The organism is Paraburkholderia kirstenboschensis (assembly GCF_032806925.1).
GTDB lineage: Bacteria > Pseudomonadota > Gammaproteobacteria > Burkholderiales > Burkholderiaceae > Paraburkholderia > Paraburkholderia kirstenboschensis.
Map to the genome: position 1 here is coordinate 3738473 of NZ_CP136513.1, position 359842 is coordinate 4098314.

General features: G+C 62.5%; 310 protein-coding genes, 3 tRNA genes and 14 pseudogenes (1 of these 327 only partly in view). 195 read left to right on the plus strand and 132 right to left on the minus strand.

The features are described from left to right. The 4 genes in view from RW095_RS39440 to cobC are tightly spaced (at most 45 nt apart) and all read left to right on the plus strand, a layout consistent with a single transcriptional unit that may run on beyond the window. Positions 1-782: the 3' portion of an ABC transporter ATP-binding protein gene (locus tag RW095_RS39440; protein WP_317021009.1), read on the plus strand. Its footprint begins 58 nt before the window's first position; 782 of the gene's 840 nt are visible here — the last part of the coding sequence; the start codon falls outside the window, past its left edge; the stop codon is at positions 780-782. A gap of 37 nt (positions 783-819) precedes the next feature. After that, positions 820-1881, plus strand: coding sequence for a nicotinate-nucleotide--dimethylbenzimidazole phosphoribosyltransferase (gene cobT, locus RW095_RS39445; protein ID WP_317021010.1), 1062 nt, complete (start codon positions 820-822; stop codon positions 1879-1881). Between the two features lie 45 nt (positions 1882-1926). After that, entirely contained in the window at positions 1927-2712 is a 786-nt protein-coding gene (locus RW095_RS39450) for an adenosylcobinamide-GDP ribazoletransferase (RefSeq protein ID WP_317021011.1), read from the plus strand. Then, positions 2697-3287: an alpha-ribazole phosphatase gene (gene cobC / locus RW095_RS39455; protein WP_317021012.1), complete on the plus strand. Its 591-nt coding sequence runs from the start codon at positions 2697-2699 to the stop codon at positions 3285-3287. Before RW095_RS39450 ends, cobC begins: the two co-directional genes overlap by 16 nt. A 26-nt stretch (positions 3288-3313) precedes the next feature. Here cobC and RW095_RS39460 read toward each other — a convergent pair whose 3' ends face one another. The 4 genes from RW095_RS39460 to cobU form a co-directional block, all read right to left on the minus strand. Beyond that, entirely contained in the window at positions 3314-4234 is a 921-nt protein-coding gene (locus tag RW095_RS39460; protein ID WP_394365181.1) for a cobalamin-binding protein, read from the minus strand. Positions 4235-4324: 90 nt separating this feature from the next. Further along, complete coding sequence (cobD, locus tag RW095_RS39465; RefSeq protein WP_317021013.1) at positions 4325-5428, minus strand: threonine-phosphate decarboxylase CobD; 1104 nt, start codon at positions 5426-5428, stop codon at positions 4325-4327. Next, entirely contained in the window at positions 5421-6356 is a 936-nt protein-coding gene (gene cbiB / locus RW095_RS39470; RefSeq protein WP_317021014.1) for an adenosylcobinamide-phosphate synthase CbiB, read from the minus strand. Before cbiB ends, cobD begins: the two co-directional genes overlap by 8 nt. Next, positions 6356-6910 carry a bifunctional adenosylcobinamide kinase/adenosylcobinamide-phosphate guanylyltransferase gene (gene cobU, locus RW095_RS39475; protein ID WP_317021015.1) on the minus strand — a complete coding sequence of 185 codons (555 nt, stop codon included), beginning with the start codon at positions 6908-6910 and terminating at the stop codon, positions 6356-6358. The genes cbiB and cobU overlap by 1 nt, the downstream gene beginning before the upstream one ends. 145 nt (positions 6911-7055) lie before the next feature. Here cobU and RW095_RS39480 point away from each other — a divergent pair, with 145 nt between their 5' ends. Next, a complete protein-coding gene (locus tag RW095_RS39480; RefSeq protein WP_317022840.1) occupies positions 7056-8516 on the plus strand; it encodes a cobyric acid synthase in 1461 nt (486 codons plus the stop codon). A 96-nt stretch (positions 8517-8612) separates the two neighbouring features. On the opposite strand, the gene RW095_RS39485 is transcribed toward RW095_RS39480, so the two are convergent. Beyond that, on the minus strand, positions 8613-9032 hold the full coding sequence (locus tag RW095_RS39485) for a PaaI family thioesterase (protein WP_317021016.1): 420 nt from the start codon (positions 9030-9032) through the stop codon (positions 8613-8615). A gap of 233 nt (positions 9033-9265) precedes the next feature. Here RW095_RS39485 and RW095_RS39490 point away from each other — a divergent pair, with 233 nt between their 5' ends. Next, the gene (locus RW095_RS39490) at positions 9266-9904 is read left to right on the plus strand and encodes a ParA family protein (RefSeq protein WP_317021017.1); all 639 of its coding nucleotides are present in this window, start codon (positions 9266-9268) and stop codon (positions 9902-9904) included. Positions 9905-10190: 286 nt separating this feature from the next. Here the strand turns inward: RW095_RS39490 and panD are convergent, their stop codons facing one another. The 4 genes from panD to RW095_RS39510 form a co-directional block, all read right to left on the minus strand. Beyond that, positions 10191-10577, minus strand: a complete 387-nt coding sequence (panD, locus tag RW095_RS39495; protein WP_317021018.1) for an aspartate 1-decarboxylase — start codon at positions 10575-10577, stop codon at positions 10191-10193. Positions 10578-10630: 53 nt separating this feature from the next. Further along, positions 10631-11464 carry a pantoate--beta-alanine ligase gene (gene panC / locus RW095_RS39500; protein WP_317021019.1) on the minus strand — a complete coding sequence of 278 codons (834 nt, stop codon included), beginning with the start codon at positions 11462-11464 and terminating at the stop codon, positions 10631-10633. Between the two features lie 204 nt (positions 11465-11668). After that, a complete protein-coding gene (locus RW095_RS39505; RefSeq protein ID WP_317021020.1) occupies positions 11669-12544 on the minus strand; it encodes a segregation and condensation protein A in 876 nt (291 codons plus the stop codon). A gap of 16 nt (positions 12545-12560) precedes the next feature. Beyond that, positions 12561-12746 (minus strand): DUF3460 family protein, encoded by a 186-nt coding sequence (locus tag RW095_RS39510; RefSeq protein ID WP_007175923.1) that lies wholly within the window; start codon positions 12744-12746, stop codon positions 12561-12563. Between the two features lie 346 nt (positions 12747-13092). On the opposite strand from RW095_RS39510, the gene RW095_RS39515 reads away from it, so the two are divergent. Continuing rightward, positions 13093-14928: an autotransporter assembly complex protein TamA gene (locus RW095_RS39515; protein ID WP_317021021.1), complete on the plus strand. Its 1836-nt coding sequence runs from the start codon at positions 13093-13095 to the stop codon at positions 14926-14928. A 28-nt stretch (positions 14929-14956) separates the two neighbouring features. Then, positions 14957-19288, plus strand: coding sequence for a translocation/assembly module TamB domain-containing protein (locus RW095_RS39520; RefSeq protein ID WP_317021022.1), 4332 nt, complete (start codon positions 14957-14959; stop codon positions 19286-19288). A gap of 135 nt (positions 19289-19423) precedes the next feature. Here RW095_RS39520 and metG read toward each other — a convergent pair whose 3' ends face one another. Then, positions 19424-21571, minus strand: a complete 2148-nt coding sequence (gene metG / locus RW095_RS39525; protein ID WP_317021023.1) for a methionine--tRNA ligase — start codon at positions 21569-21571, stop codon at positions 19424-19426. A gap of 409 nt (positions 21572-21980) precedes the next feature. Then, positions 21981-22634, minus strand: a complete 654-nt coding sequence (locus RW095_RS39530) for an OmpA family protein (RefSeq protein WP_201702618.1) — start codon at positions 22632-22634, stop codon at positions 21981-21983. Positions 22635-23036: 402 nt separating this feature from the next. On the opposite strand from RW095_RS39530, the gene apbC reads away from it, so the two are divergent. From apbC to RW095_RS39555, 5 genes are all read left to right on the plus strand, one after another. Beyond that, positions 23037-24125, plus strand: coding sequence for an iron-sulfur cluster carrier protein ApbC (gene apbC, locus RW095_RS39535; protein ID WP_317021024.1), 1089 nt, complete (start codon positions 23037-23039; stop codon positions 24123-24125). A gap of 130 nt (positions 24126-24255) precedes the next feature. Beyond that, complete coding sequence (locus RW095_RS39540) at positions 24256-24789, plus strand: superoxide dismutase family protein (RefSeq protein ID WP_317021025.1); 534 nt, start codon at positions 24256-24258, stop codon at positions 24787-24789. Positions 24790-25119: 330 nt separating this feature from the next. After that, the gene (gene dcd, locus RW095_RS39545; RefSeq protein WP_006048517.1) at positions 25120-25689 is read left to right on the plus strand and encodes a dCTP deaminase; all 570 of its coding nucleotides are present in this window, start codon (positions 25120-25122) and stop codon (positions 25687-25689) included. 87 nt (positions 25690-25776) lie between these two features. After that, positions 25777-28062: an arginine/lysine/ornithine decarboxylase gene (locus tag RW095_RS39550; protein WP_128594492.1), complete on the plus strand. Its 2286-nt coding sequence runs from the start codon at positions 25777-25779 to the stop codon at positions 28060-28062. 116 nt (positions 28063-28178) lie between these two features. Next, positions 28179-28859, plus strand: a complete 681-nt coding sequence (locus RW095_RS39555; protein ID WP_317022841.1) for a lysozyme inhibitor LprI family protein — start codon at positions 28179-28181, stop codon at positions 28857-28859. 36 nt (positions 28860-28895) lie between these two features. On the opposite strand, the gene RW095_RS39560 is transcribed toward RW095_RS39555, so the two are convergent. The 4 genes from RW095_RS39560 to zwf form a co-directional block, all read right to left on the minus strand. Then, positions 28896-29822 (minus strand): bestrophin family protein, encoded by a 927-nt coding sequence (locus RW095_RS39560; RefSeq protein ID WP_317021026.1) that lies wholly within the window; start codon positions 29820-29822, stop codon positions 28896-28898. A 149-nt stretch (positions 29823-29971) separates the two neighbouring features. After that, a complete protein-coding gene (locus RW095_RS39565; RefSeq protein ID WP_317021027.1) occupies positions 29972-31888 on the minus strand; it encodes a bifunctional transcriptional regulator/glucokinase in 1917 nt (638 codons plus the stop codon). Beyond that, positions 31866-32612 (minus strand): 6-phosphogluconolactonase, encoded by a 747-nt coding sequence (gene pgl, locus RW095_RS39570; RefSeq protein WP_317021028.1) that lies wholly within the window; start codon positions 32610-32612, stop codon positions 31866-31868. The genes RW095_RS39565 and pgl overlap by 23 nt, the downstream gene beginning before the upstream one ends. Positions 32613-32661: 49 nt before the next feature. After that, positions 32662-34125, minus strand: a complete 1464-nt coding sequence (gene zwf, locus RW095_RS39575) for a glucose-6-phosphate dehydrogenase (protein WP_317021029.1) — start codon at positions 34123-34125, stop codon at positions 32662-32664. Positions 34126-34679: 554 nt separating this feature from the next. On the opposite strand from zwf, the gene RW095_RS39580 reads away from it, so the two are divergent. The 4 genes from RW095_RS39580 (at position 34680) to RW095_RS39595 (ending at position 39186) form a co-directional block, all read left to right on the plus strand. Next, positions 34680-35927: an ABC transporter substrate-binding protein gene (locus tag RW095_RS39580; protein ID WP_317021030.1), complete on the plus strand. Its 1248-nt coding sequence runs from the start codon at positions 34680-34682 to the stop codon at positions 35925-35927. 245 nt (positions 35928-36172) lie between these two features. Next, positions 36173-37111 carry a carbohydrate ABC transporter permease gene (locus RW095_RS39585; RefSeq protein ID WP_317021031.1) on the plus strand — a complete coding sequence of 313 codons (939 nt, stop codon included), beginning with the start codon at positions 36173-36175 and terminating at the stop codon, positions 37109-37111. Beyond that, complete coding sequence (locus RW095_RS39590; RefSeq protein WP_128589433.1) at positions 37101-37958, plus strand: carbohydrate ABC transporter permease; 858 nt, start codon at positions 37101-37103, stop codon at positions 37956-37958. The genes RW095_RS39585 and RW095_RS39590 overlap by 11 nt, the downstream gene beginning before the upstream one ends. Before the next feature lie 112 nt (positions 37959-38070). Further along, on the plus strand, positions 38071-39186 hold the full coding sequence (locus tag RW095_RS39595; RefSeq protein WP_020065197.1) for an ABC transporter ATP-binding protein: 1116 nt from the start codon (positions 38071-38073) through the stop codon (positions 39184-39186). 83 nt (positions 39187-39269) lie between these two features. Here the strand turns inward: RW095_RS39595 and RW095_RS39600 are convergent, their stop codons facing one another. From RW095_RS39600 to trxB, 5 genes are all read right to left on the minus strand, one after another. Continuing rightward, the gene (locus tag RW095_RS39600; RefSeq protein ID WP_128589435.1) at positions 39270-40187 is read right to left on the minus strand and encodes a LysR family transcriptional regulator; all 918 of its coding nucleotides are present in this window, start codon (positions 40185-40187) and stop codon (positions 39270-39272) included. Positions 40188-40291: 104 nt separating this feature from the next. Continuing rightward, the gene (locus RW095_RS39605; RefSeq protein WP_317021032.1) at positions 40292-40951 is read right to left on the minus strand and encodes a glutathione S-transferase family protein; all 660 of its coding nucleotides are present in this window, start codon (positions 40949-40951) and stop codon (positions 40292-40294) included. Positions 40952-41102: 151 nt separating this feature from the next. Further along, positions 41103-41723 (minus strand): trimeric intracellular cation channel family protein, encoded by a 621-nt coding sequence (locus RW095_RS39610; RefSeq protein ID WP_128594499.1) that lies wholly within the window; start codon positions 41721-41723, stop codon positions 41103-41105. Beyond that, a complete protein-coding gene (locus RW095_RS39615) occupies positions 41723-42496 on the minus strand; it encodes a Smr/MutS family protein (RefSeq protein WP_317021033.1) in 774 nt (257 codons plus the stop codon). The genes RW095_RS39610 and RW095_RS39615 overlap by 1 nt, the downstream gene beginning before the upstream one ends. 182 nt (positions 42497-42678) lie before the next feature. Beyond that, positions 42679-43680 carry a thioredoxin-disulfide reductase gene (trxB, locus tag RW095_RS39620; protein WP_317021034.1) on the minus strand — a complete coding sequence of 334 codons (1002 nt, stop codon included), beginning with the start codon at positions 43678-43680 and terminating at the stop codon, positions 42679-42681. Between trxB and RW095_RS39625 the strand changes: the two genes are divergently transcribed. The 3 genes from RW095_RS39625 (at position 43679) to lolA (ending at position 47474) form a co-directional block, all read left to right on the plus strand. Next, positions 43679-43855, plus strand: a complete 177-nt coding sequence (locus RW095_RS39625) for a hypothetical protein (RefSeq protein ID WP_317021035.1) — start codon at positions 43679-43681, stop codon at positions 43853-43855. The two genes, trxB and RW095_RS39625, sit on opposite strands and share 2 nt — an antisense overlap. Positions 43856-44030: 175 nt before the next feature. Then, entirely contained in the window at positions 44031-46346 is a 2316-nt protein-coding gene (locus tag RW095_RS39630; RefSeq protein ID WP_317021036.1) for a DNA translocase FtsK, read from the plus strand. A 399-nt stretch (positions 46347-46745) separates the two neighbouring features. Next, positions 46746-47474: an outer membrane lipoprotein chaperone LolA gene (lolA, locus tag RW095_RS39635; RefSeq protein WP_317021037.1), complete on the plus strand. Its 729-nt coding sequence runs from the start codon at positions 46746-46748 to the stop codon at positions 47472-47474. Positions 47475-47557: 83 nt separating this feature from the next. Here lolA and RW095_RS39640 read toward each other — a convergent pair whose 3' ends face one another. Continuing rightward, entirely contained in the window at positions 47558-48469 is a 912-nt protein-coding gene (locus RW095_RS39640) for a LysR family transcriptional regulator (RefSeq protein ID WP_317021038.1), read from the minus strand. Between the two features lie 191 nt (positions 48470-48660). On the opposite strand from RW095_RS39640, the gene speB reads away from it, so the two are divergent. Beyond that, entirely contained in the window at positions 48661-49650 is a 990-nt protein-coding gene (speB, locus tag RW095_RS39645) for an agmatinase (protein WP_317021039.1), read from the plus strand. A 97-nt stretch (positions 49651-49747) separates the two neighbouring features. On the opposite strand, the gene cytX is transcribed toward speB, so the two are convergent. Then, positions 49748-51064 carry a putative hydroxymethylpyrimidine transporter CytX gene (cytX, locus tag RW095_RS39650; protein WP_317021040.1) on the minus strand — a complete coding sequence of 439 codons (1317 nt, stop codon included), beginning with the start codon at positions 51062-51064 and terminating at the stop codon, positions 49748-49750. A gap of 247 nt (positions 51065-51311) precedes the next feature. On the opposite strand from cytX, the gene RW095_RS39655 reads away from it, so the two are divergent. From RW095_RS39655 to minE, 10 genes are all read left to right on the plus strand, one after another. Next, positions 51312-52625 (plus strand): replication-associated recombination protein A, encoded by a 1314-nt coding sequence (locus RW095_RS39655; protein WP_317021041.1) that lies wholly within the window; start codon positions 51312-51314, stop codon positions 52623-52625. Positions 52626-52688: 63 nt separating this feature from the next. Beyond that, on the plus strand, positions 52689-53984 hold the full coding sequence (serS, locus tag RW095_RS39660) for a serine--tRNA ligase (protein WP_317021042.1): 1296 nt from the start codon (positions 52689-52691) through the stop codon (positions 53982-53984). 167 nt (positions 53985-54151) lie between these two features. Then, positions 54152-54241, plus strand: a tRNA-Ser gene (locus tag RW095_RS39665). A gap of 58 nt (positions 54242-54299) precedes the next feature. Next, complete coding sequence (locus RW095_RS39670) at positions 54300-54578, plus strand: hypothetical protein (RefSeq protein WP_317021043.1); 279 nt, start codon at positions 54300-54302, stop codon at positions 54576-54578. Beyond that, a complete protein-coding gene (locus RW095_RS39675; RefSeq protein ID WP_317021044.1) occupies positions 54579-54821 on the plus strand; it encodes a hypothetical protein in 243 nt (80 codons plus the stop codon). It begins immediately after the preceding gene. 384 nt (positions 54822-55205) lie between these two features. Continuing rightward, positions 55206-55991 carry a type I methionyl aminopeptidase gene (gene map / locus RW095_RS39680; protein WP_317021045.1) on the plus strand — a complete coding sequence of 262 codons (786 nt, stop codon included), beginning with the start codon at positions 55206-55208 and terminating at the stop codon, positions 55989-55991. Between the two features lie 179 nt (positions 55992-56170). Then, on the plus strand, positions 56171-56704 hold the full coding sequence (locus tag RW095_RS39685) for a GNAT family N-acetyltransferase (protein WP_317021046.1): 534 nt from the start codon (positions 56171-56173) through the stop codon (positions 56702-56704). Positions 56705-56908: 204 nt separating this feature from the next. Beyond that, entirely contained in the window at positions 56909-57739 is an 831-nt protein-coding gene (minC, locus tag RW095_RS39690; protein ID WP_317021047.1) for a septum site-determining protein MinC, read from the plus strand. Positions 57740-57841: 102 nt separating this feature from the next. After that, on the plus strand, positions 57842-58657 hold the full coding sequence (gene minD, locus RW095_RS39695) for a septum site-determining protein MinD (protein ID WP_027799748.1): 816 nt from the start codon (positions 57842-57844) through the stop codon (positions 58655-58657). Positions 58658-58671: 14 nt separating this feature from the next. Further along, a complete protein-coding gene (gene minE / locus RW095_RS39700; RefSeq protein WP_020065213.1) occupies positions 58672-58929 on the plus strand; it encodes a cell division topological specificity factor MinE in 258 nt (85 codons plus the stop codon). A 76-nt stretch (positions 58930-59005) separates the two neighbouring features. Here the strand turns inward: minE and RW095_RS39705 are convergent, their stop codons facing one another. Beyond that, positions 59006-60523 (minus strand): chloride channel protein, encoded by a 1518-nt coding sequence (locus tag RW095_RS39705; protein WP_317021048.1) that lies wholly within the window; start codon positions 60521-60523, stop codon positions 59006-59008. A 209-nt stretch (positions 60524-60732) separates the two neighbouring features. On the opposite strand from RW095_RS39705, the gene waaC reads away from it, so the two are divergent. Further along, positions 60733-61734, plus strand: a complete 1002-nt coding sequence (waaC, locus tag RW095_RS39710; RefSeq protein WP_128588478.1) for a lipopolysaccharide heptosyltransferase I — start codon at positions 60733-60735, stop codon at positions 61732-61734. A gap of 549 nt (positions 61735-62283) precedes the next feature. Continuing rightward, on the plus strand, positions 62284-62421 hold the full coding sequence (locus RW095_RS39715) for a hypothetical protein (protein ID WP_317021049.1): 138 nt from the start codon (positions 62284-62286) through the stop codon (positions 62419-62421). A gap of 46 nt (positions 62422-62467) precedes the next feature. Here RW095_RS39715 and RW095_RS39720 read toward each other — a convergent pair whose 3' ends face one another. From RW095_RS39720 to RW095_RS39740, 5 genes are all read right to left on the minus strand, one after another. Further along, positions 62468-62647: a hypothetical protein gene (locus tag RW095_RS39720; RefSeq protein WP_020065217.1), complete on the minus strand. Its 180-nt coding sequence runs from the start codon at positions 62645-62647 to the stop codon at positions 62468-62470. 150 nt (positions 62648-62797) lie between these two features. Continuing rightward, complete coding sequence (locus RW095_RS39725) at positions 62798-64105, minus strand: MFS transporter (protein ID WP_317021050.1); 1308 nt, start codon at positions 64103-64105, stop codon at positions 62798-62800. Between the two features lie 415 nt (positions 64106-64520). Continuing rightward, positions 64521-65057, minus strand: coding sequence for an energy transducer TonB family protein (locus tag RW095_RS39730; protein ID WP_317021051.1), 537 nt, complete (start codon positions 65055-65057; stop codon positions 64521-64523). Positions 65058-65245: 188 nt separating this feature from the next. Further along, positions 65246-66652: an argininosuccinate lyase gene (gene argH / locus RW095_RS39735; protein WP_317021052.1), complete on the minus strand. Its 1407-nt coding sequence runs from the start codon at positions 66650-66652 to the stop codon at positions 65246-65248. A gap of 267 nt (positions 66653-66919) precedes the next feature. After that, positions 66920-67744, minus strand: a complete 825-nt coding sequence (locus RW095_RS39740; RefSeq protein ID WP_317021053.1) for a helix-turn-helix transcriptional regulator — start codon at positions 67742-67744, stop codon at positions 66920-66922. 175 nt (positions 67745-67919) lie between these two features. Here RW095_RS39740 and RW095_RS39745 point away from each other — a divergent pair, with 175 nt between their 5' ends. Beyond that, positions 67920-68672, plus strand: coding sequence for a class I SAM-dependent methyltransferase (locus RW095_RS39745; RefSeq protein WP_317021054.1), 753 nt, complete (start codon positions 67920-67922; stop codon positions 68670-68672). Positions 68673-68755: 83 nt separating this feature from the next. Here RW095_RS39745 and RW095_RS39750 read toward each other — a convergent pair whose 3' ends face one another. The 3 genes from RW095_RS39750 to ppc form a co-directional block, all read right to left on the minus strand. Then, positions 68756-69235, minus strand: a complete 480-nt coding sequence (locus RW095_RS39750; RefSeq protein WP_317021055.1) for an OmpA family protein — start codon at positions 69233-69235, stop codon at positions 68756-68758. 8 nt (positions 69236-69243) lie between these two features. Next, entirely contained in the window at positions 69244-69897 is a 654-nt protein-coding gene (locus tag RW095_RS39755) for a M35 family metallo-endopeptidase (protein ID WP_317021056.1), read from the minus strand. 898 nt (positions 69898-70795) lie between these two features. After that, positions 70796-73999 (minus strand): phosphoenolpyruvate carboxylase, encoded by a 3204-nt coding sequence (gene ppc / locus RW095_RS39760; RefSeq protein WP_317021057.1) that lies wholly within the window; start codon positions 73997-73999, stop codon positions 70796-70798. A gap of 422 nt (positions 74000-74421) precedes the next feature. On the opposite strand from ppc, the gene hemC reads away from it, so the two are divergent. Genes hemC through RW095_RS39775 form a run of 3 tightly spaced genes read left to right on the plus strand, consistent with a single transcriptional unit; the run spans position 74422 to position 78658 of the window. Further along, the gene (hemC, locus tag RW095_RS39765; protein WP_317021058.1) at positions 74422-75447 is read left to right on the plus strand and encodes a hydroxymethylbilane synthase; all 1026 of its coding nucleotides are present in this window, start codon (positions 74422-74424) and stop codon (positions 75445-75447) included. Continuing rightward, on the plus strand, positions 75447-77465 hold the full coding sequence (hemDX, locus tag RW095_RS39770) for a fused uroporphyrinogen-III synthase HemD/membrane protein HemX (protein WP_317021059.1): 2019 nt from the start codon (positions 75447-75449) through the stop codon (positions 77463-77465). The genes hemC and hemDX overlap by 1 nt, the downstream gene beginning before the upstream one ends. A gap of 2 nt (positions 77466-77467) precedes the next feature. Beyond that, a complete protein-coding gene (locus RW095_RS39775; protein WP_317021060.1) occupies positions 77468-78658 on the plus strand; it encodes a heme biosynthesis protein HemY in 1191 nt (396 codons plus the stop codon). Between the two features lie 106 nt (positions 78659-78764). Here RW095_RS39775 and RW095_RS39780 read toward each other — a convergent pair. Next, positions 78765-79204: pseudogene (locus RW095_RS39780) on the minus strand (hypothetical protein). A 231-nt stretch (positions 79205-79435) separates the two neighbouring features. Between RW095_RS39780 and RW095_RS39785 the strand changes: the two are divergent. Continuing rightward, positions 79436-79975 (plus strand): DUF4142 domain-containing protein, encoded by a 540-nt coding sequence (locus RW095_RS39785; RefSeq protein WP_317021061.1) that lies wholly within the window; start codon positions 79436-79438, stop codon positions 79973-79975. Between the two features lie 311 nt (positions 79976-80286). On the opposite strand, the gene RW095_RS39790 is transcribed toward RW095_RS39785, so the two are convergent. The 3 genes and pseudogenes from RW095_RS39790 to RW095_RS39800 all read right to left on the minus strand — a co-directional run bounded on the left by RW095_RS39790 (position 80287) and on the right by RW095_RS39800 (position 83199). Beyond that, entirely contained in the window at positions 80287-81027 is a 741-nt protein-coding gene (locus RW095_RS39790) for a hypothetical protein (protein ID WP_317021062.1), read from the minus strand. Between the two features lie 76 nt (positions 81028-81103). Next, positions 81104-82104, minus strand: a pseudogene (locus RW095_RS39795) (glycosyltransferase family 2 protein). Positions 82105-82269: 165 nt separating this feature from the next. Then, positions 82270-83199, minus strand: a pseudogene (locus RW095_RS39800) (ATP-grasp fold amidoligase family protein). 237 nt (positions 83200-83436) lie between these two features. On the opposite strand from RW095_RS39800, the gene RW095_RS39805 reads away from it, so the two are divergent. Both RW095_RS39805 and RW095_RS39810 read left to right on the plus strand, forming a co-directional pair. Next, positions 83437-83691: a 4Fe-4S dicluster domain-containing protein gene (locus RW095_RS39805; protein ID WP_317021063.1), complete on the plus strand. Its 255-nt coding sequence runs from the start codon at positions 83437-83439 to the stop codon at positions 83689-83691. A gap of 134 nt (positions 83692-83825) precedes the next feature. Further along, positions 83826-84080: pseudogene (locus tag RW095_RS39810) on the plus strand (O-methyltransferase); the annotation flags it as partial. Here RW095_RS39810 and RW095_RS39815 read toward each other — a convergent pair. Further along, a pseudogene (locus RW095_RS39815) lies at positions 84081-84254 on the minus strand (helix-turn-helix domain-containing protein); the annotation flags it as partial. A 384-nt stretch (positions 84255-84638) separates the two neighbouring features. On the opposite strand from RW095_RS39815, the gene RW095_RS39820 reads away from it, so the two are divergent. From RW095_RS39820 to RW095_RS39830, 3 genes are all read left to right on the plus strand, one after another. Further along, positions 84639-85700, plus strand: a complete 1062-nt coding sequence (locus tag RW095_RS39820) for a class I SAM-dependent methyltransferase (RefSeq protein WP_317021064.1) — start codon at positions 84639-84641, stop codon at positions 85698-85700. A 350-nt stretch (positions 85701-86050) separates the two neighbouring features. Then, positions 86051-86332 (plus strand): glutathione S-transferase family protein, encoded by a 282-nt coding sequence (locus RW095_RS39825; RefSeq protein WP_317022862.1) that lies wholly within the window; start codon positions 86051-86053, stop codon positions 86330-86332. A gap of 432 nt (positions 86333-86764) precedes the next feature. Beyond that, a complete protein-coding gene (locus RW095_RS39830; RefSeq protein ID WP_317021065.1) occupies positions 86765-88348 on the plus strand; it encodes a phospholipase D family protein in 1584 nt (527 codons plus the stop codon). 367 nt (positions 88349-88715) lie between these two features. Here RW095_RS39830 and RW095_RS39835 read toward each other — a convergent pair whose 3' ends face one another. Then, a complete protein-coding gene (locus RW095_RS39835; protein WP_317021066.1) occupies positions 88716-89090 on the minus strand; it encodes a winged helix-turn-helix transcriptional regulator in 375 nt (124 codons plus the stop codon). Between the two features lie 85 nt (positions 89091-89175). Between RW095_RS39835 and RW095_RS39840 the strand changes: the two genes are divergently transcribed. Both RW095_RS39840 and RW095_RS39845 read left to right on the plus strand, forming a co-directional pair. Further along, complete coding sequence (locus RW095_RS39840) at positions 89176-89910, plus strand: SDR family NAD(P)-dependent oxidoreductase (protein WP_317021067.1); 735 nt, start codon at positions 89176-89178, stop codon at positions 89908-89910. A gap of 144 nt (positions 89911-90054) precedes the next feature. Next, positions 90055-90213: pseudogene (locus tag RW095_RS39845) on the plus strand (NADP oxidoreductase coenzyme); the annotation flags it as partial. A gap of 62 nt (positions 90214-90275) precedes the next feature. Here the strand turns inward: RW095_RS39845 and RW095_RS39850 are convergent. Continuing rightward, complete coding sequence (locus RW095_RS39850) at positions 90276-91658, minus strand: FAD-dependent oxidoreductase (RefSeq protein ID WP_317021068.1); 1383 nt, start codon at positions 91656-91658, stop codon at positions 90276-90278. A 118-nt stretch (positions 91659-91776) separates the two neighbouring features. Between RW095_RS39850 and RW095_RS39855 the strand changes: the two genes are divergently transcribed. Next, on the plus strand, positions 91777-93327 hold the full coding sequence (locus tag RW095_RS39855; protein WP_317022843.1) for an alpha/beta fold hydrolase: 1551 nt from the start codon (positions 91777-91779) through the stop codon (positions 93325-93327). A gap of 499 nt (positions 93328-93826) precedes the next feature. On the opposite strand, the gene RW095_RS39860 is transcribed toward RW095_RS39855, so the two are convergent. The 3 genes from RW095_RS39860 to RW095_RS39870 form a co-directional block, all read right to left on the minus strand. Next, entirely contained in the window at positions 93827-95146 is a 1320-nt protein-coding gene (locus tag RW095_RS39860) for an MFS transporter (RefSeq protein WP_128585652.1), read from the minus strand. 283 nt (positions 95147-95429) lie between these two features. Continuing rightward, positions 95430-96188, minus strand: a complete 759-nt coding sequence (locus tag RW095_RS39865; protein WP_027775630.1) for an SDR family oxidoreductase — start codon at positions 96186-96188, stop codon at positions 95430-95432. Positions 96189-96239: 51 nt separating this feature from the next. Further along, positions 96240-97679, minus strand: a complete 1440-nt coding sequence (locus tag RW095_RS39870) for an aldehyde dehydrogenase family protein (protein ID WP_317021069.1) — start codon at positions 97677-97679, stop codon at positions 96240-96242. A gap of 277 nt (positions 97680-97956) precedes the next feature. On the opposite strand from RW095_RS39870, the gene ppa reads away from it, so the two are divergent. Together ppa and RW095_RS39880 are read left to right on the plus strand one after the other, a co-directional pair. Next, on the plus strand, positions 97957-98484 hold the full coding sequence (ppa, locus tag RW095_RS39875) for an inorganic diphosphatase (RefSeq protein WP_128590658.1): 528 nt from the start codon (positions 97957-97959) through the stop codon (positions 98482-98484). A gap of 301 nt (positions 98485-98785) precedes the next feature. After that, positions 98786-100894, plus strand: coding sequence for an FUSC family protein (locus RW095_RS39880; protein WP_317021070.1), 2109 nt, complete (start codon positions 98786-98788; stop codon positions 100892-100894). A gap of 12 nt (positions 100895-100906) precedes the next feature. On the opposite strand, the gene RW095_RS39885 is transcribed toward RW095_RS39880, so the two are convergent. Together RW095_RS39885 and RW095_RS39890 are read right to left on the minus strand one after the other, a co-directional pair. After that, positions 100907-101233, minus strand: coding sequence for a GIY-YIG nuclease family protein (locus RW095_RS39885; protein WP_317021071.1), 327 nt, complete (start codon positions 101231-101233; stop codon positions 100907-100909). Between the two features lie 9 nt (positions 101234-101242). Further along, complete coding sequence (locus RW095_RS39890; RefSeq protein WP_317022844.1) at positions 101243-102412, minus strand: GNAT family N-acetyltransferase; 1170 nt, start codon at positions 102410-102412, stop codon at positions 101243-101245. Positions 102413-102567: 155 nt separating this feature from the next. Between RW095_RS39890 and RW095_RS39895 the strand changes: the two genes are divergently transcribed. Together RW095_RS39895 and glnK are read left to right on the plus strand one after the other, a co-directional pair. Beyond that, a complete protein-coding gene (locus tag RW095_RS39895) occupies positions 102568-104289 on the plus strand; it encodes an NAD+ synthase (protein WP_317021072.1) in 1722 nt (573 codons plus the stop codon). 148 nt (positions 104290-104437) lie between these two features. After that, entirely contained in the window at positions 104438-104776 is a 339-nt protein-coding gene (gene glnK / locus RW095_RS39900) for a P-II family nitrogen regulator (protein ID WP_006048444.1), read from the plus strand. Between the two features lie 221 nt (positions 104777-104997). Here glnK and RW095_RS39905 read toward each other — a convergent pair whose 3' ends face one another. The 5 genes from RW095_RS39905 to RW095_RS39925 all read right to left on the minus strand — a co-directional run bounded on the left by RW095_RS39905 (position 104998) and on the right by RW095_RS39925 (position 110040). Next, positions 104998-106119 carry a porin gene (locus RW095_RS39905; RefSeq protein WP_317021073.1) on the minus strand — a complete coding sequence of 374 codons (1122 nt, stop codon included), beginning with the start codon at positions 106117-106119 and terminating at the stop codon, positions 104998-105000. A gap of 616 nt (positions 106120-106735) precedes the next feature. Continuing rightward, positions 106736-107515 carry an ABC transporter ATP-binding protein gene (locus tag RW095_RS39910; protein ID WP_128589900.1) on the minus strand — a complete coding sequence of 260 codons (780 nt, stop codon included), beginning with the start codon at positions 107513-107515 and terminating at the stop codon, positions 106736-106738. Positions 107516-107557: 42 nt separating this feature from the next. Then, positions 107558-108271, minus strand: coding sequence for an ABC transporter permease (locus RW095_RS39915; RefSeq protein WP_317021074.1), 714 nt, complete (start codon positions 108269-108271; stop codon positions 107558-107560). After that, a complete protein-coding gene (locus RW095_RS39920; RefSeq protein ID WP_020065253.1) occupies positions 108268-108957 on the minus strand; it encodes an ABC transporter permease in 690 nt (229 codons plus the stop codon). Before RW095_RS39920 ends, RW095_RS39915 begins: the two co-directional genes overlap by 4 nt. Before the next feature lie 306 nt (positions 108958-109263). Then, positions 109264-110040 (minus strand): ABC transporter substrate-binding protein, encoded by a 777-nt coding sequence (locus RW095_RS39925; RefSeq protein ID WP_317021075.1) that lies wholly within the window; start codon positions 110038-110040, stop codon positions 109264-109266. Between the two features lie 425 nt (positions 110041-110465). Between RW095_RS39925 and RW095_RS39930 the strand changes: the two are divergent. Continuing rightward, a pseudogene (locus RW095_RS39930) lies at positions 110466-111169 on the plus strand (pirin family protein). A 212-nt stretch (positions 111170-111381) separates the two neighbouring features. On the opposite strand, the gene RW095_RS39935 reads toward RW095_RS39930, so the two are convergent. Beyond that, a complete protein-coding gene (locus RW095_RS39935) occupies positions 111382-111918 on the minus strand; it encodes a periplasmic heavy metal sensor (protein ID WP_317021076.1) in 537 nt (178 codons plus the stop codon). 219 nt (positions 111919-112137) lie between these two features. On the opposite strand from RW095_RS39935, the gene RW095_RS39940 reads away from it, so the two are divergent. Continuing rightward, on the plus strand, positions 112138-112863 hold the full coding sequence (locus RW095_RS39940) for a response regulator (protein ID WP_013338547.1): 726 nt from the start codon (positions 112138-112140) through the stop codon (positions 112861-112863). Beyond that, positions 112847-114163 (plus strand): ATP-binding protein, encoded by a 1317-nt coding sequence (locus RW095_RS39945; protein ID WP_317021077.1) that lies wholly within the window; start codon positions 112847-112849, stop codon positions 114161-114163. Before RW095_RS39940 ends, RW095_RS39945 begins: the two co-directional genes overlap by 17 nt. A 153-nt stretch (positions 114164-114316) precedes the next feature. On the opposite strand, the gene RW095_RS39950 is transcribed toward RW095_RS39945, so the two are convergent. Together RW095_RS39950 and RW095_RS39955 are read right to left on the minus strand one after the other, a co-directional pair. After that, the gene (locus RW095_RS39950; protein WP_128588674.1) at positions 114317-114583 is read right to left on the minus strand and encodes a hypothetical protein; all 267 of its coding nucleotides are present in this window, start codon (positions 114581-114583) and stop codon (positions 114317-114319) included. A gap of 114 nt (positions 114584-114697) precedes the next feature. Then, positions 114698-116389, minus strand: coding sequence for a sensor domain-containing diguanylate cyclase (locus tag RW095_RS39955; RefSeq protein ID WP_317021078.1), 1692 nt, complete (start codon positions 116387-116389; stop codon positions 114698-114700). Between the two features lie 752 nt (positions 116390-117141). Here RW095_RS39955 and RW095_RS39960 point away from each other — a divergent pair. Further along, a complete protein-coding gene (locus RW095_RS39960) occupies positions 117142-118893 on the plus strand; it encodes an ABC transporter permease (protein WP_317021079.1) in 1752 nt (583 codons plus the stop codon). Positions 118894-118988: 95 nt separating this feature from the next. Beyond that, a complete protein-coding gene (locus RW095_RS39965) occupies positions 118989-120335 on the plus strand; it encodes an ABC transporter ATP-binding protein (RefSeq protein WP_013338552.1) in 1347 nt (448 codons plus the stop codon). 111 nt (positions 120336-120446) lie between these two features. Here the strand turns inward: RW095_RS39965 and RW095_RS39970 are convergent, their stop codons facing one another. The 3 genes from RW095_RS39970 to RW095_RS39980 form a co-directional block, all read right to left on the minus strand. After that, positions 120447-120989: a hypothetical protein gene (locus RW095_RS39970; RefSeq protein ID WP_317021080.1), complete on the minus strand. Its 543-nt coding sequence runs from the start codon at positions 120987-120989 to the stop codon at positions 120447-120449. Beyond that, entirely contained in the window at positions 120986-121612 is a 627-nt protein-coding gene (locus tag RW095_RS39975; protein ID WP_317021081.1) for a hypothetical protein, read from the minus strand. The genes RW095_RS39970 and RW095_RS39975 overlap by 4 nt, the downstream gene beginning before the upstream one ends. A gap of 247 nt (positions 121613-121859) precedes the next feature. Then, positions 121860-122918, minus strand: a complete 1059-nt coding sequence (locus RW095_RS39980; protein WP_317021082.1) for a sigma-54 interaction domain-containing protein — start codon at positions 122916-122918, stop codon at positions 121860-121862. A gap of 306 nt (positions 122919-123224) precedes the next feature. On the opposite strand from RW095_RS39980, the gene RW095_RS39985 reads away from it, so the two are divergent. The 6 genes from RW095_RS39985 (at position 123225) to otsA (ending at position 128114) form a co-directional block, all read left to right on the plus strand. Then, on the plus strand, positions 123225-123542 hold the full coding sequence (locus RW095_RS39985; RefSeq protein WP_317021083.1) for a DUF883 family protein: 318 nt from the start codon (positions 123225-123227) through the stop codon (positions 123540-123542). 222 nt (positions 123543-123764) lie between these two features. Next, complete coding sequence (locus RW095_RS39990) at positions 123765-124028, plus strand: hypothetical protein (RefSeq protein WP_317021084.1); 264 nt, start codon at positions 123765-123767, stop codon at positions 124026-124028. A gap of 297 nt (positions 124029-124325) precedes the next feature. Then, a complete protein-coding gene (locus RW095_RS39995) occupies positions 124326-125726 on the plus strand; it encodes a sigma-54-dependent transcriptional regulator (RefSeq protein WP_317021085.1) in 1401 nt (466 codons plus the stop codon). A gap of 91 nt (positions 125727-125817) precedes the next feature. Then, positions 125818-126033, plus strand: coding sequence for a hypothetical protein (locus RW095_RS40000; protein ID WP_128591775.1), 216 nt, complete (start codon positions 125818-125820; stop codon positions 126031-126033). Positions 126034-126185: 152 nt separating this feature from the next. After that, a complete protein-coding gene (locus RW095_RS40005; protein WP_317021086.1) occupies positions 126186-126461 on the plus strand; it encodes a hypothetical protein in 276 nt (91 codons plus the stop codon). A gap of 225 nt (positions 126462-126686) precedes the next feature. Beyond that, the gene (otsA, locus tag RW095_RS40010) at positions 126687-128114 is read left to right on the plus strand and encodes an alpha,alpha-trehalose-phosphate synthase (UDP-forming) (protein WP_128594555.1); all 1428 of its coding nucleotides are present in this window, start codon (positions 126687-126689) and stop codon (positions 128112-128114) included. A 137-nt stretch (positions 128115-128251) separates the two neighbouring features. Here the strand turns inward: otsA and RW095_RS40015 are convergent, their stop codons facing one another. From RW095_RS40015 to RW095_RS40035, 5 genes are all read right to left on the minus strand, one after another. Next, positions 128252-129700: an MFS transporter gene (locus RW095_RS40015; RefSeq protein ID WP_317021087.1), complete on the minus strand. Its 1449-nt coding sequence runs from the start codon at positions 129698-129700 to the stop codon at positions 128252-128254. 189 nt (positions 129701-129889) lie between these two features. Next, positions 129890-130393: a YbhB/YbcL family Raf kinase inhibitor-like protein gene (locus RW095_RS40020; RefSeq protein WP_128585128.1), complete on the minus strand. Its 504-nt coding sequence runs from the start codon at positions 130391-130393 to the stop codon at positions 129890-129892. Between the two features lie 163 nt (positions 130394-130556). Further along, positions 130557-131003 (minus strand): very short patch repair endonuclease, encoded by a 447-nt coding sequence (locus tag RW095_RS40025; protein ID WP_317021088.1) that lies wholly within the window; start codon positions 131001-131003, stop codon positions 130557-130559. A gap of 195 nt (positions 131004-131198) precedes the next feature. Then, a complete protein-coding gene (dcm, locus tag RW095_RS40030) occupies positions 131199-132473 on the minus strand; it encodes a DNA (cytosine-5-)-methyltransferase (protein ID WP_317021089.1) in 1275 nt (424 codons plus the stop codon). Positions 132474-132766: 293 nt separating this feature from the next. After that, positions 132767-133093, minus strand: coding sequence for a hypothetical protein (locus tag RW095_RS40035; protein WP_317021090.1), 327 nt, complete (start codon positions 133091-133093; stop codon positions 132767-132769). A gap of 201 nt (positions 133094-133294) precedes the next feature. Here RW095_RS40035 and RW095_RS40040 point away from each other — a divergent pair, with 201 nt between their 5' ends. From RW095_RS40040 to RW095_RS40050, 3 genes are all read left to right on the plus strand, one after another. Then, a complete protein-coding gene (locus RW095_RS40040) occupies positions 133295-133486 on the plus strand; it encodes a CsbD family protein (RefSeq protein ID WP_317021091.1) in 192 nt (63 codons plus the stop codon). 227 nt (positions 133487-133713) lie between these two features. Then, on the plus strand, positions 133714-133935 hold the full coding sequence (locus tag RW095_RS40045; protein WP_128594563.1) for a hypothetical protein: 222 nt from the start codon (positions 133714-133716) through the stop codon (positions 133933-133935). Between the two features lie 159 nt (positions 133936-134094). Then, positions 134095-134799, plus strand: a complete 705-nt coding sequence (locus RW095_RS40050) for a glutathione binding-like protein (RefSeq protein ID WP_317021092.1) — start codon at positions 134095-134097, stop codon at positions 134797-134799. A gap of 346 nt (positions 134800-135145) precedes the next feature. Here RW095_RS40050 and RW095_RS40055 read toward each other — a convergent pair. Both RW095_RS40055 and RW095_RS40060 read right to left on the minus strand, forming a co-directional pair. Continuing rightward, positions 135146-135220, minus strand: a tRNA-Arg gene (locus tag RW095_RS40055). Positions 135221-135581: 361 nt separating this feature from the next. Further along, positions 135582-135773, minus strand: a complete 192-nt coding sequence (locus RW095_RS40060) for a rubredoxin (RefSeq protein ID WP_128585509.1) — start codon at positions 135771-135773, stop codon at positions 135582-135584. 226 nt (positions 135774-135999) lie between these two features. On the opposite strand from RW095_RS40060, the gene RW095_RS40065 reads away from it, so the two are divergent. Both RW095_RS40065 and RW095_RS40070 read left to right on the plus strand, forming a co-directional pair. Beyond that, complete coding sequence (locus tag RW095_RS40065; protein ID WP_128585508.1) at positions 136000-136401, plus strand: DUF4399 domain-containing protein; 402 nt, start codon at positions 136000-136002, stop codon at positions 136399-136401. Positions 136402-136555: 154 nt separating this feature from the next. Then, the gene (locus tag RW095_RS40070; protein ID WP_317021093.1) at positions 136556-138517 is read left to right on the plus strand and encodes an ATP-binding cassette domain-containing protein; all 1962 of its coding nucleotides are present in this window, start codon (positions 136556-136558) and stop codon (positions 138515-138517) included. Between the two features lie 79 nt (positions 138518-138596). Here the strand turns inward: RW095_RS40070 and RW095_RS40075 are convergent, their stop codons facing one another. Then, positions 138597-138869, minus strand: coding sequence for a hypothetical protein (locus RW095_RS40075; protein WP_317021094.1), 273 nt, complete (start codon positions 138867-138869; stop codon positions 138597-138599). Between the two features lie 54 nt (positions 138870-138923). Between RW095_RS40075 and RW095_RS40080 the strand changes: the two genes are divergently transcribed. Both RW095_RS40080 and parC read left to right on the plus strand, forming a co-directional pair. Next, positions 138924-140909: a DNA topoisomerase IV subunit B gene (locus RW095_RS40080; RefSeq protein WP_020065293.1), complete on the plus strand. Its 1986-nt coding sequence runs from the start codon at positions 138924-138926 to the stop codon at positions 140907-140909. Between the two features lie 68 nt (positions 140910-140977). Continuing rightward, positions 140978-143302 (plus strand): DNA topoisomerase IV subunit A, encoded by a 2325-nt coding sequence (parC, locus tag RW095_RS40085; protein WP_317021095.1) that lies wholly within the window; start codon positions 140978-140980, stop codon positions 143300-143302. Positions 143303-143388: 86 nt separating this feature from the next. Here the strand turns inward: parC and RW095_RS40090 are convergent, their stop codons facing one another. Then, positions 143389-143562, minus strand: a complete 174-nt coding sequence (locus RW095_RS40090) for a hypothetical protein (protein WP_317021096.1) — start codon at positions 143560-143562, stop codon at positions 143389-143391. A gap of 59 nt (positions 143563-143621) precedes the next feature. Here RW095_RS40090 and RW095_RS40095 point away from each other — a divergent pair, with 59 nt between their 5' ends. Further along, positions 143622-144080, plus strand: coding sequence for a CopD family protein (locus RW095_RS40095; protein WP_128585506.1), 459 nt, complete (start codon positions 143622-143624; stop codon positions 144078-144080). 60 nt (positions 144081-144140) lie between these two features. On the opposite strand, the gene RW095_RS40100 is transcribed toward RW095_RS40095, so the two are convergent. The 6 genes from RW095_RS40100 to RW095_RS40125 all read right to left on the minus strand — a co-directional run bounded on the left by RW095_RS40100 (position 144141) and on the right by RW095_RS40125 (position 152061). Continuing rightward, entirely contained in the window at positions 144141-145349 is a 1209-nt protein-coding gene (locus RW095_RS40100) for a chromate transporter (RefSeq protein WP_317021097.1), read from the minus strand. A gap of 200 nt (positions 145350-145549) precedes the next feature. Further along, positions 145550-147901 (minus strand): bifunctional diguanylate cyclase/phosphodiesterase, encoded by a 2352-nt coding sequence (locus RW095_RS40105; RefSeq protein WP_317021098.1) that lies wholly within the window; start codon positions 147899-147901, stop codon positions 145550-145552. Between the two features lie 590 nt (positions 147902-148491). Continuing rightward, entirely contained in the window at positions 148492-149394 is a 903-nt protein-coding gene (locus RW095_RS40110; protein WP_317021099.1) for a PhzF family phenazine biosynthesis protein, read from the minus strand. Between the two features lie 168 nt (positions 149395-149562). Then, positions 149563-150027 carry a RidA family protein gene (locus RW095_RS40115; protein ID WP_128594655.1) on the minus strand — a complete coding sequence of 155 codons (465 nt, stop codon included), beginning with the start codon at positions 150025-150027 and terminating at the stop codon, positions 149563-149565. A 54-nt stretch (positions 150028-150081) separates the two neighbouring features. Next, positions 150082-151278, minus strand: a complete 1197-nt coding sequence (locus RW095_RS40120; protein WP_317021100.1) for an aminotransferase-like domain-containing protein — start codon at positions 151276-151278, stop codon at positions 150082-150084. A gap of 75 nt (positions 151279-151353) precedes the next feature. Then, on the minus strand, positions 151354-152061 hold the full coding sequence (locus RW095_RS40125) for a VOC family protein (protein ID WP_317021101.1): 708 nt from the start codon (positions 152059-152061) through the stop codon (positions 151354-151356). A 452-nt stretch (positions 152062-152513) separates the two neighbouring features. Here RW095_RS40125 and RW095_RS40130 point away from each other — a divergent pair, with 452 nt between their 5' ends. After that, positions 152514-153965, plus strand: a complete 1452-nt coding sequence (locus tag RW095_RS40130; protein ID WP_317021102.1) for an aminotransferase-like domain-containing protein — start codon at positions 152514-152516, stop codon at positions 153963-153965. 152 nt (positions 153966-154117) lie between these two features. After that, the gene (htpG, locus tag RW095_RS40135) at positions 154118-156016 is read left to right on the plus strand and encodes a molecular chaperone HtpG (protein ID WP_128585500.1); all 1899 of its coding nucleotides are present in this window, start codon (positions 154118-154120) and stop codon (positions 156014-156016) included. A gap of 140 nt (positions 156017-156156) precedes the next feature. Here the strand turns inward: htpG and RW095_RS40140 are convergent, their stop codons facing one another. Further along, positions 156157-156426: a hypothetical protein gene (locus tag RW095_RS40140; RefSeq protein ID WP_128585499.1), complete on the minus strand. Its 270-nt coding sequence runs from the start codon at positions 156424-156426 to the stop codon at positions 156157-156159. Between the two features lie 280 nt (positions 156427-156706). On the opposite strand from RW095_RS40140, the gene RW095_RS40145 reads away from it, so the two are divergent. Continuing rightward, positions 156707-158590, plus strand: a complete 1884-nt coding sequence (locus RW095_RS40145; RefSeq protein WP_317021103.1) for a tetratricopeptide repeat protein — start codon at positions 156707-156709, stop codon at positions 158588-158590. After that, positions 158590-160317, plus strand: a complete 1728-nt coding sequence (locus tag RW095_RS40150; RefSeq protein ID WP_317021104.1) for a glycosyltransferase family 9 protein — start codon at positions 158590-158592, stop codon at positions 160315-160317. The genes RW095_RS40145 and RW095_RS40150 overlap by 1 nt, the downstream gene beginning before the upstream one ends. 102 nt (positions 160318-160419) lie before the next feature. Here the strand turns inward: RW095_RS40150 and RW095_RS40155 are convergent, their stop codons facing one another. Further along, the gene (locus tag RW095_RS40155; protein WP_317021105.1) at positions 160420-160926 is read right to left on the minus strand and encodes an OmpA family protein; all 507 of its coding nucleotides are present in this window, start codon (positions 160924-160926) and stop codon (positions 160420-160422) included. Positions 160927-161164: 238 nt separating this feature from the next. Here RW095_RS40155 and RW095_RS40160 point away from each other — a divergent pair, with 238 nt between their 5' ends. The 6 genes from RW095_RS40160 (at position 161165) to RW095_RS40185 (ending at position 166838) form a co-directional block, all read left to right on the plus strand. Next, positions 161165-161875, plus strand: coding sequence for a chorismate--pyruvate lyase family protein (locus RW095_RS40160; RefSeq protein ID WP_317021106.1), 711 nt, complete (start codon positions 161165-161167; stop codon positions 161873-161875). Further along, a complete protein-coding gene (locus RW095_RS40165) occupies positions 161875-162348 on the plus strand; it encodes a DNA-deoxyinosine glycosylase (protein ID WP_317021107.1) in 474 nt (157 codons plus the stop codon). Before RW095_RS40160 ends, RW095_RS40165 begins: the two co-directional genes overlap by 1 nt. Beyond that, entirely contained in the window at positions 162345-163256 is a 912-nt protein-coding gene (locus RW095_RS40170; RefSeq protein ID WP_317021108.1) for a class I SAM-dependent methyltransferase, read from the plus strand. Before RW095_RS40165 ends, RW095_RS40170 begins: the two co-directional genes overlap by 4 nt. A gap of 431 nt (positions 163257-163687) precedes the next feature. After that, positions 163688-163927, plus strand: coding sequence for a DUF3311 domain-containing protein (locus RW095_RS40175; protein ID WP_128591032.1), 240 nt, complete (start codon positions 163688-163690; stop codon positions 163925-163927). Further along, a complete protein-coding gene (gene mctP, locus RW095_RS40180; RefSeq protein ID WP_317021109.1) occupies positions 163927-165477 on the plus strand; it encodes a monocarboxylate uptake permease MctP in 1551 nt (516 codons plus the stop codon). Before RW095_RS40175 ends, mctP begins: the two co-directional genes overlap by 1 nt. Positions 165478-165638: 161 nt before the next feature. After that, positions 165639-166838, plus strand: a complete 1200-nt coding sequence (locus RW095_RS40185; RefSeq protein WP_317021110.1) for an FUSC family protein — start codon at positions 165639-165641, stop codon at positions 166836-166838. 229 nt (positions 166839-167067) lie between these two features. On the opposite strand, the gene RW095_RS40190 is transcribed toward RW095_RS40185, so the two are convergent. The 5 genes from RW095_RS40190 to RW095_RS40210 all read right to left on the minus strand — a co-directional run bounded on the left by RW095_RS40190 (position 167068) and on the right by RW095_RS40210 (position 172653). Next, positions 167068-167484, minus strand: a complete 417-nt coding sequence (locus RW095_RS40190; protein ID WP_317021111.1) for a VOC family protein — start codon at positions 167482-167484, stop codon at positions 167068-167070. 323 nt (positions 167485-167807) lie between these two features. Next, entirely contained in the window at positions 167808-168761 is a 954-nt protein-coding gene (gene tal / locus RW095_RS40195; protein WP_317021112.1) for a transaldolase, read from the minus strand. A 576-nt stretch (positions 168762-169337) separates the two neighbouring features. Then, the gene (locus RW095_RS40200) at positions 169338-170558 is read right to left on the minus strand and encodes a benzoate/H(+) symporter BenE family transporter (protein WP_317021113.1); all 1221 of its coding nucleotides are present in this window, start codon (positions 170556-170558) and stop codon (positions 169338-169340) included. Between the two features lie 40 nt (positions 170559-170598). Next, the gene (locus RW095_RS40205; protein ID WP_317021114.1) at positions 170599-171774 is read right to left on the minus strand and encodes a vWA domain-containing protein; all 1176 of its coding nucleotides are present in this window, start codon (positions 171772-171774) and stop codon (positions 170599-170601) included. Positions 171775-171810: 36 nt separating this feature from the next. After that, positions 171811-172653, minus strand: coding sequence for an AAA family ATPase (locus RW095_RS40210; RefSeq protein ID WP_317021115.1), 843 nt, complete (start codon positions 172651-172653; stop codon positions 171811-171813). 265 nt (positions 172654-172918) lie between these two features. Here RW095_RS40210 and RW095_RS40215 point away from each other — a divergent pair, with 265 nt between their 5' ends. Next, positions 172919-173287: a c-type cytochrome gene (locus RW095_RS40215; protein WP_013338619.1), complete on the plus strand. Its 369-nt coding sequence runs from the start codon at positions 172919-172921 to the stop codon at positions 173285-173287. 58 nt (positions 173288-173345) lie between these two features. Beyond that, complete coding sequence (locus RW095_RS40220) at positions 173346-173729, plus strand: c-type cytochrome (protein ID WP_317021116.1); 384 nt, start codon at positions 173346-173348, stop codon at positions 173727-173729. 175 nt (positions 173730-173904) lie between these two features. Here RW095_RS40220 and RW095_RS40225 read toward each other — a convergent pair whose 3' ends face one another. From RW095_RS40225 to rsxB, 3 genes are all read right to left on the minus strand, one after another. Further along, entirely contained in the window at positions 173905-174339 is a 435-nt protein-coding gene (locus RW095_RS40225) for a DUF1841 family protein (protein WP_020065321.1), read from the minus strand. A gap of 196 nt (positions 174340-174535) precedes the next feature. After that, complete coding sequence (gene nth / locus RW095_RS40230) at positions 174536-175180, minus strand: endonuclease III (protein ID WP_317021117.1); 645 nt, start codon at positions 175178-175180, stop codon at positions 174536-174538. Between the two features lie 19 nt (positions 175181-175199). After that, entirely contained in the window at positions 175200-176102 is a 903-nt protein-coding gene (gene rsxB, locus RW095_RS40235) for an electron transport complex subunit RsxB (RefSeq protein ID WP_317022845.1), read from the minus strand. Between the two features lie 241 nt (positions 176103-176343). Between rsxB and RW095_RS40240 the strand changes: the two genes are divergently transcribed. Continuing rightward, on the plus strand, positions 176344-176976 hold the full coding sequence (locus tag RW095_RS40240) for a TetR/AcrR family transcriptional regulator (RefSeq protein ID WP_027803217.1): 633 nt from the start codon (positions 176344-176346) through the stop codon (positions 176974-176976). Positions 176977-177163: 187 nt separating this feature from the next. Here the strand turns inward: RW095_RS40240 and RW095_RS40245 are convergent, their stop codons facing one another. Both RW095_RS40245 and RW095_RS40250 read right to left on the minus strand, forming a co-directional pair. Next, positions 177164-178441 carry a polyhydroxyalkanoate depolymerase gene (locus tag RW095_RS40245; protein ID WP_317021118.1) on the minus strand — a complete coding sequence of 426 codons (1278 nt, stop codon included), beginning with the start codon at positions 178439-178441 and terminating at the stop codon, positions 177164-177166. Positions 178442-178620: 179 nt separating this feature from the next. Next, positions 178621-180501 (minus strand): glycoside hydrolase family 15 protein, encoded by a 1881-nt coding sequence (locus RW095_RS40250; RefSeq protein ID WP_317021119.1) that lies wholly within the window; start codon positions 180499-180501, stop codon positions 178621-178623. Between the two features lie 236 nt (positions 180502-180737). Here RW095_RS40250 and RW095_RS40255 point away from each other — a divergent pair, with 236 nt between their 5' ends. Beyond that, a complete protein-coding gene (locus tag RW095_RS40255; RefSeq protein WP_317021120.1) occupies positions 180738-180983 on the plus strand; it encodes a hypothetical protein in 246 nt (81 codons plus the stop codon). A 243-nt stretch (positions 180984-181226) separates the two neighbouring features. Here the strand turns inward: RW095_RS40255 and RW095_RS40260 are convergent, their stop codons facing one another. Beyond that, positions 181227-181379, minus strand: a complete 153-nt coding sequence (locus tag RW095_RS40260) for a DUF3096 domain-containing protein (protein WP_007175701.1) — start codon at positions 181377-181379, stop codon at positions 181227-181229. 286 nt (positions 181380-181665) lie between these two features. On the opposite strand from RW095_RS40260, the gene RW095_RS40265 reads away from it, so the two are divergent. After that, the gene (locus RW095_RS40265) at positions 181666-182970 is read left to right on the plus strand and encodes a lactonase family protein (RefSeq protein ID WP_317021121.1); all 1305 of its coding nucleotides are present in this window, start codon (positions 181666-181668) and stop codon (positions 182968-182970) included. A 188-nt stretch (positions 182971-183158) separates the two neighbouring features. On the opposite strand, the gene RW095_RS40270 is transcribed toward RW095_RS40265, so the two are convergent. Next, positions 183159-187196, minus strand: coding sequence for an FtsK/SpoIIIE family DNA translocase (locus RW095_RS40270; protein WP_317021122.1), 4038 nt, complete (start codon positions 187194-187196; stop codon positions 183159-183161). A gap of 162 nt (positions 187197-187358) precedes the next feature. Beyond that, positions 187359-187898 (minus strand): META domain-containing protein, encoded by a 540-nt coding sequence (locus tag RW095_RS40275; RefSeq protein WP_317021123.1) that lies wholly within the window; start codon positions 187896-187898, stop codon positions 187359-187361. Positions 187899-188138: 240 nt separating this feature from the next. On the opposite strand from RW095_RS40275, the gene purT reads away from it, so the two are divergent. The 6 genes from purT (at position 188139) to RW095_RS40305 (ending at position 195540) form a co-directional block, all read left to right on the plus strand. Beyond that, entirely contained in the window at positions 188139-189362 is a 1224-nt protein-coding gene (gene purT / locus RW095_RS40280; RefSeq protein WP_317021124.1) for a formate-dependent phosphoribosylglycinamide formyltransferase, read from the plus strand. A 116-nt stretch (positions 189363-189478) separates the two neighbouring features. Then, entirely contained in the window at positions 189479-189706 is a 228-nt protein-coding gene (locus RW095_RS40285; RefSeq protein ID WP_394365234.1) for a DUF6726 family protein, read from the plus strand. 22 nt (positions 189707-189728) lie between these two features. Continuing rightward, entirely contained in the window at positions 189729-190085 is a 357-nt protein-coding gene (locus tag RW095_RS40290; RefSeq protein ID WP_317021125.1) for an MliC family protein, read from the plus strand. Positions 190086-190354: 269 nt separating this feature from the next. After that, positions 190355-192007 carry an acetolactate synthase large subunit gene (locus tag RW095_RS40295; protein ID WP_128589736.1) on the plus strand — a complete coding sequence of 551 codons (1653 nt, stop codon included), beginning with the start codon at positions 190355-190357 and terminating at the stop codon, positions 192005-192007. Positions 192008-192067: 60 nt separating this feature from the next. Then, complete coding sequence (locus RW095_RS40300) at positions 192068-193504, plus strand: aldehyde dehydrogenase family protein (protein ID WP_317021126.1); 1437 nt, start codon at positions 192068-192070, stop codon at positions 193502-193504. Positions 193505-194079: 575 nt separating this feature from the next. After that, positions 194080-195540: a DEAD/DEAH box helicase gene (locus RW095_RS40305; protein WP_317021127.1), complete on the plus strand. Its 1461-nt coding sequence runs from the start codon at positions 194080-194082 to the stop codon at positions 195538-195540. A gap of 119 nt (positions 195541-195659) precedes the next feature. Here RW095_RS40305 and gluQRS read toward each other — a convergent pair whose 3' ends face one another. Both gluQRS and RW095_RS40315 read right to left on the minus strand, forming a co-directional pair. Then, positions 195660-196556 (minus strand): tRNA glutamyl-Q(34) synthetase GluQRS, encoded by an 897-nt coding sequence (gene gluQRS, locus RW095_RS40310; RefSeq protein ID WP_317021128.1) that lies wholly within the window; start codon positions 196554-196556, stop codon positions 195660-195662. 20 nt (positions 196557-196576) lie between these two features. Further along, a complete protein-coding gene (locus tag RW095_RS40315) occupies positions 196577-197440 on the minus strand; it encodes a sulfurtransferase (RefSeq protein WP_317021129.1) in 864 nt (287 codons plus the stop codon). 355 nt (positions 197441-197795) lie between these two features. Between RW095_RS40315 and dnaE the strand changes: the two genes are divergently transcribed. Next, positions 197796-201386: a DNA polymerase III subunit alpha gene (dnaE, locus tag RW095_RS40320; RefSeq protein WP_317021130.1), complete on the plus strand. Its 3591-nt coding sequence runs from the start codon at positions 197796-197798 to the stop codon at positions 201384-201386. Between the two features lie 44 nt (positions 201387-201430). Here dnaE and RW095_RS40325 read toward each other — a convergent pair whose 3' ends face one another. Next, positions 201431-202195 carry a glycosyltransferase family 2 protein gene (locus RW095_RS40325; protein ID WP_317021131.1) on the minus strand — a complete coding sequence of 255 codons (765 nt, stop codon included), beginning with the start codon at positions 202193-202195 and terminating at the stop codon, positions 201431-201433. A gap of 250 nt (positions 202196-202445) precedes the next feature. Here RW095_RS40325 and msbA point away from each other — a divergent pair, with 250 nt between their 5' ends. The 15 genes and pseudogenes from msbA to RW095_RS40400 all read left to right on the plus strand — a co-directional run bounded on the left by msbA (position 202446) and on the right by RW095_RS40400 (position 222102). Continuing rightward, the gene (gene msbA / locus RW095_RS40330) at positions 202446-204239 is read left to right on the plus strand and encodes a lipid A export permease/ATP-binding protein MsbA (RefSeq protein WP_317021132.1); all 1794 of its coding nucleotides are present in this window, start codon (positions 202446-202448) and stop codon (positions 204237-204239) included. A gap of 131 nt (positions 204240-204370) precedes the next feature. After that, positions 204371-205447 carry a glycosyltransferase family 4 protein gene (locus tag RW095_RS40335; RefSeq protein ID WP_317022848.1) on the plus strand — a complete coding sequence of 359 codons (1077 nt, stop codon included), beginning with the start codon at positions 204371-204373 and terminating at the stop codon, positions 205445-205447. Positions 205448-205808: 361 nt separating this feature from the next. After that, entirely contained in the window at positions 205809-206936 is a 1128-nt protein-coding gene (locus RW095_RS40340) for a glycosyltransferase family 9 protein (protein ID WP_317021133.1), read from the plus strand. Then, positions 206936-208291, plus strand: a complete 1356-nt coding sequence (locus RW095_RS40345; RefSeq protein ID WP_317021134.1) for an O-antigen ligase family protein — start codon at positions 206936-206938, stop codon at positions 208289-208291. The genes RW095_RS40340 and RW095_RS40345 overlap by 1 nt, the downstream gene beginning before the upstream one ends. Continuing rightward, positions 208291-209526, plus strand: coding sequence for a glycosyltransferase (locus RW095_RS40350; protein ID WP_317021135.1), 1236 nt, complete (start codon positions 208291-208293; stop codon positions 209524-209526). The genes RW095_RS40345 and RW095_RS40350 overlap by 1 nt, the downstream gene beginning before the upstream one ends. A 224-nt stretch (positions 209527-209750) precedes the next feature. Further along, the gene (locus tag RW095_RS40355) at positions 209751-210674 is read left to right on the plus strand and encodes a recombination-associated protein RdgC (RefSeq protein ID WP_317021136.1); all 924 of its coding nucleotides are present in this window, start codon (positions 209751-209753) and stop codon (positions 210672-210674) included. 490 nt (positions 210675-211164) lie between these two features. Then, a pseudogene (tssG, locus tag RW095_RS40360) lies at positions 211165-212229 on the plus strand (type VI secretion system baseplate subunit TssG); the annotation flags it as partial. 36 nt (positions 212230-212265) lie between these two features. Further along, positions 212266-214134, plus strand: coding sequence for a type VI secretion system baseplate subunit TssF (gene tssF / locus RW095_RS40365; RefSeq protein WP_317022850.1), 1869 nt, complete (start codon positions 212266-212268; stop codon positions 214132-214134). 184 nt (positions 214135-214318) lie between these two features. Then, positions 214319-215946, plus strand: a pseudogene (locus RW095_RS40370) (type VI secretion system Vgr family protein); the annotation flags it as partial. Beyond that, a complete protein-coding gene (locus RW095_RS40375; RefSeq protein ID WP_317022852.1) occupies positions 215941-216861 on the plus strand; it encodes a DUF2345 domain-containing protein in 921 nt (306 codons plus the stop codon). The pseudogene RW095_RS40370 and the gene RW095_RS40375, both read left to right, overlap by 6 nt. 44 nt (positions 216862-216905) lie before the next feature. After that, positions 216906-218834: a phospholipase D-like domain-containing protein gene (locus RW095_RS40380; RefSeq protein WP_317021137.1), complete on the plus strand. Its 1929-nt coding sequence runs from the start codon at positions 216906-216908 to the stop codon at positions 218832-218834. Next, complete coding sequence (locus RW095_RS40385) at positions 218831-220495, plus strand: tetratricopeptide repeat protein (protein WP_394365182.1); 1665 nt, start codon at positions 218831-218833, stop codon at positions 220493-220495. The genes RW095_RS40380 and RW095_RS40385 overlap by 4 nt, the downstream gene beginning before the upstream one ends. A 90-nt stretch (positions 220496-220585) precedes the next feature. Then, positions 220586-220726, plus strand: coding sequence for a hypothetical protein (locus tag RW095_RS40390; protein ID WP_317021138.1), 141 nt, complete (start codon positions 220586-220588; stop codon positions 220724-220726). 122 nt (positions 220727-220848) lie between these two features. Then, positions 220849-221787: pseudogene (locus RW095_RS40395) on the plus strand (DUF6396 domain-containing protein); the annotation flags it as partial. 51 nt (positions 221788-221838) lie between these two features. Next, a complete protein-coding gene (locus RW095_RS40400) occupies positions 221839-222102 on the plus strand; it encodes a PAAR domain-containing protein (protein WP_317021140.1) in 264 nt (87 codons plus the stop codon). 134 nt (positions 222103-222236) lie between these two features. On the opposite strand, the pseudogene RW095_RS40405 reads toward RW095_RS40400, so the two are convergent. The 3 genes and pseudogenes from RW095_RS40405 to RW095_RS40415 form a co-directional block, all read right to left on the minus strand. Then, positions 222237-222709: pseudogene (locus tag RW095_RS40405) on the minus strand (VOC family protein). A gap of 36 nt (positions 222710-222745) precedes the next feature. Further along, the gene (locus RW095_RS40410) at positions 222746-223210 is read right to left on the minus strand and encodes a VOC family protein (RefSeq protein ID WP_128592381.1); all 465 of its coding nucleotides are present in this window, start codon (positions 223208-223210) and stop codon (positions 222746-222748) included. A gap of 269 nt (positions 223211-223479) precedes the next feature. Further along, positions 223480-225219 (minus strand): SH3 domain-containing protein, encoded by a 1740-nt coding sequence (locus RW095_RS40415; RefSeq protein ID WP_317021141.1) that lies wholly within the window; start codon positions 225217-225219, stop codon positions 223480-223482. A 118-nt stretch (positions 225220-225337) separates the two neighbouring features. Here RW095_RS40415 and RW095_RS40420 point away from each other — a divergent pair, with 118 nt between their 5' ends. The 4 genes from RW095_RS40420 (at position 225338) to RW095_RS40435 (ending at position 229258) form a co-directional block, all read left to right on the plus strand. Then, entirely contained in the window at positions 225338-225763 is a 426-nt protein-coding gene (locus RW095_RS40420) for a TOBE domain-containing protein (protein ID WP_317021142.1), read from the plus strand. 86 nt (positions 225764-225849) lie between these two features. Further along, the gene (locus tag RW095_RS40425) at positions 225850-226350 is read left to right on the plus strand and encodes a GAF domain-containing protein (protein ID WP_317021143.1); all 501 of its coding nucleotides are present in this window, start codon (positions 225850-225852) and stop codon (positions 226348-226350) included. Between the two features lie 49 nt (positions 226351-226399). After that, positions 226400-228097, plus strand: coding sequence for a putative bifunctional diguanylate cyclase/phosphodiesterase (locus RW095_RS40430; RefSeq protein WP_317021144.1), 1698 nt, complete (start codon positions 226400-226402; stop codon positions 228095-228097). Between the two features lie 240 nt (positions 228098-228337). Next, on the plus strand, positions 228338-229258 hold the full coding sequence (locus tag RW095_RS40435; protein ID WP_317021145.1) for a restriction endonuclease: 921 nt from the start codon (positions 228338-228340) through the stop codon (positions 229256-229258). Positions 229259-229573: 315 nt separating this feature from the next. Here the strand turns inward: RW095_RS40435 and RW095_RS40440 are convergent, their stop codons facing one another. After that, complete coding sequence (locus RW095_RS40440) at positions 229574-230389, minus strand: GIY-YIG nuclease family protein (protein WP_317021146.1); 816 nt, start codon at positions 230387-230389, stop codon at positions 229574-229576. Positions 230390-230746: 357 nt separating this feature from the next. On the opposite strand from RW095_RS40440, the gene RW095_RS40445 reads away from it, so the two are divergent. From RW095_RS40445 to RW095_RS40460, 4 genes are read left to right on the plus strand one after another with little or no spacing between them, the layout of a single operon-like run. Further along, positions 230747-231874: a sugar ABC transporter substrate-binding protein gene (locus RW095_RS40445; protein ID WP_317021147.1), complete on the plus strand. Its 1128-nt coding sequence runs from the start codon at positions 230747-230749 to the stop codon at positions 231872-231874. Between the two features lie 36 nt (positions 231875-231910). Continuing rightward, positions 231911-233473, plus strand: coding sequence for a sugar ABC transporter ATP-binding protein (locus RW095_RS40450; RefSeq protein WP_317021148.1), 1563 nt, complete (start codon positions 231911-231913; stop codon positions 233471-233473). Continuing rightward, positions 233470-234450 (plus strand): ABC transporter permease, encoded by a 981-nt coding sequence (locus tag RW095_RS40455; RefSeq protein ID WP_317021149.1) that lies wholly within the window; start codon positions 233470-233472, stop codon positions 234448-234450. The genes RW095_RS40450 and RW095_RS40455 overlap by 4 nt, the downstream gene beginning before the upstream one ends. Then, entirely contained in the window at positions 234447-235433 is a 987-nt protein-coding gene (locus RW095_RS40460) for an ABC transporter permease (protein WP_317021150.1), read from the plus strand. Before RW095_RS40455 ends, RW095_RS40460 begins: the two co-directional genes overlap by 4 nt. A gap of 101 nt (positions 235434-235534) precedes the next feature. On the opposite strand, the pseudogene RW095_RS40465 reads toward RW095_RS40460, so the two are convergent. Beyond that, positions 235535-236473 (minus strand): annotated as a pseudogene (locus RW095_RS40465) (transposase); the annotation flags it as partial. A gap of 94 nt (positions 236474-236567) precedes the next feature. Here RW095_RS40465 and RW095_RS40470 point away from each other — a divergent pair. From RW095_RS40470 to RW095_RS40515, 10 genes are all read left to right on the plus strand, one after another. Continuing rightward, positions 236568-237887, plus strand: a complete 1320-nt coding sequence (locus tag RW095_RS40470; protein WP_317021151.1) for a hypothetical protein — start codon at positions 236568-236570, stop codon at positions 237885-237887. Positions 237888-237894: 7 nt separating this feature from the next. Continuing rightward, on the plus strand, positions 237895-238692 hold the full coding sequence (locus RW095_RS40475) for a hypothetical protein (protein WP_317021152.1): 798 nt from the start codon (positions 237895-237897) through the stop codon (positions 238690-238692). Between the two features lie 72 nt (positions 238693-238764). Further along, positions 238765-239511: a hypothetical protein gene (locus RW095_RS40480; protein ID WP_317021153.1), complete on the plus strand. Its 747-nt coding sequence runs from the start codon at positions 238765-238767 to the stop codon at positions 239509-239511. 90 nt (positions 239512-239601) lie between these two features. Beyond that, positions 239602-240927 (plus strand): caspase family protein, encoded by a 1326-nt coding sequence (locus RW095_RS40485; protein WP_317021154.1) that lies wholly within the window; start codon positions 239602-239604, stop codon positions 240925-240927. A 44-nt stretch (positions 240928-240971) separates the two neighbouring features. Next, a complete protein-coding gene (locus RW095_RS40490; RefSeq protein ID WP_317021155.1) occupies positions 240972-241910 on the plus strand; it encodes a DUF4384 domain-containing protein in 939 nt (312 codons plus the stop codon). A gap of 46 nt (positions 241911-241956) precedes the next feature. After that, positions 241957-244977 (plus strand): tubulin-like doman-containing protein, encoded by a 3021-nt coding sequence (locus RW095_RS40495; protein ID WP_317021156.1) that lies wholly within the window; start codon positions 241957-241959, stop codon positions 244975-244977. A 37-nt stretch (positions 244978-245014) separates the two neighbouring features. Continuing rightward, positions 245015-245794, plus strand: a complete 780-nt coding sequence (locus RW095_RS40500; protein WP_317021157.1) for a tetratricopeptide repeat protein — start codon at positions 245015-245017, stop codon at positions 245792-245794. Continuing rightward, complete coding sequence (locus RW095_RS40505) at positions 245791-246501, plus strand: TPR end-of-group domain-containing protein (protein WP_317021158.1); 711 nt, start codon at positions 245791-245793, stop codon at positions 246499-246501. Before RW095_RS40500 ends, RW095_RS40505 begins: the two co-directional genes overlap by 4 nt. Before the next feature lie 45 nt (positions 246502-246546). After that, positions 246547-246822: a TM2 domain-containing protein gene (locus tag RW095_RS40510; protein ID WP_317021159.1), complete on the plus strand. Its 276-nt coding sequence runs from the start codon at positions 246547-246549 to the stop codon at positions 246820-246822. A gap of 321 nt (positions 246823-247143) precedes the next feature. Then, a complete protein-coding gene (locus tag RW095_RS40515) occupies positions 247144-247368 on the plus strand; it encodes a hypothetical protein (RefSeq protein WP_317021160.1) in 225 nt (74 codons plus the stop codon). Between the two features lie 658 nt (positions 247369-248026). On the opposite strand, the pseudogene RW095_RS40520 reads toward RW095_RS40515, so the two are convergent. Continuing rightward, positions 248027-248309 (minus strand): annotated as a pseudogene (locus tag RW095_RS40520) (integrase); the annotation flags it as partial. A 360-nt stretch (positions 248310-248669) separates the two neighbouring features. Between RW095_RS40520 and RW095_RS40525 the strand changes: the two are divergent. The 11 genes from RW095_RS40525 (at position 248670) to RW095_RS40575 (ending at position 258036) form a co-directional block, all read left to right on the plus strand. Continuing rightward, the gene (locus RW095_RS40525; RefSeq protein WP_317021161.1) at positions 248670-249905 is read left to right on the plus strand and encodes a tyrosine-type recombinase/integrase; all 1236 of its coding nucleotides are present in this window, start codon (positions 248670-248672) and stop codon (positions 249903-249905) included. 37 nt (positions 249906-249942) lie between these two features. After that, the gene (locus RW095_RS40530) at positions 249943-250875 is read left to right on the plus strand and encodes a DUF6387 family protein (protein ID WP_317021162.1); all 933 of its coding nucleotides are present in this window, start codon (positions 249943-249945) and stop codon (positions 250873-250875) included. A gap of 175 nt (positions 250876-251050) precedes the next feature. Further along, positions 251051-251263, plus strand: coding sequence for a helix-turn-helix transcriptional regulator (locus tag RW095_RS40535; protein ID WP_317021163.1), 213 nt, complete (start codon positions 251051-251053; stop codon positions 251261-251263). Beyond that, the gene (locus RW095_RS40540) at positions 251264-251575 is read left to right on the plus strand and encodes a transcriptional coactivator p15/PC4 family protein (protein ID WP_317021164.1); all 312 of its coding nucleotides are present in this window, start codon (positions 251264-251266) and stop codon (positions 251573-251575) included. 213 nt (positions 251576-251788) lie between these two features. Then, a complete protein-coding gene (locus RW095_RS40545) occupies positions 251789-252052 on the plus strand; it encodes an XRE family transcriptional regulator (RefSeq protein ID WP_317021165.1) in 264 nt (87 codons plus the stop codon). Between the two features lie 446 nt (positions 252053-252498). Continuing rightward, positions 252499-254670: an AAA family ATPase gene (locus RW095_RS40550; RefSeq protein ID WP_317021166.1), complete on the plus strand. Its 2172-nt coding sequence runs from the start codon at positions 252499-252501 to the stop codon at positions 254668-254670. Next, positions 254667-255095, plus strand: coding sequence for a TubC N-terminal docking domain-related protein (locus tag RW095_RS40555; protein WP_317021167.1), 429 nt, complete (start codon positions 254667-254669; stop codon positions 255093-255095). The genes RW095_RS40550 and RW095_RS40555 overlap by 4 nt, the downstream gene beginning before the upstream one ends. Next, the gene (locus RW095_RS40560) at positions 255092-255292 is read left to right on the plus strand and encodes a hypothetical protein (RefSeq protein WP_317021168.1); all 201 of its coding nucleotides are present in this window, start codon (positions 255092-255094) and stop codon (positions 255290-255292) included. The genes RW095_RS40555 and RW095_RS40560 overlap by 4 nt, the downstream gene beginning before the upstream one ends. 105 nt (positions 255293-255397) lie before the next feature. Beyond that, positions 255398-255955 (plus strand): hypothetical protein, encoded by a 558-nt coding sequence (locus RW095_RS40565; RefSeq protein ID WP_317021169.1) that lies wholly within the window; start codon positions 255398-255400, stop codon positions 255953-255955. 389 nt (positions 255956-256344) lie between these two features. Continuing rightward, complete coding sequence (locus RW095_RS40570; protein WP_317021170.1) at positions 256345-257058, plus strand: hypothetical protein; 714 nt, start codon at positions 256345-256347, stop codon at positions 257056-257058. A 444-nt stretch (positions 257059-257502) separates the two neighbouring features. Further along, complete coding sequence (locus RW095_RS40575) at positions 257503-258036, plus strand: hypothetical protein (protein ID WP_317021171.1); 534 nt, start codon at positions 257503-257505, stop codon at positions 258034-258036. A 468-nt stretch (positions 258037-258504) separates the two neighbouring features. On the opposite strand, the gene RW095_RS40580 is transcribed toward RW095_RS40575, so the two are convergent. Continuing rightward, positions 258505-259794: a hypothetical protein gene (locus tag RW095_RS40580; RefSeq protein WP_317021172.1), complete on the minus strand. Its 1290-nt coding sequence runs from the start codon at positions 259792-259794 to the stop codon at positions 258505-258507. A 69-nt stretch (positions 259795-259863) separates the two neighbouring features. Between RW095_RS40580 and RW095_RS40585 the strand changes: the two genes are divergently transcribed. Beyond that, complete coding sequence (locus tag RW095_RS40585) at positions 259864-260529, plus strand: DUF2971 domain-containing protein (protein WP_317021173.1); 666 nt, start codon at positions 259864-259866, stop codon at positions 260527-260529. A gap of 149 nt (positions 260530-260678) precedes the next feature. Here the strand turns inward: RW095_RS40585 and RW095_RS40590 are convergent, their stop codons facing one another. Next, complete coding sequence (locus RW095_RS40590) at positions 260679-260891, minus strand: YjzC family protein (protein WP_317021174.1); 213 nt, start codon at positions 260889-260891, stop codon at positions 260679-260681. Positions 260892-261187: 296 nt separating this feature from the next. Here RW095_RS40590 and RW095_RS40595 point away from each other — a divergent pair, with 296 nt between their 5' ends. Next, entirely contained in the window at positions 261188-261406 is a 219-nt protein-coding gene (locus RW095_RS40595) for an HNH endonuclease signature motif containing protein (protein ID WP_394365183.1), read from the plus strand. A 743-nt stretch (positions 261407-262149) separates the two neighbouring features. Next, positions 262150-262680, plus strand: coding sequence for a hypothetical protein (locus RW095_RS40600; RefSeq protein WP_317021176.1), 531 nt, complete (start codon positions 262150-262152; stop codon positions 262678-262680). Between the two features lie 174 nt (positions 262681-262854). On the opposite strand, the gene RW095_RS40605 is transcribed toward RW095_RS40600, so the two are convergent. Next, positions 262855-263784 carry an HNH endonuclease gene (locus RW095_RS40605; RefSeq protein WP_317021177.1) on the minus strand — a complete coding sequence of 310 codons (930 nt, stop codon included), beginning with the start codon at positions 263782-263784 and terminating at the stop codon, positions 262855-262857. A 268-nt stretch (positions 263785-264052) separates the two neighbouring features. Here RW095_RS40605 and RW095_RS40610 point away from each other — a divergent pair, with 268 nt between their 5' ends. Continuing rightward, entirely contained in the window at positions 264053-264559 is a 507-nt protein-coding gene (locus tag RW095_RS40610; RefSeq protein WP_317021178.1) for a hypothetical protein, read from the plus strand. Positions 264560-264589: 30 nt separating this feature from the next. On the opposite strand, the gene RW095_RS40615 is transcribed toward RW095_RS40610, so the two are convergent. From RW095_RS40615 to upp, 10 genes are all read right to left on the minus strand, one after another. Then, positions 264590-265261 carry a hypothetical protein gene (locus RW095_RS40615; RefSeq protein WP_317021179.1) on the minus strand — a complete coding sequence of 224 codons (672 nt, stop codon included), beginning with the start codon at positions 265259-265261 and terminating at the stop codon, positions 264590-264592. Positions 265262-265380: 119 nt separating this feature from the next. Further along, positions 265381-266850 carry a ribonuclease G gene (gene rng, locus RW095_RS40620; RefSeq protein ID WP_317021180.1) on the minus strand — a complete coding sequence of 490 codons (1470 nt, stop codon included), beginning with the start codon at positions 266848-266850 and terminating at the stop codon, positions 265381-265383. A 9-nt stretch (positions 266851-266859) separates the two neighbouring features. Then, a complete protein-coding gene (locus tag RW095_RS40625) occupies positions 266860-267489 on the minus strand; it encodes a Maf family protein (RefSeq protein ID WP_317021181.1) in 630 nt (209 codons plus the stop codon). Positions 267490-267804: 315 nt separating this feature from the next. After that, entirely contained in the window at positions 267805-268275 is a 471-nt protein-coding gene (gene rlmH / locus RW095_RS40630) for a 23S rRNA (pseudouridine(1915)-N(3))-methyltransferase RlmH (protein WP_317021182.1), read from the minus strand. Positions 268276-268341: 66 nt separating this feature from the next. Beyond that, entirely contained in the window at positions 268342-268797 is a 456-nt protein-coding gene (gene rsfS, locus RW095_RS40635) for a ribosome silencing factor (protein ID WP_317021183.1), read from the minus strand. Between the two features lie 4 nt (positions 268798-268801). Beyond that, a complete protein-coding gene (locus RW095_RS40640) occupies positions 268802-269518 on the minus strand; it encodes a nicotinate-nucleotide adenylyltransferase (protein WP_394365235.1) in 717 nt (238 codons plus the stop codon). Positions 269519-269579: 61 nt separating this feature from the next. Beyond that, positions 269580-270503 carry an oxygen-dependent coproporphyrinogen oxidase gene (gene hemF / locus RW095_RS40645; RefSeq protein ID WP_317021184.1) on the minus strand — a complete coding sequence of 308 codons (924 nt, stop codon included), beginning with the start codon at positions 270501-270503 and terminating at the stop codon, positions 269580-269582. A 394-nt stretch (positions 270504-270897) separates the two neighbouring features. Beyond that, positions 270898-272196: a phosphoribosylamine--glycine ligase gene (purD, locus tag RW095_RS40650; RefSeq protein WP_317021185.1), complete on the minus strand. Its 1299-nt coding sequence runs from the start codon at positions 272194-272196 to the stop codon at positions 270898-270900. A 352-nt stretch (positions 272197-272548) separates the two neighbouring features. Next, the gene (locus RW095_RS40655) at positions 272549-273277 is read right to left on the minus strand and encodes a YebC/PmpR family DNA-binding transcriptional regulator (RefSeq protein WP_042327533.1); all 729 of its coding nucleotides are present in this window, start codon (positions 273275-273277) and stop codon (positions 272549-272551) included. Positions 273278-273729: 452 nt separating this feature from the next. Continuing rightward, positions 273730-274380 (minus strand): uracil phosphoribosyltransferase, encoded by a 651-nt coding sequence (gene upp, locus RW095_RS40660; RefSeq protein ID WP_317021186.1) that lies wholly within the window; start codon positions 274378-274380, stop codon positions 273730-273732. Between the two features lie 249 nt (positions 274381-274629). Here upp and RW095_RS40665 point away from each other — a divergent pair, with 249 nt between their 5' ends. The 15 genes from RW095_RS40665 to RW095_RS40735 all read left to right on the plus strand — a co-directional run bounded on the left by RW095_RS40665 (position 274630) and on the right by RW095_RS40735 (position 290718). Continuing rightward, on the plus strand, positions 274630-275409 hold the full coding sequence (locus RW095_RS40665) for an SDR family oxidoreductase (RefSeq protein ID WP_317021187.1): 780 nt from the start codon (positions 274630-274632) through the stop codon (positions 275407-275409). 96 nt (positions 275410-275505) lie between these two features. Further along, positions 275506-275895, plus strand: a complete 390-nt coding sequence (locus RW095_RS40670; protein ID WP_128590649.1) for a methylglyoxal synthase — start codon at positions 275506-275508, stop codon at positions 275893-275895. 38 nt (positions 275896-275933) lie between these two features. After that, the gene (locus tag RW095_RS40675) at positions 275934-276908 is read left to right on the plus strand and encodes a quinone oxidoreductase family protein (protein WP_317021188.1); all 975 of its coding nucleotides are present in this window, start codon (positions 275934-275936) and stop codon (positions 276906-276908) included. Between the two features lie 212 nt (positions 276909-277120). Further along, entirely contained in the window at positions 277121-277234 is a 114-nt protein-coding gene (locus tag RW095_RS40680; RefSeq protein ID WP_317021189.1) for a potassium ABC transporter ATPase, read from the plus strand. Beyond that, positions 277231-277323, plus strand: coding sequence for a K(+)-transporting ATPase subunit F (gene kdpF / locus RW095_RS40685; RefSeq protein WP_317021190.1), 93 nt, complete (start codon positions 277231-277233; stop codon positions 277321-277323). Before RW095_RS40680 ends, kdpF begins: the two co-directional genes overlap by 4 nt. Then, a complete protein-coding gene (gene kdpA / locus RW095_RS40690; protein ID WP_317021191.1) occupies positions 277320-279125 on the plus strand; it encodes a potassium-transporting ATPase subunit KdpA in 1806 nt (601 codons plus the stop codon). Before kdpF ends, kdpA begins: the two co-directional genes overlap by 4 nt. Before the next feature lie 82 nt (positions 279126-279207). Continuing rightward, entirely contained in the window at positions 279208-281304 is a 2097-nt protein-coding gene (gene kdpB, locus RW095_RS40695) for a potassium-transporting ATPase subunit KdpB (RefSeq protein WP_317021192.1), read from the plus strand. A 44-nt stretch (positions 281305-281348) separates the two neighbouring features. Beyond that, complete coding sequence (gene kdpC, locus RW095_RS40700; protein WP_317021193.1) at positions 281349-281927, plus strand: potassium-transporting ATPase subunit KdpC; 579 nt, start codon at positions 281349-281351, stop codon at positions 281925-281927. A 194-nt stretch (positions 281928-282121) separates the two neighbouring features. Continuing rightward, on the plus strand, positions 282122-285007 hold the full coding sequence (locus RW095_RS40705; RefSeq protein ID WP_317021194.1) for a sensor histidine kinase KdpD: 2886 nt from the start codon (positions 282122-282124) through the stop codon (positions 285005-285007). Next, positions 285000-285698, plus strand: coding sequence for a two-component system response regulator KdpE (kdpE, locus tag RW095_RS40710; RefSeq protein ID WP_317021195.1), 699 nt, complete (start codon positions 285000-285002; stop codon positions 285696-285698). Before RW095_RS40705 ends, kdpE begins: the two co-directional genes overlap by 8 nt. 119 nt (positions 285699-285817) lie before the next feature. Further along, the gene (gene sugE / locus RW095_RS40715; protein WP_317021196.1) at positions 285818-286138 is read left to right on the plus strand and encodes a quaternary ammonium compound efflux SMR transporter SugE; all 321 of its coding nucleotides are present in this window, start codon (positions 285818-285820) and stop codon (positions 286136-286138) included. A gap of 202 nt (positions 286139-286340) precedes the next feature. Next, positions 286341-286952, plus strand: a complete 612-nt coding sequence (locus tag RW095_RS40720; RefSeq protein ID WP_201703016.1) for a DUF4126 domain-containing protein — start codon at positions 286341-286343, stop codon at positions 286950-286952. A 116-nt stretch (positions 286953-287068) separates the two neighbouring features. After that, the gene (locus RW095_RS40725) at positions 287069-289558 is read left to right on the plus strand and encodes an ABC transporter permease (RefSeq protein ID WP_317022856.1); all 2490 of its coding nucleotides are present in this window, start codon (positions 287069-287071) and stop codon (positions 289556-289558) included. A gap of 31 nt (positions 289559-289589) precedes the next feature. Next, positions 289590-290003, plus strand: a complete 414-nt coding sequence (locus RW095_RS40730; protein ID WP_317021197.1) for a group II truncated hemoglobin — start codon at positions 289590-289592, stop codon at positions 290001-290003. Beyond that, the gene (locus tag RW095_RS40735; protein WP_317021198.1) at positions 289996-290718 is read left to right on the plus strand and encodes a DUF924 family protein; all 723 of its coding nucleotides are present in this window, start codon (positions 289996-289998) and stop codon (positions 290716-290718) included. The genes RW095_RS40730 and RW095_RS40735 overlap by 8 nt, the downstream gene beginning before the upstream one ends. A gap of 143 nt (positions 290719-290861) precedes the next feature. Here the strand turns inward: RW095_RS40735 and RW095_RS40740 are convergent, their stop codons facing one another. The 11 genes from RW095_RS40740 to RW095_RS40790 form a co-directional block, all read right to left on the minus strand. Then, on the minus strand, positions 290862-292709 hold the full coding sequence (locus RW095_RS40740) for an ArnT family glycosyltransferase (protein ID WP_317021199.1): 1848 nt from the start codon (positions 292707-292709) through the stop codon (positions 290862-290864). Positions 292710-292970: 261 nt separating this feature from the next. Next, the gene (locus RW095_RS40745; RefSeq protein WP_317021200.1) at positions 292971-293717 is read right to left on the minus strand and encodes an SDR family oxidoreductase; all 747 of its coding nucleotides are present in this window, start codon (positions 293715-293717) and stop codon (positions 292971-292973) included. A 67-nt stretch (positions 293718-293784) separates the two neighbouring features. Beyond that, positions 293785-294369, minus strand: a complete 585-nt coding sequence (locus RW095_RS40750; RefSeq protein ID WP_317021201.1) for an LOG family protein — start codon at positions 294367-294369, stop codon at positions 293785-293787. A gap of 11 nt (positions 294370-294380) precedes the next feature. Then, positions 294381-295094, minus strand: coding sequence for a TetR/AcrR family transcriptional regulator (locus tag RW095_RS40755; protein ID WP_020069561.1), 714 nt, complete (start codon positions 295092-295094; stop codon positions 294381-294383). 220 nt (positions 295095-295314) lie between these two features. Next, the gene (locus tag RW095_RS40760) at positions 295315-296010 is read right to left on the minus strand and encodes a diacylglycerol kinase (protein WP_317021202.1); all 696 of its coding nucleotides are present in this window, start codon (positions 296008-296010) and stop codon (positions 295315-295317) included. Positions 296011-296029: 19 nt separating this feature from the next. After that, positions 296030-297061 (minus strand): glycosyltransferase family 4 protein, encoded by a 1032-nt coding sequence (locus RW095_RS40765; protein ID WP_317021203.1) that lies wholly within the window; start codon positions 297059-297061, stop codon positions 296030-296032. A gap of 40 nt (positions 297062-297101) precedes the next feature. Then, positions 297102-298043 carry a UDP-2,3-diacylglucosamine diphosphatase gene (locus RW095_RS40770; RefSeq protein ID WP_317021204.1) on the minus strand — a complete coding sequence of 314 codons (942 nt, stop codon included), beginning with the start codon at positions 298041-298043 and terminating at the stop codon, positions 297102-297104. 127 nt (positions 298044-298170) lie between these two features. After that, the gene (locus RW095_RS40775; protein WP_317021205.1) at positions 298171-298713 is read right to left on the minus strand and encodes an RDD family protein; all 543 of its coding nucleotides are present in this window, start codon (positions 298711-298713) and stop codon (positions 298171-298173) included. 28 nt (positions 298714-298741) lie between these two features. Continuing rightward, positions 298742-299500 (minus strand): DUF3106 domain-containing protein, encoded by a 759-nt coding sequence (locus tag RW095_RS40780; RefSeq protein WP_317021206.1) that lies wholly within the window; start codon positions 299498-299500, stop codon positions 298742-298744. Positions 299501-299516: 16 nt separating this feature from the next. Then, entirely contained in the window at positions 299517-299945 is a 429-nt protein-coding gene (locus RW095_RS40785) for a DUF3619 family protein (protein ID WP_317021207.1), read from the minus strand. Continuing rightward, positions 299942-300505: an RNA polymerase sigma factor gene (locus tag RW095_RS40790; RefSeq protein ID WP_027801291.1), complete on the minus strand. Its 564-nt coding sequence runs from the start codon at positions 300503-300505 to the stop codon at positions 299942-299944. The genes RW095_RS40785 and RW095_RS40790 overlap by 4 nt, the downstream gene beginning before the upstream one ends. Positions 300506-300860: 355 nt before the next feature. Between RW095_RS40790 and RW095_RS40795 the strand changes: the two genes are divergently transcribed. The 7 genes and pseudogenes from RW095_RS40795 (at position 300861) to RW095_RS40825 (ending at position 310909) form a co-directional block, all read left to right on the plus strand. Next, the gene (locus RW095_RS40795; protein ID WP_027776651.1) at positions 300861-302624 is read left to right on the plus strand and encodes an acetolactate synthase 3 catalytic subunit; all 1764 of its coding nucleotides are present in this window, start codon (positions 300861-300863) and stop codon (positions 302622-302624) included. 122 nt (positions 302625-302746) lie between these two features. Then, positions 302747-303238, plus strand: a complete 492-nt coding sequence (gene ilvN, locus RW095_RS40800) for an acetolactate synthase small subunit (RefSeq protein WP_020069570.1) — start codon at positions 302747-302749, stop codon at positions 303236-303238. 112 nt (positions 303239-303350) lie between these two features. Continuing rightward, positions 303351-304367 carry a ketol-acid reductoisomerase gene (ilvC, locus tag RW095_RS40805; protein ID WP_020069571.1) on the plus strand — a complete coding sequence of 339 codons (1017 nt, stop codon included), beginning with the start codon at positions 303351-303353 and terminating at the stop codon, positions 304365-304367. 1169 nt (positions 304368-305536) lie between these two features. Continuing rightward, a pseudogene (gene ltrA / locus RW095_RS40810) lies at positions 305537-307233 on the plus strand (group II intron reverse transcriptase/maturase). Between the two features lie 117 nt (positions 307234-307350). After that, the gene (locus tag RW095_RS40815; RefSeq protein WP_128586920.1) at positions 307351-307989 is read left to right on the plus strand and encodes a phosphatidylserine decarboxylase; all 639 of its coding nucleotides are present in this window, start codon (positions 307351-307353) and stop codon (positions 307987-307989) included. A gap of 24 nt (positions 307990-308013) precedes the next feature. Further along, on the plus strand, positions 308014-308883 hold the full coding sequence (pssA, locus tag RW095_RS40820) for a CDP-diacylglycerol--serine O-phosphatidyltransferase (protein ID WP_317021208.1): 870 nt from the start codon (positions 308014-308016) through the stop codon (positions 308881-308883). A 478-nt stretch (positions 308884-309361) separates the two neighbouring features. Then, positions 309362-310909 carry a 2-isopropylmalate synthase gene (locus tag RW095_RS40825; protein WP_317021209.1) on the plus strand — a complete coding sequence of 516 codons (1548 nt, stop codon included), beginning with the start codon at positions 309362-309364 and terminating at the stop codon, positions 310907-310909. Positions 310910-311028: 119 nt separating this feature from the next. Here RW095_RS40825 and RW095_RS40830 read toward each other — a convergent pair whose 3' ends face one another. The 3 genes from RW095_RS40830 to RW095_RS40840 form a co-directional block, all read right to left on the minus strand. Beyond that, positions 311029-312609 carry a SulP family inorganic anion transporter gene (locus tag RW095_RS40830; RefSeq protein WP_317021210.1) on the minus strand — a complete coding sequence of 527 codons (1581 nt, stop codon included), beginning with the start codon at positions 312607-312609 and terminating at the stop codon, positions 311029-311031. A gap of 76 nt (positions 312610-312685) precedes the next feature. After that, a complete protein-coding gene (locus tag RW095_RS40835; protein WP_317021211.1) occupies positions 312686-313321 on the minus strand; it encodes a carbonic anhydrase in 636 nt (211 codons plus the stop codon). Positions 313322-313559: 238 nt separating this feature from the next. Further along, positions 313560-314111, minus strand: coding sequence for a hypothetical protein (locus RW095_RS40840; protein ID WP_317021212.1), 552 nt, complete (start codon positions 314109-314111; stop codon positions 313560-313562). Between the two features lie 185 nt (positions 314112-314296). On the opposite strand from RW095_RS40840, the gene RW095_RS40845 reads away from it, so the two are divergent. The 30 genes from RW095_RS40845 to RW095_RS40990 all read left to right on the plus strand — a co-directional run bounded on the left by RW095_RS40845 (position 314297) and on the right by RW095_RS40990 (position 342939). After that, positions 314297-315694: a branched-chain amino acid ABC transporter substrate-binding protein gene (locus tag RW095_RS40845; RefSeq protein WP_317021213.1), complete on the plus strand. Its 1398-nt coding sequence runs from the start codon at positions 314297-314299 to the stop codon at positions 315692-315694. Between the two features lie 211 nt (positions 315695-315905). Then, positions 315906-316178 carry a 30S ribosomal protein S15 gene (gene rpsO, locus RW095_RS40850; protein ID WP_006048211.1) on the plus strand — a complete coding sequence of 91 codons (273 nt, stop codon included), beginning with the start codon at positions 315906-315908 and terminating at the stop codon, positions 316176-316178. 358 nt (positions 316179-316536) lie between these two features. Further along, positions 316537-318684, plus strand: coding sequence for a polyribonucleotide nucleotidyltransferase (pnp, locus tag RW095_RS40855; protein ID WP_193425015.1), 2148 nt, complete (start codon positions 316537-316539; stop codon positions 318682-318684). A 239-nt stretch (positions 318685-318923) separates the two neighbouring features. Beyond that, the gene (locus RW095_RS40860; protein WP_317021214.1) at positions 318924-319940 is read left to right on the plus strand and encodes an NAD(P)H-quinone oxidoreductase; all 1017 of its coding nucleotides are present in this window, start codon (positions 318924-318926) and stop codon (positions 319938-319940) included. Positions 319941-320113: 173 nt separating this feature from the next. Beyond that, the gene (gene tpiA / locus RW095_RS40865; RefSeq protein ID WP_317021215.1) at positions 320114-320893 is read left to right on the plus strand and encodes a triose-phosphate isomerase; all 780 of its coding nucleotides are present in this window, start codon (positions 320114-320116) and stop codon (positions 320891-320893) included. A gap of 82 nt (positions 320894-320975) precedes the next feature. Then, a complete protein-coding gene (secG, locus tag RW095_RS40870; protein WP_128584810.1) occupies positions 320976-321353 on the plus strand; it encodes a preprotein translocase subunit SecG in 378 nt (125 codons plus the stop codon). Positions 321354-321465: 112 nt separating this feature from the next. Next, positions 321466-321550: transfer RNA gene (locus RW095_RS40875), tRNA-Leu, on the plus strand. A 160-nt stretch (positions 321551-321710) separates the two neighbouring features. Beyond that, positions 321711-322070 (plus strand): NADH-quinone oxidoreductase subunit A, encoded by a 360-nt coding sequence (locus RW095_RS40880; protein WP_013339872.1) that lies wholly within the window; start codon positions 321711-321713, stop codon positions 322068-322070. Positions 322071-322133: 63 nt separating this feature from the next. Continuing rightward, positions 322134-322613: a NuoB/complex I 20 kDa subunit family protein gene (locus RW095_RS40885; RefSeq protein WP_006052903.1), complete on the plus strand. Its 480-nt coding sequence runs from the start codon at positions 322134-322136 to the stop codon at positions 322611-322613. 19 nt (positions 322614-322632) lie between these two features. After that, a complete protein-coding gene (locus RW095_RS40890; protein ID WP_317021216.1) occupies positions 322633-323235 on the plus strand; it encodes an NADH-quinone oxidoreductase subunit C in 603 nt (200 codons plus the stop codon). Between the two features lie 9 nt (positions 323236-323244). Beyond that, positions 323245-324498, plus strand: coding sequence for an NADH-quinone oxidoreductase subunit D (locus tag RW095_RS40895; RefSeq protein WP_128584809.1), 1254 nt, complete (start codon positions 323245-323247; stop codon positions 324496-324498). A gap of 131 nt (positions 324499-324629) precedes the next feature. After that, positions 324630-325115, plus strand: a complete 486-nt coding sequence (gene nuoE, locus RW095_RS40900) for an NADH-quinone oxidoreductase subunit NuoE (RefSeq protein WP_128584808.1) — start codon at positions 324630-324632, stop codon at positions 325113-325115. Further along, positions 325112-326440: an NADH-quinone oxidoreductase subunit NuoF gene (gene nuoF / locus RW095_RS40905; RefSeq protein WP_013587777.1), complete on the plus strand. Its 1329-nt coding sequence runs from the start codon at positions 325112-325114 to the stop codon at positions 326438-326440. The genes nuoE and nuoF overlap by 4 nt, the downstream gene beginning before the upstream one ends. 174 nt (positions 326441-326614) lie before the next feature. After that, positions 326615-328948, plus strand: a complete 2334-nt coding sequence (nuoG, locus tag RW095_RS40910; protein WP_317021217.1) for an NADH-quinone oxidoreductase subunit NuoG — start codon at positions 326615-326617, stop codon at positions 328946-328948. After that, positions 328949-330013, plus strand: a complete 1065-nt coding sequence (gene nuoH / locus RW095_RS40915; protein ID WP_020069587.1) for an NADH-quinone oxidoreductase subunit NuoH — start codon at positions 328949-328951, stop codon at positions 330011-330013. A 15-nt stretch (positions 330014-330028) separates the two neighbouring features. Continuing rightward, positions 330029-330517, plus strand: coding sequence for an NADH-quinone oxidoreductase subunit NuoI (gene nuoI, locus RW095_RS40920; RefSeq protein ID WP_027776665.1), 489 nt, complete (start codon positions 330029-330031; stop codon positions 330515-330517). 211 nt (positions 330518-330728) lie between these two features. After that, the gene (locus RW095_RS40925; RefSeq protein WP_128584806.1) at positions 330729-331415 is read left to right on the plus strand and encodes an NADH-quinone oxidoreductase subunit J; all 687 of its coding nucleotides are present in this window, start codon (positions 330729-330731) and stop codon (positions 331413-331415) included. A gap of 20 nt (positions 331416-331435) precedes the next feature. Then, on the plus strand, positions 331436-331741 hold the full coding sequence (gene nuoK / locus RW095_RS40930; protein ID WP_013339863.1) for an NADH-quinone oxidoreductase subunit NuoK: 306 nt from the start codon (positions 331436-331438) through the stop codon (positions 331739-331741). Between the two features lie 17 nt (positions 331742-331758). Beyond that, positions 331759-333828 (plus strand): NADH-quinone oxidoreductase subunit L, encoded by a 2070-nt coding sequence (gene nuoL / locus RW095_RS40935; RefSeq protein ID WP_128594722.1) that lies wholly within the window; start codon positions 331759-331761, stop codon positions 333826-333828. 14 nt (positions 333829-333842) lie between these two features. Beyond that, positions 333843-335333, plus strand: coding sequence for an NADH-quinone oxidoreductase subunit M (locus RW095_RS40940; protein WP_317021218.1), 1491 nt, complete (start codon positions 333843-333845; stop codon positions 335331-335333). A gap of 24 nt (positions 335334-335357) precedes the next feature. After that, the gene (nuoN, locus tag RW095_RS40945; protein ID WP_317021219.1) at positions 335358-336830 is read left to right on the plus strand and encodes an NADH-quinone oxidoreductase subunit NuoN; all 1473 of its coding nucleotides are present in this window, start codon (positions 335358-335360) and stop codon (positions 336828-336830) included. Then, positions 336830-337126, plus strand: a complete 297-nt coding sequence (locus RW095_RS40950) for a DUF2818 family protein (RefSeq protein WP_091795792.1) — start codon at positions 336830-336832, stop codon at positions 337124-337126. Before nuoN ends, RW095_RS40950 begins: the two co-directional genes overlap by 1 nt. A gap of 43 nt (positions 337127-337169) precedes the next feature. Continuing rightward, positions 337170-337760: an NUDIX hydrolase gene (locus RW095_RS40955; RefSeq protein ID WP_317021220.1), complete on the plus strand. Its 591-nt coding sequence runs from the start codon at positions 337170-337172 to the stop codon at positions 337758-337760. Positions 337761-338079: 319 nt separating this feature from the next. Continuing rightward, the gene (locus tag RW095_RS40960) at positions 338080-338325 is read left to right on the plus strand and encodes a hypothetical protein (protein WP_317021221.1); all 246 of its coding nucleotides are present in this window, start codon (positions 338080-338082) and stop codon (positions 338323-338325) included. A gap of 46 nt (positions 338326-338371) precedes the next feature. Continuing rightward, positions 338372-338896, plus strand: a complete 525-nt coding sequence (locus tag RW095_RS40965; protein ID WP_128594725.1) for a helix-turn-helix transcriptional regulator — start codon at positions 338372-338374, stop codon at positions 338894-338896. Positions 338897-339159: 263 nt separating this feature from the next. Beyond that, the gene (locus tag RW095_RS40970; RefSeq protein ID WP_317021222.1) at positions 339160-339585 is read left to right on the plus strand and encodes a DUF1178 family protein; all 426 of its coding nucleotides are present in this window, start codon (positions 339160-339162) and stop codon (positions 339583-339585) included. Between the two features lie 48 nt (positions 339586-339633). Continuing rightward, positions 339634-340830 carry an acyl-CoA dehydrogenase family protein gene (locus RW095_RS40975; protein WP_317021223.1) on the plus strand — a complete coding sequence of 399 codons (1197 nt, stop codon included), beginning with the start codon at positions 339634-339636 and terminating at the stop codon, positions 340828-340830. 10 nt (positions 340831-340840) lie between these two features. After that, positions 340841-341968 (plus strand): acyl-CoA dehydrogenase family protein, encoded by a 1128-nt coding sequence (locus tag RW095_RS40980; protein ID WP_317021224.1) that lies wholly within the window; start codon positions 340841-340843, stop codon positions 341966-341968. 36 nt (positions 341969-342004) lie between these two features. Further along, positions 342005-342463, plus strand: a complete 459-nt coding sequence (locus tag RW095_RS40985; protein WP_128584795.1) for a MaoC family dehydratase — start codon at positions 342005-342007, stop codon at positions 342461-342463. A gap of 2 nt (positions 342464-342465) precedes the next feature. Beyond that, positions 342466-342939 (plus strand): MaoC family dehydratase, encoded by a 474-nt coding sequence (locus tag RW095_RS40990; RefSeq protein WP_317022857.1) that lies wholly within the window; start codon positions 342466-342468, stop codon positions 342937-342939. A gap of 90 nt (positions 342940-343029) precedes the next feature. Here the strand turns inward: RW095_RS40990 and RW095_RS40995 are convergent, their stop codons facing one another. The 6 genes from RW095_RS40995 to RW095_RS41020 form a co-directional block, all read right to left on the minus strand. Then, positions 343030-343731, minus strand: coding sequence for a glutathione binding-like protein (locus tag RW095_RS40995; RefSeq protein WP_128594728.1), 702 nt, complete (start codon positions 343729-343731; stop codon positions 343030-343032). 145 nt (positions 343732-343876) lie between these two features. Then, on the minus strand, positions 343877-345133 hold the full coding sequence (locus RW095_RS41000) for an acyl-CoA dehydrogenase family protein (protein ID WP_317021225.1): 1257 nt from the start codon (positions 345131-345133) through the stop codon (positions 343877-343879). 104 nt (positions 345134-345237) lie between these two features. Next, positions 345238-346344, minus strand: coding sequence for a phosphotransferase (locus tag RW095_RS41005; protein WP_317021226.1), 1107 nt, complete (start codon positions 346342-346344; stop codon positions 345238-345240). A gap of 20 nt (positions 346345-346364) precedes the next feature. Further along, complete coding sequence (locus tag RW095_RS41010) at positions 346365-347081, minus strand: histidine phosphatase family protein (protein ID WP_128584790.1); 717 nt, start codon at positions 347079-347081, stop codon at positions 346365-346367. Positions 347082-347091: 10 nt separating this feature from the next. After that, the gene (locus RW095_RS41015; protein ID WP_128594732.1) at positions 347092-347880 is read right to left on the minus strand and encodes an oxepin-CoA hydrolase, alternative type; all 789 of its coding nucleotides are present in this window, start codon (positions 347878-347880) and stop codon (positions 347092-347094) included. Then, positions 347877-349442 (minus strand): 3-hydroxyacyl-CoA dehydrogenase, encoded by a 1566-nt coding sequence (locus RW095_RS41020; RefSeq protein ID WP_317021227.1) that lies wholly within the window; start codon positions 349440-349442, stop codon positions 347877-347879. The genes RW095_RS41015 and RW095_RS41020 overlap by 4 nt, the downstream gene beginning before the upstream one ends. Positions 349443-349564: 122 nt before the next feature. Between RW095_RS41020 and RW095_RS41025 the strand changes: the two genes are divergently transcribed. Next, the gene (locus tag RW095_RS41025) at positions 349565-350212 is read left to right on the plus strand and encodes a glutathione S-transferase family protein (RefSeq protein WP_317021228.1); all 648 of its coding nucleotides are present in this window, start codon (positions 349565-349567) and stop codon (positions 350210-350212) included. Between the two features lie 109 nt (positions 350213-350321). On the opposite strand, the gene RW095_RS41030 is transcribed toward RW095_RS41025, so the two are convergent. Together RW095_RS41030 and RW095_RS41035 are read right to left on the minus strand one after the other, a co-directional pair. Next, entirely contained in the window at positions 350322-351494 is a 1173-nt protein-coding gene (locus tag RW095_RS41030) for a pyridoxal phosphate-dependent aminotransferase (RefSeq protein WP_317021229.1), read from the minus strand. A gap of 124 nt (positions 351495-351618) precedes the next feature. Then, the gene (locus RW095_RS41035) at positions 351619-352134 is read right to left on the minus strand and encodes a putative toxin-antitoxin system toxin component, PIN family (protein WP_317021230.1); all 516 of its coding nucleotides are present in this window, start codon (positions 352132-352134) and stop codon (positions 351619-351621) included. A 57-nt stretch (positions 352135-352191) separates the two neighbouring features. On the opposite strand from RW095_RS41035, the gene yaaA reads away from it, so the two are divergent. Both yaaA and RW095_RS41045 read left to right on the plus strand, forming a co-directional pair. Continuing rightward, positions 352192-352974 carry a peroxide stress protein YaaA gene (gene yaaA, locus RW095_RS41040; RefSeq protein WP_317021231.1) on the plus strand — a complete coding sequence of 261 codons (783 nt, stop codon included), beginning with the start codon at positions 352192-352194 and terminating at the stop codon, positions 352972-352974. 65 nt (positions 352975-353039) lie between these two features. Continuing rightward, the gene (locus tag RW095_RS41045; RefSeq protein ID WP_317021232.1) at positions 353040-354194 is read left to right on the plus strand and encodes a M14 family metallopeptidase; all 1155 of its coding nucleotides are present in this window, start codon (positions 353040-353042) and stop codon (positions 354192-354194) included. Between the two features lie 186 nt (positions 354195-354380). Here RW095_RS41045 and RW095_RS41050 read toward each other — a convergent pair whose 3' ends face one another. The 4 genes from RW095_RS41050 to RW095_RS41065 all read right to left on the minus strand — a co-directional run bounded on the left by RW095_RS41050 (position 354381) and on the right by RW095_RS41065 (position 358288). Then, positions 354381-355010 (minus strand): BspC domain-containing protein, encoded by a 630-nt coding sequence (locus tag RW095_RS41050; RefSeq protein ID WP_317021233.1) that lies wholly within the window; start codon positions 355008-355010, stop codon positions 354381-354383. 189 nt (positions 355011-355199) lie between these two features. Then, positions 355200-355874, minus strand: coding sequence for an energy-coupling factor ABC transporter permease (locus tag RW095_RS41055; RefSeq protein WP_317022858.1), 675 nt, complete (start codon positions 355872-355874; stop codon positions 355200-355202). 109 nt (positions 355875-355983) lie between these two features. After that, positions 355984-356862 (minus strand): response regulator transcription factor, encoded by an 879-nt coding sequence (locus RW095_RS41060; RefSeq protein ID WP_317021234.1) that lies wholly within the window; start codon positions 356860-356862, stop codon positions 355984-355986. A 211-nt stretch (positions 356863-357073) separates the two neighbouring features. Further along, positions 357074-358288 (minus strand): DUF2863 family protein, encoded by a 1215-nt coding sequence (locus tag RW095_RS41065; RefSeq protein WP_317021235.1) that lies wholly within the window; start codon positions 358286-358288, stop codon positions 357074-357076. Between the two features lie 270 nt (positions 358289-358558). On the opposite strand from RW095_RS41065, the gene RW095_RS41070 reads away from it, so the two are divergent. Continuing rightward, positions 358559-359674: an AI-2E family transporter gene (locus RW095_RS41070; protein ID WP_317021236.1), complete on the plus strand. Its 1116-nt coding sequence runs from the start codon at positions 358559-358561 to the stop codon at positions 359672-359674. Positions 359675-359842 lie beyond the last annotated feature (168 nt).

Genomic DNA, 359842 nt, shown 5'->3' on the forward strand with positions numbered 1-359842 from the left:
GTGCGGGCGCGCGCACGTTGCTCGACGCGTTCACGCATACGTTCTATCCGGGCGAGATCTGGTGCGTGGCCGGTCCGAACGGCGCCGGCAAGACGACGCTCTTATCCACGCTCGCGGGTTTGCGTGAACCATCGGCGGGGCACGTGGAACTCGACGGCGTGCGTATGACCGGCTGGCACGCGCGGCAACTCGCGCAGCGCCGCGCGTTGATGCCGCAAAGCGCGCCCGACGCATTCAGCGCGAGCGTGCTCGACATCGTAATGCTGAACCGCTTCCCGCATTTGACCGGCTGGGGTTGGGAAGGCGAGGGCGATCGCGAGGCCGCGCGTGCCGCGCTGGACTTGCTGGGCCTCACCGCATTGGCCGCGCGAGACGTGCTGTCGCTTTCAGGCGGCGAACGTCAGCGCGTGGCGCTCGCGGCCGTGCTGTGTCAGCAGGCGCCGCTTCTGCTGCTCGACGAACCTTTATCGCATCTGGACCTGCATCATCAGATCGAGTGCCTGGAAGCGCTCAGCGAATGGGCGCGTGAGCCAGCGCGGACCGTGCTGTTTTCCTGTCACGACCTGAACCTCGCACGCCGGTTCGCGACGCACGCGCTGCTGCTCGACGGCGCGGGCGCAGCCTACGCGGGGCGCGCGCACGAAGTACTGACGCCCGCGTTGACGAGCCGCGTATTCGGCTATCCGTTGATTCTGATTCGCGACGGCGAGCACGAGGCGCTCATTCCCGCGCCGCGTTCACGTCACGAATTCGCTTCGAGCCATGACACATCGGCAAGCTGACGCGCAGAACAGAACATCCTTTATCTTCACGAAACTCATGACCTCCTCGCCACGCTTGTCCGGATTGCCCCAGGTAGAACCGCTCGATCAGACGTTACGCAGCGAGCTTCAGCACATCATCGACACGAAGACGAAGCCGCCCGGCAGTCTCGGCCGGCTCGAAACGCTCGCGCGGCAGATGGGCCTGATTCAACGCACCACGCATCCAACGGTGGAGCGCCCCGCGCTGATCGTGTTCGCCGGGGACCACGGCATTGCGGCCGAAGGCGTCAGCCCCTATCCGCAAGCGGTGACCGCGCAGATGGTTGCGAATTTTCTGGCGGGCGGCGCGGCAGTCAATGCATTGAGCCGCGTTGCGAGCATCGAACTCGAAGTCGTCAATGCGGGGATTGCGACGCCGTTGCCGCGCACCGATGGCCTCGTCGACATTCCAGTTGGCGCGGGCACGCGCAACTTCGCGCACGAACCTGCGATGACGCACGATCAGGCGCTCACCGCGATGCAAGCCGGCGCGGCGCGCGTGCGGCATCACGTTGCGCTCGGCAGCAACGTGATCGGCTTCGGCGAAATGGGCATCGCCAACACATCGGCGGCGGCGTGCCTGATGAGCCGCATGTGCGGCGTACCGATCGACGAATGCGCGGGACGCGGCACCGGTCTCGACGACGCCGGGCTCGCTAAAAAGCGCAGCGTGCTTGCAGCGGCGCTCGCGCGACACGACGCGTCCGCGGCTCCTCTCGATGTGCTCGCAACCTTCGGCGGCTTCGAAATCGCGATGATGGCCGGCGCGTATCTCGCCGCGGCGCAAGCGCGAATGACGATTCTCGTCGACGGCTTCATCGCCAGTTCGGCGCTGTTGATCGCGGACGCGATTGCGCCCGACGTGCGTGAGTACTGCGTGTTCGCGCATGCGTCGAACGAGGCGGGACATCGGCGCATGCTCGACTATTTCGGCGCACAGCCGCTGTTGTCGCTCGACATGCGGCTCGGCGAAGGCACCGGTGCGGCGCTCGCGGTGCCGTTGCTGCGCGCGGCCTGCGCGTTCATCAACGAGATGGCGAGCTTCGAATCGGCCGGTGTCGCGAACCGCGAAGCGTGAGCCGCGCGGTAACTCGCTTTCAGTCAACGAGCACGCAAGCCATATATGAAACCGCTGGCGGAATTGCGCTACTTTTTCACGGCGCTTGGTTATTTCACACGCGTACCCGTGCCGCGCTGGGTCGGCTATGAGCCGCATTATCTGAATGCGGCGGCTCGCTATTTTCCGCTCGTCGGCGTGTTGGTCGGCGGCATCAGCGCGCTTGTCTATCTCGCGGCACTGCGGGTCTTTCCGGCGGGGGTTGCGGTGTTGTTGTCGATGGCGTCATCGCTATTGATAACGGGCGCGTTCCACGAGGACGGCCTTGCCGATTGCGTCGATGCGTTCGGTGGCGCCTATACGCGCGACGATGCATTGCGCATCATGCACGATTCGCGCATCGGCGCTTTTGGCGCTATTGCGCTGGTCGTCGCGCTTGCGCTCAAGTGGCAGACGCTCGCCTCATTGCCGCCGATGCGCGCCGCAAGTCTGATGGTTGCGGCCCATGCGGCAAGCCGTGCCTGCGCGATCAGCTATCTGGCCACGCTCGACTATGTGCGCGCGGAAGGCAAAGCAAAGCCGGTCGCGCAGCGCCTGAGCGGCACAGCGCTGTTATGCGCCCTCGCGTTCGGATTGCCGTGGCTGTTGTGGCCGGACGGACCTCGCGGGTGGCGCGCGGCCGACTGGCGGTTCGCGGGCTCGGCGCTCGCGATGCTGCTCGCGTTGCGGTTCACAATGGGCCGCTACTTCGTGAAGCGCATCGGCGGCTACACCGGCGATTGTCTCGGCTTTGCGCAACAGATCTTTGAACTGGGCATCTATCTCCTAGGGCTCGCATGGATATCGTCATGATTCGCCATCCCGCCGTCGCACTCGACGCGGGCGTTTGCTACGGCCACAGCGATGTGGCGCTCGCCGAGGCGGCCGACGTGTCGTCCGCGGCACTCGCGTTGAGGCTCGCAAGCATGCAGGTGCCAGCGCCGCGCGTCGTGATGTCGAGCCCGCTGACGCGCTGCTCGGCGCTCGCCGTCGAAATGGCGAACGATTTCGGCTGCGTGCTCAGTCATGACGATCGCCTGAAGGAAATGAATTTCGGCGATTGGGAAGAGCGCCGCTGGGACTCGATCGATCGCGAATTGCTCGACGACTGGGCGTCCAACTTCGAACACGCACGCGCGCATGGCGGTGAGAGCGTCGCGCAATTTGTCATGCGGGTGCGCGCATGGTTCGATGCGTACGCGCAGACCCGCGAGCTGTCACCGGCGTATGTGGTCACGCATGCGGGCGTGATGCGCGCGATTGCTTCCTTGGCGCTCGACGTGCCGCTCGAACGTTGCTTACGGTGGTCGCTGGAGACCGCCAACATCGTCTGGCTGCGCCGCGGCGATGAGGGTCAGCAGTGGTCGCTAGTGAAGTGGAACGCGTGAGCCCGAGGCGCTTCACGCAACATGCGTTACTGCGCGTTTTGTCTGATGCGGGAACGAGCGAGATCAAGGTCCTCGCACATTTGCTTCGCCCCTAGCGCGATGCGCGGCGCGGGCCGGTTGATGAGATCGCCGTCGATTGCGAACAGATTGTTATTGGCGACCGCCGACAGACGCGGCCACGCGCGCCACGCGCCGAGTTGCGGCAAGGTCGTGTCGGGTTTCGTCGCGCCGGGCGCTGCCGTGACGATTGCTTGTGGATTCGCCGCAAGCACGGCTTCGGTCGAAACGGTCGGCACGAGCGGCTGCAATCTCGCGAACACGTTGCGTCCGCCGCATAGCTCGATAACGTCGCTGACCATATGCTCGCCGTTGAGCGTCATCAACGGTTGATCCCACACCTGATAAAACACGCTGACGGCTGGCCGGTTAGCGTACTGCGCACGCAGGCGCGCAATGTCGCGGCGATATGCGGCGGCGGCTGTATCGGCGGTAAACGAGGTGCCGAGCAATTCGCCGAGCTTCGTCAACGAGACAGCGACGTCGTCGAGATGATGCGGCTCGCTGAAGAACAACGGTATGTGCAATTCGCGCAGGCGGTCGAGCTGGCGCTGTGCATTGCCGTGCCGCCACACCACGATTAGATCGGGCTTCAACGCGACGATGCGTTCGAGATCGAGCGACTTGTTGTCGCCCACGCGGGGCAGTTGCTGGGCCTCGGGCGGATAGTCGCTGTACGACACGGCACCCACTATCTTCAAGCCGCCGCCAGCCGCGTACAGCAGTTCGGTGACATGCGGCGCGAGGCTGATTACGCGTTGCGCGGGCGCGGCCAGCGTGAGCACAGCGCCCGTGTCGTCGGTCACGGCGATGCCGGCTTGCGCGCGCAACGCGATGGCGAGAAGCATGACGGCGAGAGCGAGGCGCGGGAATCGTGCGGATGAATTCATTGGATCGAGCGTCGAGTTTTGCGTTGGGCGGATCGATGCGATGCGCTGCGCTGTGATGCGATACGGGCAAGCTTTGCGGTCGTCAACGGATCAGGCCGGTCGCGTTGCGTCAATCGTCTCGACTGCCGCGCCCAAGCTGTTGGCGAGACGCGCCCATTCGTCTTCGCTCGCGGGCAAACCGAAACGCACGCTGCGTGACGATGCGAAAAGCCGCGTCCATACGCCGCGCGTGGCCAATGCCTCGTGCAGGGCTGCGGCACGCGGATCGTCGGTCCACGCGAAGAGCGGCGTGCTGCGGGCACGAATGCCATGAACTTGCAGCAGATCGACGAGGCGCGCGCTGTCCGCTTCGAGCCGTGTGCGCATCTGCTGTTGCCAGGCGCGGTCCGAAAACGCGGCCTTCACGGCATGACGCGCGGGACCGCTGACGGTCCACGCGCCGAGCACGCGGCGCAAGCTGTCGAGCAGCGCGGGCGCGGCGAGCACGAAACCGGCGCGTACGCCCGCAAGTCCGAAGAACTTCCCGGGCGAGCGCAACACGATCAAACCCTCGCGATCCGTACAGCTTGCAAGCGACGCGGCGGGCATCGTATCCGCGAAGGCTTCGTCGACGAGCAGGCTGCCGCCGCGTGCGCGCAACTGCGCGTGCCAATCGAGCAGCTTCGCAGCGCTCAGATGCTCGGCGGTCGGATTATTCGGATTCACGACGGCCACATGCGTGAGCGCATCGGGCAGCACATTCCACGCAACATCGAGCGGCACCACGCGATGTCCGGCCCGCTCGAATGCAGGCGCATATTCGCTGTAGGTGAGCGGCGCGATGCCGACTCCCGCGCGCGGCAGCAACGCCGGCAACGCGCGAATCGCCGCCTGGCTTCCGGCAACCGGCAACACATGCGCCGCGTCCGGCGCACCGTAGTAGCGCGCGGCGCAGTCGGCGAGGCCGTCGCCTTCGTCGGGCAGGCGGCGCCAGGCGTCGGCGGGAACGGGCGGCACGGGATAGCCGTGCGGATTGATTCCCGTCGACAGATCGAGCCACTGCGCGTACGGAATGCGATAGCGCTCAGCCGCTTCGTGCAGATTGCCGCCATGCACGATCGTCGCACTGGATGACGCGCATGCAGCCGGCGCTTCGCCAGCGTGCCCCGGCTTTATATTTTGAAGTGAGCGCCGCTCGTCCATTCGTTCAGACATGCAAGGGCACGCTCAGCAAGGCCAGCACGATCAGCACCGCGAGCCACAAAATCACCGTACGCTCGACCAGCATGAGCGCGGCCGTGATGTGAGCGGCCTTCGCGGGATGCCCGAAGCCGAGCATGGGCCGATGTTCGAGCGCGCCGTTATAAACGGCGGGACCGCCGATCAGCACGTTCAGACTGCCCGCGCCCGAGGCCATGACCGGCCCTGCGTTCGGGCTGTCCCAGCGCGGCGCCTGTTCGCGCCAGCAACGCCACGCGGTGCGCGTGTCGCCGAGCAGCGCATAGCTCGCGGCGGTGAGGCGCGCGGGAATCCAGTTGAGCACGTCGTCCAGTCGCGCGGCGGCCCAGCCGAAGCGCAAATAGCGCGGCGTGCGGTAACCCCACATGGCATCGAGCGTGTTGGCGAGGCGAAATCCGAGCGCGCCCGGACCGCCCGCGATCGCGAACCAGAAGAGCGCGCCGAAGATCGCGTCGTTGCCGTTTTCGAGTGCCGATTCGACGGCGGCGCGGGCAAGCGCGGCTTCATCGGCGTTGGCCGTTTCGCGCGAGACGATCCGCGCGGTCAGCAGGCGCGCTTCAGCGAGATCGCGATGCGCGAGCGCCCGCGCGATCGGCTCGATATGGTCGTGCAGGCTGCGTGCCCCGAGCGCGAACCACAGCAATGCAACGTGCACTGCGCAGGCCGCGAAAAACGGCAGCACGGCGACGAGCCACCAGGCGACCAGCACCGGCGGCAGCACGGCAAGCGACCATGCGAGCAGCCCCTTGAGCCGCAAGCGTCGTCCGCGGTTGTAATGCGCTTCGAAACGTGCCGCCCATTTGCCGAAAGCCACCAGCGGATGAGCGCCGCCCGGCTCGCCGAACCAGCGGTCGACGGCCACGCCCGCAGTTGCGAGTGTGACGATAAGAGGAAGCGAGAGCATCACGCGCCGCCCGCGGTTTTGAGCGTGAGCGGCAGGCCCGCGACCATCATCGTGGCCTGCGTGGAGAGCGCCGCGACGCGCTGATTCAGCCGCCCGAGTTCGTCGACGTAAAGACGCGTTGCCGCGCCGAGCGGCACGACGCCGAGGCCGATTTCGTTGCTGACCACGATGACCTTGCCGCGAGCGTTGCCAAGCGCGGCCCCCAGTTCTTCGGTGCGGGCTCGATATTGATCGGGCGGCAGGCCGTCGCCATCGGCGGGACACAGCAGGTTGGCGAGCCATAGCGTGAGGCAGTCGATCAGCGTGCAATGCCCTGGCGCGTCGGCCCGGGAGATAGCGCCGGCGAGATCGACGTCTGCTTCCAGCAAACGCCACTGTGCGGGGCGCCGCGCACGATGATGCGCGATGCGCGCGGTGAATTCGGCGTCGCCGGTCACGCGTGCCGTGGCGATGTAGGTCACCGGCAGCGCGCTTTGGCCGGCAAGCTGTTCCGCGTGCACGCTCTTGCCTGAGCGCGCGCCGCCGAGAACGAAGGTGAGGTCGCGGGAAATCATCGCGTGATTGTACCGGCGTGCAGCGCGGGCGGGCGCGATGGGATAATGCCGCGGTTTAATAGTCCTTTCCTTCGCCGAGTCCGACATTTCCGTGACCATCCATTCGATCTCGCATGACGCCGTATCCGTGCCGCGCGGCACGCTAATGATCCAGGGCACCACGTCCGATGCGGGCAAGAGTACGCTGGTCGCCGGCTTATGCAGGCTCGCGCGGCGCGCCGGTGTCCGGGTCGCGCCGTTCAAGCCGCAGAACATGGCGCTTAACAGCGCAGTGACCGTCGACGGCGGCGAGATCGGTCGCGCTCAGGCGTTGCAGGCAGTGGCCGCCGGCATCGCCGCGCACACCGATCTGAACCCCGTGATGCTCAAGCCCACGAGCGATCGCGGCGCGCAGGTGATCATCCACGGCAAGGCGCGCATGAATCTCGACGCCCGCGCGTATCACGATTACAAACCCATCGCTTTCGAAGCGGTGCTTGCGTCCTACGCGCGGTTGCAAGCGGCGTATGACACGATTTTCGTGGAAGGCGCGGGCAGTCCGGCCGAGATCAATCTGCGCGAGCGCGACATCGCCAACATGGGTTTTGCCGAAGCCGTCGACTGTCCGGTCGTGCTGGTGGCGGACATCGACCGGGGCGGGGTATTCGCGCATCTGACGGGGACGCTTGCGTGCCTGTCGGCAAGCGAGCAGGCGCGTGTACGGGGTTTCATCATCAACCGTTTTCGAGGCGATATCGGACTGCTGAAGCCGGGTCTCGACTGGCTTGAGGCGAAGACCGGCAAGCCGGTGCTGGGCGTCGTCCCGTATTTGCACGGTCTCACGCTCGACGCCGAGGACATGCTGCCGCCCGAGCTGCGCGCGGCGCAGCGCGGCGACGCCGCGCGCACCTTGCGGGTGGTCGTGCCGGTGCTGCCGCACATCAGCAACCACACGGATTTCGACGCGCTGCGCGCGCATCCGCAGGTCGATTTTCATTACGTGAGAAGCGGCACGCCGCCGCCGCCCGCGGACCTCATCATCCTGCCGGGTTCGAAGAACGTGCCCGGCGATCTGGCGTTTCTGCGTGCGCAAGGCTGGGACACGGTGCTGCAACGGCACTTGCGCTATGGCGGGCGCGTGATCGGTATATGCGGCGGGATGCAGATGCTCGGCCGCGAGGTCGCCGATCCGCACGGCGTGGAAGGTGCGCCGGGAACGTCGGCGGGCCTTGGCTGGCTCGACTACTCGACAGTGCTGACGCGCGAAAAGACGCTGAAGAACGTGACCGGCCGCCTCGCGTTGCCAGGCTCGCCGGAGGTGGGCGGTTACGAGATCCATATGGGCGAGACGCAAGGACCGGCGCTGGAATCGCCGGCGCTGCGCCTGGGGCCGCCGGGTGAAGCGCGTCCCGACGGCGCAATTTCCGCGGATGGCCAGATCCTCGCGACGTACGTGCACGGCCTGTTCGACACACCGGCCGCCTGCGCGGCGCTGCTGGCCTGGGCCGGACTGAGCGACGCGGACGCAATCGACTACCCGGCGTTGCGCGAAGCGTCGCTGGACCGGCTCGCCGACACGCTGGCTGAACACCTGGATCTGGCGAGGTTGATGGCCGCGATGGCTTGACGGACGGACTGGCCCGCGCGGCGATCGCATTCTGCGAAGAAGAGCCAAAGCCAAGCGGACTTCGCGTCGCGCTGCCTGCGATGTCCCGCGGTTCTGTCAATACAGCACGATCTGCGTGCAGCGAAACAGGGCGATTGTCTTGCCGTTCGGACCGGTGACCGTGGCGTCCCAAACCTGCGTGCTGCGGCCAAGGTGCACGCCCTTTGCCACCGCGCGGATCGTGCCTTCGGTCGCCGTGCCGAGAAAGTTGCTTTTTAGCTCGACTGTCGTGAAGTTGCGCGCCGTTTCCGGCAGGTGGGCGAGGCACGCATAGCCGCAAGCGGTGTCCGCGAGACCGATTACGGTGGCCGCGTGCAGAAAGCCGTTCGGCGCGAGCAATTCTTCCCGCACGGTCAATTCCGCAGTCAGCGCGCCTTCGTCCAGCGACAGCACATGCACGCCCAGCAAGCCTGGCAGCTTGCCCTTCTGGCGTTCGTGCAGTCGTTCGACGGTGTATTCCGGCCGGAGTTTGCTCATTGGATTGGCTTCCTGAAAAGGTTGAATCGGTGATGGGGGCGACCGATTAGCCGTTCGGGGGCTTCGGCCTCGTCGCATTTGTCGATATTATCAACGGCTGGATCGGCGCACGGACTCGAATCTGTGCAAATCGGCGCGCCGATATGACAACAGGCACAAGCCAAAAGCAGAAGGTTCAGGGCAGAACGCGGCGAACCGGCTGGCGTCGTCCAGCCTTCATTCCGGGAGTATTCATGACGGTAATCGTGGTGGCGAATCCGAAGGGCGGCGTGGGCAAAAGCACGCTGTCGACCAATCTGGCCGGCTATTTCGCCGCAACCGGCGAGTGGGTTGCGCTCGCCGATCTCGACAAGCAGCAGTCAGCGCATGCGTGGCTGTCATTGCGGCCGGAAACGCTGCCTGCCATCGAAACGTGGGAAGTCAACCCCGAGACGCCCGCCAAACCGCCAAAGGGCCTCGAGCACGCGATCATCGACACCCCGGCCGGCTTGCACGGCAATCGCATGAATATCGCGCTGGAGCTGGCCGACAAGGTGATCGTGCCGCTGCAGCCGTCGATGTTCGATATTCTGGCTACGCAGGAATTTCTGGAGCGGCTCGCGAAGGAAAAAGCGGTCAGGAAAGGTGCAATCGAGATCGGCGTGGTGGGCATGCGCGTCGATGCGCGCACGCGTTCGGCGGAGCAGTTGCACCGTTTCGTCGAGGGGCTGAAGCTGCCGGTGCTCGGCTATCTGCGCGACACGCAGAACTACGTGCAGCTGGCGGCGCATGGCCTGACCTTGTGGGACGTCGCCAAAAGCCGCGTGGAGAAGGACCTGGAGCAGTGGCAGCCGATCATCGAGTGGACGAATGGCGCCGGCCGGAAGGGGTGAGGGCGGGGCTTCGGTGAGGCTCGTGTTGGCTTAAAACCGTTGGTTCTGACGAGAGTCGACCGGAGCCGGCGGGAGTGAAGGGGAGCCAACCGGTAGCCATCAGCAGCAACCCGGGGCCACCAGCGCCACCAGGGCCACGCGAGCCACCCGAGCCACCCGAGCCACCCGAGCCACCCGAGCGAGGCAGCATGGCCGCCGCTTCGATCGGCCGCGTGACGCTGAACCGGGGGCGGCAAAGCCCAGTCGAGCCGAGCCCGGTTACAAAAAGCTCAGGCGAGTGCGTCGCTCAATTCCAGTTCTGCGTTGGCACGTGATCGCGGCCGCCCTTGATCTTGTTGTTCTCATCGACGAACACGAGGTCCGGCTTCCAGCCCGCCCTCAACTCCGCTTCGTCGACCACCGCGAAGGCCGCGATGATCACCAGGTCGCCCAGTTGCGCGCGCCGCGCGGCCGAGCCGTTCAGCGAAATCATGCCGCTGCCGCGCTCGCCCTTGATCGCATAGGTCGAGAAACGCTCACCATTGTTGATGTTCCAGATGTCGATCCGTTCGTTTTCGACAATGTTCGCGGCTTCGAGCAGGTCTTCGTCGATCGCGCACGAGCCTTCGTAGTGCAACTCGCAGTGCGTGACCGCGACGCGGTGGATCTTCGACTTCAGCATGTTGCGTTGCATAACCAATCAATCCTTGTAACTTCTTACGCGTGTCTACGCTGTTCCAGACGGCTTCAGATTTCGAGGTTGTCGATAAGACGGGTCGCACCGAGCTTGGCGGCGGCCAGCACCACGAGTTCCGCGTTCGCGTCTTGCGGACCCGGCGGCAGCAGATTCGAGCGCTTGCGCACCGCGATGTAGTCGGGCTGCCAGCCGCGAGCCGTGAGCGACGCCATCGCCGCGCGCTCCAGCGCCGCGAAGTCGCGCTCGCCCGCAAGCACCGCGTCGCGCACGCGATTGAGCTCGGCGGCCAGTATCGGCGCCTCGGTGCGCTCGGCCGGCTGCAAGTAGCGGTTGCGCGAGCTGAGCGCAAGACCGTCGGTATCGCGCACGGTCTCTGCCGCGATGATGTCGGTCGGCACCGCGAACTGCTGGCACATGCGGCGCACGATCATCAGCTGCTGGTAGTCCTTCTTGCCGAACACCGCCACACGCGGCTGCACGCACGACATCAGCTTCATCACGACGGTGCACACGCCCTGAAAAAAGCCCGGCCGGAATTCGCCTTCGAGAATGTCGCCGAGATCGTGTGGCGGGTGCACCCGGTATTCCTGCGGCTCCGGATAGAGGTCGCGCTCTGTCGGCGCGAACAGCACGTAGACGTTTTCCTTCTGCAGCTTCTCGATATCGGCTTCCATCGTGCGCGGATATTTGTCGAAATCCTCGTTCGGCCCGAACTGCAGACGATTGACGAAGATGCTCGCCACCACCGGATCGCCGTGCTGGCGCGCGAGGCGCATCAGCGACAGATGGCCCTCGTGCAGATTGCCCATGGTCGGCACAAAGGCCGTGCGATTCTGGCCGCGCAACTGGTCGCGCAATTCATGGATCGAGCTGATGACTTTCATGATCGGACAGGGATTCCTCGCGCGGCGCGAGACTGGGTTGACGCAAAGGCCTCAGGCTATTGCGCGGCCCGCCGCCTCACTGGTAATGACAGGTTCGGAGCGCGGGATTGTAGTGGATTTGGCCGCCGGACGCACCGAAACGAGGCCTGATGGCCGTTTTTGGAGCATGAAGCCCGGCCCGCTGCGCCCAAACCGGTTTCCGCTTCAGGCCGGCAAATAGGCGAGGCGCACGTAGATGGGTGCGAACGGCTCGGCCTGAGTAATTTCGACGAGCGATTCCCGGCACAACTCGAGCATCGCGATGAAGTTGACCACGACGACCGGCACACCCTTGCTGGTATCGAACAGGTCGGAGAATTCGACGAAGCGCGCGTTCTGAAGTTGCCGGAGGATCGAACTCATATGCTCGCGCACAGACAGTTCTTCGCGCGAAATCTTGTGATGCTGGACGAGCTTCGCGCGCTTGATCACGTCGGCCCAGGCGGCGCGCAGGTCTTCGCTGTTCACGTCGGGAAAGCGCGGCGTGATGCTTTGCTCGATATAGACCTCGGCGCGCAGGAAGTCGCGGCCGAGTTGCGGCAACTGGTCGATGCGCTGTGCGGCGAGCTTCATCTGCTCGTATTCGAGCAGGCGCCGCACCAGTTCCGCGCGCGGGTCTTCGGCTTCCTCGCCGCTGTCGGCCTTCTTGACGGGCAACAGCATGCGCGACTTGATCTCGATCAGCATCGCGGCCATCAGCAGATATTCGGACGCGAGTTCGAGATTGGTCTGGCGCAACTGGTCGACATAGCCGAGGTATTGCACCGTGACATCCGCCATGGGAATGTCGAGTACGTTGAAGTTCTGCTTGCGGATCAGGTACAGCAACAGATCCAGCGGGCCCTCGAACGTTTCGAGGAACACTTCGAGCGCGTCCGGCGGGATGTACAGGTCGGTCGGCAGCTTGAAGAGCGGCTCGCCGTAAAGGCGTGCGAAAGCAATGCCGTCGACGGTGTCAGGCGTCGAATCGGTGGCGGGCGCGGCAAGCGCGGCGTCGGACGGAGCCGGCGGCGCGCCGTGTGCCTCGTCGGCGGGATTCATTGATTGGGGGAGGCGCTCAGAAGTTCTGGTAGTACGAGTAAGGCGTCTGTTCGACGCGCGACGCTTTCTGCTCGGCGCGCTCTTCCAGGTCGATCGGCTGCTTGTCCCACAGCAAGGCCCGGCCGCGGCGTTGCTCGGCTTCCAGGTTGGGCTTCTGTTGCTTGAGCTGGTTCAGGAACTGGGTGATGTCCGATTGATACATGGCTCGACGTCCGTGGTTGGGGCGTGGTTGGGCAAATGGCGGCTTGGCCGTGGTCTTCGTGCGGGTGCCGCTAGTATTCCGTAATTTTAGCGCATGCGCCGCGCGCGGTCGAAAAACCCGGTCGGCGCCCGACGCATCGTCGGCTAAATTCCGCTCCGGCGGATCGCAGGAACCCGCATGTCGCACCGCGCGTCAAAGGCGGGCGCGCGGGCCTCGGGCCATGCGCCGCGCGGGCGTTCGCGGGTGCGTTTAGAGATAGCACGGCGCTGCCGATGTGGTCAAATAGCGAGCTTCGGCGGGACTGCGCCCGAACGACAAAATCATCAACCATGGCCGGAGGTCCTGTTTGGCGGGGTGTGCGATCGAAAAGCCGCATGGGCGGCGCAGCGAAGCCGGCGGGGGCCGCGGCGTTTGCACGCCAATGCGGCGCTGGCTGCGCGCGTGGCTCGCCCTGAGCATCCTGGTGCTGATGCTGGCTGGCGGCCCCGCATACGCGGCGCGCGCGGCGGCGAGCTACAAGGTCGATGTCGAAGTATCGCCGCGCTCTCTGCGCAAGCTGCTCGAAGAACACCTGGACGTTGCGCGCTTCGCGAAGCGCCCCGACATCAGCGACGAGCAGTTCGAATTTCTGATTACCGCCACGCCCCAGCAGGTGCGCGATCTGGCCGCCACCCAAGGCTACTTCACCCCGATTGTGCGCACGGACGTGCGTACCGTCGAGAACACGAAGCATGTGACCGTGAGCGTCGATCCTGGACCGCAAACCGTCATCACGTCCATTTCCCTGTCGTTTCGCGGCCCGGTGCTGACCGAGGACCCGGCGCAGGAAAACGCCGCGCGCTTTGCATTTTCGCTGCACGAGGGCGACGCGTTTTCGCAGGCGGGCTGGGACGACGCGAAGAACGCGTCGCTGAAGGCGTTGCAGGCGCGCCGCTATCTGGGCGCGAAGATCTATCACGCCGAGGCGCGCGTCGATCCACGCACGCACGAGGCCAAGCTGTCGGTCGCGTATGAAAGTGGGCCCACCTTCACGATGGGCAAGCTGGACGTGTCGGGCACGCGGCGCTACCCGGAACAGATCGTCGACAATGTGAATCCGATTTCTGTGGGCGACGTGTACGACGTGCAGCGCATTACCGAATTGCAGAGGCAGTTGCAGAACACGCCGTACTACGCGAGCGTCGCGATCGACGTGGACAGCGATCCGGAGAAGCCGGTCGAAACGCCGCTGCATGTGAAGGTGTCGGAGTATCCGTACAACAGCATTCGCGGCGGCGTCGGTTATTCGACCGACAACGGTCCGCTGGTGCAGGGCGCGTACTCGTATCTGAACACGTTCGGCAAGGCATGGCCGTTCACTATCGACGGCCGGGTCGATCAGGTCCAGCAGTACGGCCAGGTTCAGCTTGCAATGCCGCCGGGACGACGGGGGTGGACCAATAGTGTGCTGGCGTCCTACACGACCACGGACGTTTCCGACACGCGTATCTATAGTATCCGCGGCGGTGTGCAGCGTACTCGCACGTCGCAGTTCATCGACTACACGTATGCGATCCTGTTCTACCAGGACCGGCTCGACCAGAACGTCGGCGAGCCGACCACGAGTCGCGCGCTGGTGCCGTCGTGGTCGTGGACCCGGCGCAATACCGACGACCCGCTGTTCCCGCGCAAGGGCAACCTGATCCACGTTGAAGCCGGTTTCGCGGTGAAGGGCGTGCTTACCGACCAGACGTTCATCCGCGGCTACGCGCGCGGCCAGCAGTACCTGCCGATCGGCAAGCAAGACCTCATGGTGTTTCGCGCGGAACTCGGCGGCGTGTTCACGAGCGGCAGTTCGAGCGGCATTCCGGCTTCGCTGCTGTTTCGCGCGGGCGGTTCGAATTCGGTGCGCGGTTATTCCTACCAGAGCATCGGTAACAACGTTCAGGGTTCGGTACTGCCGACAAAATATCTCGTGACGGCATCGGCGGAATACCAGCACTGGTTCACGCACGACTGGGGCGCGGCGGCCTTCTTCGACGTCGGCACGGCCACCGACACCTGGGGCGAGAAAACCTTTTATCCGGGCGTGGGCGTCGGCGCGCGCTGGCGCAGCCCGGTGGGCCCGGTCAATGTCGACCTGGCATACGGCATCCGCAACAGAAGCGTGCGGCCCTATCTGACGCTCGGTATCGCCTTCTAATGCGAACCTCCTTGTACACGAACCACGCATGACGACGGACGTTTCCGCCCAACCTCCCGCGCAGCCGCCCGGCAACCAGCCGCCGGGCGCTGAACCGCCTGGCACGCCCGAACCGCCGCCGGCCAAGCGTCGCGGCGCCGGTCGCCTGCTGCTGAAAACGCTCGGGTGGACGGTCGTGGCGCTGGTGTTGCTCGTCGCGTTGGCGCTTGGCCTGCTGTACGGCGCGCTCACCACGGAGCGCGGCACCGCCTATGCGTGGCAGGCGGCGATCAAGTTGCTCGGCGGCAAGCTGAGCGGCACACTGGAAAGCGGAGCGCTCGCGAACGGCGTCCGGCTGCGCGAGGTGCGCTGGCGCGCGCTGGACGGCAGCGGCACGGACATTCAGATCGACGGGGTGTCGGGCCGCTGGGCGCTTATGCGCGAGCCGTGGCGTTTCACCATCGACTATCTGCATGTGGGCACCGTGGACGCGCGTATCGGCGCCTCGTCGTCGAGCAGCAGCGAGCCGCTGAAGCTGCCGCAAGATCTGCGCTTGCCGATGCAGCTTGAAATCCGCGACGTGCAGGTGGACAAGCTGTTGTTGCGCCATGGCACCTCGACAACCGAGTTTTCGCACTTCGCTTTCCATGGACGCAGCGACGGGCGTCACCACGAGGCCGCGATCGAGCGGCTCGATACGCCGTTCGGCGCGGTGACGGCGTCGGCAAAGCTCGACGGCGTGCGGCCGTTTCCGCTGACGGGGGACGTGGGTTATTCGGGCAAGGTCAACGACGAGGCCGTGCAGGTGGGCGGGCATCTGAGCGGCTCGCTGGCAAATCTCGTCGCCGAACTCGACGCGAGCGGTATGAAGCTCGCCGGCCACGCGCAAGTCGAGGCGACGCCGTTCGGCGAGGTGCCGCTCAAACGCGCAACGTTGACGTTCGACCACGTCAATCCGCAGGCGTTTGCGCCGGGCGCGCCGCTCGCCGATCTCGCGGTAAGGGCGGAGCTGCAGCCGGTGGGACAGGAGGCGGGCGCGGTCGGGGCGAGCGCGGCCGGTGGGGCCAGCGTAGCGACTTCGCTGAACTCCGCACAAGGCGCAACCCCAGGACATCCCGCAAGCGCCAGCCAGGCGCACACGGCCGGCAAGAGCGCCGGCGGTTTGACAGTCGCGGGCCATGTCTCGATTGTCAATGCGCGTCCCGGCGCGATCGATCAACACCTGCTGCCGCTCATCGACGCCAACGCCGACGTGCGCCTCGACGCCACCGCGCAGCGTATTTCGAATCTCGCCGTGCGCCTCGTGAAGAGCGCCACGCTGACCGGCAGCGGCGCGCTGAGCGGCAAGCGCGGCCAGTTCGACCTGCAGGTCGCCGGTCTCGACCTGAACGCGCTTCAGGCGACGGTGCGGCCCACGCAGTTGTCCGGCCCGATCGCTATCCGGCTCAACGACGACATCCAAACCGTCACGCTCGATCTGGCCGATCCCAAAGCGGCGCTGCGCGCGCAGGGCAAACTGACCATCGACCCCGCGCGGCTCAGCTTCAACGACGTGCGTATCACGTCGGGCAAAGGCCGCATCGAACTGTCCGGCGCCCTCAAGCACGACGCGAATTCCAGCTACAACCTGAAGGCGCAACTCACCGATTTTGATCCGTTGACGCTGACCTCGCAAATGCCGTCACGCACGCCAGTCAACGGACCCGCAGTGCCGCAGAGCGAGGCGAAGGGCCGGCTGTCGGCGCAGGCGGCGGCGCAAGCCGGCAGCACGGCCGGCGCCAAAAGCGCAGCTCCGGCCGACAAGGCTGCGGCGGTCGTGAAGAACACCGGCAAGGCCGTCGTCAAGAAAGAGGTGATCGAGCGCAAGACACCCGCGCGCAAGCGCGCTGCGCCGCCAGCGCGCAAGATCGAGGCGAAAGTCAACGGCACGCTGTCCGCGACCGGCATGCTGGCGCCCGTTTTCACCACCAAAGCCGAGTTCAAGCTGGGTCCAAGCGTTTACGACGGCCTGCCGCTGACAGGCGGCGGCACGGTGCAACTTGCGGGCTCGCGGATTTTGCCGAGCCGCGCGAACCTTTCGGTCGCGGGCAACCAGGTCGATCTGCAGGGCAGCTTCGGCGCACGCGGCGACCGCTTGCGCTTTCATATCGACGCACCGGCGCTCGAGCGCCTCGGCTTCGGCCTCGCCGGGCTCGTCGCCGCCGACGGCGACCTCACCGGCTCGTTCGAGCATCCGAACGTGGTGCTGAACTACAAGGCCGACAGCGTTGTGTTGAGCAGCAACCGTATCGGCCATGCAGAAGGTCATGCCGAACTGCGCGACGGCGCGAACGGCGCGCTCGTCTTCACGACAGACGCGCGCAACGTAAGCGCTGGCGGCGTCGATCTCGCCACGCTCACCGCGCGTCTGACCGGCACGCGCGCCAGTCACTCGCTCGAAGCCGCGGCTACCGGCAAGCTGCAGGATCGCCCGCTGGATCTGACGCTGGCGGCCAACGGCAAGCTCACCGAGGCGCGCGACGGCACGCGCTGGGACGGCACGGTGACGCGTCTGCAAAACCGCGGCACGCCCGCGTTGAATCTCGAGTCGCCGCTTACCGTGAGCGCCGGGCCGCGCCGCCTGACGCTCGGCGCGACACGGCTCACGCTCGAAGGTGCGGTGTTGAGCCTGAAGTCGTTCTCTTTCGACCACGGCAAGGCACAGTCGGCGGGCAGCCTGACCGGCATTTCCGTGGCGCGTCTGCAGGACTTGCGGCGCGAGATCACCGGCACGCCGCCGGCCGTCAAGACCGATCTGATATTCGACGGCGACTGGGACTTCGCGCTCGGCAGCACGGCAAGCGGCCATATCCAGTTGCGGCGCCGCAGCGGCGACGTCACGGTCGAGATCGGCCGCGGGCTGGCGTCGCTGGGTATTTCGGATATCTCCGCGCGCGCCGAGTTCAGCGGCGGCAACCGCCTGAACGCGACGGTGCATGCGCAGGCAAGCCGCATCGGCGTGATCGAGGCCGACGCGCACACCACGCTGGTTGCGCGCGACGGCTTCCTGAGCGTCAACGAAGAGGGCGCGCTTACCGGCAATGTCAACGCCAATGTGCCGTCGCTGAAAACGACCGGCGGGCTGTTCGGGCCGAGCTATCTGCTCGACGGCCACCTCGCGTTGAAGCTCGCGCTCGGCGGCACCGTCGCCAAGCCTAACCTGACGGGCTCGCTGCTCGGCGACGAGCTTTCCGCCACGCTCGTCGACCAAGGTGTGCAGTTGAAGGACGGCATCGTGCGGGTCGCGCTGTCGCACAACCTCGTCGAGTTCCAGCAGGTCGAGTTCCACGGCGCGAGCGGCACCTTGCGCGCAACCGGCCGGGTGCGTCTGGACGGCGCGGAACCGGACCTGACTGCGAGCATCGTCGCAGACAAGCTCGAACTCTTTGCCGCGCCGGATCGCAATCTGTCGCTGACGGGCAGCGCTAGCGTCGCCAACGCCGGCGCGCAGGGCGGTATGGCGATCAACGGCAAGTTCGTTGTCGACCACGCGTTGTTCGACATGCCGGAGCAATCCGCGCCCAAGCTCGGCGACGACGTGGTGGTCGTACGCCCGGACGGCACGGTGGCGGGCGAGCGGCCGCGGCCGGTGCCGGGCACCAATAAGCCAATCGGTCCGTTTGCACCGCGCGCGAACATCGACATCAACCTCGGCAACAGCTTCCGTTTTCGCGGACAAGGGGCCGACCTCGGCCTGACCGGCACCATCACGGCGATGAGCGCGCCGAATCTGCCGTTGCGCGCGGTCGGCAACGTGCGCGTGACGCAGGGCTCGACCTACACCGCATTCGGCCGCAAGCTCAATATCGAAAACGGCTTCTTCACGTTTAACGGACCGGTCGCCAACCCCGGCATCAATATCCTGGCAATGCGCCGCAATCAGCAGGTGGAGGCGGGCGTCTCGGTTACGGGCACGGTGAACTTCCCGGTCGCGAAGCTCGTGTCGGAGCCGAACGTGCCGGATACCGAAAAGCTCTCGTGGCTGCTCTTTGGCCATGGCACCGATCAGGGCAACAACCTTGGCCAGCAGAGCACGATGACCACCGCGCTCGCGTTGCTCGGCAGCGCGAGCGGCAAGCGGATTGCGCAGACCTTCGGTCTCGACGAGTTTTCGATTGGCCGCAGCGAAGTCGGATTGACCGATCCGCAGGTCGTGATGGTGTCGAAGGCGATCAACGAATGGCTCGTGATCGGCTATGAGCAAGGGTTGCAGTCGGCGAGCAACGCGGTCAAGGCGACGGTCAACCTGACGCGCTACTGGTCCGTCGCAGCCTATGGCGGCACGTTCGACGGGATCGAGCTGCTTTATACGCGGCGCTATGACCGGATCAAGTGGTGGTGATGTTCTTCTGGCCGCTCGCGCTGTCCTGAAGAGCGCCATGCCCCGACCATGAAAAAGCAGGCGAAAAAAAACGGCACGCCTTTTACAGCGTGCCGTTTTGCTTGTTGCAACTAACCGTGCGTGTGCGCTCGCGCGTTACTTCACGCGCATGCCCGGCTTGGCGCCGCTGTGCGGCTCGAGCACGTACAGGCCGGGTTCGGCTTTCTCGTCGGCCGCCGAAGCCGCCAGCACCATGCCTTCCGACAGGCCGAACTTCATTTTGCGCGGCGCGAGGTTCGCGACCATCACCGTTAGCTTGCCGATCAGTTGCTCCGGCTGATACGCGGACTTGATGCCGGAGAAGACGTTGCGCGTTTTCTCTTCGCCGACATCCAGCGTGAGTTGCAGCAGCTTGTCCGAACCTTCGACCGCCTTGCAGTCGACGATCTTCGCGACACGCAGATCGATCTTCGCGAAGTCGTCGATCGAGATGACTTCGGGCGTGACGTCCTTGTCGCCCTTATCCGCGGCGGCAGTCTTTGCCGCTTTCGACTTCGCCTTCGCGTCCGCGGCCGGCGCACCCGTTTCCGGCGTGGCTTGCAGCGAGTCGCGATTGGCCGCGAGCAAGGCTTCGATCTGCTTCGGGTCGACGCGAGTCATCAGATGCTTGTACGCGTTGATCGGACGCGCCGAACTGAGCGGTACGTTGGCGTCGGCCCATACGAGCGGCTCGATGCGGAGGAACGCTTCGACCGCTTCCACGAGCTTCGGCAGCACGGGCTTGAGCGCAAGCGACAGCAGGCGGAACGCCTCGATGCTCACGCTGCAGGTTTCGTGCAGCGCGACGGCATTGGCCGGGTCCTTCGCCTGATCCCAGGGCTTGGCCGTGTCGACGTAAGCGTTCACTGCATCGGCCAGTTCCATGGTGTGACGCAGCGCGCGGTTGTACTCGCGGGCTTCGTAGTTCGCGGCGATCTGCGGCACGGCGGCGCGCAGCGACGCGAGCAGCGGGTGCTGCATCGCGCTGTCCTGCACGCGGCCGTCGAAGCGCTTGATCAGGAAGCCGGCGGCGCGGCTCGCGATGTTCACATACTTGCCGACCAGATCGCTGTTCACGCGCGCCTGAAAGTCGTCGAGATTCAGGTCGAGGTCTTCCATTGTGCTGTTCAGTTTGGCCGCGAAGTAGTAGCGCAGCCATTCCGGGTTCAGGCCGGTGTCGATCACGCTTTGCGCGGTGATGAAAGTGCCGCGCGACTTCGACATTTTCGCGCCGTCCACGGTCAGGAAGCCGTGCGCGAACACGTTGGTCGGCGTGCGGTGGCCCGAAAATTCGAGCATGGCCGGCCAGAACAACGTGTGGAAATACAGAATGTCTTTGCCGATGAAGTGATACTGCTCAGCCTTCGAGCCTGGGCGAACCCACGCGTCGAAGTCGAGCCCGCGCTTCTGGGCGAGGTTCTTGAAGCTCGCGTAGTAGCCGACCGGCGCATCCAGCCACACGTAGAAGTATTTGCCCGGCGCGCCCGGAATTTCGAAGCCGAAATACGGTGCGTCACGCGAAATATCCCAGTCGGCGAGCTTGGCTTCACCGGCGTCGCCCAGCCACTCGCGCATCTTGTTGGTCGCTTCCGGCTGGGCAAGGCCGCCCACCCACGCGCGCAGGAAGTTCTCGCAGCGCGGGTCGGACAAGCGGAAGAAGTAATGCGTCGATGTCTTGCGAATCGGCGTGGCGCCCGACACCACCGAGTACGGATTGACGAGCTCGGTGGGCTGATAGGTCGAGCCGCACACTTCGCAGCTGTCGCCGTACTGGTCTTTCGCGCCGCACTTCGGGCATTCGCCCTTGATGAAGCGGTCCGGCAAGAACATTTCCTTGACCGGGTCGTACGCCTGTTCGATCTCGCGCGCGTCGATCAAGCCCGCTTCCTTCAGCGCGAGATAGACGTTCTCGCTCAGGACGCGGTTCTCTTCGGAATCGGTCGAATAATAGTTGTCGAACGAGATGCCGAAGCTGTCGAAGTCGCGCTTGTGCTCCTGCCAGACGCGGTCGATCAGCTGCTTCGGCGTCAAACCTTCCAGTTCCGCGCGCAGCATGACCGGCGTGCCGTGCGTGTCGTCGGCGCCCACGTAATAGACCTCGTGCCCGTGCATTCGCAGCGTGCGGACCCAGATGTCCGTCTGGATATATTCGACCAGATGGCCAATATGAATTTGCCCGTTCGCATAAGGAAGGGCCGACGTGACGAGAATCTGGCGGCGGGCCGACGGCGCGCCTGCAGTGAGATCGGTTGCGGGTGCTGACATAAGGATGGTGGGAGCCTGCGGTGGGACGAAAGGTCGATTCTAGCAGGGCAGACGTCCCGCGGGCGCGGGCCCGCGCGGGGCGCCCAGCTTGCCGCGCTGCATTGGGCACTGCGAAAAGTGAGCGCCCAAAAAAAAACCGGGGCGATTAACCCCGGAGCAACAACGACAAGAGGAGAATGGTGACGCGGCGGCTTCGCCAGCCACGTACCGTAAAGACAGACAGCGGAATTTCCGGAGAGTTCGAAATTTTTTCGCCCTCGTGAGAGATTTCCCGCGCTGCATTTTTTACGGCTCGATCAGCCTCAGGCCGCCGGCCACGCGATAAGCGAACCGGCGACGCCGGTCAGCCCGGCAGGCCGGTGGTGCGCGCCTCCGGCCCCTAATTCCCCTTTGCGGTCGCGCGTTATCGTTATTGCGTGGTGTGCTGAGCCGTGGCGCGCAGATAGATTTCCACACGACGGTTTGCTGCACGGCCGGCTTCGGTGTTGTTGTCGGCGATCGGCTGGTTCTGGCCCATGCCTTGTGCCGACAAACGCTGCGGCGCGACGCCGCGTTGCGCCAGGAAGCCCGTCACGCTTTGCGCGCGATTGACCGACAGCGTCTGGTTATACGCCGGCTGACCGGTGCTGTCCGTGTAGCCGATTACTTGTGCGATCACTTCCGGGTTCTGCTGCAGCGTTTGCGTCAGCTGATCCAGCACCGGTGCGAACGACGGCTTGATCGCATAGCTGTTCGTGTCGAACGTGACCGAGCTCGGAATGTTCAGCTTGAGCGAGCCGTCCGGCTGCTCGGTGATCTGCGTGCCGGTGCCCTTGGTGGCACCCGACAGTTTGTTGTGAATGGATTGCCAGTTGTAGCCGGTAATACCGCCCACCGCTGCACCGACGCCGGCGCCAATCGCCGCGCCCTTGCCGCCGCCGAAAATGGCGCCCAGCGCCGCGCCGGTGCCGGCGCCCACGCCCGTACCCACGGCCGTGTTAGTGCCCTGTTGGCTGGCGCAACCTGCCAGCAAGGAGCCGGAAACGGCGAGAACGGCGAGGCGAGTCATGATTTTTGCATTCATTGTTGATTCCTTTCGAGTAAAGCGAATGACGCGAATAAAGCGCGCGAATAACACGCGCGGGTGAAGCGTCCGTGGCGCTAGAGTCTGCATGGCGAACGTCACGGCACCAGAACAGACTGCTCGACAATACGGACAAGCCGAGGGGCCACGCGAGCGAGGCGTAAGACCAAACGCGTTCTTCAGTCCCGGTCCGACAATGAAGAAGGGTCTTCCGGCAGCGCTCGACGTGAGCCACTACAATAAAGCTTGGCGTACGCAGCGATGCGGCCCCACGGCGGTCCGCCGGCCCAAAGGGTGCCCGGCACGCCTGGTTTTCGCAATGCTGTCTAACAATTTCTTGCAATTCCGGCGCGTGGCGCGATTTCGATCCCGTCGCGCCGCAGGTGTTCCCTTGGAGTGTCAATGAGTATTGATCGGGCTTTGGTCGACGCTGCCCTCGCAGCCGTCACTGACCCCAACACCGGCCGGCCGTACGCCGCTGCCAGGAACATTAAGAACGTCGCCGTGGAGGGTGACACGGTTAGCGTCGCGGTGGTACTCGGCTATCCGGCCATGCGTCAGTTCGAGGCGATCCGCAAGCAGTTCGCCGACGCGTTGCAGGCCGTGCCAGGCGTGGTGCAGACGCACATCCAGTTGTCGCAGGAAATCGCCGCGCATACGGTGCAGCGCGGCGTGAAACTCTTGCCGAACGTTAAAAATATCGTGGCCGTGGCGTCGGGCAAGGGTGGCGTCGGCAAGAGCACGACCGCCGTGAACCTCGCTCTGGCGCTGGCGAGCGAGGGTGCGTCGGTCGGCATACTCGACGCCGATATCTACGGACCCTCGCTGCCCCTGATGCTGGGCATCGAAGGGCGCCCCGAATCGCCGGACGAAAAGACCATGAACCCGATGACGGGCCACGGTCTGCAGGCCAACTCCATTGGCTTTCTGATCGAGCAGGACAATCCGATGGTGTGGCGCGGCCCGATGGCCACGTCGGCGCTCGAACAGCTGCTGCGGCAGACCAACTGGCGCGATCTCGATTACCTGATCGTCGATATGCCGCCGGGCACCGGGGATATCCAGTTGACGCTGTCGCAACGCGTGCCGGTGACCGGCGCCGTGATCGTCACCACGCCGCAGGACATTGCGCTGCTCGACGCCCGCAAGGGTCTGAAAATGTTCGAGAAAGTCGGCATTCCGATTCTCGGCATCGTCGAGAATATGGCGATGCATATCTGCTCGAACTGCGGCCACGAGGAGCACATCTTCGGCTCGGGCGGCGGCGAGCGCATGGGCAAGGAATATGGCGTCGACGTGCTCGGCAGTCTGCCGCTCGACATTGCGATCCGCGAGCAGGCCGACTCCGGCCGTCCGACGGTAGTGGCTGATCCGCAAGGGCGCATCGCGGAGATTTATCGCACCATCGCGCGCAAGGTGGCGGTTCATATCGCCGAGCGCGCCCGCGACATGACATCCAGATTTCCCAACATCGTCGTGCAGAACACCTGACGAGCCGTTCAAACGACGGGTGGAAGGGGCGCGCAGGCGTCTATTCGCGCCGGGTCTCGCGGTATCATGTCGACTTCACAGGTTCGGCTCGGCGACCGCAGGGGCGGCCGCCAGCCGGCACGAGGATCGCATGGGAAAACGAATCGACTGGCAGGCGGTGCATGCCTTCATCGTCGTGACTGCCAGCAGTATGCTGTTATGCGGCTGCAGCGCCTTCCTGAGACCACAGGAAAAGCGCGCCGACGCGCAGTTGCTGCCCACCGTGGGCAATCAGGCGCGCGGCCTCGTTACGTTCATCGAGCGCTCGGACGGCGTGCAGGTCACCTACAATCTCGCGGGACTGCCGCCCAACAGCGATCACGCGCTGCAAGTTCACGAGCGCGGCGACTGCAATGCCACCGACGGCTCCAGCGCCGGCCAGGTGTTCTCGCCGGCTGCGGAGCGTCTGAAAGCGGGCGCGCGCGTCGAGGGCGATCTCGGCAACATTCATGCGGACGCGAACGGCGTGGCGACCGGCTTCATCGTCGCTCCGGACGTCTCGCTTGACGGTATCCGTTCGGTTCTGCAACGCGCGGCGCTGCTGCATCACGACGCAACCGATCCCTACGCGTATCCGCCGCATGGTGCGGGTCCCGCGCTTGCTTGCGGTTTGATCCGTCAATGAGCGATCACCGCGTGTCTGGCCTGTTGCTCCTACCTGTGGCCGAGCGGCCAGAAGCGGACCAAACGCGGACCAGAAGCGGACCCCAGCGGCTTCCCAGCGCTCAGCAGTGGCCCCCATGTGCGGCAGCATCCTCGTGATCGCGTAAAATAAGCGCCTTTCGCGGCGGCGGCCCGTCGGCGTCATCGCCAATGCTGCCTTCGGGCAGCTTCTTGCGGGGCGCACCGGCAAAACCCGGCCCTGAAAAGTGGGACAACCGGCCGCAACGTGTCCGGCACGCGCCGCGTTGTTATCCGTCACACACCTGTTATTCACGTCGAGCAGCGTTCACCTATGACCATCAAATCCGACAAGTGGATCCGGCGCATGGCCGAGTCGCACAAAATGATCGAGCCGTTCGTGCCCGATCAGGTTCGCGTCTCCGAAGACGGCCGGAAGATTGTCAGTTACGGCACATCGAGTTACGGCTACGACATTCGCTGCGCCGACGAATTCAAGATCTTCACGAACATCAACTCGACCATTGTCGACCCGAAAAATTTCGACGAGAAATCGTTCGTGGACTTCAAAGGCGACGTCTGCATCATCCCGCCTAATTCGTTCGCGCTCGCCCGCACGGTCGAGTATTTCCGCATTCCGCGCTCGGTGCTGACCGTGTGTCTTGGCAAGTCCACTTACGCGCGCTGCGGCATCATCGTGAACGTCACGCCGTTCGAGCCGGAGTGGGAAGGTCACGTCACGCTCGAATTCTCGAATACGACACCTTTGCCTGCGAAAATCTACGCAAACGAAGGCGTCGCCCAAGTGCTGTTTTTCGAAAGCGACGAGATTTGTGAAACGTCGTACGCGGATCGCGGCGGCAAATATCAAGGACAGCACGGGGTCACGTTGCCGAAGACGTGACGTCGGCAGCGCATTGACCCGCCAGGTACACAGGGTGACCGCTGCAATCTATCCAGTGCAGCGGTCGTTCTTTTTGGAGAATCGCCCATGAAGTTCCGTTTTCCCGTCGTCATCATCGACGAAGATTTCCGCTCCGAGAACATCTCGGGTTCCGGCATTCGGGCTTTGGCCGAAGCAATCGAGAAAGAAGGCGCGGAAGTGCTCGGGTTGACGAGCTACGGCGATCTGACTTCGTTCGCGCAGCAGTCGAGCCGCGCGTCGTGCTTCATCCTTTCGATCGACGACGACGAGCTGCTGCCCTACGTCGAAAACGTCGTGGTTGAAGGGGAAACGCCGGAGTTGGCGGCCGCGATCGTCGCGCTGCGCGCGTTCGTGACGGAAGTGCGCCGCCGCAACGCCGACATTCCGATCTTCCTGTACGGCGAAACGCGTACTTCTCGCCACTTGCCTAACGACATCCTGCGCGAATTGCACGGCTTCATCCACATGTTCGAGGACACGCCGGAGTTCGTCGCGCGCCATATCATCCGCGAAACGAAGGTTTATCTGGATTCGCTCGCGCCGCCGTTCTTCAAGGAACTGGTGCAGTACGCCGAAGAAGGCTCGTACTCGTGGCACTGTCCTGGCCACTCGGGGGGCGTCGCGTTCCTGAAGAGTCCGCTCGGTCAGATGTTCCATCAGTTCTTCGGCGAGAACATGCTGCGCGCGGACGTCTGCAACGCCGTCGACGAACTCGGGCAACTGCTCGACCACACCGGCCCCGTTGCGGCCTCCGAGCGCAACGCCGCGCGCATCTTCAGCGCAGACCATGTGTTCTTCGTGACCAACGGCACGTCGACCTCGAACAAGATCGTCTGGCACGGCACGGTCGCGCCGGGCGACATCGTATTGGTGGACCGCAACTGCCACAAGTCGATCCTGCACGCGATCACGATGACCGGCGCGATTCCGGTGTTCCTCACGCCGACGCGCAACAACTTCGGCATCATCGGTCCGATTCCGCGTTCGGAGTTCGAGCCGGAAAACATCCGCAAGAAGATCGAGGCGAATCCGTTCGCCCGCGAAGCGCTCGCGAAGAACCCGAACCTGAAGCCGCGCATTCTGACGATCACCCAAAGCACGTACGACGGCGTGATCTACAACGTCGAGATGATCAAGGAAATGTTGGGCGAATGGCTCGACACGCTCCACTTCGACGAAGCGTGGCTGCCGCATGCCGAATTCCACGAGTTCTATCAGGACATGCACGCGATCGGCGCGGGCCGTCCGCGCATCGGCGCAATGGTCTTTGCCACGCACTCCACGCACAAGCTGCTGGCCGGCATTTCGCAAGCTTCGCAGATCGTCGTGCAGGATTCGAAGAACAGCCGCTTCGACAAGCATCGGTTCAACGAGGCGTATCTGATGCATACGTCGACGAGCCCGCAATACGCGATCATCGCGTCGTGCGACGTGGCCGCGGCCATGATGGAAGCGCCCGGCGGCACCGCTCTCGTCGAAGAGTCGATTGCGGAAGCGCTGGACTTCCGCCGCGCGATGACCAAGGTCGACACCGAATACGGCGACGACTGGTTCTTCAAGGTCTGGGGCCCGGACCAGTTCGCCGACGAAGGTATCGGTTCGCGCGAAGACTGGATGCTGCGCCCGAACGATTCGTGGCACGGTTTCGGACCGCTCGCCGAAGGCTTCAACATGCTCGATCCGATCAAGGCGACTATCGTCACGCCGGGTCTGGACATGGACGGCGGTTTCGGCGAGACGGGCATTCCGGCTGCGATCGTGACCAAGTATCTGGCCGAGCACGGCATCATCGTCGAGAAGACCGGGCTGTATTCGTTCTTCATCATGTTCACGATCGGCATCACGAAGGGCCGCTGGAATTCGATGGTGACCGAACTCCAGCAGTTCAAGGACGACTACGACAACAACCAGCCGTTGTGGCGCGTGTTGCCGGACTTCGTCGCGCTGCATCCGACGTATGAGCGCGTCGGTTTGCGCGACCTGTGCCAGCAGATCCACAGCGTCTACCGCGCGAACGACATTGCGCGTCTCACGACCGAGATGTACCTGTCGAGCATGGAGCCGGCGATGAAGCCGTCCGACGCGTTCGCGAAGCTCGCGCACCGTGAGATCGACCGCGTGCCCATCGACGAACTCGAAGGCCGCGTGACGTCGATTCTGTTGACGCCGTACCCGCCGGGCATTCCACTGCTCATTCCGGGCGAGCGCTTTAACAAGACCATCGTCAACTATCTGCGTTTCGCGCGTGAATTCAACGAGCGCTTCCCGGGTTTCCACACGGACATTCACGGGCTCGTCGGCGAGATGATCAACGGACGCATCGAGTATTTCGTCGATTGCGTGCGCGTCTGACAATGCGCTTCATGACGTTCCTCGGAAGCAACCGAGGCTTGCGGCGCCGGTTGCGCGCGCCGGCTTCGGTGCGCGCGGCACAGAGCGCCCTTGTGCGTGCACTTGCAGGCGCGCTGATGCGTACGTTCGCGTGCGCACTGCTAATCGGCGTCGCGCCGCTCGCCGCGCGCGCTGAAGTCGCCGCAGCCGATCCGATCGACGCGGCGATGCGCACGTGTCTGGCACGCAGCGATATGTCGTCGACGGCGGGGCAGGTGCAGTGCATGGAAACTGCGCGCATCGGCTGGAAGACCGCTTTGGACAACGCATGGCAGCAGTTGCAGGCGGAGTTGCCGCCGGCGCGGCGCAAGCAGTGGCAGAAGAGTCAGGCGAGCTGGCAGGCTTCACGCGATGCCGAAACGCAACTGCTCGCGGCGGTGTTCGCCACCACGCGCGGCACGATGTATGTGCTCGCCGAAGCCGATATGCAATTGCAGCCGGTGCGTGACCGGGCGCTCGCGCTGCGCAGCGCGGTGGCGAAGACGAGTGCCGGTGGCGGCGACCCTGCGGGCCGTCTGCGCGCTTGCCGTGCGGACGCGCGCTGCGAACACGCGATGTTCGACCTGAATCGCTACTATCGCCGTCTGCAAGCGAAGATGCCGGCGCGCTCGCGTCCCACACTGACGCGCGCACAAAAGGCGTGGACCGCCTACCTGAACGCGACCACGCCGCTCGTCGACGAGCGCGGCCGCATCGACATCATCGGTGCGCGTGTGGCGACTCTCAAGCGTTTGTCGGAGACGGTCGGCAACGACTAGACCTGCGAGCGGGCAGGCGCTGAGTCATCGACAGGTTCAGGTCAGCGCGTAGCTTTCGGCTTGCGGGTCGGGCAGCGCGACCGCGGGTTCGCCGCGCAGATCGCGTAGTGCGTCTTCAATGATGAGGGACATGGTGTGCAGCGCGAGGTCGTTGTCGTCGGTGCCGAACGGCTCCTCGATTTGCGACGCGATCGCTTCGTGTGCCATGAAGGTGTACGCGACGAACACCGCGAACACCGGCGTAAAAATGCCGATGCTGTCTACGAGGCCAAACGGCAGCGACGCGCAAAAGAAATACACCGTGCGGTGAATCATCACCGAGTAAGCAAACGGCAACGGCGTCGACACGATGCGCTCGCATCCGCCGATCACATCCGACAAGCCATTCAGGTTCCGGTCGAACGCGAGTACAGCCATCGGATCGATCGAGCCGTTCTGCGCCTGGCGCTGCACCCATTCGCCAAGAACCAGCATTAGCGTCGCCGGTTTGTAGCGCGACGCCATGACGCGTTCGAACAACGCAGGCGGCAAGCGTGCGGCGAGGTCTTCGCGCGGATCGCTTCGGCGAAGCTGATGGCGCAGCGCGTGCGGCAACGCGCCCAACGCGGCGCAAAACTCGGCCACTTCTTCTTTCGGCAACTGCGACGTTCGCAAGGTCAGCGCCTGGCGAGTGAGCGAACGCGCGTCATTCAACAATTGGCCCCAGAGCTTGCGCGCTTCCCACCAGCGGTCATAACTGGCGTTGTTGCGAAAGCCGAGAAATACCGCGAGAGCGATGCCGATGAGCGAGAACGGCGCAGTCGTGTTGAGGTTCAGCGAGATTGGCAGCAGATGATCGTGCGCCGCGACCGCAATGACCGAGATCGCGAAAATGAGGAAGAGCCGGGGAAGCAACTGCGGAAGCACCGAGCCGCGCCAGGCGAGCAGCATGCGGAACCAATGGAGATGCGGACGGATGATCATCGGTGTGCTTTGCCGTGAGCGATGGAGTTTCTATTATCGCTTGTTGTCCGGGTCGCGCTATTGAAGCGCGTACTCGCACAGGCAATGCTTCTGTCCGCATTTCAGGAGATGTATGAAGGCCCCGCCGTAGCGTGGCCTTCATACAGAGATCAATCGCGCGCCGATGAAGCCGCGCCGTGACTGAGCCAGTCGAGCACCGCGGTCGCGTCGTCGTCGGCGCCTTGACGTGCTTTTGCCACCGTCTCCGCGACGTCCGCGCTCGGCACCGCGCGGCGAATTGCCACGCCGACCGCCAGAATGTCGATCATCACCAGATGCAGGATCCGCGAAATCATGGAGAGTTGCGACTCGCGAATTTCAATGTGATCGGTTTCGAGCGCGACCGTCGCGCGCTTGGCGAGCGGCGTGTTGCTCGACGTGATCGCGATCACCTTCGCGCCTGCCTGCATCGCTACGTCGAGCACGCGCAGCAGTTCGGGCGCGCGGCCCGACTTCGATACGGCGACGATCACGTCGCCCTTGCCGAGCAACGCAGCCGAAGCGGCCTGCATGTATAGATCGCCGTAGGCAATGGTCGGAATGCCGAAGCGGAAAAACTTGTAGTGCGCGTCCTGCGCGACGATGTTCGAATTGCCGAGTCCGTAGAACTCGATGCGCCGTGCGCCGTTCAGCAGATCGATCGCGCGTTCCACCTGGTCGAAGTTCAGATGCTCGCGCAATTGCAGAATGGCCGACACGGTGTTGTCGAGCACCTTCGCGCCGAAGTCCGTCGCCGTATCGCCGAGATGCACCTGGCTGTGGCTCACCGGAATCGTGCCGGTCAAACCGGTCGCGAGTTTCAGCTTGAAGTCCGACAAACCCTGGCAACCGAGCGAGCGGCAAAAGCGGATCACGGTCGGCTGACTCACGTCGGCCTTGCGGGCAATGTCCACGATCGGGTCGTTGATGATCGAGCGGGGATGGTTCAGCGCGAGATCGGCGACGCGTCGCTCGGCGGGCGTCAGCGCGTCGCGCATCTGCCGGATCCGCTCGAATACCGCCGACGAACTGCCGCCCGCGCGATTCGACAACTGCTCGGCGAGGATCGCGGACACGCCGAGAAACGCCGGATATTCCGCGGTGATCACGTAAGTCGGCACGTTCTGCAAATAGGCCTCGAAACGGCCTTTCGCCTCGAAGCGTTTGCGAAACGACGAGCGTGCGAAGAACTCGCCGAGCCGCGGTACGACGCCGCCGCCGATATAGATGCCGCCGAGCGCGCCGAGCGTCACGGCGATATTGCCCGCAAAGGTGCCGAGAATGCCGCAGAACACGTCGACGGATTCAGCCGCGAGCGGCTCGCCGTCCAACGCGCGTTTGACGATCTCGACGGTGTCGACGTTTGCCGCTACGCGCTTCTTGTCGCGGCCCGCCAGCGCACGGTAGATCACTTCGATGCCGGGCCCCGCGGCCACGCGTTCGAACGATACATGCGACCATTTCTTGCGCGCGTATTGCAGCACGATGTCTTCGCGCTCGTCGGCCGGCGCGAATGTGGCGTGACCGCCTTCGCTGCCGAGCGCGATCCAGCGGTCGTCGGCGGGAATCAGGCCCGACACGCCCATGCCGGTGCCCGGACCGAGCAGGCCGATCACGCTGTTTGGGCGGCGCGTGCCGCCGCCGACCTGCACGCGTTGCGCATCCGTCAGGCCGGGCAGGGCCATGGCGAGCGCGGTGAAGTCGTTCACGACGAGCAGCGTGTCGAAGCCGAGCGCACGGCGCGTGGCTTCGATTGAAAAGCTCCAGTCGTGATTCGTCATGCTGACCTGATCGCCGTCGACCGGGTTGGCAATCGCAATCGCCGCGTGATTCACGCGGCCAATCTTCGTGTCCTTCAGATACTTCTTGATAACTTCAGCGACGCCGGGGTAATCCGCGCACGGGTAGACGTGCACCGAGCCGATCTCGCCCGGTCCGGTTTCCAGCGCAAAGCGCGCATTCGTGCCGCCGATGTCGGCCAGCAGCCTCGGTCCATCGGCGTGCTGGCCCGCGCCCGGAACAGCCTTAGTTTGCACACCAGTAGACATCGAGTCTCACTCCCTTGTCGTTCGCCAACTGCGAGATGGCATTTTTTTGTAGCGAAGATGCGGCGGCGTTCAGCACGTCCATCTTGCGCGGTCCGGCAATCAGCAAAAACAGGTGCTTCACTTCTTTGAGCGCCGAGAGCGACCAGCTCACGCGCGCATGCGGCGCGCTGCCAGGATGCACGGCGACGAAGCGCTCAGTCGTGGTAATGGCGTAATCCCATTCGGGCGCATCGGCGAAGATCGACGCGGTGTGGCCGTCTTCGCCCATGCCGAGAATCGCCACGTCGGGCACGCTGGCGAAACGCGGGTCGGCGTTCAACGCGGCGACATGCGAGTGCAGATCCTGCGCGGTGTCGACGAGCGGCCAGAACGTCGCGTTCTTCGCGGCGTTCTGCAGCAACGTGGCGTGCACGAGTTGCGAGTTGCTTGCGCTGTCGGTCTCAGGCACCCAGCGGTCGTCGACGAGCGTCACCGCGATGCGCGGCCAGTCGAAACTTTGGGTGGATAACGTCTGCAGGAACGGGCGCGGACTGCTGCCGCCGGACACGGCGAGCAGGGCCGGGCGCGTGCCGGCTGTGGACGTACCGGCTGTGGACGCGCCGGATATACCGGCGTCTGACGTCGCCGTCTGTGCGGCCAGCGATGCATGTAACGCGTCGCCAACGGCCTTCGCCAACGCGTCGGATTGGGCGCGTTGATCGTCGAAAGCGTGAAGTTCGATCACTTCTCCTCCGTGCTGCTTTTTTGTAAGAGCTGCGAAAATCCGCCGCGAATCAGTTCTCTTCTTCGAGCCAGCAGGTGCCGTGCTGCGCGAGCATCGCGCTCGCGGCGGCAGGGCCCCATGTGCCCGCAGCATAAGGCTTCGGCGGTTTGTTCGAAGCCTTCCATTCGTTCAGAATCGGTTCGACCCAGCGCCACGCGGCTTCCTGTTCGTCGCGCCGCACGAAGAGTGCGAGACGGCCGTTGATCACGTCGAGCAGCAGGCGTTGGTACGCTTCCATCTGCCCTTCGCGGAAGAACTGGTCGAACGCGAGATCCAGGTGGACGCTTGCGAGATTCATGCCTTCGCCGGGCTGCTTCGCGAGACAGTACAGACGAATGGTTTCGTTCGGCTGCAAGCGGATCACCAGACGATTGGCGCCGGCGCGCAACGCCGAAACACCCAACGCCGAATGCGGCACCGCGCGAAAATTCACGACGATTTCCGCGACGCGGTCCGCAAGCCGTTTGCCCGTGCGCAGGAAAAACGGCACGCCGGCCCAACGCCAGTTTTCTATCTCGACTTTCAACGCGACGAAGGTTTCGGTCGTGCTGTTCGGCTTCACGCCCGGTTCCGTCGCATATGCGGGGACCGCGGTGCCGCGAATTCCGCCGGCATGATACTGACCGCGCACCGCGACCTTGCCGATGTTCAGCGGATCGATTGGCTTCAACGCGCGCAGTACGCGTAGCTTTTCGTCGCGCACCGAGTCGGAATCCATTGAATGCGGCGGTTCCATTGCGACGATCGAAAGCAGTTGCAGCAAATGGTTTTGCACCATGTCGCGCAGCGCGCCGGTATTGTCGTAGAAATCGCCGCGCGCCTCGACACCGAGCTCTTCTGCAATTGTGATCTGAATGCTTTCCACCCACTCGCGGCGCCACAGTGGCTCGAACAGTGCATTGCCGAAGCGCAGCGCCAGCAGGTTCTGCACGGGTTCTTTGCCGAGGTAGTGGTCGATACGGTAGATCTGTTCTTCAGCGAAGATTTCGCCGACCGCGTCGTTGATCGCATTCGACGACTTGAGGTCGTAGCCGAGCGGCTTTTCCAGCACGATGCGCGCGTTTTCGTTAAGGCCCACGGACGCGAGCGCGCGGCAGATCGGCACGAACAGCGACGGGCCAGTAGCCAGATAAAACACACGGATGCCGGGCAGGTCTTTCACCGCATCGCGCAACAGCGCGAAGTCTTCCGGATTGCCCAGGTCGATTTTCACGAACTCGATGCGTTCGAGAAAGCTCGACCATGCCGCTTCGTCGACACCGTTCTTCGACACATGCGGCTTGACGTGCTCGTTTACCCATTGGATGTACTCGCCTCGATCCGCGGCATGGCGCGCCACCGCGACGATCTTGCCGCTATCGGCCAGCATGCCGCCCGCACGGTGCGCTTCAAACAGTGCGGGGAGAATCTTGCGCATCGACAGATCGCCGGTTCCGCCGAAGAGAACGAAGGTGAAGCTTGAATCGGTTTCCATGAGTCTCCGTCGATGTCCTGGGGCCGCCGCGCTGACCGTTCACTGCTCGTGAAAAGGGCGACCGTAGTCCGATAAAATATTTTTTGACACTGAATTGTAGTTTAACTACAATCCAAATCAAGAGGTAGCGCTAATTCGATGAAAAAAGCGTGCGCTGTCAGGTCAGTTGCGCGTTTTCGCGAATCGGCAGGCGTCCCCTGCATGTTAACGGACATTGCGTGCCGGCATAGGCCAGCCTGTCCCGGCAGCCGTTACGGAAAGCCGGGGGAGCGCGGGGCCGGCAAGCAGATTGCCTCGGTTGACGTGCAAGGCACCTCGAGTCTGCCGCGCGAAGCGGGCAGGCAAAAATCAAAAGAGGAGACAGTCAGTTGCATCCCGAACCACTCATCTCTTGAGCTTCCAGCGGCCGGACATCGGTCCGCCGGCACATGCCTCGCGCATGCGCCCGACCGTGCTCGATCGCCCAGTGTTTTGCCTGTTTGAACCAACCACAGCACCCTGGCGACATCAGGGGCCATTTGTTTTTTTGTTCAGGTGTCTGGAGGAGATAAGCAATGAAATTTCGCGCGATCATGGGCGCTTTGTGCGCCGCAGGTCTGATGTGTGGCGTCTCGGCCGCGCAGGCTGCCGAGTCGGTCGAAGTGTTGCACTGGTGGACCTCGGGCGGCGAATCGAAAGCCGTCGGCGTCCTCAAGGACGACATGACGAAGCAGGGTTACACGTGGAAGGACTTTGCGGTTGCGGGTGGCGCGGGCGCGGCTGCCATGACGGCACTCAAGACGCAGGTGATCTCGGGCAATGCGCCGAGCGCCGCGCAGATCAAAGGCCCGCTGATTCAGGACTGGGCTTCGCAAGGCGTGCTGGTGCCGATCGACTCCGTCGCCGGCGACTGGAAGAAGAATCTGCCGCCGGAAATCGACAAGATCATGCACGCGGACGGTCACTACGTCGCGGCGCCGTTCTCGGTGCATCGCGTGAACTGGCTGTACATCAACAAGGCGGCGCTCGACAAGGCAGGCGGCAAGGTGCCGACCACGTGGCCTGAATTCTTCGCGGTGGCCGACAAGATGAAGGCCGCAGGCATCCAGCCGATCGCGATGGGCGGCCAGCCGTGGCAAGACCTGACGCTCTGGGAAGACGTCGTTCTGTCGCAAGGCGCGGACTTCTACAAGAAGGCGCTGGTCGACCTCGACGAAAAGACGCTGACTTCGGACAAGATGGTCGGCGTGTTCGACACCGTCCGCAAGATCCAGGGTTACTTCGACGCGGGCCGCACGGGCCGTGACTGGAACCTGGCTACGGCAATGGTCATCAACGGCAAGGCCGGCATGCAGTTCATGGGCGACTGGGCGAAGGGCGAATTTGCCAACGCCGGCAAGAAGTCGGGCTCGGACTACGTGTGCGCCGCGGTGCCGGGCACGGAAAAGGCTTACACGTTCAACGTGGACTCGTTCGTGTTCTTCCAGCAGAAAGGCCAGAAGGCAGCAACGCCGGGCCAACTGGCGCTCGCAAAGACCATCATGTCGCCGGAATTCCAGGAACAGTTCAGCCTGAACAAGGGTTCGATTCCGGTTCGTCTGGGCGTGTCGATGGCCAAGTTCGACGACTGCGCGAAGAAGTCGTACGCGGATGAACAGGTTGCGATCAAGTCGGGCGGCTATGTGCCGTCGCTCGCACACGGCATGGCTCAACCGGATGCAGCAGCCGGCGCGATCTCCGACGTGGTCACGAAGTTCATGAACTCGCAGCAGGATTCGAAGAGCGCGGTTGCAGCGCTCGCGAAGGCAGCGAAGACCAAGTAAGTGAAGTAGCGAAGCGGCGCGTCCGGGATCGGACGCGCCGCTTCGCGCCGCTGAGGGTGTTGGATCGCGTCGCGCGATGTGCGCTTTGCCCGACGCACGCCCCGATGCAAGCGGCTTCACCCTGGGTTTCATAGAGTCACACCTATGCCGTTGCGGCTTCGCGTTTGTCACGTTCTCACGTTGTCGGTTGGTCGTGTGCGTCGACGTGAGTGGCCGGGCGGTACGGTTTCAGCAGGAGTCGAGTAGTGACTGCTTCTATCAGCGGAAACGGGAAAACGGCTAACGCCGCCCGCCGCGTGTCGCCCATGGCGGCCCTTGCCGATCGCTGGATTCCGAAGCTGGTGCTCGCACCCAGCGTCGTGATCAGCCTGGTATTTGTCTATGGTTTCATCGCCATCACGGGCTATCTGTCGCTGTCCAATTCGCGACTGATGCCTCGTTATGAATTTGTCGGTCTCGACCGTTATCGCGAACTGTTCGATAACGACGTGTTCTGGACGTCGGCGGCTAACCTCGGCTGGTTCGGCATCCCGTTCATCGGTATCTGTATCGGCCTCGGTCTCTTTCTTGCCATCCTGCTCGATCAGCAGATCCGCAATGAAGGCGCGCTGCGCGCCGTGTTCCTTTATCCGATGGCGCTGTCGTTCATCGTGACCGGCACGGCGTGGCAATGGATCATGACGCCGAGCATCGGCCTCGAAAAGGTGTTCCACGACTGGGGCTGGACGAGCTTTTCGTTCAGTTGGCTCGGCGATCCGGACAAGGCGATTTTTTGTGTCGTGATCGCGGCGGTGTGGCAATCCACCGGCTTCGTCATGGCGCTCTTCCTTGCGGGTCTGCGCGGTGTCGACGGTGAAATCTTCAAGGCCGCGCAGATGGACGGCGCGAACCTGCCCACCATCTACCGCAAGATTGTGATTCCGAGCATGCGTCCGGTGTTTTTCTCCGTGCTGCTGATTCTCTGCCATATCACGATCAAGACGTTCGACCTGGTCGTCGCTTTGACGGCGGGCGGTCCTGGCACGTCGTCGTCGCTGCCGGCTATTTTCATGTACACGTTTTCGTTCAATCGCGGGCAGCTCGGCGTCGGTGCGGCATCGTCGATGATGATGCTCGCAACCGTCGTGGCCGTGCTCGTGCCGCTCATGTATCTGGAATCGAGGAGCACCCGCAATGCAGCCTAAGATGACGATCAGCCGTGCCGTCATTTACGCGGCTCTGGTCCTGTTTGCTTTGTACTTCCTGTTTCCGCTGTACGTGATGCTGTCGACGTCGTTCAAGGACATCGACCAGTTGCGCACCGGCAACCTGCTTACGCCGCCTTCGCACTGGACCGTCGATCCCTGGATCAAGGCATGGAGCGGTGCGTGTACTGGCGTGCGTTGCGACGGCATGCAGCCGTTCTTCATGAACTCGGTGCGCATGGTGATTCCGGCCGTGCTGATCTCGTCGATTATCGGCGCGTTCAACGGTTATGTGCTCACGCACTGGCGTTTTCGCGGCGCCGATCCGATCTTCACGTTGCTGCTGGTCGGCTGCTTCATTCCGTTCCAGGCAATCCTTTTGCCGATGGCGCGTTTCGAAGGCTTTCTCGGCCTCTCGAACACCACGACCGGTCTGGTGGTCGTCCACGTGATCTACGGTATCGCGTTCACTACCATGTTCTTCCGCAACTTCTACGTCAGCATTCCGGCTGAACTCGTGAAGGCGGCGCGTATCGACGGCGCGGGTTTCTTCACGATCTTCACGAAGATTCTGCTGCCCGTGTCGCTGCCCATTTTCATGGTGTGCCTGATCTGGCAATTCACGCAGATCTGGAATGACTTCCTGTTCGGGATTGTGTTCTCCGGCGTGGACTCCATGCCGATCACGGTGGCGCTGAACAACCTCGTGAACACCTCGACCGGCGTGAAGGAATACAACGTGGACATGGCCGGCGCGATCATCGCCGCGTTGCCGACCTTGCTGGTCTACATCGTCGCCGGACGCTATTTCGTGCGCGGCCTGACAGCAGGCGCGGTGAAGGGCTGAACCCAGGCTAGACCAACCGAGCGCGGCGGCCGCTTCGTGCATGAAAGCACCAGGCACCGCCGTCACCGACAAGACGTTTTCAAGCAGTACCAGAGACAAGAGGATTCACAGCATGGCAAGCCTTTCCATCCGTGACGTGTACAAGACTTACCCGAACGGGGTGCCGGTTCTGAAGGGTGTCAACATCGACATCGAAGACGGCCAGTTCCTGATTCTCGTCGGCGGCTCGGGCTGCGGTAAGTCGACGCTGCTCAACATGATCGCCGGTCTCGAAACCGTGACCAAGGGCGAGATTCAGATCGACGGCAAGACCGTGAACAACCTGTCGCCGAAAGATCGCGACATCGCGATGGTGTTCCAGTCATACGCGCTCTATCCGTCGATGACGGTGCGCGAGAACATCTCGTTCGGCCTGAACATTCGCAAGGTGCCGAAGCAGGAACAGGCGCAGATCGTCGATCGCGTGTCGAACACGCTGCAGATCACGCACCTGTTGGACCGCAAGCCCGGCCAGTTGTCCGGCGGCCAGCGTCAGCGCGTGGCAATGGGCCGTGCTCTCGCGCGCGACCCGGTGATGTTCCTGTTCGACGAACCGCTGTCGAACCTCGACGCCAAGCTGCGTATCGAAATGCGCTCGGAAATCAAGCTGCTGCATCAGCGCCTCGGCACGACGATCGTCTACGTGACGCACGATCAGATCGAAGCAATGACGCTCGGCGATCGTATCGCGGTGATGAAGGACGGCATCGTGCAGCAGTTCGGCGCCCCGCAGGAAATTTACGACTCGCCGTCGAACCTGTTCGTGGCGGGCTTTATCGGCGCGCCGCCGATGAACTTCATCCAGGGCAAGCTCGTCGAGCAGGGCGCGGGCGTCGGCATCGAACTGGATACCGGCGTCACTCGCACGGCGCTGAATTTGCCGTTCGATTCGGCGAAGGTCAAGTCGCACGTCGGCCGTGAAGTGATCCTCGGCTTGCGCCCGGAGCGCATCACCGATGCGCGCGGCGCGCACGGCGACCACGCCCGGCTGCAACAGATCGAAGTGAAGGTCGATGTGATCGAGCCGACCGGCCCGGACACGCTCGTGTTCGCGCAAGTCAACGGCAAGCGCGTGGTGAGCCGCGTGCACCCGGCTTCGAACCCGCAGCCGTTGACGAACACGACGCTGCTGTTCGATACGTCGAAGGCGGTGTTGTTCGATCCGTCGAATGAAGAGCGGATCGCCTGAGCCGGATCTGACCGCTGCTGTTGGTCCGAATGAAGAAAAGCCCCTTGTGTCGCGAGACGCAAGGGGCTTTTTGCTGAAGCGCGTCAAGCGTCCGGTATGCGCAGATCCGGGTTGTTGCGCACGAGCTCCGTCACCCATTCGGTGAATGCGCGCAGCCGCGAGCTCAGATTGCGGCGATGCGCGTAAAGGATCGACAGCGGTGTGCTGGGACTCGTGTAGTCGGTGAGGATTTCCTTGAGCACGCCGCGCTCGATGAGATGCGCGACCATGAAGCGCGACGGCTGAATGATGCCGTGGCCGAGCGCGCCCGCGCGAATGTAGACCGAGCCGTCGTTCACCGCGAGCACGCTTTTCATCGCGACCTTTGCGATCTCGCCGTTCACTTCGTATTCGAACGGAAACGTCTTGCCGGTTCGCGCCGATACATAGTTGACCGCGCGGTGTCCACTCAACTCATCGAGCGTGGTGGGCGTGCCGTATTTCTCCAGATACGCCGGCGACGCGCACGTGACGATCCGCGCCTGGCCGATACGCCGCGCGACGAGACTCGACTCTTCCGGCGTGCCCATGCGGATCACGCAGTCCACCGCGTCCTGGATCAGGTCGATGTTGCGGTCGGCGAGACCGAGCCGCACGTCGATTTCCGGGTAGCGCTGGTAGAAATCGTCGAGCGCGGGCAACAGCAGCGCGCGGGCGAGCGTGCCGGACGTATCGACGCGAATCGTGCCCACCGGATTCTCGCGCTTGTTCGACAGCGACGACTCGGCGTCGGCGACCTCGGCCAGAATGCGCACACAGCGGTCGTAAAAGAGCGCGCCGTCTTCGGTAACGCTGACCTGGCGCGTCGAGCGGTTCAACAGCCGTACGCCGACGTGTTCTTCCAGCGCCTGAATCGTCCGGCTGACTTTGGCGCGCGGCAGGTCGAGCGATTCGGATACTTTGGTGAAGCTGTTGGCCTCCACCACACGCGTAAATATCTCCATCGCTTCGAAACGGTCCATGTTTGGCCTTGTGAGTGATTGGCGGAAATAGGTTCGACGTGAAGTGTATAGGCTCGAATTAATGTTGTCCGCATCGGGTGGCGCTCGGCCCTGCTTTATCCCGCTCAGTCCCGGTCGGGCGCGCCGAGCGGGAATAGCGGCCGATACGGCCGCGCTTCGTCGACCGCGCGTGCGAATGACGGACGCGCCAGGAGCCGCTCGCGATAAGCGCGCACACGCGCAAACGCCGGATCGATCGCGTGCGTCCAGTCGGCGTAGAAGAGAAACGGTGCGGCGCCGCAATCGGCGAGGCTGAAGGTGTCGCCCACGGCCCATTCGCGCCCGGCCATCGTCTTGTCGAGCCACGCGTATGCGGTGTCGAGCATCGCACGGGCTTCGCGGACACCGTGCGCGTCGCGCTCCGCTGCGGGGCGCAGGCTGTCGGCGACGATTCTTTGCTGCGGCGTCGAAATATAGTTGTCGAAGAATCGATCCATGCTGCGCACCTCGAGCGCCGCGCGCGGGTCGGCCGGTAAAAGCGGCACCGGTCCGGGATGATACAAGCCAAGATATTCGATGATGATGCTCGCCTCCGTCACCGTCCGGTCGCCGTCGACCAGCACTGGAAAGCGCTTGATGGGCCACAGCGTCGCGAATTCGGCCATGATCCGCGGATCGTCGTGTGCGAGCAGGCGAAACTCGAATGGCGTGCCGTTCTCGTAGAGCGCCGTGAGGGCCTTCTGACAATATGAGGAGAAGGGGTGGGCGTATAGCTTCAGACTCATCGTGATCACCTTGATTGGTGGGGGCGGGTGTAGCGGCCCCGCAGGGCTGCAGGGCCGCAGGGCCGGCTAACTGACGACGAACGAGTGCGCTGCAAATCGACAAGTCAAGCCGCCAGTCCGCGCGAGCGGTCCGCCCCGACGTCAAAGCCCGCTAATGCGGCAACCGTACGTTGAACCTGAACGTCGCAAGCCGCGCGAGCAGAATGAAGGCGGTGGCGATCAGCACGCTATACACGGTGTCGAAATTCACGTAGTCCAGCAGCACATACAGCCAGCAGCCGACAAAAGCGCAGGTCGCGTACGGCCGAGAGTCGCGCAGGATCAACGGCACCTCGTTGCACAGCACGTCGCGGATCACGCCGCCGAACACGCCCGTTGCCACGCCCATCATCACGGACGTGAACCACGGCATCTGCGCGTCGTGCGCGATCGAGGTTCCCGCGATACTGAAGAGGCCAAGGCCGATCGCGTCGGCCACCAGCAGCACGCGCTCGGACAGCAGGCGCGAGGTGGCTTTCAGCAATGTGGGCGCGAACAGCGACATCGCGAAGATCGCGATCAGATATTCCTGATGCTCGACCCAATAGAACGGACGGCGCTCGAGTAGCACGTCGCGCAGCGTGCCGCCTCCGAAGGCCGTGGCGATTGCGACGAGAAAGGTGCCCACGGCGTCGAGCCGGCGCGTCTTGGCCTCGATGAAACCGGAAATGGCGTACGCGAAAATCGCTAGCGCCTCCATGAAAGTCAGCGCGAGCGTCAGCCTGGGATGGATCACCGTGGCTCCGCCGAAGCTCTCGTATGAGCCGGCGTTGCGCCCGGCTGCAGCAGCACGACGACAGCGCCCGCGCCGCCGTCATGCGGACGTGCCTGGCAAAACGCGATCACCTCGCTCTTCTGCACGAGCCATGCGCGCACCTTGCCCTTGAGCACGGGTTCCTTGCCGACGGACCCCAAACCCTTGCCGTGAATCACGCGCAGGCAGCGCAAGCCGCGCTTCACCGATTCGCGGATGAATTCAGCCAGAGCCTCGCGCGCTTCCTCGCGCCGCATGCCGTGCAGGTCGATCTGCGCCTGCACGATCCAGTCGCCGCGCCGCAGTTTTCGCACGACTTCCTGGCTCACGCCTGGGCGGCAATAGGAGAGCGTTTCGTCGGTGTCGAGCAGCACCTCGGGGTCGAACTCGTCGGAGATCGCTTCATGCAGCACGGCTTCTTCGTCGAGCCGCGTTTGCACCGGCAGCGGCGGCGGAGGATTGCGCGGCAACGATGCGCGCGGCGGCACCGCGAGCGGTGCGACTTCGCCGATCTCGCGGCGAAACAGATTGGCGTCTGCAGCCGCTTCGCGCTGTGCGGCCGCCGCGGTTGCGCGTTCGCGCTCGCGCCGCTGCGCGTCGACCTTCAACGCATCGCGCAGCGCGCCCAAGCCCGCCAGACCCGCGGCCGGCTCGATTGCCGGCTTGGCGGCGGGGGCAGCCGGTTCCGGCGCGGGTCGCGCGGCGGCGCTGGCACGCCTGGGCTCGTTCGGGTGAGGCTGGTTCTTGGGCATAGCGGTAATACACGCGGAAAATGAGTCGATCAGGAGTCGATCAAGCGGCGCCTTGCGTGGCCGTGACGCAGGTCTGAATGCAAAAGGCCGCGGGCTTGTGAGCCGCGGCCTTTTATCGAGCGAGCGGCCGGGCAAGGCCCAGCCGCTATTTTACCGTTGCGTTCGTGAAGAGCCGCGGCCGATCAACGCTCAGCTTCCTGGCTCATCGCGTGCTCGCCGGCCATCTCGTTGATGGTTTCCAGATAGCGCTGCGCGTCGAGCGCTGCCATACAGCCGGTACCTGCGCTCGTGATCGCCTGACGGTACACGTGGTCCTGCACGTCGCCGGCGGCGAACACGCCCGGCACGCTGGTAGCGGTTGCGAAGCCGTTCAGGCCGCCCTTCGTGATGATGTAGCCGTTCTTCATCTCCAGTTGGCCTTCGAAGATGTCCGTGTTCGGCTTGTGGCCGATCGCGACGAACAGGCCCTGCAACGCAATGTCGGTCGTCTCGCCGGTTTGCGTGTGCTTGATGCGCAAACCGGTCACGCCGGACTGGTCGCCGGTGACTTCGTCGAGCGTATGGTTCCACTTGATATCGACGACGCCTTCCTTTTCTTTGGCGAGCAGGCGGTCGATCAGGATCGGCTCGGCGCGGAACTTGTCGCGGCGATGAATCACCGTGACCTTCTTCGCGATGCCCGACAGGTACAGCGCTTCTTCAACGGCGGTATTGCCGCCGCCGATCACGGCCACATGTTGCTGCTTGTAGAAGAAGCCGTCGCAGGTGGCGCAGGCCGACACGCCCTTGCCCATGAACGCTTCTTCCGACGGCAGGCCGAGGTATTGCGCCGACGCGCCCGTCGAGATGATCAGCGAGTCGCACGTGTATTCCCCCGAATCGCCGATCAGACGGATCGGCTTTTCGTTCAGCTTCGCCGTGTGAATGTGGTCGAAGATGATTTCGGTGTTGAAGCGCTCAGCGTGCTCCAGGAAGCGCGCCATCAGTTCCGGGCCTTGCACGCCGTTGGCGTCGGCGGGCCAGTTCTCCACGTCGGTCGTGGTCATCAGCTGGCCGCCTTGCGCGAGACCCGTGACGAGCACCGGCGCGAGGTTGGCGCGCGCCGCGTAGACCGCTGCCGTGTAGCCGGCGGGACCGGAACCGAGAATCAGAACCTTGGCGTGTTTCGTGGAAGTTGCGGGCATGATCGAATCCTTTTACGGCGCGCTGCTCGCCCATGCGAGGCTGCGCGACTTGGCTGAAACTGTAGATGGGTATCAGTCGGGCATTATAAAGGGCGGGGCGGCGGGCTGCTCCATGAAGGTTTCCGATCGCGGCGATAGCCCATGGCGCGTGCCTGTCGCGCTGATCGCGCTTTGATTCGACGCCCGCGCGTGGCCAGTCGGCCAGGTTACCGTCATTTACAGCCTCACGCGGGGCACTGCGTTTACAATAGGCCGGATCGAAGTTTCGGGTCGCCGGTGTTGCGCCCGCAGTCGCGCCCTGCGCGGCTGCGACCCGGCACACCGGATCGGCCACACAAGCAACAGGATCAATGGCAAAAGCTCCCTATTCCGCGAGCGCGCAGGCATTGCCGCACCGCATGTCGCGTCTCTTCACTGAAATCCGCTGGATTTTGCAGGTCGCGCTCGGCGTTTTCCTGCTGATGGCGCTCGTCAGCTACAGCCGGCGCGATCCGAGCTGGACGCATGCCGCGCAGGTGGATCACATCGCCAACTGGGCAGGCCGCGTGGGCGCGTGGACCTCGGACATTCTGCTGCTGCTGTTCGGCCTCTCCGCCTACTGGTGGATCGTGCTGCTCGGCCGCCATATCTCCGCGAACTACAAGCGCATCACCCGTCACGAGGACTTGCAGGAAGACGTGCCGCGCGATGCCAGCTGGCTCGCGGACGCCTTTGCGTTCATGCTCGTGCTGCTTGCCTGCGACGGCATCGAGGCGCTGCGCATGTGGTCGCTCAAGGTGCAATTGCCGCGCGCGCCTGGCGGCGTGATCGGCGAAGCGGTCGCGCGCGGCGTGTCGCATGCGCTCGGTTTCACGGGCGGCACGCTCGCGTTGCTGATCGTGCTCGGCATCGGCCTGTCGTTGTATTTCCGGTTTTCGTGGCTGTCGGTGTCGGAGAAAGTCGGCGAGTCCATCATTTCGGCTGTGACCTTCGCGAAGCTGCGCCGCGAGGCGGGCCGCGACCGCAAACTGGGCGAAGCCGCGGCGGTGAAGCGCGAAGGCAAGGTCGAGAAGGGCCGCGTGCGCATCGAGGAGCACGAGCCCGTCGTGATCGTGCCGCCGGTCGTCACACCGGCCAAGTCGGAGCGCGTCGAGAAAGAACGGCAAGTGCCGCTCTTTACCGATCTGCCCGGCGATTCCACGCTGCCGCCTATCTCGCTGCTCGATCCGGCGCCCGCCGCGCAGGAAACCATCTCGGCGGATACGCTCGAATTCACCTCGCGTCTGATCGAGAAAAAGCTCAAGGACTTCGGCGTGGAGGTAAGCGTCGTCGCCGCGTATCCGGGTCCGGTCGTCACGCGCTATGAGATCGAACCGGCCACCGGCGTGAAGGGCAGCCAGATCGTGAATCTGGCAAAAGACCTCGCGCGTTCGCTGTCGCTCGTGTCGATCCGCGTCGTCGAAACGATTCCGGGCAAGAATTTCATGGCGCTGGAACTGCCGAATCAGCGCCGCCAGACCGTGAGCCTGTCCGAGATTCTCGGCTCGGCCGTGTATGCGGACGCCGCGTCGCCGCTCACCATGGGCCTCGGCAAGGATATCGGCGGCAAACCCGTATGCGCGGACCTCGCGAAGATGCCTCACCTGCTGGTCGCGGGCACGACCGGTTCGGGCAAGTCGGTCGGTATCAACGCAATGATCCTGTCGTTGCTCTACAAGGCGAGCGCCGACCAGGTCCGCATGATCCTGATCGATCCGAAAATGCTCGAAATGAGCGTCTACGAAGGCATTCCGCATCTGCTGTGTCCGGTCGTGACGGACATGCGCCAGGCCGGTCACGCGCTGAATTGGGCAGTCGCCGAAATGGAGCGGCGCTACAAGCTGATGAGCAAGCTCGGCGTGCGTAACCTCGCCGGCTACAACAACAAGATCGACGAAGCCGCCAAGCGCGAAGAAAAGCTGCCGAACCCTTTCAGCCTCACGCCGGACGAGCCGGAGCCGCTCACGCGCCTGCCCAACATCGTCGTCGTGATCGACGAACTTGCAGACCTGATGATGGTGGTCGGCAAGAAGGTCGAGGAACTGATCGCGCGGATCGCGCAGAAGGCGCGCGCGGCCGGCATTCATTTAATTCTCGCCACGCAGCGTCCGTCGGTCGACGTGATTACCGGGCTGATCAAGGCTAACGTGCCGACGCGGATGGCGTTCCAGGTGTCGTCCAAAATCGACTCGCGCACGATTCTCGACCAGCAGGGCGCGGAATCGCTGCTCGGCATGGGCGACATGCTCTACCTGCCGCCGGGCAGCGGCTTGCCGGTGCGCGTGCACGGCGCGTTCGTGTCGGACGAGGAAGTGCACCGCGTCGTCGACAAGCTCAAGGAGCAGGGCGAGCCGAACTATATCGAAGGCATCCTCGAAGGCGGCGTGACCGGCGAGGGCGACGAAGGCTCGGCGGGCGCCGGAGCGGGCGGCTCAGGCGATGGCGAGTCGGATCCGCTTTACGATCAGGCAGTGGACGTGGTGCTGAAAAACAAGCGCGCGTCGATTTCGCTGGTGCAGCGGCATTTGCGCATCGGCTACAACCGCGCTGCGCGTCTGCTGGAACAAATGGAAAATTCCGGCGTGGTGTCGGCGATGTCGTCGAACGGCAATCGAGAAATTCTGGCGCCGGCGCGAGAGGCGGAGTAGGCGTTATGGTGTGAGGCGAACGGCGAGTGTTTCTTTGCCGCTTGCGGGGCGTGGTTCAAGGGTTGGCTTCTGAAGCTTGCTCCCAACGGCTTCTACTGCCTGCTTGACGGTTGGCTTTGAACGTCCGCTTCAAACGTCCGCCGTGAAGATCCGCTGCGAAGATCCAGGTTCAGGGTCCGCTTCTATGCCAGGTTCTAAGGCTCGTTTAAGTCTGCCTGCCTAAGTTCGGAAGTAGGCCCGGCGCAGCAGACCGCAACGATCGAAGCCGCACCCGTTCGCCCCGAGCCTCGCACAGCAAGCCTCACGCTGTGCTCGCGGCCACCGGCAAACACCGCTCATGTCGATGCGCCGCAAACATAGCGGTCGCTAAACGAATTCAAATCAAGGGAGAAAAATCATATGCAGCTATTTGTGCAGCAGCATGCATCCAGCAGTGTCGGCCGGTTCGCCCGCGCAATCGCGCGCAGCGTCGGCACAGCGGCGATCGGCGCGTCGATGCTCGTCGCTTCGCAGGCGTTCGCGAGCGGCACCGAGCAGTTGAAGGCGTTCGTCGCGCAAGTTCACTCGGCGCGCGGCACCTTCGTGCAGCAGGAAGTGCGCGCGCCCAGCAAGGCGCAAGCGGCGAGCGGCGCAAGCGGCGTGCTGTCCACCACGGGCGGCGGCAAGAACGGTACGTCGAGCGGAACATTCACGTTCGCGCGTCCCGGCAAGTTCATCTGGCAATACGAAAAACCCTACGCGCAATTGCTGCAGGCGGACGGCGACAAGCTCTACGTGTACGACAAGGATCTGAACCAGGTGACGGTGCGAAGCCTCGGCGGCGCGCTCGGCGCGAGCCCGGCGGCAATCCTGTTCGGCAGTAACGATCTGGACAAGAACTTCACGTTGCGCGATGCGGGTGTGAAGGCCGGCATCGACTGGCTCGAACTCACGCCGAAAGCGAAAGACACGCAATTTCAGCGCGTGGGCATCGGCTTCAAAGACGGCAATCTGCAAGCAATGGAATTGCACGACGTGTTCGGCAACGTGACGTTGCTGACCTTCTCGAACATCCAGAAGAATCCGCCGCTGCCCGCCGACGCGTTCAAGTTCACCGTGCCGAAAGGCGCTGACGTGATCAACGGCTAAGCCTCCGCCGTGCATTGATATGTGCGAGGAAAGCCGCGCTGAATGCGCGGCTTTTTTATCGCCGATACGACGCGGTGCGCGCGTTACGCTTTCGCTTCGACGGCATGGGCGGCCTTCATGTCGTCGATGAACGCTTCGACGATATCCGTTCGATGCTGCCGTGTCCGCGTGACCATGTGAAACGCGACGCGATAGTGCATTAGCGCAGGGTTCAACGCGGCGAGCAGTCCTTGCTCGACGAACGGCGCCGCGAAGTGTCCGGGCAGATAGCCGAGGTGATGCCCGGACAGCACGAGCATGGCGACCGCTTCCATGTTGTCCGCGACCGCGGTGACGTTGCGCGGCGTTGTCGAACTTTCGGCTTCGGGCAACGGATAGCTGCGCCACGCCCATTCGTGCGTCGCAGCTTGCTCTGGCGACACGCCGCCGGCTGAAGCAAATAGCGGATGACCTTTCGCGCAATACGCGAACTGGTCTTCGGCAAACACTTCGGTGTATTCGAGCGACGGCACGCGATGCCAGAAATAGCCGATGCCCACCTGAATCCGGCCATTGAGCAGCAACTCTTCAAGCTCGCCGGGCGAGCGCACCAGAATTGAAAATCGCACCGACTGATCGCGCGAGCGGAACCGGCCGATTGCGTTGCTAATGCGCGCACTTGCCGATACGGGCGTGTGCCCGATCATCCCGATGTCGAGCGTGCCCACGAGCTTGCGGCCCACATTGCGCGCTTGCATGCCGAAGCTGTCGACGGCACTGAGCAGCGCGCGAGCAGCCTCGGCGAACTGTTCGCCGCGCGCGCTCAGTCGAAACCCGCCGCGGCCGCGTTCGCACAGCCGATACCCCAGGCGCGTTTCGAGTGTGGCGAGTTGCGTGCTGATGGTCGACTGCCCGACGTTGAGCGTGGCCTGGGCCGACGAGACGCCGCCCGCGTCCGCAATGGCCAGGAACACGCGGATAAGCCGCAAATCGAGGTCGGTGAGTTGGGAGAACATGCGTCAGGATACATCGCTGTGAATCGATGTAAAGGTTATTGCGCGGCTATTTTAAGTCGACGAGAAGTGCTCAAGAATGGAGATTCACCCGGCATGCAGGCGTTCCGAGTGCCTGCGGAATGCATCACCGCATCTATCGAGCCGGTTCGCAGATTTCCAACTGCTGCGTTTTCTTTCATTGCCGAGTCACGATGAATACTTCCTCTTTCATTTCTCCTGAAGCCGGTGAGCGGCCGCAGCCGCTGTCCGGCAATGCAATGCCGCGCTGCGGCGGCATTGCCACGATGATGCGGCTACCGAACGTGGGCTCGGCGGAGGGATTCGACGCATGTTTCGTCGGCGTGCCGTTCGATCTGGGCACGTCCAACCGCACTGGCGCGCGCTTCGGGCCGCGCCAGATTCGCAGCGAATCGGTGCTGCTGCGACCGTACAACATGGCAACGCGGGCGGCGCCATTCGATTCTCTGCGTGTGGCCGATCTCGGCGACGTCGCGATCAATCCGTACAACCTGCACGATTCGATCGCGCGGATCGAAACGGCTTACGACGAGATACTTCAGCACGATTGCAAGCCGGTCACGCTCGGCGGCGATCACACCATCGCGTTGCCTATTCTGCGGGCGATTCATCGCAAGCACGGCAAGGTCGGCCTGATTCACGTCGACGCGCACGCCGACGTCAACGACACGATGATGGGCGAGAAGATCGCGCACGGCACGCCGTTTCGTCGCGCGGTGGAAGAGGGGCTGCTCGACTGCGAGCGCGTCGTGCAAATCGGTCTGCGCGGCACGGGCTATGCGGCAGAAGATTTCGACTGGTGCCGCGATCAGGGCTTCGAGGTCGTGCAGGCCGAGGCATGCTGGAACCAGTCGCTTGCGCCGCTGATGGCACGCGTGCGCGAGCGCATGGGCGACGGCCCGGTCTATATCACGTTCGACATCGACGGTATCGATCCGGCCTTTGCGCCCGGCACCGGCACGCCTGAAATCGCCGGTCTGACTGTTCCCCAGGCGCTCGAAATCATTCGCGGCGCGCGCGGCTTGAATATCCTCGGATGCGATCTGGTGGAGGTGGCGCCGCCGTACGATCCGTTCGGCACGACGGCGCTGCTCGCCGCGAATCTCGCGTTCGAGTTGTTGTGCGTGCTGCCGGGCGTCGAGTACCGGACTGCGGCTCGCTGAGCTTTGTCGCCATCCGCTGCGATGCGCGGCGCGGCGGCCGCAACGAAAAAGGCCCGCAAATGCAGGCCTTTTCTTTAACGACGGTGAATTGACCCGCTCACGCGTAAGCGGTTTTGCGCGTCGACACGAACGCGAGATAGCACACCGCGCCGATCACCAGCGCGGGCAGCGTCGCACCGAGGTTCGGCAGCCATTGGTTGATCGCCTGGTAAGCGGCGATGCCGATCGCCCACGCAATGAACGCGCTCAGATGCCAGCCGCCCGAAAAACTGTAACGGCCGCGCACGTCGGCGAGCACGGCGGCTTCTATACGGCGCTTGCGCACGATGAAGTGATCGACCAGCACCACGCCGAAAAGCGGCGCGAACACCGAGCCGATCAGCAAAAGGAAGTTCTGATACTTCGCCATCGGTATAAGCAGCGCGATCAACGTGCACAGCGCACCGAATGCCGCCGACAGCATCGGCACACTGCCGCGCGCCCAGAAGGTCCCCGTCGACACCGCTGCCGAATGAATGTCGGCGAATGCGTTGTCCACTTCGTCGATCAGAACGAGCAGCAATGCGAGCCCGCCGCCGGCTTGCGCGAGCGCGCTTGTGAGCAGCGCGTCGCCGCCGCCGGCGGCCAGACCGTAGATCGCGCCCAATGCATAGAACCAGATGTTCGCAATGCCGTAGCCGAGTAGCGTGCCGCGAAACGTGTCGCCGGCGCGGCGGCCGAAGCGCGTGTAGTCCGCGATCAACGGCAGCCAGGAAAGCGGCATCGCCACCACCAGGTCGATCGCGCCGCCGAACGACATCTCGCCAGTGCCCGGGCGGCGCATCATCGCGCTCAGGTCGTGCTGCGCGAGCAGACTCCATGTGAGCCATGCCGCGCCCGCAAGCAGCAGCCAGATGCCCCACGTGCGCAGAAAGCGCCGCACGAACGACAGCGGACCGCTGATCGCGAGCAGCGTCGCCAGCAAGCCGAAGACGACGGTCCAGACGAGCGGCATCGAAAGACCGAATGCCTGCTTGGCGAGGGCATCGGCGGAATCGCGCATGACGATCACTTCGAACGAACCCCAGCCGACCAGTTGCACGGCGTTCAGCACAGCCGGCACCGACGCGCCGCGCACGCCGAGCGTCGGACGCAGCGAGGACATCGCCGCGAGCCCGGTGTCCGTGCCGATCACGCCCGCGAGCGCCAGCAGAACCACGCCGATCGCGCTGCCGATCACGATGGCCAGCAGCGCGTGCGTCAGCGACAGTCCCGGCACTAGCAGCGCGCCGGCTTGCGCGACCAGCAAGCCGATGCCGAGCGAGAACCAGAGCGCGAACGCGTCGCCGGTACGGAAGGCGCGGCGCGCGTCGGGCACCGGCGTGAGCGGCGCGTAGGTGGAACCGGCGTCGCCGGCGAGTGGATCTTGTGCCATCGGGTGTCGTCCCTGAGTCGTGTTGCTGTTTCGGTTGCTCTTGTATGCGAGTCCGCGTGCGTGTTCAAGATGCGCCGCGCTCGTCCTGGCTCGGTCACTGTCATAATGCAGGACGTTTCCCACGCCTCGCGCCTTGCGCGTGCGGGTTTTGCGTTCTCGTCCGGCAGCATGCCGCCTTCAGGCCGATCATCACACGGACCATCGCGCGGACCGCGTCCGGAAAAGCCGAGATTATCCCCAAAACGTCATGTTCGAAGAAACCCGTGCCAATGTCCCGCTCGCCGAACGCCTGCGGCCCCGCAATATCGACGAGGTGATCGGCCAGAAGCATCTGCTCGGCCCGAACAAGCCGCTACGAGTCGCATTCGAATCCGGCGAAGCGCATTCGATGATCCTCTGGGGCCCGCCCGGCGTCGGCAAGACCACGCTCGCGCGGCTCATGGCCGACGCGTTCCACGCGGAGTTCATCGCGTTGTCGGCGGTGCTGTCCGGCGTGAAGGATATTCGCGAGGCGGTCGAGACCGCGCAGATTCATCGCGCGAACGGGCATCAGACGCTAGTGTTCGTCGACGAAGTGCATCGCTTCAACAAGAGTCAGCAAGACGCGTTCTTGCCTCATGTGGAGTCGGGGCTCTTCGTATTCATCGGCGCGACCACGGAGAATCCGTCGTTCGAGGTGAACAGCGCGTTGCTGTCGCGCGCCGCGGTGTACGTGCTCAAAAGTCTCACCGAGGAAGAGTTGGGCGAGCTGCTAGAGCGCGCGCAACAGGAACTCGGCGGCCTCACGTTTAGCGACGAAGCGCGCGATGCGCTGATCGGTTCCGCCGACGGCGACGGCCGCAAGCTGCTGAACAACCTGGAAATCGTCGCGCGCGCGGCTTCGCAGCAGAAGACCACGGAGATCGACGGCCCGTTGCTCGGCAGCGCGCTCGCCGAGAATCTGCGCCGCTTCGACAAGGGTGGCGATGCGTTTTACGACCAGATCAGCGCGTTGCATAAATCGGTGCGCGGCAGCAGCCCCGACGGCGCGCTCTACTGGTTCTGCCGCATGCTCGACGGCGGCGCGGACCCGCGCTATCTGGCGCGCCGCATCGTCCGGATGGCGTGGGAGGACATCGGTCTTGCCGACCCGCGTGCCGCGCGTATCGCGCTCGACGCCGCCGAGACCTACGAGCGACTCGGCACGCCCGAGGGCGAGCTCGCGCTTGCGCAGGCGGTCATCTATCTGGCCGTCGCGCCGAAGTCGAATGCCGGCTACAACGCGTATAACGAAGCGCGCCGCTTCGTGAGCAAGGACAAGTCGCGCGGCGTGCCGGTGCATCTGCGAAACGCGCCGACGAAGCTCATGAAGGAACTCGGCTACGGCCACGAGTATCGCTACGCACACGACGAACCGGATGCATACGCAGCCGGCGAGACGTATCTGCCCGAGAACATGCGCGATCCGCATTGGTACACGCCGACGCCGCGCGGCCTCGAAGGCAAGATCGGCGACAAGATGGCGCGTCTTGCCGAACTCGACGCGCAGTGGCGCAACGAGAACAAGCCCAAGAAGAGTTGAGCCTGTCCGGTGCCGCCGGTGCGCTAAAATCCCACCTTCATACAACGAATACCGCCCCATCCCATGCTCGACATCCAGTTGCTGCGCAAAGACCTCGACGGCGTCGCGAAACGCCTCGCCGACCGCGGCTATACCCTTGACGTGGCGGCCTTCACCGCGCTCGAAGCGGAACGCCGCGACACCCAGACCCGCACCGAAGAAATGCAGGCGCGCCGCAACAGCCTGTCGAAGCAGATCGGCGCGATGAAAGGGCGGGGCGAGGACACTTCGGCCCTGATGGCGGAAGTTGGCGGCATCGGCGAAGAAATGAAGGCGTCGGCGGCGAAGCTGGACGACATTCAAAAACGTCTGTCAGATCTCCTGCTCGGCGTGCCGAATCTGCCGCATGAGAGCGTGCCGGCAGGACGCGACGAAACGGACAACGTCGAGGTGCGTCGTTGGGGCACGCCGCGTCAGTTCGATTTCGAAGTGAAGGATCACGTGGATGTGGGCACGCCGCTCGGCCTCGATTTCGAGACCGGCGCCAAGCTGTCGGGCGCGCGCTTTACGATGCTGCGCGGGCAGATTGCGCGGCTGCATCGCGCGCTCGCGCAGTTCATGATCGACACGCATACGCAGCAGCATGGTTATACGGAGATTTACACGCCGTATATCGTGAATCCGGAAATTCTGTACGGCACCGGCCAACTGCCGAAGTTCGCGGACGACATGTTCCGCGTCGAGAAGGGCGGCGGCGAAAACACGGTCACGCAGTATCTGATCTCCACATCGGAAATTTCGCTGACGAACACGGTGCGTGACAGCATCGTCGAAGCCGGCGCGTTGCCGATCAAGCTGACCGCGCATTCGCCGTGCTTTCGCTCGGAAGCGGGTTCGTATGGACGCGACACGCGCGGCATGATCCGTCAGCATCAGTTCGACAAGGTTGAAATGGTGCAAGTCGTGACGCCGGAAACGTCGTATGACGCGTTGGAACAGATGGTCGGCCACGCCGAGACGATTCTGCAAAAGCTCGAATTGCCGTACCGCGTGATCACGCTGTGCACGGGTGACATGGGCTTCTCGGCGACGAAGACTTACGACCTCGAAGTCTGGCTGCCGGCGCAGAACACCTATCGCGAAATTTCGAGTTGTTCGAACACGGAGTCGTTCCAGGCTCGCCGGATGCAGGCGCGCTACCGGAACGCGCAAGGCAAGCCGGAACTCGTACATACGCTGAACGGTTCGGGTCTTGCGGTGGGTCGCACGCTCGTGGCCGTGCTCGAGAACTTCCAGAACGCCGATGGATCCGTGACGGTGCCGGCGGCACTGCGGCCGTACCTTGGCGGCGTCGAGCGGCTGGAAGTCCCGGCGGCCTGATTCGCTTTGGGCGGACGCAACAGCGTGGTTTGATCGCCGGGTTTCGTCAAAATTTTTTTGGCGAGGTACTTGGAAATCCAAATCAGCTGTTCTATAATCTTTCTCTCCCAAGCAGCGACCCGCTTGGATCTGACAGAACCGCCTCGTTGTGGCAAGTCGGAAAACACGGAAAGGTGGCAGAGTGGTCGAATGCGCCGGACTCGAAATCCGGTGTACCTTTAGGGGTACCGTGAGTTCGAATCTCACCCTTTCCGCCAAATTCAGAAAACAGGCCCTTCGGGGCCTGTTTTCGTTTCTATATCGCAAGTGCTGAGCTTGCTGCTGAAACCAAGTGCGGTCTTCACCATTAGTACGGACGCCAAGCTAGCGATCCCGAGATTCGCTGCAGCGATTAATGGGCTCTGTATGTGGATCATGGCCGCGAAAAAACATATCACCGAGTTGTACGGCGTTCAGTTATCGCCGCGAGTAATGGTGCGTCCGAAAGCATCGGTCAGCGTCGCCACTGAAAAGGAAAAAACGGACGTGCTGCGCTCCGCACGCAGGGTCATCTCGGAGCACCGCGAGGTCCTGATAGCGCTCAAGGATCGGTGAGTGCTCGACCTCGACTACGTCGTCACCGTTCACGATGAAATTCGCGCCGAGCTAGGAGGCCTGGCGGGTTATGCCGCAGGCGGGCGAGGCGGAGTAGAGGCGGCTCCACAGCGCATCGAGAATCACGCACACTACAATGGTCTCGACGACGTGTTCGGCATCGCCGCCATGTACGCTGTGCAATTGCCAAAGGCCACGTGTTCAACGACGCAAACAAACGCACTGGACTTACCTGCTGCTTGACCTATCTCGAACGTGAAGGCTTTGAAATTCCTCGGACGCCAGACCTCGAGGAAGCCATGGTTGCGATCGCAGACGACACTATCGACTACGAGATTTTCGCTTCGTATCTGAGTTCCATATGGAGTTTGTCGAACCGTTGTTCCCCGCAACTGGAAGAATAGCGCTGCTATTGTGCTCGTTGAGCCAGCCGCATGGGGCGAATTCTTCAGCCATCTTTGAGTGCTTCAATGCGCTCTGCTAATTTGCTCTGCTCGCACGCCATACGATTGTCTTCGCACGACGAGTTCTCCACCTCCCCGCTTTACCCGGCCTCCACGCCGATCCTCTGTACAATTGGCCGTTCGATTGAATATCGACCTCCCTTCGAACCCATCGACCGAATACATGGCCATTACCTACAAGACTCCTGACGACATTGCCAAGCTGCGTATCTCGGGCCGCCTCGCGGCCGACGTGCTGGCCATGATCGGCGAGCACGTGAAGGCCGGTGTCTCCACCGACGAGTTGGACGCACTGTGCAACGACTACATCGTCAACACGCAAAAGTCGACTCCGGCCAACGTCGGTTATCTGGGTTTTCCAAAGACGGTGTGCACATCGGTCAATCAGGTGGTTTGCCACGGCATTCCGAACCGCAGCGAAGTACTGAAAGACGGCGACATCATCAATATCGACGTGGCGATCATCAAAGACGGCTACTTCGGTGACACGAGCCGCATGTATTGCGTCGGCCAGCCGAGCACGGTGGCGCGTCAACTGGTCGACACGACCTATGAGGCGATGCTCGCGGGCATCCGCGAAGTGAAGCCGGGGGCTACGCTTGGCGATGTTGGCCACGCGATCCAGAAGGTCGCGCAGCGCGACGGCTTTTCGATCGTGCGCGACTATTGTGGCCACGGCATCGGCAAGGTTTATCACGAAGACCCGCAGGTTTTGCATTACGGCCAGCCGGGGCAAGGCGTGCGTCTGAAGCCGGGCATGGTTTTCACGATCGAGCCGATGATCAACGCGGGCCGCGCCGGCACCACGGTATTGCGCGACGGCTGGACGGTGGTCACGAAAGACCGCTCGCTGTCGGCGCAGTGGGAACACATGATCGCCGTCACCGAAGACGGCTACGAACTCCTCACGCCCTGGCCGGACGGCACCGGCAGCTACGCAGCACCGTGAGGCAAACACGCTTCGCATGATGTAGACGCGCACGGCGCCGGGCGCGCGACATGCTCTGGGTTCCCTGCCGCTTTGCGTGAACCAGCTTGCGCGATAAGATCGCCCGGCAAAGAATGAATTGACTCTCGCGCCGGTTCGGTTAAAGCTACGGCTTAAGGTTTCAAGGGGTTTTCGTCTGCATGAGTCCGTCACTGACCGTTCGCCGTATCGCCGCTGATCAGGGCGCCGTTTTTCGCGAACTCCGTACCGCGTCCCTGCGTGAGGCGCCCTATGCGTTCGGCGCAACGCTAGAAGACGCGTTGTCCGCGGACGCCGCCAGCTTTGACGCCGTCGCCGCAGAACACGCGGTTTCTCTCAGCATCAGCACTTTCATTCTCTACACCGAGGGTCATCCGGCCGGACTGGTCGAAGCGCACTTCGACGAAGCGGCGGAGCGCCGCGCATTCGTGTGCGAACTGTGGGTGGCGCCTGCGGTCCGGCATCTGCGCGGCGGAGAGTTGCTGGTCGATACGGCTAGTGGCTGGCTTGCCAACGAAGGCGCGGCGGAAATCTACGCTTGGGTCGCCGACTCGAATCGCAACGCGATGCGCTTTTACGAAGCTCTCGGTTTCGGGCCGACAGGCGAACATCGGCGCGTCGCGCGTGCGCCCGAGCAGGTCGAAAGTCTGCTTGTTCGCCACGTGCCGCCTACGTCGCCAGCAGTTGACCAGTGAGCTATCGAGCGGCGCAACACTCTGCCGCCCGTTTTGCATCTCCATCCGCATCTCAGCAGCGTTCCCGCCTCGCCGGTTCATGTGCGGCGCGCTCCGATCGTTTCCGCGCAAGCGCATGTGAAAATCCAGCCGCTCGTTGTCCGGCAAAAAATCTCGCCGCGCGCGCGGACGCCTGTAAAATACGCAAAATTTTTGCCGAACGTTATGTCGCCCAAGAAATCGCCCTTTTTCGAACTCCGCAGCGGTTCCGTCGACACGCTTCTGTTTGTGGTCAAGACAACCGACCTCGATTCCATGCGTGCCGAGCTGACCCGGCGCTTCGAGGCGACCCCCGAATTTTTCGCTAACGACGTCGTCGCTATAGACGTGCGCCGGCTCGCCGGCAACGAACGCGTGCCGCTCGCGGAGATCGCGCAGTTGCTCGAGAGCGTGCGCATGCGTCCGGTCGGCGTGGTCGCCGACACGCAGCAGTCATGGGCGGCGGAGTCGGCGCTGCCGTTGCTCGAAGCGCGCGACCGCCGCGGCGCGTCCGCGAAATCGGCTGACGAAGAAGCCCCGGGTGCATCGGCGGCAGACATGGCCGACGCAGCAAACTCCAATTCAGGCGCAAGCGCAGCGCCTGCGAATCAGGCAGCCGCAGCGGCATTGGTCGGGACCGCGCCTGGTGCAGCCGCCGAGCCCGTGCGTCTTGCCACGTCTTCGCAAACCATGGTGGTGGAAAAGCCGCTGCGCTCGGGCCAGCGCATCTACGCAAAGGGCGATCTCGTCGTGCTTGGGCTCGTGAGCTACGGCGCGGAAGTCATCGCTGAAGGCAATATCCATATCTACGCGCCGTTGCGCGGCCGTGCGCTCGCGGGCGTGCAAGGCAATCACGACGCGCGCATTTTCTGCACGTGTCTCGAACCGGAACTCATCTCGATCGCGGGCATCTATCGGACGACCGAGAACCCGCTGCCGGCCGACGTACTCGGCAAGGCGGTGCAGATCTGGCTCGAAGACGAAAAGTTGATGATCGAACCATTGCGGCTCACGTAAGCGCTGTCGGATCCGCTGCGCTGAACGTTGACGGCGCGCGGCGTCCGGGGCGAAATATGGCCGCACATAATTGACGAATTTGACGAACACAAGGTAAGGGTAATGGCAAAAATCATTGTGGTGACATCGGGCAAGGGTGGCGTGGGCAAGACGACCACGAGCGCGAGTTTTGCATCGGCCCTCGCATTGCGTGGCAGCAAGACCGCCGTGATCGACTTCGACGTCGGCCTGCGCAACCTCGATCTCATCATGGGCTGTGAGCGCCGCGTCGTGTACGACCTGATCAACGTGATTCAGGGCGAAGCCAATCTGAACCAGGCGCTGATCAAGGACAAGAAGTGCGAGAACCTCTTTATCCTGCCGGCTTCGCAAACGCGTGACAAAGATGCGCTGACCATGGAAGGCGTCGAGAAGGTCATCAACGACCTGATCGCGATGGACTTCGAATACATCGTGTGCGACTCGCCGGCCGGTATCGAATCGGGCGCGCTCCTCGCCATGCACTTTGCCGACGAAGCGCTGATCGTGACGAATCCGGAAGTGTCGTCGGTGCGTGACTCGGACCGCATTCTCGGCATCCTGTCGTCCAAAACCAAGCGCGCGATCGAAAGCAAGGAGCCGATCAAGGAACACCTGCTGATCACGCGCTACAACCCGAAGCGCGTGAGCGAAGGCGAGATGCTGTCGCTGACCGACATCCAGGAAATCCTGCGCATCGACCTGATCGGCGTGATCCCGGAATCCGAAGCGGTGCTGCACGCGTCGAATCAGGGTCTGCCGGCTGTGCATCTCGACGGCACCGACGTGGCCGAAGCTTATAAAGACGTCGTATCGCGTTTTCTCGGCGAGCAGAAATCGCTTCGCTTTACCGATTACCAGAAGCCCGGGCTGCTGCAGCGCCTCTTCGGCACCAAGTAAGGGGAGCGCACGTTATGTCGATTCTTTCGTTTTTGCTGGGCGAGAAGAAGAAGTCCGCGTCGGTAGCGAAGGAACGCCTGCAGTTGATCATCGCGCACGAGCGCGCCGGCGGTCATGCTCCCGCCGATTATCTGCCTGCGTTGCAACGCGAACTGGTAGCCGTGATTTCGAAGTACGTGCGGATTTCCGACGACGACATCCGCGTGAGTCTCGAGCGCCAGGACGACCTTGAGGTGCTCGAGGTCAAGATAGAGATTCCGCAGACCTTATGAGCCCGCTGCTCGCTGAGTGAGGTCGGCTCGGCGCGTGTCGATGCGCGCGCCGCGAACGAACGTCGACGAGCGCGGGTCAGGGACGAGGTGCGGGCGAGCCGCCTTCAGCTGGCCTATCAGTTTGTCTATCAGTTCGCTTGTCAGCTGAAGTGCGAGCGGAGGTATCAGCAGAACTGTCCGCAGACGGCTCGTTGGAGCGATCCGCGGCGATCACTTCCGCCACCGGCTCCGATGCGTCGAATTCGGGCGCATCCACCGCGGGCACTTCCGGCACCGGAGCGGGCGCCGGGCGCGGCAGCGGCGCCATGTAGCGCTCGGAAAGCGCCTCATAAAGCGGCGGCGCGAAAAAGCGCGACACGCGGCTCGCAATGAGCGCGGTGGCCATTAGCGAAATCACGAGCGCGTGACCGTTGATCATCTCCATCACGATCACAAAAGACGTGATCGGCGATTGCGTGACCGCGGCCAGATAGCCGACCATGGCGAGGGCGATCAGCATCGGCAGTTGCATGGAGCCGAACACCATGTGCAGCAGATTGCCGAAGCCTGCGCCGATCGACAGCGATGGCGCGAAGATGCCGCCCGGAATGCCGGGCAGATATGAGCCGACCATCGAAATCATTTTGAGGAACGGATAGAACACCGACAGCTGTTCGTGTCCGTCGAGCAATCCGCGTGCTTCCGCATAGCCGCTGCCGAACGTGGTGCCGCCCGATATCAAGCCGACTGCCGCAATCACGAAGCCGCACAGCGCGGCGAACACGACGGGCCGCTCGCCGTGCAATTGACGCAGCGGCGCGGGAATCCAGCGCGCGGTGTTCAGCAGCAGCCAGCAGAACACGCCGCCCGCAATACCCGTAATGATGGCCGTGAGCAGCACCGCGAGCGCAAGCAGATTGGGAAAGTGCGCGCCGATCTGAATGGTGCCGAAGTACGTGTAGTTGCCGTTCAGTCCGAGCGCGATCACACCGGCAATGATGATGGCGGTAATCAGCACGCCGCTCGCGCGGGCTTCGAAACTGCGCGTCAACTCCTCGATGGCGAACACGATACCGGCAAGCGGCGTATTGAACGCCGCCGACAAACCCGCCGCCGCGCCGGCCAGCACCAGTTGCCGCTCGATCAGCGCATTCGAACGCGGATAAAGCCTGCGCAGATTGAACATGAGGGCCGCGCCAACCTGCACGGTCGGCCCTTCGCGGCCGATCGTAAATCCGCCGAGAATCGCCAGAAAGGACACCGCGATCTTGCCGGACAGAATGCGGAACGACAGCAGCCGCGCGCCATATTCGCCGGGTTTCGAATGAAGCGTGGCGATCACCTGAGGAATCCCGCTGCCCTCGGCGCCGCGAAAGAACTTGCGCGTGAGCCAAACGGCGAGCGCGGCCACCGCGGGTGTAATGATGAGCGGCGCCCACACATGCTCGCGCTGCACCGCGCGAAACTCCTCGTAGCCCCAATCGATCAGCCGCGCATAGAGCACCGCCACGAGTCCGACTGCGATCGCGCCGAGCCAGAAAATGCCGTACTGGCGCCAAAGACGTCTCGCTCGACGCACGATCCCGGAAGAAAGAAGAGGTTGCGCTCGCGACATGAGATCTGGATGTGCAAAGGGTGAAGTATAAAGCGCGCGGAAAACGTCAAACCGTATGAAAGCATTGTGAAATGGAGTAAAAAGGCAAGCTGTAAGGCGCGCGATGTAAGACGCCGTATTGTTTTCCGGCGGCCGCACTGCCCGGTTCAGCAAAGACTATTCCATTCGTCGGCTAAAATATCTTGACGTTGAACAACCAAAGGCCCTCAATGAAGCGAGTCCTTATCGTCAAGGTCACCTCACTCGGCGATATCGTGCAAGCGCTGCCCGTCGTGGCGGACATCAAACGCGCGTTTCCTGGCGTTCAAGTGGATTGGGCCGCAGACGAAGCATTCGCCGAAGTGGCGCAATGGTGCAAGGGCATCGACCGCGTGCTGTTCGCGCCGCTGCGGCGCTTCAAGAAAGCGCGCCGGTGGGCCGACCTGAAGGCGATCGCGGCGTCCATCGCGGAGCTGCGTGCGTATCGCTACGATTACATCATCGACATTCACGGCGTGTACAAAAGCGCGATCATCGCGTTTCTGGCCCGCTCGTCGCGTTGCATCGGCTATCAGTCTCAGGATCTGGGCGAGCGCGGCGCCGCGTTTGCGTACACAGGGCGCTTTGGTCCGCGTCCGCAATGCAATGCGTGGCACGGCATGCGTATCAGCGCTGGCGAGGCCCTGGGTTACGAAGTAGAGGGCCCGCCCGTCTACGACCTGAAATTGCCCGAGCCCGTAAGACCGCCGTTCGAAGGCGAGCGCGCGCCAGTCGCCGCGCTTTTTCATGCGACGTCGAAAGACGACAAGAAATGGCCGGTCTCGCATTGGGCGGTGGTCGGCACCGAGCTCTCCCAACGCGGCTTCCGCGTGGTCTTGCCCTGGGGTTCGGAAGGCGAGCGCATCGAGGCCGAGCAGATCGCGGCGCAAGTGCCAGGCTCGAAAGTTCTGCCGAAGATGACCGTGACGGAAATCGCGCAAATGATCGACGCATGCTCGTTGGTGGTCGGCGCGGACACCGGTTTCGTCCACCTCGCACATGCACTGCTGAAGCGCACTGTGATGGTTTTCGTGGCGACGTCGCCGGAGCATTGCGGCGTGGAAGCGCCGTTCCGCTCGATCTCGGTCGGCGACGGTCTTTCGGTGCCGCCCATCAGCGCCGTGCTCGATGCCATCGACTACGTGCACAGCAAGCCGCCCGCCGCCGCTGGGCAGGGCTCCGCTGCGGCTTGAGCGCAGCTTCTGCCGGCAATCGTTTGCTCAAAAGAAAAGGGCGTCACGCGCAGAGTGCCTATGCAACCGGCACTGTTACGTGACGCCCCTGGAAACGCCCGCGTCGGGGAACGTCGGGCGAAGAGGATTCGGCTTGCTGCGCAACCATGCGACGCATGAAGCGCCCATTACACGGTTGTTAAATCTGTCGCTTTTCGTTGGTTGCCGGAGCGGTCGCGCTTGCTGCGCGCGCCCCGGTAGTTGGTGAATGTGGGCGTGAGCGCCGCTTGCAAATGGCGCCGGACCGACGCCGCGCCTGTCTTGAGGAGGGCCACAAGGCAACACCCTCAAGGCGCATCACCGACCGACATGTTCAAGTCAGTATAGGCGGTGTTTTCATCTGGCGTGAGCGGGCATTGCCATGTGTCCGGTCGAGTCACGCGAGTCTGCGAACGTGTGTAACACACGCGTGATCTTCCCTTACAACTGGCAACGTTCTGGCAGCCGCGCGTCGTGTTCAATCGAGTCATTCGGGATTTCTCGAACGAACCTGACTCGACGGAGAACAACATGAAACGCCTGCTCCTGACTCTGATCGCCGGCACCGTGCTCGCAACCCTGCTTGGCGGCTGCATTGTCGCGCCGGCGCCGGGCTATTACTACGGCGGTGGAGGCTACTACCACCATCACGGCTATTACTATCGTTAAGCTGGCGGCCTGGCGCAAAGCCGGCCCGCGAGGCACGGTCCGAGCGTCAGGCGACCAGCATCTCGAACGCGATGACAGCGGTAATGGCCGCCGCGTTCGCGGCCAGTGCCTCGACAACAATGCCTTTCCAGGTGGCGGGACGAAAACGCAGCGCCAGTAGCAGCGAACACAACAGCGCGAGCGCGATGATTGTCACGACGTCGGCATTATGTAGATGAAGGTTCATCCGGGCCTCCCTGCTTGCCATGGGGTCATTCAGGTCGAGTATAGGCAAGTCAAGAAGGCGTGCAAGGCAGGGGATTCACTCAGCGAACCCCCCGCCTGGCAGGGACTTCAGCGATAAACCGCCGAGGTTCCCCGCCTGCCGATCAACGCGTCACATCAAGCGCGAGTCGCGCGTCTCGCGCATGCATAGAACGCCGATCATGCTGACGGCCGCGGCGATCGACACATACCCGCCCACCCACGGCAGCCCGCCGCGTGCGGCCAGCATTTGCGCGATGTACGGCGCAACCGATGCGCCGAGAATCCCGCCCAGGTTGTACGACACCCCCGCGCCGGTATAACGCACGTTGGTGGGAAACAGTTCGGGCAGCAGCGCGCCCATCGGCGCGAACGTCACGCCCATCAGGAACAGTTCGATGACGAGGAACAGCAGCACGAGCGGCGTTTGTCCGCTGCCGAGGAGCGGCGCCATGGTGAAGCCCGACAGGACCGCTGCGACGATGCCCACGATCAGCACCGGCTTGCGGCCATAGCGGTCGCTTGCCCATGCGGACAGCGGCGTGGCGAGCGCCATGAACACCACGGCAATGCACAGCAGTCCGAGGAACGTCTGCCGCGGAATGTGCAGCACCGACACGCCGTAGGACAGCGAGAACGTGGTCGCGTTATAGAACAGCGTGTAGCAGACCACCATCGCCAGCGCGCCCAGCAGCGTGGGCTTCCAATGCCGCGACAGCAGCGTCGCGATGGGCACCTTCACGCGCTCCTGACGCTCGATGGCGGCCTGGAAGGCCGGCGTCTCCGCGATCTTCAGCCGCACGTAAAGCCCGAGCGCGACCAGCACCGCGCTCACGAGGAACGGCACGCGCCAGCCCCAGCTACGGAACTGCGCGTCGCTCAACGACATCGCAAGGGCGAAGAAGAGGCCGTTGGACGCGAGAAAGCCGATAGACGGTCCGAGTTGCGGGAACATGCCGAACCAGCCGCGCTTGCCGGCAGGCGCATTTTCGGTGGCGAGCAGCGCCGCGCCGCCCCATTCACCGCCCAGGCCAATGCCCTGGCCAAAACGCAAGATGCACAGAAGGATCGGTGCAAGACTGCCGATCGAGTCGTAGCCCGGCACGACGCCGATCAGCGTGGTGGAGACGCCCATCACGAGTAAAGACGCGACGAGCGTCGATTTACGGCCGATGCGATCGCCGAAATGGCCGAACAGGAACGAGCCGATTGGCCGCGCGACGAACGCAATGCCGAACGTGACGAAAGCCGACAGCGCCTGAGCCGTTGCCGAGCCATGCGGAAAAAACACTGGGCCGATGACGAGCGCCGCGGCGGTCGCGTAGACGTAGAAATCGTAGAACTCGATCGCGGTGCCGATGAAGCTCGCGAAGATGATCCGCGCGCTGTTGGTGTGTCCGGCCGCATTGGGCTCGGCCGCGGAAATCGGCGATGTGGACATGCAGGGTCTCCATGTATCGTGATGCCGCGTTGCCTCGCTCGATAGCGGCGCAATGAGGCTGCGCAGCGGCGCGGTTAATCGGCATCTTTGTTCAGGTTCGTGCGCTTGAGTCGAACTCGCGTCGGCGATGCGGCTGAGGGGCGACGAACCCGCAGCATACAACGTCGGCCGTGGGGACTCGCGCGCGAATGCGGCCTCTGCGCGTGCATGGCGGTGGCGCCGCGACGCAGCAAAGGCGTTTGCGTGGCGCGCGTGGATGACGCGGCGCCGCGACAGGTGGCAGCAAGCCGCGCCAGCGGATGAGCGGGCGGCCTGCACCGTGCCGGAGGCTCCGGCGAGGAATCGGAAAATTATAGCGAGCGCGGCGCTCGCGCAGCAAGGCGGCTGGCCGATCGGCCAGGCCGCGCTCAGTCGCTTAGTCGATGGTCAGCGATTGCGGCGAGGCCAGTTCGCGCAGCTGGAACTTACCGTCGTCGTTGAACAGCCAATCTTCGAACAGTTCGAGCTGGCCACGGCCGTTCAACAGTTTGCCCGGCGGCAATGGCAGCGGTGACGCACGCCGCAGGGTGGCGAGCGCGGTACTTTCCGCTTCGTCGTCGCCGTTCGTGCGATACACCGACGACGCGACAACGTGCCCGTTGCGATCCACGGTGAACGACACCACGACGAGCGAGCGCAGCATTGCTTGCGGCTTGCCGCGCAGCACATACGAAGGATTGCGCTCGACGATGCGTTGCGCGACGGCCTCGCGATACTGATCGAGCGTCGCGCTGTTGACTGCGGCGGGCGGCGTCGCGACGACCGCCTTTGGCGGCGGTGTGATCGTGCAGCCGGCGATGCCGAGTGCGAGCAACGCCATGGATGCGCTGCCGCGTAGAGATAGTGACCATGCGCTGCCGCGGCGAGCGCTGCATTCAGTCATGGGGCGAAGGAGGCGCGTGCGGGTAAGCATGATGAACCACTAAAGAGGGCAGAACCTGTTTTGATGGTAGTCAAAAACCGCCGCGTTTCAATCCGCGTTCGCCCCGGTATGTCGACGAAGGCGCCACAAAAAAGGCGAACTCGCCAACGAGTTCGCCTTCGCAATCCGTTATGCATGAACGCGCCGATGCCGGCGCATTCGCGCAAGTTCAACGCGTGTCAGTTCAACGCTTGCCGTGCCGCTTTGACCGCGGCCAGCACCTGCTCGGGTGCCGTGCCGCCCGGATGATTGCGGCTTGCAACCGAGCCTTCGAGCGTCAGGTACGAGAACACGTCGTCGCCGATCAGATGCGCGACGTTCGGCAATTCCGCGCGCATTTCCTCGAGCGTGAGGTCCGCGAGATCGCAGCCGCGATCCGCGCAGATGCGCACGGCCAGCGCAACGGCTTCGTGCGCGTCGCGAAACGCCAGTCCGCGCTTGACGAGGTAGTCGGCGAGATCGGTTGCCGTAGAGAACCCTTGCAACGCGGCGTCGCGCATGGCTTGCGGCTTCACCGAAATGCCCGCGACCATTTCCGCGAAGATGCGCAGGGTATCGGCGACGGTGTCCACCGTGTCGAACAGCGGTTCCTTGTCTTCCTGATTGTCCTTGTTGTACGCGAGCGGCTGGCCTTTCATCAGCGTGAGCAGCGCCATCAGATGACCGTTCACACGGCCAGTCTTGCCGCGCGCGAGTTCGGGCACGTCAGGATTCTTTTTCTGCGGCATGATGGACGAACCCGTGCAGAAGCGGTCGGCCAGATCGATGAAGCCGACGCGCGGGCTCATCCACAGCACGAGTTCTTCGGAGAAGCGCGAGATGTGCGTCATGACGAGCGCAGACGCCGCCGTGAATTCGATCGCGAAGTCGCGGTCGGACACCGCATCGAGCGAGTTCGCGCAGATGCCGTCGAAGCCGAGCGTCTTCGCCACCGCGTGGCGGTCGATCGGATAGCTCGTGCCGGCGAGTGCCGCCGCGCCCAGCGGCAGACGGTTCACGCGCTTGCGGCAATCGAGCATGCGCTCGGCGTCGCGAGAAAACATTTCGACGTAGGCGAGCAGGTGATGGCCGAACGTGACCGGTTGCGCAACCTGCAAGTGCGTGAAGCCGGGCATGATGGTCGACGCGTTCTTCTCCGCCATGTCGAGCAGCGCCGTGCGCAGTTCCTTCAGCAGCTCGCCGATGCGGTCGATCTCGCCGCGCAGCCACAGGCGGATGTCGGTCGCGACCTGGTCGTTACGCGAGCGGCCCGTGTGCAGGCGCTTGCCGGCGTCGCCGATCAGCGCGGTGAGGCGCGCTTCGATGTTCAGGTGAACGTCTTCCAGGTCGAGTTGCCACTCGAACTCGCCTCGCTCGATTTCGCCCTTGATCTGCGCCATGCCGCGTTGGATCGCGGCGAGGTCTTCGGCGGCGATGATTTTCTGCGCGCCCAGCATCGAGGCGTGCGCGAGCGACCCTTCAATGTCGACGAGCGCCAGACGCTTGTCGAAGAAAACCGACGACGTGTAGCGTTTGACGAGCTCCGACATCGGCTCCGAGAAGCGAGCCGACCAGGCTTCGCCTTTTTTGTGCAGTTGGGACGTCATGGTTTTGGGCAGTTAAGCGGCAGTTATGCAGCAGTTAAGTGGCGATCGGGCGAGCGGTAAGAGGCTGACGGCGCGGATGCGCCTGGCATGACTGCGAGCGCGCCGCCGAAGCATGGAAAGACAGGGATTTTAACACTGGCACAACGCCGCGCCGACGACCGAACCGCGCCGCATAAGCGAGACCGAGAGCGTCGGCTAACCGGGGCTTGCATGGCCGCTCATGCAGCACGCTCGCTTGCGGCCTGCAATGGCGGCTCGTGCAACGGCTTATTCGCGCACCAGCACTACCAGCTTCAGATCCTCGCGATGCGCGGGTTTGAACGTGATCTGATCGTAGACGAGCCGACCGTCGCGCGGATGATTGAATTCGCGCCGCCCGCCTTCGCGGCCTCCGACGTCTTGCGAAGCCCAGAAGCGCGCAAACGCGTCGCTCGCGGCGGTGAGCGAATCGATCAGCGCACGCGTTGGCGCGTCGTTCAGATGACGGATCGAATCCGCGCGAAACTCGGCGGCTAGACGGCGCGCGCGCGTGTCCCAGTCGACGATCAACTCGCGCGCCGCCGGTTCCGTGAACGTGTAGCGCAGCAGATTGCGGTCATGCGCGCCGTCGAGCCAGCCGACGAAAAGATCGGCCGCGCGTTCGTTCCAGGCGAGCGCATTCCATTGCCGATCGAGCACATAGGCGGGCGCGTTCACGAGTTGCACGGTTTGGAGCAGTGTGGCGGGCGCGTCGGCGGCGGCCGGGTCGGGTTCGGCCGGATCGCGCTGGGCGGCCAGCTCGAACAGGTACGCCCGCTCGGCCCGCGACAGTTGCAGTGCGACGGCGATACGTGCGAGCGCGTCGGCGGAAGCGGAAACCGGACGCCCTTGCTCGATCCATGTGTACCAGGTCGGACTCACGCCGCACAGCTGCGCGACTTCCTCGCGCCGCAAGCCGGGCGTGCGGCGGCGCGGGCCCGGCGGCAGGCCGACAGCTTGCGGCGACAGCCGTTCGCGGTGCGCGCGGATGAAGTCGCCCAGCGCCCGGGCGGGCGTGGCATCGAGCGGCGGCGGGTTGTCGGCGGAAGAGGGCGTGCTCGTTCGCGTGGTCATTCGTTTGGTGCGGCGTGAGGAGGGTGGTATAGATACCAGAATAATTGCTTAACTTGTACTGGTACACGGCGGGCTCTATTGTAGCGGCGTACCGTCTCGAACGGCAGGCCGCGCTGCCAGCCCGAGAAACGCGGACCCACACGACACAGTCCCACGCAGACAACCGGAGCTATTCATGAAGCATCACGATCAGGTCGCCGACGCCTTCGGCTCGACTGCCGCCGCCTATTTGACGAGTCCGACCCACGCGACCGGCGCCGATTTGCGGACGCTGGCTGAGTCGATCGCGGCGACGCCGGACGCGACGGTGCTCGACATGGGCTGCGGCGCGGGCCACGCGAGTTTTGCGGTCGCGCCGCACGCGAAAGAAGTGATCGCCTATGACATCGCCGCGCCGATGCTCGCCACCGTTGAAGGCGCGGCGAAGGATCGCGGCCTCGCCAACATTCGCACGCGGCAGGGCGCGGCCGAAAAATTGCCGTTCGCCGATCACACGTTCGATTGGGTCATCAGCCGGATGAGCGCGCATCACTGGCACGACGTGGCGCCGGCGCTCGCCGAAGTTCGGCGCGTGCTGAAGCCGGGCGGCCGGGTGCTGTTCATTGACATCGCCGGCATCGACCATCCGTTGCTGGACACGCATATCCAGGCAATCGAACTGTTGCGCGACGGCTCGCATATTCGCGATTACCGCGCCGACGAATGGATCGCGCTCTTCGAAGCTGCGGGTTTCAAGGCCTCGATTCGCGAGCGCTGGCGCATCGACATCGAGTTCGGCTCGTGGGTGGCGCGCATGCGCACGCCCGAGCCGCGCGTGGTGGCGATCCAGTCGCTGTGGCGCAATTCGCCGGATGAAGTGCGGCAGTATTTCGACGTGAAGGAAGACGGCTCTTTCAAGCTGGATGCGTTGATGGTCGAAGCGGGTTGAGAAGGCGTCTGCGGAACTTCAACCGATCTGCCGGAGCCGTGCTTGCTGTTTCAGGGCACGCGGCTCCCGGCTGTGCGGTTGGGTTACTGGATCGCCCTCGTTGTCGGCATTACCCGTGGATCGCTACAAAGGCGTTCGCAGCCGCCTTCGCATATTGGGACTAGCGTCACGGCAATCTGATTCAACGCCTTGTTTCCCCTGCTGTCGATGTCCGGGCGTTTGATCTCGCGCGTATCCATCCAGATATTGCTTTCCTTGATTCCGAGTTGGATCAGATACGCGCGTAATGCTGATCCTCTCTGCCCTGCAAGCGCGACGGGATCGCGTTCGATCGCATATCCACCTGCGTATATGATCCCCCTGATCTCAACGTTCGGCCATTGGCGAGCGGCTATTACCATTTCCGTGATTCTCAGCCGGTCAGAATTGGGAATCTCGGCAGAGTTGAGCGGTAAGCTGTCTTCCATGTTTTCGGAGACCGTGCACGCACTAGCCTGAATCGCCGCAATGAGAATGGACAGCGCTAAAAACGTCACCTTGGATGACGCTATAAATCTTTTCATCTTGTGCCTTATTCGTCGAATCCCACGTAACACGCCAGGCTGTCAGCATTGCGAATTGCCTGATGCGGGTTGGACTGCGCCCAGAATGACAACCCGATGCTAATGCCGTACATTCCGTCATTCGAATCGAACACGTCCGCGAAGTGGGTGCACTCGTGAATCAGTGTCAACACCTTGCAGCCCTTCCATAATTGCGCTTCCGGCGATGTGCAGAAATGCGGATAGATGGCAATCATCCGCCTGACCGAGTCAGGTTTGCAGACAGCGGCGTCGGTTGAACCATTATCAGGGAACACTGTGCATGTTATGTTCCTTTGCTTTTGCTGATCCCACCTGACCACATGATCCGGTTTCAGATTGCGCATGGTCTCCAGCAATTTTGGCATACCGGTTTGCAGTATGTCGCGTATCTCACCGTCCGAACGACCGAACCATTTTCTCGCGCGCTCTTGTTCACTCCGATCCCATTTGTCGAGCGCTTTTAGACGGTTTTGGATCAATGACACTGCCGTATCGCGCGATCGCGTAATTGCCTCCCGGAATTCCTGGTTGGACATGTTCTCGCAGATATGCGTCATGTCCAACTCGACATGAACCTGCGACCCCGGCATTGTATTTGTCGCCGCGGAGTCGTGAACAACCACATGATCGTTGTCAGGCATTACTGTTTGGCTCGATTACCACTAGTTGTAGATTTTGCGATGTTGGGGTCGAAATGCGCTGCGTTCGTCCCTGGTCGTCGGTGACTCCGCTCAAGACCTGCTGTGAGGCCGTTCGAATGTCGTATTGCACGCCCGCAAGCGGTTGTCCGGTCGCAGCGTCGCGCAAGACATATTGCTCGTCGTAAGCTACGGAAGACGCGCTGCCTGTATCTGGTGCATGCAAGCCAGATACGGCACCAGTGCTATCGTCCTCATAGAAGCACTTGGACTCCGGGCTAGCCATCACGCGGTTCCGTCCGCACGGGCAGACTACGAGATCGCCCTCGAGGACGCCTGCTCGGCCGCGATATGTTCGCCGCGTTGCGGTGCCGATAATCCTGAACCTGCCTTCACACGTGCCGCACGTTGCTTCGTCGCCGTACAGGGCGAATGGCTTGCCGCGGTCCGTCATATAAGTGGCCGACCCCCAACGACAATACCTCCTGTCGTAGTGGGACTTCCCTGCACGACGAGTGCCTTACGCATGAACTTGGTCCGCTACAGATGCGTCGGCGAGCGGCAGTCGGTAAGGCGGTTCAAGCGACTCGCGGCACTTTCTCTCTGACATGGACCAGTCTCCTCAAAAGTTGAATGCCACAAAGGTTGTGGCCAGATGAGGATAACGGGCGTGACCGACCCGACCTGTAAAAGACTGTCAAGATTGGCGATCTGTTGACTGTGATCTTATTCTGCCGTGTACGTAATGCGGCTCAAGCACAGCTTGCAAAACGCGTCACCAATGCACCAGGAACCGTTCCGGCAAACAATAAAGCCGAACGCGACCAATAGATGCACGTCCGGCTTTATCTCCAACTACATGGGCAGCGGCGCCTGCAAACGCCACTGCCATCCGCCACTGTCAGCCCGTATTCCGCAACCCCGCCGCGATCCCGTTGATGCTCAAATGAATCCCGCGCCGCACGCGCGCGTTGGTGTCGCCCGCGCGGTAACGCTTGAGCAATTCGACCTGCAGGTGATTGAGCGGATCGAGATAAGGGAAGCGGTTCTTGATCGAACGCGCGAGCAGCGGATTTTCCGCGAGCCGTTCGCTCTTGCCGGTGATCTCCGACAACACTTTGGACGTGCGCTCCCATTCCGCGACGATCCGCTCGAACACATGCTTGCGCAGCTTCTTGTCCGTGACGAGCGCCGCATAGCGCGAGGCCACCGCGAGGTCGGTCTTCGCCAGCACCATGTCCATGTTCGAGAGCAGCGTCGAGAAGAACGGCCAGCTCTTGTGCATTTTCTTCAACTGCGCGAGACGGCGCCCGCGCTCGGCGTCGCTCGGCGCGCCGTCGAGATACGCGGCCACCGCACTGCCGAACCCATACCAGCCGGTCAGCAACAGCCGGCACTGGCCCCACGAGAAACCCCACGGAATGGCGCGCAAATCTTCGATCTTGCGTTGCTTCGGATCCTGCAACTTGCGCGACGCAGGACGGCTGCCGATGTTCAGTTCGGCGATCTCCGAGATCGGCGTGGACTCGAAAAAATACTCCTTGAAGCCGGGCGTTTCATACACGAGCGCGCGATACGAGGCCATGGCCGCGTCGGACAATTGCTGCATCGTGGCTTCGAAAACCGGCAGTTCCGCGGGTGCCGTGCCATGCGGCAGCAACGACGCTTCGAGGGTCGCAGCCACCACCGTTTCCAGATTGCGCCGGCCGATTTCCGGATTGCCGAACTTGCTCGCGATCACTTCGCCTTGTTCCGTCAATCGGATCTGACCGTCGACGGTGCCGGGCGGCTGCGACAGAATCGCCTGGTAAGTCGGGCCGCCTCCACGGCCGACGGTGCCGCCGCGTCCGTGGAAAAGGCGCAGCGTGATGCCGCGTTCGTTGAAGAGCGACACGAGCGCGAGTTCGGCGCGGTACAACTCCCAGTTCGACGTGAGGAAGCCGCCGTCCTTGTTGCTGTCCGAATAGCCGAGCATCACTTCCTGCTCGTTGCCCTGATGTTCGATGATCGAGTCGACGCCCGGCAGCGCAAGGAGATCGCGCATGATGTGCGGCGCGTTGCGCAAGTCGGGGATCGTCTCGAAGAGCGGGATCACCATCAGCGCCGCCTTGGCCGGATCATTCGCGTCGCCGAGCCGCCCTTGCAGAAGGCCGGTCTCTTTTTGCAGGAGCATCACCTCGACCAGATCGCTGACCGTCTCAGTGTGCGAAATGATGTAGTTGCGAACCGCGCGCGCGCCGAATTTTTCACGCGTGACACGCGCTTCTTCCAGCACGCCGAGTTCGCTCTTCACGAGATCCGAGTACTCGGCATACGGCAGGCGCAACGGGCGCGGCTGCGCAAGTTCCGCAAGCAACACTTCCAGCTTCTCGCTTTCTGCGAGCGCGGCATAGTCGTCATGAACGCCCGCGCGCTTCAGCAGTTCGGCGATCACCGCTTCGTGGATGTCCGAGCTCTGGCGCAAGTCGATGCTCGCGAGATGAAAGCCGAACACTTCGGCCGCACGCGCGAGCGGCGCGAGACGCGGCGCGGCGAGCGGCGCGCCATGATGCGCGGCGAGCGAATCGATCAGCACATGCAGATCGCGCACGAATTCGGAGGCGTCGTCGTAGGGGGTCGCGCGAATCGGCGCTGCGCCGCGGCCCGCGCTGCGCAGCGGCACGCTGCCTTCGCCGAGACGCACGCGCGCGCTTGCCGCGAGCCGCGTGTACATGCCGATCAGCGCACGGCGATAAGGCTCGTCTGTACGATGCGGCGAGCGGTCAGGCGAGATTTCCGCGAGCGCTTTGAGTTCGTCGCTCGCGCCGGCGAGCAGATTCGACACGGACAACTCCGCGCCAAGCTTGTGCACCTGCTCGAGATAGTGTTCGAAGATCACCTCTGCCTGGCGCGCGATTGCATGTTCGAGCGTTTCAGCCGTGACATTCGGATTGCCGTCGCGGTCGCCGCCGATCCAGCTGCCCATCTGGAAGAACGGTGGCAGACGCGCTTCGAGGCCGTGCTCCTTGAGCGCCTCTTCGATATCGGCGTAAAGCGCGGGGATTTCTTCGAGGAAGGTAGCGCGGTAGTACGACAGCGCGTTTTCGATTTCATCGGCGACGGTGAGCCGCGAGTCGCGCAGCATCCGCGTTTGCCACAGCGAGGTGACGCGCGCGCGCAGCATTGCTTCGTTATGCGCGCGCTCGCGGTCGGTCAACTGCTGATCGCGTTCGGCGAGCAGGCGCGCGACGTCGTGCTCCGCGTCCAGAATGCTCTTGCGCTGCACTTCCGTTGGGTGCGCGGTGAGCACGGGCACGATGAGTGCGTCGTTGAAAAACTGCTGCAACACGGGCGTTGCGGCGGCGCCCGCTTCGACCAGCCGCTCCAGCGCATGGGCAATGGTGCCCGGCTGCGCGGCGGAGCCTGCCAGCGCGTGAATACGGTGACGGCGATTGCGGTGGCGGTCTTCGGCGATATTCGCGAGATGCGAGAAGTAGCTGAACGCGCGCACCACGCTGACCGTCTGTTCGGGACTCAGCGAGCGCAGTTTTTTGTCGAGCGTCTGCACCGCGGCGTTGTCGTCTTCGCGGCGAAAACGCACGGCCGTCTGACGGATTGTTTCGACGACGTCGAACACCGCGTCGCCTTCCTGTTCACGAAGCACGTCGCCGAGGAGCCGCCCCAGATAGCGGATGTCCTGGAAGAGCGGATGGTCCTTGTCGTCGCGCGTACGGCCGTTGGTTTTCGGCGCGGCGACGACGGTGTCTTCGGAGACGGCTTGCAGGTTCGGCGCTTTGTCTTCCGCCTTGTTCTTCGCTTGCGCTTTCGAGTTCGTCTTTGCCTCCGTCTTCGCCTTGTTCGTGGCGGACGCGGTTTTGGCCGGCTTGTCCGCCTTCGAAGTCTTTACGGCTTTTTCCGGCTTGACCGGCGCGGCGGTTCTATCGGCCTTGATGGCTTTCGCGGCGTTGGCAGCCTTCGCGCCGGTGGTCGCCCGTTTGGCTTTGCCCGGCTGGGCCGTGCTTGCTTTAGACGATGCGGAAGCCGTGGACGCGTTGGCGTCCGCAGTGGAAGCGTTGGGCGATGCAGTGTTGCGGCGGGCAGGGCGCGCCGATCCGGAAGACGTCACGATGGGTTTCCTCAGGGAAGCCAGGGTCTGTTAAGTGATGAACTGCTACTGCGGAATTCAAAACTGCACTGGAACTGCAACGTGAACTGCATTGAAGCGGTATGCACCGATGGCGATACGCCGAGGAGGAAGGCCGCGCGACCGCACAAGCTCTGCATGCGGCGCATGTTGCGCCGCATTGGATCATCGCGCATGCAACGCCGCGATGCGCGAACGACCGTGCGTGAACAGGCCGCAATGGGACAGCCGCGCAGGGCGCGAAGCCCGTCTTCTTCGTCGATACCGCGTCGGCACGGCGCCCCGCCGCGCCTCGATTCGAGCCTTGATCCGTAAGGGCGACAGGCGGGCGAACCGGGGAGTCAACGCAAGGGCGCGTGCTAACATTGTTTGTTATTCCATCCCGTCATTCAATCGACAAGCTAATGAACACCGAGACGTTTGCCGCGCCACCCCACACGCTTGTGATTGCGTCGCGAGAAAGCCGCCTCGCCATGTGGCAGGCGGAGCATGTGCGATGTGCGCTGCACAAATTATATCCATCTTGTGACGTAAAAATCCTCGGAATGACGACACGTGGCGATCAAATTCTCGATCGCACTTTGTCGAAGGTGGGTGGTAAGGGGCTGTTCGTCAAAGAACTCGAAGCTGCGCTCGCCGATGGCCGCGCCGATCTCGCCGTGCACTCGCTCAAAGACGTGCCGATGGAACTGCCCGCGGGCTTCGCGCTCTCCACGATCATGGAGCGCGAAGATCCGCGCGACGCACTCGTGTCGAACGATTACGACTCGCTAGCCGCGCTGCCGGCCGGTGCGGTGGTGGGCACATCGAGCCTGCGCCGCGAAGCGATGCTGCGCATGCGCTATCCGCATCTCGAAGTGCGGCCGCTGCGCGGCAATCTGGATACGCGCCTCGCCAAACTGGATCGCGGCGATTACGCGGCGATCATTCTCGCTGCGGCAGGCCTCAAGCGCCTCGGCCTGGGTGACCGTATCCGTGCGCTGCTGGATCCGGAGGACAGCTTGCCTGCTGCGGGGCAGGGCGCGCTCGGCATCGAGATTCGCGCCGATCGCGCGGACCTCGCGGCATGGCTCGCGCCGCTGCATCACGAACATACGGCGGCAGCCGTCGAAGCCGAGCGCATGGTGTCGCGTTCGCTCGGCGGCAGTTGCGAAGTGCCGCTCGCCGCGTACGCGACATGGCATGACGGCGCGCTGCATCTGCGCGGCATCGTGGCGACGCCCGATGGCCAACGCGTTTTGAGTGCGCAGGCGTCGGCGCCCGCGCCGACCGTCGAACGCGCAATCGCCTTGGGCAGCGAAGTGGCGAGCGCGCTCGAACAGCAAGGCGCAATGGACATCGTCCGCGCGCTCAGCACGGCGAGCGGTCCCGCGGCGCCGGGAGCGGGTGCGGTCTCGGGCGCGGCAGACAGCGCGGTGTCCGGCGACTGATGGCGGCCGACATTCCCGGCAACGCATCGTCATCCGCCGGCAAGGCGGCGTTCACGGTCGTTATTACGCGACCGGCCGGTCAGTCGGGCGAACTGATAGAACGCCTTTTGGCGGCCGGCATTGCGACGCTCGACTTCCCGCTGATCGACATTGCGCCCGTCGCCGACGACGCGCCGTTGCGCGCCGCGCTCGCCTCCCTTGAACGCTATGCGCTCGTCGTATTCGTGTCGCCGAATGCGATCGATCACGCGTTCGCGAAGAGCGGCGCGATCTGGCCGCACGCATTGCCGGTCGGCGTAGTCGGGCCGGGCAGCGTGCGGGCGCTCGCGCGCCACGGCGTCCGTGCGCCGGCTCACCGGGTCATCAGTCCAGCATCCGACGCGGACGACGACAACGGACGCTTCGACTCCGAAGGCCTCTTCGCCGCGATCGACTCGGCGCTCGGCGAGGCGAATCTCGAAGGCAAGCGTGTTCTGATCGTGCGCGGCGACGGCGGCCGCGAGTGGCTCGCCGAGCGTCTGCGCGAGGCCGGCGCTGAGGTGGAGACGGTCGCCGCGTACCGGCGGCTCGTGCCAGAACCGTCGATCGGCGCGTGGGCTCGTGTGCATCGACTGCTTGCGGGCGAAGCGCATGCCTGGCTTCTCACCAGTTCCGAAGGCGTGCGCAATCTGCACGAACTCGCGCACGAGCATCTCACCGCCGACGAACTCGCGCAGCTCAAGCGCGCCACGCTCGTCACGCCTCATCCCCGTATTGCTCAGACCGCGCGGGCATTGGGTTTTGATAGGATTATGGTGTCCGGCGCGGGCGACGAGCGCATCGCACACGCCTTACTCGCCGCCCTGCCGACCGTAGTTCAACCGGTACCGTCCAATCCGGCTCATTCACCGGCTAAATCACGCATGACTGAAACGAACGCATCCACGAACGCTTCACCCCAGCCGGCCGCGACCGCAGCGTTGCCGCCGAATCAACCCTTCACGCCCTACGAAGCGCAAAAGCGCCGCAGCGCGAGCGGACCGCTGCTGTGGTTTGTCGTCGTGGTTCTTGCTTGCGCCGCGGGCGTGGGCGGCTATGCGCTCAATCGCAAGGTCGAGCGCACCGAGCAGCAAATCGCGCAACGTCAGCAGGCGAACGACACGCAGACCAACGAACTGCGCATCAAGACCGAGCAGGCGCTTGCCACGGTGCGTCAGTCCGACTCGCAGGTCGCGCAACTGGAAGGCAAGCTCGCCGATGCGCAGGCCGCGCAGCAGGCGCTGCAGCAACAGTACGCGGATCTCGCGCGAAACCGCGACGACTGGACGCTCGCCGAAGTAGGGCAGATGCTGTCTGCCGCGAGCCAGCAATTGCAGTTGACCGGCAATACGCAGCTTGCGCTCTTCGCGCTGCAAAGCGCCGACACGCGGCTCGCGGCGTCGGATAGCCCGCAGGCGGTCGCGGTGCGCAAGGCCATCGCGCAGGACATCGACAAGCTGAAGGCCGCGCCTTCCACCGACCTGACGGGTCTTGCGATCAAGCTCGACAACGCGGTCGATCAGATCGACAGCTTGCCGCTCTCCGGCGAAGCGCCGATTGCCCATGCCACGCCGCATGCGGCGACATGGGCGGACACGGCCAAGGTCTCCGCGGCCACCGGCGAGCCGCGCTGGAAGGTCTGGTGGAACCAGTTGACGAGCGGCATCGGCCAGCAGTTGACGAGCCTCGTGCAGGTGCGCCGCATCGACAACGCGGACGCGATGATGGTCGCGCCCGACCAGGGCTACTTCGTGCGTGAGAACGTGAAACTGCGTTTGCTGTCGGCGCGTCTTGCGCTGCTCTCGCGCAACCAGACCACGCTGAAGTCTGATCTGCAGGGCGCGCAAACGGCGCTGACGCGTTACTTCGATATGTCGTCGAAGAAAACACAGACCGTTGTCGATCTCGTCAAGCAGGTGGAGGCCGGGTCGGCCGCGGTCGAATTGCCGAATCTGAACACGAGCCTGCAGGCCGTCAATCAATACCGGGGCCGAGGTTAATCATGGCGATCCGGGGACTTCTATGGCTCGCGCTGCTCTTCACCGTGGCGGTCGCGCTCGCGGTGGTCGGACGCTTCGACATGGGGCAGGTGATGCTGGTGTATCCGCCATACCGCGTCGACATGTCGCTCAATTTGTTCGTGGTCGGGCTCGTGGTGCTGTTTATTCTGCTGTATGCGCTCCTGCGCATCGTGCGCAATATCTGGCGCATGCCCCAGCGTGTGGCGGCCTACCGTGCGCGCTCGCGCGTCGCGAAGGCGCACGCCGCGCTGCGTGACGCGATCGGCAACCTGTACGCCGGACGCTTTTCGCGCGCGGAAAAGGCTGCGAAAGACGCACTTGCGAACGGCGACAACAAGGGCGCGGCCGGCCTGATCGCGGCCACCGCGGCGCATCGCATGCATGAATATGCGCGGCGCGACGAATGGCTCGCGCAGATCGACGAAACCGACTGGCAGGACGCGCGTCTCATGGCCACCGCCGACATGCGAGCCGACGGCCGCGACGCGGACGGCGCGCTTACCGCGCTCACCGAAATGCAATCGCAGGGCGCGCGGCGCATTCACGCGCAGCAGATCATGTTGCGCGCGCAGCAGCAATTGAAGAACTGGGGCGAGGTGCTCAAGCTCGTCAAGACGCTGGAAAAGCGCGAGGCGATTCATCCGGCGGTGGCGGTGCGCTTGCGGCAACTGGCGGCGGAGAATCTGCTGCGCGATCGTCGGCATAACGCCGATGCGCTGCTCGAACTGTGGAATTCGCTGACGCCGACGGAGCGTCATTCGCCGCGTCTCGCCGATCTTGCCGCGGAGCTGCTGGTAGCGCTGAATCGTCCGCAGGAGGCGCGAAAAATTGTCGAGGACGCGCTCGCGCAGAATTGGGATGCGCGGTTGCTGCGTCGTTACCCGGATACTACTGGCGGCGATGCGTTGCCGCTGATTCAGAAGGCCGAGGCGTGGCAGAAGGATCGTCCGGACGATGCGGACTTGCTATTCGCGTTGGGGCGGTTGTGTCTGCATCAGCAGTTGTGGGGCAAGGCGCAGTCGTTCCTTGAGCGTGCGCTGAAGCTTGCTGATAATGAGACGCTGAAGATTCGTTCGCACCGTGCATTGGCTCGGCTGCATGAGCAGTTGGGGGATACCGAGAAGGCGAGTCAGCATTATCGTGAGAGTGCGTTGGCAATGAATATCGTGTGAGTTGCTGTTGGCGCTGTGGCGATTCGCTGAACCGCACGCGCCTTTGTTTGCTTTGCCTGATGGCCGCAGCTCATGCTGCGGCCATTTGTTTTTGGGCTTGGTTTGGTCAGTGTGGAGCGGTTATCTGTGGGTGTGTGACGTTCGCGGTCAATGTAACAGCGGACTTTGAGGATTTCCTTTTGCGGCCTTGTTCGCTTTCACGGGCAACAGAGGTTTTGACTGTCTGCGAGGCGTCGGCGACGAGCTTCGTCGCGTGGTGTGTGGTGATGCGGCTGTGCGGGACGCCGTTGGCATCGAGGGCAATCACCTGGAATAGCTCACGATCGGATTCGAGTTCCTGCTGATAGTGCTTCGCCGTGTTCGGCAGCAATTCAAGGAGCGTCTGACGATGTCGTCGCTCGTCGCGTGTTATGGCAGGATGCCTAACTATTGACGACGCGAGTGTAATCAAAGTGTCTGTTGCGCTACCTGCCGGTCGCATCGATCGCGTGCGGAAAGGGCTAGCTTTTCGTACTGGAGGGCGTCGACTGGTGGGCGCAGTCTCACGCTTTCTGCTTTTCCAGTCTCACGAACGTGCTCCAACCTCACTATTCCCGTTTCCCGGCACAAGAAGTCTGCATCTGCTGCTGGCAGCTCGACGCGATCATTTTGCCCGTATACGTGACCTGGACGGACATCGTCACGCGCATGTAGCCATCGAAAAAGCGTAGCATGTCTACTGTGTTGCAGACGCGCTCAGTGAACGGTGCGTCAAGGCCGAAGCGCGAATGAGGGGCCATGAACGTTAAACGTACTGCTGGAGCGCTGTTGCTGTTCCTCGCATCGACGATTTGCGCGTATGGCCAGGAGGCGCCTCTGACGGATGCACAAATCGTCGGCATCCTCCTTGTGGCGAATCAGGCGGAAATCGCGGCCGGTCAGGTAGCCTTGCGCAGAACGCAGTCGAGAAGCGTACAATTTTTTGCGAGTCGGATGGTTGACGAGCATGGAGAGGTCAACCAGGAAACCGCGGGATTGATGCAAAGACTCGCGGCGACTCCACAACGAAGTGGGATTAGCGATACGCTGACGCAGCAGAGCTACGACGACCTTGCGAGGCTCAACGCAGTCGAAGCTCGCGAGTTCGACCAGGCGTACCTTGATCGCGAGGTGATCTTCCTGCAGGAACTGGTCAAGTCGGTCAATACCTTCATTCGGTCCACGACGAACGCGGAATTGAAGACGCTGCTGGTACGGTCTCGCCCGTCTTTCATTTTCCATCTCGACCACGCACACCGATTGCAGTTGGCGCTGGAACACCCGCGGTTTCGACGATGATGATCTGCGCGGCGGCATCAGCGTGAGGGCGATCCGATCCGATCCGATCTGACGCCGGCGTCAGACCTTCTCTCTCGCTTATCAAATTTCTGTCAGGGTTGCCCGCGTTGGAGACGTACGACCGTAGCCCGGCCCAGTTCCAGCCGCTGAACCGAGCGAGATTGTCCCATACTGCTTCCGATCGTGTCGGTGTGCTCGCGCTCCACAGTGCTCACCTGGAAGGTCGCCCGCCGGCAGGACATAGTGAGACGTCATGATCCAATCAGCCATCGAAACGGCGGTCATCGCCGGGCAGAACGGCCCGCTTTCGTTCATGGGCAACGCCCGCCGATGCCAACGTGGCAACGATGGTGGTCGACGCCATCAATGCGAGCCAGGGCGTGCTCGGCCGGCAGCTCGCGCTCTGCTTCAATGACGCGATGGAGGATGGCGCGCTGGCGCGGTTCTCGAAACAAGGTCGAAGTTATCTCAAGCCGAGCGCCCCTCGACGACGTCCGCTGCGCAGAGGCGTCGAGAAAATATCGGACATTGCGCCTGATCGCCCCCATGTCTATTCCATAGATGTTGTAGCAGCATCTTCTGCCAGGCGCTAGCGACGTACGGGATTTACATTCGCCACACGGTTTCATGTATGGAGTGGGTGCTGTCTCCCGCAAGGAAAAACCTCTCCCCTTAATATTCTCGTTTGAGCGGGCATTATCTGGATTCACGAACGTATAAACGCGATCTGGAAGCGATTCGGGGTAAAAGAGGACACCGAAGCAGAAACGCGCCGCAGTGAATATATCTTGAAGTTTGAAACCTCTGAAAGGGCGCGTCACGATCGTGCCGCCATATTCGAAATATAGTTCGTTCCTGGAACGTATTGCGAAAGCGCCAGAAGCCGCCACAATCTGATTGTTTTCCAATAACAAAAAGGTGACGCCCAGATCGACCGCATAGGTCACTTCACGCGCACTGCGCCGAAGGATGTTAGGATCGCTTTCTCGTTCGTAGAACGCAACAATGCGCGGAATATCACCGCGTTCTGCGCGTCGCAATATTACGCTCATATAAAAATGCGCTTTGCTGCGCCCTCCGCAGTCTAAATGACAGATCAGCCTGGAGCATGGCACACGTTACGGATGACTAAAGGCGACGTCTCGCGAGCGGGTTGGAAATATAGCGAACCGCGAAATCTGAAAGTGGCGAGTACGGCAGCAGGCAAAGACTGGACAGTGCGAGCGTGCCTATCTTCTTCTTGTAGCTCCAGAACGGATTGGCGACTATTGAGCCGAAATAGCCATGCGGCTGCCGGCTGAGCCATCGCCAGCGCTTGGTGAACGGAGCGTGATAAACAGCAGAGCAAAAATGGGCTTTTTCGAGCGAAAAGTCGTGGAACGATGGTGGAAGCTCTACGCCCAGCCGCGAGCGCGCCATCTGCCGAAGAATCGCCCAACGCTTTGGCAGCGCCTTGGGCGCCTTATCGTTGCTGGAGGAGTTCGCGAAATCAGGGCCCGTGTCTCCAGTGCGATGCACCCGATACGCACCGAGCGACTTCGGAATCGTTGCGATGGCTCCCAGCAATGCGATGCCGTAGATCGCGTAGAAGTCGGCGCCGTAGCGATTAGTGCTTGCTTCTGGCACAGGAAAAATCTGCTGTAATGCGCGTGTCCGGTATGCGTTGCCTGATGCTGGCGGTGACGGATATGCCAGCCCCGGCGCAGCAGACTGCCGCAGTCGATTGGGGCCGCGGAATGAGGTACGTACGTACCCAATGGCTTGCCCGCTGAATCGACAATGTCGAGGCGGAACTGTACCTTCGCGAAGTCGCCGGCCTCAAACGCTCGCATGACCCCGGACACCGCGCCCTTATAGAGGAGATCGTCGGAGTCGAGCATGATCACGAATTCCGTGTCGATCATATTGATTGCATCGTTATAGGCGGAAACCTGGCCACCGTTCTGCTTATAGAGCGCTTCAATGCGCTTGCCGTAACTTTCTATGATTTGGCGTGAGCCGTCCGTCGACCCGTCGTCGATCACCAGAACACGTGTTTCTGCGTAGTCCTGAGAAAGAGATGAGTCAATTGCGTCGGCCAGAAAGCGACCGTGGTTGTAATTGCAGATCACGATTGTCATTCTTTGCATATCGTTTCACCACTCTCGTTTACGGTAAAAGGAGTGCTGGCGACAGCAGCTCCCGTTCGCCAACTTAGCTCGATTCGGCTTCTGCACCCAGAGATCAGCGCCGAGCAGAGCCGGGCGGAGCCGCGAGCAATGAATGCACCTGCGGGAAAAAAGTGCCGGCAGAAACTACGTTGTGGCAGGCGAAGCTACTGTTAGACACGGCCTTATCGTCAGGTAAGCGTCCGGTATCAGGCTTCCCCACTCGTAGTCGATTCTGTCCGGCATGAATGGCAGCACGCCCGCGCCTGGCGTGAAAGTAAGTTCGCCGAAATAAATCTGGTTATTGGGCGAATAAAGGTCCACCCGGACATAGTCGAAGTCTGCGGAGAGTTTTACCGCAGCGTCCACAATCGCGTCGAGATTGTCCGGGCGAGGCGGCGGCTTTTCACTGGGTTTGTACTCGCCCATGGCTACGTTCTGGTGGTTCTAATCGACGTCGAACAGATCGCCGCGCGTATCCGCGCCGAATCTGGTCGAGACCACGAGAATATAGAGGACGAGCCGACCGGATTTGGCACCAAAGCACTGCAGCTTATAGTCGGGCGGAACGTTGCCGCTCTCATCGAGTAGCAACTGCTCGAAGAAGATACGCGGCTTGATGGGACGATAGTGTTTTTCCCGAGCGATCTTGTAGAAGTCGAGGGACAACCAGTAGTTCGCGAGCTCCTGCAGCGCCTCAAACGAGGTTGCCGATTTGTTCCTGACCACTTTGACATAACTGCTGCCGTGATTCGCCTTCATCACGAACGAGTCCGGCAATGCATCGAATACCTCTTTCGTGAAGGTCTCGGGGGCGGCAAGCAACGGTATCAGATGGCTTTCGCCCAGCTTTTTCGCAACATAATCCCTGACCGTCAGCTTGTCGGTCAACTCCGTCAACCACGGGTCGGGCCGCAGGCTTTTCTGCAGGATCTTCTCGTTGAATGTCGTCGGGCGGAGCAGATTCGGATAACGGCCAATGTATTTGTGATGCAACAGGCTCAAAAACAATGGCGCAGGGAGCATCGACTTGGCCGCTTCTTTCAGCTTGCGCAAGGTTGAGTTGGTCGTCGTCATGTTCGTCGATCCCGCCAGTTATTCCTGCTCTATTGAGGCCTGATCCGCCTTTCAGATGCATCATGAGCAAGGTTAACGTACAGAGTTCGTCGTGATTTACCGCGTCGCTAAACGAAGGTGTTGTGGCCCAATCTCGTGAAGAGGCCGTTTTTGCAGTGGTTCGCCGTCGAAGGCGTGGTCGTTAGTGCGCGCAAAAAACGTTTCGAGGTAAATCGTAACTGAACTTGACTCTGGGGCGTGATTGCGCCACTCGTCGACCTGAACCGTTGCGAAGGTAAGGGCGATTGCCTGGATGTCTGCCCCGAGAACGTGTTTGAGATCCGGCGCATCGACGAGGTCGCTTATCTGAGTCTCGGTTTGATGCATCGCCTTAAGCTACGCGTGTATGGAATGAAAGTCGCCTACACGCCGAACGCGGACGCCTGCCGGTCGTGCGGTCTTTGCGTGACCGCGTGTCCTGAAGGTGCGATCAAGCTCGCCAGAACTGCATAGCGTCAAACGTCTTTGCTGATGGCGTTACGACATCGCAGGCTGCCAGGTAGCGGGCAGTCGCTGCATGCTTCATCAACACTACAGGTCTCGTCACGGAGCGCACATGGTGTCGTCAAGCACAGTTCTTCTGCGGCGGCTTCACGAACGCGACTGAATCCGACGCGGTTAAGTGCGCACATCTTCAGGCCAACGTCAAAGCGGCGGGCGTAGATGCTTATGTTGACCTTCGGGAAGGCGATGCATCCCGGACCGTTTCCGAACTGGAAGGCACTTTCGATATGGTGTTTATCGACGTGTGGGCCAACACCTACCTGGATCTGTTCAAGCAAACTGAGCGCCTGCTGCGCCCGGGCTCTATCGTTCTTGCCGACAACATGTACACGGCCGAGGGGCGTCAGACCGCGTGTCGAGCGCAAAAAGGAGTCGTACGCGAATCGCTCTTCGAGTTGCGCGATAGTCTTCGAGACTGCCGGTTGCCCGGGTTTGAGTCGCTTGGCGGCCGCCGAGAAAGAGCCCGCCTCCACGACGCTGACGTACGTTTCCATTGCTGCCATCCGGTCCATGCCGCTGCTTCTCGTTGAGGGACCGTGAAGTCCGTATAGTGGCTGACATGTGTTAAGGCGGAAGTCTAGCGTGTCGGAACACGTCGAGCGTCGTTGGTAATCTTTACGGGAATAGCGCTTATCACTTCCGGCCGGACTTCGCCGGATTTTAAATGCCCCGTAAAGTTCTCCTCACGCCACGCCGGTACCTCTCTTAAATGCCCGGTTACCTGAGACGACTGGTGGCGCGTCTTGCGTTGGCGCCGGCGACGCAACAGCGCCATGCATTGTCGTTTCATTCTGCTATTGCCTACCTATACTCTTCATGGGCAACGTTAACCTGCTACAAGGAACGACAGCCCTTTTTCGTCAGATGTATTCTGCCTTCGTAGCGTGAGGTGGCACATGCAATACGACCAACAGAAAGTGGAAGACTTCATGGGGCGGATGGTTGGAGAGTTCGGCGCTGTGGCGTGCGCGCCGCTGATCGCGCTCGGCGACCGGCTCGGCCTCTATAAAGCGATGACCGAGCAGGGCTGGATGACCTCGGAGCAGGTCGCCGAACGCGCCGGTCTCGCCGAACGATACGTGCGCGAATGGCTCGCCGCGCAAGCTGCATCCGGTTTCATTGACTATGATCCTTCGACCGCCCGCTATCAGCTCGCCAATGAAATGGCGATGTGCTTTGCCGAAGAAACGAGCCCGACTTTTATCCCCGGCTTCTGCGACTGCGCTGAAGCAATGTTCCGCAGCTTGCCGAAACTCGAAGCCGCGTTTCGCACGGGTTTGGGCGTCGGTTGGCATCAGCATCATCCATCGCTGTTCCGGGGTACTGAACGATTCTTTCGTCCGGGCTATGCAGCGCATCTTGTCGATGAATGGATCCCCGCGCTCGACGGAGTACAAGAGATTCTCATGGGGCGCGGCGCGAAAGTCGCGGATGTTGGCTGTGGCCACGGCGCATCCACGATACTGATGGCTCAGGCATACCCAAACGCTGCTTTCGTCGGCTTCGATTATCACGAACCGTCCGTGCAAAGAGCACGTGAACTCGCCGACGGCGCGGGCCTCGGCGACCGGGTCACGTTCGAAGTCGCGACCGCGCAGCAATATCCGGGGAAGGACTACGACCTCGTCGCCTTCTTCGATTGCCTGCACGATATGGGCGACCCGACGGGCGCAGCAGCACACGTCCTGCAAACGCTGCGACCCAATGGATCGTGGATGATCGTGGAACCGTTTGCGAATGACCGCCTCGAAGACAATATCAATCCTGTCGGACGGGTGTTCTATTCCGCGTCAACGATGATTTGCACAGGCGCATCGTTATCACAGGAAGGCAGAAGAGCGCTCGGCGCTCAGGCGGGCGAAGCGCGGCTCAGAGAAGTCGTGACTGCTGGCGGCTTCACGCGCTTCAGGCGTGCAACGCAAACGCCGTTCAACCTGGTTTTTCAGGCGCAGGCGTGAACCTGGTTCTCTCGCCGGAAACCGCGCGAGCGACGCACAAAAGTCGTCGGGAGCGCGGAAGGCAATCGTCAATGTAACGAAGAGATGCGCGCCGGACTGAGCGCCGAACATCATGCGGAGATAGCGGCACGGAATGGCAAGATTGCACGTCATGGCAAGCTCACTCGTGCGGCATCAGGTGTGACCGCAATGAACAGTCTCTTGGAGCGAGAGACCGCTTCTCCGATGCATATGTCGCTATCAACCCGCGCGGGCAGGTGCCGACGCTTATATTGGAGAATGGCACAGCGATCGGCGAAGTCCCTGCAATCTGGCGCTACATCGAGGAAGCGCTACCCGGAGAGCGTGCATTGCTGGGTACCACTGTGCAAGACAAAGCGCTCATCGCGATGTGGGAGCGGCGCGCAGAACTCGTCGGATTTGCGGCCGTGATGGAAGGCGTGCGAAACGCGGCCGCCGGACTGCAGGGGCGTGCGTTGTCGGGCCCGCATGCTTACGAGCAGATTCCGGAGATCGTCGAGCGCAGCAAACTGCGCGTGGCCAACTTTTTCGCTGACTTCAACGAGCGCCTGAAGACGGTTCCCTTCGTGCCAGGGAATCGTTCTCGGCGGCTGACATCACAACGCTGGTGACCGTTGACTTTGTGGCGGGCGGTATGAAGATGAACATTCCCACTGCATTCGATGCATTACAAGCCTGGTACGACAAGGTATCGGACCGTGCTTCATCGAAGGCATAAGAGACCGGACATTGGGAGCGATTCCCAATGTTCGGACATCGCGATTCCGCTCAAAATTCGCATGTAACCCGGAAAGACAACAGTCGAACGATCCGGGCTTCGCGGCACGCGACGAGGCTTTACGCCTGGCGGAACACGTGCGCCGCTATTCGGTGCTGCAATTCCCATCGCCCGTTGCGTCGTCACACGGTCACGCCGAGACCGGTTCGGCTTAGACTACGCTTCACGCACGCTTGCGAGAAACAGCTGACGGCGTGGCGCGGAAAGCATCCTGGAGAGCAACCTGAGGCGAACCCTTTGATTGTTCGCAGAGCCCGGTTAAGCCATGCCAACGCTGAGATACGTTGCACCCGACCTCCTGAAAAGATCGGCTATTGTCGTTGCATCGATTGCGGTCTGCGCGGCCGCGCTGTCCGGCTGCGCGCTGCCACCGCTTGAAAGCCGCACGCCATCGGTGGCAATAAGCGCCGCAGAGGCGCGGACCACGACGCTTGGGCGGTCGGCCGCTCACGACCTGGCGGCTCACCACGGTATGGCCGGTATCTATCCGTTGGCGGATCCGCGTGCAGCCTTCGCTGCGCGCATGGAACTGGCCCGCATGGCTGAGCGTACGCTGGACGTCCAATATTACATCTGGCGAAACGATCGCACGGGCACGCTCCTGCTCGATGCACTGCGTGCGGCCGCTGATCGTGGCGTACGAGTGCGCCTGCTGCTGGACGACCACGGTTCTTCATCGCTCGATGACACGCTGGCCGCGCTTCAGACACATCCGAATGTCGAGGTCCGGTTGTTCAACCCGTTCGTCATCCGCAGTCCGAAGTTCATCGGCTTCCTGACGGATTTTTCGCGTACCAACCGTCGCATGCATAACAAGTCATTCACCGCCGACGGCGCCGCAACAATCGTCGGCGGACGCAATATCGGCGACGAGTACTTCGGCGCCACCGACGGGATTGTCTTCGCCGATCTCGATGTACTGGCTATAGGCACGATTTCAATTGATGTCGCCGATGAATTCGACCGTTATTGGGCAAGTGAGTCGTCATATCCGGTCGACCTTATCGTCCGCCGTGCCGGCGCTGACGAGCCGGATGAACTGAACCGGAAAGCCCGTGCGATCGAAAGTGATTCAACGGCCGCCGCCTACCTGGAAGCCATGCGTGATGCGCCGATCGTGCAGCAACTGCTCGATGGCACGCTATCGCTGGAATGGGCGAGAACGCAGATGGTCAGCGACGACCCGGCGAAAGTTTTGGGCCAGGCGCCGTCTGAGACGAGCGTCGTACATCAGTTTCGCGAGACTCTCGGCGACCCGATGCATGAACTGGATCTGGTGTCTCCGTATTTCGTTCCGGGCGTGGCCGGAACGGCATATTTCACCGGCCTCGCTCGTCGGGGAGTCGCCGTGCGAGTGCTAACCAATTCACTTGAAGCCACCGACGTGACAGCGGTTCATTCAGGTTATATGACCCGTCGTGTCGAATTGCTCCAGTCGGGGGTGGAACTGTACGAATTGCGACGATTGCCCGGCGTCGAACACAAAAGCGAGGAGCATGCCGGCACATTCGGCAGCTCGGGGTCGAGCCTGCATGCAAAGACCTTCGTAGTGGACAGCAGCCGCGTCTTCGTTGGGTCATTCAATTTCAATCAACGGTCGGCCCACCTGAATACCGAGTTAGGCTTCGTTATAGACAGTGGACCACTTGCGAGCCGGATCGAATCCATCTTCGTGTCACTCGTACCACGGGTCGCCTATATGACGCGCCTCGATGCCGACGGCAGACTCTACTGGCTGAAGCGGGATAATGGAATGGAAGTGCGCTATGACACGGAGCCCAACACGACCTGGTTTCGCCGCCTGGGGGTCTGGTTTCTTTCAATCCTGCCTATCGAATCCTTCTTGTAGACGGAAAAGCGCCTGGCCAACCATATCTGGTCATTTGCTGGCGACGAAAGCCGCAATGGCGTGAGTTCGACATTCCTTCAGCCCTTTCTCAACTACACGACCAAGGATGCCTGGACGTTTGGCGTGAATACCGAGTCGACATACGACTGGACGCGCAGGCGATGGTCAACGCCGCTGAACGCAACTGTCTCGAAGCTCATCAAGGTCAGGGGCAGCCGATCAATATTGGCGGTGGCGTCCGCTATTGGGCCGCTAGCCCCAATTCGGGTCCACACGATTGGGGCGCCCGTCTCATCGTGACCTTCCTCGTTCCGAAATAAATTGGCGAGCGCACCAAACCAACCCAAAGCGCACGGTCGATATGCAATCACGGCGATGGTTGTCCCGAGGCGTCGCGCTTCGCGAAGATGCTTGCCATTTCCGCCGCATTCTCGGTTCCCCATGTGCACAGCGGGACGATCGCGTTGGCCAGGCTGCGGCCGAGCGGAGTCAGCGAGTAATCGACACGCGGCGGCACCTCCTTGTAGTCGGTTCGCGCTAGCACCCGATCGGCCTCCAGATCCTTCAACTGCTGGATCAGCACCTTGTCGCTGACGCCTTGCGTCAAGCGCTTGAGCTCGCCGTAGCGCTTCGGGCCGTCGCGCAGAAAAAACAGGATCAGCGGTTTCCACTTGCCGGAGATGATGCGCAGCGTAGCGTTGAGCCCACAGCCGGTGTCGCAAATTGGAGAGGGAGTCGTCATGTCTTGGTACTTACCAAAAAGTGCATACTTGTCCTAATGTAATCAGGTCTGGATACTTGTGCAACGCCAACAAAGGATCCATGACATGACCAGACTGAATGGAAAGACCGCCGTGATCACCGGCGGCGCTACCGGCATCGGCCGCGCCGCGGCACAGCGTTTCATCGAAGAGGGCGCCTTCGTCTTCATCTTCGGCCGCCGACAGGAAGCGCTCGACGCCGCTGTCGCCGACCTCGGGCCCAATGCCCGCGCGGTGAAGGGCTCGGTCTCCGACGAGGCCGACCTCGACCGGCTTTACGCAGCTGTGAAGGCCGAGCGAGGAACCCTCGATATCGTTTTCGCCAATGCCGGGGCCGGAAGCCCGCTTCCGCTCGGCAAGATCACCGCCGAGCACATTGACGATATCTTCAATACCAACGTGGAAGGCTCGATCTTCACTATCCAGAAGGCGTTGCCGCTGATGGGCCGAGGCGGTTCGATCATCCTGACCGGATCGAGCGCCGGCACCACGGGCGCCCCGGCATTCAGTGCCTATAGCGCGAGCAAGGCCGCAGTGCGCAACCTCGCGCGGACCTGGGCGGAGGACCTGAAGGGTACTGGCATCCGCGTGAACGTACTGTCGCCTGGGCCGACGGCGACCGAGCTCGCGAAAGAGGCGCTGGGCGAGGAGGGCATGAAGGTCTTCGCCTCGATGAACCCGCTCCAGCGCATGGCCGATCCGGCGGAGATCGGGGCGGTGGCTGCGTTTCTCGCGTCGCAGGACAGCAGTTTCATGACCGCCAGCGAGGTCGCCGTCGACGGCGGCCTGGCGCAAATCTGACGCACCACGCCCGGCCGGCCACTCCATTCGGTATCCGGAGCCCGTAGGGCGTGGTGAATCAAAGGAGAAAATATGAGCTACGCAATTGTCGGCTTCGGCAAGAACGGCCAAGTACTTGCAAAGGCGCTTGCACGCAACGGCATTGACGATGACGGCGCCGCAGCGGAGATTGGCGCGCTTGCGGACAAGCTTGGTTTCGCCCCGATCAGACTCGGCGGGCTTTCGGAAGGCGGGCTGCTTGTCCAGGCGCGCGGGAACAGCTGGGGTCGACTGATCTTTAAGGACTTGGTCCAGTTCGACTAGTTAACCGTGATCGCAGATATCGACGCGATCCCGCCTCCGCCGGCCAACACCGTGATGCCCCGTCATGACGATGCGCGATTCCGCCTCGCTGCTTCGATTGCAGTCGAGGGAACCGGTAGCACAGGCCTCCAGTTGCCCTGCCAGACCCGCCAGGCGACTGCGGGGCTGAGCAGCGACGACGGCGGCATCATGAGGTTGACGACCTCCAGAAACGCTGTCGCCAGCGTGCTGTCGCGTTTCGCGGCGAGGTGAAGCTTGCCGATGTACCAGTTGATGAAACGCAGCATCAGCGGGCGGGCGCCCTTGACTCGTGGATGGCGGAGGTCGTTGCCAACCGCAATGTCCCACGGAATATCGACGATCTTCGCGGCCGCCCCGAAGAATCGACGCGCAAGATCGTTCGAACCCGCCCGCAGGCACCGCTGTAACGCAAGCGCTTCCTCTGCCGCGACCGTCATGCCCTGCCCGTAGACAGGATTGAAGCTGCAGATGGCATCACCGAAAACCAGGAAATTCTCGGGGAAACGTGCGAGCTTCTCGTACCGCCGACGCAGGTTGGAGACGTAGCGGTAGCGCCTGTAATCGGTTAGAGGCTCCGCCCTTGCGACAACGTCGTGAATCTCCATGGTCGGCAACGTCGCAAGATACGCGAGAAAGCCTTCGTCGTTGTCGGGCGCATCGTCGCCAAGATAACCGCCGGCACTGACGATCCAGCTGTCGCTTTCCTGCGCGAGCATGACGCCGTTGCGCCAGTCCGGCGCACTACCGGCGACGACGATACCGTGCTTGCCATCGAGATCAGTAGATCGGCGTCGATAAGTACGAGTCATGTAACTGATGCCGATCTCGACCTTCTCCTCGGCGGGAGGTTGGTAGCCCAACTCTTCCAGCCACGCCGCACTGGAAGAGCCACGGCCAGTCGCATCGACGACAAGGTCCGCGTTGATGGTCTCTTCCGCCTTGCCCTCGGCATACGTGCGCACACCGGTCACGCTCCTGCGAGCGGGATCCGTCGCAAGACCCCGCACCGCGCAATTTTCGATGGCGCGCACGTTCGGCAACTTCATGAGCCGTCGGCGTAGATGGCCTTCGAGCACGGGACGGCTTGCAAGCAGACCGATCAGGTCGCTCGCGCTGTTAGCAAGCCTGACGTTGTGGCCTATCCAGATCACATCGTTGGCGACATCACCGATCAAGCCGCCGCTTTGCGCAACGACCTCGCTGTTATATCCGGGGAAGAATTCCTCGAGTACCGCGCTGCCGCGCGCAAGGAGCCCATGGGTATGACGGCCTTGTGGCACACCTTTGCGCGGCGCGTCTGCGTCCGGAAACGCGTCGCGTTCGAGCACGGTGACGAGGGTATAGAAATCCGACAGTACGCGGGCAGCCAGCAGCCCGCTCATGCTGGCGCCGATCACAATCGCGTGTTCACCAAGTTTCTTCATGGCAATCCTCCAGTTCGATCCGTCGCAATAAGTCCCGCGACCCTCATTTGCAGCGAATGGTAGGATTGGTTCGTCCCCTGAGCGTCCCTTGGACGCCGTCAATGAGGGTCGCCTCGCCATGGCTCTGTTCAGCGTGCGGACGCTTGGATTTCCGGAGATCCGTCGGGATCACCGGCTGTGCCGGCTGCCTTTGCGCAAGGGCCTCGCTCTGTTGGTCTACCTGGCCGAAGCGGAGGGTTCTGTTGGGCGCGACGTCCTTGCCACCATGTTGTGGCCCGAAGGCTATGAAGAGGTCGTACGGGCGCGGCTACGGCGTCTGTTGCATCGCCTCCAGCACGCACTCGGCGACGACGCTCTTACCATAGATCGGTCCACCGTTAGATGGTCGGCAGCGATCACTCTGCAGGTGGATTCCCAACTGTTTGAGCAAGCCTGCGACCGCGGCGAGTTCGAGCGGGCGTGCCGCCATTATCCCGGCGACTTTCTCGAGGGTTTTTCGCCGGGCGACTGCCCGCAGTTTGACGAGTGGGCTTTTTTTCGCCGGGAGGCCTTGCGCGGCCGGGTGATTCAAGCACTCGAGCGAGTGGTGCACGACAAGAATGCGGCGGGCGACTACGCGGCCGCGGCCGCGCACGCCGGCCGTCTTATCGAGCTCGATCCGTTCAGCGAAGTGTACGGCCGGCACCTCATCCGCAACCTTCTGCTCGCGGGCGACCGGGCCACGGCCCAGCGGCACCTCGAGGCTCTGACGCAGCGCCTTCGCGACGAGCTGAATGCGGCCCCCGAATCCGAGACCCGCGCGCTGCTTGATGCCGCTGCAACGTTACCCATCGAGGATCCGCCGTCGACGCGCTACGTCAGCAGTGGCGGCGTCCATCTCGCATTTCAGACTTACGGCGCCGGCCGCATTGATGTTCTGGTGCTGCCCGGTTTCGTGTCTCACGTCGAACGGGTGTGGGAGGAGCCCCGGTGCCGGGCGTTCCTGTCTTCTCTCGCCGGGATGGGCCGTCTCATCCTGCTCGATCGTCGCGGCGTCGGGCTTTCCGATCGGGTCGGGTTCAATCCCAACGTCGACGCGACCGCGCAGGACATCGGCACCGTGCTGGACGCCGCAGGCAGCGAAAAGGTCGTGTTGTTCGGCGCGTCGGAGGGTGGGCCAGCATGCATCAAGTTTGCCGTGGATCACCCCAACCGCGTTGCCGGTCTCATTCTGGTCGCCTCGTTGGCGAAGGGAACGGCAACGCACGACTATCCTCACGCACTTCAAGCGGGTCAGTATGACGTGTGGCTGCAGCAGCTCGTCGCGGGCTGGGGCGGCCCTGCAGGCATTGAGACATTCGCGCCGAGCCTGTCCGGCGATCCTCAGGCGAGAGCCTGGTGGGCAGGCCTGCTTCGCGCCGCCTCGAGCCCAGGAGCCATCAAGGGAGTGCTCGAGTCGTTGCGCGACATGGATGTGCGGCATCTGTTGGGCCGAATTTCCGTGCCGACCTTGGTGCTGCATCGTCACGACGACCGCGCTGTTCGCATCGGCGCCGCCCGGCATCTCGCGAGCCACATCGCGCAGGCGCGATTCGTCGAGCTCGACGGCGCCGATCACTGGCCCTTCGCGGGCGATCAGCAATCCGTTCTGGAGGAGATCAAGCAATTTGTCGGCAGTCTGGCGGGGTGACTGTGACTGGGAGGTGCTGCACGACTCGGCTTGGGCAGAGTGGGATTCTTAGGGGATCCGCCGCATCGGCGCGCGGTATGCGGTGATGGTCCGATATAGCAACGGCCGCTTGCAACCCGTTTCGGGCGGCGATCGGGCGGCCACATCAACGGCAGCTCCCCTGGTGGATGGGGCGTCCAAACGTCACATTCCCGGCGACTTCAACTCGACGGCAATCGGCATCAAATAGCGGCGCTCCCGAGCCGGAGTTGGCGGCGCTTATACGAAGACGGAAGGCATGCAAACCGGCGCCATCGTAATGGTCTGTTGATGCCAGCTCGGTCGGCGGCGAGAATCGTCGACGATGTAGTTGCCGATGTCGACCGACCGCTCCCTCGCCCTTGTCGCCACCCCACCCCAACCGACCACTCTCTCTCTCCAGCCCGCGACTCCCGCCAAAAACACAAAGCCCCGGCAGCAAATCACCGCCAGGGCTTCACTATCAGCAACCCACTTCAACTCATCTATTAACCATCTTCGCCGGCACACTAATCGCCAGCAACCCGCCAAGCACCATAAACGCCGCAAGCATATACATCCCTGAATCATTAGCAGCAGTCGCCTGCTTCAACCACCCGACAGCATACGGACTCAAAAACCCCGCAAGATTCCCAATCGAATTGATCATCGCGATCCCGGCCGCCGCGCCCGTCCCCGCGAGAATCGCCGTAGGCAAACTCCAGAACAAAGGCAAGGTAGTGAGAATGCCCATAGTCGCAAGCGTAAGAGAAGCCATCGCAAGCAGCGTGTTCTGCGCCCAAACAACCGACAGCACCAAACCAATCGCCCCAGCAAAAGCAGGCAATGCAATATGCCAGCGCCGTTCACGCGTACGGTCCGCACTTCGCGCAACGAACACCATTGCGACCACCGCCGCCGCGAACGGAATCGCGGACAACAAACCGATCGCGAACGCATCGGTCACACCGGTCGCCTTGATAATAGTCGGCAGCCAGAAGCTCACGCCATACAGTCCCATCACGAACGAGAAGTAAGTGAAGCTCAACATCAGCACGCGGCCACTCGTCAGCACCTGACGGATCGGCATGTCGTGCTTGGTGGCTTCCTCTGCGGAAACGTGGCGCTCGAGTAGTTCCTTTTCCTCTTTCGTGAGCCACTTCGCTTTCGCAATGCGGTCGTCGAGCGCGACGAACACCAGTATGCCGACGAGCACCGACGGTATCCCCTCCAGCAAGAAAAGCCACTGCCAGCCGTGCCAGCCGTTCATGCCGTTGAACGTCTTGAGAATGTAGCCCGACACCGGCCCGCCGATCACGCCCGACAGCGCAATAGCCGTCATGAACCATGTCGTCATCCGACCGCGCCGGTGCGACGGATACCAGTAGGTGAGATACAGAATGATGCCGGGAAAGAAGCCCGCTTCCGCGACGCCGAGCAGAAAGCGCATCACGTAGAACATGGTCGGCGTGGTGACGAACATGGTCAGCATCGAGATCACGCCCCACGACACCATGATCCGCGCGATCCACACTCGCGCGCCCACCTTGTGCAGGATCACATTGCTTGGGATCTCGAAGAAAAAATAGCCGACGAAGAAAATGCCCGCGCCAAAGCCATAAACCGCATCGCTCAAGCCGAGGTCGCTCGTCATTTGCAGCTTCGCAAAGCCGACGTTCACGCGGTCCAGATACGCGACCACATAGCAGAGCATCAGGAGCGGCGCGAGCCGCCAGTTGACCTTGCGATAGGTCGCCTCTTCGAAAGTGGAAGGCGGCGCACCCGCGCCGGGATGGTGGAGCGGATTTGCGGGACTAGCCATGGTGTCTCCTCTCTTCTTGTGGAATTGAAGTGCCGCGTCGATCGATTCTAGCCGTGCGGCGCGGCTCGCACGGCAAATAGATACCGGGGGAAAACACTGAGCCCGTCAAGCGCCGCGCGTGAACGGCGCTTGCTCAAGGCGCGTCCGCGAACGCCGTCAGCGGCGCTGCGACGACGAAAGCTGAAGCCGAATGCAGCGCCAACGCCAACGCCAACGCCAACGCCAACGCCAACGCCAACGCCAACGCCAACGCCAACGCCAACGCCAACGCCAAACACAAGCTCTACACGCAGCGCCCACCATCCACTTCGAGACACACGCCGGTGATGAACTCCGCTTCGTCCGAAGCCAGATAGAGCGCGGCGTTGGCAATATCCTGCGGCGTCGAAAAGCGCCCGAGCGGAATACCGGCGAGAAAGCGCTGACGGTTCTCAGGTGTATCTTCAACGCCCATGAACTCGGACAGCAGCGCCGTTTCGCCGATCACCGGATTCACGCAGTTCACGCGAATCCTGTCCGGGCCCAACTCCACGGCAAGCGATTTGCTCGCGATGATCACCGCGCCCTTGCTGCCGTTGTACCAGACGAGTCCCGGGCGCGGCCGCACGCCCGCCGTCGACGCAATGTTGATGAAGCTGCCGCCGCCTTGCTCGCGGAAATACGGCACGAATTCCTGCACGCTCCAGTAGATGCTTTTGACGTTCACCGCGTACACGCGGTCGAACTCCGCTTCGGTGACTTCGAGCACAGGCTTGTTGCGATGCGTGGTGCCCGCATTGTTGACGACGATCTGCACGCTGCCGAAGTCTTCGAGCGCCGCTTCACGCAGCTTCTGCCAGTCCTCGCGTTGCGCGACGTTGCCCGCGACGGCGATTGCCTTGCCGCCGGCCAGCGCAATTTCGCTCGCGACGCGCTCGGCGGCGGGGCCGTTCAGATCGTTGACCACGACGTTCGCGCCTTCGCGCGCGTAGGTCTTCGCGATGCCTTCGCCGAAACCCGAGCCGCCACCCGTGACGATGGCCGTTTTACCTGTCAACCGCATAATGTCTCCGCTGTTTGTTGTGAGTGGTGATGGATAAGCCCAGTCTGCGAACTAGCCGTGCCGGATCGCAATAGTCTTTAGCGCCGTGAAGCCATACAGCGCCTCAAAACCCTTTTCACGCCCGTGGCCCGAATGCCTGACGCCGCCGAACGGCAGTTCAACGCCGCCGCCCGCGCCGTAGTTGTTGATGAACACCTGGCCCGAGCGCAGACGCCGCGCGAGGCGCATTTGCCGCGCGCCGTCGCGCGTCCAGATGCCGGCGACCAGGCCGTATTGCGTGCCATTCGCGAGCGCGAGTGCTTCGTCTTCGTCGCTAAAGGGCATCGCGGCGAGCACGGGGCCGAACACTTCGTCCCGTGCGAGACGGTGGCTCGCGGGCACATCGCGCAACAGCGTGGGCGCCTGGTAGAAGCCGCTTTCCGGCGCTTCGGGAATGACTTCGCCCTGCGCGGCCATCGCGATGCCGTCGTGTTGCGCGTCGGAGAGAAAGTCCCACACGCGCCGCTGCTGCTTTGCGTTGATAAGGGGCCCGCAGTCGAGATCCGCGTGCGAGGGACCCACGCGCAGCGAACTGAACGCGCCGCTCAGCCGGTCGAGCAACGGCTCGTAAATCGCGCGGTCGATCAACACGCGGCTGCCCGCCGAACACGTCTGCCCGGCGTTCTGCACGATCGCCGACACGAGTACCGGCAGCGCGGCGTCGAGGTCCGCATCGCCAAAGACGAGTTGCGGGGACTTGCCGCCGAGTTCGAGCGTGACCGGCACGTGGTTTTCGGCGGCCATTTGCGTGACCAGCTTGCCGGTCTCGGGCGAGCCCGTGAACGAAATGTGATCGATGCCCGGATGACGTGCAAGCGCCGCTCCCGCTTCGTGTCCATAACCGGTGACGATATTCAGCGCGCCTGCGGGCAAGCCCGCTTCGGCCGCGAGTTCGGCGACGCGCAGTACCGAGAGACACGCGTCTTCAGCTGGCTTGACGACGCATGCGTTGCCCACGGCAAGCGCCGCACCCACGCTGCGGCCGAAAATCTGCATTGGATAATTCCACGGCACGATGTGGCCGGTCACGCCGTGCGGCTCGCGGATGGTCATCACCGTATAGCCGGCCTGGTAGGGCAGTGTTTCGCCATGCAGCTTGTCGGCCGCCCCGGCGTAAAACTCGAAGTAGCGCACGAGCGCGGCCGAATCGGCGCGCGCCTGTTTGAGCGGCTTGCCAGTGTCGCGGGCTTCGAGTTGCGCCAGTTCTTCCTGGCGCGCGGCGACGAGCATCGACAGCCGGTAGAGCACGCGTCCGCGTTCCGCCGCGCTTGCCGCGCCCCATGCGCCTTCGAACGCGCGGCGGGCGGCGTGGACGGCGGCGTCGATATCCGCCGCGGTGCCGCGTGCAAGTTGCGTGAACGGCTGGCCGTCCGAGGGATCGAGCACGGCGATCGTCTCGCCGCCTGAAGCAGCGGACCATTCGCCGCCAATGAAGTGTCGGGCTTCTTCCATGCAGACTCCTTGAGATGTCGCGCAGCCGGCGTACGCTTAGCCAGACGCTGAACCGGACGCCGTTACGCGGTGTTCACAAACCAGAGGCACAATCGAGAGACGCTAGACGATTATCGCGCCGATCCGGCGGCGGATGCCATCGGCCGATTGGCTATAATGGCGCATTCTGCACTGTCCGGCCGCAGCGCTCCTGCTCGAGGCAAGTTTTACGATGCGTGCCCTTGAGCCCACGCGCCGCATGCCGTGCTCCGAATTCCATCCTGACCAGAGAGCGCTCATGAGCTTCAATCACGTCCCCGCAGGCAAAGATCTTCCGCAAGATTTCAACGTCATCATCGAAATCCCCGCGCAAAGCGATCCGGTGAAGTACGAGGCCGACAAGGATCTGGGCCTTCTCGTCGTCGACCGCTTCATCGGCACCGGCATGCGCTATCCGGCCAATTACGGCTTCATTCCGCAAACGCTGTCGGGCGACGGCGACCCGGTCGACGTGCTGGTGATCACGCCGTTCCCGCTGCTGGCTGGCTCGGTGGTTCGCGCACGCGCGCTCGGCATGCTGCAAATGACCGACGAATCGGGCGTGGACGCAAAGCTGATCGCCGTCCCGCACGACAAGATCTGCCCGATGACCGCCGACCTGAAGTCGATCGACGACGTCCCGGCGTACCTGAAAGACCAGATCAAGCACTTCTTCGAGCAGTACAAGGCGCTCGAGAAGGGCAAGTGGGTGAAGGTCGAAGGCTGGGCGGGTATCGAAGCCGCGCACAAGGAAATCAGCGAAGGCGTGGCGAACCACAAGAAGTAAGCGGCTTGACGCGCTGATCGGACGGAATCATCGTTTCGCCGATCCACTCGCCTCATGCAAAAAACCGCGCGAGCCCGAAGGGGCGGCGCGGTTTTTTTATTTGGCCTTGAGACTGCGACCTGGGGCCTCGAAATGCCGGTATAGCCGCAGTGCATCCCGAAGATGAACCGAAGCCATTTTTATATCTCCGTGTAAACCCTTATGATTTGTGGCCGGCGGTGGATTGCGCTCACTGCCGGGACGTCTGCAAAAGCGCCGCAACAGCCGAGCAACAAGCCCGCTTTGGGAGCACACCGTTCGGATGATGAACCGCAAGTCCAACCTGCCATCTTCTTCGCCCCGCTGGTCGAATCGGCTGTATGCGATCGCGACGGCGATCTATCGCAAGCGGCCGGTCTGGATGGTGTCGTTTTCCGCCAGCGAGGCGAGTCTCTCCGAGGGCTTGCGCGCCGCATGCGCGTCCACGGCGATGCTCGCGCTCGGCAATCTGCTGCACGATCCAATCTTCGCGTGGGCCGCGATCGGCGCGTTCTGGACCTGTCTCGCGGATGCCGCCGGTTCGAACCGCGCCCGCTTCGCTTCGATGATGGGCTTCGCGCTTCTCTCCACGCTATGCGGCGGACTCACCGCTTTTGCGTCGGCCGAGGGAACGGTGTTCGCCGCGCTCGCGTTGCTCGTTTTCACGAGCCTCGGCGCATTCGGACGCATCTGGGGCGCTGCGACGTCGCAAGTGACGATTCTCGCCGCGACCGCTTGCGTGGTGATGGTCGACCGGCCCATGCGCGATGTGCGCGAAGGGCTTGCATTTCTCGGCGTCTATCTGATCGGCTGTCTGTTCGCGGTCGCGTTGAGCCTGACCGTCTGGCGCATCCATCCATTCGGCGCGAGCCGTGCTTCGCTGCGCATGGTGTATCTGCGGCTCGCGGACATTGCGTTCGACAGCGCGCGTCTGCTTCAGCAGCGCAGCACCCCGCGCGAGTGGGCGACGCACGCCGCAAAATTCCGCGCAGATGCGCGCGTGGCGCTCGAACGTTCGCGCAAGGCACTGGCAAGCGTTCCGTCGACGCGAACCGGCGCGCGCGAGGCCTATGACACGCTGCTCGCGTTGCTGACCGAAGGCGAGGCGTTGTTTGCGTATCTGATCGCCGTCTCCGGTGCATGCGAAAAAATGCCCGGCGATGAACGGCTCGCGACGCGCGCGGCTCGTCTGCTGACGGGCATGGGCGAGACGCTGCGCGGCATCGGCGCACAGGCGAACGAAGGGCGCTGGGAGCATCTCGCGGATCTGCAACTACGCGTGCGGCGGCTCGCGCGGCGGCTGGAAAACGCGCTGATGGAGCCGGTGAAGCTCACATCGGACTTCGAACTCGTCGATTTCACGCCGGTACAAGCGCCGCCGCCGCGCTTCGCGGACAGCGTCGCTGCAACGCTTGCGCGAGTCTGGGCAACGCTGAAGGCGAATCTGTCGCTCGAGTCCGTCGGTTTGCGTCACGCGGCGCGCGTGGGCGTGACGACGACCGCGGGCTTCCTCGTGATCCGCGCGCTCGGCTTGCCGTTCGGCTATTGGGCGACCATGGCGACGCTGCTGATCCTGCAGCCTTCGATCGCGGCGACATGGCCGCGCAGTATCGAGCGCGCGGCGGGCAGCATCGTCGGCGGCGTGCTGGCGGCGGGTATCGGCTATGCGATTCATTCGCCGCTCGGCATTTCGCTCGCGGTCTTTCCGCTCGTCATGGCAACGATGGCATTGCGCCCCGTCAGCTACAGCCTGTTCGTGCTGTTCCTCACGCCGACCTTCGTGCTCGTGGCCGACTTCGCGACACCGGGCGCGAGTGGATTCGCATACGCGCTCACGCGTCTCGGCAACAATGTGCTGGGCTGCGTGCTGGCGCTTTTCGCCACGTTTTATTTGTGGCCGACGCGCGAAAAGAGCGACTACCGCACGTATCTGACGGACGCGGTCCGCGCGAATCTCGCGTATCTGATCGCGGCGCTCGAATCGCCTGGTCAAAGCGAAAAAGACATGGAGCGTTTGCGCCGCGCGGCCGGCCTCGGCAGCAACAACGCCGAGGAAGCCATCGCACGGATTCGCCTCGAAAAACTGGAGGACTCGCTAGTCGACACGGTGACGCTGACGGTGTTGAGTCTGCTGCGCAAAATGGCGGGCACGGCTACGCAGCTTCGGCTGAGTGCGAACCGGCGCGAGATGCAGGATAGGCACGACGAGCTTCGCGTGTGGCTCGCGGCGGTGAACGCCGATATCGAGGCCGCGCTGAATCGAACGATTTTGCCGCTGCGGCACGACCTTCCGGCGCGCGAGCGTTTGACGTCGCTCGAAGCCGATGCCGTGGGTGAGCTTGCGCTGATGCAGCGCTTACTCACCGAACGCATGCGCGAAGCACGGGGCTAAACGAGCGCGCCGTCAGGAAGCGCCGTTTTGCTCGGTGGTCTCCGCGGCGCTAGCCAAAGCCGGTTCCACGAGCGGCACCACCGACTCGAGCGTCCGTCCGCCCGCCGCGAGCGTGCGCTTTTCCGAAGGCGCAAGACGCTTCACCCAATACTCGGCGCGCGAAGCACTGGAGCGGTCCGCCAGTTCGAACGACGCCAGCACGCGCACCGGCTTGCGCGAACGGGTATAACGCGCGCCCGCGCCGCTCACGTGTTTGTCGAAGCGTGCTTGCACGTCGGTGGCGATGCCGGTATAGACGCTGCCGTCCGAGCATTCGAGCAGATAAAGAAACCACGCCATGGATGCGCGTCAGCCTTTGAACGGATTGTGTTCGCGCAGCTCGTCGACATACGCGTGGATGCTGTTCTTTTCATTGTCGAGGAAGTGGCCGACTGCATCGGCGAAAGCGGGATGCGCGAGCCAGTGCGCCGAGCGCGTGACCGTGGGCAGGAAGCCTCGGGCCATCTTGTGTTCGCCCTGGGCGCCGCCTTCAAACGCGCCGAGCTTTTCTTCGATGCAAAATTCGAGGGGCTGATAGTACGCGGTCTCGAAGTGCAGGCACGGCACGTGTTCGAGCGCGCCCCAGTAACGGCCGTACAGCGTGCCGCCGGTTTTCGCGTCGCGCTGATAAACGACGAGCGAACTCGCGATCGGCTTGCCTTCGTATTCGGCGATCACGAGCAGCAGATTCTCCGGCATCGACGCGCCGATCATGCGAAAAAAGTCGAGGTTCAGATACGGAGTCGAAAAGTGCTCGCGGTAAGTTTGCCGATAGCACTTGCTGAAGAAGCGCCAGTCGGCGTCCTGAATGTCTTCGCCGCGAATCCTGCGCATCGTGACGCCTGCCTCGTGTACTTTGCGGCGTTCCGCGCGGATGTTCTTGCGCTTCTTCTGTTCGAGCGTCGAGAGGAAATCGTCGAAGTCCCGGTAGCCGTCGTTGAGCCAGTGAAACTGCACGCCTTCGCGTTGCATCATGCCCATTTCGGTGAGCGCATTCGCTTCCGCTTCGGTGGGAAACAGCACATGCAGCGACGACACATCGGCCTGCTCGGCGAACGCCATCAATGTGGCCGCGAGATGGCGCAGCGCGTGCGCGTCGGCGGACAGCAGCCGATTGCCTTGCACGGGCGTAAACGGCACGGCGCACAGGAGCTTCGGGTAATAGGTCAAGCCGTTGCGCTTGTATGCGTCGGCCCAGGCCCAGTCGAAGACGTACTCGCCATATGAGTGACCCTTCAGATAAACCGGCGCGGCCGCCGCTAGCTTGCCGGTCAGCGGGTCGGTGAGCGTGACGAATTGCGGCGCCCAGCCCGTGTCCGCAACCGCGCAGCGGGTGGCGTGCAGCGCGCTCAGAAACTCATGCCGCAGAAAAGGCGTGGGCTGTGGCTGCTGAGCGAGAAGGGCGTTCCATTCGGCCGCGTCCACCTCGGAGGGCGACGCCAGAATGCCCGTGCGATAATCAAAGCGTTCCTGATTCAACTTATGTGACTGTCCCAATGAGCGACGCGGCGCGCGTTATACACCGTCAAGCACTGCGTCGTTCGTTTATCCGAGTTGCCCGTCCGCCGAGCCCATAACAAGCTGCTTTATTTGCAAGCACTTCGCAAGCCCTTCGCTTGCCCGTCGATCCTGCCATGAAGACACGAATCGCTCTCGCTCAAATCAATGTCACCGTCGGCGATTTCGCCGGCAACGTCGCGAAAATCGTCGCTGCCGCGCGTGACGCGCACAACGCCGGCGCGAAGCTGCTGGTCGCGCCGGAACTCGCGTTATCCGGCTATCCGCCCGAAGATCTGCTGCTGCGCCCCGCGTTCTATACCGCGAGCGCTGCCGCGTTGGCGGATCTCGCCGCGCAACTGAAGCCGTTTGCCGGCCTGCATGTGATCGTCGGCCATCCGTTACGCGAGGTGGGCAACAGCTCGGCCCACGGTCATGGTAATGCAAACGCGCCAATCCAGCGCGGCGTGCCGCCGGTCGATACGTTCAACGCGGCTTCGCTGCTTGTCGACGGCAAGGTGGGGGGCAGCTATCGCAAGCAGGATCTGCCCAACACCGAGGTGTTCGACGAGAAGCGCTATTTCGCGTCAGACGCGCAGCCGTTCGTGTTCGAGCTCGACGGCGTGAAGTACGGCGTGGTGATCTGTGAAGACGCGTGGCATGCGTCGGCCGCTCAAATGGCGAAGGCGGCGGGCGCGCAAGTGCTGCTGATTCCAAACGGATCGCCGTTCCACCTGAACAAGGAAGCGGTGCGTTTCGACATTCTGCGGGCGCGCATTCGCGAGACCGGGCTGCCCATGGTCTACGTCAACATGGTCGGCGCGCAGGACGAACTCGTGTTCGACGGCGGCTCGTTCGTGCTCGACGCGCAGGGCGAGCTAGTCGCGAAGATGCCGCAGTTCGAGGAGGCGACCGCAATCGTCGAATTCGAAGCGGGTGCCCCTGTGCGCGGCGAAACAAACGGCGGGAACAGCGGCATCGCGCCGGAGCTTTCGCTCGAAGCGCAGGTTTATGCGGCGCTCGTGATGGGCGTGCGCGACTACGTGAACAAGAACGGCTTTCCGGGCGCGCTCATTGGTCTGTCGGGCGGCGTGGATTCGGCGTTGGTGCTGGCGGTCGCGTGCGACGCACTCGGCGCAGAGCGCGTGCGCGCGGTGATGATGCCGTCGCGCTACACCGCTGACATTTCGACCACGGACGCCGCGGAAATGGCGCGCCGCGTCGGCGTGCGCTACGACGAAATCGCGATCGCGCCGATGTTCGACGCGTTCCGCGGCTCGCTCGCGCAAGAATTCGAGGGCCAGCCGGAAGATGCCACCGAGGAAAACATTCAGGCGCGTATTCGCGGCACCCTATTGATGGCGCTGTCGAACAAGTTCGGCTCGATCGTGCTCACCACCGGCAACAAGAGCGAAATGGCGGTGGGTTACTGCACGCTTTACGGCGACATGGCCGGGGGCTTCGCGGTGATCAAGGACATCGCCAAGACGCTTGTCTATCGCCTGTGCCATTACCGCAACGAGGCCACGGCTTTCGGCAAGCAGAACGTGATACCCGAGCGGATTCTGACGCGCGCGCCATCCGCGGAATTGCGCGAGAACCAGACCGACCAGGACAGCTTGCCGCCCTATGAGGTGCTCGACGCGATCATGCGCATGTATATGGAAGAGGACCGCTCGCTCGCGGAAATCATCGCCGCGGGTTACGCGGCCGAAGACGTGAAGCGCGTCACGCGGCTCATCAAGATCAACGAATACAAACGCCGTCAGGCGCCAATCGGCATTCGCGTCACGCATCGCGCGTTCGGTCGAGACTGGCGTTATCCGATCACGTCGCGCTACACCGAACCGGTGGAGTGAAGAGGCGCGGCGCTCGCGCCGGATCGCCGCAAGGGGCGCCGGGTCGCAGCGGCGCGCGTCGCTGGACTGCCGCAACGCACCCGGCGCGGCGTAGAATAAAAATCATCCATTTTCCTTTCACTCTTCCAGTCACGAGACGAGGTTCGCCATGAAGCGCATCACCGCAGTCATCAAACCGTTCAAACTCGACGAAGTGCGCGAGGCGCTCGCTGAAGTCGGCCTCACGGGCCTGACCGTCACCGAGGTCAAAGGGTTCGGCCGGCAGAAAGGCCATACCGAGCTCTATCGTGGTGCAGAGTATGTGGTCGACTTCCTGCCGAAAGTGAAGATCGAGGTGGTCGTGGCGGACAACCAGTGCGATCAGGTGATCGATGCGATCATCGGCGCGGCCCGCACCGGCAAGATTGGCGACGGCAAGATTTTCGTCGCGGACGTCGAGCGCGTGATTCGCATCCGTACCGGCGAAGAAAACGAAGCGGCAGTCTGAAGCCGCTCGCGCACCGAAGCGGTGCGCCGGCGCCGAAACAAGGTCCGCGTAAGCACCGCGCGAGCTTCGCGCAACATCGCGAAACGCCGCGCGCCAATAAAAAACGGTGCGATACCCTTTCGGACATCGCACCGATACGCGCCTCTCGCAGCAGCGTGAAAAAGATTCTCTTGAAGAACTTCTAAGCCCCGAAGGCAGTGCCTTCGGAGAACACTGTTCGATTAGAACGAGTGTTGAATACCTGCGTACACACCGGTCTGGCTGTGGCCAGGCAGCGGGTTCTCGTTGTACGTAGTCGTGCCGCCCGAAGTGATGTTGCCGCCAGGGCCTGCCGCGTTCGCGTCGAGACCGAAGTTGGCGGTCTTGCTGTTACGCGCGGTCGCAATCTGGATGTCCAGCAGCGTGCGCTTGGACAGGTTGTACGAACCGCCGATCGTGTAGATCGTTGCGTTGCCGCCGTTCTTGTTGGCGTTGACGTGATACACCGCCGCGATCAGTGCTGCGGCCGGCGTGGCTTGCCACGTCACACCACCCCATTCGTGATCGAGCGACGTCGGCGAAGTGCCTGCAGCGCTAGCAGCAGCGGACGTACGGACTGCCTGGTATGCGCCCTGGATCTTGAACTGACCGAGGAACACGTTGAAGGCTGCTGTGTATTCGCGCGATGCGGTGAACGGGTCGGTGAAGTTACCGTTCGCGGCATTGCGGATTTCGTCATAGATACCGCGAACCTGGAACAGCGACGACGTGTACGTCAGCTGCAGACCTGCTTCACGGCCTTGCGGCGTCGTGCCGTTACCGTTCCAGTTTGTTGCGTTCGACAGTGCGTACTGACCGTACATGTCAAAGCCGTAGAACTTCGGCGACTGGTAAGCAAGGTTGTTGCTCGATTGCGGCCAGTTGCGGCCACGCACCAGCGATGCCGACGACCAGTTCGATTGACCGAACGGGTCGAAGTCCCACACGCCGTTCGAGATGAAGAGCATGCGACCCATCGTGAACGTACCGTAGGTATTGTTCGACAGGCCGACCGTTGCCCAACGATTGAAGAGACCGCCGCCGCCAGGACCTGCGCCCGTCATGGTATTGAACGAGCCTTCCAACTGGAACAGGACCTTGTTGCCGCCGCCGATGTCTTCGACGCCCTTCATGCCCCACAGGCTCGTGCCCCAGTCACCGCTTTCCGCGCGCCAGCGCGAGGTTGAGCCGGTATAGTTGGCGTTCGGCAGACCGCTCATGTATTCGATACCCGCGTCCAGGCGACCATACAGTGTCACGCTGCTTTGGGCATGCGCAACAACGCCGGCCGACATCAGCGCAGCGGCGAGCAAAGCTTTCTTCATCTTCTCCTCCATACCCTGTCAAAAAGTGAAACCCAGTACTGCGAATGGTGTTCGGACGCAAGCGAGCCGAACAGAAATCGGTACCAGGGAGATTAGCGGGCGGATAGGTCTCCTGTCCTGACGTGCAGCCTTGGGACTGTCTCGTCGTCACGCCGATCCCTCGCCGACCGGTTCTCCTCTGTGCTTTGAAGTAAAACTACTTTTAATGAACTTTGTTTTGCTACTTTGGTTACTAATTTATCAAAAATACACTTGTGTGGGAGAAGAAATTAGTACCGGCGTTGACCTGTGTCTCCAAATTGCAATACGGATGTGTGCAAAGGCGCTTTCGAGCACGCTGAAAAATAGCGCAATCCCTTACGTGACAAGGGAATCACGGATCGGCGGGAGCAAGATTAAGGATTGCCACTATTGACGCTTCCAATACGGCAAGGTAATGCGGAAACGTGGGGCGGGAAGGGCGGTGCGGCGGGGTTTTCGCGGTCGAAATACGTGGATTACGCAGGTGACCGAAACAAAAAAGGCGCTCGTAAGCGCCTTGTAACACTACTTTCACTACAGGCGGTATTTGAGACACGTGGCTATGTCTCAAATACCAGGTTCTCCGATATACCCGCTATTTGAGACTGCCGGAAAGAAACTGCTTCAGCCGCTCGCTACGAGTGTTTTTGAACACTTCGTCCGGATGGCCTTCTTCTTCGACGCGGCCTTGGTGCAGGAACATCACGTGGTTCGACACATTGCGCGCGAACGCCATCTCGTGCGTGACGACGATCATCGTGCGGCCTTCTTCGGCGAGCGTTTGCATGACCTTGAGGACTTCGCCGACCAGTTCGGGATCGAGCGCGGAGGTCGGTTCGTCGAATAGCATCACGTCGGGATGCATTGCCAAAGCGCGCGCGATCGCGACGCGCTGCTGCTGGCCGCCGGACAGATGCGACGGATACTGCTTCTCGAGGCGCGGCGCGAGACCGACCTTCTCCAGATACTCGCGAGCGCGATCTTCGGCTTCCTTGCGCTTGAGGCCCAGCACGTTGACGGGCGCTTCGACGATGTTCTCGAGCACGTTCATGTGCGACCACAAGTTGAAGTGCTGGAACACCATGGACAGCTTGGTGCGCACGCGCTGCAACTGCTTGGGGTCCGACACGCGCAACGCACCGTTTTTGGCGATCTGCGTGCGGACTTCTTCGCCGTCCACGAAAATGCGGCCGGCGTTCGGCTGTTCGAGAAAGTTGATGCAGCGGAGCATCGTGCTCTTGCCCGAACCGGACGAGCCGATCACGCTGATCACGTCGCCGGCGTTGGCCTTCAGCGTGACGCCCTTGAGAACTTCGTTATCGCCGTACTGTTTGTGAAGCTCGTCGACGAAGAGCTTTTGCTTCGTTGTATTCATCAGAATCCTTGGGCGTGCTTACGTGCTGGCGCAATGCGCCGGTTACTTGCCTTGCGGCCGCAGGTAAGCGAGCCAGCGGCGCTCGGCGCGGCGAAACAGCCACACCAGCGCGAAAGAAATGCACAAATAGAGCATGGCGGCGATGCCGAACGCATTGAACGACTGATACGTCGCGGAGTTCACGTCGCGGGCGATCTTGAGAATGTCCGGCACGGTCGCGGTGAATGCAACGGTCGTGGCGTGCAGCATCAGAATGACTTCGTTGCTGTAGTACGGCAGCGCGCGGCGCAGCGCCGACGGCAGGATCACGCGCCGGTACAGCGTGAACGACGACATGCCGTAAGCGCGTGCCGCTTCGATTTCGCCATAAGGCGTGGCCTTGATGGCGCCGGCGAAAATCTCGGTGGTGTAGGCACAGGTGTTCAGCGTGAACGCGAGCAGCGTGCAGTTCATGCCTTCGCGGAAAAACGCGTTGGTCAGCTCGTGATTGCGGATGATCTCGAGGCTATACAAACCCGTGTAGCAAAGCAGCAACTGCACGTAGAGCGGCGTGCCGCGAAAGATGTACGTGTAAAGCCACACGAGAGTGGAGAGCCATTTCTTCTTCGACACGCGCGCCACGGCGAGCGGAATCGACAGACAGAAACCGAGGCCGATCGACACCACGAGCAGCCACAGCGTGATAGCGAGGCCGGTGAAGCGGTAGCCGTCGGTATAAAGATAGTTGCGCCAGTATTCCTGAATGATCTCGATCATAGATCCGCCTTTCGCACGCCGGTCGAGTAACGCTTTTCGAGGTACATCAGCACGAAGTTGGACACTGTGGTGATGACGAGATAGATCGCCCCCGCAAACAGGGTGAAGAAGAAAAACCGCAAGGTGCCTTTGCCCGCGTCTTGCGAAGCCTTGACCACATCCGCCAGGCCGATGATCGACACGAGCGCGGTGGCTTTGACCATGACCTGCCAGTTGTTGCCGATGCCGGGCAGCGCGAAGCGCATCATCTGCGGGAACATGATGCGCGAGAACACCTGCCAGCTCGTCATGCCGTAGGCCGCGCCCGCTTCGAGCTGGCCGCGCGGCACGGCGAGAAACGCGCCGCGGAACGTCTCGGTGAAGTACGCACCGTAAATGAAGCCGAGAACCGCGACGCCGGCCACGAACGGGTCGATGTCGATCTGATCCCAGCCGAGCAGGTCGGTCAGATTGTTTAGCCAGATCTGGATGCTGTAGAAGAGCAGCAGCATCAGCACGAGGTCGGGCACGCCGCGCACGAGCGTGGTGTAGACCGTGCCGGCGCCGTGCGAGAAGCGGTTCTTCGACAGTTTCGCCGCCGCGCCGACGAGGCCCAGCAAGAAAGCAAGCGCCAGGGACAACACCGCCAGTTTGACGGTTTGCCAGGTGCCGTTGAGAAGCAGCGGGCCGTAGCCTTGAAGGAACATATCGGGTCCTTGACGATGCGTTTGCGACACACCGCGAAAGACGCGGCCGGCTCTGCACCGCATGTACCGCGAGCTTCGCTCGCTGTGATCTGCGGCGCACAGCGCACCGCTGTGCAAATCATGACTGCATGACCGTTGGCGGTCTTGCAGCGCGCTTTTCGACTCTCTTTGAGACTAGACCGACTGTATTACGAAGCCCGGGGGAAGCCCATGCGGGCGAGCCCCGAGTTCCATGGTGCCGCGTTTGACGCGAGCAGGCGGGGTGCCTGAAGCGGCGGCCCGCTTTGGACCGTGCTCAGTGCCGGCTCAGTGCCCAGGATAAATCTCGAAGTCGAAGTACTGCTTTTCGAGCTTCGTGAAAGTGCCGTCCTGATGAACCTGTGCGAGCGCCCGATTGAACATTGTCCGCAGTTCGGCGTCTTCCTTGCGCAGACCGATGGCCGTGCCTTCGCCGATGGTCTTCGGATCCTTGACTTCCGGACCGGCCCACGCGAAGCCTTTACCGCGCGGCGTCTTCAGGAAACCGGCGTCGGCCTGGATCTCGTCCTGCAGCGCGGCGTCGAGCCGGCCGGAGGTGAGATCGGCGTAGACCTGGTCCTGATTCTCATACGGCACGACGGTCACGCCTTTCGGCTCCCAATAAGCCTTGGCGTAGGCTTCCTGGGTCGTGCCCTGCTCGACGCCGATGCGCTTGCCCTTCAGCGATTCAGCGGTGGGCAGGAGCGGCGAGCCGGCTTTGGCGATCATGCGCGCGGGCGCGTCGAACAGCTTGTCGGAGAAATCGATCTGCTCGCGACGCTTGTCCGTGACGGTCAGCGACGACACGATCGCGTCGAACTTCTTCCCCTTCAGTGCCGGGATGATGCCGTCGAAATCCTGCTCGACCCACACGCACTTCACGTTCATTCTTGCGCACAACGCTTTGGTCAGATCGACGTCGAACCCGACAACCTGGCCGCTGGCCGCCTTCGATTCGAACGGCGGATAGCTGGCGTCAACCCCGATGCGTACGGTTTTCCATTCTTTTGCCATGGCGCCGGTGGCCATGACGGCGAGCGCTACGCACAGTGCGAGCTTCTTCATGTTTCTCCTGGGTCAAACTGATCGTCGTGGTGTCCGATCTCGACGAACGCTGGCTTGTGGCCGGCCGTCGCTATTCTAGGCGGCCAAAATTGCCGCGCCGCTGCGGGTATCCTGCGTGTTGTCCGCTGGCGGACGCCCCGCTGTCCCGCCGTGCGGGCGCCCTTTCGGCCACCATGTACGTTGAAAAGCGCGGTATTTTACCCGAACAGGGGCCCGGCGCCAGTGCGCAATGGCGCTCGGACGGGCGCGGCGGCGGGCGCGTTGCGTATGCGCGACGCGTAGGCGAGTTCAGCCGGGGTTCGATCAGCCGCGGCGTCGTGCGATTACGCGGATTTGCGAAACGATCCGGTGCATTCCCGCCGATTGTGCGCAGAGCGGGCAGCCCATACATTCTGGCCATCGCCAGATTTCACAGGGAGTACCTCATGATCGAAATTCGCCGCTCCGACGAACGCGGCCACGCCAACCACGGCTGGCTCGACTCGTATCACAGCTTCTCGTTTGCCGACTATCGCGACCCGGAGCATGTCCATTTCGGCCCGCTGCGCGTGATCAACGAAGACCGCATAGCGGGCGGCCAGGGCTTCGGCACGCACGGGCACCGCGATATGGAGATCGTTACCTATGTGCTCGAGGGGGCGCTTGCGCATCGCGACAGCATGGGCAACGGCTCGACGATCCGTCCGGGGGACGTGCAGCGCATGAGCGCCGGCACTGGCGTGATGCACAGCGAGTTCAACGCGTCGCAGGACGAAGAGGCGCATCTGCTGCAGATCTGGGTGATTCCGCGACGGGCGGGCGATCAGCCGGGTTACGAAGAGAAGCGCTTCGAGGCCGCCGATAAGCGCGGCCGGCTGCGAGTCGTCGCGTCGCCCGACGGCCGCGACGGCTCGGTGACGATCCACGCGGACGCGTCGATTTACGCCGCGCTGATCGACGGCGCCGAGCAGGCCACCTTGACGCTGCCTGAAGGACGGCTCGCCTATGTGCACGCGGCTCGCTGACGGTGAACGGCGAGGCGCTTCAAGCCGGCGACGCGGCCAAGCTCAGCGAAACAGATACGGTGACGCTGGAAAAAGGCGATAACGCCGAAGTGCTGCTATTCGATCTCGGCCGGCTCGAAGGCTGAAGCGGGCTGGCTGCAGGCCGTCCAGACGAAGTTGGTTGGGCGCGCAACGACCTCGCAAGCGCGAGCGCTCACGGGGATCGCGCTGTATAGAAGCAGGAAAGACCTCGAAGAAACGCCACGGAGAAGCTCCGTGGCGTTTCTGTTTTGCGAAGACGGCTACGCGAGCGGCCTTCGTGTATCGAGCCGCGCATGGCTGCGCGGCCACCCGTGGCTTACTGATTTGCAGCCGGCGCCGATGCCGCGCCCTGCTGGTGATGCTGCCAGCGCTCGCGCATCTTCTCGTGACGCGATTCCATCTTCGCAAAGCGCTGCTTCAGCGCGGTGCTGACGGTGGTCTTCTGCTGGTCGTTCAGGCCGTTATAGAACTTGAGCCAGGCGTCGGTGGTTTGCTGGCGCAACTGTGCGTCTTTCTGCTCGATCTGGTGATGAGCGGTGGCCATTGCGTTCAGATCGAGAATCGGCTGCTGCTGCGCGGACTTGAACTGGTCCTTCATCTGCTCGTGATTCGCGCGCATCGCCTCGTGGTTCTGCTTCATGGTGTCGAGCGCGGCTTGCCACTGCTTTTCCTGATCCGCGTTCAGCTTCAGCTGGTCGTGAAGTTGCGTGAGCTCATTCATGAAGTGCCCATGCCATCCGCCGGGGCCGCCGTGGGCCTCATGAGCGGGTTGAGCCGCATAGGCTGCGCCCGCGCCGATGGCGAGAGCGGTGGCGGCAACGGCGAGGGCGCGCGAGATTTTTCTGGTGGACATGTAATGCTCCCTGTAATGGAATAGCCGACGATGCATCCGATCACGTTGACGGCCTGCATTCGGTAAGACACAGCGTAGAGAACTGCATCGGCCGCTGTGTTACGCGCCCTGGTGCCGCTGTTACGGGCCATTACGTGCAGCTTTCACCGTAACACCCGGTAACCCTTGAGGCCTGCTTGAAATCGAAAACCGTTCCTGCCGCGCGTTAAACTTCATTCCATGGCTACTCAAATACTTGTTGTCGACGACGACGTCGAATTGCGCGATCTACTGCGCGACTATCTGGCCCGCCAGGGTATCGAAGTCTCGGTGCTGCACGACGCGGGCTCGCTCGAACGCAGGCTCGAGCGCGAGCGTCCCGATCTGATCGTGCTCGACCTGATGATGCCGGGTGTCGACGGGCTCACCGCGTTGCGCAAGCTGCGCGCATCGGGCGACGACATTCCCGTCATCATGCTGACCGCGCGCGCGGACGACGTCGACCGGATCGTCGGCTTGGAACTCGGTGCGGACGACTATCTCGGCAAGCCGTTCAATCCACGCGAACTGCTTGCGCGCGTGCAGGCGGTGTTGCGCCGGCGCCGCACGCTGCCGTCGGCGGCCGCGCCCGAGCAGCGCGAGCCGTTCAGCTTCGGCCGTTTCACGCTGGACTTCCAGTCGCGCACACTGCATCTGGAGGACAAGCCGCTTACGCTGTCCGGCAGCGAGTTCGCGTTACTGAAAATCTTCGTGAACCACCCCATGCGCACGCTGACGCGCGAGCGTCTGCTGGAGTTGCTGCACGGTCCCGAGTACGACGGTACCGACCGCGGCATCGACGTGCAGGTGTGGCGTCTGCGGCGCATCCTCGAAACGGACCCGTCCACGCCGCGCTTCATCCAGACAGTGCGCGGACGGGGCTACGTGTTCGTGCCCGACGGCGAACAGCATGCGCCGGCCCATTGATTCGCTGTTCGGACGGCTGGCATTGCTGGTCGTCGCGGTGTTGCTGCTGTCGCATTTCGCGTGGTACGCGCTCATGCGCCTCGAGCGCAACCAGCTGCAAGCGCGTTACGCCGTCGAAGAGGCCACTTTTCTCGTCGACGCGGTGCGTCAGCACGTCGTCCGCAACCCGGACCAGCCGTTGCCTTCGCGTGTGAAACTGGTCGATCCGGCGAGCGCCGAGGTGCCGCCGGAATCGCCGAACATGTCGCCGCCGCTGGAACGCTTTCTCGAAGACGTGCGCGACCGCATGCCGTCCGGCACGCAGGTGCGCGCCGGCTTGCCGGGCGGCCCGCCCACGCTGTGGGTGCGCGGAACCGCCGACCACAGCTGGATCGTCGTGCCGGTCCAGCCTCTGCGACCGCCGCGTTCGCTCGACCGCACCGTGTTGTGGCTCATCATGATCTTTTCGTTCGCGGTCATGGCGGCGCTCTTCGCCGCATGGGCGTTGCAGCAGCCTCTGCGCTCGCTCGCCCAGGCGGTTGCGCGGTTCGGCCGCGGCTTGCCGGTGCCTCCGGTGCCCGAGCGCGGACCGCGCGAGCTGAGGCAATTGACGCACGGCTTTAACCAGATGGTTCAGGAAGTCGCGCGTACCGAGAACGACCGCGCGGTGATGCTCGCGGGCGTCGCGCACGATCTGAAGACGCCGCTCGCGCGCTTGCGGCTGCGCGCCGAAATGATGGACGAAGCCAAGATGCGCGACGGCGTCGTGCGCGACGTCGATTCCATGACGCACATCGTCGAGCAGTTCCTCGTGTTCGCGCACGACGGCGCGGACCGCAGCGAACCGGTTGAAGTCAACGCGCAATGCGAGCGCGTCGTGCGCAGTTATCGCGCAGTGGCCTCGGGCGCGCCGACCGTGGAAACCGACTTGCGGGCGGGTCCCGGGTTCTGCCTTCCTGCCGCCACGCTCGACCGGATTCTGTCGAACCTGCTCGACAATGCGCACGCGTATGGCGCGCCGCCGATCGTCGTTGCCACCGCGCGCACGGCGGAAGGCTTCACGCTGTCCGTGAGCGACAACGGCAAGGGCATTGCCGCCCAGGATCTCATCAACGCAAGCCGGCCTTTCGTGCGGCTCGATCCGGCGCGCGGCGGTAATGGCCACAGCGGTTTGGGGCTCGCCATCGTCGAGCGGCTGGTTCGCCGCGCGGGCGGAGAGTGGGAGATAGGCAACCACGGCGGCCGTGGCTTGCGGGTCTTGATGAGCTTTCCGTTTTCCGCCGTGCCTCAGGTGAAGGCGGCCTCGGAAAGCGTCTGGTGATCGTGGTCACAGGCGCGGCCGCGTTGCGCCGCGTCTGTCGCTGCTGTTGCGCGCCCTTGGCACGATGCCCGCTGCTCGCGCCTTCTTCAAAGCCGTCGCCAGGCACGTAGGTGCGTAACCAGAACGTCGAAGCGAGCTGGGCAGAGCGCCGGCCTAGTCGGAGAACAGCGTGTTCAGCGCATTCGCCGCTTCGCTATCCACCGTATTCCACGTCACGGTTTCCGCCTCGAAAATATAGTGCGTCGTGTACTTGCCGAGGCGCGCGAGTATCTCGTCCTGAATGACCTCTGGCGCAACATCCAGCTTCAGATACCAGGCGGTGGACGACAGGCGCGTTTGAAACGCGCCGTATTCGGCCAGCAGATGGTCGAACGCGTCAGCATCCTGATCGCGGCAAACGATGACCAGATTTCCCTTCATGCGAATCTCCCGTTAAAGCGGTAGCGACAACCCAAGGTCAGTGTCGATCATACCTGCTTGCTTGCGGGAGGCCCGGCGCTTCGGCTTGCGTTGCGTCAGATAGCGGCAACGCGGTTACCAGATGCTGGCTACCGTGCGCGCGGACGGCGCGGTATCGTCAGGCGGCAGTGCTTCGGTGCGGTCGCGGCCGCCGGTCTTCGCGGCGTAGAGCGCCATGTCGGCGCGGCTCATGATGCGTTCGGGGAGGTCGTCCACCGAAAGTTCGGTGATGCCGATGCTCACGCTGAGCGTGACCGAGGCGGGCAGCTTCGCCGACGGCACGGCCTTCAGGCGCAGACGCAAGCGTTCGACCACTTCGCGGCCGCCGGCAAGATCGGTGGCCGGCAACAGCACCCCGAACTCCTCGCCGCCAAGCCGGCCGATCGCATCGGCGCCGCGCAGTTCCGCGCGGCAGGTGTCGACGAAATGTTCAAGTGCGCGGTCGCCGGCAGCATGGCCGAAGCGGTCGTTGATCTGCTTGAAGTGATCGAGGTCCGCGATCGCCATGCACAGTGGCTCGTTGCCCAGATGCGCGCGGTCGATTTGGTGGCGCAGCAAGTCGAGGAAATAGCGGCGCGACAGCGCACCGGTCAATGCGTCGTGACGCGCCTCCGCCGAAAGCAGCGTATTGGCCGATTGCAGCTGTTCGGCAAGATCGCGTGTGGCCCGATGGTGACGCCGCTCGCGCACGTACGAGACGGTGATCACCCATGCGAGCGCCACGGTGCCGGCCAGCGTCAGGAACACCAGCAAATGATCGCGCTTATGGTTGCGCAGCAGTTCGGGCCAGGCGGGAAGCGGCTCGACGAGATGCGCCGACAGTTCCGAGTTCAGACCGCCGCGAGTCTGGTACAGCGACGGACCCGGCTGTCCGGCCGAAGCGAACAGCTGTTCCGCGACAGCGGGGGACACCCATGGCGCCGCCTCGCGCACCTGGGTGTCGACGTGTATCTGGATATCCGGGAACGTATCGCGGCGATAGGTCAGCTTGCGGTCCGCTGCTCTCATCTTGGTCACTCGCGAGTCCGGCAGCGCGTGGCCTTCGAGCCTGCTGTCGTGCGCCATGATGATGACGCCGTTACTGTCGGCGACGAAGGTTCCGGCATGGGCGACCCAGTGGCGCAGCCGCGCGATCCCTACCTTGGCGACGACTGCCCCTGCGAGTTCTCCATCCGCATAGACCGGCACGGCGATAAAGATGCCGGGCTCGCCGCTCGTGCGGCCCACGCCATACGCTTCAGAGAACGCGCCCAGCAGGGCGCTCGTGAGATAAGCCCGCACGCGCATGTCGACGCCGACGAAGGAGCTGCGCGGCGCCTGCGTGTCGGTGAGGACATCGCTCGCGGCCACGCAGATGCCATTGGCATTCACGAGCCACACCTGATCGAGCCCGGAGAAGCCCTGCGCGCGGTGCAGGAAGGTGCTCACAGTGGTCATTCGCGGGTCTTTTAGCAACGCGGCGCGAAGGGCGGGTTCCGTCGTCTCGCCGTTCGCGGCATAATTCCGGGATTGCACCAATGCGTTCTGGACCACGTCCATTTCGGCCATGGTTGCGGGGATGGCCCGCGACATCGCAAGGTCGCTTGCGATCACCTCCGCCATGTTGTCGACGATCGAGGCCGACATCTGGCGCTGCGCGTGCAAGGTCGCGGCGAGTTCTTGCTGTACCATCCGGTCCGCGACCATGCCGGCCACGAACCAGCAAGCCAGTAAGATCAGCACGAAGCCGATCGGGCCGGTTGCCTGGCGCAAGGTTGTCCTGTTCATCGACCCTCTGATCCGTCTGGCTTAGACATGCAACTAGCTATTCGTGGCAGCGCCGCGGCGCTGTTTCGCCCCGCGTTTCGCGGTTGTGGGAACGGCCGGTCATGCGCCGCCGCTTTGGCCCGGGATAAACCGCCAACACAGTGCATCTTTATGGATTCTAACCGTCATGGGGCCAGACGCCACCCTTATTGAGGCATGAGATCTTATGGGCATCACCCATCAGGCTCTTAACGGCAGCTTCGCCGGTTTCTTGATGCCTCGCGCAACAGCGCGAAGTGCAATCACACGAGTGCGGCATCAGTGAGCGTCACCGGCCTTGTCGAACAATGCCGACGAGAGTGCTCATAAAAGAGGCGCGCGGCACGGCTGCTTGCCCTTGGCGGAAGATCACTGTCAGGACATTACCGGGCTGTTGTCAGGCGGTCGTTGCAAGTTGCCCCGATTTGCCTTCAAAGGTTGTGCCTGAAACATAGGATGGTGTAGTGTCGTGCCGTCCAAAACAAAGGAAAGCTCGCCAGCCTACGGGCGGCGCCTGCGGCGACAGCATTCTGGCTTGACGGTTGGGTTGCGGGGCGGCTTACCCGTGGGCACTTCCGTCGCTGGTCCACGTGTCACCAACGCTAACGATTTACCGCGCACACGCGTTTTGCCATGCCTGATTTCCGCTTTCCGGACCGATCGTCAGACCGCCGCGCCGAAGTCGCGGCCTCGTTCGCGCGTTTGTTCGCCTGTATGAATGAGGAGTGGGTCTGATGGATTTCAGCTTCGACCTGAAGCGCACCGCCAACGCGTCGGCATGGCGGGTGCTGCCCAACCGCTGGGACTTCGTGGCCTTTCCGCTGATCATCTGCATCATCGCAATGGCGGCGATCGGCTTTCACGAGACGCTCGCGCCGATGTCCACGCTCAAGACCCAGGCGATCTCGCTCGATCCCGCGAACCTGCCCGAGTATGCGATGCGCACCACATTGCGCATGCTCGCGGCGATGGTCGCGTCGCTGATCTTCACGCTGATCTACGGCACGCTCGCTGCGAAAAGCCGGCGGGCAGGTCTGGTGCTGGTGCCGATTCTCGACATCCTGCAGTCGGTGCCGGTGCTCGGCTATATATCGTTCACGGTTACGTTCTTTCTAGCGCTGTTTCCGGGCCGCGTACTGGGCGCCGAACTCGCGGCGATCTTCGCGATCTTCACGAGCCAGGCGTGGAACATGACCTTCAGCTTCTATCAGTCGCTGCGCACGGTGCCGCGCGATCTCGACGAAGTCTCGCGCGGCTTTCACCTCACTTCATGGCAGCGCTTCTGGAAGCTCGAAGTGCCGTTCTCGATGCCAGGCCTCATCTGGAACATGATGATGTCGATGTCTGGCGGCTGGTTCTTCGTGGTCGCCTCCGAGGCCATCACCGTCGGCAACAACACGATCACGCTGCCAGGCATCGGCGCCTATCTGGCGCAGGCGATCGTCGTCAAGAACCTGCACGCGATCGGCTGGGTGATTCTCGCGATGACCGTCGTGATTCTCGCGTATGACCAGTTGCTGTTCCGTCCGCTCGTCGCATGGGCGGATAAATTCCGTATGGAAACCACGAGTTCGGGCGACGCTCCGGAATCGTGGCTGCTCGATCTGATCCGCCGCACGCGCCTGATTCACCGCTTGCTCGTGCCGCTCGGCTGGATGTTCGCAAAGGCCGCGCGCGTGCCGTTCCGGCTGCCCGCGTTGCAGGGGCCGCGTTTCCAGATCCCGCAGATGCAGAAGAGCTCGCGCCTTGGCGACATCGTGTGGGGCGCGCTGGTCCTGATCGGCACCGTCTATGTCGTGTATCGCGTGTTCATTTACGTGCGCACCGGCGTTTCGCTCGACGAAGTCGGCCACGTTCTCATGCTTGGCCTGATCACACTTTTGCGGGTGGTGGTGCTGATCGCGATCGCGTCGGTGATCTGGGTGCCGGTCGGCGTGCTGATCGGCTTGCGGCCCGCGCTCGCCGAGAAGATTCAGCCGCTCGCGCAGTTTCTTGCTGCGTTTCCGGCCAATCTGCTGTTTCCGGTATTCGTGATCGCGATCGTTCGCTTCAACCTGAACCCGGACATCTGGCTGTCGCCGCTGATCGTGCTCGGCACCCAGTGGTATATCCTGTTCAACGTGATTGCCGGCGCGACCTCGTATCCGAACGACTATCGCGAAGCGGCCAAGAATTTCCACATTCGTGGCTGGCAATGGTGGCGTCAGGCCATGTTGCCGGGCATTTTCCCGTACTACGTGACGGGCGCGATCACCGCGTCGGGCGGCGCGTGGAACGCGAGCATCGTCGCGGAATTCGTGCAGTGGGGCGACACGAAGGTTGCGGCGCATGGGCTCGGGGCCTATATCGCGCAGTCCACGGCCGCGGGCGACTATCCGAAGATCATTGTGGGCATTGCGGTGATGTCCCTGTTCGTGACGCTCTTCAACCGCCTGCTGTGGCGTCCGATGTACGCGTACGCCGAAGCCAAGCTTCGGCTGGACTAAGCGCCCCCGACCTTGCCGCTCGCGCGAGGCCCCCAACGGGGGGCATGAAAAGCTCGGGCGGCCCGGCGTTTCTTGAGAATTGAAGGCATAACGCGATGCAAAATCCTAAAGCTGCTATGACCGCCGCGCCGATCCAGACGCCGCCGAAGCCGCCGCGCCTCGGCGAAGAGATCCTGCGCGTCAAGGACGTGTGCCGCGGTTTCAACAAGTCGCAGGGCGAACTGCTCGTTCTCGACGACGCGAATCTGTCGTTGCGTGAAGGCGAGATCGTCGGCCTTCTCGGGCGTTCGGGCTCGGGCAAGTCGACATTGCTGCGCATCATCGCCGGTCTGATCGAGCCGACCGACGGCGAAGTCACCTATATGGGCAAGCCGCTCGACGGTCCCGCGAAGGGCGTCGCCATGGTGTTCCAGACCTTCGCGCTGTTCCCGTGGCTGACCGTGCTGCAAAACGTGGAAGCCGGGCTCGAGGCGCAAGGCGTGGCCGCGCGCGAGCGGCGCGAGCGCGCGCTCGCCGCGATCGACCTGATCGGTCTGGACGGTTTCGAGAACGCGTATCCGCGCGAGCTGTCGGGCGGCATGCGCCAGCGCGTCGGCTTCGCGCGGGCGCTGGTGGTCGATCCCACGCTGCTGCTGATGGATGAACCGTTCTCCGCGCTCGACGTGCTGACCGCCGAAACGCTGCGTACCGACCTGCTCGACTTGTGGACGCAGGGCCGCATGCCCATCAAGGCGGTGCTGATCGTTACGCACAACATCGAGGAAGCCGTGTTCATGTGCGACCGGATTCTGGTGTTGTCGTCGAATCCGGGCCGCGTGATTGCCGAGATCAAGGTGCCGTTCAAGCATCCGCGCAATCGTCTGGACCCTGCGTTCCGCCGTCTGGTCGATGAGATCTACGCCAAGATGACCGCGCGTCAGACGGACGAGAAAACCCGGAAGGGTCTCGAACTGCACAGCTGGTTGCCGCATGTGTCTACCAACCTGATGGCCGGTCTGATCGAGACGCTGGCCGCCGCACCGTATCACGGCCGCGCGGACATGCCGGAAATCGCACGTTCGCTGCATCTGGAGGTGGACGATCTGTTCCCGGTGGCTGAAGTGCTTCAGCACCTCGGTTTCGCCGACGTGCGCGAAGGCGATATTTTCCTGACCCCGCCCGCGCGCGTGTTCGCGGAGTTCGGCACGCAGGAACGCAAGATGATGTTCGCCGAGCACCTGTTGCGGCACGTGCCGCTCGCCGCGCGAATCAAGAAGGTGCTGAACGAGCGGCCGGGGCACCGCGCGCCACGCGTGCGCTTCGAGCAGGAACTCGAGGATTTTCTGTCCGACAGCGCCGCCGAGGAAACGCTCGACGCGGTCATCAACTGGGGCCGTTACGGCGAGATTTTCTCGTACAACGATCAAACCGAAATCTTCAGTCTCGAAGACGTGGAGTCGTGAGCGCGACGGCGCTTCTGCGCGTCGCTCATGAAAAACGGCAGGGGAGACCCTGCCGTTTTTCATTCTGCCGTGTTAGTAGCGCAGTGATTGCCGCCGCGTTCGCTCCATGCTCTATTGCAAGTTGCCCCAACGTTCGACAGCCGGTTCCGCCGAAGCCCATTTCCAGCCCTTGTCCTGCTGACACGCGCTTGCGGTGTACCAGTCTTCGTGTGCGCCCGGACCGTCACCGTCCCGCACCGAGAATACGAATTCCTTGCAAAGCGCGAGCGCTGACCCGAACGCGCGCGTGACGCGCACCTCGCCGTGGCCGTTTTCGATGGGCAGCGTGTGTTTGACCGACCAGGGCCGCGTTTCACCGACGGGCATTGCCCCCGCCAGCGCCGCGATCAGATTCTGCTGGTCGGTGTGCATGCTGCGCATGTAGCGGCCCACGGCCGCGTCCGTTGCAGCCTGCACGGCAACACCCACTCCAAAGCCGACCGCCGGGTTCGATGTGACGAGACCCGACGCGACACCTGCGGCCGCGCCGCTTGCCGCGCCGATCGACGAGCAACCGCTCGTCAGCAAAGTCGCGCTGACACACAGCGCGCCGGCAAGGGCCGTCAGGCTCAGGCGACGCAGCGGCTTTCCAGTCGCAAGCGCATGCGCCGTCATTGCAGTGCACCCCAGCGTTCGGTAGCGGGTTCGGCTGAAGCCCATTTCCAGTTGTCGCCGTCGCGGCAGATGGACGCGACGTAAAACGCGCTGCTGGCAGGCACATTTTTAGTGGCGATGCGGTCGACCGAAAAGACGATTTCCTTGCAGTCCAATGTGCCCGCGCTGATCGTGCGGCTGACCGTGACGCGGCCGTGCTCGTCGTCTTCGATCGGGACGGAGTGCGTGACGCTCCACGGTGCCACGGCGCCGACTTCGAGCGGTCCGGCGATCCTTGCGATGCCGTCCTGCGTGTTTCTGTGGACCACACGCTCCGAGTACTGCACGCCGGCTTTCGCTGCTGCCACTGCGCCGAGACCGATGCCGGTGGCAACGGCGGCATTATTGGTAACTTGCGCCGCAATCGCGGCGCCGGCGATACCCGCGCCGGCCGTGGCGCCTTCGGTATAGAGCGAGCTGCAGCCGCTCAGCGCCGACGAGACCGCGACAGCCAATACAGCAAGGACAGCGGCATCAGGACGTCCGCGCCCGGCCGATCGTTTCAAGCGGGTTTTCAAGCACGGCTTCAAGCACGGCTTCAAGCGCGGTTTCAACCACTCGGCCCACACCATTTTCTTTTGCATTCCCTGTCTCTACTCTTCTTGCAAGTGCTTTCGTTCGCGTGCAAAGGCAGCCGCCGAACGAGCAGCGCCTCGTCCCATCGTCGAAAAATGGGCTGCTGCATTTTGCAGGATGCGTTTTGTAAATGGCAGCGGAAAAGTGCAAGAAATTGCAAAAGATGGTGCACGTCAAACCGGATTCTGTTCGACGAGAGGCCGGTTTGATTGGTGGTGCGAACTGATTGCGGGAGGAAGTTCTGCGCCGACGCGCCTAGTGCTCGGTGTCTTCTTCCGCGCCTTCGTCGCCGTACGCGCTCAAGCGGTTGTACAGCGTCTTCAGGCTCACGCCGAGTGCTTTCGCCGCGCGCCGTTTGTCGCCGCCGCAGTACTTCAGCGTGCCGAGAATGATCTGCTTCTGGGCGTCGGCGAGCGGCGTGCCGATCCATACGCTCATCGCGTCGCCCTGCGTGATTGGCCGCTTCACCTTCGACGCAAGATGCGGATGCGGCAACTCGACCGTTTTCTCAGCGAGGATGAACGCGCGATACACCGCGTTCTTCAGCTCGCGCACGTTGCCCGGCCACGACCATGTGCGCAGCGTTTCGATTGACCGTTTGCTGAAGCTCTTGCTGGTGCCTTCCTGCTGGTTGAGCTGCGCGAGAAAGTGCTGGGCGAGCAGTTCGCGATCGTTTTCGCGTTCGCGCAGCGGCGGCGCGCGCAATGGGAAAACCGCGAGCCGGTACATCAGGTCTTCGCGCAGACCGTTTTCCTTGACGGCCACGGCCGGGTCGCGATTGGTGGCGGCGATCACGCGCACGTTGCCGCTGATCAACTCGTTGCCGCCCACGCGATAGAACGTGCCGGTCTCGAGCGCGCGCAAAAGTTTCACCTGACGCACGGGCGCCATTTCGGTGACTTCGTCGAGGAACAGCGTGCCGCCGTTCGCATGCTCGAAGTAGCCGATGCGCCCTTGAACGGCGCCGGTGAAACTGCCTTTTTCATGGCCGAACAGCTCGGCCTCGATCAGTTCGTCGGGAATCGCACCGCAATTGACGGCGACGAAGGGCGCCTCCTTGCGGCTGCTTTGATCGTGAATCGTGCGGGCGATCAGCTCCTTGCCGGTGCCCGATTCGCCGATGATCAACGCGGTTGCATCGGTGCTCGCGACGCGCTCGATCTGCTGGTACAAGTCGAGCATCACCGGCGACGAGCCGTACAGCAGGCCGTACGATTTCAGTCCCGCGATGCCGTCCGTGACGCGCTGCTTCGCCTGAGCGGAAGCGCTGCCGCCGGCGGACACAGTGGGCGAGTCCACATCGATTGACGCCATAAACGGGGAAGTCCTGTGCAAATGAGGTTCGTTGTTGCGGCGCGCAGGCCTGGAACGAGACAGCTCTTGAAGTCGTATCTCACAAAAGTCGATTTAACCACTTCGACGGCGCTTCCTGCAATCGATGTGTCAGCTATCGACGAACTGTCGTCGCGAGTCGGTCGAAAATGCTTGTGGCGGATGTCCGGTGACGTGGGGTTCGTTAAAGTTACCGGGCACAGGGTTTGCCCCCTCTTCCGACATGCGTGCGCTTTGCCACTAACGCTTCGGCGCACGAATGCTGACCCTAGACGAGGAGTGAAAACGATGACTGACACGACGCAACAGCTTGCACTCGGCGGCCAGAAGATCGTCGAGGATCTGCGGGTGCTGCTCAAGGACTCAGAGGAAATGCTGCGACTCGCCGCCAATGTGCCGGGCGAGGGTGTGGGCGCATTGCGCCAGAAACTGGGCACCCATGTGGAAACGCTTCAATCCGCACTCGGCGATGCGCAGGATAACGCACAGCGGCGCTATCGCTCGGCGACCGTCAACACGGAACGCTATGTGCGACAAAACCCCTGGAGCTCGGTCGCCATTGCTGCGGGCGTGGGCTTTGTGCTGGGCGTGCTGGCGGCGCGCTAACTACTGGCTCATTGCGCGAGGCATCGCCCGGGTACCAGCTGATTATCGGCTTGGCACTGCAGGTCCTGGCTGGGTCCCGGCCGAGCCTCTCCTGACGCCGGGCAGAACACAACTGCCGCGCTTTCGGTTTCCGGCAAACGCCTGGCGACTTATCGACGGTGACCGGCGGCACGATGCGCCCACTTCCACCTTTCTCCGTTCAACGACCACAAGGAGTTCACGATGGCTCGACCCAAAATTGGTATCTTCGGTGCGCTGATGGCGCTCGGCGGCTTTCTCGCGGTGCGCTATGTCCAGCGCAACCGTGCCGCGCAGGGCGCGACAGGGCGTGAGTTGCACCGCTGGGAAGGCGAGGGCGGCGCGGTCACCGCACCCGCGGCATCCACGGCGTCGGGTGCGGCTTTGGCGGCGACCACGGGCCCTGGCGCCCATGGAGCAAACGGCTCGGCACATCCCGACGCCTGGCCCTTCCCGCACAGCAGTTAAGCTCGCTTTCCGCCGGGGCGTCGCATGCAATCCCTGGGATGCGGCGCCTTGGCGGGACTGTTAATTTGTGTCAGTAAAGCCTTATAATAGGTAAATACAGAACAATAGTGCCGATCACGTCCTGCTTTCCGCGTGTATTGTTGCAATATTGAACGGAATCGGCGATCCCGTGCTTGACGCAGGTTGGCGTGCGCTCACATCGAGATGCATTTTCCGGCCGCGCGCCCGAGGTCGTCGCCCTTTTTAGCATGCCCCGCCGCATGCTCTTCTCCCACGCTTGCAGGCTTTCGAGACGCGATGCCACATGTACTGATTGTCGATGACGACGCAGGTACCCGCGAGGCGCTTTCCGCCATCATCGGGGAAGACGGATTGACCACCGCCACCGCGGGCGATTTGCGCGAAGCGCGCATTCAACTCGTCCGGCAAATGCCGGACGTTGTCTTTACCGACCTGAAGCTGCCGGACGGCAGCGGGGTCGACCTGTTCGAAGATCTCGATCCGCGCTCCGGCGTGGAAGTGATCGTGATCACGGGCCACGCCACGGTGGAGTCGGCGGTGAACGCGCTGAAGATGGGCGCCACCGACTATCTGGTCAAGCCGATCAACATGCAGCGCGTGAAGGCGATCCTTTCGCGCCTGCCGCGTGCCGGCGACTTGAAGGCGGAAATCGGCACGTTGCGCGGCGAATTGCGCCGCATGGGCCGCTTCGGTTTGATGCTCGGCAATTCGCCGGCCATGCAGGAGGTCTACGACCAGATCGGCCGCGTTGCGCCCACGGCGGCCTCGGTCATGCTGGTTGGCGAATCGGGCACCGGCAAGGAAGTCGCCGCGCAGACGCTGCACGAACTGAGTTTGCGTCGTAAGCATGCGTTTCTCGCCGTGAACTGCGGCGCGATCTCGCCGAACCTGATCGAATCGGAAATGTTCGGTCACGAGCGCGGGTCGTTCACAGGCGCCGACCGTCAGCACAAGGGTTATTTCGAGCGCGCGAACGGCGGCACGCTGTTCCTCGACGAAATCACGGAGATGCCGATCGAGCTGCAGGTCAAGCTCTTGCGCGTGCTCGAAACGGGCATGTTCATGCGCGTGGGCACGACGAAGGAAATCGAAACGGACGTGCGCCTGATCGCCGCGACCAACCGCGATCCGGAACAGGCGGTGCTGGAAGGTAAGCTGCGGCTCGACCTTTACCATCGGCTGAACGTATTCCCGATCAGCTTGCCGCCGCTGCGCGACCGGGGCAAGGACGTGGAGTTGCTGGCCCAGGCGTTTCTCGACGAACTCAACGAGCGTCACGGCACGCGCAAACATTTCCCGCCCGCAGTGAAGGAGATGTTGTTGTCGTACCCGTGGCCGGGCAACGTGCGCGAACTGAAGAACTACGTGCAGCGCGCGCACATCATGTCGGGTACGGATTCGGACAGCACGGCCACCGTGCCGTTGCAGATCACGCTGTCGAAGCCAGCGGCAGGTACGGCGATCACCATCCCGTTCGGCACGTCACTCGCAGAAGCGGACCGTCAATTGATTCTGGCCACGCTCGAGCAGTGCGGCGGAGTTAAGACGCGCGCCGCCGAGATTCTCGGCATCAGCCTGAAGACGCTGTACAACCGCCTCGTGGAATACGGCAACGACGCTCGTGAAGAGAACGATTCCGCCGACGAATCGCGCGCGTTGGGCGGCGCTGACGCGTAGGGTCCACTCGCCCGCGCTTCGGCCGGGAGCGCCTCTGTAACGGCACGACCCTTGCTGCGTTTGGATAGAACGCATAACGAGGATCACTGACATGCCGGAACACGTTGCCGCTCCCACGTCGCCGCTTCAAAAGCATGCACATCGTCCGGAGCCGATCGAGCCGCCGTCGCCGGGCGAGCCCGACACCGTGCCCGACCCCAGTCCTCAGCCGATCGAACCGGTAGAGCCGCCGATCGGCGACCCGCCGCCGCAGCCCACGCAAACTCCGCAGGCCAGTTGGCGCCCGCCAATCTCTCTGCGACTCTGACATCGCCTGCCGGGTGCGCCCTAGCCACGCGCCGCAAACTTGTGTACATGTTACAAATGCGGCGCATGTTTTACCGGCAGTTACGTCGTCGCTCCCGATTTGTGGATGCCGCCGTTGCTTGGGCGGCGCGGCTTTGCCCGGAGGCATCGATCATGAGACATCCAGCACTGCGGCGTTCGGCGCGTCACGCGAAGCGCGACGGCCGTCCCGCTCCGACCAAAAACGCTCCGCCGCCTTCTTCCGAGTCGTCCTCCGCGCCGGCGCCCGATTCATCGGCCGCACCGACCACTCAGGCGACCCACCACGATCCGTCCGCGCAGAATCGCGTCGCTCCCGACGCGCCGCCTGACGGGGAATACAACCAGGGCGGCGTCCGCCACGAAGGCCTCGACTATCAGCGCGATTTAGGCTCCGAGCAGGACGCGTGAGGCTCGCTCCCCAAAAAAGAATCGCGCGAGAAGGGCGATGCCGTTTTGTCGTAGGAAACCGGAAGGAAGTTCTTCGCGGCGTTTCCGCGCTGCGGGTTTCTGCTCGCACGTCACATTTGCATACAATTTTTATCCTCAGCTTTCGATAAAACGGCATGCGACTTGCATGCACCTTTTTGGCACATGTCCGTATGCAACGAAACAACTGAACTAGGTGGAGCACCAATGAGCAGACTGATCGTGGTATCGAATCGTGTTGCGCCGACCCAGGAAGGGCGGCCCGCAGCGGGCGGCCTGGCGATCGGCGTGCTGGATGCGTTGAAGGAAACCGGCGGAGTCTGGTTCGGCTGGAGCGGCGAGACGGTGAGCGAACCGTCGGCGCCGGTGATCGAGAAGCAAGGCAACGTGACCTACGCGACCGTTGGCCTGACCAAGCGCGACTACGACCAGTACTACCGCGGCTTTTCGAATGCGACGCTGTGGCCGACGTTTCACTATCGCAATGACCTGTCGCGTTACGATCGGCAGGAATATGCGGGCTATCAGCGCGTCAATGCGACGCTCGCCAAGCAGCTCAAGGAGCTACTCAGGCCCGACGACATTATCTGGGTTCACGACTACCACTTGCTGCCGTTCGCGCGCTGCCTGCGCGATCTCGGCGTAAAGAACCCGATTGGCTTCTTCCTGCACATTCCGTTTCCGGTCCCCGAGGTGTTGCGCACGATCCCGCCGCACGAGGAACTCGTGAAGGCAATGTGCAGCTACGACGTGATCGGCTTCCAGACGGAGGCGGATCGCCAGTCGTTCGTCGATTTCATCGAGCGCGGCCATCACGGCACGTCGAGTGAAGACGGCATGGTTCAGGCCTACAACCGTTTTCTGAAGGTGGGTGCGTATCCGATCGGCATCTATCCGGACGCGATCGCCAAGGCCGCCGAGCAGTTCACCGACCGCAAGCCGGTGCGCAGCCTGCGTGACGGCATGCGCGGCCGCAAGCTCATCATGAGCGTCGATCGCCTCGATTATTCGAAGGGTCTCGTCGAACGCTTCCAGGCGTTCGAGCGCCTGCTGCTGAACGCGCCGGGATGGCACGGGCGTGTGTCGCTCGTGCAGATCGCACCGCCGACGCGCGCGGACGTTCAGACCTATCAGCGGATTCGTCAGACGCTGGAAGGCGAGGCGGGGCGTATCAATGGCCGCTTCGCGCAGCTCGACTGGACCCCGATCCAGTACCTGAACCGCAAGTACGAGCGCAATCTGCTGATGGCGCTTTTCCGTCAATCGCAGGTCGGCTATGTGACGCCGTTGCGCGACGGCATGAATCTGGTCGCGAAGGAATATGTCGCGTCGCAAGATCCGGCCGATCCGGGCGTGCTGGTGCTCTCGCAATTCGCCGGCGCGGCCGAGCAATTGCCGGGCGCGCTCGTCGTCAATCCGTTCGATCTCTCGCAGATGGCCGAGGCGCTCGAACGTGCGCTTTCGATGCCGCTCGCCGAGCGCCAGGCCCGCCATGCCGACATGATGGCGCCGATGCGCGAGAATAACTTGTCCGTGTGGCGCGATACCTTCCTCGGCGATTTGCGCAACGTCGCTACGGCGTCTTCCGTGACGGCCAAAGCGGTAAAGCTCGCTGACGTGACGGCGTCGTCATAGGAGTTTTGCGGCAGCGCGGCTCTCGCCGGGCCGCGCGCGTTCGTCACGTCTGAGCGAGGTTGTCGAAGAAAAGAGAAGGGCGCGGATCGTTCGAAGCGATCCGTGCCCTTTTGCCGTTGGCCTTGCAGAAATGAAGATCAGGCCGGCCGCGCGTTGGCCTGGTGCGTGACGCGCATGGTGCTGACCACCGCCGCCACCGCGGAAAAACCTGCGGCCACATACAGCGAGACAACTGGCCCGTTGTGCGGCGCCACTCCGAAAATCAATGCGACCAGCGCCGCGCCGAGCGTCTGCCCGGTCAGGCGGGCGGTGCCCAGCATGCCGCTCGCGCCGCCGCTGCGCTCGCGCGGCGCGGACGACAGCATGGTGCGGTTGTTCGGCGACTGGAAGATGCCGAAACCGGCGCCGCACAACGCCATGCGCCATGCGATCTGCACGGGATCGGGATGCGCGCCGAGCGTGGCGAGCAGCAGCAATCCAACCGTCATGGCTGCCAGTCCGACGCCGCCCAGCCAGCCTGACGACACCTTGTCCGACAGCACGCCGGCAATCGGCGCAGCGATGATGATGACCGCGGGCCATGGCGTCATCAGGAGGCCGGTGTCGACCTGCGAGAAACCGAGCGTGTCCTGCAACATGAAAGGCAGCGACACGAAAGCGAGCATCTGCGCGCAAAACGAACAGACCGAGGTGCCGATCGACAGCGCGAAGATTGGAATCCTCAGCAAGTCGATCGGCAGCAGCGGCGCCGGCCGGCTCAATTGACGCCGCACGAAGAAGTAGCCGATCACCACCGCGCCGATGAATTCGACGGCGACGTAGCCGAGCCGCTCACCGTGCCCGAGACCGTCGACTGCGAAAATCAGCAGGCCGAATACGAACGCGTTCATTACCGCGCTCAACAGATCGTATGGCGAATCGTGGCCGCGGTTCATGGGCAGCGCCTTGAAGCCGCCCACAATCGCCGCGATGCCGATCGGCACATTGATCGCGAAGAGCCACGGCCACGAGGCCACGGCGAGCACGCCCGAGGCCACCGTGGGTCCCACCGCCGAGGACACCGCGACCACCATCGCGTTGATTGCGACGCCGCGCCCGAGTTGCGTCGGCGGATAAATCATGCGGACAAGCGCCGTGTTCACGCTCATGACACCCGCCGCGCCGAAGCCCTGCACGACGCGAGCGATCGCGAGCGTGGCCAGCGACGTGGAGAGCGCGCAGCCGAAAGACGCCACCGTGAACAGGATCAGGCCGCCGAGATAGATGCGCCGATAGCCGATGCGGTCGCCAAGCGACGCGAGCGGCAGCAGTGAAATGGTGATGGCAAGCTGATACGCGTTGATGACCCAGATGGAGCCGGCCGCGCTCGCCTGGAGGTTTCGCGCGATGGTGGGCAGCGCGACATTGGCAATGGCGCTGTCGAGTACTGCAAGCGTGAGGGCGAGCGCAATGACCAGCATCGCCCAATAGCGTTGCGGCGTCGGCAGGCCGTGTTCGGAGTTGGACGCAGCGGCGCTGTCGGGAGCGACTGTCTGCTCTGCTTCGGGCGGTACGGCGCCGCCATTGCGCGATGGTTGTGCGTGCATCGGTTGTTGGTTGTGCCTTGGACAAACCGCCGGTCGGACGGCGAGCCGTGGGTAATGCGTGCTGTTGCAAAACGGTTCGCGCGAGCCGCGGCGATGCCGGTGCGCAATAGGTGAGCGCGCCCGGCATCGCCCATGTCACGTGCGCGCCGCGCTCTGGCGGCGCGGCATCGCATGCTCGCCGTTACGCCGTTACTTGAGTTCGTAGAGGCCGGTGTGCGTCGTCGAGTCGATCTCGTTCATATGCGTCATGAAACGGGCGACGGCATTGGTAGTCTCGGCATTGATCGGCAGATGCGGCACGCTCAGCGCGTGCAGGCGGAAGATGTAGCGATGCGTCTTGTCGCCGCGCGGGGGCGCCGCACCGCCGAAGCCGACTGTGCCGTAATCGTTGCGCACCTGCAGCGCGCCTTGCGGCAGCAGCGAGCCGTCGGCCTTGCCGGCGTTGCGCGGCAGCGAACGCACGTCGGCGGGAATGTTCACCACTACCCAGTGCCAGAATCCGCTGCCAGTCGGGGCGTCGGGATCGTGCACGGTGAGCGCGAAGCTCTGCGCGTCAGCCGGCGCGCCTTCCCACTGCAGCGCAGGCGAGATGTTTTCTCCATCGACGCCGAAGGCCTTGTCGTTGTGTTCGTGCGCCTTCGGCATGAAGCCGTTGTTGGGGAAATCGTCGGACCAGAGACGGAAATCAGCCATTGTGTGCCTCCCTTCTTGTGGGTCTTCGATGGCCGAAGCGGGCAGTTGCAGCGCGGCGCAAGCATGGCGCTCGACGCGCTAACGACGCGCTTCGGGGTAGCCAATCGAGTGTATCACCGCGGGCTTTCGGTTCGCTCGCAGAGCGCGTGGCTTGGGGCGGCATTTATGCGCGCTCTTCGAAGCTCGGCGCGTCGCTTCTTAACCATTCGACGAGCCGCGTCAGGACTCCCTCGATATCGCGATTGGCGCCTCGCAAAGCGCATTCCCATACGGCGCCGACGCGCCAGCCGTCGGCAAGCAAAGCGGCGCGAACCTTGTCGTCGTTGCTGCGATTACGGCCGATCTTCTCGCGCCAGAATTCGGGGCGCGTCTGCGGCCACTTGAAAAGATGACAGTCGTGGCCATGCCAGAAGCAGCCGTGCACGAGCACGACGGCGCGGTAGCGGGGCAGCACGATATCCGGGCGTCCCGGCAGATCGCGCGCATCCAGACGAAAGCGGAAGCCCTGCCGATGCAGCAGGCTGCGGATCAGCACTTCGGGCTTGGTGTTGCGGCCGCGAATGCCGGACATCATCCGGCTGCGCGTCGCGCTGTCGACGATATCGACCATTGCTAGCCTTTCACGGCGTGTTGCAGACCTGGCTGTCGGGAACTCACGTGGACTAGCGCCATTGGCTCTGCGGGACGGGACTCGTGTCGACTCATGCGGTGGCTCCTCGATAAGCGGCGATTGATTCGGGTAACTGATCGTTGTGGGCGCTCCAATTCACAGCCTCTGCGCGACGAAACCTCGCTGCCCGAATGGCTACGCGCGCAGGAGCACTTCTGTTGACGCCGGTTCGCGATCTTCCTCAAGCAGCGCTTTGACATGAGGCGTCATGATGCGCGCCACTTCGTGCATGACCGGAACCACCACGCTGTTGCCGAACTGACGGTACGCCTGCGTATCGCTCACGGGGATCACGAAGTCGTCTGGAAAACCCATCAGACGCGCGCATTCACGCGGCGTCAAGCGGCGGGGGCGCTCGCCTTCGCCTTGCGCGAGAAGTATCTCCGAGCCGTCCTTGTGATAGCGCGCTGAGAGTGTGCGCGTAACACTGGCCGGCGTGACCAGTCCGAAGCCGAAGCCGTTTCCGGCGGCGCGGTGTTTGTCGGCGTATGCCTGCAGGTACGCCCACAGTTTCGGCGTGAGCGTGTACTTCGGCTGAACCTTGCGGCGGACGGGGTCGAAGAAACGCTCGCCGTCGTGCGGCAGCACAGGCTCGCTGCCATCTGTCCTGTGCAAAATCGACGCAAGGTGTGGCCCGTTAGCCGGTAAGCGCAGATCGTCGAACGAAAACTCGGTCTCCTCGCGGAAACCGACGATGACGATTCGTTCCCGGTGCTGCGGCGTGAAGTGCTGCCCGTCGATGACCTTGTAGTGAACGTCGTACTTCAGCTCGTCGCGCAGCACTTCGAGAATTGTTCTGAAGGTGTTGCCTTTATCGTGCGACAGCAGGTTCTTGACGTTTTCGAGCAGGAACGCGACCGGGCGCTTTGCATCGATGATGCGCGCAACGTCGTAAAAGAGCGTGCCTTGCGTCGTGCACTCGAAGCCATGCGGACGGCCAAGCGAATTTTTCTTGCTCACACCCGCGATGCTGAAGGGCTGACACGGGAAGCCCGCGAGCAGCACGTCGTGCGGCGGAACCGCATCTTCTGCAAAGGAGACGATGTCGCCGATGAATTCGTGCACGTGGTCGGCGTCCGGATGATTTTGCCGGTACGTCTTTTTGGAGAACTCGTTCCACTCGCTCGTGAACACGCATTGACCGCCGTGCGCCTCGAAGCCCCGGCGAATCCCGCCGATGCCTGCAAAAAGGTCGATGAACTGGAAATCCGCCCGGCTTTCTGCGAGCGCCTTGCGCGCACTCGTATGCAGCATCTCACGCAAAGCCGCTTCGGCGATGCGGGGACAACTTTGGTCCGTTTTCCAGCGGCGAATGGTTCTGACGTCTTTTCCGCAGCGCGCCGCGATTTCTCCCTGACTGTAGACCTGCAACGCTTGTAAGAGCAGGTCGTGCCGTGTGGCCATTGTCATGTCGCTTGTTCTCGCTGGGAATTTTGGCGGACATTTTGACCGTTCGATAACCGCCTGTCCAGGAATTTTGGGGCGCGATATGCCGCGCCGGAGCGGCGAGCGGCGAAATGCGCTTGTCACAGTTGGATGTGTACGCTTGCAGCGTGACGCGAAGTCCCTGCGTTGCGACGTGTTAAGGCCGCGGCATGGTTCGCGGCCGTTTTTTTATAGCGTGAAGGACGATGACGCGCCGGCCCGCCGCTTTTCTCCCGTATCACGGAGCCCGAAGTCGGGGAAAGCTGGTGAGCGCCGCGCTAGGCGGGATGTCCGGCGCCGGCTTCGTGCGTCGGTGGAAACAATGCAGCGGTGGCGGGCGTGAGTCCGTCCCATGGAAGAGGCGGCTGCGCCTCGAACTGGTCGAGCTGCAACAGAAGACTGTCCACCGCACACAGCTGCGGGTGCGTCAGGCTGCCCGTGTCGAGCAGCTTGTAAAGACGCTCGCGCCAGTAGGTGGGGGGCAGAATAGGGCCAGCCAGGTCGCCTTGCAGCGACAGCCGCATCGCGCGAGCGATATGTGTAATGTCGCCGTCGATCAAACCGGCTTTCGATGATGCCGACAGGGTGATGGGTTTGCGGTCCATGGCTCCTCCATGGCACCTATTACGGCAGCCTGGAGGGAAACTTTAGCCCTTTGATGAAAAAAATTCCGGGGCTTCATGGTGTCGTGCCGTGCGGCGCCGGTTTTTGCCGAGCGTTCAGCCCGTCGCCTCCTGGGCATGGCCGTTGCTCAACGGGGTTACTGGCGCAATTTCGCGTCGGCATTCAAATAAACGGAGCCGAACATGAACAAGGACCAGGTAAAAGGTGTGGGCGAACAGGTCAAGGGAAAGATCAACGAAGCCGTGGGTAAGGCGACGGACAATCCCGCCAAGGAACTGAAGGGCGATCTCCAGCAGGGCGCGGGCAAGGTGCAGAAGAGCTACGGCGACGCAAAGGAAGACGCGAAGGACGAAGCCAAGCGCAACACCCCGTAAATCTGGCTCGATGCGGTCGTAAGGAAAAGGCGCTTCGGCGCCTTTTCTCATTTGCGGTGTCATGTGAAGTTTCTGGCACCGGACGCGCCCGGTCTGCGGCCGGCGTGTCCGGTTCCCTGGCTGCGATGGTTGGCCGGCCTGGGAGTAACCCGGGTTCGGCGCTTCCAACGTGCCGTGCGCGGCGCGGGGCCTTTAGACTGACTGCATCCAACATGGAGGCCGCGCCAATGACACCGGAAAAAGTGCTTTCGATGTTTGAACGGCAGTACCTGGAGGGCAAAGCGCCCGTCGATCTCGACGAGACTTGCGCCAGCTTTGCAGGCTGGCTCGCGTCGACGTGGGAGCAACTCGACGTCGAACACAGGGCGCTGCTGTTGACGGTGGGTGCCGCGCTGTGGCGCGAAGGCTATGACGTGCGCGCGGGCGGCGCGACGAAGGACTTGTGGTGAGCGCCGACTGAACCGCGGACATGCCGGCGTCCCGCACGCGTTGGGCCGACTCGGTTTATATTTGGCCTCCGCATTGGCACAGCCGAGGCTGGTCCCCCAGTGAATCTCTGCCGCCCAATGCCATTTTTTCCGCGATTCCGCACAGGGCTACACCATCACATGACAGATCTGTCCGATTTCCCGATCACGAAGAAATGGCCCGCTGAGCATCCTGACCGGCTTCAGCTTTATTCGCTGCCCACGCCGAACGGCGTCAAAGTGTCGATCATGCTCGAAGAAACCGGCTTGCCTTACGAGCCGCATCTGGTGCGCTTCGACACGAACGATCAGATGACGCCGGAATTTCTGTCGCTCAATCCCAACAACAAGATTCCCGCGATCATCGACCCCAACGGACCTGACGGCAGACCGCTGCAGCTCTTCGAGTCCGGCGCGATCCTGATTTATCTCGCGGACAAGACCGGCCAGTTGATTCCACAGAACGCCGCCGGCCGTTACGAGGCGATCCAGTGGGTCATGTTTCAGATGGGCGGCATCGGCCCGATGTTCGGGCAGCTTGGCTTCTTCCATAGATTCGCGGGCAAGGAGTACGAAGACAAGCGTCCGCGCGATCGCTATGTCGCCGAATCTAAACGGCTGCTCGGCGTGCTGGAGCAGCGTCTCGAAGGGCGCGAGTGGATTCTCGGCGATCAGTATTCGATCGCGGACATCGCGACGTTCCCGTGGGTGCGCAATCTGATCGGTTTCTACGAAGCGGGCGAGCTCGTCGGCATACAGGAGTTTCCGAACGTTAGGCGCGTGCTGGCAGCGTTCGTCGCGCGTCCGGCTGTCGTTCGGGGACTGGACAGTCCGAAGCGGGTCTAGGCGTTCGCCAGTTTGAAGGCGGTCCGCGCCGGACTGCGTGTCGTTTTGATCGGGCCGGCAGTGAAGACTCTGCTGCGACGAAGCCGATGCTGTTCGTACGCCATTGCGGACCCGTCTCGTAGCGTGTCCCGACCGGCAACGTCGTATGCCTGGCGATATGGTCTGTGGGGTCGTGCTGCTGGCGTCGGTCGCCGTCGGGCTCGCGTCGTACCAATGGCTCGAAGGACCAGTGAGCAGAATTGGCAAGCGCCTCATTGTGAGGACGCGTGGGACGGCAGAGCCTGTGCGCAACTTAGGCGTTGCGTGTGAGGCGCTCCGAAATGCCGTGAGAGGTATTGAAGCGGGTTGGTCCCCCTGGCAGGAATCGAACCTGCATCTAGCGCTTAGGAGGCACTTGTTCTATCCATTGAACTACAGGGAGCGGATAGCTTTACGGGGCGGACCGGGCCCCTGATCTTTTGCTCGCTGCGCCCACATTTGGAGGCAGCTGCTCACATATCCAGCTACGCGAGCGAGGGCAAGAGTATAGCAAAAACGTTGGAAACGAACGCCGCGTTTGACGCCAGCTGACACGGCCCGAGCCGCGCCGATGTGTCGCCGTGATCTACGTTTCGTGTAACGACCGCACAGGCAAGGAAGAGGATCTGGCCCGTCTCATGAAGCCCACCCCAGAAAAACAAGCGGCCCAGCAGGCATGACCTGCTGGGCCGCGCAAACCACCGAAGCTTTATCTCAACGTTCGGCCGGCTCGGGCCAGCTGGACATCGCGAAGCCGCTCAGCCTCAAAACTCGACCACCGCGAATTCCGCTTTGCTGACGTCGCACAGCGGGCAGCGCCAGTCGTCCGGGATCGCGGCGAAGCGGGTGCCCGCGGCGATGCCTTCTTCGGGCAGGCCTTCTTCCTCGTTGTAGATCCAGCCGCAAATCAGACAGACCCAGCTTTTGAATTCAGTCACTTCCATTACTTCGCTCACGACGCACTCATCTCTCTTCAATGCAATGATCCGCCCAATCTGCCCCTTTTTTGGGCGCGGCGGCGATCCGCAATATTACCGTAATTTGCCGGATGCCCCGGAGTTACCGACGTCGCCGCGCGGCCCAGCGCGAGAGCGTGTCACGCACAGCGTGTATCCTCGGACTGGACTCGCAGCGGCGCGGCGTTTCCACGCGCGGTTTATGTTTCCAACCAGGAGAGAAACCATGTTCAGAAGCAGATGGTTGAGCGGCGCGGCATTGGCCGCGTTGCTGGCGGCGTCGGGTGCAGCGCAGGCCGCCAGCGTGTCGTTCGTGCAGCCGAGGGACGGCGCGAGTGTCAGCAATCCGGTCCATGTAGTGTTCCGCGTCGACGGCATGAAGATTGCGCCGGCCGGCACGCTGACTGACGGCACCGGCCATCATCATCTGCTGGTGGACGGCAAGCCGCTTCCGAAAGGCGAGGTGATTCCCGCCAACGACAAATCGCTGCACTTCGGCAAGGGCCAGACGGAAACCGATCTGACACTGCCGCCGGGCGATCACACGCTGACGCTGCAATTCGGCGACGGTGCGCACCGTTCGTATGGCCCCGAACTCAGCAAGACGATCACGGTGCATGTGAAGTGAAGGCTGCGCCCCTGCGAGGGGGCAGTGGCGGGCATGCGTGACCCGGTCATTCGTGACCCGGTCATTCGTCCTATGTCTTCAGGCTTACAGGCACTAGCCCGCGCGCCCGGTACAATGAGCAGTTCCGACTCATCGCTGTCTTCTCCAATTCTCCATGTCGCTTTACACCATTACCGGAGCCCAACTGGCATTCGGTCACGTCGCGTTGCTCGATCACGCGGACTTCTCTCTCGAATCGGGCGAGCGCGTCGGGCTGATCGGCCGCAATGGCGCGGGCAAGTCGTCGCTGCTGAAAATCGTCGCCGAACTCGCGAAGCCCGACGACGGCCTAGTCACGCGCCAGCAGAATCTGACCACGGTGTACGTGCCGCAGGAGCCGGAGTTCGATACGGACGACACGGTTTTCGACGCAGTCGCCGCCGGCCTCACGCACGCCCGCGCGCTGCTCGACGAATACGACGCGGTCGCTAACCAGCTTGCAGATGAACCTGAAGGCGCACAGCACGACGCGCTCATGGCGCGCATGAACACGCTGCAATCGTCGCTGGACGCGGCGGACGCCTGGAACTGGAGCACGCGCGTCGCCACCACGCTGCAGCAGATCGGCCTGAATGGCGAGGCGCGCGTCGGTTCGCTGTCGGGCGGCATGCAAAAGCGCGTGGCGCTCGCCCGTGCGCTTGTCGTGCAGCCTGACGTACTGCTGCTCGACGAGCCGACCAACCACCTGGATTTCGACGGCATTCGCTGGCTCGAGGATCTGCTCGTGTCGCAGCGGGCGGCGCTCCTTTTCATCACGCACGACCGGGCGTTTCTCGATCGTGTCGCCACGCGCATCGTCGAACTGGATCGCGGGCGTCTGCTGTCGTATCCGGGCAATTTCTCGGCTTATCAGACGCGCAAGGCGCAGCAACTGGAAATCGAACGCGTTGAAAACGATAAGGCCGACAAGCTGCTCGCGCAGGAAGAGGTGTGGATTCGCAAAGGTGTCGAGGCGCGCCGCACGCGCAGCGTCGGCCGGATCGCGCGGCTCGTCGAAATGCGCAACCAGCGCGCCGAACGCCGCAACGTGCAAGGCAACGTCAAGCTCGACGTCGGCCAGGGCGAGAAGTCGGGCAAGATCGTCGCCGAACTGACGGACGTCACGAAGCGCTACGGCTCGCGCACCGTGATCAACAGTTTCACGGCAACCGTCATGCGCGGCGACAAGATCGGCTTCGTCGGTCCGAACGGCGCGGGCAAGACCACGCTGCTGAAGATCATCCTCGGCGAATTGCAGCCGGACGAAGGCACGGTGCGCGTCGGCACCAATCTGCAAGTGGCCTATTTCGACCAGATGCGCGCGCAACTGGACCTGGACAAAAGTCTTGCCGATACGATCAGCCCCGGCAGCGAGTGGGTGGAAGTCAACGGCCAGAAAAAGCACGTCATGAGCTACCTGGGCGACTTCCTGTTCGCACCGGAGCGCGCGCGTTCGCCGGTCAAGTCGTTGTCCGGCGGTGAGCGCAACCGCCTGCTGCTCGCGCGTCTCTTCGCGCGGCCGGCCAACGTGCTGGTGCTCGACGAACCCACTAACGACCTCGACATTCCCACGCTCGAATTGCTGGAAGAGCTGCTGACCGACTACGACGGCACGGTGCTGCTCGTCAGCCACGACCGCGCGTTTCTCGACAACGTCGCGACGTCGGTGATCGCGTCGGAAGGCGGGGGCAAGTGGCGCGAATACGTGGGCGGCTTCACGGACTGGCAGATCCAGAGCCAGCGCTCGCAGCAGTTGGCGCAGGAAGCGCAGAAAGAGGCGAGCAAGGAGGCGGCCAGAGACAGCGCTAAAGACAGCGCTAAAGACAGCGCAGCGTCCAAGGACAGTTCTGCTGGCCGCAACCCGCAACGCGCGGCCAAGCTGTCGTTCAAGGAACAGCGCGAGCTGGAGGCGTTGCCCGAGAAAATAGCTGCGCTCGAAGCGGAGCAGAAAACCATCGGTGCTCAGCTTGAAGACGGCTCGATATTCGCGAAAGACGCGCAGGAGGGCAAGCGCCTTTCGGAACGCTACGCCGCGATCGACGAAGAGCTGCTGCTCGCGCTCGAGCGCTGGGACGAACTGGAAAAGCGCCGCAAATAAAGCGGCGAGCGCTGACGTGTCGCGTCGTCGGCGCTATTGCTTGTGCGTGGGCCGAGCCTTGTCCGGAAGGCCAATCGCGTCAGCCGTGAATTGCCGCCAGGTTTGAAATCAGTAAAATACCCCGCGAACAGGCTTCCCCGGCGTTTGCACCGGCGGCAACGATGCCCGGCGATAGTGCCGGCGGCGGGCCGTTATCCTGCGTGTCGATAAGAAGCCGCGCCCAAAACCGCGCGGCTCCCAAGTGGAATGCGCCCGGAAGCCATGCGGCAAAACAGTTTGCCCGCGCTGCGGGCACCCCACCTAACCACGTTGTTTCGTTTCGCTTTTTTTGAAAACTCAACGCATTGTCCACGGACCTGTCCACGGGACCTGTGGACAACGATGAACCGACGCACCCGAGTCAACCATGTCCACGAAAAAGCCAAACGCCGCGTATAGCGAAGCGTCGATCAAGGTGTTGAAGGGTCTCGAGCCGGTCAAGCAACGGCCCGGCATGTACACCCGCACCGAGAATCCGCTGCACATCATTCAGGAAGTTATCGACAACGCGTCGGACGAGGCCCTCGGCGGCCACGGCCGGCAGATCACGGTCACGCTGCACGCGGACCATTCGGTGTCGGTCGAAGACGACGGCCGCGGCATTCCCTTCGGCCTGCATCCGGAAGAAGGCGTGCCGGTCGTCGAAATCGTGTTCACGCGGCTGCACGCGGGCGGCAAGTTCGATAAAGCCGCCGGCGGCGCCTACACGTTTTCGGGCGGCTTGCACGGCGTCGGCGTGTCGGTGACCAACGCGCTGTCCACGCGCCTCGACGTCACCGTGTGGCGCGACGGCAAGGTTGCCGCGCTGAGCTTTGCGCATGGCGACGTGGCGAAGCCGCTAGAAGTGCGCGCCGCAGCGAAGGGCGAAAAGAAATCGGGCACGCGCGTCACCGCGTGGGCGGACCCGAAGTACTTTGACTCGCCCAATCTGCCGCTCGGCGAATTGCAACGGCTGCTGCGCTCGAAAGCAGTGTTGCTGCCGGGCGTCGAAGTCACGCTCATCAACGAGAAAACCGGCGAACAGCAAAGCTGGAAATACGAAGACGGTTTGCGCGGCTATCTGCTCGAAGGCATGAACGGCAGTGACCTGCTCATTCCGCTTTTCGAAGGCGAGCGTTACGCCGAAAACTCCCGGTCGAGCGAAGAGACGTTCGCCGAAGGCGAGGGCGCCGCGTGGGTCGTCGCGTGGAGCGAGGAAGGGTCGCTCACACGCGAGTCGTACGTCAACCTGATTCCGACGCCCGCGGGCGGCACGCACGAATCGGGCTTGCGCGACGGCTTGTATCAGGCGGTGAAGAGCTTTGTCGAGTTGCACAACCTGCAGCCGAAGGGCGTGAAGCTTCTCGCTGAAGACGTGTTCGCGCGCGTGTCGTTCGTGCTGTCGGCAAAGGTGCTCGATCCGCAATTCCAAGGGCAGATCAAGGAGCGTTTGAATAGCCGCGACGCGGTAAAGCTCGTGTCGTCGTTCGCGCGCCCGGCGCTCGAATTGTGGCTCAACCAGCATGTGGAGCACGGCAAGAAGCTTGCGGATCTCGTCATCAAGCAGGCGCAGGCGCGCACGCGCGCCGGACAGAAGGTCGAGAAGCGCAAGAGCTCAGGCGTGGCCGTGCTGCCAGGCAAGCTGACCGACTGCGAGTCGACGGAAATCGGCCGCAATGAGCTGTTCCTCGTCGAGGGCGATTCGGCCGGCGGCTCCGCGAAAATGGGCCGCGACAAGGAATATCAGGCGATCCTGCCGCTGCGCGGCAAGGTGCTGAACACGTGGGAAACCGAGCGCGACCGTCTCTTTGCGAATAACGAAGTGCACGACATTTCGGTGGCGATCGGCGTCGATCCGCATAGTCCGGACGACAAGGTCGATCTGTCGAATCTGCGCTACGGCAAGATCTGCATTCTGTCGGACGCGGACGTGGACGGTTCGCACATCCAGGTGTTGCTGCTCACGCTGTTCTTCAAACATTTCCCGCAGTTGATCGAGCGCGGTCATGTGTGCGTCGCGCGTCCGCCGCTCTTTCGAGTCGACGCGCCCGCACGCGGCAAAAAGCCGGCGCAAAAACTCTATGCGCTCGACGAAGGCGAACTCGAAGCGATTCTCGACAAGCTGCGCAAGGACGGCGTGCGCGACACGCAATGGTCGATCAGCCGCTTCAAAGGCCTGGGCGAAATGAGCGCCGAGCAGCTGTGGGATACGACGATGAACCCGGACACGCGGCGACTCACGCCGGTCGCGCTCGGCGAGCTCGACTACGACGCCACGGTCGCGCGCATGACCATGCTGATGGGCAAGGGCGAAGCGGCGTCGCGGCGCAGCTGGCTGGAAGAAAAGGGCAATGAAGTGGAAGCGGATATCTGAGCGGTTTTTAGCGCTCGCATTTCGCATGGAAGCACGAAACTTCACGCCAAACACGATACGGAATCTAGATGGACGACGATAACACTCTCGACCTTTTCACCGAGCCCCCGCCGCCGGAAGGCGATTTTTTGACGCTCGGCAACTACGCGGAACGTGCGTACCTCGACTACGCGGTAAGCGTGGTCAAGGGCCGCGCGCTGCCGGATGTGTGCGACGGCCAGAAGCCCGTGCAACGCCGCATTCTGTTCGCGATGAACGACATGGGTCTGTCCGACAACGCGAAGCCGGTCAAGTCGGCGCGCGTGGTTGGCGACGTGCTGGGTAAATATCATCCGCACGGCGATCAGTCGGCATACGACGCGTTGGTGCGTCTCGCGCAAGACTTTTCGATGCGCTATCCGCTGATCGACGGCCAGGGCAACTTTGGTTCTCGCGACGGGGACGGCGCGGCGGCCATGCGCTACACCGAAGCGCGTCTGACGCCGATCGCCAAGCTGCTGCTCGATGAAATCGATCAGGGCACGGTCGACTTCATGAAGAACTACGACGGCGAGTTCGACGAGCCGAGGCTCTTGCCCGCGCGTTTGCCGTTCGTGCTGCTCAACGGCGCCTCCGGCATCGCCGTGGGTCTCGCCACCGAAATCCCGTCGCACAACCTGCGCGAAGTCGCGGGCGCCGCGGTCGCGATGATCCGCAATCCGAAGATCGCGCACGCCGAATTGATGCAGCACATTCCGGGTCCTGATTTCCCGGGCGGCGGCCAGATCATTTCGAGCGAAGCCGAAATTTCGGCGGCCTACGAAACCGGCCGCGGCAGCCTGAAGGTGCGTGCGCGCTGGAAGATCGAAGACCTCGCACGCGGCCAGTGGCAACTGGTCATCACCGAGTTGCCGCCGAACACGGCCGCGCAAAAGGTGCTCGAAGAAATCGAGGAACAGACCAATCCGAAAATCAAGCTCGGCAAGAAGGCGCTAACGCCTGAACAGTTGCAGGGCAAGCAGACCATGCTGGCCTTGCTCGACGCGGTGCGCGACGAGTCCGGTAAGGACGCGCCCGTGCGCCTCGTGTTCGAGCCGAAGTCGAGCCGCATCGATCAGACGGAGTTCGTCACCACGCTGCTCGCGCATACGAGTCTCGAATCGAATGCGTCGCTGAATCTGGTGATGGTCGGCGGCGACGGCCGGCCGCGTCAGAAGGGCTTGAGCGAAATCCTGCACGAGTGGATCGCGTTCCGCTTTGCGACGGTCACGCGTCGCACGCGTCATCGTTTGACGAAGGTGGACGACCGGATTCACATCCTCGAAGGCCGGATGATCGTCTTTTTGAATATCGACGAAGTCATCCGCATCATTCGCGAGTCCGACGAACCGAAGGTTGCGTTGATGGCCGCGTTCGGCCTGTCCGATCGCCAGGCCGAGGACATCCTCGAAATCCGGCTGCGTCAGCTGGCTCGTCTTGAAAAGATCAAGATCGAGAAGGAGCTTGCCGAACTGCGCGACGAGAAAGCGAAGCTCGAAGAACTGCTCGGCAGCGAATCGGCGATGAAGCGCCTGCTCATCAAGGAAATCGAAGGCGACGCGAAGCAGTACGGCGACGAGCGCCGCACGCTGATCCAGCAGGAAAAGCGCGCGACGTACGAAGCGCGCGTGGTCGATGAACCGGTCACGGTCGTGGTCTCGCAAAAGGGCTGGGTGCGTGCGCTGAAGGGGCACGGGCTGGACACGGCGGGCTTCACGTTCAAGGCCGGCGACGGTCTCTACGCCGCATTCCAGTGCCGCACGCCGGATACGCTCGTCGCGTGGGGCAGCAACGGTCGCGTCTATTCGGTCGCGGTGGCGTCGCTGCCGGGCGGCCGTGGCGACGGGGTGCCGGTCACGTCGCTGATCGAACTCGAATCGGGCAGCCACCTGATGCATTACTACGCGGCTTCGGCTGACCAGGCCTTGTTGCTCGCGTCGAGCAACGGCTTTGGCTTCATCGCGAAGGTCGGCGACATGGTGAGCCGCCTGAAGGCGGGCAAGTCGTTCATGACTATCGACGCCGGCGCCGCGCCGCTCGCGCCCATGCCGATGCTGCCTGACGCGACGCAGGTTGCGTGTCTGTCGTCGGGTGGGCGCCTGCTGGTATTCGGCATCGACGAAATGAAGACGCTCTCGGGCGGCGGCCGCGGCGTCATCCTAATGGCGCTCGACGACAAGGAAACGCTGGTGCAGGCCCTCGCTATCAACGCGGCGGGGCTCATGCTGATCGGCGCGCGTCGCGGCGGACGTCTGGACGAAGAAAAGCTGAGCGGCGCCGCTTTGGCGTCGCATGTAGGCAAGCGGGCGCGTAAAGGGCGCGCACCTGAAAGCAAGCTGAAGCTCGAAGGCATGCGCCCCGTGCTGGCTGCTTGACGAAGATTGACGTTCTAATACGGCCGGCGTCTGCTAGCATGCGAGGCGCTGGCCGTGCGCAGTGACTGTGCCGCAGTAACCATGCATCAACCGCGCAGTAACTTCGGGGCAGGTTGCAGAAAATTCGGGGGCGGCGTTGCGGTATCGAGGTGCGGTACCCGGTCGAGATACAGGCGCGCTGCAATAACAACAAGAAAAACGACGAGAAAGCCTTGGGCGTTCTGGAACTGCACGCATGGCGTGCGGTCGAACGCGCTCAATAGCCGCTGCTCATATCATTCGTCATAAGCGGTGTGGCGTCGTCGGAGAGGAATACAACATGAATAAGGCTATCGAACTCGCGCTGTTTCTACACCTGCTCGCCGTCGCGGTGTGGGTCGGCGGGATGGTCTTCGCGCATTTCTGCTTGCGCCCGGCAATTGCCGATCTTTCGCCGCAATTGCGTTTGCCCTTGTGGGAGTCGGTGTTTAGCCGCTTCTTCAATTGGGTTGCTGCTTCGGTGCTGGTCATTCTGCTGACGGGCGGCTTCCTGCTAATGCAATTTGGCGGCGGCCACGCCACATGGCCGTTGCATGCAATGGCCGGCCTCGGCATCGTCATGATGCTGATCTTCGGGCATATCCGCTTTGCGGTGTTTCCGCGCATTCGCCGCGCGGTGCAGGCGCAGAAGTGGCCTGACGGCGCGCAGGCAGTCGGCACGATCCGGCGTCTGGTGCTGATCAATATCGTGCTCGGCGTGGTGACCGTCGGGTTCGCCGTGCTTTCGCGCGGGTTCTGACAGACGCTTGCGGGCTCGCTGAATGGTCGCTGCACGGCGCCGGAGTATCTCCGGGCGCGGCTAAAGCAATGCGCCGTACGCGAGCCACAGTCCGCACACCACCGCCACGGTGCCGTACACCACGTACACGGGCACCTTCAGCTTCGCGAAACACATCGCCGAGAACAGCGCGGTAATCAGATAGACCGGTTGCAACGGCACGCGTCCGGCGATACGCAGCACGGCCACCGCGAGGAAGGCCGTGGTGACCGCGCGCAGAATCCGCATGCCGTGCTCGAATTGCGGATTCATCTTCAGTTGATGCAGATGCCGCTGCGCCAGTACCACGAGGCATCCGGACGGCACGAACAACGCGAGGGTGGCGATGAGCGCGCCGGCCCACCCGTCGACGAGATAGCCGAAGAACGGCACGACATTCAGCAGCGGCCCCGGCGATAACGGCGACAGCGAAAACGCCAGCGTGAAGTCGTTGTCCGATATGCCGATCGCCGGCGTGACAAACAGTGTCTTGAGCACCGGCAACGCGGAGAAACCGCCGCCGAACAGCGTCATGCCCGCGCCCGCGAGCCGCGGCCATAGCAGCGCGAGATCGTAGCGATGCGGCAACGGCACCGCGAACAGCAGCACGAACACGCACAGCATCGTAAGTATCTGCCAGTCGCCGCGCACGAAGGACACGACAAGGCGCGTGTCGCGCACTGGGCTGATCACCCAGCCCGCGCCGAACGCCGCGCTTAGCATCAGCACATAAGCTGCCGGGCTGTGCGCATAGAAGAGCGCGATGCAGCCAACTACCGCCGCGGTCCATTCGAGCTTGCCGCGCACGAGCGCACGTGTCTGCTTGTACCAGGTGATGCCGATCAGCGTGGCGAGTACGACGCTGAAGTGATTGAGCAGGGTCTGCGACGCGGCGGCGCGCACGAGCGGCGTGCGATAGAAGATCGCGAAGAGCGTCATCAGCATGAAAAAAGGCAGCACGCTCGCAATGCCCGCGACCCATGCGCCGGCGCGTCCGCGCAGCGCGTGTCCGAGCTGCACGGCGACATTGCAGCCCACCGGCCCCGGCACCATCCACGCAAGCGCGATCAGATCGGAGAACGCGACACGCGAGAGCCGTCCTTCACGTTCGACGTAGTGATTCTCGAGCTGGGCCATCAGCGCGAGGCCGCCCCATGACAATGCCGACAGGCCGAACACGACCCGAAACAGCGTCCATAGCGGTTCCCGTTCCCCTCGTCTTGCAGCATCGTGGCTTGTTATGGTCTGCATGGCGCCACGGCGCCCGCTGAGCGGGCGTCCGTCCTTTGGATCGTCTTGATGTTGCGCGCGGCCGGCCGGTCCGGCGGCACCGCGCGAGATTGCAATACAGCGAGAATGTAGCCCGTTTTGTGCGGCAGCGGTATGGGCGGCCTTGCTCGACTGCAGCGTTGAAGTCGAAGTCCTGCAACCGACGCCTCGGGCGCGACTGCCTAGCCGTTCGTGCTGGTGCTGGCGCTCGTGTTCGTTTCCTGAACGGGGCGCCGTCCCGTCATGCCGCAGACGCCGAACCGTTCGAGCAGCGCAGGAATCGCGTCGACAGGAACTGGGCGCGAAAACAGGAAACCCTGCGCCTCGATATGACCGAGCGCGGCGAGCCACGCAATCTGCTCTTCCGTCTCCGTTCCTTCGACCACCACCGTCAGCCCCAGCGAGCGCGCCAGATTGACGATTGCGGTGACCATCACGCAAACGCTGCGGTCGCCCGGAATGGCCTGGACGAACGAGCGGTCCACCTTGAGCGTATCCACGGAAAAACGGTTGAGATACGACAGCGACGAATAGCCAGTGCCGAAGTCGTCGAGTGCGATCCGCACGCCAAGGCGCTTGAGCGCAAAGATTTTCTCGGAGACGAGTTCCGGATATTCCATCATCGCCGTTTCAGTAATTTCGAGTTCCAGACGGCGTGCGGAAATACCGCTTTCCTCGATGGCGTGCGACACCGTTTCGTACAGATCGCCGCGCCAGAACTGTACGGCCGAAATATTCACGGCGAGCGACAGCGTGTCGTAGCCTTGCTGCTGCCAGAAGGCCAGTTGCCGGCACGCGGTCTCGATCACGAAGTCGCCGATCGGCACGATGAGGCCAGTGGACTCCGCGACCGGAATGAATTCGTTGGCGGGAATCAGACCATGCTGCGGATGATTCCAGCGCACCAGCGCCTCGAAGCCGGTGATGCAGCGGCGCGTGAGATCGATCTTCGGCTGGTAGGCGAGAAACAGTTGCCCTTCGGCAAGCGCGACGCGCAACTGCTGTTCCCACTTCATCAGATGGTCGGCGCGATGCGACAGCTGCGGCGAATAGAACTGGTAGCAGTTCTTGCCCGCATCTTTCGCGCTGTACATCGCGAGGTCGGCTTTTTTCAGCAGGTCGATCTCGCTCTCGTTGGCGACCGAATAAAGCGCGATGCCGATGCTCGCATGCAGCACGAACGAACTGCCGCGCACTTCAAACGGTTTCGCGAAGGCCTCCGCCGCCGCTTCGGCGAGCGCGACCGCGCGCTTTTCGACATCGTCGCCCTTGATCACGACGACGAACTCGTCGCCGCCGATGCGGCTCAACGTGCCGTCGTCCGCAACCGCGGTGGAGAGCCGCGAGGCCGTCATTTGCAGCACGATGTCGCCGGCGTTGTGACCGAGCGTGTCGTTGACCGTCTTGAAGTTGTCGAGGTCGATGAACAGAATCGCGAGGCGGCCCAGGTTGGCCGGCTGCGCCACCTCGTGGCGCAGCGTCCGCAAGGTTGCATAGCGATTGCGCAAGCCGGTGAGCAGATCGTATTCGACCAGATGCGTCATTTCGCGCTCGCGGCCCAGCAGCTTGCCGATCAGGCCGGTTGCCACGGCGAAGAAGCTCAGCATGGCGAGCGAGATGAAACCCGCCATCAGCAGATAGACGTTGCGCGTGTGGTTGTAGTCGGCGAATTCCTCGGCTTGCGACAGACCGACCAGCACGCCGAGCGGATAACCGTCGATATGCCGGTACGACACGATGCGCGTGACGTTGTCGATCGAATCGACATAAGTGCCCGACACGTGTTCCGAGGTGGGATAGGAACCGCTTGCCGAGAACGAGCCGTTCGCATTCACGGGGCTGCCGGTGCGGCGCGCGAGCACCCTGCCGTTGTCGGAGATGACCGCGATCACGCCTTCACGGCCGATCGCCGCGTTGTTGTAGAAGTCGCTCGTGAAATAGCTCGGGTCTTCGGACACCACCACGACACCCGCAAACGTGCCGTCCGGATGATTCAGGCGCCGCGTCATCTGCAAGGTCCAGTGACCCGACACGCGGCCGAGCACCGGCTTGCTGATATACAACTGGTCGTCGTTTTCGTGTTCGTGGACTTTGAAATGCTCGCGGTCCGACAGATCGATGCGCTTGGGATTGAGCTCGGCCGTATTGGCGATCAGCTGTCCGCGCTCATCGATCAGCGACACCTGTACGAGCGTCTCGCTTTGCACGACGCCTTTTTCGACTGTGCTGGCAAGATCGAAACGTCCCGGTGTTTTCTCGAACTCGTATTTGACAAACCGCGTGATCTGATCGACCTGGTGAATTGCCTTGACCGTATGCTGTTCGAGCGCCGCCGAGAGAATCGCGGCAGACGCCATGGCCTCGCGATAAGTGGCTTCTTTCTCGACCGAAAGACGCGCGAAGATCACGGTCCAAAGAAGCACCAGCACCAGTACGCCGAGCGCGGGAATCGCGAACAGCGCGCGCCGTCTCGACGCAGCGGGATCGCGGCGAGTTCTGGCTTCGCGCTGATCGGAGAAGCGGGTTTTGCTCATCAGGCGGCCCGTACCCGACTGCCGGCCGGTTGCGAACGCGCGAGCGTCGACTGCGCTGTTTTCATGAGTGGCTGCATGGTGACCAAGTTGCCGGAACTACTGCGCAAGAAGGGGCGTGGCCTGGCGCCTGATCGTTCGCACTTTGCGGGGTACGTGTCGATATTACTTAATGCCACTGGATTAAGGAAGGGTCCGGGCATCGGGTATACGCTGGCGCAGTCGGTGGCTGTCCCGAGGCTGTTTTGCGACCCGTTTGGGTTGGGGTTTTGGGCCTGGTCCGGTGGCGCGCTCCATAGTCCGCCGGTCCGCAACTCAGGGCATGAGCGGGATCGAACGGCGGTGGTCGTGGTATTCGGATGCTGCATCGGGATTCGGCGTTCCGGCATGGCGGCTGTCACGTGCGTGGTCTTCTTCAGGCAGTTTCGTTATGCGAATTGCATGGGCTCAGCACAGCGAGCGGCTTTTTGTGGCTAAACGTGGTTCAGCGTAGCCGAATGAGGCAAGTTGAGTGCGCCTGCTTCCAAGCTGCCTTGCACGAGCCTTGCTTTTGCTCCGTCAGACGCGGCGAGATGAAGCAAGCGATAGGCCGGTCACGGCATCCGGAACGTACCGTCGACGACGGTCACCGACGCCCCGCCGATCCACGTCTTGCCGTTCGTGTCGTCATAGCGCACGAAGACCTGGCCCGCGCGTCCCAGCGCTGTGCCCTGACGCGCGGTGTAGTTGGCGCCCGGCCGCACATTCTGCGCACTCAGCAAACCGGCGAGCGCCGCATTGGCACTGCCCGTAACAGGGTCTTCGCCGACGCCGAACGCGCCGCCCGCCATCAGGCAGCGCACTTCGAACGTGGCAGGGCCGCCAGCCTCGTGCGGACCATAAACGGCCAGACCGTGCGTGCCGACCGATTGCACGATGCGCGCAAGCGCTGCGGCGTCGGGTTCGAGCGCGAGACAATCGCGCGCTGAATTCACGCGCACGACGAGCCAGGGCGCGCCATTGTCGACAGCGCTCGGCGCGGCGCTGAAGTCTATCGCGTCGCTACGCAAAGCCGTAGAAAGTGCGGCGTATTGTTGTTCCGGCAACGGCGCAATTCGTGCCGGCGGTGCGGCGAAGGCCCACGCGGCTTGCATGCCGCCGGAGTCTTCATGAACGGACTGCAATTCGACGAGACCCACGCCGCATTGCTGAACGAGCTTGCCCGGCTGCTTCGGCTGATAGCCGCTTTCGAGCAGCGCATGCGCGGTGCCGAGCGTCGGATGACCGGCAAAGGGCAATTCGCCATGAGTCGTGAAAATGCGCACGCGATAGTCGGCGGCCGGGTCCGTCGGCTTTAACAGGAAGGTTGTTTCGGACAGATTGGTCCAATGCGCGATCGCCTGCATCTGATCGGCGCTGAGCGTGTCGGCGTCGAATACGACAGCAAGGGGATTGCCTTTGAACGGCACCGACGTGAACACGTCGACCTGTTTGAAACGAACTGTGTTGGCGGGCATCGGGCGCGGTCCGGCGATTCCTGCGGTTGATAGGGTTGGCGGATTCTATCTGGTGCCGGGGGAACGAGCTACCTCGCCACAAATGCAAAACGCGCCGCGGGTGATCGACACCTCGCGACGCGTTGATTGCGACCGGCCGGACGAGCCGGCCTTCCGGATCGCGATGCGTTACTCGACTTCCGCGATCATTTCGATTTCGACGCATGCGCCGAGCGGAATCTGCGCGACACCGAATGCCGAGCGTGCGTGCTTGCCGCGCTCGCCGAACACGTCGGCGACGAGTTCCGACGCGCCGTTCGTCACCAGGTGCTGCTCGGTGAAGTCGAGCGTGGAATTGACGAGACTCATCAGCTTGACGATGCGCGTGACGCGGTTGAGGTCGCCCACATGCGCGTGCAGCGTGGCGAGCAGGTCGATGGCGATGGATCGCGCCGCGGCCTTGCCGTCTTCCGTGCCGAGATCCGCGCCGAGCTTGCCCGCCCACACCTTGCCGTCTTTCTTCGCGATGTGGCCGGACAGGTACACCGTGTTGCCGCTTTGCGCGCTCATCACATAGGCGGCCGCCGGCGCGCCGGCGTTCGGCAATTCGATGCCCAGTTCCTTCAGCTTGTCATAAACATTAGTTTGAGCCATGTTGTGTCCTCGGTCGGTAATGAGAGGTGGTTGCGGCGAACGGGCCGGCTGGTTTCAGAGCTTGGCGCGGATCAGCGCCGCGAGACGCGACACGCCTTCGTCGATCTTCGCCGGCGGCACCGTGACGAACGACAGGCGCAATGTGTTGTGCTGCGCTTCGTTCGCGAAGAACGGACCGCCCGGCACGAACGCGACGTTTTGCGCGACCGCTTCCTCAAGCAGCTTCATGCTGTCGATTTGCGCGGGCAGCGTCACCCAGATGAACATGCCGCCTTCCGGACGATTCCACTGCACGCCTTCGGGCATGTAGCGTTCGAGCGAGGCGAGCATTGCCGCGCACTGGTCGCGGTAAAGCTCACGAATGGTCGGCACATGCGTGTCGAGAAAGCCGTCCTTGATCACTTCATGGACGATGCGCTGCGTAAAGCTCGGCGTATGCAGGTCGGTGGCCTGCTTGGCCTGCACGAGCTTGAAGATCAACTCTTCAGGCGCGATGATGTAGCCGACCCGCAGACCCGGCGCCAGCACCTTGGAGAAAGAACCCAGGTGAACGATGTGGTCGGGCGCCATCGACAGCATGGTCGGCAGCGGTTCGCCCGCGTAATCCAGCGCGCCGTAGGGATCGTCTTCGATTACCGGGAACGGCGCGGTTTTCGCGAATTCGGCGAGCGCGCGGCGGCGCTCGACCGGCAGGCGGCGGCCAGTCGGGTTCTGGAAATTCGGTTGTGCGTACAACAGGCGCGCACCGGCGGTGAGTTCGGGCGTGAGTCCTTCGGGAATCAGCCCTCGTTCGTCGGTCGGCACCTGGACGTAGCTCGGTTCGTACATGGAGAACGATTGCAGCGCGCCGAGATAAGTCGGCGTTTCGACGAGCACGGGGCTTTGCGGACAGACCAGCACCTTGCCGAGCAGATCGAGCGCCTGCTGTGAGCCGGTTGTGATCAGCACCTGGCTTGGGCGAATCTGCGCGCCGTTCACCGAATAGCGCTTCGCGACCCACTCGCGCAGCGGCGCATAGCCTTCCGTTGCGCTGTACTGGAGCGCCGCGGCGGGCGAGTCGCGCAGAATGCGGTCGGACGCTTCGCGCATGCGTTCGGCCGGGAACGTGGCCGGCGAGGGCAGGCCGCCCGCGAACGAAATGACTTCGGGCCGTTCCGTGACCTTCAGAATCTCGCGGATCGCCGAGCTGGTGAGCTTGCGTGCGCGTTCGGACAATTGCCACGTGGGGGCTTTCAAGTCGCTTTGGTCCATGGTCTCCTCTGCTGGTATCTCTGGAACCTGTCAAAACTTCGATTATCGCGCGAGTCGGCGACCCGCGCGCGCTGGCTATTTAAGGGTCCGTAGACCGTTGGGTGTTTCGAACTCGGCAGTGAGCGCGGCCGGGGCCGCCGCGTCGTCCGTCGGGTGCAGCTCGATCAGATGCGCGGCGCCTAGCCACTGTAGTTGCGCGGCCACCGTATCGGCTTGCGGATGCTGGCCTTTCAACGTTTTTAGCGCGATGCCGGTTTCCGGCAATAGCGTCGACGGATGCCGCGCCGTGTCCCACTGGATGAGCGAGGGCAGCACCCCATCGCCGGCGCCTTGCCACGAGGGAAAGGCGCCGTCCTCCGCAATCGACAGGCCCCAGCTGAACTCGCCGCGCGTGAGCGGCACGATCGGCGGGATGCGCTGCGGGTACTGGGACTGCCACGTCGGCAGATGCTTCGGCCGGTCCACGCGGACGACCCAATGCGACAGATACGGCCCGTTTTCGAGGCGCGCGCGTGTAGCGGGGGCGTCGAGTGCGAAGAGGCGCGCACGCGGCGCGGCGCCGGTCGCAGATTCGTGCGCAGCGTCGGCATCCGGATCGATTGCGATCACTTCCAGATAGGCGCCGCCCCACAGGTTCAGCAGGCGGTTGTGGGTTCGCATCAACGGATGCGCGCCGCCGCCGGCCGGTGCAACGCCGAGAATGTCGGCGACGTACTGCGTGCCCTCGTCGAGCGTGCGGGCGGAAACGACGAGATGATCGAGACGAAGCGGATGTGCGGTCATTGCGGATTGGGAAAACGGTTTCTACGTCAGGTCGGACCCCCGCCGCGCGCAGGGTATGCGGGTGTCCGGGGACGTAAGCATAACCGTTCGCGGGGCGGCGGCTTCCCCGCGAACGTGCGATTACCGGGCGGTGCGACGTTTTTTGCGGCGGGTTGTCGGCAATTGGCCGTGTGTTTGTTTGCGAGGGCGCTTGCCGTTAGCTTGCCGGCTTGCCCTATCGGCTCGCTCTCGCCCGCAACGCTGCAAACAGCGCGCGCGTCCGACTGCGCGGTGAGCGGGATCGCCGCCCGGCTCGTTCACTCAAGCATGCCGTCGAGCACACCGTCGAGCACACCGCCAAGCATGCCGCGCCCTTCAGCCAGCGCACTTTTCTGTCTCAAATGTAGCGGCGGCGACCTGCACAGTAACGGTACAATCGACTCGATACCGTTCGGTACAGTTGGAGTGCGTCTATGTCCGTCCCGCTTACACAAATTCCCGCCCCGCACGACACGGCGTCGCTGACGCTGGTCGAGCAACTCGTGCAATGGGCCCGCCGCCGCATCGAAGAGCGCGTGTTTCGCCCTGGCATGCGCATGCCGTCGATCCGCAAGCTGGCGCTCGACAAAGGCGTGTCGCGTTTCACGGTGGTCGAGGCATACGAGCGGCTCGTCGCCCAGGGTTACCTCGAGTCGCGGCGCGGCTCGGGTTTCTTCGTGCGAGAGCGTCTGGCGGGTGCGGCGGTTTCGGAACTCCGTCCGGTCACGCAGGATCCCGCGCCGGCGACCATCGACGTGGTCTGGCTGCTGCGCAACATGCTGCACACCGGCGCGCGCCCGGAGCGCAGTCCTGGTCTCGGCTATCTGCCGGCGCGCTGGCTAGACGGCGAGTTGATCACCAACGCGCTGCGCACGCTGGGCCGGCAAAGCGGCGCGCAGATGCTGGGGATCGGCACGCCGCTCGGTTTTCTGCCGCTGCGCCAGCAATTGCAGACGCGCCTGGAGGAACTGGAGATCGGCGCGTCGCCCGAGCAGATTGTGATGGTGTCGGGCATCACGCAGGCGATCGACCTGATTTCGCGCATTTATGTCAAGGCGGGCGATTCGGTGATCGTCGGCGATCCTGCGTGGTTCCAGATGTTCGGGCGTTTCGCGTCGCAAGGCGCACGGCTCCTCGGCATGCCATATACACCGGACGGCCCGGACCTCGACGCGCTCGAATCGCTGGTGCAGACGTGGCGGCCCAAGATGCTGGTGATCAATTCCGTGCTGCAGAATCCGACCGGCACGTCGCTGACGGCCGCGCAGGCGTTCCGCATTTTGCGGCTTGCCGAGGCGTACGACTTCATCGTGGTCGAAGACGACATTTACGGCGATCTCTGCCCGCCGAGCTATGCCGGCACGCGTCTCGCGAGCCTCGATCAGTTAAAGCGCGTGATCTACCTGGGCAGTTTTTCGAAGACGCTCGCGCCCAATCTGCGTGTTGGTTTCATCGCGTGCGCGCCGGAAGTCGCAAAGGCGGTCAGCGACCAGAAAATGCTGGTCGGCATGACGAGCCCGGAGTTGAACGAGCGCGTGCTGTACAAAATCCTCACCGAAGGTCATTACCGGCGCCACGTCGAGCGGCTGCGTGCGCGGCTCGACAGCGTGCGCGAAAAATCCGCGCGGATGCTGGAGAAGACCGGCCTCAAGCTGTTCCTGACGCCCACGGCGGGAATGTTCGTGTGGGCCGACACCGGAGTCGACGCCGACGGCCTCGCCGCCGCGGGCCACGAAGCCGGTTTTCTGCTGACGCCCGGCAGCCTTTTTTCGCCGCAGCAGTCGCCCACCACGTGGATGCGCTTCAATATCGCCAATTGCGGCGATCCGGAACTGGCGACGTTTTTGTGCCGTTACCTGGACGGCGTTGCGCGCCGCGCCTCTTGAAACCGCGCCGCATCGCCCTTATTTAGACGAACGATCCGGCGGCACGGCAATGCACACCGGCAATCCGGCCCCCGTGCCACGCCTGACCCGAAGCGCATCTGCAATACCCGATTCGCAAAAAACCCGATTCGCAACAGAGAGGAAGTCCGACCATGGCACAAGAAACCATGAGCTTTCAGGCAGAAGTGAAACAGCTTCTGCAACTGATGATCCATTCGCTGTACAGCAACAAGGAAATCTTTTTGCGCGAGCTGATTTCCAATGCGTCCGACGCGGCAGACAAGCTGCGTTTCGAAGCGATTGAAAACAGCGGGTTGTACGAGAACGACCCGAATCTGCGCATTCGCGTGTCGTACGACAAGGACGCGCGCACCATCACGATCGACGATAACGGCATCGGCATGAGCCGTGACGAAGCAATAGCCAACCTCGGCACGATCGCGCGCTCGGGCACCAAGGAATTTTTCGGCAAACTGTCGGGCGACCAGCAGAAAGACGCTGCGCTGATCGGGCAGTTCGGCGTGGGCTTCTATTCGGGCTTCATCGTCGCGGACAAGATCACCGTCGAGACGCGCCGCGCCGGATTGCCGGCGTCGGAAGGCGTGCGCTGGGAAAGCGCGGGCGAGGGCGATTTCGCCGTCGAGCAGATCGAGCGCGCCGCGCGCGGCACGACCATCACGCTGCATCTGCGTGCGGATGAAGACGAGTTGCTGTCGTCGCATCGGCTTAAGTCGATCATTCAGCGGTATTCCGATCACGTCGCGCTGCCCATTCTGATGAAGAAGGAAGAGTGGGACGCGGAAAAAAGCGCGATGGTCACGAAGGACGAGGACGAGACCGTCAATCAGGCGAGCGCGCTGTGGACCCGCGCGAAGAACGACATCACCGAAGAGCAGTACAAGCAGTTTTATCAGCATCTGTCACACGATCATCAGGATCCGCTCACGTGGACGCATAACCGCGTCGAAGGCCGAAGCGAATACACGCAGTTGCTGTACGTGCCGAGCCACGCGCCGTTCGACCTGTGGAACCGCGACCATCGCGGCGGGCTGAAGCTGTACGTGAAGCGCGTGTTCATCATGGACGACGCCGAGCAACTGCTGCCCGCGTACCTGCGCTTCGTGAAGGGCGTGGTCGATTCGAGCGATCTGCCGCTTAACGTCTCGCGTGAAATCCTGCAGGAAAGCCGCGACGTCAAGGCGATCCGCGAGGGCGTGACCAAGCGCGCGCTGTCGATGCTGGAGGATCTGGCCAATTCGGATAACGACGCCGACAAGCAAAAGTACGCCGGCTTCTGGAAGGAGTTCGGCCAGGTGCTGAAGGAAGGCATCGGTGAAGACTTTGCGAATCGCGAGCGCATTGCCAAGCTCGTGCGCTTTGCGTCCACGCATACGGAAACGCCGGAGCAGAATGTGTCGCTCGCCGATTACGTCGCGCGCATGAAGCCCGAGCAAAGCAAGATCTACTATGTGACCGCCGACACATGGCAGGCCGCAACCCACAGCCCGCATCTCGAAGTGTTCCGCAAGAAGGGCGTGGAAGTGCTGCTGCTGACCGATCGCGTGGACGAATGGATGCTGTCGTTCCTGAACGAATTCGACGGCAAGCCGCTGCAAAGCGTGGCGCGCGGCGATCTTGATCTGGGCGCGCTGAACGACGAGGAGAAAGAGGCGCAGGAAAAGGTGAGCGAGGAGCTCAAGCCGCTCGTCGAGAAGATGAAGGAAGCGTTGAAGGACAAGGCAAAAGACGTGCGCCTCACGTTCCGCCTGACCGATTCGCCGTCGTGCCTCGTTGCCGACGACGGCGAGATGAGCGGTTACCTGCAGCGCATGCTGAAGGCCGCAGGTCAGCAGGCGCCCTCGTTCCATCCGATTCTGGAAGTGAATCCGGAGCACGCACTCGTAAAGGGCTTGCATGCCGATAGCGCGAACTTCGACGACTGGTGCCACCTGCTGTTCGACCAGGCGTTGCTGGCCGAGGGCGGCGCGCTTGAAGATCCGGCGAGCTTCGTGAAGCGTACGAATGCGTTGTTGCTCGCGCGCGCGAATTGAGCGTGATCGCGTAGCGTCGAACCGGCGCTCAACGTAGTGAAAGGGAAAATGCGCTGCTTCGGCAGCGCATTTTTTTTGCCGCGCACTTTGGGGTGTTATGAACGGGCCGAAAGAAATCGGGATCGGTCATAGCGCGTGTATTAACGGTCGAGTGTTAGCCCGTGCAAGTGACGCACTTGCGCGAGCACGCTTCCGGCCAGCTCCTTGGCCTCGAAACTGGAATGATGATCGCCGAGCACTTGCGCCGCGAGGCTGCCGATTGCCGCGCTGGTCTGTTTAGAACTGTGGTGTTGCGCGAGCGCTGAGCCGGCTAGCTCTTTCTCGATATGCGTGGCGCCCTGGCGAGCCAATACGACCGACGCAAGATGCGCGATGCGGTCAGAAGTTTCCTTCACGTTCGTAGTATTCACCTGACTCCCTGCTGCTAGTTGTAGATTTGCTCGACGCCTTGGACCTCTTTCGACATCGCGCAAAATTAATTATGGTTAACTAACTAAAACTAATCAACGACCATAAATTGAGATTGGTTTATGAGACGCAGGGCACGGCATTATCTTGGTCATCGCGCTTCGAAACTGGGACGCTTGAAGATCAGGCACGTTCTTCGAGCCACTTTCTGTACAAGCCGTGCGCGTGGAAATCTCTTTTGCGATTGAAGCGCCTGCGCGTTGCGGCACCTCCTGAGATTTCATGTCCGATTCCGCTTTGGCCGCCCCGGCGGTACTGATCAATGTCACAACGCCTCTCGAGACGGTTCATCTTCTGTGGTCGGTTCTGCGCGAGGAGGGCCTCCACGCCGCCGTGCTGCGCGCGGCCGAACTGGCTGCCGCTGGTGTGACATGGCAGTTGCACGCCGATCTGCACGCGAGCGCGGGGCGCTTCGAAGAGGCGTATCACAGCGCGTCGCAGGCACAAGCGGAAGCCAGTGGCGCGCGCCATGCTCGCCTTGCGTTATTCGCGGACGCGGTCGGCCGCGGCGAGGTCGCGTGGCATCACAGCGAAGTCGCGGTCGCCGCACAGCCGCTCGCTACCACGCTTGAATGGATCGTCTGGCTCATCAACGGCTGTGGCGCGCATTCGGCGGCGGCGCATATGTTGCGCGCCTATCGGCAGCGAGCGCCGCGCGACGCGCGCGCGCCCTGGTGGCTTGCTATTTCGCTCGGTGCGCTCGGTGCACCAGGCGGTCCCGGCGCGCGCGAGGAGCGGCGCACGGCGCTCGCGAGCGCATACGCGCTCGACCCGGCCGTCGATCCGGCGTTGCCGTTGCAACTCGTACTGGCATTGCGCGAGGTGCGCGACTGGGCTGCCGTCGAGCAAGTGTGCCGCGAGGCGCTGGCGCGCAATCCCGCAGACGCGGAGATGGCCTGGCAGCTCAGTCACGCGCAATGGCAGTGCAACGACGCAGCAGCGGCCGAGGCGACCATGCGTGCCGCGAATGCTGCGTCGCCAGGCAATGCCGACGTGCTCGCCGCGATTGGCCTCTATCTATGCGAGCAGGCACGCTACGGGGAAAGTGCCGCAATGCTGCACGAAGCACTCGCGGTCAATCCAAACGCGGTGACACCGGCAGTCGATCTCGCGGACCTCGACTTGCGGCACGGCGCATGGACAAGCGGCTGGAAGCGTTTTGAGGCACGCCTCGCACGCGACGACCGCGAGCCGAACAATATCGTTTCTGTCATGGCTCGCCTGTGTCCGCGCTGGCAAGGCGAGGCACTCGCCGGCAAGACGCTTGTCGTGCACAGCGAACTGGGCAACGGCGACGATATCCACATGGTGCGCTATGTGCCGCAACTTGCCGCCCGCGTGCGTCAGGAAGGCGGCAAGCTCGTGCTCTGTGTGCGCAAGTCGTTGCATGCGCTGCTCACGCGTTTTTACCCGGATTGCGTGTCCATCGAAGACGGCCCGCTCGGCGCGCCGGATTACAGCCTGCCCATCATGAGCTTGCCGCTCGTGTTGGATCTGCAGCCGCAGCAGGTCAGGGGCGATGCGTATCTTCGTGCCGACCCGAACAAGGTGAGCGCATGGCGCGAGCGGCTACACAGACAGACGCCGCAGGCGAGGCTGCATGTCGGGCTCGTGTGGGCGGGAAGCCCTACGCATCGTCGCGATGAGAAGCGTTCGATTGCGCGCGCAACGCTTGAACCGTTGCTGTCGCTTGCCGATGTCATGTTCTATTCGCTTACGCCAGGACGTGCGGCCGACGTCGCGGTGTTGACCGCGCAGGGTTATCGCGTGTGCGACATGACGGCGCAATACCACGCCGGCTTTGACGACGTTGCCGCCCATCTCGGTGCGCTCGACGCCTTGGTCACGATCGACAGTGCACCGTTGCATCTTGGCGGCGCGTTAGGGCGGCCGGTGTTCGCGATGCTCGACCACGTGTCGCATTGGGCGTGGGGCAACGAGGAGACGCAACCTTGGTACGACTCGCTGGAACTCTTCAGGCAGCCGCAGCCGGGGCACTGGGCTCCGGTCATCCAGCGAGTAACGGCGCGCCTGCAAGCGCTGATGACAGCCGGCGCGAGCAGCACGAACTCGAGCCACGCAGCGCATCCGGCGGTAAGCGGCTGATGGCAAAGCCCGTGCGCGACTCAGCTTTATTATGCAGCGAGGCTGCGCCAGGCGACGCAGAAGCTCTGCATCAGCTCGGCCTTGCATACTTCCGCGAGGGCGCGCTCGAGCGTGCCTGCGAGCAGCTAGATCGCGCACTGAATGTCGCGCCCGATCGTGCGGATATCTGGGAGCATCGCGGGCTGCTTGCCGTGCTGCGCGGCGATCGGATCGCGGCCGAGGCGTTCTACCATCGGGCGCTGAACATAAGCGGTGGCAGTGCCAGCGTTCATCGAAATCTTGCCGATTGCCTGAAGCTGTCCGCGCGATTCACCGAGGCGCGCCAGCACTATCAAACCGCGTTGCACTTCGAGCCCGCTTTGCACCACGCGGTTCGCGCGCTCGCGCAGATCTGCACGGAACAGGAACAGCATGCCGACGCAGCGAACTATTGGCTGCGCGCATGGGCACTCGACTCCGCGAACATTGCAGATGCGTTCATGCTGATCGCGGCCTTGTCGAAAGCGCAGCGCGATGCCGAGATCGGCGATCTGTTGCCGGCCCTGCGCGCACGGTGCAACTCTGATGCAGCGGCTCTCCAGCAGCTCGCATTCGCTCTGAACGGCGCGCATCGTTTTGCCGACGCGATCAGCGTCGCGAGGCAGGGAATCGGCGTCGAACCGCACAACGCCTGGCTGCATCACAACGCATCGTTCGCGCTCAATATGCTCGGCGACGTCGAACAAATGCAGATGCACACCGCAGAGGCCGCCCGGCTGATGCCCGCCGACCCGTCCATGCAGTTCAACCTCGCCGCCGCACAGCTCCGCACGGGCAATTTCGAACGAGGCTGGAAGCAATACCGGTGGCATGACGCGCTACCGGAAAATCACGATCTGGTTCGCCCCGATTTTCCGGAGTGGCACGGCGAGCGCGTGCTCGGCTGCCGCTTCCTGCTAATCGGCGAACAGGGGCTTGGCGATCAGATCCAGTTTCTGGGTATGGCCGACTGGCTGCATCGGCGTGGCGCGCAGGTGGACGTCTGGGTCGAAGAGCCGCTTGGCGACGTGGCGCGCCATGCGGCCGGCGTGCATGCGGCCTGGACCACCGCGCCGCCCGGCCCGTACGACTACTGGTGCCGCATGTTGAGCGTGCCGGCGCATATGAACCTCGAATTGTCGATGTTGCCGCTTGCCACGGCTTATCTGCAAGCAAAGCCCGCAGAGGTGCAGCGTTGGCGTGACCGCCTGGAGGTATTCGGTCCTGTCAAGGCGCAAGGGCCGTTCACAAAGCGCGTCGGCATCGTTTGGGCGGGCAATCCCGCGTATGCGCTCGACCGCTATCGGTCCACTGCGCTTCAGCAATGGCGGCCGCTTCTGGAGCAGCCGGGCGTGCGTTGGTTCTCGCTGCAGAAAGGGGATGCGCGGCACGACGCGGCGGCTTTGCCCAAGGGTGCCGACATGCACGTCCTCGGGCCGCAGATTCACAGCTTCCTGGATACGCTGGCGATTATTCAGTCGCTCGATCTGGTCGTTACAGTAGACACCGCGGTCGCGCATCTGGCCGGGGCATGCGGCACGCCGGTCTGGGCGCTGGTGCCCACCTTCACAGACTGGCGCTGGATGGTCGAGCGCGCTGATAGTCCATGGTATCCGTCAATGCGGCTTTTCAGGCAACGTGAGTTGAATCAGTGGGACGCGGTGCTCGCTGACGTCGCGCAGGCACTGCAGGAGTATGTCGGCAGGTGAGTCGGCAGGTGAGTCGGCAGGTGAGTCGGTAGCTGAGCCGGGCGCGCACGGCGCAGCCGGCCCTGGGTGTTACCAGCGTAGTCCGCCTGACGCGGCTGCTGCCTACTTCTTGCCCATTAACGTTTCCATGGATTCGCCGCGCACGACGATCTCAGTGCGGCGATTGAGCGCGCGTCCTTCGGGAGTGTCGTTGCTTGCAACCGGATTGTTGTACGCGTTGCCCTTGGTCCGAATACGCTCCATCGTCACGCCGCGCGCCACGAGCGCGTAACCCACGGCCGTCGCGCGCGCTTCCGAGAGTTGCTGGTTGTAGTCGAGCGTGCCGATATTGTCCGTGTAGCCTTCGACGATGATCGGCTTCTTGCTGCGCTTGAGCAGCACCGCGGAACGATCGACCACCGCGCTCGCGTCGCCGCGCACTTCCGACTTGTTGAAATCGAACAGTGCTTTCTCGGGCAGCTTCACGGCGACGCCGTCGGCGACCGGTGCGACCTCGATGCCCACGGCCTTGTTCAACGACGTCTCAGTGTCGCGGTTCAACGGCGCCGCGCAGCCAGCCACCAGCAGCACCGACATTGCGCAGGCGCTCATGCTCAGAATTTTCTTCATGCTTGTTCTCTCGTTCGTTTGCAGATCGGATGGCGCGCCCGTCGATAGCGGGCGAATCGCCGGTTCGTAAAGCACGGAGGTTTTATCGTGGGTCGCGGCGATGGAGAATCGGACCTTTCCGAAATCGGCGACTTGATTGAGTGTTTCGACACCGATGTGGCGGTGAAGCTGAATCGTCGGAAAAGGCGCCTGCGTGCCGGGCAATCGTCCGACAGTCGCGCCGTTATAATCCGAACCCATGCCTATCCGTTTCGATGCCGCCGACGCGCACTGGCGCGTCGCTCCCTTGCCCGGCCTCAGCGCCGCACAGAAAGACTGGTTGACCCGTGGCGGTTCGCTGACCGCGCATCTGCGCGCGCTCGGCGAGGTCGCGGTGCGTGTCACGCGCGAAGGTGTGGCGTTGGCCTGGGCCGACGAGCATGCCGCGCTGTGTCTTCGCGTGCGCGCGCCTGTGTGGGTGCGCGAGGTCGTCTTGTCGGTCGACGCCGTGCCGTTTGTCGCCGCGCACAGCGTTGCGCCTCTGGCCGCGAGCGTCGGCGTATGGCAGGCCACGCGTCGCTTGCGCACGCGGCCGCTCGCGGAACTGTTGTATAGCGACAGCAGCGTCGCGCGTTCGGCGCTGGTCAGCCGCCGCGTAACCGCGCGGCATCCGCTGTACCGGTTGGCGGCGCGTGAAGTCAGCGGGATGCCGCCGCACGCACTGGCGGCGCGCCGCTCGGTGTTCGAGCGGCATGGCGAGCCGCTGATGGTCACCGAATGTTTCTTGCCGGCACTGTGGACGCATCTCGCGTCTCTATCGAATGTCGGCGGCGCTCGCCACTCAATCGCTTCCACCGCCGATGCCACGCATGCAGCTCACCCGCGCATGCGCGAACATGGCCGGCCGATCGAGCACACGGCATCGCGCGCGCATCCTGCGACGCGTGCCGCCAGTGAGCGGAGCCGATAATGTTGCGCGGCTTTCCTCCGATTGTCGCCGCCGACACACATACGCTGATTCTCGGCAGCTTTCCCGGCGAGGCGTCGCTCGCAGCGACCCAGTACTACGCGCATCCGCGCAACCAGTTCTGGCGTCTGCTCGGCGCCGTGCTCGACGACCCGCTCGCGGAACTCCCCTACGAAGAGCGGCTGCGGCGTGTGCTTTCTCATGGGATCGGCGTGTGGGACGTGCTCGCCGCGTGCCATCGCGAGGGCAGTCTCGATGCGGCCATTCGCAACGCGCAGCCGAACGACTTTGCATCGCTGCGCGAACACGCGCCGAAGCTGAGCAAGGTCTGCTTCAACGGCAAGACGGCGGGCCGCTTCGCGCCGGTGATAGGCGAGGCGGGCTACACGACCCTCGTGTTGCCTTCGTCGAGTCCGGCCAATGCTATGCTCTCGTTCGATCAAAAATTGCGCTTGTGGCGCGACATCCTGACATGACGAAACTCATCAAGCGCGCTTCGGCTGAAGCGCGTGCATTTCGCAACCGCAACGCTGACGGCGCGGGCAAGCGCGACGTCGCGCGCAACAAGAAAAAGACATCGCACGACGACGATCTGCACGACGCGCCGCAAATCGAAACGCCGCGCAAGCCGCGTTTTGCGCCCGTCACGTTCTCGGAAGAGGGCGGCGTGCGTTATCTGCATTTCGGCACGGAGTGGGTGCAAGGCGCGATGCGTCTGCGCAAGCCGGACCACATCGAACTCGAATACGCGCAGCAAATGATGGCGTGGTTGCTGTTCATCGAAACGCCCAGGCGCATCGTGCAGCTCGGCCTCGGTGCGGCTGCGCTCACCAAGTTCGCGCATCGCTTCCTGGAGCGCGCCAAGGTCGAGGCGGTCGAAGTGAACCCGGCGGTGGTCATCGCCGCTCGCGCGATGTTCGAATTGCCGCCAGACGACGCGCGCCTCACGGTGCATGAGACGGACGCGTGGGACTTCGTCAACGACCGTGCAAACCACGGCACGATCGGCGCATTGCAAATCGACATTTACGATGCAACGGCGCGCGGCCCGGTGCTCGACAGCGTCGGCTTCTATCGTGCGGCTCGCGCGTGCCTGACGGATGCGGGCGTGGCAACGGTGAATCTTTTCGGCGACCACCCGAGCTTCGTGCGCAACATGAAGCGTCTGAACGAAGCGTTCGACGGTCGCGTCGTCGCGCTGCCGGAAGTGCACGACGGCAACCGCATCGCGATTGCGTTTTCCGGCCCCGCGCTCGACGTGCCGTTCACGGCGCTGCAAACACGCGCGAAGCTGATCGAAGCGGAACTCGGCTTGCCCGCGCGCAAGTGGATCAAGGGCCTGCAGGAGTCGACCGGACAGACGGGCGCGTCGTTCGTCATCTGATCGCATTCAGCCGCAAGGGGCCGGGCCCTGACGGACCGGCCTCGCCCTGACGAACGTCGCATCCGCGCGACGGAATTCAGATCTGCTATCTATCCGGCATTGCGCCGCGAATCCGCTGTTTTCTCCTCCGCACGGGAACACCGCCAAGGCGCAAGATCCGCGCCGCGCGTAGGTCCTGGCCAGGTCGCTCTGCCCGGCCGGCATCCGCTGAAACACCGTCCTGCCGGCTCTGACAGCAGTGCCAATGCCTCGGGTCCTCCCTGCTTGACCGCACGTTCGCGGCTCCTATACTCTTTCGAGGCTTTCGGGGTACTCGTGTCACACGCGGGGCGATCCTCCGCGGGCTTGCTGCCGCGAGCCGGTTTTCCGCGTGGCGGTCCAGCACCCGTCGAACACGGGCCAACATTTCAATAATAGGAAGAGGAGACGTCATGGCTCACGACGCCGACGCGAATAAAGCCAGCAAGCACTGGCTCTGGCTGTTGCTGTTACCCTGGATCGCCATGGTCTGGGTGCCGTCGTACAACAAGGTCGAACCGGTATTGTTCGACTTTCCGTTTTTCTACTGGTATCAGCTTCTCTGGGTGCTGATCAGCGCAGTCATTACGGCGCTCGTCTATATGAAGACCAAGACGCGCTCGTCGGGCCGTCCTCAGGGGGACGCACGATAATGAACGCCATCGCAACTTTCGTCTTCGTTCTATTTTTCATCGGCGTCACGATTCTCGGTTTTATCGCGGCGCACTGGCGGCGCGGCGATCTCGCGCATCTGGAAGAGTGGGGTCTCGGCGGCCGGCGCTTCGGCACCATCGTCACCTGGTTTCTGCTGGGCGGCGACCTCTACACCGCGTACACCTTCATCGCTGTGCCGGCGTTGGTATTCGGTGCGGGCGCAACGGGTTTCTTCGCGCTGCCGTACACCATCCTGATCTACCCGTTCGCGTTCGTCGTGTTCCCGAAACTGTGGAGTATCGCGAAACGTCAGGGCTACGTGACGTCGGCGGACTTCATGTCGGCACGCTACGGCAGCCGCATGCTCGCTCTCGCGATCGCCGTGACCGGCATCGTCGCGACCATGCCGTACATCGCGTTGCAACTGGTCGGGATCGAAGTGGTGATCGGCGCGCTCGGCTTCGACACGAAGGGCTTCGTCGGCGATCTGCCGCTGATCATCGCGTTCGCTATCCTGGCCGCGTACACGTACACGTCGGGCTTGCGCGCGCCGGCCATGATTGCCGTGGTCAAGGACGTCCTGATCTACGTCACGATCTTCGCTGCGGTCATCGTCATTCCGCCGCAACTGGGCGGCTTCGGCCACATCTTCGCATCGGTGCCGCCGGCAAAGTTACTGCTGAAGGCGCCGGACGTGTCGAGTCTGAACGGCTATAGCGCGTATGCGACGCTCGCGGTGGGTTCGGCGCTCGCGCTGTTCCTGTACCCGCACTCGATCACGGCAGTCTTGTCGTCGAAATCGGGCAACACGATCCGCCGTAATATGGCGATGCTGCCGGCTTACTCGCTCGTGCTTGGTTTGCTCGCGCTGCTCGGTTTCATGGCGCTTGCCTCGGGCGTGAAGGACATGCCGGAATTCGCGCCGTACTTCAAGGCGTTCGGCCCGAACTTCGCGGTGCCGGCGCTGTTCCTGCACTTCTTCCCGTCGTGGTTCGTCGGCGTGGCGTTCGCTGCCATTGGCATCGGCGCGCTGGTGCCGGCGGCGATTATGTCGATTGCGGCAGCGAACCTGTACACGCGCAACATCCACAAAGAGTTCGTGAACCGCAACATGACGCACGAACAGGAGACCAACGTCGCGAAGCTCGTGTCGCTGATCGTCAAGGTCGGCGCGGTCGCGTTCATTCTCGGCCTGCCGCTCACCTACGCGATCCAGTTGCAATTGCTCGGCGGCATCTGGATCATCCAGACGCTGCCCGCAATCGTGCTCGGCCTGTACACGCGCGTGCTCGACTATCGCGGCTTGCTGCTCGGCTGGGCAGTCGGCATCGCGACCGGCACGTGGATGGCCGTTTCGCTGAAGCTCGCCAGTTCCATCTTTACGATCCACCTGTTCGGCATGGCGATTCCGGGCTACGCGGCGGTCTGGTCGCTGATCGTGAACCTGGTGGTGGCCGTGGTGGTGAGCCTGCTGGTGCGCGCGTTCGGCATGCAGCGCGCCGAAGACCGCACGAGTCCGGAAGATTATCTGGACGTGGTCGAAAGCTGAGCGTCGCAAGCTAGCCGGGCCGCTGGGCATGCCAACCGGCAAGTGAAACGATGCAACGGAAACCGCAGCGCCCGCAGATGAAAGTCTGCGGGCGTTTGTGTTTGCGGCGCACTCCAGGGCACGATAGCGGGACCGTCTCTCAAAGCGCCGCTAACTCCGCCATGGCTCCTGCCGATTCCCGCACCGTGATTCCACGCCGCTCGGCGGTGAGCCGGATGGTTCGCGCGATCACGTCGCCGTATTACCGTTATCGACACGCGAAGGTCCTGCACAGCCTGCGCGTGGGACTGGCGATGCTGTTCTCGATCCTGGCGACAACCGGTATCGACATTCCGCACGGCATCTGGTCGTCGGTGACGCTGCTCGTGGTGATCGGCGGTTTGCAGCACCACGGCAATATCCGCAAGAAAGCGGCGGAGCGGGCCGCGGGCACCTTGCTCGGGGCGTCGATCGGGCTGCTGCTGATCGTGCAGCAGAATCTGCTTGGTTCGCTGCCGCTCACCTATGTGTTGATGTCCATCCTTGCCGCCATCTGCGCGTGGTTCGCGATCGGTTCGTCCGGCTATATCGGGCTGTTGACGGCCATTACGATGTGCATCGTCGCGGGGCATGGCGACAATCTGATCGACGTCGGCCTGTGGCGCACGCTGAACGTGTTGATCGGCATTGTGATTGCGCTGGCTTTTTCATTCGCGCTGCCGCTGCACGCAACCTATTCTTGGCGCTACGGTATTGCGGCCAATCTGCGCGAGTGCGCGCAAATCTATACGCGTTTGCTGGAAGGCGAGACGATTGGCGAGGAGGAGCAGGTGAAGCGGTTTCTCGCGATCAACCGGCGGCTCGTGCAATTGCGCTCGCTGATGCCTTCGGTGGCCAAGGAAGTCGACGTGCCGCAGGCGAAGCTCGAGGAGATTCAGCGGCTGCATCGCTCGGTGCTGAGTTCGCTCGAACTGCTTGCAACCGGTCCACTGATGCAGGCCGGCGCAGCCGCGCGCACCGCGTATGCCGAACAGTGCGGCGCGGAGGTGCGGGCGGTGCGCGCCATTCTGCTCGCGATTGCACGCGGCCTGCGCTTTGGCCGCGCGACGCATTTTGGGATTCCGGCGGGCGGCGGTGCGGTGGCCTGCGGTCCGGTGGCTGGCAAACCGGCGGCCGGCGCGCCGGTGGCGGGCGATCTGGCCGCGTCGCCGCTCGCGCAAACCGCGGGCAACGCGGCGCTTAAACTGCCGCCCGACCTGCAAGGGCCGTATTGGCTCGGGCAGCGGCTCGCGGAACAGGTGGACCGCCTGTGCGCAGCGTTGCTCGAGACAGAGGTGAACTGGAACATCGAGCGGCGCTCGCGGGTTTTGCAGAAGGCTTAGATGGGGGAGGCGGGAGGAAGTTGGTCATGGTTCCCGGCCGTGGCTGCGGCCGCGGCAGTGACGCTCGCTCCCTCCCTGGCCGCCGCGATAACAATAGTAGCGGCAGCGCCTGTCGCCGCGGCAGCAGGCGACTACAGCGACATCATCGCCATCGCGCGGGGTCAAACGGTTGCGCGCCCCCGCCCTAACCATCGGTCACTTATGCGCCCGCCACCGCCCTGACCGCCGGTCACTCTTGCGGCAGCGTCACCATCCACATCAGGCCGAAGCGGTCCACGGCCATGCCGAAACCTTTGCTCCAGAAGGTCTCGCCCCATGGCATCACGATCTGGCCGCCATCGGCGAGCGCGCTGAAGTATTTTTGCGCCGATGACGTGTCGTCCGCCGTCAGCGACAGGCTGAAGCCGCTCATGGGCTTCGCGTCCTGATCGCAATTGCCGTCGGACGCCATCCACTGCGTTGAGCCCATCTGGACATTCGCATGCATGATCTTGTCTTCGACGCCGGCACGCGGCGGGTTCTGCGGGTCGGGCGGCGCGTCCTTGAAGCGCATCATGAACGTGACCTCGGCGCCGAGGTGCTGGCGATAATAGTCGAGCGCTTCTTCGCAGCGTCCGTTGAAAAATACGTAGGGTTGAACTTCCATCACCGTCTCCCGAAATATGGATGTGGACGCCCTGGCGCCGTACGGCAGGCGAAGGCGTAGGCGTGCAGACCATTTTAGGCAACGGTTTTCGGGTGATTGTGACTTTGTGTCGTGAGGAAAAGACGGCTTGCTGGCAACCACCGAAGCGCGCGTCAGAGGATGAGCGGACACGCGGTAAACGGAACGCGGCCCCGAACCATGAGCTTCGGGGCCGCGTGTTGTAGCGGCTGGTGTTGCGGCGCGTTGCCGCGCTTACTGTGATCGCCTGTGGTGGTCGCGGATTCTTGCCTGGGTACGACGACCGCAGCGGTTGACGCAGGCGTTTAACGCAGCGCTTCGATCAGTTTTTCCAGCTTGACTGCGTCGGCCGCAAACGCGCGGATGCCTTCAGCGAGCTTTTCGGTTGCCATGGCCTCGTCGTTGACGAGGAAGCGGAACGACGCTTCGTCGACCGGCACGCGTTCGATGTCGGCGTCTTTCGCGCTATCTGGCGAGAGCTTGCGCTCCACCTTGTCGGTGCTTTCATGTAGCTTTTGCAGCAGATCCGGGCTGATGGTCAGCAAATCGCAGCCCGCCAGTTCCAGAATCTGACCCGTCGTGCGGAAGCTCGCGCCCATCACCTCGGTCTTGTAGCCGAATTTCTTGTAGTACGCGTAAATGCGGCGCACGGACTGCACGCCCGGGTCGTTCGCGCCGCCGTCCTTCGCTTCGTCCCACGCACTGCCGGCGTTCTTCTTGTACCAGTCGTAAATGCGGCCGACGAACGGCGAGATCAGCTTCGCCCCGGCGTCGGCACAGGCAGCGGCCTGGGCGAGCGAGAACAGCAGCGTCATGTTGCAGTTGATGCCTTCTTTCTGGAGCACTTCGGCCGCGCGCACGCCTTCCCACGTGGAAGCCAGTTTGACCAGCACGCGTTCCCGGTCGATGCCGTGCGCCTTGTAGAGCGCGATGATTTCGCGGCCCTTGGCGATCGACCCTTGTACGTCGAACGACAGGCGCGCATCCACTTCGGTCGACACGCGCCCAGGGATGATTTTCAGGATTTCGGTGCCGAAAGCGATCAGCAACTGGTCGATGATCGCGCCCAACGGCTTCGACGCATGGTCTTTCACCGTTTTTTCGAGCAGCGGCCGGTAGTCGTCTTTCTGGACGGCCTTCAGGATCAGCGAGGGATTGGTGGTCGCGTCCTGCGGTTTGTACTGCGCGAGTTGCTGGAAGTCGCCGGTATCGGCAACGACCGTGGTGTATTGCTTGAGTTGATCGAGTGCGGTTGTCATATTCGTGCCTTCAGAGGGCGCATGCGCCGTGGTTCAGGAGAACGAGGTCGCCGCCGGAATGAAAGACCGGGCCCGGCGGCCGCGAGTCACGCTGCAGCACTTGCCCGATGTTGCCGGGAAACGCTGCCGGATGCTTCTATTTTATGGCGGATCGTCGGATGTAGTGTTGACAGTTGGCAGCGGCGATCCGTTCACAGCTATCTCACAGCAATTTGGCGGCGAATCCGTGTGGCGAATCCGTGCGGCGGTTCGGGGCGTCGGTTTGCGCGCCGGTCGCAGCGCGCGGGCGCCGCGCCAGATTCGACGCGTCGCGCAACGCCGTGCGCCGCATCATCCAACACGCCGTGGGCCGCATCACCCAACACGCCCTGAGCCGCATCACCCGACACGCCGTGCGCCATGCCACCCACAGTGCTTAGCATGCGCCGCTCCAGAAGCGCCGAGTCGCCGGCTGCCGCATCCACGCCTGCCGTGCCTCGCGTCGCGCAACGGTCATCGCTCTGCACCGCGTCATGCCACGGCGCCCGCTATGCGCCGCGTGCAAAATACCCGCGTGACACCGCCTGTCACCCATACTCATGCGCGCCGCGCATTCAGCACGACTTGCGTGAGCACGCCCGCCACCAGTCCCCAGAACGCCGAGCCGATGGACAGCAGCGTCAGCCCCGACGCCGTCACCATGAAAGTTACGAGCGCCGCTTCGCGCTGCCTGACGTCCTGCATCGCGTTGGTGAGGCCGCTCATGATCGATCCAAACAGCGCCAGCGCCGCCACGGACACGACGAGTTCGCGCGGGAACGCCGCGAACAGCGCCGCAATGGTCGCGCCGAAAACGCCGGCGATCAGATAGAAGATGCCGCACCACACCGCGGCCATGTAGCGCTTGCCGTGGTTTTCGTGCGCCTCGGGGCCGGTACAGATCGCCGCCGTGATCGCGGCAAGGTTGACGCCGTGCGAGCCGAACGGCGCGAGCACCAGCGACGCGATTCCCGTCGCCGAAATCAGCGGCGCCGACGGCGTGGTATAGCCGTCCGCGCGCAGCACCGCGATGCCCGGCACGTTCTGTGACGCCATGGCGACCACGAAAAGCGGAATCCCAATGCTGACGCTTGCGGCGAGCGAAAACGCCGGCATCGTGAAGACGGGATGCGCGAGCGCCACCTGAAAGTGACTGAAGTCGAGCAGGCCGAGGGCGCCCGCGGCAATCGTGCCGGCGATCAGCGTCATTGGAATCGCGTAACGCGGCGCGAGGCGTTTGACGACCAGGTAGGTCAGAAACATCGTCAGCACGAGCGCCGTCTGGAACTGCGCGGCGCGAAAAATCTCGATGCCGATCTCGAACAGGATGCCCGCCAGCAGCGCAGCCGCGATGCCAGCGGGAATTTTCTTCATGAGCGTGTCGAACCAGCCCGTCAGGCCGACTATGGTCAGCAGCAGCGCGCAGACGATAAACGCGCCGATCGCCTGCCCGTAAGGCACATGCGGCAGCGACGACACCAGCAACGCCGCGCCGGGCGTCGACCACGCAATCACAATCGGTGCGCGAAAGCGCAGCGAGAGTCCGATCGTGCAGACGGCCATGCCGATCGACAACGCCCAGATCCACGACGAAATCTGCGCATTCGTCAGATGTGCGGCCTGACCGGCCTGGAACATGAGCACGAGCGAACTGGTGTAGCCCGTCATCATCGCGACGAAGCCCGCGACGATGGCCGACAGCGAGGTATCGGCTAATGGATTGAAGCGGCTGGGCGGAATGCCGGCAGGGACCAGATCAGGCGATGACGGGCGGCTCATGCAAGTACTTTGTTGTCGTTTAGGGTGGAGCGGGGTGGCTTTATTTGCTCAGCATGCGCATGGCCGACTCGAGCCCGGCGAGCGTGAGCGGGTACATGCGGTGGCCAAGCACTTCGCGGATCGCGCTGACGGACTGGCGGTACGCCCACAAGCCTTCAGGTTCGGGATTGAGCCACGCGTGATGCGGGAAGTGGTCGGCGAGGCGTCGCAGCCACACGGCGCCGGCTTCCGCGTTGTTGTATTCGACCGAGCCGCCCGGCTGCAGCACTTCGTAGGGGCTCATGGTCGCGTCGCCGACGAAGATCAGCTTGTAGTCGGGCGTGAATTTATGCAGCACGTCCCACGTCGGCATGCGCTCGGTGTGACGGCGACGGTTGTTCTTCCACAGGAAGTCGTACACGCAGTTGTGGAAATAGTAGAACTCGAGGTGCTTGAACTCGGCCTTCGCGGCGGAGAACAGTTCTTCTGTGCGCTTGATGTGGTCGTCCATGGAGCCGCCGACATCGAGCAGCATCAGCACTTTCACCTTGTTGTGCCGCTCGGGCACCATCTTGAGATCGAGCCAGCCGGCGTTCGCGGCCGTGCTGCGGATCGTGTCGGGCAGGTCGAGTTCTTCGGCCGCGCCTTCGCGCGCGAAGCGGCGCAAGCGGCGTAATGCCACCTTGATGTTGCGCGTGCCGATTTCGACCTGGTCGTCGTAGTCGCGATAGGCACGCGCTTCCCACACTTTCACGGCAGTGCGATTGCCCGCCGCGTCGCCACCGATGCGCACGCCTTCCGGGTTGTAGCCGCCATTGCCGAACGGCGACGTGCCGCCCGTGCCGATCCACTTGCTGCCGCCTTCGTGACGCTCTTTCTGTTCGTCGAACAGTTGCTTCAGGCGTTCCATCAATTTGTCGATGCCGCCCATCGCCTCGATTTGCGCCTTTTCTTCCGGCGACAGATCGCGTTGCAGCTTTTTCTTCAGCCAGTCGAGCGGCACGTCGAAGGCGAGTTCGGAGGTCTGCGCGACGCCGTTGAAATACGCGCCGAACGCCTGGTCGAACTTGTCGAAGTACTGTTCGTCCTTCACGAGCGTCATGCGCGCGAGGTAATAGAACTCATCGAGCGACGGCGCGATCAAGTTGGCTTTGAGCGCCTCGAGCAGCGTCAGGTATTCCTTCACCGACACGGGCAGTTTCGCGGCGCGCAGCGAGTAGAAGAAGTCGATCAGCATGCTGGTTTCTCCGCGGCGCGGGCACTCAATAAAAATTCAACGGTTATTGCGGTTCATGAAGATCAGCCGCTCGAACAGGCTCACGTCCTGTTCGTTTTTCAAAAGCGCGCCGTGCAGCGGCGGAATGATCTGTTTCTGATCCGACGAGCGCAACGCTTCGGGCGGGATGTCTTCGGCGAGCAGCAGCTTGAGCCAGTCGAGCAGTTCGGACGTGGACGGCTTCTTCTTCAGTCCGGCGACGTTGCGCAGTTCGAAAAAGCTTTGCATGGCCGCGGCGAGCAGTTCCTTCTTGATGCCCGGATAGTGCACCTCGACGATCTGCTGCATCGTGGCCGGGTCCGGAAACTTGATGTAATGAAAAAAGCAGCGGCGCAGGAACGCGTCGGGCAACTCCTTCTCATTGTTCGACGTGATGATGACGAGCGGACGCTGTTTCGCGCGGATCAACTCGTGCGTCTCGTACACGTAGAACTCCATGCGGTCGAGTTCGCGCAGCAGGTCGTTCGGAAATTCGATGTCGGCCTTGTCGATCTCGTCGATCAGCAGCACCGTTTGTTCGTCCGATTCGAACGCCTGCCACAGCACACCCTTGACGATGTAGTTGCGGATGTCCTTCACGCGCTCGTCGCCGAGTTGCGAATCGCGCAGGCGCGACACCGCGTCGTATTCGTACAGACCCTGCTGGGCCTTGGTGGTGGACTTGATATGCCACTGCAGCAGCAGCATGCCGAGCGCGGCGGCGACTTCTTCGGCCAGCATGGTCTTGCCGGTGCCGGGCTCGCCCTTGATCAGCAGCGGGCGCTTGAGCGTCATCGCGGCGTTGACCGCGAGCTTGAGGTCGTCGGTGGCGACGTACTGCGATGAGCCTTCGAAACGCATGGCAAGATGCTCTTTGGGCGGAAAAAACCCAGTATAAGTCAGAAGCCCTGTTGGCCTGAAACCGGCTCGCGTATGGTTTCAGCCGCGGTGCGGCCCGGCCGGAATGCAGGCCCGCCGGCCGGCGCGCCCCGCGCGGTGGACGTTCGGCGCGGCGTCGCGGTACAATTAGCCCGATTTTTTTGGCCTGCGTGGCTCCCTATAAGAATAACGGCGCGGGCCGTTGCCTTTTTGGGCGCCCGTTTCCCCTCAAGCCAGGTTACATGCTATGAATAAATTCGTCGGCAAACACGTCGTGATCGCAGCGCTGTCGGTGCTCGCGGGCTATGCGGCCAGTGCGCAGGCAGCGGATGTCGTCGGCAACGCGAAAGCGGGCCAAGGCAAGGTCGCGATGTGTATTGGCTGCCACGGCATCCCTGAATATCGCACGGCTTATCCTGAGGTCTACCGCGTGCCCATGCTCGGCGGCCAGAATCAGGCGTACCTCGAAAACGCCCTGCGCGGCTACAAGAAGGGCGATCGCCACTTCGAAACGATGCACGCGATCACCGCGTCGCTATCGGATCAGGACATCGCCGACATCGCTGCTTACTATGCGGCGCAAAATTCCTCATCGAAGAGCAATCCCGACAAGTGACCGGCTGCGGTTATCCAACCAGTCACATGGCTATTAAATTCGCGGGATAGGAGAATTCATGAATAAGCTCCAACAGGCACTCCACACGGTGTTCAAGGCTGCATGCGCGTCGGCGGCAGTATTCGGTCTGGTTGCAGCGAGCGTCGCGCACGCGGCCGACGCCGGCAACGGCAAGGTGCTGTCCGAGAGCCACAACTGCGCGGCATGTCACGGCCCGAACCTGAACAAACCCGTCAGCCCGGAATATCCGAAGCTCGCGGGTCAGCATTCCGATTACGTCTACTGGGCGCTGCGTCAGTATCAAATGGGTAACGGCAACCCGCACATGGGCCGTAATAACGCGATCATGCAGGCGCAGGTGCAGAGCCTGTCGCAATCGGACATGAAAGACATCGCGGCTTACATCGAATCGCTGAACGGCGATCTCGTGCAGAAGAAGTAAGCGCGCCGCGCCATCTCGGCGCTGCCTGGCGATTTCAACGACACCCCGCTTCGACGGGGTGTCGTGCTATTGGACTCCCGAGTTTGCATAAGTGACTGGGTTCGCGGTCCTGCGCGCGCTCATTTGCGCATTCCCTTCGGGCTCCTGCCCGCTTTGCTATGCGGCCCGCTTGTGCCTAGTCGCGCGTCGCGCGCCGTTCGATCCGCTGCAGATACGCGTCGGTATCCGGCGGCAGGCCTGTGCGCTGCGCTTCCCAAATGGTTTCGCCGAGGCATTCCATGATCGCGTGCTGCGCGTCGTGCGTCGATCCAAGACGGGCGGCAAGACGCTCATGCGCGGCGCGGATGCCTGGCGGCTGGTCGATCGACAGCTGTTCTGTGATGGCCAGGTGCATCGACAGATGCAGGAACGGATTGGTCTGCCCGCGCTCAGGCGAGTAGTCCTGAGCCTGAGCCGCCTCGGTATCGGTCAGTTCCGCGTGATACTCGGGATGCTCAGTGATCCAGTCGGCGGCAATCGCTTCGAGCGGCGTCAGAATCTCGCCCTGACGCTGCTTGCGCCAGGTCTCGGTGAAAAATTGACGGACTTCGTCGCGGCTGGGATTGAACATCGTGGGACCGGTTTATCGAGTGGAAAGTGAGAGGAGAGCGCGACGCCCGCGTGCGGTAACGGGCTGCTGTGAGAACGCGCATTGCGGGGCCGCGTAGGTAGGCCGGTGCCGCCACGTATAACGCAGACCGCTGCCGCTCTATGTATAACGCGGCATTTTACGCGCGGGTGCTGCGGCTTGCTGAGGACGCGCACGCTCAAAGATCGGGCGGCGGCGTCTTTGGCCGGAATTTGCAAAGCGGCTCGATCACGCAATGCCAGCACTCCGGCCGACGCGCCTTGCACACATAACGGCCATGCAGGATCAGCCAATGATGCGCGTCCTTCTTGAACTCGGCGGGCGTGAATTTTTCGAGCGCTGCTTCGACCGCGCGCACGTCCTTGCCGGGAGCCAGCCCGGTTCGATTCGCAACCCGAAAGATGTGCGTATCGACGGCGATAGTCGGATGGCCGAACGCCGTGTTCAGAATCACATTAGCTGTTTTGCGCCCGACGCCCGGCAGACTTTCCAGCGCCTCGCGGTCCTCCGGCACTTCGCCGCCGTACTGATCGAGCAGGATGCGGCAAGTCGCGATCACGTTCTTGGCCTTGTTCCGATACAGGCCGATCGTCTTGATGTAGTCGGCGACGCCTTCTTCTCCGAGGTCAAACACTTTCTGCGGCGTGTTGGCGACCGGAAACATCTTGCGCATGGCCTTGTTGACCGACACGTCTGTCGCCTGCGCTGAAAGCAGTACGGCAATCAGCAGTTCGAACGGTGTGGTGTACTCCAGTTCGGTCGTTGGATGCGGATTGATGCTCTGAAGCGTTTCGTAGATGGCACGGCGTTTATTCGCGTTCATGCTGAGCGGGCGGATGCTGTTAGCGCGGATTGCGCGTGCTGGCCGGTGTCGACGGCGGCGGGTTGCCGGCGGGCTCGTCGGCGGGCTTATCGGCAAGTTGCTCGGCACCTGTGCCGGTGAGTCCGAGACGGCGGCGGCGTGCTTCGGCCGCGTCGATCTGCAGCTGCACGTCGGCGCTTACCTGCTCGGTGTTCAACGGGGCCTGGCCTTTGGCGGCCAGCTCTTCCTTCTTCTTGCGCGCGCGTTCGAGCGCGGCCTGGATAATCGCGCGTTTTTTCGCTTCGGCGTCGGCGTTCCCGGCGATGCTTGCAGGCGATGCCGCCGGCGTCGACACGTTGCCTGCCGGTGCGTTGGTAGCCGCGGTGGCGGCTGCGCTGCTGCGCCGCGCCGCAACACGTGCCTCCGCAGCTTCGCGCTCGCGCGCGAGACGCGCCTCGCGCCGGTTATGCCGCTCGCGCGCCGCGTCGGCGAGCGGTTGGCTCCACGCGTCCCAGCCGGTCGCCTCGCCGGTGACGGGCGGCATCGAAATGCAATCGACCGGGCAGGGCGGCACGCACAGGTCGCAGCCCGTGCACAACTCGGCGACTACCGTGTGCATGTGTTTCGGTGCCCCAACTATTGCGTCGACCGGGCACGCCTGCATGCACAACGTGCAGCCGATGCACACCTGTTCGTCGATAACCGCCACAGGGCGCGGCCGTTCGACGCCATTGGCGGAATTGAGCGGAATCACCGGTTTGCCGAGCAGGGCGGCGAGGCGCGCGACACCTTCCTCGCCGCCCGGCGGGCACTGGTTGTAATTGGCTTCGCCGCATGCGACGGCCTCGGCATACGGACGGCAGGCCGCATAACCGCACTTGGTGCATTGCGTCTGGGGAAGCAGATCTTCAATGCGATCTGCGAGTGTCTTGATCTCTGTCACGGTCACGATGTGGGGCCAAGCGGGGCTCGGCGGGCGGCCGCACAGCTTGAACTAAATAGCACATTATCGCCGATTTCCCCAATTGCCATCGGCAATCCATGTGCCATAATCGAAGCGCTTTTTTCGAAAGACCGCAGAAGGGTTTTCCCCCAACCAGCCCGTTTAGTGCTGTCGGTGCAAGGCCCGAGGAGAGGCCGGCGGCGCGATCCGGAAAAACGCGGCTCACGAAGACCATGCCACCATGAATCAGCCGAAAATCAAAAGAGATCCTGAAGGCACCCGGCGCCGCATTCTGCTTGCGGCAGCCGAAGAGTTTGCAAATGGTGGGCTATTCGGCGCGCGCGTCGATCAGATCGCCCGCCGCGCGGAGACGAATGAACGCATGCTCTACTACTACTTTGGTAGCAAGGAGCAGCTTTTCACTGCAGTACTCGAGCACGCGTTCAGCGCGCTCAACGAAGCGGAACGCACGCTCGAACTGAACGGCATTGCGCCGGTCGAGGCAGTTACGCGCCTCGCGCATTTTGTTTGGGATTACTACCGCGACCATCCTGAACTGCTGCGCCTCGTCAATAACGAGAACTTGCACGAGGCGCGTTATATGCAGAAGTCCACGCGCATCCGCGAGATGATTTCGCCGATCGTCGCCACGCTTGGCGGCATCCTCGAGCGAGGTCAACGCGCGGGGCTGTTTCGCACGAACGTGGATCCGCTGCGCTTCTACGTCACGCTGTCGGGCATGGGCTATTACATCGTGTCCAATCGCTTCACGCTCGAAGCCACGCTTGGTCGCGATTTCAGCAGTGCAAGCGAACGCAGTGAAGTGATTCAGATGAACACCGAACTACTGCTCGCTTATCTGTTGCGAAAGTAGGACGGCACCTAGTGCTGGCCTGCAAAGTTGAGAGGCGCTAAAGGCGTTTCTCAACTTTGCCTGCTTTTGAACGAGGCGTTTGAGACGGGCCAAAAAAACGGCCTCCTGATCAGGAGGCCGTTCTTATCAATTGCGCGAGAGCTTCGTGAGTGGCTGCAAAGCCTGCACGAAGCCGCATGAACACCCGTCAAACTTCAGCTTTTTCCTTCACGACCTTCGGCGCCTTGTTGTGTTCGAGGATGAAGTCGCGCAACTGCGGATAAATGATCGTGCGCCAGCGGCGACCCGAAAAGATGCCGTAGTGCCCGCACTTTTCCGCCGTGAAGTGACGCTTGTTCTTCTCCGGAATGCCGGTGCACAACCCGTGAGCGGCATAGGTCTGACCGTCGCCGGAAATGTCGTCCAGCTCGCCTTCAATCGTCAAGAGCGCGGTTTTCGTAATGTCCTGCGGCCGCACGCGTTCGCCGGCCACGTCCCAGGTGCCTTCAGCCAGACAGAACTCCTGAAACACTACGCGGATCGTGTCCAGGTAGTAGTCGGCGTCCATGTCGAGCACGGCGTTGTACTCGTCGTAAAAGCGACGATGCGCTTCCGCGTCGTCTTCGTCGCCGCGCAACAGGCTCTGGTAGAAGTCCCAATGCGAAGCCGCGTGACGTTCCGGGTTCATCGCGACGAAGCCCGTGTGTTGCAGGAAGCCCGGGTAGACCTTGCGGCCCACGCCCGGATAGTTCGGCGGCACCGTGAAGATCACGTTGTTTTCGAACCACTCGTACGAATGTTGTGTGGCGAGCGAGTTGACCGAGGTGGGGCTCTTGCGCGCGTCGATGGGCCCGCCCATCATGGTCATGGTGCGCGGCGTGTCTTCGCCGCGGCTCGCCAGCAGCGAAATCGCGGCGAGCACCGGTACGGTCGGCTGGCACACGGAGATCACATGCAGATTCTTCGCGCCGATGTGGCGGATGAATTCCTGAATGTAGGCGACGTAATCGTCGAGATGGAATTCGCCGTCTTCGAGCGGCACCATGCGCGCGTCGATCCAGTCGGTCAGATAGACCTTGTGGTCCTGCAACAACGTGCGCACTGTGTCACGCAGTAGCGTGGCATGGTGCCCCGACAACGGCGCGCACACCAGCACCACCGGCTCGTCCTTGAGTTGGGTCACGGCGTCGCTGTCGTCCGCGAAACGCTTGAAGCGCATCAGGCGGCAGAACGGCTTCTCGATGATCGTTTGCTCGATGATCGGGATGTTGTGACCGTCTTTGACGATTTGATGGAGATTGAACTCCGGCTTCTCGTAATCTTTACCAAGCCGGTAAAGCAGTTCGTAACCGGCGGAAAGGCGCGTGGCGCCAGGCACGTAGGCCAGCGGGCTGGCCGGATTCGCGAACGATTTGGACGCGGCCTGAGCCCAGGCGGTAAGCGGGCTCAGCATAGCCCGCTGGAATTCGTGCAATTGGTAGAGCATGGGTGCTCCGTTTTAAGCGGTTCGCATGGGGCTTCGCAAACACGCGTGTGGCGTTGCGGCAGGCCATTCTGGTTGTTGGCACACTATTTTTGGGCCGACAGACGGTTCGATCATATAGAAACTAGTGGTGTTGTGCAATGCAGCAATCCGGCAGATCCATCCGTAAAAGTGTCATTGAATCATGCTACTGGCGATGTTGCCGTGCCGCTATCCGGGCTTGCAGCAGCCTCAAGTTCTGCCCGGTGGCTGCCGTTATGGCACGGCTGGCCCGTGGCCTGCGCCATCGCCTGTTCATGTTTCATGAGGTTCAGGCCGGTGTTGACGAGCGACACATGCGAGAACGCCTGCGGGAAATTGCCGACCAGGCGTTTCGCGGACGGGTCGTATTCCTCCGCGAGCAGCCCAACGTCGTTGCATAGTCCGAGCAGCCGTTCGTACATGGCGATCGCTTCGTCGAGGCGGCCTTGCAGCGCCAGGTTGTCCACCATCCAGAACGAACAAGCCAGAAACGTGCCTTCCCCGGGCGGAAGGCCGTCGTCGAATTCGGTCGTGCGGTAGCGCATCACGAAGCCGTCGTGCATCAGGTCGCGTTCGATCGCGTCCACCGTGCCTTTCATGCGCGGATCATGCGGCGGCAGGAAGCCGACGAGCGGCATGAGGAGCACGCTCGCGTCCAGCTGCTCGCTGCCGTACGCCTGCACAAACGCGTTGCGCGACGGATTCCATGCCTTCTCGCAGACTTCCGCGTGAATCTGCGCGCGGGTCGCGCGCCATTCGTCGAGCGGGCCTTCGAGCTTGAACATTTCCGCCGAGGCAAGCGCGCGGTCGAACGCAACCCACGCCATGACCTTCGAGAAAGTGAAATGCTGGCGCCCGCCGCGCGTCTCCCAGATGCCCTCGTCGGGTTGCTGCCAGATCGTGGTCAGGTGGCGCAGCAGCGCGCATTGCACGTTCCACGCAGTGTCGTCTGCCTGCAAGCCGCCGATGCGCGCCAGATGCAGCGCGTTCATCACCTCGCCATACACGTCCAGCTGCAGCTGCCCGACCGCGTTATTGCCGATCCGCACGGGTTTCGCGCCCTGATAGCCGGGCAACCAGTCGATCTCGAACTCCGGCAGGCGCCGCTCTCCCGCGATCCCGTACATGATCTGCAACTGGTCGGGCGCCCCGGCCGTGACCCGGCCGAGCCAGCTGCGCCATGCGCGCGCTTCGTCGTAATAGCCGCCGCGCATCAGCGCGAGCAGCGTGATCGTCGCGTCGCGCAGCCAGCAGTAGCGGTAGTCCCAGTTGCGCGTGCCGCCCAGCTGTTCAGGCAGCGACGTGGTGGGCGCGGCGACGATTCCGCCGGTCGGCTCGTAGGCGAGCGCCCGCAGCGTGATCAGCGAGCGGCGGATCGGCTCGGCCCATCTGCCCTGGATGGTGCCGCGCGCCGACCATTCCAGCCAGTGGTTCTCGGTGCGCGCGAGCGCCGTGTGCGGATCGCGCGCCGGCGGAAGCCGCAGATGCGAGGCGGCATAGGCGAGCGAGAAGGGCACACGCTCGCCTTCCTTGACGGTGAAGGTCGCCACCGTTTTCATGTTCTCGCCGACCAGTTCCACGGGCGTGCGCAGCACCGCGTTATCCGGGCCGGCGATCGCGCGGATGCCGCTCTCGTTCTTCAGGCGGGCGACCCACGGAATCGAGAAACCGTAGTCGAAGCGCAGCACGAGTTCCATCTTCATGCGCACGGTGCCGCGTTTGCCAACGACGATCCGCACCATCTCCGACCAGCCGTTGCCCGGCGGCATGAAATCCACGAGCGTGACCGCGCCTTCGGGCGTTTCGAAGTCGGTTTCGAGTATCAGCGTTTCGCCCCGATAACGGCGGGTGATTTTCACGGGCGCGTCGGAATCGGGGCAAATCAGCCAGCGGCCGTTGTCCGGCGTGCCGAGCAGCGCGGCGAAGCATGCTCCGGAGTCGAAACGCGGCCAGCAAAGCCAGTCGACGGAACCTTCGCGGGAGATGAGCGCGGCGGTGTGGCCGTCGCCGATGAGCGCATAGTCTTCGATAGGTGCGGGCATGAGGGTGCGTATCAGTGCGTTTGGATAGCAGGTGCCGCACAACTGGCCGCACCTGTTCGTTGTTCTTTCCGGACTCGCTGGCGGCTTTCGGGTTTCATCGGCAATGCGGCAAAACGCGGGTTGGTAAATGTCAAACCTATGCCTACAATCGGTAATCTGGCCGGTGCGGAAATCTTCGTGATTTGCGAACCGGCTTGCCCATCGCGCATGCACACGCCGTTTCGAGGACGAAAGCCATGCTGAATCCGTCAAAATCCGACTGCATCACGATTCTCTCCGCCGCGAGCCAGCTTGCGGACGATTCAATGTTGCGTCTCGATCACAGCCGCCTTGGCCTGAGCCTCAACGGCATGCAGACCGCCGCCAGCTTTCTGATCGAACGAGCCTGCTTCCGGCGTTATCAGGAAGGTGACGGCCATTATGCCGTCGGCGCGCTGTCGCTGCAGGGGCGCTGGCGTCTGGACCAGCTTTCGAACGGCTGACGCCAGCGTATAGCACGCAAGCGATTCGCATAGGGCGCTATCTGGATGCTGCGCCGCGCATGATCGGCTGACATCTACTGCCACCAGCCTGCGGCAATGACCGGCACGGTCGTGTCCCGGCGTGCGCGCTTGTGTGCGCTCCATGCGTTCGTGCACTGTCGCGCAGTCGCAGTGCTCTTACCCCGACCGCCCGTCTACTTCGCATGGAGATAAGCCGGGCCGTCTTGCGCCCGGCTGCCGCGCTCAGAAGTGCGAAGAGCCCACGCCAAAAATCCCAATGATCCCGATGATGATCAGATAGAGCGCGACGATATAGTTCAACAGCCGCGGCATCACGAGAATCAGAATGCCGGCGATCAACGAAACCAGCGGGCCCAGGCTGAGTGTGACGTTCATGAATGCTCCGTAGTGTGGTGAGACGCGATTAAAAAAGATCCCGCCCAGGCGGGACAATTGCTACCAACGCAGCGGCTGTCGATACAGCGGCTGCCGCTGCAGCACTCCAGTCCCGAAACAATCCGCTACCCGATTGACCACCTGCCGACGGGTTCACGCGGCCTGCTTCGCTGCATCATCCGTTGCAACGCTTTTATACTTGCTCGACAACGCTCGACCGCCGCGCGGCAGACCAGAGACGCCGTTACAACCAATTCATGCAAATAACCGATGCAGAGGAGGTCATATGCTTCGTCGTCACCGGGCCGCAGTGCGCGCCGCTCCAGGTGTTACTCAGCCTTCTTCGTATCCCGATGCGGGCTCCCTTTCACGGCGCGCGCGCACATGGGCTCCGATGCTCTCCGCCGGCTCGATCATAAAAGGTTTCGCGCTCATGGTCTCGATTGTCGCTTCGCCCGCGTTTGCCCAGGAGGCCGGCCCGGCTCCCGCCGACGGCGTCTATGACATGCTGGTCGGCACCTATACCGGCGGCCAGAGCGAGGGCTTGTATGTCTATCGCTTCGACACGAAGACTGGCGACGCGACGCGCGTCTCGGTCGCGCAGACGGTCAACCCGTCGTATCTGGTGGTGAGCCGCGACCGCCGGTTCGTCTATGCCGTCAACGAACTGCCTGGCGACAACGGACCGGCCAGCCAGCGCGGCGGCATCAGCGCGTTTCGCTTCGACGCCACGAGCGGCCAGTTGAGCTTCCTCAACAAGGTTTCTGCCGGCGGCAACGATCCGTGCTACCTGAGTCTCTCACCGGATGGCAAATATCTGCTGACCGCGAACTATTCGGTCGCGGCCGACCCGGGCGGCAGCTTCGCGGTGTTTCCGGTGCAGGCGGACGGCCAGCTCGGCGCGTCTGTGCTGACCGTGCACCATGAAGGCGGCGGCCCGGTGAAAGGGCGCCAGGACAACTCGCATGTGCACTCCACTGTCTTTTCGCCGGACGGACGTTATCTGTTCGCGCAGGATCTCGGTGCCGACAAGCTCTATTCGTACCGCTACACGCCCGGCGGCAGCCGTGGCCTGTTCGGTCCCACCGACTGGCGTTATACCCAGGAGAAGCCGGGCACGGGCCCCCGGCATCTGGTTTTCGGCGCCGATGGCAAGCATGCGTACCTGACGAGCGAGCTCGCCGCCACCGTCAGCATCTTCAATTACGACGACGGCAAGCTTACGCAGGTCCAGACAGTCTCGCTAACGGAGCCCGGCTTCAAGGGCGCGGTCGGGGCGGCGGCGATCCATCTGTCGCCGGACGGGCGTTTCCTGTACGCGACCAATCGCGGCGACGCGAACGAGATCGTGATCTTCTCAGTCGATCCGACGAACGGACATCTGAAAAAGATCGGTCATCAATCGAGTCTCGGAAAGTCGCCGCGCGAATTTGCGATCGACCCCACGGGCAAATGGCTGATTGTCGGCAATCAGAACAGCGACACGGTCTACATATTCAAGCGCGACCAGCAGAGCGGCTTGCTCGAAGCGAACCCGAAGCGTATCGAGATCGGCTCGCCGGTCGACTTCAAGCTCGTGTCGCCGTCTTGAGGAAGGTGTCCGCGTCTGTCCGCAGGTGAGCGAACAACTGAATCATGCGTGCGAGCACGCGCGCTGTACGCTGCATGCTGCATGAACAACGGGCCGCTTCAAGCGGCCCGTTGTTTTGTGGCTGGCGTAGTTCGCCTCGTGACGCGTATTGGAGGCGTCGGCGATGGTGGACTGCCAGTGTGACAGGCTTATTCCGCAGGCCCGGGTGCGAGCACTTCACGGCTGCCGTTGATACCCATGGCCGAGACGAGCCCGGCGGTTTCCATCTGTTCGACAAGACGCGCCGCGCGGTTATAGCCGATGCGCAATTGCCGCTGCACCGATGAGATCGACGCGCGCCGCGTTCGGACGACGAACGCAACGGCTTCGTCGTAGAGCGGATCGGCTTCTGCATCCGGCGAGTCGCCGAACAGGTCCTGCGCCGCGCCGCCGTCGGTCGCGGGGCCGTCGAGAATGCCTTCCTCGTATTGCGGCTCGCCGAACTGCTTCAGATACTCGACGATCGCATGCACTTCCTCGTCCGCGACGAACGCGCCGTGCACGCGCTGCGGGTAGCCCGTGCCTGGTGGCAGGAACAGCATGTCGCCCTGGCCGAGCAGCGACTCCGCGCCCATCTGGTCGAGAATCGTGCGCGAGTCGATTTTCGACGATACCTGGAACGCGACGCGCGTCGGAATGTTCGCCTTGATAAGCCCGGTGATCACGTCCACCGAAGGCCGCTGCGTCGCGAGAATCAAGTGGATGCCGGCCGCGCGCGCTTTTTGCGCAAGCCGCGCGATTAGTTCCTCGATCTTCTTGCCGGCCACCATCATGAGGTCGGCGAGCTCGTCGATCACCACGACGATCAGCGGCAGAGGCGCGAGCGGCTCGGGCGCCTCCGGCGTCAGTGAAAACGGATTGCCCAGCTTCTTGCCCTTCGCTTCGGTGTCGCGAATTTTCTGGTTGAAGCCCGCGAGGTTGCGCACGCCGACCGCGGACATCAGGCGGTAGCGCTTTTCCATTTCGCCGACGCACCAGTTGAGCGCGTTGGCCGCGAGCTTCATGTCGGTGACGACAGGCGCGAGCAGATGCGGAATGCCTTCGTAGACCGACAGTTCCAGCATTTTCGGGTCGATCATGATGAGGCGCACTTCCTCGGGCGTCGCCTTGTAGAGCAGCGAGCAGATCATCGCGTTGATCGCGACCGACTTGCCCGAACCCGTCGTGCCCGCAACCAGCATGTGCGGTGCTTTAGCGAGATCGGCGACCACCGGATGGCCCGTGATGTCCTTGCCCATCGCAAGCGTCAATTGCGAATGCGAGTTCTGGTACACGCTCGCTTCGAGAATCTCGGACAGGCGGATCGTCTGGCGCTTCGCGTTCGGCAATTCGAGGCCCATGCACGTCTTGCCGGGAATCGTTTCGACGACGCGGATCGAAGTGAGTCCGAGGCCGCGCGACAGGTCCTTCATCAGTCCGACGATCTGACTGCCCCGCACGCCGAGCGCCGGTTCGACTTCGAAACGCGTGATGACGGGACCCGCCGATGCGCCGACCACCGTCACGGGCACCTTGAATTCCTGCAGGCGCTGTTCGATGAGCAGACCGGTCTCGATGAGTTTTTCCTCGGAGACGGGCTCGACGTCGGTATCGGCGGGCGCAAGCAGATCGAGCGTGGGCAGTTCCACCATCGACGCGGCCGGCGCGTGGAATTCGAAGCCGTTGGCCGGGCTGTGGCCACGCAGCGGCGCGCGCTGCGCGGGCGGTTCGGCCGCGGGCACCGGTTCGTGCACGGCGTTCGATGCGGCCGGGGGTAAAGAGTGCGGCGCCGAAAAGGTGGCATCCACAGCGGGAGCCTGGATCGCTGGTGCGGTCGGGGGCGCGCTGAAGCTCTCCTCATCGTGCGGATGCGGATGCGGTTGCGCCTGGCCGTGCGTTGCCGGCGGCGCCTGGGTCACGAAGCCCGGGAAACGAACCACGTTGGACGATACCGGTGTCGCGACGCTTTGCTCCGGCGCGACGGCCGTATCGGTCACAGGCGCGGTGCCTGGTCCGGCTGACGTGGCCGCTGGGTTCGCGAGGGTAGGGGACGTTAGCGCGTCGGCAGTGGGTGCATATGTCGGCCGTGCCGTGCTTTCGCTCGTACGTGTGTTTGTGCTTGTGCTTGCGGCGTGCGGAAGCTGTGGAAAGTTGACCGGAGCGCTGTTGGGCGCAATGTCCGGAGCGATCAACACCGGCCGGATCGCAAGCGGCGTAGCGGGGTCTTCGTCTTGCGCGCCGCGGTGCTGACTTGCATGCGTGGCCGCGCTAGCGGGGCTGTCCGGGCTGCCATCCGGCTGTTGCGCCGATGAAGGCAGGTCTTCTTCCCAAGGCGGCGTGTGCGACGGCGCGTCCGTCTCCTGCAGCCGGGTTGCAAAGATGCCGAACGGCGTGCCAGTGACGGGTGGTGCGGCAACCTGCAGTGTTGGCGCGACCGTCGATACCAATCCCGCTGCGGGCGCGATCGCCGGCGCCGACGGCGTTGCGAGTTCAGTCGACAAGGTATGTGGCGCTTGAATGACAGGCGGCTCAATCGGCCATTGCACGACTGGCACCGTACTGCTCGCAGCCGGCGCTTCGGGTTCCGTCCGCAGCGTATCAGCGTGCGCGTCAACCGGTGTTTCATGCGGCGTTTCTAGTGCAGTTTCTTCCACTGACATTCGGGGCTGCATTTCAGCGGGCTGCTCGGCCGGTGTTTCATCGGCGTTGATCGCCTCGGGTTCCGACGCATTGCTTGCCGCTGATCTTGCGGCATCGTTAGCCTCTGCTTGATCCGCGAGTGAAGGCGGCTCGAAGTTGCCGTCGCGCGAAATTTCCCCGCTTGCAGTGCCGCTCGGACCCGACGGCGGAATGTTCGCATCCGCGATCTTCGCACCTTCCGCGCCGGTGCTTCGCGCGAGGCTGACGCCGGCGATATCTGTCCAGCGGGCGGCGTTCTCCGCGATGCTGCGCAGCGTCTCCTGGACGCTGGCTGGCGGCGTGACCTTCTGAGTGGCGGGCAAGGGCCGCGTGTAGCTCGGCGCGGGCGACAACGGACGACGCGTGCCCGAAACCGCGGCGACATCCTGGGTTCGCGAGGCCGATGGCGACGCTTGCGCCGGCGATGCCGTGCGATTGAACGGCGTTGAAGCATGGTTGAGCGCGGTGCGCCCATCGACGGATCCGCTCGGCGGCGTCGTGGCCGCAGCCCCGCGCGGACCCACGGCCGTGCCCGCGGCGAGACGCGCAGCGTGCGCATCGGCGCCTTGTACACCGGCGGCCACTCCCGCCGCACTGGCGCCGATTCCCAACGATCCGCCGCCTCGCGGGTCACGAGCCGGGCGGCCTGTGACCGGCGAACCGTTATCACCAACCCCGTTTGTCGCCGCCGGGCTCGCAGTAGATGAACGCGGCTGCGACGCGGACTCGCGCAGCCATCCAGCCGGCGCGACCGGCTCAGTCGGCGTCCATGTGGGTTTGCCGGCAGCCGATCCATGCATCGGCGTCTGTGCCGTTATGTGCCGCGCCGGATTCGCGCTACCGGTGCGCAAGACTGGCTCAGCTTGCGAACTCCGGCTGCGCGGCGCAACTCGCCCGGCTCGCCAGCTTTCGCCAGCCGCGCGCGTTGCCGCGTCCCTGCCAGCGCACGATCCAGCAGCGCCCGCACCCGCAGCGCCGACACCTGCGGCCCCGGCGCCACCCGCAGCGCGCCCTTTGACAGGCGGTCGCCAAACAGTCGGCCGCGAATAACGCCCTTTGCTTTTGGGCGCCATCGTGTTCATGGAACTGGAAATGTGCGGCGACGCGCCGTCGTCGATGCGATGGCGGCGCGCCTCGTCGTCACGCCTTGCGAGACCGCGCGAGGCGAGGCCGAGGCCGAACGCGCCGTCGGCCCACGCGAGAAACTCGCGCCAGTGAAAACCGATCAGCCAGGGCAGGCTGACGACCAGCAGCGCGAGCGCCGCGAGCGGCGTGCCGATATGCCCGAGCAGATGACCGAAGCCCGCCGCGAGCGCATGGCCGAGCGCGTTCGTGCTGGCCACGCCGATCAGCGACGCCTCCAGCGTGCAGCTCGCCAGCATCACGCAGACGAAGCCGAGCCACAGCCTGATCGTGCCGGGGCCGCGCAAACCCGCGCCGCCCGGCAGCATCGACTTGACGAGCCGCCATATGAGAGGAATGAACCAGACGGCCGACCCGCCGAACCAGCCGAAAACTACCGTGTGCATACTGGACATCGACAAATGACGGATTGAGGGAAACGCAATCCGTCGAGTTTAAACCGGCGAAGCCGAAGGCTTCGGAGGCGGACACAAGTATGCCTGCGTCCTCGTGCAAACCGGGCGGCGCGCCGGACAATCCGCACGCCGCCCGCGCTACTGCTACTTGTGCTACTTGGGGCCCCGCTCGAACACCAGCGTATCGCCGTTATCGAGCACGAGCTGCATTTGCTGCGGCTCGCGCATCTGCACGCCGGTCCGTTCGATGTGCGTAAGCGCGCTCAGGTAGCTGCTCTCGATTTGCCCGCCCGGCGTCGCGCAAGCCATGCGCGTGCCGCCCAGCGTGCCGAAACTCAGCTTGCCGTCTTTCAGCGAGTACGAGCCCATATAGCGGTTGCAGCCGGAAAAGCCGCTCGCGTGGCGCTGGCCCCTCGCGGTCGAAAGCGTGAGCGTGATCGGCGCGCCGAGATTCGCGAACGGAATGGTGCGGGCCGTGCCGTCCGGCTGCTTCCATCCGGTGAGAACCCAGCTCGTGTCGTCGAGCAATTGAGTGGCGGCGGGGTTGAACGGGTCGGGTGCGGGTGCTTCCGCATCCGGATGTTTCGGAATCGCGCAGGCGCCGAGCAGCGCCGCGACGCTCAACGCGGCGAAGACCGTGCGCGCAAATGGAGCAATGCGCGCAACACGTCGCGTGGAGTAGCTTGGATGCATGGCGTCGTTCCTCTTCAAACTGGCAAAGGCGTAAGGGTAACGCACTCGGTGCGCCGCGCGCTCACGCAGATTGCGACAGCGCCCTCACAGCGCCGCAGTCCCGATGAGCGCGCGACAGCTCTTTGCGCTTACCACGCGGACAAGAAGCGGCCGCCGCGAGCAAGGCGCGGCGAGGGGTCCGCATGTTAACATCGTGCTCTACCCAATCCCACCCTCATCCGACTTTTATCTGGAGACCCCATGCAGATCGGCCAACGGATCGGCACGCCCCTTTCTGAATCCGCCACGCGCGTCATGCTGCTCGGCGCCGGCGAACTCGGCAAGGAAGTGATCGTCGCGCTGCAGCGGCTGGGCGTCGAGGTGATTGCCGTCGACCGCTATCCAAACGCGCCGGGCCATCAGGTCGCGCACCGCGCGCACGTGATCGACATGACCGACGGGGCCGCGCTGCGCGCGCTTGTCGAGCAGGAGCGCCCGCATCTGATCGTCCCGGAGATCGAGGCAATCGCAACCGACGCGCTCGCCGTTATCGAAAGCGACGGTCTTGCCGAGGTGATCCCGACCGCGCGCGCCACGCAGCTCACGATGAACCGCGAAGGCATCCGCCGTCTTGCCGCCGAAGAGCTTGGCTTGTCCACCTCGCCGTACGCGTTCGCCGATTCGCTCGAGGAGTTGCGGGCGGGCATCGCCAAGGTCGGCTATCCGTGCGTGGTGAAGCCGGTCATGTCGTCGTCGGGCAAGGGGCAATCGGTGCTGAAAAGCGACGCCGACGTCGAACCCGCCTGGCAGTATGCAATGGCCGGCGGCCGTGTGAATCGCGGCCGCGTGATCGTCGAAGGCTTTATCGACTTCGAATACGAGATCACGCAGTTGACCGTGCGCGCCGTCGACCCGTCGAATGGGGAGGTCGCCACGTACTTCTGCGATCCGATCGGTCATGTGCAGGTGGCCGGCGACTACGTCGAATCGTGGCAGCCGCAACCCATGAGCCCGCTCGCACTCGAACGTTCGCGTGAAGTCGCACACAAGGTGACGGCCGCGCTCGGCGGGCGTGGACTCTTCGGCGTGGAACTTTTCGTCCGCGGCAATGACGTATGGTTCTCGGAAGTGAGTCCGCGTCCGCACGACACCGGTCTTGTCACGCTGTGCTCGCAGCGTTTTTCGGAATTCGAATTGCACGCGCGCGCGATCCTCGGCTTGCCGGTCGATACGTCGTTGCGCGCGCCGGGTGCGTCGGCCGTGATTTACGGCGGGCTCGACGAGGCGGGCATCGCCTTCGAAGGCGTTGCCGCGGCGCTCGCCGTGCCGAATGCGGACCTGCGGCTTTTCGGCAAGCCGGAGAGCTTCGTCAAGCGCCGCATGGGCGTGGCGCTAGCAACAGGCGGCAACATCGACGAAGCACGCTCGCGCGCGAAAGAGGCCGCGGCTGCGGTGCGCCCAGTGTCGGGACAGTCTGCGCAGTGATGCGTTTTGCGGGCGTGCCGGCCAGCCCGGCGCGTTTGCAGCCTTTCGCAGCCTTTCGCAGCCTGATTGTTTGGAGCCCACGAATGGATGACGGGCTCATTGAAGCCGAGGTAGGCATGTCGCAGGAATCCCGCCGCAAAGTGTCGCGCGGTGCAACGCGGCGCGGCATGGCCGCCCGTCTCGGCGCTCTCGGCGTGTCGTTCGCGCTCTGCGCAGCATTGACGGGCTGCGGGCTTGCCGCCGCACCGTGCCGCATTGCGTCGGCCGGTCTGAAGATCGTGCCGGTGGTCGGGCACGTGGCCGCCGCGCCGACCGACGCCTGCGCCGAAGTCATCGACCCTTGATCAGCATCGACCGGGGCATCCAATGAAGAAAAGGCTGGTTGCAGTGAGCCTCGCGGCAATGTGTGGTTATGCGTTTGCCGCGCCCTTGCATCTCGAAGACGTTCAGGCGAAAAATCGTCAAACGCGTAAGTACACCTGCGCGACCGGCAGGATCCTGCACGTCACCTACTGGAATACAGCCAACGGCCAGAGCTTCGCGCTCGTGCCCGTTAAAGGCAAGCAACTGCTGTTCGTCAATACGATCGCGGCGTCCGGCGTGAAATATCAGGCCGGCAGTTATACATGGTGGACCAAGGGTCCGCGCGCCGATCTCTACGACTCCATGGCCGGCGAGGACGCGCCGCCGGTTCTGTCCGACTGCATCACCCTCAATCGCTGAACGTCGGCCGAAGCCTTGCCGAAATCCCGGCTCATAGCATCACGCGGACGGCCGAGGCCGCCGCCCGTTGGTTCTCTCGCGCTGCCGTGTCCCCGTGCGCGCATCATTTCCTCCCGAGTAGTAAGCTGTCCGGCGTGGCATTGCGCGTGTCGTCGTGACGGTTGCCGCCGCTGCCGTCCCTGCGGTCGCCCTGAGTCTCCGATCGTCCGTTTCCGCTCACCCACGGCCAGGCTTTGCGCCCGCGTCCGTACCATCAAGCGAGCCCTTCCATGAAAGCATCGGACCTGTTCGTCAAATCGCTGGAAGCCGAAGGTGTCGAGTATGTGTTCGGCATCCCCGGTGAAGAAAATCTTGATCTGCTCGAATCGCTGCGCCGCTCCAGAATCCGCTTGATCCTCACGCGTCATGAACAGGCAGCGGGCTTCATGGCCGCGACCTACGGACGTCTCACGGGCCGCACCGGTGTGTGTCTCGCGACGCTTGGCCCGGGAGCGACCAACTTCGTGACGGCGGCGGCCTACGCGCAGCTGGGCGGTATGCCAATGCTGATGGTCACCGGCCAGAAGCCGATCAAGTCGAGTAAGCAGGGCCATTTCCAGATTGTCGATGTCGTGCGGATGATGGAGCCGCTCACCAAGTACACGCGCCAGATCGTGTCCATCGCCAATATTCCGGCCGCGGTGCGCGAGGCCGTCAGGCAGGCCGAGGAAGAGCGCCCCGGCGCCACGCATCTCGAGTTGCCCGAAGACGTCGCGCACGAAGAGGGCGACGGCAAGCCGATTCCCAAGAGCTACAGCCGGCGTCCCGTCGCCGAGGAAAAAGCGGTCGCGCGAGCCGTTGAGGCAATCACGAAAGCGAAGCATCCGTTGCTGATGATCGGCGCGGGAGGCAACCGCAAGACCACGACCAAGATGCTGCGCGAGTTCGTCGACCAGATCGGCATTCCGTTCTTCACCACGCAGATGGGCAAGGGCGTGATCGACGAATCGCATCCGATGTGGCTCGGCAACGCCACCTTGTCCGACGGCGACTTCGTGCACCGCGCGATCGATCACGCCGACTGCATCATCAACGTAGGGCACGACGTGATCGAGAAGCCGCCGTTCTTCATGCGCAGCGGCGAGGCCGGAGAGAAAACGGTGATTCACGTCAACTTCCTCGGCGCGGAAGTCGATACCGTGTATTTCCCGCAGATCGAGGTGGTCGGCGACATCGCCAATGCGGTTTGGCAGTTGAAGGAGAGCCTGAAGGAGCGCCAGGAACATTGGGACTTCACGCGCTTCAAGGAGATCAAGGAGCACTTCGAGGCGCATCTGGTGAAAGGCCAGCACGACGACCGCTTTCCGATGTACCCGGTGCGGCTCGTCAACGACGTGTACGAGACCACGCCGGTGGACGGCATCGTGTGTTTGGACAACGGCATGTACAAGATCTGGTTTGCGCGCTACTACCGTGCGCACGAACCGAATTCGCTGCTGCTCGACAATGCGCTTGCTTCGATGGGCGCCGGCTTGCCGTCCGCGATAGCCACCAAGATCGTGCACCCGGACCGCAAGGTCATGGCCGTGTGCGGCGACGGCGGTTTCATGATGAATTCGCAGGAACTGGAAACGGCTGTGCGGCTGAAGCTCGATCTCGTGATCCTGATTGTGCGCGACGACGCGTTCGGCATGATCCGCTGGAAGCAGGAGAACATGAACTTCCCCGACTACGGCATGACGCTCGCGAATCCGGACTTCGTCGCGTACGCGCAGAGCTATGGCGCGAAGGGACATCGGATCGAAGCGGCGGCGGATTTCGCGCCGCTGCTGCGCGAATGTTTTGCCACGCCGGGCGTGCATGTGATCGACGTGCCCATCGACTATTCGGATAACGAGCGCGTGCTGAACCGCGAGATCAAGCGGCTTTCCGCGCAACTGTGAGCGGCGCGGGCTGCTTTGGCGCCGCGCTGTCGCTGTGACCTATCGGAAGGAGAATGCGTCATGCTGAACAAGACTTACCCGTACTACCTCGCGAACGAAGCAGTGGCGGCGAACACTGATCTCGAAGTCACCGACAAATTCAGCGGCGAAGTTGCAACGCGTGTCGCAATGGCCGACGCGGCCGCGATCGACAAGGCAATCGGCTTCGCCGTCGACGCGATGCCCGCAATGCGTGCCTTTGCTCCGTTCAAGCGCCAGGCAGTGCTCGAGCATTGCGTGAAGCGCTTTCGTGAACGTTACGATGAACTGGCGCTCGCGCTGTGCATCGAGGCAGGCAAGCCGATCAACGACTCGAAGGGCGAGGTCACGCGCCTGATCGACACGTTCAAGGTAGCGGCCGAGGAAGCCGTGCGGATCGACGGCGAGATCGTCAACCTGCAAATTTCGCCGCGCGCCAACGGTTACCACGGCTATGTGAAGCGTGTGCCGATCGGTCCGTGTTCGTTTATCTCGCCGTTCAATTTTCCGCTGAACCTGACTGCGCACAAGGTTGCTCCCGCGATCGCCGCAGGCGTGCCGTTCGTGCTGAAGCCGGCGAGCCGCACGCCGGTCGGTGCGCTGATCATGGGCGAAATTCTCGCGGAAACCGACTTGCCGAAGGGCGCCTTTTCGATTCTTCCCGCGCATCGCGACGGCGCCGATCTCTTTACGACTGACGAACGCTTCAAGCTGCTGTCGTTCACGGGCTCGCCGGCGGTGGGCTGGGAACTGAAGAAAAAAGCGGGCAAGAAGAAAGTGATTCTGGAGCTGGGCGGCAACGCGGCAGCGATCGTCGACGGCGATCAGGGCGGCAAGCTCGACTATGTCGTCGACCGGCTCGCGTTCGGCGCGTTCTATCAGTCAGGGCAAAGCTGTATCGGCGTGCAGCGGATCCTGGTGCACGCAAGCATCTACGATGCGTTGCGCGAGAAGCTGATCGCCAAAACCAGATCGCTCGTGATGGGCGACCCGAAGGACGAAAAGACCTTCGTCGGGCCGATGATTTCCGAATCGGAATCGAAGCGGCTCGCTGGTTGGATGGAGAGCGCAGTGCAGGCGGGCGCGAAGATCGTCGCGGGCGGCAAGGTGGACGGCGCGATGTTCGAGGCCACGCTGCTCGAAGGCGTTAAGCGCGACACCGACTTATATCGCAAGGAAGCATTCGGGCCGGTCGCCATTCTCGAGCGTTTCGACGATTTCGGCGCCGCGCTCGCGACCGTCAACGACAGCGACTTCGGCCTGCAGGCGGGCGTGTTTACCGATTCGCTCGCGCATGCGCATCGCGCGTGGGACGAACTCGAAGTGGGCGGCGTGGTGATCAACGACGTGCCGTCGTTTCGCGTCGACAACATGCCGTACGGCGGCGTGAAGGACTCGGGGCTCGGGCGCGAGGGCGTGCGCTATGCGATCGAAGACATGACCGAACTGCGTCTGATGGTGATGCGCGAGACCTGGTGAGGCGCGAGATTTGGCTAGACGGCGTGAGTTGCGGTTTGCGAAGTTTCCCCGGCGGCGCGTAGCGGCAATGCAGGTTTGCGAAGTTTCCCCGGCGGCGCGTAGCGGCAATGCACGCGATTTCCCGAGGCGGCGAAATGAACCGCGTTAGCGGCGGCCGGCAAGGGGCTGCTCGACGCTGCGTTCGCGTGGATGTGCGGACGTGCGGCCATTACAGCGGCGCGGCCTCGCAAAACCGCTTTTCCGCTCTGTCATGCAACTGTCGTTTCAACGCACTACGCTCGCCGAGCGAGGCATCACGTCGGCGCGCGCAGGTTGCGCGCCGACGCGCCGAGACGCTGCGCCGGGCTTTTGCCGCGTAAGCAGAAAGCCAGCGCCTGCGCCATGAGTGTTTTTGCTGAAGTGCTACAATACCGGCCTTTCCGGCGGGTGTTTCCGCCGGCCGGAGCCGGCCGCATCCTTTCCCGCAACGACGGGTCCTGTGCGGAACGCCGTGGCTCCGCCTTCATCCTGATGCCTTCTGCGGTTCCGACCGCTGCCGCGCGCACGCGCCAAGCGCATTTTTAGCGAAAGCCACCATGTCCGACACAGCCGTCACCCCCAGCACTGCGACCTTTGATCAATTCGGTCTCGCACCCGACATCCTGAAAGCGGTCAAGGAATCGGGCTACACCACGCCCACGCCGATTCAGGAGCAGGCGATTCCTGTCGTGCTGGCAGGCCGCGACGTCATGGGCGCCGCGCAAACCGGCACCGGCAAGACCGCAAGCTTCTCGTTGCCGATCATCCAGCGCCTGTTGCCGCAGGCCAGCACGAGCGCTTCGCCCGCCCGCCATCCGGTGCGCGCGCTGATTCTCACGCCGACCCGCGAGCTGGCCGATCAGGTCGCCGCTAACGTTCAGTCGTATGCCAAGCACACGGCGCTGCGCAGCGCGGTGGTATTCGGCGGCGTGGACATGAACCCGCAGTCCGAGCAGTTGCGCCGCGGCGTCGAAATTCTGATCGCCACGCCGGGCCGCCTGCTCGATCACGTTCAACAGAAAACCGCCAACCTGAGCCAGGTGCAAATCCTCGTGCTCGACGAAGCGGACCGGATGCTCGACATGGGCTTCCTGCCGGACTTGCAGCGCATTCTGAATTTGCTGCCGAAAGAGCGTCAGACGCTGTTGTTTTCGGCCACGTTCTCGGGCGAAATCAAGAAGCTGGCTGCCACGTACCTGCGCAATCCGCAGACTATCGAAGTGGCGCGCAGCAACTCGACCGCGACCAACGTCACGCAGATCGTCTATGAAGTGGCTGAGGGCGACAAGACCGGCGCGGTGGTTCAGCTGATCCGCGAGCGTGGCCTGAAACAGGTAATCGTGTTCTGCAACAGCAAGATCGGCGCGAGCCGTCTCGCGCGCAGTCTGGAACGTGACGGCGTGGTGGCGACGGCGATTCACGGCGATCGCTCGCAAAACGAGCGGATGCAGGCGCTCGATGCGTTCAAGCGAGGCGAGATCGAGGCGCTGGTTGCCACCGACGTCGCAGCCCGCGGTCTGGATATCGCCGAACTGCCGGCGGTGATCAACTTCGATTTGCCGTTCAACGCGGAAGACTATGTGCACCGCATCGGCCGCACGGGCCGCGCGGGTGCTTCCGGCGACGCTTTGTCGCTGTGCAGCCCGAACGAGCGCAAGCAACTCGCCGATATCGAGAAGCTGATCAAGCGTCCGCTGGAAGTTCTGCGTCTGACCGTGGATGCACCCGTGCGCCATCATCACGAAGAACGCGCACCGCGGCGTGAGCGCAGCGAGGGCCGTGACGAGCGGGGCGGTCGCCGCCGCGCGGGCGCGCCGTCGGGTTCGTTCGACCGGCCGCATCATCATCGCGCGCAGCCTGTGGACGACTTCTTCCTGAAGCCTTATGAGCCTTCGCCTGCTTCGGTTCGCAAGGGCGAAGAGGCCGAGGCTGCCGGGTCAGCGCCGCAGAAGTCGTCTTCGAAGCAGCCGCTTGCCGCGTTGCTAGGCGGCTTTGGCATGCCGCGCAAGTCGTCGTGAAGTCGCGGCCGGTTTGTAGGTTGGCGCTGTTGCGGCGCCCGACGCGTGATTGAACCGGAGAAGATTACTTTGCAGCGCTCATGCGAATGCCGGCCTCGGGCCTTGCATGCAGCGCCAGGTCATATTGCCAAGCGCATGCGCTCCGACCAGGCCGCGGTCGCCGCGTTGTAGAAATCGTCCAGCGTCGTGTAGGCTTTGGCGCTTGCGTCACCATCCAGATCCAATCCCAGATGCCGCGCGGCAGCGCTCAGCGCTTCGAGCGGCTTATCGCAGTCGAGCGCGCTCGCTCCATTCTGTTTGCTGAGCTTTTCACCGTACTGGTTTGTCACCACAGGCACATGCAAGTACCGTGGCGTTGGCAAGCCGAGGCATCGCTGTAAGTAAATCTGCCTTGCCGTCGAATCCATCAGATCTTCGCCCCGCACAATGTGCGTGATGCCCGCGTCGGCGTCGTCGACTACTACCGCCAGTTGGTACGCCCACTGGTCGTCCGCTCGTCTCAGCACGAAATCGCCGACCTCGGTGGCGAGATTCTGCGTCTGCTTGCCCTGCCAGCGATCTTCGAAGGCGATCACGGCCGCGTCGTCGTCCGGCACGCGCAGGCGCCACGCGCGCGCCGGCTTGCCGTGCAGTCCGTTGCGACAGGTGCCCGGATAGGCGAGCGTCGTGTTACGCGTATGTGCGTGCAGCAGCGAGTCGGCGATTTCCTTGCGCGTGCAGCCGCACGGGTAGACGAGGCCCGCCGCCTTCAACTGTTCGAAGGCCTGCTGATAATGCGCGATACGCGTGCTTTGCCAGACGGGCTGCTCGTCGGCGCGCATGCCGAAGCGTTCGAGCGTGGCGAGGATGTCTTGCGCGGCGCCCGGCACGGTGCGCGGTGCGTCCATATCTTCAATGCGAACGAGCCATGCGCCGTGATGCGCCCGGGCGTCGAGCCAGCTTGCGAGCGCGCTCACCAGCGAGCCGAAATGCAGCGGGCCGGTAGGCGAGGGCGCGAAGCGTCCGCGATAGCTCATAAATCGGGGAGCACCGCCGCTTAGGCAGCGCGAGCCGCCCTGCTGTCCGGATGGCATGCTGGACACGTCTTGCCCGGCACGTACATCGGCGACTTTTGCTCTTCAGGCGTGACGACCGCGCGGCAGCCGAAGCATTGCGCGGTTGCGGTGGGCTCGAGTTGCGGATTTAGCGCAGTGCGGTAGTCGAACACGAAGCAGTCGCCGTGATAATGCGCGCCGCCCACTTCCTCGAAATACTTGAGGATGCCGCCTTCGAGCTGATACACGTGTTCGATACCCACTTCCTTCATGTGGATCGCGGCCTTCTCGCAGCGAATCCCGCCCGTGCAGAACGACACGACGGTCTTGCCTTCCAGGTCGGCGCGGTTCTGCTCGATGACTTCCGGAAACTCGCTGAATTTCGTAATGCGATAGTCGAGGGCGTTATCGAACGTGCCGACGTCCACTTCGAATGCGTTGCGCGTGTCGAGCATCACGACCGGGCGGCCTCGGTCGTCGTGGCCGCGGTCGAGCCAGGCTTTCAGCGTGGGCGCGTCGACGAACGGCGCGCGTCCCAACTCCGGACGAATGGCCGGCTTTTTCATCGTGATGATTTCGCGCTTGAGCTTGACCAGCATGCGCGTGAACGGCTGCTTCTCCGACAGGCTTTCCTTGAATTGCAGGCTCGCGAACTTGCCCTCGAAGAGCGGATCGTGACGGATGTAGCGGATGAACGCGTCGGTGTTCTCGCGCGTGCCCGCGACGAACAGGTTGATGCCTTCCGGCGCCAGCAGAATGGTGCCGCGCAGTTCGAGCGCGTTGCAGCGCTCCGTGACGTGCGGGCGCCATGCGGCGGTGTCTTCGATGGTCGCGAAATGGTACGCGGCGAGATTGACGATACTCATGAATGTCCAGCGGTAATAAGTGGCGGCGTCGTGCGTGACGGGCGCGGTGTGCTGCTGTCGGGTGGTCGCGTGCGGGGGAAGCTGGGAAGCCCGAAGCCCGGTGCCGCAGCCACGTCGAACGCGGCGAAACCCGTATTATCCCTCAAGCCGGCGCTTTCCCCGACTCGGCCGAATAGCCAGTCAGTTGCGTTAGCGCAAACGGCCTGCGAACTTGCGTGCATCGCGTCCGTACAAGGCCATAGAAACCTCGCAAAAGTCCTGAAAGCGCCAATGCACCGCGCTCCCGAGTCAGCGTCCTACGCCGGATGGCTAACGCGGGGTTTTGCGCTGAAATCTACGGGAGGGTGGAGTTACAATGTCGCCCATGTCAGATCCCCGCTTCGTTCATCTCCGCGTCCACTCCGAATTCTCGATTGCCGACGGCATCGTGCGTCTTGACGACGTCGTCAAGGCGGCTGCCCAAGACGGTCAGGGTGCGCTCGCCCTCACCGATCTCGGCAACGCGTTCGGCCTCGTCCGTTTCTATAAGGAAGCGCGCGGCAAAGGGGTCAAACCCATTGCCGGCTGCGACGTGTGGATCACCAATCCGGACGACCGCGACAAGCCTTCGCGCCTGCTGTTGCTGGTGAAAGACCGGCGCGGCTACCTGAACCTGTGCGAGTTGCTGAGCAAGGCTTCCCTCACGAACCAGTATCGCGGTCGTGCGGAAGTCGAGGCGGGCTGGCTCGAATCCGGCTTGGGCGAGGGCTTGCTCGCATTGTCGGGGGCACAGCAGGGCGACGTCGGACTCGCGCTTGCCGCAGGCAATCAGGAAGCGGCAAAGCGCAACGCACTGCATTGGGCAAAGGTCTTTCCGGGCGGCTTCTATATCGAGTTGCAGCGTTGCGGTCAGCCGGGCGGCGAGCAGTATGTCCAGCAGGCGGTCGCGCTCGCGGCTTCGTTGAAACTGCCGGTGGTCGCCACGCACCCCATGCAGTTCATGACGCCCGACGACTTTACCGCGCACGAAGCGCGCGTGTGTATTTCGGAAGGCGACATTCTCGCCAATCCGCGCCGTCAGAAGCGCTTCACGCCCGAGCAGTATTTCCGCACGCAAGATGAAATGGCCACGCTCTTCGCGGACATTCCGTCGGCGCTTGCCAATACGGTCGAAATCGCCAAGCGCTGCAATCTCACGCTCGAACTGGGCAAGCCGAAGCTCCCGCTCTTTCCGACGCCCGACGGCATGTCGCTCGACGACTACCTCGTGCATCTGTCGAAAGAAGGGCTGGAAAAGCGTCTCGAACAGTTGTTCCCGGATGAAGCGGAGCGCGCCGCGCAGCGCGACACGTATTACCAGCGGCTCGAATTCGAGTGCGGCACGATCATCAAGATGGGCTTTCCGGGCTACTTCCTGATCGTCGCGGACTTCATCAACTGGGCGAAGAACAATGGCGTGCCCGTCGGCCCCGGCCGCGGCTCGGGCGCGGGCTCGCTCGTCGCCTATGCGCTCGGCGTGACCGACCTGGATCCGCTGCGCTACAACCTGCTGTTCGAGCGTTTCCTGAACCCGGAACGCGTGTCGATGCCCGACTTCGACATCGACTTCTGCCAGCACGGCCGCGACCGCGTGATCCAGTACGTGAAGGAGAAATACGGCGCAGACGCCGTGTCGCAGATCGCGACGTTCGGCACGATGGCCGCGAAGGCGGCGGTGCGCGACATCGGCCGCGTGCTCGATCTCGGCTACATGTTCACAGACGGCATCGCAAAGCTGATTCCGTTCAAGCCGGGCAAGCACGTCACGATTGCCGACGCGATGAAGGAAGAGCCGCTCCTGCAGGAGCGCTTCGACAACGAAGACGAAGTGCATCAGCTGCTCGAACTCGCGCAACGCGTGGAAGGCCTCACGCGTAACGTCGGCATGCACGCGGGCGGCGTGCTGATCGCGCCCGGCAAGCTGACCGATTTCTGCCCGCTCTACACGCAGGGCGACGAAAGCGGCGTCGTGAGCCAGTACGACAAGGACGACGTCGAAGCTGTCGGCCTCGTGAAGTTCGACTTTCTGGGTCTCACCACGCTGACCATCCTGGATTGGGCCGAGCGTTATATCCGCCGTCTCGATCCGTCGAAAAAAGACTGGTCGCTCGGGCAAGTGCCGCTCGACGATCCGGCGTCGTTCTCGATCCTGAAGAAAGCGAATACGGTCGCCGTGTTCCAGCTGGAAAGCCGCGGCATGCAGGGCATGCTGAAAGACGCGCAGCCCGACCGCTTCGAGGACATCATCGCGCTCGTCGCGTTGTACCGTCCGGGCCCGATGGACCTGATCCCGAGCTTCTGCGCGCGTAAGCATGGCCGCGAAGTGGTCGAGTATCCCGACCCGCGCGTCGAACCTGTTCTGAAAGAGACCTACGGCATCATGGTCTACCAGGAGCAGGTGATGCAGATGGCGCAGATCATCGGCGGCTACTCGCTCGGCGGCGCCGACTTGCTGCGTCGCGCGATGGGTAAGAAGAAGGCCGAGGAAATGGCCCAGCATCGCGAGCTGTTCCGCCAGGGCGCCGCGAAGAACGGGCTGACCGGTGAGAAGGCCGACGAAATCTTCGACTTGATGGAGAAGTTCGCGGGCTACGGCTTCAACAAGTCGCACGCGGCTGCGTATGCGCTCCTCGCGTATTACACCGCGTGGCTGAAGGCGCACCACCCGGCGGAATTCATGGCGGCGAATATGTCGCTCGCCATGGACGACACGGACAAGGTCAAGATCCTGTTCGAAGACTGTCTCGCCAACAAGATGACCGTGCTGCCGCCGGACATCAATCTGTCGGCGTATCGTTTCGAGCCGGTCGCGGAGGCAGACGGCAAGCGCTCCAGGACCATCCGCTACGGCCTCGGCGCGATCAAGGGCAGCGGCCAGAATGCGATCGAAGAAATCCTGCGCGCGCGCGAAGACGGTCCGTTTATCGACATCTTCGATTTCTGCAACCGGATCGACCGTCGCGTCGTCAATCGCCGCACGGTCGAAGCGCTGATTCGTGCGGGCGCGTTCGACACCTTGCATCAGAATCGCGCGCAACTCATCGCGTCAGTTTCGCTTGCCATGGAAGCGGCCGAGCAGGCGAGCGCGAATGCGCTGCAAGCCGGCCTCTTCGATATGGGCGACGCGCCGTCGCAAGGCCACGAACTGGTCGACGAACCGGAGTGGCCCGAAAAGAAAAAGTTGCAGGAAGAGAAGGCTGCGCTCGGCTTCTACCTGTCGGGCCATCTGTTCGACGCGTACAAGAACGAAGTGCGCCGCTTCGTGCGCCAGAAGATCGGCGAGCTGAAAGAAGGGCGCGACAAGCTCGTCGCCGGCATCATCGCGTCGCTGCGCACGCAGATGACCCAGCGCGGCAAGATGTTGATCGCGCTTCTCGACGACGGCACCGGTCAATGCGAAGTGACGGTCTTCAACGAGACGTTCGAAGCGAACAAGCAACTGTTCAAGGAAGACGAGTTGCTCGTCGTGCAGGGCCAGGCGCGCAACGACGCGTTCACGGGCGGCATCCGCTTCACGGTGGAAACGGTAATGGATCTGGGCCGCGCGCGTTGCCGCTATGCCGAGGCCGTGAAAGTGCAGATGAACGGCAACGCGGACGCGTTGGCGTTGCGGCGTGTTCTCGAGGCGCATAGCGCGGGTAAAGACGAGCCGCAGGCAGTGCCGGCGCCGGCGGCTTCATCGCGGGGCGGCAATGGCGGTGGGCGAAACGGGGGCGGCGGATTTGGTGGCGGCTACGGCGGCGACAATGGGCGGCAGCGTCAGCCCGTGCAGATCCCGAACGGGCTCGCCGTTCAGGTGGTGTACCGCAGCGAGAATGCAGAGGGCGAAATGCGTCTGGGCGACGCCTGGCGCGTGAAGCCGACCGACGAACTGCTCGCAGACCTGCGCGGCCAGTTTGCCGGCAGCGCGATCGAGATTGTCTATTGATGCGGGCGCCGCCGCGGGTGCCGCCGCGGGCGCCGCCGCGAACGCTACCGTGAGCGCGGCTCTTCTTCGAGCCTCGCCAGTTTGAGGAACCGGTAGTACACCGTTTCGGCGTTGAACACGGCGATCATAAAACCGGCGCGGCCGTCCAGAAAACCGCGGCGCAACAGGTAGGTTCGCACGAACGCCCAGGCGCCGCGGCCAAGCGCCTTACCGAAGCTGCCGCGTTGACCCGTCGCGTGACGCTGCAGCGCGCCGGCGGTCGAGTAAGCGTCGAGCTTGCGTAATACGCCCTCGAAGTTTTCGTACGAGTAGTGCATCAACTTGCCGGTCAGGCGTTGCGCCGGTGTATCGAACACCAGACGCTCGTGAACCAGATCGTCGGAAAAACGCGCGGCGCCGCGTTTGAAAAGACGTGGAATCCAGTCCGGGTACCAGCCGCTGTGGTGGATCCAGTGCCCGCAAAAACTCGACAGACGGTCTACTGCATAAACGTCGGCGGTCGGTGCCGCGAGTGCTGCGCGGATTGCGGCCGAGAGTTCCGGCGAAACGATTTCGTCGGCGTCGAGCGAGAAAATCCATGTGGTGGTGAGCGCGTCCACCGCGCGGTTCTTTTGCGGGCCGAACCCTGGCCAGTCGGATTGTTCGATCACCTGGGCGCCGTGTGCCCGCGCGATTTCAGCAGTGCCGTCGGTGCTGCCGCCGTCGAGCACGACGATCTGGTCGGCAAAGGCCACGGACTGCAGGCATTCGGCCAGCCGCGCCGCCGCGTTTTTGGTGATGATGGCGACGCCGAGGGTGGTTTCTTGCATACCTGAATTGCCTGATCGCGGAATGGGCCGGAGGCGGAATGACCGAACAGATTGCGCAAAAGAGCGCGATGGAGTGCAGCGGGTCGCGGAAGTATACACAGCCTGTCCGATCCTTCGCTAACCGGCGATCGTCGCGCCAAAACGTCAGCCGGCCGTCAACTCCAACCGTTTACAATGCTCCTTTTCGATCTTCGCGCGGCGGGCGGCCGGTTGCCAGCGCGAATCTCGTACCGCATTCCCAGAGGATTCCTTGAGCGCGAAGCCAACGTTAAGCAAACCCATCGGTGCAGGTGAGGCGTCGTCGCCCGCCGTCGTTTTCCGCCGCCTGTGGCCGTTCATCAAGCCGCTCTTGTGGGTGATCATCGGGGCGATCGTCGCAATGGCGGTGAGCGCGGGCACCGACGCGGCCATCCCCGCATTGCTCAAGCCGCTGCTCGACAAAGGCTTTGGCGCGCATGCGAGCGACAACGCGAAATGGTTCGTGCCGGCCGCCGTGATCGGCCTCGCGCTGATCCGCGGTGTGTCGCAATATGCGTCCGGCTACCTGCTCGCGTACGTATCCAACAAGATCCTGCTCGAACTGCGCCTGAGAATGTTCGACCGCATGATCCATACGAGCGTCGCGTTTTTTCAGCGCGAAACCGCGAGCACGGTGATCAACGCGATCGTCTTCGAGGTCAACCAGATTCTCAACGTGCTGTTGGGCGTCATGGTGACGCTGGTGCGCGACTCGCTCACTGTGATCTTCCTGCTCGGCTATCTGTTCTATCTGAACTGGCGTCTGACGCTGATCGTGGCGGTACTGCTGCCGGGTATCGGCTGGCTGGTCGGCAAGATCAACCGCCGGCTGCGGCGTCTGAACCGCGAGCATCAGCTGCTCACCAACGAGCTGTCCTATATCGTCGAGGAGACGGTAGGCGGCTACAAGGTCGTCAAGGTTCATAACGGCGAAAAGTACGAAATGGACCGCTTTGCGTCCATGAGCAAGCGCCTGCGCGGCTATGCAATGCGCATGACCGTGTCGGGAGGGCTTGCTCAACCGTTGACGCAGTTCCTGGCGTCGATCGCACTCGCCGTCGTGATTACGATCGCGGTGGTGCAGTCGTCGTCGGATCAGACCACGGTTGGCGGCTTTGTCGCATTCGTCACGTCGATGCTGCTGATCATCTCGCCGCTCAAGCACCTGATGGACGTGAACCAGCCGCTACAGCGCGGCATGACGGCGGCCGAGCTGATCTTCGGTCTGATCGACGAGCCGGCAGAGCCCGCGGGCGGCGGCAAACCGCTCGAACGCGCGCGCGGCGAAGTTGAGTTCCGCAACGTCTCGTTCATGTACAGCACCAACGCCACGCATAACCGTCACACACTCGACCATGTGTCGTTCAAGGTTGCGCCCGGCGAAATGGTGGCACTCGCGGGCCCGTCGGGCAGCGGCAAGACTACATTGGTGAATTTGCTGCCGCGCTTTTTCGATCCGACCGGCGGCGAGATTCTGGTCGACGGAGTTGCGATTGGCGACTACGACCTGCACGCGCTGCGCAGCCAGATCGCGATGGTGAGCCAGGACGTCGTGCTCTTCAACGACACGGTGGCCAACAACGTGGCTTACGGCCAGAGCGCCGATCGCGACAAGGTCAACGCGGCGCTGCGCGCGGCCAACTTGTGGGACACGGTCGAGGCCATGCCCAACGGCATAGACACGCTCGTGGGCGACAACGGCATGATGCTGTCCGGCGGACAGCGGCAACGTCTCGCCATCGCGCGTGCCATTTACAAGGACGCGCCCATCCTGATTCTCGACGAAGCAACCTCGGCGCTGGATTCGGAGTCCGAGCGCCATGTGCAGGCCGCGCTCGAAACGCTGATGAAGGGGCGCACGACGCTCGTCATCGCGCACCGTCTGTCGACCATCGAGCGCGCTAACCGGATTCTGGTGATGGAGGCGGGGCGAATCGCCGAAAGCGGCAGCCACCGCGAGTTGCTTGCGCAAAACGGGCTGTATGCGCATCTGCATCGCATCCAGTTCCAGCAGAGCGCGGCGTAGCGCGCACGACCTTGGCCCTCGGCTGTCTGTCTTCCACCATTCGGGTCTACAACCAGGCGGTCCGTCTTGCCGGGCCGCGCCCGCCTTATCCGATAACGTTTGACGAGGCGCTCGCGCGCGCTGTCTGAATGATGAAACTTGGACTTTCCAGCAACGCATTGCAGCACAGCGGCGGCCTAGAACGCTATGCGATGGACCTCGTGCGAGGCTTCGCGGCACACGGCGTCGAGCTTGCATTCTTTGCGCGCCGTTTCGATACTTCTCTGCCGGAAAGCGGCATGGTCGAACGCCACCGCATCAACGTGTCGTTCCTGCCAGGAAAACTGCGCGACCGCTGGTTTTCATGGCGGCTGCGCTTCGCGCGCCGCGCGGCGCACGTCGACGTACTGATTGGTTGCAACCGCGTCGATTCGTCCGACATTGCCATCTGCGGCGGTACGCATCTTGGTTTTCTTCAGGCCACGGGGCGCGCGCCGAAGCGCTCGGACGGTTGGCAAATCGAACTCGAGCGGAGTCAATACGCCCGCTCCAAAGTCGTCGTCGCGCATTCACAACTCATGCACGACGAGTTGCGCGGACTGTACGGTGTCGACGAAGCAAAAATCCGTGTGTTGTATCCCCCCGTCGACGGAACACGTTTCAAGCCGACCGATGCCGTCACCCGCGCCGCCTTGCGGCGCAAATATGGCTTTGCCGACGACGAGATCGTTCTGCTGTTTCCATCCAGCAGTCACGAGCGCAAGGGCTTGCCGCTCATCGAAGCGGCGTTGCAGGACACGCCGCTGCCGATCGTGGTGGCCGTGGCAGGGCGCCCGCCTGCGCGCACGTCGGGGCGGTTGCGCTACATCGGCTACGTCAAGGAACTCGCGGAGTGTTATCAAGCCGCGGATTTCACTATCCTCGCATCGACGTACGAGCCCTTCGGCCTCGTCGGCATCGAATCGGTGATGTGCGGCACGCCGGTCATTTTCCCGTCGAACATTGGTTGCTGCGATGCCATCGCCTCACACGCAAAGTTCGTCTTCAAGCCCGGCGACCTCGCCGACCTGCGGGCAACGCTGGCGCGAGCGGCCGCCGCACAGGGCGAACGCGCGCGCCTCGCGCCGCCGGAACTCGCCGACGCCGCAGCGGTACGCTATGACCCGAGCGTGGCCGCTCACGTCGATGCGCTGCTGAGCCTGGCGAAGCAGATCGCACCCACCTCCTAAGCCTCGCCACCCTCTGTGGGACGGCGCGCCCGGGCCGCCAGGCACGGTCTCGCGTCGTTTCGCGCGAGGGGCACATGTTATAATTTTGCGATATCGACGCTTGGATTTAACGCTTGAATTCAGCTTGACCTCGATTCAAGCCGAACACCCCCTTTACTTCACCGGGCTTCCATGCTCGCGAGGACAGGCGGCGGGCGAGCAGCGCCGTCGCCGGGGCGCGCCTACCCTCACGACGGGGCCGTAGCCGCCGCACTGGACTGTCGAAAAGAATACGCTGGAGATTGTGCATGGCGAACGCGACCTCGCGCCGGGTATCGGCGTACAGCAAGATCGCGGCGGAAACAAACGCGCCGATGAGCCTATGAGTCGGCTTGCCGGGCGTCTTCATATCTTCAGGTCGGCTATTCCGCGACTGCTCGTCAAGCCTTTGCGCCGCGAGCCGCAGAGCACGCGCCGTATCCTGATTGCGCATCATCTTCTGCTCGGCGATACGCTGCTGCTTACGCCGCTGCTCGCCAAGTTACGTGCGCAATATCCGCAAGCGGACATTCTTCTGGCCTGCCCGAAAGCCATAGTGCCGCTATATGCCGGGCGGCCTTTCGGCGTTAGCGCGTTGCCGTTCGATCCGCGCGATCCAGAGTCCGTGCGGAACATTTTGCTTTCCGGACCTTACGACCTTGGCCTCGTGCTCGGCGATAACCGCTATAGCTGGCTCGCGCTCGCGGCCGGCTGCCGGTGGATCGTCGGACACTCCGGCGACAAGCCCGCCTGGAAGAACTGGCCACTCGACCGGAGCGTGCCATACCCCGATGCGCCCGAGGCCTGGGCCGACCTCGCCGCGCAACTGATCGAAGGGCCGCCTCCGCGCGCCTACCGGCCCGCCGACTGGCCGGCGCCGCCGCATCTCGCGTTGCCCGAGCAGGCGCAGTTCACAAAACGTTATGTGGTGCTTCATCCGGGCGCGAGTACGGGCGTCAAGCGCTGGCCGGATGCGCGCTGGTCCGAGCTGGCGCAGCGAGTCGAAGCGCTCGGCTATCTGCCGGTGTGGACCGGCGGTCCAGGCGAAGGCGATCTGATCCGCGCGATCGACCCGCAAGCGCGTCATCCAAATCTGGCGGCTCGCCTCGGCCTCGGCGAGTTGTGGCATCTGTTTGCCGGCGCAGAGGCGGTGGTTTGCCCCGACACCGGCGTCGCACATCTCGGGCGCCTGATCGGGGTGCCTACGCTTGCGCTCTTCGGGCCGGGCAACGCGCAGATTCATGGCGCCGGACGCTACTGGCGCGAGGTCCCGTTCGTGCCGCTCACCATTGCCGACATGCCGTGCCGCGATCAGCCTTTTATCTTCCGCCGCAAGGTAGCATGGGTGCGGCGCTGCGATCGCAACGAGACGACCTGCGTGGCATGGCGCGGCGACCACTCCGAGTGCATGGGCCAACTCACGGTCGAGTCGGTATTCAACGTTTTGCAAAATATCCTGGTGAAAGTGTAATGACTCACACGGCTGCGCGAGTGGAGCGCCTGTTTTGGGTTGCCTGTCCGGTCTTGCTGTTCGTGGTGATGTTCGGCCACATGACGGCGATCGTCTTCAACGCGCTCGTGTTGCTTGCGCTTGGCGTGGCGGCGGCTGCCTTTTCGGCGGACCGTCCGCCGCTGCCGCGTTGGCCGCTGCTGCTGCCGGTCGCCGGGTGGGCGGGGTGGAGCCTCGCTTCAGTGGCCTGGTCTCCATATCCGATGGTGAGTCTGCACGCGTGGTGCGACGAGGTGCTCTATCCGCTGGTGTCCTTCTGGGGTTTCTGGCTGTTCGGCAGCCAACTGCGGCGACCCGAGCCCGTGGTCGCCGTCAACTGGCTTGCGTGCCTTGCGCTCGCCGCGATCAGCGCGCTCAACTGGGGGCATCTGCAACCGCCTACGGCCAACACCTTCCCGCTGCACTTTTATAACCGCGTCGGTCATACCAGCACGCTTGCGGTATTTTCGATGGCGCTCTTCGCGGGCTTCCTGCTGCGTCCTCGCTGGCGCGTGGTCGGCGCGAGCGGCATTGTGCTGTGCCTCTTTATCGGGCTCGCGACGCTCAACCGTTTTTTCTGGCCGGCCGCCGCCGTGACGCTTCTCGTCGCGCTATTTCCGCTGTATCGGCGCCGCCCCATGCTCGCGGTGCTGGCCATTGCCGTGGTGGGTGCAGCCGGCGTCGGCACGCTCGAACTCAGTTCCCGTTTGCGCACGAGCGGTGCCGCGCCCGAGATCCCGCAGGCGCGCGACGTCGTGATCGACGGTCATCAGGTCTATGTGCCGGGCTCACTGTCGGCCATCGGCGATACGGTATCGGCCGATACGCGCCCGAAGTTGTGGGCGTTCTATGTCGGCGAGGCCAAGCATCACGCCTGGGCCGGCATAGGTATCGGCAAGCCACTGCCGGGCATGGTCTATCGCAATGCAATGCCGCCCGCTTTGCTGGCGGCCGAACCGCAAGCGCTGACGCATGCGCACAACCTGTTCATCAACACGTGGCTGCAGACCGGCTTCATTGGCGTCGTGCTGCAGACGGGGCTGTTGCTGAGCCTGGTTGGGCGATTCTGGCGGTATCAGCGAGTGGAACCGTGGTTATGCGCCGCAGGCGTGGCGCTGGTGGCCGGCATGATCGCGAAGAACATGACCGATGATTTCATGTGGCAGACGACCATGCTGGCGTTCTGGTCGTTCGCGGGCCTCTTGCTGGGTTACGCGGAGCATGGCAGAGCTTCGACCGGGTCGTCGCGACGGGCCGAGCACACGTTGTCCACGGCCGGGCGGGCGGAACCGCTGCGCGAATCGCAGACCGTCAAGCTGGGTGAGAAAGGGCGGTGATGAGCGAGACATTGCAGGCCGCAGAAACCGACCGCGCGCCGCTGCGCATTCTGTTTCATATCAACGACTTCGGTAAGGGCGGCACCGAGACGGCGCTGCTGTCGTGGCTCAAGACACTGGACCGCCGCCTGTTCGCGCCGAGCCTCTCGGTGGCCTATCCGACCGACGACCTGGCCTTCTGGCGCGCGCATTCCATTCCCGACGACGTCGATGTCCATGTACTCGCTTCATCGAAATGGATGGTCGCGCTGCATCAGGAAGCGCGCCGGCGCAAACTGGGCCTCGGCGCGAAGCTGTTGCACAAGGCGCTGACCTACGGCGCGATCCGGCCGCTAGCGGCGCGGCGCATGCGGCGCCTCGCGAGCCAGCACGACCTGGTTTGCGACTTCGATTTCTCGCTGCGTCATCTGGCAGGCAGTTGCGGCGTGCCGTGGATTGGCGTGAGCCACTTCAGCCTCGCCGCACGGCTTGGCAACAAGAGCGAGCGTTACGTCGCCCGCCGTGTCAGGCATTTTTCACGTTACTCCGCGGTGGCCGTGCTGACGCCAGCCATGCTGCGCGAAGCGCGCGACCTTTTCGCGACAAGCCGTGTGGACGTTATCGAGTTGCCGAATGTGATCGACGTCGAGGCGTTGCGGCGCGCGGCGTCCGAGCAGATCGAACGTCCGGCTGACTCGTTCATCGTGTCGGTGGCGCGTCTGGACGAAGGTCAGAAGGACCATAAGACGCTGCTGCGAGCCTACGCGCGGTTACGCGAGCGTGGGCGCTGCAACGCGGCGCTGGTGCTGATCGGCGAGGGGCGGGACCGAGGAGAGCTGGAGCAGCTCGCGCACGAATTGGGGATCGCCTCGTCGGTGCATTTCCTGGGTTTTTGTGCGAACCCTTCGCCCTATATCAGGCAGGCGGAACTGCTAGTGCTGAGCAGCCGCTACGAGGGGTTCGGCATGGTCCTCGGCGAGGCCATGGCGCTCGGCACGCCGGTTCTATCGACCGATTGCCCGACCGGACCCCGCGATCTGCTGGAGGGCGGCAAAGCCGGCCTGTTAGTGCCGCCGGGCGATGTCGACGCGATGGCGCTGGCCATGGAACGTCTTCTCACCGAGACCGAACTGCGCCGTAGCCTCGTGCAAGCGGCACTGCAAAAGGTCGCCAGTTTTGCGCCCGCGAGCGCGAACCAGCGGATGCTCGAAGTGGCCTCGAGGCTGTTGAGCGAGAAGGGGGCAACGCCTCGGTGAGCCGTAACTGTGACTGCGAGGCGGTTGCGTAGATCGCTAAACGCTGGTCCCCTTGTGTGCCGAATTCATGCTGCGGGCAGAGGGTGCGGCATGCGCGCAGTCCCGCCGCGTGCCGCGTGTGTGCCGTCGACGCCGGCGCCCCTCGCCGACGAGATCACTGGCATGTCGGGCGACGTGCCATATAGAGATAGAATGGTGCGCTTTGCCCGTACTCGACTCTGCCCATGTGGTTCAAAAACCTTCAGTTGCACCGCCTTCCCGCGCCGTGGTCCATCACCCCCGAACAGATGCAGAAGTGGCTCGCGCCTCATGCTTTTGCGCCCGGCAATAGTGTCGAGATGCAAAGCCTCGGCTGGGCGTCTCCTCGCGACAATGATTCGCTTGTGTATGCGCTCAATGGGCAATTGCTGCTCACGTTTCGCACCGAAAAGAAACTGCTGCCGGCTTCGGTTGTCACGCAAGTCACGAAGGCGCGCGCCGCCGAACTGGAAGAGCAACAGGGCTTCAAGCCCGGCCGCAAACAGATGCGCGAACTCAAGGAGCAGGTTACCGACGAACTATTGCCGCGCGCTTTCAGCATTCGCCGCGATACGCGCGTGTGGATCGATTGCCGCAACGGCTGGCTGGTCATCGACGCAGCGTCGCAAGCGGTCGCCGACGAAGTGCGCGGGCTGCTGGTGAAGTCAATCGATCAGTTGCCGCTCGGTACCGTGCGTGTCACACAATCGCCGGTTGCGGCCATGACGGATTGGCTGCTGTCGGGCGAGGGGCCCGCTGGTTTCACGCTCGATCAGGACACCGAGTTGCGTTCGCCGGCGGAAGGCAACGCGACGGTGCGTTACGTGGGACATACTTTGGACGCCGAAGATATGCGCCGTCATATCGAGGCCGGCAAGCAATGCATGCGGCTTGCGATGACGTGGAACGATAGGGTGTCGTTCGTACTGACGCCTTCGCTGACGATCAAGCGCATTGCTCCGCTCGACGTGCTGAAAGAAGCGAGCGACCCGACCGCGCAGAATGACGACGAACGCTTCGACTCGGACTTCACGCTGATGACTGCGGAGCTCGATCGCATGCTGGGCGACTTGCTCGACGCGTTGGGCGGAGAGCAGGTTGACGCGGTGCTGCAGGCCGCGGCGGCTTGAGGGTGTTAGTTAGAGTTGCCCGCCGGTAACGTAGACCGGCGTCCTTACATGGTTTCTAACTCTCAGCCTCCGTTGACATACACCTGTTGACGCATGGCTATTCGGCCCGCCTCGCGCGGGCTATTTTTTCTGCCGTTCATACGCAAATGCCTCGTGGCGATAGTTATGGCCAACGATGGCGACGCGGCATCGCAATCTGAATTTTCCGCATGCTTTTCCGGTAAATCCGGTAGGCGTCCGGTGCTGGTCTGATACCCGGATGAACTTGGCCTGCTCATAATCAGGGGTCAGGAATCCAGCAAGGGACGGCTATGGCGATGAGCGACGCACACCACGGGAGCCCGAATGCCCGGGCAGCGGCAGGGCACGTGCCCGGACAGATCTGTCGCATCGTGCATTCTCATCCCGCCGATTGCTGCACCGTTGAAGCGCCCCGTCTGCGTGAACGCGCCGTCCGTTGCTTGCATATGAGCGCGCGCGACGAAGCCTGATGAGTCGCACACCTTTCGACCCGGCCGCGCCCGACGTGGCGCTTTCTCCAGAAAGCGTCGAACAACTGCGGGCCGAACCCTGGCGCTATGGATTTATTTCCCTGCTGCGTCGCATTGGTGCTGATCCCCGCATCGATCCAATCGGCACTGCACGGCGCCCGCAGGCAGAACCCTTCCGTCTCGGCCAGGCACCAAGCCTCGCATTCGCGCCGCGCGAGATTGCCGACGTGCGCACGGTCAACGGGCGTCTGAAAATCCGGCTTCTGGGTCTGGGCATGCTCGGGCCAAACGGGCCGCTGCCCGTTCACGTCACCGAGATTGCGCGGGAGCGCGAGCAGAACCGGCACGACCCGACGCTGGTTGATTTCCTCGATATCTTTCATCACCGCTATCTGACGCTGCTATATCGGGCGTGGGCGTCGGGCCAGGCTGCCGCGGGGCTCGACCGGCCGGACAATGAAGCGTTTTCGTTCTACGTCGCAAGCCTCACGGGTCACGATGTCGACGAAATTGCTCATCAGCCGTTTCCTGCGCATGCGCGTCTGGCGGCATCCGCGCACCTGGTGCGTGAAGGCCGCAATCCGGAGGACTTGCGCGCGACGCTCGAACACTACTTCGGCGTACCCGTCGCGATTGAGGAATACGTCTTTCACTGGATGGAAACCGCGCCGGCCAGCCACAGCTACCTCGGCGCGCCCGTGGAGTCGTCAACGCTGGCGATGGGGGCGATGCTCGGCGAGCAGGTGCCGGATCGCCAGCACAAGTTCCGCATTATCCTGGGACCGCTCGATATGGACGCCTACCTGCGCTTCACGCCGCAGGGTGTGGACCTGCCGAAGCTGGTCGAATGCGTGACGGAATTTACCGGACGGGGTTCCCGCTGGGAACTGGAGTTACGCATCAAGCCACAGGGCGCACCGCCTGCGGTACTGGGTGGGCCGCAGCGACTGGGATGGTCGGGATGGCTCGGGCATGCGCCCACCAATGCGCCGATTACCGGCATGCGCTTTGAACCGGATTACTACGCGGATTACTACGCGACGCGATTCACGAAGCGCGACAGTCCATACAGGCAACGCCGCGATACCGGCAAGGGCTACCTGCTGTCGTACTACAACGAAGAGCTACTGTATCTGCGGGAACTCGCCGCTGAATTCGGGCAGGCGCATCCGAAAATCGCGCGGCGTCTGGGCATGCAGGCGGGCGAGATCGGCGATGTTTACGTTCAGCGGCTGATCGAGGCATTCAGCTTCATGGCTGCGCGCATGCGCCTGAAGCTGGATGCCGCGTTCCCTGACTTCACGCGACCGCTGCTGCAATGCCTCTATCCAAACTACCTGGCGCCCACGCCATCGATGAGCGTGGCACGGCTTTACCCTGATCACGCGAAGGGCGAACTTGCCGGCGGAGTCTGTCTTGCGCGTGGCAGCCTGTTTGCGTCCGACGTGCCCGATGGAGGCGGCTCGCCATGCCAGTTCCGCAGCACACAGGACGTCACACTGTATCCGCTGGAAATCGTTAGCGCCCGGCTGACCGGCATTCCGCCCGATATCCCCGCGCTCGACCGTTACGTGCGTCCCGACCGGAAAGTGCGCGGCGCATTGCGCCTGCGGTTGCGAACCACCGGCAGCATCACCGTTGGCCGGCTGCGCGGGCTTGATCGCCTGCCGGTCTATCTCGCGGGCGACGTGCAGACCGCGTCGCAACTGTTCGAACTCCTGCATACAGCGGGCATTGCATCCGTGCTCGCGGCACCGGGTAGTTTCGCGACTGTTCACGAGCCAATGCACGCTGTCAGACGTGATGCCGTCGTGCATGAAGGACTCGGCACGGACCAGGCGATGCTGCCGCTTGTGTGGCCGAAGTTTCACGGCCATAACCTGTTGCATGAATATGCGGTCTGCCCCGAACGCTTCCTGTTCTTCACGCTGACCGGGCTCGAGGCGGGCCTGCGCCGGATCAAAGGTCAGGAGGTTGAGATCGTCGTGCTGCTCGACCGCCCCGCAGGCGACCTGTGCAATCGGGTCGAGGCGTCTCACTTTGCGCTCTTCTGCACCCCTGTCATCAACCTGTTTCCGGTCAAGATAGATCGGCTCAGACTGCCTGACGATCACACACCGGCGCCGCTGCTTTTTGATCCACTCGCGCCCGAAGATTACGAGGTGTTTTCAGTCGCGGCGTTGTCCGGATTTGTCGACAGGAAATCTTCGGGACTTCAGTTCCATCCGCTGTACGAGCCGCTCGCGAACAACGAAACAAACACTGCCGGACGGTACTTCGTGGCAACCCGCGAGCCGGCGCAAGGCGGCGACCTGACGCGCCGCTACCAGACGCGCGCCGCCTACGCGCCGGGCGAGATGCTGATGTCGCTGGTCGACGCACACGGTGCGCCTGCTCATGACGACATGCGGTACATCAGCGCGCAGGTGTGGGTCACCAATCGTGATTTGCCCAGTCTTCTGCACGTGAACGGCGTGGACGATCTCACTCCGGTCGTCAGCGCGCCGGTCGGCAGCGTTGGACTGATCCGCGCGCCGACCGCGCCGAAAGCACCGCTTGCGCAAGGCGCCACAGCCTGGCGGCTGGTCCGTCAGCTCAACTTCAATTATCTGCCGCTGGAGGACACCAGCGGCCAGAGGCTGCGCGAACTGCTCCTGCTGTACGCAACCGGCGACAACCCTCGCTTCGTGCAGCAGGTGCAAGGCATCGTGGGCGTCGAGATGCTCACGGTCACACGCAGGCTGCCCGACGCAGATGGACCCGTTTTCGGCTGCGGCACCGGCTGCACGCTCACGGTCGATGAAGCGGGCCTCGCCGGTGAGAGTCCTTATCTGCTCGGGCTGATCCTTGAGCACTATCTCGCACGACACGTCTCGATGCATACCTTCGTGGAGACCTCCATGCGTTCGATACAGCGCGGCCCCGTCGCACAGTGGCCGCCGCGCATGGGCACGCGTAGCGCGGCCTGAATGGCCGGCCACTGCATCAACTCATTCTGGACGAAGGAGACGTATGCTGAAGTTCTCAACCCAACGCACTATCACAGCCAGCGGTGCGGCCTTGCCCAGGTCGCCGTCGGGCGAGCCCGCACTGGTGCTCCGATCGATCCGCGGCGAGGAAGCCCTGTCGGAAATCTATACGTACCTGCTGGACATGGTGACGCCGGACGACCTCGACATGCTGGCCGACGACGCGGCGAACCTCGACCTGCGCGACATGATCGGCAACGAACTGACGGTGAGCATCCAGCTTGAGGGAATCAGCCGGTCGTCGGGCCCCGTGTGGGCACGGAATATCGGCAGCGGCACGCGTGAGATCAGCGGCATCGTCACGAGCGCGCGCTTTGTCGGGCAGCAGGACCGGCTCAGCCACTACCAGTTCACCCTGCAACCGTGGATCTTTCTGGCGGACCAGCGCTCGGACTACCGGATTTTCCAGCGCAAGAACGTGAGAGACATCATCCGCGAGGTGTTGCAGGCCTACCGGTACACCTGTGCCTGGCGCACCAGCCGGATCTACCCGCCACTCGACTACCAGGTCCAGTATGGCGAAACGGACTTCGCCTTCATCAGAGGCTGATGCAGGAAAACGGCATCTACTGGTTCTTCGAACATTCGCAAACCCACCACACGATGGTGTTCGTGGACCATGTGGGCGCGCACAGACCGGTGGACAGCGAGGCGTATCACACGCTCGCGTACTACCCGCCGGGACACAAGATCGACGCCGAGTATATCGACGCGTTCGATATCGCGCAGACGCTGCAGTCAGGCGTGTGGACAACCAGCGACTATGACTTCAGGCAGCCGGAGGCGAATCTCGCGGTTCGCAAGGTCCAGCCGCAGGAGACGGTGGACAACGATCTGACGCGCTACGAGTGGCCGGGCGACTACACGGACCCGGCCGAGGGGGCGAAGCTCGCGCAGATCCGCATCGAGGAAATCTTTGCGCGCGGCGAGCGGGCAGAGGGCCGTGGCAGCGTGCGCAATGTCGTGTGCGGGACGAGCTTCCATCTGGAGAACCATCCGTACCGCAAGGCGAATCGGGAATACATGGTGATCCGCGCGAAGCTCGACGCCGAGGAGACGGCGCAATCCTCCGGTTCGGGCGTCTACCGGTTCCGCACTGAGTTCACCGTGCAGCCGGCGACCAATGTGTTCCGCCCGGCGCGCACGGTCCCGAAGCCGCGTACGACCGGCCCGCAACCCGCCGTGGTGACGGGCTTCGACAGGAACGTCGTGTCCACCGAACCGTATGGTCGCGTGACGCTTAAATTCCGCTGGGACAGGTCACCGAACCGGGACGCTAACTCATCGTGCTGGGTGCGGGTGATGTCGCCATGGGCGGGTAACGGGCACGGGAGCATCAGCGTCCCGCGTGTGGGCACGGAAGTGATCGTGGATTTCATCAACGGTGACCCGGACCGGCCGTTCGTCATCGGGCAGGCCTATAACGCTAACAACATGCCGCCGTGGCCGTTGCAGGGTAACCACATTCTTTCGGGCATGCGTAGCCGCAGCCTGAAAGGGGGCGCGTCGAACCAGTTTGTCGCCGATGACACGCCGGGCGAGTTGCAGGCGCAGGTGACGAGTGACCAGTCGAACTCCCGGCTGGTGGTGGGCTACAACACACGCATCGTGCCCGGCGAGGGACGCAAGCAGGCGCGCGGCGAGGGTGTCGAGATCGCCACCGACGCGCACGGCGTGATCCGGGCAAACAAGGGCCTGCTCATCACCACGGAAACGCGCGACGGTGCCGAGGCGCCCGCCAAGGACATGGGCGAGACGGTGCAGCGGCTCACGCAGGCGCGCGAGCAGCATGAAACCCTGGCCGGACTGGCGCAGCAGAACCAGGCGCAGGACCCGGACAAAGATCAGAGCGATGTCACGAAGGTCATCAAGGCGCAGAACGACGAAATCAGAGGGGCGGGCGGCAACAACGAAGGGCACTTCCCCGAACTGGCCAGGCCGCATCTGGTTCTCGCCAGCCCTGCCGGTATCGAGACCACCTCGGCACGATCCACACATGTTGCGAGCGGTGAACATATTGCGTTGACCAGTGCCGAGCATGTGAGTGTGTCAGCTGGCGGACGGCTGCTCGCAAGCATCAGGAACGGGATCAGGCTGTTCTGCGTCAAGGCGGGCATGAACCTGATTGCCGCCGGCGGGGACATCGATCTGAAGGCGCTGAAAGACAGCGTCAACATTCTGGCGAAGCTGAGCATCACGCACACCGCCAACCGGATCACGATCACCGCGAAGGACGAAGTGGTGATCAACGGCGGCGGTAGTTATACCCGGTGGAGCGCAGGACAGATCACGAGCGGTACTTCAGGTGGCTTTGCCGTTCACGCGGCCAGCCGTGCATTCACGGGGCCGGACAACCAGGAAAAGCCGGTGTTGCCTATGACGGCCCCAGTGAGGGAGGACCTGCACTTTGCGCTGAGCGCCCTGGCTGGTGAGGCGCATCGTTACCTGAACGAACCGTACGAACTCTACAAGGGCGACGCGAAAATCGGCCACGGTCTCACCGATGAATACGGCCGCATTGTGGTCAAGGACCACCAGCCGGGTACATCCGCTTACCGGGTCAGGCTAAGTAACGGTGGTCAGTTTGATCTCAATGTGCGTGATGCACTCAATGGCAATCCTGATCATACCGATTACCGCACCAACCGCGGTGAACGTCTCGTTTAAGGCCGAGCGCCATTTCATCAAGACAGATCGACAAGGAAGACGACGTGCCACATTTCCCGCTGAAGACCCACAACCCGGCAAACGTTGCCATCGATGAACAAAGAAGAACGGCGCAAGGCTCGGTGCAATGGCTGCTGGAAGGTAATCCGCTCGCGCCGATTACGGAAGGCAACCGGCTCGATTTCATGATCTGCGGCGAGGAGGGCTTCGCCTCCATTGCGAAGGACCTGTCGGAAGCGAAAGAGACTGTTGACCTGATCTGCTGGGGCTTCGATCCGGGCATGGAGCTGGTGCGCAACGGAGACCGGTGGAAGCGGGGCGAGACATATGGTGAAATCCTCGAGCGCATCACCACCAGAAAAGATCACCCGGTGACCGTGAGACTGCTGATCTGGTACGACCAGGTGGCGTCGGCGAAACAGAACAACATGCCCGGCTATACCGATCAGGGCAGTTGGAATCCTGTAGCGAAACTAGCAGGCGGATCCTCGCCTTATAACAACGCCGAACGCAACAAGGATTGCGTCGCGTGGTGGGCGCGTAATCTGCCCAATGGCCGTGGAAGCGGGAAGAATCCGCGCCTGCAGATTGTTTTGCGCAGCATTGCCGCAGCAGATGTGACCCAGGCGCTTACGAATGAGGAGGACAAGCCAGCTTATGAGTGGGCTAACCTCGTTGATGAAACAGGCCTGCTGAAAAATTATCCGACGCATCACCAGAAGCCGATACTGATTGATTACGCGTACGACGGCGGCAGGAAGGCCGTGGGTTACGTGATGGGGCTAAATTCGGTCACCGATTTCTGGGACACCGCTGAGCACCGGCTGGACGATCCCCTGCGCGAAACCTGGGCGGACGGCAAGACTACCGACGAACGGAAGCACGAAACGGCCACGCAGAAACTGGTCAGTACCGCGACTTACCGGCATACCAAGCCCTATCAGGACTACGCCTGCCGCATCGTCGGCCCGGCGCTGCAGCAACTGCACAAGAATTTCGTGAACGGCTGGAATACGTTCGCCGGGAAGCAGAGGCTCACTGCCGACCCGACGGTATTGCCGCCGAACATACCGAAGCTGCCTGCCAACCCGGCGCACCGCGTGCAGATCGTGCGCACCCAACCGCACGAGCACGAAAAGACCATCAAGGAGCTGTACATCCACGCCACAAGTTACGCGCGCAACTACATCTACATCGAGAATCAGTACTTCTTCTATCCGGAGTTTGCCCGCCAGCTGAAGCGTCATCGGGAGGCATTTTGCGCTGGATGCATCAGGGCTGGGCAGCCGCTGGCGGAGATTCCGCAGTTGCATCTGTTCATCGTCATTCCGCATCCTGAGGACGACGGCATGGTGCCGCGCACGTTCGACATGCTGACCGAACTAGGTGCGAGCAGCGCAATGCCAGAACAGGGGAAGTACGTGGACCGCGGCAAGCTCGATCAGAACTACGCGGATGCGCACGAGGGCCCAAAGGGCAACAAGGTCCTGAACCGTCCCGATCTGAAGCAGTTGGAGGCCACGTTGGGGTTGAAGGTGAGCGTGGCGCGGTTACGAACCAGTGGCGCGGATGCGAACGGGAAGATGGCGTACCGCGAGATCTACATTCACTCGAAGCTGATGCTGATCGACGATGTGTTCGTGACGCTGGGCAGCGCGAACCTGAACCAGCGCAGCATGGCGGTGGACAGCGAGATCAACATTGCTGCGACCGGGCAGGCGTGGGCGAGCGGGCTGCGGCAGCGGGTGTTTGAACTGCATTCGGGGGGCAGTATTTCCGGTAGTGGTGATCAGACCCAAGTGCCGGATGTATTTGAAAACTGGGGGAAGCACATGGCTATAAATCATGACATTCAGATTGCAGGGCACAAGAACATGCAGGGTTTCCTGCTGCCATTCGAAGATCACCGGGCCACTACAACGATGCACGCATCGGTCACGCTCCCGTCCTACAGCAATACGGCAATCGTATGAAAACAACCGGTTCCACCCCCGTTGCCCGACTCGGCCGCCTGCTGATCGCGGCCCTTTGCCTGTACGCCACCAGCGTGCAGGCGGGGCCCTTCACATCACTGACCAACAAGCTGACCGCCACCATGTCTAATCTTCCGCGTTACGAGAAACTGCCGCTGTTCGACCCGCACCGCAAGAGCTTCACCTGCGTGTACCAGGACCAGCATGTGCCCGCCATTGATCCGCAGGCCGAAGCCTGGTTCCAGCAGGCACTGGCGCTGGACAGCCCGGATATCTATTACAAGGAACGGGACTACCCGAAGATCTACGAACTGTATCTTCGCGCCGCAGAACGCAACCATTGGAAGGCGATGCTCAATCTTGCCTCGCTGATTGTCAGTGGCTACCCCGGCGTGCCGGAACAGGACCCGGAGAGGGCGGTCGGCTATGTCGAGAAGGCGATGCAACTGGGCGTTCCGGATGCGTACGACATGATGGGCACCTACCACCAGAACGGTATGATCCGGGGCGGCGATGCGACGAGTGCCTATGCATTTTTCCAGCGCGCGGCCGACATGGGCAGTCCGTCGGCGATGACGTTCCTTGGTTACAAGATGGCCGGCACCTACGACAATCCGGGCGAAGGCTTCTGGGGCAATCTGGCTGTCGCAGTCCCGATGCTCGAATGCGCGTTTGCACAGGGTTACGGGGATGCAGGCGAAAAGCTGAGCTTAATCTATGCACGTCCGAATACACCGGAGGCCAAGCTTCGTGCGCTCAAGGTTTTGCATGAAGGGGTGAAACTCGGTAGTGCAAAATGTGCACAGAGCATAGCCCCGGAATTTCGGGGTCTTGGCCTTAACCATGGCAGCAACCTCGTTGGCTATATCGACAAGGCACGAGCGGAACGCTACAGCAAGATTGGCAACGCCTTGGAGTTTTATGACGGCCGCCTGAAGCTTCCAAATCTGGACAAGGTGCTGCCACTTCCCCCCGCACCGCTGCCGAAGTGGGACGGCAACAAACAGACACTGATCGACGCAGCCAAGGCGGTCACGCTGCCGCCCAAGGCACAGCAAGGCGCAATGTTGCACGGGCGCGAATTCATGCCGGAAGGCCATGGGGTGTTGCCGCTCGCGCAGAGCCCTTATGCGCTCGCCGGAGACCAGCCAGTGCCCGAAACCGGCTACTGGCTCGCGCTCTACAGTCCGTCGATGACAGGCGCTGCAAAACCGGCGTATGCGCGTGGACAGTTTCCGGAGCGTTACCAGACCGGTGAACGTTTTGAAGCTTCGCGCTTTGAATGGCTCTCACCAGCAGAAGTGCAGTGGCAATACCTCGGCGAAGCTCGCCCATTGCCTCCGGGGCGTGAGGTCTTCCTGAGACGGATGCTCGGGGCGGGGCTACTGCGACAGGTATCGCCGCCCGCATCGAAACTGCAATGCAACGGCATGCAACGCTGCCCCCAGACTGGCATCTGGGAAGGCCGTATCCGGGCAGACAACCCACTGGCAGCACTGTACAACCGGTGGGAACGACAGACGTTTGTTGAACAGGGCCAGTCCTTTCCGGACCCACGCGGGCACCTCTTGGACATCGCGTCAGAAAGCGTGCAGTGGACCTACCTCGGTAGCCCCAACGCCGACGCGGATGCACCCGGCTTAAAAAAGATCACTCTTTAATCTATTCGGCATTATCTGGTTCAAAGGAAAACGCGATGGCACGGCAGGCCGGGGCCGGATGCCGTCGTTGCCAGGGATTGGAATACGCAAATGAAGGACAGCCTCGTGATGCGAATGAAGGGCGTTGAAAACACGAAAGGTTTCCCGCTGCCGTTCGAAGATCGCCGGGCCACCACAGCGATGCACGCATCGGTCAACCTTCTGTCACCCAGCAATACGGCACTCGTATGAAAACAACCGGTTCGATCTCCGTTGCCCGACTCGGCCGCCTGCTGATCACGGCCCTTTGCCTGTACGCTACCAGCGTGCAGGCAGGGCCCTTCACCTCGCTGACGGACAAGCTGACCGCCACCATGTCCAACCAGCCGCGCTACGAGAAACTGCCGCTGTTCGATCCGCACCGCAAGAGCTTCACCTGCGTGTACCAGGACCAGCATGTGCCCGCCATTGATCCGCAGGCCGAAGCCTGGTTCCAGCAGGCGTTGGCGCTGGACAGCCCGGATATCTATTACAAGGAACGGGACTACCCGAAGATCTACGAACTGTATCTTCGCGCGGCGGAACGCAACCACTGGAAGGCGATGCTCAATCTTGCCTCGCTGATTATCAGTGGCTACCCCGGCGTGCCGGACCGGGACCAGGACCCGGAGAGGGCGATCGGCTGGGTCGAGAAAGCTATGCAACTGGGCGTTCCGGATGCGTACGACGTGATGGGCACCTATCATCAGAACGGTATGGTCCGGGGCGGCGATGCGACGAGCGCCTATGCATTTTTCCAGCGCGCGGCCGAGATGGGCAGTCCGTCGGCGCAGGCATTCCTCGGTGAAAAGCTGGACGCGGCCTACGATAATCCGAGCGAAGGCTTCTGGGGCAATCTGCCGGTTGCAGTGCCCATGCTCGAATGCGCGTTGGCGCAGGGTTATGGCGACGCCGCTGCGGAGTTGGGTTTTGTCTACGCACGTCCGAGAACTCCCGAGGCCAAACTGCGCGCGCTCAAGGCCTTGCACGAAGGTGTGAAACTGGGCAGTGCCAAATGCGCGAGCGCACTATTCACTGAGTTCGACGGTTTCAACCTAACCAATGACCGAAATTTGCCGGGCCACATCGACAAGGCGCGGGCCGAACGCTACAGCATGCTGGCCCGGGCTCTAGAACACTATGACGGTCGTTTAAAGCTGCCAAACCTTGACAAGATACTGCCACTTCCCCCCGCACCGTTACCGAAGTGGGACGGCAACAAACAGACACTGATCGACGCAGCCAAGGCGGTCACGCCGCCGCCCCACCCGGCGTAAAAAGATCACCCTTTACCCACCCGAATTATCAAATTCAGAGGAGACACAATGGCACGGCAGGTAATTGTAGTGGGCGACACAATGGCCCCTCACGGCGGCACGGTCATCACCGGCTCCGACGTCGATAGCGTAGATGGAAAGGGCATCGCCCGTCAGGGTGATCTGGTTGACTGCACGGAGCATGGCGTCAACCCGATCGCCGAAGGTGATGAGTCGAGTATTTTCAGCGGTAAGCCAGTGGCCCTTCACGGCCACCGCGCGGAGTGCGGCTGCTCACTGGTCAGCCGTACTGGCACCTTATCTGTATCGTGAATCGCTGTTTACACAGCGACGCCACGTGCGGGTGCGGTCTTCTATCAGCCATCGTTTAACCAGGTGAACCGTCCAGCCCGCGTGGGCGGTTCGCTGCGGGCGGGTTATTCGAAGCTTCAACCCCACCACTCAAACTACTCACCCCGATACGCCCGCTCCAACCCTTCGACATCGAGCTTCACCATTCTCATCATCGCCTGCATCACGCGATTCGCCTTGGCGGTATCCGGATCGCGCAGCATGGTCACGAGCACATCGGGCACGATCTGCCACGAGACGCCGAACCTGTCCGTCAGCCAGCCGCATTGCCACGGTGCGCCGCCGTCCGTAAGCTTCGCCCAATAGCTGTCGATCTCTTCCTGCGAACTGCAATGGACAAAGAGAGAGATCGCCGGCGCGAACGGAAACTGCGGGCCGCCATTCAGCGCCATGAATTCCTGGCCTTCGATCTCGAACGTGATCGCCAGCACGCCACCTCGGGTCCGGGGCCCGCCTCCGTGTAATGCATCGTGGTGACAATGCGCGCCCCCGAAAAAACAGACGTATAGAAGCTTGCCGCTTTTTCAGCATTCCCGTCGAACCACAGACACGGCGCGATCTTCTGGATGTCGGTCTCCTCCTCTTTGAGCGGACGCGCCGTGGGTTACTTCATGGCGGCCATGGCCTGCTGGATTTCTTCGGTGCTGAGATCGCGCTTGTGCGTGGCCAACGACCAGCTATGGCCGAACGGGTCTTTCAGCTGGCCGTAGCGGTCGCCCCAGAACATGTCGGCGACAGCCATCTTGACGGTCGCGCCGGCATCGACGGCTTGCTGGAAACTGGCGTCGACATCTTCGACATAGTGATGAATCGTCACCGGCGTGCCTTGCAGATGGTTCGGTCCGAACGCCTGGTGTTCAGGCCATTCGTCGGTGAGCATCAGCATCGAATCGCCGATTTTCAGGCACGCGTGCATCACCTTGCCGCCCGGTCCCGGCAGCCGGAACTGTTCGACGGCGTTGAAGGCTTTCGTATAGAACGCGATGGCTTCGGCCGCGTTTGCGCAGATCAGGTATGGCGTGAGCGAGTGCATCCCGTCCGGGATCGGTTTGACAGCAGTGCTGGTCATGACGGCGACTCCTTGAAGTAACAGGTTCGTGGATTGAAAGTCCGACTGTTTCAGCCAGGCTCTCAACGTTACGACGAGTACGTCAGCGCCGGATCGACACTCCGTAAAAAATATTTTTCAGCACGAACGTGCGCGTGACCGACCAACGTTCTAATACGTGAAAGTCTCTTGTCAGCCCTCAGCCCTCAGCCCTCAGCCCTCAGCCCTCAGCCCTCAGCCTTCAGCCCTCAGCCCTCAGCCCTCAGCCCTCAGCCCTCAGCCCTCAGCCCTCAGCCCGCCGGATTGTCTTCGTCCGCAGGCGCCGCAGGCGCCACTGCGGGCCCCGGCGAGGGCGCCGCCGCGCCGGCGGGCGCGCCGAGTATGCTGATCTGGAATGTCGGCGTGGCCGCGAGTGACTGCAGTGTGGAATCTTCGGGAATGTGCTCGAAAAGCGGCAGGATGACGGAGCCGCCGATCACCGCGCGCCGGCTGTTGTCAGCCGGACGCAGTCCCCACACATCCTGATAGACGACCGGGACCGCGACGCCGTTGCGAGTCGTATTGCCGATGTAAAGCATCACATGCCCGCCGATATAAATCAGCGTGCGTAACGGCACGCCATGTTGCGCCAGATAGTCGAGGCGTTGTCCGGGCGTCGAAGCGGACAGATCGATCATGCGCCCGGCGCTCATCTGCGTGGACGAATGGCGCGGCAACCACACGCCGAAGGTCGCGAAGATGCTTTGCAATTCCGACGAGCAGTCGTTGTAGAGGCCGCTGTTGCCCCAGCCGTAAGGCCGGCCAATCAGCGCTTTGATCAGCTTCGCGAGATGGCGCGGCGTGGCGGCGAGCGGCATCGGTGCAATCTGTGCGTCGCTAAGCTCGGCTGTGCGCACGAGCGCGTCGCCTTCTGCGTCCCGTGCGGGCACGAGGACTTCGCGTGGAGCTGGCGTGTCGGCGACTGCGCGACGTTCGCTAACGTCGGCACCGGCATTCCCGTTGGGATCAGCGTTGGCATCCGCGTCCACGTTCAGGTCATTCGCAGCGCCACCACCGCTAGCGACACCGTCAGCCGCCGGCCTTGTCTTCGCGCCGTGCACCGCATTGACCGACGAGCGCGCGATCAATGGCAACAGCGTGCCGGCAGGTGCATCGAAGCGGAACACGCCGTGGCTATCGCGCACCGGCGCGGAAGCAGCGATCACCGCGCCGAGCGATTTCGCCGTCGCTGCGCGCCATGTATCGACAAATCGCTCGCTCGCCATACCCACGCCGTCGCTGCGCACCCAGCCCTGCACGTCCGGCGTCTGCACATAACGCCATGCGCCGTCGACGCTCGCGCCCAGCACATACAACGGCGTGCCCGGCCGCACCGCGGAGATCTGCAGGTTGTCGAACGGATAGCCTTCGCCAGCCAGACGATGACTGTAAAACGACGGGTCGGAGGTCGGCAGTTCGCGCACCATGAGGTTGGTCGTTGCGATTGCGCGCCGTGTGGGCTGATAGACCGGCGCCTCGGTGAACTGCGCGACGTTCATGTTCCGCGCGATGGCGTCGATCCACGCCTTGTCGTGCGGGCGGAAGTTCTCGCCATAACCCATGGCCGCGCCGCTCTTGCCGCTATTGTCGAAGCTGGCGATGCGGCGCTGCTGCAACGCGACAATATCCGCGCCTTGCTGGCGGTAGACTCGCATGGCGACGTACGCGGAATTCCACGGCGACGGCGCATTCGTGCCGGTGCCGAAGTAGCGTGCATAGAGCGCCCGGAAGTGCGCCTGCTGGTCGGCGGCGCTCAGGAACGCCTGGTCGTAACCGGGGCTGGACGGATCGAGCCAGTGATCGACGTCCTGATCATAGGCGGCGAGCGGAAAAAGCGTAATCGTATCGGCGGTAACGTGCGCATCGCGTGTCTGCGACGGATTGCTACACGCGGCAAGCGCCGCAAGCGAAGCGAGAGCCACGGAAAATACGACGGTGCGCGCGGCGTTCGGCCACAGGCGAGCGATGCGGAAAGAGACGGCTACAGGCATGAGTTCGGCGAAGTATGTCCAAGGGCACGATGATACGGCGTCGCGCGTTCCATTACACTTGATCGATCAGCAAACGAACGCGTCCAACGCCTCGTGCGTTGAACCAAAGGAGCACGACATGCAAACGAGCGCACGCAACCAGTTTGCCGGCGAAGTGATAACAGTCACGCACGGCGCCGTAAACGACGAAGTCACGCTGCGCACCGCTGACGGACTCGAAATCGTCGCGATCATCACGCACGGCAGCGCAACGGCGCTTGGTCTCGCCGCAGGCAAGAAAGCCTTCGCGCTGGTGAAGGCGTCTTCGATTATCGTGATGATCGACGTAGCGAAGAATCAGGTGTCGGCGCGCAACTGCATCGCGGGGACCGTGACGGCAGTAACGAAAGGTGCGGTCAATTCGGAGGTGATCATCGGCGGGGGCGGCGCGCAGATCGCCGCGGTCGTGACCAACGACAGTGCCGAGCGCCTGGGCCTCGCGGCAGGCAAAGCGGCGACGGCGATCTTCAAGGCATCGAGTGTGATCGTCGGTGTCGATTCGTAGTGGCCGCACTCCAGTGAAGCGGAGCGCCGCTTGCTTTACACTGGGCCGCCTGGTTGCCTCACTTTCCGCTTTATCACGGACCCGTCATGTTCGAAGTTTCCTCCGCCTCGCAATTGCCTAAGGCCGCGCATTACGAAGAACTCGTCGCGCAGGCGCGCGCGCTCCTCGCCGACGAAACCGACTGGATCGCCAACGCCGCGAATTTCTCATCGTTCGTATTTCATTCGCTGAGCGATCTGAACTGGGCCGGGTTTTACTTTTACGACGGCCGCGAACTCGTGGTCGGCCCGTTTCAGGGAAAACCAGCGTGCGTGCGCATCGCGCTCGGCAAAGGCGTCTGCGGCACGGCCGCGCAAACGCGTGAGACGCAGGTCGTACGTGACGTCCACGAGTTTCCCGGCCATATCGCTTGCGATTCCGCGTCGCAATCGGAAATCGTCGTGCCGCTCGTCGCACCCGACGGCACGCTGATCGGCGTATGGGATGTGGACAGCCCGCTTGTCGCGCGCTTCGACGAAGACGACGCAAAGGGCATGCAAGCGCTCTGTGCGGTGTTTGTCGAAGCAGCGCTGCCGCGCGCGCCCTAACCGCCGCACGCGGTCTCAGCCATCGTCAGAAAAATACAAGGCCCGCGCGATGCAAGACCCGTCCCACCCCTCAGTGCATGCGCGCGACGCCGCTCTCGCAGCGGCCCCATTCGGCATGTTCATTTGCAATGCGCAAGGCACGTTCGAGCACGTCAACGCGGCATTCGAAAAACTGACGGGGATGACCGCCAATGAACTGGTCGGCCGGCGCAGCTTTGAATCGCTGCACGATCCGGCCGAGCTCGCGAGACGCCGCGCCGAATTGCCGATATTGTCCGCGATAGGCGCGCGCTACGAGAGTGAGTGGACTTATCTGCGACGAAGCGGCACGCCGGTGCGCGTGGTGCTCGCGCTCTCTCCGCTTTCCGGTGAAGCGGCGTGTGATGCCAGCGAGGCGCGTTACGTCGGCGTCGTCGTCGATATGACGCGCTATGCGCAATCGGACGCGCGCCTCTGGTATGTCTCTCATCACGACGGCGTGACGCGTCTGCCCAATCAGACGCTTTTCACCGAGCGCCTCGAGTTGACGATCGCACGCTGCGAACGCCACCCGAGCGGCTTTACCGTATTGATCGCCGAGCTCGATCACTTGCGCAAACTCCGCGACGCGCTCGGTCTGCACGCAGCCGAACTCGTGTTGCAGATCGTCGGCGAGCGGTTGCGCGGCCTCTTTCCGAACGACGGCACGATCGCCTCGATCGGCGGCACGCAGTTCGCATTGCTGATCAACGAGACCGGCCCCGCCGCCGATTCGTTCGCTGCCGAGGCGCTTAGCCGCATTGCCGAACCCATCGACTATGGCGGAACGGCGCTGAACATCGCGGCGAGCATCGGCATCGTCGCGTATCCGGACGACGGCGGCGATGCGCCGACGTTGATGCGCCGCGCGGGCGTCGCGCTCTCGGCGGCAGCGGCGGTCAACGGCAACGCGGTCCGGCGTTTTTCGACTGCGCTCGAAGGGCAGGCCGCGCGCCGCTTCCAGATCGAGACCATGTTGCGTGAAGCGTTGGAGCGCCAGCAATTGCATCTCGTCTACCAGCCGCAGGTGACGCTCGCCACTGGCCGCATCGCGCAAGTCGAAGCGCTGCTGCGCTGGAATCATCCGCAGCGCGGCATGATCAGTCCGGCGGAATTCGTGCCGGTCGCGGAAGAGTCCGGCTTGATCGAGCAGATCGGCGAATGGGTGATCCGCACGGCGTGTCGCGACGCGGGCAAACTCCTTCGCCTCACCGGCAACCTGCCGCGCGTCGCGGTCAATGTGTCGCCGCAGCAGTTCCAGCGGCACGACCTCTTTGAGACCATTCGCGGGGCGCTCGACAGTGCCGCGCTCGCTCCGTCCTATCTGGAAGTGGAGATCACCGAAGGTGTGTTGCTAGGCGACACCGAGCAGACGCTGCAAACGCTCCACGCGCTGCGCGAGCTCGGCGTGGAGATTGCCGTCGACGACTTCGGCACAGGCTATTCGAGTCTCGCGTATTTGACGCGGTTTCCGTTGAATCGCCTGAAGATCGACCGGTCTTTCGTCACGCGAATGGGCACGGATCCGCAATGCCATGCGCTCGTCGGCGCGATCGTTGCGATGGCGCACGCCCTCGGGCTGCGCGTCACGGCGGAGGGCGTCGAAACACCCGAGCAGGCGGCGCAGTTGCAGGCGCTTGGCTGCGACGAGGCGCAAGGGTTCTGGTTTTCGCGGCCGGTGACGGCGTCGGGGCTGGGGAATTTGATTGGGCCGTTGGATGCGGGCTAGGGGTTGTGTGTGTTGGTGCCGGGGTCGTGTAGGAAGTCCACGACGGCGTATCCGCTGCGTAAACACAGAGTACAGCGCTCACCGCCTGGCAGGTCGCCGTGGCCCATGTTTGCGATAATGACTTCTATTGCAGACCTGCGGGCGACGTTTGCGCGGAGCATCGATCCGGGGAAGCGGCAGCATATTTTTTGCCACGACAGAGCGCCGCACCGGCGGAACTTGACTAATTGATTTTCGACAATGGCCATTCCTGATTTTCAGACTCTGATGCTTCCCGTTTTGCGTTCGTCCGAAAAGGGCGAAGTGAAAGTGTCCGAGGTTGTTCAGTCATTGGCTGACACATTCAAGTTGAGTGAGGACGAGCGATTAGAACTATTGCCGTCCGGAAGGCAGACTACTTTCGCCAACCGTGTGCATTGGGCAAAAAGTTATCTGGGAAAGGCAGGGTTGGTCGAGCTGACCAAACGAGCCCACTTCGTGATAACTGCCCGAGGGCGTGACGTATTAGCCAATCCGCCTCAAAAGGTCGACATTCGCTTTCTGGAGCGATTCCCCGAATTCGTATCGTTCCGAGATGCCAGCAACGCCCCTGAGATCGCTTGCAAAGACTCCGCCGCGATAGAAGCGGTACAGGCAAGCGGGATGACACCCGACGAGATCATTCGAAAAGCTCATGCCGAGTTAGACGATGAACTCAGTCTTGATCTGCTTGCTCGCATTATCGCGGCTCCGCCGGAGTTTTTTGAACGCCTGGTAGTCCAGTTACTACTGGCCATGGGCTACGGGGGTTCTACAAGCGATGCGGGACGAGCGTTGGGCAAGAGCGGCGACGGAGGCGTCGATGGGGTTATTGACCAGGACGCCTTGGGCTTGGATCGTATCTACGTGCAGGCGAAGCGCTACTCGGACGGCAATAACGTCAGCTCCGGCGCGATCCGTGATTTCTTTGGTTCACTGGATCGCTTCAAGGCGGCAAAGGGACTTTTCGTTACCACTTCGGCCTTTTCACCTTCGGCCAGAGAGACGGCTGAATTCCTTAGCAAGCGTATCGTCCTGATTGATGGCCGTCAGCTAGCCAGGCTGATGATCAGGCATAACGTTGGCTGCCGTATTGAAGAAACCATTCAGTTGAAAAAGGTCGACGAAGAGTTTTTTGAGTAAACGTCTAACTGCAGATTCGAAGCGATGTCGATGCCTCGGCATCTGGACGATGATACGCTTGTGCCCGCCACCGTCGCAGCGTTGTGGCAGTCCGCGTCCCGGGCATTGCAGACACGCGTTCTTCGACGGAACTGTCTGCTGAGACTCAACAGTTGCATCACAGATGCAGCGATCCGCCGGCTTTCTTAGCGCTGCTGGGTGACGCGGGCGAGGGTAACGTTGGTGTCAGATAACCATAGCAACGGATTGAGTCATTTCAAACCGCATCGGTTGTGGGCGTTGGCCGCTGTAGCTCATTTCGTTGGCATAGCCGCTTTAATTGCGGTTGTATCCGTGCTCCCGAGAGGAAAGCACTTCTTTCCAGTGGCTCTCTCGGCGAGCGATCTCTTCGCCCGTCGACTGGATATCGGCTATCTCCAGAAGCGAGAAGCTGAAGTCATCTTGGCGTTCGGGGCCGGCCAGCCCCAGTTCCTTCACCAGTGCGATATTATTCCCATGGCCGTTCGCGACATAGGTTGACCAACGCTGCCAAATCCCGTGTTCACCGTCTGCCTTACCGACGTACAGCTTGCCGTTGCTGCGGTCTGTGATCAAGTAGATTCCCTTGACGTTCGACAAAGCAGTTCGCCAAGATTCAATGTTTTGAGAAACAACGATATCAAGCTGCGCCTTTCGCAGATTGACCCGCTTAAATCCGGGAAAGCGGCCAAAGCTGACCCGTTCCGGTAGCAACTCCGCTACCATCAAGTCATTCTCCAGCGTCTCGCCTAGGACATATCCCGCCCGCTCTTTATACGCGCTTTTCACGTATAAGCACCCCGAAAATTCGTCGGCACTGGCAATTCGTTCCAAGTCGTACATGAAATGCGGCTTAGGTTCCGACACCGCCTTCACACCTTTCACATGGAAAAGTCCTGCGTATAGCCACTTGCCTCCGCCAATATCGATCAGCGACACGACGAATCGGCGCGAGAAGTTCTTCCGGCTTTGCCATGCCTGCCACGTATCGAATTTCCCTGCAATAAAGACGTCAATGGGTCGCTCCCGGCCGTTGAACCGCGCAAGGTGAATCTTGGCGATCTTCGGCGTAAAACTGGGTTCCCATTTCTGTAGAAGTTCGTATAAATGCATTGATCGATCACTCAGAGGTAGCCTAACCGTGGCGGAAACTAGTCGCGCCTGCCACGGGACGGCCCCAGTCCTTATCCACCAAGCGTTTCAGCCCGGTCGCCCGGTGCGTTGGCCTCACTGGTAAACCACTATCGCGCGTGGATTGGTATGCCAGTACTGTCAGACAGGAACGCGTATACGCATGCCCTTCTTTTCGCTTCGAGGAGGCGCCGTTGAAAAGCTCCTTCTGCAAGTCCGATCCAGTCCCGCTATAGCAACTCCGCAAGGTTCCGTGCTTCACGCACACCGTGCCGGCAGTCCACGACCAGCCATGTGCGCAGGCAATCGGTACGTCCAATCGAACAAAAAGGAGGCAACATGCTTTCAGGAATCCACGTGCTTCGAGCGGCGGCGAGCGCCGCATTGGCGCTCTGCGCAAGCGGGGCTTTCGCGCAGGCTTCGATCGTTTCAGGGCCGTCCAGCGATCCCGCCTGCATGGTCCCCTGGAAGAGCGACACGAAGTTCATCAAGTATCCGAAGAAGAACGCGCCTTACCGGATCGCACTCGTGAACGGCTATATCGCGAACACCTGGCGTATCCAGATGATCAGGACGGCCAAGGCCTACACCGCGCAACCGGCCGTTGCCGCCAAGCTCAAGGAATTCAAGGTCGTCTCGACCGGCGAGGACGTTCCGGCGCAGATCTCGGCCGTCAACAACTTCATCGATGCCGGCTATGACGCCGTCATCGTGAACGCGCAGAACCCCTCCTCATTCGGCCCGGCGATCCGCCGCGCGAAGAACGCCGGTGTGGTGCTGGTCGCTTTCGACAACACGCTCGACAGCGAAGACGCGATCAACGTCAACGTCGACCAGTATGGGCTCGGCGCGCTGTGGGCCAAATGGCTCGCGGGTCACCTGCCAAACGGAGGCAAGGTGCTCGAAGTTCGCGGGGTGGCGGGCACGTCGGTCGACACGGACCGGCACAATGGTTTCACGAAAACGCTGGACAACACCGGCAAGAAGTGGAACGTCGTCCAGGTCTACGGCAAGTGGGACGACGGGGTCGCGCAAAAGGTCGCCGCTGACGCGATTGCCGTGCAGGGTCATTTCGATGGCATATCGGCGCAGGGCGGCGACACGGGCGTCGTGCGCGCGATGATCGATGCGAAACACCCGTTCGTGCCTTTCGGCGGCGAGACGGAGAACGGCTTTCGCAAGTTCTGCGCGCAGTATGGGAGCCAGGGCCTGAAGTGCACGTCGGCGGGCACCGGGCCCGCGCAGGTGGCCGTGGCGATCAAGACGGCACTCGCTGCGCTGGATGGCCAGACGATTCCCGTGGCGATCAAGCTGCCGCTCGACGTCACCGACGATTCGATGCTGAAGTCGGGCGTCAACTATTTTCCGAACGACTCCGACAACTTTTTCGTCGGCAACTCGTTTCCGACATGCGGCATCATTTTCTCTGCGCAGGAAATCATGAAGCAGAGCCAGGGCAACCAGTGACCGGATGATGGCCCGCGCTGTGACCGGAGACGAAGCATGCTGCAGGATGCAGAGCAGCCGTTCTTTCAGATGTCTGGCGTGTCGAAAAGCTACGGCGGCGCCGTCGCGCTGGATCACGCCGAGCTCACGGTGCGCAGAGGCCGCATTCACGCGATCCTCGGCGAGAACGGCGCGGGCAAGTCCACGTTGCTGAAGGTGATGTCCGGCGTCGTGCAGCCGGACGAGGGCACGATGCAATTCGATGGCCGGGAGGTCTCGTTCGCGTCGCCTGCCGAGGCGAACGCGGCCGGTATCGTCTGCGTGTATCAGGAGCTGTCGCTGATCCCCGACTTGAGCGTGGCGGACAACATCTACGCTGCGAACCCGCCGCGACGTTTCGGGATGATCGACCGGCGGGCCCAACGCCGCCAGGCCGAGGAGGCGCTCGCGCGAGCGGGCGCCGCCGACATCAATCCGCTTGCGAAAGTCCGGGACTTGCCGCTGTCGCGCCAGCAGATGGTCGAGCTCGCGAAGGGGCTGGCACACGCGCCGCGCATTCTGATCCTCGACGAAGCCACCTCGGCGCTGACCGCGGCCGACGTCGCGCGCGTGATCGAGGTGCTCAAGCGCCTGCGCGAAGAGGGGCTCGCGCTGCTGTTCATCTCGCACCGCATGCACGAGGTGAAGGCGCTCGCGGACGAATGCACGGTCTACCGGAACGGTCGCCATGTGATGAGCTTCGAAGCTGGCACGCGCTCCGACAATGAGGTTGTCGAAATGATGATCGGCCGGAAGTACCAGCATGCGTTTCCTGCCAAACCGGCGGACCAGCCCGCGCACGCCCGCAGCACCGCGCCGGTTCTCGCCTGTCGTAATCTCGCATGGAGCGACACGCTGCGGGGCATCAGCTTTTCGTTGCAGCCCGGTGAAATCCTCGGACTGGGTGGCCTCGACGGACAAGGCCAGCGCGAACTGCTGCTCGCGCTGTTCGGCGTGTTGCGCGGCTGCGCGGGCAAGATCGAGATCAACGGCAAAGCCGTGTCGATCGGGAGCCCGACGGCCGCTCGCGCCAACGAAATCGGTATGGCGCTGATACCCGAGGACCGCAAGACCGAAGGCTTGATGCTGCCGATGTCGGTACGCGAGAACCTGTCGTTTGCCGCACTCGATCGCATGTCCACCGCCGGCATAATCGATCGCGACCGCCAGCAGTCGCTCGTCGAGCGGATGATGGAGCTGCTTGCGATCAAGTCGTTCGGCGTCGACGCGCCCGTGGGCTCGCTGTCGGGCGGCAACCAGCAGAAGGTCGTCATCGCGAAGTGGCTGATGCGGCAGCCGAGGATCCTGCTGCTCAGCGACCCGACGCGCGGTATCGACGTCGGCACCAAGCAGGAGCTCTACCAGTTGCTCAGGCGCCTTGCCGACGAAGGCGCCGCGATCGTCTTCTATTCGACCGACTATGACGAGCTGATCGGCTGCTGCGACCGCGTGCTCGTACTGTACGAAGGCAGGATCAAGAAGGAACTCGTCGGCTCGGCGATCACCGAGCAGAACCTGATTGCCAGTGCTCTCGACCTGCCCGTCGGGCAGATTTTGCCTTCCACGGGAGTGGCGCTATGAGCGGGCTGCGTTACTGGTATGCGGAGAATCGCGGAGCGGTGTTCGCGTTCGGCCTGTTCGTGCTGATGTTCGCGATCTATCTCGTCAACTATCCGTCGGCGTTGTCGGCCAACATATTTCAGACGGCAGCGAACAAAGCGGTACTGCTCGCGCTCGTCTCGATGGGGCAGGCGCTCGTCGTGCTGACCGCCGGCATCGACCTGTCGATCGGCATGACGCTGGTGCTGACGAATTGCATCGGGTCGTGGATCGTCACGGGCGACTCGCTGCACAGCGCGCTCGGCATCGCCGGTGTGCTCGGCGCGGGTGCACTGTGCGGCGCGCTGAACGGCGTGATCATTATTTTCGGCCGGCTGCAGCCGATCGTGACGACGATTGCGACGGGCGCCGTCTACTACGGATTGGCGCTGCTGCTGCGCCCTGTGCCCGGCGGATCGATCAACGAGGACCTCGCCGACGCACTGACGGGCAAGGTCGCCGGCGTCCTGCCAGCGAGCTTGGTGATTCTGCTCGCCGCGATCGTGATCGTCTGGATTCCTTTCAAACGCTCGGCGATCGGGCGAGCGGCATACGCGACCGGGTCGTCCGAACCCGCGGCTTTCCTGTCCGGCATGCCGATCCGCCGCGCGAAGTTCGCGAGTTATACGCTGGCCGGCCTGCTCGCGGCAGTCGGCGGCCTGTTTCTGACGTTCTTTACGGACACCGGCGAAGCGAGCCTCGGCAGCGCGAACTCGTACACGCTGTTTTCGATCGCCGCGGTAGTGATCGGCGGCGTGTCGCTGCTCGGCGGCAAGGGCAGCGCGATCGGCGCGATCTTCGGCGCATTCGCGTTCCGTTGCATCGGCGATCTGCTGTTCGTGTTCAACGTCGATGCGCTGTGGCAGCCGCTATTTCAGGGCATGATTCTTCTGCTTGCTGTCGCGATCGGCGCGTGCGGATTGTTCAGGGTGCGCAACCGTCTGGAGTGGTTTCAATGAGCCACGCTTCCGCGACCGGCCGGACCACGTTCGTGTCCAGGCTCACCCGCAGAATCGACAAACCGATCGTGATCGCATTCGCGTGCATCGTCGCGCTGCTGCTCGTCGGCGGGATGTTTTCGCGCAACTTCACGTCGCCGGAATACATCCTGCTGCAACTGAAGGTCGGCGCATTCCTCGGCATCATTGCGACCGGCCTGATGATGGTGATCCTGCTCGGCCACATCGACCTTTCGCTGCCGTGGACGATCACCGTCGGCGCGATGATGGCGTGCGCGGTCGCGGGGCACGGCGATCTCGGGCGCATCCTCGCGATTCCAGTCGGGATCGGTTGCGGCGTGCTGATCGGCATCGTCAACGGCATCTTCGTCGCACTGCTGCGCATTCCGTCGATGATCGCGACGCTTGCGACCAATGCGGTCGCGCAGGGCATCATGATTGTCTATACGGGTGGATCGTCGCCGCAGGATTCCGCGCCCGAGGTGATGCGCTGGCTCGCGGCGGGCTGGCTCGTACCGGGCGTGCCGAATGCCGTCGCGCTGTGGGTGGTGATCGGCGGCGCCACGATGTTCCTGCTGTCGCGCACGACCTTCGGCCGCACGCTTTACGCGATCGGCAACACCGAGCGCGCGGCGTATCTTTCGGGCATCGATACGCGGCTCGTCACGGTGACCGCCTTCGCCGTGTGCAGCGCGTTCGCCGCGTTCGGCGGCGTGCTGCTCGCGGGCTATGCGTCGAAGGCCGCACAGTCGATGGGCGATGCTTACCTGTTGCCGGCGATCGCGGCGGTCGTGCTCGGCGGCACGTCGATTCTGGGTGGACGGGGTTCATACCTGGGCACGGTGGCCGGCGCGATCCTCATCACACTGCTGCAATCGATCCTCTCGGTCGCGCAGATGCCGGAGGCTGGGCGTCAGATCATCTACGGCGTGGTGATCGCGGCGATGCTGCTGCTGTATGGGCGAAGCAAGCGAGAGGCGTAGGTCGAGCCGCTGGCCCGCCAGTCGCGCTCAATCAACGAGTGCAACCGGCCATGAACCGCCATTCGCCCGCACCGTCGCTCGGACATTCAGGGGCAGTTCGGTAGTCTGCGTGTGAGGAAGTGGGTGTAACCCATCCAGTGCTTGAATGTCCCGAAGACATGTTCGACGGTGCGTCTGCGTGTCGTCATTGCGTCCGGCGTTTTGTCGAGTCGACGTTGAACACCTTCCAGCAACGACTCGTGCTCCCATCGGGTGATTCGTCGATACGGACTTGGCGTGCATTGCGATTTTATTGGGCACTCAGGACAGGCGCTAATCCAGTAACGGCGCAACTGCATACCGTGCTCCTCCCGGGTGAAACGGTAGATTGCCCGTTCACCGGCTGGACACTGGTACTGGTCGTCCCGCGCAATGTAGATGAAGTCAGCCCTATCAAATCGACCATGGCACTTCGCGCTCGATGTCATGGGTTTCGGCGGCATTACCGCGATCCCTGCGTCTGCGCACTCTTTGATCTGAGGCCCACTGTAGTAGCCACGATCGGCGACTGCCTGCAGGTTGGTCCGACCCATCGCATCGCGTGCAGCTTTCGCCAAGGGGGCTGAGTTGCGCCCGGTCGCTGCCAGAGTTTGTGACCTCGTGAGCAACGTTGAGGTGGTGTTTGGCGTCTACTGCCACTTGTACGTTGTAACCCACCATTCCCGAGCCTTTGCCGCTCGTCGCCATGGAGCGCGCGTCGGGATCAGTCATCGAGAGTTGGCCATCAGGCTGCGTCTTGAGTTGCTTCTTGATCTGATCGAGGTTCCGCATCTGCTCGCGCAAGTGTGCGATCTTGTCCTGCAATCGGGTCGTCTTCGCTTCTAGCTCAGCAGGTCGCGTACGATCGGCAGTCTCCAGCGCGTTCAAATACCGCTGGATGCTCTCCTCGATCTGCTTCTGGCGCTTTCGACCTTACCGTCTGTGAAGTTGCGATCGCGAGTGTTGACTGCCTTGACCTTGCTACCGTCGATGGCAACGAGCGCTTGAGAGAACAGCTTCAGCGTCTACTACTTCGGCTTCATCGTCACGATCATCTCGCTGGCGGGCAGCGTATTTCGTGTTTGGCTGTTTGGTATCGAAAAAGACATCAGCGGGTTGATCGCGCAGTTCGGGGTTGGCCTGCTTGCGACCGGACTTGCGCTCGTGTTCCGGCTTATCTTGACCGCACGCGTCGAATCGCTTAATGCGAAAGATCTGAGTCAGACCATCGACGAGTACGTACAACGGATCGACCACATTGTCGTCAAGGTCGAAGCGTCGGCGGCGAACTTCGAGGCGCTGTCGCAATCGCCGCAGGAGCGCACGCGCGCCGTGGTCGAAGCGACCTACGAGGAATGTACGGCAAGTCTCCGATCGGCAGCCACGGTGTTTTTGGAGTCTATCGCGGGAATATCTGAGCAAACGAGTCAGTCCGTCACGCGTTTCGGCCAAGTTGTGGAATCCGTGCCGGTAGCGTCGCATGTGGAGCATTTCGATTCGAGCATCATGCAACTGAACACTGATCTCAAGAATTTTGCGGCCGAAGTGTCGAAGTTCGGGCGGCTCACGACGGACGAGGCGCTGCGCACGACGAAACAGGCACTCGATGCATCGAGCAAATGGCATGTCGAAAGTCTCAATGAGATGTCGAATGCCAGCCAGCAGTCGATTCGAACGGCGCTCGCCACACTCGAGAATCTTGACATGTCCGTGGATACATCGAATGTGAAGTCGGATTTGCAGGCGCTGTCGCGTAACATCGGATCGTTCTCGAAGAAATTCAGCGAACTGGACGACAAGCTGGCGTCGGCGCACACGCGTCACAGTGTCGAAGCGCTGGAACCGATCGTGGAAAAGTTCGCGGAGCATCTAGTGCGTGCGACCGGCGAAATCGAGATTCAGGCGCTCGCGCAGTTCAACGATGCCACCTCACGGCTGACCAAGGAAGTGGTGAACGGCGTCGAGGCGGCAAGCGACCGGGCGCAGGCAGAGACGACACAACAGATCGACGCGCTGACAGGGCACATTCACCGGCTGAGCGTGGCGCTCGAACGTGCCGATCAACAACCCGCGATGGAGCGCAACGGACAGCGGATCGATGCACTGGCGGGCAATGTCGATCGTCTGATTGTGTCGCTTGCCAAGGCGGACCAGCAGGGCGCGACCGAGCGCAGCGCACAGGCGGTCGATGCACTGGCGGGCAATGTCGATCGTCTGCTTACGACCTTGCAGAACGGATTGCAGTCAGGCAACGAACAGAACGCGCAGCGCATCGACGCGCTTGCTGTGAACGTAGACCGACTGATCGGCGTGCTCGAACGTTCTGCGACGCGCAATGAGCGGCACAGCGCGCGCATGCCGCCTGCGTTCGTGTCGGCTCAGGGTGGCGCGATCCAGATCGAGACCACGCCGGCGTCGCGCGTCAATCCGGCGTGAGCCTCCGATGAGAACGCCTACGCAACAAGACAGCGTCTTTTTGCTGACGCTCGTGGACTTCCTATTTCAGATCATCTTCTTCGGCCTGTTCGCCTATGCCGTTTCGGTGGCGACGGAAAAGACGGACTGGAAGTCGGCGGCGGTCGCGCTACAGGAAAAGTTCAAGGATGAGTCACCCGCCGACGTCCAGAAAGTCGTCGATGCGATGCCCGACGACGCCGAGCGTCTCAAGGCCGCCATGGCGAACGAAGAAGCGGCAAAACGGCTGGAGATGCACTTCGGCGTGTCAAATCTGACGCAGTTGACGGACGAACTCGCGCGCATGGCGCCGATGGATCAGCTGGGTTCGGCGAGCAAGCTGATTCAAAAGGCGGGCAGCGTCGACCGCGCCAACGATGCGGTCGATCGCTATCTGAAGAGCGGAATTGGCAAGCCTGCGTGTCTCTTGGCCGATGTCGCAAAGAACCGCGCAAAGCCGCTGGCGACCGTTATCGGCTATGAGGATTATCTGGAGTTTCAGGCCGAAACGCCGGAGCTGTCGGTCGTGTTGCTGAAGGTGGGAACGGATTACGCGTCCGTCCACTCGCTGCCGCTTGCGCAGTTCAAGCAGGTGTTCAGCAAGCTCGGCGCGCTGTACCCGGATTGCATGACCCTTCAATCTGCTTTCGATCTCGGTCCAACGCCCGATATAGTCGAACGACGACACGTTAGGAAATTTCTTTTCGCGTCACGAATTCGAGTGCTAAAGTTCCGAGCCGTTGCGCCGTTATTAAGGAAGCATGTAAGACAAGGGGCGGAGATCTGATTAACGTTTGGGGCGCTATTCAAATCAGCTCGGCCGTCAAGAAAAACTGAGAAACACGAAGAGACCAAAAAAATGGGCGATAGGAAGATGCGTGCGGCGGTTTGCGTAACCGTTGCTGGTAGCGTGCTGTTCGCAGTTTCTGGTGTGAACGCACAAGAGTCCGCCAATGACGATCTCAATTCCTGTGTCAGAAAAGAGCAGATCATCACGACCGCGAAGGGCGCGGGAATTGGCGCACTAGCGGGGCTCGGCGCCATGCTGGTGGCGCACAAGAAGGAAGATGCCGGTAAAGCGGCACTGGTCGGAGCAGTGGCGGGCGGGATTGCCGGCTACGCGACTGCCTATTACACCGCAGTCGACGTTTGTTTCAAGAAAAATCCGTCCTGGATTCCAGAATCCAAGCTCCAGCGGACGAAAGATTATGACAAGGTGAAGAAAGAAATCCATTATCGTGCCGCCCAGGGCACGGTGACCAAAGTCGAATCCGTTGAGGTTTCCGACTCGGTGGCACCGGGCCGACAGGCTGAAGTTACTAGCACTTTCATCGTCATGACGCCAAAGGGCGACGACGCCCCGGTTACGATCGAGCGGAAGCTTTTCGCCGTCGCGGACGTCGACGGGAAGGAAACCGAAGTGCCTTTCCCCGCCGATAAAAACAACGGTCAGCAGATCACGCTCGAGCCCGGCGAACAGAAAGACACGGTTCATATCCCCATTTCGAATGACGCCAAGCCTGGCAATAAATACCGCGTGCAGATTAGCGTAGCGTCTGGCGGGAACACGCCTTCAGTGTCTTCGAAGGATTTCTCCGTCAACTAATACCAAGCGTGGCGAGACGGCCATCACGTCGTCTTGCGTTCTGTCGACCTTGTATCAAGGTGGTGGCGCGCGTCCGCGCTTCCCGAATCTATGAAACGGCTCTTCACACGTCTTGTGTGCCTGATCGGCTCGCTGCTGCTGACCGCCTGCGCGGCCAGCAGTCTGCCTGGCTTCCAGAACGCGTATCGCGCCTACAATGTCCCACAACGTCTGGTCGAGCAGATCAGGACGAAGTTCGCCAGTCACGGACTCACGCAGGCATCGGTCGCGCGCGACAACACCGGTCGTATCCAGTTGGTCGGAACGTATCGGGACGAGGACGAAGTCGATGCCGCGTTCCTGATCGTTCAGTCGATCGTCGGCATCAAGTCGACTTCACCGTTCTATCCGGAGCACGTTCTCAAGAAACGATGGGACGCCGAAGCCGGTAAGGCGCTGGCGAATTTCACGCTCGCACAGAAGCAGCAGGCGGCACAGCCGGTGAAGCGCGCGCTTGTCGTCGGGATAAATCGTTTCGCCGATCCCTACCATCTTCCCGACATTCAGGGCGCCGACGACGCCGTGGTCGTCAAACGCTATCTCGAGCACGCAGGTTATCGCGTGACCGCGCTGCTCAACGAGCAGGCGACCGAGTCGAACATCGAGTCGGCGATCGCGAGCATGAATGCGCAGATCCGGCCCAACGACGACGTCTTCATCTACGTATCCAGCCACGGCAACATCCCGGTGCCGAGCCCTGCTGGCGGCGATAATCGCAAGATGTCGATCATGGCGTACGACTCCGGCAACGCCGACACGGTGCGTTCGAACGATCGCGCCGACATCATTCTTCACTTCCAGCAGCACGCGGTGCCGGACACGCTGGTCCAGGACCTCGCTCGCAAGCCGAGCCACGTGACTCGCGTCGTCATCGATACCTGTTATAGCGGCGACATGCTCGACGACATCGTCGATGAGAGCGCGGCATATGTCCGGCAGACCAATGGCAATCGCAACGAGTACGCGGGCATTTCGCTCGCGTCGTGGAGCGGCGATTCGTACACGGGGAAGGGAATCCGCTTTTCGGACGACGGCGCTGCGGCTGCCAGCGCCGCGACCAGGACGCGCACGGTCATCGATCGCAGCCGTTCGGGCTACAACATAATTACGGCGACGAGTCCGAACGAAGAATCGCTCGGCCCGACGAGCGGGTCCTTCGAAAGTCCGCTCGCCCGAGATCAGGTGCTCAAGGGATCGTTTTTTACGCAGTCACTGTTCGCCTATCTCGATCACTACCACGGTCAGCTCGCGCCGGCGTTCCGCGACGCGCAGAGCTTCACGTCGCGCAAGGCCGTCGAAGTATCCCGCGGCGAACGCCATCAGATACCGCGCGAATATTCGACGATCCCCGCCGATCAGAACGACCTGTTCCCCTAAGACACCTCAACGAACCGTCAATGCCAGCCTTCCGGAGATTTGCCATGCGTCATGTTCTCACCGCACTAGCGTTTGCCACGGTTGCTAGTCACGCTCTCGCTGAAGACGGCTACGCCGCAAAATCCCTGTTCTTTGGCGGTGACGACAACATTCGTACCGTCGCGACATCTCCCGCGCCGGTGGCTCCTGACGCCACCGCGCTCGCCGATGCGACGCCGGCCAACGCGGTGTCCGGCGCGCCGAAAAAAACCGGCGTGGTCAAGGTCGCGCACAAGAAGGTCGCAAATGTCGGCGCCAGCTATTTCATCCGGCTCAAGGACGCCAATGGTTCGACGCACGATGTGCTCGCGCGCCGCGTGTTCCGAAGCGGCGAGCACTTCCAGCTCGGCGTGAAGGTGAACCATCCCTCGTATGTCTACATCCTCAACCAAGCCCCCGACGGTTCTGTGACGCAGATTTATCCGCAGCCCGCGCAGGACAACTTCGTCGATGCGATGGGCGTCGTATTCCTGCCCGCGCGCGGCTCGTTCGTCTTCGACGAAAAGCCGGGCATGGAAAAGCTGATGGTGTATCTGTCGCCGGAGCCGGTGCGCGGCGAGCTGCGCAAGCGCATCGGCGGTTACGCGCCAGACCTCGTGTCGACGCCGCTCACGCAGGTCGCGCAGTCGTGTGCGCCGGGCGCCGGCGCTTCCACGGTGCAGGCCGCTGCGCCCGCGCCGGCATCGTCACCGGATGCGCCAGTGCAACTCGCGAGTGCGGACACCGGTTACGCGGCAAAGGGCATCGCGTTCGCTTCCGACGATCCGTCGGCTTGCGCGCCGACCGTATCGATGGCCGCGCCGCCCGGATATGCCGCGAAGGGCATTGTCTTCGCCGATGACCCGGCGCCGGCCGCCGGCGGTCAGGTCGCGTCGTACGTCGTCAAGCCGGCGAGCGCGCCGGACGCCAATCTATATCTGAAGATCAATCTCGCGCACGAATGACGCGGCCCGCAACGGGCACATCGGCTAAATACAACGGGCGGTCAACATGGCACACAACCATCTCATCATCGGTCTTGGCGGTTCGGGCGGAAAAATCATTCGCCATCTGCGCAAGACCGTCGAACGTAACCGCGACGTCGACGGCAATTCGCCGTCTGAGGCGCGTTTCGAATATCTGTACATCGACACGTCGACCGACGAGCTGGACAAGCGCGACGAGTGGCGCGTTCTCGGCAAGGACATCGAACTCGGCCGCAGCCAGTTCGTAATCAATACGGCCAGCAACGTGCGGCCCGTACTCGACGATCCCGCGTCGTTCCCGGGCCTGAGCAGCTGGATTGAGCCGCGCAGCATTTTCGATTTCGTGAAGCCCGGGATCGCCGGTGCGGCGCAGCGGCGCAAACTGGGCCGTATCGTGTTCGCGCAGAATTCACCGCAGTACGTCAAGGCCGTCGAGGATCGCATCCGCGAACTGGAAGAAGGGCCGGGCGGACGCAAGGGCGTGACGATCCACATCGTCTGCGGTCTCGCTGGCGGCACCGGCAGCGGTTCGATCGTCGATGCGATCGCGCTGATCCGCGACAAGTACCCGAATTCTGATCTGTACCGGATCCTCGTCTATGCGTTGTTGCCCGAGAAGGATTCGAAACGCGTACGCAACGTGGCCGGCTTCTCGAACTACTATGCGAACGGCTATGCGGCGCTCGCCGAGCTGAACGCGATGGCGGTGGGCCAATATCATCCATCAAGTGTGCTTGATGGACAGCCGAGGCAACACGACACGTACTTCAACGGCTGCTATCTGGTCAACAACGTCAACGAGCACAACCTCCAGTTCGACGTCGATGCCGAACTGCCGCGCATCGTCGCCGAATTCATCTATCAGAAGACACTCAACACGCAGTGGGAAGGGCTCGGTCGCGCGGAAAAGGGGGAAAACGACGTCAAGAACTTCGAAACCGACACCGGGACGGAGCGCTCGCGTGCCAAGTTATTCCTGTCGTTCGGGGTCGAGCGGATCGTCGTGCCGGAGCAGGAAATCAAGGAATTCCTCGCCTACGGGTTCGCGCAACAGGCCACGCGTCAGCTGATGTACAACAACTTCCGCCAGGGTGAAGGCTATGCGGACGAGCCGGTCCAGAAAGATTGGGGCTCGGAAGCGCGCAAGCCCGACGTGATCCAGAAGCTGCTGCTCAGTGACGCGCATCTGATGCTGGAAACCGGCATCCTCGAAGACGACGCGAAGAACGCGATGTGGAAGCCGGCGCGCGAATACTGGAAACAGATCGTCAGCCGTCTTGCGCCCGAAATCCGCGCGGACCAGACTCTTGAGCAGACGATGTGGGTTCATGCGCTGAACTCGCGGCTCGCGAAGGTATTCGATGAAACGTACCGAACCATGGGCGGCGTGCGTAAGTTTTACGAAATCAAGGCCAACGCGCGCCTCGAAATGGCACGGCACGTGGCGCGTCAGATCGAGAAAGAATTATTCTCAAACTGGAAGGTCGGTACGCATTCGTTGATGCAGTTGCGGCAGTTCGTCGATGCACTGGTGGCGATGCTCGACGAGCGTCTTGCACTCTTCAACGAAGAAGTAGCGAAAGGACCGGCGCAGGAACAGAACATCCTGAAGCGGATCGCGGAACTCGATGCGCAGTTCAACAAGGTCGGCACGCTCGGCAAGCTGTTCACGGACAAACGCGGCGCGCTCTTCACCGACATCGCAACGCAGCATCAGGATCTGTTCGCGCTGCGCACGCTGATCGCTGGGCAACGCTTCGCCAGCAGCCTGATTCCGTTCATCAAGGACGAACTGGTTACGTTGCGCGGACTGATCGACTCGCTGCACCAGAACCTCGCGGCCGCCACCGAGAAAGTGCACGATGAACAGGCCGCACGGCTCGTCGCCAACGAGGCGCTCAACCAGCAACGCATCTTCGACCGCAGCGCGATCGATCGCGTGATGAAACTGCTCACCGTCGACGAGCAGGCACAGGTCGCGCGTACGCAGAAAGTGCGCCAGTCGATCATCGAACTGGCGGGCACGGAGGTCGATTCGTTCGACAAGCTCGCGCGCGGCATTTCGCTGGGCGCCATCATCTCGACGATCTCGCAGGCGTCGGCCGTCATCGTCGAACTGGCGCACGCGGAGATCGCGAAGAACGTGCAGCCGGTGCTGCACGTCAATATCGTCGAGCGTCTGCAGAAGCAGTTCGATGCGAATCCGAGCGGCCTGAAAGAGTTCGTCTCGAAGCTGTACGAGACGTCGGGCACGATGCTGCAGTACGACCCGAGCGAAGTCGGCCGCAACGTGGCGAACAACCAGGGCGGCTCGATCGGAACGGCAAGGACGGTCGCGGTGTTCCTGCCGGATTGCGAAAGCCAGAAAGCCTTCCACGCTTCGCTGACACGCATGTTCGAAGAGCAGAAAGACATGGCGTCGGACACCGAGGTGGCGTGCGGCCGGCTGTCGAACGAGATCGTCGTGATAAAAATTGCTTCGCTGATGCCGGTGCGGTTCGTGGAATCGCTCCGGGTTCTCGAAAGCCATTACAAGGGACTGCTCGGCGATTTCAATGAATCGTATCTGCTGCACAGCGCGGGTAACGGCAAGAATCTGCCGCCGCTGTATGCGCCGACCGGCGAGGAAGTCGCCACGCAGGTTCGCCAGAAAAGCATGCCTTATCGACTGCTCGCGCGTCTGCTCAAACTGGTTCGCGAACGCGAGAACCCGAAGACGGGCGTGATGGAGTGGATCGTTGCGTACAAGGACGACGGCCTCGAGCGACGCATGACATTGAATGGCGACAGCTGGAAAGCCGTGTTCGAGGGCGCGCAGTCTCAAGAGGCGCAGTCGCTGATCGAAACCGAGGTGAGGCGGAAAGTTTCCGGCGAACTGCAGCACGTTCGCGACAAGGAGCAGGTACTGGACGACTTCAATGCGCTCGCCGACGAAGTTCTCGCGAAGACCGATGACGTCGACGACCCCGACTACGTGCAAATCGTGACGCTGAAGCCGCAGATTCGTGAGCTCCTCGGTCTGAAGCTCTCCGTGGCAGCGGCGTGAGCGTCGTCCGTTAAACCGAACAGACAGGAAGACAAGCATGGCCATGTACAAATGCCCGACGCTGGGCGATTGCGAGCGCGCGAACACCGGCGAACTGTTCGACCGCGGACCCGGTGAGGATCTGCATTGCCCGGACTGCAAGACGCCGCTCGATCTGCAGGTTCCGGCCAACGTGACCGGCGGAAAGACGAAGCCCGCGATTCTCGCCGGGATCGTTGGCGCGGTGGTTCTGGTGATCGGCGGCGGCTCTGCGTTCTATTACAAGCACGCGCATCGCGCGGACGCGCAGGCGTCGGCTGTATCGGCGCAACACATGGCGGCCACGGGCGCGCCCGCGTCGCCAGGCGCGGCCCTGACCCCGGCTGCGGCAACGCCGCCGTCGGCGAGCATACCCGCCGCGATCGCCGGCGGCATCGCGCCGTCGTCGGAGGCCATTGCGGCTGACCGGCAGGCGGGCGATCAGAAACTCACCAGCGGCGACCCAGCTGGCGCGGCGACCGCCAGCAACCAGGCGGCCGCCAAGGAAATGATCAAGGTGGCGATCGCCGACATGGCTCAGGGCAAGCTAGACGATGCCGAGAAGCAACTCGACGATGCGAAGGCGCGCGACCCGAAACAGTCGCTCGTGTATTACAACCTGGGCGTGCTGCGGCTCAAGCAGTCGCGTACCGACGACGCGCTGACGCAGTTCGAGGCGAGCTTCCTGAACGGCTTCCAGTACTTCGACGCCATGGCGCAGGATCCGGATCTCGATGGCATCCGTCAGGATCCGCGGTTTGTGGCGCTGGTCAAGAAGTACCGTTCGTCGGCGACATGAAATCGCGCGCGATCGTCACGGGCATGATGTGCGGCACGCTGCTGGCGGCATGCTCGGAGCAAGAAGGGCCATCGATCGTCGGACACTGGAAGGCAGAGCGTGCGACCGTGTTCAGCGCCCAGTTGCCGGTCGGACCCGACATCGTGATCAGCGAACAGGCAATCCGCGTTCCTGGCACCGACGGGACCATCGCGCTGAGCGGGATCACGAAGAAGAGCGGCGAGGCTGTGCTCGAAATGCCGTACGGCGTGGGGCTGTCGTTCTATTTCGATGGCGCGGACCGCGTGCATCTGAACGCGCCGCTGCTCGGGAAGATCTATTACCGGCGCGTGCTCGACGCCGTACCCACGCAGGTGGCTGTAACGGGCGCGGTGCCAACCGTGCCCGCGCCTCCACCTGCGATCGCGGTGCCGCCGGCGTCGAGCGCACCGCAACGACCTGCGCCAGCCGCGCAGAGCGCCAACGTGATCGACGTGGCGGCGACGACGGACGCCGCGCCGAATGTCGCAACATCAACGTCGACTTCACCCGAATTCGCCCACGCCGTTCTCGCCGCGCGGCAAGGCGATCAGGATCTCGCAATCGATCGGTTGAGAGACGCCTTCCAGCACGGCTTCAAAAATATCGACGAGCTTGATGCGACGCCCGAGTTCGCCGCGTTGCGATCGGATGTGCGCTTCCAGGCACTCGTCGCGCGTTACCGCTAGGACGCGGCATCGAACGTCAAGAACGACAACAGAGGAGACAAAGAAATGAGCGAAGTGTCCCGTCAGATGATGATGTACGACGCCCAAAAGAAAAGCATGCTGGTGGCGCTTCTACTGTGGTTCTTTCTCGGATCGCTCGGTGCGCATCGCTTCTACGCCGGTCGCATCGGCACTGCGATCATGCAAGTATTGTTGACGCTGATCGGCGGCGCGCTGACGCTCGCGGGCATCGGCTTCGTCGTGCTGGGCCTGGTCGGGCTCTTTCTACTGCCAGGCATGATCCGCGCGCACAACGTTGCGCTGGCGAGCCGGCTGGGCTGAGAAGATTGCTGCGGCGGCTATCAGAAGAATGCAGTAGTCTAACCAAAGGTAGATCGGGGATATTAACAATGAAAAGGACCTTTGGCGTCACGGGGATAGTCTTGGCGCTGTCTGCGTGCGCGACCGTGTCGCCCACGCCTCAGGTGCAAGAGGCTGCGGTCCAGTTGCCATTGCGCAGCCGCTTCGACCCGCCGCCCAATCGGACGAGAAGATCGTCAAGCGCAAATTTGCGATCGGCCGCTTTTCGAATGAAACGCGATATGGACGGACTTTTGTCACCGATGTGAGCCTCGATCCGCTCGGCAAGCAGGCGAGACGCTGTTGGCACATCATCAGCGGCTCGTGTATTCGCCACAGGCATCGAGCGGAGGCAATCCGCTCGCCATGCTGCTCGCCGCAGCGATCACGGCAGCGCTCGAGAAAGCGAGGCCTAATTACATCCCGTTGGCGCGCCAGGCGAATTTCATGTCGGTGAATTCGCGCGGACAGGGACTGCCGGCTGGTCCGTACGACACCAATTACAAAGCGGACGGCTCGTCGTTCTGACACAGGCTGAGGGCCGACATTGCGCACTGGCCCCGCCACAGATAGCGCAGTGTCCGGCCGCAGCGGCACGACGTTGGACGGGCTATCTACCAGGAGTTGCAGGCGCGCACCGAGTACGCGCCAAGTGTCTGCCTGTTCTTGCTGGCGGATTGAACGCTGATACGTGCGTTTGATCTTGTTCTGTTCAAGATGGTTCAGGCACTTTTCGATCACATCGCTATGCACGCCGAGTTCACCCATGAGGGTGGCGCCCGTGCGGCGCAGATCGTGCGGTGTCCAGCGTCCACCTGGTAAGGTGAGCGCGTCGATATGCTGGCTGCGATGCTTGAGCGGCTTACCGTTTGCCGCGCCCTGCGGCCGTAGATCTGGTGCGCAGTGAACTTCGAGTAGACTGGCGCCGCTTGGCAGGCAACCCGAAACGACCACGCTTGATCGCCGCCGAGTCCGAGAAGGACGGCCGCCTACTGGTTCGCGAACTCGTTCAGATAGATCGTGTGCTCCCTCGGATTCTTCAACTCACCGCTCAACTGAACTGTTGAACGGTTCCAAACGATGCCGCACGGCTTTTCTGGAGGTAGAACGTCCGACGGGTTGAACTATGAGATGCAGCCGCCTGCGAAGCCGTGCGGGCCGAGCAACTGCCTCGGCGCAGCCGGCATCACGTGGCTTTTTTGAAAGAGGTCACATTCCATTCTTCGCCGGCCATACAGCAGGTGATGAAGTTGGCCCACAACTCGAGCGCGCTGCGTCGCTCGTCGTAGTAAGTGTGTTGATCGTAGATTGCCTCGACGCCCGCCAGCGTGTGATTCAGACACATTTCAGAGACGTCACGCGGTACACCGAGTCTGCGCATGTTGGACTTCATCGTCGAGCGCAGATCGTGGGGGCGTGAACCTGCGAATCTTCGGATTGTGGTTGGCGATCAAAAAGTCGATCGCTTCGTGCCATCCGTGCCCTCGCTGTAGCTACCAATTTAGCTACCGATTTTGTATGGGCTTGGGTGATTTGCGACGGCCTCGGGTTGGACTATTTTTCTTCAAACCATTGCACAATAAGGCCTGTCGGGATGCTAGTGAACTAGCATGATCTTCCGTGAACGCTACATCAAAACAATATCGTATTGTCTTGTTTTAGGGTAATCCCTAGTTATCTGCAGTTAACCTGGCCCCTTTGAAACGCCCGTCCTGCGGTGCATCGGGGAATTCGAAAGTGATCTGCGGTGATCCCCGTATAATGCAAGCGCACCCGAAATGGGTAGCTAGACGGGTAGCTAGAAATTTACTGCTCCGGAGTACGGGACCGTGGCGAAAATCGAATCGAATCTGCTGACCGACATCCAGCTTCGAAAGTGGGTGCGCGGCGGCGCGGCCGTCGCTAAATCGGATGGAGGCGGCCTTACCTTCACGCTTTCCGCTGCTGGCGCTGCAACGTGGGTTTTGCGGTATCGGCTCGGCGGCCGTCGACAAGAGGTGACGCTCGGTCGTTACCCCGACATGACACTTGCAGCGGCGCGGATCGCGGCATCTAAACGCCGTGTCGCAATCATCGATGGCGTCAACCCTGCCGACGAGGTACGCAAGGTCAAGGCACGTAAAGACTGGACGGTTCGCCAGCTCATCAACGACTACCGGGACAAGGTACTCGTTACGCTTGCCGACAGCACGCAGCGTAGCTACGGCCGCAACCTCACGCGGATTGAAAACGGTATGGGCGCAATGTCGGTTCAGTCGGTCGGTCCCGCCGATGTCGTTGCCGAGATCGAGCGGCACGAACTGGGATGGGTTGAGGCATTCACGCTTTGGTGCGTGCTGCGCGGCATCTTCAAGCATGCGGCCGGAAAGAAGGTCATCGTCGCCAGCCCGTGCGCCGGCATCCAGCTTGAGGCGATCATCGGCAAGCGGCCCGAGGTGCGAAGGCGCCTTATGCTGACTGATGCCGAGATTGGCTTGCTGATGAATGCGAAGATGAATACCGAGAACCTGCTGTCTGTGCGCGTGCTGCTCGCGACCGGCGTGCGCATATCGGAGCTGCTCACGGCGCGGCGCGAACACGTCTTTCTCGACGATGCGCGCTGGCATATTCCGAATAGCAAGACGGGGCAGGAGATGGACATCCCGCTGGCGCCGAGCGTCGTCGACTGGTTTCGGCAGCTTGACGAACTTGCGGGGAGGTCTGGCTATGTGCTGCCGGCGCGGTTGCGTACGCGCTTCGAGAGACTCGACGGCGACGCCAACGTGTCTAAGGACGCACTTCGCGAGGCGATCGACTTCTGGATCGACAACCATAAGCCGAAGATCCGGCGCTTCACTCCGCATGACTTGCGCAGCACGATGAAAAGCCACATGCGAAAGCTTGGCATAGCGCGTGACATCACGGAAATGTGCCTGAACCACAAGCTCAAGGGCGTGGAAGGAATCTACGACCAGCACACGTATTACGACGAGCGGCGGCACGCGCTCGAGCTATGGGCCCGCTTCATTGCGACATGCCAGGCGGGCGAGAAATGGAATGTAGTGCCATTCAAACAGACGGCGTAACGGTTTGCCGCGCCTAGCTCGACGGAGCGAATACCGGATGCCCTATCCGGTCGGCGCGGCTCCTCAACAGGGCTTTGCTGTAGGGCAGGCAATGAAGAAACTTGAATTTGGAGTGTCCGACATACCGGCCAGTTTCCAATTGGAGCGGTATGCGGGCTGCGCCAACTGGGGCGCTCCAGAATGGTGGCGAGCGCTGTCGCTGCGCTATCCGTTTGAAGCCTGGTCATACTTGACCCCAGAAGAACTCGCAGAAGACGAAGACAACCCCGACTTGCTCGAAATCGTGCGAGGGAACGTGCTGGGCTTCATGGAAAGGCCGCTGCCTGTCGTCGAGGGAGAGCTTCGCCCATTCCCGGCTGACACGCTTAGCAAGCCTATAAGGGACCTGACGGGAGCGGACTACTATGAAGGCCTTTTCAATCTGCATAGCGGCTGGTACGACAAGCCGTCCACCTTGGCACTTCGCGCCATACATCGCGCGGGCATGATGGACTTCGAGGCGATCCAGCCCGAGCAGGAAGGCGAAAGGGCGTTTGCCGAGCTTTCCAACACACCGGCGTGGAGAATTCACCGCGAGGCCGACGCCCCGGCTGAGAAGTTCGGAATCGAGGTGAATCTGGGGGCTACCGACGAATTCCTGGTCAAGGAATTCAAACGGTGGTTGAAGCGGATTCGGAAGGATGCGGGCATCCCACAAATACCGAAAGAGTTTGATGCATCGCACTTTGCAGACTGGCATGAAGATCGTCTGCTGCCATATCTCGATCTAACGATGTGGGCGCGATCGCACGGCGGCGCTTTCAATTTGAGCGCGTTGGGCTATGTGCTTTTTCCGGACGAAGCGTTGCGTGACGCAAAGATGCGAGAGGTTGAGCCTAGGATTCGGCGCACGATCGCACCAAAGGCTCGCGCGATTATTAGTCTCGAAGTCATCTCGACTCTCAATCGCCAAGTCTGGGTCAAGGCATAAAATTAGCTAGCTTTTCATGCCGGCAGAAGATGGACATTGCTTTCTGATGGCATGAAAGCGCTAACGGTCTTTCGTCGGCACTCAAATGGGCCGTCGGCGATGGCTCGCCCGATGATCGCCCGTTCTATTTAATCACTCCAACCCCGCAATCACCGGGGATCAACTGGAGTGAATCGTGACGACACCGCAAGACCTCAAAAACTTCGACAGCCTGCCGAACGCGGCGCACGTCGATGTCAATGTTGTGGCCGCACTGTTCGGCTGCAAACCGCCCACTGTGTGGTTGCGCGTGCGCCGCAAGGAACTGCCGGCGCCGCGCAAATTCTCCGCACACACCCGCTGGAACGTCGGCGAACTCCGCAAATGCCTGATGCCGGAGGCCGCATAAATGACGGACGAAAAAAAGGCCGACCCGCAGGCCAGCCAGAAAAATTCCAAAGCAAGCGCGCATGCTAACACCTCCTCGACAGCGGGCACAGCGTTTATCGACCTTCGGAAAAGCGACTCTGAACGTCTGCGCATCACTATCAGCGAGTATCGCGGCCGCACGCTCGTCGATCTGCGCGTCTGGTACTCAACCGAATCCGGCGAGTTCAAGCCTGGCCGCGCCGGCGTGTCGCTTCGCCCCGATCAGGTCCCGGAGATCGTCCAGGGTCTGATGCTGGCCGCGCGTGCGATCGATCCGAAGGGGGCCAACTGATGCTCCGCATCTCAGAAGATAGGCCGCGCGCTCTCCGTGTGGCAGCGCACAGTACGCGCGATGTTCGAATTGACATACCGGGCAGCTTGACGGATAGGACCGTTGGTCCTAATATAGTCCTCAGCGGTTGCGTGATTGCGCGACCCATCACAGCCGAGAGGATTTCCATCATGAAGCACCCATTCCGGGCGGTGTTCGGCCGCCCCACGCCCAATGCGATATACACCACCGACTCCAAGCGACTTGGAGAAGCTGAAGCAGGAGCTGAAACTGAGCAGCGCTCAAATGGCGGAACTGTTCGGCGTGCAGGGCGGCCGTCAATGGCGCAAGTACACGGGCGGCGAGACGCCGCGCGAGATCAGTCCGCATCTCTTGTTCTTCGCAATGGCGCGCCTCGAACTGGACGCGGAAACGATCGATCGGGTACTTGCGAGGATGCGCTCGATCGGAGCAACCATCGAGCTGGACAAGCCGTAACGACCGCGGGCGACACGCCCGCATCTCTCCCGCAAAACCTCACCGCATTCGTTAATCGCGCGCTGCAGGACGCCTCTCTGGCATCGACGCCCAACGCTGCAATTGATCTGTTGGCCGATGCCCTGCTGGCGCTGGCCGTGCTGGCCCATCCGATGGAGGGCCGCAACCATGGCTAACGCAGCCCATCACACTCCAATCGCTCGCCGCGAACCTGTGTCATTCAGGGGATACGTGATCATTGCGCCGTGCGGCCTTCTTTATTTCCCGCCCTGTCGTACCTTGGCAGAAGCCTACGCCGAGATTAGCGACCGGAGCCTATACGAGGGCGAACCGGGTTGGACCATTCAGAGGACTGACGACGACGGCGAGCCTATTGGCAGCCCCACAAAAGCGCCCATCAAACCTCGTCGTACCTCAACCGCTACGCAGTCCTCACGAGGTAACGCATGAGCGATGTCATCAATATCGAAAGCCATTTCGCAGACGCGTTGCGCGCGGCCGGCTTCGCGGCCCCGGAAATCATCGCAGACGGCAAGATTCACCGCTTCGACGGACCTGAGGACAAGCGCGGCAAGAAAAACGCCTGGTATGTCCTGCACGGTGACGGGCTCGGCGGCGGCGCGTTCGGCGACTGGAAGACTGGTTATCAATCGACGTGGAGCAGTAAGGCCGAATCGACCTTATCGCCAGCTGAGCGTGAGGCTTGGCGCGCGCGGCTCGCCGAGGTGCGCAAGGCGGCCGATGACGAGCGCAAGCGCATGCAAAGCCGCGCGGCGTCAAAGGCGCTGGCGATCTGGGAGCGCGCGCTGGACGCGACGACGGCCAATCCTTACTGCCAGAAAAAGCGCATCAAGCCCTACGGCCTGAAGGAGTTCAAGGATAAGCACACGCTTATCGTGCCGATCCGCAACGCTGCAAAGGCGCTGGTTAATTTGCAGTTCATCGGTGCCGACGGGACGAAGCGCTTTCTCACGGGTGCGGAGAAGACGGGCTGCTGCTACCTGTTCGGCCGCAAGCGCGGCGACGACCGGATCCTGATCGTGGAGGGATACGCGACCGGCGCGAGTCTGCACGAAGCGACGGGCCTGCCGGTCGCAGTGGCGTTCGACGCCGGCAATCTGCTGGCCGTCGCCAAGGCACTGCGGGCCAGTCTGCCGAATGCGCGGCTGGTTGTCTGCGCGGACGACGACTCCGAAACCGACGGCAACCCGGGCATGGTGAAAGCGACCGAGGCGGCGCGTGCGATAGGTGGCATGGTCGCAGTGCCCGACTTTGGCCCCGCTCGACCGCGCGGCGCGACGGACTTTAACGACCTCGCCGCGCTCGACGGGCTGGCTGAGCTGCGCAACTGCATTGATGCTGCCACGGCGCCGGGAGGTGTCGCAAAGCCACTGCCCGCGGCGCGGCCGACTGCCCTGCTCACCCGCGCGAGCGACATCGTCCCGGAGGCTATCCGCTGGCTTTGGCCGGACTGGCTACCTGAAGGCAAATTGACGCTACTGGCGGGCTCCCCGGGCACCGGCAAGACCACGCTTGCGCTTGCCTTGTCCGCTACCGTGTCGCGTGGCGGCAAGTGGCCGGACGGAACCGCATGCAATCGCACCGGCGACGTGCTGGTCTGGTCGGGCGAGGACAACCCGGCCGATACGATCGTCCCGCGCCTGATGGCTGCCGGCGCGGACATGGATCGGATTCACATTGTCACGGGCAGCACCGACGCCAACGGCGAGATACAGCCGTTCGATCCATCCAACGATATTCCGCTGCTGGCCGAGCGTCTATCGGAAATGGGTGGCGCGGCAATGCTGATCGTCGACCCCATCGTGTCGGCGGTATCCGGCGATGCTCACCGTGTCAACGACGTGCGCCGGAACCTGCAAGCGTTGGTTGATATGGCGGCGGCCTATCGGTGTGCAGTGTTGGGTATCAGCCACTTTGCTAAAGGCACCAAAGGCAGTTCACCGGCTGAGCGAGTGATCGGCTCTCAGGCGTTCGTCGCGCTCGCCCGCATGGTGCTGGTTGCCGGGAAGGACGAAGCTGCGGAGCGGCGCATTCTCGCGCGCGCCAAGTCCAACATTGCGCCGGACGACGGCGGCGTGAGCTACACGCTGGAGCTGGCCGACGCCGATGGCATCCAAGCCAGCCGGGTCGTGTGGGGCGACATGATCGAGGGCACGGCTCGCGAGATCCTTGGAGACGTCGAGCAACAAGATGACGAGGAGCGAGCCGGCCAGGACGAAGCGCAGGACTTTCTCGCCAGCCTGCTATCGGATGGACCGAAGCGTGCACGCGAGCTCAAAGCAGACGCCGACGGTGCCGGGTTCAACTGGAAGATGCTGCAACGCGCAGCTTCAAAGCTGGGTGTCGAGAAACGCAAAATCGGCATGAAGGAAGGTTGGGAATGGGGGCTGCCGAAGGAGACACGCGGCGAAGAAGACACGAAGATTACCGCTCTCTATACCGTGTCCCCTTCGGGGGTGCGTGTCCCCTTCGGCTCTGGCAAGGGTTTGCGGGCAGTCGATTTTCCGGTTTCTTCCGAAGGGGACATTGCAGAGAGAGTGACTCCTTCGGGAAATTCCGCCGGTGTCGCGCCCGGAGAATCGGAGGACGCGGTATGACCGTCGAGCACATTTTGGCTAAAGCCCGGTCGCTCGGCGTGCGTCTCCGCGTCGAGGGAGAGATCGTCAAAATTGCCGGGCCGTCTCAGAGCGTCGCCGAGATCAAGCCTGAGATCGCGGCCCATAAAGCCGAGGTTTTGGCCTACCTGCGCGGCAGTGGCGAATTCTGGCCCTGGGCGCCGTACTTGAACGCCGACGACGTTCACCGGTTCCGTGCCGAACTCGTTGAGACTATTGAGAAGCTGGCCGCCATGGAGCAATGGCCGGACATGCATCGCGACGACGTTCTGGCGCGAGCGATACGAGGTCCACTCGCTGACCTGTTACCCAATCTGCACCACTTTAACCAACGATTGACGGAGGCGATCGCCGGCGCGGCGGCGCGAGAAGCCGTCGAGAAACGTACTTGGAGGTTTAACCGATGAACATTGAGCAGGAATTGAAGCTGTTGGACAACGTGGCGGCCCGCTTTCGCCGGTACAGAGTCCCGAGCAACGATGCGGTACTTGCCCAAGCCCTGATTGACGAGTTGCGGGACGGCGCCAACGAACTGACCGAGGGCGGCCGCGTAACGCTGATCTACGTGGCCGCATCCCTCCTGGCACGCCCCGGCGCCAGCTAAACATGCAGTAGAGCCGAAGGAATATAGCTAGATATAGCCCTGAGTAGTACTAACGTGGCATCTGTTGCCCATATGCCAATTTCAACGCAGCAAAGGAAAGAGACCATGCAAACGATTTACGAACTTTCACCTGAGTACAAAAAGGCGTTCGACACCGCCAACAAGATGCGCGCCCGGATCCATGAACTGAACCAACTGGACGGCGCGCAGCGCACAGCCCTCGCCGCTGGTCACGCCACGGTTCAGCATGCGGCGACACCCCGGGATCTGGCTCTGCAGGTGCTGAACGGTGAATCTGTCGACAACTCAGTCGCGGCAGAGTTTGAAAAGCTGCGCGCAGACCATGCCAAGACGAAGGCCGATCTGGAGACTCTTCAGCGAGGAGTTACGCCGCACCACGAAACGATGGTGGTCCTCCAGCAACGGATAACCGCCAAGAGGATGAAGCTAGACGACGTTCGCCGCACCACAGAGAAGGTTGCCAAGGTAGCGCTTCAGATGGCCGCGGCGCAGAAGGAGATGGCCAATCTTTGCCGCGATCTGGCGGCCGCTGGCTTCCAAGACTTCAGCGAATCCATGCTGTTCAGCATCGAGCCCAATGTGACCGTGCCTGACGCGCTGGAGGTATACGCAGAACGCATTACCGGCGTCGCCTCGACGTAACGGGCACCCCGGGCCGTCATCATCGGCAGCGCGCGTCGACCGCATGTGATGCGCGCCTCTATTCGAATACGTAGGAGAAAGATTATGCCCGCAGGGCTTCAAATATGGGACGCGTCAGGGAACCTGGTACTTGACGGCACGCATCGATTGGGTCGCATCAAGGGCAGTCATTACCTGGATGGAAACCCAGGGCACATCGATATGGATCTGTCGGACGGTACGCCGTTCTGGTCGTTCCAACCTGACTTCCTTTTCGCACATATCAACGGCAATTCGCCAGTGCCCTTGGTTACCATTTCGTCGACGGGCGTCGTGTGGACATACACGTCTCCGCCCTCGCAGAGCTACGTCTACCCGATTACCGGCAACCTCTTTTGGGGGTGCTACTGATGACCGCCGGTTTTCAGGCCTTCACCGATACGGGCGTTGTACAGATCGACGGAATGACGCCGAACTACCAGTTAACTGCCTCGCTGGTTCAGGTGACGCAACAGGAGAGCATCCCCACCGTTTTCAACAACGTGAACACGCAGTTTTACGCGACGTTCTGGCATACGAAGTTCACGTTCAATGCAAGCAGCCCGTTCTTTGCATTCAGGGCTGATGGCGGCGTGATGGTCACCCCGTGGAAATTCTCAAGAAGCGGCAATACCTTCACTGCAGAGTTCGTCTCGGTCAGCCAAGCGACTATCCGACTTTACATCTTCGACCAAGTGCCGGTAACCAGTAGCAGGTTCGGTCTCCAGGTGTTCGATGCGGCGGGGACTTTGATAGCTGACGCGGCGGTTCCGTTCGCGCGGATTATCGACGTGATCGAGGGGCAGTATCAGCCAGGGTCCGGATGGCAGGCTGTCGGCAATTCGATCCCGGGACCAAATACGCAATCCAAGTCGTACGGCGTACCGGTTGCCTTCGGGGGCGCTCTTGCCGCACATTTCTTTCTCAACACAAGTCCGTTCATCCTGTCTGCGTTCGGCGCAAACGGCGGCGCGATAAGTTGGGAATTTCACCAGTACATCGGCAATAACAGCGGGACTTTCGTCGGCTTCGCCGATGCAACCAGATACCGGTTCATGGTTCTTGATATGACCGGCATTGCGTAAGGCTGGGCCAAAGCGCTGCGGCGGGCCGCGCCTTTACTGCGCCCCCACCCGTTGCAGCGCTGTTGTCGCGCGCCCCGGATCGACGGGCTTCTATTCCAGCCCAAAGTACCTTTAAACTTCGGCTGTAGGAAACAATTTCAACGACTTACAACGGGGGCAATGATGCTTAGAGTAATCTCAGTAATGGCTTTCGCGGTGTTTGCGCTTGCCGCATGCGGTGGCGGCGGAGACGGCGGAAGCTCTCCGCCTGCCGTGAAGACAATGAAGCTGTCGCTTTATGGTCAACCCTTCACGAAGAGCGCTGCGGTTTCTCACGCCCAGGTCGTAGCCAACGCGGCGACGCCATCGAGCGATGCGGCCGCGACCGTGCAGACACTGCAAGATGCGCTAACAGCGCGCGGTGTGCCGGCAGACGTCGCGGCGCAAGTGATGGACGGTACAACGTTGCACCAGATCGTGATGGGAGAAAATAACGGCCTTCCGCCGACGCCGGATCAGTTCAAGACAGATCCGAGCGGCTACTTGATCGTCAACTTCCAGCTCGACGACATGGTGACGCCCGCAACAGACCCTACTCAGGCGGCAGCGATCAGCCAATTCGCGCAAGACCTGGCTGTGTTCACTCAGCGCGCTTCAGTTAGCGGAAAGTTAGTGTATGCAGTTCTGCCTATCCAGACTTGCGATGCGCCGAACGGCACGGGCGCTGCATTCGGTCTTATCTCTGCCATCGCCGCGGCGAAGAATCATTCAAACCTCAACACGATCGGAGGGATTCCGTTCGGCGTGTCCTTCGGCGGATCGCAAGGGAATGCGATTCCAAGCCCGGATCTCGCGCACCTTGGCGCAGACTGTCGAACACCCGACACCTATCTGCTGAATATGCGCACCGATGCGATCGCGGATTATATCGCGGCCCTATACAGGGAAGCCGCAGCGACCGCCGGTTCCGCAAGCGGAGCATCTGCGAGCGGGACGTAACCGACTCTAAATCGAACAAAGGCCGCTCTCGATCTAGCCCAAAAAAGTCCCGCACGGTTAGCGCCGCGCGGGCTTTTCTCGTTTACTTGTCTCTCGCTGCAATCATCGCATCTGCTTGCGCGTAGGCTGCGTCGGCTACTTCGTCTTGAATGGTTCTACCCGGCCCCGTTGGGCGCGTGCCACCCGGAACTCGCCCGATGATGGCGGGAAGTGCGGCCGCAGCGAAGTAGTCCCGCAAGGTCATACCCGCAGCGCCTGTAGGCCGAACCTGTCCGTTCTGCAGTAGAACTTCAGGAACCGGGAAAGCTGGTCCGCCGTTTGACATTCGTTTTCTCCTTTTGTGTGCCGGCCCTTCCGGCGCAACGATTCTACAGTCGGCGCAAGAGATAGCGAGGAAGTGGCGAACACCGCTGCGCGCCCCCACCGCGTTAAGATGACCGGACTGCCGCCAAGGTTAGATCACCCGCCTCAAAGCTGTTCTATGAGTTCCTCGAGGCCGGCATCGCGAAGCATCTGCCTTACGAGTTCGGGGTCGACTTGATTCTGTTGGACGAACTCTTTGAGGAGAACAGGAAATTGGTTGCTACGTCGCACTTGCTCGTTCTTTCCCGCTGCATGCAACAGCTGAGGGAGATGTTTTTGCGGCTCCCCCGAATCCATTAGAGGGTATCTCAGTTTTCTGCCGAATTCGTTGGCTTCTGCCAAACTGCGGACCGACTGGTAGTGAACTAGCAAGCGGTCTATCACGGGGGACGGCGTATCAAACCACATCGGCGAAAAGAGCTCATCTGCCGAGGCGCGTCTCAATCGTGACAATGCCGCGCGATATAACGGCAAGGTTTCTTGCTTGACGAGGTCATCGATGTCTTCCAAATGTTCGGTCGGGAAGTTTTCCACGAACGTCGTTAAGCGAAGGCGATCAGGCGCTTCAATGTATGACCACAGTTCGGCACCACGTTTAGCGCCGAAAAAATTCACGGCCTTCGCAAGCCCTGCATCATCCTGAAGCGTCGGTATCAGGCTCCGCAGCAGCTCGCGTATGAGACGCTTCCAAGGCTCAGGATGCAGATCGGCAACGGCAAAGAGCGCGTCCGTTGCTCGGACTCGTCTATCGAAGCTGGCGCCATGCTCCTTCAGTAAAAGCTTCAGCAGAATGCCAAGGTAGTTCCGCAGAAGGGACTCGCGAGGTTTCGCTAACGGTCCGGCACGAAGAAATACGACCATATCGCTCCGTTTGGCCGGAAAGAAATTGGCATCTAACTCGGTTTTGAGTCGGTCCAGTGCCAACTTCCCTTGCGCTGCGGGCTGAGACAGCACATAACGTGTTGCGTTAACGATATGCAATCGCGCGAGTTCGGCAGATGCCTCAAAGACTTCGGTGTCCGATACCTGCGATGGATGTGCGCATCTGTTCCGGTCATCGGCGAGTCGTTGCAAGTCGATGTACTCAATCGGAGAAATGAATTCGAACTTGTCGCGCGCGAGAGTCAACAAGTCCTTCTCAAACGCCAATGCTACTCGGACATCGTCTTCCCGCCGCGCGCGATCAAATTTGGCTATAGTTTCCTGCGCCATAGAATCGCCAGACGCTGCAACCTCGCGGATTTTGTCCACTAGGTCGAAGGCGACTGCTATCCAGCAGGCGACTACAGCCGACCGATATGCGCCTGCCTTGTAACACTGCACCGACTCGCGGATATATTTTCTTGAGCGAGGATCGGGGCACTCGGCAACCAACTCATCTAAGTCTACGAGCATATGAATTTCTCGGTTGGCGACATCTTGTTAGCGGACTTCCTCGACCACCACCTACCCCGGAGAGAATAAATGCGCCTGTATTACATGACAAGCGAGCGGTGGGGATCGTCTAACCTTGCCCACAAGCATCTAAAGTTTTCACGGTTCGATGATCTCAATGACCCGTTTGAACTGGTGAGCGCGCATCTCGGAGAGCGGTCCGCTCGTCGCTTCTACAATGCGTTAAGGAGCGCGGTTGCCGAGCGCTTTGGCGTGATTTGCTTCTCGGACAACTGGCGCAGCCCGGTTATGTGGGCGCACTATGGCGACAAGCATAAAGGACTTTGCCTAGGATTTGACGTGAGGGAAGCTGCCGAGGTTAAGTATGAGCCGCAACGGCTGAAGCATAGGCTTGACGATGCTCAAGGGGGCGTGCATGTGACTGCGGGGCTGGTCGAGCTCGCAATGACGACAAAGTTTGACGAATGGGAATACGAGCGAGAGTGGAGGGTATTCAAAGAACTGGCCAATCGGCATTCTGATGGAAACTACTATGAAGAATTTGGTGACTTCATCCAACTGCGGGAGGTGATCATCGGCTCCCGGTGCAACCTGACGGCAAACGATATTTCGAAACTCGTTGGTGATGTCGAGCAATCCGTGACCGTCATCAAGGCTCGGCCAGCATTCCAACGATTTGAAGTTGTTCGTCAGACCCGCGTCAAGCCGGTGGTGATGAAGAAACGCGGGCGGTAAGCAATTACTCTCTTTTTGATTGCCAGAGCGACATCGTATCCAGACGGCATTGGGCGGCCGGTGCGCCCAAGGAAAACCCGCACGGTTCCCGCCGCGCGGGCTTTTCATTTGCAAATCCAATGCGCCTTAGTCCAGATAGCGGCAGACGACTAGCTGAAGTTGTCGTTGCTTTCGATGTGCAGCGCCTTGTACTTCAGCTTGAAGCGGGGGTGGTTACCACACCCTTTGCACGGCGGGAACTTCTTGCCGTACACGCAGGTGACTTCGTGGTTCTTTGCGTGTTCCGTGTCATGAGTAACGATGTAAATGCCGGAATTGGGAACCTTATCGCCGGGTTTGAAGACTTCCCCGATTTCTGCCATTTTTATTTCCTTTCAATTGTAAAGTTTAGTCCCCGAATGAGGGAGATCAAAATGGCAGCGACGCGGCTGATTTCAAATAAACGTAAACCCTTTGTTTATGCATTTGAGTCGAATGCGAACTGATCTTGACGTCAATGATGCGGAAGATTGCCTCGCGGCTTACGTCGCAAGTCGAGTCACTGTGCGATGACCCGCAGGCTCGCGACATTAAAGCCGCGAGTGCAGGCAGCGAACACAAGCCCCTTGTCGGTACTCGAAGCAAAGGCAGGCACAACGCCGCGCGTGCGCGGCCGCACATGGGTCGAGACGCGTCAGCGCGTTGCCGTCGATCAGCATTCAAGTGCCAAGGTTGCGGCTGCGTGTGGTTGCCGTGGCGTGATCAGGTAGACCACCACGTGCCGATCGAGCAAGGCGGCAGCAACGACGACAGCAATCTCAACCTGCTGTGCGATGACTGCCATAAGGTGAAGACGGCGAGCGAAGCGAAGGGCCGATCAGCAGCAGGCGCGCTGTAGCGGGCTGGCTTGCGATGGGTTCGAGGTGCACCAAGAGCAGCACGGCAGGCCGTCACAGCCCCGCCCGGCGCGCCGCAGCGGCGTCGAGGGGGTGGGGGCATCCAAACTCTAGCGTTCCGCATGACGGGAAACCGACCGTTCACTCACGCAGAGAAAAAATCCCCTTTTGAACTTTTGTTAATCAAACAAGGCGAATTCAAAGAGCCCGAAAAGCCCCGCCAGCAAAGGATTTAAGGGTCGTTTGAATTCGTTTGATTTGTTAATCAACATGTTAATTTGTTAAAAGCTCGCCAAGCGCGCGTGACGCCGACGTTGGCGGGACTGCATGGTTTTCGGCGGGCCGCAGTCGCCGACGGCATCTCAAACACAAACCTCAGTAGCAAGCTGCCGGTGGTTTTGCATGCTCGTCGACGGAATGTGACTAGCCGGGAAAGTTTGGAACTTGCCTATCCCTCACACTTGCTTTTGTCTCCTGTTTACGGTTTATTGACGGTCGATCAAAAGTAGCTCAACCCCAAAGCTGACTAAGTAAAGTGGCTTTCATTTGTAAACGATAAAAAGATGACCGATAATAAAAGCAAACCATCAACGCCAGCACGAAGAAGAACCGCGAACGATTCGAGCCCTTTTCGTGACAAAGGAGAGCGCAGCAAGATCATTCACGGCGACATAAGCCAAGAATCACATCGGCCGATCGTTAAAGACACGCTTGCGCCACCCGACCCGGAAAGGAAGAGAAAGTAATGGATCAAAAAGAGCGTGAGCGGAAATGGGACGGACTATTGTTTGGCATCCGCCGGTCCATCCGATACCATCAACGCCGCCGCGCCTTCTTTGACCGAATGGACCAACTCAGCAATGTGTCGGCATTGGTATTCGGGTCTGCCGCAATTTACGGGGTGCTTGACAAGGACTATCACGCCCTGGCCTTACTCGCGTCGGCCGCTGTAACTGCCTTCTCGTCAGTCAATCTTGTATTCGGTTCATCTCAGCGTGCGCGGGCGCACCACGACTTTGCGCGCAGCTTCCATGATCTTGAGCGAAGCATGTTGTGCGATCCGTCCGACGATGCGCTCAGACTTGCCGAATCGCGGCGGCTCGAAATCGAGGCTAACGAGCCTCCTGTTCTCCGTGTGCTTGATTGCATGTGCCATAACGAGCAAATGCGGGCCGAAGGTTACCCGACCAATGACCTAGCGCACGTTCGCTGGTGGCAAAGACTGCTGGCGCAATTCGTGGACGTTAGAGAAGACTTAATCCACGCAGCTGTTTAGCGCCCGGCCCGAGCCCTACACCGAGTTCCGGCCGAGGCAGCCTTTTTTCGTGCGGTCGACCCCGCTCTTAATTGCCTCCGCCGTAGATAAGATCGCCGAGACAGCAAGGTCACTGCCCGCCGGAAAGATCCGCGCGGGCCTTTTTACGTCGATCGCCTGATGATGGACTGGACCCTACCTGGCCCGCGGAACAGCAGCCTCGTCGGTCTCGATTTCTGTAACGATGGTAAAAAGGTCGTCTACGATTTGCGCAAGCGGCGAGTTGACCTTGTACGCGAACCTTTCCTTCTCAGTCTCGTGAAGAAGATGCATTTGCTTATTGGGTGCGCTCGCAACAAGGCTGGCGATCATTTTCTCGTCGCCCGCGAAGCCGATGACGCGTATCGACTGGTTCCACTCTAGTGCCCAAGACCAGACTGCCGCTTTCTCGGGATGGCGGTACACCAGCAGCTTGAAGAACTTATCAGCCCCGATTGCATGCACACAGACATCCCAATTACGCACGATGTCCTTGAACCAGCGAAGGTGCGGCGCTCCCCAATCAGAGCGACGGGCGGCCGCAAGCGGGAAAAATCCGCCGGGAACAAAGCCGCCGCGGTTTGATTCGCGCTCGTAGGAGGTCCAGTAGAAGAAGCCTCGGAAATGATAGTGTGCCAGTCGATATAAACGCATCTCATCAATCTGAGCGGGCGCCGTGAGTGTGAAAGTGAAGGTCGCCGGCCCCCATGCGCCATTAAGCTCAAACTTTTCGCGACTGTCGGCGACCGCCTTGCCCGTCCTGCGACTTTTCGACTTGGCGGCCTTTCGAGCCACTTCAGCTTTGATGCGTGGATCGTCGATTGCGTATTGCCCCAGCTCGTCCGGCATCATAGAAATGGCAGAGATGTCGTCCTCCAAGTCAGATTTGTCACCATTACAGCCTTCACAGGCATACAGAATCAGGTTCCATTGATTAGCCAACGATCCGAGCGGAACAAAGCGTCGACCGATCACATGCTCCTTGGTTTCTGGGAGATTCGGCCCGAAGGGAAGCCCACAATAAGCGCAAGTCTTGTTACGCAAGACGATTGCACGGTTCGGCGGAAGCACGATTATCTCGGACATGGAAACGACCAAATTCGGAAGGGCTGGGACGTGGCAGCGTCTAGGGCACGGCGATGAGATGCCGCACGATGGAAGTCCGTTGACGTCGCATGCCTCGTCCAGTGAGACGTGACGCACGGTCGAACGACCAACGGCGAAATGTAACACTAGGTCGCAGCCACCGCTTTGTGGATCGCGCGTAGCGTAAGCCGGGTCGAGCGAACCACCTCTTGCGCGAAACCGCGGTTTACGGTTTATTGCCGACTCTCTCTACCTCATACGAAAAAAAATGCAAAATCAAACTCCCCTTCAGGCGATGTCGGCGTGGTTCGAAACCCAGCCGAAAGAGGTTCAGAACCAAGCGGGTTTCCTGATCTACACCGGCATCGCCGAGCTGATCGGAGATAAAGAGTTTCGCTTCGACAAAGATCCTGGCGAAGCTTTTTTGGCATGGTTGAAAGATACCCCCAGCGGCAGCCTTGTCGCCTTGTCCAAGACGCTTCTAGCGCGGCATCACATTGAGTTCACAATGATCAATGGATTTTGCACCCAAGAGTCCTGGGATCGCGCGCGCGCGAACAACGAGGCCGCGCTCGAAGCTGCGCGCACGGAGGAGCGTTTTGCGAGCATCGGCGAAACTGCTCAGCAAATGCTTGACGACATTCCGCGTCGCCAAGCTGTGTATATGAAGGCAGCACAAGAGTGGAAGGAAAGCATCGCTCCAGTTGTGTCGGACGAGGCGATCCGGAGATGGCACGATGCAACTCTCTTCGCTAACACGAGGAAGGCCGGCTGACTCCCTCCTGCATGTGCGATCAAGCCGCGGCTACGTCCCGCGGCTTGTTTTTTGAGCGCTGCCGATAGTAGACGAAAACCGCGATAACGACCGCCCCTCCGCATGCAGACGGTCGATCTTTGTTTTCTCATCAATCGATCGCGATTCGGTTTGCAAAGACGTGGATCTGACCAGGACATACAGGTCCACGGCGCCCGCAAGGAATATCGCGCCTGACAGGCAAGCGAAGACGATTACCGTAGCGCCGAGGTATCGTGACGAGAGCAAGGTCGTCGTCATAAACGCGGAATCCCTCTTACCGCCAATGAACGACAAAAATCCGGTTATCGTTCCGAAAAGCATCCGTCGATGCAAATGCCAGCCGAGCATTAGGCTTAGAAACGCGGAAATCAAGCCAGCCAAGAAAATCACTGTCGGCCAGAATGACCGCTCGATGCCTTGTACTTGATAAAGCGTGAACGTCCCGGCAAGGCCCGCAGCATTCATCAGGATTAGGTGCTTCAAAACCTCGAGTGCCCATTCATCGACGCGCGCCCCTTGCTCACGTAATGCTTCAACAGTGCGGTCAACCTCCGCTTTGACTTCCTCCGGTGACATCTGCCCAATAAATTTTTTGGGAACTTCGACGTCACTCAGGTCCGGTCCAGCAACGAACTCGACGACACCATCCTTAATTTTTTTGAGCATTGTGCCTTTGGTCATTTCCCGTGTTGATCAAGGATTCGGAACGAAAGCTGCAAACGGGTAGCTAGATGGGTAGCTAGAAGGTTCTGGAGGAAGGGAAAACTGCTGTCAGCCTTGCTGGTAGGGGATCTGGCGAATTACATCAAAACAATATCGTACTGCTCCTGACTCAAATTCGACTCCACCTGCAACGACACCGGCTTGCCGATAAAATCAATCAACATTGCCAGATGCTGGGACTCTTCTTCGAGAAACAGATCGATCACCTGTTGCGACGCGACCACGCGGAACTCGCGCGGATTGAACTGTCGCGACTCGCGCAGAATCTCGCGCAGCACGTCGTAGCAAACGGTACGCGGCGTTTTCACCTGGCCTTTGCCCTGGCAAACCGGGCACGGCTCGCACAGCACGTGCGCGAGCGATTCGCGCGTGCGCTTGCGTGTCATCTCAACCAGCCCCAGTTGCGAGAAACCATTCACGGTCACGCGTGTGCGGTCGCGCGACAACGCCTTCTTCAATTCGCCCAGCACCTGATCGCGATGCTCGACGTTTTCCATATCGATGAAATCGATGATGATCACGCCGCCCAGATTGCGCAACCGCAATTGCCGCGCAATGGTGTGCGCCGCTTCCAGGTTCGTCTTGAAGATGGTGTCGTCGAAATTGCGCGCGCCGACGTAGCCGCCCGTATTCACGTCGATGGTGGTCATTGCTTCGGTCTGGTCGATCACCAGATAGCCGCCCGACTTCAGATCCACGCGGCGCGACAACGCGCGCTGGATTTCCGCCTCGATGTTGTACAGATCGAAAAGCGGCCGCTCGCCCGTGTAGTGATGCAGCTTCGAGGACACCGCCGGCGTGAACTCCGCCGCGAAATCGGCAAGCATCTGATACGTCTCGCGCGAGTCGACCTGAATGCGCGACGTTTCATCGTTGACGAAATCGCGTAGCACGCGTTGCGCGAGGTTCAGATCCTGATAAAGCAGGCTCGTGGGCGGCATGCGCTGGCCTTGCGACAGAATCGTCGCCCATGTCTTGCGCAGATAGGCGACGTCGGCGGCCAGTTCTTCGCTTGTCGCATCTTCGGCGATGGTGCGCACGATGTAGCCGCCTTTCTCGTCGGCGGGCAACACGGCGGTCAAACGTGCGCGCACGGCTTCGCGCTCGGCTTCGCTTTCGATCTTCTGCGAGATGCCGATATGCGGCTCCTGCGGCAGATATACGAGCGTGCGCCCGGCAATGCTCACTTGCGTGGAAAGCCGCGCACCCTTGGTGCCGATCGGATCCTTCACAACCTGGACCATCAGCGTCTGACCTTCGAACACGATTTTTTCAATCGGCTGATGCGGCGTCTGATGTTGCGGCTCGCCGGCAATGCGCGGATGCCAGATATCGGCTACGTGCAAAAACGCGGCGCGCTCCAGACCGATGTCGATAAACGCGGATTGCATGCCTGGCAACACGCGCACGACTTTGCCGAGATAGACGTTGCCGACGCGGCCCCGCGACAGCGTTCGTTCGACGTGAAGTTCCTGGACGGCGCCTTGCTGGACAAGCGCGACGCGCGTTTCCTGCGGCGTGACATTGATCAGGATTTCTTCATTCATGGTGTTGTTCTAGAAGTCGATGCGCGCTGCACGCAGGAGGGCAGCGGTTTCAAAAAGCGGCAAACCCATGATACCTGAATAGGACCCGTCGATATGCTCGATAAACTCCGCGGCGCGCCCTTGCACGCCGTACGCTCCCGCCTTGCCGAGCGGCTCGCCGCTCGCCACATAGCGGCGAATCGTGTCTCGATGCAACGCAGCAAAGCGCACTTTCGATGTGGAGAGCGCGGGGGCCAGTAACTCGCCGTAAGCATCGACTACCGCCACGGCGGTCAGCACTTCGTGATCGCGGCCAGATAGGCGCGCGAGCATGGCTTGGGCATCGTCGGCGTCGAGCGGCTTGCCGAGAATCGCATCGTCGACGGTGACGGTTGTATCCGCAACCAGAATAGGTCGCGCGACGTGGTTGCCGGCCACGAGCCGGGCGCGCGCGGCTCGCGCTTTCGCCACGCATACACGTTGCACATAGTCGTGGGCGCGCTCGCCGGGCAATTCGGCTTCGAGCGCTTCGGCGTCTTCATCGGGGCGCGGCAGCAGCAGTTCGAAGCGCACGCCGACCTGTTGCAACAACTCCTGACGGCGCGGACTTTGCGACGCGAGATACACGAATGGATGCAGCGAAGCGGCGGACGTTGGCATGAAGAGGTCTCGAACAAACGGATTATGTGAGCGCGCGATGAAGGTGTCGATTTTGCGACGAACGAGCTTTGCGTTTGCATGCCGGCGATCCGTCCTGCCGACACGCGCACGCCGAGCCCCAGCCCGCGTCCCGCACCCTGACGCACCACGCGGTGACGAACGCGACCGGGGCGCGCCTCAGCATCGAGACGCCAGGCCACGGGCGCGCGTCAACAGCGTAATGAGGAACTATGGCAATTGCCGGCGATTATTTCCACAACGTCCCGCGTCAGGAACAACGGGACTCGAAACGCCTGGCGTCTCGATCAATCTCATTCACGCGCGATGATAGGGATGATTCTGCGTGATGGTCCACGCGCGGTAAAGCTGTTCGGCGAGCAGCACACGTACCATCGCGTGCGGCAACGTGAGGCTCGAGACGCGCAGCATCATGTCGGCACGCGTCTTCAGTTCGGGATCGAGCCCGTCGGCACCGCCGATCAGAAACGCGACGTCGCGTCCGTCCTGCTGCCAGCCAGGCAGGGCGCCGGCAAGTTGCATGGTGGTCCAGTCTTTGCCGCGTTCATCGAGTGCGACGATGCGCGCGTTTTTGGGCAACGCGGCTTCGATCTTCAGTCGCTCGGCGGCCATCACGCTCTCCGTCGGACGGCCCGACGAACGCTGCTCAGGCTTGATTTCGCGCAGTTCGATACGCAGCTCAGGCGGCATGCGCTTCGCGTATTCGTCGAAGCCGACAGCGATCCAGTCGGGCATCTTGTGGCCGACGGCAAGGATGTGCAGTTTCATGATGCTTGGGAGCGCCGCTCGCGCAGTTCCACTTGGAGGCGGTTCAACCGAGCGGTCAAAGCCCGCTCACTTGCGGCGCGCGGCCGTCTTGCGCGCGGGCTTCTTCACAGCCGGCGCCTCTTCGTCTTCTTCGTCCTCGTCGGGCTCGCTCGAACGCGCGCCGCCGAACGGATCAGGCGTAGAGAGCTTGATGCGGACCGGCTTGTCGCCCCAGATTTCCTCGAGGTTGTAGTACTGGCGCAGCGCCGGTTGCAGGATGTGGACGATCGCGTCGCCGCAATCGACCAGCACCCATTCGCCGATGTCCTCGCCCTCGGTGCTGACGATGTCGCCGCCGGCTTCCTTGACGCTCTCGCGCACGCTCGAGGCGAGTGCCTTGGTTTGCCGGTTGGAGGTGCCGCTCGCGACGATCACGCGATCGAACAGCGCGGTCAGGTGGCTGGTGTTGAACACCTTGATGTCTTGCGCTTTGACGTCTTCGAGAGCGTCGACGATCACGCGTTGCAGTTTGCGAATATCCATGGATTTACCGGTGGTACAAATGATGTTGAAGAATGTAGTCCCACACCGCAGTGGGGACGTGGCTTGCGGCCTCACCCTGCAGTTCGCCGCCCACATGGGCAAGCCGCTGGCTCACCTGTTCACGCAGATGCGCGCGAATGTCGGTGGCCGAGACGTTGAACGCAAGCGTGGTGTCGATCAGCAAGTGGCCGCAAGGCGTGGCTTGCAGAACGTCGGCGCTGGCGCGGCGCGCGTCGATTTCATTCGCGACCGCGGGCGGAATCGACGCGAGATCGAAACCGGGCCGCGTGGCCGCGCAGATGTGCGCGAAGTCGAACAGGCGCCGCCAGTCGCGCCATGTGTCGAGATGCACCAGTTGATCCGCGCCGATCAGCAATGCAATGGACACCTCGTCGCCTTCCCGTTCGCGCCAGCGTTGCAGCGTGTCGACAGTGTAGGTCGGGCCTTCGTGCTCGATTTCGTCGGTTGCGACTCGCACCGTCGCGCCCGGCAGTTCGAGTTGGCCGGCCGCCGCGCGTGTCATGGCGAGGCGATGCACGGCCGGCGACACGTCCGCTTTCTGCCAGGGCTGGCCGGCCGGCAACAGCACGAGCTCGGTCAGTTGCAGCACGTCGGCGAAACGCCGCGCGAGCGCGAGGTGGCCGTCGTGGATCGGATCGAAAGTGCCGCCGAGCAAACCGATCCGGCGAGGCAGTGCAACGGGATGAGCGTTCGGCTTCAGGTGAAAATCCTTTGTCGTAGCCAGGTGCGGGGCAGTGCGCGTCTCCGGGGTTCCAGAGCGCTCACAGCCAGTCGCGCGGCACGAGAAAATCGGTGTAAAGGCGCGCTTCCGGCGTGCCGGGGTCCGGATGCCAGTTGTAGCGCCAGTTCACCACAGGCGGCATCGACATCAGAATCGATTCGGTGCGTCCGCCGCTCTGCAGCCCAAACAGTGTGCCACGGTCGAAGACCAGATTGAACTCGACGTAGCGTCCGCGCCGGTAAGCCTGGAAATCGCGCTCGGCCTCGCCGTACGGAATGTTGCGGCGCTTTTCGATGATCGGCAGGTACGCCTTGAGGAACCCTTCGCCCACGCTTCTGAGCATGGCGAACGATTGATCGAAGCCCGGCGCCGAGTAATCGTCGAAAAAAATCCCGCCGATGCCGCGCGGCTCGTTCCTGTGTTTCAGGAAAAAATAGTCGTCGCACCAACGCTTGAAACTCGGGTACAGGTCCGCGCCATAAGGCTCCAGCGCATCGCGGCACACGCGGTGGAAATGCCGCGCGTCTTCTTCGTAGCCGTAGTACGGCGTCAGATCCATGCCGCCGCCGAACCAGAACACAGGCTCTTCGCCGGGCTTGGTCGCGACAAGCAGGCGCACGTTCATATGCACGGTCGGGCAGTGCGGATTGTGCGGGTGCAGCACGAGAGACACCCCCATCGCCTCGAAGCCGCGCCCGGCCAGTTGTGGACGCGCCGCGCTCGCGGAGCCCGGCAACCCGTCGCCCGCGACGTCGGAAAAGCCAATGCCGGCACGCTCGAAGAAGTTGCCGCCTTCCAGAATGCGCGTGAAGCCGCCGCCGCGCAGCTTTTCGCCGGGCGTGCGTTGCCATGCGTCGGTGGCGAAGGGCTTGCCGTCGAACGCGCCCAGCGTGTCCGCGATTTGTGTTTGCAGGCTTTGCAGCCAAATGCGCACGGCTTGTGCGTCGTAGCTCGAATCGGTCATCAATGCAGGTGCTGAAGGCGGCACGTCGGTGCCGCGGGTTGCTCGTGAAGCGCCGCGCTGTATTTCGGAGATGCCGCCGCGAAGGCGCGGCCGTTCGGGTGCAGGGTGCTGCGCGGCCGGGTTGCCGGTTGCTCGGGCGTTTAAGTCGTGTGCGCCGTTCCCGCCATTTGCCCGACTTGCCGCATTCGCCCCTTCGCCTCATTCGCCTCATTCGCCTCATTCGCACCGAGGCTCGGCGGTACCGGATTCGCGGCGCACCCACGGACGCTGTTCGCAGCCGGGGCTTCGCGCTGCTTCTGCCGTTACGCCGATGCGGGCGCGGACGAACAAGCGCCGCCGCAAACCCGCAGTGTAGCGCCGCTGGCGCACCACACGGGCGAGCGCGCCCCGCGCGTCAGTGCTTGCCTTCCGTCCTGGCGTCGTGCTTGCGGTTCAGCGCGCGATAGCCGATATCGCGCCGGTACTGCATGCCGTCGAACGAGATCTGGTTGATCGTTTCATACGCGACCGACTGCGCGCTGCGCACGGAATCGGCCAGACCGACCACGCACAGCACGCGGCCGCCCGACGTGAGCAGCTTGCCGTCCGTTAGCGTGGTGCCCGCGTGGAAGGTGACCGAGTCCGCCGTTTCCGCAGGAATGTCATTGATGCGGTCGCCCTTGCGTGGCGTGTCCGGATAGTTGTGCGCGGCGAGCACCACGCCGAGCGCGGTGCGGCGGTCCCACTCCAGCTCGACCGTATCCAGCGTGCCGGCGATTGCCTGCTCGACCACCTTCGAATAGTCGCCCTTCAGGCGCGCCATGATCGGCTGCGTTTCGGGGTCGCCCATGCGGCAGTTGAACTCGAGCGTTTTTGGATTGCCTTGCGCGTCGATCATCAGGCCGGCGTACAGAAAGCCGGTGTAGCGGATGCCTTCCTTTTCCATGCCGCGCACGGTCGGCAGAATGATTTCGCGCATCACGCGAGCATGCAGTTGCGGCGTGACGATCGGCGCGGGCGAGTATGCGCCCATGCCGCCGGTATTCGGGCCCTGATCGCCGTCGAGCAGACGCTTGTGGTCCTGGCTCGACGCGAGCGGCAGCACATGCTTGCCGTCTACCATCACGATGAAGCTTGCCTCTTCGCCCGCGAGGAACTCCTCGATCACGACGCGCGCGCCGGCGTCGCCGAGCTTGTTGTCCGACAGCATCATGTCGACCGCGGCGTGCGCTTCTTCCAGCGTCTGCGCGACGACCACACCCTTGCCGGCGGCGAGGCCGTCAGCCTTGATGACGATCGGTGCGCCCTTTGCGTCGAGATACGCGTGCGCAGCGGCGACGTCGGCGAAGGTTTCGTATTCGGCCGTGGGGATCGCGTGGCGCTTCATGAACGCCTTCGCGAAGTCTTTCGAGCTTTCGAGCTGCGCTGCTTCCTTCGTCGGCCCGAAAATCTTCAGACCGCGCGAGCGGAACAGATTGACAATGCCTGCCGCGAGCGGCGCTTCCGGCCCGACCAGCGTGAACGCGATCTGTTCCTGCTCGACGAAATCGGCGAGCGCGGCCGGCTCGGTAACGTCGACGTTGCGCAGACGCTCGTCCTGCGCGGTGCCGCCGTTGCCAGGCGCCACGTAGACGAGCTGGACCCGCGGCGATTGCGCGAGCTTCCATGCGAGCGCATGTTCGCGACCGCCGGAACCGACGACGAGTAACTTCATGTGAATCCCCGAGACTTTAAAAACCATAAGCGGCTGAAGCAGCAAGCGCAGCCGTGCAATATATAGCGAGATTCGCGCCGGGTCGGCCTACGCCGGCGATGAAGCCGGCGCACCAGATCCGGGACGAACCCGAGTGGCGATGGCATGACGGGCGCACAACCCTGCACCTATGTCCAAAACGCCCGTTCAGCGCAACGACCTGCATAAAGCGGCATTAACCGCGGCAATAGCGGCGGCAATCAAGCAGCAATCAACCAGCAATCGAGCAGCAACGCGAGGGACCGCCGGCAGCACCGCGCGGATTCGGGTTCGCCCACAAGGCGGACCCGACCCGCACGCTGCGTGAGCACGCTCACTCGTCGGCGATCGCGGCGTTCGTATAGACTTCCTGCACGTCGTCCAGATTTTCCAGCGCGTCGAGCAGCTTCTGCATTTTCACCGCGTCGTCGCCCGTGAACTCGACTTCCGTCTGAGGTTTCATCGTCACCTCGGCCACTTCGGCCTTGAAGCCCGCGGCTTCGAGCGCGGTCTTCACCTTCGGGAAATCGTTCGGCGGGCACAGTACTTCAATGCTGCCGTCTTCGTTCGTGACGACGTCGTCAGCACCGGCTTCGAGCGCGGCTTCCATCAGCTTGTCTTCGGGCGTGCCCGGCGCGAACAGGAACTGGCCGACGTGATCGAACATGAACGACACCGAGCCGTCCGTGCCCATGTTGCCGCCGTTCTTCGAGAACGCGTGACGCACTTCCGCCACGGTGCGGGTACGGTTGTCGGTCATGGTGTCGACGATCACCGCCGCACCGCCGATGCCGTAGCCTTCGTAGCGGATTTCCTCGTAGCTCGCGCCGTCGACGCCGCCCACGCCGCGCTGGATCGCGCGGTTGACGTTGTCTTTCGGCATGTTGGCGTCGTACGCCTTTTCGACGGCGAGCCGCAGACGCGGATTCGAGTCGATGTCGCCGCCGCCCATGCGCGCCGCGACCTGAATTTCCTTGATGAGCCGCGTCCAGACCTTGCCGCGCTTGGCGTCGGCCGCTGCCTTCTTATGCTTGATGTTGGCCCATTTCGAATGACCCGCCATACCTTTCTCCGTCGCGCGCGCCAGCGGGGCGCACGCATTGTGCAATTGTCGTTGCGATTCCGGGCGCTCGTGCGTGTGCTTGCCGCCTCGTGCCTCGATGTCGAATTCGTGCCCAGTCCGTTTAACCGCCGCGCTGCGCCTCGCGTCGCGCCGCGACAGGGCGGCTGGCGGGTGCGAAGCGCTGTGGCGCGCCCGGCAGGCGCCATGCGGCTAACGCACCGCGAATAACGGCTGGCTCGCCCGGTCAGCGTGATTGCCCGCCTCGACACGCGATGAGCCTTAAGTTGCCGGAAGCGGGGCTGCCCCGGGGCTGCCCTTTAAGTGGACTCGAATTTTATCACGCCGGGAGGGGGCGGCAGAGGCAGACGTTGACGTGAATTGCACAGAAAGTGCGCCTGCGGGGCGCTCAGCGGCGGTGATGCAATGCCGCCGGCCCTGTTTTTTTCCAACCCTCAGTTCTTCGTCCCGAACAACCGGTCGCCCGCATCGCCCAAGCCCGGCACGATGTACGCGTGCTCGTTCAGATGCGAATCGAGCGATGCAACGAAAAGCTTCACGTCCGGATGCGCGTCCTGGAACACCTGCACGCCTTCGGGCGCGGCAACCAGCGCGAGGAACAGGATGTTTTCCCCGGCCACCTTGCGGCGCTTGAGCACATCGACTGCATGCACGGCCGAATAGCCGGTCGCGACCATCGGATCGCACAGAATGAACACGCGGTCTTCGAGATCGGGCAGGCGCACCAGATATTCGACCGGCCGGTGATCTTCGGCGCGATACACGCCGATGTGACCCACGCGTGCGGACGGCACCAGTTCCAGCAGGCCGTCCGACATGCCGATGCCCGCCCGCAGCACCGGCACGATTGCGAGCTTCTTGCCGGCGATCACCGGCGCGTCGATCTCGACGAGCGGCGTGCTGAGACGGCGCGTGGTCATCGGCAGGTTGCGGGTGATTTCGTAGCCCATCAGCAGCGTGATCTCGCGCAGCAGTTCGCGGAACGTGCGGGTCGAGGTGTCCCGGTCGCGCATGTGCGACAGCTTGTGCTGGATCAGCGGGTGATCGAGGATGAAAAGATTGGGGAAACGGCTGTCCTGAGTCATGGGCGGGGCACGAGCGGCGGCAAAAAGGTCGATTCGGGGCCGATTCGGGGATCGGTTCGGCGCTTTGCACGGCGAGCGCAATCAACTTGCGACGGCCGGCGCACGCGCCACGGCGCAAGTTTACCGAAAGAGTGGCACCGGAAGATACCGGAGATTGCAGCAGCCCGGCGCAGTCCGGCACCGATTCTTCTAGAATCGGGGGGAAACTTTGCAACCATTCAGCAAGACGCCAGCGAGGAGAACGCACACATGGACATGGGAATTGCAGGACGCACAGCGCTGGTTTGCGCGGCGAGCAAGGGTTTGGGGCGCGGCTGTGCAGAAGCGCTCGCGGCCGAGGGCGTCAACCTGACGATCGTCGCTCGCACCGCCGGGACGCTCGAGGCGACAGCCGACGAAATTCGCCGTCAAACCGGCGTCGAGGTGAAGACGGTCGCATGCGACATCACCACGCCCGAAGGCCGGGCCGCGGCGCTCGCAGCCTGTCCGCAGCCGGACATTCTGGTGAATAACGCGGGCGGCCCGCCGCCGGGCGACTTCCGCGATTTCACGCACGACGACTGGATCCGCGCGCTGGAAAGCAACATGCTCACGCCGATCGAGCTGATCCGGGCGACCATCGACTCGATGAGCGCGCGCGGCTACGGGCGCATCGTCAACATCACGAGTTCGGCGGTGAAAGCGCCGATCGACGTACTGGGCCTGTCGAATGGCGCGCGTTCGGGCCTGACTGGCTTCGTCGCGGGTCTTGCCCGCAAGGTGGCGCCGACCGGCGTCACGATCAATAACCTGCTGCCGGGAATGTTCGACACCGACCGGATCGCCGTAACCATGCAGGCCGCAGCGAAATCGAACAACATTTCCATCGAGGAAGCCCGCGCGCAGCGCATGAAGGCGATTCCCGCCGGACGCTTCGGGAATCCCGACGAATTCGGCCGTGCCTGCGCCTTTCTGTGCAGCATCCACGCGGGGTACATCACCGGACAGAACTGGCTGATCGACGGCGGCGCCTATCCCGGCACGTTCTAGACGCATACGTTCGCGACGTGCGCGACGTGTGTCCAAGCCGCACTTCGAGCAACATCACAACAACGACAATCACAACGGTTCCAGGAGTCTTACGTCATGACCACCCGCATTGCGCTGATCGCGCACGATCACAAGAAAGACGACATCGTCAAACTGGCCGGCGAATACGTCGACACGCTCAGGCGCTGCGATATCGTCGCGACCGGCACGACCGGCGGACGCATTGGCGAGGCGCACGGGCTGACAGTCGAGCGCATGCTGTCCGGCCCGCATGGCGGCGACCTGCAGATCGGCGCGCAACTGGCGGAAGGGCGCGTGGACATGGTGATCTTCCTGCGCGATCCGATGACGCCGCAACCGCACGAACCGGATATCAACGCGCTCGTGCGCGCATGCGACGTACACAACATTCCGTGCGCGACCAACATCTCGACGGCGCGCATGATTCTCGACGTGCTCACGCTGCGTCTCACGCAGCAGGTTTGACGCTGCATCCGCCCGCATTCCAAATCAAGGAGACATGAATGGTCAAAGCAATCCGATTCGATAAAACCGGCGGCCCCGAAGTGATGAAATGGGTCGACGTCGAGGTGGGCGACCCCGGCACCGGCGAAATCCGCATCCGTCAGACGGCGGTCGGGCTCAACTATATCGACGTGTACTTCCGTACCGGTTTATATCCGCTGCCGCTGCCGGGCGGCCTCGGCATGGAAGCGGCCGGCGAGGTGATCGCGGTCGGCGCGGGCGTGAACGATCTGAAAGCGGGCGATCGCGTCGCCTACGTGGCGAGGCCGCCTGGCGCCTATGCGCAGGAGCGCGTGCTGCCGGCCGCACAGGTCATCAGGCTGCCGGACGCAGTAAGCGATGAACAAGCCGCGTCGGCGATGCTGCAGGGCCTCACCGCGCAGTACCTGCTGCGCCGCACGTATCGTGTGAAGGCCGGCGACACCATTCTGATTCAGGCGGCGGCGGGCGGGGTCGGTTTGCTGGTGTGCCAGTGGGCGAAGGCGCTGGGCGCGACGGTGATCGGCACCGTCGGCTCGGACGAGAAAGCGGAGATCGCGAAGGCCCACGGCTGCGATCACGCCATCGTCTATACGCGTGAAAACTTCACGAAACGCGTGCGCGAAATCACCAATGGCGCGGGCGTGCCGGTGGTGTACGACTCCATCGGTAAAGATACGTTTACGGGCTCTCTCGATTGCCTCGCGCCGCTCGGCATGTTCGTGAGCTTCGGCAATGCGTCGGGACCGCTGCCACCTATCGACTCGTCCGAATTCGCCGGCCGCGGCTCGCTGTTCTTCACGCGTCCCACGCTGTTCACCTATATCGGCAAACGCAGCGACTACGAGGCGATGTCGGCCGAACTATTCGATGTGCTCGCCTCCGGCAAGGTCAAGACGAGCATCAATCAGCGCTACGCGCTCGCCGATGTAGGTCAGGCGCATGCCGATCTCGAAGCGCGCAAGACCACGGGGTCGACTATTCTCTTGCCGTAGTCCTCATGCGCGTTCACGCGTTGTCTTGACAGCCCTGACCTGAGCACCGAACAGGTCGAGCCGTTCACCACCCCCAGGGCCGTTGCATCTCGCGATGCAACGGCCTTGTGCGTTTACGCGATTTTTATATCGGGAACGCCAGCTTTGATCAGCCCTTTACGCGCTTGCGCATACCGTTGCGGCTATCCGAATTCCGTCAATGGAGAATGAAAATGGATGTGCTGTACGTCGTAGCCGTCGCGCTTTTTACCGCGCTGACCTTCGCAATGATTGCCGGCTGCGAGAAGCTGATGCCGTCCCGTCGCGGCCAGGGAGCACGCTCATGAACTGGATGCTGTGGCTCTCCAGCGCGGCGACCGCGCTGCTGTTCGCGTACCTCGTCTATGCGCTGTTGCGCGCGGAGGACATCGAATGAACTCGAATAATGTCTTGCAGGCGGCGCTCTTTCTCGTCGTGTTGCTGGCCGCCGCGGTGCCGGTGTCGCGCTATCTGCATGGCGTGATGGACGGCAGTTCGCGCGTGTTGCGCATCGGCGGACCAATCGAGCGGCTGTTGTATCGCGTCGCCGGCGTCGATCCTTCGGCGGAAATGAGCTGGAAGCATTACGCGATCGCGACGATCGCGTTCAATGCGCTGGGCGTCGTGTTTCTTTATCTGCTGTTGCGCGTGCAGGGCTGGTTGCCCGGCAATCCGCAGCAGTTCGGCGCCATGACCGTCGACGGTGCGTTCAATACCGCGATCAGCTTCGTGACCAACACGAACTGGCAGGACTACACGCCGGAACAAACGGTGGGCTATCTCACGCAGATGCTCGGCCTCACGGTGCAGAACTTTTTCTCCGCGGCGACCGGCATCGTCGTCGTGATTGCGCTGATTCGCGGCTTCGCGCGCCATACGGCGCAAACCATCGGCAATTTCTGGGTCGATCTCACACGCGTGACGCTGTACGTGTTGCTGCCGATGTCGGTCATCATCGCGACGCTGCTGATGAGCCAGGGCGTGATCCAGAATTTCAAGGCGTATGAGGACGTGCCGACCTTGCAGACCACGACCTACGCCGCACCGAAGCTCGACGCGCAAGGCAATCCGGTGAAGGACGCGAAGGGTAACGCGGTGACTGTCGATACGCCGCTAAAAACGCAGACCATCGCGATGGGCCCGGTTGCATCGCAGGAAGCGATCAAGATGGTGGGCACCAACGGCGGCGGCTTCTTCAACGGTAACTCCGCGCATCCGTACGAGAACCCGACGCCGTTCTCCAACTTCCTGCAGATCTTCTCGATCCTGATCATCCCCGCCGCGCTCGCGCTCGTGTTCGGCCGCATGATCGTGGACCGCAAGCAGGGCGTGGCCGTGCTCGCGGCGATGACGATTGCGTTCGGCGTATGCGTATTCGGCGAGATCGGAGCGGAGCAGGGCGGCAATCCGGCCTTCACCGCGTTGCACGTCGATCAGTCGGCGAGCGCGATGCAGTCGGGCGGCAACGCGGAAGGCAAGGAAACGCGCTTCGGCATCGCGCAATCCGGCATCTTCACGGTCGCGACGACGGCGGCTTCGTGCGGCGCCGTCGCCAACACGCATGATTCGCTCACGCCTATCGGCGGTCTCTATCCGCTGCTGTTGATCCAGCTTGGCGAAGTGATCTTCGGCGGTGTCGGTTCGGGCCTGTACGGCATGCTCGTGTTCGCGCTGCTCGCCGTGTTCGTGGCGGGTCTGATGATCGGCCGCACGCCGGAATATGTCGGTAAGAAGATCGAAGCATACGAGATGAAGATGGTGTCCATCGTCGTGCTGCTTACGCCGTTGCTCGTGCTGGTCGGCACGTCGATCGCGGTGCTGAGCGATGCGGGCAAGGCGGGCATCGCCAATCCGGGTCCCCACGGCTTCTCCGAGATTCTCTACGCGTTCAGTTCGGCCGCGAACAACAACGGCAGCGCGTTCGCGGGCCTGACCGTGGGCACGCCGTTCTACAACTGGCTCACTGCAATCGCGATGTGGTTCGGGCGCTTCGGCACCATCGTTCCCGTGCTCGCGATTGCCGGCTCGCTCGCCGCGAAAAAACGTATCGGCGTGACCGGCGGCACGCTGCCGACGCACGGGCCGCTCTTCGTCGTTCTGCTACTCGGCACGGTGCTGCTGGTCGGCGCGCTCACTTACGTGCCGGCGCTCGCGCTGGGTCCCGGCGTCGAACATCTGATGATGATGGGCGCCCACTGATGCCAGCGCCGATGTGCAAGGACATGTCGAGACGCGTATCCGTACGCGTCGGCAAAAAAGCAACGCGAAATTCGAGGATTCAATGACTGAACACAACGCAACGAGGTCCATGTTCGATCCGGCGCTGCTGCGCCCGGCGATCGTGGACTCCTTCAGGAAGCTCACGCCGCGCACGCAGTTCCGCAATCCGGTGATGTTCTGCGTGTACGTCGGCAGCATTCTCACGACGGTTCTGTGGATCGCCGCGCTCGGCGGTCAGGCGGAGGCGCCTGCGGGTTTCATCCTCGCGGTCACGCTGTGGCTGTGGTTCACAGTACTGTTCGCGAACTTCGCCGAAGCGCTTGCCGAGGGCCGCTCGAAAGCGCAGGCCGCATCGCTGCGCAGCGCGAAGAAAGACGTGATGGCGAAGAAGCTCAACGAGCCGCATCCCAAGTCGCCGATCCGTATCGTCACGGCGTCGGATTTGCGTCGTGGCGACGTCGTGCTGATCGAAACCGGCGACGTGATTCCGGCCGACGGCGAGGTGGTGGAGGGCGTCGCGTCCGTCGACGAATCCGCGATTACCGGCGAATCCGCGCCGGTGATTCGCGAGTCGGGCGGCGACTTTTCTTCGGTGACGGGCGGCACGCGCGTGCTGTCCGACTGGATCGTCGTGCGCGTCACCGCAAATCCCGGCGAAGCGTTTCTCGACCGCATGATCGCGATGGTCGAAGGCGCGAAGCGTCAGAAGACGCCGAACGAAATCGCGCTGACCATTCTGCTGGTTGCGCTGACCATCGTGATGCTGCTCGCGACGGCCACGCTGTTGCCGTTCTCGATGTTCTCGGTTGAAGCGGCGCACCTGGCAAATGCGGCGGGCCACGTAGTGACGATCACCGCTCTCGTCGCACTGCTCGTTTGCCTGATCCCGACCACGATCGGCGGCTTGTTGTCGGCCATCGGCGTGGCTGGCATGAGCCGCATGATGCAGGCGAATGTCATTGCGACGTCGGGCCGCGCGGTCGAGGCCGCCGGCGACGTCGACGTGCTGTTGCTCGACAAGACCGGCACGATCACGCTCGGCAATCGCCAGGCGTCGCTCTTCGTCCCGGCGCCGGGTCTCACCGAAGAAGCGCTCGCGGATGCAGCCCAGCTGTCGTCGCTTGCCGACGAAACGCCCGAAGGGCGCAGCATCGTCGTGCTCGCGAAACAGCGGTTCAATATCCGTCAGCGCGATATGGCGTCGCTGCATGCGGTGTTCCTGGCGTTCACCGCGCAAACCCGGATGAGCGGCGTCGATCTGCCAAACCGCGAAATTCGCAAGGGCGCCGCCGATGCGGTGAAGAATTACGTCGAAGCGAACGGTGGCCGTTTTCCGCACGAGGTCAGCAACGCCGTCGCCGAAGTCGCACGGCGCGGCAGCACGCCGCTCGTTGTCGCGGACAAAGGCGAACACGGCGCGCGCGTGCTCGGTGTGATCGAGTTGAAGGATGTGGTGAAAGGCGGCATCAAGGAACGCTTTGCCGAGTTGCGCAAGATGGGCATCAAGACGGTGATGGTGACAGGCGACAACCGGCTGACCGCGGCGGCGATTGCGGCAGAAGCGGGCGTTGACGATTTCCTTGCCGAAGCGACGCCCGAAGCGAAGCTCGCGACGATCCGCGCACACCAGGCCGAAGGACGCCTCGTGGCGATGACGGGCGACGGCACGAACGACGCCCCAGCGCTCGCGCAGGCCGACGTCGCGGTGGCGATGAACACCGGCACGCAGGCCGCGAAAGAAGCCGGCAACATGGTCGACCTGGATTCGAATCCGACCAAGCTGATCGAGATCGTCGAAATCGGCAAACAGATGCTGATGACGCGCGGCTCGCTCACCACGTTTTCGATTGCCAACGACCTTGCCAAGTACTTCGCGATCATCCCGGCTGCGTTCGCGACCACCTATCCGGCGCTGAATGCGCTGAACGTGATGCATCTGGCGACGCCGGCATCCGCGATCATGTCGGCGGTAATTTTCAACGCGTTGATCATCGTGCTGCTGATTCCGCTCGCGTTGAAGGGCGTGCGTTATCGCGCGCTCGGCGCCGCGGTGCTGCTGCGACGCAATCTGCTCGTGTACGGGCTGGGTGGAATCGTGGTGCCGTTCATCGGCATCAAGTTGATAGATATGGTGCTGGCTGCGTTCGGCTGGGTTTGAGTCCGGCCATTTGAAAACCGGCAGCTTACGAGGAAACAATCGTCATGAAAAATCTGTTGCGTCCGTTGATCGTCATTTTCGCGGTGCTGAGCGCCGTTACCGGCCTCGCTTATCCGGCATTGATGACCGCCGTGGGCCAAACGCTGTTTCGTAATGAGGTCAATGGCAGCCTCATCGAACAGGACGGCAAGGTGGTCGGCTCGAAGCTGATCGGCCAGCAGTTCGATGCGCCGCAGTACTTCTGGGGACGTCTATCGGCGACAAGCCCGATGCCCTATAACGCACAGGCTTCGGGCGGCTCCAATCTCGGGCCGACCAATCCGGCGCTTCTGGACGAAGTGAAAGGCCGCATCGATGCTTTGAAGGCAGCGGGCACGGATATGTCGAAGCCCGTGCCGGTCGATCTGGTGACTTCTTCCGGGAGCGGACTCGATCCTGAGATCAGCCCGGCGGCGGCCGCTTATCAGATCGATCGGGTTGCGAAAGCGCGGGGGCTCGGGGAGAACGATGTGCAAGTGCTAGTGGACCGTTATACGAGCGGCCGTCAATTCGGCGTTCTAGGCGAGCCGCGCGTGAACGTGCTGCAACTGAACCTCGCTCTCGACGAGATGAAGCGCGGTTAAGGACGCCTGATTGCAGTCTGGCGCAGCGCTAACGAACAAGCGGCGGAACAAGCGGCGGAACAGGCGGCGCGCGCGGATGCGCTCCTTATCTTTTCACAGGCCACGGCCGTGCATCGTCACGAACGATTTGCGGCCGAGCCGCCGCCGTGCCACCATGCACGCAACGCCGCGCGCCTACCATCAAACATGCAAGCATGAACCGCCCTGATCCCGATCAACTGCTCGACAAGCTGCAGCGTGACGAACAACAGCGTCAACGCGGCAGGTTGAAGATTTTTTTCGGTGCGTCGGCGGGCGTCGGCAAGACATACGCGATGTTGCAGGCCGCGCGCCGCCGTCGTGACGAAGGCGCGGACGTGGTGGTCGGCATCGCCGAAACGCATGGACGTGGCGAAACGGCCGCGCTGCTCGAAGGACTCGACGTGCTGCCGCTCGCGCAGTTCGACTACCGTGGCCGCAAGCTCGGCGAATTCGATCTCGACGCGGCGCTGGCGCGCAAGCCGCAACTCATCCTCGTCGACGAACTCGCGCATTCGAATGTGCAGGGCGCGCGGCATCTCAAGCGCTGGCAGGACGTGTATGAACTGCTCGACGCCGGCATCGACGTCTATACGACCGTCAACGTTCAACACCTGGAAAGCCTGAACGACGTCGTTGGACAGATCACGGGCATCCGCGTGTGGGAGACAGTCCCCGACCGTGTGTTCGATCGCGCCGACGAAGTCACGCTGGTCGACCTGCCCGCCGAGGAACTGCTCGACCGCATGCGCGACGGCAAGGTGTATTTGCCGCAGCAGGCGGAGCGCGCGGTGCGCAATTTCTTTCGCAAGGGCAATCTGATTGCGCTGCGCGAGCTGGCATTGCGCCGTACGGCCGATCGGGTCGACGCGCAAATGCGAGAGTATCGTGCTGACCGTTCAATCGAGCGGATCTGGCAGGCGCGCGAGCGCTTGCTGGTATGCGTCGGTCCCGGTCCCGAAGCGCCGATGCTGGTGCGCGCGGCGGCTCGTCTCGCCGCGGGTCTGAAGGCCGACTGGATCGCCGTGTATGTGGAAACACCTGCGCTGCAGCGTTTGCCCGATGCGCGCCGCGAACGCACGCTGAACGCATTGAAGCTCGCCGCGGAACTCGGCGCGGAAACGGCGACGCTCGCAGGCGCCGACGCGGTCTTGGCGCTGGCCGGTTACGCGCAAGCTCGCAACGTTTCGAAACTGGTGGCGGGCGCGTCGACCCGCTCGGGTTTGACGCGCTGGCTGCGCCGGCCGCTTGGCGAACGCATCGCGGAAAAGGCGGGTCATGTCGATCTCACGCTGATTAGCGCGTCGTCGTCGGAAAGCGGCAGCGGCGAGCAGCACCGCTTGCTCAGCACGACCGCGAATGCGTGGCGCGACGCGTTGAGCGCCGCGCGCGAACGCCGGTCGCCGCCGCGCGCGTATGGCTTTGCACTGGCGATCTGCGCGGGCATCACCGCGTTGTCGAGTCAGCTTAGCAATCGCATCGATCTGACGAACCTCGTCATGCTGTATCTGCTCGGCGTGATCTTCGCCGCGGCGAAGCTCGGGCGCGGGCCCGGCGTGCTGCTGTCGTTCCTGAGCGTCGCCGCATTCGACTTTTTCTTCGTGCCGCCGCGCTTGTCGCTGTCGGTGTCGGATACGCAATATCTGCTGACGTTCTTCGGCATGTTGCTGACCTCGCTCGTGATCAGCCATCTAACGTCCAGCTTGCGGCGCGAGGCGAGGGTGGCGCGGCGTCGCGAGCAGCGCACCGGCGCGATGTACTCGATGGCGCGCGAACTGGCCGCGGCGCTGACTACCGAACAGATCGTCGGCATTGGCAGCCGTCACGTGAGCGAAGTGTTCGGTGCGCGCGTTGCGATCCTCTTGCCGGACAGCGCGGATCGGGTGAAGCAGAAGATCGAGGACCCGGACGCCGCCATCACGCTCGAAGGCGAACTGCTCGATACCGATGTCGGCCAGTGGGTCTACGATCACCAGAAGCCGGCCGGACACGGCACCGACACGCTGCCCGCCGCGGCTGCTTTATATCTGCCGCTGAAGGCGCCGATGCGCACGCGCGGCGTGCTTGCAGTGGTGCTGCGCGACGAACGCGAACTGGACGTGCCCGAGCAGGAGCGCATGCTCGACGCGTTCGCTGCGCAGATCGCGCTGGCGCTCGAGCGCGTGCATTATGTGGACATCGCACGCGATGCGCTCGTGAGTATGGAATCCGAACGTTTGCGCAACTCGCTCTTGTCCGCGATTTCGCACGACTTACGCACTCCGCTCACGACTATCGTCGGCTTCTCGTCGATGCTCGCACAGTCGCGCGGACCTCACGTCGACGCGGAGCGCGACGGTGAACTCGTCGAGGCGATCCATGAAGAAGCGCTGCGCATGACCGGCATCGTGACGAATCTGCTCGACATGGCGCGCTTGCAGGCGGGCAGCCTGCAGCTAAACCGGCAGTGGACGCTGCTCGAAGAAACCGTGGGCGCCGCGCTGCGTGCCTGCAAGCGTGCGCTGACCGGACACCCGGTGCAGGTGAATCTCGCTGCCGACCTGCCGTTGCTGCATCTGGACGCTGTACTGATGGAGCGGCTTTTCTCGAACCTGTTCGAAAATGCCGCGAAATACACTTTGCCGGGCACGCCGTTGAGCATCGGCGCGCAACGCTTCGAGGTGGACGGCAAGCCGTTCGTGCGCGTCACTGTCGACGATAATGGGCCGGGCCTGCCGGTCGGCATGGAAACGCGAGTGTTCGAGAAGTTCACACGCGGCGAGAAGGAATCGGCCAAGCCCGGCGTGGGCCTGGGTCTCGCGATTTGTCGCGCGATCGTGGAGGCGCATGGCGGGAGCATCGGTGCGCTCAATCGCATGCCGGCAGGGGCGGCAGAGTCGGCAGAGTCGGCTGAAGGCCGCATCGACGGTGCGCGCTTCTGGTTCACGCTGCCCGTCGACACGCCGCCGGACGCGCCCAATGCAATGGAAGATGAAGCCGCCGACAATCCGGCTCAGCGCCCGCTTGCGCACCCGCATTTGAACCCGCACCTGGACCAGCTTGCGAAACCAACTCATGAGTGAGCCGAGCATCACCGTCGTCCTGATCGAGGACGAAAAGCAGATCCGCCGCTTCGTGCGCACGGCGCTGGAAGGCGAGGGCATCGCCGTGCATGACGCCGAGACCGGCAAGCAGGGCCTTGTGGAAGCCGCGACGCGCAAGCCCGATCTCGTGATCGTCGATCTCGGCCTGCCCGACACCGATGGGCTCGACGTGATCCGCGAATTGCGTGGCTGGAGCGAATTGCCGGTGATCGTGCTGTCCGCGCGCACGCAGGAGAGCGAGAAAGTCGCGGCGCTCGATGCCGGTGCGGACGACTACCTGACCAAGCCGTTCGGCGTCTCCGAACTGCTCGCGCGAATTCGCGCGCATCTGCGGCGTCGCAATCAGGGCGGCGCGAACGAATCGCCGCAGGTGCGCTTTGGCGCGGTAAGCGTCGATCTGGCGTTGCGTCAGGTGACGCGCGAGGGCACCGCGGTTCATTTGACGCCGATCGAGTATCGGCTGCTCGCGACGCTGGTGCGCCATGCGGGCCGCGTGCTGACGCACCGGCAATTGCTGCGCGACGTGTGGGGGCCGTCGCATGTCGAGAGCTATCACTATCTGCGCATCTATATGGCGCATTTGCGCGGCAAACTCGAGCGCGATCCGGCGCAACCCGAGCACATCGTCACCGAGACGGGTGTCGGTTACCGGCTAGTCGGCGTGGCTTGAGCATGCGGCGTGCGCCCCGAAGCGCGATGGCGACCGGATCGTTATAATTACGGACCGTAAGGACGGCCTTACACTTTTCACAAACGGGGACGGCCCCATCTGATCAATGGAGCTGTTTCATGTCCTGGATTCTTCTATTTATCGCCGGTTTGCTCGAAGTCGCGTGGGCGGCCGGTCTCAAAAGCTCGGACGGTTTCACCCGGCTGTGGCCTTCCGTCTTCACCATGGTGACGGCGGTCGGCAGCTTCGTCCTGCTTGCCATGGCGATGCGGCAGTTGCCGCTCGGCACCGCTTACGCGGTGTGGACCGGGATCGGCGCGGTCGGCGCGTTCATCTTAGGCATCGTGATGATGGGCGAGGCGCTGACGCTCCCGCGGGTGGCGAGCGCGGCGCTGATCGTCGTCGGTCTGGTCGGGCTCAAGCTGTCGTCGGGACATTGAGCTGCTGCACACGCCGCCATTTTGCAAGCCACTCTGCGTTCTGCGAATTAACGTGGCTATAATGAGATTGAAACCAACCTGAATTTGCCCGCGGCCTGCTCGGCGCGGCCGGCTTGGCGCGGGTCTGACGACTTCGGTGTGGCGGCTCCTTCTGATTGGCCCGCCGAAGCGCCCGGCACGCACCGCGCGCCTGGAGGCGGCCATGCTTGAATCACTTTCGCTCGCTGCGGGACTCTCTTGGGGCAGCGGCCTGCGCCTCTATCTGACGGTCCTGCTGGCCGGCGTGTTCGAGCGCCTCGGCCTCGTTCATCTTCCCGATACCTTGTCCGCGCTGTCCTCGCCGTGGGTGATCGGCGTGGCGGGCGCGCTGACCGTCACCGAATTTCTTGCCGACAAGATTCCCGCGTTCGATTCTTTGTGGGACGCAATCCACACCTTTATCCGCATTCCGGCCGGCGCGGTGCTCGCAGCCGGCGCGCTCGGCCATGCCGATCCCGCGCTGCTGACCGTCGCCGCGCTCGCGGGCGGCACGCTCGCGGGCACCGCGCATCTCACGAAAGCGGGCACGCGCGCGCTAATCAATCTGTCGCCGGAACCGGTGTCGAATATCGTCACGTCGACCGCCGAAGACGGTCTCGTATTCGGCGGCATCCTGCTCGCGCTCTTCGTGCCGCTGCTGTTTCTGGTGCTGATCGTCGGGTTCCTCGTGCTGGCCGGCTGGGTGTTGCCGCGGCTGTGGCGCGGCGTGCAGGGCGGCTTTCGCGGCATGGCCACGCATATGGTGTCGCGCCTCGCGAGGAGCAGGCACGATTGAGCGATACCAGCGAAACCAGCGAAACCAGCGACAAGGTCAGACATTCCACGGCGCGCGTCGCCGTACCTGCGGCGCGTCGCTTTAGCGGCGGCGATCTGCTGCGCCAGGCGATTCGCATGACGGCGCGCGACTGGCGCGCGGGCGAACTCACGATGCTGCTGCTCGCGCTGGTGCTGGCCGTCGCGGCGCTATCGAGCGTCGGCTTTCTTGCCGATCGTTTGCATCAAGGGCTCGAGCGCGACGCACGGCGCATGATCGCCGCCGACTTCATCGTGCGCGCCGATCATCCGGTCGATCCGCAGTTTGCGCGGCAGGCGTCGGCGCTCGGGCTGAGCACGGCGACCACGGCAATCTTTCCGAGCATGATCAACTCGACCGCCGCGCAGCCGGTGTCGCGACTCGCCGCGATCAAGGCAGTGTCGCCGGGCTATCCGCTGCGCGGCGCGTTGCGGATCGCTTCGGCGCCCGCGGCGGCGGATCATCCCGCGCAAACCATCCCCCCTCCGGGCACGGTCTGGGTCGATCAGCAACTTCTCGACGCTTTAAAGGTGCGCATAGGCGACACGGTGAAGGTCGGCAACCGCAGCTTCACCATTGGCGCAATGATCACGCGCGAACTGGACCGCGGCTTTTCGTTCGTCAACTTTTCGCCCCGGCTGATGATGCGCGCCGACGAGGTGCAGTCCACCGGACTCATCACGTTCGGCAGCCGCGTGACGTACCGGCTGCTGGTCGCGGGCGCCGATGCGTCGGTCGCGCGCTTTGCAGAGTTCGCGCACGCCAAGGTGGACGGCGGCAAGATGCGCGGGGTCGCGCTCGAATCGTTGCAGGACGGCCAGCCGCAAGTGCGCCAGACACTTGACCGCGCAAGTCATTTCCTCACGCTCGTGTCGCTGCTGACCGCGCTGCTCGCGGCGGTGGCGATCGCGATGGCCGCGCATCGGTATATGCGCAGGCATCTGGACGGTTGCGCCGCAATGCGTTGTCTCGGCGTGAGTCAACGCACGCTGCGCGCGCTGTTCACGCTCGAATTCGTCGGCGTCGGCGTGGTAGGCGGCGCGCTCGGCGTCGCATTAGGGTATCTCGGCCATCTGGCGTTGCTGACGTGGCTTGGCAGTCTCATCGATGTTGCGTTGCCGTACCCCACGGCATGGCCGGCGCTCGAAGGCATCGCCGCCGGTCTCGTGCTGCTGCTCGGCTTTGCGCTGCCGCCGCTGTTGCCGCTCACGCGTGTGCCGCCGGTTCGCGTGCTGCGTCGCGAGTGGGGCGAAGCGGGGCGCACGGCGTGGGCCGCCTACGCGCTAGGCATCGTGCTCTTCGCCGGACTGCTGATCGTTGCGGCGGGCGAATTGAAGCTCGGCGGAATTGTCGCGGGCGGTTTCGCGGGCGGGCTGCTGGTGTTCGCGTGCGTCGCCCGGCTTGCGCTTTGGGGCGCGGCGCGCGTGGTGCGCAGCGAGCGTGTGAATGCGGGCATCGGCTGGCGTTATGCGCTCGCCTCTCTGGAGCGGCGCAGCAGTGCGAGCGCGTTGCAGATTACCGCGCTCGGCATCGGCCTCATGTGTCTGCTATTGATCGCGATGACGCGCAATGACCTCGTGGCCGGCTGGCGCAAATCGACGCCGCCCGATGCGCCGAACGAATTCATCATCGACATTCAGCCCGATCAGCGCGAAGCGGTCACGCACTATCTGGACACGCACGGCGTGCCCGGCACGGTGCTCTCGCCGATGGTGCGCGGCAGGCTCACCGCCATCAACGGCAAAGCGGTGAATCCCGATTCGTTCAAGGGCGACGACGCCAAACGGCTAGTGGACCGCGAATTCAATCTGTCGTACACGACTCAGTTGCCCGAGGACAATCGCCTTTCCGCGGGCACCTGGTACGGCGACACGAAGACGCCGCAGATTTCGATTGAAGAAGGCCTCGCGAAGCTGATCAACGTCAAGCCGGGCGACGTGCTGCGCTTCGACGTCACCGGCTTGCAGATCGACGCGCCGGTCACGAGCGTTCGCAAGCTCGACTGGGGCTCGTTCAAGGTCAACTTTTTCGTGCTGATGCCGCCGGCCGCGTTGCAGGACTTCCCGGCCACGTTCATCACGAGCTTCCATTTGCCGCCGGAGAAACGTTCGACCATCGACGGCCTGATCGCCGCCTACCCGAACCTGACGGCCATCGACACCGGTCCGATACTCGCGCAGGTGCAGCGCGTGTTGCAGCAGGTGATCGGCGCGGTGCAATTCCTGTTCGCCTTCACGCTCGCGGCGGGTGTGCTCGTGCTGTACGCGGCGCTCGCCGGCACGCGCGACGAGCGTATGCGAGAATCCGCGCTGTTGCGCGCGCTGGGCGCATCGCACGGCCAGGTGCGCGCGGTGCAGATTGCGGAGTTCGTCGCGGTCGGCGCGCTCGCCGGATTCATGGCGGCGGTCGGGGCGCAGGTGATCGGCTGGGTGCTCGCGACTCGCGTGTTCCAGTTTTATCTTGAGTTCGATCCATGGCTGCTGCCCGCCGGAGTCGCGGCGGGCGTTGCGTGTGCGGCGGTCGGCGGCTGGCTGAGCTTGCGGCATGTGCTGTCGCGTCCCGCGTTGCAGTCGTTGCGGGACGCCTGAATTTTCCCTCGATTTCTGTTGATGAGTTGTTATGAGTGAGCTTGATGACGAAGTGTCGGCGGCGCAGCCGACGGCCTTCGAACTGGTCGGCGGAGAGGCGCGTGTACGCGAACTCGTCGACCGTTTTTACGACCTGATGGATCTCGAAGCGGAGTTCGCCGGCATTCGCGCGTTGCATCCCGAGTCGATGGACGGCTCGCGCGACAAGCTGTTCTGGTGCCTCTGCGGATGGCTGGGCGGGCCCGACCATTACATCAGCCGGTTCGGGCATCCGCGCCTGCGTGCGCGGCATTTGCCGTTCGCGATCGCGTCGGGCGAACGGGACCAGTGGCTTCGCTGCATGGCTTGGGCGATGGAAGACATAGGGCTTGCCGAGCCGCTCAGAGAACGTCTGCTCGGCTCGTTTTTCGAAACGGCCGACTGGATGCGCAACCGCAATGGCTGACGCTGACGTCGGTGGCGCGGCGCCGTCCCCTGCGCCGCATGCGCTCACCGTTGCGCTTGCAGGCGAGGTGGCCGGTGGCGCGTCGGCTGACTACGCCGCGCTCGATCCGCAGGAGCGCGCCGTGCTCGACTGCTGGTTCGGTGCGCCGGACTCGCCGGGCTTCGGCGAGCCGCGCAAGCTCTGGTTCACCGCCGACGATTCATTCGATGCGATGTTGCGCGAACGTTTCGGAACGCTGATCGACGCGGCCCGCGAGTCGCGGCTCGACAGTTGGGCCGCAACGCCGCTAGGGGCACTCGCCCTCGTCATCGTGCTGGATCAGTTTTCGCGCAACTGCCACCGCGACACGGCGAGGGCATTCGCGGCCGATCGGAAAGCGCTGGCTATTGCGCAGCAGATGGTTGCGAGCGGAGCGGATCGCCGGTTGCCGGGCGTGCATCATCGCGCGTTCGCTTATCTGCCGTTCGAACACGACGAATCGCTTGCGAGCCAGCATGAGTCGCTGCGTCTTTTCAAAGCCCTTGCCGCCGAGCCGGGCGGTGCGTCTTACTACCCGTTCGCGGTGAGGCACGCAAAAATCATCGAGCGCTTTGGACGCTTTCCGCATCGTAACGCGGTGCTGGGGCGCGAATCCACAGCCGATGAAATTGCCTTTTTGCGCGAGCCTGGCTCGTCGTTCCAATCGCGCGCGAGAAAGCCGGCAGGCGGTGTTTGACGTTCGTTCTAGCCGCCTGATGCACCGCGTTGCGGCTAACGTGCGAACGTTGCGACCGTTTTGAACGGGCGCATTGCCCCTAAGGCGCCGGCGCCGCTCACTTAATGCGCGGGGCGCCGCTCACTCAACGCGCGGCCCTCGCCTTATGGAGCCCCCGCAGCCGCAGTCGGCGTTGCAGTCGGCGTGCGCACGAAGACGCGCAACAACTCGTCGGTATCGCCCGGACGCGCGCCCGACCAGAAGAGCCGCCAGTCGCCAGCCGGAGTGCGCGGATTGTCCCGCCGGCTCCCGACGATCAGCCACGTACACTCGGTTGTGCCGGTATCGGTGGTCGGCCGATGCTCGATGCCGGTGTAATACTCGAGCATCGGCGCTTCGGATTCGCCCAACCCGACGCTCGCCATGCAATCGCCGTCATTCCATTGCAAGCTCAACGCCGCGCCGAGGTTTTCGAACACCGAGCGGTAGCTCTTCGCGTAATCGAGCCAGGGCAGCAGCAGCGTGCTCACCAACCCCCAGGCGACGATAGCGCCTGCGCACCAGCTCAGCAGGCCGCGCCATTTCCCCGTGTACTTGAAGGCGGGCAGCAGCCACAGCCAGCCGATAGTCATCAATAGCGCGGCGGCGATCAGCCCGGGGCGGACGGGCAATACGAAGTCGAGCGGCAACCATCGGCCGAGCCGGTGCAGCGATGCGTGCGTGTTCGCCGGGCCGCTCACGATGGACCAGACAATCCAGGCGAGCGCCGCCGTGCTGCCGAACAACACGCGGCTCGTCATGTCCCACACCGTATGCAGACGCTGCGGCAGCCGCTCGGCGCCTTGCAGTGCGAGCAACGCCAGCGGAGCGATGAACGGCAGAATGTACAGCTCGCGGATCGTCGCGGAGCTTTGCAGCACGGCAAAACCAGTGCCCGCGAAAACCGCGGGCAAGGCCACGCTCGGGTCGCGCCAGCGCCGCCATGCGCCGCCCGCCAGTGCGGCCACTGCCAGCGGCACGACGGGAAAACCGACGGTCAGCACGGTGCGCAGCACGAATAGCCGGTTCTCACTCTCCGAGCCGAGTTCGGCCACGGAAAAACCAAAAAACCGGCCGACGTTGTTATCCCACAGCCAGACCTTGAAGAGCGCTTCAGAGCGCAGATAGAAGCAGACCGGCCAGATCAGTGCAAACGGCGCGCACACCAGCGCGGCCACGCCGAGCGCGCCGGCGAAGCTGCGGCTGCGGCAGGCCGGGTAAAGCGCGAGCACTGCGCAGACGGTCGCGCCGAACACCAGCGGCACGAACAGGCCCTTCGCGAGAAACGACACGCCGACGCCCACGCCGAACGTCGCGGCGCCGCTTAGAAGCGCATCGCGGCGCTGCGGGACGGCGTCGGCAGACACGTTGTTTCGTTGTCCGTCATAACGAAGATGCGCGAGCACGAGTTCGAACAGCCCGCAAAAGCCGATAGACGCACCGGACATCAGCGCGACGTCGGTCATCATGTCGTGCACGTGTTTGACGACGACGAGGGTGCCGCCGAATAACGCCACGGTGCTGACCACGCGCAAGTCGAGCCAGTTGGATGCATCCACTGCGCGGCGCGCGACGCGGGCCGTGTAGTACACGGTCAACCCTGCGAACAGCGCGCTCGCGAGGCGTGCCGCGTCATGCAGGGGCAGATAGCGGCCGAACATCCATGCGAGGCCGGCGGCCACCCAGTCGTAGACAGGCGGTTTTTCGACGAACGGCTGGCCCGCATTGGTCGGCACCACGAGATCGCCGGTATCGAGCATGTGCTGGATGATGCCGAACGTATAGGTCTCGTCCTGTTTCCAGGGATCGTGACCCAAGGTGCCCGGCAAAAGCCACGCGCAGACGATCGCCATCGCGACGAGCCAAAGCAGCGGACGCACCCTGGTGAGCGCACGCCAACGCTCGCGGTGGGGCGCGCGATCGGCAGCTTGCGAGCTGGCGGCCGGCGATGGTGCGATTGGCTTTTCTTGCATGAGACGATCTCTTGTCGCGGTAAGCGGCAACTCAGGCGCGTGTACCGTGTTCTTGCTGGCGTCGCGGGCAATGGCGCGCGATCGGCCGCGATTGTAGTCCCTAATTATTACGATCGATTACAGGCGCGGCGGGCGCACGAACGCGGCAATTGAACGTGTCGGGGCAATGCCGATCTTGATCGGCGGGGCCAGCGGGGGATGTGGAGAAGACGCGGCGCGAGATCGGGCGCCGCGCGAATCGACAGTGAAGAAGAGCGGCGCCTAGCGGCCGCCCGCGACGTCGATGAGCGCGCCGGTCACATACGACGCGGCGTCGCTCAACAGCCAGACGATGGTTTCGGCAACTTCGTCGGCGCGGCCGGGACGGCCCAGCGGTGTCGTCGCGCCCAGTTGCGCGGCGCGTTCGGGCTTGCCGCCGCTCGCGTGGATTTCAGTGTCGATGAGACCCGGCCGCACTGCGTTCACGCGCACGCCTCGTGGGCCGAGTTCCTTCGCGAGCCCGAGGGTCATGGTGTCGACCGCGCCTTTCGCGCCTGCATAGTCGACGTATTCGTTCGGCGAACCCAACCGCGCCGCCGCCGATGACACATTGACGATCACGCCGCCCGCGCCGCCGCGATCCGTCGACATGCGCCGCGCGGCTTCGCGCGCGCACAGATACGCGCCCAGCACATTGACGTTGAAGATACGCGTGAGGCGCGCAAGGTCCATGTCGGCGAGTTGCATCGACGGTGCAACGATGCCCGCGTTGTTGACGAGCGCATCGAGCCGGCCAAAGGTCTGCTCGATCCTGTCGAACATCGCAATCACGTCGGCTTCGTTTGCGACGTCGCCGGCAACCGGCAATGCGCGTCCGCCGGCCCGCTCGACTTCGGCGACGGTCTCCCGCGCGGCCGCGAGATTCTGCGTGTAATTCACGCCGACCGACCAGCCGCGCGCGCCCAGCAAGCGCGCAGTCGCGCGGCCTATGCCGCGGCTGCCGCCGGTGATCAGAACGGTTTGCGTCATCGCAACCTCAACTTGCAGGTAGAGTGGGCGCCAGGCAAACGCGGCGGTCTTTCAATCGCTGACGCGATCAGACGGCGTCGCGGTTGATCGCCCACTTGTCGGCGGCGGGCGGTTGATAGCGTTGCAGCTTGCCGATCAATGCGCCGGGATCGGCGTCGATCTGCAGGATGTCGAGATACGTTTCGCGCATGAAGCCTTCTTCGACAGTGTGCTGCAAGAGCTTGATCAACGGATCGTAAAAGCCGTCGATATTGAGCAGTGCCACCGGTTTCTGGTGATAGCCGAGCTGCGCCCACGTGTAGACCTCGAAGAGCTCCTCCAGCGTGCCCGCGCCGCCCGGCATCGCAACAAACGCATCGGACAGATCGGCCATCATCTTCTTGCGATGATGCATGTCGGGCACCACGTGCAGTTCGGTCAGCCCGTTATGGCCGACTTCCTTGTTGACGAGCAACTCGGGAATCACGCCGATCGCGCGGCCGCCTTCGGCCATGACGGTGTCGGCGATCACGCCCATCAGGCCGACCTTGCCGCCGCCGTACACCAGCGCGAGACCGGCTTCTACGAGCGTGCGGCCGAACGCGCGCGCCGCTTCCGCATACAACGGTTTCGCCCCATTCGAGGAGCCGCAATACACACACACCGACTTCATGGAAAAACGTCCTATTCGTTGCGAGGCGCGGCGCCTTCTTTCGGCGGCAGATAGTCGTAAAACTCGCGCTTGGGCAGCTTGCCCGACACCAGGTCGTCGAAAATCTGCCGCGAGCGGCCGCGCAGATAAGGCGCCATCAACGACACGATCTGCACGCTCACCTGGTGCAGTTCCGCGCGAATCGCTTCCTGCTCGTTGTATTTGCGCGGGTTCATCACGAACTGGTACGACAGCCAATACGTTGCGATCACGCCGATGTTGGTCGCGATCACTTGCAGTTCGTCCGGCGTGGCGACCATTTCGCCGTCAGCCACGAGTTGATCGCAGAACTGGCTTGCAAAGCGCACCTTGTGACTGATGATCTGCTTGAAGTGTGTTTCGAGTGTGCGGTTGCGTGCAAGCAGATCGTTCAGATCGCGATACAGGAAACGGTAGCGCCATGTGAAATCGACCATGTATTGCAGATACGACCACATTTCGTCGATGGTCGCGCGATGGTCGTCTGGAAAACGCAGACGCTTTTCGATCTCCTGCTCGAACTGGCTGAAGATGCTGTTGATGATGTCGTCTTTGTTGCGGAAGTGGTAGTACAGGTTGCCTGGACTGATCTCCATTTCCTCGGCGATAGTCGTCGTCGTGACGTTCGGCTCGCCGATTTCGTTGAACAGCTTCAACGACAGTTCGAGTATCCGTTCGCGCGTGCGGCGGGGAGGTTTGGCTTCCATGTCGTCCGGCCCTGGTTACGCCGGGTTGGGCGCGGCGGCGTGCCGCTGCTGCGTGTTCCACCCGGACGCGGTTGCTATTTTGAGACTGCCGGACGATTATAAACCGAGCGTTCTAATATCAAGCGGATACTCAGGGTTTTCATTTCTGTGGTGGACGCAGGCGATCCGAACGCTGCGTTTGCAGCGCTCAACCTCGCCGCCGAGTTTCGTTGCGTTGTCCTCAAAGCCACGCTTTGACCCAGTGCACGACGAGCGGGCCTACGATCAGCACCCACGTCATCAGGCACATGCCGAGCGCAACCATCACCGCCGCGCTGCCGAGGTCTTTCGCGCGGCGCGACAGTTCGTGCCGCTCCAGCGAAATACGGTCGATGGCCGCTTCAACGCTCGAATTCAGCAATTCGACGATCAACACCAGCAGCACGGAGCCGAGCAGCAACACGCGCGATACCGGTTCGACCGGGACCAGCACGCCGCACGGAAGCAGAATCGCGGCAAGTGTCAGCTCCTGGCGAAACGCGCTCTCCTCGCGGATAGCGACGCGAAAGCCGGCGAGCGAGTTTTTCATCGCGTGCCAGGCGCGGGTGAGGCCGCGGTTGCCCTTGTACGGATTGAAGGGTAGAGGCGCGAGCGGATCGTCGGGACCGAGCGGTTCGTGCTGGGTGTCGCTCCTCGCGGGTGTGCCGTTGTGGGCGCGTTCGCCGCTGTGGCTGTTCCGGCGATGCGCTCCGACTTGATCCGACACTGTGGATTCGCTGACGTCGTCGAACGGCTCGACGCTCGCGGTGTCGTGGTCGTTGTAATGGTCCTGGTGGTCGGGATGGTCGGGGTGGTCGCTGCGGTCGTCGTGGGCGTGAACGGCGCGCAGCGCGCCGTTCGAGGACGCGCGGCTCGCTGGAGAGTATCTGCTTCGCATGGCAACCAGGCGCGCCGCGTCACGCGGCTGCGCTTTCCTCTTGATACGACGCACGCGGCAACGGCTTCAGATGCGCGGCGAACTGCTCGGAGGCCGCCGCCCACGAAAAGCGCTCGGCCCACGCGCGGGCGTGCGCACGGTCGATCTTGAGCGCTTCCAGACACGCGTCGCGCAGGTCCTCGTTCATCGCGCCGGCGCCGCCGTCGCCGAGCACGTCGATCGGGCCGGTGACCGGATAGGCGGCGACCGGCGTGCCGCAGGCGAGCGCTTCGAGCAGCACGAGCCCGAACGTGTCGGTGCGGCTCGGAAAGACGAACACGTCTGCTGCAGCGTAGACCTTGGCGAGCTCGGCCTGTGTGAGCACGCCGAGATAATTGGCTGTCGGATAGCGCGACTTCAGCTCGGCCAGCGCGGGCCCTTCGCCAGCAACCCATTTCGAGCCGGGCAAATCGAGCTTCAGAAATGCTTCGACGTTTTTCTCGACGGCCACGCGCCCCACATACAGAAAGATCGGCCGGGCGGTGTTGAGCACCTTCGAATCCATCGGGTGAAAAATGTCGAGATCGACGCCGCGCGTCCACAGCACGACATTCGTAAAGCCGAATTTTTCGAGGTCGCTTTTGACGACCGGCGTCGGCGCCATCACGGCAAGCGACGGCTTATGGAACCAGTGCAGGAACCTGTACGTCGCGGCGAGCGGAATGCCGAAACGCGCCTGCACATATTTGGGAAAACGCGTGTGATAGGCGGTCGTGAACGGCAGCTTGTGCTGGATCGCGTAAGCGCGTGCTGCCATGCCGAGCGGGCCTTCGGTCGCGATGTGGAGCGCATCGGGCGCGAATTCGTCGATACGCTGGCGCAGCTTGCGGCGCGGCAGCAGCGACAGACGGATCTCGGGATACGTCGGGCAGGGAATCGTCCGGAATTCGAGCGGCGTCAGCAGGTCGACGCGGTGACCGAGCTCGGTCAACTCGCGCGTGGTGTTCTTCAGCGTGCGCACGACGCCGTTGACCTGCGGTTCCCATGCGTCGGTGACGATCATGATCTTCATCGATTGGTTCCTCGATTCGAGCCAGGAGGGTTAAGAGGGATTACGCCGTCGCCCGGGCCTTTTGCACGCCCGCTTCCGGGGCGCGCATCACGGTCCAGTAGATCACCTTGAGTTCGCCTTCGTACGTCTCGACGAGCGCCGACAGGCTTTCGACCCAGTCGCCGTCATTGCAGTACAGCACGCCGTCTATATCGCGTATCTCGGCCTTGTGGATGTGCCCGCAGACCACGCCGTCGCAGCCGCGGCGGCGCGCTTCGTCGGTCATCACGCGTTCGAACGACGAGATGAAGTTCACCGCGTTCTTTACCTGATGCTTCAGGTATTGGGAAAGCGACCAGTACGGGAAGCCGAGCCGGCTGCGGATCCGGTTGAACCAGCGGTTCAGGATCAGGATCATCGTGTAGAGGGTGTCGCCGAGGTAGGCGAGCCATTTCGCGTGCTGGATCACACCGTCGAACAGATCGCCGTGCACGATCCACAGACGCTTGCCGGCGAGCGTGGTGTGAAACGCCTCGCCGCGCACGTGGATGTCGCCGAACGCGAGGTCGCAGAACTGGCGCGCCGCTTCGTCGTGATTGCCGGGCACATAGACCACCTGCGTGCCTTTGCGCGCCTTGCGCAGCACTTTCTGCACGACGTCGTTGTGGGCCTGCGGCCAGTACCAGCCTTTCTTCAACTGCCAGCCGTCGATTATGTCGCCGACGAGGTACAGATACTCCGACTCGTTGTAGCGCAGGAAGTCGAGCAGATAAGGCGCCTGGCAGCCGCTCGATCCGAGGTGGATGTCCGACAGCCAGATCGTGCGGTAACGATGCGGCTCCGCGTGCTCGTCGTCGTGCTGGGCCGCGTGTGTGTCGAGCGGCAGCGGCGCGACGGGGAGCGGCAAGCCGTGGCTAAGGGTGGGTTCGGGGCGGAACGCGACGGGGTCGACGCTCGGGCCAGTCTGGCGGAACAGGGAAGTCGCGGACGTTTTGGAGTCCATGGCTCACGCGTCGAGTTGCGGTGCCTGTATTGGGCCTACGGCGCGTGACTGTGCCGTGACAGTCATGAGAAGTTCTTATTACTGCGGGCGGGGAGAGTGCGCGGGATTGGCCAGACGCGGGCAGCGCTCAGCGCGCTACGTCGATTACGCGCGTACCCGCAAGACGGTCATGCAGAAACTGGCGGCTTGCGCCGAAACGGCCGCTGGCCGCCCACAGCACGAACCAGATACCGGCGATCGCAAGGGTTTGCGGCAAGCGCAGGCCGAGGAGCGGATGCAACGCGAGCGGCGGCAGAAACCACAGCCACGCAAGCACGTAGCGTGCAATCGCCCGCCAGGCGGAGAGCGGCGCGCCATTGGCCGCGACCACGCGCAGACGCCAGGTTTTCATCGGGAGGGTCTGGCCGCTGTGGGTCCAGAACCACACGAAATACAGACCGACGACGAGGCCGATCCACGCCGCCAGCAGATTGTGGTGCGTGAGTCCGTTGCGCTGCTGGGTGAGCGTGCTGAACAGATAACCGGCGACGAATACGACGCCGAACAGCAGCAGCGCTTCGTAAAGCAGCGCGGCGAGGCGGCGGCGAACGGTAGGCGGGGTGCCCGTCGAAACGGACGGCTCGGCCCGGGACGGACTCGCGTTGGAGCTCGAACTGGAGCTGGAAGTCACGCGCGGTTCTGACACGGGCAAGAGCGGCTCACGAACCGTTGAAAATCGACGGCGCTTCCGCCGGGGAGACCGGCAGCGGCGTGGCCGGCACGAAGCTGCCAGCTGCCGGGATGCCCGGCAGCGACGCCGGGCTCGGCAAAGACACGGCCGCCGCTGCGCTCGCCGACGACGTGCCGCTCGCGGCACGCTCGCGTGCATTGACGAGCCGGTCGAGCCCCTTGATCTCGCTGCGGCCGGACGGCGGCGCGCTGACCACGCTCGGACGCCGCTTGTGCTCGCTCGCGGCGAGCCGCTGCTTCAGTTCTTCCGGCAACTCCTGATAGGCCTTCCACGCGTTCTGACGCGCTTCCCGGGGCAACTGCTTGGAAACCTGGTAGTTTTCACGCGCGACGCGGCGCTGATCAGGCGTCATGCGCACCCATTCGGTCATCCGGTCATGCAAGCGTTTTTGCGCTTCAGGCGACAACTTCGAGTAACGCGATGCGATCTTCAGCCATTTGCGCTTGCGTTCGTCGCTGAACGAATCCCATTGCGCCTCGAATGGTGCGAGCGCCATGTGGTCCGCGGAACTCAGCCGCGACCACGCCAGCGGGCTTTTGCTACCAGGCAGGCTGGGCAATTCGACGCCGAGTGCGGGCGCGGGCGGGCGCGCCGCGCCGTTGCCGGTCGCGGCGGGCGCGCCGGCGGGCGAAGGGCTCGGGTAGAAGCGCGGATACGTCGCGGCAAACGACACGAGAGCCGCAATCGCACATCCGAAAACAACGGCAAGGCCGCGCTTGTAGCTCACCCGAACTATCTCCCGCTCAGTGGGCGCGCGAAAGATACGCGTTGAAGCCGTGGTCGAGATAGGCATTGAGCGGCAGGTCGTCGCTTAACATGGCGGCATCGATATCGGCGAGTTCAGCCGTGCGCTGCTGGTCTTCCCAGTAGGCAATGCCCACGAGGCTCACGACGAGCGCGGCGAGCGGCCACGCGAGCGCGAAGCGGCGCAGCGGCGAACGACGGCGTTGTGGCAGTTCGCCATGCGACAGACCGGCGGGCATGCCAACTCCGGCGAGAGCAGGCACGAACACCGGCGCGCTCGCGGTTTCAGGCTTCTTGCGGGCAAGCGCGGCACGGCGCGCCGCAGCGAGTCGATCGACGGTGGCGGGCGGAATGCTGGCGGCGTTTTCGTCGAGCGCGCGGCGCACCTGGCGCGCGAACTCGAGTTCTTTTGTTTCAAGGGAGCTCATAGCGTGATTCCTTTGGCCTTGAGCGCTTGCGCCAGCGTGTGAGTGGCCCGCGAACAGTGCGTCTTCACACTGCCTTCGGAGCAGCCCATTGCGGCGGCAGTCTCGGCGACATCCATATCTTCCCAATAACGCATGAGAAACGCCTCCCGTTGACGTGCCGGTAACTTTTGGATCTCGTCGTCGATCATCTGCAAGACCTGTTCGCGTTCGAGCTTCTGCTCATTGCTCTCGGCGCCTGCCGAGCCCTGCTGGGCCTCGAACGTTTCCAGCGGATCGAATTCGTCGTCGTCGGCATTGCCTAGCGACGAGAAGAGACTGACCCACGTATTGCGTACTTTCGCACGACGGAAATGGTCGTGCATCGCATTCTGCAGAATACGCTGAAACAGCAGCGGAAGCTCGGCCGCGGGACGGTCGCCGTATTTCTCGGCGAGCTTGATCATCGCGTCCTGCACGATGTCCAGCGAGGCGTCGTCGTCCCGCACGGCGTAGACCGTCTGCTTGAATGCGCGCCTTTCGACGCCCGCCAGAAAATCGGCGAGTTCCTTGTCTGATGCCATCCGTTTGGGGGTCGGCGCAGCGAGCGTGCGCGTAATCGGTCGAAAAATGTCGTAAAACTCGCGGATGCTAACAAACTTTTGCGAAAGCAGGGGCGAAACCTGGGCCGCCTGGCATCGTCATGACGATGCGAGCCGGTCAGAAGAGCGCCTCAGGGACGGGCGTTCGGGCAATATTTGCTTGACCGCGCGGGCGTCTGCCGCTATCGTCGCTGGTTCGCAACATAAGTGACTTGTCTCATTGAGGTGTGGCCCAAGAAGCTCACCTGTCAACTGGACGCGCCGCTTGAACCCGAGCCACAAGCCCGGCAGAGAGCACCCGATCAATTTTTTGCCGAAAATTCGAAAGGTGAATTGAATGAATATGCCCAGCGCGGAATTCTCCACGTCGGATACGACTCCACAACACGAAGCTGACTCTATCGGCGCCACCGTGCTCATGAAGGCACTGGCCGACGAAGACGTCGAATTTGTTTGGGGCTATCCCGGCGGCTCGGTACTCTACATTTACGACGAGCTGTACAAGCAGGACAAGTTTCAGCACATTCTCGTGCGTCACGAGCAGGCCGCGGTTCACGCCGCCGACGCCTATTCGCGTTCCACCGGCAAGGTCGGCGTGTGCCTCGTGACTTCCGGCCCCGGCGTCACCAATGCGGTGACCGGCATCGCCACCGCCTACATGGATTCGATCCCGATGGTCGTGATCAGCGGCCAGGTGCCGACTGCCGCGATTGGCCAGGATGCGTTCCAGGAGTGCGATACGGTCGGCATCACGCGTCCCTGCGTGAAGCACAACTTCCTCGTGAAAGACGTGCGCGACCTCGCCGCCACCGTCAAGAAAGCGTTTTACATTGCCCGTACCGGTCGCCCCGGCCCGGTGTTGATCGACATTCCGAAAGACGTGTCGAAGGCCCCTTGCCAGTACGAGCCGATCAAGACTGTGTCGCTGCGCTCGTACAACCCGGTCACGAAGGGCCATTCCGGTCAGATCCGCAAGGCGGTTTCGCTGCTGCTCTCGGCGAAGCGCCCGTACATCTACACCGGCGGCGGCATCATCCTGGCCGATGCATCGCGTGAGCTGAACCAGTTCGCCGATCTGCTCGGCTATCCCATCACGAACACGTTGATGGGTCTGGGCGGCTACCGCGCGAGCGACAAGAAATTCCTCGGCATGCTCGGCATGCACGGCACGTACGAAGCCAACATGGCAATGCAGCACTGCGACGTGCTGATCGCAATTGGCGCCCGCTTCGACGACCGCGTGATCGGCGACCCGGCGCACTTCGCGTCGCGTCCGCGCAAAATCATTCATATCGACATCGATCCATCTTCCATTTCCAAGCGCGTCAAGGTCGACATTCCGATCGTCGGCGACGTGAAGGAAGTGCTGAAGGAACTGATCGAACAGTTGCAAACGGCCGAGCATGGCCCTGACACCGCGGCGCTCGCCGACTGGTGGAAGGACATCGAAGCCTGGCGCGCGAAAGACTGTCTGAAGTTCGACCGCAAGAGCGACATCATCAAGCCGCAGTACGTGGTGGAAAAGGCGTGGGAGTTGACCGACGGCAATGCGTTCGTCTGTTCCGACGTCGGTCAGCACCAGATGTGGGCTGCGCAGTTCTATCGCTTCAACAAGCCGCGCCGCTGGATCAACTCGGGCGGCCTCGGCACGATGGGCTTCGGCCTGCCAGCAGCGATGGGCGTGAAGATGGCTCACCCGGACGACGACGTGCTGTGCATCACGGGCGAAGGCTCGATCCAGATGTGCATCCAGGAGCTCTCTACCTGCAAGCAGTACGAGACCCCTGTGAAGATCATTTCGCTGAACAACCGCTATCTGGGCATGGTGCGCCAGTGGCAGCAGATCGAATACAGCAAGCGCTATTCGCATTCCTACATGGATGCGTTGCCCGATTTCGTGAAGCTCGCCGAGGCATACGGCCACGTCGGCATGCGTATCGAACGCACGGCCGACGTCGAGCCGGCGCTCAAGGAAGCGCTGCGCCTGAAAGATCGCACGGTGTTTCTCGACTTCCAGACCGATCCCACCGAAAACGTCTGGCCGATGGTACAGGCCGGCAAAGGCATCACCGAGATGCTCATGGGTTCGGAAGATCTATAACGACGGCGCGTTGAGTTAAACGCAGTGCCGGCTTCGTCATGCCGCCTTCATGAAAGGCGAGGGCGGACGAAGCGGCGCGAACCGTTCGCAGACATCGACAAAACATCTGGAAGAAGCGAATCATGAGACACATTATTTCCGTCCTGCTGGAAAACGAACCGGGCGCGTTGTCACGCGTGGTGGGTCTCTTCTCGGCACGCGGCTACAACATCGAAACCTTGACGGTGGCTCCGACCGAAGACCGTTCGCTGTCGCGCATGACCATCGTCTCCATTGGCTCGGACGACGTGATCGAACAGATCACGAAGCATCTGAACCGCCTGATCGAGGTGGTGAAAGTGGTCGACCTTACCGAGGGCGCCCATATCGAGCGCGAGCTGATGCTGATCAAGGTGAGGGCGGTCGGCAAGGAACGTGAGGAGATGAAGCGGATGTCGGATATTTTCCGCGGCCGCATCATCGACGTCACCGAAAAGACCTACACGATCGAACTGACGGGCGCAGCCGACAAGCTCGACGCCTTCATCGAAGGGCTCGACGCCACAGCGATTCTCGAAACGGTCCGCACGGGCAGTTCGGGCATTGGGCGCGGCGAGCGCATTCTGAAGGTGTAACCCGCACCGCTTCGATCCGGCCGGGTGGCGTTCATTACTATCCGGCCTTGCAACACAACATTCGCAGTATCTGAATCTCTCTGAATCATCCGAATCTAGCCAAGGAACCGACATGAAAGTTTTCTACGACAAGGACGCCGATCTCTCCCTCATCAAGGGCAAGCAGGTCACCATCATCGGCTATGGCTCGCAAGGCCATGCGCACGCGCTGAACCTGAAGGAAAGCGGCGTGAACATCACGGTCGGTCTGCGCAAGGGCGGCGCATCGTGGAGCAAGGCTGAAAACGCCGGCCTGCAAGTCAAGGAAGTGGCGGAAGCCGTGAAGGGCGCGGACGTCGTCATGATGCTGCTGCCGGACGAGCAGATCGCCGAAGTCTACGCCAAGGAAGTGCACGGCAACGCCAAGCAAGGCGCGGCGCTCGCGTTCGCGCACGGCTTCAACGTTCACTACGGTCAGGTGATCCCGCGTGCCGATCTGGACGTGATCATGATCGCGCCGAAGGCGCCGGGCCACACGGTTCGCGGCACCTACACGCAAGGTGGCGGCGTGCCCCACCTGATCGCCGTTGCGCAAGACAAGTCGGGCGCGGCACGTGACATCGCTCTGTCGTACGCGGCAGCGAACGGCGGCGGCCGTGCGGGCATCATCGAAACGAACTTCCGCGAAGAAACGGAGACCGATCTGTTCGGCGAACAGGCCGTGCTGTGCGGCGGTACCGTCGACCTGATCAAGGCTGGTTTCGAAACGCTGGTTGAAGCGGGCTACGCGCCGGAAATGGCGTATTTCGAATGCCTGCACGAACTGAAGCTGATCGTGGATCTGATCTACGAAGGCGGCATCGCGAACATGAACTACTCGATCTCGAACAACGCCGAATACGGCGAGTACGTGACGGGTCCGCGCATCGTGACGGCTGAAACGAAGAAGGCGATGAAGGCCGTGCTGACCGACATTCAGACGGGCGAGTACGCGAAGAGCTTCATCATCGAGAACAAGGCCGGCGCACCGACGCTGCAATCGCGCCGCCGTCTGACGGCCGAGCATCAGATCGAGCAGGTCGGCTCGAAGCTGCGCGCAATGATGCCGTGGATTGCGAAGAACAAGCTGGTCGACCAGTCGAAGAACTAAGAAGTCCGTTTTATCGTCTCATACCGGCGCGGCGCACCGCCGCATGCGTCGGTAATGCAAAAAGCCGCCCGAGGGTGCTGAACCCCGGGCGGCTTTTGCTATCCTACGGTTTTACGTGCGACACGCACGCTCGTGTCCGTCAGCCCCACCTTACGGGGCATCGACTAGAGGGTTATTGAGGAAGGTCTCGACTGGACTCACCATGCCCTCCGCAGGCGGTTCCCTTGTGAGCCGCACTTTAAGAAGTAGATGTGTCCTTCGGGGCACACCTTAGTAGTGAACACGGGACACGGTGCAGTCTGCCGTCAACCGTATTGCATTGACCTGATTACCGTCAGGTCCCGCCCAGTCAGCGGCTTCATCTCCGCCGACAGGGCGGGGTGATGTGTGCAATTCCCGCGCCCTCGGGCAACGGAGTCGCTAAACGATACGAGCGAAAGCTCGGCGTGTCATTGTTCGGCCTCGCTGGCTGCATTGGCGAGGGTAGTGAACCTGCTGTACGACCAGCAGTAGCCTAGGAAGACATGCGTCACTGGCAATGGTGAGGTGTGAAGCTCTTCCAACAATGTACCCCCCGGAAGTTCGGGCGGATGGTGGTTGTGAAACGACCATCTGGAGACTCCCAGCAGCGATGGGGTTGAGGGGCTAGGCTGGCTGATACGGTTAACGCAAGTGAACTGCTGATAAACCTCGTAAGTAGGACGGTGCCAAAGCTGCTGATAGGCATCAACCAAAAGGTGTGCGGTCGGATAGCTCGCTGTAAATTCGGGCTACGTCGTCTTCGGACCGCCGGGGAATAGGCAGAACCTAAGTCGGTCGTGTGACATGCCGGGAACGTGGTAAGCCTGTATGGTTGCCGGCGCAGTGAGGCTGGCAGGCGGACCGTGAGGAACGCTGTTGATTGTGCAGGTAGAGGACGACGGAAAAAGCGAAGGCCGGGCTGTAATGGTCCGGATAGAGGTTGAAACATTACCTCACGCGAAAGCGGGCAGACTTCCGTCTGGTCTACCGTCGCAAGACGGCTGACGGACCTTTAGCTGGAACTGGTGACTGCTGGCGGCTTCTTAGTCGTCAGTGTTTGTTGTTTACCCCCTTGCGGGAGCAGATCGCTCCCGCAAGGGGTGATCTGTTCTCCGCTCGGGATTCACTTCTTCGAGTAGGAGAGCAGCATGAGAGTGTCTATCCGAGAGGATGGATCTGCGCTTTCCCACGCGCCGGACAACTGGTACGCCGTAGATTGGCGACGGGTTGAACGGAACGTGAGAGGGATGCAGATACGAATTGCGAAGGCGACGCGGGAAAGTGACTGGCGCAGGGTGAAAGCCCTGCAAAGAATGCTGACCCGCACGTTGTCCGCGAAGCTGTATGCGGTACGACGTGTTACGCAGAACCAGGGTGCGCGAACGGCGGGAGTCGATCGTGAACTGTGGGATTCGCCTGAGAGCCGATGGGAAGCCATCGGCAGGTTGAAGCGGCGCGGATATAAGCCTCTGCCATTACGGAGAGTCTTTATCCCCAAGGCCAATGGGAAAGAACGCCCTCTGGGCATTCCAACCATGCGGGACAGGGCGATGCAGGCCTTGTATCTGCTGGCCTTGGAGCCGGTGTCGGAATCGACGAGCGACCCGAACTCGTATGGGTTCAGGTTAAACCGCTCGACGGCTGACGCCATGTCGCAGATTTTCGTTGCCATGTCCCAAAAGGGTTCAGCCCGATGGGTATTGGAGGCGGACATCAAAGGCTGCTTTGACCATATCAACCATGAATGGCTGGAAAACCATGTCCCGATGGACAAGGAGATCCTCCGGAAATGGTTGAAGGCTGGCCTGATTTATAAAGGCCAGCTACAGGCGACTGAGGCTGGTACGCCGCAGGGAGGGATCATCTCCCCGACGTTGGCGAACGTGACGTTGAACGGGCTGGAGCGTGAACTGATTGCGCACCACGGTGCGAAATTCGGAATCGCAAAGGCCAAGAAGCTGAAAGTAAATGTGGTGCGGTACGCGGATGACTTCGTGATTACTGGCGACTCGCAAGAGGTGCTGGAGCAAGAAGTTTGGCCTTGGGTGGAAGCATTCCTTGCCGGTAGAGGACTGCAACTCTCCGAGGAGAAAACACGGATCACGCACATTGACACAGGCTTTGATTTCCTTAGGTGGAATTTCCGGAGGTACTCGGGAACGCTACTCATCAAGCCGAGCAAAAAGAACGCGCAAGCGTTCTATCGCAAGGTGGCGGAAACGATCAGCGGTAACAAGACGGTGAAGCAGGCGAGTCTGATCCGGCTGCTGAACCCGATGCTACGAGGCTGGGCGCGGTATCACAGTCCTGTAGTAGCCAAAGAGGCGTACAGCCGCATGGAGTCTTTGATTTTCCGGAGGCTCTGGCGGTGGTCTAAGAGGCGGTATCCGAGCAAGAGTGCCGACTGGGTGAGAAAGAAGTACTTTCACTCAGAGGGCAGCCGACACTGGGTGTTTGCTGTTCCAGTGGTTCGTGAAGCAGGAAAGGGGTTACTTGAGCTGTACCAGATCAGCGGTACTGAAATCAGGCGACACAAAAAGGTTAAAGGGGCGTTCAACCCATTTGACCCAGAGTGGGAGCAATACGGCGAGCAGTTGCGCGAGGCACGCATGGAACATTCGATGCGACACCGGCGACAATGGGTCTCGTTGTACATGTCACAGAGCGGGTTGTGTGCGCACTGTGGATGCGCTCTGACGAAGGAAACCGGTTGGCATGACCATCATCTGGAGTATCGGATGCATGGTGGATCGGATGCTCTTTCGAACAGGGTTTTGCTTCACCCGGACTGCCACCGGCAAGTGCACGAGGTAAAATTGCAGTAACTAAGCCGGCCCGGGACTAACCCCGGGCTTTGTTTGTAGATTTGAGCCGTATGCGGGGAAACTCGCACGTACGGTTCTTAGGGGGCTCCTCTTCCGCGAGGAAGGGGGGCTACCCTCCAAAAATACTGAAGCCACCCATGAATTACCCACATCCGATCATCGCGCGAGAAGGCTGGCCGTTCATCGCCATCGCGGCCGTCGTTGCATTACTGGTTCACGCCTTCGCGGGATTCGGCTTTGCGTGGCTCTTCTGGCTGATCCTGATCTTCGTCGTGCAGTTCTTCCGCGATCCGGCGCGCCCCATTCCGACTCAGGCGAATGCCGTGCTGTGCCCGGCCGACGGCCGCATCGTCGCAGTTGAAACCGCGCATGATCCGTACGCCAATCGCGAAGCGCTGAAAATCAGCGTGTTCATGAACGTGTTCAATGTCCATTCGCAGCGCTCGCCCGTCGACGGTGCGATCTCCAAGGTCGAATATTTCCCCGGCGCATATCTGAATGCCGCAGTGGAGAAGGCTTCGCTCGAAAACGAACGCAATGCAATCGTGATCGAAATGGCCGGCGGGCAAACGGTCACGTCGGTGCAGATCGCCGGTTTGATCGCGCGGCGCATTCTTTGCTACGTACGTGCTGGCGAGCCGCTTTCCCGCGGCCAGCGCTACGGCTTTATCCGCTTCGGTTCGCGCGTCGATGTGTACCTGCCTGTGGGTAGCCGTCCGCGAGTGTCTATCGGCGAGAAGGTGTCGGCGTCGTCCACGATCCTCGCTGAACTGTAAAGCGGCACAAAGGAGATTGTCCGCATGGCCGCATTCAAACCGCGCCGACCGCGCACCAGTGGACCGTTACCGCGTCCGTTTCGCCGCAACAAGCCGATCGCCACGGATTCACCGGTGGTGGAGAGTCGCCGCGCGCAGCGTCAGCAATTCCTGAGAAAGCGCGGTATCTATCTGTTGCCGAACGCGTTCACCACGGCGGCGCTTTTCTGCGGCTTCTTTGCCGTCGTCCAGGCGATGAACGTGCGTTTCGAAGTCGCGGCAATCGCGATCTTCGTGGCCATGGTGCTCGACGGCATGGACGGCCGCGTTGCCCGTATGACGCATACGCAAAGCGCATTCGGCGAGCAGTTCGACAGTCTGTCCGACATGGTGTCGTTCGGCGTTGCGCCGGCGCTCGTCATGTATGAGTGGATCCTCAAGGACCTTGGCCGGTGGGGCTGGCTTGCGGCTTTCGTCTACTGTTCGGGCGCGGCGTTGCGGCTTGCGCGCTTCAACACCAACATCGGCGTGGTCGACAAGCGTTTTTTCCAGGGCATGCCGAGCCCGGCAGCCGCGGCGCTGATCGCGGGCTTCGTGTGGCTTGCCACCGACAACCGCGTGCCACTCAAGCTCGTCTGGCTGCCGTGGGTCGCTTTCGTGCTGACGATCTACGCGGGCGTGACGATGGTGTCCAACGCGCCGTTCTATAGCGGCAAGGCGCTCGACGTGCGGCATCGCGTGCCGTTCGGCGTCATTCTGCTGGTGGTCGTGGCGTTTGTGCTGGTGTCGTCCGATCCGCCGCTCATGCTGTTCGGCCTGTTCGTGCTGTACGGTCTGTCCGGCTATGTGTTCTGGGGCTACCAGGCGCTACGCGGCAGAGCGAATCCGGCTCGGTCGGTCGCGCACGACAGGTAGCCTGGTGTGCATGCACGCTGCTCACTCGTAGTGTAAGAACTCGCGAAGTATCGAAACGGCGGCCTTTGGGTCGCCGTTTTCATTTTCCGATGCCGCTCGCAACCTCGCTCCAACGTGCGCTGCGTGGAGGTTTGACGTCAATTGCACGGCGAAGGGAATGCCGCTATAGTCGTTGGATGACTGCTTCCGCGTTGGCTTTTTAGCCGCAGTAAAGGCGGCGTGGGCGGCGTGGCGACACGGGCCACGTTCGGGCCACTATCGGGCACCATCGGGCCACAACTGAGCCACAAAAAGCCACGACCGACCCGCACCGCAAACCCGACGTGCCGGTGCATAGATCGCGCTGACCGCCGCACCGACCGGTTGGCGCCCGTTCCGCTTCATACATGGTCGAGCGTTGCTTGCGGCGCCAACGGTGGCGGCATCCACATTCCAATATCCGATTCCCACAATTGAACGACTCCGCAGGAGACTCGACATGTCCGACAAACTGATCATATTCGACACTACGCTGCGTGACGGCGAACAATCGCCCGGCGCGTCGATGACGAAAGAAGAAAAAATCCGCATCGCGAAGCAACTCGAACGGATGAAGGTCGACGTGATCGAGGCAGGCTTCGCGGCAAGTTCGAATGGCGACTTCGACTCGATCCAGACAATCGCGGGTCTGATTAAAGAGAGCACAGTGTGCTCGCTCGCCCGCGCAAACGACAAAGATATCCAGCGTGCAGCCGACGCGCTCAAGCCCGCCGACCGTTTCCGCATTCACACGTTTATCGCCACGTCGCCGTTGCACATGGAAAAGAAGCTGCGCATGACACCGGACCAGGTGTTCGAGCAGGCGAAGCTGGCGGTTCGTTTCGCCCGCAAATTCACCGACGACGTCGAGTTCTCGCCGGAAGACGGCAGCCGCTCGGACATGGACTTCCTGTGCCGAGTGCTGGAAGCGGTGATTGCGGAGGGCGCGACCACCATCAACATCGCGGACACCGTTGGTTACGGCGTGCCCGAACTCTACGGCAATCTCGTGAAGACGCTGCGCGAGCGCATTCCGAACTCGCACAAGGCGGTGTTCTCCGTGCATTGCCATAACGATCTCGGCATGGCGGTGGCGAACTCGCTGGCCGGCGTGCAGATCGGCGGCGCACGTCAGGTCGAGTGCACGATCAACGGTCTCGGCGAGCGTGCAGGCAATACGTCGCTCGAAGAAATCGTGATGGCCGTGAAGACTCGCAAGGACTATTTCGGCCTCGAACTCGGTCTCGATACCACGCAGATCGTCCCGGCTTCGAAGCTGGTATCGCAAATCACCGGTTTTGTCGTACAGCCGAATAAGGCCGTGGTGGGCGCGAACGCATTCGCGCACGCGTCGGGCATTCACCAGGACGGCGTGCTGAAGGCGCGCGACACCTACGAAATCATGCGCGCGGAAGACGTGGGCTGGAGCGCGAACAAGATCGTGCTCGGCAAATTGTCTGGGCGCAATGCGTTCAAGCAGCGCCTGCAGGAGTTGGGCATCGCGCTCGACAGCGAGGCCGAACTGAACGCGGCGTTTGCCCGCTTCAAGGAACTGGCCGACCGCAAGGCGGAGATTTTCGACGAGGACATCATCGCGATCGTCACCGAAGAATCGGCTGAGGCGCAGCAAAAAGAGCACTACAAGTTCCTGTCGCTTTCGCAGCATTCCGAGACCGGCGAGCAACCGCATGCAAAGATCGTATTTGCGATGGACGGCAAGGAGATCACCGGCGAGGCGCGCGGCAACGGTCCCGTGGATGCCACGCTCAACGCAATCGAAACGGAAGTGGGCAGCGGCTCCGAGTTGCTGCTTTACTCTGTGAATGCGATTACCACCGGCACTCAGGCGCAGGGCGAAGTGACCGTGCGGCTTTCGAAGAGCGGGCGCATCGTCAATGGCGTGGGCACCGATCCGGATATCGTGGCGGCTTCCGCGAAGGCTTATATCTCGGCGCTCAACAAGCTCTATTCCAACGTCGACAAAGTGAATCCGCAGCGTTCCGAATGAGCTCGCGGCAGCGGCTCATGCGTTGCCGTCACTAGAAAATGATGCCCCGCGCCTTGAGTGGCGCGGGGCTTTTTTATTGCGGCATGCTGGTCTCGCTCGTTTGCCGCAGTCTCCCCACGTTACTCGGTCGCCGCACGTCGCATCGACCAGCCGCGCGCAGCGCGTGCCTGGCCTCGCACCTGATGCCGCACTTCGACCGCAATGCCGCGGCGTGGCGCGTCCTCGACGAAGGTATCGAGCAGTTCACGCACGTCGTGGTCGACGAAATCGGCGCGGGTCGCATCGACTATCAGCGTCGCGCCGTCGGGAATCTGCTGCAGATAGTGCTTGAGCGGCACCTTGCCGAGAAACGACACGTCCTTGCGGAACGACAGCAGGTAATGATCGCCGTGTTGCGCAAGCACGATCGGACGGCGCAGATTCGCATACAGTGCAAGCAGCACGCTGCACAGAATGCCGAGCACGATGCCGATCAGCAGATCGGTCGCGAGCACGCCGACCAGCGTGACGATAAACGGCGCGAAGGGCGCAAACCCCTGTTTTGCGACCGCGACGAACAGCGACGGCTTGGCGAGCTTGAGCCCCGTGTAAATCAGGATCGCGGCAAGACAGGCGAGCGGAATCAGGTTGATGACGCTCGTCAACGCAAACACGCTGACGAGCAGCAGCACGCCATGAATGATCGCCGACAGACGGCTCTGTGCGCCGGCATGCACGTTGGCGGAACTGCGCACGATCACCGCCGTAATCGGCAGGCCGCCTATCGCGCCCGCAATCAGATTGCCGACGCCTTGCGCCTTCAGTTCACGATCCGGCGGCGCGGCGCGCCGTTCGGGGTCGATCTGCTCGACCGCTTCGAGGCTCAACAAGGTTTCGAGACTTGCGACGATCGCAAGCGTGATCGCGACGCGCCACACGTCCGGGTTGAGGAGTTGCGCGAAATGCGGCCCGAAGTCGGCCCACTCAAGCGCGACGCTCAACGCCGCGAACGATTCCAGCGACGGCAACGCGACGCGATGTTCGGCCGGCGGCGCGAGCGACGGCGCCAGCATGTGCAGCAGCAACGTCGCGCCGATACCCAGCAGCACGACCGCGAGCGGCGCGGGGACGATGCGCACCAGCGCAAAGCGGCGCATGGGGCGCGTTTCCCAGCCGATCAGGATGGCCAGAGACAGCAGCGTGATCACGCAGGCCACGAGCGAGACCGAGCCGAATGGAGCGACGATCGTGCCGGCGGCTTGCGCTGCGGCGGGCGCGCCGTTTGCCGCTTGTCCGGAGACCAGCCCGAGCGCAAGCGGGAACTGTTTGACGATCAGCAGCACGCCGATCGCCGCGAGCATGCCCTTGATGACCGGCGACGGCACATACGCGGCGAAACGGCCCGCCTTGAGCATTCCTAAGCCGAACTGGATTGCGCCGGACAGCAGCACGGCCGCGAGGAACGCCGAAAAGCTCCCGAGCTGCGCGATCCCGTCGACGACAATCACGACGAGACCGGCCGCCGGTCCGCTGACGCTCAGGCGCGAGCCGCTGAGAACCGCGACCACGAGGCCGCCGACGATGCCCGACACAAGTCCGGCAAACGGCTCGACGCCCGACGCGTTGGCGATACCCAGACACAGCGGCAGAGCCACGAGGAAAACGACGGTGCCCGCAAGCACGTCGCGCTGAAATGTCGAAAAGAAAGCTCGAAGGTTCATGGTGTCGGTGCTCAAATGAGTGATGCCTGATCGCAGGCGAAGGCTGAACCGGATAGGCCCCGAACGCGGATGCGCATTAGGCGGCGCTATGGGCGGCGGTCTCGCAGGTCATTGCGTCGTCGGCCTCGTAACCGGACGCGAGCACTTGGATGCGCCCGTCTTCGAGCGCGAAGATCCAGCCGTGCACGAGCGGTGCCGTCCCGGCATCGCGTACGATCGGATTCGCACGAAGTCGGCTCACCTGTTCAAGCACGTTCAGTTCGGCGAGGCGGTCGACGCGCTCGCGTTCGCTCGCGTGTGCGTCGAGTTCGTCGCGATGATTCCTGGCAAGTGAACAGAGCGGCGCGATACGGCGATTTACGTGCGGCAGGCTCGGGTCGGGCGGCAATAACGAGGCGCGCACGCCACCGCAGCCATAATGTCCGCAGACGATTACGTGACCGACCTTCAGCACGCGCACCGCGTATTCGAGAACGCTCGCGGAGTTGTCGTCGTCGGGATGAAACAGGTTGGCGATATTGCGGTGTACGAACAGGTCGCCCGGCTCGCAGTGCGTGATGGTTTCGGCCGGCACGCGGCTATCCGAGCAGCCGATCCACAGTACGTGCGGATTCTGTCCGCGTACCAGATCGCGGAAAAACTCGGGGTTGCGCTCGGCGGTTTCATGCGCCCATGCGACGTTGGCGACAAGAAGGCGTTTGGGACGATTCATCGATAGCGGCTCCGTAAAGGGCGCATCGTCCGGTGCAGGAATCACGGCTGTGCCGTGTGGTCGCGCTCGTTATTCCGCAGTCGGACCGGCACCGGATCAATGCTTACAAAAGCCTTTCTATCAAAAAATTAATTGCCTGTGTGTGAAATAAAATTCGTCGCCATGCGAAATAAATAAAAAAAAGCCGCTCTCGGAAGCGGCTTCGGGAGATGCATGCTTAGTGACTCACAGCGCAAGGCTAGAACATGTTGCGGCGGTCCGGATCATGCAGCGGATCCGGCGATTTTTGCGTGAGACGCAGCACACCCTGATCGTCGAAATAGAAGCTGAACATCATGTACCAGTAGTTGTCCTCGAGATAGCGATAGGTCCAGACCTCGCGCTTCATCAGCGGGAAGTAGGACGTCTCCACCGGGCGGCCGAAGTTCACCAGAACGTCGCTTCTCGTCCACTTGCCGATTTCGGAGCGATAGAACTCGTTTGGCTGCAATACCTGGCGCACGTTCACGATCTTGCCGGAGGCGTCGACGTCCGCGGCGGTGGTCGTTTCGCCCATCGGCTGGGTCGGCCACATCAGCCGTTTGCCGCCGTTTGGCAAATCGTAGCTTTCGCGCGGCGGGCCGAGGCGCGCGACGATTGTCGATTCGTCCGCGCCCGCCTGGTATTGTTGCCAAGGCTGCGCGCAGCCGGCGAGAGCGAGCGCGCTCAGGCACACGAGCGCCGCGCGGCGCACGCGCCCGGCAGCCGGCGCCCCGATCGAGGCCGCCTTACGGTGATGCCGGTTCAACATGATTCCTCCGATGGCTTTCAAGTGGCGTTTTTATCATCATCACGGGTTATTTTGACACGCGCCGCCGTAAAAGATTTGCAGTGCGCGCGCGTTTGCCGGGCTCCACGATAACGGCTGGACCGGCTTGCTTATTCCGTCGCCGACGCCCTATGATCCGCGCTTCGACGAATCAGACGGAACGGACGATGGCGAAGTGGCAATGGAAGACGGCCGTGGCATTGGCGGCACTCTCGATGACAGTGGCTGCGGCCTGCGCTGCCGCGGCGCGAACGGCGCAGACGGCGCAAACGGCGCAAACGGCGCAAACGGCGCAAACGGCGCAAACGGCGCAAACGGCGCAAACGGCGCAGACGGCGCAGACGGCGCAGACGCCAGAAGCCGCGCCCGGGCTTACAGGCGCGCCGATCCAGCTGGCGCTGATCGAAGGCATGTCAGGTCCGTTCGCAAACGCCGGCGCGGCAGTGGAGCGCAATCTGCGCTACGGCGTCGAACAGGTGAACGCGCGCGGCGGTGTGAAGCTGGCGGACGGCGCGCACCCGCTCGCGCTGGTCGTGCTGGACAGCAAGGGCGGCACCGAAGAGGCGCTGACGCAGCTGCGTGCCGCAGCCGACCGCCATATCGGTTATATCCTGCAGGGCAACAGTTCGGCGGTCGCGGCGGCGCTCATCGGCGCGATTGAAAAGCAGAACAGCCGCGAGCCGGCCAATCGCGAGCTATTTCTCAACTATTCCGCCGATGACCCGGCACTGACCAACGCCAATTGCAGTTTCTGGCACTTCCGCTTCGACGCGCATGCGGGTATGCGCATGGACGCGCTTGCCGACGTGATCCAGCACGACCAGACGGTGAAGAAGGTATATCTGCTGAATCAGGACTACAGCTTCGGCCACGACGTGAGCCGTCTCGCGCGTTCGGCGCTGTCGGCGAAGCGCCCTGACATCGCGGTGGTCGGCGACGAGTTCCATCCGATTGGCCGCGTGAAGGATTTCGCGCCGTATGTCGAGAAAATCCGCGCGAGCGGCGCGCATGCCGTCATTACCGGCAATTGGGGCAACGACCTCACACTGCTCGTAAAAGCGGCGCGCGAGCAGGGGCTCGACACGAAGTTCTACACGTTCTACGGCAACAGTCTCGGCGCGCCGGCCGCGTTGGGCGACGCGGGCGTCGGGCGAGTGATCGCCGTCGCGGACTGGCATCCCAATGCGGGCGGCGCGACCTCCGACGCCTGGTACGAGGCGTTTCGCGCTCGCTTCCCAGCCGCGCAGGACGACTACCCGGTATTACGCATGCCGCTGATGATCGAAACCCTGGCCGCGGCGATGAACCGAGCGAAAAGCGCGGATCCTACGGCGGTCGCACGGGCGCTCGAAGGCATCCGGTTCGACAACGGCTTCCACCCGTCGTGGATGCGGGCGGACGATCATCAACTGATCCAGCCGCTTTACGTGATGGAGATGGATAAAGTCGGCACGCGCGGCGTGCGCTTCGATAACGAGGGCTCCGGCTTCGGTTTCCGCACGGTGCTGGCGTTGCTGGCGGAGCGCACCGTTCCACCGAGCGTGTGCAAGATGAAGCGGCCGTGAAGCGCCGTTGCCCGCGCCCGCGCGGTGTCCTCCGCGGTCGTTGCCTGGCGCGGCACCGCAGGGTTCGCGGCGGGATCGCGCTGTGCTACAATACGCGTCCCGTTGCGGTACCGGCTGTCATGCAAGGTGTCTGGCAGCGCTAGTTCGCACGGGTAACCCACGGCACGGCCTTTCTTCCGTGACCGCCTGTCTAGTTCTCAAGGAAATCGACATGTCCGCAGTTGATACAAGCAAGAAGTCCGAAGTCGTTGCGCAATTCGCACGCGCAGCCAACGACACCGGCTCCCCCGAAGTTCAGGTCGCGCTGCTCACGACCCGCATCAACGAACTGACCGTTCACTTCAAGGCACACGCGAAAGATCACCACAGCCGCCGCGGTCTGCTGCGCATGGTGAGCCGCCGCCGCAAGCTGCTCGACTACCTGAAGGGTAAGGACGCGGATCGTTACCGCGCACTGATCGAGAAGCTGGGTCTGCGTAAGTAATCGGCCAGTCGTTCAGCAAGATGCCTGTGTCAGTTCCACTGATACAGGCATTTTGTTTTTGCGCGGTGCGCTTCATGTGGGGCGCACAGCCTGTAGTCCGCCGCGGCGTGCCGGTTCATGCGGCGGGGCAGTAAGCAGTAAAAGAAGTAGAAAAAGCAGCAAATACAGAAACATGGCCGGGCTTCAGGGCGGAGCTTTGTGTCATTCCAGCGATTCGCGCGCTTAGTCGACGTAAGCAATGCAGACGGCGCAGAGCGTGGCTCTCTGGAATGGCATAACACTACTCTTCCCATGCGGCGCCGGTCCTGGCGTTGCCGCGCCGCTTCCGGTCCGCGCGGCATAACGATGAGGAAAAGCAATGACTATGTTCAGCAAGATCGTCAAAGAATTTAAGTGGGGACAACATAACGTTCGCCTCGAAACCGGCGAGATCGCTCGCCAGGCGAGCGGTGCGGTGATCGTCGACGTCGAAGACACCGTGGTTCTGGCGACCGTGGTCGGCGCCAAGACGGCCAAGCCGGGCCAGGACTTTTTCCCGCTGACCGTCGACTATCTCGAGAAAACCTATGCTGCCGGCAAGATTCCTGGCGGCTTCTTCCGCCGCGAAGGCCGTCCGTCGGAAGGCGAAACGCTGATCTCGCGCCTGATCGACCGTCCGTTGCGCCCGCTGTTCCCGGAAGGCTTCTACAACGAAGTCCAGGTCGTGATCCACGTCCTGTCGCTGAACCCGGAAATCCCCGCTGACATTCCCGCGCTGATCGGCGCGTCGGCGGCGCTCGCTGTGTCCGGTCTGCCGTTCAACGGCCCGGTCGGCGCTGCACGCGTGGCCTACATCAACAACGAATATGTGTTGAACCCGACGCGTCCGCAAATGAAGGAATCGGCGCTCGACCTGATCGTCGCCGGCACGGAACGCGCGGTGCTGATGGTGGAATCGGAAGCGCAGCAACTCAGCGAAGAAGTGATGCTCGGCGGCGTGGTGTTCGGCCATGAGCAGATGCAAATCGCGATCGACGCGATCCACGATCTGGTCCGCGAAGGCGGCAAGCCTGAATGGGATTGGCAACCGGCTGCGAAGAACGAGCCGCTGATCGCGCGCGTGACGGAACTGGCGCAAGCCGAACTGCTCGCCGCTTACCAGATCCGCGACAAGCAGGCGCGTTCGACCAAGCTGAAGGAAATCTACGCAGCAGTTTCCGCGAAGCTGGAACAAGACGCGTCGGCAAGCGGCACCGTGGCGGCCGACAAGGCAACCGTCGGCAACGTGCTGTTCGATATCGAAGCGAAGATCGTCCGTACGCAGATCCTGAACGGCGAGCCGCGTATCGACGGCCGCGACACGCGCACCGTGCGCCCCATCGAAATCCGTACCGGCGTGCTGCCGCGTACGCACGGCTCGGCACTGTTCACGCGCGGCGAAACGCAGGCGCTGGTGGTGGCCACGCTCGGCACGAAGGGCGACGAGCAGAACATCGACGCGCTCGAAGGCGAGTACCGCGAACGCTTCATGCTTCACTACAACATGCCTCCGTTCGCGACCGGCGAAACGGGCCGCGTCGGTTCGCCGAAGCGCCGTGAAATCGGTCACGGCCGTCTCGCCAAGCGCGCGCTGGCTGCGTGCCTGCCGAGCGCCGACGAATTCGGCTACTCGATCCGCGTCGTGTCGGAAATCACGGAATCGAACGGCTCTTCGTCAATGGCTTCGGTGTGCGGCGGCTGCCTCGCGCTGATGGACGCCGGCGTGCCGATGAAGGCGCACGTCGCCGGCATCGCCATGGGCCTGATTCTGGAAGGCAACAAGTTTGCCGTGCTGACCGACATCCTCGGCGACGAAGATCACCTCGGCGACATGGACTTCAAGGTGGCGGGCACCGAGCAAGGCGTGACCGCGCTGCAGATGGACATCAAGATCCAGGGCATCACGAAGGAAATCATGCAGGTCGCCCTCGCGCAAGCGAAGGAAGGCCGCATGCATATCCTCAGCAAGATGACCTCGGCGGTGTCGGGCGCGAACACGCAATTGTCGGAGTTCGCACCGCGCATGATTACCATCAAGATCAATCCGGAAAAGATCCGCGACGTGATCGGCAAGGGCGGCTCGGTGATCCGCGCGCTGACGGAAGAAACCGGCACGACGATCGATATTTCGGACGACGGCGTCGTGACCATCGCGAGCACCAGCAGCGAAGGCATGGCCGAAGCGAAGAAGCGTATCGAGAACATCACGCTTGAAGTCGAGGTGGGCCAGGTGTACGAAGGCACCGTGCTCAAGTTGCTCGATTTCGGCGCGATCGTGAACATCCTGCCGGGCAAGGACGGACTGCTGCACATCTCCGAAATCGCCAACGAGCGTATCAAGGACATCAACGACTACCTGAAGGATGGCCAGCAAGTGAAGGTCAAGGTCATCCAGACGGACGAAAAGGGTCGTGTGCGTCTGTCGGCAAAGGCGTTGCTGAACGACGGCGCGCCGAGCGCGCCGCAAGGCGAGCCGACGCCGCAGTAAGGCGGTAGCGGCACAACGGCCGGCAGCGCGTATGCGCGCCGGCCGTTTTTCATGGTGGGCGCAGGGTGGATTGCGTTGCAGACGGATGCCGGCTTTGGCAAGCAGCTAACCGGCTCGAATGCGGCGGCTTTATCGGCGGTTCACGCGAGTCGTGCTCGATTGCCGCGATCCGGCGACAATGCAGGGAACGCGGACGAACGCGGGTACGCAACGCAATCCAAATCTTGGAGTTGACGCAGATGAAAGCGATCGAAATCACGGAATTCGGAGCGCCGGAAGTCCTCAAGCTCGCGGAGCGGCCCACGCCGCAGCCGAAAGCGGGCGAGGTGCTGATCAAGGTGGCGGCTTTTGGTATTAACCGCCCGGACGTGTTTCAGCGCAAGGGCGCCTATGCGCCGCCTCCTGGCGCGTCGGACCTGCCGGGGCTGGAAGTGGCGGGCGAGATCGTCGCCGGCGACATCGACGGGAAGAACAATCCGTTCGGCCTGAAAATCGGCGATCGCGTATGTGCGTTGCTGGCGGGCGGCGGCTACGCCGAGTACGCGACCGCGCCGCTATTGCAATGCTTGCCGGTGCCGAACGGCTTGTCCGATGTCGAAGCGGCCTCGCTGCCAGAGACATTTTTTACGGTCTGGAGCAATGTGTTCGATCGCGCGCAACTCGGCAAGGGCGAGGGCGGGCCGAACGAAACTTTGCTGGTGCAGGGCGGCTCGAGCGGTATTGGCGTCACCGCGATCCAGATTGCACATGCGCTGGGTTTTCGCGTGTTCGCAACCGCCGGCTCGGACGAAAAGTGTCGTGCGTGCGAGGCGTTGGGCGCGGAGCGTGCGATCAACTACAAGACGGAAGACTTCGTCGAAGTCATCAAGTCGCTGACTAACGACCGTGGCGTCGACGTGGTCCTCGACATGGTGGCGGGCAGCTACGTGTCACGCGAACTGACGGCGCTCGCCGACGGCGGGCGCATCGTGCTGATCGCGCTGCTGGGCGGCGCGAAGGCGGAATTGAATCTGAGCGAGGTGCTGCGCCGCCGCTTGACGGTAACCGGTTCGACGCTGCGTCCGCGGCCAGTCGAATTCAAGGCGAAAATCGCCGCACAACTCAAGGAGCAAGTGTGGCCGCATCTCGAGGGCGGTCGGATCAAGCCGGTGGTGCATCGTGTGTTTCCTGCCGGGCAGGCCGCTGAAGCGCATGCGCTGATGGAAAGCAGCACGCACGTCGGCAAAATCGTGCTGACATGGGGTCAGGACGCTTGATGCTGGCTCGCGGGCGGGATTCGGTGCGCACAGGCTCGTTTGACCCGATCTCGCCCACGCAGTAAAATTGCGCGTTTTGCGCACGCCGCGTGAATTCGAAAGGCGGACTGTAAGCGCACACAAAGCCCGCCGCCAAAGCACGACAAGCAGACGACAAGGGGCAAGACGAGACGATGTCGACACAACGAGCGAAACTGGTAGTTGGTAACTGGAAGATGCACGGGTGTCTCGCCGACAACGCGGGGCTGTTGCAGGCGGTGGCGAAAGGTGCCGCGGAACTCCCGGCTGAGGTGCGCGTGGGTGTGTGCGTGCCGAGCCCGTACCTCGCGCAAGCGCAATCGTTGCTGCAAGGCAGCCGGGTGGTGTGGGGCGCACAGGACATTTCGGCCTTCACGCACGGTGCTTATACCGGTGAGGTGGCTGCGCAAATGGTGGCGGATTTCAGCGCCGCGTTTGCCATCGTCGGGCATTCCGAGCGCCGCGCCTATCATCGCGAAAGCGCCGAGCTGGTCGCGGTAAAGACACAGCGTGCGCTCGAGGCACGATTGACGCCGATCGTATGCGTCGGCGAAACGCTCGAGGAGCGCGAAGCCGGGTCGACCGAACAGGTGGTCGGCGCGCAACTCGACGAGGTGCTGGCGAAGCTGTCGGCGCAGGAAGCGGCGCGCATTGTGGTTGCGTACGAGCCCGTCTGGGCGATCGGCACCGGCAAGAGCGCGAGCTCGGAGCAGGCGCAGGCGGTGCACGCTTTCTTGCGCTCGCGTCTTGCGGCAAAGGGCGCCAGCGTCGCAAATGTAGCGCTGCTGTACGGCGGCAGCGTTAAGCCGGACAACGCGGAAGAGTTGTTCGGCCAGCCGGATATCGACGGTGGGCTGATCGGCGGCGCGTCGTTGAAGGACCAGGATTTTCTGGCGATCTGCAAGGCAGCGGCTGCAACCACAGCCGCAAGTTAAGCGGCTCGCCTTCGTCGAGGATGACCCATCCCGGGTCTCGCAGTCCGCGGGGCTCGGCTAAATAAAGACTCAGGTGAGTGTAATGCTGTATTTGAAAACATTGATTATCGTCGTTCAGCTGTTGTCGGCGCTCGGGGTCATCGGCCTCGTCTTGCTGCAGCACGGCAAAGGCGCCGATATGGGCGCGGCTTTCGGCAGTGGAGCCTCGGGCAGCCTGTTCGGCGCCACTGGCTCGGCAAACTTTTTGTCGCGCACTACAGCAGTGCTCGCCGCGGTGTTTTTTGTAACCACTTTGACGCTGACCTACCTCGGTGCGTATCGCGCAAAGCCTTCTGCAGGCGTGCTCGGTGCGACGGTTACGGCACCCGTTGTGGCTTCGGCCGCTTCGGCGCCGGCAGGTGGTTCGGGTGCGTTGGCGGCGTCGGCTGCGTCCGTGCCCGCTACCGACGTGCCGAAATAAATTTTCGTAGAAAGTGGTTTTGTGCGTTGAACAAACTGTTTAGAGCAGTTACAATCTATGTCTTGAAGCGATTCGCGGGTTTTATAAGTTGTTTTCCCGGATTGCATACAGTGCCGACGTGGTGAAATTGGTAGACACGCTATCTTGAGGGGGTAGTGGCGAAAGCTGTGCGAGTTCGAGTCTCGCCGTCGGCACCAAATGTTATCTAATGCCAGCCGCTTGCTTCGCTTCGGCTGGCATTTTCACTTCTGGCGCGCGGATTGCGCTCCATCCGTGACATGTACGTCTCAGAAGTGATTTCGCGTCAGGGGTGCTATGCTCCTGACGGCACTCAGAACCAACCGATTGAGGATAGTCTTGAACCTCGCAGCCTATTTCCCCGTCTTGTTGTTCCTCGTTGTGGGCACCGGTTTAGGCGTAGCACTGGTCAGTATTGGCAAGATCCTCGGTCCCAACAAGCCCGACACCGAGAAGAACGCACCGTACGAGTGCGGCTTCGAAGCATTCGAAGATGCGCGCATGAAGTTCGACGTGCGCTATTACCTCGTCGCCATTCTCTTCATCATTTTCGACCTTGAAACCGCGTTCCTGTTCCCGTGGGGCGTCGCCCTGCGCGACATCGGCTGGCCCGGCTTCATGGCGATGATGATTTTCCTGCTCGAATTCCTGCTGGGCTTCGCCTATATCTGGAAGAAGGGCGGCCTCGACTGGGAATGATGGTTTAATCGCCGGTTTGCGTGGGTGGCCAAGGCTCGCCGCCCCGTCTGGAGTGGAAAGCAAATGAGTATCGAAGGGGTCTTGAAGGAAGGGTTTGTCACCACAACGGCTGACAAACTGATCAACTGGACGCGCACCGGCTCCTTGTGGCCGATGACGTTCGGTCTTGCGTGCTGCGCGGTCGAGATGATGCATGCGGGCGCTGCCCGTTATGACCTCGACCGTTTTGGCGTGGTGTTTCGTCCGAGTCCGCGTCAGTCGGACGTGATGATCGTCGCCGGCACGCTGTGCAACAAAATGGCGCCGGCTTTGCGCAAGGTGTACGACCAGATGGCCGAGCCGCGTTGGGTGATTTCGATGGGCTCGTGCGCGAACGGCGGCGGCTATTACCACTACTCGTATTCGGTAGTGCGTGGCTGCGACCGCATCGTGCCGGTCGACGTCTACGTACCGGGCTGCCCGCCAACGGCGGAAGCGCTGGTTTACGGCGTGATCCAGTTGCAGGCCAAGATTCGCCGCACTAACACAATCGCCCGTCAATAAGGCAACGCCTCCCCACAATATGGCAAGCAAACTCGAGACCCTGAAAGCGAACCTCGAGGCGGCATTTGGCGGCCTCCTGCTGAGCACTACCGAGGCAATCGGTGAGTTGACGATCGTCGTGAAAGCAAGCGACTACCTCAACGTGGCAACGCGTCTGCGCGACGACCGCTCGCTCGGTTTCGAGCAGATGATGGACCTGTGCGGCGTCGACTATCAAACCTATGCCGACGGCGCTTATGACGGTCCGCGTTTTGCGGCCGTTCTGCATTTGTTGTCGGTGCAGAACAACTGGCGTGTGCGGCTTCGCGTGTTCGCGCCCGACGACGAAATGCCCATTCTGCCCTCAGTGGTCGACGTCTGGAATTCGGCCAACTGGTACGAGCGCGAAGCGTTCGACCTGTACGGTATCGTCTTCGAAGGCCATCCGGACCTGCGCCGCATTCTGACCGACTACGGTTTCATTGGTCACCCGTTCCGCAAGGATTTCCCTGTCACCGGGTACGTCGAAATGCGTTACGACCCGGAAGAGAAGCGCGTCGTCTATCAGCCTGTGACGATCGAGCCGCGGGAAATCACGCCGCGCGTGATCCGCGAAGATCGCTATGGCGGTCTGAAACACTAAGAGAACGCCATGGCAGAGATCAAGAACTACACGCTCAATTTCGGTCCTCAGCACCCGGCAGCGCACGGCGTGCTGCGTCTCGTGCTGGAGCTCGACGGCGAGGTCATCCAGCGCGCCGATCCGCACATCGGCCTGTTGCATCGCGCGACTGAAAAGCTCGCCGAAACCAAGACGTTCATTCAGTCGGTGCCGTACATGGACCGTCTCGACTACGTGTCGATGATGGTCAACGAGCACGGCTATGTGATGGCAATCGAAAAGCTGCTCGGCATCGACGTGCCGGTGCGCGCCCAGTACATCCGCGTGATGTTCGACGAAATCACGCGTGTGCTGAACCACCTTATGTGGATCGGCGCGCACGCGCTCGACGTCGGCGCAATGGCGGTGTTCCTGTACGCGTTCCGCGAGCGTGAAGATCTGATGGACGTGTACGAAGCGGTGTCCGGCGCACGGATGCACGCGGCCTACTATCGTCCGGGTGGTGTCTATCGCGATCTGCCGGACGCCATGCCGCAGTACAAGGCGTCGAAGATTCGCAATGCGAAGGCATTGTCGAAGATGAACGAGACCCGTCAGGGTTCGTTGCTCGACTTCATCGACGATTTCTTCACGCGTTTTCCGAAGTGCGTCGACGAATACGAAACGCTGCTCACCGACAACCGGATCTGGAAACAGCGTCTGGTCGGCATTGGCGTGGTTACCCCTGAGCGCGCCCTGCAACTGGGTATGTCCGGTGCAATGCTGCGTGGCTCCGGCATTGAATGGGACTTGCGCAAGAAGCAGCCGTACGAAGTCTATGAAAAGCTCGATTTCGACATTCCGGTCGGCGTGAACGGTGACTGCTACGACCGCTATCTGGTTCGCGTCGAAGAAATGCGCCAATCCACGCGGATCGTGAAACAGTGCATTGAGTGGCTGCGTAAGAATCCGGGCCCTGTGATGATCGACAATCACAAGGTTGCTCCGCCGTCGCGCGTGGGCATGAAGTCGAACATGGAAGAACTGATTCACCACTTCAAGCTGTTTACGGAAGGCTTCCACGTACCGGAAGGCGAGGCTTACGCCGCCGTCGAGCATCCGAAGGGCGAGTTTGCTATCTACCTGGTGTCGGACGGCGCGAACAAGCCGTATCGCCTGAAGATTCGCGCACCGGGCTATGCGCATCTGTCCGCGCTCGACGAAATGGCGCGCGGTCACATGATCGCCGACGCCGTAACGATCATCGGCACGCAGGACATCGTGTTCGGCGAAGTAGATCGCTAGGACGTAATCATCGGCGCGCGCTTTCAGGAAGTTCCGGGAGCGCGCGTCAAGCAAGGAACGCCGGGTCTGTCGCAGCACGAAGTGGGCGACAGGTTTTCGTTCGGTAGGAATTGAAAGAGTCGTGTCTGAAAATGATCTCAGCTGAAGGCCTGAAAGAAATCGATCGTGCGATCGCGAAGTATCCCGCCGATCAGAAACAGTCCGCCGTGATGTCGGCGTTGGCCACTGCTCAAGAAGAGCATGGCTGGCTGTCGCCCGAACTCATGCAGTTCGTCGCGGACTATCTCGGCATGCCGGCAGTCGCCGTGCAGGAGGTGGCAACCTTCTACACGATGTACGAGACGTCGCCGGTCGGCAAGCACAAGATCACGCTCTGCACGAACCTGCCGTGTCAACTCGGCCCGGACGGCGGCTCCGACAGCGCCGCTGAATATCTGAAGCAGAAGCTCGGCATCGACTTCGGCGAAACCACGGCTGACGGCAAATTCACCTTGAAAGAAGGTGAGTGCATGGGGTCGTGCGGCGACGCGCCGGTGATGCTGGTGAACAACCATCGCATGTGCAGCTTCATGAGCCGCGAGAAGATCGACCGGCTGCTCGAGGAACTTTCGAAATGACGTCTTTACACGATCGTCACATCAAACCGCTGATTCTCGCTGGCCTGAACGGCGACAACTGGCATCTCGAAGATTATGTGGCGCGCGGCGGTTACGCCCAGCTGCGCCGCATCCTGGAAGAAAAGATTCCGCCCGAGCAGGTGATCGCCGACGTCAAGGCGTCGGGTCTGCGCGGCCGTGGCGGTGCAGGCTTCCCGACTGGCCTGAAGTGGAGTTTCATGCCGCGTCAGTTCCCGGGGCAAAAGTACCTCGTCTGCAATTCGGACGAAGGCGAGCCGGGCACGTTCAAAGACCGCGACATCCTGCGCTTCAATCCGCACTCGCTAATCGAAGGCATGGCCATCGGCGCGTACGCGATGGGCATCACCGTGGGCTACAACTACATCCACGGCGAAATCTGGGAAGTCTACAAGCGCTTTGAAGAAGCGCTGGACGAAGCTCGCCGCGCCGGCTTCCTCGGCGAGAACATCATGGGTTCGGGATTCTCGTTCGAACTGCATGCGCACCACGGCTACGGCGCCTACATCTGCGGCGAAGAAACCGCGCTGCTCGAGTCGCTGGAAGGTAAGAAAGGACAGCCGCGCTTCAAGCCGCCGTTCCCGGCGAGCTTTGGCGTGTACGGCAAGCCGACCACGATCAACAACACCGAGACGTTCGCGGCTGTGCCGTTCCTGCTCGCGATCGGGCCGCAGAATTACCTCGAAATCGGCAAGCCGAACAACGGCGGCACGAAGATTTTCTCGATTTCGGGCGACGTCGAACGTCCGGGCAACTACGAGGTTCCGCTCGGCACGCCGTTCGCGACGCTCATGGAACTCGCTGGTGGCATGCGCGGCGGCAGGAAGATCAAGGCGGTGATTCCAGGCGGTTCGTCGGCGCCGGTGATCCCGGGCGACATCATGATGCAGACCGATCTGGACTACGACTCGATCGCCAAGGCCGGCTCGATGCTTGGCTCGGGCGCGGTCATCGTGATGGACGAAACGCGCTGCATGGTGCGTTCGCTGCTGCGTTTGTCGTACTTCTACTACGAAGAGTCGTGTGGTCAATGCACGCCTTGCCGTGAGGGCACGGGCTGGCTGTACCGCGTCGTGCATCGTATCGAGCACGGCCTGGGCCGTCCGGAAGATCTGGATCTGCTGAACTCGGTTGCGGAAAACATCATGGGCCGCACGATTTGCGCGCTCGGCGATGCAGCGGCCATGCCGGTGCGCGGCATGCTCAAGCACTACTGGGACGAATTCGAATATCACGTCGCTCACAAGCATTGCCTCGTCGGCGGTCATGCGGGCGCCGCGGCGGCTGCGGAAACAGTGGCTGCCTGAGCGGGCGGTAAGCGACGCCGGTAAGCGACCCCCGGTAAGCGACCGGCTAAGCGCTCCATAGGAACGCTGGACAGGTACGTACCAGAACACGTCAACCACGGGATTTCATTGCCTGAACGGGCGATGAACGGGGCGAACGATTGAGCGGTAACAGGTTAAGGAAGATTGACCATCATGGTTGAACTTGAAATAGACGGCAAGAAAGTAGAAGTGCCTGAAGGCAGCATGGTGATCCAGGCTGCGCATAAGGTCGACACGTACATTCCTCACTTCTGCTATCACAAGAAGCTGTCGATTGCGGCCAACTGCCGGATGTGTCTCGTCGATGTCGAGAAAATGCCGAAGGCCGTGCCCGCATGTGCGACGCCGGTGTCGGCTGGCATGATCGTGCGCACCAAGTCGGATAAGGCGGTGAAGGGCCAGCAAGCCGTGATGGAATTCCTGCTGATCAACCACCCGCTGGATTGCCCCATCTGCGATCAGGGCGGCGAGTGCCAGTTGCAGGATCTGGCGGTGGGCTACGGCAAGTCGTCGTCGCGTTATAGCGAAGAAAAGCGTGTCGTGTTCCACAAGAATGTCGGCCCGCTGATCTCGATGGAAGAAATGTCGCGTTGCATTCACTGCACGCGCTGCGTCCGCTTCGGCCAGGAAGTGGCCGGCGTGATGGAACTCGGCATGCTGGGCCGCGGCGAACACTCGGAAATCACGTCGTTCGTCGGCAAGACGGTCGACTCCGAACTGTCGGGCAACATGATCGATCTGTGCCCGGTCGGCGCGCTGACCAGCAAGCCGTTCCGCTACAGCGCACGTACATGGGAACTGTCGCGCCGCAAGTCGGTGAGCCCGCATGATTCGGTCGGTGCGAACCTCGTGGTGCAAGTGAAGAACAACCGCGTGATGCGTGTTCTGCCGTTCGAAAACGAAGCCATCAACGAATGCTGGATTTCGGACAAGGACCGCTTCTCGTACGAAGGCCTGAATAGCCCCGAGCGTCTGACGCAGCCTATGCTGAAGCAGGGCGGCAAGTGGGTCGAAACCGACTGGCAGACCGCGCTCGACTACGTGGTGAAGGGTCTGAAGGGCATCAAGGGCGACCATGGCGCGAACGCGCTGGCTGCGCTCGGCAGCGCCCACAGCACGGTCGAAGAACTGTTCCTGCTGAAGCAACTCGCGCAAGCGGTCGGCACGCCTAACGTCGACTTCCGTCTGCGTCAGTCGGATTTCTCGGCTCCGGTGAACGGCACGCCGTGGCTCGGCACCGCGATTGCGGATCTGTCGAACATCGACTCGGCGCTGGTGATCGGTTCCGATCTGCGTCGCGATCATCCGCTGTTCGCCGCGCGTCTGCGTCAGGCCGCAAAGGGCGGCGCGAAGCTCACGCTGGTGCAGGCAACCGGCGACGACGCGCTGATTCCGCAAGGCCAGCGCGTGGCCGCAGCGCCGTCGGCGTGGCTCGATACGCTGGCTGGCATCGCATCGGCGGTCTCACAAGCGAACGGCACAGCGCTGCCTGAAGCTTTCTCCGGCGCACAAGCTACCAGCACAGACAAGGAAGTTGCGAAATCGCTTGCAACCGGCGAACGCCGTCTCGTGCTGCTCGGCAACGGTGCGGTGCGTCATCCGGATTTCGCGGTCATTCATGCGGCGGCCCAATGGATCGCGGATGCGACCGGCGCAACGCTCGGCTTCATGACGGAAGCGGCCAACACGGTCGGCGCGCATCTGGTGAACGCATTGCCGGGCGAGGGCGGTCTGAATGCTCGCGAAGTGTTCGAACAGCCGCGCAAGGGCTATCTGCTGCTGAACGTCGAACCCGAATTCGATACAGCGAATCCGGCTCAGGCTTTGGCGGCACTCAAGCAAGCTGAGATGGTTGTCGTGATGTCGCCGTTCCAGACCGGCGCAGAATACGCCGACGTGCTGCTGCCGATCGCGCCGTTCACGGAAACGGCCGGCACGTTCGTCAACGCTGAAGGTACGGTGCAGTCGTTCAACGGCGTAGTGCGTCCGCTCGGCGACACGCGTCCGGCATGGAAGGTGTTGCGCGTGTTGGGTAGCCTGCTGGGCGTCCCCGGCTTCGAATACGACACGGCGGAAGAAGTTCGCCAAGCCGCTCTCGGCGACGGCGATCTGCAGTCGCGTCTGTCGAACAGAACAGGCGTGGCGGTTGCTCGCGGCAAGACGGCCAAGGCGGCGGAAGGCAAGTTCGAGCGTATCGCCGACGTGCCGATCTACCACGCCGACGCGCTCGTCCGTCGCGCAGAGTCGCTGCATCTGACCGCCGCGGCGCGTGCCGCGAACAACGTCGGCCTGCCGGCTGCGCTGTTCGACAAACTGGGTTTGAAAGAAGGCGACGCGGTTCGCGTGCGCCAGGGCGAGCAATCGGTGCAGTTGCCGGCCGTGCGCGACGCGAATCTTGCGGAGACGGTCGTCCGCGTATCGGCGGCTACGCCTGCCGGTGCAGCGCTGGGCAGCCTGTTCGGTGAACTGGTGGTGGAGAAGGCGTAAATGAGCTTGTTCGATACGATCAACTCGGGCGGCACCCAGCTTCTCGGTGTGGCATGGCCCACGGTGTGGGCATTGGTGCGCATCCTGGTGGTGGCCGTCGTGATCCTGCTGTGCGTGGCTTACCTGATTCTTTGGGAGCGTAAGCTGATCGGCTGGATGCACGTCCGCCTCGGCCCAAACCGCGTGGGCCCCGCAGGTCTCTTGCAGCCTATCGCCGACGTGCTGAAGCTGTTGCTGAAAGAAGTGATTCAGCCCGCTCAGGCAAGCCGCTGGATTTACCTGATCGCGCCGATCATGGTGGTGGTGCCGGCCTTCGCGGTCTGGGCGGTCATTCCGTTCCAGGCGGGCGCGGTGCTCGGCGACATCAACGCGGGTCTGCTGTATGCGATCGCGATTTCGTCGATCGGCGTGTATGGCGTGATCCTGGCCGGCTGGGCGTCGAATTCGAAGTACGCGTTCCTCGGCGCCATGCGTGCCGCGGCGCAGATGGTCTCCTACGAAATTTCAATGGGCTTCGCGCTGGTCGTCGTCCTGATGACGGCTGGCACGCTGAACCTGTCGGGCATTGTCAATTCGCAGGAGCAAGGCTTCTTTGCATCGCACGGCCTGAACTTCCTGTCGTGGAACTGGCTGCCGCTGCTGCCCATGTTCGTGGTGTACTTCATCTCGGGCATCGCCGAAACGAACCGTCACCCGTTCGACGTGGTGGAAGGCGAGTCGGAAATCGTCGCGGGCCACATGATCGATTACTCGGGGATGGCGTTTGCGCTCTTCTTCCTCGCCGAGTACATCAACATGATCGTGATCTCGGCCTTGGCGTCGACCCTGTTCCTCGGGGGCTGGAGCGCACCGTTCGGGTTCCTGTCGTTTATCCCCGGCATCTTCTGGCTCGTCCTCAAGGTCTTCCTGCTGCTGTCGGTGTTCATTTGGGCGCGTGCCACGTTCCCGCGCTACCGCTATGACCAGATCATGCGTCTCGGCTGGAAGATTTTCATTCCGGTTTGCGTGGTGTGGCTGGTGGTGGTCGGCTTCTGGATCATGTCGCCGTGGAATATCTGGAAATAAAGGGCGGATGAACTCATGACCGCAATCCAAAATTTTTTCAAGACCTTCTTTCTGACGGAGCTCCTCAAGGGCCTCGCGCTGACCGGACGTTATACGTTCCAGCGCAAGGTCACGGTGCAGTTCCCGGAAGAGAAGACGCCGATCTCGCCGCGTTTTCGTGGCCTTCACGCGCTGCGCCGTTATGAGAATGGCGAAGAGCGCTGCATCGCATGCAAGCTGTGTGAAGCGGTGTGTCCCGCGCTCGCCATCACGATCGAGTCGGAAACGCGCGAGGACAACACGCGACGCACGACACGTTACGACATTGACCTGACCAAGTGCATCTTCTGCGGTTTTTGTGAAGAGAGCTGTCCGGTCGACTCGATCGTCGAGACGCACATTCTCGAATATCACGGCGAGAAGCGCGGCGATCTGTACTTCACGAAGGAAATGCTGCTGGCCGTGGGCGATCGCTACGAAGCGGAGATCGCCGTGAACAAGGCCGCCGACGCACCGTATCGTTGAAACGTTACAGATGTGGAAGCGGTAGGTGCGGCAGTCGCGCATCGGTATCAGTAAATGCAGCAGTAACACGGCCTGTTGTCGGGCCGAACGCCGCGGCCTGAGTGCCGCGGCACGGCGCACCTGTGCGGCTGTTCTGGCGGTATTCACGCTGTTGCCAGACGCACGTGCCAAAGAAAATGCCTGACGATGGCCTAACGATGAACCGGTAATCATGGAATTCACGACCGTACTGTTCTACATCTTCGCGCTGCTCCTGGTGGTTTCAGGGCTGAAGGTGATCACCTCGCGCAACCCGGTGTCCTCCGCACTGTTTCTCGTGCTGGCGTTCTTCAACGCAGCCGCGATCTGGATGCTTCTGCAAGCCGAGTTCCTCGCCATTCTGCTGGTGCTGGTCTATGTGGGCGCCGTGATGGTGCTGTTCCTGTTCGTCGTGATGATGCTCGACATCAACATCGACGTGCTGCGCAAGGACTTCAAACGATTCGTGCCGATGGCCACGGTGGTGGGCGCGATCATCGTGCTCGAGACCGCGCTGATCCTGTGGCACGGCTACGGCGCGACCAGCACGGTGGTGCGTGACACCACCGCTGCCGCGAGCGGCATGGGCGACTGGTCGAACACCCGCCTGATCGGCAAGGTGATCTACACCGACTACATCTTTGCATTCGAAGTCGCCGGACTCGTGCTGCTGGTGGCGATCATCGCGGCAATCGCGCTGACCACGAGCCACAAGAAGGACAGCAAACGCCAGAACATCAGCCAGCAGGTGAAGGTGCGTGCCCAGGACCGCGTGCGCGTCGTCAAGATGCCGTCGGAAAAGAGCGCGGCGACCGTCGCGGCCGAAGAAGCCGCAGCAGCGGCGGCAGCGGCCGACTCGGCATCTGCCAAGAACAGCTGAGCGGACAGGAGATAGAAACCATGTTGACCCTTGCTCATTACCTTGTGCTCGGCGCGATTCTCTTTGCGATCAGCGTCGTTGGCATTTTCCTGAACCGTCGCAACGTCATCATCATCCTGATGGCGATCGAACTGATGCTGCTCGCGGTGAACACCAACTTCGTCGCGTTCTCGCATTACCTCGGCGACGTGCATGGCCAGATTTTCGTCTTCTTTGTGCTGACGGTTGCGGCAGCGGAAGCGGCGATCGGGCTCGCAATTCTGGTGACCCTGTTCCGTAGCCTCGACACGATCAATGTCGAAGATCTCGATCAGCTCAAAGGTTAATCTCAGGAAAAGCGGTTATGTCCACGATACTCAATGAAAACCTGCTGCTAGCGATTCCGCTGGCACCGCTGGCCGGTTCCCTGATTGCTGGGCTGTTCGGCAAGGCGGTAGGGCGCGCGGGTGCGCACTCGGTCACGATTCTCGGCGTTGCGATTTCGTTCGTGCTGTCGATGATGGTGTTCTTCCAGGTGCTGGACGGCGCGAGCTTCAACGCGACCGTCTACGAATGGATGGCGATCGGCAAGACGAAGTTCGAGGTCGGCTTCCTCGTCGATTCGCTCACGGCGATGATGATGTGCGTCGTGACCTTCGTATCGCTGATGGTGCACATCTACACAATCGGCTACATGGCCGACGACGACGGTTATCAGCGCTTCTTCTCGTATATCTCGCTCTTCACGTTCTCGATGCTGATGCTCGTGATGAGCAACAACTTCCTGCAACTGTTCTTCGGCTGGGAAGCGGTGGGTCTCGTGTCGTATCTGCTGATCGGCTTCTACTTCACGCGTCAGTCCGCGGTGTACGCGAACATGAAGGCGTTTATCGTGAACCGCATCGGCGACTTTGGCTTTTTGCTGGGTATTGGCCTGCTGTTCGCGTTTGCCGGTTCGATGAACTACGGCGACGTGTTTGCGAAGCGCACTGAACTCGCGGCATTGAGCTTTCCCGGTACCGACTGGGGCCTGCTGACGGTGGCCTGTATTTGTCTCTTCATCGGCGCAATGGGTAAGTCGGCGCAGTTTCCGCTGCACGTGTGGCTGCCCGATTCGATGGAAGGCCCGACGCCGATTTCCGCACTGATTCACGCGGCAACCATGGTGACGGCCGGTATCTTCATGGTCACGCGCATGTCGCCGCTGTTCGAGCTGTCGGATACGGCGCTGTCGTTTGTGATGGTGATCGGTGCGATTACCGCGCTCTTCATGGGCTTTCTGGGGATTGTCCAGAACGACATCAAGCGTGTGGTGGCTTATTCCACGTTGTCGCAGCTCGGCTACATGACGGTCGCGCTCGGCGCGTCGGCTTACTCGGTCGCCGTCTTCCACCTGATGACGCACGCGTTCTTCAAGGCACTGCTGTTCCTCGGCGCTGGTTCGGTGATCATCGGTATGCACCACGATCAGGACATGCGCAACATGGGCGGCCTGCGGAAGTACATGCCGATTACATGGATCACGTCGCTGGTCGGTTCGCTCGCGCTGATCGGCACGCCGTTCTTCTCAGGCTTCTATTCGAAAGACTCGATCATCGACGCGGTGAAGCTGTCGCATCTGCCGGGTTCGGGCTTCGCATACTTCGCCGTGGTGGCCAGCGTCTTCGTCACCGCGCTGTATTCGTTCCGTATGTACTTCATGGTGTTCCACGGCAAGGAGCGCTTCCGCGATCCGAAGCATCCGGATTCGCCGATGGGCGCGGAAGCCGCGGCACACGCTCATGGCAACGGGCACGACGCGCACGGTCATGGTCACGACGACCACGGTCACGCTCACGAGCCGCATGAAACACCTTGGGTGGTGTGGGTGCCGCTCGTGCTGCTGGCGATTCCTTCGGTCGTGATCGGTGCAATCGCAATCGGTCCCATGCTGTTCGGCGACTTCTTCCAGCACGGCGTGGCGTTCGACAAGGTGATCTTCATCGGCGAAAACCATCCGGCATTGCATGAAATGGCGGAAGAGTTCCACGGCTGGGCGGCGATGGGGCTGCACTCGGTGGCGGGTCTGCCGGTCTGGCTGGCGCTCGCGGGTGTCGTCGTCGCGTGGTTCCTGTATCTCGTTCGTCCTGACTTGCCGGCTACCATCAAGCGCGCATTTGGGCCGATTTACACGCTGCTCGACAACAAGTACTACATGGACAAGATCAACGAAGTCGTGTTCGCGCGGGGCGCCGTGGCAATTGGCCGTGGTCTCTGGAAGGAAGGCGACGTCGTCGTGATCGACGGTATCGTCAATGGCAGCGCACGCTTCATCGGCTGGTTCGCCGGCGTGATCCGCTTCCTCCAATCCGGCTACATCTATCACTACGCGTTCGCCATGATTATCGGCATGTTGGGGCTCCTGACCCTGTTTGTAACGCTCGGCGGCAAATAAGGCGAGGGACACTAATGCACGCTTATCCGATTCTCAGTATCGCCATCTGGTTGCCGATCCTTTTTGGCCTGCTGGTTCTGGCCATCGGTTCTGACCAGAACCCGGGCCCCGCGCGCTGGGTCGCGCTGATCGGCTCGGTCGCCAGCTTCATCGTGACGATCCCGCTGATCACCGGTTTTGATTCGAGCAGCGCAGATCTGCAGTTCGTCGAAAAGGCGAACTGGATTGAACGATTCAACATTACGTATCACCTTGGCGTCGACGGCATTTCGATGTGGTTTGTCGTGTTGACCGCGTTGATCACCGTGATCGTTGTGATCGCCGCGTGGGAAGTGATCACGAAGAACGTGGGCCAGTATCTCGCGTCGTTCCTGATCCTGTCGGGCATCATGGTCGGCGTGTTCAGCGCGGCCGACGGCATGCTGTTCTACGTGTTCTTCGAAGCGACGCTGATCCCGATGTACATCATCATCGGCGTGTGGGGCGGGGCGAACCGCGTGTACGCGGCGTTCAAGTTCTTCCTGTACACGTTGATGGGTTCGCTGCTGATGCTGGTCGCGCTGCTGTATCTGTACGTCCAGACTGGCACGTTCGACCTCGCGACCTGGCAGCATGCACAGATCGCGATGACGCCGCAGGTGCTGCTATTCATAGCGTTCTTCTTGGCATTCGCCGTGAAGGTGCCGATGTGGCCGGTTCATACGTGGTTGCCTGACGCTCACGTCGAAGCGCCGACGGGCGGCTCGGTGGTGCTGGCGGCGATCATGCTCAAGCTCGGCGCATACGGTTTCCTGCGCTTCTCGCTGCCGATCGCGCCGGACGCTAGCCACTTTCTCGCGCCGGTCGTCATCACGCTGTCGCTGATCGCGGTGATCTACATCGGTCTCGTCGCGATGGTGCAGACCGACATGAAGAAGCTGGTCGCGTATTCGTCGATCGCGCACATGGGCTTCGTCACGCTCGGCTTTTTCATCTTCAATCAGCTCGGCGTTGAAGGCGCGATCGTCCAGATGATTTCGCACGGCTTCGTGTCGGGCGCAATGTTCCTGAGCATCGGCGTGCTGTACGACCGCATGCACTCGCGTCAGATCGCGGATTACGGCGGCGTCGTCGATGTCATGCCGAAGTTCGCGGCCTTCGTGATGCTGTTCTCGATGGCGAATTGCGGCTTGCCGGGCACCTCCGGTTTCGTCGGCGAATTCATGGTGATTCTGGCTGCCGTCCAGTACAACTTCTGGATCGCGGGCGGCGCGGCTGTCACCCTGATTCTCGGCGCGGCCTATACGTTGTGGATGTACAAGCGCGTGTACTTCGGCGCGGTCGCGAACGACCACGTGAAGAGCCTTGTCGACATCAGCCGCCGCGAGTTTTTCATGCTGGCAGTGCTTGCCGCACTGACACTGTTCATGGGCCTGTATCCGAAGCCCTTTACCGATGTGATGCACGTATCCGTGGAAAACCTCCTCTCCCACGTTGCGCAGTCCAAGCTGCCGTTGTCTCAGTAACGCAGAGCGGAGGAATTAAAGACCATGCAAAACGCCCCTATGACTGCCCTGTTGCCCGACGCGCTGGTGATGCTCGCCGTTGTCGTCGCGTGGCTCAACGACACGTTCGTCGGCCAGGCCGGTCGCCGTACCACGTACTTCATCGCGATCCTGTCGACGCTCGTCGCCGGCATCTGGTTCGCGGTCAATGCGTTCGACCCGTCGGTGCACTACTTCTTCAGCCGCATGTACGTGGTCGACTCGTTCGCGAGCCTGATGAAAGCGGTGGTGACGCTCGGCTACACCGTCACGATCGTGTATTCGCGCCGCTACCTCGAAGATCGCGGCCTGTTCCGCGGAGAGTTCTTCCTGCTGGGCATGTTCTCGTTGCTCGGGCAGCTCGTCATGATCTCCGGCAACAACTTCCTGACGCTGTACCTGGGTCTGGAACTGATGTCGCTGTCGCTGTATGGCGTGATCGCGCTTCGTCGCGAAGCTGCGCCGTCGAACGAAGCTGCGATGAAGTACTACGTGCTCGGCGCGCTGGCTTCCGGCTTCCTGCTTTACGGCATTTCAATGCTGTACGGCGCGACCGGCTCGCTCGACCTGAACGAGGTTTTCAAGGCAATCGGGCAGAGCCATTACGACCCGAGCGTGCTGCTGTTCGGCGTGATCTTCATCGTCGCGGGCGTCGCATTCAAGATGGGTGCCGTGCCGTTCCACATGTGGGTGCCTGACGTGTACCAGGGCGCGCCGACGGCCATGACGCTGCTGGTCGGCGGTGGTCCGAAAGTCGCGGCATTTGCATGGGGTCTGCGCTTCCTCGTGATGGGCCTCTTGCCGCTCGCCGTCGAATGGCAGCAAATGCTGGTGATCCTGGCGGCGCTTTCGCTGATCGTCGGCAATATCACCGGTATCGTGCAGCGCAACGTCAAACGCATGCTCGCGTACTCGGCAATCTCGAACATGGGCTTCGTGCTGCTCGGTCTGCTGGCCGGCGTGGTCGACCATAAGACCACGGGTGCGGCCAGCGCGTACGGCTCGGCGATGTACTACAGCATCGTCTATCTGATCACGACAATGGGTACGTTCGGCGTCATCATGCTGCTCGCACGCCGCGAATTCGAAGCCGACACACTCGAGGACTTCAAGGGCCTGAATCAACGCAGCCCGGTGTTCGCGTTCGTGATGATGGTCATGATGTTCTCGCTTGCCGGCATTCCGCCCGCGGTCGGTTTCTACGCCAAGCTCGCAGTCCTGCAGGCCACCATGAACGCGGGCCTGACCTGGCTGACGGTGCTTGCCGTGATCACGTCGCTGTTCGGTGCGTTCTACTACCTGCGTATCGTCAAGCTGATGTATTTCGACGAGCCGCAAGACAAATCGGCGATCGTGGCCGATACGGGCACCCGCGCGTTGCTCGCGCTCAATGGTGTTGCCGTGCTGGTGCTCGGTATCGTGCCCGACCCGCTGTTGAAGGCTTGCCTGCAGGCTATTCAGCACACACTGTCGTTCTGATGTCCGCTGCTGGCTGGTTTATCGTGCTGTTGGCGCTCGTCGGTGCCAACCTGCCGTTCCTGAATCAGCGACTCTTCGCCGCCGTGCCGCTCAAGGCGGCGAAGAAAAGCGGATGGATCAGGATTGCCGAACTGATCGTGCTGTACTTCGTGGTCGGCGCGTTGGGTTTTTTGCTTGAAGCGCGCGCGGGCAATCGCTTCGAACAGGGTTGGCAGTTCTACGCGATCACATTCGCGCTATTCGTTGTGTTCGCGTTCCCCGGCTTCACCTTCCAGTATCTCGTCAAACGCCGCTGACGGCGTCTCGCCGTCGCGCACCACGCTGTTCCGAGGTCCGCATATGGCTGAACTTCCCGATCACGACGCCGTCCTCACCGAGACTTGTGTCGAGAGCAAAACGGTTCATCAAGGGCCGTTTCTGACGCTCAAGTGCGACACGGTTCGTCTGCCCGACGGCAAACACGCCACCCGCGAATACGTGCAGCATCCGGGCGCCGTGATGGTGATTCCCATGTTCGACGACGGCCGTGTGCTGCTGGAGAGCCAGTATCGCTATCCGATGGGCAAGGTTATGGTCGAATACCCGGCCGGCAAGCTCGATCCGGACGAGGGCGCACTGGCTTGCGCGGTGCGCGAGTTGCGTGAAGAAACCGGCTACACGGCGCGTGAGTACGTCTACCTGACGCGCGTTCATCCCATCATTTCCTATTCCACCGAGTTCATCGACATCTACCTTGCGCGTGGCCTCACGGCCGGCGAGCGCAAGCTCGACGACGGCGAGTTCCTTGAACTCTTTACTGCGACGGTTCCCGAAGTGTCGGAGTGGGTACGGACCGGCAAGATCACCGACGTGAAAACGGTGATCGGCACGTTCTGGCTTGAAAAGGTGTTGTCGGGCGCCTGGCCGCTCGCGCAGGCGCAGTCGAAATAGTCCTTCGCCATCGAGCGCGCAGGCGGGCGCTTGCGTCGCATTCATAAAGCCCCTGTCGGTCGGTGACCGGCGGGGGCTTTTTCGTGGTGAAGTGCCACCAGGCCTCAGAATCTTGCGTGGTGTCTGAACAAAACGCCTTTGTCTTATGCCATCCGGCTGTCTCGCTTCATCGCCGTAGTAACTTTAGTATGGATCTCCGAAAACTTCCTCAGCGATCAAATGTTTCGGATAACGAAGCATATAAGGCGCTTGAGTCGGGCAAGGTAACGCAGGTTGTCACTTGACAACCTGCGTCGCGAGTACTAAATTGGAGGGCAGGATGGTTCGTGGAACCCATGCTAAGAAAGAGATAGAGGCCGCGTTGGCATATGCCGAACGGCGTGGGTGGCGCATACAGGGCGGCGGAAAGGGCCACGCCTGGGGAAAAATGTATTGCCCTTATAAAGAGGCGGAGTGTCGCTGCGGAGAATTCTGCATTTCGAGCATATGGAGTACGCCGAAGAATGCCGTCAATCACGCCAGACACTTGCGGCGCGTTGTCGACAATTGCACGGCGCACCGTTAGCAAACGTTGAATGGCAAGGTCTTGGCTGAACAAGCAGGAGTAGCAAATGGAATATACATTTACGTTGAAGTACAAGCTCGCGGCGCAAGACTGCGATCTTGAGGCGATCGTCGAGAGGTTGGGTGAAGCGGGGTGTGACGACGCCACGGTCGGCGTGGGGCAACCGGGGCGGCTCGCGCTGGTGTTCTCGCGTGAAGGGGCGTCCGCGCTTGAGGCGCTGGTCAGCGCGCTCGGCGACGTTAAGAAGGCGGTGCCGTCGGCACAACTGGTCGAGGCAGGCCCGGACTTTGTGGGACTAACCGACGTAGCGGAGATTGCCGGCGTGTCGCGACAAAACATGCGCAAGCTGATGCTGAGCCATGCGGTCGAATTTCCTCCGCCAGTGCATGAGGGAAGTGCGTCGGTCTGGCATCTGTCAGACGTGCTTGACTGGCTGAACTCGCGCGGCGGCTACGACATCAAGGCGGACGTATTCGACGTTGCCAGATCTGCCAAACAGATCAACCTGGCCAAAGAGGCACGAGGACTTGAGCCACGGCTTAACCGGCGACTGGAATGCCTCGTGGCTTGATTCCGGCAATGAGCCGGGACGGCAACGCAGCTTCGCCGGCAGACCCATCGCGGCGCGGAGCGCCGCCTGTGGTCTGGCGTTGAATTGGCGCTTTCCGAGGTATCGGACCTTCGGCAGCAGTTTGCGCAAAGCGTTAAAATCGCCCACCACGGCTGATCTCCCCGGCAGCGCCTGATCGCGGCGCACCGCGTATGAAGTTTTTACGAACGACCGTTCACAAATATTTGATTTGCGCTAAACTGGCACGCAAGCCCTGATTCCACATGAAGGTCCTCGATTTACAGTGTCCGCACGGCCATCGGTTCGAAGGCTGGTTCGCTTCGGCTGATGACTTCGAATCGCAGCAGTCTCGCAAGCTGGTCGAATGTCCAATTTGCGGCGCGAACGAGGTGAGCCGTTTGCCGTCGGCCCCGCGCCTCAATCTGTCCGGTGCGACCGAAACAAAGGTGCCGGCGGCGCCCGGCGAATTGCAGGCGCGTGTCATGCGCGCATTGCGAGAGGTACTGGAAAAGACTGAGAACGTGGGCGACCGCTTCGCTGAGGAAGCGCGGCGCATTCACTACAACGAAGCGCCCGCACGCAATATTCGCGGTGTCACGACACCAGAAGACGCGCGAGCTTTGATCGAAGAAGGCATCGAAGTGATGCCGTTGCCCGTCCCGGCTGCCTTGAAGGAACCTCTGCAATAGCGCAGTGGCTCTCTGGCGGCGGGCGGTGGCGGCCAGGAGACACTACGTATGAATCTGGACTATTCCCCCTCTGAAAAGGCGTTCCGCGCCGAAATCCGCGTTTGGCTCGAAGCCAACCTGCCTCGCGAACTGGGCGAGAAGGTACTCGACCATAAGCGTTTGAACCGTGAAGACTTCGCAAGCTGGCACAAGCTGCTAGGCACGCGGGGCTGGTCGGCTGTGGCTTGGCCCAAAGAGTATGGCGGCCCCGGTTGGGACGCGACCCAGCGGCACATCTGGGACGAAGAGTGCGCGCGTGTCGGCGCGCCGACGGTATTGCCGTTCGGCGTGTCGATGGTTGCGCCCGTTCTCATGAAGTACGGTAGCGACGCGCAGAAACGCTATTACTTGCCGCGCATTCTCGACGGCACCGACTGGTGGTGCCAGGGCTACTCTGAGCCTGGCTCCGGTTCCGACCTCGCGTCGCTGCGAACACGCGCCGAACGTGTCGGCGACCATTACGTGGTCAATGGCCAGAAGACGTGGACCACGCTGGGGCAGCACGCGGACATGATGTTCTGCCTCGTGCGCACGGACAGCGGCGCGAAAAAGCAGGAGGGCATTTCATTCCTGCTCATCCACATGAGAACGCCGGGTATCACGGTACGGCCAATCATCACGCTCGACGAAGACCATGAGGTCAACGAAGTCTTCTTTGAAGACGTGAAAGTACCCGTCGAAAATCTGGTCGGCGAGGAAAATCGCGGCTGGACTTACGCGAAATATCTGTTGGGACATGAGCGCACCGGAATCGCACGCGTCGGTCAATCCAAGCGCGAACTGGTTTTTCTTAAGCGTCTCGCGCTCCACCGGAACAAGAATGGCAAGCCGCTATTGCACGACCCGGTATTCGGTGCAAAAGTCGCGAATCTCGAAATTGAACTGATGGCGCTTGAGGTCACCGTGCAACGCGTGGTCGCTAATGAAGCGGGCGGACGCGGACCAGGACCGGAGGCGTCAATGCTGAAGATCAAGGGCACGGAGGTGCAGCAAGCATTGACCGAGCTCATGTTCGAAGCTGTGGGCCCTCTTGCCGCTCCCTTTGACGTACCGTTCCTCGAAGGCGAGTGCGACCACAGCATCGCCGGAGATGACGACGCTGCGCCGTTGGCCGCGTATTACTTCAACTTCCGCAAGACGTCGATTTACGGCGGCTCGAACGAAATTCAAAAGAACATCATCGCGCAGATGATTCTCGGACTTTGAGGAGCGGCGCATGGACTTCACTTTCAACGACGAGCAACAGCAACTTGCCAACGCGCTGCGCCGCTATCTGGACAAGAACTACGGCTTCGAGGTGCGCCAGGCGATCGTGCGATCGGATGCGGGGGTTTCCGAAACGCATTGGGCAGCCTTCACGGAATTGGGCTTGACGGCATTGCCGGTGCCGGAGGCCCAAGGCGGCTTCAATGGCGGAGCCGTCGATATGCTGGTCGTCATGCAGGAGCTCGGTCGTGCGTTGGTGGTCGAGCCTTACCGGGCCACCGCAGTTGGCATCGAGGCACTGCGTCTTGCCGGCACGGGGCAGGGCGAGGACGCGTCGCTGCTAGAGCGCGCGGCCCAGGGCGAGATCAAGCTCTCCGTGGCGTTTCACGAACCGCATGCGCGCTACGATCTGTTCGAGATTGCGACAGCCGCGACCTCGCAAGGCGAGCAGCACACGCTTACCGGCACGAAGTCGGTCGTGCTGCACGGTGCGCAGGCGAATTACTGGATCGTGCCCGCGCGTTCGAGTGGCGAGATCGCGCTATTCATCGTGGCGCGCGACGCTGCAGGCGTGAAGGTCACCGATTACCGAACCATCGACGGACAACGCGCGGCGACGCTCGAATTCGACGGCACCCCCGCACGCCGTTTAAGCGGCCAGCACTCAGGCGCGGCGGCGTTGGAGCACATCGCGGACTACGGCACGTTGCTCCTGTGTGCGGAAGCGGTCGGCGCGCTCGATGCATTGAACGCCGCAACCGTCGACTACACAAAAACGCGCCAGCAGTTCGGCCAGCCGATTGCGCGCTTTCAGGCATTGCAGCACCGCATGGTCGAGATGCTGATTCACGCCGAGCAGGCGCGCTCGGTGACCTACCTGGCCGCAATGCGCTATTCGAGCGAAGCCGCCGATGAGCGCCGCCGCGCGATCTCTGCCGCGAAAGTACGCGTGGGGCAAGCGGCCCGTTTCGTCGGCCAGCAGGCGGTTCAGTTGCATGGCGGCATGGGCGTGACGAACGAGGTCGCGGCCGCGCATCTGTTCAAACGTCTCGCGATTATTGAAACCACATTGGGCGATGTCGATCATCACCTCGCGCGGTTCGCCGCGCTGCCCGGTTTTGCCAGCACCGAAGTTTGAGTGACCGATTCAATCGACCCGCAAGGAGATAGAGCGATGGCTTTGAGTTACGAGGACATGACGGTCGGCTCGACGACCGAGATCGGCAAGCATACTTTCACGCGCGAGGAGATCGTCGAATTCGCTGAGAAGTTCGATCCGCAGCCGTTCCATCTGAACGAGGCCGCGGCTGAGGCGTCGCCGTTTCGCGGATTGGTGGCGAGCGGCTGGCATACGTGTTCGGTCATGATGGGCATGCTGGTGCGTAACGCGCTGGCGGACTCCACGTCGATGGGATCGCCCGGCATCGACGAAATACGCTGGCTCAAACCGGTGCGCGTCGGCGATACGATCACCATGACGAATTCCGTGCTCGACAAGCGCATCTCGGAAAGCAAACCCGATCGGGGCATTGTGTCCACGCAATGGGCGGGCATCAACCAGCATGGCGAGACGGTCGTTACGGTGCGCTCCAAAGGAATGTTCGGACTGCGCAATCCGGGCGCTGCGTCGTGACAATGGAGAGTACGCCACCGGCTACCGCGTTTCGGAATGCCGCGGCGTTGCGTGCGCTTGTCGGAGCGGCGCCGCTCGTTAGCGACTGGGTGACGATCGATCAGCCGAGCGTCGATCGTTTCGCGCAAGCCACCGGCGACCACCAATGGATTCACGTGGATCCGGAGCGGGCGCGGCGCGAGTCGCCATTCGGCGGCGCGATTGCGCACGGCTTCATGACCCTCTCGCTGATCCCCGCACTGCTGGCAAAAACGGTACGGCTCGAACAACGGATGGGCGTGAACTACGGGTTGAATCGCGTGCGGTTTACTTCGCCGGTACTCGTCGGCTCGCAATTGCGCGCACAGTTCGCCGTCGCGTCCGTTGCCGACGTGGATAATGCTGGCGTGCAAGTGGTGTGGAATGTCACGTTGGAGCGGCAGGGCAGCGAGCGGCCGGTGTGCGTCGCTGAGTTCATCACTCGCCACTATTTTTGACGCCCCGCAGTCGGTATGAAAAGGCGGCGTGAACGGCACGCCTCGCCGGCTCACGGGTGCTTGCCATGTTGCCGCCCCATACCTCAACCTCTAGTGCTTCGCGTATTGCGTCGCGCCGAACAGCACTTCTTTAGCCTTGTCGTCCATTAGCGGCTTGCGAGCGGACGCCAGCACTTCGACGCCGCGTACAACCGCCGGGCGCGCCGCGATTTCCTCATGCCATCGCTTCACATTCGGAAACGCGTCCAGTTCGATGCCCTGGTTTTGCCACGAGCGGGTCCACGGGAACGAAGCGATGTCCGCAATCGTATAGTCGTTTCCGGCGAGGTACTGGGTCTTGCCAAGCTGCTTGTCCATGACGCCATACAGGCGCCGCGTTTCGTTCGTATAGCGGTTGATCGCGTACTCGATCGGCTCGGGCGCGTAGACACGGAAGTGGTGTGTCTGTCCGAGCATCGGACCGAGGCCGCCCATCTGAAACATCAGCCATTGCAGTACGGAATAGCGCGCAGCCGGATCGGTCGGCAGAAAGCGGCCCGCTTTCTCGGCGAGATAAATCAGGATCGCGCCGGACTCGAACAACGCGAACGGTTTGCCGTCCGCGCTCCGCGGACCCTCGGAATCCACAATGGCGGGAATCTTGTTGTTCGGACTGATATCGAGAAATTCGGCCTTGAATTGATCGCCAGCGCCGATGTTCACTGCGTGCACCGCGTACTCGAGTCCCGTCTCCTCGAGCATGATATGAACCTTGTGGCCGTTCGGGGTCGCCCAGCTATAGACGTCGATCATCCTCGCTCCTTTCGTTCTGTAAAGCGGCGCCCCGAGGAGCGCCGCGCTTGACGAAAATTAGAGCATAGATCGCACGATGATGCTGGCGGCGCCACACATGCGCGCTTGCCAGCAGTACTCGAAACGAAGTTCGAGCAAGACGTCGTCAGGCGCGCGCAGCCGGCGTCTCCACAGCCGCCGCGCCAGGCTCGATGTAACGCGCGAGCTCGAGTTTCGCGATTGCATTGCGATGCACTTCGTCCGGACCATCGGCGAAGCGCAAGGTTCGCGCGGATGCGTAAGCGTAAGCCAGCGGGAAGTCGTCGCTGACGCCGCCGCCGCCGTGCGCCTGAATGGCCCAGTCGATCACTTGACACGCCATATTCGGCGCCACAACCTTGATCATCGCGATCTCACCGCGCGCGCCCTTGTTGCCGGCGGTGTCCATCATGTATGCGGTTTTGAGCGTGAGCAACCGTGCCTGTTCGATCATGCAGCGCGCCTCGGCGATGCGTTCCTGCGTGACGCCTTGCATGGCAACGGGCTTGCCGAACGCGACGCGTTGCATCGAGCGTTTGCACATTAATTCGAGCGCGCGCTCCGCAAGTCCGATCAGACGCATGCAATGGTGGATGCGTCCCGGTCCGAGACGTCCTTGTGCAATCTCGAAGCCGCGGCCTTCGCCGAGCAGCATGTTGGTCGCAGGCACGCGTACATTGTCGAGCGTGATTTCCATATGGCCATGCGGTGCGTCGTCGTAGCCGAAAACGGAAAGAGGGCGGTGTACCGTGACGCCTGTGGCGTCGGCGGGCACCAGGATCATTGACTGTTGCTGATGGCGCGGTGCCTCGGCATCGGTCTTGCCCATCACGATATAAATCTTGCAGCGCGGATCGCCCGCGCCCGAAGACCACCACTTGTGGCCATTGATCACGTAGTAGTCGCCATCGCGCACGATGCTGGTCTGGATATTGGTGGCATCGGACGACGCGACTTCCGGCTCCGTCATCAGAAAGGCGGAACGAATCTGCCCTTGCAGAAGCGGTTCGAGCCATTCGCGTTTGTTCTCTTCGCTGCCGTATCGCTCGATCGTTTCCATGTTGCCGGTGTCGGGTGCATTGCAATTGAACACCTCCGGCGCCCACGGCACCCGGCCCATGATTTCACAGAGCGGCGCATATTCGAGGTTGGTCAATCCGGCGCCGCGCACCGAGTCGGGTAGGAACAGATTCCACAAGCCCGCGTCGCGCGCATTCTGCTTGAGTTGCTCGATCAGTTCAGTCGGCTGCCATGCGTTGCCGTTCTGCCGGTTTTGCGCAATCTCCGCATAGAACGCTTGTTCGTTCGGGTAAATGTGCTCGTCGAAGAAGGCGAGCAGTTTTTCGCGCAATGCCTGAACTTTCGGCGTGTAATCGAAATTCATCTATGGACCTCGCGGATAACGGACGAAATTTAATGTGGGCGCTGTTTACTGAGCGCAGGCGTGCTCAAAAGTCTCTAAGCGTGTTCAAGCGTACTCGAGCGCGGTCAACGCACTTTCTGCGCATATTGCCAGGCGAGTTCGGCCATCGGCTTCGCACGCCGGCCGGCGTCTAGCGCCTGCGCGCTGGCCGCAGTGCCGTCGACCACACGCTTCATGATTCCCTGCAGAATCGCGGCGATCCGGAACATGTTGTACGCGAGGTAGAAATTCCAGTCGCCGTGAATTTCAAAGCCGGTGCGCTTGCAATAGCGCTCGACGTACTGCTGTTCGTCGGGAATGCCGAGCACCGCCCAATCGAGACCTGCGATGCCGCGAAACTGCGCGGGATCGACATGCCACGCCATGCAGTGATAGGCGAAGTCGGCAAGCGGATCGCCTAGCGTGGACAGTTCCCAATCGAGTACGGCAAGCACTTTCGGTTCCTCGCGATCGAAGACGAGGTTATCGAGCCGGTAGTCGCCATGCACGATCGACGCGCGCTCGCCGGATTCGGTCGGCATGTGCTGCGGCAGCCATTCGATCAGGCGCTGCATTGCGTCGATAGGCTCGGTTTCGGACGCAAGGTACTGCTTGCTCCAGCGGCCGATCTGACGCGCGAAATAATTGCCCGGCTTGCCGTAGTCCGAAAGCCCCACGCTCGACGGATCGACACTGTGCAGCGCTGCAATCACGCGGTTCATCTCGTCGTAGATTGCGCTTCGTTCACCGGCAGTCATGCCTGGCAGCGACTGGTCCCACAGCACGCGGCCATCGACGAACTCCATCACATAGAATGCGCGGCCTATCACGCTCTCGTCCTCGCACAGGGCGAGCATTTGCGCGGCAGGCACGTCGGTGTTGGCGAGCGCATGCATCACGCGGTATTCACGCTCGACCGCGTGTGCAGACGGCAACAACTTTGCCGCCGGTCCAGGCTTTGCGCGCATCACGTAAGCTCGCGACGGCGTGACCAGTTTGAATGTGGGATTCGACTGGCCGCCGGCGAACTGCTCGACCGTAAGCGGTCCGGAGAATCCATTGACATGTTGCGAGAGCCAGGCGGCGAGCGCTTCGCCGTCGAAGCGCTGCCGCTCATTGACCGGGCGCGTGCCCTCGAAGGCTGAGTAGTCCGCTTGCTGTTCCGGCTCGCCGCTTTGTGTGGCTTGCACCATGTGTCTCCTCCGGTTTGAGTTCAGCTACGCGTGTATTGGATGAATTGTGCGTAGAGGATTTCCATCGTCGTATTTCGGATGTCGCGATGCAGCGGCGACGGCGGCGAATAATTGATCGCGCGCAGCACCCAGTCGCGCGGTGCTGCGCCGACGTCGAGCGCGTTAATGCAGCCGGTCGCCTGCGCGAGATGGCCGAAAAAAGTGCGTCCGCCCGCGGTAAGCGCATGCGACAGGATCGCGCGATTCACGCCGCCATGCAGCACTAGTAGAACCGTGTCCCACGAGGTGTCCTCGCGAAGTGCCGCCACGGCGGGCAGCACGCGATCGAACAACTCGCCGATCGTCTCGCCGTCGAGAAAGCGCGTGCTTTCCGGCACGATGCCGTCGAACACACCGAGAAACGCGGCCTCGATATCCTCCAACGGAATATGGCGCAGCTTGCCGCCGCGAATCTCCTGCCATGCAGGCTCGATTTCTAGTGTGACCTGCTGACCCGTCTCGGCCAGCACGCGCTGCGCGGTTTCAACAGTGCGCGGCAAGCCGCTCACGATCACGCGATCGAACCGAACCTGCTGCTCTGCGAACACGCGGCCCGCCGCGCTCGCCTGCTCGCGGCCATTGGCGTTGAGCGGTACCGTTTCGGGATCGATCGTGCGGCCTGAGTCGTCAAAGTAAGTCACGTCGCCGTGACGCATTAAAAAAATGCGGCGGCGTTTAGGTAACTGATAAGCGGGCATGGTCCCTCGCTCACTTATAAACGGGCGCGCGTTTTTCGAGGAACGCAGAAATGCCTTCGAGGCCCTCCCGATGATGCAGCGACGCGACGAAGTTATCGCGCTCTGCGACCAGATGATCGGAAAGCGGCTGCGTGCCGGCGGCACAGACGAGTGTCTTGATACGCGCGACCGAGTTCGGCGAGATCTTGCCGAGTTCGTCGGCCCATGCGACTGCGGCATCGCGCGCGGTGCCCGGCTTCGTCAGTTTGTTGACGACGCCTAGTTCGTGCAAGCGTGCCGCGCCGATCGGCTTGCCTTCGATCAGCACTTCCGTCGCCAGCTGGCGAGGCAAGGCTTGCGCGAGAAACCATGAGCCGCCGCCGTCGGGCGTGAGGCCGACGCGGGCATACGACATCACGAATTTGGCGTCGTCGGCCGCGACGATCAGGTCGCATGCCAGAGCCAGCGAGAAGCCGGCGCCGGCTGCCGCGCCGTCGACGGCGGCAATCACAGGTTTCGAAGAGAGCCGCAGCGCCGAGATCCACTCGGCTAGCAAATCGATACTCTGCGCCTGGACTGAAGGATCTTTCGCGCGGTTCTCGAGCAGACGGTTCAGATTGCCGCCAGCGCAGAAGAAATTGTCCGCGCCCGCGATCACCACGGCGCGGATCGACGGATCACGTTCCACGGAATCGAGCGCCTCGATGCCGGCCGCGTACATGTCGGGGTGCAATGCGTTGCGTGCACCCGGGTTCGACAGCGTGAGTACTAGCGTCGATTCGCTTTCGGTGGGGCGCGAGGTCAGCAGTTCGGCGCTCATTGTCGGGTCTCCGTGTTCTCTGTTTGAGTGTCGGCGGCGTCGCACTGAGTCAGCGACATGCCAAGTTGCGCGCGTCGCGCGAGCCACGGCGAGGGGCGGTAGCGTGGATCGCCGAGCACGTCGAACATATTGCGCAGGATAGTGAGGATGGTTTTCGCACCGAGCGCGTCGCCGAGCGCGAGCGGCCCGCGTGGATAGGCGAGGCCGAGCGTGACAGCGAGGTCGATGTCCTCCGGCGTCGCGATCTGCTTTTGCGCGATATCGCAGCCGATGTTGACAATCGTAGCCACCACGCGTTGCGCGACGAAGCCGGTGGAATCGCGAATCACGGTGACGGGCACGCCATCGGCCGAAAAAAGCGCTTGTCCTGCGTCACGCGCGGCACGGGTTGTCGCGGGCGTGGTCATCAACGTACGGCGCTGCGCGCCGACGAGCGGAAAGAGCGCGTCGATAGCCACGACGCGGCTCGCGTCCAGCGCTTCGTCGACCGCGGCCGTGGTCGCGTCGTGACCGAACGGCGTGACGACGATCAGCGAGTCCGCAGCGGGCGAGGCGCCGTCGTCGAGCTTCACGCCGGCTTTGCCGACGAGTTCAACGACGGCCCGGTACGCCTCGGGATAGCGTTTGCTGACCCATACGCTTGCCGGCAGCGTGGCCGGTGCGGGGGCTTCGGCAGGCGCCTGCTGCTTGCCGTCTTCATAACGATAAAAACCTTCGCCCGTCTTGCGGCCAAGCAGTCCACCCGCGAGCCGCGTGCCGGTGATAGGCGAGGGCGTGAAGCGCGGCTCTTCATAGAACTGATGGTAGATCGACTCCATTACCGGATGCGATACGTCGAGCGCGGTCAGATCGAGCAATTCGAACGGGCCGAGACGAAAGCCCGCCTGCTCGCGCATGATCCTGTCGATATCGACGAAGCTCGCCACGCCTTCGCCCGCCACGCGCAGACCCTCGGTGTTCATGCCGCGGCCCGCGTGATTGACGATGAAGCCGGGCATGTCTTTCGCACGCACCGGCGTGTGGCCCATGCGGCGCGCGAGGTCCATCAATGCGTCGCCTGCATGGCGGTCGCTGCGCAGGCCGTCGATCACTTCGACGACTTTCATCAGCGGGACCGGATTGAAGAAGTGATAGCCGACCACGCGCGAGGGATTCGTGCAGCCGGCCGCGATTGCCGTGATGGATAGCGACGACGTGTTCGACGCGAGCACGCAACGTCCGCTCACCACGGTCTCGAGCTCGCGAAAGAGCGCCTGCTTGACTTCCAGCTTCTCGACGATGGCCTCGACGACCAGATCGCAATCCGCCAGATCGTTGATGGCATGCGCGGCCGTGACGTTGGCGAGCGCCGCGAGCGAGCGCGCCTGCTCGAGCTTGCCTTTGGCGGTCAGTTTGGCGAAAGTTTCGGCGAGGTAGTCGCGTGCGGCGCCGATAGCGGCGGGGTTGGCGTCGTACAGACGCACGGTGAGGCCCGCGAGCGCAGCGATCTGTGCGATGCCGCGGCCCATTGCTCCGGTTCCGACAATGCCGATGGTCTCTATGCTGAAGTTGCGAGAGGTCATTGTGTTGCTCGACTCCATGGTTATTTTAGAATAGCGCGCTCGTACAATTCATTTGACGATCGCCCGAAGGCCGCCTTCCATCCATTCGGCGGTCTCACACACCCAAAAGGAAGGAGACAACGATGATCAGGCTCTGCGGGTTCGCGCTCTCCAACTACTACAACAAGGTGAAGTTCGTTCTGCTCGAACACGGCATAGAGTTCGAGGAGGTGTTCGTACAGCCGAGCCAGGACGAGGCCATGCTCGCACACTCGCCGCTTGGCAAAGTACCTTATCTGCAAACCGAAGAGGGCGATCTTTCGGAATCGCAATGTATTGTCGAGTACCTGGCCGCGCGCTTTCCCGACAAGCCGATTTTTTCCGCCGATCCATGGGAGGCCGCCAAGGAGCGCGAGTTGATCATGTTCGTCGACGTGCACCTGGAACTGACGGCACGCAATCTGTACAAGGAAGCATTTTTCGGCGGCACGCTGACCGACGCAACCAAGGGCCGGGTCAAGAAGCTGCTGGCGCATCACATTGCGGGCTTCAGGCGGATCGCCAGATTCACACCGTATTTGTGTGGGGAACGGTTCAGTGTCGCGGACGCAGCGGGCTACGTGAGTTTGCCGCTCGTCGGCATGGCCACGCAGGCAATCTACGGTCGCGATTTCCTGCTCGACGCGGGTCTCGACTGGAAGAGCTACGTGACGACGATCAACAGCCGCCCCGCCGCGCAGCGTGTGACCGAAGACCGGAAGGCGTACATTGCGGCGTCGCGTCCGGCCTGACGCATAGCCCTGTGAGATCCAACGCGAACCGCGATGCGTAACGCACGTGTTGACGGTTGCGCGCGATGGCGAGGAACGTGGGTTCGTTCGCAGCATCGCGCGTGACATGCTAGAGGCGCGCGAGCCGTTCGAGCGCGGTGGCGAGCGTGCTTTCCTGCTTCGCGAAACAGAAGCGCACGACGCCCGACTCATGCGCTTCGTGGTAGAAGGCCGACACGGGAATGGCCGCGACGCCGATTTCGCCCGTCAGCCACTGTGCAAATTCTGCTTCGGGCAGATCGCTGATTGCCGAATAATCGACGCACTGGAAGTACGTGCCGGTACACGGCAATAGTTTGAAGCGTGAATTCGCGAGGCCGGCGCGGAAGAAGTCACGCTTTCTCTGATAGAACGCCGGCAGTTCGAGATAGGGCGCCGGGTCCGTCATGTACTCGGCCAGTCCGATCTGCATGGGCGTATTCACTGTGAACACGTTGAACTGATGCACTTTGCGAAATTCAGCGGTGAGCGCGGCCGGCGCCGCGACATAGCCGACTTTCCAGCCAGTCACGTGATACGTCTTGCCGAAGCTCGACACGACAAAACTGCGCTGCGCCAGTTCCGGATAACGGGCCACGCTCTCGTGCGGCGCTCCGTCGTAGACCATGTGTTCATATACTTCGTCCGACAGGATCAGCACGTTGGTGCCGCGCACGATTTCTTCGAGCTTGCGCATGTCTTCGGCGCGCCAGACGGTGCCGGTCGGATTGTGCGGCGTGTTGATCAGCAGTAGCCGCGTTTTCGGCGTGATCGCGGCGGCGAGCTTGTCGAACGGGATCGCGTAGTCCGGGGCGTCGAGCGTGACGAATACCGGCTTGCCGCCCGCCAGTTCGATCGACGGAAGGTAGCTGTCATACGTCGGCTCGATCACGATCACTTCGTCGCCGGGATGGACCGCGCAGAGAATCGCCGTGAGCAGTGCCTGCGTCGCTCCGGCCGTGACCGTTATTTCGGTGGTGGCGTCGTAGCGGCGGCCGTACACGTTTGCGATCTTGTCCGAGATAGCCTCGCGCAGCGGCGCGGCGCCCGCCATCGGCGGATACTGGTTGTGGCCGTCGCGCATCGCGCTCGCAACCGCATCCACGATTCGTGGATCGCAGCCGAAGTCGGGAAAGCCCTGGCCGAGATTGACTGCGCCTTTTTCGGCGGCGAGCGCGCTCATAACGGTGAAGATCGTCGTGCCCACATTCGGCAGACGCGACGGAAACGAGGGACTCATGGGCGTGTCGTGAGGTGCATTCATGGCGCTATTCGGGCGTGACGAGTGAGTGGACGAGGGCATCGTTTTCAAACCGGCGAAGCCTGATTGTAGGGAATAGCGGCAGTGCGTGCGCGCCCGCGGTGTGCCGTTGGCCGTTCGGCCAGGGTTATACCGGACTTTCCACCGGTGCGGCGGCCCCGCTTGTCGAACCGCTGATCGGACCAGCAAGCAAAGCGGCGAACGGCGCCGGCTGTGCAATCTGAAACCCGAAATCGCGTGCGATCCGCTTCGCGAGTTTCAGCACCGCGCGATCTTTCGACACGAGCCAGTCCGCGTGGGCGGCGTGCGCGAGTTCGAGAAATTTCTGATCGTCGCGGTCTTTGCATTTCGGCAACGGCCGTGAGTCTTCGGGCTCGCCGTCGAGCTCGACCACTTGTGCGAGCCGCGCGACGACGGCGAGCGCGGCGGACTTATCCACGTTGCGATCGACGAATTGCGGATAGTCCAGCACGTAAGTGAGTTCGGCGAGGCAGCGGGCGTCGATCAGTGCGGCGAGCGTGCCGTTTTCGAGCGCGGCGCGAATTGGCCGCGTGTGCGGGTCGTCGAACACGAGAATGTCGATCCAGACATTCGAATCGAGAACGACGCGCAAAGCGCTGTGTGAGGCATGGGAACCGGGCATTCGTTACAATCTGGCTTTCGTCTTTGACCGCCAGGCACGGCGTGCCTGCAAGCCTCTATGATAATCGTTCTGTCGCCGGCGAAATCGCTCGACTACGAAACTCCACCGCACGTCAAAAAACACACAATCCCCGATTTCGTCGACGATGCCGCCGAATTGATCGGCGGTTTGCGCCGTTTGTCGCCACAGCAGATCGCTTCGCTGATGAGCATTTCCGACCAGCTGGCGCACCTCAATTTCGAGCGCTACGCGCAGTGGTCGCCGCGCTTCGGCACGGACAACGCGAAGCAGGCCGTGCTTGCGTTCAATGGCGACGTGTACGAGGGCTTCAACGCGAAGACTCTGTCCTCGGCAGATCTGGATTTTGCGCAGAACCATGTGCGCGTGTTGTCAGGACTCTATGGCTTGCTGCGCCCGCTCGATCTGCTGCAGCCGTACCGGCTGGAAATGGGCACACGCCTGCCCAATCCGCGCGGCAAAGACCTTTACGCGTTCTGGGGCGAGCGGATCACGCAGGCGTTGAACGCTCAATTGAAAAAACGCGCGGCAAAATCGCGTGTGCTCGTGAATTGCGCGTCGGGCGAATATTTCAAGTCGGTCAAGCCGAAGCTGCTTGAAGCACCGGTCATCACGCCCGTGTTCGAGGACTGGAAGGGCGGCCGCTACAAAATCATCAGCTTTCATGCGAAGCGGGCTCGGGGTTTGATGGCGCGCTACGCGGTAGAAAACCGCCTGGACGAGCCGGAGCAGCTGAAGGGGTTTGACGCTGAAGGCTATGCGTTCGACGCCGAAGCCTCCAACGATTCCACGTACGTATTTCGCCGCCGCGTCGCTGAATAAGCGGGGTGCCGCCCAGCGGGGTGCCGCCCAGCGGACTGCCGCCCACATATGCAGGAAATGACATCATGAGTGCATCGATTACGAGCAACTTCGACGCGGGCGCGATCGAGGTGCTGTCTTGCGCCGAGGCTGGCAATATCCGCTTGCGCGTGCGGCCAGACAGCCACGCGGAGTTCGCGCAATGGTTCTACTTCCGGCTCTCCGGCGCCGCGGGCGAGCGCTGCGTGATGACCTTCGAGAATGCGGCGGCGTGCGCGTTCGCGGAAGGCTGGCGCGACTACCAGGCCGTCGCCAGCTACGACCGCGTGAACTGGTTTCGTGTGCCCACGTCGTACGACGGCCGTGTGCTGACGATCGACCACACGCCGGAATTCGATCGCATTTATTACGCGTACTTCGAGCCGTATAGCGAGGAACGCCATTCCGAGTTCCTCGGCGCAGTTCAACAGATGCCGCAGGCCACGCTTACCGAGTTGGGCAGGACCGTCGAAGGCCGACCGGTGTCGCTGCTCACGCTCGGCACACCGCAAACCGGCGACGTCGCCAGGAAAAAGATCTGGCTGATCGCGCGTCAGCATCCCGGCGAGACCATGGCTGAATGGTTTATCGAAGGACTCGTGAAGCGGCTCGTGGGCTGGGGCGATTGGGCGGGCGATCCGGTTGCGCGCAAACTGTACGATCACGCGGTGTTCTACATTGTGCCGAACATGAACCCGGACGGCAGCGTGCGCGGTAACCTGCGCACCAATGCGGCCGGCGCCAATCTGAACCGTGAGTGGATGGAGCCGGACGCCGCGCGCAGTCCCGAGGTGCTGGTAGTGCGTGAGGCGATTCACGCAACCGGCTGCGACCTCTTTTTCGATATTCACGGCGATGAGGCGCTGCCTTACGTCTTCGTGGCCGGCTCGGAGATGCTGCCGGGATTCACTGAGCGGCAAGGCGAGGAACAAAGGGCGTTTATCGAAGCGTTCAAACAGGCAAGCCCTGATTTCCAGGACAAGTATGGGTACGCCGCGAGCAAGTATCGCGAAGATGCGCTCAAGCTAGCTTCGAAATATATCGGCAACGAGTTCGGCTGCCTTTCATTGACGCTCGAGATGCCGTTCAAGGACAACGCCAACTTGCCGGACGAACGGGTGGGCTGGAACGGCGAGCGCAGTGCGTCGCTCGGTGCGGCGATGCTGCAAGCCATCTTGCGGCACGTGGAGACGTTTGCCTGAGTTCGCCGCATCGAAGAGGGCACACATGGATTGCGTGCGTGCCTTTTTTGTTGGCTGTCTGAGCGGCCAGCCGGTTCATGCGCCTTACCGGTTTGCCGATAGTGGTCGCGGATTCGCAGGATCGCCGAATTCAGTAACGCTGGCGGCGCGCAATGTGGCTCACACGATTGACAGCGTTATCCGGTCCTACTGCTTTTTCTTCGCTGACGCATTCTTGCTGGACGACTTGCCCGAAGTGCTTTTCGACGACTTCGCGGAACTCTTCTTCGCGCCTTTGCCGCTTGCCGCGTGCTTGCCGTTTGCCCCGTGATGTTTGCCCGATGCTGCGCCTGACGGTGATGGCTCTGAGCTGCGCGCCCGCGCCGGAGGCACCGGGTCGTTCCAGCTGAACGCCAACATTTGCGCGCCGACATAGCCGCAGCGGAACTTCAGGTCGGCAGCGTCGCCCCCGCCGCTTTGACGGATGCCGAGCCCTTCGACGGTGACGATGTTGTCTACCTTGACGCGTTGCTTGCCTTCGTCGAACGAATCGTTCCACGGTGTGATTGCGGCGTGCGCGCTGTCGAACGAACTTGGTGGAAACTCGACATGATCGAACGCGGTCGAGGTGCTCGCGACAAAATTGCCATGCGCGGCGCAATCCGCGACGAGCGGATCGGCATGCATTTCATTCACAAATCTGTTGACGAGATCGTTGTGCTGTTCAAGTTGATCGGCGAATGCGGGCGCGGTGCATGCGAAGGAGAGGCTCGCTGCGAGTGTTGCCAACCGGCCGACCAGCCGCAGCAATCGGCGCGGTACGTTGGTGCAATCCATCTAGTTCGTTAGGCGTTATGGAGACGTGAGGCACGTAAGATGCCTGGCGGCAGGGTTGAGTTCAATCGTGCCGCAACTATTTTTCGGCCGCGGTTTTCGCCGCGCTTTGCGATGCCCGGCGCGCGAGTGAACGCATTGGCGCGACAAGCTCACGAGCACGTGGAGTGCGCCTTGAGCGTCGCGCCGGTCTCACGTGCGTGGTCCGCCGAGCCGGTATCGCCGCACATCATAAGTGGTGACCCAGGCAGGGCGGTAGACGGCGATCAATGCCGTGGACATTCCCGTGAACCATGCCTCGCCGGTGGCCAGGAGAAGTACGCTCAGCGCGTAGCCTGCGGGCACGACGGTCGCTGAGCCGTCGGCGAGCGCTACGTGAACGCCGAGCGCCGCAACTGCGGTGAGCGACACTGCGATAGCCGGCGACACGAAGCCTTGGCCGAAGATGAACATGAAAAGATTGCGCGGCAGCCACGCGATGCTTGCGCGCTGAAGCAATGTCGAAATGCCGACCGGCACCGCGCCGAACACGAGGAAAGTGAGTGCGATGCCTTGCCACGGAGCGTCGAAGATCAGGCCGGCAAGGCCAGTGACCACCGCCATTGCAATCAAAGCCAGCGCCCAGTCGAATAGCGTCACGACAAGGGTTGCGCCGAGCAGGTGCATGACGGTGCCGTCGTCGAGCCAGGCGTTGCTGGCCCACAGTACCGACACGGCGACGATGATCGCCAGCCAGACATGTTGCAACGTGCCGTCTTGAAGTCGTTTGAAAGGGTTTTTCCACAGCGCGAGCGCGACCACTATCGCAGTGACAATCCAGCCACCGACAGCGATCCAGAACGGAAGCGGTGTGTAGAGGAAACCCATGAGTCTCATATTACTCGTTGGACGAGAAAAGGTGTGAGCGGATTCCATGCCAGCCGATGCACGCGCTGGCACAAGTCGCGCATCACGCTACTGACGCGCAGGCATCACCTCACGTGGAGCCCTCCGTGACCGGCTCGGACGGGAGCTCCGCCGCGGACGCGTCGTCATAGGGCGTGCCCGGTTCGGCTGCCATCGGCAAGGGAGCGGTTGAATCGTTGGCGGATAGCGGGTACTGGAAGCGCCGCCGTGTGGCGCGCCGCAGCGGCACCGAGCCGGCCTGGCCCATGACGGGCCGGAGCAGGCTTTCTGCGTTGCTGCGCAGCACTTGCAAGTGGTTTGTCAGCCAACCGTTGTAGAGCGCGACAGCGGCGGCGCGATTCGGCGCGCCCAACTGCTGGAATATGCTGGTTAAATGAATCTTGACGGTGCCCTCGCTAATACCCAATGTGCGCGCGATCATCTTGTTGGTGCTGCCCATATGGACGCAGCGCATGATCTGCTCCTGGCGAGGCGAGAGTCCATTCGACAATCTGGTCCGGCGCGGTGGCGGGCTCTTCTCGTCGAACGGGCGGATAGCGGTATCCGCTGGGAGCGGCGGGTTGAGCGCCAGCGCGCCGGACGGCACGTAGTGCCCTCCGAGCATCACCATTTCGAAGGCGCGCACGATCAGGCACGGATCGGTTTCGCGCGGCACGACGCCTAGCACGCCCTCGTCCATGAGATTGCTCACCACCTTCGGCGAAATTTTGTCCGTCAGCACTGCAATGCGCAGATGCGGGTAGTGGCTAAGCAGGTTGCGGATGTCGATCACCGACATCCAGTCCTGCCAGTCGACCACGAGCAGGTCGGGCCACTGACGCTTGAGCGTGCGCTCGACCTGGCGCCAGTCTTGTGCTTCGTTAAAACGCGCTAACCGGTTGATTTGCCGTAACAGCGCTTTGAGGCCGTCGCGTCGTTCCGCGTCTGAGTTGAGTATCGAGAATCGCATGCATGTCTCCAGATGAATCGGGCGAAGTGGCGCGATGCATTCGCCAGGCGTTGGGTCCGGGCGGGTGTGCGATGCGTCGCCGTCCCTATGATGACAAATTCCCTTCGATTTGACGGCCTGTCCAAAAGGCATAGGAAGAATGACGCACAAAAAACCCCGCACGCGGCGGGGCTTGTCAACGAACTGCGATACGCCGAAGGCGCGCGGCTGCCTAGTGGAAGTGCGGCTGCGCGGGTTCGGCGTCTTCCGGCATTTCCGCGTGGACAATCTCGCCGAGCGGATCGGCGTACAACGGCACGCCGCAGTCATCGCAATATTCAGGCTCGAACCGGCCTGCGTGGCGGCGCACGTCTGTCACGCCGGTTTCCTTGAGCAGCGCGACGATTTCCTCGAGGGGAGCGTCCGGCGGTGCGGTTTCCTCCGGCTCCTCGTCGATGCCGGCTTCACCGTTTTCGCGGCCATACAGGGGCCATACGACGCCGTAGATCACCTCATTGCTGCCGCGGCGCGTAAAGCCGACGCGGTATTCGTCGATGCGGCGCTCGCCGAAGCCCGCAACCACCGCGCGCAGGTCCTGCGGCGCGGCGCCAATTGTGTCGAACAGATAACGCACGGCGGTGCGCACGGTGTGAGGGCGCACGCGTTCGTCGGCGTCGCGGCATGCCGAGTAATAGGCATCCGGCAACAGACACTCGAACTCGCAACCGGGCAGCACCAGCGACAGGTTGGCGCCGCCTTGCGTGGCCCATTGCTCGAGGCACTGCCCTCGTTCGATGCGGGTGCCGTGCTCCTCCTCTTGCCAGCGAAACGTGGGCTCGCCGACGGGCGCCGCGACCACGGCGAGCAGGAAGCGCGGGTCAGCCAGAATAGGCGAGGTTTCCGGCAGCTCGCCGAAGTTGAGCTTGAGGTTGCCGCCGGCCATGGCTGCCTGTGCAAGCTGCTGGGCAATGCGCCAGGTTTCGACGTGATGGCGCGGCAGTTGGTCGATGCTGTAAAGGAATGGCGCCATGGCGACACGCGTGTTCGCTGCGAGCACGTGAGCCTGCAGGTGTGCGCGCAAAGCGTCGGCAGCGTCGGCTTTGAGCGGCCCTGACGGAATCATGTAGCGAGTCCAGGCGAGGATGGGTGCCGCAATCAGCAACGCCTCATAAGCCACGCCTTCATGCTCGACGACGAACGACTCGCTGTGCGTTTCCGCCATGTCCGCCAGCGCGCCATAAGCGTCGGGATGATTCTGCTGCAGATGGTCGAGGGCTGCGTCGAGCGTAGTCTGATTGGCGTTGCGCACGATTTTGGCCAGCAGCGCGTCGAGTTTCGCTTCCCAGAAGCGGTCTTCGGTGCGGCTGCCCGACGCGAAAAGCGCGAGCGAGAGACCGACAAGCTTGTCGGCATCGGGGGGGAGACGTTTGGCGATTCGCGAGCGCATAAATCCGGAAGTTGGGTGCACAGAACCTTTTATTGTAGTCGTTTCCGTGGCGCCATATTGTTTGGCGCGCGGTGCCGGAACGATTCGGACGTTTCTGCGCGAAAAATCGGACCGTCGGCGTAGGTTCGATCGTGCTTCCGCCGTGAATTCGTCAAATAATATAAGACGGTCAGAGAGCGAAAGTGGCTTCTGTATACTGGCCGGTTTGACGGGCGCCGAACCAGGGCGTACGTACTTGTCGCCTCGGTCTGGCGTAACGGGAGATTCATTGTGAAATCGGACCAACTGATTGAACGCCTGGCCGCGGTGTTCACGCTGATCATTCTCGTGGGCGGCTCGTTGCTGGTCCTCGCGCCATTCACGACCGCTTTGCTATGGGGCGCGATTCTCAGCTACAGCTCCTGGGGACTCTACCGCAGGCTGACTTCGGCACTTGGCGGTAGGCGCAAGTCGGCTGCCACGTTGATTGTGTTCATTATTCTGATCGTGGTTCTCGGGCCGTTCGTCTACGCGGGGTTTGCTTTTGGCGCGCACGTTCACGACATAGTTGCTCTGGTTCAAAGGTTGTTCGAAGCAGGTTTGCCCGATTTGCCGCCTTGGATAGCGCGCGTTCCGGTGATCGGGTCGAGCATCGAGAGCTTCTGGGAGCGTCTGACAAGCAGCAATTCCGAACTGATAGCGCAGTTGCGTACGCTTGCGGCGCCCGCCGGCAGGTGGATCCTTGCGGCAGCCATTGCGGTCACGCACGGTCTTGGCCTGTTGGCGCTGAGCATCGTGCTGGCTTTTTTCTTTTATACCGGCGGAGAGGGTGCGAGCGCGTGGCTGAACGCGGGCATGCGGCGTATCGCCGGTGAGCGTGCCGATTACCTGTTGGCGCTCGCGGGCAGTACAGTCAAGGGCGTCGTCTATGGAATTCTGGGCACTGCGCTCGTTCAGGGAATTCTTGCGGGGTTCGGCTGCTGGATCGCTGGTGTGCCGGCGCCTGCGTTACTCGGACTAGCGACGTTTTTCCTGTCGGTAATCCCGGGAGGCCCGGTGATCGTATGGTTGCCTGCGGCAATCTGGCTCTACCACGGCGGTGCGACAGGGTGGGCGGTCTTCCTGGTGGTGTGGGGTGTTCTCGTTGTCGGCATGTCCGACAACGTCATCAAGCCGATTCTGATCGGCAAGAATAGCGACATGCCGTTGATCCTGGTCATGCTGGGTATTCTGGGCGGCGCGTTCGCTTTCGGCTTCCTCGGTGTTTTTATCGGGCCGACCTTGCTGGCAGTCGCGTACACGGTGCTGCACGACTGGACCATCGGAGCAACCGCTGGCGGTACGTTGGTGCCGGGTGCCAAACCTGCCGTTGCGGAAGAAGTTGGCCGGATAGAAAAGGCGCCTTGAATAAAAGCAGATAACGCTTGCAAGCCGCTGATCGGCTCGCTAGAATCTCACTCTTTCGTGCTCCGGACGCCGGGGCACGGGAAGCGGGAGAGCCAGCAGTGGCAAGGCTTCCAGCGGTCGCAGCAGGTTCAGTCAGTAACAAAAACCTGTTGACGGCGCAGCCGGAGT

Bases quoted from the DNA above. Each gene is read 5' to 3' on its own strand.
- cobT (WP_317021010.1), top strand. From the start codon at position 820: ATGACCTCCTCGCCACGCTTGTCCGGATTGCCCCAGGTAGAACCGCTC.
- RW095_RS39450 (WP_317021011.1), top strand. From the start codon at position 1,927: ATGAAACCGCTGGCGGAATTGCGCTACTTTTTCACGGCGCTTGGTTAT.
- cobC (WP_317021012.1), top strand. From the start codon at position 2,697: ATGGATATCGTCATGATTCGCCATCCCGCCGTCGCACTCGACGCGGGC.
- RW095_RS39460 (WP_394365181.1), bottom strand. From the start codon at position 4,234: ATGAATTCATCCGCACGATTCCCGCGCCTCGCTCTCGCCGTCATGCTT.
- cobD (WP_317021013.1), bottom strand. From the start codon at position 5,428: ATGTCTGAACGAATGGACGAGCGGCGCTCACTTCAAAATATAAAGCCG.
- cbiB (WP_317021014.1), bottom strand. From the start codon at position 6,356: ATGCTCTCGCTTCCTCTTATCGTCACACTCGCAACTGCGGGCGTGGCC.
- cobU (WP_317021015.1), bottom strand. From the start codon at position 6,910: ATGATTTCCCGCGACCTCACCTTCGTTCTCGGCGGCGCGCGCTCAGGC.
- RW095_RS39480 (WP_317022840.1), top strand. From the start codon at position 7,056: ATGATCCAGGGCACCACGTCCGATGCGGGCAAGAGTACGCTGGTCGCC.
- RW095_RS39485 (WP_317021016.1), bottom strand. From the start codon at position 9,032: ATGAGCAAACTCCGGCCGGAATACACCGTCGAACGACTGCACGAACGC.
- RW095_RS39490 (WP_317021017.1), top strand. From the start codon at position 9,266: ATGACGGTAATCGTGGTGGCGAATCCGAAGGGCGGCGTGGGCAAAAGC.
- panD (WP_317021018.1), bottom strand. From the start codon at position 10,577: ATGCAACGCAACATGCTGAAGTCGAAGATCCACCGCGTCGCGGTCACG.
- panC (WP_317021019.1), bottom strand. From the start codon at position 11,464: ATGAAAGTCATCAGCTCGATCCATGAATTGCGCGACCAGTTGCGCGGC.
- RW095_RS39505 (WP_317021020.1), bottom strand. From the start codon at position 12,544: ATGAATCCCGCCGACGAGGCACACGGCGCGCCGCCGGCTCCGTCCGAC.
- RW095_RS39510 (WP_007175923.1), bottom strand. From the start codon at position 12,746: ATGTATCAATCGGACATCACCCAGTTCCTGAACCAGCTCAAGCAACAG.
- RW095_RS39520 (WP_317021022.1), top strand. From the start codon at position 14,957: ATGACGACGGACGTTTCCGCCCAACCTCCCGCGCAGCCGCCCGGCAAC.
- metG (WP_317021023.1), bottom strand. From the start codon at position 21,571: ATGTCAGCACCCGCAACCGATCTCACTGCAGGCGCGCCGTCGGCCCGC.
- RW095_RS39530 (WP_201702618.1), bottom strand. From the start codon at position 22,634: ATGAATGCAAAAATCATGACTCGCCTCGCCGTTCTCGCCGTTTCCGGC.
- apbC (WP_317021024.1), top strand. From the start codon at position 23,037: ATGAGTATTGATCGGGCTTTGGTCGACGCTGCCCTCGCAGCCGTCACT.
- RW095_RS39540 (WP_317021025.1), top strand. From the start codon at position 24,256: ATGGGAAAACGAATCGACTGGCAGGCGGTGCATGCCTTCATCGTCGTG.
- dcd (WP_006048517.1), top strand. From the start codon at position 25,120: ATGACCATCAAATCCGACAAGTGGATCCGGCGCATGGCCGAGTCGCAC.
- RW095_RS39550 (WP_128594492.1), top strand. From the start codon at position 25,777: ATGAAGTTCCGTTTTCCCGTCGTCATCATCGACGAAGATTTCCGCTCC.
- RW095_RS39555 (WP_317022841.1), top strand. From the start codon at position 28,179: ATGCGTACGTTCGCGTGCGCACTGCTAATCGGCGTCGCGCCGCTCGCC.
- RW095_RS39560 (WP_317021026.1), bottom strand. From the start codon at position 29,822: ATGATCATCCGTCCGCATCTCCATTGGTTCCGCATGCTGCTCGCCTGG.
- RW095_RS39565 (WP_317021027.1), bottom strand. From the start codon at position 31,888: ATGTCTACTGGTGTGCAAACTAAGGCTGTTCCGGGCGCGGGCCAGCAC.
- zwf (WP_317021029.1), bottom strand. From the start codon at position 34,125: ATGGAAACCGATTCAAGCTTCACCTTCGTTCTCTTCGGCGGAACCGGC.
- RW095_RS39580 (WP_317021030.1), top strand. From the start codon at position 34,680: ATGAAATTTCGCGCGATCATGGGCGCTTTGTGCGCCGCAGGTCTGATG.
- RW095_RS39590 (WP_128589433.1), top strand. From the start codon at position 37,101: ATGCAGCCTAAGATGACGATCAGCCGTGCCGTCATTTACGCGGCTCTG.
- RW095_RS39595 (WP_020065197.1), top strand. From the start codon at position 38,071: ATGGCAAGCCTTTCCATCCGTGACGTGTACAAGACTTACCCGAACGGG.
- RW095_RS39600 (WP_128589435.1), bottom strand. From the start codon at position 40,187: ATGGACCGTTTCGAAGCGATGGAGATATTTACGCGTGTGGTGGAGGCC.
- RW095_RS39605 (WP_317021032.1), bottom strand. From the start codon at position 40,951: ATGAGTCTGAAGCTATACGCCCACCCCTTCTCCTCATATTGTCAGAAG.
- RW095_RS39615 (WP_317021033.1), bottom strand. From the start codon at position 42,496: ATGCCCAAGAACCAGCCTCACCCGAACGAGCCCAGGCGTGCCAGCGCC.
- RW095_RS39625 (WP_317021035.1), top strand. From the start codon at position 43,679: ATGATCGAATCCTTTTACGGCGCGCTGCTCGCCCATGCGAGGCTGCGC.
- trxB (WP_317021034.1), bottom strand. From the start codon at position 43,680: ATGCCCGCAACTTCCACGAAACACGCCAAGGTTCTGATTCTCGGTTCC.
- RW095_RS39630 (WP_317021036.1), top strand. From the start codon at position 44,031: ATGGCAAAAGCTCCCTATTCCGCGAGCGCGCAGGCATTGCCGCACCGC.
- lolA (WP_317021037.1), top strand. From the start codon at position 46,746: ATGCAGCTATTTGTGCAGCAGCATGCATCCAGCAGTGTCGGCCGGTTC.
- RW095_RS39640 (WP_317021038.1), bottom strand. From the start codon at position 48,469: ATGTTCTCCCAACTCACCGACCTCGATTTGCGGCTTATCCGCGTGTTC.
- speB (WP_317021039.1), top strand. From the start codon at position 48,661: ATGAATACTTCCTCTTTCATTTCTCCTGAAGCCGGTGAGCGGCCGCAG.
- cytX (WP_317021040.1), bottom strand. From the start codon at position 51,064: ATGGCACAAGATCCACTCGCCGGCGACGCCGGTTCCACCTACGCGCCG.
- RW095_RS39655 (WP_317021041.1), top strand. From the start codon at position 51,312: ATGTTCGAAGAAACCCGTGCCAATGTCCCGCTCGCCGAACGCCTGCGG.
- serS (WP_317021042.1), top strand. From the start codon at position 52,689: ATGCTCGACATCCAGTTGCTGCGCAAAGACCTCGACGGCGTCGCGAAA.
- map (WP_317021045.1), top strand. From the start codon at position 55,206: ATGGCCATTACCTACAAGACTCCTGACGACATTGCCAAGCTGCGTATC.
- RW095_RS39685 (WP_317021046.1), top strand. From the start codon at position 56,171: ATGAGTCCGTCACTGACCGTTCGCCGTATCGCCGCTGATCAGGGCGCC.
- minC (WP_317021047.1), top strand. From the start codon at position 56,909: ATGTCGCCCAAGAAATCGCCCTTTTTCGAACTCCGCAGCGGTTCCGTC.
- minD (WP_027799748.1), top strand. From the start codon at position 57,842: ATGGCAAAAATCATTGTGGTGACATCGGGCAAGGGTGGCGTGGGCAAG.
- minE (WP_020065213.1), top strand. From the start codon at position 58,672: ATGTCGATTCTTTCGTTTTTGCTGGGCGAGAAGAAGAAGTCCGCGTCG.
- RW095_RS39705 (WP_317021048.1), bottom strand. From the start codon at position 60,523: ATGTCGCGAGCGCAACCTCTTCTTTCTTCCGGGATCGTGCGTCGAGCG.
- waaC (WP_128588478.1), top strand. From the start codon at position 60,733: ATGAAGCGAGTCCTTATCGTCAAGGTCACCTCACTCGGCGATATCGTG.
- RW095_RS39715 (WP_317021049.1), top strand. From the start codon at position 62,284: ATGAAACGCCTGCTCCTGACTCTGATCGCCGGCACCGTGCTCGCAACC.
- RW095_RS39720 (WP_020065217.1), bottom strand. From the start codon at position 62,647: ATGAACCTTCATCTACATAATGCCGACGTCGTGACAATCATCGCGCTC.
- RW095_RS39725 (WP_317021050.1), bottom strand. From the start codon at position 64,105: ATGTCCACATCGCCGATTTCCGCGGCCGAGCCCAATGCGGCCGGACAC.
- RW095_RS39730 (WP_317021051.1), bottom strand. From the start codon at position 65,057: ATGCTTACCCGCACGCGCCTCCTTCGCCCCATGACTGAATGCAGCGCT.
- argH (WP_317021052.1), bottom strand. From the start codon at position 66,652: ATGACGTCCCAACTGCACAAAAAAGGCGAAGCCTGGTCGGCTCGCTTC.
- RW095_RS39740 (WP_317021053.1), bottom strand. From the start codon at position 67,744: ATGACCACGCGAACGAGCACGCCCTCTTCCGCCGACAACCCGCCGCCG.
- RW095_RS39745 (WP_317021054.1), top strand. From the start codon at position 67,920: ATGAAGCATCACGATCAGGTCGCCGACGCCTTCGGCTCGACTGCCGCC.
- RW095_RS39750 (WP_317021055.1), bottom strand. From the start codon at position 69,235: ATGAAAAGATTTATAGCGTCATCCAAGGTGACGTTTTTAGCGCTGTCC.
- RW095_RS39755 (WP_317021056.1), bottom strand. From the start codon at position 69,897: ATGCCTGACAACGATCATGTGGTTGTTCACGACTCCGCGGCGACAAAT.
- hemC (WP_317021058.1), top strand. From the start codon at position 74,422: ATGAACACCGAGACGTTTGCCGCGCCACCCCACACGCTTGTGATTGCG.
- hemDX (WP_317021059.1), top strand. From the start codon at position 75,447: ATGGCGGCCGACATTCCCGGCAACGCATCGTCATCCGCCGGCAAGGCG.
- RW095_RS39775 (WP_317021060.1), top strand. From the start codon at position 77,468: ATGGCGATCCGGGGACTTCTATGGCTCGCGCTGCTCTTCACCGTGGCG.
- RW095_RS39785 (WP_317021061.1), top strand. From the start codon at position 79,436: ATGAACGTTAAACGTACTGCTGGAGCGCTGTTGCTGTTCCTCGCATCG.
- RW095_RS39790 (WP_317021062.1), bottom strand. From the start codon at position 81,027: ATGAGCGTAATATTGCGACGCGCAGAACGCGGTGATATTCCGCGCATT.
- RW095_RS39820 (WP_317021064.1), top strand. From the start codon at position 84,639: ATGCAATACGACCAACAGAAAGTGGAAGACTTCATGGGGCGGATGGTT.
- RW095_RS39830 (WP_317021065.1), top strand. From the start codon at position 86,765: ATGCCAACGCTGAGATACGTTGCACCCGACCTCCTGAAAAGATCGGCT.
- RW095_RS39835 (WP_317021066.1), bottom strand. From the start codon at position 89,090: ATGACGACTCCCTCTCCAATTTGCGACACCGGCTGTGGGCTCAACGCT.
- RW095_RS39840 (WP_317021067.1), top strand. From the start codon at position 89,176: ATGACCAGACTGAATGGAAAGACCGCCGTGATCACCGGCGGCGCTACC.
- RW095_RS39850 (WP_317021068.1), bottom strand. From the start codon at position 91,658: ATGAAGAAACTTGGTGAACACGCGATTGTGATCGGCGCCAGCATGAGC.
- RW095_RS39855 (WP_317022843.1), top strand. From the start codon at position 91,777: ATGGCTCTGTTCAGCGTGCGGACGCTTGGATTTCCGGAGATCCGTCGG.
- RW095_RS39860 (WP_128585652.1), bottom strand. From the start codon at position 95,146: ATGGCTAGTCCCGCAAATCCGCTCCACCATCCCGGCGCGGGTGCGCCG.
- RW095_RS39865 (WP_027775630.1), bottom strand. From the start codon at position 96,188: ATGCGGTTGACAGGTAAAACGGCCATCGTCACGGGTGGCGGCTCGGGT.
- RW095_RS39870 (WP_317021069.1), bottom strand. From the start codon at position 97,679: ATGGAAGAAGCCCGACACTTCATTGGCGGCGAATGGTCCGCTGCTTCA.
- ppa (WP_128590658.1), top strand. From the start codon at position 97,957: ATGAGCTTCAATCACGTCCCCGCAGGCAAAGATCTTCCGCAAGATTTC.
- RW095_RS39880 (WP_317021070.1), top strand. From the start codon at position 98,786: ATGATGAACCGCAAGTCCAACCTGCCATCTTCTTCGCCCCGCTGGTCG.
- RW095_RS39885 (WP_317021071.1), bottom strand. From the start codon at position 101,233: ATGGCGTGGTTTCTTTATCTGCTCGAATGCTCGGACGGCAGCGTCTAT.
- RW095_RS39895 (WP_317021072.1), top strand. From the start codon at position 102,568: ATGAAGACACGAATCGCTCTCGCTCAAATCAATGTCACCGTCGGCGAT.
- glnK (WP_006048444.1), top strand. From the start codon at position 104,438: ATGAAGCGCATCACCGCAGTCATCAAACCGTTCAAACTCGACGAAGTG.
- RW095_RS39905 (WP_317021073.1), bottom strand. From the start codon at position 106,119: ATGAAGAAAGCTTTGCTCGCCGCTGCGCTGATGTCGGCCGGCGTTGTT.
- RW095_RS39910 (WP_128589900.1), bottom strand. From the start codon at position 107,515: ATGAATACAACGAAGCAAAAGCTCTTCGTCGACGAGCTTCACAAACAG.
- RW095_RS39915 (WP_317021074.1), bottom strand. From the start codon at position 108,271: ATGATCGAGATCATTCAGGAATACTGGCGCAACTATCTTTATACCGAC.
- RW095_RS39920 (WP_020065253.1), bottom strand. From the start codon at position 108,957: ATGTTCCTTCAAGGCTACGGCCCGCTGCTTCTCAACGGCACCTGGCAA.
- RW095_RS39925 (WP_317021075.1), bottom strand. From the start codon at position 110,040: ATGAAGAAGCTCGCACTGTGCGTAGCGCTCGCCGTCATGGCCACCGGC.
- RW095_RS39935 (WP_317021076.1), bottom strand. From the start codon at position 111,918: ATGTCCACCAGAAAAATCTCGCGCGCCCTCGCCGTTGCCGCCACCGCT.
- RW095_RS39940 (WP_013338547.1), top strand. From the start codon at position 112,138: ATGGCTACTCAAATACTTGTTGTCGACGACGACGTCGAATTGCGCGAT.
- RW095_RS39945 (WP_317021077.1), top strand. From the start codon at position 112,847: ATGCGCCGGCCCATTGATTCGCTGTTCGGACGGCTGGCATTGCTGGTC.
- RW095_RS39950 (WP_128588674.1), bottom strand. From the start codon at position 114,583: ATGAAGGGAAATCTGGTCATCGTTTGCCGCGATCAGGATGCTGACGCG.
- RW095_RS39955 (WP_317021078.1), bottom strand. From the start codon at position 116,389: ATGAACAGGACAACCTTGCGCCAGGCAACCGGCCCGATCGGCTTCGTG.
- RW095_RS39960 (WP_317021079.1), top strand. From the start codon at position 117,142: ATGGATTTCAGCTTCGACCTGAAGCGCACCGCCAACGCGTCGGCATGG.
- RW095_RS39965 (WP_013338552.1), top strand. From the start codon at position 118,989: ATGCAAAATCCTAAAGCTGCTATGACCGCCGCGCCGATCCAGACGCCG.
- RW095_RS39970 (WP_317021080.1), bottom strand. From the start codon at position 120,989: ATGACGGCGCATGCGCTTGCGACTGGAAAGCCGCTGCGTCGCCTGAGC.
- RW095_RS39975 (WP_317021081.1), bottom strand. From the start codon at position 121,612: ATGCAAAAGAAAATGGTGTGGGCCGAGTGGTTGAAACCGCGCTTGAAG.
- RW095_RS39980 (WP_317021082.1), bottom strand. From the start codon at position 122,918: ATGGCGTCAATCGATGTGGACTCGCCCACTGTGTCCGCCGGCGGCAGC.
- RW095_RS39985 (WP_317021083.1), top strand. From the start codon at position 123,225: ATGACTGACACGACGCAACAGCTTGCACTCGGCGGCCAGAAGATCGTC.
- RW095_RS39990 (WP_317021084.1), top strand. From the start codon at position 123,765: ATGGCTCGACCCAAAATTGGTATCTTCGGTGCGCTGATGGCGCTCGGC.
- RW095_RS39995 (WP_317021085.1), top strand. From the start codon at position 124,326: ATGCCACATGTACTGATTGTCGATGACGACGCAGGTACCCGCGAGGCG.
- RW095_RS40000 (WP_128591775.1), top strand. From the start codon at position 125,818: ATGCCGGAACACGTTGCCGCTCCCACGTCGCCGCTTCAAAAGCATGCA.
- RW095_RS40005 (WP_317021086.1), top strand. From the start codon at position 126,186: ATGAGACATCCAGCACTGCGGCGTTCGGCGCGTCACGCGAAGCGCGAC.
- otsA (WP_128594555.1), top strand. From the start codon at position 126,687: ATGAGCAGACTGATCGTGGTATCGAATCGTGTTGCGCCGACCCAGGAA.
- RW095_RS40015 (WP_317021087.1), bottom strand. From the start codon at position 129,700: ATGCACGCACAACCATCGCGCAATGGCGGCGCCGTACCGCCCGAAGCA.
- RW095_RS40020 (WP_128585128.1), bottom strand. From the start codon at position 130,393: ATGGCTGATTTCCGTCTCTGGTCCGACGATTTCCCCAACAACGGCTTC.
- RW095_RS40025 (WP_317021088.1), bottom strand. From the start codon at position 131,003: ATGGTCGATATCGTCGACAGCGCGACGCGCAGCCGGATGATGTCCGGC.
- dcm (WP_317021089.1), bottom strand. From the start codon at position 132,473: ATGACAATGGCCACACGGCACGACCTGCTCTTACAAGCGTTGCAGGTC.
- RW095_RS40035 (WP_317021090.1), bottom strand. From the start codon at position 133,093: ATGGACCGCAAACCCATCACCCTGTCGGCATCATCGAAAGCCGGTTTG.
- RW095_RS40040 (WP_317021091.1), top strand. From the start codon at position 133,295: ATGAACAAGGACCAGGTAAAAGGTGTGGGCGAACAGGTCAAGGGAAAG.
- RW095_RS40045 (WP_128594563.1), top strand. From the start codon at position 133,714: ATGACACCGGAAAAAGTGCTTTCGATGTTTGAACGGCAGTACCTGGAG.
- RW095_RS40050 (WP_317021092.1), top strand. From the start codon at position 134,095: ATGACAGATCTGTCCGATTTCCCGATCACGAAGAAATGGCCCGCTGAG.
- RW095_RS40065 (WP_128585508.1), top strand. From the start codon at position 136,000: ATGTTCAGAAGCAGATGGTTGAGCGGCGCGGCATTGGCCGCGTTGCTG.
- RW095_RS40070 (WP_317021093.1), top strand. From the start codon at position 136,556: ATGTCGCTTTACACCATTACCGGAGCCCAACTGGCATTCGGTCACGTC.
- RW095_RS40080 (WP_020065293.1), top strand. From the start codon at position 138,924: ATGTCCACGAAAAAGCCAAACGCCGCGTATAGCGAAGCGTCGATCAAG.
- parC (WP_317021095.1), top strand. From the start codon at position 140,978: ATGGACGACGATAACACTCTCGACCTTTTCACCGAGCCCCCGCCGCCG.
- RW095_RS40095 (WP_128585506.1), top strand. From the start codon at position 143,622: ATGAATAAGGCTATCGAACTCGCGCTGTTTCTACACCTGCTCGCCGTC.
- RW095_RS40100 (WP_317021097.1), bottom strand. From the start codon at position 145,349: ATGCAGACCATAACAAGCCACGATGCTGCAAGACGAGGGGAACGGGAA.
- RW095_RS40105 (WP_317021098.1), bottom strand. From the start codon at position 147,901: ATGAGCAAAACCCGCTTCTCCGATCAGCGCGAAGCCAGAACTCGCCGC.
- RW095_RS40110 (WP_317021099.1), bottom strand. From the start codon at position 149,394: ATGCCCGCCAACACAGTTCGTTTCAAACAGGTCGACGTGTTCACGTCG.
- RW095_RS40115 (WP_128594655.1), bottom strand. From the start codon at position 150,027: ATGGCTCAAACTAATGTTTATGACAAGCTGAAGGAACTGGGCATCGAA.
- RW095_RS40120 (WP_317021100.1), bottom strand. From the start codon at position 151,278: ATGGACCAAAGCGACTTGAAAGCCCCCACGTGGCAATTGTCCGAACGC.
- RW095_RS40125 (WP_317021101.1), bottom strand. From the start codon at position 152,061: ATGACCGCACATCCGCTTCGTCTCGATCATCTCGTCGTTTCCGCCCGC.
- RW095_RS40130 (WP_317021102.1), top strand. From the start codon at position 152,514: ATGTCCGTCCCGCTTACACAAATTCCCGCCCCGCACGACACGGCGTCG.
- htpG (WP_128585500.1), top strand. From the start codon at position 154,118: ATGGCACAAGAAACCATGAGCTTTCAGGCAGAAGTGAAACAGCTTCTG.
- RW095_RS40145 (WP_317021103.1), top strand. From the start codon at position 156,707: ATGTCCGATTCCGCTTTGGCCGCCCCGGCGGTACTGATCAATGTCACA.
- RW095_RS40150 (WP_317021104.1), top strand. From the start codon at position 158,590: ATGGCAAAGCCCGTGCGCGACTCAGCTTTATTATGCAGCGAGGCTGCG.
- RW095_RS40155 (WP_317021105.1), bottom strand. From the start codon at position 160,926: ATGAAGAAAATTCTGAGCATGAGCGCCTGCGCAATGTCGGTGCTGCTG.
- RW095_RS40160 (WP_317021106.1), top strand. From the start codon at position 161,165: ATGCCTATCCGTTTCGATGCCGCCGACGCGCACTGGCGCGTCGCTCCC.
- RW095_RS40165 (WP_317021107.1), top strand. From the start codon at position 161,875: ATGTTGCGCGGCTTTCCTCCGATTGTCGCCGCCGACACACATACGCTG.
- RW095_RS40170 (WP_317021108.1), top strand. From the start codon at position 162,345: ATGACGAAACTCATCAAGCGCGCTTCGGCTGAAGCGCGTGCATTTCGC.
- RW095_RS40175 (WP_128591032.1), top strand. From the start codon at position 163,688: ATGGCTCACGACGCCGACGCGAATAAAGCCAGCAAGCACTGGCTCTGG.
- mctP (WP_317021109.1), top strand. From the start codon at position 163,927: ATGAACGCCATCGCAACTTTCGTCTTCGTTCTATTTTTCATCGGCGTC.
- RW095_RS40185 (WP_317021110.1), top strand. From the start codon at position 165,639: ATGGCTCCTGCCGATTCCCGCACCGTGATTCCACGCCGCTCGGCGGTG.
- RW095_RS40190 (WP_317021111.1), bottom strand. From the start codon at position 167,484: ATGGAAGTTCAACCCTACGTATTTTTCAACGGACGCTGCGAAGAAGCG.
- tal (WP_317021112.1), bottom strand. From the start codon at position 168,761: ATGACAACCGCACTCGATCAACTCAAGCAATACACCACGGTCGTTGCC.
- RW095_RS40200 (WP_317021113.1), bottom strand. From the start codon at position 170,558: ATGAGCCGCCCGTCATCGCCTGATCTGGTCCCTGCCGGCATTCCGCCC.
- RW095_RS40205 (WP_317021114.1), bottom strand. From the start codon at position 171,774: ATGCTGATCGACTTCTTCTACTCGCTGCGCGCCGCGAAACTGCCCGTG.
- RW095_RS40210 (WP_317021115.1), bottom strand. From the start codon at position 172,653: ATGCGTTTCGAAGGCTCATCGCAGTACGTCGCCACCGACGACCTCAAG.
- RW095_RS40215 (WP_013338619.1), top strand. From the start codon at position 172,919: ATGAATAAATTCGTCGGCAAACACGTCGTGATCGCAGCGCTGTCGGTG.
- RW095_RS40220 (WP_317021116.1), top strand. From the start codon at position 173,346: ATGAATAAGCTCCAACAGGCACTCCACACGGTGTTCAAGGCTGCATGC.
- RW095_RS40225 (WP_020065321.1), bottom strand. From the start codon at position 174,339: ATGTTCAATCCCAGCCGCGACGAAGTCCGTCAATTTTTCACCGAGACC.
- nth (WP_317021117.1), bottom strand. From the start codon at position 175,180: ATGAACGCGAATAAACGCCGTGCCATCTACGAAACGCTTCAGAGCATC.
- RW095_RS40240 (WP_027803217.1), top strand. From the start codon at position 176,344: ATGAATCAGCCGAAAATCAAAAGAGATCCTGAAGGCACCCGGCGCCGC.
- RW095_RS40245 (WP_317021118.1), bottom strand. From the start codon at position 178,441: ATGCTCTACCAATTGCACGAATTCCAGCGGGCTATGCTGAGCCCGCTT.
- RW095_RS40250 (WP_317021119.1), bottom strand. From the start codon at position 180,501: ATGCCCGCACCTATCGAAGACTATGCGCTCATCGGCGACGGCCACACC.
- RW095_RS40255 (WP_317021120.1), top strand. From the start codon at position 180,738: ATGCTGAATCCGTCAAAATCCGACTGCATCACGATTCTCTCCGCCGCG.
- RW095_RS40260 (WP_007175701.1), bottom strand. From the start codon at position 181,379: ATGAACGTCACACTCAGCCTGGGCCCGCTGGTTTCGTTGATCGCCGGC.
- RW095_RS40265 (WP_317021121.1), top strand. From the start codon at position 181,666: ATGCTTCGTCGTCACCGGGCCGCAGTGCGCGCCGCTCCAGGTGTTACT.
- RW095_RS40270 (WP_317021122.1), bottom strand. From the start codon at position 187,196: ATGCACACGGTAGTTTTCGGCTGGTTCGGCGGGTCGGCCGTCTGGTTC.
- RW095_RS40275 (WP_317021123.1), bottom strand. From the start codon at position 187,898: ATGCATCCAAGCTACTCCACGCGACGTGTTGCGCGCATTGCTCCATTT.
- purT (WP_317021124.1), top strand. From the start codon at position 188,139: ATGCAGATCGGCCAACGGATCGGCACGCCCCTTTCTGAATCCGCCACG.
- RW095_RS40285 (WP_394365234.1), top strand. From the start codon at position 189,479: ATGTCGCAGGAATCCCGCCGCAAAGTGTCGCGCGGTGCAACGCGGCGC.
- RW095_RS40290 (WP_317021125.1), top strand. From the start codon at position 189,729: ATGAAGAAAAGGCTGGTTGCAGTGAGCCTCGCGGCAATGTGTGGTTAT.
- RW095_RS40295 (WP_128589736.1), top strand. From the start codon at position 190,355: ATGAAAGCATCGGACCTGTTCGTCAAATCGCTGGAAGCCGAAGGTGTC.
- RW095_RS40300 (WP_317021126.1), top strand. From the start codon at position 192,068: ATGCTGAACAAGACTTACCCGTACTACCTCGCGAACGAAGCAGTGGCG.
- RW095_RS40305 (WP_317021127.1), top strand. From the start codon at position 194,080: ATGTCCGACACAGCCGTCACCCCCAGCACTGCGACCTTTGATCAATTC.
- gluQRS (WP_317021128.1), bottom strand. From the start codon at position 196,556: ATGAGCTATCGCGGACGCTTCGCGCCCTCGCCTACCGGCCCGCTGCAT.
- RW095_RS40315 (WP_317021129.1), bottom strand. From the start codon at position 197,440: ATGAGTATCGTCAATCTCGCCGCGTACCATTTCGCGACCATCGAAGAC.
- dnaE (WP_317021130.1), top strand. From the start codon at position 197,796: ATGTCGCCCATGTCAGATCCCCGCTTCGTTCATCTCCGCGTCCACTCC.
- RW095_RS40325 (WP_317021131.1), bottom strand. From the start codon at position 202,195: ATGCAAGAAACCACCCTCGGCGTCGCCATCATCACCAAAAACGCGGCG.
- RW095_RS40335 (WP_317022848.1), top strand. From the start codon at position 204,371: ATGAAACTTGGACTTTCCAGCAACGCATTGCAGCACAGCGGCGGCCTA.
- RW095_RS40340 (WP_317021133.1), top strand. From the start codon at position 205,809: ATGAGTCGGCTTGCCGGGCGTCTTCATATCTTCAGGTCGGCTATTCCG.
- RW095_RS40345 (WP_317021134.1), top strand. From the start codon at position 206,936: ATGACTCACACGGCTGCGCGAGTGGAGCGCCTGTTTTGGGTTGCCTGT.
- RW095_RS40350 (WP_317021135.1), top strand. From the start codon at position 208,291: ATGAGCGAGACATTGCAGGCCGCAGAAACCGACCGCGCGCCGCTGCGC.
- RW095_RS40355 (WP_317021136.1), top strand. From the start codon at position 209,751: ATGTGGTTCAAAAACCTTCAGTTGCACCGCCTTCCCGCGCCGTGGTCC.
- RW095_RS40375 (WP_317022852.1), top strand. From the start codon at position 215,941: ATGGGCGAGACGGTGCAGCGGCTCACGCAGGCGCGCGAGCAGCATGAA.
- RW095_RS40385 (WP_394365182.1), top strand. From the start codon at position 218,831: ATGAAAACAACCGGTTCCACCCCCGTTGCCCGACTCGGCCGCCTGCTG.
- RW095_RS40390 (WP_317021138.1), top strand. From the start codon at position 220,586: ATGAAGGACAGCCTCGTGATGCGAATGAAGGGCGTTGAAAACACGAAA.
- RW095_RS40400 (WP_317021140.1), top strand. From the start codon at position 221,839: ATGGCACGGCAGGTAATTGTAGTGGGCGACACAATGGCCCCTCACGGC.
- RW095_RS40410 (WP_128592381.1), bottom strand. From the start codon at position 223,210: ATGACCAGCACTGCTGTCAAACCGATCCCGGACGGGATGCACTCGCTC.
- RW095_RS40415 (WP_317021141.1), bottom strand. From the start codon at position 225,219: ATGCCTGTAGCCGTCTCTTTCCGCATCGCTCGCCTGTGGCCGAACGCC.
- RW095_RS40420 (WP_317021142.1), top strand. From the start codon at position 225,338: ATGCAAACGAGCGCACGCAACCAGTTTGCCGGCGAAGTGATAACAGTC.
- RW095_RS40425 (WP_317021143.1), top strand. From the start codon at position 225,850: ATGTTCGAAGTTTCCTCCGCCTCGCAATTGCCTAAGGCCGCGCATTAC.
- RW095_RS40430 (WP_317021144.1), top strand. From the start codon at position 226,400: ATGCAAGACCCGTCCCACCCCTCAGTGCATGCGCGCGACGCCGCTCTC.
- RW095_RS40435 (WP_317021145.1), top strand. From the start codon at position 228,338: ATGGCCATTCCTGATTTTCAGACTCTGATGCTTCCCGTTTTGCGTTCG.
- RW095_RS40440 (WP_317021146.1), bottom strand. From the start codon at position 230,389: ATGCATTTATACGAACTTCTACAGAAATGGGAACCCAGTTTTACGCCG.
- RW095_RS40445 (WP_317021147.1), top strand. From the start codon at position 230,747: ATGCTTTCAGGAATCCACGTGCTTCGAGCGGCGGCGAGCGCCGCATTG.
- RW095_RS40450 (WP_317021148.1), top strand. From the start codon at position 231,911: ATGCTGCAGGATGCAGAGCAGCCGTTCTTTCAGATGTCTGGCGTGTCG.
- RW095_RS40455 (WP_317021149.1), top strand. From the start codon at position 233,470: ATGAGCGGGCTGCGTTACTGGTATGCGGAGAATCGCGGAGCGGTGTTC.
- RW095_RS40460 (WP_317021150.1), top strand. From the start codon at position 234,447: ATGAGCCACGCTTCCGCGACCGGCCGGACCACGTTCGTGTCCAGGCTC.
- RW095_RS40475 (WP_317021152.1), top strand. From the start codon at position 237,895: ATGAGAACGCCTACGCAACAAGACAGCGTCTTTTTGCTGACGCTCGTG.
- RW095_RS40480 (WP_317021153.1), top strand. From the start codon at position 238,765: ATGGGCGATAGGAAGATGCGTGCGGCGGTTTGCGTAACCGTTGCTGGT.
- RW095_RS40485 (WP_317021154.1), top strand. From the start codon at position 239,602: ATGAAACGGCTCTTCACACGTCTTGTGTGCCTGATCGGCTCGCTGCTG.
- RW095_RS40490 (WP_317021155.1), top strand. From the start codon at position 240,972: ATGCGTCATGTTCTCACCGCACTAGCGTTTGCCACGGTTGCTAGTCAC.
- RW095_RS40495 (WP_317021156.1), top strand. From the start codon at position 241,957: ATGGCACACAACCATCTCATCATCGGTCTTGGCGGTTCGGGCGGAAAA.
- RW095_RS40500 (WP_317021157.1), top strand. From the start codon at position 245,015: ATGGCCATGTACAAATGCCCGACGCTGGGCGATTGCGAGCGCGCGAAC.
- RW095_RS40505 (WP_317021158.1), top strand. From the start codon at position 245,791: ATGAAATCGCGCGCGATCGTCACGGGCATGATGTGCGGCACGCTGCTG.
- RW095_RS40510 (WP_317021159.1), top strand. From the start codon at position 246,547: ATGAGCGAAGTGTCCCGTCAGATGATGATGTACGACGCCCAAAAGAAA.
- RW095_RS40530 (WP_317021162.1), top strand. From the start codon at position 249,943: ATGCCCTATCCGGTCGGCGCGGCTCCTCAACAGGGCTTTGCTGTAGGG.
- RW095_RS40540 (WP_317021164.1), top strand. From the start codon at position 251,264: ATGACGGACGAAAAAAAGGCCGACCCGCAGGCCAGCCAGAAAAATTCC.
- RW095_RS40545 (WP_317021165.1), top strand. From the start codon at position 251,789: ATGCGATATACACCACCGACTCCAAGCGACTTGGAGAAGCTGAAGCAG.
- RW095_RS40550 (WP_317021166.1), top strand. From the start codon at position 252,499: ATGAGCGATGTCATCAATATCGAAAGCCATTTCGCAGACGCGTTGCGC.
- RW095_RS40555 (WP_317021167.1), top strand. From the start codon at position 254,667: ATGACCGTCGAGCACATTTTGGCTAAAGCCCGGTCGCTCGGCGTGCGT.
- RW095_RS40560 (WP_317021168.1), top strand. From the start codon at position 255,092: ATGAACATTGAGCAGGAATTGAAGCTGTTGGACAACGTGGCGGCCCGC.
- RW095_RS40565 (WP_317021169.1), top strand. From the start codon at position 255,398: ATGCAAACGATTTACGAACTTTCACCTGAGTACAAAAAGGCGTTCGAC.
- RW095_RS40570 (WP_317021170.1), top strand. From the start codon at position 256,345: ATGACCGCCGGTTTTCAGGCCTTCACCGATACGGGCGTTGTACAGATC.
- RW095_RS40580 (WP_317021172.1), bottom strand. From the start codon at position 259,794: ATGCTCGTAGACTTAGATGAGTTGGTTGCCGAGTGCCCCGATCCTCGC.
- RW095_RS40585 (WP_317021173.1), top strand. From the start codon at position 259,864: ATGCGCCTGTATTACATGACAAGCGAGCGGTGGGGATCGTCTAACCTT.
- RW095_RS40590 (WP_317021174.1), bottom strand. From the start codon at position 260,891: ATGGCAGAAATCGGGGAAGTCTTCAAACCCGGCGATAAGGTTCCCAAT.
- RW095_RS40595 (WP_394365183.1), top strand. From the start codon at position 261,188: ATGGGTCGAGACGCGTCAGCGCGTTGCCGTCGATCAGCATTCAAGTGC.
- RW095_RS40600 (WP_317021176.1), top strand. From the start codon at position 262,150: ATGGATCAAAAAGAGCGTGAGCGGAAATGGGACGGACTATTGTTTGGC.
- RW095_RS40605 (WP_317021177.1), bottom strand. From the start codon at position 263,784: ATGTCCGAGATAATCGTGCTTCCGCCGAACCGTGCAATCGTCTTGCGT.
- RW095_RS40610 (WP_317021178.1), top strand. From the start codon at position 264,053: ATGCAAAATCAAACTCCCCTTCAGGCGATGTCGGCGTGGTTCGAAACC.
- RW095_RS40615 (WP_317021179.1), bottom strand. From the start codon at position 265,261: ATGACCAAAGGCACAATGCTCAAAAAAATTAAGGATGGTGTCGTCGAG.
- rng (WP_317021180.1), bottom strand. From the start codon at position 266,850: ATGAATGAAGAAATCCTGATCAATGTCACGCCGCAGGAAACGCGCGTC.
- RW095_RS40625 (WP_317021181.1), bottom strand. From the start codon at position 267,489: ATGCCAACGTCCGCCGCTTCGCTGCATCCATTCGTGTATCTCGCGTCG.
- rlmH (WP_317021182.1), bottom strand. From the start codon at position 268,275: ATGAAACTGCACATCCTTGCCGTCGGCCACAAGATGCCCGACTGGATC.
- rsfS (WP_317021183.1), bottom strand. From the start codon at position 268,797: ATGGATATTCGCAAACTGCAACGCGTGATCGTCGACGCTCTCGAAGAC.
- hemF (WP_317021184.1), bottom strand. From the start codon at position 270,503: ATGACCGATTCGAGCTACGACGCACAAGCCGTGCGCATTTGGCTGCAA.
- purD (WP_317021185.1), bottom strand. From the start codon at position 272,196: ATGAAGTTACTCGTCGTCGGTTCCGGCGGTCGCGAACATGCGCTCGCA.
- RW095_RS40655 (WP_042327533.1), bottom strand. From the start codon at position 273,277: ATGGCGGGTCATTCGAAATGGGCCAACATCAAGCATAAGAAGGCAGCG.
- upp (WP_317021186.1), bottom strand. From the start codon at position 274,380: ATGACTCAGGACAGCCGTTTCCCCAATCTTTTCATCCTCGATCACCCG.
- RW095_RS40665 (WP_317021187.1), top strand. From the start codon at position 274,630: ATGGACATGGGAATTGCAGGACGCACAGCGCTGGTTTGCGCGGCGAGC.
- RW095_RS40670 (WP_128590649.1), top strand. From the start codon at position 275,506: ATGACCACCCGCATTGCGCTGATCGCGCACGATCACAAGAAAGACGAC.
- RW095_RS40675 (WP_317021188.1), top strand. From the start codon at position 275,934: ATGGTCAAAGCAATCCGATTCGATAAAACCGGCGGCCCCGAAGTGATG.
- RW095_RS40680 (WP_317021189.1), top strand. From the start codon at position 277,121: ATGGATGTGCTGTACGTCGTAGCCGTCGCGCTTTTTACCGCGCTGACC.
- kdpF (WP_317021190.1), top strand. From the start codon at position 277,231: ATGAACTGGATGCTGTGGCTCTCCAGCGCGGCGACCGCGCTGCTGTTC.
- kdpA (WP_317021191.1), top strand. From the start codon at position 277,320: ATGAACTCGAATAATGTCTTGCAGGCGGCGCTCTTTCTCGTCGTGTTG.
- kdpB (WP_317021192.1), top strand. From the start codon at position 279,208: ATGACTGAACACAACGCAACGAGGTCCATGTTCGATCCGGCGCTGCTG.
- kdpC (WP_317021193.1), top strand. From the start codon at position 281,349: ATGAAAAATCTGTTGCGTCCGTTGATCGTCATTTTCGCGGTGCTGAGC.
- RW095_RS40705 (WP_317021194.1), top strand. From the start codon at position 282,122: ATGAACCGCCCTGATCCCGATCAACTGCTCGACAAGCTGCAGCGTGAC.
- kdpE (WP_317021195.1), top strand. From the start codon at position 285,000: ATGAGTGAGCCGAGCATCACCGTCGTCCTGATCGAGGACGAAAAGCAG.
- sugE (WP_317021196.1), top strand. From the start codon at position 285,818: ATGTCCTGGATTCTTCTATTTATCGCCGGTTTGCTCGAAGTCGCGTGG.
- RW095_RS40720 (WP_201703016.1), top strand. From the start codon at position 286,341: ATGCTTGAATCACTTTCGCTCGCTGCGGGACTCTCTTGGGGCAGCGGC.
- RW095_RS40725 (WP_317022856.1), top strand. From the start codon at position 287,069: ATGACGGCGCGCGACTGGCGCGCGGGCGAACTCACGATGCTGCTGCTC.
- RW095_RS40730 (WP_317021197.1), top strand. From the start codon at position 289,590: ATGAGTGAGCTTGATGACGAAGTGTCGGCGGCGCAGCCGACGGCCTTC.
- RW095_RS40735 (WP_317021198.1), top strand. From the start codon at position 289,996: ATGGCTGACGCTGACGTCGGTGGCGCGGCGCCGTCCCCTGCGCCGCAT.
- RW095_RS40740 (WP_317021199.1), bottom strand. From the start codon at position 292,709: ATGCAAGAAAAGCCAATCGCACCATCGCCGGCCGCCAGCTCGCAAGCT.
- RW095_RS40745 (WP_317021200.1), bottom strand. From the start codon at position 293,717: ATGACGCAAACCGTTCTGATCACCGGCGGCAGCCGCGGCATAGGCCGC.
- RW095_RS40750 (WP_317021201.1), bottom strand. From the start codon at position 294,369: ATGAAGTCGGTGTGTGTGTATTGCGGCTCCTCGAATGGGGCGAAACCG.
- RW095_RS40755 (WP_020069561.1), bottom strand. From the start codon at position 295,094: ATGGAAGCCAAACCTCCCCGCCGCACGCGCGAACGGATACTCGAACTG.
- RW095_RS40760 (WP_317021202.1), bottom strand. From the start codon at position 296,010: ATGCGAAGCAGATACTCTCCAGCGAGCCGCGCGTCCTCGAACGGCGCG.
- RW095_RS40765 (WP_317021203.1), bottom strand. From the start codon at position 297,061: ATGAAGATCATGATCGTCACCGACGCATGGGAACCGCAGGTCAACGGC.
- RW095_RS40770 (WP_317021204.1), bottom strand. From the start codon at position 298,043: ATGGACTCCAAAACGTCCGCGACTTCCCTGTTCCGCCAGACTGGCCCG.
- RW095_RS40785 (WP_317021207.1), bottom strand. From the start codon at position 299,945: ATGAGCTCCCTTGAAACAAAAGAACTCGAGTTCGCGCGCCAGGTGCGC.
- RW095_RS40790 (WP_027801291.1), bottom strand. From the start codon at position 300,505: ATGGCATCAGACAAGGAACTCGCCGATTTTCTGGCGGGCGTCGAAAGG.
- RW095_RS40795 (WP_027776651.1), top strand. From the start codon at position 300,861: ATGAATATGCCCAGCGCGGAATTCTCCACGTCGGATACGACTCCACAA.
- ilvN (WP_020069570.1), top strand. From the start codon at position 302,747: ATGAGACACATTATTTCCGTCCTGCTGGAAAACGAACCGGGCGCGTTG.
- ilvC (WP_020069571.1), top strand. From the start codon at position 303,351: ATGAAAGTTTTCTACGACAAGGACGCCGATCTCTCCCTCATCAAGGGC.
- RW095_RS40815 (WP_128586920.1), top strand. From the start codon at position 307,351: ATGAATTACCCACATCCGATCATCGCGCGAGAAGGCTGGCCGTTCATC.
- pssA (WP_317021208.1), top strand. From the start codon at position 308,014: ATGGCCGCATTCAAACCGCGCCGACCGCGCACCAGTGGACCGTTACCG.
- RW095_RS40825 (WP_317021209.1), top strand. From the start codon at position 309,362: ATGTCCGACAAACTGATCATATTCGACACTACGCTGCGTGACGGCGAA.
- RW095_RS40830 (WP_317021210.1), bottom strand. From the start codon at position 312,609: ATGAACCTTCGAGCTTTCTTTTCGACATTTCAGCGCGACGTGCTTGCG.
- RW095_RS40835 (WP_317021211.1), bottom strand. From the start codon at position 313,321: ATGAATCGTCCCAAACGCCTTCTTGTCGCCAACGTCGCATGGGCGCAT.
- RW095_RS40840 (WP_317021212.1), bottom strand. From the start codon at position 314,111: ATGTTGAACCGGCATCACCGTAAGGCGGCCTCGATCGGGGCGCCGGCT.
- RW095_RS40845 (WP_317021213.1), top strand. From the start codon at position 314,297: ATGGCGAAGTGGCAATGGAAGACGGCCGTGGCATTGGCGGCACTCTCG.
- rpsO (WP_006048211.1), top strand. From the start codon at position 315,906: ATGTCCGCAGTTGATACAAGCAAGAAGTCCGAAGTCGTTGCGCAATTC.
- pnp (WP_193425015.1), top strand. From the start codon at position 316,537: ATGACTATGTTCAGCAAGATCGTCAAAGAATTTAAGTGGGGACAACAT.
- RW095_RS40860 (WP_317021214.1), top strand. From the start codon at position 318,924: ATGAAAGCGATCGAAATCACGGAATTCGGAGCGCCGGAAGTCCTCAAG.
- tpiA (WP_317021215.1), top strand. From the start codon at position 320,114: ATGTCGACACAACGAGCGAAACTGGTAGTTGGTAACTGGAAGATGCAC.
- secG (WP_128584810.1), top strand. From the start codon at position 320,976: ATGCTGTATTTGAAAACATTGATTATCGTCGTTCAGCTGTTGTCGGCG.
- RW095_RS40885 (WP_006052903.1), top strand. From the start codon at position 322,134: ATGAGTATCGAAGGGGTCTTGAAGGAAGGGTTTGTCACCACAACGGCT.
- RW095_RS40890 (WP_317021216.1), top strand. From the start codon at position 322,633: ATGGCAAGCAAACTCGAGACCCTGAAAGCGAACCTCGAGGCGGCATTT.
- RW095_RS40895 (WP_128584809.1), top strand. From the start codon at position 323,245: ATGGCAGAGATCAAGAACTACACGCTCAATTTCGGTCCTCAGCACCCG.
- nuoE (WP_128584808.1), top strand. From the start codon at position 324,630: ATGATCTCAGCTGAAGGCCTGAAAGAAATCGATCGTGCGATCGCGAAG.
- nuoF (WP_013587777.1), top strand. From the start codon at position 325,112: ATGACGTCTTTACACGATCGTCACATCAAACCGCTGATTCTCGCTGGC.
- nuoG (WP_317021217.1), top strand. From the start codon at position 326,615: ATGGTTGAACTTGAAATAGACGGCAAGAAAGTAGAAGTGCCTGAAGGC.
- nuoH (WP_020069587.1), top strand. From the start codon at position 328,949: ATGAGCTTGTTCGATACGATCAACTCGGGCGGCACCCAGCTTCTCGGT.
- nuoI (WP_027776665.1), top strand. From the start codon at position 330,029: ATGACCGCAATCCAAAATTTTTTCAAGACCTTCTTTCTGACGGAGCTC.
- RW095_RS40925 (WP_128584806.1), top strand. From the start codon at position 330,729: ATGGAATTCACGACCGTACTGTTCTACATCTTCGCGCTGCTCCTGGTG.
- nuoK (WP_013339863.1), top strand. From the start codon at position 331,436: ATGTTGACCCTTGCTCATTACCTTGTGCTCGGCGCGATTCTCTTTGCG.
- nuoL (WP_128594722.1), top strand. From the start codon at position 331,759: ATGTCCACGATACTCAATGAAAACCTGCTGCTAGCGATTCCGCTGGCA.
- RW095_RS40940 (WP_317021218.1), top strand. From the start codon at position 333,843: ATGCACGCTTATCCGATTCTCAGTATCGCCATCTGGTTGCCGATCCTT.
- nuoN (WP_317021219.1), top strand. From the start codon at position 335,358: ATGCAAAACGCCCCTATGACTGCCCTGTTGCCCGACGCGCTGGTGATG.
- RW095_RS40950 (WP_091795792.1), top strand. From the start codon at position 336,830: ATGTCCGCTGCTGGCTGGTTTATCGTGCTGTTGGCGCTCGTCGGTGCC.
- RW095_RS40955 (WP_317021220.1), top strand. From the start codon at position 337,170: ATGGCTGAACTTCCCGATCACGACGCCGTCCTCACCGAGACTTGTGTC.
- RW095_RS40960 (WP_317021221.1), top strand. From the start codon at position 338,080: ATGGTTCGTGGAACCCATGCTAAGAAAGAGATAGAGGCCGCGTTGGCA.
- RW095_RS40965 (WP_128594725.1), top strand. From the start codon at position 338,372: ATGGAATATACATTTACGTTGAAGTACAAGCTCGCGGCGCAAGACTGC.
- RW095_RS40970 (WP_317021222.1), top strand. From the start codon at position 339,160: ATGAAGGTCCTCGATTTACAGTGTCCGCACGGCCATCGGTTCGAAGGC.
- RW095_RS40975 (WP_317021223.1), top strand. From the start codon at position 339,634: ATGAATCTGGACTATTCCCCCTCTGAAAAGGCGTTCCGCGCCGAAATC.
- RW095_RS40980 (WP_317021224.1), top strand. From the start codon at position 340,841: ATGGACTTCACTTTCAACGACGAGCAACAGCAACTTGCCAACGCGCTG.
- RW095_RS40985 (WP_128584795.1), top strand. From the start codon at position 342,005: ATGGCTTTGAGTTACGAGGACATGACGGTCGGCTCGACGACCGAGATC.
- RW095_RS40990 (WP_317022857.1), top strand. From the start codon at position 342,466: ATGGAGAGTACGCCACCGGCTACCGCGTTTCGGAATGCCGCGGCGTTG.
- RW095_RS40995 (WP_128594728.1), bottom strand. From the start codon at position 343,731: ATGATCGACGTCTATAGCTGGGCGACCCCGAACGGCCACAAGGTTCAT.
- RW095_RS41000 (WP_317021225.1), bottom strand. From the start codon at position 345,133: ATGAATTTCGATTACACGCCGAAAGTTCAGGCATTGCGCGAAAAACTG.
- RW095_RS41005 (WP_317021226.1), bottom strand. From the start codon at position 346,344: ATGGTGCAAGCCACACAAAGCGGCGAGCCGGAACAGCAAGCGGACTAC.
- RW095_RS41010 (WP_128584790.1), bottom strand. From the start codon at position 347,081: ATGCCCGCTTATCAGTTACCTAAACGCCGCCGCATTTTTTTAATGCGT.
- RW095_RS41015 (WP_128594732.1), bottom strand. From the start codon at position 347,880: ATGAGCGCCGAACTGCTGACCTCGCGCCCCACCGAAAGCGAATCGACG.
- RW095_RS41020 (WP_317021227.1), bottom strand. From the start codon at position 349,442: ATGACCTCTCGCAACTTCAGCATAGAGACCATCGGCATTGTCGGAACC.
- RW095_RS41025 (WP_317021228.1), top strand. From the start codon at position 349,565: ATGATCAGGCTCTGCGGGTTCGCGCTCTCCAACTACTACAACAAGGTG.
- RW095_RS41030 (WP_317021229.1), bottom strand. From the start codon at position 351,494: ATGAATGCACCTCACGACACGCCCATGAGTCCCTCGTTTCCGTCGCGT.
- RW095_RS41035 (WP_317021230.1), bottom strand. From the start codon at position 352,134: ATGCCCGGTTCCCATGCCTCACACAGCGCTTTGCGCGTCGTTCTCGAT.
- yaaA (WP_317021231.1), top strand. From the start codon at position 352,192: ATGATAATCGTTCTGTCGCCGGCGAAATCGCTCGACTACGAAACTCCA.
- RW095_RS41045 (WP_317021232.1), top strand. From the start codon at position 353,040: ATGAGTGCATCGATTACGAGCAACTTCGACGCGGGCGCGATCGAGGTG.
- RW095_RS41050 (WP_317021233.1), bottom strand. From the start codon at position 355,010: ATGGATTGCACCAACGTACCGCGCCGATTGCTGCGGCTGGTCGGCCGG.
- RW095_RS41055 (WP_317022858.1), bottom strand. From the start codon at position 355,874: ATGGGTTTCCTCTACACACCGCTTCCGTTCTGGATCGCTGTCGGTGGC.
- RW095_RS41060 (WP_317021234.1), bottom strand. From the start codon at position 356,862: ATGCGATTCTCGATACTCAACTCAGACGCGGAACGACGCGACGGCCTC.
- RW095_RS41065 (WP_317021235.1), bottom strand. From the start codon at position 358,288: ATGCGCTCGCGAATCGCCAAACGTCTCCCCCCCGATGCCGACAAGCTT.